Below are 424,455 nucleotides of genomic sequence, written 5' to 3' on the forward strand. Positions count from 1 at the left end.
CGTCGGGGCACAGGACGAGGACGTCGCGTGGCTCGAGGGTCGGGTCGTCCTCGAACAGGGCGGTGAGCACTTCGCGCAGGACCTCGACCTGACGGGAGGGCCCGTGGCAGGAGTGGACCTGCATTGACAGGTCGTCGGCAGCGAGTGGGCGGGTCGGGTCGGGGGCGCGGTTGGCGCGGATGTCCGCTTGGAGGAGGGCGAGTCGGGTTGAGGCGACGTCGAGGGCATCGGGGGACCGCAAGGAGTCCGCCGCTGTCGCGCCGGCCGCCAACAGGCCTTGCTCGAGCTCGCGGACGTCGCGTCCGAGGGTGGCCAAGAGTGGGTGGCGGGCGTAGCTCGCGCTGTCGTCGTCAGCGCGCCCTGCCGAGCCCGGCATGGTGTTACCGGGCTCTGTGTGCCCTGCGAGCGTCTCCCACAGCGCCGGTGATGGGTGGGGGAGCCAGAGGTGGACCTCGCGGGAGGCGCCGAGCGCGGCGAGCAGCTCGATCTCGGACGCCGGAAGCTGCGTGTGCCCGAAGAGGCTGATGCGTCCGGGAGCGGGGAACTGCACACTGCCATTGCGCAGTTCGTTGACAACTCGGGCGTGACGCGCCGATGGCGACTCGGTGGCTCCGGTCCGGCGGGCGGCTTGGGCGAGGACGCGCCGCCAGAGCTCAGGCTGCCAGGCCAGGTCGGGGTCGATGGTCCCGCCGCACCCATCACCCGCGCCGCCGCCCTCCCAGTCTGCGAGCATGCTCGGGCGCTGCCGCGCGTACGCGGAGAAAAGTCCAGCAAGACGTCGTGCCACGGCGTATCGGCGCGTTTGCCGAGCCTGGCGGAGCCACTCGAGCTGGGGATGGCCCGCCCGGGGACCGCCGCCGAGGTGCCGAGTCAACGCGTCGAAGCCTGGCGCGCCCATGCATTCATCGACCGCGGCGAGCGTCGGCCATGCGAGACGGTCCGCAACCCACGGGTCATCGCGATCGCGTCCGAGAAGCATGCTCACCAGTGACGCGGGGGTGCGAAGGTCGAGTCCCGCGCACACCCCGTCGTCGCCGGCGTCAGCGCCAAGGACGTGCGAGAGCCGCTGGGTCAGCCAGCGCTGGACACCTTGCGCCGGAACGACGACCCACTCCGGATCGAAGACGTCGCCAGGGTCCTCGCGGAGCATCGCGGCGAGCCCATCGGCGAGGGCCTCTGGGCGGTCGCTGCGGTGGACGACGATCGGCACACCGCAAATCTAGGGGGCGGCACAGACAAATACGGGAGATGCGGTCTGCCCCGACCGTATCAGTGTGGCAAAGGATGCTCCGCGGTCACGCCCATCGAAACGGAATGGCGTTACCTGCGGGCCACGGCAACCCCTCACAGCGCGGGGAGCGAACCGTGCGGATCCTATGCCAGCTTGCGGACCCGGATAGCGCGGCTCATGCCCTCCACCAGCATCTTGCCGTTCGACACCGTCGCCTTGGGTCGGTGAGCGTACCGATACTCGTAGTGATACTCATCCTGCCGCCATACAGATCCGTCTGTGAGCTGCACGATGGTGTCACCGTCCCATCCAGACCACGAGCCATCAACGTGCTGGGTCATCTCTGTTCCTATCGTCGCCATCATTGCGAATGTAGGCAATGTAGCCACGGGCGCCGACACCGGAGCACTGATCGCTGGCGTGGTCACAAACTCGTCTTTGGGTTCGCAGTCAGGTGCTGTGGGCCGCCTAAGCGGCGGTGTGATCCACAGTTGAAGGTGGGTATCGGGCGAGTCCTCTCGCGTTTGGCGTGTCGATGTCGGTGCCTCTGGATACGCTCCGGCGCCATGGGAAACCCGGAGGCCTTCGCCGAGGCCGCTGCTCAGATCATCCCCGTGCTGGTGCTCGCGCTTCTTGCCGACCCTGTGAACAGAGGGGCACACATCGGCCAATCCGGACTCATCTTGGTCGCCCTGTTCGCCGGAGTCACCGGCGAGGTCGTCGCCCTAACGGGGGTCGTCTCGGGGACAGATCGTGATGCCAACGCCCTGATCTCCGTCAGCATGTGGGTGCTCGCGGTGGCCATCCTCGCGCCTCATGTCTCACTTCACTTCAGGAACGCGGTAAGCCGGGTGCCAGTAAAGATTCGCATCCTCGGCCGGGCAGTGTACGCGCCACTTTTTGGAGCCATTTATCTGGTGGCGGGGTGGTCCGTTCTCCCCCGGCCCTTGGCGCTCTTTCTGGGTTTGGGAGTTGCGGGCTGGGGCGTGGACAACTACTTCCGGGGCAAAGAGCGCTGGCAGGCCATCAAGGAGCAAGTGGCGGACGACGCCACCATCAATGTTGCTCCGGACAACCAGCAGTCAATGGACAACCATCGCTTGGAGCCACATGTTCCGAAGCCTGAGGCGAGCCCGGAGTCTCACGAGAGCACCGTCGTTGGAGCTTCAGAGGCCGGCCGCCCAAACGGCCAGGCGGTGTAAAGGCCCCACACCAGATCTACTGTTACGTACTGCCTGACGCCCCAAGTCGTTTGGATCTGAGAGGCAACCAAACCGTGAGACTGAGTCGAATCCAGATCACCAACCACAGTCGGATCAAGGACCTCAAGGTCGACGTGCGGGGGCATGCGGTAATCGTCGGGGCCAACGATGTCGGGAAGTCCTCGCTACTCCGTATGCTCAACCTGCTTCTCGGTAGCACGACCGCGCAGCTTTATCAGCAGGCCAGCGTGGCCGACCTAGCTGACACGGCGGCTGACCTCGTTGTGGAGGCTCACTTCCTCGGGTTCAGCGACCCTGAGCGGACGCTCTTCCACCGTGAGATCAGTGTCGACGCGCACGACAAATCCGAATCAATGCGGGTTCAACTTGTAATCGCTCTGGACCCTGACGACGACCAAGCAGTCACCATCCGACGTTGGTTCCCGGAGTCCGGTCACGAGCGCACGCCGACCCGCGACCAAATGGCTGCGTTCGCCTGGCGCTACCTTCCGGCGACGCGAGGTACATCAGCGGCTTCTCTCGACGGGCCCAATAGCGCTTTGCAAGCGCTCTTGAAGGCGATCGATCTCGGCGCCGAGAAGACGGTTCTGACCGGGTTGCTGGAAAACTTCAATAACGAGCTTGGCTCGAGTACTCGGCTTACGCAGCTGCGAGGCGACGTGGCAAGGCACCTGTCCAAGGCGATGCCGAAAACGATCGGCAAAGAGGATCTCGCGGTGCGTACCGCGGCCGATCCCGAGGGCGGCGTCTTGGGCAGTGTTTCGATGTTCTTTGATCGTGATGACGAGTACGTCCCGATCGCCGACCAGTCTGATGGTCTGCGGCAGCTCATGTCCATGACCTTGTTCGATCTCGCACAGGGAACGGCCAACGTCGTCGCCATCGATGAACCCGAACTCCATCTCCACCCCTCTAGTCAGCGAACGCTGGCTGAATTGTTTGGTGACGCCGCGAATCAGAAGATTCTGGCGACGCACTCGCCATTCATCGTGCAGCGGTTCGAACCCTCCCAAGTCATTGCAGTAAGCCCCGACGGGGTCTGCCACCAGTTAGCCCCGGACAAGCTCAGCGCGGTCGAGAAACTGCGGGCGAACTGGTGGTCTCCGCGTCTCCTCGAGGTGCTGACGGCCCGCTTCGCCATTGTTGTGGAGGGCGCCTCTGACCGTGTCATCGTCGAGGCCGTCGCCCGCCTCATGGGTGTCGACCTCGATCGACTCGGCGCAGTCGTTTTCGATTTGGATGGCGCCATGAAGTTCCCGCACGTCTACAGACTGATCGGCGCGCATGGCTTCAACGTTCCGATGCTGGGCCTGGTTGATGACGCTGAGAAGGGAGGTTGGCTCGGCCAAATCGGAGGCAAGCCCGCTGACGTGGTTGGCCAGACGCTCTTCGTTTCAGTGCCGGACCTTGAAGCCGAGTACTGCGAAGCTCTGACGGGCCCCGGCACAGGTCAGGCCCTTATCGACGCTGGCTACTGCAAGGAAGCCGCAATCCTCCAGACCGCGGCAGTGTCCTCAATTGCAGACGTCACGGCAGAGGCCATGGCTGTCTACTGTCGCAAGGACAAGGTCACTGCTGCTGTCGCTATCGCGTCCCAGCTCGACCTGGCAACGGCAACCAAGATCGTGAGTGTTCACGACCTCCTCACGCAGCTCAAGGCCATTGGGCAAGCGTGATGACCCAACAGATCGACCCTCAGCGACTCGCAGCGGCGACCGAGCAGCCGAATCTTTTGGTAATTGCTCCGCCAGGCTGCGGCAAGACCGAGCTGCTCGCGCTGCGGGCAATGGAGCTGATTCCGCGACTCGCTCCGCATCAACGCATTCTGGCGCTCACGTTCACCAACCGTGCCAAGGCCAACCTCGGAGACCGCCTCAGGCGCCACCTCGGCCGAGAGCGATTCCGTCGCTACGTGGCCGTGCACAACTTCCACGGCCACGCTGCCGAGGTGGTGCTGGCGCATGGCCGGACAGTCGGGCTTCCGGTGGAGGATCTGAAGATGCCCACTACGAAGACCCTTCGTACAGCTCTCGCTGCGGTGTCGAATGACGCTGCGTCGCGGGACGCTGCATCGCAGGTGCTAGCGAAGACAAAGCGCGCACCCCTGAGTGATGAAGAAGTTCTGGCGGCGCTGAGCGCGCCGGGCAACGAACTCGCAAAGAGGGTCGAACTCAACAGAATCCTCGCCAATGAGCTGCACTACGAGGACCTCCTCCGTCACGCCCAGCGGCTGCTCAACATCGACGAGGTGGCCAATCTGTATCGGCAGCACTTTGGCGCGGTGCTTGTCGACGAGTTTCAAGACCTGTCACCGCAGCAGCTTGCGATCGCCCTGGCAACGTGTGCGAAATCCCGCACGTTTGTCGGTGATCCTCTGCAGGGGATTTACTCCTGGGCGGGTGCTGAGCCAGCCCAAGTCGAGGCACAACTACGAGAGATCTGTGGGGAGCCGGTCCCGCTCACGGTTTCGTATCGTTCCTCGCCCAATGTGCTCACCATGCTCAACGGTGTGTCGGGTCGCTTGGGCGCAGCGCCTCTCGAGGCGGCCGATCCAGATGCGTGGCCAGACGGGGGAGCATCGTCTGTACTTCGTTTTCCGACGAAGAATGATGAAGCCACATTCGTAGCCGCTTTGAGTGCACAGATCGTGAAAGCGGACCCAACTGCATCGGTCGGGGTAATCGCGCGGGCCGGATGGCGACGACGCGAGATCGATCAGGCGTTCGCCGGCATGACGGATGTCCCCTGTAGGCATTGGGACCTTGCGATCGAAGACCCGGACATCCTTGAGCGCATACGCGTAGCTGTCGCCGGAATGCCAAAGACAATCTCGTTTGACCATGCGCGCGAGCGGATCGTCGCCACCATCGATCCGAGCGACGTCGACACGATCGAGCAGATCGAGGACGCCTTTGTGCAGCTACAGGCAGGTGGTGCGACCGGCGTCCGCTCGGCCCTCCAACGGTTCCGCGTGCGTGAAGATGACGCTCCGATCGAACCCGGGGTCCATCTGCTGAATGCGCACACGGGTAAGGGTCAGCAGTTCGATTGGGTCTTCATCCCGGGCCTGGAGGAAGGACACTTGCCGGGACGGCGCTCGAACCAGGGCCCTGCCCTGGCCGAGGAGGAGCGAGTACTGCTTGTCATGCTGTCGAGAGCGAAGCACGGAGTCGTCGCGACGTACGCCCAAACGCTCGACGGCAGGTTCGGGCGGTACGCCTCGACTCCATGCAGGTGGTTGGCAGGGCTCGCGGCGTCGGCGGCGATGAACTGGCCTCAGCTCGAGGCACACCTCCATGAGCACTACCCGCAGCAACCGAGTTCCGCATGAGTTCAAGGTCCTAAGCCCAACGAACGGGCGCCAACAGCCTTTCGAGAAGGAGCCGCCGTCGCTCCATGACGGCCGTCAGGTTCGGTACAGCGAACGAATCAATTCGCGCCGGTAGATCGGTGGCTTGTCAGCCGCGGGTCAACGGCCAGTTCGGCGGAGACCGAGAGCGTCGCGCTCAGGCCGTGGTCCGACCCCTGGCAGGGCCGGCGCAAGCTTTGGGACAGTGTGGCTCAGGAGTAGCGCACAACAATCATGTCTCGATTGTTGTTGCTTCATGTCGGCGATCTCCGGTCGTCGAACCGTCGCTAGGTCAGGGCCGCGTCAAAGTGGGCGGAATGGGGCGATGCCAAATCGCAAGTCGGTGACGAGCTGAATGCCGGCAGTGCTGGGATGACAGCGTGCCTGTGACCCGCCGCCCATGGTTCACATCAGGGGCGCAACCGCCTCGCGCTCGCTGACTCTCGCGGGCTGCAGTTGGCCCGGCAAGGCGCTGGTCGTCTCCTTCGCGGCACGTTCCGCGTTCCACACGGCGTCGAGTAGTTGTGGGACGTCGGTTCGAGTTGCTGCGAGCATCCGTCCTGCCCTTTTGGCGTTGAGGCGTTCAGTGCTGGTTTCCGCGTGGTTCGCGTGGATGAACAGAACGTGTGACTTCAGGAGGCGGGAAGCCCATGTCGCGGCCAACGATGCGGTCCAGGCCACTTCGCTCGTGCCGCGAAGCAGTGCTTGGTATGAGAGTTCCTCTTGGCGACCGTCGACTGGCCGGGTGGTGATGTGTGTCAGGGCTGTGAAGAGCTGGCGCGCCGCTTCGACGTAGTTGCGTGATGGGCTCGCACCGGTCGAGGTCTGGTCCCAGACGTGGGTGGCTGCCTGCAGCGCGTGGGCTGAGTCCCGGAGGAGGGTTCGCGGTGCCGAGCCGGAGTCTGTGAGGCCGGACCTTGCGAGAACGGTATCCAGTGCGGCGTACATGTGTACGCCCTGACGGTTGATGTCCTTGAGGACCTCAACGCTCGGAACGGTGTCGCGGAGTTCCCGCCGCGCCGCTCTGGCCCACTGGTGTATCGCGTGTTCAAGCTGGGCTGCTGCTGACTCGGATGATGAGCAGTACGTGGAAGCAATGGCCTGGTTCTGAAGGCCGGTGACTTCGGACGCTGCGGGCAGACGTTCGAGAGACTTGAGCGCGAAGCGTGCTATCTGCAGGGGTCGGTCGGCGAGGTCTGGCTCGCATAGGCCGAGGGTTCGTTTGGCGGCGGTTGCGGTGATGACTAGGGTCCGCCGCGCGATGGCATTGGCGGACTGGTTCAGCAAGGGTGGGACGCTCGGCTCGAGCCGGTTGATCGCGAGCAGGTCGGTGAGCGCGCCTAAGGAGCACGCCGTGCGGGCCAGTGGATGTGTGTCAGTGGTGTCTGCGGGTGGAATGCGTTGGCCCGAGCCGAGCTGGATGCGGGGGATGCGGTAGCCAGAGTCGCTCAGCTCCGCGGTCATTGCGCCGGAGCGGATCCGCTTGCGGATCGACGTATCCGTGGTTCCCATGAAGCGTGCGACTTCCCTGGGTGTGAATGCCGGTCGGTCGTCTGCGGGCTCGAGCGGCTGTGGGTAGTCGAGGAACAAACGGTAGAGCGGCAGAGCTTCTCCGTCGAAGGCTCCGCAGCCGACGCGCGATCCGAGCAGCTCGTAGAGAAGACGGTAGACGGTCTGGTCGAACGACTCCCACTGGTGTCGGCTCACCGAGGCACTGGAGCAGCCCAGCTGCTCGACCGAGTCCTCGGCCCGGGACAACAGGTCCAGGACGGTGGTCGCCATCACGACGCCCCGTCTGGACGTGTGGCCGCGACCGTTTCGAGCTCGTCGACGTTCACGGCGAGGTCAAAGACGTGCGCGCGCCAGAAGGCGAAGTCCCTGGGCGCATCTGATGGGGGAAGCGTGTCGAGAGCCTTCAGTGCCGTGGCGAGGTGTCGGCGCAGGTCGGTCGGTTCGATCGGCGTGGACCAAGGCATCGGGTCGAGCCCGGCCGCCACCAGCCGGATGGTGCCAGCCATCGCGTTCCATGGATCGAGTGGGTTGCCCCCCGCACGTCGCTCGGCCAGGTCGCCAGCCCGGTGCAGTTCGGCCGCTGCTCGCTCGAGCGAGCTGGTGGATCGCATGCGGGTTCTCCTTGCGCCGATGTCAGATCAGTGAGGGGGTGCGTGCGAGGGAGTTTGAGGCGCGCGGGCGCGCGGGCTGCTCGCGCAGCGCATGCTCGAGCGCCTGCGAGTACGCGTCCCGGGGGTTCCAGCCGTGCCGGGTCATCTCGGCGGCTGAGTCACGCAGGAGGCGGACCCGTTCTGCAAGCGGTAGCTGTGCGGCGATGGGCGCGATGGTCTGGACGGCATCACGGATGGGGTCGTCCGCTCGATCGAGGAGCAGTCGGATCAGCGCGCGCCCGGGCACCTGCGTGTGTGGGCGCGTTTCGTCGGTCGCATCGGTGGCATCGGTCGGAGGCAGCAGGAGGTCTCGAAGCCCGGCGGGGCCATGGGCGGCGATCCAGTCGGCTGGGTCTTGGCCTGTCGGCATCGTCGTCACGAGCGCTGCAGCCCGGCGGTCGAGGGAAGCTGCGACGAGCCATCGTTCGGTACCGCGCCGGCCGGCGTCGTCACCGTCGAGGGCCACTCGCGGCGGCCGTGGGCTCAGCGCCAGCACTTCGCGTGCCTGGATGTGGGAAACGGTCACTCCGTTGGTGGAGCAGGGGGCAACCTGATCAGTGAGGTGTGTGGCGGCGGCTACCGCGGCGATCGCCAGCGCGTCGATCACGCCCTCGACAACGATGGCCTGCCCGCTTGGCGCGAGTGGGTGGTGCGTCGGCCGGTACAGCACCTGCGCCTTGTCGAACACCGGCGTACGCGTCGGGTTGCGATACTTCGGCGCGGCGGGGTGCCCGCTGATGTCCCGTCCGACGAACCCCTGGATCTGATTGTCCCTGTTGATGATCGGGACCATGATGCGGTTGCGGTAAGCGTCGACGAGCTTGTCTCCGCGGGTGCGGGTGGACAGGTCCATGCCGACGAGCTCGTCGTCGGTAACCCCACGGGAGCGGAGGTGGTCGGTCAGGGATGCCCAGCCGTGGCCGGCGTGCCCGACGAGCGGCTGCTCCGGAAAGGTCCGTGCGAGGGGTGTGAGGTCGATGCCGCGGCGGTGCTTCAGGTACTGCGTGGCGAAGCCCGTTCCGATCGGCGTAGCGAAGTGCTCCCAGGCGAGCTGGTTGATCTCGAAGGCGCGCCCGACTGGGATGCCTGCCGCCGGCGAATCCCGGACGACGTGCAGTCGCGCTCGACGCGACGCGCCGTCAGCCAAGGCGACGGCGTGTCGGCCACCTTCCAGTTCGGCGACGGCCTCGAGGAAGCCCAGGTTGCGCATTCGCTGGACGAAGTCGATGACGTCCCCGCTGGCTCCGCAGCCGAAGCAGTGGAAGCGGTCCGGCACACCCTCAACGGAGAGCGACGGTGTGCTGTCGTCGTGGAACGGGCAGCAGGCCATCCACCCATGCCCACGCGGATGCAGCTCGATGCCGGCCGCGGCCATGACATCGGCCAGTGAGTGGCTGGCCCTGATTGCCTGCACGTCCACGGAGGCGCGCTGCCCGGTCACAGCTGCACCTGCATGCAAGGCTGTTTTTCCGCCGTAGCCGAGTCGAGCGCGGCCCCGTACGTGCCCACGAGCTCGGTGAAGTTCTCGAGGGACATGTGGATGTCCGTGTCGAGAGCGTGGGCGAACGCGCGGTCCACGGCGGCGCGCTGGGCGGTCGTCGACAGGACGGCATACTCCTGCCAGATCGGGTCGTACGCGTAGAGCAGGCCGCGCGTCGCGTCGTCACCGTCGAGCCGCAGAGAGATGCGCTGGTTGCTCCGCTCGCCCCAGCGCATGCCGTAGTCGCGGTCGATGCCGCGGATGTTGCCGTGCTGGGTCTCGAACGCCTTGGGGCCGATCCACTCGAGAGCATGTCGCGGGCGCGTGCCGCCCGTGACGCCGTGTCCGTATGCCGCCGCGCGCAGTTCGCCGATGTCGCCGGCTCCGGCATCGAGAGCCGTAGTGATGCGCTCGGCCACGGCGAACGGGTCCTGACCGAACTCGACCGCGAGCAGCTGCCCGGTGGCGTGCGCGTAGGCGTTGCGCTGGCCGAGCCGGTACCAGTAGTCGACCGGGTCGCTCTCCTCGACGTTCCGGCTGGCGTTTCGGGCGAGTGCCAGGAGCTGGTCGACGACGGTGCTGTCTGGTGTTGCTGCCGACGAGGTGGCGTGCGCGTTGGCTGACATGGTGGCCCTCCCTCGCGCGAGGCCTTCTCGCGCGTCCTAAGGGAGGACCCCGCCTTGGGGACACTATTTGGCAATCAATCACGCTGTGCCGCACGGACTTCGGACGTTGGCCATCGAACCACCAGGTCATCGCGGTGTCCGGAGACGGAGCACTGGGTCTTTGAGGCATGGTCGGCGAGGATGAGCTGGGCATCGTGCAGGGCTCGGATGAAGTCCAGCGCAGCGGTGGGGGAGGCGGTGTCGGCGTAGTCGGCTCGTTCGTGGTCGCGGAGGGCCGACAGGATCTCGACGAGCGCGCTGTGCCGGTCCCAGCACGGAGGGATGACCCGCGGTTCGATGGCGAAGCGTCGCACCAAGGCGTGCACCCACTCCTGGAGTTCGCCGAGCCGAGAGCGTGCTTCCTCCCCTGTCAGGGAGGGCCAGTGGACGGGGCCGCGGAGCTGGCCGAAGGCACGCTCGAAGGGGTCTTCGCCGAAGTCGAGAGGCTCGTCCGCCATCACGACGCTGCGCCACCCGTGCGAGGTCCTCGGGCGGCCCGTATGCCGGCCCGGACTTGGCGAAGGGCCGCGATGATCGCGGCGGTCGCGGTCTGGCGATCCGCCCGCTGCCATGTCGGGTGCGAGTCGAGGATGGCGTGAAGGCCGCGATGGTCGCGTCGACACAGCGGCAGCAGGTCACTCAACGACTCGGCGCCGAGGCGTGCGTAGGTGGTGTGGTGCAAGTGTCCAGACTTGAGGGTCCAGCGGCGCCCGCAGACCAGGCACGAGGGTTCGATCCCAGCGGCGGTGAGCCACGCGGCATACCACTGCCGGCGCTTCTGTCTCCAGGCGCGCGAGTTCAGGTAGGCGTCGTACTCCGCTCGCCGCCCTGAGCGCGGACGGCGTCTAACCGGCTGCGCTGGCACGGCGAATCCGGCTTTCCAGCTCAACCCGCGCGGCGCTTAGCGCGTCGGCGTCCTTGCGGGCGACCCACGGGGTCAGGGTGAGTCCGATCGGCGGTGCCGAGCGCAGCAGCAGGACAGCCGAGCCGAAGGGCAGGGTGCGCAGCTCCGCCGGCGTGAGAATCGGGACCTCGCTGCTGGACGTAGAGGTGGAGCTTCGGCCGTCGTGACCGGTGCTGCGGCTCGTCATCTCCTTGCGGCGGGTGCCGATCAGCTTGGAGAGGTCGTCGAGATCCCGCGCGTTCGACCCGCCGCCGAGGATCACCTTGACGATGGCGGCGTCCCAGATGGCCGAGGCGGCGTGCTCGCCCCAGACCGCGCGGGCCTGGGCCAGGGACTGGAGCACGACGGTCGTGGCGATGCCGGATCCGCCGCCGTCGGACATGAGCGAGGCCAGTGAGGGGAGTGGGTAGTTCGCCGCCTCGTCGAGAATCATCGACATGGGCGGGTCCAGCCGTGAGGCGGGCGAGGCCGCGGCCTTGCGCCGTGCCACCTCCAGGACGTCCTCGAGAAAGGCGCCGACGAGGCCAGCGGTCGCGGCGGCGCCCGTCGAGGTGCCGAGCAGGTAGACGGTGCCGTTCTCGGCCAGGATCTGCGCCGGATCGAGATGCTCGCCCTCGGCGGGGGAGACCGCGTCAAGCACCCGTGGATCCGCCAGCGCGGCGAAGGCGATCGAGACCATGGCCCAGACGGAGTCCCGTTGGCGTGGGTCGGCGCTGATGGTGCTGTCGAGGCCTTGGTGCCAGGCCTCCGCTGCGTTGGGGCTCGTGCTGAGGATCATGACGGCCTCGCGGGCGTGGACGGCCGAGAGTGACCAGCGGTAGAGGTCGATCGCGGTGCACCCGCCGAGGGCCGCTGCGTGGAGCAGCGCTCGCACGGCCTGCTCGGCGGAGGACTGCCAGAAGTTGGCATCGGTCGTGCCGGAGGCTGCGCCCTTCGTCAACGCCTTCGCCCTCACCATCGCGACGTGTGGGTCCTCGCAGCCGCGAATCGGAGACCAGCGCGCCGCGGAAGGGATGCCAGGGGCCAAGCCCTGCGGGTCGAACACGGCCACCGGGCCGATTGACTGACGCGCGCGCAGGGTTGCGGTGAGATTGTCCGGGCGGGTACTGGTCGTGACCACAGCACCGGGGGCGTCCAGGATCGCCGGGATCACCAGGTGCAGCCCTTTGCCCGATCGAGGAGGACCCAGAACCACGGCCGAATCCTCCACTGTGACAACGCATTCGACGCCGCGACTGCGACCCACAACGTGCGCAACCTCCTCGACGAGAGGGCGCTCCAGAGATGGACGGAGGGAGCTGGCCCGCGCTTTGACCCGAGACGCACCAGCGGCTCGGCCGACCTCTGTGCGAGACGCCATCCCCTCCCGACGCTGCCACTTTGCTTCATCCCTGTTCGCGGACAACCGCCGGCGAAACAGCCACGCCGCCCCTCCGATGGTGAGGGCGACTGCCACGACAAGCGCCCAGTACTCGAAGGCGGAGCCCACATCGGTGCCCCAAGCCTCGGACGGACTGCCGGGGCGGATGACGGTAGCCAAGGCGCAGTCCCACGAGAAACGCGGCGCGGCGCTCCCGCGCAATCCACTCGCGGCAACGGCCCCTACCCAAAGCACGACGCTCGCGAGCCCGGCAACGGCGATCACTTCGAGTCCGCCAGTGTGGCGAGAGCGGATCTGTCGTTCTTCAGCACCCATGCCCTTCCAATGGCCCGTTCGGGGCACCACCGCTTCGTAACCGCCGCCGACGCCCGCTGGGTACGGGTGCGGTGCAGGCTCTCGCATGAGGAGGTACCGATGGCCAAGGACGGAACCGTCGAGACGTATTTCGAAGATGGGCGTTGGAAGAACCGGGTCGGCGGCAATACGCGCGCCTCAAACAGCGCCGCTACCAAGGCGGAGGCTCGGACCGCCGGTCCGGCGAATCGCCCAAGACCGCGGGCTCGAACACGTGATCAAGAACAAGGACGGCACGATCGGGCAGAAGAACTCCTACGGGAACGATCCGTTCCCACCGCGAGACGCCAACTAAGCCAACTGAGCCAGGGAGCCGCTCGCCGGCTTGCGAGTGGCGGCCAGAAGAGACCTGGGGGTGAGGGAAGGGGGCAGATGGATGGGCTTCCTCCCGAGCTGAGCGGTCCCGTATTGCTCGCGCTCGCGCGGGCTCAGGAAGAGCTTCCCCGGGTCGCGTCGTTGGCTGGCGGAGCGATGTATGAGCTGAAATGGGACGGGTTTCGTTGCGCCGCGGTACGCGACGAGGCGGGTGTCAAGCTTTGGTCCCGACAGCGCAAGGACTTGACCGGTCATTTCCCCGAGATCGCGGCGGCGATGTCCTGGCAGGTACCTGCGGGGACCGTGCTGGATGGTGAGTTGGTCATCTGGAACGGCGACCGGCTCGACTTTGACCTGCTGCAGACGCGAATGGTCAACCGCCCGGCTCGGGCATCAAGTCTTGCGGCTGAGCACGGCGCCACGTTCATGGTGTTCGACGTGCTCGCTCACCGCGGCGAAGACCTTCGCCGACGGCCGCTGCGCGAACGACGGGCGGTGCTCGAGGAGCTGGGCGCAACGTGGTCGCCGCCGCTGCAGATCAGCCCCCTCACGATGGACGAAGGCACCGCCCGGGCTTGGATGGCTGACTACCGCCCGGCCGGCATCGAGGGCGTGGTCGTGAAGGCGGCGGCCGGTGCGTACGTGCCAGGTCGGCGGGACTGGATCAAGGTGAAGACTCGAGAGACGGTCGAGGCCATCATCGGGGCGGTAACCGGGCCCCTCGAACGGCCCGACACGGTGGTCGTCGGTCAGGTCAGGGACGGCGTGCTGGTCATCGTGGGCAAGAGCGTCCCGCTCTCTCCCCGGCAGGCCGCGTCCTTGGCGGCGGTGCTGACCCCGGCCGGCCTGGATCACCCGTGGCCGGACGAGATCTCTTCGACCCGGTTCGGATCCTCGCGGGACAAGGTGGCGCTGACGAAGGTAGAGCCGGTCGTTGTTGCCGAGGTGAGTGCCGACGCAGCCCTACAAGCCGGCGCCTTCCGGCACCCGGTGCGGTTCATCCGGCACCGGCCGGATCTGGGCCCGGAGGACCTCGCCCCAGACTGAGGCGCGACCCGAGCCACGACCCTGGCCACGGGGAAGAGCTACCGGGCGGCTCGGTTGTGGAACTCCTGCTCGGTGAGTCGCCTTCCTTGAACCCAGAACTGAGATGACCCGTCCTCAGCCTCTACAGCCGGGCCGTCGAGACGATGCAGTCGTGCCGCGGTGAAGTAGAGAGTGTCGCCACGAACGACGATGACCTTGTCGTACCCGCCGGTCGGGTGCGCTCCCGCTCCGCCACTCTTGATCTCGCGTCACCGCGTCAGGCTACCGAGGAGCACAGGCTCTTCGCCGGAGGCTTGTCCTTCAGCGTTACTGCTTCCGTCTCGACGTCCACGACTGCCACGCGCGCCCCGCACTTGCATTACGACGGTGATCAGGGACAGCCAGAGGATGACGGCGAACGCCGACTCCGCGATTGTGTAGTGCCCGCAGACGGAGTCATCCCCGCAGACGGCGTCATCCCCGCAGCGCCGCCCCCAAAGGTCGCATTCGAGCGCTCGTATCGAACAGCGCCAGTTCGTCGTCCGTGGCCACGTGCCTCACAACAAAGGCTCGCGAGCCGACGCGCCAGAGGCCTTCCCCGCACTGCAGGTCGGGCAGTTGGGCCCGTTCTGCGGTTGAGAGCCCGAGCTGTGTGGCGGTCTGCGCGGTCTCGCTGACTTCCTGCTGGTACACGATCTTGGTCGAGCAGTCGCCAAGGAGTCCGCGGGCCAGGGCTCTAGCTTCCGACCCCGCATCGCCGACCGCGTCGAGGTCCGAGAGCCGGTGCACGATCAGCAGGTTGGCGATGCCCAACCCGCGGGACAGTTTCCACTGTGACTGCATCCGCGCCAGGAGCGCCGGCTGTCGCATGAGCCTCCATGCCTCGTCGTAGATGACCCACCGCTGACCGCCGTCAGGAGCCGATAGCGCCGACTCCATCCAGGCCGAAGCACACGTCATGACCATGGCGATGAGCTGATCCGAGCCCTGGATCTGCGACAGGTCCAACGACACCATCGGCAGCGAGGAGTCGAAGTGCACCGTCGATGGCCCATCGAACAGGCCAGCCAGGTCACCGGCGATGAGGCGACGCATGGCGTGGGCCACGTCGCGTCCATCCGTCGCCAAGGCCTGCTGGTCTGCGCCCGGCAGAGAGTCCTGGGGCTCCAGCAGCAGGTCCACCACCATTGGAAGTGTGGGCGAGTCGGAGCGTTGGGCGGCTCCAGTCAGGGCGGCGTCCAGGGCGGTGTGTTCGACGGAGACGAGCGGACGTCCGAGTGCGGACTCGGCGAGCGAGCCGACGAGGACGCGCCGGCGCGTGGCCAGCAACGTTGACCACTGGAGATCATCCAAGGCGCTATCGCGGGGTCCTGGATCGAGTGGGTTGAGTCGGTTGCTGGATCCACCACCTAGGGTGATCGCCGCACCGCCGACCGCCCGCGCCACAGCAGACCATTCGCCCTTGGGATCGCCGGGGACGTACACCCGCCTGCCGAAGGCGATGGATCGAGTCGCCAACGACTTGGCAAGGCAGGACTTGCCTTTGCCGACGACTCCGGCCAGGAGACAGTTGGGGTTCGTGATCACGCCGTCCCTGTAGAGCACCCAGGGGTCGAAGCAGAACCCGCCGCCCGACCACGCGTCCTGCCCGACGTAGACGCCTTCGCTGCCGAGGCCGCCTTCGGCAAGGAAGGGGTAGGCGCCGGCGACGACGTCGGACGTTCCGCGGTGGCTAGGGAGTCGCAGCCGACGGTACGACCGACCCGCTTCAGGCCCCGACTCACCCTGGGCTGGCAGGAATCGGGTGACGTCTTCCTGCGCCGCCCCTGCGTCGAGTGACATCTCACGCATTGTGGGCCGCGGCGTCCGCTGCTTCGAACGCAGACGCTGGCGCCGGCTGCCTTGTGGCGCATAGAAGTCCGACGCAGACGCGGCGCGAAGACGCATCAGCTCACGCTCCGGGCAAGCGGAAGCGAGGCGGACATGAAGGCGCGCGCCTGCTGCCCATAGAGCCGACGCGTCTCGCAGCCGCACTGAATTGCCGCGCGGGCGATCTCGGCAACTGATGCCTCGAGCGCGTCGGGCGATCCCGCCGTGACGGAGATCAGACCGGTGAACTTCACGTCCGCATGTCCGCTCATGAGGGCGCGCTCGCGCTCAAGGACGTCTTCGCGTTCCGCGCTGTCGGACAGGTCGGCAATGGCGCCGATCTTCGCCTTCTGGGCCGCCTCGGTGGCGTACTCCACTTTCGCCTTGCGGATGTCGCGCATCGCGGCGTCGGCCGGGATCGGCTGGAGCGTCAGGGAGAGCGTCTTCCTGATCCCGGGCTGGAAGACCAGTGAGTGAAGGAAGTACGGGGGCGCCGCGATCCGGGGCCACTCTTTGATCCACAGGACCGCTGAGCACGCCGTGTCGTGCCGAACGTGGTCCCATTCCTCGTCGAGGGCGATCGGCCCCGCGGTCTCCAAGGACTGGGCGGCCGTGGCGTCAGGGCCGGCGCCGGGTTCAAACGATTCCCGGAGCGTGGCTGCCAGCTCGCTCTCGTTCAGCCATGTGGCCAGCGTGAGGTCCGCCGCCCGAAGGCCCGCCTCGAAGGATGTCATCTCCTGACGCAGGAACGCGGCGGCGCCCCGGATCCCACGCCCGGACTGTTTGCTGTGAGCCCGCGCGGTTCGAAGATCCAGGGACAGCGCGATGAGGGTGCGGTGGGTCGACGCCGCGGGAGCCGCGGTACGCATGAGCGACTCGTACTGCTGCACGGCCCATTGCCCGGGCTCTTTGACGCCGTTGACCTCCCACCAGCCGGTGATGCCCCGTCCTGCATCGGGCAACGACACTTCCAGCACCTGCACACGGCACCCGGTTCCTGAGGCAGCCATGCTGGCGAGCGCTCTGCCCCAACCGTGGACACGGCGCGCCTGCTCGTCGGCGGAGAGCAGGACGTATGCCGGGTGGCGGACGAGAGCGACCGCCGTCAGCGTGTGCGCATGAGGGTCGTGGAGCATGGCGGCACCCGTCGACTCGTCGATGAGAAACCGCAGCGCTGCCGCGTCGCCGGGCAGGGCCAAGGTGCCGCCGGGTCGAGGCGAGGATGGCCGCGCCCGGAACTTGGTCTGGCCGTTGAGCTTTCGCGCCATGAAGTGCCCGGCCGTCGGCAGGGTCTCGACCGCTGGCCGGCCGTGCCATCGCACGAAAGCCAGTGCGATCAACCCTGCCCAGAGTGGGGCCGTGAGTCCGGCGCCGGTTGAGCTGCCGACGAAGATCGACGGGACGAAGATGAGGACGGCGACGCAGAGGCAGGCGATTCGGGAGGATGAGAGGCCTAGGAGCAGCCCGCGGCGGGGAAGCCGTCCAAAGCGCACCGTCATGGGAGTTGTCGTGGTGTCGGTCATGGGTCAGCTCCTGGTGCCGTGGGTGGACGGCTGCTTCGGTGGCGCTTCTCGCGCGGGCGAGCTGGCAGTCGTTGGGCCGGACGGGCGGGCGTCGATGGGGTTCGACGCGACCTCCCCGACCTTGCTCGCGACAGACTGGGCACCCAACGCGACTGCGGCGAGTGCGGCGGCCGGAGCAGCAACGGAGGGGGCGGCTGCGGCGCCTCCTCCGCTGGCTGCCCCGGCCGGTCCAGTGGGCGCTCCGGGCATGACCGCGCCGCCGCTCGGGGCTGCGGGCCCAGCAGGGCCGGACGACCCGGGCCGTGGGGGAGGAGGTGGCGGTGGTGAACCGCCCGCCCCACCGCGGGAGGGTCCGGATCCCACCGCGGCCAGGGCGCGGCTGGTCGACTGGATCGAGCTGACCTTCTGCGGTGCGCTGACGAGGGTCTGGGCCCCGGTTGAGGCCTGCCGGGCCGTGGCGTGGGCGGCGTGGAGGGTGTCACCGGCGAAGTGGAACATGCGGATGGCGACCCAGGGCGCGAGCCCGCCGAGCAGGAGGATCAGTGACCCGCCGGCGAGCTGGGTCACGGTCTGGCTCACGCCCGTGCCGGACTGCCCCGCTCCGTTCAGCACGGCAACGCCGATGCTGAGGATGATCACCAGCAGCAGCTTGGAAACGACCATGGCACAGACGAACTCGATCCATCGCCGCACCCAGGCGCGCGTGAAGTCCGCTGTCGCGCCGGCGAAGGCAAGCGGCGCCAGCACGGCGGCGACGATGATCATGAGCTTGCGGATCATCATGGCGGCCCACACGATCACCGCGGCAACGATGATCACGACAGCCAGGAGGATGACCACCGCCGGGTTCTGCATCTGGGCGAGCCCGACGAACGTCAGCTTGTTGCCGACGCCGCTCATGCCGGTTCCCATGGTGAACTGCACGACCCCTTCGCTGAGGGCATCGACGGCACCGAGCAGCACCCGGGTGGTGGCCAGGGCCAAGGCGGAGCCGACGAAGCTGATGAGCAGGCCGGTGAACGCGCGTCCCAAGCTGGCGGGATGACCGCGGAGCGCGGCGGTCGTCACCTGCACGATGAACAACGCGAGGCACAGGATGGCCGCGATGGCGCCCGTGATGGCCATCTCGCGCATCAAGGCGGGTGACTGGAGGTCGAGGGTGGTCGCCTCGCCGATCTGCTGCCACAGCCAGGTGGTCGCGTTCTGTGCCGCGAGTCCGAAGTAGCCGGCGATGTGGGAGAACGCCCCGTCAACGACGTTTGTCGCCGCGCCAGCTGTGCCCGCTGCGGCATTGGCGATCTGGCACATCGGGTTGAGCGCGAGGATTGAATCGCAGCTCATGATGCGGTCACCGGGACGGACGTGTAGGTCACGGCAGTCACGAAGCCCCAGGTGGCGCGGGTGGGTGGGCCCTGCAGGTTCAGGGTCAACGCCACGCTTGACGAAGAGGTCGCCGTGCGGCCGTCCTTCACCGTGTGCTGTGTGACGGTGGCTGCGACCTGCCGTCCGGTGATGCCGAGATCTGTGATGCGTCCGGCTGCGACGGCATTGCTCCACGCCATCGGCTCCTCCACGCGGTCGATCCGCACGGTCGTGTACGCCTCGAGCGCGCTCAGCTGGCGCCACTCCTGTGGCGAGGGGATCGGTGGCGGCCCCGAGGTGGTCTGCGTGACGGAGTACACGGCCAGGCGGTCGCGAAGGTCATGGGGCACCAGACCGACGACGAGCGGCTCGCGCGTCTGGGCGGCCTCGGACTGCACCCATTGAAGGTGCTGCTCGCGGGAGGTCTGGTAGTTCTGGGTCAGTAGCCGTCGGACGAACTCGGCGGCGTACAGGTCCGGCTGGGTCGTGGCGTCCCCACGGATGCGCCGGTCGGCGTGGCCAGGTGTCGTGACGGCGACTGCGCGCAGTCGGGCGAGTTCCAGATCCGTCGGATGCAGCGGGTCTGCGTGGCGCGCCGGGGGCGATGGGGTCGGGGACGTCGACGGCGCTGTCACTGGTGGGCGCTGCGCAGACATCGGCCCAGGCGAGTGTGCCGACATGAGCGCGATGGCGCCGGCGACAGCCGCCGTGACGATGAGGAGGACGGCTCCGGCTGTGGAAGCTCGCCTTCGAAGGCTCGTGGGCACCATGTCATTGCACCGCCGAGCCTGCGGCGCTGAAGAAGTTCACGAGCGTGTTGGCGGCACCGAGTAGCATCGCCGCTCCTGCGGAGACGAGAACGCCGGTCTTGCCGCGACCAGCCACGTGTGGGTTGGACGAGTGGGCACCGATGGCCCAGGCGATAGCTGAGATCGCGACACCGGCCACGGCGGCGATCAGGCCCAACGTGAGCAGAGCGCCCACGATCTTCTCCAAGGCAGCAAGGCCAGGAAGCCCGTTGGCGTTGGGCTTGACGTCGACCAGAGGAAGGATCAAGGACTTCATGGTGGTGCACCTCTCGCAGCTGGCCCGGACGGGTTCCGCGCCTGGTTGCCATAGAGGGATGAGGGGGCACCATGTGTCGGCGAGATCGACCACACGGCCGCTGCATCTGGAAGAACGCACTGCTCCATCGCGAATCATGCGATGTGGCGGATGCCCGATATACCTTTGGAGGCGAAGGAATTCAGGGGTACGACTCGGATGACGTCGCCCGTTCTCGGAGCATTCACGACCAGACCCAGGCCGATGTACATGCCGACGTGCCCGGGCGCTGCCATCGACCCGGTCGAGCCGGGTGTCATGATGAGGTCACCTGGAGCCAGGTGAGCCACCGATGAGGGTGTCCCGTCGTGGAGCTGCTGACTGACGACTCGACCAATCGCGATGCCAACGCGGGACCACGCCTGCTGGGTGAGGCCGGAACAGTCGAAAGATCCGGGCCCGTTGCCTCCCCACAGATAGGGCTTGCCCAGCTGCGCCAAGGCAAAGCTCACCGCGATTCGCGCGGTCGAGCTGGTGCCCGCTGGCACCGCGTACGTCGCGGGTAGTCCGTGGGCTCCATCGCCGTTTGGCGTGATGGCAGCGCTTGCCGCGGCACCGCAGTCGAGTGTCGATGAGTCTCCTTCGATGACCGACAGGACGGCCGCCGCCCTCGTCGCCTGTCTGCGGTAGTTCTCTCCCACAACCGCGGACCGGCCGTTCGCTGCGGTGGGCCGTCCGGTGAAAGCCGACCGTTGAACGAGCTGGGCGGCGTACCAGGGCGTCATCGACTGCCAACCGTCTTGGTGCAGCAACGCATCCACGAAGAGGTGGGTCGACTCAGCAGCGTCCATGCGCTTGGCGGCAGACCCCCAGCCCGGCCGCTGCTGGAACAGCCCAAGAGAGTCGTGGTCGTGGCCGACGCCCTGACTGGGGAAGGCAGCCCCGGCTGGGTCGTTGGGGTTGGCCAGCACGCGAAGATCCGACTCTGCCAACGCCACCATGAGCGCGAGGTAGGCGCCAGCTCGGCCGGCCCGCTGGCCCGCCGTCGCGACGATGATGCGTGCGTTCTGAGCTTGAGCCGCCGTGAGGCCGGCTACTGCGCCGCTGCTGGCACAGACGGGCGGACGCAGGTTGACTGCCTGACCCTGCGATGCGGAGACCGTCATCAGAACGATGCCGCCGAAGAGGCTGGCGAGGACAGCGGTGATGGCGATCGCGACACGGGAGAGCGACATGGTGCGGCAACGTCGGCGTCGGGGCACTACTGGTGCTCGGCCGTCGCATGGTGCCCCGTGGGTTCACGTTGATCGGCACTAGGAGGTATGCCGCATGCTGCGTTCCAGATCCCGCCCCCGTCGAGTTGCCTGCAGGACTCCTTTTGATGAGGACGCCCGCGCACTCGCGCTCGAACTCGCGGAGTTGTCGCCGCCGCAGACTATCTCCGGCATGACTGTCGGGCTCGTGCTCGAGCCTGGTGAAGTCGCCTGGCGTGCCGTGTCCCTTCAGCTGAGGCATCGGCTCCCCGGTAGCTGGTCCCAGGCCTCCGAGTGCCGGGCCCTGGTGACGTCCCGACGAGTGCTGGTGCAGCTGCCGACCACCGCATCCCTCTCGCTGTGGTGGGGCTCATTAGTCGGCTTTCAGCCTCGTATCGCAGAGGGGCACGTCGTGCTGGACTACGGCGACGGTTCGCCGCGGATGCTGTCTGGCCCCCACGTCGGCGTGGTGGCGGTTGCTGGTGTTGCGTGCCTCTACGGGGTTACTGCCTTGGCGGAGCATCCGGCGCTCGAGCCACTGCGCGGGCACGCCCGGTGAGCGCGGATGGTCTGGAGCTGACGGCGCGCATACTGCCGCTGCTCCTGCGACAGCTCCAGCGACGCGGCATACAGTCGCAAGAGCCCGGGCCACCCAGAGGGCGAGCCCGCCAGGAGCCGGTGGACCGCCCGACGCTGCGGCGCCGAGAAGCCGAGCTGCTCCAGCATCCGTCTGGTGCACGCCCGCGAGTTCCCACCGGCCTGCTTGGCCGTCACGGTTGTGAGCGGATCGGCAGCCCCGCGACGGCGCGCTTCCTCGATGCGCGAGATGAAGAGCTCGAACACCGGGCCGATCTTGATCTGCTCGAGGTCCCCGGTCGTCAGGCCGAGCTGTGACGCGGTCCAGTCGGCGAACGTGGGCGGGCTGGACATCAGGCAACCTCAGCGTGGTCGAGTTCGGCGAAGATCACCGGCTCGCCAGGACTGACGTGAGTCATGCCGTGGAGGGAGTCGGCTTGCGCCGCGCGTGCCGATCCGAGGGCGCCACGAGTGGCCACGCCGCGCAGCATCTTGAAGAGCTCGCTCGGAAGCATGTGTCGCGCCTCTGGTTCGTGCGTCGACAGCCATTCCATCGCAGCGATGAGCTCGTCGGTCGAGTGCTCGGGCGTGACCGGCACCGGCGAGCTCGACCCCATGGGGACGATCAGGCACAGGCCACGAGTGCACACCAGGTCCCGGACAGCGAGCCACAGCTCGTCCCTCTCAGCGGACCATTGCTCGAGCGACGGGCACTCAGCGAGCCGCGTCGCCAGCATCTGGGCCTTCATCTCGTGACGTGTCATCCCCTGCTCCTCGAGGTCGTGCGAAGCGCCCCAGAGGCGATCCGCGTCATACCAGTTGTGCCGTTCTGCGTCCGATCACGCGTGGTCTGTCCCATCAGGTTGTGGACAGCTGACCGGCCGAGCGGCGTCGTCCACAGGCCGCGCCTGTTCGGATTGCGTTCGCGGCGCAGCGGGTCACAATGCGCCGCTACTCGGGGTGAAACCGGAGCTGGGGGCCGAGCTGGCGTGCGTGCTCGTGGGTTGTGTGTTGTGGTGGTCTCCATGTGCACCAGTCAGCCAGCGGCCTTGGCGCGACTGAATGACCCAGCACTGAACCCGCAGTGCACTCGGCTGACTGGGATGGCCGGCAGACGAGACCAGAGCGAGCAGCGATGACGCGCGTCGTCGAGACCTGGCGGCCGGTCGAGGCAGCGTGCCTTCAGCGGGCGCTGCGACTCACCAACGAAGCCTTCGCCGAGACCTTGGGCTCCGCGCCGAGGACCATCGCCAAGTGGCACGCCAACCCGAACATGTCCCTGACCCTCGAGATGCAGGAGGCACTGGACACCCTGCTGTTGCGGGCGCCGGAACCTGCACAGCAGAGGTTCGAGCTTCTGCGCCAAGCGGAGGCGCCTCGAAGCACCGAGCCGCAGCGACGCCGGATGGAAGCGCGACTGCACGGGGCGACACATCTGGAGTCGGCATTGGCGTATCTGGACGAGCTCCGAGTCGGCGCCCCAGAGAGCTCGTTCGACGGTGTCGTCACGCAAGCGGTGGCGCAGGCGGCGAGGCCCGTCCAAACCTCGGGGACCGCGAAGGTGGCGCGCCGCGACCTCTCGAACCTCCTCCTGGACTACTACGGCGGAGGAGCCGCGCTTCAGGGGACAGTCACCTTGAAGTCGGGGCGGGGTCGGCTCGGGACGACGCTCGTCAGTCGCGAGGCATGGATGCCGATTGGAGCCGACCTGCCGTCGAGCGACGTGTCCTTCCAGCTGGTCACCGATGACCCGGCCACACCGCCGGCTCCCACTCCATTGCTCATGGCTGCCGCGCATGATCGGGTGGCTGAGTGCCTCACTGGGAGAACCCGGTTCGCCGACCAGTCCACGTACAGGCTGACGGAGGTGAACGACCGCGACGGCGGGCTGCTCATCAAGTTTGGCCTCAGCACCTTCGCGCGGTACGCACTCACGTGGGACCTGCTGGAGGCTGAGGCATACTCCGCCATCGCTCAGGGGCGTCAGGCACTTCCCCTGCGAGATCAGCTGCTCCCTGACATGGATGGTGTCTTCAAGCCGGCGGGTCGCGAGTGCGTGGGAGGAGCGCTGGCGCTCACGGCCTTTGCGCGACCCCGGACCCGCGACCGAAGAGCCGACTACCTGCTGCTCGTCCAACAGCGGAGCGGCCGAGTGATCAACGGCGTAGGGCGCTTGTCGGTGATTCCCAAGTGCTTCCACCAGCCGACCAACGAGGCACGAGCCGAGGTCGGAGTGGACACGACACTCATCCGCGAGCTCGAAGAGGAGCTGTTCGGACGTGAGGAGGTTGACGGCAGCCAAGGCGCCTTCTCGGTGGCTGATCTCCTGCACCCGTCTCGTCTCAGCGAGCCGATGCGCTGGCTGCTCGAAGGGCAGCGTCTGGGTCTGCACCTGACCGGCTTCGCCTTCAACCTCGTAGCCGGCAGCTTCGAGTTCCCGGCACTCGTGGCTATCCAGGACGAGGAGTTCTGGGCCAGGTTCGGGGGGTCGGTGGAGGCCAACTGGGAGTCCTCCGGACTGACGCGGCACTCCAGCCTCGATCGCGAAGGGCTCGAGGTCCTGATGGATGACCCGCGGTGGTCGGACGAAGGCCTGGTCGCGCTTGCCCTAGGTTTGAAGCGACTCGCCGCGCTTGACCCCGAGCGAGTCAGCGTGCCGGACTTCGAGATCGGAGTGACCTCTTGAGCATCGCGACGGGCAACGCGTTCGACGACGGCACCAAGCACCGCGGTTGGCTGGTCGGCAACTTCATCGAGCCCAGCGACGGTGTGGCCAACACCGACGACGTGGAGATCAAGTGGGGAACCCATTCGGCGGGCGAGGAACGAGCCGAGTGGACGACGGGCGAGACGCGAACCTCGCTGCTGATCCTGGTCTCTGGTCGGTTTCTGCAGCGGCTGCCTGATCGCGACGTCGAGCTGGGGCGTCAGGGCGACTACGTGATCTGGGGCCCAGGCGTGGTGCACGCCTGGAAGGCGCTCGAGGACTCGGTCGTGATGACCGTGCGCTGGCCCTCGGTCTGAGCTGCGCGAGACTCACGAGGACGGCGGGGCGTCGGTCTCCGGAGCTGCGTGCTCCAGCCGTCGCAGGTCGCGACGAAGAGCAGACTCGTCCATCCCGAGCAGGAGCGCCGCGCGAGCGTGCCCCGAGGTGCTGACCAGCTTCTGCCGAGCTTCGGACAGCTTCGTGTTCGCGTCAGCAAGACGCGATGCCACCCGATCCTGCGCGCGACTCGCGGTCTCGACCGCTCGGAGCGCCTCGGCCTCAGCGCGCTGCGCGGCGAGCAGCCGCTGTCGAGCATTGGTGTCCACGGGGTGCTTCATCGACCAATCCTTCCGACGTGTGCGTGACTGGAACACACCCCGGCGGGGTCACTCCTCGCCGTGACGGTCGAACGACCTGACGGTCGCCGCAACCATGAACCACGCTCAGCCCGCCCAGACTTACCCCACCGGCGTGAGGAGCTCGGCGGAGAGCCATTGCTGTACGAGCGCGCCATCGTCCTCGATGACGTAGGTGACAAGGGCCCACCACCCGTCCGAGCGCCGAGTCCACTCGACGATCAGACCCGGATGCGGACCTGGCGCGTCCGCTGGTCCGGCAACCCAGCAGTGCCGGCGAGGCGGAGGCGGCACGGGGAGAGGGTGAGCGTGCCCCCGCCCTGATCCGTCGGCCATACGGCCATTGTCGCGCACATCGAACGCTTGTTCGATAGGCGGTCAAGAAGGCGCCGACGCCCGTACAGGGGAGAACGGGCGTCGGCTCGGACCACCGACTGGGCGGCAGCGCCTTCACCGGAAGGGGGACCGAACTGTCTGAGGCATGTCCAGGGGTCGCCCTGTGATGAACGTCGACGCTCGCTCGGCACTAAATGCCGCCGGTTGACGGTGTTCTAGGGAACCTCCCCACCGGAACCCTGTGGCACCCAGATCCTCTAGCTGACAAGTCGTCCCCTCGTCCGCCGCCAACCCCGACCATTTGGTCCCGCCCGATGGTCACGCTTCTCTGCCGAACCGCGCCCGGTCCCCGTACGTCCTCGCCGTCCATCATCCCGCGCTCATCTCAGCCCACTTTTCGCTCCACACGTCTGGCACCAAAGGTGGGCTGCCGCCGATGGTGACCCGGCGGCGGGGTGGTTCGGGGGTGACGATGTCGATCAGGCGGATGACCCTTGGGTCGGGTTACCGGTACCTGATGTCCTCAGTGGCCCGGGGCGACTCCGGTGGCCCGACGACCTCTCCGCTGACCGGCTACTACGCCGAGGCGGGTACGCCGCCGGGCCGGTTCCTGGGCCGTGGCCTGGCTGGTCTGGATGCGGGGCGAGGAGTTGAATCGGGCTCAGTCGTGACGGAGGAGCACCTGTGGCGGATGCTCGGGATGCTGCAGGACCCGGTCACCGCGCAGCCGCTCGGCCGAGCCCCGGGAGCGGGCCGAGCGGCACCCGTCGACGGTCTGGGCCGGGCGCGGAAGGCCCCGAAGACGGTGGCCGGGTTCGACCTCACGTTCAGCGCCCCGAAGTCGGTTTCCACGATCTGGGCGCTCGCAGATGAGGCGTCCCGGGAGCGGATCCGGGCCGCGCATCAGGCGGCGTTGGCGTTCGTCATCGCGTATGCGGAGGAGCAGGTGTTCGCGACCCGGACCGGCCGCGGCGGGGTGGTGTCCGAGGACGTGCGCGGTGTCGTCGCGGCGGCGTTCGAGCACTGGGACTCGCGCGCGGGTGACCCGCAGCTGCACACGCACGTCGTGGTGCTGAACCGGGTGCAGGCGGCCTCGGACGGTGGCTGGCGCACCCTCGACAGCAAGGCGCTGTTCCGGTCGGCCGTGGGGTTGTCCGAGCTCTACAACGGTGTGCTGGCCGATCTGGTCACCGCCGACCTCGGGGTCGGCTGGACCCCGGAGGGGCGGCGGCATTCGACGGTGGAGAAGTGGGAGGTGACCGGCGTCGGCGCGGCGTTGCGGGCGGAGTTCTCCCAGCGCACCAATCAGATCGAGCAGGCCAAGGACGTGCTCGTGGAGCGGTTCGTGACCGGGCATGGGCGGCGCCCGACGGCCCGTGAGGTGCTGCAGCTGCGGCAGCAGGCGACCTTGGAGACCCGCCCGGACAAGCACGTGAAGCCGCTGGCGCAGCTCCTCCGTGGGTGGCGACGCCGTGCTGTGCCGTTCGTCGGGGGCGACCCGCAGGCCTGGGTCGCGTCCCTCGCCGGCCGGAACGACCTGCCTCTGCTGAGGGCGGCGGAGCTGTCTGCGGGGATGCTGGAGGACGCGGCGGGGGTCGCGGTCGAGGTGGTGTCCGGCAAGCGAGCGACCTTCACCCGGGCGAACGTGTTCGCGGAGGTGCTGCGGCAGATCGCCGGGGTCCGGTTCACCGCACCGGGCGAACGGGTCGCCGTCGCCGATCAGATCACGGACCTAGCCCTCGCGCGGTCGGTGGCGCTCACGCCCCCGGAGACCGGGGTCGTGCCCGAGGGTCTGCGCCGGGCGGACGGGTCCTCCCGGTTCCGTCCCCGCAACTCCGAGCTGTACACGACGGCCGCGCTCGTCGACGCCGAAGAGCGGCTCCTCGCCGCCGGGCGCGCGACCGATGGGCCCTCCGTCCACGAGGCCGTCGCTGTCGCGGTCATCGCCCGGGACCTGCCCGGGCGAGACCATCCGCTGTCATCGGATCAGGCCGCAGCGGTGTGCCAGGTGCTCGGCTCCGGGCGGGTCCTGGACGTGCTCGTCGGGCCGGCCGGGACCGGGAAGTCGACCGCGATGGCCGGGGTCCGGGCCGGCTGGGAGGCCACGTTCGGGCCCGGATCGGTGGTCGGGTTGGCGCCCTCAGCGGCCGCCGCTGAGGTCTTGGCGGAGGCGGTCGGGGTGCCGACCGAGAACACGACGAAATGGCTGACCGAGGCCGCCCAGCAGCCCGCCCGCCTGCAGGAGCTGGACCGCCTGGCGGTGCGGCTGGACCGGGCCAGCCCCTCACTCCGCGCGCGTGCATTGACCCAGCGGGTCAGGGCGGTGGCGGCGGAGGTGGACCGGTGGCGGCTCAAGGCGGGGCAGCTGGTGATCGTCGACGAGGCGTCGATGGCCGGCACGTTCGAGCTCGACACGCTCACCGCGCACGCCCGCGCAGCCGGCGCCAAGGTGCTGCTCGTGGGGGACTGGGCCCAGTTGTCACCGGTGGCCGCTGGGGGGGCGTTCAAGCTCGTCGCGACCGACCGCGACGAGCCCCCGCAGCTGACGGATGTGCGTCGGTTCCGGCACGAGTGGGAGCGCGACGCGTCACTGGGGCTGCGTGCCGGGCGCGTGACGGCGGCGCAGACGTACGTGAAGAAGGGTCGCGTCGAAGGCGGGGACCGGGAGTCGATGCTCGACCTGCTCTATGAGGCGTGGCGGGCCGACACGAGGGCTGGGAAGCGGTCGATCATGGTCGCGGCCGACGCGCAGACCGTGGCCGACCTCAACGCCCGCGCCCGCGCCGAGCGCGTCGCCGCGGGAGAGGTCACCGACGCCGGGGCGGCGATCACCGGCGGCGCGACGATCGGCGTCGGGGACGTGGTCGTCACGCGCCTGAACCAGCGCGACCTGGCCACCTCCGGCGCCTGGGTGAAGAACGGCGACACCTGGACGGTGACCGACATCAACGGCGACGGATCAGTGCGGGTGCGGCGCCCGGCCGGCGGGGGAGTCGCGCTCCTGCCGGCCGGCTACGTGCGGGAGCACGTCGAGCTCGGCTACGCCACGACCGCACACCGGGCCCAGGGCCGGACCGTCGACACCGCCCACGCGTACGTCACCGCCACGACCGTGCGCGAACCGCTCTACGTGATGGCCACCCGCGGCCGAGAGAGCAACCGGCTCTATGTCGACACGAGGTACGACCCGGACCTCGCGACCGCCCACGACGAACCGTCTGAGGTTTCAGCCATCGATGTTCTCAGGCAGGTCCTTGCGCGGACGGGCGCGGACACGTCCGCCACCGAAACCCGCCACGACGAAGCCAAGGCGGCCGCAAGCCCGGCCCGGCTCGACGCCGAAGGCGCAGCCATTTACACCCACAACCGAGAGACCCAACTCGCCGAGCAGCTTATCCGGTGCGGCATCAGGCCCGAGGAGATCGAGGCGGCCAAACGCGCCGACCGGTGGCGACCACTCCTGGCCCGCATCCACCACGCCGAGCGGCTCGGCATCAACATCGGCGGTGTCGTCGCGTCGCTCGGAGAGCCTGGCGAGAGGGGCCCGACGCACGAGCGACTCCTGTCGCTGGAGTCCCAACTGATTAGCGAAATGACCCTCGACGTCGAGCCCTTCCTCGAGGGACAACACCGATCGAAGACTGTCACCGACGCATACCCACGCCTGTGATGCCTACTCCGACGATCCGGTACCGGCAGAGCAACTGGCCCGGGCCAAAGGCCTGGAGAGGGACAACGGGAAGCCGGTGCTCCTTCACGTCTTAACGGTCAGCTGGCGACCGCGCGGTCGAAGCTTTGACGGAGCTGCGTGCCGCCGACGCGGACCTCGCCGTCTGGTTTGCGCGCCAGGCCTGACAGCCGTGCACAAGATGCAAGATTGCCGCACCCGCGTGCCCGGGCGTGCCGGCGGCTGCAATGCCGTCTTCGGGAGAGGCCGGCCCACGATCTCTCTGACTGCGGGCCGGCCAACACGACGGCTCAGGGGTTTGGGCCTGCGTCAGGAAGCGTTGCATGATAGCTGCGCGAGAGGCTCGGCTACGACGGCGTCGTCGTCACCGACTGGGAGCTCGTCAACGACAACCACGTCGGGGACCAGGTGCTGCCGGCGCGCGCCTGGGGGGTGGAGCACCTCGGCCCGCACGGGCGGATGGAGCTCATCCTCGAGGCCGGGGCCGACCAGTTCGGCGGTGAGGAGTGCGTCGAGATCCTCCTCGATCTCCTTTCCCAGGGCCGGGTCACCGAGGCCCGCGTCGACGAGTCCGCGCGCCGGATCCTCGCCGTGAAGTTCCGGCTGGGCCTCTTTGACGACCCGTTCGTCGACGAGGACGCCGCCGCCACGACCGTCGGCCGGCAGGACTTCCGCGAACTCGGCCGTGCCGTGCAGTCGCGCTCGGTCACCGTGCTGCAGAACGGGGCGCCGGCCGGAGCGCGCCCGGCGGGCTCGAGCGTGGCGTGCGCGAACGCGACGCTGCCCCTGCGTAAGGGCCTGCGGGTCTATGTCGAGAACGTCTCTCCCGAGGCGGCTGCCCGGCTAGGCAAGGTCGTCGACCGCCCGGAGGACGCCGACGTCGCGGTCGTGCGCGTCACCGCCCCGTTCGACCCTCGGTCCGACCTGTTCCTCGAGTCGTGGTTTCACCAGGGCTCGCTCGACTTCCCACCCGGCTTAGTACACCGACTCGGCCGCGTAGCAGCGGCCTGCCCGCTCGTCCTCGACGTCGGGCTCGACCGACCCGCGGTGCTGGCTCCGCTCCTGCCGGTCGCGACGACGATCGTCGGCAGCTACGGCACGAGCGACGACGCACTCGTCGACGCGCTGACCGGCGCCGAGACAGCGCAGGGCCGGCTACCTTTCGACCTACCGCGCTCGATGGAGCAGGTGCGTCGGCACGGCGAGGACGTGCCCGGCTACGACGACCCGCTCTTCGCCTTCGGCCACGGTCTCTCTCTGACATCGGCTGCAACGTGACTGCAAGGGCTGGCACCGTCCTCGTGCTGGCATGAAGGGTGGCGCCACTCCAGACCATCGACTGGGCGCGACGAGCGTCGCCCCGACCTCGACGCCGTTGGTCAGGCTTGCGGAGGCGCGTGCTCCTGAGTCGGTGCAGGCGAGCGTGCCCAGATCCGAGCCACCTCCACGGTGCGCCTCCGAGCCCGGGGCGCCCGCGTCGACCCAGACCTGTTGGACTGCATGGAACCCCTTACCGAGGAGAAGATTCAAGCCTTCGAGGAGAACGCACTGGCCGGTTGCCTGCGGTCGTATCCGCGACAGACCTGGACATGTTAGCGGTACATGCGGAGTCCCCTGGGCCTAAGCCGGTTCAAAGGGTCGAGGTGCGGCGGAGGGGGCGGGTCGGCCTGCGACCGCCTTCCCTCGTGAGGTTCGGTTCGTGCCCGGAATGGTGGTGACGACGAGGCTCACAAATAGCAGGAGCAGGCCCACGCACGCCGTGGCATTGAGGTGTTCGTGCAGGACGATGACGGCGATGAGGGCTGCCGCGGCCGGCTCCGCCAGGGACAGGGTCGTCGCAGTGCTCGCACTGACGCGGGCCAGACCTCGCCCGAACAGCACGTACCCAAGGAACATCGGGACGACGGCGAGGTAGCTCGCGACCGCCAGGTTTACGCCCGAGGACAGGATGGGGCCGCCGGTGATGAGCAGGACGGGCATCAGGAGCAGACCGCCGGCGCCGAAGATCGCGCCCATGGTCGCGCGGCTCGGCACCCCGCTGCGGATCACGCGTGCGGCGCCCCACGAGTACAGGGCGTAGGTGCCCCCGCCGAGCAGACCCAAGCCGATCCCGGCCACATGGGCCCAGCCGTTCGGCAGACTCGTACCCGTCGCGGCGGAACTCACTGACGGGTGTGCCAGGGCGAGTGCGATCACCCCGGCCACACCGATGACCGTGCCGACGACCCAGCGCCGGGACAGCCGAGTGCCGTCCATCAAACGTTCGATGAGGGCCGCTGCTGGTGGCGCGGACCCGATGGTCACGACCGTGCCGACCGCGACGCCAGCCAGACGCATCGAGGAGTAGAACGCCAAGGGAAAGATGGCGACCGCGAGGGCCGACATGGTCAGCGTCCCGCGGTGAGCCCGCAGTCCGGCACGGTGCTCGCGTAGGGAGCCCGCGGCGACAGCCGCCTGCAACAGACCTCCGATGCCCATGGCGGCCGCGCCGATGCCCAGGCCGGACACGCCGGGCGCGAACGCGGCGGCGGTGCCGGTCGTGCCCCACAACACCGCGGCGAGCAGAACCGCGAAGGCGCCCGAGCCCGCGAACCTCCTCACGTCGTCTCCGCCGTCGTTGAGGCCGTCGGTGAAACGGGGAAGGTCGCGGCCGTCTGGTCGACCAGTTTCAGGGCGAGGTCTCTCGCGCGCACCAGCAGGTCGGCTCGCCCCTCGAGGCCGGCGCGGGCCATCGCCCCCTCAAGCGCGAACGACAGCTGTAGCGCGAGCTCGTCCACGCGATCCGCGGGGAGGGTCTCGATCCGGGCAAGGTGCTCGGCGACGAGCTGCTCCACCTGCTCCTTGTGGTGACGAACCTGCTCCCGGCCGGGCGCACCGGCAGGCAGCTCGGCGGCGGCGTTGAGCAGGCCGCACCCACGGAAACCGTGTGTGTAGGCCGCGTTCGCGTGGTCGACGTAGGCGTCAAAGACGGCGCCGACGCCTGCCCTTCCGCTGCCGTCGGTGGCGGCCAACCGCGCGCTGTAGAGCTCGAGCCATTCCTCGTGCCGCTCCTGCAGGTAGGCGAGCACGAGCTCGTCCTTGGAGGCGAAGTTGTTGTACAGGCTCATCTTCGCCACCCCCGCCGTCGACGTGAGGGTGTCGATCCCCGTCCCGCTGACACCGTGCGCGTAGAAGCACTCCGCGGCGGCCGCGAGCAGCCGCTGTCTGGCCGAACCTGGCTTGGTCCCCATGATCTCCTCAATTGCTAATAGGTAGACCAGTCTACCTATTTCGGAGGGGCGGCGCCAGCGGGTGCCGTGCGACCGCTGAGCCGCGGCGTGGAGCACAGTTCAGAGTCTTCGAACAGAGCGAGCGTCCACATGGGCGCCCTCGCCATAAGGCCGACGGCGGCAGTAGCCCTAGTCTCAGCTCCAGTCTCATTCGGGCAGCATCGCCTTCGTTCGGGATGGTTCGCTTTCAACCCACCGGAGCGTGGGCGATGCTCGGAGTACCGCCGCGAACGCGCAGGAGCAGATCTCGAAAGAGTGTGCGTGCGGGCACCGGACCGCGGGTTCAAGTTGCCCCGCTGCATTCGACGCGGAACTCCCGGCCGCGAAGGTCAAGTTCGCCCTCGTCCACCGATTATCGGTCTGTGAAAGCCGCTACCAATGGGTCCCGTGGTGGCATTGGGGCTCATGATTCCTGCCCTCGTCAGTCACTTGTCGCAGCGGCGTGTCCGACCCGTGGCCGAACATAACGGTCGACTCGCGCGCTTCTCGCGAAACGGTCACAGTTGGATGTGCTGATCGGGGGAGAGTCCCCCGCCCGAAGCAAGGAGTCACACCATGCAGACCCTCACGACTCTCGCCGCGCTGCCGACGGCCGAGTACGGCACGTCGGGGCTCGTTGGCTGGCTTCAGAACAACGCCATCCCGCTGGTGATCCTGCTGCTGGCCATCACGGTCTTGTGGGCAGCGCGTGGTGGCAACGTCGGCAAGGGCATCACCATCGTGGCGGGCCTCTTTCTGGGCCTCGCGGTTCTCGGCATCGCGACCGGCACGAATGCCTCGGACATCGGCGCGTGGTTGGCTGGCCTGATCCGCGGCAGCTGACCATCATGCGACTTCCGGATGACGACGAGCTCTACGAGGTGGACCAGACCTACCTCGGCCCGCCCGGGCGCTACATCGCGCCGATGCGGCACAAGGCGATCTTCGCGTGGCTCGGGATCGCACCGCTCGCCTTCGTGATCGCCCGCCGGGTGGGCATGGAGTTCAGCTTGCTCAGTGTGGGTCTGCTGCTCATCGCGACCGTCTGGGTCGCCATGGTCCTGGCCGACCACGCGACGCCGGAGCGCCCGATCAGCGCGATCGCGGCCTCGTTCTGGAACGACCTGCGCGCTCCTCGTGCCGATCGGCGGGTCCGAGGGGCGTCAGGGGCGGCCTTCGGTCGGGTCCGGCGGCCGAAGGGCGTGCTGGGCCGTTACGTCGCCCGTCGCCCGACAGGAAACTCGGAGGACTGAACCGTGTGGAGCCTCTTCAAGAAGCGTGAGGAGCGACGAACCCCGGTTGGCGATCGGGCGCAACACCAGGGCCGTCAGGACGACTGGGCTCTGCGCGCGGTGGTCAACCACGTCACCTTCTCCGGCAAGGGCTCGGACCGGATGATCGCCTGGTACCTCGCGGACCCCCAGACGTGGAGCTTCCGGTCCATCGAGGAGGGCGAGGGTCTCATCTACGACCAGGCCGTGCAGCTGGCCGAGCTCGTCGGCACCACGATCTACTGCCGGGTCACCACCAGGCCGTACCCGGTGCACCACTGGGCTGCAGCGGCATACGCCAACGCCCCTGAGCCACAGCCCGGGTTCGACGAGATGATGCGCCGCGACCAACTGCACATGGCGCAGCACACGCAGGCCGACAAGCTCGTCTTCTACGGCGTGGACCTGGGGGAGCGGGGCGTCGCGCTCAAGGCGCTGGGCAAGGTCCTCTCCGGCGCCGTCGACCGGGAGATGCAGGCCCTGGAGGAGCGGCTGCAGGCTGTCGACTCGATCATGGCCGGTCCCGGCATCGAGGCCGGCCCGGCCTCACCCAAGGACATGGAGTGGCTGCTCGCCCGGTCGTACGCCCTCGGCTGTCCCGTCCCCGTGCCGGGTCCGGACGAAACGGACCGGTACTCCCTCGACGAGGACGACCTCGCCGAGTTCGTCAACACCGCGTCGTGGACGGCCGAGCCCCTCGGCTCCTCGGTTCGGATCGCGACGACCGTCAACGACCAGCCGGTCACGAGGCACGTCGTGGTCCTCACCGTGGCTCGGGTGGGGGAGATCCAGATCCCCGAGAAGCACGAGCCGTGGATGGCCAAGTCCGACCGGCTCGGGTTCCCCGTCGAGTGGTTCTACCGGGTCGACCCGCGGGCACCGGAAGAGATCTCCAGGGAGATGACCCGCCTGACTAACCGGATCGACGGCCAGATGACGCACTGGCGCGACGAGCACGGCAAACGTCCGCCCAAGCAGCTGGCCCGCCAGGCCGACCGTGCCGCGGACGTCGAGGACGAGATGAGGACGGAGTTCACGGGCCTGTCGACCCGGACCCGTGGCTGGTACCGGGTCGCCGTTTCCGGCGCCACGGAGAAGGAGGCCCTGGAGCGCGCTTCGCGGCTGGTCAACCTGTACAAGCCCCAGATCAAGCTCGTGCGCGAGCTGGGGCAGTACCACCTGGCGCGCGAGTTCGTCCCGGGCGAGCCTCTGTCGAGCAACGCCCATGCCCGCAAGTTCCCGATCCTGAAGGTGGCAGCCGGTCTGCCGGCCATCACCGCGGAGGTCGGCGACCGCCGCGGCGCCCACATCGGCGAGACCGCCGGCCTGTCCTCGCGAGCGGTCTGTTTCGACCCGTGGTTCCTCACCGAGGTGATGGAGCAGGGCGGCCTGGTCCCCGTCGTGGGCACGCCCGGCTCCGGCAAGTCGATGTTCCTGGGCACCTGCTCGTACAAGTTCGTCCTGTCCGGCGTCCGAGGTGTGGCGATGGACCCGGCCGGTCGCCTGCAGAAGATGCTCAGACTGCCCGAGCTGGCGCCCATCTCCCGCAGCGTCGACCTCCTCGGTGGTGCGCCCGGCAGCCTGTCGCCGTATGCCGTGGTGCCCGACCCCAACCGCGCGCTCGTCGAGCTGGAGTCAGAGGACGAGCAGGACTTCGCGACCAAGCTCGAGCTCGCCGAGAACGCGGCGCGGTCGACGCGCAGGGATCTGGCGTACGAGACGCTGCGGTGGTGCCTGCCGCTGTCCATGGGTCGTGATGCGGCCGTGCAGTCGAAGCTGCGCGCCGCGATCACCGCCTCGCCCGACACCCGGTACTCCTCGGCCATGTCGGTCGTCGAACAGCTGCAGCGCGGCGACTCCATGTCACAGGACGTCGCCAACGAGCTCGTCGCGGCAGCCCAACGTGAGCTCGGCCGGCTCTTCTTCCACGCACGGACCAGGACCCCGACCCACCTCGAACGCGCCGAGGAAGCCCGGTTCACGGTCTTCAACCTCAAGGGCCTGGTCAAACCGGACCAGTCCGTCGACCTGGAGGACTACACCCCGGAGGAGCTGCTCTACCGGCCCATCATGGCGCTGGCCGCGTGGTCATCGCTGCAGCTGATCTACCGGGGCGATCCCCACGAGCGGAAGCTGTTCGTGCTCGACGAGGCGCAGGAGGTCACCGAGGGCTCGGGTGCGGGTCGCACCCTCGTCTACAAGCTCAGCTCCGACTCACGCAAGAACAACTGCGCAGCGCTGGTCGCGATGCAGAACGCCTCGACCGTGCTCGGCGCCAACAACGTCAACAACTTCGTCGGCGCGGCCCTCGTCGGCCGGACCCAGGACATTCAGGCCCAGCGAGATGCCCTGAAGCTGCTGGGCAAGCACGAAGGGATCGGTTACGAGGAGATCCTGGGCAACCTCTCGCCCCGTGGCCGCCGCAGCGAGGAACGGCTCGGCTTCCGGGAGTTCATCTACCGCGACGGGCTCGGCGGTGAGGGCGGCCGCGGCGGCATGGAGAAGATCCGGGTCAGCCTGGCACACCACCCCGAGCTCTTCGAGGCACTCAACACGACGGCCTCGCCCGAGAAGCGTGCATCCCGGCTCGCCCAGCTCCCGGCCCGGGACGAGGAAGGAGCCGCGTGATGCGGCGCCTCGTCCCGGCTCTCCTCGTGACCCTCGCGATGCTGCTCGGGCTCTCGGGATCCGCCTCGGCGGCGCCCCAGCGCGCTCCGGTCTCGGCTCCGGTCTCGGCTCCGGTCTCGGCTCCCGCCGTCGGACCGGACTGCAAGGGCGACCCGCCGCTTCCCTCTAACCCGAACGGGCACATCGCCGTGCGGCCCTCCAGCGTGTCCAGCGCGGACCCGTTCACCAGCCCGGGCGTCTCGATCCAGTCGGTGTACGGCACGAACTACAAGTGGTGGAACTACGACAACGGCTGCTCACCGCAGGACGGGATCATGCCGAGCCTCGGGGCCAACCTCGGGAACCTCCTCGGTCTCGAGCTACCGGGGCTGCTTCCGTCCTGGGGGCAGGGCCTGTTCTCACTCGTCGTCGACCCATCCAGCTGGATCGGATCCCTGGACACCACGGTGGCCGGCGTGACCGCCTCCACCGCCGCAGGCGTCTGGTTCCCGTGGCTGAGCGTCGCGATGACCCTGGTCGCCATCGTCACCCTCCTCCGCGCCCGCCGCGGCTACCTGTCCGGCTCGATCAACGCGGTCGTGTGGGCGCTGCTGGTGCTCGTCGTCACCTCGTGGGCCGTGCGCTACCCGATCGAGTCGGTCAAGCTGCTCGACGACGGCGTCCAGACTGCCGTCGTCGCGGTCGCGGACGGGTTCGACAGCGCAGACTTCGTCGGCCCCGTCGCGCCCCAGTCCACCGACGACAAGGCCGCTGCCGCGAAAGAGACGCTCGACCGCCAGTGGGACACCCTCACGCGTGAGACCCTCTTCCGGTCGTGGGCCGAGGGCGTGTTCGGCGACGCGGACGGCGCGACGGCGCGCACATACGCTCCCGGTCTCTTCAAGGCAACCCACTTCAGCTGGGGCGAGTACGACACGTACGCCCATGACCCGGCCGGCGCCGGCGCGAAGATCGTCGACGCCAAGGCGCAGGCCTTCCGGCAGCTCGCCGACTCGATCCAGCGGGACGACCCGGTCGCGTACGACTACTTCACCGGCAACCGGTGGGGTGACCGCATCAGCATGGCGCTGCTCAGCTTCGTGTCGGTGCTCATGGTCGCGCTCTTCCTCGTGGCAGCCGGAGTCATCGTCGTCGGGGCGTACGTGCTCATCCGCCTGCTCCTGCCGTTGACACCGGTCGCCGGTGTCGTCTTCCTCGTCGACTCCACCCGAGACGTCGCCCTGGCCCTGTTCAAGAAGGTGGTCAAGCCCCTGGTCATGGGGCCGATCTTCTTCCTGGCCGCCCTCGTGGTCCTGCGCTACAACGTGGGGATCCTCCGCTCGGACCTGCCTGACTGGCTCAAGCTCGTGCTGGTCTTCCTGGTGGCCTACATCGTCTGGAAGATGCTGCGGCCGACCGCGCTCATGCCGAGGGTGCGGCTCCCCGGTGGCAGGTTCCTGTCGGGCTACCTCGGCTCACGCACCGGCACCCAACGCGGTCAGGAGTCCGCCCTCGAGGAGGGACTGGAGAGGGACGCGCCCCGGAGCGGCCCGGAGCGACAGCACCCAGTGCACTATGCGGCCGCGCTGCCGGCCTCTCCACCGCCACTCTTCCTCGGGGATGCGCGCGCCCCTGAGGATGTCGGCCCGGTGACGGCGAGCGTCTACGTCGACGCCGCAGCGCCAGCCCTGGAAGAAGGCACCGAACGCACCGTACGCGGTGCCGTGCAAGGCACCGTACGAGGCACCTTCGCGCCGCGGGAGGTGGCAGTGGGGGCCCGCATACCTGCGGTTGTCGGTGGGCGGTCGGCCCGAGCGGTGTCAGCAGCTCGGCCGACCTTCACCCGGATCGGGGCTGGGTCGGGTGGAGTCGCCCACGTCGGCGCCGAGCCGTACGTCGGGCGTCACCCCGCTGACGTGACCGATGACGAGCCCGGCCCGAGGCTGCCCGCCCGCCCGTCGGCGCGCAGCACCGCCGATGCACCGACCCTGCGCGGGCCGTCGCCCGCACGGGCGGTGGAGGGACGGGTCCTCGACGACGACCTCGCCGGCGCGCCGCCGGCGATCGATGCGGTCGATGACTCGAACCTGACCTACGACAGCGCCGGCCGACCGGTCTTCGTCGTGTTCACCCCGGCTGGGAACGCCGCCCCGGATCGGAGCCCTGCAGGTGCGTCCTAACCGTCGACAGACCCACGGCGTCCTCTGGGATGTCGTCGCCCCGTGGGTACGCTGGCCTCTGCACTCGCCGCGAAGACTGTTCACCGTCGTGGCCGCCATGGTCCTCGCCGTCGCGCTGTGGCAGGCGCTCACCGAGCCCTCGACGGAGCCGGCAACCACGTCCGAGTCGTCCTCGAGCTCAACCCGAGCGCCGGCGGCCACGTCGGCGGGCCCGTCGACCCTGCCGCCAACGGCCGACCCGACGGTCCCGTCATCTGGGGCCTCGAACCCGGACGACGCCACGGCTACGCCCTCGGTCTCACCATCTGCCATTGCGACCGGGCCAACCACGGGCACCGCCGCACCAGCGGTCCCGGCGGGCGCGCAGGAGGCCGCCAGCGGGCTCGTGACGGCCTGGGCCCGGCCCACCCTCCCCGCGGAGCAGTGGCTCGCCGGCGTACGGGGATACCTCACACCCGACCTCGAGCGTTCGATGGCCTACACCGACCCGTCCCGGATCCCAGCCAGCAAGGTCGCCGGCCCGGCCACGATGGTCCACGTCGCACCCGACGGGACCGCAGCCTCGTTCGAGGTCCCCACCAACGCCGGAGCCATCCGCGTCGAGGTCGTGCAGATCAAAGGGCGCTGGCTGGCCACGGACATCGTGCCCGCAGCCGTGACTGTCCCCGGGGACTGAGCCGAGATGTGGACGAGCCTGCTCCGGGCGGTAGGCCCTCGCCGGCTGGCCCGGGGCCTGGTCGGCGGGCTCGTCCTCACGAGCCTCGCCGGCCTGCTGGGACTCACGGTGCTGCTGGGCGCCATCGCCGGGTCCAGCGCGAGCAGCGAGAGCATGGCCCCGGCATCCTGCGTCGTGATCCCCACGCCGGATCCGGCGACCGCCGCCTCGGCGCCGCCGCGAACCTCCGCCCGCTGGTCGGCCGAGCAGCTGGGCAACGCCAGGATCATCGCCCAGCGAGGGCAGGCCGCGAAAGCAGGCGCCAACGGCGTCATCGTCGCCCTCATGACCGCCATGCAGGAGTCCTCACTGAGGAACCTGCCCCGGGGCGACCGCGACTCGGCTGGCCTCTTCCAGCAGCGACCCTCCGCCGGGTGGGGCACCCGCGAGCAGATCCTCGACCCCGTCAAGGCGAGCGACGCGTACTACGGCGTCGCCGACCACACGCACAACCCCGGCCTGACCGACATCCAGGGCTGGCAGCGCCTGCCGCTGGGCGTGCTCGCCCAAGCGGTCCAGCGCTCGGCCTACCCGACCCTCTACAACCGGTGGGAGCCCGACGCCCGAGCAATGGCCCAGTGGCTCCTCTCCGGAGCAACCGGAACCCTCGACTGCACCGGCGCCAACAACCCCGCGCAGGTGTCGGGGTCCTGGGCGCACCCGCTCGCTCCGGCGCCCTACGCGCTCGTCAGCCCGTTCGGAATGCGGCTCGACCCGGTCACCGGCGCGTGGTCCATGCACCGCGGGCAGGACTTCGCCGTCCCGATCGGAACCCCCGACCGAGCAGCATGCGACGGCGTCATCGACCGCGTCGACCCGGCGGACGCCAACGGCGGCGGCATGCAGACCGACCTCGACTGCGGCGGCGGCATCGTCATCAAGTACATGCACCAGAGCGCCTTCAGTGTGCGGGTCGGCAACACGGTCAGGGCCGGACAGGTCATCGGCCATACCGGAACCACCGGGCACTCCACCGGCCCACACCTGCACTTCCAGATCAACATCAATGGGCAGGCCACCGACCCGGTCACGTTCATGCGCCAGCGCGGCATCCGGTTCTGAAAGGACCGATCGCCGGGCACGTCCGCGCCAAGGCCCCAGACTGCCGGAGCGATTCGGCGAAGGGGTAACGCACACGCTTGGTGGCGCACGCTGGTGCGCGAAACTGTTGCACTTGATCTAAATTCGCCTTACGCTCTGGGGTACCGGCCAGACAACGCTGTTTTGGAGGTGTCCTCGTGCGTACCACTGGCGCACAAGCATGCGAGAGCGGGCGATGGGGCGGGCCCGGACGGCCCAAGACCGGGCGCACTTGCTGCGCCGTGGTCGCGTATCTCTACGAGGGCCGGACGCGTGAGGAACCGTCCCCGCAGCCGCTACCGGCATCGCGCGGCAGAGTGGCTTCCGAAAGACCCGCCGCGGCAGCACCGATTGCCGGCAACGGGCATCAGCGCCGTCACGACACTGAGCATCTCTTGCGGACATCGTGCGGCGCACGTCCGAGGCACGCCACGAAGCGGTCACGTGACATGGCGCCGGGCGGAGTCGCGCGCTTGCCCGCGGTATGTCAGAGATGACGCCGCTTCTCCAACTTCGTGGCAGCGCCAAACCAGCGGCACCACGGCTGTGGCGCAATCGAGTCGGCCATCCCGGGCACGGAATCACCTTCCCGTAGTCAATCAACCGAAGGAAACAGTAGTGAGGATTCGAAGAAGTGCGGCAGCGCTTGTCGCGGTCAGTCTCGGATTGACCATGTCGGCAATCGCCTTCCAGGGGGCAAGCGCTGCGACGACGCAAAGCCCGACCGAGGCGCTGACATCGGCGGGTGGCGGGGACGGCATCGGCACGCTGCGCGAGGAGGCGGCTAAAGCCGGCATCCTCATTGGATCTGGGGCCATCAAGGCCATGACTACGACGACCGATGGTCGGCCGCCGAACTACCTCTCTGACCCACAGTTCCGGAACGTGCTGGCCGAGCAATTCAACAGCCTGTCGCCAGAGAACGACCTGAAGTGGATGTTCGTACAGCCAAAGGAGGGCGTGTTCGACTTCGAGGGGCTCGACCGACTGGTCGCGTTTGCCAAAGCGAACGACATGGAGGCGAAGGGGCACGGCCTCATCTCGGCCTGTTGCAACCCCGACTATCTCGTGGCGAAGATCGATGACCCGGTTGCGTTTCGCGCCGCGATGGTCAAGCACTTCAACAAGGTTATGAAGCGGTACAAGGGCAAGATGGACCGCTGGGACGTGGTGAGCGAGCCGCTCACGACCTTCGGTGGTCAGGGCCTTCAGCAAACCGACTTCTACAAGGCGCTGGGCCCGGGCTACGTCGCGGAAGCATTTCGGATCGCTCACAGTGCGGACCCGAAGGCATCGCTCTACCTCAACGAGAATCTGGTGGAATACTACCCGGAGAAGCGGCAAGAACTGTACGACCTTGTGTCGGGGCTTGTTGCTGATGGGGTTCCGATCGATGGCGTCGCGCTGCAGATGCACGAGACGCTCCAAGCGCCTCCGCCCGGTGTTATCACCGAAATGGTGAACTTCTTCCATGCCCTAGGCCTGGAGGTCTCCATCGCCGAGCTGGACGTGCACACCTTTGACCCCCTCAGCCAGGCGCAGATCTACGGCGCCGTGGTCTCGGAGGCGCTCAACGCCGGAATCACCGACATCAGCTTCTGGGGCTTCACGGACAAGCATCTCTACACGTGGCTGCCTGGGGCGAAGCCGCTCATCTTCGATGAGTATTACAACCCCAAGCCCGCATACTTCGCCGTCCGTGACGCTCTCCGGAACTTCGTGCAAAAGCGCGGATCTTCTCCTCCGGCCGCTCGGCAGGCTGTGCTGCAGCAGTGAGTCGAACCTGCACTCAATCGGGCGCGCGCAGGGTCGCGAGCGAGACCCTTGTGAGGAACTGTCATTCGATCGATGGAAAGGGGACGCGAGTTGAGCAGGGGAACCAACTCGATCTACGTCACTGGCCCGGTCGGGCAGCGATTTGACGGGTGCACCGCGCTGAGCGTCCGGAACCTTCGAGTTTCAGACGCTCAGTGCGGTGCAGTGACTTGCGCGGCAAGGCATCCGTGTCTGACGCCGTCGACACTGCTGTGCCGACGGTCGCGATTCGGGACCAGCGCCGGCATCGCCGCGCGAGGACATGTGGCCGCTTACGCGAGCCGGGCGCTGCCCCGTGGCCCCGTGGCCCGACTATGGTGCTCAACATGACTGGGACGAAGCAGACCCGCACTCGGGGCCCTTACGCCAAGTCGGCCCAGCGCTCCAAAGAGATCCTCGACGCTGCCACGACTGTCTTTGCAACGAACGGCTACCGGGGCGGGTCCTTGCGCGACATTGCCCGTCAGTTGGACCTGAGTTTGACCAGCATCGTGCACCACTTCGGCACGAAGTTTGCACTACTGGAAGCCGTCCTCGATCGCGCCGACCAGACCGTCGGCACCGGGTTCGCCGACTACGACTTCGACGCCGACTGCACCGAGCGGGGGGTCGCTCTCGCCACACTGTCGCGGGTGCGGTCCAACCTCGACCGCCCAGAACTCCTGCGGCTGCTCGCGATACTGGCGGCGGAGGCATCCGTCCCCGATCATCCCGCACACCCCTGGTTCGTCAACCGATACCGAACCCATGTCGAGTCAATGACCGCGGCCTTCGCATTCGACCAGTCGAAGGGCCGAATCGACACGGCTCGCGATCCTCGAATGCTGGGCATGTTGCTCATCGGAACATGGGACGGCGTCCAGCTCCAGTGGCTGATTGATCCCACGATCGATATGGAAAGTGCCATGCATGCCTTCCTGACCTGGGCGATTCCCGAGGCGCTGAGCGTTTCGACGTGACCGAGAGCCGGGTCGCGAGGTCTCGTCGCTCCGGGCCAGTGCGATTCACTCGAATGGCCAGTTCAAGCCCACGTCAGCGTGGTCACGCGGATGACGCCCGACCATGCCGGACGGGCCTCGCAAGTGGCGGAGCATGAACGCCGTGGCCGCGGGGGCCGCGGGACGACCTCCGCTTCGACATCCGCGCCCCGACATGGGCTAAAGGGCAAAGCGTGGACGATCTGCGCAGCCGCATGGTCAGATAGAAACTCGAACACCTGCTATATTTTTGCATGGGCACGCGACCACATCCGACACGACCGCAGCAGCACGCAACGATCGCGATACACCACGCCCGTACCTCTCGATCCTTCCTGCGGCACACCTGCTGCATGTGAGGCGAGAGTTTGCGTGCAGCAGCGAGCAACCTGCGGCACCGAGCACCTCTCGAGATCGAACAGGGCCCGCGTCATCAAGCTCGCCGCGACCGGCCGCAGCCGGCTCGACGCTGCCCGCACTCGGCTCCTGCACTCGTTCTGGAAGGGTTGACCATGTATCAAGACTGGATTTCACCGGGCGAGCTCGTCTTTCCGCCCGGGTTTGTCATCGGCGCCGCGACGGCCTCGTACCAGATCGAGGGGGGTGTCGAGGACGGTGGCCGAGGTCCCTCGATCTGGGACACCTTCACCCACACACCCGGGACGACTGCCGACGGCGCGACCGGAGACGTGGCCGCGGACCACTATCACCGCATGGTTGCTGACCTGGACCTAATGGCGTCGCTCAACCTGGATGCCTACCGATTCTCGATCTCATGGTCCCGAGTGATGCCCGCCGGCGAGGGGGAAGTCAATCCCGAAGGCCTGTCCTTCTACTCGGATCTGGTCGACGGGTTGATCGCCCGAGGCATCAAGCCCATTGTCACGCTCAACCATTGGGATCTCCCGCAGGCGCTGGAGGATCGCTACGGCGGGTGGCGGGGTCGCGAGACCGCATACGCCTTCGAGAAGTACGCCGAGGTTGTTGGCTCAGCGCTCGGTGACCGCGTCGCCATCTGGTCGACACACAACGAGCCTTGGAACAACTCGTACTCCGGCTATGGCAGCGGCTCCTTCGCGCCCGGCGTCAAGCACCATGGCGACGCACTCAGAGCGGTGCACCACCTCAACCTCGCGCATGGGCTCGGCGTTGCCGCCTTGCGCCGAACCGTCACCAATCCAGGGGCCCAGGTCTCGGTCGTGCTCAACATCTTCCGGATAGAGGGCGAGACTCCCGGCGATGCGGAGGCGGTGCGCCGTTTCGACGCGGCGGCCAACCGAGCCTTCACGGGGCCCATCCTTCGCGGGGCGTACCCCGCGGACTTGATCAAAGACATGCAGCCTTTCACCGATTGGAGCTTCGTGCTCCCTGGCGATCTCGAGATCTGCCACCAACCGATCGATCTTCTCGGAGTGAACTACTACGAGGTCATGCACGTTCGCGTGAATCCAGACTTCCGCCACGGGTCCGAGAGCCCCGGTGGCACGTCCTTCCCCGGTTCGGAACGTGTCGAATTCGTCAGGCGTGAGGGTCTGGAGCGCACGGCCATGGATTGGGGCGTGGAGCCACGAGGTCTGGAGGATCTTCTCCTCGCCCTCTCGGAGGAGTTTCCCGGGTTGCCCCTCATGGTGATGGAAAATGGCGCGGCCTTTGACGACACGGAGGTCCGTGGGGGCGAAGGCCGGCTGGTGCTTGATATCGACCGGACACGGTTCCTGCACGACCACGTATCGGCGACCCACCGCGCGTGGCGACGGGGCGCAAACGTCGTGGGCTACCTCGTCTGGTCGCTCCTCGACAACTTCGAGTGGGCTGAAGGCTACGGTCCTCGATTCGGTGTCGTGAGGGTCGACTACGACACCTTGGAGCGGATCCCAAAACTCAGCTCCTACTGGCTCGCCGCACTCTGCGGCTCCCACGTCGTTCCGACGCTCCGACGGCATCATCAGCAGCGCCTCGACCCGCTCGGTGCAAGCATGAAGGGCTGATTGCGCTCGACGATCTCAGTCGGCCCTCCCCGCCCCGTTGAGGGGAGGGGCAGGAGTCGATCTCCGGGTCCTGCGGTCGGCGGCCCCAAGCACTCTTCTTCTACGGTTTCGCATGTGTCGATCGGTTCGGTCCAGCAGGCGGTGGGATCCCGGTCGGACGAGCGTCACGGCTGACGTCTCCCGCGGCTGAGGATTCCCGGGCCAACGCCTGGCACCCGGCCTGCGTGGCCAGGAAAGGGCTCACGTGACGAGCGCCATCCCGCCGAGACTGTCGCCCGGTGGGGTCAGATCGTCATGGCCGCCGTACCTGGGTCAGCAAGGACTCAGGGCAGCAACGCCGGTGTCCCAAGGCTCCTGAGTGTTGGGACAGGCGGCTGGGTCATCCGGGCCGTCCAAAGCTGGACGCCGCGAAGCAAGCCGACCGGGGACGTCTGTGCTCAGGGCATGACGGGGAGCCACTGTGCCTTCCGCAAGCGTGTCGGCAGGACTGAACGAAGCCCGCCTGCCCAGCCTTGCGCCCGCACAGGCCGTCCGCTGCGTGGCCGATTTTGTCTGGGCAAGACACGACCGGCCGCCGCGATGAGGGTGGGTCCTGACGGTCACGCCAGCTCGTCCGCACGCCGGGACATCGAGGCTCAGCAAAATTGTTGCAGTCGTACTAATTTGAGTCTACGCTGTGCCCAAGGGCGAATCGCTAGGTCTGCCCGTCATGTTTTCAAGGAGGTCAACATGTACCGATCAGTCGGCGGTCGCGCAGTCGCCGTGACACTGGCGGGCGCCACCACGGTCGCCCTGCTGACGGCCTGCACCGGCACCGGCGGTGGCGCGGGCTCAGGCGGGACGGGCGCGGCGGGGAAGACGACGGTCACGCTCATGGCGGGCGCCCAGGATCTCACTCCTGAGCAGATCGCTGAGTTCCAGAAGCAAAACCCGAACATCACCGTCAAGTTGATCGTGAATGACGCCACACGCCTGAACACCATGCTGGCATCCGGAAATCCCCCGGACCTCGCCGTTGGTGGCGCGGTGGGTAGCGCGAACATCAATGCGCGTGGTCTCGCCACGGACCTCACGCCGTATCTCAGCAAGAGCTCAGTCCTCAAGGAGGACGATCTCGCGCCGGTCAACAACAGCTTCCGTTGGGACGGCAAGCAGAGCGGCAAGGGGCCGCTCTACGGGATCGTCAAGGACTGGAGTCAGGACGCCGGCCTTTGGTACAACACGGAACTTTTCGACAAGGCGGGCGTTCCACATCTCAGCGCGACGGAGGCCGTGAGCTACGACGAACTCCTGAACATCGCCAAGAAGCTGACCGTCGCCGAGGGAGGCAAGACCAAGGTCCATGGCTTGGGCCTGGAGTGGGCATGGTCTCTGTACGGGCCGATGTCAGCCATGATCATGCAGCAGGGCGGGAAGCTGTACAACGAAGACTTGACGAAGATCGATTTCAACTCGGAGCAGGCCCGTCGAGCCTTCCAGTGGTATGTCGACTTCGCTCAGGCGAATGTCGGTCCGACGTCCCTGAGCCCCCTGCCGGATGGCTCCGACTTCTCCACATTCGCGGCCGGTCGAATGGCCATCACCCAGGACGGGTACTGGTTCGGCGGCAACTTTGCTGGCGCCGATGCTGCTCTGAAGACCGTCAAGATGGCACCTGCCCCGGTCATGGGCGACAAGCGAGCCAACCCGACCTACTCAGGCCAGGGCTGGTGGATCCCGGCGAAGGCCAAGAACAAGGATGCGGCCTGGAAGCTGATGGAGTACTACATGGCGGGACCGCCGGCTCAGGAGCGTGCCTCGAGCGGCTGGGGCCTTCCGGGGCTCAACTCCCTGATGTCCAAGCTGCCCCAGAAGCTGCCCTACCAGAAGGCGGCTTACACCACCGCACAGAATGAGCTCCAGTTCGCAGCCGCACTGCCCGACTCCCCATACATCAACACCGAACTGCTGAACACCACCATCGACAAGTACCTGAAGCTCGCCATCACCAAGGAGAAGAGTGTGCAGCAGGCGTGCGCGGCACTGACCGAGGAGCTCAACGCCAAGCTCGCGCAGGGCAAAGAGCAGATCGGCTGACCGCCATGGCTCGCAAGTGGACTCGGTCACCAAGATGGGCCTTTTACTCCTTCGTCTCGCCGTGGGTCCTCGGATTCATTGTCCTCACGGCGGCACCCATGGTGTACGGGTTCCTTGTGAGCCTTACCAACTTCGATGGCAGTTCGCCGCGCTGGAGATGGGTAGGCCTTCGCAACTACTCGGAACTCCTGCATGACAGTGATGCGCTCTCGGCACTTCTGCGCACTCTTGCCTTCACCGCCATCGTGGTGCCTCTCAGCGTCGGTGGCTCGCTCTTTCTGGCGGTGTTGATCAACCGGCGGCTGAGGGCAGTGGGATTGTGGCGCACAATCTTCTTCCTGCCCTCAGTCGTCCCGGTTGTCGCGATGGCCATCATGTGGAAGCTCGTCTTCAACAGGGACTCCGGGGTTCTCAATTCGGTCTTGGCCTATGGCGGCATCGAACCGATCAACTGGTTGGGCGGCCCGACAGCCTTCTATGCGCTGATCGTCCTGATGCTCTGGGGCGTTGGCGGCGGGATGATCATCATGCTCGCCGCGCTCCAGGGGGTCCCTGTCGAACTCGAGGAAGCGGCGACGTTGGACGGGGCCGGTCGCTGGACCGTGTTCCGGCACGTGACGATCCCTATGATCTCCCCGGTGGTGCTGTTTGCGGTGATCACCGGTGTGATCGGGGCGCTTCAGGTCTTGGTCCAGCCATTGCTGCTGACCAGCGCCAGCGGCATCGCGGGAGTGGGCACTGTCCCGGACAGCAACCGCTTGTTCATGGTGCAGGTCTACCAAGAGTTCTTTTTGAGCAACCGTTTCGGCTACGGCTCAGCGATGCTGTGGACCTTCTTCGTCGTGGTGCTCGGTCTCACCATTCTCCTGATGCGATTCAGCCGAACATTCGTCTACTACGAAGTCGACGCCGACGCCGAAGGGGGCCGGTGAAATGGCCGTCACCGATCGACCGGCTCTCCGTGAGAGAGCACTCGTCACCCAGCCCAGCTCCAAGCTGCGCAGGCCGCGGTCCAAGGACAAGCAGGCGTGGGCGTACGTTGCGATCTTGGGCCTTTCCGTATTCTTCGTGGGGCCGTTCCTCTGGTTGCTGCTCGCTGCACTGAAGACGCCGGCGGAGTGGGGCTCCGAGCCCTCCATCCTCCCGAAGGAGGCTCAGTGGGGAAACTTCACGGCTGCGCTAACCGATATGGACTTCGTCGGGTACGCGGGAAACTCGTTTTTCTTGGCACTCACCTACTCGGTCCTCATCACGTTGTCCAGTGCGGCAGTGGGCTTCGGATTCGCGCGTTTCCGGGCGCCGGGAAAGGGCGCGCTGTTCATGATCCTGGTCTCGACGATGATGATCCCTCAGATTCTGACTCTCCTCCCGACCTACGTGATGTTCTCCAGGATCGGCCTCATCAACACGTACTGGCCGTGGGTACTGTGGGGCCTGGCCGCGTCTCCGTACCTGGTCTTCTTGTTCCGACAGTTCTTCGCAGCGATACCACGCGAGCTCGAGGACGCAGCAATTGTCGACGGCGCCGGCTGGCTCCGAATCTTCGTCCAGATCTTCCTGCCGCTCTCGCGTCCGGTGCTGATCACCTCCTTCGTACTGTCCTTCACGTACATGTGGGGCGACTACATCGCCCCAGCACTATTTCTGGATCTGGACCGCACCACGTTGTCGGTGGCGATCACGGCGTGGTATCAGGACCCAGCTGGCAATGTCATTCCGACCGTTCAGGCGGCGGCCGCCAGCCTGTACATCTTGCCCGTCCTGCTGATCTTCTTCTTCGCTCAGCGCTTCTTCATCCGCAGCACGCTGGGATCCGGCGTCAAGGGGTGACCCGCGGTGCTGCTCGTAGCGCCACGAACGGCGATCGTCAGCGGGCCCGTTTCCAACCCTCGTCGGTCTCACCACCCACTGCACACACACGCGTCGGTGAGACCGACGAGGGAGGCAATTCGAGGGCCGGCTCGAATCAGACTTCATGCCCCTGACGCGCCCGATGAGGAGCCGCCGCGTTAGATGCTGACCGAGCCATAGTCCCCGCCTAGGTTGGCCGCTCGCTGTGGCGCCACTGTCTTGTGCGGTCCGTGTGCGCACGGCCGTCATGCTGGCTGGCAGCCGGGTTTCACCCCGCGCACGCCAGGGCCAACCAGCCTTGAGTACCTCTTGAGCAACTGCAAGGAAATGGAACATGACTGACATCCGTGACCTCGTGTCCCGCCTCGACGTGGACCAGAAGATCGGTCAGATCCAAGGCGTCATGCCGATGGATCTGGTCGACTTCTCCAAGCTGACGGACCCGGTCGGGGACCCGCCCGACCTCTCCAAGGGTTACCCCTACGACATCGACCGGCTACCGCTGGTACGGCCCCACGGGGTCGGCCACCTGTCACTGGGGCAGCAGTTCACACCCGACCTGGCGGAGCTCCGCCGGGCGCTCGAGCGGTTTCAGGACGTCGCGCGTGACCTGAGCCCGTTCGGGATCGGTGTGCTCGTGCACGCCGAGGGTGTCAGCGGCTTCGTCCACCCGCAGGGTTACCAGTTCACGACCCCCTGGGGACAGGCGGCAACGTGGGATCCGTCGGTCAGTCGCCGTATCGGTGAGATCGCCGCACAACAGGCGCGGGCTGTCGGAATCCACCTGTTCTTCTCCCCGGTCTTGGATCTGGCTCGGGATATCAGATGGGGCCGAGTCCACGAGACATACGGCGAGGATGCGGAGCTCGTCACACGGATGGGCATCGGATTCATTCGGGGAGTCCAGGATGACGCCGGCGACGGCGGCATCCTTGCCACAGGCAAGCACTTCCTCGGTTACGGCACCTCCGTCGGCGCGCTCAACCAGGCCTCTACGCAGCTCGGCCGCCGAGAGCTGGTCGACGTGCACGCGGAACCCTTTAGGCGCGCGATCGCCGAAGCCGGCCTCTCGGTGATCATGAACTCGTACAACGACATCGACGGCGTGCCGGCCGCGGCGAACCGCTGGCTGCTGACTGACCTGCTGCGCGGCCAGCTCGGCTTCCACGGCCTCGTGGTCAGCGACTACGGCGCACTGTCGATGCTGCACCAGACCTATCGGACCGCTCCCGATGCCGGACATGCTGCTGCCCAAGCGCTAGAGGCGGGCCTCGACGTCGAGTTGCCCAGCGGCACGACCACGAGCAACCTGCGTCCCCTGATCGAGGACGGCACCATCTCGGAGGTGGTCCTCGACCGGGCCGTCACGAATGTCCTCGAAATCAAAGCCCAGCTGGGGTTGGTCCCGCACATCCGTCCCGCGCATCCGAGGCATTCGTCGGTGAGGGTCAGCAAGGCGGCCGCCGCCCAGCATGGGCGCGCGACAGCGGAAGCGAGCATCACCTTGCTCGCCAACGACGGCATCCTGCCCCTCGCGGCCGGGACCGCCAGGGTTGCCGTTGTCGGGCCCGCCGCCGACGAGATCCGCGTCCACTTCGGCGCGTACTCGACCGTGTCCGAAGCCGAGATGGCGCATTCGCTGTATCTCATCGCCAATGGTCAGCTGCCGGGGGTCAGCGGAGCCCCGGACGTGTTGCCTGACCTGTTCCAGACGCCACTGCCCGGCATAGAGCCCATCTTCGAAGAGTTGGCGCGCGACCTGCATCCCGAAGCCACGACTGTCGCGGAAGCGGTGCGCGCCATCGATCCCGCGTCCCAGTACCTGGCTCTGGGTAGCCTCAAAGCGGACGCTCCCTCGATAGACGTTAAGGCCGTTTCGCAGGCGTTGGCCGACCTGGACGTCGTTATCGCCGTGGTCGGTGAGCGCACCGGGTGGACGGGGAACAACACGTCGGGCGAGGGCAGGACCACCGCCAACCCCGCCCTGTCCGGGAACCAGGAGGAGTTCATCAAGGCGGTCCGCGCCGCGGGCAAGCCGGTGGTCACTGTGGTCGTCTCCGGCCGGCCACTTCTCCTCGAGGCGGTGCACGAGGCCTCTGCCGCAGTGGTTCTCGCGCCCTTGCTGGGTCCGGCCGCTGGGCCGGCGATCGCTGACGTCCTTTTCGGTGTTACCGAGCCCGGGGGCCGCACTCCGTCGACTTTCCCCCGCCACGGTGGTCAGATTCCGATGTACCACGGCCACCCCCTTGGCAGCGGCCACGATCACCCGACGTTGCCGCGGCATGGTTATGTCGACCTGAAGGACAGCAGCCCGTTGTACCCCTTCGGTCACGGTCTCACCTACACGTCGTTCGATCTCGCCCTGACTGACGTAACCGTCACGGCGGACACGCTGCACGCCCGTGCGGCGGTGCGAAATGTCGGCAAGCGGACGGGGACCTCTGTCGTGCAGCTGTACGTGCGCGACGAGGAGGCCACCGTGGTTCGCCCGGTCCGTCAGCTCGTGGACTTTGGGCGGATCACCCTCGCGGCCGGCGTGAGCGAAGACGTCGACTTCGTCGTGCCGCTCCGCCGCCTCGCCTACACCTGGCCCGATGGCCGGCGAGGACTCGAGGCCGGACAGGTCACTCTCCTGCTCGGGCGGTCCAGCGCAGACATCTGTGACCAGAGAACCGTGGACGTGCCGCAGATCGTTCTTGCATAGACGCCGTGCGCAGATCGTTCTTGCATAGACGCCGTGGCGGCACCGAAGCCACGAGCCGGGGCATGAGGCGACGCGACGGAGGCGGCGGGCCAGCGTCTGGGCAGGGCGCCGCGCCGGCCAAGCGACTCCGGCTGCGGCCGCGGAGGCTTCATGCCCACGACGGGTCGATCCGCCGAAACTGTAGCAGGCTGTATAGCTTTCGCGGTGCGCGCGGCACACGTCGCACGGGGTTCCTCGGCTCGTCAACAAGAACCTGCCGGCGATGCTGAACCCCAGGAGGGGGTCCCCCGGCGTGTAGGCATAGCCACCACCCTCCCGACGCGCCCACTCGTGGCCGCCGCACGTTGCGCTCGGTCCGCGGGGGCCAGGGAGGCCTAACCACTGCTGAACGAAAGGCATCACCCTTGCGACCCGAGACGAGCACGACCGACGGCGGGATCACCTACCGCGACCTCAACGGCAACGGTCGGATGGACCCCTACGAGGACCCCCGGCTGCCCGTCGACGAGCGCGTCGAGGACCTCTTGGGGCGGCTCTCGCTCGAGGAGAAGGTGGGCCTGATGTTCCAGACCGTCATCGAGGCCGGCGCCGACGGGTCGGTGCTCGAGATGCCGGGCAAGATCAGCAAGTCGCCGACCTCCGACGTCGTGCTGCGAAAGCACCTGAGCCACTTCAATGTCCACGCCCTCGACGACCCGCGGATGGCCGCGCGGTGGAACAACGCCCTGCAGGGCCTCGCAGAGCAGACGCCACACGGCATACCCGTGACGATCTCGACCGACCCGCGCCACGCGTTCATCGAGAACGCGGGAGTGTCGTTCTCGGCCGGGGCGTTCTCGCAGTGGCCGGAGCCGCTGGGGCTCGCCGCCCTGCGTGACGCCGACCTCGTCCGCACCTTCGCCGACGTCGCCCGCCGGGAGTACGTCGCTGTCGGCATCCGGGCCGCCCTGCACCCGACCCTCGACCTCGCCACCGAGCCGCGGTGGGCGCGCCAAGCCGGCACGTTCGGCCAGGACCCCGACCTCGTGACCGAGCTGGGAGTCGCCTACCTCAAGGGTTTCCAGGGTGAGTCGCTCGGGCCCGGCAGCGTGGCCTGCACGAGCAAGCACTTCCCGGGCGGCGGCCCGCAGAAGGGCGGCGAGGACGCCCACTTTCCCTACGGGCGCGAGCAGGTCTACCCCGGGAGGCGGTTCGACGACCACCTCAAGCCGTTCCTGCCGATCATCGAGGCGGGCACCGCAGGGATCATGCCGTACTACGGGATGCCGGTCGGCCTCGAGATCGAGGGCGAGCCGATCGAGCCGGTCGGCTTCGGCTACAACAAGCAGGTCGTGACCGGCCTCCTGCGCGAGAGGCTCGGCTACGACGGCGTCGTCGTCACCGACTGGGAGCTCGTCAACGACAACCACGTCGGGGACCAGGTGCTGCCGGCGCGCGCCTGGGGGGTGGAGCACCTCGGCCCGCACGGGCGGATGGAGCTCATCCTCGAGGCCGGGGCCGACCAGTTCGGCGGTGAGGAGTGCGTCGAGATCCTCCTCGATCTCCTTTCCCAGGGCCGGGTCACCGAGGCCCGCGTCGACGAGTCCGCGCGCCGGATCCTCGCCGTGAAGTTCCGGCTGGGCCTCTTTGACGACCCGTTCGTCGACGAGGACGCCGCCGCCACGACCGTCGGCCGGCAGGACTTCCGCGAACTCGGCCGTGCCGTGCAGTCGCGCTCGGTCACCGTGCTGCAGAACGGGGCGCCGGCCGGAGCGCGCCCGGCGGGCTCGAGCGTGGCGTGCGCGAACGCGACGCTGCCCCTGCGTAAGGGCCTGCGGGTCTATGTCGAGAACGTCTCTCCCGAGGCGGCTGCCCGGCTAGGCAAGGTCGTCGACCGCCCGGAGGACGCCGACGTCGCGGTCGTGCGCGTCACCGCCCCGTTCGACCCTCGGTCCGACCTGTTCCTCGAGTCGTGGTTTCACCAGGGCTCGCTCGACTTCCCACCCGGCTTAGTACACCGACTCGGCCGCGTAGCAGCGGCCTGCCCGCTCGTCCTCGACGTCGGGCTCGACCGACCCGCGGTGCTGGCTCCGCTCCTGCCGGTCGCGACGACGATCGTCGGCAGCTACGGCACGAGCGACGACGCACTCGTCGACGCGCTGACCGGCGCCGAGACAGCGCAGGGCCGGCTACCTTTCGACCTACCGCGCTCGATGGAGCAGGTGCGTCGGCACGGCGAGGACGTGCCCGGCTACGACGACCCGCTCTTCGCCTTCGGCCACGGTCTCTCTCTGACATCGGCTGCAACGTGACTGCAAGGGCTGGCACCGTCCTCGTGCTGGCATGAAGGGTGGCGCCACTCCAGACCATCGACTGGGCGCGACGAGCGTCGCCCCGACCTCGACGCCGTTGGTCAGGCTTGCGGAAGCGCGTGCTCCGGTGTCGGTGCGACATCAGCCGCGATGCGGAGTGATCCCTATCCGTACGAAGCCCCCTGGCCGCCTGGACTGGGGGATCGTCGTGGCGGCTGAGCGACTGCCGGAGCCCGCGCGCGAGGCGGCGTACGCCGGCCCGGTCATGGGTAACGCTCACTTGGCTATTGTCCGGTGGTTGAGGCCACGCGAAGATCGGAGATGGCCTGAGATAGTGCGGTGCGGGCCGCAGCGGGGACGCCGGAGTCCGTCACGAGCAGATGCGCCTGTGTCAAATCCAAGAATGTGCGGACGCCGATGACACCGAACTTGGAGTGGTCGGCAAGGACGCAAGTGCGCCGCGCCCTGTCAACAAGTGCCCGGTTCGTCTCCGCTTCGACCAAGTCATTAGTGGTTAGCCCCGCTTCGAAGTCGACCCCATGTGCGCTGATGAAGAGAAGGTCGAACTGCATCGAGCGCACAGCCTCCACGGCGACCGGGCCGCCGAGCACATCAGACTCGGTGCGTACCCCTCCCGTAAGCACCACCACTTGCCCCGGCGTCGCCGCCCGATGCAACAGCTGGGCAACCGGCACCGAGTTCGTCACCACGGTCAGGTCCGGCACGGCGCATATCGCCGTTGCCAGCTCGTACGTAGTGGTCCCCCCCGATATCCCGATCGACCCTCCGGGCCGGACGAGCTCGGCCGCCATCTCCGCGATGGCCCGCTTCTCGACCGCGCACCGGGAGGACCGCGAGCGAAAGCCACTGGCGCCTTTCGCTCGATGCAGGGCCATGGCACCACCGTGCACGCGTTCGAGGAGCCCGAGCGCCGACAGGTGGTCGATGTCCCGTCGGATCGTTATCTCGGAGACACCGAACCTGTCGACCAGATCGGTGATCCTGACCCCGCCGTCATGATCCACGAACTCCACGATGGCCGAACGACGCTGAGCGGGGAGCACCCTCGGACCCCTCCTCTCAGCTGGCCGGACGAACTGCCGAAACAAAATGTAGCAGTCGACACAATTTCGCTGTAGTGTTGAGTCGGCTCTTCTTCGGAGCCGCCCTCGACCGGCGACGTGGCCACTTGGAGGAACGGTGCGGATTCAACGATCACTACTAGCTGGGGCTTGTGCACTCCTGATCCCGCTGGGTTCCATTACGGCGGCGGGGATCTCGCAGGCTGCCAACACTGCTCCCTCACAGTCCGGGGCCTCTTCTCGTGCTCCGGTCCGACTCCAAACCGGCGGCGGCCACTTCCGGGATGCGCAGGGGCGCGTGGTGCTCCTGCACGGGGTCAACCTGAACGCCGACGTGTTCCAATACCCCGACACCAACCTGAACCCCCTCGGCTTCACCGACAAGGACGCCGACTTCCTAGCCGCGAGCGGATTCAACTTCGCGCGCCTGGCTGTCAACTGGAGCCAGCTGGTCCCGAACCGCCCGGCGGATCCCACCCACTTCACGGTTGACCAGGCGGCCCTGGAGAAGATCGCACGCGTGGCAGACATGCTGGCCAAGCGGAAGATCTACTTCATGCTCGACTTCCACCAAGGCTGCTTCCACCAGTGGCCCGAGTGGGCGATTCCGTGGGACAAGGTCATCGGGCAGGACACGACCAACGACGAGTTCCCCACCTGCCACCTCGTTCCCAGCGGCAACAGCAAGGCCTACGACAACCTGTTCAAGGACCCCGTCGATCCCGATAATCCACTGCTGCCGGGAGGGAGCTCGGCGGTCATCCCCGTGGCTGAGGTGTGGGCTGCCTTTCGCGAAGCGTGGCGCCAGGTGGCTGTGCGGTTCCGCGACACCGACTACATGATGGGGTACAACATCATCAACGAGCCCGGTACCAGCCATCTGCTCGAGTGTGGAGACTCAGCCGTCGGATGCCCGCTTACCGAGGAGAAGATCCAAGCCTTCGAGGAGAACGCACTCGCCGGCATCCGCGAAGTGGACCCGGTCGCCGGTTCCGCGGCCAGCAACAGGGCCGGCATCGGTGTCTTTGAACCACCAACCCTGTCCGGCACGAGTGGCGCTGCCACCGGGTTCGGAAACCTTCCCGTCACGGACCCGAAGGCCGCATGGAGCTTCCATGTCTACTGCGGCAACTTCGAACAGCCCGTACCCGGCACCCGCATGTGCAAGGACATGATGCTCCCTGCCTTCGAAGGTACCGCCGGCCGGGGAGGCTCGGCTCGCAACGCCGCTCATCTCACCGGGGCAGACCGAGACCCGAGTCGGGACCCGGCCCCCCAGCTGATGAGCGAGTTCGGCTCCTCGACCGATGCCACGGTCACGGATGACACACTCGACCTTGCCGACCCGCGCTTCATCAGCTGGGCCTACTGGATGTACAAGGGCTTCGACGACGCCTGGCGAGTCGGTCTGTTCGCCACCAAGGATGATGAGGAGTGCGTCTGCTTCAACACGCACAGCCCGCGCGCCGATGTCCTCATCAGGCCCTATGCCCAGGCCACGGCAGGCACACCGGTGTCGTACTCGTTCGACGATGAGACCCGGGTCCTGACCTATGGTTACAGGCCCTGGGACCTATCGCTCACAACGAGAATCGTCGTACCCACGTACTACGCGCCCCACGGGTACACCGTCACCCTGACCAACGGGCGGGTCGTGTCACGAGCGAATGCGATGTACCTCGAGGTACTGCCCACCTCGACTGCGCAGGTGACTGTCACCGTCAAGCCCTCATAGAGCTTCGTCGGCTGCCACGGCAAGAGGGCGCCGGTCTCCGGGACTTCGCGGGGACCGGCGCCGTCCGGCGAAGCGGACAATCGCCCCCGACGCTACGCCCACCGGCATTCGGTGTTTCCACGCAATGGTTAGCCTCCAGCTGGTGCGGCACATTCAGTGGCGAGGCGGGCCAACGAAAGAAAGAGACAATGAGCCTCCCCAAGGACGACCACCTGGCCAAACTGACCGGCACCGCCTACCCCGGTGCGCCGTTGACGGAGTCCAGCACCATAAAGGACTGGCTCGACCACCCGACCGGACGGGCGTTGTTCCTCGCAGCATGGGGCGCGAGAGATGACTTCGACGATCAATCGCTCAGCCCGATCTCTAGCTCGAAACTTCCCCATCTCGTCCTCCTTAGCGGAGGCCAGTTCCCTCAGGAGGCGTTGGAGCAGTTGTGGGAGCACGCGGCCGCCGCGTCCATCCTGGAGGTTCGCGCACCTGACGCGGGGGTGGGCCGCCAATACGGGTCCGACGCCGGCGACCTTCCGGAGTGGAATGACATCGCTGTTTACGATGTGAACAGCGAGCCCCCACACGCAACCCTCATGCCCTACGACAGTGTTGAGCAAGCGCTACGAGGTGACCGCACCGACAGCAGTTTCCGCCTGTCGCTCGACGGTGACTGGCGATTCAGCTGGTCGAAGACTCCCGCTACCAGGGTGGAGAATTTCTTCGAGGAGTCCTTCGACGATTCGTCGTGGGGAAGCCTCCCGGTTCCCGCCAGCTGGCAGCTGCATGGCTATGACTTTCCGGTCTACACCAACCTCGCCTATGCATGGACGGGTCCGAATGGAGGGGACGAACAACCGTCGCCCCTCGGTAACTATCCTCACGCGCCCACGCGATACAACCCGGTTGGCCAATATCGGCGTCTGATCGAACTACCGCCAGGATGGGACGGACGCCAAGTGTTCATCCATTTCGAGGGCGTAGAATCCGCGTACTATCTCTGGGTAAACGGCAAGAAGGTCGGATACCGCGAAGACAGCTATAGTTCCTCCGAATTCAACATCACGTCATTCCTGCGCCCGGGGACCAACCAAGTCTCCGTGGAGGTCTACCGCTGGTGCAACGGCTCATACCTCGAGAACCAGGACAACACGCAGCTCTCCGGAATTTTCCGCAGCGTCTATCTTTTCTCAACCCCAGCCGTCCACGTTCGCGACTTCCGCCTTACCACACCCCTCAGTGACGACTACACCGCCGCATCGCTCGATGTGCAGGTGACGCTGCGCGGCTATGGCGGCGACAACGAGGGCCGCCTGTACACGGTGACCGCAGAGCTGTACGACGACGACACGCCGGTCCCCGGGGCCCACCTCGCCCTCCCGGCCGTAGCCGGTCGCCGCTGTTCGGACGTCGTGGTATCGGGCAGGATCCCAGTGAGCTCGCCGCGCCTGTGGTCCGCCGAGCAACCAAACCTCTACGGAGTCGTCCTGCAACTGATCGATCCAAGCGGGGCCGTCATCGAAACACTTTCACAGCAGATCGGCTTCCGAGAAGCGGCCATAGTCGAAGGCGTCTTCCGCATCAATGGCAAGACCGTCAGCCTGCGCGGCGTGAACCGGCACGAATGGGACCCGCACACCGGACGCAGTTTGACCGTCGAATCCATGGTTCACGACATTCGGCTCATGAAGCAGAACAACATCAACGCTGTCCGCACCTCGCACTACCCGAACGACCCCCGATGGTATGAGCTCGCGGACCGCCTGGGTTTGTATGTGTTCGACGAAGCCAACAACGAGACGCACATATTGCGCCCAAACGTGCCGGGTAACCTGCCCGAACTCACCGACGCGCTCGTGTGGCGAATGCAAAACATGGTTCACCGAGACAAGAACCACGCGTCCGTCGTGGCATGGTCGCTAGGAAACGAGTCGGGAGTTGGCTCCAACCTCGAAGCCATGTACAGATGGGTCAAGGAGTACGATCCGACGCGCCCCATCCACTATGCGGATGCAACGGGAGATCCATCCGGGATCGTGCCCGAGACGATCTCCGACTTCGACGCGGAGTTCTACACGCCCGTCGACCTAATGCAACAGCGCGCACATCGTGGCAACCGGCCCTACCTCCTCACAGAATACGCATTCAGCAAAGGGAACACTGCCGGCTATCTCGAACGCTATTGGGACATCATCCGCAGTTACCCCGACTCGTTGCAAGGCGGCTTCATCTGGGACTGGCAAGACAAGGGGCTGTGGTGGCCGGTACCAGGAGGCGCGCCGGGGACCCAGTTCCTGTCCCACGGTGGGGACTGGGGCGATCGTCCCCACGACCTGACGGAAGCCATGAGCGGTATCGTCCTGTCCGACCGCACTCCTACCCCGAAGCTGGCCGAGACGAAACAGGCCTACCAGCCGATCCAGGTCAGCCCCGTCGATCTCGCCGCGGGCGAGGTCGCCCTCAAGAACGAGTACCTGTTCACCGATCTCGATGCCTTCACCGCCAAATGGCAGGTGTTCGAGAACGGCGCCAGAGTGCAGGAAGGAACGCTGGCGAGCGGCCAGCTGAACGCGGCGCCAGGGGAGACTGTGACGGTCCACATCCCCTACTCGTTGCCAAAGCCCAAGGGGGGCGCTGAATACTGGTTGAACCTGACATTCACGCTCGAGGACCGGACCGTATGGTCGGATCCGGGTCACGTCGTCTCCTTCCACCAGTTCCGACTCCCCGTGGCACGCGGTAAGTCTGCGCGGATGACGCCTTCAGATCTCGATGCCCTCGCGCTCGCGGACGATGGCGACGCGATTGTCGTGCGCGGGGAACGGTTCACCGTCACGGTCGATTCTGCAACCGGCCGCCTTACCTCACTTGTCTACGATGGACAGGAGATGCTCGCGTCAGAGCTACACCCGAATTTCGTGCGTAGCCCCACCGATGCGGACCGTGGATATGCCGGACTCACGGAGGATGTCACGAAGCCATGGTGGCGGGCTGGCGAGCAGTGGACGTGCACTCGACTCACCGTCTCTCACCCTCGACCGTCCACGGTTCTGATCGACGTGGAAGGCGCGGTGACCACGTTCGGCCAGGCCCCCGTTACGTCACATCAGCGAGTCCGGATGACTATTTTCGGGAACGGTCAGATCAGGGTGGAAAGTATTTTTGCGCCGGCGGACGACGCGCCACGAGCTCCGGTCATCGGAGTCACGATGGGTGTGGCGAAAGAACTGGACCGTATCCGCTGGTACGGGCGGGGCCCTCATGAGTCCACCGCAGATCGTAAGGCCTCCACCTTCTTCGGCGAGTTCCAGGGCGCGGTCGCAGATCAGGTGACTCGCTATTGTCGCCCGCAAGATTCTGCGAACAAGGCAGACATACGCTGGGCGGCGTTGACGGACGACTCCGGTCGTGGATTGCTCTTTGCGGCCGACGGGGACGGGGTCTTTTTCAACGCCCAACCTCACGGTCCCGCGGAGATGGCTCGCGTCCTCCATTGGCACGAGCTGCCTGAGAGCGAGCGGATCGTCGTCCGTGTCGATGGAGCTCAAGAGGGCGTCCAGGGTGGCAACTGGGACGTAGCGCCGCGACCAGCGCAGTACCAGCTCCCGCCGTCTCGCGGTGTACAAAAGACCCAGTTCCGCATCATGCCGGTCACTGCAATTGTCAAGACCGCCGATATCGCACAGGTAGTGATCGACGACCCCGCTGTGCCGAGCCTCTAGCGCCTGCAGATCAAAATGCTAGGGCTCTTCGCGGATGAGTGTGGGGGAGCGCGACGCCCTGGCGCCTGCTTGAGGGCGGGTTGGGTCGGGTGTCGAGGATCAGGCGCGTGGGCATTTGCAACGGCGCGCGTGATCCGAGCCCGTTCACTCCTAGGATCTGGAGAGTGGCCGGTTCAGTCGTTGCAATGATCATCCAGAGGGTCGAAGTGCTGGACGGGGCGTTGGTGGTTGAGACACCCGACGCCGGAACTGTGCCTGCCGATGCGCTCGCATCGTCAGGGCTCCAGACGGAGCGGTCGTGGTGCGACCCGCGAGTGACGATTCCGCAGACCACTGGCGGGCCCTTTGGACGGGTGGAACGGCCCATGGCCTCGACGTTCCCGGGATGCTGAGCCGCATCCTCACCCCCACTGGCTGCTGTGGGATGCCCCGTCTTCGTCGCCTCCAGCCTTACCGCAGACCTTGTACTGGTGCCCGAGGACCGGCTCGCGGCCGCTTGCGCAGCGCTGCGCGGTGCCGGCCACGACCTGGACTGATCGACCTCCCGCGCTGCCATAGTTGACTGCTCAGCGGTGGTGTGCGATCCAATTGAGCGCGGCAGCCTTAGCCTCGATCCACCGATGACTCTGTGGCTGTGAAGCGTTGAGGACCGGCCGTGGGAGATGTCGCGGTGGGCGTGAGGATTCGCCCGGCCTCGCTGTCGGGGTGTTCCACGGTGGTGTTGGTTGCGCCGTCGCCGGCTGGGTGGTCAGGCCGCCACGCGCGGCGGTGGCCCACAGGTTCGGGTGAACAGTTCGGTCCAGGCGTGCTGCCAGGGCCAGCCGGCGGGTAGGTGCGGGGTCAGTCGGCGGCTGAGGACGTGACCCGGGCCGGGACGTGGATCAGTTTGCGTCGGATCGTCGCGGTGGTGGCCTTGGCCAGGGATGTCTCGGCGGTGCAGGCGGCGGCCCGGGTCAGGTTGAACGCGATGACGGCCAGTACCAGCCAGGCGGCGTTGGCGGTGAACCCTTCGGCGGGCAGGTGCGCCAGGGCGGAGTTCTTCAGGTCGGCGTGGACCTGCTCGATGACCGCGTGCCCACGGTGGGTCTGGTCCGCTGCGACAGTGTCCATGGCCTCGGCGGGGACGGTGGTGAAGAAGGCGTGGAAGCGCCACGCGTCGAACAGGGTGCCCTGCCCGGCCGCTGTCTTCGGGTTTAGGTCGGGGATGCGGCGTACGACCAGCCGGCCGGGCACGTGCTCGCTGGTCTTGCGCGAGGAGAACGCTGTGTAGGGGATCTCGGCGACCTCGGCGCGGGAGATCCACGTGCCGGTGGTCTCGTCGAAGACGGCGTCGGTGTACTCGATCGGGGTCCACGCGTCCGGGCCGATGGCAGCGATCGCGGTCTTGACTTTGGGGTCCAGTCGGACGGTGACGGACACGTCGGCGCAGGCCCGGACCGCGGCACCGATGGGGGCCCGTCATAGAACGCCGAGTCGGCCCGCACCAGGACCGTGCCGGTGGCGTGTGTCGGGTGGAGCCGGGCCACCGTGGCCAGCGCGTCGGTGACCAGCCGCTGGCCTCCTCGGGAGGAACGGGCCGAGCCCTTGCGCAGCCGCTGGGCCACGATCACTGGCGCCATCTGGTCGGTGGTCACGGTCGCGAGCAGCGCGTTCAGACCGCGCACGCCAGAGTAGCCGAAGCCCGCGCCTTGCTTGGCGTAGCCGTGGACCTCGATGACTGTGTCGTCCACGTCGAGCAGGACCAGCCCACCGGCGGCGGCCCGCACGAGCGGGTCCGGGCCGCCAGGCCGGTCAGGAACCGGGAGGCGACGGCGTCAAGCGGGCGGACGTGCCGAAGGTGAACGCGCGCAGGAACGAGCCGAGCGTCGAGGGCGCGTAGGTCCGGGTGAACAGCCGGCCCATCCCGCCGTGGCGCAGCAGCGCCATGTCATCGATCGAGTCGGCGCCCGCGACCATTCCCGCGACCAGCGAGGTGACCTTCGCCCCGGCATGCGCGCCCTTGTCGGTCGGCACAGACAGGTGCGCGTCGGCCAGGCCGGCCAGGCCGGCCAGGCCGGCTGCCGTGGCGAGCTTGACGGCCGGGACCAGGCCCGCGCACGACACGAGATTCGGGTCGTCGAACACCACGGAGCCCACGCGGCGGGTGTGAGAGAGTTGCACCTACGAGATGCCCTACGTGATCGCAGGATCAGGACCTTAGACAAGCCCAATTCTGCTGCCACGCAAGGGCATTCTCATGTTCCGACGCGCTCACGGACAGCCACGATCGGTGGATCGAGGCTTAGTCTCATCTCCAGTCTCATTCGGGCCGGGTCGTGCTCATTCATCGACGTCCGCGTGCCGCCCTTGCGAGCATGCGATGCTCCGAGTCCGGTCGTGAACGCCGTTGCACAGACCTCGAAAGCGTGTTCGTGGCCGCGGTCAGGTCCCGCCACACGCCCGGGTTGAGCGCTCCATAACGTGCCGGCCGATCGCCTCGCGCACCAGCTGGCGGACGCCGTCCTTGTCCCGTAACACATGCGCCCAGACATCCCTGTAACCAGGCTTCCACCCACCTATCGTCCGACCCTGGTCGCTGAGGACATCCACCCGACACAGTTCGCCGGCCTCGTCCGTGAGCACATCTACTTGGTCGTTCATAGCCCGACGGTGCACGACGGCACTGACAGCCGCGAACCCTCACGCCCCGCGTGCGTTCGTAGAGGGACCGTTTGAGGACGTTCTGCTGCGCCCTGCCCGGGGCGTGACCGTTCGCCGGCCGTCGGGTAGGGCCATGCCTAGGGAGAGTCTCTGCCGCGACATGCCTTGAGCGGGCTGAGACCTGACTACGTCCTGATCTCGCGCAGCGCGGTACTCATTCCTTCCAGTTGGTGGTGTCGTCGTCGATGCTCATTGCCTGCGGCGGCAGGGGCCGACCACCGGGGCCCACTGTGCAGTTCCCGGACAAAGGGCTGAGCTCTCCGAGCTGCATCGTCATGGACGGCCGCACGATGGCTCGAGCGGAGGCTGCGGCCTTGGGTCCGAAATCTTTGGAGACGGGGTCGACCACCGTGACCCAGGCCCGGATCGAGCGGGCCCCGGTCAGTTGCGCCTTTATCCGGGGTGGCAGCTTGTCATCCTCGCCCCAGGTCTTGAGCAGCTCGGCGACGGCAGCCCCATGAAGATCCCAGGAGATGTATCGGAGGCTGCGGCTCTGCTTGAGCGCCGCCGGCTTGCGCCGCTCCTTGGCCCAGGCTTCCTGTGGGGCCATCTGCTCCCGGCCCGTCGAGCTCGTGCCTGGAGCTGGCCAGGTGCAGTCGTAGCGGACGGTCAGGAAACCGTCGATCGCGCGCAGCTGAGGCTGAGGGTCGTACGAGGAGGAGGCTGTTGTGCTCGGGGTCGCCGGCGTGAATCCGGGACTGAGCGTGGAGAGGTCGACGCTGCTCGAGGTCGTTGGCGAGTTGCCCGGGGAGGTACCGCTCCAGGCCGGCACCCCAGGCATGGCGGGAGTGGGTGTGCTCGAGCATGCAGCGAGCAGCGCGGTGGTCGTGCCGGCAAGAAGTGCCTCGGCGGTCTTCTTCATCATTGGTGCCCTGTGTGGTGTGGAAGCCGCCGCTCAGCCTCGCACATCACTCCGCATTGGCTCTGGCCGAGGCGCACGGTTGGAGCTCCACCCGGGTCGTCAGGTGAGAGCTCCAACAAGGACCGACGCTACGCCCCGGCTCTGACAATGCGGCTTCTCCGCCTGCCTCGGCGCAACTCGCGGGCGCGCTCCTGGCCACGGACCATCGCGAGGTGGTGCCTGCCATCACCACACTCGGCCCGGAGCTTGAAGAGCAGTGCGGCACCAGCCCACGTCAGCCTCCTGCGCTAGTCGATGATCGATGTCCTAGCCCCACGCCAGCTGGACTCTGCTGCCGGCATGGCCGAGGCCCGTCGCCGACTCGCCGAACGCACGATGCAGCTCGTGCGCAGACGCCGGCGCTGCCCTCGAAAGCATGCGTGGCGGCCTTCATCGGGAGTACCTCGACGTCAAGCTATCGTGCAACATCTCGTGCAACATCTCACGGCGATTCGGGGTAATTCGGGGTCTGGCACGGTCACTCGCAGAGCTGGGAAGCGGGCGCGCCAAGGCACCGGGGAACGACAAAACCGCAGGTCAGACGTGGTCTGACCTGCGGTTTCTTGTGGTGGCCAGGGGCGGGGTCGAACCGCCGACCTTCCGATTTTCAGTCGGGGTCTCGGCGGACGGCCCTAGTCTCAGTTCTAGTCTCAGTCGCGGCCGGTCGGCGACGTTCATAGACGTCCGACTGCGGCCTTTGCGAGCGTGCACGACACCCCGAATCCGGTGGTGAACGCCGTTACACAGACCACGAAAGCGTGTGTGGGGCAACTACACCGTGAGTTTCAGAGCCCACGCGACCGCCAAGATGAGAAGGACCGTCCCCACCGAAGCGGATTGGGCCGGTCCTTCTCCTTTTCCGGCGGCTGATGATGCGTGAGATTAGGGCGGAGCGGGAGCAAAGTCGCCGGCGACGGCTCCCACCGCCACGGCTAGTTCACGTGCCAGAACGCCGGTCAGCCCCTTGAAGGGGTTGGCCGGCGGTTCCGGGCTAGTCTCGTTCCTAGTCTCATTCGCGCTCTGGCTGTGACTCGGTTTACCCGCAGAAGGCCACCGAGACGTTCGACGACGTCGCGGCGGACATCCGCACGTTGCTGAGACTCCTGATCGCTCGGATCTACCGCGGCTCCAATACGGCATGAGCTAGGCCGCCATGGCCATCTCCTGTCGGCAACAACACCGGCAACATCACGGGCAACATCACCGTGCTGCCGTCCTCTGGCGACACCCCTCGGCCCGAACCACAGGTGCACTGCACCGCGTCACCCGGAGCCGAGGTCAACCGGTCCGGCGGATCGACCGGCCGGCGTCGAGCGGCTCAGAAACGTTCGGTGCTGAGGGCCTGATCCTGGGGCCCATCACCCTTCTAGCGCTTTACCCCAGCGCTCCAGAACCGGATCCCGAATATCAATCCGGCTGTGGCCCTTGGGGGTCGAGGCGGGCCTCTCGGCGCGTTGGAGCAAAGAGCTCGACTGGGTTGCCGGACGGGTCCTTGACGATCACCTGCCACCCGCCCTCGCCCTGGAGGATTCCACTGCCAAAGCGCGATCCCGCCGCCCGCAAGGCTGCGATGCACTGTCCAGGTCGTCGACCTCGACCATGAACCGGCTCCATCCGCCTGGTTCTGGGGCCTGCCGACGTTCATCTACTAGGCCATCCTCCTCCGCCCTGAACCGTGTCGGTGATGTCGCACCACACCAGATCGAAGGCCCCGAGCTGGCTGAGCAACGATGTGCCGGCCGCGTGAGCCAGGTTTGGTCGAGCACCAGCTCGCGGGTGACCTCACCGCGTTCGGGCACTTGGACCTCACTCACGCTGGGTGGCAGGGCTAGCGACTTCCTTGGTGGTCGACGACGGGTTGACATCTGTTCCGTCGAGCTGGGCGTGCCGCATGGTCTGTGTCGGCCCGACCTTCGGCCTCTGCCAAGGCGCGGCCTCGGGGTGGTGCAGGTCGAACGCCGGGCGTTCGGACCGGATGCGGGGCAGCGACGTGAAGTTGTGGCGCGGCGGCGGGCAGGAGGTCGCCCACTCGAGCGAGGCGCCGTAGCCCCAGGGGTCGTCGGACTCGACGAGCGGCGCGCTGCGCCATGTCTTCCAGACGTTGTAGGCGAACGGGATCATCGACGCGCCGAGCAGGAACGCCCCGGCGCTCGAGATGATGTTCGCGAGCTGGAAGCCCTCCTCCGGCAGGTAGTCGGCGTAGCGGCGGGCCATGCCCTGGACGCCGAGCCAGTGCTGGATGAGGAACGTCATGTGGAAGCCGATGAACAGCATCCAGAAGTGGATCTTGCCGAGTGTCTCGTCGAGCATCCGGCCGGTCAGCTTGGGCCACCAGAAGTAGTAGCCGGCGAACATCGCGAAGACCACGGTCCCGAAGACGGTGTAGTGGAAGTGCGCCACGACGAAGTAGCTGTCGGTGAGGTGAAAGTCGAGGGCGGGGCTGGACAGGATGATGCCGGTCAGGCCACCGAACAGGAAGGTCACCAGGAAGCCCATCGCCCACAGCATGGGGGCGTGCATGGTGATCTTGCCGCCCCACATCGTGCCGATCCAGTTGAAGAACTTGATACCCGTGGGCACGGCGATGAGCATGCTCATGATGGCGAAGAACGGCAGGAGCACCTGGCCCGTGGCGTACATGTGGTGCGCCCAGACCGTCACGGAGAGCGCCGCGATGGCGACCGTCGCGAACACCATCGTCTTGTACCCGAACAGAGGCTTACGCGAGAACACCGGCAGGACCTCACTGATGATGCCGAAGAACGGCAGCGCGATGATGTAGACCTCCGGATGCCCGAAGAACCAGAACATGTGCTGCCACAGCATCGCTCCGTTGTTCTCGGCGTCGAAGATGTGCATGCCGAAGCGGCGGTCGCCACCGAGCGCCAGCAGCGCCGAGGCGAGCACCGGGAACGACATGAGGACGAGCAGGCTTGTGATGAGGACCGTCCACGTGAACATCGGCATCCGGAACATCGTCATGCCGGGCGCGCGCATGCAGATGATCGTCGTGATGAAGTTGACGGCGCCGAGGATCGTGCCGAAACCGGCGAACGCGAGGCCGAAGACCCAGAGGTCACCGCCGAGGCCCGGGGTGTAGCTGACGTCGGAGAGCGGCGCGTACGCGAACCAGCCGAACGCGGCCGCGCCGGCCGGCGTGAGGAAGCCCGCCGTCGCGATGAGCCCGCCGAAGAGGTAGAGCCAGTACGCGAACATGTTGAGGCGCGGGAACGCCACGTCGGGCGCACCGATCTGCAGCGGCATCACGGCGTTGGCGAACCCGGCGAAGAGCGGCGTCGCGAACAGCAGCAGCATGATCGTGCCGTGCATCGTGAACAGCTGGTTGTACTGGTCGGGGTTGTCGACGACCTGCAGGCCCGGGGCGAGGAGCTCGGCGCGGATGAGCAGCGCCATGACGCCGCCGAGCAGGAAGAAGACGAACGACGTGATGAAGTACAGGTTGCCGATGACCTTGTGGTCGGTCGTCGTCACCCACTTCACGAACGTCTGGCCCTTGGCCAGTCGCGCAGTCGGGCGAACGCAGCCCGAGTCCTCCTCTTCCACGTGGCCATGAGATTCCTGGACTGTCGTCATGAAGCCTCCACGGCAGAGCTGGTTCTGCACCAGGTCGTCTCAATTGCTTCCGCGCCGTCGCGGCGCCTGAATGCAGCGATATGGGTTCGCCACGGCGACACGCCATCCGGGCGTCCATTCGGGTTCGGCCCCTGGCCGATCGTCGTCGTCTGACCACCCTGCCCGGTGTTCGCCGGGTTGACGCGTTCCTCTAGCTGCCGAGGTGGGCAGCTCGAGCAAGCCGCCGCAGCGCGAGCCGGCGGAGGCGCAGTTCCCGGATCAAGGCCCTTTGCCGAACCAAGATGGGAAATCGACTCCGAGTGGAAAGGGTCGCGTCCGGGTCTGTGACCAGCGGTTGTAGATCGCGCAGGGCGTCCTCAGACGCGGCTAGCTGGTGCAGGAGCTCCCGGATCGATAGGGCGCTCAATGGCTTATCGGGACTGAGCGTTTCGTCTGAGCCGCTTGAGATGCGTCGAGGCGTCATCGTCATCGTCATCGTCATCGTTCAGCCCTGCTCCGGAGCGTGCGCGGTGAGTGCTCTGCTGCGAGCCGTGAGAGGGCCAGTGCGCTGACAAGAAGGCCGAAGTCGCGGAGCGCAACGTCGTAGTAGTCGGGGATCGACAGGAGGTTGACGATGATGCCGGCCAGCCATGCAGCAACCAGCAGCCCGCCAAAGCGCGGCAGCAATGCCACAGCAACGCCGGCAAGGACTTCGACTACTCCGACGGCGTACATTGCCTGCTGGGCCGTCCCTGGGATCAGGTCGTTGATCCACGGGGCCAGATAGTGGGGCCAATCGGCAAGCACGTTCGCGAACTTGTCCAGCCCGAATACGATCGGGGCCACCGTGAAGACGGTTCGCAATAGAAGGAACGCTTGCCGCGATGCGGATCCTCCCTGCACGGGGGTCGCGACGTCGTGGGGCCGGGGGATGATACCCATCATCAGCACCTGTCTACTAGTGGTTGGTTGGCGCGGAGAAAACCTGGCGCTCGCGTCATTGGTGGATCCGTTCCGTGCGGAACGGAACAGCTGCCGACCCGCCCTAGCCGCTGTCGGCACCGGCTGGGCCCAGTGCCCATGTGCGGCCGCTGCGCTTGTAGCGGGGAGCTACTTCTTCCCGCGTCCCTTCTGCCAATGCGTTAACTCCACTGTGCCGCAACGAGGTCGACCTGCCACTGTCCCTGACCGGCCAACAACCTTGCCCTCTCGCTTCCGACCGGCAGCAACGTGCGGGCCGACAGTTGGTCGTCTGAGGTGGTGACGAAACGGTTGTTGACTCGGTTGCCGCCTGAGCCCTTTGTGGATGCGGTGGTGGGTAAGCCAGGCGCGACTGCGGGCGTGCGTCTTACATGTGGGCTGTCCCGGTGCCGTGCCGAGACGGATAAGGGTCATGGCAGTGGCGACCGTCGAGACCTTCGGCAACTGCTTGCCGTTCGTCGGCAATCAGGCGTCTACTGGTGGGGCAACATCAGGCAAGCGAACGGACGTCCATGGAAGACATCGGCGACTCCAAGGCCAGCCGGTCGGCTCGGAAAGGTTTGCAGGCTACGGCCCTCGGGGATGAGTGGCTGAAGGATGTGGCGAAGGGGGCGAGTCGCGACGCCGGCAATGTGCCGGAGGAGTTCCTCGGTGACTACCTCCCGATGCTCGCCCATGCGGCGACATTCGGACAACGCCCCGCCCGCAGTGACCTAGAGGCGGTGCGCCTACTGGGGCGACGTGCGGCCGAGTCAGGCATCTCCACCAGGCGAGGGGCTGATCTGTATCTCTCCGCTGCACGGCGGGTGTGGCTCGAGCTGCCGGCGGTTGTCCGTGAACGCAACAGCGCTGCGGTGCGGGCAGCTGCGGAAGCCCTGCTGCAGGTCATGGAGGAGGCCGTGGCAACCTTCGCCGAGGGACATGCTGAAGCGGGTCGTGAGATGGTCCGCTGGGAGGAAACCAATCGGCGAGAGCTCATCGAGGACTTGCTTCGTGGTGATGCCCATTTGGGTGAGCTGGTGGAGCGCGCGGAGCCATTCGGGTTGGACTTGACCCGCGCGCATCGGGTGGCCTTGGCGCGGCCAGGACAGCGGTTGTCGTCGATAGAGGCCGCTACCCGTTCGTTGGAGCGCGTGGTTGTGGACCGTGTCGGGGATCGGGACGTGCTCGTGACGACGAAGGAAGGGCTCGTGGTCGTCCTTGCTCCAGGCGAAACACTGCGAATCGATGAGAGGACGAGCAGGCGCCCCAGTCCGCCAGATACTCTCGGCGGGCTCATCCACGCCGAGCTCAGCCGCCTCCGACGTGGGGGGCCTTGGCGTGTGGCCGTGGGTCGGGCTCACCCAGGTGCCTACGGGATCGCGCGCTCCTATGAGGAGGCCAGGGAGGGCCTCATCACCGCGGCGCGCATGCAGCTGACGAGTCCGGTGGTCGAGGGCCAGGATCTCCTCATCTATCGGGTCTTGTTCCGCGACCAGCCGGCCATCGTCGACCTTGTCCACTCGGTTCTGGGCCCGCTCCGCGAGGCACGCGGTGGCGCCCGGCCGCTTCTCGACACCCTGGAGGCGTACTTCGAGTGCGGCGGGGTCAACACGGCGACGGCTCAGCGGCTGCACCTATCCGTTCGGGCTGTCACCTACCGGCTGGAGCGAGTCAGGACCTTGACCGCCCATGATCCCGTCGACCCCTCGCATCGGTTCATCTTGAATGCTGCGGTACTGGGCGCCAAGCTGCTGGGATGGCCTGAGCACGAACTGCCCGGCCCGAGTGCCGCGCTACGCTCCGACTAATCAAGCTTGGCGGCCCCGGGGCCCGACCGCATACACCGCCTGCCCGTGAGCATCGACATAGCCCGGTTGCGTCCCCGCCCCGCGCGTCACGTTGCCGCCCTGAAGCAACAAACGCGTCTGAAGTCGACCGGCGGCTGACAGTGCCGTCTCCCGTATCCAAGCGCAAACTCGGTGATAGTAGTGGCGCCCGCGGCACGGAGTCGACGGGCCGCTCGGGCCGTTCGGATCCACAATTCACGTTTTGCCCCATCTAGAGGTTTTGGTCGGTGGCACAGAAGGCGAGTCCGTCAGCCGCTGATCACCACGGGCTCGACTCAGGCGACGGTGAAGGCAACCGGATCGAGGCGTCGAGAAGGGAGGAACAATGGAGCAGCTTGCGCGACTCGCGTCATCGGTCATGTTCGTCGCACAGCTGGACCGGTCGGTGGATTTCTATCGCGACGTATTCAGATGCAGGGTAGCCATCCGCGATCTGGATGCCGCTCTGCTTGTCACTACAGACGGCTTCCAGATATACCTCGTCGCAAAGGGCGGTAGGGCGCAGCGTCCATCGGGACACATCGGACTCCATTGCCTGATGTGGTCCACAGACAGTGTTGAGGCACTCGAAAATGTGGAGGGCGTCCTGAGGGAGCGCGGCGGCCACCCCGACAGATACAGCAGTGGGGGAGTCACATTCGTGCGAGGCCATGACCCGGACGGCATTGATGTTGTGATCGCCCACCCGACTCCCGAGATGCTGCCGCGCTCCGTTATTGCCCCTCGCCTATACAACTGAAATGGCGCGGCCGGCCGTCCGGCGGGTCTCGCCGCTGGAGTAACTGATATGGACGCTCTTACAGTCCTGATTTGCGGGGGCGGCGTCGCCGCCATAGAGGCCCTGTTGCGCTTGCGCAGACTGGCTGGAGACACAGTCGTGCTCAATCTGCTGTGCCCTGGCGAGGAGCTGATCTATCGGGAGCGCACCGTCCTGGTGCCGTTCGGCTTGGGCGAGGCAGAACGCCACCCGATCCAGCGCATCGTGGAGGACGCCGGAGCCCATTGGGTCCGCGACAGGGCCGCGTCGGTCGATCTGCCCGCGCGCACCGTGCACACCGTGGGCGGGCGGCAGTTGCATTACGACGCCTTGCTGCTCGCGCCCGGCGGGCGGGAACGCACGCCGAAGCCTCATGTTTCCGTGTTCAGCGATCGCACCTCGGGCCACCTGTATCGGCAAATCGTCCAACAGCTCGACGTCGGCGCCATGAGGCACGTTGTCCTGATCGAGCCCCCAGGGCCATCATGGCCGCTGCCGCTCTATGAACTTGCACTGCTGACAGCAAAGCACGCACACGACCGCGGACTACGCCCAAGCATCGCGGTCGTCACGCCACAGCCTCGGCCCCTGCACGCATTCGGCGATGAGGTCGGCAGGAGAGTCGAGGCTCTACTGCGCGAGGCGGGGATCGCACTGCACACCCGAACTCGGGCCCGCGTCGATGGGCCGCAGCTGCTGCATCTCGAGCCCGCCGGCATCGACCTGCACCCTGACCGGATCGTCACGCTGCCGACGATCACTGGGCCGAACCTGCGTGGCATTCCGGGCGACGCCGTCGATCGGTTCATCTCGGTGGACCAACGATGTCGCGTACGCCACACGGGTGGGCACATCTTCGCCGCGGGCGACGCCACCGACCTGCCGGTCAAGAACGGCAGCCTCGCTGCACAGCAGGCCGACACCGCCGCCGCCGGCATCGCTCACCTTGCTGGCGGCGGCCCAGCCCCGGCCGCCCTGCGACCGGTGCTGCGCGGCACCCTGCTCACCGGTGACAAGCCGCTGTACCTGGAGGCCTACCTGATCGCCGGGACAGGCTGGGGCGCCCACATCCATGACCAGCCACCCTGGCGATCCGAGCAGCTCGTGGTCGCCGAAGAACTGGCCGCCTACATCGCCAATCCTCTTCCCTACGGATCACATTCCACCGCTCCGTAGCACTGCTCGGGCAGACCGGTTCCATGCGCGGTCGTCGGCGTGAGGGTTAGACGTTGCCTGGGCCGCGGACCGTGGTCGCGTGCGACCCTTCGTGACTCAGCGGGCGCGAGGTTGCCATCGTCTCAAGCGCATGCAGGGCCAGTGTGGAGTGGGCGTAAGCGCCGCCGGCGCGCATCTCAGCTGCGACCCAGACCGCCTCCATGATCTCCTCGTCGCTTGCGCCCTTGCGATGGGCCAGGCGCGTGTGGCCCTGGATGCAGTAAGGGCATTGGGTGGTGTGCGCGACCGCGACTGCGATGAGCTGCTTGGTCTTCTCAGGTAGTGATCCCTCGTCGAATACGGCGCGGCTGAACGCCTCGAACGCGTGGTGGATACCGGGTGCGAGCTCCTTACGTCGGGCGGCGATCTCCGGCGTGGTCGGGTGATACATCGACTCGGTCATTGGGCATCTCCTGGTTGGATACTGATGTTGTGCCGGTTGTTCGTGGGTGCCGGCAGCGGCCGTCGTCCGCGAACTTCGCGTCCGACCTGCGAGCCCCAAGTACTCCGAGCACCGGCATTCACGGGCGCCAGAAATGTCCGTGCTCGACAGCAGAACTCGCATCTGAGCGCGTGCGACGCCGCCAGTTCGCATGGGGCCTTGTCCGGTGGCTCGTGCTTGTGCTGGGGCGGATGATGGTGAGCGGGCACGGCGGGTGCTCGCTCAGCCGGGTGCTCACTGATCCCAGCAGCATTCCGGCGAGAGCGCCGTGGCCGCTGGAGCCCACGACCAGCATGTCCGCGTCGGTGGCGACCGCGATCAGTGCCGGTAGAGCGTGACCCTCGAGAACCGTTTGGGTCACCTCCTTGGCTGCTTGATAGCCCAGTGCATCGACGACTGCATGATGTAGCTTCAGGTCAGCGTTGCCTCGCCAGCCGTAGGGATTTCCCCCGGGAGCGCCCGTCGGGCTGATTGGTTGGTTTGGGCTTGCGTAGACCATGACCGCCTCGAGCCGAGCCAGGGTTGCTTTCGCTTGACGCGAGGCCCACTGCAGCGCCTGAAGCGACGGCGGTGAGCCGTCGACACCCACGACGATCTTGCTGACTCTGGATGTTGGCGGCCGGGCATCGCGCGGTGATGGGATGATCGTCAGAGGGCATGGTGCGTGATGCGCGAGATGGAGGCTGACGGACCCCGACAGCGTCCCGAGGAGACCCTGGTGGCCATGAGTGCCGACGACCAAGAGGTCGGCGTCAGCGGCGGCCTCCATCAGGACGGCGGCTGGACGGCCCCAGGTGACGACTGGAGTAACACCCGGGAGACCGTCCTCGCCAACCGTCTCGCGAATGCTGTCTTCAACGTGCAAGCGTGCGGCTCCTTCCCAGTCCACGAGGGGGCCTACTCCGGCGTAGGCAGCCTCGGCGTCGTGGGCGGGCTGATCCCAGGCGATAACCGCGGACAGCGTGGCGCCGGTTGATTGCGCTTGACGCCAAGCCCATCGCAGCGCGTGGACGGACGCCTGACTCCCGTCGACACCGGCGACGATGCGTGTTGCAGTGTCTCGCGGCCTCATCGTTACCTCCGTGGCGGTTGTATGCCTTGGGCCGTCCCTTGGCCCCCGCTGTCAACGCGGCTTTGCGTCGTCGTGAAATGCGTAGCGCCTGGACGCCGTTGATGTCCGCGGTGCTGGCTTGCCGAAGCTCCCCTACATGGTCCAGGTGTTGAGGGTTAGCGCTCGCTCGCGCCATGCCGTAATGGCGGCGTCCAGCACGTCTTTGGGGTTGATTGGCTTCACGCCCTCCATCATGTCGATCTCCCGCATGCCGTAGAGAGCTGCGGCCGAGAATCGGCACGCGTAAGCATGGCCGCCTTCGTCCATGAACCTCTGCAGGAGGTTGTTGTAGTTCATGTTTCCGGGGAAGCCCTCATCGCCGACTTTGGGGAAGCCTCTGGTAGCGGCGGCGGCCAGCGACCCGGGGCCAAACATGATGATGTGCGTCTCGAAACCCTTGCGCAGGATCCGTGTCGCGGTCAGCAGGTTCACCAGCGAGGCCGAGCTTTCGAACGGCACGCAGTGATAGAAGACGAACGCTTTCTGTCCCGGCTCTGCCTGATGATCCGGGAATACCTTGTCCTCGTAGTCGACGATAGCGTCGCCTACATTGACCCGTTCTCCGACGATACTTGCCATGGGGATGCCCCTTCTCTGATCTTCTGAATGATGCATTTGGGTGAGTCAAAGGGTTGGACCGCGCAATGATCGAACGTGCGGCGGGCGAGAACCAGCGGGCACTTAGGTCCTGCCCGTGTTCCGGAGAACGTCAGTCATAGAGCGCTTCGAAGTTGCCGCGCAGGATCAAGTTGGCGAGTTCACCGTCTCCGGCTGCCGCCCGAAGGCGCGCGAGTTCGCCGGCGTGATCGCCCCAGGGCTCGTCGCTGGCGAACAGCAGACGGTCGTGGCCGATTCCGCGGCGTGCGATCTCCTGCACCAGCCAGCGCGGCGCGAAGCCGACGGCCCAGCTGGTGTCCGTGTACACCTGCTTTCCTGCTTCGATCCAGTCGAAGAGTCGGCTCCCGATCAGCTTGATGTGCGCGCTGACTCCGCCCCCGAGGTGTACCAGGTGAATCTTGACGTCGTCTCCATACCGGTCTACGAGTGAACCGATCTCGTCGATGTCGGAGGCTCCACCAGAAGAGGTGTGGACATGGACCACGAGGCCGTGTCGGCGAGCAGTGTCGAAGATGTGGTCGAGCTGCGGCCGGCAGTCCGGGTCATCGGCCCGGCCGCCGAGCAGGAAGCTCGTCTTGAGGACCTTGACTCCTTTCTCGCCGGCGTGAGCCAGTGCCGCAAGATTCAGCTCAGTGTCCTGCGGGCGGGGTGAGACCCACAGCCCGCACCGGATCCGGTCATCCTTGTCGGCGGCCTCGAGCACCAGCTCGTTGAACGCGAACGACACTGCGGCGTCAGGAACTCCGTAGTTCGGAAGCACCAGCGCCCGCTCCGTGCCTTCGGACTGTAGATCGGCAACAAGGTCGGCGATGGTGCCTCGCGCCGACGTGTCCGGGTGTACCGGCGGGCCACCGTAGAACGGGTAGGCCGGGAGGAGACCGATGTGGCGGTGAGCGTCGTGTACAAGTGGCTGAACCATGCGTTTACCATACTACAGATCCATGTCGGATAATAGATGTCAGCGGGTGACGTTCCGCTCCCGGCGAGCAGGTCAGGAGGGCGGCAACCGGGGTGTGCGCAGATGATGGGTGGTCCGCGCCTGAAATTCCAGACCGATGCGCAGCAGGGTCCACTCGTCGGCGAATCGCCCGACCAGCTGTACGCCCAGTGGCAAGCCGGCCGTGTCGAAACCGGCGGGAAATGAAAGCGCCGGAAGAAGGGCGATATCTATCGGACAGGTGAACCAGACCGGACCGCCTCGGAACACATTCAGGGCTTCCCCATCCCCCAGGACGATCTCCTCGTCGACGAAACGCGGTGCGGGATAGGCCGTTGCCGGTAGCAGAAGTGCATCGGCGTCGCCAAGGGCAGTCGCGAACTCCGCTTGGATCCTCGCGGCGTGCTGATGGGCAAGAGCCTGGTCGGTGGCGCTCAGGTGCTGCCCGTAGCGGTAATGTCCCACGATTTCACGACCGACCCGGTGCAGGTCGAGATCTGGGTAGGAGACCGCGAACTCAGGCCAGGCGATGTCGCCCCAGGTGTGTAGGGCTCCGTCCATATTCGGCAGGTGGGACTCCACGAGTGTGGCACCAGCTGCCGCGAGCACATCAGCGACATGACCGAGGGCCCCACGTATGGCGGGATGGATCAGGCGGGCGAAGTAGCCATCGTGAACCAGACCGATCCGCACGCCCCGCAGACTCTGCTGAACCGCCGGGATCGGTTGGTGCTGGTTGGTCAGAACGGCGTAACCCAACGCGACGTCCTCCACCGTGGCGGCCATCGGACCAATGCAGCCGAGACTGGGGGAGAGGGGCATCGCCCCGGCCATCGGAATGCGCCCGTGAGTTGGCTTGAGCCCCACCGTCCCGCAGAACGAGGAGGGCACTCTGATCGAGCCGGCTGTGTCGGTTCCTAGAGCAAATGGGACGCTCCTTGTGGCCACGGCGGCAGCTGAGCCTCCGCTTGATCCTCCAGTCAACCTGTCTGGCGCCCATGGGTTTCGGGTCGGACCGCAGCTGGAGACGTGGTTGGTGCCGCTCGCGGCCAGTTCATGCATGTTGGTCTTTCCGATGATGATCGCGCCGGCTTCCCGAAGCCGCGTGACAACGAACGCGTCCGCGGTGGCGAGGTTTCCGCGGAACGCCTCGCAGCACCCGGTGGTGTCGTGACCGGCCACGTCGAACAAGTCCTTCACCAGTACGGGCACGCCGTGCAGCGGCCCAACCGACTGGGCGGGAAGTGCATGAGCTGCGGCGAGCGCCTCCTCGGGCCAGACGTCGCTCGCGGCGTTCGTGAGCGGCTGCCATGCCTCGATGGATCGAATCGCCGCAACAACTAGCTCGGCCGACGTGACGTGGCCCTCGCGGATGGCAGCGCTCATCTCGACGAGAGTGGTTGGCGGTGCCGCATGACCCGCCCGAACGTCTGCCTCTGGTCTCTTCACGCACTCTCCCGCGTTCGAATTCGGAATCTCGGAAACCATGGGGCGCGACTTCACGCCTGTTGGGTTGTGGACAGCAGCCGCGAATACAGGGCGCGGTGCTCGTGAGCGGACGCCTGCCAGCTGAATCGCGCGGCGATCGGCCGACCCGCCCTGACAAGGGCGCGTCGTAGCTGGGCATTGGTCGCCACCGTGTGCAGGGCGTCGCACAATGCGGAGACGTCGCCGACCGGAGCCATGAGAGCGTCGCGACCGGCGTGGAGGTACTCACGGAACACCGGTAGGTCGCTGGTGACCACTGGCAGGTCGGCGCTCATCGCCTCGAGGACTGCGAGGCCGAAACCCTCCTTGACCGACGGGAAAGCCAATGCGTCGGCTGCGCGGTACCAGGCTGCCATCTCCGACTCCGGGACGGTCCCGAGCAGAACCACGTCCGACCCGAGAGCGAGCCCAAGATGCGCCAGTTGCCCCAACGCATCGGCACGGTATCGCTCATAGTCCTGGAAGGATTGACCGCCAATCACGGCCAGCACGGGTGTCGGTTGCATTCTCGTACGCAAGCGGGCCAGAGCCTCGAACAGGTAGGTGCTGCCCTTGCGGGGCTCGACCCCGCCAACGGCGAGGAAGAGGAATCGGCCGGCCGCGTTGACACGTGAGCGGAGCTCTGCCCTGCAGTCCGGGGCGATCGGCGCGAAGCGTCCGACGTCGACACCGTTGTGCACCACCTGAGCATCGACGCCGAACTCACGCCACAGCTGCTCACGCCAGACGCTGCTGACGACCAGCACTGCATCCGGCTCTAGCACGGCCTGACGCTGACAGTCGATCAGCGCGGGAGTGGTGAAGTCGTCGATGTGGTGAACGGTGCGCACGACACGTGGCCCGAAGCCGCTGTCGCGGATGCGGGCTGCCGCTCGCGCCGAAATGCAGTCTTGCGTGTGCATGAGCGCGAAGCGCTGCCCCAGGGACCGCAAACCACGTTCGAGCGCATCGACCGAGTCGAACACGCGCTGCTCCAGCGTGTCCGCGTGGGCAGGGGCCGGAACGACGGTGTACGGAACGCGCGTGGGACGGAAGAAGCCGGAACCCGGCTCGCCGAGGGTGACGATGTGAACGGGCACACCCGCGTCCATGAGCGCCTCCGCGAGGTACAGGGTGTGCACGACACCTCCGCGCGGCTTGGTGGAGTAGGTGACGAGCCCGATCTCTGCGGTGCTCATGGTTGCCTCGTAACGAGCGAGGGGTCGCGCCTTGCGATCGCGGCGGCCGCGTACGCAGCGCGGGCGGCGGTCTCCGGCACGATGCAGCCCGCGTCCTTGAGCATCGCGCGCTGGCGGACGTAGCCCTGCGGGTCCTGGTGCGTGCCGAGCACATAGGCGACGACCGAGGCGCCATGTTGGACGGCCCGTGCGCACGCCGGGGCGAGCTGGCTCGCAGGATCCTGATGCGCGCCGAATCCCAGGACGACATCCAGCAGGATCACTGCGACGGCCGGATCGCGCCCCTGCTCATCGACCATCTCCACGCGTGCCTGCAGGTCGATCATCGGATGGGGTCGACCGACCGTGTATTCCTCTTCACCGAGATCGAGGCAGATGTGGCTCCCTGGGGGCGCAGGCGCCCGAAGCGAATCATCCAGCGGGACGTTCGAATACACCGGGCCCAGAACATCGCCGAGGATCACCAACGACTCGTAACAGAGTGTCCCCCCGGAGAAGAGACCTCGGACCAGGGTGCGTCCGGCCGCCAACCCTTCGCAGGCTCCCGCCACCTGCTCCTGTAGTGCACCAAGGATGTCGGGGCGTTCCACGCCGAGCAGGTCCAAGACCTCCAAGGCGCCTGCCTCGAGGGTCCGAGCCACTCGCCGCCCGGTGATCGGGCCTGCGTCAGCCGCGCGGCCGACCAGCGCTGCGATGAGCGGGAAGTCGTCGGCTGTCGCAAGGACTGCCCGCGCAACTCGCTCGGCAGGCGGCTTCGACACGAGAAAGATCAACTCGGTGCCTGGGTCGGCCCGAAGGGATGCGATCGCCGCCTTGGCCATCTGGCCGTCGACGGCCTCGGACAGGTCGCGGCCTCCGAGCCCGATGACGCACGAGATGCCGACACCCCAGCGGTCGAGCAGACTCATGGCCTCTTGAGCACCCGTTCCGGCCGCCGCCATGATGCCGACCGGGCCGGGATCGACCACATTGGCGAAGCCGAGCCCAGTGCCGCCCAGCAGTGCCGTACCCGCCCCGGGGCCCATCAGCAGGTGACCGAGGCCCGCGGCGCGCTCCTTCAGGGCCACCTCGTCGGAGACGGAGACGTTGTCGCTGAACAACAACACATCCAGGCCGGCAGTCAACGCCTCGTGGGCTTCAAGCGCCGCATACGCGCCGGGCACCGAGATGATGGCAACGTTGGTGTCGGGCCGTTCACGCGCCGCCCGGCCGATCGTGCGGTGGGCGCGCGTGTGTACCGTGCCGTCCTTGCTGTGCCGGCTGGCGAACATGATGTCCGCCCCTGCCGACAGGGCCCCCTGTACGACGGCATCGTCGGCTCCCCGGACCGCGAGGAACAGGTCGTTTGCCGACCCCATACCCGTGGTCGCGAACCCCTCCGACGTCAGTGTCTGCTGGTTGGCTGGGGTGGCCATTGCCGCCGCGGCCCACTCGACGCCAACGATGTCGGTCATGGCGCGAGTGGCCTTCAGCTGCATGACTGAATCGACATAGGTGTCGTAGAAGATCCGTACGTCGCCAGTCATGCCGTGACCTCTTGCGCCCGTAGGTGCCTCGACGGCGCGCGCACTCGCGCAGGGCGACAGGCACGTCGCCGCCCCCGCCCGCGATGGCTAGAGCCCTGCTGACCCACGACCCGATCGCCGCTGGCTCGAGAACCACGACCTGGCTGCGGTGATGCGCGTAGGAACGTCGCCCCAAGCGCCTCTAGCATACGATTCATGCATTCACTATAGTAGATGTCATGATGAAGCCAAACCCCTCCAGGGGAACCAAGGTCGCTGACGAGAACCAGCAGCTCCTCCAGGGCCAGGCCCGCGATGAGCCGGTCGCAGTGACGCGATGGAGAGCGGCCGAGCGTCGCCTGTACCCGTTGATCATGGTCGACGCCGACCTGTATAAGACGGCCGTCACGCTGGTACACGAGGCGGCGCAAGTGCTGAGCCGCGAATGCGGGACGGTTGCCGAGCTCACGCACGTGGACGCCGCAGGCGTCCTGGCCCAATGCCCTTCCACAGCACTTGCGACCAGCTCCGGTTTCGATCCAGGCACCGCCCTGGACGCCGCCCGCGCCCATCGCTTCAGAGACCTGGCAGCACGTGAGCCGGACGCCGGACCCGAACCGCGTCAAGGCGGCCAGCCATGACTATCGCAAGGACCACGCGGGGCAGCAACCCTGCGCCCGCCGACGCTGCGCCGGCCGAGACCCCCTCCCAGCCTCAGCCCGTCCCCACGCACGTTGCCCAGCTGATAGTCGAATTGCAGAGCGTGGGCCTGCGGGTAGAGGCCCAGCTCGAGACCCGTAAGGGAGGCGCCGGGCCGACCGATTCCGGAATGCTCTGGATCGAGGGCGTGGCCGTGACCGTTCCGACCGTGAGCGTGCAGGCCCTCGCCTCGCCATATGTCCTCAAGTGGGAAGACGCCGGATACGGGATCTACCGCGACGGGGTCTGGTTGGCAGCGGCCCAAGGCGCTCCGCGACCCAAGTTCTACGACCTGACCACGGCCGATGGGGTGCCGTACTGGCAGATCGGGCTCATGCATCTTGACTCGTTTGCCAGCACGGTTGTGCAGACCTGCTCCTACTGGGCGACACCGGACCAGTGCGCCTTCTGTGGCATCGAGCTGTCGTTGGATGCGGGCCGCACGATCGTGAAGAAATCGCCGGCGCAGCTCGCGGAGGTCGCTGTCGCGGCTCGCACGCTAGACGGCGCTGTCGACGCGACGCTGACGACCGGTAGCTCGAATGGCGTGGATCGCGGTGCCAGGTACGTCGCCAAGTGCGGAAATGCGGTCAAGGAGAGCTCAGGGCTACCGGTGGAGGTCCAGTTCGAGCCACCTCGCAATCTGGATGTCATCAACGAAGTCCATGGCCTGGGAATCGACTCGGTCGGCATCCATGTCGAGACCTTCGACCCGCAGGTGCTTGCGCGAGTGGCTCCGGGCAAGGCGCGCACCGGGATCGAAGGCTACTTCACCGCATGGGAACGAGCCGTGTCTCTCTTCGGCGAGGGGCAGGTGTCGACGTACGTGATCCTCGGCATGGGCGAGGACGTCGAGCTGACCGTTGCCGGCTGCAAGCGGGCCATCGACATGGGTGTGTACCCGTTCGTGGTGCCGCTACGTCCCGTGGCAGGCAGCCTCATGCAGGATGCGGTTCCCCCGTCAGCGGCGTATACCGAGAGCGTCTACCGACGGGTCGCGGCCTACATGGCCATGCGTGGGATGGACTCCAGCATGGTGTCGGCCGGCTGTGCGCGCTGCCAGGCTTGCTCGGCGCTCAGCAGCCTCCAAGCAGTCCTGCCCATGCCGACACATCGGGGATCGCCGTGAACGCCCGGCCTGTGTCGCCGGCATCCGCTGAACCCGCTACCGCGGCCCCCGGCGTGCCTGCCGAGGTTGTCTGCGCAGAGGCGCGCACCGATGAAGAACGCTTGATGCACCATGGCATTCGGCATGCTGTTTTCGTTGAGGAGCAGGGGATGTTCGTCGGATCCGATCTCGATGCGCATGACCGACGTGAGGACCTTGTTCGGGTGTTGGCGTTCATGCGCGGTCAGCCTGTGGGGACGGTCCGGCTGTATCTGCTCGAGGAACACACTGGACTCTGGAAGGGGGACCGGTTGGCAGTTCTCCCAGCCGCTCGCACGTGCGGTGCGGGCGCGCCCCTGGTGCGGTACGCCGTCGCCTATGCCCGCTCACACGGGGGACAGCGGATGATCGCTCAGATTCAGCTGGCCAATGTGCGGTTCTTCGAGAGGCTCGGGTGGTCGGCCTACGAGGAAGCCGAAGACTATCTGGGGCTGCGTCACCAGCCGATGCAGATTGCGCTGCATGGTGACAAGGTCACGCCAGAGTGAGCCGGCTAGCCAGTGTGATGTCTTCGAGCTTCCAGGCCCCGCTGCCGAGCGAGTGACCGCTTCAGACGTGATGCCCCACGACCCGGTTGGGACCTGTCTCGACGGGCCGGTCAGGACCTCATGACCCTCGAATGACGTCAACGAGGACGGCGGCCTGGCTGATCTCAAGTGCCTTCGTGGCCGTGACGAGAGTCAGAGGCCGTGACTGGGCCAGTGCCCGAAGCTGCGTCAAGGCTGCTGCACGCACGGGATCCTCGAGCTCGGAACGATAGCGACGTGAGAACTCGTCGTACAGCGCCGGCTCATGCCCGTACCATTTGCGTAATTCGGTCGAGGGGGCGACCTGTTTGCACCAGTGCTCGATGTGCGCGTTCTCCCTGCTCACACCGCGTGGCCAGACGCGGTCGACCAAGACGCGAGTGCCATCGGTCTGGGCTGGGGTGTCATAGACCCGCGCCGCCGTGACGGTCGGCTTCTTCTTCATTCGTCGTGCTCCTCCTCTTCGGGCGCCTGCCGCAGTGGGTGGGACCAAGCAGTCCGTGTGGGCGGATGCGAAGGCTGGTGACGCACCGAGACCATCAAACTCTCGAATAGGACCTGCGGCCGATCGCTGGACGCGCGCCCGGTCTGCCGCGTGCTGATCCCCGTCGGTGTGCCTCCATGATGATGGACGGAACATCATCTATCCTACTCGGGACAGGTCGCTACGGCCATGAGTCGACAAGAGGAGCGAGGGACGCCTTGGACGAGGTCATTGCGGGCATCGGGCCAAAGATCTATCTCTTGCGCCAGGGCGAGGGGCTCTCACTGCAGCAGCTGGCGGAGCGATCCGGCGTTTCCGCGGCGGCGATCCACAAGATGGAACGCAACGCCATGGTCCCGACGATCACCACCCTGATGAAGCTTGCTCGGGCGCTCGGCCGTTCGGTGGGCTACTTCATCGAGGAAGGCGCCGACGGTACTGCGCCGGCTGTGCTTGTTCGCGCCAAAGATCGAGACGACCTGCTTCCCTCGCCCGACGGCGTGAACAGGCAGAATCTCGCCGGGCCGTTCGGCCGCTTCGCCCTCTCTGCGGCCATCGTCACGATCGCTCCGGGCCTGGACAGCGGAAAGGCCCCCCTCGCGCAGCCCGGGGAGGAGCTCGTGTACCTGCTCAGCGGTTCCATGGAGTTCGAGATCGACACCACTTATCAGCTCCGCCAAGGAGACTCTCTGCATCTCCGTACGGATCATCCACACCGCTGGCGCAATCCCTCGGCGCGGCCCGCAAAGGCCGTGTGGATCTCGCTTCGGGTTCCGTCGCTGCACTGAGGCGGCATCCATCCGACGCGCTCTCGACGGTCTGGGGTGCTCCTCCAGGTCATGCGAACCAGCGGCGTATACTATGATGTATGTTCTGATGCGGATAGTGTATCGACGGAGGTGTGGCAATGTTGAGCAGCCGTATGGCCCATGCCTCGTGGCTCCCTGGGCCCCTGCGGTGTGAGGTGGAGGTTGAGGGTTTCAGCCTGGCGGTCGATGAACCCGAATCGGTTGGCGGAACCGGGGCCGCCCCGGGGCCTACGGACCTACTCCTGGCGTCGGTTGCGTCCTGCTTCACACTGGCGTTGGTACACAGCGCCAGCAGGCGCGGAGTTGCGCTGGGCCGCGCACGAGTGGACGTCGTGGGTGACTACGCGGGACTTCGCTTCGACGCGGTCCGCATCCGAGTCCATGTCACCGGCCCGACTCCCCAGGAGCTGGAGGACCTTGTCGATGCAGCCACGCGGGCCTGTTACGTGACGAATACGCTGCGCGAGGCGGTGAACGTCAGCATCACGACGGGGTAGGAGGTGTCGGGTCTGTCATCGGATGGGTCGCCCGCCCTTGTCGCCAGCTCAACCGAGTCTCGGGGTGGCCGAGTCTCACAGGCTCGGCGGCGCGGCGTGACGGTTTCATGCGTCCTCGGATCGGTTACGCGCGACGCAAGCGGGTCACTGTGTCGGTGAAAAGGTCGAAAGCTGTGACGCGTTCAGCGCCTCGACGGAGTGCAACCTGCCCGCCGGGGTCGATCTCGCCGATGACATCAGCTTTCAGCCCGCGCTGATGAAACGGCCGGAGGCAGTCATCCTCGCGACCCGACGGGACGCACAGCAGGAAGCCGAAACTGGGAAAGCAGCTCAGCCAGCGGTGCATCGGCACGCCACGCGGCCGCGCAACCTTGTCAAGGTCGACGGTGACGCCGAATCGACCGTGCTCGAGCAGCATGGCGAGGGAACCAACGAAACCAGCCATGCTGACGTCCTTCGCCGCCACGCAGGCACCACTGTCGGCCACCTCGGCGAGGACTCGGACATCGCCGGCGACCTTTTCAGCCCGCACGTCGAAGGACCGGAAGAATGGAAAGTCCTCTCGCATGTCGCCCTCGACCGCGCAGGCGAAAACGAGGCGCTGCCCAGTCCGGATGTTGGCGACGGACAGTGGATGTGAGGCGCAGCCGATGCCAAACGCGGAGACCGATGGCGCGCCGTCGTCTCGGGTGAGATGGCCGCCGAGCAGCGGGACGCCGTAGATCTCACAGGCGTATCGCATTCCCTGGAGAACCCGGTGAGCAACACTGTCGTCGGCGACGATCGTGTCGATGATGCCAAGGGGCGTGGCCCCCATCGCGGCCAGGTCATTCACGTTCGTCAGTACTGCCGCAACTCCAGCGCCGTATGGATCCCTCGCCACGAAGGGCGGCCAGAGCGCCTCGCCGCAGGCGATCACGTTCGTTCCGGCCAGGGGGATGGCGGCGCCGTCGTCGCCCGGTCCGCTGAGCCAGTCGGTCGGCCCGAACACGTCGGACACCAGCCCGATCACGGACTTGCCCAGCAGGCCGGGATGCTCGCGTGCAGTCAGGACCAGTTCTGCAAGCTCGGTACCTGCCCCCCCGATCTCGGGCGATGGTGCGATGGAAGCCGGCGACGGCGTTGGCGACGGTGCTGCGCGCATCATGTACCACTGACCTCTCGTCTGATGTGTTTGTCGGATCCTGCTTGTGACGTCTACTATAGGTTACATGTCGCCGGACTTCCTGAGCCTTCCACTACGACCGGGCAAGCCGCGCGCGACCGGCCTGACCCACGTTCTCGACAAAGGGCTTCCCGTGTCCCAGACCCGTGCCCTCCTCGAGGCGGCTGGAGAATTCGTCGATATCTGGAAGTTCGGATGGGGCACCGCGTACCTGGACCGTGAGCTGGACGCCAAGCTCACGCTTCTGGCCAGGCACGGCGTGCAGGCTTGCCTTGGCGGCACTCTGCTGGAGATCGCTTGGAGTCAAGGCCGCGTCGAGGAATGCATGGCATGGGCGGCGGAAGTCGGCGTGCCCCTCGTGGAGGTCTCACGAGGAGTCATGCCGATGTCGCTCGCGGACAAGACTCGACTCATCGCTCGAGCTGCGCGATCCTTCACCGTGCTCACCGAAGTGGGCTTCAAGGATCCGGCGCGGCGCCTGGATCTCTGGCAATGGAAGGACGAAGTCAGGCATGACCTCGCCGCCGGTGCATGGCTCGTGATCACCGAAGGCCGCGAGAGCGGGACAGCCGGCACATATGACGCGAGCGGTGAGGTGATCGAAGAGATTGTCGATACTGTGGTCGGGGTGGCCGGCCCGGGACGCCTCCTGTTCGAAGCGCCTCGCAGGGACCAGCAAGCCTGGTGCATCAGCCGGTTCGGATCCGACGTGAACCTCGGCAACATTGCCCTTGACGACGTCGTCAACCTCGAGGCTCTGCGCTTGGGCCTGCGCGCCGACACTGCCGTGATCCGGGCGGCGCCAGCGTCATGGTGAGGCCCCTCGCCCATAGGCGCCAGACGCGGTCGCCGGGAGAGGCTGCCGCAGAAGGTGGCCGACGCCTCCATCACTGGCGTAGGAGATGACATGAGCACCCGGATGGCTGACTCGGTGATCTACCGACACCTGTGGACCGCTCCTGACCTGGATCGGTTGTTCGAAGAGCAGGACAGGCTGCAGCGCTGGCTCGAAATACTCGTGGCGCTAGCGAATGCCCAGGCATCGCTTGGGATCATCCCGACCGAGTCCGCCCTGACGATCACCGAGTGCGCCGACGCGGGCCGGCTCGACCTCGAACGGATCGCGGCTGCGACCCGGCAGACGGGCCACTCAACCATCGGGTTGATTCACGAGCTGCAGCGCATAGTCCCGGCGCCTGCGTCCGAGCATGTGTACTACGGCGCGACCGTCCAAGACGTCACCGACACCTGGTTTGGTCTGGTGCTTCGAGATGTCGGCACCCTCGTAGGTGACAGGCTCTGGGCGTTGGAGGGCTCCCTGCTCCAGATGGCGGCAGCTCATCGGGACACCATCATGGTCGGGCGCACACACGGACAGCCAGGGGCCGCAACCACCTTCGGTTTCAAAGTCGCGGGATGGGCCGACGAGCTGCGTCGCCACCAGGATCGACTGCGTGAGGGTCGGCGCCGATGGGCGGTCGGCCAACTGGCGGGCGCAGTCGGTGTGCTGGGGTTCTACGGCACCGACGGACTCGAACTGCGCCGTCGTTTCTGCGCCGAGCTGGGGTTGGACGACCCTGGCATCTCCTGGCTGACCAGCCGCGATCGAATCGCTGAATTTGCCCATGTGCTGGCCCTAGTGTGCGCCACACTCGCCCGGATCGGTGGCGAAGTCTACGAGCTGTCCCGCCCGGAGATCGCCGAGCTACGCGAAAGTGTCGTTCGCGATGGCGTCAGCAGCATCACCATGCCGCACAAGCGAAACCCCGAGGGCAGCGAGCATCTCGACACGCTGTCGCGTCTGGTGCGCGCACACTCAGGTCTGTTGCTCGAGGCCATGGACCAGCAGCACGAGCGAGACGGGCGCGGTTGGAAGACCGAGTGGGTATCGCTGCCCGAGGTGTGCGAGCTCACCGTTGCAGCCCTCGACAAAGCCCGCACTGTCATCGGGGGTCTTGAGGTCGATCCGGAGGCAATGGCACGCAACCTGTCAGCGGGCGGTGAGAACCTGCAGTCCGAGCAGATCCTCGCTGCCTTGTCCGCGCTGCGGGGAAAGCAGGCCGCGCAGGCCCTGTTGGCCGAGGTGATGACCACCCGTTCGGCAGGCGCGCCGGGTCTGACGGCAGCCGTCGCCGCCCGAGCCGGCCTGGAGCCGGCGGAGGTCGCAGCCTGGGCCAGGCGACCCGCAACGGGTTCAGCGGGCGCGATGGTCGACCTGCTGCTTCATCGCGCGTACGCCGCGCGCTTCGAGAAGGAAGAACCGTGACCCTGTATGACCAGCCACGCCTGGAACTTGGGTCCTGGCCGACCCCGCTGGTCCGAGCCAGCCGACTGGAGGCGCGACTGGGGCTTGGCCCGCTGTTGATCAAGCGCGATGACCTCAGCGGGTTCGCGCTGGCAGGAAGCAAGGCCCGCCCGCTCGAGTACCTGCTAGGCGATGCGATGGCGCACGGTCACGACACCCTTGTCGTGGGGGGCGTCGCTGGATCGAACTTCTGTCAGGGCGCCGCGGTGGCCGCCCAAGCAGCAGGGCTTGGCTGTCACATCGTCCTGCCGGGGCACCCCCCACCGCCCCCCGCCGCAAACCTTGCAATGGCACTGGCCAGCGGCGCGCAGGTGTCCTTCAGCGGCGGACCACGTGAGCAGCTCGACGATCGGATCCGGGATCGAGCTGGCGAATTGAATGACAACGGACGGTCCGCAGTGGCGATACCGCGCGGCGGCGCCAATGCGATCGGCAGCCTGGGCTTTGCCCGCGCGGCCCAGGAACTGGCCGAGCAGCTGGCCGCCGAAGGCCATGAACGGGCTCGCATCGTGATGGCCGTGGGCTCCGGCGCCAGCATCGCCGGCCTGTTCGTTGGTGCGAGCCAACTGGACGCACGATGGAGATTGACCGGGGTCGCGGTCAGCCGACCGCGGGCGACGCTGATACCGCATCTGCGTACGCTCATCAGCGGCTGCGCTGGAGAGCTCGGCGTAGCCACGCCCAACCCAGCCACGCTGAAACTGAATCAGGGGCCGCGCGCCCTGCACGGGGAAAGCGACTCCACTTCCAACGATCGGGCCGCCGCGGTACTCGCGTTGGAGACCGAAGGGCTCGTATTCGACTGCGACTACACGGCGCCCGCCTTCGCAGTCGCATTACGACAGCTCGCAATCGAGGGCCCACCGGTCGTCTTCTGGCACACAGGCGGCTTGGCCGGCGCGATCAGCAGCTACGTGACCTCCGGCACCGGGTTCGCCGCCGTCCCGTTCTCCGGCGACCGGACTTGCCGGATCACGTCGTGACCAGACATCTACCCGATCCCGCGTCGGGCAGACGAGTGGGCGGACCGCAAACCTCGGCGGCGCCTGAACTCATCGCGTCCGGCTTCGCGCTCGAGAACGAGGACGCCCCCATCCTGCACCGCGGCTACAACCTGGCCGACATGGCCCACGTCCTGGACCTAGCCCAGCGTCGGATGATCCCCGAGCACGCCCAACGCGCACTCCTGAAGCTGCTGCTCGAGGTCCACGAAACCGACGCCGAGGACTTTCCGTACGACGCGGCATTCGGCGAACCGTACAACTCCCGAGAGCGGTTCTTCGTCGACCGGATCGGTGACACCGCCGGTTGGCTGCACGCGGGCCGACCTCGCCGCGAGGCCGCACGCATCGCGCTTCGCCTGCACCTGAGAACCCAGATCGGACACCTCGTTCTGGAAGTGTCCCGATTCGTCGAGGAGATCGCACGGCTGTCGCGCCGGCATGTCCACACGCTGATGGCTGACCAAACGTATTTGCAGAAGGCCCAGCCCTCCACGTTCGGCCACTACCTGTTGTCCTTCGCACAACCAGCACTGCGCGACGCGCATCGCCTGCTCGCCGAACTCGCCGAGATCAACGCCAGCCCAGGGGGCGCCGGCTGTGTCAACGGCACGCGACTGCAGCAGGACCGGACGGCGCTGGCACGCACGCTCGGGTTCGACACGGTCATCGGCCACACCCGCGACGCGATGTGGCGGGTCGACGACTTGATCGCGGTGCTCGCGATCGGCACCAGCATGGTCTCGAACCAGAGCAAACTTGCCGAGGACCTGGAGATCTACTCCAGCAGCGAGTTCAACTTTGTGGACCTGCACGACAGCTACAGCAGGTCGAGCGTCCTGATGCCACAGAAGCGCAACCCGTACGCGCTCTCCATCGTCCGGGGCGCCTCCGGGGTCCTGATCGGACGACTCACGGGATTCCTTGCCGTCACCAAGAGCCCCTCCGCCCGCAGCGACAACTTCATCTTTGCCTACGGCGAAGTACCCCGCGCCCTCGATCTGACCATCCGGGTGACGGCCCTCATGACCGGCGTGGTGCGCACCCTGCACGTCAACGCCGACAACCTGCGGGAGGAGCTCGTCAAGGGGTACACACAAGCGACCGACCTGGCCGAACACCTCACGCAGATTCGCCACGTCGACTACCGCACCGCCTACTTCGTCGTTGGCGATGTGGTGCGCGACGCGAGCAGAGTCGGCCTGCGCGGACTCGACCTCACGGCGGACATGCTCAACACGGCTGCGGAGAGCCGCACCGGGGCGACTTGGGGGCTGATCGACTCCGACCTTCAGGCAGTGCTGGACCCGGCGCAGATCGTCGCCTCTCGCCAGGCCGTGGGCGGCGCAGCACCTGAGGCGCTCGAGCGGATGCTCGAGACCACCTTCGCCGATGCCACGGCACTGGCGGCGGACGCCGCCGCGCGACTGAGCGGCTTCGCCGCTGCCGAGCTCGACCTGCTGGCACGCGCCACGGCAGCCGTCAAAGCAGACGTCGATCCGGCACCCGCACATCCCGCACCCAAATCTGGAGGCTCGTCATGACCGCACGACCCACTCCTGCCGTGCTTCCCACCGAGATCGCCGTCGTGAATGTCGGCTTGCAGCTGTTCGCAGACGCAGTGGAAACCCAAGGCCGGCCGGCGGCCCAGCTGGACTGGCGTATCCCCGCCGGCGGCGACGTGCGGCTGATCAGGGCACTCACCACGTTGCTCGGTGATCACGCTGCGCGAATCGACGCCGCCAACGCCGAAGTGTTTCGACGGCTCGACACCGGTGTGCCGCTGTGGACAGCCGTGGCCACGGCTGGCGACGTTCTGCCCGACGTCGACCGGCGCACCCTGCTGCACTGCGGACCAGCCATCGAGTGGCCGGACGTCTGCGATCCGCTGCGACGCTCGATGCGAGCCGCCACCGTCGCCGAAGGATGGGCCGCGGACCCGGCAGAGGCGGACGCTCTACTGCGAGCCGGCAGGGTTCATCTGGAACCGGCCAATCTGCATGACACGGTCCTTCCGATGGCAACCGCGCTCGGCCCGTCGATGCCCGTCCTGGTGGTGGACAACCAGGCCGGCGGTACACGAGCGTTCTCGGCCATCAACCAGGGCTCGGGGAACGTGGCCTGGTTTGGCCGGGAGACGGAGGCGGCGATCGCGCGTCTACGGTTCCTGCGCGACGTCGCCGGACCTCTACTCGCTGCCGCTGTGGCGCAGTCAGGACCGGTCGACGTCCTCAGCCTTGCTGCCCAAGGCCTCGCCATGGGCGACGACGTCCACATGCGTACCCAAGCAAGCACGAACCTGCTCATCCGACACCTGCTCCCGCAACTCGTCGCAGCCAGCGGCGCAGCGGCCGTGGAACTCGGCCGCTTCCTGTCGGCCAACCACCTGTTCTTCCTCAACCTGGCGATGGCGGCCGCCAAGTCGTTGACCATGTGGGCCGAGCAGGTCAACGACAGCAGCATCGTCACGACCATGGCTCGCAACGGGACGACGTTCGGGGTGCGGCTTGCCGGATCGTCGACATGGTTCCTCGCCCCGGCTCCCGAGATCGGAGACGCGCTCTACAACCCCGGCTTCGGATCAGACAGCGGCGCACGCGACATCGGCGACAGCGCAGTGCTCGAGTTGATCGGCCTCGGGGGAGCGGCAGCAGCTGGCTCACCCGCGGTCGCCGCTTTCCTAGGCGGGACCATGGCCGGCGCAGCAGAAGTCACTGAGAACATGGCCGACATCTGCCATGGTGAAAGCAGCCGCTTCAAACTCCCAACCCTGGACATGCGCGGGACGCCCGTTGGCGTCGACGCACGCCTGATCGCGAAACTCAGCCAGACGCCAAAGGTGAACACCGGGATTCTGCACGCCAGTGCAGGAACCGGTCAGGTCGGTGCCGGCGTCGCCACCGCACCGCTGGACTGTTTCACCGACGCTGTCCTCGGCCTCGCGGAGCACCTCACATGAGGCCAGTGGACGTCGGGATCGATGCGACTCAGGTGCTGTCCACCCCCGGCGCCGGGCGTGTGCGCGCGGTCTTCGATCGCGCGATCTACCTGGTGGTTTCGGGCGGGCTCGTCGTGTTGGTCCCGACGGACGCGCCGCGCGGACCACTCCATGTCCGCGTCGAGACGCTGCCCGATATTGGCCCGGAGTGCCTGGTGTGGGTGGACAGACACAGGCTCTGCATCGGTGATCATTGCATCTTGTTGGACGCGCCCATCTGGTCGCCCCAGCTCCCGCCGGCAGCGTCGCTGGCTCGCGCCCGTGGGGGCGCGCGGTGCTGGCTCCCGGACCTCGGACCAGCACTTGATGTCGGAACGGTGGGGCGTGCGGAGCTCGGCGCCGCCGCGGTAACCGCCTTGCGCCGCGGCGACGTGGGCACGTTCGCGGCTGAGGTCGGAGGTCGCGGACCAGGGCTCACACCCGCCGGCGACGACATGATGGCCGGAGTCTTACTGGTGGCTCGCGCGATGTGGGGCGCGTCGGGGATGGCCGCCTGGACGCACGTGCAGCGCAAGCACCTCGCGAGGACGAACGACATCGCGAGCGCGTTCCTTATATGCGCTGCCCAAGGTCGGTGCATCGAACCCGCGCACGATCTGCTGAATGGATTGGCGAGGGGTGACCACAGTGCTGTCAGCGCGGCGGCGGAGCGCCTGAGTCATTTCGGTAGCTCGTCGGGTGCCGCCCTGGCCTACGGCCTGCGAGCAGCCCTCCTTGAATTACCTCCGGCGCCTGGGCCATGACCCGATCTGTAACGCCAGACATCAATTATAGTGTACGCTTTGACTCTGATACTAAATACCGCTGCATCGATGGCCCAGAAGTCGGGGCTGGCGCATGCACGACCGTTGAGGCGAAGGGACGAGGCGATGACGAACACGATCGTGGTCATCGGAGGAAGCGCGGCCGGCATGGGTGCCGCCGGCGCCGCGAAGCAGGTAGATCCCGACGCCCGTGTCATCGTCTTCACCGAGCTGCAGGACGTTGCCTACAGCCCATGCGGTATCCCGTACGTGCACGGGGGGGAGATCGACTCTTTTGACCGGCTGATCCTGCTCGGCAAGGAGCATTACGAGGCGCAAGGGTTCGAGATCCACTATGAGACGGTGGTCAGCGCCATCAACCTCGCCGAGCACACCGTCGAGGTGCCCGGCCAGCCCGACATCGGGTTCGACCGCCTCATCATCGGCACCGGCTTCCAGTACGAGCGGCCCGACATCCCCGGCAGAGACCTGGACGGCTTGTACTACGTGCGAGATATCCGGGCGGCTCAAGCCTGGGATGACGTCCTCAACACGGTGAAACGTGCGGTCATCGCCGGGGCCCAGCCGATCGGCGTCGAGATGGCAACCGCACTGGCACGTCGAGGCATCGAGACCCACTTGGTCGACCCCCATCCGTGGGCCATGGCCGAGATCGCCGACCCGGACATCATGGCCCCGGTGGAGGAGTCCTGGCGCGAGATGGGCGTGCACATCCACCTGAACACTCAGATCAAGGCGTTTCTGGGAACCGAGCGAGTACACGCCGTCAAGACCTCCGAGGGGGAGATCCCTGTCGACATGGTCGTCATCGGTGCCAGGAAGCTGCCGAACAACCACCTGGCGGCACAGGCAGGCATCAAGCTGGGCTCCACCGGTGGAATCATCGTGGACGAGCACATGAGGACTTCGGCGCCCGACGTCTTCGCCGCAGGCGATTGTGTCGAGGTGCCACAGGGGACGACCCGTGTGCCGGTCCAAGGGCTTTCCGGCAGTCACGCGTACGCGCAAGGCAAGGTCGCCGGAAGCGGCGCGGCGGGGAGGCTGCGAACCTACTCACCAGTCTTCGTGCCGTGGGGGCTGGTCGGGGGGAAGTGGATGATCGGCGGGGTGTCCTTCGGCGAGGCGCTTGCCGGAGCCCTGGGAATTCCGTTCGTGATGGGTGTCGCTGAAGGTATCTCGCGCGCCCGTTACTACCCGGACTTCAAGAAGATTCGCGTGAAGCTGCTTGCGGAGCCGAACAGTCTCAGACTGATCGGTGCACAGCTCGTGGGCGGCGAAGGCGTGAAGGAGCGCTGCGACTTCCTCGCGATGGCCGCCCGCAAGGGGATGACCCTGCATGACATCGCGTGGATGGAGAACGTCTACTCACCGGCGATGGGCGCGCTCAACGAACCGATGGCTCTGGCCGCGCAGAACGGTTTGACAGCGGCAGGCCAGTCATGACCAGATTCTCTGGCTGGCTTCGGACGAACTCCCAGAAGTACCTGCTCGAGGCCGTGCAGGCAGAGCTGGCGCAGCGATACCTTGGTCGGCCCCCTCCGGTTGGGCCAAGGAATCCGCAGGTGATCTTCTGGAAGTACCTGTTCGTGCCGCTCTACCGCCGCCTGCCGTGGGGTATCAAGCATTTCATCATCCTGGCCATGCCCGGCAGCCATCGGCGTCAATGGGGTCCGTGATCCTCGTGATGGACGAGCCGCAGCGCTTGATGAACCGCATGCCTGTTCGGTATCGCGAGGTGGCGGTTACCACCGTCGACTTCCCGCTGACCGAGGCCCGGCTGCGAAAGCATTTCAAGGGCCGCGAGGCGTACCGGCGAACGGGGTATGTGATCGTGCATCTCCAGGGCAGCCTCGACGTGGTCCTGCTCCAGGTGGAAACAGCCTCGCGAGAGCCGCTGTTCTCGCCGATCACGCGGGTCGAGCTGCTCGCCGGACCCGACGACGCGGCGTTCGTCCACGACCCGCAGGTCGATCTAGGCGTCCCGAGCCAGCTCTGTCGGGCCGCCTTGCGGGACGCCTCCGACGCTCGGTGCGTCATCGTTCATGGCATGTACGAGCACGTCAGCTTCATAATGGACGCCGCGCCGATCAGGGTACGGCTGACCGAGGTGGCGCCGCCGTATCCGCCCAAACTGCTCGATCAGGCCCGCCGCGTGCTCGAGGTAGCCGAAGACCTGCCACCGATCGTGCTCGAGCCCCAGATCTTCGACCTACTCGAACTGGCGGCCACCCGGCCGGCCGAGCAGTACCTCCTTCCATGCCGGGGCAGTGGGGTCGCCCCTGAAGACAGCAGGGTCTACTACCTCGACGAGCGACCTCCTCGTCACGATTGGGTGCTCGTAGGTTGTAAGCGTTCACGCCAGATTCATCGGCACTTCTACGGCGACGAACCACCAAACGTCGAGATGTGCCCGCGGGACCTCGCGGAGCCAGGTCAGGACCGCATCCTCACCAAGTGCTGCGACATCGAGGAAGGAGTCGTCCAAGACGGACCGATGACGGTAGTGCCATGGGGCGCAACTCTCGACGAAGTGCGCGCGGGACTGCGGCAGCTCGCGGCGGAGCATGAGCACCCCAGTGGGTGACTCTGGTGTGCCTGCACTTTCGCGTCAGGGTGGACATTCATGAAACGAGACGACGGCTACGCGCCCTTGCGGTCCTACGCGGCGATCGGGGATGGTCGCACGGTGGCGCTCGTGGCCGAGGACGGTGCGATCGACTGGCTCGCGGTGCCAAGCCTGGATTCGCCGAGCATGTTCGCAGCCCTGCTGGACGCGGGACACGGTGGTTGCCTCACGGTGACCCCGACCGCCACTTTTGAGGTCTCCCGCCGGTACCTACCGGGCACCAACGTGCTGGAAACCACCTTCACCACCACCGACGGGGTCGTGCGGCTCTTGGACGCGATGAGCCTCAACGGCGGCTCGGGCTTGTCTCCCTTGCGTGAGCTGCAGCGCCGGGTCGAGGGGGTGGCGGGGCACGTGGTGATGAGCTGGCGCGCAAGGCCGCGTTTCGGCGACGGCCAGCGGCCCACCCAACTGGCCCGGCGGTACGACATACCGGTGTTCTCCTCGGGAGCGGACGCCATCGCCATCTGCGCCTTCGACGCCGGCGAGATCGAGACCGGCAGTGACTGGGTCGGCGGCACGTTCGAGACCTGTCCGGGATCGGAGGCGGTGATCGCGCTGTGCGCAGCCCACCAGGAGCCACTGATCTTTCCCGCTCGCGAGGAGCTCGATGAGCGGTACGCCACCACCCTGGCGACGTGGCGGGCCTGGCAAGGTGGCGGGCGCTATGAGGGCCCCTGGCAAGACCCTGTGGCCCGCAGCGCGCTCGCGCTCAAGCTGTTGGTGCACGCCCCTTCAGGGGCGCTGGCAGCCGCCGCGACCACCTCCCTGCCCGAGGACATCGGCGGGGTGCGGAACTGGGACTACCGCTTCTGCTGGGTCCGCGACGCCGCCTTCACCCTCGACGCACTGCTCCGCCTGGGCTGCGCCCCCGAGGCACAGGCATACTTCTGGTGGCTCATGCACGCCTCACAGCTAACCCGCCCACGGCTGCAGCCGCTCTACCGACTCGACGGTGGAGCCTTCGCCCGCGAGCGGACGTTGCCGCTGCCCGGCTACCGGGCTTCACGACCAGTCCGGGTCGGCAACGCTGCAGCGGCGCAGCTTCAGCTGGACACCTATGGTGAGCTGTTGCAGACGGCGTGGCTCTATGCGGGGGCCGGCCACCGGGTGGATGCCGACATCGGCCGGCGCCTTGCCCAGGTCGCGGACCTGGTCTGCCACCTGTGGGGCTCGCCGGACGCGGGGATCTGGGAGGTGCGCAGCGAGCCGGTGCACTTCACCCACTCCAAGATGATGTGTTGGGTTGCGTTGGACCGGGCTGGGCGCCTGGCCGAGCAGGGTCTGATCCCGGCCCGCCACAAGGGCCGGTGGCACGAACAGGCCGCCGCGGTCGCGGACTTCATCGAACGCGAGTGCTACTCGAGCGAGCTGAAGAGCTACGTCCGCTTCGCCGGCGGTGAAGAACTCGACGCGAGTGTGCTGCTGGGTCTCCTGTCGGGGTACGGCGATGCTCGTTCCCCGCGCTGGGCGGACACCGTCGCCGCGGTTCGTCGCGAACTCGGGCACGGCTGCTATGTACGCCGCTACAGCGGCGGCGACGGCCTCAGCGGCGGGGAGGGCGCCTTCATCAGCTGCTCCTTCTGGCTCGCCGAGGCGCTGGCACGGACCGGAAGTGTCTCAGAGGCAACCGCCTTGATGGACGAGCTGGTCGCCCTCGCCAACGACGTCGGCCTCTACGCCGAGGAGATCGACCCCGCTACCGGAGCGTTCCTCGGCAACCTTCCGCAGGCACTGAGCCACCTGTCACTCATCAGCGCGGCCCTGACGATCGCTGGGGAGAAGCCCCGATGAGTGTGTGGGTGGCGCTCGCCGGCGGCTTCGCCGGGACCCTGTTGCTGACCACCGTGCTACGCACAGCCAGCGAGTTCCACCTGACCCGAATGGACCTGCCGTTCCTGCTGGGCACCGCGATCACCGCGGACCGGACGCGAGCCAAGGCGCTCGGCTACCTCGCCCATTTCGTCATGGGGCAGATCTTCGCCGTGGGCTATTACGGGCTGTTCGTCACGCTCGGCCGCTCCGACTGGTGGCTCGGAGCAGCGATCGGGCTCGGACACGGCCTGTTCGCCGGCACGGTTCTGGTCAACGTACTGCTGCCGCTGGTGCACCCGCGGATGGGAACGACGTCCTCCGATGCAGGCACAGTCTCGCTGCTGGAGCCGCCTGGGTTCATGGCCCGCAACTACGGCGTTCGAACCCCTGTCGTCAGCCTGTTCGCCCACATCGGCTACGGCACCATCATCGCGATGTTCCTCACCCTCGCCCGCTGACAAGACTCACGTGCGGCACAAGGCGTGTCGTCACCGTGGCGGCAGTGCAGCTCAGCGTCAGCCGAGTCCGTGCTTGGCGACGGTCAGGAGAACGGCCGCGTCCTCCAGCGCCTCGAGGGTGTGCTTCGCATCAGGCACGACGAGCAGCTCGCCGGGGGAGCCCTCCCGCGAAGCCTCCGTGGTGGCCAGTCGAACCCTGCCATGCAGTACGTGCACGGTCGCTTCGCCGGGGTTCTCGTGCTCATCCAGGTGCTGCCCCGCAACCAAAGCGATGACGGTCTGGCGCAAGGCGCAATCACGGCCGCCGTAGACGGTGCGGGCGCTGCGGCCGCTGCTCGCTTGCCGTGCAGCCTGGAGCTGCTGGTGGACGGTCAACGTCAGAGAAGTCGTCTCCACTGGGATACTCCAAGTCGCTGGTTGCGGGTTCGAGATCAACGCCCGCCTGGGCCGATCAGGCCTCGGCTGTTGATAACGATGATCAGGTCGTCCGTTCGTAGGCCGCAATGGTCGCGGGTGGCTGATGACGGCGTGCCTGCCTTCTTGTGGCTTGCAGCGCTTTGAGGACCTCGACGACGAGCGAGCCTTCGTCATCGCAACGCACGGTGCACTGACAAACCGTCATGGAGACAGGCGCCGTTCGAGCTCGCTGAGGTAGTTGTCATACGCGGCCGCGACGTCATCCAAGTCCAGTGCTTGCGGCAGGTCAGCAGCAAGCTGTCGCTCGATGAGGAACGCTGCGGTGGCCTCGACGATGCGAGCCTCGGCGAGCCCGGCAAGCCCAAGTCGCTCAACAACATCGGGGCTTGCCTGGATCAGGATCTCGAGCCGTTCCTCACCCTCGCGGACGCGGACCAAGTAGTCGTGGCCCCCGAGCGGTTCGACTCGTAGTTGGTTGGTCATGATCCTGATTTCGGGGCTGTGATCGTCGTGGAGGTTCGGAAGTGTCGGGACGACGCCGTGCATGGCGGGTGGGTGCGGCCCAGCACTCTGCCGCCGAAGCCCTTCTTGCGGAGGGCTCCGGCGGTCTTGGCGCCGGCGAGGCCGGCGCCAACGATCACGAACATGTCGGATGTCGTCATCAGGCTGCCTTTCGTAGAGCCGCCGGCTACCGCGCGTGGGCCAGAGCGAAGAATTCCTGGCGGGTAGCGGTGTCGTGACGCAGCTGCCCGTGGAGGGCCGATGTCAGGGTGCGGGAGCCGTGTGCCCGTACGCCGCGCAAGGACATGCATTGGTGCTCGGCCTCGATGACGACGCCAACACCTTTGGGGTGCAGATGTGAATCGAGGCTGTCGGCAACCTGCTTGGTGAGCCGCTCCTGTACTTGCAGGCCGCGCGCGAACCGCTGGACCAGACGTGCGAGCTTGGACAACCCGACGATTCTTCGATCGGGCAGGTAGCCGACGTGCGCCACACCCTGGAACGGCAACAGGTGGTGTTCACACAGTGACTGGAAGGGAATGTCTCGCGCCAGCACGAGTTCGTCGTAGCCCTCGTCGTTGGGAAAAGTGGTGAGGTCGAAGGCCTCGGGGGTCAGCAGTTCCGCGTAGGCGTTGGCGACCCGCCTTGGTGTCTCGCGCAGGTGTTCGGAATCGGGATCTTGGCCCAGAGCAACCAGCAACGCCCTCACTGCATGCTCGGCGGCGTCGAGCTCGATCTGCGGGCCCTGGCTGATCACCCGCAGATGTTGGGGGCGCTCCACCGTGGTCACGCCTGGCTCGTGCTGGGCTGAGATGGGGATCACGGGGGGCTTCTCCTTGCGGGCGCGCGGTCGTGGGCTTGTCGAAACAACTACGGTGTGGTTCGTGGTCCGCATGAGAGGCACGGCGATGGGTGTGTGTCGAAGGCTTTCCAATTGGATGCAAGCACTGAACGCGCGAGTCCACATCCCACGGCACCGAGGATCCCTTCCCTGTTTCGAGGGCAAGAACCTGGTTAGGGGCCGAAAGGCTCCCATGAACCAAGGCCGTGGTTCGAAAAGGAGGCGCCGCGCAGCCATATTCGATGAGCCGTTTCGCCGCACGCTTTACAGCGACAGGTCGCTCAGCCCGGGGAGTGAGCCGCTTGCAGCGCGAGTGGCCGTCATGGCGATGTCGGTCGCGATGCTGAAGATGCGCTCGGCACGCTGCGGATCCGACCAGTGGTGACTGTCGAGGAAGCTCATCCACCGGTGTGGAGGGATCAGTGGCTGACGCGAGTAGTCGAGCTCAGCCCAGGTCACGGCGATCTCGATGAGCTCCAGAGGCCCATCAGGGTCACCGAGGATGGCGAGAAGCCGGTCGTGATGCCACTCAGTCAGCCCACCGAATTCGCATTGGCCACGGCAGGTTTCGGTGCGCGGTTGAGCGCTCGCCGGACTCATGCTCACAACAGCGCCGGAACTTGCCCGGCCGACTCGACGTGGCGCTCGTAGGTCCCGAGACCCGATGTGAGGAAGGCTGGCGGTGGGCCCGCCACCGTCGCCGGGGGGAGTCAGCAGCACCCCCGGGTGGGCGCGTAAGTCCTTTGGAACTCCTGTCCCATCATTCATGAGGGGCATGTTCGCCTCCTTTGTGCGGCGTCTGGGAAAGTCCTGGACTGGATCTCCTCGAACGTATGGCCGCCGCGGGCTGGCGCACAGGCCAGGTTGCGGCAGGACTGGTGTTGGTTGTCTTGCCGATGATCGGCAAGGGAATGCGGATTCGACCCAAGGCCGCGAACCCAACTGATTGCCGCTCCAGTACGCGCTCTTGGTGTCGTTGCAATCAGCGATTCTGCCGACTCCTGAAGGGGATTCGATCTAGGCGAGCCGTAGCCGTTCCGCCACGCGTGGTGGCCGGCCATCGGAACTCTGCGCACGCGATGGCAGAGGTCGAAGGCGGCCAGATGGAATCAGGGAGCCGAAGGGCGCAGGTCTTCTGGCCGTCGGTTCTGGACCTGGCCCAGGTCTGGATCGCTGCTTCGCCGCATCGCATCTACGGAGCAAAGGTTGCCCGGCGTCTGCAACAACGAGGGCAGAACTTGGCCGGGCGCGGCCCTGTAGGTCGAGGCACCGACGCGCCAGTGTGAGTTCCGAGCCCCAGAAGCCTTTGTCATCCGGGCCCCAACCACGTTCGTCAAAGGAGCCTCCATGACGCTAGCTCGCCCTCCAGGTCCCCAGCCAGCAGGTTCCATGATCATTGGCATTCTTGCTCTCGAGAGGGGCTCCCGCTGCTTGCCGGTGCATACCGCTCTCGGGGCCCATTCGTGCCCTTGGCCACAAACCGTGGCGGCGAAGTCGACCAACGGCAGCATCGGCCCGGAACTAGCCCCTTGGGACATCGTTGACGAGTGGGGGGTGCAATCCTTCCCAGCGAGTGACCCACCCCCGAACTGGTGAGGCTGTCATGAGGCATGCATCGAACCGCAGGTGGCCGGATCTCCCACCGTTGCATGACGGGTGCCGCAAGGGCCGCCACGTCGAGTGGGCAGTGCAATGAAGGCGTATCGCTTCGCGTGGCTGGCTGTGGTCACGTTGCTTGCCGTCGTCGGCATAGTCGCCGCCTTGGTCCTTTCCCCTGCGGCCCTGGTGACTCTCGTCGGCATCGCAGTCATGGGCACCATCTTGACGCTCCTGGTCCTCGGCGGGGATGGAGCGCGATCTCATAGTGATCGTGCGGGGTGGCTGCTCAGGAGCGGTCTGGTGGCGGGGACGGTGGCCGGTTCCCTCGTCGGGTTCGCATCGCTGCTAGGCCCCGGCGTATTTCCGCTGGCTCTCCTTCTCCTCGTGAGCTCACCGTACGCGGCGCATGCCTGGAGCCACTTGCGGCGATATCGCTTGACTCCATCGACAGGGCAGACGGTCCCGAAGGACGATGCGCTCGCCAGTACGAGTCTGCAGTTCCGACCAGCCCCGGGGCTCGTAGAACCTGCCCTGCTCAACGACGAGCAGCTGTGCCAGGCGTGGCTTGCCAGCTACTGGGCGTTGCGAGACGCCTCATCTTGGATACAGATGATGGGCGCGGTTGCAGCGCGTCAACGCTTTCTTGACGAGTTCGAGCGACGGAATCGGAGCGGTCTCGCGGCGTGGCTCGCTTCGGGACCCAGAGCCGCGGGAAATCCTCTGCCCTACCTCGCCGAGAGCCGCGTCAACGGCCCGGCGATCGACTGGGATGAGCTCACCCGGGGACAGGACTGCTGAGAGCCCGGCACGTGGAGCATCACTGGATGCACTCGCTCAGTTCCGTCCCGTTGGTCAGGGTTCGCTCCCGACTCACGTGAGCGTGCGCTGGCTGGAAGTTCCGCCGCGAACGCGCAGGTGCAGATCTCGACATGGTCCGTAGGGCTGACGACACCATCGCGATGAGTGGCAACGCTCCCGAGTAGGGCGGAGTGGGCGGTCCTCCTCATTTCTAGTCCGTCACGATGCGCGAATACGGGCGGAGTCGGCGGTCGAGTGAGGACAGACCTGCCCGCGGACGACCGCGTTTTCCCGTGTCCGCGCAGACTGGGACTCGGATTGCTTGGAGGTCCGTCTCCGAATGAGAGCCCCGGCGTGACCGGGGCTCTCTCTTGCGCCGGTTGGACTCAACCTCGTCACCCTCCCAGGAGCCGAGGTCACCACTCGTGCGTGGTCCCGTGGGCGATGTTGTAGTACATGCCGATGTGCGTGTAGAAGTTCATCGCGCCGAAGAGCAGGAACACCATGCCGCCGACGATCCAGGCACGGACGGCCCATGGCAGCAGCCGCGGCCGGTTGGCAAGCTGCGCGATCGCGAAGAGCAGCGCGCCGATTGCGACCACGCCCCACAGCCCGCCGAGGAACAACGCTTCGAGGATCGGCAGGTGACCGAACCGGCCACTGATCGGTTCCTGCGGGGGAGCGGCGCCGAGCTGGAAGCGGACGAACGTGATGGCCAGGACCCCCATGGCCAGGCCGAGTGCGCCGACGAAGACGGCGACTGGCTTGAGCGCGGCGACGGCGGTCGCGTTGGCCTCGTCGATCTCGCCGGCGAACAGCGCGCGGTGGCGCCACAGGTACACGGCGGCGAACACGAGCAGGGCGCCGAACCCTGCGGCAGGTTGGCCGAAGGCGATGTTGGCGTACTCGAAGCCGTCGCCGCCGAAGGGCCACGTCACCGTGGTGTGCAGGCCCAGCACGAGCAGCAGCAGCCCGGTGACGCCGAAGAAGGCAGCCCAGCCTTCGCTGTCGATGCGTCTGCCCCGGATGAGGTGGGCGAGGAACCAGGCGAATCCCAGTAGTCCCGCCCCTGCCGTGATGGCGACCAGTTCGTTGTAGACGACCACGTCGTCCACTCTCCTTTCCTTGCGGACCAGCTGCGGGTCCGCTACTCGTTGATTCGTGCGTACGCGTGATGTGTCGGTCGGTGGGCATGGTGCCGCCCTCGCGCTTGGTTCAGCGGTGACTGGCCGGGTTGGCCTTGGCCGGCGTCCGGTCGGTCGTGTCGGTGTGTTGGACGGGTCGGTCGTCACGGGTCGCGTCGATCACGCCGACGACGAACCAGGCGACCACGAACAGGATCGCGAGGGCGCCGGGGACCAGGACTTCGTCCGGGGTCATGGGGAGCCTCCTTCTTAGAGCGGTGGTGCCGCCTAAATATCGCTACAGTCTGTGTAGCGAAATGGTGCAGTCTTTTGTTCCCGGAAGGATCGATCATGGCTTCTTCACCCGGACGTCCCCGCGACCGGAGCGTCGATGAGCGCATCTCGCGCGCGGCTCTGGAGCTGCTGCGTGAGCAGGGTCCCGAGGCAGTGCACATCGATGGGGTCGCGACCCGGTCCGGGGTGGCTCGCACGACGATCTACCGGCGATTCCGGAATCGGGAGGCGCTCATCGCGGCGACGCTCGCCCTGTTCGGCGAGGAGCCCTTCCCGGCCGCGGAGCTGCCGGTGGAGGACAAGCTCCGCTGGCTGCTGGAGCAGGTTCGGGGGCTGGTCGAGGAGCAGCTCGGGCGCGGGGTGGTCGCCGCGGTCCTTGCGGACTCGGATCCGGCGTTCAGCGCGGCGCTCCGGGCCCGACTGACCCGAAGGCTGAAGGCCCTGCAGGGCCAGATCGACGCGGACGTCGCCGATGGCCGCATCAGACGGAGTGCCGACGCCGAAGCGCTCGCCGGGCTGGTCTTCGGCGCCTACCTCGGCGAGCTCCTTCAGTACGGGGCTGCCCGCCCCGGCTGGGCCGACGGTGTCATAGACCTGCTGCTGCGCGGCATCCTCATTCCATCCAGGTCGTGATCGTCGGGAGGGCTACGAGAATCAACGCCGCTTCGTGGGTCTCCGGTCTCGATGACGAGCGATAGTGACCCGGGGTGCCCGTTGTCCGTCAGTAAGCGCGTCGAGAGGCGACGATCCCGATCCTGAAGGGGAGAGGACGATGACGGAAGTGGAGGCGCCCGCACCCAGGCCGAGGCCGCTTTGGCGTGTGGAGGACGTGGCCGAGTACTTGGCGGTGCCGATCAAAACGCTGTACAAGTGGCGGCTCGAGCGGCATGGGCCGCCGTGCGCGCGGATCGGCAAACATCTGCGTTACGTTCCCGAAGAGGTCGTCGCGTGGGTCGAGAGCCGCAAGCAGGCCGCGTCCTGAGGCCGCGCGATGGCTAGGCAACCGCTGCCGCTGGGATCGTGGGGGCGAGTCGGGGTCACGCCTCTGGCAAGGGGAGCGGCTGGAAAGCCGCAGTCCTACCGAGCCCGCGCCAAATTCCGGGACTTCGACGGGATTACACGCGAGGTCATGGCGCAGGGCAAGACGAGGAGCGCCGCCGAGGCCAACCTGCTCGTGAAACTGCGAGAGCGTGCGAGCGCCCGTCACGGCGGGTCCCTCAGGCCCACGGACCGGTTCTCGGTCGCGGCGGCGCTCTGGCTTGAGCAGCTCAATGAGAAGGTGGCCGACGGTCGACGAGCCCCGGGCACCCGTGACGCCTACCGCAGGAAGCTCGACACGCACGTCCTCCCCGCACTGGGTGAGGTTCGACTTGGCGAGATCACTACTCCTCTGGTGGACAGAGTGATCCAGTCGATTAAGAACCAGGTCGGAGCCCCGACGGCCAGGTCGAGTCGCAGTGTGATCTCTGGCGTCCTGTCCTTAGCCGCGCGTCACGGCGCCATCGCCACCAACCCGGTGCGCGACGCCGACACTATCCCGTCGATCCCGAAGCGCCGGCCCCGTGCGCTCAACGACGACGAGCGTCGCGAGTGGTTCGCCATGCTTTCCCGCGACCCCCAAGCCGTCGCCGCCGACCTTCCCGACCTGACCCTCTTCCTCCTGGCCACAGGAGTCCGCATCGGGGAAGCCCTTGGCCTGCTCTGGTCGGACGTTGACGTCGATGCCGGCCGGGTCGCGATCACCGGCCAAGTCACGCGAGTCACAGGGGCCGGACTCGTCCGTGGTCCGACAAAGTCCGCGGCCGGGCAACGAGTTCTCGCCCTCCCTGGCTGGTGTGTCGAGATGCTGGCCACCCGGCGCAGCCGAGGCATCAGGCCGGAGGAGCCCGTCTTCTGCGATGCCCTCGGCGGGTTCCGAGACCCCAACAACGTTCGTAGAGACCTGCGCCGAGCACGTGCGCCACGAGGGAACGAAACCCGACAGGCGCTGGGTGCGGCGCTCGCCCGAGCCAGAAGATCCACCGGAAAGTCCCGCAAGGAGGTGGCGGAGGCGCTCTCCTGGCCGAAGACGCGAGTCGAGCTCGCCGAGTCGGGCAGGGTGCGACTGGAGCCACAGGATGTAGCTGCCGTGGCCGACTTGTGCCGGGTCACAAAGGTCGAGCGGAGCGAACTCATGCTTCTCGCGCACGAAGCTTCTAAGCCGACCGATGCAGACGCCTTGGAATGGATCACCTCCCACTCTTTCCGGAAGACGAACGCGACGATCCTCGACGACGCAGGGCTGTCCGCGCGGCAGATCGCCGACCAGCTCGGCCACGCCCGGCCGTCGCTCACTATGGACGTCTACATGGGCCGGGGCGCGAAGAGCGGGGCGGCTGCCGCTGCACTCGAGGACGCCCTCACCACCGACGCGTCAGAGTCAAAAGTGGGGGGTTTCGTGGATAGCAGTAGAGCCCGGCCCAAAGGGCCGGGCTCCTGACCTGCATAGATGGTGCGCCGCCAGGGACTCGAACCCCGAACCCAGTGATTAAGAGTCACTTGCTCTGCCAATTGAGCTAGCGGCGCAACGAGGGGAAACGTTAGCAGCCGCCCGGCACCCGTACAAAATCGGCCGACGGACCTGCCCGACGGGCCCTTCTGGCCGCCTTTCGGAGGGCCGAGCGCCCCGACGGGCGCGGCGGATTCGGCGGATGCCGGGCCTGCCGAGGGGGCCGGGCGAACCCTAGGGCGTCGCGCTCGCTGTGGAGATGAGCGACAGCGCGAGGCTGACCACGATGACGCCGATGATGACACCCACCGTGATCCGTTGGGCCTTCTTGTTCCCCATGAGCATGCCGACCATTGTGGTGCATGGGACGACGAGAGCCCCCGACCGGATCGGTCGAGGGCTCTCCTTGGGGTGAGTGACGGGACTTGAACCCGCGGCCACCTGGACCACAACCAGGTGCTCTACCAGCTGAGCTACACCCACCATGCACAGCACGAGCCGGGCCCGAGGGCTCGGCGTCGTGGGACGGCGTCGACAATCGTACAGGCTCGCGCGGGATGCTCGTGACCACCCCGCGCGGCGGCATTCGGGACGGGCTTTTCGTATGCCGGCAGGCCCGTCCGCGGGTCAGTGCTGGATGACGTGGGCCGTCGCGAGCGCCTTGGCGGTGGCGCTGTCGGGACCGGGCTGCGGGACGAAGACTGCCTCACGGTAGTAGCGCAGCTCGGCGATCGACTCGCGGATGTCGGCGAGGGCACGATGGCCTCCGGACTTCTTGGGGGCGTTGAAGTAGACGCGCGGGTACCAGCGGCGCGACAGCTCCTTGATCGAGCTGACGTCGATGATCCGGTAGTGCAGGTACGACTCGAGCACCGGCATGTCACGCGACAGGAACCCGCGGTCTGTGGCAACCGTGTTGCCGCCGAGGGGCGCCTTGCGCGGCTCGGGCACGAAGGTGCGGACGTAGTCGAGGACGATGTGCTCCGCCTCGTGGGTCGTCACACCGGAGTCGAGCTCGTTGATCAGCCCGGACGTGGTGTGCATGTCGCGGACGAAGTCGTCCATCTGCTCGAGCGCCTCGTCCGGCGGCTTGATGACGACGTCGATGCCGTCACCGAGCTGGTTGAGCTCGAAGTCCGTGACGAGCGCGGCGACCTCGACGAGGGCGTCGGACTTCAGGGACAGGCCGGTCATCTCGCAGTCGATCCAGATGATCCGGTCGGCGATGGCTCGGTGGTTGGTGTCGCTCACGCGTCCACCATAGGGGCCAGACGGTGGCGCGTCCGCCGGAGCCGGATGCGCGCCCGGCCGGCTGCACTAGCCTGCCTGCATGACTTCAGGGGACGTGAGGACGCAGCACCCGGGCGATGCCCCGGGCGGGCAGGTGCAGCAGTGGAGCCGGGCCCGCAACCCGACCCGGCGGCCGATGCTGCGCACCGCCCTCACGATAGGCGTCTCTGCGTCCCTGTTCCTCGTGTGCCTGCTCGTCCTGCTGGGGATCCTCGGCCAGCGGCTGACCACGCAGACGCTCGTGACCTCGGCTCTCATGGCGATCATCCCGCTCTTCGTCATCGTGCCGACGTTCCTCTGGCTCGACCGCTACGAGGCGGAGCCGGCTCGCTACCAGGTCTTCGCCTTTCTCTGGGGGGCGCTGGTCGCGGTCGTCGGGGCCTTCTTCCTCAACACCTTCGGCCTCAAGCTGCTCGTCGAGGCGCGCTGGACCGACCCGCTCGAGACCGGCGCCGTATACCTGGCGCCGATCACGGAGGAGACCCTCAAGGGCCTGGGCATCCTGCTCATCTACCTGCTCCGTCGCCGCGAGTTCGACGGGATCATCGACGGCATCGTCTACGCGGGGCTCATCGGCGCGGGCTTCGCGTTCAGCGAGAACATCCTCTATCTCGGCCAGGCCTACGACGAGTACGGCAGCGAGGGCCTCACCTCGACGTTCCTCGTGCGCGGCCTGATGGGACCCTTCGGCCATCCGCTCTTCACGTCAGTCACCGGCATCGGCATCGGCATCGCGGTGTCGGCGCGCCGGCCCGCCGTCCGCGCGGTGGCGGTCCTCGGGGGCTGGGTCTGCGCGATGCTGCTCCACGGCCTGTGGAACCTGTCGGCGCTCGCAGGCATGGACGGCTTCTTCGAGGCGTACGTGACCTACCAGGTGCCGCTCTTCCTGGCATTCGTCGGCTTCCTCTTCTGGCTGCGGCGCCGTGAGGGCCGGCTCATCGGCCGCTACCTCTCGCCGTACGCCGACGCAGGCTGGCTGACGCACGCCGAGGTGACGATGCTGTCCCACCTGCGGCTGCGCCGCGCCGCGCGGAGCTGGGCCCGGCAGAACGGTGGCCGTCCGGCGAAGCGTTCGATGGATGCGTTCCAGGACAGCGCGAGCGACCTGGCGCTGCTGCGGTCCCGGCTCGTGCACGGCACGGCGGAGGTCGGGGCGTCGGAGCGTGAGCTGGTACTGCTCGAGGCGATCACGGCGCACCGCCACGACTTCATCGGGTCGCCCGTCACCTGAGGTGGGCACCGTGCCCGGGGTGCCTATCATTGGACGGCGCCCGGATCGGGCGACCGGCCCCTGTAGCTCAGCGGATAGAGCAAGAGCCTTCTAATCTCTTGGTCGCAGGTTCGAGTCCTGCCGGGGGCGCTCACCCGGCCGGGATTCCGGCCGCTGTGAAGCAAGGCCGTGGGTCCCGGCGGGTCGGGCACCTGCCGACACGGCATACGTCTCGTGGACGGGAATCGTCTCCACTCGACGGTTGTTCGATCATCGCCAGGCATGCCCTGGCCGCACCCCGCTGACCGAATCCGGCCCCCGGGTGGCTCGGTCAGATCACGACTCGGGGTATGTCGTGGACACGCGGCGCCTTTCGGTTTGGTTGTGTGCGCGCGACACGAAAGGATTGCGGTGTGGCAGGTGATTCAGGGGAGGGCAATGCCCGTCTCCTCGCGACGGTCCAGACCCTTCGGTCTGCGGTGTCCGACGCCACCCTTCCGCTCGACCTCCCGAGCGCACGCGCTGCTCGGCTGACCCGTGGCCGGCTGCTCGACCAGCTCGACGACTACGTCATCCCGCGACTCACGTCGCTCGACGCGCCGCTGCTGGCCGTCGTGGGTGGCTCGACGGGTGCCGGCAAGTCGACTCTGGTCAACTCCATCGTCGGTCGCGAGGTCACGCTGCCGGGTGTCCTCCGCCCGACGACCCGGTCGCCGGTCCTCGTCCACCACCCCTCGGACAAGGCCTGGTTCTCCGGGCAACGCATCCTGCCGGGGCTCGCCCGGATCACCGGCCGCCACTCGTCGTCGGACGGTCCCGGCGCGGTCCGCCTCGTGTCCACCGACCAGGTCGCGGCCGGTCTGGCGCTGCTCGACGCACCGGACATCGACAGCGTCGTCGAGGCCAACCGCGACCTCGCCACCCAGCTCCTCGCGGCGGCAGACCTCTGGATCTTCGTCACCACGGCAGCGCGCTACGCCGACGCCGTGCCGTGGGAGCTGCTGCGCGAAGCGTCCGAGCGCGGCACCGCCGTGGCGGTCGTCCTCGACCGTGTGCCGCCCGTGGCGCTCGACGAGATCCGCACGCACCTCGCCACGATGCTGCGCGAGCAGGGGCTCGACCAGGCCCCGATCTTCACGGTCGCCGAGTCGGAGCTGAGCGACGGGCTGCTCCCCGACGACCAGACCGAGCGCCTGCGTGGTTGGCTCGCGGCGCTCGCCGGTGACGCGCAGGCGCGCGCCGACGTCGTCCGCCAGACGCTGCAGGGCGCGCTCGTCTCTCTCGAAGCCCGCAGCCGGTCGCTCGTCGCGGCCACCGAGGACCAGACGGCGGCGGGCCGGGCCCTCGTCGACGTGGCGAGGGCGGCGTACGACGACGCCGCGAGGCGGGTGCACGAGGGCGTGGTCGACGGCACGCTGCTGCGCGGCGAGGTGCTCGCCCGCTGGCAGGAGTTCGTCGGCACGGGCGAGTTCTTCCGGCAGGTCGAGTCGACGGTGTCGCGTGTGCGCGACCGCTTCACGTCGTTCCTCAAGGGCGAGCCGGCGCGGGCCGACCACCTCGGCGAGGCTCTGCAGTCCGGTGTGGAGTCGCTCGTCGTCAACGAGGCCGAGCTGGCGGCGGGCGCGATCGCGCGGGCCTGGCGCACGCTGCCCGGCGGCGACCAGCTCCTCGCCGCACACCCCGACCTCGTCCGCTCCGGCGACGACATCACGTCACGCATCCAGCGTCTTGTCCGCGACTGGCAGGGCGACATCCTGCAGATGGTCCGCGACGAGGGTCGCGACCGCCGCACGACCGCCCGGATCATGGCGTACGGCGTCAACGGCCTCGGCGTCGTCCTCATGCTCGTGACGTTCGCGAGCACCGCCGGCATCACCGGCGCGGAGGTCGGCATCGCCGGCGGCACTGCGGTCGTCGGCCAGAAGCTGCTCGAGGCCGTCTTCGGTGACCAGGCCGTCCGGGAGCTCGCGCGCAAGGCCCGTGAGCAGCTGGTCGTCCGCGTCGACGAGCTGTATGCCGCCGAGCTCGCCCGCTACGAAGGAGCTGTCACCACGTTGAAGGTCGACACCGACCAGACCGAGCAGCTGACCGCGGCGGCCGCTGCCGTCAGGGCCGCCCGATGAGCCCCGCCCGCCGGGGCCGCGCCACGGTGCCGACCGTCTCGGCGGCCGAGCTGGGCACGCGCACCACCGAGCTGTCGCTGGCGCTCGTGTCAGGAGCCGACGAGCTGGACCCGTCCGACGTCGAGCTCTCCCGGCGCGCCGTCGACAAGGCGGTCGAGCGATCGAACATCTCCGGCGAGCACACGGTCGTCGCGCTCGCCGGGGCGACGGGCAGCGGCAAGTCCTCGCTCTTCAACGCGCTCGTGGGTGCCGACGTCGCGACGATCGGCGCCCGCCGCCCGACCACCTCGCGCCCCACCGCGGCCATCTGGGGTGACACGGACGCCTCCGAGCTGCTGGACTGGCTCGGCGTCGACGCGCGGCACGTCGTCGAGGGGCCGAACGCGGTTGCAGCAGACCGGCGTCGTGCGGCCGTGGGGTCCCTCGAGGGGCTCGTCCTTCTCGACCTGCCCGACTTCGACTCCCGCGAGGTGGCGCACCGCCGCGAGGCCGAGCGCATCCTCGAGCTCGTCGACGTCTTCGTCTGGGTGACCGACCCGCAGAAGTACGCCGACGCCCGGCTCCACGACGAGTTCGTCAGCCTCATGTCACAGCACGACGCCGTGACGCTTGGTGTGCTCAACCAGTGCGACCGCCTCACCGCGGAGGCCGTCAAGACCCTGACCAAGGACTTCAAGAAGCTGCTCGTCGCCGACGGTGTCACCCACGCCACGGTGCTCGCGACGTCCGCCGTCACCGGAGGCGGTGTGCCCGAGCTGACGCAGCGGCTCGCGAATGCCGTTGCGGGACATGCTGCTTCGCGTCAGAGGCTCAAGTCCGACGTCGTCGGGGCCGCGACGCGCCTGCGCCGCGGTGTCGCCGACACGGAGGCCGACGTCGGCAAGCTCGAGCGCTCCGGTCTCGACGCGGCCCTGGCCCGGGCGGCGGGTGTGCCCATCGTGCTCGACGCGGTCGCGCGCGACTACCGCCGGGAGGCCTTCGCGCACACCGGATGGCTCTTCGCACGATGGACCAAGGGCTTCGCGGCCGACCCGCTCCGGCGGCTGCGCCTCGACCGCACCGGTGGACGTCCCCCCATCCCCGTCGCGATCGGCGGCGCCGACGTGCGCGCCGTGCTCGGTCGATCGTCGATCCCCGCGCCGACCGTCTCGACCGCATCGGCCGTCGACCTCGCGACGCGGACCTTCGTGCGTCACGCGTCCCACGACCTCCCGGTGCGCTGGGCGCAGGCCGTCGAGGAGGCCGTCGACGGGGGAGAGGGCACCCTGGGTGACGCCCTCGACCGCGCCATCATCGGCACCTCGCTGCGGGCGCGCCGGCCCGCGTGGTGGTTCGTCGTCAACCTGCTCCAGTGGGTGCTCGGCCTGGTCGCCGTCGTCGGTCTCGCCTGGTACGCCGTGCTCTGGGCCTTCGCGCTGCTGCAGCTGCCGCGGCCCGAGACGCCGGCCATCGGCATCCTGCCCCTCCCGCTCGTCATGCTCATCGCCGGCCTCCTTCTCGGGATCGGGCTGGGCCTGCTGTCTCGCTGGTGGGCGAGGGTCGGTGCCCGTCACCGGCGAACGGTCATCGGCAAGCGGCTCTCCGAGTCGGTCGCGACGGTGGCCGACGAGCACATCCTCATCCCCATCGACGAGGTCCTCGTCCGCCACCGGGAGACGCGCGAGCACCTCGACGCCGCAGCCGGCTGACCTACGAGCGGGCGGGAGGTCGCGGTGGCTGCCGGGTGCAGACCGGCGCGGTGTGCGAGTCGCGAGCCGGGAGTGGCTGTCCACATCCCCGGGCGCAGGGCGTGTCGTGTCCACAGCTCGGTGAACCGGGGTGTCGGGCGGAGGGCGCGCACCCGAGGGTGGGTCCAGGCGGCGCGAGGCCGCCGCGGACCAGCAAGGAGCAGCCCCATGAACGAGACCCGCATCACCGTGCACGGCAACGTCGTCAGCGAGCCCGTCGAGAGGCAGGGCCGCAACGGCAGCGTCTTCACGACCTTCCGCATCGCCACCACGCCCTACCGTCGCACGGCCGACGGTCGCTACCTCGACGGCGACACGAGCTTCTACAGCGTCATCGCCTTCAACGCGCTCGCCGCCAACGCAGCCACCGCCCTGCGCAAGGGCCACCCGGTCATCGTCGAGGGGAACGTCGCGATCAAGCAGTACGTCGGCAACGACGGCCAGCCGCGCCTGTCGCCCGAGATCGACGCCGACCACATCGGCCACGACCTGTCGTGGGGCCGGGCGACGTTCGAGCGGGTGAGCCGCGCCGCAGCGCTCGGCCAGGACCGCACCGCCGACCCCGACGTGCAGGCGAGCCTGCGGGCGATGTCCGACGGTGACTCGGAAGGCGCGTCGCTGCGCCCGGCCCACGTGGACGCCGACGGCGTCGTCGACGACGGCTACGAGGTCGAACGCGATGGCAGCGACGCCCCGCGCACGGGCGGCGCCGAGGTGCTCGCGACCGGTGACCCCGAGACCGACGACTACGAGGTCGTCGAGCCGTTCTCGGCCTGACCGCGGTGCGGCGGCGCCACCACCCACTCTCACCCACCGCCCGCCACCGTGCCCACCGCCACCCACAGCAGGAGCGGCGAGACGGGGGGCCGCGGACGCCGATTCGGTGCCGCGCTCGCAGGCCGATAGCCTCTGGACATGGCCGAGTACATCTACACCATGACCCGAGCGCGCAAGGCGCACAACGAGAAGGTCATCCTCGACGACGTCTCGATGTCGTTCTACCCCGGCGCGAAGATCGGCATGGTCGGCCCCAACGGCGCCGGCAAGTCGACGATCCTCAAGATCATGGCCGGACTCGACCAGCCGAGCAACGGCGAGGCCCGGCTCGCGGCCGGCGCGACAGTCGGCATCCTGCTCCAGGAGCCGCCGCTCAACGAGGAGAAGACCGTTCTCGGCAACGTCGAGGAGGGTGCGGGCGAGATCAAGGCGAAGCTCGACCGCTACAACGAGATCTCAGCCGAGATGGCCGACCCCGACGCCGACTACGACGCGCTGCTCAACGAGATGGGCAAGCTGCAGGAGGACATCGACCACGCCGACGCGTGGGACCTCGACAGCCAGCTCGAGCAGGCGATGGACGCGCTGCGCTGCCCGCCGCCGGACTCGCCCGTAACCAACCTCTCGGGTGGTGAGCGGCGCCGTGTCGCCCTCTGCAAGCTCCTGCTGCAGAAGCCCGACCTGCTCCTGCTCGACGAGCCGACCAACCACCTCGACGCCGAGTCCGTCCAGTGGCTCGAGCAGCACCTCGAGTCCTACCACGGCGCCGTCATCGCCGTCACCCACGACCGCTACTTCCTCGACAACGTCGCCCAGTGGATCGCCGAGGTCGACCGCGGTCGCCTCTACCCGTACGAGGGCAACTACTCGACGTACCTCGAGAAGAAGGCCGAGCGCCTGACGATCCAGGGCAAGAAGGACGCCAAGCTCGCGAAGCGCCTCAAGACCGAGCTCGAGTGGGTCCGCAGCAACGCCAAGGGCCGTCAGGTCAAGAGCAAGGCGCGCCTGGCCCGGTACGAGGAGATGGCGGCCGAGGCCGAGCGCACCCGCAAGCTCGACTTCGAGGAGCTGCAGATCCCGCCGGGCCCGCGGCTCGGCTCCACGGTCATCGAGGTCAAGAACCTCAAGAAGGGCTTCGGCGACCGCGTCCTCATCGACAACCTGTCTTTCTCGCTGCCGCGCAACGGCATCGTCGGGGTCATCGGTCCCAACGGTGTCGGCAAGTCCACGCTCTTCAAGACGATCGTCGGCTTCGAGGAGCCGGACGGCGGCGAGGTCAAGATCGGTGACACGGTCAGCATCTCCTACGTCGACCAGGGCCGCGAGGGCCTCGACCCGAAGAAGAACCTGTGGGAGATCGTGTCCGACGGGCTCGACCACATGAAGGTCGGCAACGTCGAGATCCCGTCGCGCGCCTACGTCTCGCAGTTCGGCTTCAAGGGCCCCGACCAGCAGAAGCTCTCCGGCGTGCTGTCAGGTGGCGAGCGCAACCGCCTCAACCTCGCCCTGACCCTGAAGCAGGGCGGCAACCTGCTCCTGCTCGACGAGCCGACCAACGACCTCGACGTCGAGACCCTCGGCTCGCTGGAGAACGCCCTGCTCGAGTTTCCCGGCTGCGCCGTGGTCATCTCGCACGACCGGTGGTTCCTCGACCGCGTGGCGACGCACATCCTTGCCTACGAGGGCACGGAGGAGGATCCCGCCAGGTGGTACTGGTTCGAGGGCAACTTCGAGTCCTACGAGGCCAACAAGGTCGAGCGTCTCGGCCCGGAGGCCGCCCGCCCGCACCGCGTCACCTACCGCAAGCTGACGCGCGACTGATCCGCTCGCCCGCTGCCGACCTTCGGCCACCCCGTTCGGGCAGACTGACGGGGTGGCCGATGTCGTCATCCACCAGATCACCGCGGATCGCTTCGACGACCTCGCCGAGGTCTTCGGCACACGCGGCGCCCCGTCGTGGTGCTGGTGCCAGTACTTCCTGACCACGGGGTCGGACTACACGATGTCGGCGGAGCGCAACCGCGGCGCCCTCCGCTCCCAGGTCGCGTCGTCGAAGGCCCCGGTCGGTCTCGTCGCCTATGCCGCCACGGAATCTCACGGCGACGCGGCGGGTCAGGCGGTGGGCTGGGTCCAGATCGGGCCTCGCACGACGTTCCCCCGGATCACGGCCAACCGTGACATGAAGCGCCTCGTCGACGATCTCGACGACGACCTCCACGACGACTCCGTCTGGGCCGTGACGTGCTTCGTCGTCAAGGTCGGGCAGCGGCGCAGGGGGATCGGTGGCGCGCTTCTCGATGCAGCAGTCGCCGCGGCGCGTGACGCCGGCGCGCGAGCCGTGGTCGGCCACCCCGTCGACGTGGCCGCCAGGAACACCCGCGTGGGTGGTTCGGAGCTCTACCACGGCGCGGCATCGACGTTCGAACGGTCGGGCTTCCGGGTGGTCGGGCGGACGGGCGCAACCCGTCCGGTCATGCGCCTCGACCTGTGACGCGTCAGACCCTCTCGCATGCTCTGACCAGGCCGGGCACCGCCCCCGGGTCTCCTTCCCTCACGCGATGAGCGGCGTCGTGGGCTCGCCCGTCGAGCGGCTGCCGAGGGCGAGCTGCCACGCCTCGGCCAGCCGCTGTCCGAGCTCATCGCTCTCGTCGGCGGGGCGGCTGTACGGCACGCGCACGAAGCGGTCCATCCCCGGCCCGACGCCGAACTGGCTGCCCCGCGCGAGGCGCAGGCCGACGCTCTCGGCCGCTCGCGCAAGCGCGTCGCCGCGTTCGACGGGCAGCTCGCACCAGAGGTTGAGCCCGCCCTCCGGCACGCGGAACCGCCAGTCGGGCACGTAGGTCCGCAGCGCGGTCACCAAGGCGTCGCGGCGCAGCTTCGCTTCGGCTCGCCGTTCGGCAAGCACCGGTTCGCCCGCGCGGAGCAGCTCGACGAGGACCAGCTGCTCGAGCACTGCCGTGCCGAGGTCGAGGCTGTGCCGGGCCTCGAGGATCGGGGAGACGAGTGGCCCCGGTGCGCGCACCCACCCGACGCGCAAACCACCCCAGAAGGTCTTGCCCGCGCTGCCGAGCGTGATCGCGTCCGGCGACGACGCCGCGAACGGCGCGGGTGGCTGGGTGTCGAGCCCGAGCTCGACGAAGGTCTCGTCGATGATCGGCTGGGTCCGGGCCATGCGGAGCGCGGCCGCCACCGCCACGCGCTCGGCCGCCGTCATGAGCCGGCCGGTGGGGTTCTGGAAGTCCGGCACGAGGTACGCCATCCGGGCGCCGCCCTGCCGGAGGGCGAGCCCGAGCGACTCGGCGTCCCACCCGAGCGGGTCGATCGGGTGGGCGAGCGGGCGCAGGCCCGAGCGCCGCACCCCGACGAGCGCGTTCGGGTAGGTCGGCGACTCGACGAGGACGCGGTCGCCCGGGTCCAGCAGGGCGCGCAGCACGGACGAGAGCCCGGCATGGGCGCCACACGTCACGACGACGTGGTTGGGGTCGGTCGGGAGCCCGCGGCCCTCGTACCAGTCCGCGATCGCCTGACGCGCCTCTGGCAGCCCGTGCGGGTTGTATCCCGAAGAGGCGAGGTGGCGGGGCAGGTCGGCGAGGGCCCGCTCGTAGGCGGCCGTCACTCCCGAGGCGGCCGGGAGGGCGGCATACGTCAGGTCGATGACGTCGTCGGGCAGGTCCGCCGGCATCAGGCCCGCGCTCGACGTCGCGAGCCCGGAGGGACCGGCGGGCAGCGCGGCAACACTGCCCGAGCCGCGCCGCGTCACGACGAAACCCTCCTCGCGCAGAGCCTCGAACGCCCCGCCGACCGTGGTGCGGCTGAGGCGCAGCTCGCTCACCAGGGCCCGCTCGCTCGGCAGACGCGTCCCGACGAGGATCCGACCGTCGCTGATGAGCCGGCGGATGGCGTCCGCGAGGGACCGGTACGCCGGCCGGGACAGCGGCTCGGGCCCGAGCAGCAGCCCCACGGAGCGGGCGGAGACGGTGCGCATGGGTCCACTCTCGCACGATTGGCTCTCAAAAATCAGTCCAGTGGTGCGGGACGATGATCCGTATGAGACGCCACGTGCCCCTCCAGAACCTCACGCCGCTGCAGCAGCTGCACGCCGGCCGGCTGCCCCGTCGGGTCGTCCAGCTGCTCGTCGGGCTCACCCTCTACGGCGTCTCGATGGCCATGATGATCCGCTCGACACTGGGCCTCGACCCGTGGGACGTGTTCCACGCGGGCCTGGCGAACCACGTTCCGCTCACCTTCGGGCAGATGACCATCGCCGTCGGCGCCCTCGTGCTCCTGCTCTGGGTGCCGCTACGCCAGTGGCCCGGACTCGGCACCGTCGCCAACGTCGTCGTCATCGGGCTCGCCGCGGACGCCGGGCTTGCGCTCATCCCCGCACCCGAGTCGCTGTGGGCGCGAGTGCCGCTGCTCGTCTCGGGTCTCGTGCTCAACGGCGTCGCGGGTGGCCTGTATATCGGCAGCCAGCTCGGCCCCGGCCCGCGAGACGGGCTCATGACGGGGTTCGCCCGCCGGACGGGTCTGTCGATCCGGCTCGTGCGCACGACGATCGAGGTCGTCGTGCTCGCGGTCGGGTGGGTGCTCGGCGGCCCCGTCGGCCTCGGCACCGTCCTCTACGCCGTCTCCATCGGGCCGCTTGTCCAGTTCTTCCTGCCCCGCTTGACGATCGACCTGGCGCCGCCCGCACCGACGGAACCGAAACCGCTTGCGGTGTCAGCTGTTTCCTGAACCGTCGCGCCGAGTGCCCACGAGCGGATGACGTGACAGCCGTCTGCCTCGTACCAGGCGAGGTCGAGCCTTTCGGCGCGGCACTGCACCGGCACCAGGTCGCCGAGCAGCCGGATGGTGCTCTGCTCCGTCACGCCGGGGGCCTGCGCATCGAGCGTCAGATGCGGTATCACCTCGGGAAACCTGCCCTCGTACGGCGGGCACTCCGGGAATGCCTCGACGAGCCGAGCCGTGAGCTCGCGGAACGGCTCGGAGGGCTCCGGCAGCAGATGGATGATGCCGTTCGGAAACGTCGCGACTCGTGCCAGCTCGAAGGTGAAGGCCGCCGTCTCGGCGACGATTTCGGCCACGCGTCCTTGGGCCGGGCGGTCGAGGGCCGCGGCGGGGAGGAAGGGAGCGAGAGCCGTCACATGAGCATGGACGAACCCCGCGTCATCCGACACCCAGGCAGGGTCGTAGTGGGCGGCCCGGGTGCGCACGAACGGCTCGAGGGCAGGGACGGGCACCTGCAGGACGGTGTGCCCCGAGGCAACGGTCACGCCCGGTGCGTGGCGCCGACGAGGCGCAGTGCGAGCGCGGCGTTCGTCGCACCGATCTCGGCCGGGGTGCGCCGGATCGTGGGGGAGTACCACCGCGCCACGTCGACGACGATCGAGAGCAGGGCCAGGGCCGTGTCGCCGCTGTCGTCGACGGTGAACGTGCCGTCGGCCACGCCGCGGTCGAGGACGTCACGCACGACGGAGTCCATCTCCTTGCGCAGGGCGAGGACCTCCGCGTGGTGCTCGGGCGTCAGGTGGTGGTGCTCGTACTGCACGACGCGAGCCACCTGGTACTGCTCGACATGCCACTCGGAGAAACGCCTCATGACGTTGGCGAGCTGGTGGGCGGGAGTCGGGCCGTCGGCGATCGCGCCCCGGAGCAGCCGAAGCGCCGACTCGTGCCCGCTGCGGCTGAGGTTGAAGAGCAGCTCCTCCTTGGAGCCGAAGTGCACGTAGACGCCGGCCGGTGAGAGTCCGGCGCCCGACGCGATGTCGCGCGTCGTCGTCGCGTGGAAGCCCTTGTCGGCGAACGCGTGGGCCGCGGCCTGCATCAGCCGCTCGACGGTCGAGGCGTCGGGGTCGGACGTCGGCGCGCCCGGTGGCGGCGGGGTCGTGGTCGGCTGCGGCACGTTGACAGCATGCCGCAGCGGAGTCAGACTAAGCAAGCGCTTAGTTACCGAGCGGTACCGGCGCGCCGTACCCGTGAGCACGCCGATGGAGGACGCCATGCCCCGCAACATCTACGACGAGGACCATGAGGCGATGCGCGCGTCGGCGCGCGAGTTCGTCGCCCGCACGCTCGCGCCGCGTGCCGAGGAGATGATCGCGCTGAAGTCCATCCCGCGCGAGATCTGGGCCGAGGCGGGCAAGCAGGGCTTCTTCGGCTTCGACATCCCCGAGGAGTTCGGTGGTGCAGGCGTCGACGACTACCGCTTCAACGCCGTCGTCGCCGAGGAGATGTCGCGCTTCAACGCCGCGACGAGCTCGTGCTTCGGCATCCACTCCGATGTGTGCCCGCCCTACATCGTCGACCTCGGCACGGCGGAACAGAAGCAGCGCTGGCTCCCCGGCATGGCGAGCGGCGAGCTCATCTGCGCGATCGCGATGACCGAGCCCTCGGGCGGCTCGGACCTCGCGGCGCTCAAGACCACCGCCGTGCGCGACGGGGACTTCTGGGTGCTCAACGGCTCCAAGACCTTCATCACCAACGGCTACCAGGCCGACCTCGTCATCGTCGCGGCCCGCACCGACCCCTCGAAGGGTGCCAAGGGCATCACCTTGTTCATGGTCGAGCGCGGCATGGAGGGCTTCAACAACGGGCGCAAGCTCGACAAGGTCGGCATGGACGAGTCCGACACCGCGGAGCTGTTCTTCGAGAACGTCCGCGTGCCCGACGAGAACCGTCTCGGTGACGAGGGCATGGGCTTCATCGCGATGATGCAGCGCCTGCCGCAGGAGCGGATCGGTGCCGCTGTCTCGAACGTGGCGCACGCGAAGGCGATCCTCGAGGAGACGATCCAGTACGCCAAGGACCGGAAGGCCTTCGGCCAGCCGATCGGCGCGTTCCAGCACAACAAGTTCCTCCTGGCCGAGCTCGTGACGAAGATCGAGGTGGCCGAGGCGTATGTCGACGACTGCGTGGCCGCGCACGCCGAGGGCAAGCTGTCCGCCGTCGACGCCGCGAAGGCCAAGTGGTGGAGCTCCCAGGTGCAGAACGACGTGCTCGACCACTGTGTGCAGCTGCACGGCGGCTACGGGTTCATGAACGAGTACCGCGTGGCTCGCGCCTGGCGCGACGCGCGCGTGACGAAGATCTGGGCGGGTTCCAACGAGATCATGAAGGAGCTCATCGGCCGGGACCTCGGCCTCTGATGGGGGTGCATGAGGGAGCGGTCGCGATCGTCACCGGCGCGAGCCGCGGCATCGGTCTGGGCATCGCCGAGCGACTCGTCGCCGAGGGCGCGAAGGTCGTCATCACGGCGCGCAAGCCCGAGGCGCTCGCCGAGGTGGTCGAGCAGCTCGGCGGCCCGGACAACGCCCTCGGGGTCGCCGGGAACGCGGCCGACGAGGCGCACCAGGACGAGGTGGTCGCCGCGGCCCATGCCACGTTCGGGGGCCTGCACCTGCTCGTCAACAACACCGGCATCAACCCGGCCTACGGTCCGATGCTCGACAGCGGCCTCGACGTCGCGCGCAAGGTACTCGACGTCAACGTCGTCGCGGCGTTCTCGTGGATCAGGAAGGCCGTGGCAGCTGGGCTCGGCGACGTGGCCCACCCGGGTGCTGTCGTCAACCTCGCGTCGGTGGCGGGGCAGGGCGCGAGCGGCGTCATCGGGTGGTACGGCGTGTCCAAGGCGGCCCTCATCCACCTGACGACCGAGCTCGGGTACGAGCTCGGTCCCGACGTCCGCGTCAACGCGGTCGCCCCGGCGGTCGTCAAGACGAAGTTCGCCGAAGCGCTCTACGAGGGGCGCGAGGAGAAGGTCGTGCGCGCATACCCGATGAAGCGGCTCGGCCTGCCCGAGGACGTCGCGGGCGCCGTGAGCTTCCTGCTCAGCGGCGATGCGTCGTGGATCACCGGCCAGACCCTGACCATCGACGGTGGTGTCACCCTCGGCGGTGCGCTGTAGCCGATTTCTTTGTCTGACAGGGTTCTTCACTGCTGTCGTATGCCGTCCGGCCCCGTGCGCGCGCACGGGGCCGGACGCATGCCGGGCCGGGTTTGACAGCAATTAGGTGATCCTTACTAAGGTGAGCCTTACCTAATGCCATCCCGTAACGTGTCCGACAGGGATGGCCGGGCCCCCGTCACCGACAGAGAGACCTCGTCACCGTGTCCCGCCTCAGAAGCGCCCTCGCGACCGCAGCCGCTGCGGTCCTCGTCCTGACCGGTTGCACCACCGGCCCGACCGGCGGCAGTGCCGCCCAGGCCCCAGCCGCCAGTGCCGCCGGGGCCACCGGCGCCGACCCGGCGGCATACCCTGTCACCCTCAAGGACGCCTTCGGCACGGCCAGCATCGCCAAGGAGCCCAAGCGCGTGGTGACGCTCGGCTGGTCCGACGCCGACCACGTCGCCGCCCTCGGAGTCGCCCCCGTAGGGGCTCCGAAGGTCACCTGGGGTGGCAACAAGAACCTCTCGACCGACTGGTTCGACAAGCAGCTCGCGACGTTCGGCGGCACGCAGCCGACCCGTTTCGACGACGCCGACGGCAACCCGATCGAGGAGATCGCGAAGCTCGAGCCCGACCTCATCCTCGCGACGAACTCCGGCATCACGAAGGACGAGTACGCCAAGCTCTCGAAGCTCGCACCCGTCGTCGCCTACCCCAAGGTGGCCTACGGCACGCCTTGGCGGGAGTCGCTCGAGACGATCGGCAAGGCGCTCGGCCGCACGAAGCAGGCCGAGCAGGTCGAGGCGAGGACCGTCGCCGTGCTCGACGCTGCCAGGGCGAGATACCCGCAGCTCGCCGGCAAGACCTTCATCTACGGCTACATCGCCCCGACCGACCTGTCGCAGATCGGCTTCTACACGCCGAGCGACCTGCGTCCCCAGATGCTCACAGAGCTCGGGATGACGAACGCGCCGGTGGTCGAGGAGCGGGCCAAGGGCTCCAAGGAGTTCTACCTCACCGTCAGCGCCGAGCAGGCCGGGGCGCTCAGGTCCGACGTCTTCCTCACCTACGTCACCGAGGAGTCCGAGGTCGGCGTCATGACGAAGGACCCGCTCATCGGCCAGGTGCCCGCGATCAGGTCGGGCGCGCTCGTGGCGACGAAGGACCAGAAGGTCGGCCTGACGATGAGCTCGCCGACGCCGCTGTCCATCCCGTACATGACGCAGCTCTTCGTGCCGCTCGTCGCGGCCGCGGTGGACAAGGCCGACGCCGCCTGATGACCGGCACGCAGACCGCCGACCGGGCGGGGGGGACGGCTCCGGCCGCACCCACCCGTGCGGTCGTCGGGATGAACCTGCAGCGGCGGGGCGGGGCTGCGCGTCGACGCTCTCCGTTGCTCACCACGGCCCTCCTCGCCCTGCTGGTCGCAGCACTCGTAGCCTCGATCACCCTGGGATCCAAGGCGATCGGCGCGGGCGACATCATCCAGGTGCTCATGGGGCACGGCGAGGGCGTGGCCGACCGCGGCATCATCGAGGCCCGCCTGGCCCGGACCGCGGTAGGCCTTCTCGTCGGCGCGGCTCTGGCCGTCGCCGGCGCCGCGATGCAGCCCTCGCGGCCGTGCTCGTCCACGCCCTCGCCGGCCTCGCCGGGGGCGGCGTGACTCCGCTTCGCCTCACGCTCGCGGGTGCCGCCGTCACGGCCGGCCTCGCGAGCTGGTCCTCGGGTCTGCTCGTCTCGAGCAAGCAGTCGTTCGACTCGTTCCGCTTCTGGCAGGTCGGCACCATCGGTGGTCGCGGACTCGACCTCGTCGGCACGGTGCTGCCGTTCTTCGTCGTCGGGCTCGTCGTGGTGCTGCTCGCCGTCCGTCAGCTCAACGCCCTCGCGCTCGGTGACGACCTCGCCCGCGGGCTCGGCGAGAACGTCGCCCTCGCCCGCGCCACCGTGGCCGTAGGCGTGGCCGTGCTGTGTGGTGCCTCGACCGCCCTCGCAGGACCGATCGGGTTCCTCGGGCTCGTCGTGCCGCACGTGGCGCGCTTCGTCGTCGGACCGGACCACCGCCGGATCATCCCGGTGTGCCTCGTCGCAGGGCCGACGCTCCTGCTCGCCGCCGACGTCGTCGGCCGCCTCGTCGCCCACCCGAGCGAGGTCCAGGCCGGCATCATGACCGCGGTCGTCGGCGTTCCCTTCTTCGTCGTGCTCGTGCGCCGGGGACGGATGGCGAGCCTGTGACCACCGACCTTGCCCGGCGCCCCGGCCCCGCTTCCGCGGCCGGCCCGGCATCCGCCGACATCGATGACCTCGTGCGCGTCGTCCGCGCCCGGCGCCGGCCGCTCCGCCGCGTCCGGCTCGTGATCGCCGGGCTGGCCGTCGCAACACTCGGGGCCGTGCTCGTCCGCGTCCTGCTCGGCGACTACGTCGTCGCGCTCGCCGACCTCGTGCCGATCCTCCGCGGTGACACGCTGCCCAACGCCCCGGGCGCCTCGTTCATCGTCATGGAGGCCAAGCTTCCCCGCGCCCTCGTCGGCGCGATCGCCGGCATGGCCTTCGGCGCGTCCGGGGCGATGTTCCAGACGACGCTGCGCAACCCGCTCGCGAGCCCCGACATCATCGGCATCAGCCTCGGTGCCTCTGCTGCAGCCGTCATCGCGCTCACCTTCCTCGACGCGCAAGGCATCTGGCTGCCCGCCGCCGCGCTGGCCGGGGCGCTCGCCGTGAGCCTGCTCATGTATGCGGTGGGCCGGGGCACGCTCCTCGCCGGCCGACGCATGGTGCTCGTGGGCATCGGCATCGCCGCCCTGCTCTCGAGCGTCATCCAGTTCGTCATGACGCGCACTTCGATCCAGGACGCGCAGGCCGCCCTCGTGTGGCTCACCGGCAGCCTCGCACGGGCCACCTGGCCCGTCATCGGGCTGCTCACCGCGGCCGTGCTCGTGCTCGCGCCGCTCCTCGCGGTGTGCGCCCGCTGGATGCGGCTCGCCGAGCTGGGCGACGACCTGGCGACGACGCTCGGGGCGCCGGCCGGCCGCGCCCGCCTCGGGCTCGTCGTCGCCGTCGCGCTCGCGGCCGTTGCCACGAGCGCCACGGGTCCGATCGCGTTCGTCGCGTTCCTCGCCGGCCCCATCGCCCGGCGCCTCTGTGGCGGCCGCCCGTCCCTGTGGGCGGCCGCGCTCGTCGGGGCCGTCGTCGTCGTCGTCTCCGACTTCGCCGGCGACTACCTCATCCCCGACGTCAACCTCCCGGTCGGCGTCGTCACGGGTGCCCTCGGCGCCCCCCTCATGATCGCGGTCATCATCGCCGCGGGCCGAGCCGGAAAGGCGTGACATGAGCTCCACGACCCTGCGCCCCGCCACCATCGCCGCCGAGGCGGCCCACGCCCTCGAGGTGGCCCATGCGGCCCAGGCCCACGACTCGACGTCCGGGCCGGCGCCCCAGCGCCGTAGCGGCACTCCGGGGCGGGACGCGCCGGCACTGCGCGCTCGCGGCCTCATCCTCTCCTACGACGGCCGGCGCGTCGTCGAGGGCCTCGACCTCGATGTACCCGCAGGCAAGGTGACGGTCGTCGTCGGACCCAACGGCTGCGGCAAGTCGACGGTCCTGCGTGGCCTCTCACGGCTGCTCCGGCCCACGGAGGGCCACGTCCACCTGAGCTCGACCGACGCCGACGACGACGTCTGGGCACTCCGGCCGAAGGAGTTCGCGCGCCGGGTGGCCCTGCTGCCCCAGAGCCCGCCGCTGCCCGAGGGCATCACCGTCGTCGACCTCGTCGGCCGCGGACGCCACCCGCACCACACGCACGTGCGCCGGTGGTCGGCCGCCGACGACGCGGCCGTCATGGAGGCCATGCGCGCCACCGGCACGGTCGAGCTCGCCGAGCGACATGTCGAGGAGCTCTCCGGTGGGCAACGCCAACGCGTCTGGATCGCGCTGACGCTCGCGCAGCAGACCGAGATCGTCCTGCTCGACGAGCCGACGACGTACCTGGACGTCGCACACCAGATCGACGTCCTCGACCTGCTGCGCGACCTCAACCGCACCAAGGGCACGACGGTCGTCATGGTGCTGCACGACCTCAACCTCGCGGCGCGCTACGCCGACCACGTCGTCGCCATGCGCGACGGGCGGCTCGTCGGCAGCGGTGCACCGGCCGACCTCGTCGACGAGGACTTCGTCGCGCGGGTCTTCGGTCTGGGCAGCCGTGTCATCACCGACCCCGTGACGGGCTCACCGCTCGTCGTCCCGACCTCCACCCGCGAGCAGACCGGAGCCACTCCATGACCACCACTGCCGTCAACCCCGTCCTGCTGCTGACCGCCGTGGTGCGCCGCGTCGAGCGTCTCAGCCCGTCGTTCGTGCGGATCCGCCTGGGCGGCGAAGGGTTCGAGCACCTCGGCCCCGAGGGACCGACGCTCGACCAGCGCGTCAAGCTGGTCGTTTCCCCGCCCGGACACCCCGTGCCGACCTACCGCATCGACCCCGACGACTGGTATGCCGGGTGGCTCGCCCTGCCCGAGGAGGAGCGCGGGCACGTGCGCACCTACACGGCCCGAGCGGTCGAGGGGGAGCGGGAGGACCGCCAGCTCGTCGTCGACTTCGTCCTGCACGGCCCGGACGACCACGGAGGGTCCGCAGCCGGGCCCGCCGGAACCTGGGCGGCGAACGCCACCGTCGGCGACGAGATCGGGCTGCTCGCCCCGCGGCGCGGGCACGAGCGAGGCTTCGGCGGCATCGAGTTCTCGCCGGGCTCGGCCCGGCGGATCGTGCTCGTCGCCGACGAGACGGCCCTGCCAGCGCTCGCCTCCATCATCGAGACGCTGCCCGACGGCACGCAGGGCGTTGCGGTCATCGAGGTGCCCGACGCCACCGACTTCCTCGACGTGCGCTTCCCCGCCGGCATCGAGGCACACTGGCTCGCGCGCGGTGACCGGCCGCGCGGTGAGCAGACGATCGCGCTCCTGCGCGAGTGCCTGCGCCCCGACACGGACGGTCGCAACGCCGCCGACCTGCCGTCGCTCGGCCTCGCCGCCGACCTCGACGAGGACGTGTGGGAGACGCCCGCCTACAGCTCGTCCGGCGCCGAGGTGACGGAGCACGACGCGGCCGCTCAGCTCGGCCCCGAGGACACGTACGCGTGGGTTGCCGGAGACTCCGACACGGTCAAGGCCTGCCGCCGCCTCCTCGTGGGCGAGGGCGGCATGCCGCGGCACCAGGTCGCCTTCATGGGCTACTGGAAGCAGGGTCGCGCGAGCTGAGCCCGTGGGGAGCGGCCACTCGACGGCTAAGGGGAGTCGGGTGACCGTCTCCGCGTTCCCGGACCGGTCCGTCCCGGCCACGCCGTGAGCGGGTACGGGTGCGGAGGCACCGTTCACCGAGGCACGCGGCGGGCCGACCGGCATACGACCCGTGTTGCGCCCGAGAGGGCGGGGCAGGGAAGAATGCGGCGAGCGGCCACAGTCGTCCGCACGTCGCCACGCCGTGGCGCCGCGGCCCGGTGCCGCGACCGACGACGGAAGAAGCTCCATGGAGATCTGGCCCGGCAAGCCCTACCCTCTGGGCGCCACCTACGACGGCACGGGAGTCAACTTCGCCGTCTTCTCGGAGGTTGCCGAGCGCATCGAGCTGTGCCTCGTCGACGACGACCTGAACGAGACGCGCCTCGACCTGCCCGAGGTCGACGGGTTCGTGTGGCACGGCTACGTGCCGTACGTGCAGCCCGGCCAGCGCTACGGCTTCCGGGTGCACGGGCCCTACGAGCCGGACAACGGGCACCGCTGCAACCCGAGCAAGTTCCTCCTCGACCCCTACGCCAAGGCGATCGACGGCCAGGCCGAGAACGACCAGTCGCTGTACTCGTACACGTTCGGCGACCCCAAGGCCGCGACGACGACGAAGATCAACACCGAGGACAACGTCCGCCACACGATGCACTCGGTCGTCATCAACCCGTTCTTCGACTGGGGCGACGACCGCCCACCGCGTCACGAGTACCACGAGACCGTCATCTACGAGGCCCACGTCAAGGGCCTGACGATGCTGCACCCCGAGATCCCCGAGGAGATCCGCGGCACGTACGCGGGGATCGCGCACCCGGCGATGATCACCCACCTGCATGACCTGGGCATCACCGCGATCGAGCTGATGCCGGTGCACCAGTTCGTCCAGGACGCACCGCTCATCGAGCGTGGCCTGTCGAACTACTGGGGCTACAACACCATCGGCTTCCTCGCCCCGCACAACGGCTACGCCGCAGGGGGGCAGCGCGGGCAGCAGGTGCTGGAGTTCAAGGGGATGGTGCGCGCACTGCACGCAGCGGGCATCGAGGTCATCCTCGACGTCGTCTACAACCACACGGCCGAGGGCAACCACATGGGCCCGACGCTCGCGTTCCGCGGGCTCGACAACAACAGCTACTACCGCCTCGTCAGCGACGACCTCAGCCACTACTACGACACGACGGGTACCGGCAACAGCCTCCTCATGCGCAGCCCGCACGTGCTGCAGCTGATCATGGACTCGCTGCGTTACTGGGTGACGGAGATGCACGTCGACGGCTTCCGCTTCGACCTCGCCGCGACGCTCGCCCGGCAGTTCCACGAGGTCGACAAGCTGTCGGCGTTCTTCGACCTCATCCAGCAGGACCCCGTCGTCAGCCAGGTCAAGCTCATCGCCGAGCCGTGGGACGTGGGCGAGGGCGGGTACCAGGTCGGCAACTTCCCGCCGCTGTGGACCGAGTGGAACGGCAAGTTCCGTGACACGGTGCGCGACTTCTGGCGCGGCGAGGGTGGCTCGCTCGGCGAGTTCGCTTCTCGCTTCACGGGATCCAGCGACCTCTACGAGCACTCGGGGCGCAAGCCGATCGCGTCGATCAACTTCGTCACGGCTCACGACGGCTTCACGCTGCGCGACCTCGTGTCCTACAACGAGAAGCACAACGAGGCCAACGGCGAGGGAAACAACGACGGCGAGAGCCACAACCGCTCGTGGAACTGCGGCGTCGAGGGCCCGACCAACGACCCTGACATCCGCGAGCTGCGGCTGCGGCAGCGGCGCAACTTCCTCGCGACGCTGCTCCTCTCGCAGGGCGTGCCGATGCTGCTGCACGGTGACGAGCTCGGCCGCACGCAGGGCGGCAACAACAACGGCTACTGCCAGGACAACGACATCTCGTGGATCCAGTGGGTCCTCGACGAGGACGACCAGAAGCTGCTGACCTTCACGCAGTCGCTCGTGAAGCTGCGCCGCGAGCACGCGGTGTTCCGCCGCCGGCGCTTCTTCGCCGGCAGCCCCGCTCATGGCGGCGAGAGCGAGCTCGGTGACATCGCGTGGTTCACGCCCGAAGCCGAGCACATGGACGACCAGGCATGGAGCAACACCCTGGCAAAGTCGCTCATGGTCTTCCTCAACGGCTCTGCCATCCCCGAGCCCGACCCTCGCGGCCAGCAGATCTTCGGGGACTCGTTCCTCGTGATCTTCAACGCCTACAGCGAGGCGCTGACCTTCACGCTCCCCGACGAGGAGTACGGCGCCGAGTGGATCCCGGTCATCGACACGGCGCTGCACGAGGTCGAGCCCAACCCCCTCGACCCGACGTGGCAGATCCAGGTGCAGCCGCGCAGCATCGTCGTGCTGCGGTGCCCGCGCGAGGTCGTCTCGCCCATCGTCCCCGGAATCACGGAGGAGGCCACCGCGTGAGGTACGCCAGCGCGCCCGTGTCGACGCACCGGCTCCAGCTCGAGCCGGACTTCACCCTCGACGACGCGGTCGCGCAGGTCGACCACCTCGCCGCGCTCGGCGTCACCCACCTCTATCTCTCGCCGGTGCTCCAGGCGACGCCGGGCTCGAAGCACGGGTACGACGTCATCGACCACAGCAGGATCGCCGAAGGTCTCGGCGGCGAGCCGGCGTTCGACCGGCTCGTGTCCGCTGCTCGGGCGGCGGGGCTCGGCGTCGTCGTCGACGTCGTGCCGAACCACATGACGACCCCTACCCCCTTCTCGCTCAACCAGCCGCTGTGGTCCGTGCTGCGCGAGGGCCGGGAGTCGGCGTACGCGTCGTGGTTCGACGTCGACTGGGACGCCCAGGGTGGGCGCATCCTCATGCCCGTGCTCGGGGCGCCGCTCGACGAGGTGCTGGCCGGGGGAGAGATCAGCCTCGCCGAGCACGCCGGGGAGCCGGTCGTGCGCTACTACGACCACGTCTTCCCGCTCGCGCCGGGCACCGACGGCCGAATGCCGCTGGGCGAGCTCCTCGACGCGCAGCACTACCGCCTCGCCTCCTGGACCACCGGCGACTCGGAGCTGAACTACCGGCGGTTCTTCGACGTGACCTCGCTCATCGCGGTGCGCGTCGAGGACCCCGCCGTCTTCGACGCGACGCACGCCGTGCTCGTGGGCCGCATCCGGGCCGGGGAGATCGACGGCCTGCGGATCGACCACCCGGACGGTCTCGCCGACCCCGCGGGCTACCTCGAGCAGCTCGCCGAGGCGACCGGCGACACCTGGGTGGTCGTCGAGAAGATCCTCGAGGGGGACGAGCCCCTGCCGCGCACGTGGCGCACCGCGGGGACGACCGGCTACGACGCGCTGCTGCGCATCGGAGGGCTGTTCGTCGATCCTTCGGGCGCGGGGGCCCTGGACGACCTCTCGGCCGAGCTGCTCGGCGACCGGCAGGACCTCGACGCGATCGTCACGGAGTCGAAGCGCTGGGTGGTGCAGGTCATGCTCGCCACCGAGGTCAACCGGCTCATGCGGCTCGTCGCGCGGGCGCGGCCCGACCTCGACCAGGCGGCCGCACGCGAGGTGCTCGAGGCGATGCTCGTCGGGATGGACCGCTACCGCGTCTACGTCCGGCCCGGCCACCCGCGCCGTGGCCCGGAGGCCGAGCCGCTCGAGGTGGCCGCACGCGAGGGTGCGGGCACGCGCTACGAGGCCCTCGACCGGGCCTGCGTCGAGGGGCTGGTCGACCTGGCGCTCGGCGAGGGCCAGGTCGCCGACACCGAGGCGCGCGACGAGTTCGTCGTGCGGTTCCAGCAGACGTGCGGCCCCGCGATGGCGAAGGCGGTCGAGGACACCGCCTTCTACCGCTACGTCCGGCTCGTCGGGCTCAACGAGGTCGGAGGTGACCCGCGCCGGGTGGGACTCGCGACCGAGGACTTCCACCAGTTCGCGCAGAACCATCTCGAGAGCTGGCCGCAGTCGATGACGACCCTCTCGACCCACGACACCAAGCGGGCGGAGGACGTGCGGGCCCGGTTGTTCGTCCTCGCCGAGCGACCGGAGACGTGGGGCGGGTGGGTCCGCACGGCTCGCGACCTCGCCGCTCCGGTGCGGGCGGCCGAGCTCGACGTGCTCACGGAGTACTTCCTCTGGCAGACCGTCGTCGGCGCCTGGCCGATCAGCGACGAGCGGTTGCAGGCCTATGCGCTCAAGGCGATCCGCGAGTCCAAGCTGCACACACGCTGGACCGAGCCCAACCAGCCCTACGAGGCCGCCGTGGCGCGGTTCCTGTCGGGCGTGGTGTCGTCTCCGGAGGTCGTGGCGCACATCGAGGCGTGGCTCGGCAGCACCCGGGTCGAGACGCGGGCCAACGTGCTGGGCCAGAAGCTCGTCCAGCTGACCATGCCCGGCGTCCCCGACGTCTACCAGGGCACGGACCTCGTCGACCTCTCGCTCGTCGACCCCGACAACCGGCGTCTCGTCGACTACGACGAGCGGCGCGCGCGGCTGGCGCGCCTCGACGGCGGCGCTGCCCCGACGGACCTGTCCGACGAGAAGCTGCTCGTCACGACGGCAGCCTTGCGCACCCGCCGAGAGCGGCCCGCATGCTTCACCGGCGAGCACGCCACCTACGTGCCGCTGGCGACGACCTCCGAGCACGCCGTCGCGTTCGGCCGCGGGACAGCGGAAGGTGTCGACGTCGTCACCGTCGTGACCCGGCTCGCCGGTCAGCTGGCCGACGCCGGGGGCTTCGGCGACGCGACGGTCGAGCTGCCGCAGGGACCGTGGTACGACGTCATGTCCCCGCGGACCTTCGTCGGGGGGCCGACCCGGATCGCCGACCTCGTCGGCGCTCGCCAGCCCGACGGCCATGCTGAGACGGGACGCGGTGGTCTGCCGGTGGCACTGCTGGTCCGGGTACGGGACGACGCATGACCACAGACCCCATCCGAGTCTGGGCGCCGGAAGCCGCCGCCGTCGACGTGCTCGTCAGCCCGCTGACCGGTGCGGAACCGCACGCGAAGCCCGAGCGGCACGCCATGAGCGTCGAGGACGGCGGCTGGTGGGCGTGGACCCCGCCGTCCGGGGTCACGACTCCGCTCGACTACTCGTTCAGCCTCGATGGCGGTGACCCGCGACCAGACCCTCGCAGCGCCTGGCAGCCCTACGGCGTGCACGGGCCGAGTCGCACGTTCGACGCCGCGGCACACGTGTGGGGTGACGACGCCTGGCCGGGGACCCGGGACGGGCGCGGCCTGCCCGGTGGCGTCGTCTACGAGCTGCACATCGGCACGTTCACGCCCGACGGCACCTTCGACGCGGCGATCGCCCACCTGGACCACCTCGTCGAGCTCGGCGCCGACGTCGTCGAGGTCATGCCCGTCGCCGCCTTCGGTGGCACGCACGGCTGGGGCTATGACGGTGTCGCGCCGTATGCCGTGCAGCAGGCCTACGGAGGCCCCGCCGCCTTCCAGCGCTTCGTCGACGCCTGCCACGGACGCGGCCTCGCGGTCTGCCTCGACGTGGTCTACAACCATCTCGGCCCGACGGGGAACTACCTCGCCGAGTTCGGTCCCTACTTCACCCAGAGCCACACCACGCCGTGGGGGCCGGCCGTCAACCTCGACGCCGCCGGGTCCCACGAGGTGCGTCGCTGGGTCGTCGACAACGCGTTGCGCTGGTTCCGCGACTTCCACGTCGACGCGCTGCGGCTCGACGCCGTGCACGAGCTGCATGACAGCTCGGACCGCCACGTGCTCGCGCAGCTGTCGGACGAAACGGCTTCTCTCGCAGTGGAAGTGGGTCGCCCTCTGGACCTCGTCGCGGAGAGCGACCTGAACGACCCGGTCATGGTGACGCCCACCTCGCACGGTGGTCGCGGCATGAGCGCACAGTGGGACGACGACATCCACCATGCCCTTCATGTCGCGCTCACGGGGGAGACCCAGGGCTACTACGCCGACTTCGCGGGCGGCACCGGGGCCTGGCCTGACGGCGGTCCGATCTCGGTGCTGGCCAAGACGCTGACCGAGGCGTTCCTCCACGACGGGCGCATGTCGACCTTCCGTGGGACGACCTGGGGGGCGCGCGTGGACCCCGAGGCCCGGTCGGGCCACGAGTTCCTCGCCTACCTCCAGACGCACGACCAGGTGGGCAACCGGGCCACCGGTGACCGGATCAGCGACCAGGTCTCGCCCGGGCAGCAGGCCGTCGGGGCGGCCCTCTACCTGCTGTCGCCGTACACGGCGATGGTCTTCATGGGGGAGGAGTGGCGCGCGAGCACCCCGTTCATGTTCTTCACCTCGTTCGAGGAGGAGCGGCTCGCCGACGCGGTGCGGTCGGGACGTCGCGCCGAGTTCGCGGCACACGGCTGGGACGAGGCAGACGTGCCCGACCCGCAGGACCCGGCGACGCGCGCCGGCAGCGTCCTCGACTGGCGCGAGCCGACGGCGCCCGGCCACATCGAGATGCTGCACTTCTACCGCGAGCTGATCCGCGTGCGCCGTACCCAGGCCGACGTCGCGTCGGGCGACCTGCGCGAGACGTCGGTGACCTTCGACGAGGCCGCGCAGTGGCTCATCCTGTCGCGGGGTGCCGTCCACGTCGTCGTCAACTTCGCCGGGCGTGCCCAGGTCGTGCCGTTCGAGGGCGAGGTCGGTCACGTGCTGGCCTCGTGGGGCCGTTCCCCGGTCGTCGACGGCCACGGCGTCGGTCTGGACGGCCACGACGTCGCCGTCGTCCGCACGGTCTGACCGACAGCGGCGTCTGCCGGGTCCAGCCCGGTCAGCTCTCCTTGACGCGGACCATGCCCTCTTGCGCCGTCGTCGCGACGAGCGCGCCGTCCTGGCTGAAGATCTCGCCGATCGACAGTCCGCGGCCGCTGGTCGCCGACGGCGACTGCTGGGCGTAGAGCAGCCACTCGTCCGCGCGGACGTCGCGGTGGAACCACATCGAGTGGTCGAGGCTCGCGACGCGCAGTCGGCGGTCGGTCCAGACGAGACCGTGGCGCCGGAGCACGGGTTCGAGCAGCGAGTAGTCGCTCGAGTAAGCGAGCACGGCGGCGTGCAGCAGCGGGTCGTCCGGTAGCTCGCCGATGGCCCGCATCCACACGTGGTTCGTCGCGACCTGCTCGGACCCGGCGTCGAGGAAGATGTTGCTCTCGACCGGTCGCAGCTCGATGGGCCGGGCCTCGGCGATGTGCCGTGCGCCGGGGTGGTCGATGCCGCGGAACGCGTCGGCGAGCGAGGTAAGCCCTTCTGGGCCGGTGACCTCGGGCATGGCGTCCTGATGGTCGAGGCCGCCGGCGCGCTCCTGGAACGAGCAGACCATCGACATGATCGGCGCGCCCTTCTGCACGGCGTGGACCCGGCGCGTGGAGAAGGAGTTGCCGTCGCGCATCTCCTCGACCGCGAACCGGATCGGCAGGGTGTCATCGCCCGGTCGCATGAAGTAGCCGTGGAGCGAGTGGATGGGCCGAGGGCCGTCGCCGTCGTTGACGTCGCGCACCGTGATGCCCGCCGCCATGACGCACTGGGCGAGCACCTGCCCGCCGAACACCCGCCCGTGCGGCATCTTCTGGCTGCGGCCCTCGAAGACGCGTGCGGACGTCGCACCGATCGACTCGGCGGCGTCGCGGCCGAGGACGTCGGTGACGGCGATCTGGGCGGTGCCGACGTCCTTGAGGGCCAGCACCTCGAGGAGGTCCTCGAGCGGGGGCAGCGGGTGCGGTTCGAAGGCGGCGTCGGCACTCACAGGTCGACCCTAGCCTCCCGGCCTGCGCGCCTGTCCTCGGCAGCGGTGTGCGTCACGCCTCAAGCGCGAGGGCCATCGGGAGCACGGCCGGGGCGCCGGCCTCGCGCAGGAGCCCGGCGCAGACCGTGAGGGTCCACCTCGAGTCGCTGACGTCATCGACGAGGAGCACGGGGCCAGGGATGCCCGCGAGCGACGCCGAGAGCCCGGAGCCGACCGCGAGCCGGCCCCAGACGTTGGCCAGACGGAACGCGCTGTTGCCGCCCGGCTCGCCGGCCGGACCTCCTTCGACGAGGTCGAGCGCGCCGAGGTAGGGCAGCCGGCCCAGCTGGCCGAGGCCGGTGGCGAGCGACCCGACGAGCTGGGGGCGGCGGCGCGACGGCACCGACACGATGGCCGCTGGGCGCTCCGCCCACCCCCACCCGGCGAGCACGTCGACGCAGGCACGGACGACTTCGGCCGGCACCTCACGGTCTTCTCCGCGGAGCAGTTCCCGCAGGCGCTGACCCCACCCGAGGTCGCTGAGGCGGGCGACGGCGCGCCCCTCGCTCATGGCGACGGATGGCGCGATCTTGCCTCTGACCGGGACACCGAGCCGGTCCATGCCGGTGGGCCACTGGGCGCGCGGCTCGAGCACGACCCCGGGCCGCTCGAGCCGCGAGCGTGCCGTGTTGACCGCGGCCTCGGGAATCGTCGTGTCGAACCACGGGCCGGCGCAGCGGTCGCACCGTCCGCAGGCCTCGGCTGAGTCGTCGTCGAGGCACTCCTGGAGGAACGCCATGCGGCAGCCGTCGGTGCGCTCGTAGTCGACCATGAGCTGCTGCTCGCGCTCACGGGCCTCGGTGACCCGCCCGTAGCGCTCGGCGTCGTACGTCCACGGCTCGCCGGTGGCGGTCCACCCGCCCGGCACGCGATGCACGGCGCCATCGACGTCGAGGACCTTGAGGAGCAGCTCGAGGCGGGTGCGACGGACGTCGACGATCGACTCGAGGGCGATGGTGGACAGCGGCTTGGGCGACTCGGACAGGGCACGGACCACCGCGTCCGCCTGGTCCTGGCGCGGCATCGACGCCGAGGCGAAGTAGCGCCAGATGTCCTTGTCCTCGGGGCCGGGCATGAGCAGCACGTCCGCGCGGTCGGTGGCGCGGCCCGCCCGACCGACCTGCTGGTAGTAGGCGACCGGCGACGACGGCGCCCCGAGGTGGAGCACGAAACCGAGGTCGGGCTTGTCGAAGCCCATGCCGAGCGCGGACGTGGCGACGAGAGCCTTCACCCGGTTGTCGCGCAGCGCCTCCTCGAGACGGATGCGCTCGGCAGGCTCGGTGCGACCGGTGTAGGAGGCGACCTCGTGACCCGCCTCGCGGAGCGCGACGGCGACGTCCTCGGCCGCGGCGACCGTGAGCGCGTAGACGATGCCGGACCCCGGCAGCTCACCGAGGTGGGCGATGAGCCAGGCGAGGCGCTGCTCGGGGGCCGAGAGCGGCAGCACGCCGAGCCGCAGGGACGCGCGCGCGAGCGCACCGCGCAGGGTCAGGACGTCACGTCCTCCGGCTCCGAGCTGTTCGACGACGTCTGTGACGACGCGCGCGTTGGCCGTCGCGGTGGTCGCGAGCACCGGGGTGCGCTCGGGAAGGGTCGTCAGCAGGTCGCGGATGCGTCGGTAGTCGGGCCGGAAGTCGTGGCCCCAGTCGCTGATGCAGTGCGCCTCGTCGACGACGAGCAGGCCGCACGACTCCGCGAGCGCGGGTAGCTGCTCGTCGCGGAAGCGGGGGTTGTTGAGCCGCTCCGGGCTGACGAGCAGGACGTCGACCTCGCCGCGGGCCAGCGCACCCGAGACTGCGCCCCACTCGTCGGCGTTGGTCGAGTTGAGCGTCACGGCACGGATGCCGGCCCGCTCGGCCGCGGCGATCTGGTCGCGCATCAGCGCCAGGAGGGGACTGACGATGACGGTCGGTCCGGCGCCCTCCGCACGGCGCAGCGTCGTCGCGACGAAGTAGACCGCCGACTTGCCCCATCCGGTGCGCTGCACGACGAGTACGCGGCGGCGCCCGGTCACGAGCTCGTTGATCGCCTCGAGCTGCCCGTCGCGGAAGTCGACGTCGTCGCGCCCGACGAGTCGGCGCAAGGCCGTCGTGGCCCTCTCGCGCAGACCGGGGTCGACATCGGCTGCTGCTGGGGCGGCGGGGGAGGTCGACATGGGCACCAACCTACGGGGCCGCACCGACGGGGCCATCCGGCATACCCCGGCCGTGGACGACGTACGCGTCCACGCAGGGGGATGTGGACGACCGCCTCCGGCCGTGGCTGGAAGGATGGGGCCATGAGCGAACCCATGAGCGGGACGACGGAGGCCACCGGCACGCCGTACGCCGCGCAGGTGGCGCTGCGCTGGTCCGACATGGACGCGTACGCCCACATCAACAACGTGCAGTTCCTCCGGTTGCTCGAGGACGCGCGCGTCATCGCGTTCCGGGACTGGTTCGACGGCGGGGGAGCGGGCGACAAGTCGCTGCTCGACGAGGGTGTGCTCGTGTCGCGGCACGAGATCGAGTACCGCCGGCCCTTGGGCTTCCGGCACGAGCCGGTGGAGATCCAGATGTGGGTCTCGCGCGTCGGCGGGGCGGGCTTCGACGTCGCCTACATCGTCACGGATCCCGACGGCGTCGACGCCGCCGGAGGGCGCAGCGTCTACGCCGTCGCCGAGACCGAGCTCGCGCTGTACGACTTTGCCGGCGCGGCACCGCGACGCATGCGTCCGGAGGAGCGTGCGTCCCTACAGCTGCACGTCGGGGCCCCCGCGCCCTTCCGGAGGCGGCGCCGGTGACGGTCACGCCGACCGTCGACTTCGGTGACCCCCGCGGGCTCGCCGACCTCGGCACGTACCTCGGCCGCGCACGTCGCGCCAACCCCGACGGGGCCGTTCGCCTGCAGGTGCTCGGCCGCCTGCTCATGACGACCGTCGCGGTCATCGAGGGCACCGGCCTCATGGGTGAAGGCACCGTCCTCGGCATGCGGGTCGTGGCCGTCGAACCGACGGGCTCCCTGGACACGACCGTGTCCTTCGCATCACTGGCAGATCGGCTGGCGCGCGAGGGCGCCGGTTCGGTGCTGAGCATCCCGCCGACCACCGTGCGTGCGCCGTGGAGCGGGCTCACGCCGCCTCGCGACGGCTGGGAACCGGTTGGTCAGCTCGACGGCGAAGTGGTGGACCAAATTGCGCGGCAAGGGATCTCGGACGTCGCCGTCGGAACACCCGAGGCTGCCGGCGGCCACGCGGTGGACGCGTTGCGGCGCCGTGTGTGGGGTGCCATGAGCGAGACGGTGCCGCCGATCGCGGCCGGGTTGGCCTTCGGGGCGCACGTCCTCGGCTTCACGATCCCGGGAGAGTCGGCGTCCATCACGGCGCACGGCCGGTGGACCCGTCTCAGCACCGCCCGAGGTCACGTCCTCGTCCGCTGAGCGTCCCGACCGGCGTATGCCGTCAGGGCCGAGGGCGGTCGCGCTCGCAGGGCGAGCCGTTCAGCCGCGCCCCGTCCACTGGCCGCGCTCGACGAGCACGTCCTTGAGCACGTCGATGCGGTCGCTCACGAGCCCGTCGACCCCGAGGTCGAGCAGGCGCCTCATCTCTTCGGCGTCGTCGATCGTCCACACGTGGACCTGCTTGCCGTGGCGATGGGCCACATCCACGAGGGCCGGGGTCACGACGGGCAAGCTGCGCCCGCGCACGGGCAGCGCGGCCGGCACCTGGAAGACGTCCGCCGGGGTGCGCACGATCGCTGTCACCCAGCCGGGCCCGAAGCGGGCGAGCGCCGTCCCGGCCTGAGTGGCCGCGGTTGCCACGGTGCCGTGTGAGAGGCGTCGGAACTGGGAGATGTTGCGTTGGGAGAAGGAGCCGACGCAGACCTGGTCGTGCAGGCCACGCTCCTCGATGAGGCGCCACAGCGGCGCGGCGGTGCCGGGCGCCTTGAGGTCGATGTTGAGGTTCACCTGGGGCCAGGCATCGAGCACGTCGGTCAGCAGCGGGACGTGCTCGACCTCGCCGATCACGGCGTGCTCGACCTCGGACCACGGAAGGTCGCGGATGCGGCCTCGGGTGTTGCTCACGCGGTCGAGCACGGTGTCATGGAAGGCGACCAGCTGCCCGTCGCGCGTCACGTGCACGTCGGTCTCGAGGTGCGTGTAGCCGAGAGCAACGGCGTTGCCGAACGCGGTCATGGTGTTCTCGAGCCCCACGTTCGGTCCGTAGAGCGCCCCGCCACGGTGGGCCAGCGCCACCGGCGTCCGGTCGAGGTAGCGCCGCGAGGTCACCATGACGCCGAGGGTAGTCGGCAGCCCCAACCGGGCGCGCCCGGGTCGAGCGGTCCCGCCGAGAGCCGAACCCTTGGGCCGCATCCACCACGTCGGCATCGCGCAGCTCATGAGCAGGGCACGAATGTCAGTCGAGGACTGCGCGCCTCGCGTAGTGGGTGCCCTGTCTGTCCAGGAAAGCCTTCCAGCGCGCCTCAACGGCACCCGGTCCTGAAGGTTGACCCGGCGCAGCGGGGAGGTACCCCACGAGACCCTCGATCCCCTCCGGGTAGTCGAAGTCGGCATGGACCGTCTCGATCTCGGCCAGGGGGTCTGCGAACTCGTCTCGGTGGTCGTAGATCCATGCGAGGACGAGGTACAGCCAGACGTTCGTCTGCTCGGAGGGGGCGGAGGGATCCGACTCCTCCATCTCGGTCACGAGCTCGGGCACCCGCCCGTATTCCTCGGAGAGGAGCAGCCCCAGCTCTTCGATGGACGGCAGCGTCGGCGCCCCCGACTCGATGGCGTGTTCTGCGAGCTGGACGACGCCCTGCTCATCCAGGTAGCCGGAACGGAAGCCGTGGGCCAGCTCCGCCGGGCGAAGGGCGACCCGTGCGGCGACGAAGTCAGCGGGCAGGACGAAGGACGAACCGTTACTCAGCCTCCCGACCGGTGCCAAGGGTCGCCTTTGAGGGCGGAACCGGTGGGCTCTGCTCGTCGGATGCTCTCGGCGGCCTCGGTCGGAGTCCGGGGCGCCTGGACTCCCAACCGGTGGTCGTGGACCCTTCTGCGATCACGACTCTGGCCCTCGTCGAGCATCTGTGGACCGCGCTGTCGCGATAGGCCTCCCAAGCCGCACGGATCTCGGCATCGCGGGCCGCGCGCAGCGCATCCGCTGCCGGGACGGCGCGTGCGCGTCCCGCGCCGGTCTCCATCGAGGCACGAACGCCAGAGGGTCTCCGACCGGTGAACGCCTCGATGCGCGCGACCAAGGCGGCGTGTCGCGCATCGTCACGCTCCGTCTGGGCGAGCTCGACGTTGGAGCGGACGAGGGTAATGACGAGGTCGTCGCCCGCGGTGCGTGACGTCCCTGCCGTGACGTAGGTCTGGGCCGTCGACATCAGGCCCACTGGGCCGCCCTTGCGGATTTCCTCGATGACGTTCTTGGCCTCAGCTGCGCCCTGCAGCGCTGCTCGGTTGAGCTCGTCCTGGCGGTGGGCGACCGCAACGAGTGCCGCGGATGCCGACTGGTCGAGGAACCCGAGGCGGGCAACGTCGACCGCCACGTCACGCCCGTGCGCCACGGACCTCTCGGCCCACGCGATCTCGCTCTCGACGAGGCGGACATAGCCCGCGCCGGGATCCTTGGCGTGCAGGCCCATTCCCGTGTCGATCGTGAGGGCTGCGATGACGCCGCTCAGCTCGTCGGCATCCAGTGCAGGCTGGAGGCCCACGCCGGTCTCGGCGGCATAGCCGGTCCGCCGGCCGAACGACGGGACGACCAGCGCCCGGTCGACGTTGGCCCGCATCGCGGAGAACCACTCGACGACGAGGCCTTCAACCGGGGCGGTGGCGCGGGTGTAGAGGCGCGTCGTCGACGCCTCGGCCATCGCGAGCGAGCTCGAGCGCGACAGCTCGAGCATGACGCGCGCCCGGGTCTCCGCAGCGTCCGCCGTCGTCGCGCACGAGATGCTGGGCAGCAGTCGCTGCAGGTCCCCGTCGGTGGCCAGGCGCAGGTCGGGGTGGCTCTCGATCCCGGTGGCCTCCAACGTGATCCAGCGTCGGACGAGGTGCTCGCCGAGGGTGAGCCGGTCACCGCGGGCGTTCGCGAGCGCCCCACCCGCGGACGACGAGCCAGGGAGTGGTTCGGCCAGCACGGCGGCCTGCTCGGCGGGGTGGTCCCCCACCTCCGACAACAGCACGTGCAGCGCGTCGCCGGTGCCGGCCGCGTCGTCGAACCACGACGCGAAGGCAGCCTCTGCGTCGGGCCGCAACGTCGTGCCGTGCCGCAGCTCGAGGTCGGCGTCGCGCGTCTCGGCGATCTCGGCCGCGGCTGCCGCAGCCGCTGCACGTCGCACCAGTCGAGCGGGGAGCCGTCTGTCGTCGCCGGTGGCGCGGGCTCCCGACAGGAGCTGACCGAGCAGCCACGCACCCGTGGCGCCATCCCGTCCGGACGCGTCCGCGTGGACCCGCGCGGCACCGGCGACGAGGTCGTCGGCGAGCAGCGCAGCGCCGGAGGCCAGCTGAGCCCTGGTGCGCGGGTCGGTGCCCACCGGCACCGTGTGGCGGGCGCCTGTCACCACGAGGGACCCGAAGGCCCCGAGCAGGTTGCGCACCGTGTCGACGTGCGCGCCCGTCGTCGAGCCGCCCGCCACCCCGGCACCCATGAGCAGCCGTGAGAGGCCGTCGCCGCCGAGCTCGGTGAGCAGCGTCTGGGCATAGACAGGGTCGTCCGCGTGGTCGCGCACCTGGTGGACGATCTGCGCAATGGCGACGTCATCGGCCCTGCGGTCCCAGCCGCCGATGTCGCCCGCCTCGACCGCCTGCAGCGCCCGACGGACGAGAGCCGCGTCGTCGAGGGCGGCCGTCCGGGAGGCCCGTGCCGACACGACCCCGTCGGCAAACCACAGGCTTCCGGTCACGGCGTCGCGGACGTTCGCCGGCGTCGCGGGGGCGGTGCTGGGAAGGGTGGCGTCCGTGACGCCCGCCACCACGTGGGCGCACCGCTTCGCAACGGCCCGGAGCTCGTCGAGCACGCCGGCGTGACAGCGGCTCAGCCGTGCCCGCGCCGCCGCCCGCTCGACGTGGGCGCGTTCGAGTCCCAGCACCCGCACGACGCCCGTCGGGTCGGTCGCGCCCACGAGACGCCTCGCGGCCAGTGCGTGCTCCGCGTCGAGCGCGTCCCACTGGCGCTGGAGTGCACGAGTGCGGCCGACCGCGTGGTCGAGCGCCGCGGCATACGACAGGAGAGACCGCGCGGTGGTCGTGAGGGCGTCGACGACGCCCCGCGAGCGGCGGCCCAGCTCGTCCGCCTCGGACCGGGCCGCGGTCGCTGCGGCGCCGGTCCACACTGCGCCGAGGCGAGACCCCAGCGTGCCTCCGACGGTCGTCGTCGACCGGGCACGAGCGGCCTCGCACTCGAGCGACCTCGCGGCGGAGCGCAGCTCGGCAGGGCTGCCGCCGGGAGACGGGAGGGCCACGTCTCCCGGTACGTCCGAAGACCCACGGACGACGTCGTGGACACGAATCACGGACTACCCGCGTCGCTCGAACCGCTCATGCCTGCGGGCAGCTCGGTCGCGGCCTCCGCGAGCGCGGTGGTGACGAAGAGCTCGACCGACCGGGCCTCGACGGTCGACTGGTCGAGCCGGTCACCGAGGGCACTGGCAGCGTCGGCCACCGCGTCGAGCGCGCGGCAGTGGACCATCCGGAAGCGCTCCAACGCCGTGTGCACGTAGCTGCCCTCCGGCCCGACGGCACTCATGGCGGCCGCGGTCGTGGCGGCGACGACGGACGCGCACTCCCGCAGCTGTGCGGGGTCGTCGGCGAGCGTGAGCCGCGCACGGGTCACCCCGTCGGTGTCGAGGACGTAGCGCGTCATGCCCCGACCGTAGGAGACACCGGCGGCGCACCTCCGGCGTCATCCACAGCTCCGGGTATGCCGTGAGGCCCCGTCCCCAACGGGACGGAGCCTCACGGTGGTGCCGCCGGTCGGTGCGGCGCGGCGGGTCGGGGCTCAGGCCCAGGACGCCCACACGGTTGTGTCCGTCGGGACCCGGCCGTCCATGAGCGGCGCCGACGAGACGAGCACCTCGGCGCCGTCGGGAAGGGCCACCGGGGCCGCACCGAAGTTGGTCACGACGAGCACCCGCTCACGCTGGGACGAGCCGTTGGTCAGCGCCACGACGTCGTCGGCATACCCCTCGACCCAGCTCAGCGAGCCCCGGCCCAGCCCGAGCTCTCGACGGGTCGAAAGGAGAGAGCGGTAGAGCTCGAGCGTCGAGCCGGGCACACCGACCTGGCGGTCGACGGCATAGTCCGCGTACACGTCGGGCTGCGGGAGCCACGTGCGCTCGCCCGGGCCGAAGCCCAGCGAAGGCGCGTCGGCAGACCACGGCATCGGGACGCGGCAGCCGTCGCGGCCGGTCTCTGCGCCCGCGGTGCGCGCGAACGTCGGGTCCTGGCGGAACTGCGCCGGCATGTCGGTCGAGTCGGGCAGGCCGAGCTCCTCGCCCTGGTAGATGTAGGCACCGCCCGGCAGCGCCAGCATGAGCGCCGTCGCCGCGCGGGCCCGGCGCAGGCCGAGGGCGCGGTCGGGCTGGGGGTCGGTGGCCGAGATGCCGTTCATGCGCGGTGTGCCCGGCGCGAAGCCGAGGCGCGTGGCGTGGCGCACGACGTCGTGGTTCGACAGGACCCACGTCGACGGCGCGCCGACCGAGTCGGCCGCCTCGAGCGACGACGTGATGACGGCCCGCAGGTCCTCGGCGGTCCACGCGGCGGTCAGGAAGTCGAAGTTGAACGCCTGGTGCATCTCGTCGTGACGGACGTACTTGACGGCGCGCTCCTGCGGCTCGACCCACGCCTCGGCGCACAGGATGCGGTCGGGCGTGCCGTAGGACTCGAGGATCGTGCGCCAGGTGCGGTAGACCTCGTGGACACCGTCCTGGTCCCACATCGGGCTGCGCTTCGTGTGGTCGATGCGCGGCTTGTCGCCGGCGGCAGCGGCGACTTCCCCGACGGCGCTGCCGTCGACCACGTCGTGCTCGGCGTGGCCGAGCATGACGGTCCGCTCCTCCTCGGTGTCGGGCAGGCCCTGCTCCTTGATGAGGCCGTGCGCGACGTCGACGCGGAAGCCGTCGACGCCGCGGTCGAGCCAGAACCGCAGGACGGACTCGAACTCGGCACGCACCTCGGGGTGCTCCCAGTTGAAGTCGGGCTGCTTGGGGTCGAAGAGATGCAGGTACCACTGGCCCGGACGGCCGTCGGCCTCGGTGACGCGCGTCCACGCGGCACCGCCGAACACGGACTCCCAGTTGTTCGGGGGCAGCTCGCCGTGCTCGCCGCGGCCCTCACGGAACAGGTAGCGCTCGCGCGCCGCCGAGCCGGGACCGTCCGCGAGCGCCGCCTGGAACCAGACGTGCTCGTCGGACGAGTGGTTGGGCACCATGTCGACGATGACCTTGAGGCCGAGCTCGTGAGCGCGGGCGATCATCGCGTCGGCGTCGGCGAGGGTGCCGAAGAGCGGGTCGACGTCGCGGTAGTCGGCGACGTCGTAGCCCGCATCCGCCTGGGGTGAGGTGTAGAAGGGCGAGAGCCAGACGGCGTCGACGCCGAGCTCGCGCAGGTGGCTCAGGCGTGACGTGATCCCGGGGAGGTCGCCGATGCCGTCGCCGTCCGCGTCGGCCCACGACCGCGGGTAGATCTGGTAGATGACGGCGTGCCGCCACCAGGCGGCGTCGGGCCGGTCCGCAGCGTGGATCGGGGTCGCGTCCTCACGGACGTCCAGATCGCTGTGGGTGGCGTGCTCGAGGTGGTTCAGGGTCTGGGCTGCTGATCGCGTCACGGGCCACCATCGTTCCTCATCCGTCCCGAAACTCAAAGAAAGTTCTGCAACTTCTTGCAGTGTGGTTCACGGTGTCTCACCTGTCGGTGCCGCTTGGTAGGAACGAGCCATGAGGACCGGCTTCGTCATCCCGTACGCGACCGAGCGCGAGTTCGCCGAGCTGGCCCGCCTTGGCGAGGACCGGGGCTGGGATGCCGTCTTCGGCTGGGAGGCGCTCTACGGCGTCGACGCCTGGGTGCAGCTGGGCGCCGCCGCCATGGTGACCGAGCGGATCCGCCTCGGCACGCTGCTGACGCCGGCCGCACGGCATCGCCCGTGGGACCTCGCCTCGAAGGTCGGCTCGGTCGACCGCATCAGCGGCGGGCGGGCGTTCATGTCGGTCGGCCTGGGTGCCCTGCACCCCGGGTGGACCGCCTTCGAGGCCGACGAGGGCCGGGCGGTCCGGGCGAAGAAGCTCGACGAGTGCCTCGCGATCTACGCGGGGCTGCTCGGCGACGCGGCCACCTTCACCTACGCCGGCGACTACTACAGCGCGGGGCCCAACGACTTCATGGTGCCGCCGCCCACGCCGCAGCGCCCCCACCCGCCGGTCTGGGTCGTGGGCGCCCCGACGCCGGGCCACGGCCGCCAGCGGTCCCTCGAGCGGGCGGCCCGGTGGCAGGGGCTGATCCCCGCGATCCACCCGCCGGACGGGCGGCCCAAGACCGTCGAGTCGTTCGCAGCCGTCGTCGAGCAGGTGCGTCATCTCCGCGGGGGCCAGGGCCTGCCGTGGGAGGGCTACGACGTCGTCATCGAGGCCGACTCCTTCGGCTCGTTCACCAGCCTCGAGCCGGGCGACCCGACTGCGTGGGAGCAGGCGGGTGCGACGTGGTGGGTCGAGAGCTGGTGGGACGTGCCGCAGGGTCCCCAGGGGCTGGCCGAGGTCCGTCGCCGCGTCGAGGCGGGTCCACCCACTCGGCGCTGACCGTTCGGCCGCGACGTCGGAGCAGCCCCCGGCGTATGCCGTGTGCCCGGAGGCTCGCGAACCCTGCGGCGTCAGCCGCCCGCCGGGCCCTGCTGCGCGAGCAGGTCGCGGTGCTCGTCGGTCAACGCCGTGATCTGCCGCAGGTAGTCGGTGAGGAACTCGAGCTGGTCGGTCGAGAGGGCCTGGACGAGCGGCAGTCCCGCCCGCACGAGCGGCCCGTAGGCCTCCCACGTGCGTGCCTGGCCTTGCTCGGTCATCTCCACGAGCACGGTCCGTCGGTCCGACTCCGAGCGGAGCCGACGAACGAGGCCGCGCTGGGCGAGGCGGTCGATGAGGGCCGTCGTGGCGGCGGGTCGCAGCCCGGTGGCCGCGCTCAGCTGGCCGGCGGACTTGGGTCCGTCGACGAGCCAGTCGAGGCAGCGCAGATCGGCTGGTCCGAGTCCGAGGCGCCGTCCGACGGTGTCGTCGAAGGCCTGCACCGAGCGTTGGTACTGCTGCATCGCGGCCCCGAGGGCGTCGACGAGCTGCTCCCGCGAGGGTTGACGAATCGACGACATCCACCTAGCCTTTCGAATATCGAAACATTTGATTCTCGTAAGAAAGGCTACCAAGGTGAAGGCACTCGTCGTGGGAGGTGGCATCGCCGGACCCGCCACCGCGCTCGCGCTCCAGCAGGTCGGCGTGGACGTGACGGTCCTCGAGGCCTGGCCTCGCGCCGACCCAGACGCCGGCTCGTGGTTCACGCTCGCCCCGAACGGGCTGCACGCCCTCGACCTGCTCGGCGCCCGGCACCTCGCGACGGGCCTCGGCTTCCCGAGCGAGCGCAACGTGATGGTGGGGGCGACGGGCTCGGTCCTCGGCAGCCTCTCACTCGGGGTGCCGCTCGACGACGGCACCGTGGCCGTGACGCTCAAGCGCTCGCGACTTGCCCGCGCCCTGCTCGACGAGGCACAGCGCCGGGGAGTCGAGGTACGCCACGGCTGCCGCGTCGTCAGCGCGCAGAGCCGGCAGGACGGCATACGCGTCCAGCTGGAGGACGGGTCGGCCCTGGACGCCGACCTGCTCGTGGGCGCCGACGGCGTGCACTCCGTGGTGCGGCGCGTCATAGACCCCGACGCGGCGCCCGCCCGCTACGTCGGGCTGACGAACTTCGGTGGCATCACGGAACGCTCGCCCCTCGCGACGGTCCTGCCCCCGCGCCAGTGGCACTTCGTCTTCGGCGCAGAGGCGTTCTTCGGTGCCCACCCGACCCCAGGCGGCGACGTCGTGTGGTTCGTCAACGTGCCGCGTCCGGCGATCACCGCTGGCGAACGTGCGGCCCGAGGTGCCGAGGAATGGCGCGCCTGGCTCACCGACCTGCTTGCCGACGACGCCGGGCCGGCCGCCGAGCTCGTGCGCACCGGGCGGCTCGAGCTCTGGGCCGACAACACCCACGACCTTCCCCGCGTCGCGCTCTGGCAGCGCGACCGGATGGTCCTCGTGGGTGACGCGGCGCACGCGCCGTCGCCGAGCTCCGGCCAGGGCGCGTCGATGGCCCTGGAGGATGCCGTCGTGCTCGCGACCTGCCTGCGCGACGTCGCGACCGTGGAGGACGCGCTCGCAGCCTACGAGCGCGCGCGCCGCGGTCGCGTCGAGAAGATCGTGGCGGCCGGCGCCCGCAGCAGCAGCTCGAAGATCCCCGGCAGGGCCGGCCGCACGGTGCGTGACGCCGTGATGCGCCTCGTCTTCCGCTTCGTCGTCACCGAGCGCTCCAGCGCGTGGATCACCGGCTACCGGGTGCGCTGGGAGCCGGCAGCCGACGCGGCGCTACCGTCGGCATCATGACGACCTTTGTCACTGCCGCGTACTGCCTCCTGCGCGACGGGCAGGTGCTGACGGTCCGCAAGGCCGGCTCGGCCCGCTTCATGCTGCCCGGCGGCAAGATCGACCCGGGGGAGAGCCCCCGCGAGGCAGCGGTCCGCGAGGTCATGGAAGAGGTCGGCGTCGACGTCTCGGCGCACGGCGAGCCGCTCGGGCGGTTCCACGACGTGGCAGCCAACGAGCCCGATGCCTGGGTCGACGCCACGGTCTTCGTGGCGCACCTCGACGACGCGCACGCACCCTCGCCGCTCGCCGAGATCGCCGAGCAGCGCTGGCTGGGGGTGCACGACGACCTGCCCGCCGATCTCGCACCCCTGCTTCGCAACCACGTCATGCCGGCGCTGCGCACGCACCTCGCCGTGCGCTGAGGCGGCGCCGCTCAGCGAGGCCCGTGGCCCATCCGGATGACGCCCGCCTTGGCGGCCTTCTTGACGGCGTCGGCCTCGGCCTGGGTCAGCTTCCCGTCCTTGACGGCTTGGGCGAGTCGGTCGTCGAACGCCCTCTGCTCCTCTGCCTCGTGCGCCGCACGGAGGTCGGCGAGCGCCGTCTTCACCTTCGCCGCATCGATGCCGAGCTTGGCTGCGAGCTTGGTCGCGAACGCGTCCTGCAGGGCGGTGACGTCCGGCTTGGTCGCCGTGCTCTGGCCGGGCGTTCCTGACGCCTTGATCTCGTCACGGACGGCCTTGAGGGCGTCCCGGAGCTTGGTCTCGTCGACACCGAGCTTCGTGGCGAGGGCCGACAGGTCGATGCCCTTGCCGATGCCCTTGCCGATGCCTTTCCCGATGCCTTTGCCGATGCCGCCGCCGTGACGACCGCCCGGGCCCGAGCCCTTGCCGTCGCCCGGCGCGCCGTCCTTGCTCGCGCTGCCCTGCGTAGAGGTCGCCGACGGCGTCGAGGTCGTCGTGGTGTCGTCGGCCCGTGCCACCTGCGACACGCCGAGCCCGATGGCGGCAACGGCCGCCCCGGCCGCGGCCACGCTCGCCGCTCGCTTGTTGAACGACACCATGTCGCGTCCCTTCGTCGTGTCGTCGGGATCGGTCCCGACGACGGCTGTGCTCTGACTCAAGGGAACCACCGGCGCGGCGGGGCTGACCCGTGAATGGCCTGTGACTTGCTGTGAGTCGTGCGCCCGCCCGGAAAGCGGGTTCGCGTCTCAGAACGTGCCGTCGGGGCCCGGGGTGTTGACGAGGGAGTATGCCGCCCGCGTGAGGTAGTCGCGGAGCCGGTCGTCGTCGTCGGGTGCGAGCTCGAGGGTGTCGACGGCGTTCATCATGTGCAGCAGCCAGCGGTCGCGCATCTCGGGTGTCACCTGGAAGGGCATGTGCCTCATCCGCAGCCGCGGGTGCCCGCGCTGCTCGGAGTAGGTCGTCGGGCCGCCCCAGTACTGCTCGAAGAACATCCGCAGCCGCTCCTCGGCGGGGCCGAGGTCCTCCTCGGGGTAGAGCGCGCGAAGCGCCTCGTCCTCGGCGACTCCCCGGTAGAACTCGCGCACGAGCCTGGCGAAGGTCTCGTGGCCGCCGAAGTCGTCGTAGTACGTCACGCGGGCCAGTCTCCCAGAGGTCTGCGCCTGCTCGTGCGACGGCTCCGCCCAGTCACCACCACATCACCGCGGCACGTCACTGCGGCGCAGCGCCGCCGTAGTGCGGCATGACCGGCAGCGGGCTGCGCACGCCGGCGCGGTCGAAGGCCACCTTGACCCGCTCACGCATCTCGCGCTGCACGCCGAACTGCTCGTTGGCGACCGTCTTGGCGATGATGCGGATCGTGATCGTCCCGTTGGCGATCGACTCGACGCCGACGACGTTGGGCTGCTCGAGGAGGATGTCCTTCCACGCCTCGTCGACGTCCATGACGCTGACGACGTCGCGGATGACCGAGATCGCCTTCTCGACGTCCTGGTCGTATGAGATGGGGATGTCGACGAGCGCCGTCGACCAGCCCTGCGTCTTGTTGCCGATGCGGATGATCTCGCCGTTGCGCACATACCAGGTCATGCCATTGGCGTCGCGCAGCTGCGTCACGCGCAGCGAGACGTTCTCGACCGTACCGACGACTTCGCCGGTGTCGATGACGTCGCCGACGCCGTACTGGTCCTCGACGATCATGAAGACCCCGGACAGGAAGTCCTTGACGAGGCTCTGCGCGCCGAACGCGAGGGCCACGCCGCCGACGCTGGCCGAGGCGAGCATGGGGCCGAGCGGGATGCCGACGAGTGACAGGACCGTCAGGGCTGTGATGCCGCCGACGACGAAGGTCGTGATGCTCTTGAGCAGGGCGCCCATCGTCTGGGTCCGCTGCACGTGACGGGCGTTCGCGACGCCCACGGCCTGCAGGGCACGCCCGGCGCCGGGCAGGCTCGCGAACCGTTCGGCGCGGCGTGACGTCGCCGTCGTGACGACGCGTTTGATGAGCCGGTGCAGCAGGAACCGGGCGACGAACCCGACCACGAGCACCGTGATGATGAGCAGCGGCGTGCCGACGAGCCAGTCGCCGACGCCGGACCAGGTGAGGTCCGACAGGTCGGGCATCGAGAGCGGCACCGGCAGCTCCTCGCTGGGAGACGGGGTCGGACTGGGTGGCGTCGCAAGGGGGGTGCGGGTGGTCAGGTGCGTGAGGGCGTCGATCACAGGGGTCTCAGTCGGGGTCGGTAGGTGGTGGAGGCCGGTGCCGGGCCGACTCCATGGTCGGCCCGGCGGCGAGGGTCAGCCGCGGCGGTCGCGCTCCTGGGCGACGAGCGCGCGGGCAATCGTGTCGCGGTTCTCCGCGACGGTGCGTACCAGGCCTGGTGCCGCGTCGGGGTGGGCGGCCAGCCAGGCGTCCGAGGCGTCCTTGAGCTCCTGGCTCGCGAGCGCGAACGGGTAGAAGCCGCCGACGACGCGCTCGCCGATGGCGACGCTCCGCTCGGCCCACGCGTCGACGAGCATGTCGTGGTAGCGCTCGACGTACGGCTCGAGCAGCGACACGTCGGTGCTCCGGCGGAATCCGGCACTCACCGCCTCGACCATCTGGTTGGAAAGGTCGTTGCGTTCGACGGCCTTGGCCCAGGCGTCCGCCTTGGCCTCGGCGGTGGGCCGGGCGGCCAGCGCCTCGGCCGCGCGCTCCTTGCCGGTCGACGTCGGGTCGCGGTCGAGCTCGGTCTCGATCTCGACCGCGTCGGCGACACCGAGGGCGGCGAGTGCCTTGGTGAAGGTCCAGCGCAGCTCGGTGTCGACGGTGAGACCCGGCAGGGACGCCTCGCCCGTGAGCAGGGCCCTCAGGTGCTCCTCGTCGGCGACGTCGGCGGTGCTCGCGGCCCAGGCCTCGACGAGCTGGAACTGCGCGTCGCTGCCGGCCTCGGCCGACTCGGCGAGAGCACGCAGCGCCGACGACAGCAGGGCACCCACCTCGGCCCGGTGCTCGGGCGCCGTGTAGAGGCGGGCGGCCGTCGAGACCTGGCCGATGAGGACGCGCAGCAGCGTCGAGTCGGTCTCGCCCGGCAGCGACTCGAGCACGAACCGCACGAAGTCGCGGGCCGGCATCTCCCCGTCGCGGGTCATGTCCCACGTCGCGCCGAGGACGAGCGAGCGGGGCAGCGAGTCCTGGAAGCCGCGCGGCAGCGAGAGGGCCGTGGCGAGCGAGCGCTGGTCGAGGCGGATCTTGCCGTACGCGAGGTCGTCGTCGTTGAGCAGCAGCAGGTCGGGCTGCTCCCGGCCGACGAGCTCGGTGATGTCGGTGCTCTCGCCGGCGATGTCGACCTCGTCGTAGCCGATGCGCTCGAGCACGTCGCCACCCTCGCTCCGGCGGACGGCATACCGGCCGATGCCGATGCGGTGGGGTCGCAGCGTCGGGTACTCCTCGGTGGCGCTCTGGGCGATCGCGAAGGAGCTGTACCGGCCGTCGGCGTCGACCTCGAAGACCGGTCGCAGCGTGTTGACGCCCGCCGTCTCGAGCCAGAGCTTGCTCCAGTCGGTCAGCTCGCGACCGGATGCCTTCTCGAGCTCGCCGAGCAGGTCGGAGAGCGTCGTGTTGCCCCAGGCGTGCTTCCGGAAGTACTCGCGCAGGGCCGCGACGAACGGCTCACGGCCGACGTACGCGACGAGCTGCTTGAGCACGGACGCGCCCTTCGCGTACGTGATGCCGTCGAAGTTGACCTCCACGTCCTCGAGGTGACGCATGTCGGCGGCGATCGGGTGCGTGGAGGAGAGCTGGTCCTGGGTGTAGGCCCACGCCTTCTCCGACGTGCCGAACGTCGTCCATGCACTCGTCCACTCGGTGGCCTCCGCCTGGCACGTCGTCGACGCCCACTCGGCGAAGGACTCGTTGAGCCAGAGGTCGTCCCACCACTTCATCGTCACGAGGTTGCCGAACCACATGTGCGCCAGCTCGTGCAGGATCGTCAGCGCGCGGCGCTCGACCTTCGCCTCGGACACCTTCGACCGGAAGATGTAGACCTCCACGAAGGTCACCGCGCCGGCGTTCTCCATCGCGCCCATGTTGTACTCGGGCGTGAAGACCTGGTCGTACTTCTCGAACGGGTACGGCTGGTCGAACTCGTCCTCGAAGAACGCGAAGCCCTTCTTCGTGCAGTCGAAGATGTTGTCGGCGTCGAGGTACTGCGTCAGCGACTTGCGGCAGAACACGCCTAGCGGCACGACCCCGCCACGCGTCTGCACCTCGTCGCGCACCTCGTCGTACGGGCCCGCGATGAGCGCCGTGATGTAGGAGGAGATCCGCTTCGTCGGCTCGAACGACCACGTCGCACGCTCGACGCCGTCGGCGACCCCGGCGGCCTCCGGGGTCGGCGTGGGGGAGTTCGAGATGACCTTCCAGTGCGCCGGCGCCGTCACCGTGAACCGGAAGGATGCCTTGAGGTCGGGCTGCTCGAAGACGGCGTACATGCGCCGGGAGTCGGGGACCTCGAACTGCGTGTAGAGGTAGACCTCGTTGTCGACCGGGTCGACGAAGCGGTGCAGGCCCTCACCGGTGTTGGTGTAGCGGCCGGTCGCGTCCACCACGAGCACGTTGTCGGCGGCGAGGCCGGCCAGCGTGATGCGCGAGTCGGCGAACACCTCAGCAGGGTCGAGGTCGACACCGTTGAGGGTCACCCGCTCGACGGACTCGGCGATGAGGTCGATGAACGTGTCGGCGTCGGGCTCGGTGCAGGAGAACGTGACCGTGGTGACGGTGTGGAAGGTCTCCGGACCCGTCGTCAGGTCGAGACGGACGTCGTAGGAGTCGACGCGCAGGATGGCTGCGCGGCTCGCCGCCTCGTCGCGGGTCAGGTTCTTGCCGGGCACGTGGGGACCTCCTGGTGGCAGGTGCTTCGGGCGCGACGCAGCATCGGTCGGACGGCGTCGTCGCGGGCCATCCTCGCACGGATAGGGGGCTCGTCCACCACTGCGTTGGTGGTGCACGGGGCAGTGCCATGATGGGCCCCATGGCCGACGCGAACGACAGCACGCAGGCGACGACGGACACGAGCCGGAGCACGACCGGGGGGTCGGCGAAGGAGTCGGTCGAGATGTGGTTCGACCCGATCTGTCCCTGGGCGTGGATGACGTCGCGGTGGCTGATGGAGGTCGAGCGGCTCCGCGACATCGAGGTGACCTGGTCGGTCATGAGCCTCGCCGTCCTCAACGAGCACCGCCACGACCTCGACGCCGCCTACCGGGCCCGCATGGACGAGGCCTGGGGGCCCGTCCGCGTCATCATCGCGGCCACCGAGGCGCACGGCCCGTCGGTCATCAAGCCGCTCTACGACGCGATGGGCACGCGCATCCACCTGCGCAAGATGAACGACTTCGACCAGGTCATCCGCGAGTCGCTGGAGGACGTCGGTCTCCCCGCGGCCCTCGCCAAGGAGACGCACCACAAGAAGTACGACGCCGCCCTCCACCGCAGCCACAAGCGCGGCATCAGCCTCGTCGGCACCGACGTCGGCACCCCGATCATCGCCGTCGGTGGCGTCGCCTTCTTCGGGCCCGTCGTCACACCGGCACCCAAGGGTGAGGATGCCGCGAACCTCTGGGACGGCTGCGTGCTCGTCGCGCGGACTCCCGGGTTCTTCGAGTTGAAGCGCACCCGCACGCTCGGTCCCATCTTCACCTGACGGACGACCGGCAGCACCTGCCAGCACCTGCTCGACCCATTTGCTCGACCCCTCTGCTCGACCCACCCCCTCGACCACCCCAAGACGCACCCAAGGACGGACATGCGCATCCACATCGGCGGCGACCACGCGGCATACGAGCTCCACCAGTCCCTGCTCACGCACCTGCGTGACGCGGGCCACGACGTCGTCGACCACGGTCCCTTCGCCTACGACGCCGAGGACGACTACCCCGTCTTCGTGCTGCGCGCCGCCGAGGCCGTGGCGGGCGACGCCGGGTCGCTCGGTGTCGTGCTCGGCGGCTCGGGCAACGGGGAGCAGATCGCGGCCAACAAGGTCAAGGGAATCCGGGCCGCCCTCGCATACGACGCAGAGCTCGCGAGCCTCGCCCGCGAGCACAACGACGCACACGTCGTGTCCATCGGAGCGCGCTTCACCCCGGACGCCGTCGCGAAGGAGATCGTCGACACGTTCATCGCCACGAAGTTCACCGATGAGGCGCGCCACAGCCGCCGTGTGGGTATGGTTTCCGCGTACGAGATCACGGGAGACCTGCCGGCTTCGCCGGACTCGGACGCGCGCTGAGAACGGCCGTGTCCGGCCCGTCCCCTCGAGCCGAAAGAGGGAGACACGTGGCCATCAACGAGAGCATGGTCTCTCGCCGGCCGCGCTACGCTGCCGGACCGATCCGGCGCCTTCGCCTGTTGGGGCCGTGGCTCAGCCGGGCCCCGTGGGCGCTCGTCACGTTCTTCCTCTTCCTGAGCGTCCTCGCGACGGCCGCCATCTTCGAGTGGCCCACCCAAGTCCCTTGGGGCGTTTACGGATTCATCGTCGTGGCCGCCGGTTTGTTCCTCGAGCCACGGTTCCTGCTCGTCGTCTACATCGGCCTGTTCCTCGCCATGGCCATCGCGGGCGTGTACTTCGGTAACGGCAGACCGACGACGATAGGAGCGCAGGTCGTGACCGTCGCGACGATGCTGCTCATGATCTGGCTCTCGCACGCTCGCGCGCAGGTCGGCGTCAGCGGCGTCACCGGCGAGTCGATGCTCGTCGACATGCGCGACCGCCTGCGGGCCCAGGGGGAGCTGCCGCCGCTGCCGCCGACCTGGGGCGCCGAGGTCGCCCTCGAGTCGGCCTACGGCGACGGGTTCGCCGGTGACTTCGTCGTCGCCACCCGCTCGACCGACGGCCGCACCCTCGAGGTCGCGCTCGTCGACGTGTCCGGCAAGGGGCGCGAGGTCGGCGCCCGGTCGCTGCTGCTCTCCGGCGCCCTCGGCGGCCTGCTCGGCGAGATGAGCGACCGTGCCTTCCTCCAGTCCGCCAACAACCACCTGCTGCGACTGCGGTGGCTCGAGGGCTTCGCCACGGCTGTGCACGTCGCCGTGGACCTCGAGACCGGGAACTTCACCATCGGGTACGCCGGCCACCCGGCTGCCGCGCAGTTCGCTGCCGGGTCGGGACGGTGGCGAATGCTCAACGGTGGCCGGGGACCGCTGCTCGGCGTCATCGAGAACGCCGAGTACCCGCGCGAGAGCGGCACCATCCGCCACGGAGACGCCCTCGTGCTCTACAGCGACGGCGTCATCGAGGCGCGTGACAAGGCTCTCGTCGACGGCATCGACCGGATGCTCGGCCGAGCCGAGTCGTTCATCCGCACCGGCTTCGAAGGCCTGGCCCAGCGGCTCTGCGACCAGGCCGCCGCGGGTCTCGGCGATGACCGCGCCGTCGTCACCATCTGGCGCAGCTGACCGGCACCCCGGCACCTGAACCTGGCGGTCCTCCTGGCCGTCACTACGATGCCAGCGTGACCGAGCACCCCAGCGACACGACCCCGCGGGCCGTCCCGACACCGCGCCGGGAGCAGAGCGTGCCCGACCTGCCGCCCGACGTGACCCCGGCGCGGGTGCGCACCTTCGTGCGCCGCGGCCGGCTGTCGACGCTCACCCGCGACCGCGTCGAGCGGCTCGCCCCCGCCCGCGCGCTCCCTGAAGGTCCGTTCGACGCCGCCACCACCTTCGGGAGGACCGCCCCCCTCGTCCTCGAGATCGGCTGCGGGCACGGCCACGCCGCCATCGCGTATGCCGATGCCTTCCCCGACCACGACATCGTCGCCATGGACGTCCACACCCCGGGGCTCGCGCGCATGCTCGCCGACGCCGACGAAGCCGGCGTGCCCAACCTCCGCGTGGAGATCGGCGACGCCGTCCTGTTCCTCGAGGACCGGGTCGCCGGCGACACGTTCGACGCCATCCATCTCTTCTTCCCCGACCCGTGGCGCAAGAAGAAGCACACGAAACGCCGGTTCGTCAGCCCCGCCAACCTCGACACGCTCGCGCGCGTCCTCAAGCCCGGCGGCCACGTGCTGGTCGCCACCGACCAGGACTTCTACGCCCAGCACGTCCTCGCCGAGGTCGCGACGCACCCGCGGTTCGAGGCGCACCGGGTCGAGCGGCCCTCGTGGCGGCCGGGAGCAGGCTTCGAGGCCAAGGGAATTGCTGCCGGACGGACGATCAACGAGCTTCGACTGGATCTCGTGGGCTGAAGCTCCTCGCGTCGATGCGCTCCGGCTCCCGGCATCCTGTGCGCCCCCGGCGCAGCGAAAGGGGACGTGTGACTGCGACGTCGTCGCGTCACACGTCCCCCTTTCGCAAGTCGGGGCAACAGGATTTGAACCTGCGACCTTCCGCTCCCAAAGCGGACGCGCTACCAAACTGCGCCATGCCCCGTCGTGCCGCCCCGGGCACACGAACACCCGTGGGCGGGTCGATTTCGGGAGACCGGAGGAGAACCAGTAGGCTAGCGCCTCGGATCGCCGGCACCGACGGCGGCCTGCGGGCGTAGCTCAATGGTAGAGCCTCAGTCTTCCAAACTGATTACGCGAGTTCGATTCTCGTCGCCCGCTCCACATGGGCCCCCTCGAGCAGTGTGCGAGGGGGCCCTTCCTCGTGCCCGAAAGATCCGATCTGTACCTGCCACCGCCGAGCCGCCGCCCCGCCCGGGGTCCTCCCAGTGCCCGCCCGGGCGGCTCAAGGTCGGGGGGCGGTCCCGGCAACTGCGGTCCGTGACGCGCATCGAGGCGGGTATCCGGTGGAGCCCGCGCCGCCTCGCCACCTACCGTTGCCCGCATGTTCCGCCCAGATCTGCAGGACGCGCTTCGCGACCGGGACGCGGTGCTCCGCGCGTTCCTCACGCCCGACGGCACGCTGACGAGCATCCCGACGAAGATCCGCAAGCGTCTCGTCGTGCTCGACCGGCTCTCGCAGGAGTTCGAGCCGGGGGAGAAGTACGACGAGAGCCAGGTCAACAACCGGCTGCGCGCCTTCCACCCCGACGTCGCCGCGCTGCGCCGCTACCTCGTCGAGGAGGGCTTCCTCGACCGCGCCGACGGCCTCTACTGGCGCAGTGGCGGCACGGTCAGCGAGTGACGAAACCGAGCGCCTCGGAGAGGTACGACTCCGCCCCGTCGGCCTCCAGGCCCGCCTCGACAGCTGCAGCCGTACGCGGCGACGGCCACCCGTGCACCCAGAAGAGCGCCAGCCCGCCCGGCAGTGCGATGAGCAGGGGCAGCCAGGTGTGCGGCATGAAGGCGAACGAGCACGCGAAGGCCACGAGCACCGGCGCCTCGGCGAGAGCCGTACGCAGCGTCGTCGTGGACGTGAAGTAGCGCAGGCTCGTGGACTGGGCGTTCTCACGCGGCAGGCCGTGCGGGAGGGACGGCACGGCATACCCGACGTAGCGGATCAGCGTCGCCGAGCCGACGAGCGCGACGAGCACGAGCGCAACCGCCCAGGGCGACGGCAGCGGCGCCGACGGGTCCACGATGATGCGCACCGCGCTGATCATGAGGGCGCCCATGCCGACCGCGACGGCCACCATCTGGATCGGGCGCAGGACCTCGCTCCCGGCGGAGGTGAAGGGGCCAGGTGGGGTGCTCGGGGTCTCGCTCACGCTCTCGAGCATAGGTGGGGCCGAGGCGGCGCCTGCCCACGGACGATCGGCGCATTTAGCCAACGGCCGTGTGGCCTATAGCATGGTGCGCTGGCCCGTCCGTCCACCGTCGACGACCACGTCGGCACCACCCCAATGGAGTACCCCGCAGTGAAGAGTGCGCTCGAGACCCTCAGCCCGACCCGGGTCAAGATGACCGTCGAGGTCCCGTTCGAGGAGCTCAAGCCGAGCCTCGATGCGGCCATCAAGCACATCGGTGAGCACATCCAGGTCCCCGGCTTCCGCAAGGGCAAGGTTCCGGCCCGGATCATCGAGCAGCGCGTCGGCCGCGCCGCCGTGCTGGAGGAGGCCGTCAACAACGCCCTCCCGACGTTCTACGGCCAGGCCCTCGAGGACAACGAGGTCCGCCCGCTCGGCCAGCCCGAGATCACCGACCTCAAGGTCCCCGCGACCGACGGCGAGGACTTCACGTTCACGGCCGAGGTCGACAAGCGCCCCGAGATCGAGCTGCCCGACTTCTCCGGCATCGAGGTCACCGTCGACGAGGCGAAGGTCGACGACGAGGCCGTCGAGCAGCGCCTCACCGACCTTCGCGCCCGCTTCGGCACGCTCAAGGGTGTCGACCGTGCGGTCCAGGACGGCGACTTCGTCTCCATCGACCTGTCCGCGGAGATCGACGGCGAGCAGATCGACTCCGTCACCGGCGTCTCCTACGAGGTCGGCAGCAAGAACATGCTCGAGGGCCTCGACGAGGCGCTCATCGGCATGACGGCCGACGAGACGAAGAACTTCACCGCGCCGCTGGCCGGCGGCGACCAGGAGGGCCAGGACGCGAGCTGCACCGTCACGGTCACGGCGGTCAAGGAGCGCGAGCTGCCCGAGCTCGACGACGAGTTCGCCCAGCTGGCCTCCGAGTTCGACACGCTCGACGAGCTGAAGGCAGACCTCACCGCCAAGGCCGAGGTCGACGCGAAGTTCGCGCAAGGCGTCGCCGCTCGCGACCAGCTGCTCGAGGCCATCCTCGAGAAGGTCGACGTGCCGATCCCCGACAGCCTCGTCGAGGCCGAGGTGCGCAGCCACCTCGAGGGCGAGGGTCGCCTCGAGGACGACGAGCACCGCGCCGAGGTCGACGAGAGCACCCGCAAGGGCCTCAAGACCCAGCTCGTGCTCGACGCGATCGCGGAGAAGGAGGAGGTGCAGGTCCAGCAGCAGGAGCTCATCGAGTTCCTCGTCATGAGCTCGCAGCAGTACGGCATGGACCCGAACGCCTTCGCCCAGTCGCTCGACCAGGAGGGCCAGATCCCTGCCATGGTCGCCGAGGTCGCCCGCCGCAAGGCGCTCGCGACGGTCCTCGAGAAGGTCTCCGTCAAGGACACCGCCGGCAACGTCGTCGACCTCAACGAGGCCGTTCCCGGCACCGAGGGCGACGAGGCCGACGAGACCGCCGCGGACGAGACCGGCGCGGACGAGACCGCCGAGGACAAGGCCGAGAAGGCCGACGCCTGACCGTCCCCGATCACGAATGCCGCTGGGCCGGCTCCCGCACGGGGGCCGGCCCAGCCGCACGTCCGGGGCTGGTAGGCCCGCGGGGCCCGGGGGTACGAGATGGGTGGCCGTCGACGGCGGCGGCCACTCATTTCGTGACCCCGGTGAGGAGCCTGACATGACAGCGTTCGACGACCTGACCGACTCGAGCCCCGAGAGCCCCGAGAGCACCGAGAGCGCCGCCGAGGCCCTGGCTGCGCAGCCGGGCGGCGCGGCCCAGACCCCCGGTGAGATCGGTGGCGAGGACCAGACCGTCGACCCCTCGGGTGATCCGGGTGGTGACAGCGACCTCGGCACGACCGCGGAGGACATGTCCGGCCAGGGCCCGGGTGTCGACGGCTCCGACCAGGAACGCGGCAACCTCGACGGCAGCACGCCTGTCGAGAGCTCTCGCGAAGATGCCCTCGACGACGCCGGCGAGGCCGTGCGCGACCCGTCCGAGGCGAGTGCCGAGAACCTCGACGGCACCGACCTCGCCTCCTACAGCGACGCCGGCGACTCAGGGCAGGACAACGGCCTGAACGAGTGACCGCACCGGCTCCGGGACCCCGCCACACGGCATACGTGGGCGGGGTCCCTCATGCGTTCCGCGTGCGTGGTTGCGCGCCGTCCGCTCAGGTTGTGCGCTCACGGCGAACAGAGTGTGGTTCGGGAAATCTGCTCGAGGCGTCGGGCGTTAGGGTCAGTGACGAGCCAGCCGGCGCCACCTCCAGTGGTCCGGGCTGGACCAACTTCGACGATGGAGACACGGTGAATTCGGAGACCTCCGCCAACGGCAACGGCATGCCGGGTGGTCTGGACGACCACATCTACAACCGCCTGCTCAAGGAGCGGATCATCTTCCTCGGCTCCGACGTGCGCGACGACAACGCGAACGCCATTGCTGCGCAGCTGCTGCTGCTGTCCGCCGAGGATCCTGAGAAGGACATCTGGCTGTACATCAACAGCCCGGGTGGCTCGATCTCGGCCGGCATGGCGATCTTCGACACGATGAACTGGATACCCAACGACGTCGCCACCGTCGCGATGGGCATGGCCGCCTCGATGGGCCAGTTCCTGCTCTCGGCAGGCACGAAGGGCAAGCGCTACGCCACGCCGCACGCGCGCGTCATGATGCACCAGCCTTCCGGCGGCATCGGTGGGACGGCGACGGACATCAAGATCCAGGCCGAGCAGATGCTCTACGTCAAGCAGCAGATGGCGCGGCTCATCGCCGAGCACACCGGCCAGACGGTCGACCAGATCGAGAAGGACTCCGACCGCGACCGCTGGTTCAGCGCGGAGGAGGCCAAGGAGTACGGCTTCGTCGACCACGTCTTCAGCCGCTCCGACCAGGCCGTCGAGGGCAACAGCGGTGTCGGCCAGGCCGACGCGAAGACCGACAGCTGATCTGCGGCCGACAAGGACTTGGAGACAACACGCATGAACATCGAACCCACGAACCGCCTCGCGGTCGCCCAGCCGTCGAGCCGCTACATCCTGCCCCAGTTCGAGGAGCGCACCTCGTACGGCATGAAGCGGTCCGACCCCTACAACAAGCTCTTCGAGGACCGCATCATCTTCCTCGGCGTGCAGGTCGACGACGCGTCGGCCGACGACATCATCGCCCAGCTGCTCGTGCTCGAGTCGCTGGACCCGGACCGCGACATCCTCATGTACATCAACAGCCCGGGTGGCTCGTTCACCGCCATGACGGCGATCTACGACACGATGCAGTTCGTCCGGCCCGACATCCAGACGTTCGTCATCGGCCAGGCCGCGTCGGCTGCCGCGGTGCTCCTCGGAGCGGGCGCGCCGGGCAAGCGGTTCGCCCTGCCGAACTCCCGCATCCTCATCCACCAGCCGGCGCTCTCGGGCGGCGACTACGGCCAGGCCTCCGACATCGAGATCCAGGCCAACGAGGTGCTGCGCATGCGGACGTGGCTCGAGGACACCCTCGCGCACCACACGGGCCGCACGTCGGATCAGGTCCGCAGCGACATCGAGCGCGACAAGATCCTGTCCGCCGAGGACTCCAAGGAGTACGGCCTCATCGACGAGGTGCTCGCCTCCCGCAAGGCGTCGCTCGAGGTCTGAGCCCCGCTCTCCGCACGTCATGCCGTGGGGCCCGGTCCGTGGACCGGGCCCCGCGGCATACCTGCTTGGATGGGTGAGACCTGACATCGAGCATGGGAGAACCGGTCATGGCGAGTGCGGACTTCGCGCAGGCGGTCGAGACGGTCAAGGGCCTGACCACCGACCCCGGCAACGACGTCAAGCTGAGGCTCTACGGGCTCTACAAGCAGGCGACCGAGGGTGACGTCAGCGGCTCCCGGCCCGGCTTCACCAACCCGGTCGGGCGGGCCAAGTACGACGCCTGGGCCAAGCTGTCGGGCACGTCGCCCGAGGCCGCTGAGGAGCAGTACGTCGCTATCGTCCGCGACCTCGCCGCCGGCTGACCTGGCGGCCCGCCGGCATCGGGCCGCGGCTGGCTCGTTGCGGCCGCAGGCGTGGTTCGGCCGCAACCATCCAGCCATTCCTCGACCTCGCCGCGCACCTCGGTCTCGTGGACCTGGTCGTGCTGGGAGACTCGATCGTCAAGCGGAAGCGGCTGACGCCGGAGCACTCGTCGAGGCGGCGACCGCCCATCGTGGCGCGGGAGCCCGACTCGCCCGACGGGCGGCTCTGCTCGTCCGGGACGAGGTCGACTCCGCCATGGAGTCCCGGTTGCGCCTGCTGCTGGTCCTCGCCGGACTGCCGGAGCCCGTGGTCAACCACAAGATCGATCCGGCCGCAACGATCGAGCCACGGCTGGTTCGTCGTGGGCGATCGCGGCGGGTGGGCGGCGTACCTTGCGGGCATGGGACTCAGGGGTCGCGCCGGGCGGTTGGCTCGGTTGGCCGCAGTGGTCGGGATGCTGTTCGGGCCGGTCGTCGTCGCATCGGTCGTCCCCGGCGCGCCGACCGCGAACGCCTCGTGCGCGGGCCGCGACGCTGCTGAGATCGTCGCCGACTCCGACGTCGTGCTGACCGGTCGGATCGCGACGATCGACGACCCGGCTCCGAACTACGCGCCGTACGACGTCGGGTGGACGATCGAGGTCGGGTCGGTGCACAAGGGCCGGGCGCCGCGAACGGCCCACGTCGTGGCCACGACGTACACCCACGAGGACGTCCGCGCCGGAGGCACCTACGTCTTCGCGCTCGGCGTGGAAGGGAAGGGCTTGCGAGCGGGCGGCTGCCAGGACCTCGCGGCAGTCGGATCGGCCGAGGCCGCCGCCCTGGTCGATGCGGCCGGGCCCGGTGGACCGCCCGTTGCGAGCGATGGTGTGCCCGGCAGTGCCGAGATCGAGCTGGGACCCTCGGGCGGCTGGTGGGCCTCGCCGTGGGGGATGGTGCTCGTGGGCCTGTTGGGCCTGCTCGTGCTGTGCGTCGGCGGCGTCGGGCTCGCCGTCCTCCTCGGTCTGCTGGTGGGTCGTCACCGCGGTCGCACATGCTCGGACGGCCCGGCGGCAGAGCAGGATCCGACTGGAACGCCGTTCAAGTGACACCGGCGTCGTTTGTCCGCCATCAGCGGACAAACGGCGTTGCGCGAGCGGGGGCGGCCCCCTGCGTCGTCTAATAGGAGTCGGCCCCCTAGGTTGGGGTCTGCCGGGCGCACCCCAGCGTTCGGGGCCGACGAACCAGGAGCGAATCGGTGGCACGCATCGGAGAAGGCGGAGACCTCCTCAAGTGCTCTTTCTGCGGAAAGAGCCAGAAGCAGGTCAAGAAGCTCATCGCCGGCCCCGGTGTGTACATCTGCGACGAGTGCATCGATCTCTGCAACGAGATCATCGAGGAGGAGCTCGCCGAGAGCAGCGAGCTGGGCCTCGACCACCTGCCCAAACCGCGCGAGATCTTCGACTTCCTCGAGAACTACGTCATCGGCCAGGACGTCGCGAAGAAGTCGCTCGCCGTCGCCGTATACAACCACTACAAGCGCATCCAGGCCGGTGAGGGCGTCAAGCGCGACGACGAGCACATCGACATCGCCAAGTCCAACATCCTGCTCATCGGTCCGACCGGCTCGGGCAAGACGTACCTCGCGCAGACCCTCGCGAAGATGCTCAACGTCCCGTTCGCCATCGCCGACGCCACGGCCCTGACCGAGGCCGGCTACGTCGGCGAGGACGTCGAGAACATCCTCCTCAAGCTCATCCAGGCCGCCGACTACGACGTCAAGAAGGCCGAGACCGGCATCATCTACATCGACGAGGTCGACAAGATCGCCCGCAAGAGCGAGAACCCCTCGATCACGCGCGACGTCTCCGGCGAGGGCGTGCAGCAGGCGCTGCTCAAGATCCTCGAGGGCACGACCGCGTCGGTCCCCCCGCAGGGCGGACGCAAGCACCCGCACCAGGAGTTCATCCAGATCGACACGACCAACGTGCTCTTCATCGTCGGCGGCGCCTTCGCCGGGCTCGAGAAGATCATCGAGTCGCGCTCGGGTCGCAAGGGTCTCGGCTTCGGCCAACCCCTCCACAACCCCAAGGACCTCGCCGACAGCTTCTCCGACGTCATGCCGGAGGACCTGCTCAAGTTCGGCCTCATCCCCGAGTTCATCGGTCGCCTGCCCGTGCTGACGACGCTCGCACCGCTCGACCAGCAGGCGCTCGTCAACATCCTCACGGTGCCACGCAACGCCCTCGTCAAGCAGTACCAGAAGATGTTCGAGATCGACGGCGTCGAGCTGGAGTTCACCGAGGACGCGATCGAGGCCGTCGCCGACCAGGCGCTGCTGCGCGGCACGGGGGCCCGCGGGCTGCGCGCCATCATGGAGGAGGTCCTCCTCCCCGTCATGTTCGACGTGCCGAGCGACGACGAGATCGCCCGCGTCGTCGTGACCCGCGAGGTCGTCCTCGACAACGTCAACCCGACGATCGTGCGCCGCGAGGCCGAGCCCCGGCCGAAGCGCCAGCGCAAGGAATCCGCTTGAGCCTGAAGGTCGTTCGCGTCCGGCGTGCCTGAACGGAGGGTGACCCGTGGCTGCTCCCTTCCGGCTCGGCGCCGGTGACCACGCGCCGGCGCAGCAGACGAACACCACGTGCGGGTCCGCATCGCTGACGATTGCCCGCATGCTCGTCAACCCGGCCTTCGCGGAGTGGATCCGGCACGGCTCACGCAAGGACGCACGAGACGGCGACGTGCCCGACGCCGGCACCGAGGCGCAGCGCTTCGCGGCCTACGAACAGGTCGTCGCCTCCCGCACCAACGCGATCCTCGGCGCGGGCCGCCGCCTGCAGCTGCCATGGCCACGGGCCCTCGGCACGCCGCCGTGGGGTGCGCGGCACGAGCTCGAGTACGGTGCCGCCGACCCCGAGGCCGACTACGACGTCGCGTGGTTCCGCCACCGCGGCCGCCGCGGGCTCGAGCGGACGTATGCCGCCCTCCGCGCGCGGGTGCGCGACGGCCGTCCCGCGCTGCTCTACGTCGGCAACGCGTGGTTGCCGCGACACGTCGTCCTCGTCATGCCGCCGACGGGCGGCCAGGAGCTCGACGTCTACGAGCCGTCGTCGGGGCGGGTCATCGACCTGCCGCGGCAGGCCTTCGTCGAGCGTCGGCTGGCCGTCGGCGGCTGGGACGTTCCCTGGGCTGTCGTCTGGGACGACTCCCCGTCCTGATCGTCGAGAGGCCACACTTCGCTGCCCGGACGAGTCGGAAGGCCACCCTTCGTCGCGAACGGTGGCCCCTCGACCTTGCGCAGGCCGCGCGTCCTGACCCCTCGAAAGGGGCTCAGCCGATGTGCACCGGCTCGGCGCCGTCGTTGGCCAGCTCCTTGTGCCGCACGTTGAGCGCCACGAGGGTGACGAGGCCGCCGACCGCGATCATGATCGCGGCGACGAGGTAGGCCCGGCTCGCCCCGTAGGCGAACGCCTCGTCGGCGATGAGCTTCTGCGCGGCGGCGAGCTGCTCCTCGGTCGGCGCCGGGCCGCCCTGTGGCAGCTTCGCGGTCAGCTCGGCAACCTTGTCATTGAGGTTGTTGACGAAGATCGTGCTCAGGGTTGCGAGGCCGAGCGTGCCACCGACCTGCTGCATCGTGTTTAGCACCGCAGAGGCCACCGAGGAGTCCTCGTGGGCGACGCCGTGGACGGCGGTCAGCGTGAGCGGAACGAAGATCAGGCCCAGGCCGAAGGCGAGGACGACGATCCACGGAAGCAGGCCACTGGCATACGTGCTCTCGGGCGTCAGGTGCGTGAAGCCCCACATGCCGAGCGTCGCGAAAGCGGCGCCCGCACCGGAGATCCAGCGCGGGTCGGTGCGCGCGATGAGGAACGACGCGAGCTGCGCCGCCACGACGATGCCGAATGAGAAGGGCAGGAACGCGAGACCGGTCTTCAGCGGCGAGTAGCCGAGGATGCTCTGGATGTAGATGCCGAGGAAGTAGAACATCGCGAACATGCCGGCGCCGACGATGAGCATGACGAAGTAGGACGTGCCGCGGGTGCGGTCGCCGGGGATGCGCATCGGCAGCAGCGGGTGCGTCGTACGCATCTCGACGACGACGAACGCCACGAGCAGCGCGACGCCGATCGCGAGGTACGTGACCGTCGTCGCGTCGCTCCACGAGGTGCTGGCCGCATGCGTGAGGCCGTAGACGAGCGAGGAGAGACCGGCGATCGAGGTGACCGCGCCGGGCACGTCGAGCGAGCCGCGGCCGTCCTCGGACTCGGTGAGGATGCGCTGCGCGAACCAGGCGACGACGACACCGATCGGCAGGTTGATGAAGAAGTTCCAGCGCCAGTCGAGCTCCGTCAGCGCACCACCGAGGATGAGGCCGATCGCCGCACCGGCGCCCGACATCGCGGCGAAGACGCCCATGGCGCGGTTGCGCTCCTTGCCCGCCGGGAAGGTCGTCGTGATGAGTGCGAGCGCGTTGGGCGCCGCGAGCGCGCCACCCAGACCCTGGAGGGCGCGGGCGCCGAGCATCATGGCCTCGTTCTGGGCGATGCCGGCCACGAGCGACGCGAGCGTGAAGAGCGCGACGCCCCAGACGAACATCCGACGGCGGCCGTAGAGGTCACCGAGGCGTCCGCCGAGGAGCAGCACGCCACCGAAGGCGAGCGTGTAGATCGTGACGACCCACTGGAGGTTGGCCTGGCTGAAGCCGAGGTCCGCCTCGATGTGGGGGAGTGCGATGTTCACGATGGTGCCGTCGAGCACGATCATGAGCTGGGCGGCGCAGATGACGAAGAGCGCCAGGCCCAGGCGCTTCGGTGGCGTGTCGTGGGAGGTGAACTCGCCCGCGGGCTCGTGCACCTGCAGTGCCGTGGTCGACGACATGGGTGTTCCTCTCGATGACGTGCGTCAGTGACGTGCGTGGTTGACGTGCGTGGTTGACGTGCTGGTGTGGTCGCGCGCTCGCCTCGCCGGTCAGCAGCTCAGCGGCTGCTGGGCCGGGGTGCGAGCGTGGCGGCGCACGCCGGGAGGACGACGGTGTCCACGAACTCGGCGATGCGGTCCGGCCCCGGTCGTGATCCCGAGAGCAGCGCCTCGTGGATCGACAGGGACGGGAGGATCATGAGGAGGGTGTCGAGGTCGGCGTCGGCGCCGATCTCACCCCGTGCTCGGGCGTTCTCGAAGATGGAGCGGGAGGCCGCGATCTTGGGGGCCAGGAACCGCTCGTGGATGCCGCTGGCCAGCTCTGCCTCGCGGTGGATGACGGGGAGCAGGGCGCTCCAGGTGCCGATGACGACCTCGTCGTCGAGGCCGCCGTCGGCGCAGGCTTGGGCGAGCAGGTCGCCGCGCAGCGAACCTGTGTCCGGGTCCTGCTCGGCGGGGCAGTTCATGAACAGGCCGAGGGCGTCGATGACGAGGTCGCGCTTGTGCGGCCAGCGGCGGTAGAGCGTCGCCTTGGAGGCGCGCGCCGTCGCGGCGACGGCGTCGAACGTCAGCTTGTCGTAGCCGGCATCACGCAGCACCTCGATCGCGGCTTCGAGGATCTCGACCTCGCGGTCACCCGCGACGCGAGGGCGGCTGCCGTGACCCGCGTCGTCCGTGACGACGTCCTTCGCCTGCGCGCCTGCCGTGCCCATGCCCTCACCGCGATCTTGTCTGGATGAAACGAAACTGTTTCGTTTCATCCAGACGGTACGCCCTGGTCGCAGAATTGCCAAACGCACCCTCGCCGAGCGTCGCGACACCGACCTCGCACCTGCGTCGTCGCGTCGAGGTCGTCGTGCCGGCAAGGAGCACGGTGCGCGCCGGCAGGGCTGAGCGTGCCTCAGTCGCGGGGCGCCGGTGGGCTCGTGCGCACGAGCCAGAGGCCGACGGCAACGCCGCCCAGCCCGACGACGTATGCCACGGGCACGATCCCGAGGGAACGGCCCGCGAGCAGCCCGGCGAGCACCGCGACGGGAACGGCCGCCGCCGATGCGATCGCCGTGTGCCGCACCCAGCGGCTCGCCGTGCGCGACGTGAACGACCCGGCCGGCGGCGACGACGCCGACAGCGCGGCGGCCGCGTGTCCCACGGCGAGTCCGGCCGCGGCCGGGAGGGACCACCACGAGAAGCTCCCGGCGGGGGTCAGGGTGAACCATCCATAGAGCAGCAGCGCCCAGTAGAGGAGGGGGGCGGCCGAGCCCGCCCACGCCATCGTGAAGAGGGGCAGCGCCGCGAGCGCCCACCACAGGGAGTCGAAGCCACCGCCGGCGCGGGAGAGGCTCGCGAGGTAGACGACCACGCCGCCGACGGCCGCGGCGGTGGCTCCGAGCTGGCTCAGGGACCACTCCGGTCCCGCGCCGAAGTGCACCGTCCGGCGCACCGGTGGCACGACCGTGACCGGTGGCACGGGTCCGTCGGGCACGGTCGCCCCACCCGCACCAGGGGTCAGGTGCGTCGCGTCACCCATCGTCACCGCCTCGTCACCGCCTGCCATCGCCTGTCATCGCCTGTCATCGTCTCGTCATCCGCGGCGCCGACGCCCGGCGGGCGATGTCGCGCAGCACCTGGTCGAGCGACCCGGGGCCGCGCCACGGGACCACGGGGACCCCACGAAGTCGGAGGCTGTGGACCTCGGCGTCGCGGGACAGGAGCCGGACGCGCCACGCGAGCGCCTGGTAGACGTTCGTCGGGTCGTCGACGAGGTGGTCGGGGAACGTGTCGACGACGACGACCGTCATGCCGCGCGCTGAGAGCCGGTGCGCGAGCGTCACCATCGTCGGCTCGATGAGCGGCGACAGCACGAGGCACAGGGCCATGGGATCGACGCCGCGGACCGCGTGCTCGCCGGTGTCGCGCCGCTCGGTGGCCGGCGAGATGGCGGCAAGGGTGTCGAGGACCCGGCGCAGGTGGTTGGTGCCAGAGCCGACCCCCAGCGTCGGGACGGACGCGGCCCCGACCGTGCGCAGCGTCAGGCGGTCGTTGCTCCGGAGGAAGTGCTCGCTGATCGCACCGGCCGCGCGCACGGTGACGTCGAGGCTCGTCGGGCGTCCGTCGATGCCCTCGCGGGGGCCGAGGTCGCTGAAGCAGTCGACGAGGAGGAACACGTGGGCGTCCTCGTCGGTGAAGGTCGACGTCACGTGCAGCGCGCCCGTGCGCATCGAGGTCGGCCAGTGGATGCGGCGGAGTCGGTCACCGGGGTGGAACTGCCGGATCGTGTGGAACTCCGACCCTGACCCCGGCCGGTTGGACCGGTTGAGGCCGACGATGCCGCGTGGGTGCGGCGTGGGAGCACTCGCGTCGAACGCTGCGGGAAGAGGGAGGGTCGCAGAGTCCAGATCGGGGAGGTCGACCGGGCCGACGCGGAAGGCGCCCCACGTGCTGACCAGGGCGATGCTCACCGTGCCGATGCGGCGCCGCCCCCAGCGGGTGGACCGCAGACCGATCGAGGCGGCCCCGTCCTCGAGCTCGGCGATGCCGCTCGATGGCTTGCGCTCGATCCACGGCGCCTTGGCCACCGTGACGAGCCCGTGGACGTCGGGCAGGGCCGGCTGGATGCGCACGTGCAGGCCGGTGACCGCCCCCTCGCGCACGGTGGTCTCGCCCAGCCGGGCGGTCCCGGTGACCTCGGACCGGGGTCGTGCCAGGTGTCCCCAGAGGGCGGCCGCGACGAGGGGGGCGACGATGACCAGCAGGTCGGCGCGGCGGCCGACCACGGCGACGACCGCCCCGCCGGCGGCGAGGAGGATGGCGCGCTGATGCGCGGCGGTCGGCGCCCACCCGCCGAGGTGGCGGGTGGCCGTGCCGTGCGGCCGCCAGGTCTGCACGTCGGTCAGCCCAGCGACGGGTCGGTGCCGAGCGGCTCGCGCGCCGACGGCGTCGCGACGGTGCGCAGGAGGCTCTCGACGATGGTGCGGCCGGTGGCGTTGCTCATCCACAGCTCGGGCTTCACCGTGATGCGGTGGGCGAGGACGGGCACCGCGACGGCCTTGACGTCCTCCGGGGTCACGTAGTCGCGGCCGTCGACGACGGCATACGCCCGGGCGCACAGCAGCAGCCCGAGCGCGCCGCGTGGGGAGGCGCCCATGAGCACGTCGCCGTGGGCGCGGGTCGCGGCTGTCAGCGCGACGCAGTAGCGCCCGACGGACTCGTCGACGACGGTCGCCTCGATCGCGGCCTGCATCGCCAGCAGCTGGTCGGCGTCGACGACCGGGTCGAGCTCCTGTTCCTCGCGCTGCCGCGCCATCCGGTTGGAGAGGATCTGCCACTCATCGTCGAGGGTGGGGTAGCCGAACGAGATGCGCATGAGAAACCGGTCGAGCTGCGCCTCGGGAAGGGGGTAGGTGCCTTCGTACTCAACGGGATTCGCCGTCGCGAGGACGTGGAACGGCCGCGGCAGCTGGAACGTGCGGCCCTCGACGGTCACCTGCTTCTCCTGCATCGCCTCGAGGAGCGCGGCCTGCGTCTTCGGCGGCGTGCGGTTGATCTCGTCGGCGAGCAGCAGCCCGGCGAAGAGGGGCCCGGCGCGGAACTCGAACTCGCCGGCCCGCTGGTCGTAGATGAAGGAGCCGGTGATGTCGCCGGGCAGCAGGTCGGGCGTGAACTGGGCCCGCTTGAACTCGAGCCCGAGGGTCTGCGCGAAGCTGCGCGCCGCGAGCGTCTTGCCCAGGCCCGGGAAGTCCTCCATGAGCACGTGCCCGCCGGCGAGGATGCCGGACAGGACGAGGCGCAGGGCCTCGCGCTTGCCGACGACCGCACGGTCGACCTCGTCGAGGACGGCGCCGCTCAGCTCGCCGACGCGGGCCAGGTTCATCTGGGTCATGGCGTTACCACTGCTCGATTCGTCGGAGGATGGGGTCGAGTCGCTGCGGGCGGTAGAGGTCTGGCGGCGGTAGGCCGACGAGCAGGTCCCACAGCTCTGGCGGCGTGACGCCCTGGGCCCATCTCGGCTCCTCCTCGGCGATGATGCCGTGTCTCGAGTGGAGCCGTTCGCGGATGAGGACCTGCAGCTGCACGTGGAGGTCGTGCACGACGCTCTCGCGCCCCTCGCCGCGGAGGTTGGCCGCCTCGAGGCGTCCGGCCAGGTTCGTGACGCGGAAGTCGTTGCCGCGCCCCTGCGCGCCGATGTCTCCGTCGACGAGGGGCCACGTGGTGAGGTGCTGCGGCGCCGTGTGGTCGATGACGTGCCACAGCAGCAGCGCGCCGGCGACCAGGATCGCGAGGATGACGGGCACGTCGGGGGCGAGCCCCAGGGCAGCCATGAACAGGGACGCCCCTGCCCACGTGAGCGCGAGGCCCACCACGCGTCGACGCCACGGCAGGAACGCGCGCCTGAGTGCGTCGATCCGGGTCGGCTCGCGGCGGACCGCGCCGCGAGGCAGCGGGCGTCCCGTCGCGGCCGCTCCTCGTTCCCGGGCCACTTGGCGCGTCCGAGGAGGGATGCCGTCCGGCTCGGTGCTCACGCCTCCTCCTGCCTGCGGGGCCGGGACGCGGCGGTCGGTGCCTCGGTCTGACCGGACTGCTCCGCCGACACGCGGTCCAGGTCGTCGACGAGTATCCGGAGGTCGGCGATCGCACGCCGCCGGTGCTCCTCGCCCAGCTCGTGCACCGAGAAGCGCGCCTCACGGTAGAGGGCCGCGAGGTCGCCGAGCCGCTGCGAGTCGACGGGCCACACACTGATGACGCGTTCGGTGTACTCGGTCGAGGTCTCGGCCCGCAGCCGGGGCAGCCCGGTGGCGGCAGCCGAGGTCTCGAGGCCGAGCCAGGCGGCGACGATCGCGTTGCGCGGCTCGCCCGTCTCGAGGTCGCGGAGCCGGTCGCGGGCCGCCTCGAGCAGCTCGGAGGGCACGAGCGGGATGGCGAAGTCGGGCTCCTCGTGCTGGGCGAGGTGCGGCCGGCGCCGCAGCAGCGACCGGAGCAGCTGCGCGATGACGACGAGGACGACGACGGCGGTCAGCACGACGACGATCTGCACGAATGCGACGAGAAGCGGTGAGGGTTCGAACGGCAGTGCGGCGGCGCTCGTCGCGGTGGTGGCGGTCGGTGGTGTCGGGAGGTCGGTCGTCACGGTCTCGAGGAGGGTGACGGTGCGGTCGTCGACGGGCCGCGAGAGCAGCGGCACGGGCCGGCCCAACGCCGCCACGACGAGTGCCGCCATGACGACGGCCGCGCCCGCAACGGTGACCTGCACCCCCCGTCTCGACATGTGCGTGACCCTATGCCTCCGGCGCGGCCGGGGACCGGGATGCGCGCCGATCGTTGCCGTCCCGATAGGTCGGGACGGCAACGTGCCGCAACGTGCTCAGTGCGGCTCAGGCCTTGGCGGGCTGCTTCTCGACGGGGACGAGCTCGGCGTCGCGGATCTCGACGGCTGCACCTTCGGCGTACGTCAGCTCGCTGATGCGACCGCTTGCGCGCAGGTCGGCCTCGGCGGCGCGCACGTGCTCGACGGACGCGGCCGGGGCGACGAGCGTCATCGTGCGGACCTCGGCGCGCATGCCGACCTTGGCCTCGGACTTGACCTTGCGCACGCCGGCCAGCGCCGTGCTCACCGACGTGAGCACCGCGGCGTCGCCACCGGCGGGGAGCTCGTCGCGCGTGGGCCAGGGCCGGCGGTGCACCGAGCCGTCCCCGAACCACGACCACACCTCCTCGGTCGCGTACGGGATGAACGGCGCGAGCAGGCGCAGCAGCGTCTCGAGCGCGAGGCGAAGCGCGGCGCGCGCGCTCGCAGCGGCATCGTCGCCCTGACCGCCGTACGCGCGGTCCTTGACGAGCTCGAGGTAGTCGTCACAGAACGTCCAGAAGAACGTCTCCGTGACCTCGAGCGAGCGGGTGTAGTCCCACGCCTCGAAGCCGGCGGTGGCCTTGTCGACGACGTCGCCGAGCGTCGCGAGCATGGCGAGGTCGAGCGGGTGCGTCACCGCCGCGTGCAGATCGCCGTCGACGTCGCCGAAGCCGAGCGCGAACTTGCTCGCGTTGAGCACCTTGATGGCGAGGCGCCGGCCGACCTTCATCTGGCCCGTGTCGTAGGCCGCATCGGTACCGAGCCGCCCGGAGGCGGCCCAGTAGCGCACGGCGTCGGCGCCGTTGGCCTTGACGACGTCCTCGGGCGTCTCGGCGTTGCCCTTGGACTTGCTCATCTTCTTGCGGTCCGGGTCGAGGATCCAGCCGCTGATCGCGGCGTTGGACCACGGCACCGAGCCGTGCTCGTAGTGCGCCCGCACCACCGTCGCGAAGAGCCACGTGCGGATGATGTCGTGCGCCTGCGGGCGCAGGTCCATCGGGAAGATGGCCTCGAAGAGCTCCGGGTCGTTGCGCAGCCCGTCGCCCTCGCCGACCTGCCACCCGGCCGCGATCTGCGGGGAGAGCGACGACGTCGCCCACGTGTCCATGATGTCCGGGTCGGCGACGAAGCCGCCCGCCTGGCCGCGCTGCGACTCGTCGTAGCCCTCGGGCACGTCGATCTGCGGGTCGACCGGCAGGGCCGAGACCGGCGGCGTCAGCGGGTGGTCGTGGTCGACCTCACCGTTGGCGTCCACGGGGTACCAGACCGGGAACGGCACGCCGAAGAAGCGCTGCCGCGAGATGAGCCAGTCACCGTTGAGGCCGTCGACCCAGTTCGTGTAGCGCGAGCGCATGAATGCCGGGTGGAAGTCGATCTCGGCGCCACGAGCCACGAACGCGGAGCGCAGGTCGGCGTCGCGCCCACCGTTGCGGATGTACCACTGGCGCGACGTCACGATCTCGAGCGGCTTGTCGCCCTTCTCGTAGAAGTTCGCCTTCCGCTGGGTCTTCTGCGGCTCGCCGTCGAGGTCGCCTGACTCGCGCAGGGCCGCAACGACGGCCTCGCGCGCGCTGAAGGTCGTCTTCGTCGCGAGCGACTCGGCGTACAGCGCCTCGCCGGGGCCACCGGCGACCCACTCCGGCGTCTCGGCCTGGAGTCGCCCGTTGCGGGTGATGAGCGAGCGCATCGGCAGCTGCAGCTCGCGCCACCACATGACATCGGTGAGGTCACCGAACGTGCAGCACATGGCGATGCCGGCGCCCTTGTCCATCTCGGCGGCGCGGTGGGCGACCACCGGCACCTCGACCCCGAAGAGCGGCGACGTGACGGTCGTGCCGAAGAGCGGCTGGTAGCGCTCGTCGTCCGGGTGCGCGATGAGCGCGACGACCGACGGGATGAGCTCGGGGCGCGTGGTCTCGATGTACAGCGGGGTGCCGTCGGGGCGGTGGAACGCGACCCGGTGGTACGCGCCGGGATAGTCACGCGCCTCGAGCTCGGCCTGCGCGACGGCGGTCTGGAACGTCACGTCCCAGAGCCCCGGCGCCTCGCTCTGGTAGGCCTCGCCGCGCTCGAGGTTGCGCAGGAACGCCTGCTGCGCGACGGCGCGCGAGCGCTCGTCGATGGTGCGGTAGGAGATGTTCCAGTCCAGCGAGAACCCCAGGCGGCGGAAGAGGGACTCGAAGGTCACCTCGTCCTTGACCGTGAGCACGTCGCACAGCTCGATGAAGTTCTTGCGGCTGATCGGCTGCTGGTCGGCGGCCTTGATGGCCTTGCCGTTGGCGTCGACACCCTCGGTGAAGGGCGGCTCGTAGCCCTCGACGTAGGGGAGCGTCGCGTCGCCGCGCACGCCGTAGTAGTTCTGCACGCGACGCTCGGTCGGCAGGCCGTTGTCGTCCCACCCGATCGGGTAGAAGACCTCGAAGCCCTGCATGCGCTTGTAGCGGGCCATGCAGTCCGTGTGCGTGTAGGAGAACACGTGGCCGACGTGGAGCGACCCGCTGGCCGTGGGCGGCGGCGTGTCGATCGCGAAGACCTGCTCGCGTGGCAGCGACAGCGCCTTCTCACGGTCGAACGCGTAGGTGCGCTCGTCCTTCCATACCTGCATCCACTTCTCCTCGAGGCCTTCGAGCGTCGGGCGCTCGGGGATCCGCGAGGTGGTGCGTGCAGGTGCGTCAGTCATGCCGACAATCCTTCCATGGCTGCGGGTGTGCCCTCGACCGCCTTTCACCGTGCGACCCGAGCCGCCGGCGTATGCCGTGTGGCCGGTGCCGCGCGTCGGCTCAGAAGTCGCAGCCGGGCAGGTCGCAGCCGTCGAAGCCCGTTCCGCAGCCCGACAGCCCCTCGAACGAGAAGAGCGAGTCGGTCGCGTCGGTGAAGCCGTCCACGCCGTCGAACACGTCACCGACGTCGTCGAGACCGGTCGTCGTGTCCCCGATGTCGACGAGGGCGTCGCCGAGCGAGAGGTCGCCACCGTCGCTGCCCCAGCCCCCGAAGTCGTACCAGTCGAGCCCGTCGACGTAGTCGGTCCAGTGGCTGTCGTTCGCGAGGTCGCGCAGCAGCGCGGCGAAGTGCGCCGTCAACCCGAACGCCACGGCATACGGCAGGTAGCTGCTGAGCAGGGCCCGCTTCTCCTCGAAGCGCAGGCGGTCGGCCTCGGCCGTCGCGAGGTACTCACGGAAGCCGAGGGCCTGGATACGCAGCGCCGTACCCTCGGCCGTGCGGGGCGTGCGAGCTCCGCCCCAGCGGGCGAGCACGACGAGCGCGGTGACGAGACCGACGAGGACGGGCGTCAGCGACCAGTCGTGCGCGTCGACGAGTCCGGCCACGACGACCACCGCGGCGACGACCGTCAGGGGCACCAACAAGAGCAGGCCGATCGCGCGGGTGCGGCCGTTGCGGGCCCGCGGGTGCCGGGCGTACCACCCGCGGTCGACGACTTCGCGGTAGAGACCGATCTGAACCTCTCGCATCGTCATCGCGAACGAGCCCTCGAGGGTCGACAGGCGCACCCTGTCGCGACCCTCGAAGAGCCGGTCGAGCAGGAGCCGCTCGAAGGACGTCGGTGACTCCGCCGGAGGCGGGGCCGTGCGGCGCAGCTCCCAGTCGCGGTCGGAGTCCTCCGACACCTGGACGATGCGGAACCAGCCGCGCACCGCGAGGTCGAGCAGCGTCGCACTCACGTCGTGGGCATGGGCGACGCCGTCGACGACCGTGCCCACGACGCCCGGGCGCACGTCACGCGGGGGAGCGAACGCGGGAGCCACGGTGCCCGACCACTCACCGCCCCTGACGCGGTGGCGCGGTGCCCTCGCGGGGTCGTCGGGCAGCAGGCCGGGGGTCACCGCGTCGAACATCTCGTCGCGCCCGCGCCACCACTTGACGAGGACGACGAGACCCGCGAGCACCACCGGAAGGAGCCCGAGGACCGATGCCCCGACCAAGGTGTCGCGGTCCACGAGAGCAGGCGCGGCGGCATGGCCGATGCTGGTGGTCACGGTGGTCCCCTGTTCGTGTGCCTCGTCGTTCGTGTGACTCGTCCGATGCCCCGTCGGCCTGCCGAAGCGTGGCGGCGCAGGGCAGAGTGTCCCCTATGGAGCCCGTCTACTCGTCCGTCATCGGCTTTGCCCGCGGGCTGTTCGCGATGCAAGGCCTGAAGTTCACCATCCTCGGTGAGGACAACATCCCGCGCACCGGCGGAGCGGTGATGACGGTGAACCACACGGGGTACTTCGACTTCGCCTACGCGGGCCTCGCGGCGCAGAAGTCCGGCCGCCTCGTCCGGTTCATGGCCAAGGACGGCGTCTTCACGCACCCCGTCAGCGGACCGCTGATGCGCGGCATGAAGCACATCCCCGTCGACCGGACCGCGGGCTCCGCGTCGTACGCGGAGGCGGTCCAGGCGCTCAGGGCGGGCGAGATCGTGGGCGTCTTCCCGGAGGCGACCATCTCGCGGTCGTTCGAGCTCAAGGAGTTCAAGACCGGGGCGGCGCGGATGGCCGCCGAGGCCGCAGTGCCGATCCTGCCCGTCGTCATCTGGGGGTCACAGCGGGTCTGGACCAAGGGCCACCCCAAGCGCCTGGGGCGGACGAGCGTGCCGATCATCATCGGCGTCGCAGAGCCGATCCCCGTTGCCGCGGACGCGGACCCAGAGGCCGTCACCGACCAGTACAAGGCGGTGATGGCCGACCTGCTGCAGATCGCGCGTGCCGCGTACGAACCCCTGACCGGTCCGGACCTGAAGTATCTCCCCGCGAGCATGGGCGGCACGGCCCCGACCCTGGCCGAGGCCAACCGCCTCGACGAGGCGGACGTGGCCGAGCGCCGGCGCAGGGCGGACGAGCGACGCGGCTTCTCCTCCGACGCCTGACGGTACGGGGCCGCACCGGCACGCCGGTAGCCTTCCGGGCATGGCTCGTCAGGCACGTCAGCGCGTCCCCGAAGGTCCGGCGCCGGACCCCGCGGTCCAGAAGCTCCGGATCCGCTACACGAAGCGGGGACGGCTCCGCTTCACCTCCAGCCGGGACTTCCAGCGGGCCCTCGAGCGCGCACTGCGCCGTGCCGACGTGCCGATGGCGTTCTCGGCGGGCTTCCACCCGCACCCGAAGATCAGCTACGCGAACGCCGCCGCCACGGGCACGGCGAGCGAGGCCGAGTACGTCGAGATCTCGGTGACCCAGCGCGTCGAGCCGGAGTCGGTCCGGGTGGCTCTGGACGAGGCCCTGCCCGAGGGGATCGACATCCTCCAGGTCGTCGAGGCGGCGCCCGGCGCGCTCGCGGACCGGCTCGAGGCGAGCGACTGGGTCCTCGAGTTCCAGGGCCTGCCCCTCGAGGTGTTGCGGGCGGCCGTGGAGGCCCTGATGGCGCGCGACACGGCCGAGGTGACACGCATGACGAAGTCGGGTCCTCGCACCTTCGACGTGCGTGGCTCCATCGTGTCGGCACGCGTGCTGAACCCCTCAGACGCGCTCGCCGACACCGTGGCGACTCACGTGGTGGGGCCCGACTGTGCGATACTGCGCATGGTCGTACGGCACACCACACCTGCTGTACGCCCCGACGACATTCTGACCGCGCTGCGTGAGATCGCCGACCTGCAGCCTCCGCGTTCACCTCTGGTGACGCGTCTGGCGCAGGGACCGCTCGACACCGCAACCGTGAGGGTGACCGACCCGTTGGAGTGACCTGCCAGGTCACGACGGCGAAGCGGTTGCCGACAAGAAGGTCGACGGCATTCGATCACGGGGCCGCGCCCAGCGCGAACCGTTTTCGGATGTAGCGAGACGACTTCCGTCCCGTCGCACACGCGGCGCGACGACTGCAACCGCACTCGTGCGGTGTTGACGGCCCCGGCCGCGTGTGGGTCACACCGCACCTGACGGGAGGCTGCCTGATGGCAACCAACGACACCACCTCCGACACCACCACCGGCGCCGACGACGCCACGCTGTTCGCCGCGGGGACCGCCGACGAGGCGCCCGCGCCGCGCCGCCGCACGACGCGCCGCACGAGCAAGAAGGCCGCCGCGCCCACCACCGAGCCGACTGCCGACGCCGGCGCCGACTCCGGCGCCGACTCCGGCGCCGACTCGGGCGCGCCGGCCGAGTCGGCATCGGCAGAGGCGGCACCCGCCGAGGCGGAAACCACTGACGAGCCCACCAAGCGACCGGCTCGCAAGCGGGCGCCTCGCAAGAAGGCAGAGGCCGCCGAGGCGGCCGCGACGCCGGCGAAGCGCAGGTCGCGCACCAAGGCCGACCGGGCCGCCGAGGCGGTCGAGGAGCTCGTCGCCGAGGTGCAGCCCTCGGACGACGCCGCTCTCGAGTCCGCCGCCGTCACCCCGGCCGCCGAAGCGGACGAGAGCTCAGACCTCGCGACGGCCGCCGCCCTCGTCGACGTCGACGCGATGGTCGACCTCGATGACGACTCCCTGACCACCGGCGACGAGGACCCCCAGTCCCTGGACGAGCAGGAGGAGCTCGACGAGCGCCCCGCCGCCGTCGTCCCCAGCTTCAGCGTGCTCTTCCAGGCCCCCGACGCGAGCCAGGCGACGCCCACGCGACGCCGTCGAGGCGCCGCCGCTCCGGCGGTCGAGCAGCCGATCGCCGAGCCCGACGAGGAGCCCACGGCCGAGGCTGACGAGGAGTCCGGCCCCTCGGACGAGCAGCCGGAGGAGGAGGGCGCACCGCGCCGCTCGCGCCGCCGCCGTGGCGGCAAGGGACGCCGCGGGCGCGCCTCCGACGACGACGAGGCCCAGGACCAGGGGCCTGACACCGACACCGGTGATTCCGGCCAGGAGGGCGAGGACCGCGAGGACCGCGACCAGGGCGAGGCGTCCGACGCCGACACCGACGAGGCCGAGCAGGACTCCGACGACGAGGGCGGCACCAGCCGCCGTCGCCGCCGGCGCCGGCGCGCGGGTTCGTCCGCCGACTCGGGCGACGACAGCCCCAACGTGTCGACCCGCGTCCGTCAGCCGCGGAGCCAGAGCGACGAGCCCGTCGCGGTCAAGGGTTCGACCCGGCTCGAGGCCAAGAAGCAGCGCCGCCGCGAGGGGCGCGAGGCCGGACGTCGGCGAACGATCATCACCGAGGCCGAGTTCCTCGCCCGCCGCGAGGCCGTCGACCGGGTCATGGTGGTGCGCAACAAGGAAGGCCGCACGCAGATGGGCGTGCTCGAGGACGGCGTCCTCGTCGAGCACTACATCGACCAGGCCACGAACGTCTCCATGGCGGGCAACATCTACCTCGGCCGCGTGCAGAACGTCCTGCCCTCGATGGAGGCGGCGTTCGTCGACATCGGCAAGGGCCGCAACGCGGTGCTGTACGCCGGTGAGGTCAACTGGGATGCAGCCGGCCTCGAGGCCAACCAGCCCAAGCGCATCGAGAACGCCCTCAGCTCGGGCCAGACCGTCCTCGTGCAGGTCACGAAGGACCCGATCGGGCACAAGGGTGCCCGCCTGACGTCCCAGATCTCGTTGCCGGGCCGCTACCTCGTCTACGTGCCGAACTCCTCGATGACCGGCATCAGCCGCAAGCTGCCCGACACCGAGCGCGCCCGCCTCAAGAAGATCCTGCGTGAGGTCGTGCCGGACTCCGCCGGTGTCATCGTCCGCACGGCTGCGGAGGGGGCGAGCGAGGAGGAGCTGCGCGCCGACGTCGAGCGCCTGACCCGTACGTGGGAGGACATCCAGGCCAAGGCCGAGGCGTCGTCGACACCGCGGGCCGGCAAGAGCAAGGGCAAGAAGAAGAACGGCGGCACCGGGTCCGTGACCGGCGGGCAGGCCCCGATGCTGCTCCACGGCGAGCCCGACCTCACCGTCCGGGTCATCCGTGACGTCTTCAACGAGGACTTCAAGCAGCTCGTCGTCGCCGGCGACCAGGCGTGGAACGAGATCCACCCGTACATCTCGTCCGTCGCCCCCGACCTCGCCGACCGCGTCACCAAGTGGACCGGTACGGAGGACCTCTTCACGCACCACCGCGTCGACGAGCAGCTCGCCAAGGCGATGGACCGCAAGGTCTGGCTGCCGTCCGGTGGCTCGCTCGTCATCGACCGCACCGAGGCGATGACCGTCGTCGACGTCAACACCGGCAAGTTCGTCGGCTCGGGAGGCAACCTCGAGGAGACGGTCACCAAGAACAACATCGAGGCGGCCGAGGAGATCGTCCGCCAGCTCCGGCTGCGCGACATCGGCGGCATCATCGTCATCGACTTCATCGACATGGTGCTCGAGAGCAACCGCGACCTCGTCGTGCGACGTCTGCTCGAGTGCCTCGGCCGCGACCGCACCAAGCACCAGGTCGCCGAGGTCACCTCGCTCGGCCTCGTCCAGATGACCCGCAAGCGCGTCGGCTCGGGCCTCATCGAGGTCTTCTCGGAGACGTGTGACCACTGCAACGGGCGCGGCTTCATCATCCACGCCGACCCCGTCGACCGCGGTGCCAACCCGCCGGACCAGAACCAGAACCAGGGCGATGGCGGCGGCAGCCGTCGCCGCGGCCGCGGTGGCAGCCAGGGCGGCGCCGGCAACCAGCAGTCCGCGCAGCAGTCCCAGCACTCTGCGGGCTCGGCCCCGCTCGAGCCCAAGAGCAGCGGCCCGACGGCGGCCCAGATCGCGGCCGCGGCGCACGCCGCAGCGCTCAAGAGCGCGTCCGGGCAGCCCGCGGGCGAGGCGGCGGCCGAGGCCGTCGCCGAGGTGCAGGCCTCGGTCCACCCCTCGCCCGAAACGGCGTCCGAGGACGTGCCGGGTGACACGCACGGGGCGGAGCACGCGGAGCAGCCGGAGCAGTCGTTCCCGCGGGACGACGGTCCGTGGGCCGGCGACGACGCGTACGAGGCGGGTTCGGGCGACGGCGCGCAGGGCACCGAGGGCGGGGCGCACGTCGAGCTCGAGTCCGATGTCACCGACACGACCGCCGCCACTACCGCCACCGGCACCACGGCCACCGACGAGGGCGCATCGGCGGCGAGCGCCCCGGCGGTCGAGGTGACCGTCGAGTCGGAGGGCCCCACGCCGGTCGAGGCGGCCGTCGAGGTCAAGCCCGCCACCCGCGGACGTCGCCGTCGTGGACGCGTCGTCGCGCCCGCCGGCCCGCCGCGGGCGAGCACGCACCCCGGTGGCGAGCCAGCGGGCGACCACACCGGCGTCGGCAGCGCCTGACCTCGGTTTGGAGCTGGACGTCCCCAGCCGGTAATCTTCTTCCTTGGTGCGCCCACCGGGCCCGTGTTGACGGGCCGGTGCCGAAAGTGGCGTTCCCAACCCTGATGAGAGAGTGAGTTTCACTGTGTACGCGATTGTTCGCGCTGGCGGTCGCCAGGAGAAGGTGTCGGTGGGCGATGTCCTGCTCGTCGACAAGGTGACGGGTCAGCCCGGCGATGCCATTGAGCTCACGCCGCTGCTCCTCGTGGACGGGACCACCGTCACGTCCGACGCCGACAAGCTGTCGAAGGTGTCGGTCAAGGCCGAGGTGGTCAAGGCCGCCAAGGGCCCCAAGATCGTCATCATGAAGTACAAGAACAAGACCGGCTACCGCAAGCGTCAGGGCCACCGTCAGCCGCTGACCCAGGTCAAGATCACCGAGATCAACGCGTGATCGACGCCTGACCGGCTCGGCACAGAACCTCTCAAGGAGTAACTGACATGGCACACAAGAAGGGTGCGTCCTCGACCCGCAACGGTCGCGACTCGAACGCACAGTTCCTCGGCGTCAAGCGTTTCGGCGGCCAGAAGGTCAACGCGGGCGAGATCCTCGTCCGTCAGCGCGGCACGCACTTCCACCCGGGTGAGGGTGTCGGCCGCGGTGGCGACGACACGCTCTTCGCCCTCGTGGCCGGCGCGGTCAAGTTCGGCACGAAGCGTGGCCGCAAGACGGTCAACATCGAGGCCATCGACACCGCGGAGACCTCCGCGGTCTGATCGACCCGATCACCACTGATGTTCCGGAAGGGCGGGCCCGCGTGGCCCGCCCTTCCGCCTTTCCCGGGCACACGGCATTCGCAGTCTGCGTATGCCGTCCGCCCACCCTCATCTGGAAGAGTGACCTCCCATGGCAGTGACCTTCGTCGACCGCGTCGTGCTGAATCTCAGCGCCGGCGCGGGCGGGCACGGCGTCGCCTCCGTCAAGCGCGAGAAGTTCAAGCCGCTCGGTGGGCCCGACGGCGGCAACGGTGGGCGCGGTGGGTCGGTCATCCTCCGCGTCGACCCGTCGGCGACGACCCTGCTCGACTACCACCGCCACCCGCACCGCAAGGCCGGCAACGGCGCGCCCGGTGCCGGTGACGAGCGCAACGGCGCCGACGGCGGCGACCTCGTGCTGCCGGTGCCGGAGGGCACGGTCGTCAAGGACCGCTCCGGCCACATCATCGTCGACCTCGTCGGCATGGGCACCGAGCACGTCATCGCCGCCGGCGGGCGTGGAGGACTCGGCAACAAGGCTCTCGCGAGCGCCCGGCGCAAGGCGCCCGGCTTCGCGCTGCTCGGTGAGCCCGGTGAGGAGATCGAGGTCATCCTCGAGCTGAAGTCCCTCGCCGACGTCGCGCTCATCGGTTTCCCGAGCGCCGGCAAGTCCTCGCTCGTGTCGGTGCTCTCTGCCGCCAGGCCGAAGATCGCCGACTACCCGTTCACGACTCTCGTGCCCAACCTCGGCGTCGTCACGGCCGGGTCGAGCCGGTTCACCGTCGCCGACGTGCCGGGTCTCATCCCGGGCGCTCACGAGGGCAAGGGCCTCGGTCTCGAGTTCCTGCGCCACGTCGAGCGCTGCTCGGTGCTGGTCCACGTCATCGACTGCGCGACGCTCGAGCCGGGTCGTGACCCCATGAGCGACCTCGACGTCATCGAGAACGAGCTCTCGCTCTACGTGCCCGACGCCGACCTCGGCGGGCGGCCGCTGTCCGAGCGCACCCGCATCGTCGTCCTCAACAAGGCCGACGTCCCCGAGGCGCGCGAGCTGGCCGAGATGGTCAGGCCCGACCTGGAGGCGCGCGGCCTCGAGGTCTTCGTCGTCTCGGCCGTCGCGCACCTCGGCCTGCGTGAGCTGACCTTCGCGATGGCCCGCCACGTGGACGCCGCCCGCAAGGAGGTCGGGGAGATCGTGCCCAAGCGCGCCGTCCTGCGGCCGCGTTCGGTCGACGACCGGGGCTTCACCGTCACGAAGGAGAACGGCCCCGACGGGGTCTTCTTCCGCGTGACCGGAGACCGTCCGGTCCGGTGGGTGCGCCAGACCGACTTCAGCAACGACGAGGCCGTCGGCTACCTCGCCGACCGCCTCGGCCGCCTCGGCGTCGAGGAGGAGCTGTTCAAGGTCGGCGCCGTCGCAGGCGACACGGTCGTCATCGGTGCCACCGACGACGCCGTCGTCTTCGACTGGGAGCCGACGCTGCAGGCGGGTGCCGAGCTGCTCGGTTCGCGCGGCACCGACCTGCGCCTGTCGGAGGCGTCCCGCCCGACGCGCGACGAGAAGCGCGAGGCGCAGCGCGACCGCTACGCCGCTCGGGCCGCCACACAGGAGGAGCTCGAGGCCGAGCGTCGCGCCGGTCTCTGGCAGCTGCGCGACGGCGACACCGAGGCCGACAAGGACGACGACGCCTGACGCGTCACCCCGAAGGCGCTCCCGTTCGACGTATTCGGCGGTCACGGGTGACCCTCGAATACCTCGACCCGGCGTGGGGGAGAGGGTGGGCGCATAGGGTGGCGGCATGAGCTCGTGGGGCGCGCTGCTGCGTCGCGGTCACCTCGGCACGGAGGCCGACCGCGCGACCTACCGCACCCTGCACACGGCGCTGCTCGCGTCCCCGCCACTGCGCATGGGACTCACGCCCGCCGCCGCGGAGCGCTCGCTCAAGCACCTGCGCGCCCTGCTCGGGGCCCCCGCCGTCGCGATGACCGACACGAGCGGGCTGCTCGCCTGGGAGGGTGGCAAGGCGCACCACTCGAGCCAGCCGGCCGTCATCTCAGCGGGCACCCTCGGCCACGGCCGCACCACCGTCCTCGACGGGCCCGACGTCGCGTGCGACGAGCCGTCGTGCGTCGTGCGGGAGGCGATCGTCGCCCCGCTCGACGTCGACGAGAAGGTGGTCGGCACCCTCCAGGTCTTCACGGGCCGGGCCTCCGCCGGCCTCGTGCGGGCGACGAACGAGGTGGCTCGCTGGGTTTCTGGACAGCTGGAGCTCGCCGAGCTCGACGCGTCGCGCACCCGCCTCATGGAGGCCGAGGTGCGGGCCTTGCGCGCGCAGATCAGCCCGCACTTCATCTACAACTCGCTGACCGCCATCGCCTCCTTCACCCGCACCGACCCGGAGCGGGCGCGCGAGCTGCTCGTCGACCTCGCGGAGTTCACGCGCTACTCGTTCCGGCGGCATGGCGAGTTCACCACGCTGGCCGAGGAGCTGCGCTCGATCGAGGCCTATCTCGTCATCGAGAAGGCGCGCTTCGGGGACCGGCTCACGGTCACCCTGCGCGTGGCGCCCGAGGTGCTGCCCGTCGTCGTGCCGTTCCTCTGCCTACAGCCGCTCGTCGAGAACGCCGTGCGGCACGGCCTCGAAGGCCGGGCGGGCGACGGGGAGATCAGCATCCTGGCCCAGGACGCCGACCACGAGTGCGTCGTCACGATCGAGGACAACGGCGTAGGAGAGGACCCCGAGCGGGTCCGCCGCGCCCTCGGCGGCGACCCGGGCAGCGACTCCGTGGGGCTGGCCAACGTCGACGAGCGGCTCCGGGCCGCTTTCGGGGACGACCACGGCCTCGTCGTCGAGACCGCTCCGGGGGCCGGCACGAAGGTCGTCGTGCGGCTGCCGAAGTTCCGGCCGGGGGTGCACGTGTGACCAGCGAGACCGCTGCGCAGGCGGAGGGCGCGCCGCTGCTACGGGTGCTCGCCGTCGACGACGAGGCCCCGGCGCTCGACGACCTCGTGTGGATGCTCTCGCGCCACGACTGCGTGGGTCAGGTCGTGCCCGCCGGCTCGGGCGAGGCAGCCCTGCGTGTGCTCCACGAGGAGCAGGTCGACGCGATCTTCCTGGACGTCCAGATGCCCGGGCTCAGCGGCCTGGACCTCGCACGCGTGCTGTCACGCTTCACGACCCAGCCGCCGGTCGTGTTCGTCACCGCCCACGAGCAGCACGCCGTCGACGCCTTCGAGCTCAACGTCGTCGACTACGTCCTCAAGCCGGTCCGCGACGAACGGCTCGACCAGGCCGTGCGGCGGGTCGTGCGCCAGCTCCACGGCCGGGAGCCGGTGCCGACCAGCGCCGACGAGAGCATCGTCGTCGAGCTGGCCGGGGTGAGCCGCCTCGTCGCGCGTTCCGACGTGCTCTTCGTCGAGGCGCAGGGCGACTACGCGCGGCTGCACACGGCGACCGAGAGCCACCTCGTGCGCGTCCCGCTCACGACGCTGGCGGACCAGTGGCGCGAGGCAGGGTTCGTACGGATCCACCGTTCCTCACTGGTGGCCCTCGGGCACATCTCCGAATGGCGCACCGAAGGCGGGCGCACGACTGTCGTCGTCGGTGGGCACGAGCTCGTGGTGAGCCGCCGCCACACTCGCGCCCTGCGCGACCTGCTCGTGCGCCGCGCCCAGCCCCTCGGCCGGGGCGCGTCGTGACCGAGCGCGACCTGACGCCACCCGGACGTATGCCGTCCGCTGACGGGCAGCGCCCGCCGGGGGAGCCGCGTCCGGCAGGGGAACCGCGTACGGCAGGGGAACCGCGTCCGGCAGGGGAACCGCGTCCGGCAGGGGAACCGCGGACGCGGGCACGGGTGCGCGTCACCAGCCCGCGGGCGTCCGCCGCCCGCACGCGCACCGTCTCGATCGCCTCGGAGATCGACGAGCAGACCCGGCTCGGCGAGGTCTACATCACCTCGCTGATGCGCAGCCAGCTGCGGCTCGCGCTCACCGTCCTGCTGGTGCTCGGCACGACCCTGGGCCTGCTGCCGCTGCTCTTCTCCGTCGTCCCGGAGGTGGGCCGGTTCTCGGTGCTCGGCGTGCCGCTGCCATGGATCCTGCTCACCGTCGTCGCCTTCTGCGAGATCATCACGCTCGGCTGGTTCTACGTGCGACAGGCCGAGCGCAACGAAGCCGACTTCAGCGACCTGCTCGACGGCCGGTGACGAGGGGTGGGCACGTCGTGAGCCGCTCATGAGCAACGCAGCGAGCATCGTCGCGGTCATCCTCGTCTCCATCGCCTCCCTCGCGGTCGGGGCGTTCGGCCTGCGCCTCTCGCGGACGATGAGCGACTTCTACGTCGCGTCTCGGGGAGTCAGCCCGGTGCTCAACGCGTCGGCCGTCAGCGGCGAGTACCTCTCTGCTGCCTCGTTCCTCGGTGTCGCCGGACTCATCCTCGCCCGCGGCGTCGACATGCTCTGGCTACCCGTGGGCTGGACCGCCGGCTACCTGCTGCTCCTCGTGTTCGTCGCGGCGCCGCTGCGCAGGTCGGGTGCCTACACGTTGCCGGACTTCGCGCAGCTGCGGCTCGAGTCGGTCGTGGCGCGACGCGCCTCGAGCCTGCTCGTCGTCGCGATCGGCCTGCTCTACCTCATCCCGCAGTTCCAGGGAGCCGGCCTCACCCTCCGGACCCTGACCGGGGCGCCCTCCTGGGTGGGCCAGTTCGCCGTCGCGCTCGTCGTCTGCCTCAACGTCCTGCCGGGTGGCATGCGCAGCGTCACGCTGGTGCAGGCCTTCCACTACTGGCTCAAGCTGCTCGCCCTGCTCACCCCCCTGTTCTTCCTGCTCGGCGCGATCGGCTCGCGCAGCGGCAACCCGTCCGCGGGCGCCGTCCGCGTCGCCGACTGGGTCGAGCCACTCGGCGGTGACAACGCGCTCTACTTCACGTACTCCCTCGTCCTCGCGACCTTCTTCGGCACGATGGGCCTGCCCCACGTCGTCGTGCGCTTCTACACCAACCGCGACGGACGGGCCGCGCGGCGCACGACGCTCGCCGTGCTCGTGCTCCTCTCGGGCTTCTACCTGCTGCCCGTGCTCTACGGCGTGCTGGGGCGCTACGTCGCGTCCGACCTCGTCGCGGCAGGGCGCGCCGACTCGGTCGTGCTCGAGCTGCCCAGCCGGGTGCTCGACGGGCCGGTGGCCGAGGGCCTCACCGCACTGCTCGCGGCGGGGGCGTTCGCGGCGTTCCTGTCCACGTCGACGGGCCTGGTCGTCTCCGTCGCCGGCGTCCTCAGCCAGGACCTCGTTCGCTGGGGAACGGGGCACCGCCAGGGTATCCGCGCGTTCCGGCTCTCGACCGTCATCGCCGTCTCGGTTGCCGTCATACTCACCTTCGCGTCAGCCGCCGTGCCCGTCGCGCACGCCGTCGAGCTGGCGTTCGCGGTGGCGGCCTCGACGTTCTGCCCGATGCTCCTCCTCGGCATCTGGTGGCGCGGCCTCACCGCTGCCGGTGCCATCGCCGGGCTCCTGGTGGGCGGAGGCCTCTCGATGGGGGCCGTCCTCTCGACGACCTTCGGAGTCGCGACCACCGGCTGGGTAGGGGTCGTCATGACGCAGCCTGCCGCCGTGAGCGTCCCTCTCGCCTTCGCCACGATGGTCCTCGCCTCGATCGCCACGCGTTCAGGCGCACCGGAGCACGTCACGCAGACCATGGTGCGGCTCCACGCCCCCGAGCACCTCGACCTCAACCGCGGCTCCTTCCACCCGGAGAGGTGGTCGCGCCGCCCTGTCGTGACGGGCAAAGCTTCGCCTGCCGTCGACGCGACCGCCACTCGACCCTGACCCGGCCACGACGGGGGGCCAGCCCGGGGCACCCGGCCGGCGCCACGGCATACGCCCTGAGGGTCGACCGCTCGTCGCTTCCCGATGACCGCTCGTCGCAGCCGCACCCGCGCACGTCGAGCAGTGGACGCCGCTGGGCGATGCCCGGTGCGCCGCGGCCGCCGGGGGACCGGCGAGGCTCCTAACTTGGTCAGTGCCGGCCGCGTGGCCGGCAGCGCGGATCGACAGGGTCGTCGACTCACCACCGCAGGGGCGGGGCGCGTCGGCGGCAGCAGGACCGCGCAGACCGACCAGGGAATCACGCACGACCAACCGCCCCGGAGGTGGCCCCAAGTGAGCAAAGACGCTCCAGATCGCGTGGTCGACGACCCGAACGTCGCCATGCAGAACTCCGACGAGTTCGCCGAGCTGCGCAGCAGGTTCCGGCGATTCGTCTTCCCGCTGACCGCGCTGTTCCTGGCGTGGTACTTCCTCTACGTCCTGCTGTCCGTCTTCGCGAAGGACTTCATGGGCACCCGAGTGCTCGGGAACATCACGTGGGGGCTGATCTTCGGGCTCCTGCAGTTCGTGTCCACCTTCGTGATCACGATGTACTACGCGCGCTGGGCCGACCGCGAGTTCGACCCGCGCGCCGAGGCCCTCGCCCAGAAGATGGGAGGGCACCACAAGTGAGCGCCATCGCACCCACGCTCGTGCCTGCAGTCACGACGGTCGGCAACCCGGCCATCAACATCGGCATCTTCGCCCTCTTCGTCGTCGTGACCCTCGCGATCGTCATCCGCGCGTCGCGCAACAACCGCAGCGCCGCCGAGTACTACGCCGGCGGTCGCGCCTTCAGCGGTCGGCAGAACGGCATCGCCATCGCCGGTGACTACCTGTCGGCGGCCTCGTTCCTCGGCATCGCGGGAGCCATCGCCCTCAACGGCTACGACGGCTTCCTCTACTCGATCGGCTTCCTCGTCGCCTGGCTGGTGGCACTGCTGCTCGTCGCCGAGCTGCTCCGCAACGTCGGCAAGTACACGATGGCGGACGTCCTCAGCTTCCGGCTGCGGCAGCGACCCGTGCGCATCGCGGCGGCGATCTCGACCCTCGTGGTCTCGTTCTTCTACCTGCTGGCCCAGATGGCCGGTGCTGGCGGCCTCGTCGCGCTGCTCCTCGGCATCGAGGGCGCCGTCGGCCAGCGCATCGTCATCGCCGTCGTCGGCGTCATCATGATCTTCTACGTCATCTACGGCGGCATGAAGGGCACGACCTGGGTGCAGATCATCAAGGCCGTGCTGCTCATCATCGGCGCCGGGGTCATGACGGTCTGGGTCCTCGGCAAGTTCGGCCTCAACCTCAGCTCGCTGCTCGGCGAGGCGACCACCGCGTCGCAGGAGGGCGGCGGCAAGGACCTGCTCCAGCCGGGCTTGCAGTACAAGAACCCCATCGACTTCATCTCCCTGTCGATGGCACTCGTGCTCGGCACGGCGGGGCTGCCGCACGTGCTCATGCGCTTCTACACGGTGCCCACGTCGCGTGAGGCGCGCCGATCGGTCGTCTGGGCCATCTGGCTCATCGGCATCTTCTACCTGTTCACGCTCGTCCTCGGGTTCGGTGCCGCTGAGCTCGTCGGTGCCTCCGAGATCAAGAACGCGCCCGGTGCGGTCAACTCCGCGGCCCCGCTGCTGGCCTTCAAGCTCGGCGGCGAGATCCTGCTCGGAGTCATATCGGCCGTCGCGTTCGCGACGATCCTGGCCGTGGTCGCGGGCCTCACGATCACCGCGAGCGCCTCGTTGTCCCACGACATCTACAACACGGTCGTCAGGGGCGGGGACGCGACACCGGAGGAGGAGGTCAAGGTCGCCCGTATCGCGGCGCTCGTCCTCGGTGCGATCGCCATCGTCGGTGGCATCTTCGCCCTCGGGCAGAACATCGCGTTCCTCGTGGCTCTCGCCTTCGCCATCGCGGCGAGCGCGAACCTGCCGACGATCCTCTACTCGCTCTTCTGGAAGAGGTTCAACACCAGGGGTGCGCTGTGGAGCATCTACGGCGGCCTGGTCAGCGCCATCACGCTGATCGTGTTCAGCCCCGTCGTGTCGGGCAAGGCGATCGACCCGGTCACCAAGAAGAGCCCCTCGATGCTCCAGGGCGTCGACTTCCACTGGTTCCCGCTCGACAACCCGGGCATCATCTCGATTCCGCTCGGCTTCGTGCTCGGCTACATCGGCACGGTGACGAGCCGTGAGTACAACGCGGCGAAGTACGCGGAGATGGAGGTGCGGTCCCTCACCGGCCACGGCGCGGAGGCGGCAACCCACCACTGACCCATCGCTCCGGCGGCAACCTCGCTCAGCGGCATACGACCACCGTGTCGTATGCCGCTGAGCGCCCGTGGGGGCCTGGCCTCACACTCGTTCGTGCTGGCGCTCCCGGGCGGGCAACGGCTCAACGACGGTGTGCAGGTACTCGCGGACCTCCTTGGAGCCCAACGTCGTTCCCACAGCTGCGACGTACCCGTCCGGACGGACCAGCGCGACCGCACGGTGCGGCAGGGGCGCGGTGACGACGTCGACGACGTCCCCGACTTCTCCGGTGCCCGAGGCGGACGTGGACTGCGCGGTGCTCGTCCCGTCGACCAGGACGTGCCTCCCGGCGCGGAGGGCGGCGTAGAGCGTCGTCGGGCCCTGAGCCGACTCGACCTCGAGGTCCGGCATGCGCTCGCCGGGACGGGGCAGGCCTCTGACGCGCCCGGGGCGGGTCAGCGGGCCCGCGGGGTAGGCGACGGACGTCTGGGCCATCCGGCCGGCAAGACGCCGCTGGGCCGCCGGGAGCCGGAGCGCCGGCAGGAGCGCGTCGCGCACGCTCCGTCTCACCGACCTCGGCGCCGTGCCGAACCTGACGAAGCCCTCCGTGAAGGCGAGCACCTGGGCGGCGACGGGACCGCGCTCGAGGCCGTAGCTCTCGAGCAGGCGATCGGGGGCGCGACGGGTCGCGACGAGCGCGAGCTTCCACGCGAGGTTGGTGGCGTCCTGCATGCCGGTGTTCATGCCCTGCCCGCCGGCGGGGGAGTGGATGTGCACGGCGTCACCGGCGAGCAGCACCCGGCCGGTGCGGTACGCCGCGGTGGAGCGGAGCTGGCACCGGAAGCTGGTGAGGGTCTCGGGGTCGCGGACGAGCATTCGCCTCGGTGAGCGCTGGTCGACGAGCGACTGGATCTCCTCGAGCGTCGGCGGGTTGCTCCCACGAGTGCCCGGCATGGGCAGGGACAACCGCCACAGGTCGGCGGTGATCGGGACGCAGAGCAGCGGGGGCCCCTCGGTCCGGGCGAAGACGTGGACCAGGTCGGGCCGGCCGTCCCACTCCACGTGCGTGTCGGCGAGCAGCCACTCGAACGGGTGCGGGTGGCCGACGAAGGGTGCTCCCAGCAGGTGACGCACCGTGCTGTGCGCTCCGTCGCAGCCCGCGACGTAGGCCGTTCTCACGGTGTGCCGGCGCCCGCTCGAGTCACGGAGTGTGACGCTGACGTGGTCGCCCTCGTCGGAGAAGGAGACCAGCTCGACCCCGTGCTCGACCTCGCCACCCAGCTCGGTGAGTCGCTGCCGCAGCAGCGCCTCGGTGCGGTGCTGCGGCAGATGGAGCATGAAGCCGTAAGGGCTTGCGTTGTGGGCCATGTCGATGCCGACCAGGTCCCGGTCACCGCGGTGCAGCTGCACACCCCGGACCCGGTGGCCGACCTCGAGGAACCGGTCCAGGATCCCCATGAGGTCGAGGACCTCCATCGTGCGGGCCTGGATGCCGATCGCCCGGCTCAGGCGTGAGGAGCCCGCATCGCGGTCGATGATCCGAGTCGACACCCCTCTGGCGAGCAGCTGGGTGGCCAGGGTCAGACCTGTCGGGCCGGCTCCGACGACGAGGACGTCACAGTCGGTCGTGGTGTGGGTCGTGGTTCGGTTCGCGTCCATGCAGCCACGATCCGCGTGCGCCGCGGGCGGGTCGTCCGATGAACTACCTATCCGGCTGCGTATTCCGCGGTGCTGTCGCGTCGGGGTTCGTCGGCATGATGCCGCGCTGGTGTGCCCAGGCGGTCAGCTGGGTGCGGGAGTGGAACCCCAGCTTGGTCAGGATCCGGTCCACGTGCACGTCGACCGTGCGCACCGAGAGGACGAGACGCGCGGCGATGTCGCGGTTGGTCAGCCCACTCGCCACGAGCTGCGCGACCTCGGACTCTCGTCGGCTGAGCGCGGGTCCGGGACCGGCGCGCCACGGCTGTTCGGGGTCGTGGGACAGGGCGGTGGCGACCGCGTCGTCGACTGATATGCGGTGGCCGTCTGCGGTCAGCACGTCGGCTGCGGCACCGACCGCGGCGCGGGCGGGAGCGAGGAGGCCCTCGGTCAGCTCGCGCAGCGGTTGGGGTGGCATGAGCTGGTTCACGTGCGCGTACTCGTCGAGGGCACCCGCGAGCCGCAGGGCCAGGCGTGGACGGTCAGTGACGGCGGCGAGGCCGACGAGGGCGCCGAGGCCCACCGCGATCCCGAACCGGTCCCCACTGCGGACCACGACCGGCACCCCCTCCGCGAGGGCCGACCACGCTCCCCGCACGTCGCCCGCCAGGATCCTGGCGATGCCGAGCAGCTGGAGGGCCCGCGCCCGCAGCGTCGGCAGGCCGAGGTCGGCACAGCGCTCGACAGCCGCCTCGAAACGGGCGCACGCGGTCGGCAGGTCGCCGCTGAACTGCGGTGCGAGACCGCTGAAGAACAACGCGGCGGCGGCTCCCTTGTCGTCGCCGGCCCCGGAGAGCACCCGCAGGGCGGCCTCGAGGTCGCGGCCACCGGCTTCGATGCCGCGTCCGCCGAGACCGGTGCGCCCCCGGGTGAGGAGGGCACCGCCCTCACCGACCCGGTCGCCAAGGGAGCGGGCGAGCCCGACCGCCTCGTCGAGGGCCGTCAGCGAGGACTCCACGTCGCCCTGGTCCATCGCGAGCCAGCCGGCCCCGGTGAGCGCCGCCACTCGTTCAGGAGAGGCCGCAGGGACGAGGTCGAGCAAGGTCCGCAGTCGGCGGCGGCCCTCCGAGAAGTGGCCGCGCATCGACCAGAAGCCCGTGAGGTGTGCGGCCATGGCGAGTGCTGTGGTGGCGTCGTCGGCCTGCAGCCAGTCGAGGGCGGCGCGAAGGTTGTCGTGGTCACGGTCGAGCCGATCGAGCAGAGTCCCGTCCGGCCAGACCGGTGGCCGCTCGACCTGCCCGGCCAGCGATGCGAAGACCGCAGCGTGCGCCCGTCGGACCAGCCCGGCGTCGGGAGACCCGTCCAGCCGCTCGACGGCGAACTCGCGAACCGCCTCGAGCATCGTGTGGCGCGGCTCGCCGGCGTCGGGCTGGAGCCGGACGAGGCTGTGGTCCACGAGCTCACCGACCGCGTCGAGCACCGCCACCGCAGGGGCGACGGCCTCGCAGACCTTCTCCACGTCGCTCAGCGCGGCGCTTCCGCGGAAGACGCCCAGGACGGCGAGAAGGTGACGCCCGTTCTCGGTCAGCAGGTCATGGCTCCACGTGATCGTGGCTCGCATGGTCTGCTGCCGAAGCGGCGCGTCACGGTGGCCGCCCACGAGGAGACCCAGCGAGTCATCCAGCCGGGCGAGGATGCTCGCGACCGGAAGCACCTTCACCCGTGTCGCTGCGAGCTCGATGGCCAGCGGAAGCCCCTCCAGCCGGCGCACGATCCCGGCCACCGCAGCAGCCTCGTCCGCGCCGGGGCTGAAGGCCGGTGCCGTCGCCCGGGCCCTGGCGAGGAACAGCGACGTCGACTCCCACTGCGCGAGGGACTCCGGTGAGAACTCGCTGCCCCGCGTCGGCAGCGGGAGAGGTGGGACCGGGAGCTCCTGCTCGCCGCTGACGTGCAGGGGCGAGCGACTCGTCACGACAAGGTGCAGGGTGTCGCTCGCGGCCAACAGCCGAGCGACGACGAGGGCGGCGCCCGCCAGCACCTGCTCGACGTTGTCGACGACGACCAGGACGGAACGGCCGCGCAGGTGGTCCCCGAGGTGCTCGACGAGCGGGGTGTCACGTGAGTCCGGCAGGCCGAGGGCCTGGGCGATCGACGAGGGGATGAGCGTCGGGTCGCGCACGGCTGCGAGGGGCACGAAGTGCACGCCGTCGGGGAAGCGCTCGCCGAGCCGGGTCGCGAGCTCGATCGCGACGCGCGTCTTCCCGCTGCCGCCCGGCCCGGTCAGCGTGAGGAGCCGGTGCTCGCGCAGCAGCCGGGCGGCAGCAGCCAGGACGTCCTCCCGGCCGATGAAGCTGGTGAGCGGTCGCGGCAGCCGTCCCTCGCTCCGAACGTCTGCCGCCACGCTGGACCTCTGCGCACGATGCACGCGTCGATCGTCCCACCGGCACGGGCGGACCGGGGTGCGTTGCCGACGACCTCGCTCAGAGGACCACAAGGTCGTCGCGGTGGATGACCTCGCGCTCGTACTCCGGGCCGAGGTCGCGCGCCAGCTCCTTCGTGGACCGTCCGAGGAGCGCGGGCAGCTCGGCCGAGCTGTAGTTGACGAGACCGCGGGCGACGACCGTGCCATCGGGGGCGCAGACGTCGACGGGGTCGCCGTCGTGGAACGTGCCCTCGACGGCCGTGATGCCGGCCGGCAGCAGCGACTTCTTGCGATGGACGAGCGCGGCCACGGCGCCGTCGTCGACGAGCAGCCGGCCGCGGGCCGTCGTCGCGTGCTGCAGCCACAGCCGGCGTGACCGGCCGCGGACCCCGATCGGCAGGAAGACGGTTCCGACGTCGGTGCCCGCGAGGACCTCGTTGACCCGGTCGGCGGACGTCACGCTCGTGACGACGCCGGCGGCTGTGGCGATGCGGGCGGCCTCGATCTTCGTCGTCATCCCGCCGGTGCCGATCTTCGAGCCGCTGCCGCCGATCTCGACGCCCACGAGGTCGTGCGGGCCGCGGACGAGCGGGATGCGTTGTGCGCCGGGGCGGCTCGGAGGTCCGTCGTAGAGTGCGTCGACGTCGGACAGCAGGACGAGGGCGTCGGCGTCGATGAGGTGGGCGACGAGCGCGGCGAGCCGGTCGTTGTCTCCGAAGCGGATCTCGCTCGTCGCGACCGTGTCGTTCTCGTTGACGATGGGCAGCACGCCCAGGTCGAGCAGCCGCTCGAGGGTGCGTCGGGCGTTTGCGTAGTGGGTCCGCCGGGTCACGTCGTCGGCGGTCAGCAGTACCTGGCCGACGGTGATGTCGTGACCGGCGAAGGCCTGCGTGTAGGCGGCGAGCAGGGCCCCCTGGCCGACAGAGGCGGCGGCCTGCTGCGTCGCGAGGTCGCGTGGACGCGCCGAGAGCCCGAGCGGGTGGATGCCGGCCGCGATGGCGCCGGAGCTGACGAGCACGATCTGCGTCCCGTCGAGGTGCTTGCGCGACAGTGCGTTGGCCAGCGCGACGAGGCGGCCGTGGTCGATGCCCCCGTCGATGCCGGTCAGCGAGCTCGAGCCGACCTTGACGACCAGACGCCGGGCGGTGCTGATGACGGAGTGGGGCGACACACCTCGACTCTAATGAGCGGGCCGGGAGGGTGCCGGTGCCGTCCACGCCGGCGGCGGCACCCTCCCGCGCATGTGAGCCCGGTCAGGGGGCCTGGACGTAGACCGACGCGCCGAGCTCGACGAACTCGCGGCTCTTGTCCGCCATGCCCTCGCGAGCGGCGCCGTCGGCGGTCAGCCCCCGCTCCGCGGCATACCTGCGGACGTCCTGGCTGATCCGCATCGAGCAGAACTTCGGTCCGCACATGGAGCAGAAGTGCGCCGTCTTGGCGGGCTCGGCCGGCAGCGTCTCGTCGTGGAAGGCGCGTGCCGTGTCCGGGTCGAGCGAGAGGTTGAACTGGTCCTCCCAGCGGAACTCGAAGCGCGCCTTCGACAGTGCGTCGTCCCAGTCGCGGGCGTACGGGTGCCGTTTGGCGACGTCGGCCGCGTGCGCTGCGAGCTTGTACGTGATGACCCCGGTCTTGACGTCGTCGCGGTTGGGCAGGCCGAGGTGCTCCTTCGGCGTGACGTAGCAGAGCATCGCGGTTCCGTGCCACGCGACGTGGCTCGCACCGATGGCCGAGGTGATGTGGTCGTAGCCCGGTGCGACGTCCGTCGCGAGCGGGCCGAGCGTGTAGAACGGCGCCCCCTGGCACCAGTCCTGCTGGAGGTCGACGTTCTCCTTGACGAGGTCGAGGGGCACGTGGCCGGGCCCTTCGACCATGACCTGGACGTCGAACTCCCAGGCGCGAGAAGTGAGCTCGGCGAGCGTGCGCAGCTCCGACAGCTGCGCCTCGTCGTTCGCGTCGGCGGTGCAGCCGGGCCGCAGCCCGTCCCCGAGGCTGAAGGCGACGTCGTAGCGCGCGAAGATCTCGCACAGCTCGTCGAAGTGCGTGTAGAGGAAGTTCTCCTCGTGGTGGGCGAGGCACCAGCCGGCCATGATCGAGCCGCCGCGGCTCACGATGCCGGTGATCCGCTCCGCGGTCAGGGGCACGTAGCGCAGGAGCACTCCGGCGTGGATCGTCATGTAGTCGACGCCCTGCTCGCACTGCTCGATGACGGTGTCGCGGAACACCTCCCACGACAGGCGTGACGCGTCGCCGTCGACCTTCTCCAGCGCCTGGTAGATCGGGACGGTGCCGATCGGCACGGGGGAGTTGCGCACGATCCACTCGCGCGTCGTGTGGATGTCGTCACCGGTCGAGAGGTCCATGACGGTGTCGGCGCCCCAGCGGGTCGCCCACGTCAGCTTCTCCACCTCCTCGGCGATCGAGCTCGTGACCGCCGAGTTGCCGATGTTGGCGTTGACCTTGACCAGGAAGGCGCGGCCGATGACCATCGGCTCGCTCTCGGGGTGGTTGACGTTGTTCGGGATGATGGCGCGGCCCGCTGCGACCTCGGACCGGACGAGCTCGACGTCGCAGCGCTCGCGCGTGGCGACGAACTCCATCTCCCTCGTGACGATGCCGGCGCGGGCGTACGCCATCTGCGTCACGCGCTGGCCGTCCTTGCCCCGCAACGGAGCCCGGGCCTCACCGCGCCACTCCTCCGACGCGGCTCCGCGGCGTTGCGCGGACCGTCCGTCGTCCTCGAGGCGACGCTCGCGACCCACGTACGTCTCCACGTCGCCGCGTGCCGCGATCCACTCCGCACGCAGCGGGGGGAGGCCGGCCTCCGGCTCGCTGCCGGGGCCCGACGTGTCGTAGAGGCGGAACGGTGGGTTGCCTCCCGAGAGGGTCACCTCCGTGAAGGGCACCGGTATGCCGTTCGCCGCGCTCGGCACGTGGACCTTCCGTCGGGCCGGGGCCTGGGAGTCGGTGATGGCCGTCGTGGTCATCGGGGTGGCGGTCTCGCTCATGCGTGCTCTCCTCGTGGTGGGCTGCTCTGGGTCTGGGTCTGGGTCTGGGTCTGGGGCTGGGTCTGGACGTGGCTGACGGGTCCGCGTCCACGACCGATCCGCCAGTCGGCGGCGTGGAGCAGGGCGGTCCGTACGAACGTGCGGGCCGTCTCGACGGCTGCCCGGGTCGTCAGGCCGTGGGCCAGCCCGGCGGCGACGGCCGAGGCGAAGGTGCACCCGGTGCCGTGGTCGTTGGTGGTCGCGACCTCCGGCGAGGCAAAGGTGCGCACTCCGTCGCTGGTGGCGATCACGTCGACCCGCTGGGGCCCGCCTGCGCCGCCGCGCTGCTCGAACGCGCCACCGGTCACGACGACGGTTTGGCAGCCGAGGTCGACCAGCGCGCGTGCCTGGTCGACCTGCTCGTCGAGGGTCGCTGCGGGTGCGCAGTCGAGCAGCGCGGCGGCTTCGTCGGTGTTGGGGGTGACGACGGTCGCGTGCGGCAGCAGGTGCTCGCGTAACGCGACCGTGACGCCGGCGCCGGCGAGCGAGTGCCCGGACGTGGAGACGAGCACGGGGTCGACGACGAGACACGGAAGCAGGCCGTCGGCGGCGAGGGCCCCGACGGCGTCCGCCGTCGCGGCGCCGCCGAGCATGCCGGTCTTGACGGCTACAGGTCGCAGGTCGGTGAGAACGGCACGGATCTGGGCGATGACGACGTCGGGCGGCATGAGGTGGAAGCCGTGCACGCCGGTCGTGTCCTGCACCGTGACCGCCGTGACGGCACTGGCGCCGTGGACGCCGTGCGCGGCGAACGTGGTGAGGTCGGCCTGGATGCCGGCTCCTCCGCCGCTGTCCGAGCCGGCGACGGTGAGGGCGACGGGCGGGGTGTTCACGTCGCCGGCGCCTTCGAGTCCCGGGGTGGTCGCCGGGCCAGCGCGGCGTCTACGGCGGCGACGAGGGCCCGGGTCGTGGCGCGTGGGTCGCTCGCACGCATGACCGCTCCCATGACGGCGACGCCGTCGGCGCCCGCCCCTACCCAGCGTCCGGCGTCGTGCGGCTCGACGCCGCCGAGCGCCAGCACTGCGGGCAGCGTTCGCCGGACCCGGCGCGCCGTCGCGAGCGTCGTCCGCAGGCCTTCGTAGCCCAGGGCGGGCCCGTAGCCGGGCTTGGAGGCGCTCGCGGCCACCGGTGAGAGGGTGACGTAGTCGAGGCCGTCGTCGGCGGCGCGGACCAGGTCCGCGACGCCGTGGCACGAGCGACCGACGACCGCCGCGGAGACGAGGTCCACGTCGACGTCGACGCTGCGGAGGTGCACTCCCGCACCCTGGATCGGCCGCGGTGAGCGCGGCGCCCCGTGCATCCCGGAGGGACCGAGCAACGGTGCGGCGACCACGAGGAGCGCCCCCGCCTCGGCGCAGAGCACCGCCGTCGCCTCGACGAGCCGCGCGCGCTGGGCATCGGGCAGGTGGCGCTCCCGGACCAGGATGCCGTCCGCGCCGCCGTCGAGCGCGGCGGCGACGACGTCGAGCAGGTCTCGCCCGGGCGGAACCTGCGCCCGGTCCGTGACGACCAGGACGCGCCCCACCCGACCGGCGCCGCGTCCACGGACAGTCATGACCCGACCCGGCCTGCGACCGGGGACGAGGCAAGGGCGAGGCGCCGGACCGGGATGCGGCCGGCCCGGTGTGCCAGGCGCCCCGCGATGACCGCATGACGCATTGCCCCGGCCATCGAGGCCGGGTCCTCGGCGCGGGTCACGGCTGACGCGAGCAGCACTGCGTCACAGCCGAGCTCCATCGCGAGGGCGGCATCGGACGCGGTGCCGATGCCGGCGTCGAGGATGACCGGCACGTCGACGGCGTCGCGGACCAGCTCGATGGCGTGCGGGTTGCGGATGCCCAGGCCGCTGCCGATCGGAGAGCCCAGTGGCATGACGGCGGCGCACCCGACGTCGACGAGGCGACGTGACACGACGGGATCGTCGGTCGTGTAGGGGAGCACGACGAAGCCGTCGCGGACGAGCTGTTCGGCGGCGTCCACGAGCTCGACGACGTCGGGCAGGAGCGTCCGGTCGTCGGCGACGACCTCGAGCTTGACCCAGCTCGTCCCGAGGGCCTCCCGGGCGAGCCGGGCCGTCAGCAGCGCCTCGCGCGCGGTGCGGCACCCGGCCGTGTTGGGGAGGAGGGCGACCTCGCACCGGTCGAGCACGTCGAGCAGGCCACCGGCCCCGCCCTGGGGGACGCGGCGCATCGCCACGGTCACGAGGTCGGTGCCCGAGGCGCGCACCGCCGCCTCGAGGGAGGCGTGGCTCGTCGCACCGCCGGTGCCGAGGACGAGGCGGGAGGCGAGGCTGCGCCCGGCGATGACCAGCGGGTCGGGGTCGTTCGACCCCGGGGTCGGTGAGCTCGTCACGTCACCCTCCCTGCATGGCCGTCACGACGTCGACGCGCGCGCCGACCTTGACCACCGTGCGGGCCCAGGCGGATCGCGGGACGATGACGTGGTCCAGCGCGACCGCGACGCCCCGCGTCGGCACGCCGAGCTCCTCGACGAGGTCGTTGACGGTGGCGCCCGGGCGCACGATGCGCTCCTCGCCGTTCAGGCTGATGTTCACGAGTGCTCCTTCGATGGGCAGAGTCTTTGTGCGGCAAGGGGTTCGGCGCTGCGCGGTGGTGGCCGGCCGTCGACGTGTGCGGTCACGGCCTCGGCGGTGAGCGGTGCCAGCAGGACGCCGTCACGTCCGTGGCCCGACGCGAGCACCAGCCCCTCGACACAGGTGGGGCCGACGAGAGGGAGGTTGTCGGTCGTGGCTGGTCGCAGTCTCGCGGTGGCTTCGCGGAAGCTCGCCTCGGCCAGCTCCGGCACGACCTCAAATGCGTCGTGCAGCAGGTCGTGCACTGCGCCGGCCGTCACCGACACGTCCTCCCCGACGTCCTCGCTCGTGGCCCCCACGACGACCTCACCGCAAGGTCGGGGGACGATGTAGACCTCGCGCCCACGCACCGTCGCACGGACCGTGTGGGTGAGCGTGTCGGCGGCGGCCGCGAGCCGGATCACTTGTCCCTTGAGGGGTCGGATCGGCACCGGGTGGCCGAGCGCCGCCAGCACACGCGGAGAGCTCCAGCCCGCGGCGACCACGACGACGTCGGCGTCGACCACGGCGTCCACCGCGGCCCAGCCGTCGCCGACCGGGCGGGCGCCCGCGACGGAGCCGTCGCGTACGACAGGCTCTGCGAGGACGGGCAGCAGCGTGCCCCCGCGCGCGACGAACGCCTCCTCGAGGGCGGCCGCGACGCCCCGCGGGTCGACGGCTGTCTCCTCGAGCCGCACGGCCCCGGTGAGGCGCGGCGAGAGGGCGGGCTCGAGCCGGCGGGCCGCGCGGGAGGTCAGGCGCTCGACGTGGCACCGGCGGCGTTCGAGGTGGCGGGCGTGGCGCGCGAGCGCCGCCTCGTCGTCGGCGTCGAGCGCGACGAGCAAGGTTCCCCGTGGCGCCAGCTCGACGCGTCGGCCGACGTCACGCGAGAGCTCGGCCGCGAAGTCGGGCCACAAGCGCGCCGAGGCCAGACTCGTGGCGAGCAGCACGTCCTGGCCGAAGACGGCCTCGCTGGCCGGCGCGATCATGCCCGCCGCGGCGTGGGTCGCCCCGGAGCCCGCCGCGGGGTCGAGCACCGTCACGGCGTGACCGGCGCGGGTCAGCCGCCACGCGCACGCCAGCCCGATGATGCCCGCCCCGATGACGGCGACCTGCTGCTGGTCCGGCGCCCGCATGACCGCGGTCACCGGTGGTCGGTGGTCGTCCCGGTCTCCGGCCCCGACGCCCGAGGCGCCGGCGACACAGCTGGTGGGTGCGCGGCGAGCGCCGCGGCGAGTGCGGCGGCGGTGGAGCGGGGGTCGTCGGCCTCGCTCAGCGCGGTGACGACGGCGATGCCGTGGGCTCCCGCCGCGCGCAGCGACTGCACGCGGTCGGCCGTGACACCGCCGATCGCGACGACGGGCAGCCGGGTGGCGGCGACGACATGGGCGACACCGTCAGGGCCGAGGGGCTCGGGCAGTCCCGCCTTGGTCGTCGTCGCGTATGCCGGCCCGACGCCGAGGTAGGTGGCCCCCGACTGCTCCGCCGCGGCCGCCGTCGCGGCGTCGCGAGCGGTCGCCCCGATGACGAAGCCCGGTGGCACGACTGCGCGGACGCATTCCACGGGAAGGTCGGTGACGCCGAGGTGGACGCCGTCCGCGCCGGCGGCGAGGGCGACGTCGACGCGGTCGTCGACGAGGACGAGCGCTCCGGCCGGCCGCGCGATCTCGAGCACGCGCAGCGTCAGGGCGAGCACGTCGCGGTCGGTGAGCTCCTTGGACCTGACCTGGACGGCGCAGGGCCCTGTTGCGACGGCTGCGCGCACCTCCGGCAGGGGGTCTCGACCCCCGCGTGTGTCGGTCACGACGTGCAAGGCCGGCACGTGGCTGAGCGTGCTGGGGCGGACGGTGGGGGCGCTCGGTGCGGCTCGATGCGTCAACGCGACTCCTTGGTCCCTGCGCCGGCATGATCCGGATCAGGTGTGGACGGTCAGGGCCGCGTCAGCCCCCTCTCAGCCCGGTGCGCCGGACTCCCGTGAAGGACGTCGCCACCCTAGCCACAACCGGGACCTCGGCGCATCCCGGTCCGACGGACCTTCACGAGATGGCGCCGTTCTTCGGCGTCGAGCACGAGCCGGCGCGGGACTCCGCGGGTCGTGGCGGTTCCCCGGTCCAGCGCACGGAAGGGGCGGGCGCCGGGGCGCGACGACGACCTACGCTGGGGGCATGTCCCAGACGATCGACCCCGCCGTCGTCGAGCACGTGACGGCCCTGGCACAGCAGGCCCGCGTCGCCTCGCGTCGCCTCGCCCTGATGTCGCGCGCCGAGAAGGACGCCGCCCTGCTGCACCTCGCCGACGCGGTCGACGACGCGGCTGCGACCGTCATCGCGGCCAACGCCGAGGACATCGAGCGCGGCCGCGCCGGCGGCATGACCGAGAGCCTGCAGGACCGGCTCCGGCTCGACGAGTCCCGCGTCGCCGCGGTCGCGCAGGCGCTGCGCGACGTCGCCGCGCTACCCGACCCGGTCGGCGAGATCGTGCGCGGCTCGACCCTGGCCAACGGCCTGCAGATCCGGCAGGTACGGGTGCCGATGGGCGTCATCGGGATGATCTACGAGGCTCGTCCCAACGTCACCGTCGACGCCGCCGGTCTCGCCCTCAAGTCCGGCAATGCCGTCATCCTCCGGGGCGGTTCCGCGGCGGCGAGCAGCAACCACGCCTTGGTCGAAGCGATGCGCGGTTCCCTTGCGGCGCAAGGGCTTCCGGTCGCCGCCATCACCTTGCTCGAGGAGGGCGGGCGTGATGCTGCACGTGCCCTCATGACGGCACGCGGCCACGTCGACCTCGTCATCCCCCGCGGGGGTGCCGACCTCATCCAGACCGTCGTGCGCGAGTCGACGGTGCCCGTCATCGAGACCGGCGTCGGGGTCTGTCACGTCTACGTCGACCGCGCGGCCGACCTCGACAAGGCGCTGGCGATCACGCTCAATGCCAAGACCCACCGTCCGAGCGTCTGCAACGCGGCCGAGTCGCTGCTCGTCCATCGCGATGTCGCGGCCGACTTCCTGCCCAAGACCCTCACCGACCTCGCCGGCGCGGGCGTGCGCCTGCACGTGGCACCCGAGGTCACGCCGTACGCCGACGCTGCCGGGGCGGCATACGACCTCGCCTCGGAGTCCGACTTCGGCACGGAGTGGCACGGCCTCGAGATGAGCGTCGCCGTGGTCGACGACCTCGACGAGGCCATGGAGCGCATCCGGCGCTTCGGCACGGGGCACACCGAGGCCATCGTCACCGAGGACCGCTCGGCGGCTCGACGCTTCACCGCAGAGGTCGACGCGGCAGCGGTCATGGTCAACGCGAGCACGCGGTTCACCGACGGCGGCGAGTTCGGGTTCGGCGCCGAGATCGGCATCTCGACGCAGAAGCTGCACGCCCGCGGGCCGATGGCACTGCCCGAGCTGACGACCACCAAGTGGGTCGTCGAGGGTGACGGCCACATCCGCTGACGGGCGCTCCGGCGGGCACCTGTGCCGGATGGCATGATGTCCGACCATGGAAGGCACCGAGGTCCGCAAGCTCGCTGAGCTCGAGGACGACCACTGGTGGTACCGCGAGCGGCGCCACCTGCTGGCCAAGGCGATCTCGGGGCTCGCTCCGGGACGCGCCATCGACATCGGCGCGGCCGGAGGTGGCAACACCCGGGTCCTGCGCCGGCACGGCTGGGACGCGGTGGCGCTCGAGTACGGCGCCGACGGAGCCGAGGTCGCGCACGGGCGCGGTCTCGCGACCCTGCGGGGCGACGCGACGCGGCTGCCGCTGGCGGACGACTCGCTCGACCTCGTCGTCGCCTTCGACCTGCTCGAGCACCTCCACGACGACGACGCCGCTGTCGCCGAGGTGCGCCGGGTCCTCAAGCCGACCGGCACCTATCTCGTCGCCGTCCCGGCCGACCCGAGGCTCTGGTCGAGCCACGACGAGGCCGTCGACCACGTGCGGCGCTACACGCGCGACGGGCTGCTCGACCTGCTCGACCGCGGCGGGTTCGACGTCCGCGACGTCCGCTCGTGGAACGTGCTGCTTCGGCCCGTGGTGGCCATGCGGCGCAGGACGAGCTCCGGCTCGGACCTCGATGACCTGCACCCCGTCGTCAACTTCGGGCTGCGCACGATCATCACGGCCGAGCGCTACCTCCCGGTGGGCGGGCTGCCGGGCGTCAGCCTCCTCGTGCGGGCTCAGCCGCGCAGCTGAGTGCGCTGCCCGGCGGCGTCGTCGACGGGCTCGGCGTTCAGCGCGGGCTGCGGGCGCAGTGCGGGCCCGGGAGACTTCCCGGCAGCAGGCTCGGGGGACGCCTGGACGCCCGGCTCGGCCTCGGGAACCGGGCGGATCGTCGCCTCGCTCGGCTGCGCGGGCAGGGGAGTGTCGGTCGGGCCGTGCGGCCCCGTGTCGGCCGTCAGCGAGTCGTAGGCGATGAAGTAGGTGGGTCGGCCCTGCATGTGGGCGTACATCCGGCCGATGTACTCGCCGAGGATGCCGACGCAGACCAGCTGCACGGCGCCGACGCCCGCGACGATCGCGACGGTCGAGGTCCAGCCGGCGACGGTGTGCCCCTGTGAGCGCGAGATGAGCGTGTAGAGGACCAGGAGCACCGCGAGGACGGCGCCGCCGAACCCGGCGAACGTCGCGAGCCGCAGCGGCGCCGTCGAGAAGCCGGTCAGCGAGTCGAGCGAGAGCTTGATCATCTTGAGGAGCGGGTACTTCGAGGTGCCGGCCGCACGCTCGTCGCGGCGGTACTCGACCGTGTCGGACGGGAAGTTGAGCGCCGGCACGATGAACCGCAGCACGCGGTTGTGCTCGGGGAGGCTGTTGATGGCGTCAACCGTCGCGCGGGACATCAGGCGGTAGTCACCGGCGTCGGCGTGCGCCGAGGTCTGCGACATGAGGCCGATGAGCCGGTAGAACGCCTGGGCCGAGACCCGCTTGAACCACGTGTCGGTCGAGCGGTCGTTGCGCACCCCGTAGACGACGTCGACACCGTCGTCCTTCGCGGCCGTCAGCATCTCGGGGATGATCTCGGGCGGGTCCTGCAGGTCGGCGTCGAGCGTGACGACGTAGTCGCCGTGGGCGCTGGTGAGCCCCGCCGAGATCGCCGCCTGGTGGCCGGCGTTGGCCCGCAGGCGCACGACCCGCAGCGCCGGCCACTCACGGTGGTAGCGCTGGAGGAGTGCGGCGGTGAGGTCCGTGCTGCCGTCGTCGACCGCCACGACCTCGTAGGTGGTGCCCAGGCCGTCGAGGAGGGGACGCAGGCGCTCGACGAGGAGGGGGAGCACCTCCTCCTCGTTGTACATCGGGATGACCACGGACAGCTCGGGAACCATGGGTTCTAGCCTACGGCCGCCCATGGGTCACGACTGTCACGTGGCTGTGGTCAGGCTGTGCCAGGCGGTAGCGTGCCGCGGGTGAGCCCACGGACCGACGACGACCTGCCACGGGCCGGGCGGGGTATGCCGTCCGGTGGCCTCCCGGACGGCACCCCGGTGGCGGCGCGCTTCACGAAGTGGGGTGGGGGCCGGCACTGGGAGTGGGTGGGCCGTTACCTCGGCGCCGACGAGCACGGCCACTGGTGGTACTCGCCGGCGGGCACCCGCTGCTCGCGGCCGGGGATGGACTTCGTCGAGGAGGACGGCTGGGTCTCGCTCGTGCCCCACGTCGGGGCGTATGCCGTCGGCTTCTACTCGCACGCCAGGCAGGTGAGCGTGTACGTCGACATGACGACCGAGCCGGTGTGGCAGCGTCGGGACGCGTCCGACGGCGGACCCGAGTGGGAGGTCACGATGGTCGACCTCGACCTCGATGTCGTCCTGACGCGGGAGGGCGACCTCTTCGTCGACGACGAGGACGAGTTCGCGGAGCACCGGGTTCAGTTCGGCTACCCGCCGGAGGTCGTCGCGCTCGCGGAGCGGTGGCGTGACCTCGTCCTGGCCGCCGTCGCGGCCGGGGACGAGCCGTTCGGGTCGGTCGGGCACGAGTGGCTGCGCCGCGCGGACGCCGCTGCGTCGGCCGGAGCGTCCGGGCGCTAGGCTGGCCGCATGTCTGATCGTGTCCTCGCACTCGTCACCGAGGGGGAGGAAGCCGCTCGCGAGCTTCCCATGCCGGTGATCGCCTACTTCTTCATCACCTTTGCGCTCTTCCTCGTCGCGCTCGGTGTGACGTGGAGCTTCCGCAACACCGCCTACAAGGTGCAGGCGCCCCGCCACGGTGAGGGCACGCACGGCCCGGCGAGCGAATCCGACGGAGCCCACCACTGACCATGCGCCTCGGCGTCATGGGTGGGACGTTCGACCCGATCCACCACGGCCACCTCGTGGCCGCGAGCGAGGTCCAGTCGCTCTTCGACCTCGACGAGGTCGTCTTCGTCCCGACCGGCGAGCCGTGGCAGAAGGCCGACCGGCATGTCTCGCCCGCCGAGGACCGCTATCTGATGACCGTCATCGCGACGGCGTCCAACCCGCGCTTCACCGTCAGCCGGGTCGACATCGACCGACCCGGGCCGACCTTCACGATCGACACGTTGCGCGACATCCGGGCCGACCGGCCCGACGACGAGCTGTTCTTCATCACCGGCGCCGACGCGCTGGCCGAGATCCTCTCGTGGAAGGACGCCGAGCAGCTGTGGCAGCTCGCGCACTTCATCGGGGTCACCCGTCCCGGGCACGAGCTGTCCGACACGGGGCTGCCCGAGGACCGCGTCACGCTCCAGGAGGTGCCGGCCATGGCGATCAGCTCGACCGACTGCCGCGCGCGGGTTGCCGGCGGTGAGCCGGTCTGGTACCTCGTGCCCGACGGTGTCGTCCAGTACATCAACAAGTACCACCTGTACGCACGGGGAGCTGTTTCCCCCGTGGACCTCACAAAGAACCGCGTGGCTGAGCCCGTGGACAACGCCAGGGCACCCATGCCACAAGGAGACTCGTGACCGCAGCAGACCGTTCGCTCCAGCTCGCCAAGGCCGCTGGCCTGGCCGCGGAGGAGAAGCTCGCCGAGAAGGTCCTGGCCATCGACGTCAGTGAGCAGATGCCGCTGACCGACGTGTTCGTCATCGCGTCCGCTCCGTCGGAGCGGCAGGTCGGCGCCATCGTCGACGAGGTCGAGGACCGGCTGCGCGAGCTCGGCAGCAAGCCCGTGCGGCGCGAGGGTGAGCGCGAGGGCCGGTGGGTCCTCATCGACTTCGGCGACATCATCGTGCACGTCCAGCACGAGGAGGAGCGCGAGTACTACGCGCTCGAGCGCCTCTGGAAGGACTGTCCCGAGATCGACCTGTCCACGGTCGACGCTGCGGCGCGTACTGGTGACGCCACGGTCTCTCGGGCCGCCGAGGTCGACGAGGCGTGACGGCCGGCTCCGCGAAGGCCGATGGCCCCCGGCGCATCGTCCTCGTCCGTCACGCCGAGACCGTCGACAACGCCGCCCGGGTCTGGCAGGGCCACAAGGACACCGCGCTGTCCGACCGAGGCCGCGAGCAGGTGGCCGCCGCGGCCCCGCACCTCGCCGCGTACGCGCCCGTTCTCATCGTCTCGAGCGACCTGCAGCGGGCGGCGTCGACGGCCGATGCCATCGCCGTCCTCACCGGCGTCGAGGTGCGTCTCGACGCCCGCCTGCGCGAGGTGCACGTGGGGGAGTGGCAGGGCATGCACGCCGACGACGTCCGTGAGCGCTATCCCGAGCTCGTCGCCGCGCTCGACCGCGGCGAGGACGCCCCGCGCGGCGTCACGGGCGAGACGCACGCGCAGGTGGCCGAGCGTGCCGGTGCCTGCCTACGGGAGGTCGCGCGCGAGCTGCTGCCGGGTGAGACGGCCGTCGTCGTCGCCCACGGTGTATCGAGTCGGGTGGCGGCGAGCGACCTCGTGGGGCTCGACCAGGAGGTGTCCGACGCGGTCTTCAGGGGGCTCGACAACTGCCACTGGATCGAGCTCGTCGAGGTCGGCAAAAGCTTCTCCGAAGTGACCCGCTGGCGCATCAGCGGCTGGAACCTGGGGCCCTGGAACGTCTGACACGGAAGGCCGCCGCCGATTTTGGCGAAGGGCTGGGGAACCGCTATGGTTACGCAGTCGCTTCACCGAGGCGGCACCCGTACGGGGCTGTGGCGCAGCTGGTAGCGCACCTGCATGGCATGCAGGGGGTCAGGGGTTCGAGTCCCCTCAGCTCCACATTGCGAAGAAGGCCGGACACGCTTCACGTCCGGCCTTCTTCGCATTTCTGGACTGCGGCGTGGGGACGCGGGAGGAGCGAGGAACGAGCGACGGCTCCCCTCAGCTCCCCTCAGCTCCCCGGTACCGGTAGGGCCTTGCACACCTACTGGCTGGCCTTGACAGCACGTCAGGCCGATCCACCGGCGAGGGGCCGGCCGGGCACCGAGGCCGTCACCCCGGCGCCGAGGACCGTCCGGTAGACACGTTCGTAGCCCCGGCCCATCACGTCGAGACTGAAGTGCTCGCCGACCCAGGCACGGCATTCCGCGGCGTCGAGCTCGCCTGTCCGCAGGATCGCCGGGGCCAGCTCGTGGGGCCGGTCGACGACGAAGCCGGTCCGTCCATGAGCGACCACCTCGGGGACGGCGCCGCGCGCGAATGCGACGACGGGGGTGCCGCACGCCATGGCTTCTGTCATGACGAGGCCGAACGGCTCGTCCCAGCACACTGGGAAGACGAGGCACCGGGCCCCGGCGAGGAGCCGACGCTTCTGCGCGGCGTCCGCGACGCCGACGTCCACGACGTCGTCGCCGAGCCGGGGTCGGATCTCGCGCTCGTAGTACTCCTGCTCGTGCCTCTCCTCGCACTTGCCCGCAAGCAGGATCCGCAAGCCGGCGGCCTTGGCAGCGTCGATGGCGAGGTGAGGCGCCTTGTGTGGATGGTGCCGGCCGAGGAACAGCACGTAGTCGTCCTTGCGGGACCTGAAGGGGAAGCTGTCCACGTCGATGCCGTTGGGCACGGCGCCGACCCAGTTGAGCTCGGGCGCCTGCTCCATCTGGGAGCGTGAGATGGCCACGAGCTGCACGGCGCGTCCCAGGGGCCGGTAGACGTCCGCCAGCTCGTCGACCGGGCCGTGGACGGTCACGACCGTGGGCACCCGACGCGAGGCGGCAAGCAGTGGCCCGGCCAGCGTGTGGTCATGGACGAGGTCAACCCCGTCAAGCCGCAGCCCGGCCAGCACCCGTGCCGCGTTGATCACTTCGCCCGTGCTTCCACCGAGGAGGTGGGCGGGTGGGTCGGGCCAGGTCTGGACGAACGCCTGGGCGCGTGTGCCGTTGCGTCCCGCGGCAACGAGGGTGACGTGGTGACCGCGCGAGACGAGCGTGTCGACGATCCCGGCCACGACGGCCTCGACCCCGCCGTAACCGTCCGGGGGAACCGAGAAGTACGGCGGCGCGATGACCGCGATGCGGAGTGGACGCGGCACGACGACGATCCGTCGCACGGCATTCGAGGTAGACGTCGACATTCTGCCCCCCACGGCACGTCCGACGGCCCCACACCGTCGCCCAGGACGACCACAGTGCACGTACCCCGGGGCGTTCGCCTCAAGCGGACCAGGTCAGTGCCGGTCCGCCTCGCCGCTGACGTGGACAGGCGCGTCGACGACCGCGTGACCGGTCGCGTCGACCTCGATCCTGATCGTCTCGGTCCCCACGTGCAGCTGGTCGATCGAGAACGGCAGGAACCTGGCAGAAAGGTCGGGTTCGCAGTTGATCCCCGTCGCCGGCAGGTCGGGCTCGAGCCCGAGCAGCGATCGCAGGAGCGAGAAGGGGGCCGCGGCCGCCCAGGCCTGTGGCGCGCAGGACGTCGGATAGGGCACCGGCTCGGGGAACTCGTCGCGGCCGAACCCGCAGAAGAGCTCGGGAAGCCGGTCGTCGAAGCTCGCGGCCGCGTCGACGAGTCCGACCGCCACCTGCTTGGCCCCGTCGACGAAGCCGTAGCGGCGTAGCCCGGCGACCACGATCGCGTTGTCGTGGGGCCACACCGAGCCGTTGTGGTAGCTCATCGGGTTGTAAGCCCCCATGTTCGATCCGAGGGTGCGCACGCCGAAACCGCTGAACATCTCCTCGCTCAGCAGCGCGGCCGCGACGGACCGAGCGTGCTCCGGCGCGGCGATCCCCGTCCAGAGGCAGTGGCCCATGTTCGAGGCGAGGCTGTCGACAGGTCGCTTGTCGCAGTCGAGCGCCAGGGCGTAGTAGCCCTGGCGCGGGAGCCAGAACGCCTCGTTGAACCGTCGCGCCAGCTGTGTCGCCCGCTCTTCGCAGTGACGAGCGCGCTCCTCCTCACCCATCGCGCGGGCCAGCCTCGCGCGCGCCAGCCAGGCGGCATAGACGTAGCCCTGCACCTCGGCGAGCGCGATCGGCGGCTCTGCAGTCAGGCCGGACGCGAACGTGACGCCGTCGAAGGAGTCCTTCCAGCCCTGGTTGAGCAGCCCCCGGTCGGTGGCGCGAGCGTACTCGACGAACCCGTCACCGTCGCGGTCGCCGTACGCGTCGACCCACTCGAGCGCACGGTCCGCGTGTGGCAGCAGCGGTTCGAGGTCGGTGAGTGGTGCGCCCCACCGGTGCAGCTCCCCCAGGAGCATGACGAACAAGGGGGTCGCGTCGATGCTTCCGTAGTAGACGTCGTCGGTACCCGGCGTCTGCCCGGTGTCGAGGCCGGACCTGATCTCGTGGAGGATCCGGCCGGGCTCCTCCTCGCGGGTGGGGTGCAGCGTCGTGCCCTGGTGCTCGGACAGGGTCTCGAGCGTGCCTCGGGCCACGCGGGAGTCGACCGGGAGCAGCATCCAGCTCGTCAGAAGGGAGTCGCGGCCGAAGATCGTCATGAACCAGGGCGCGCCAGCCGCCATCACGATCCTGCTCGGGTGCTCGGGATCGTCGATGCGCAGGCCGGCGAGGTCGTCGGTGCTGTTGCGGACGAGCCGGACGAGATGGATGTCCGGCGAGCGGACCGAGGGGCTGCGTTGACGCCAGCGCGCGTGCCGGATCGCCGGCGGACTGTCGTGGTGTGGCTCGCCCGGCACGTACGGCGTCGTGAGCGGGACGCCGTCGAAGAAGGGCACGACACGAACCGTGAGGGTGGCCGTCTCCCGTGCGCCGACGACGAGGTCCCATGTGTGCAGTCCTGGGCGGACGTCGGGACCGCCCGATCCCGTCACGTCGACCGAGCGTGACTCGGCGCCACGCTGCTGGCTCTGCGACCACCCGCTCCCGGTGACCGACGTGGTGATCGCCGCCTGGTGCAGGGGACGACCGTCCTTGACCTCGAAGAGCCCCGCGAAGTCCGTCGCGGCCGAGAGGCTCAGCCTCAGGGCCGTCGTCTCGCGTCCGAGGTTGGCGACGGAGATCTCTTCCACCATGCCGTTGCCCACGTAGCGCCGGCGCACGACGAGGAGCGTGCTGTCGGCCACGCCGTCCCGCGGTCGCCTGCGGGTGACGTATGCCGCCGAATGCGGGTCGATGCGCTGGACGTCCAGGCACTCCAGCGGCTCCCCGTCGACGCGCAGCTGGAAGTTCGCGAGGAAGCGGGTGTCCTTGACGATGAGCCCGTGGGCCCTGGCGGGATCCATGTCACCGCTCGCGTCGGAGATGCAGAAGCTGCGGCCCTCGACGAGCGTGACCTGCGCGGTCGCTCCCGCTGACGGCGTCGGCCCGGTGAACACCCAACCATCGGTCATAGCCTCTCAGCCCACGCCCCGGAGGCGGCGGTGTCAACCAGCAACGTGGGGAGAATTTTCACCGTCGGCGATGTGTCCCTATCCACGAGGTCGGGAGGTGACCACGAAGACGGAGTCGGTACGCCAGTCGGCCACCGCCGCGGCAGCCGCGCTGGGGCCAAGACGTCGCGTGCGGGTGCCGCCGAGGGCGCGTTCGAGGTTCGAACGCAAGGCGATCGGGACGTCGGCGCTGCGCAACGCCGGGCTGTTCGGACCGGGCACCGCGCTGACGTCGAGCTCCTCCTGCTCGAGCGAGCGCGGGTCGAACTCCAGCGTGCTGGTGACGACCATGAGCTGGTCACGCAGCGAGACCGTCCCCGCCTGCCACAGCGCGTCGGAGAGCTGACCGACGAGGTCCACGCTCGTCGACTCCCCGGGACCGAGCGCCACCGAGCCGGCGGGGAAGGCGTCGGTGAAGATGCCGTATGTCTCCGTCAGGTCGAGCAGCGCCGCCCAGAGGGGGGTGGAGGTCGTGTTCGCGAGGCGCACGGTGAATCGTGGAGGGTCCGTGCCGGCATACGCGATGGTGATCGTGCCTCCCGCGCCGACCCGGCCGGTGCCCGCGTCCACCTCGACGCGCACCGCGTCGCCGGGCAGGTGCGTCGCCGGGTTGGTCAGGGCGCAGAGACGCAGCCAGCGGGCGACCCGTTCGAGGGCATGGATCGTGCGCTCCTCGCGGCCCACACCGGCGACGACGGGCACCAGCGGACGGGTCACGCCGGGCCTGGTGATGATGAAGCCGTCGGCGGTGGCCTCCACGAGCAGGTCCGCGTCGGTGGTCGCGTCGGGGTCGGCGAGCTCGACCAGGGTCTCGTCCGCTGCGTCGGCGGCCGCACGCAGCGCTGCCGTCCCGACCGCGTCGCCGACGACCCCGACGAGCAGCGGCTTGAGCGGGATCGACGTGACGACGGCACGGTAGACGTACGCGTCGTCGAGCTCGGGGGTCAGCATCACCAGGCTACGGTCGGGAAGCACCTTCGTCACGGCGGCCGTCGCGAGGGGCGAGCCGGACGTCTCGCCCGTCAGCGGGTAGACGGCCAGCTCGGTCGTGTCGTCTCCGAGGGGCTCGGGTACGCCGTGGACGGCGCCGGAGTCGATCGACCAGCCGTCGGGGAGGTGGCTCAGCGTCAGCGGTCTGGGGGTCGCCGGGATGGCGCCACCGAGGAACGGGCGGTCCAGCTCGGTGGCGTCTGCCGTCTCGACCTGCGGGTGCTGGTCGCGGACGCGGCTCGCGACGTCGGCCGTGACGATGCGCAGGACGTCGCGGTACGACGGCCGCCCGTCGGTCCCGGTGAGCGCCGCCTCGAGCGCGGCCGACATGGCCCCGCGCTGGCGCCCCATGACGGTGACCTCCTTGGCCTTCTCGGACGACCGGCAGGCGGCGAGCAGGACGTGCCGCCCGACCGGGGTCCAGCGTGCGGTGCTGCGCTGCGTCGAGGCGACGTGACCCGGGTCGCCCACGGTCACCCCGACGAAGCTGCTCGCCGGACGGGGGCGCGGGTCGGCGGGCGCGAGCCGGACGACCTCGTCGGCGTCACGCGTGCCGTCGCCGGCGTGGCAGCAGTCGAGGACGACGAGGGTGTGGCAGCCGGACGACGAGACGTCGTCGAGCAGGCCCGCGAGCTCCTTGTCGGCAAGGTCCCAGCTGCCCGGCGATCGGCTGTCGAAGCAGACGAGGGTCTCGTTGCGGTGGTCCGGCTCGATCGTCCAGAGCGCCTGCGGCGTGGCCTGCTGCGAGCCGTGGCCGCTGTAGTAGAAGAGCGCCACGTCAGCGCTGTCAGCGCGCCCGAGGTGCTCGGCGAGGCGGGCCGTGACGGCTGACCGGGTGGCGTCGGCGTCGGTCAGCACCACGAGGTCGAGCGCGTCCGGCGTGACGCGCTCGCGGAGCACCTCGGCGATGCTGGTGACGTCGTTGACGCAGCCGGACAACCGCGGGATCGGAGCGGGGTATGCGTCGATCCCGACGAGCAGCGCATAGAGGCGGCCGGCCATCGTCAGCCCGAGTCGCCCAGCGCGACCGTCTGCCACCTGGCGGGCAGGTTCTGGTTGCTGCCCGAACGCTGCGCATTGCTGCTGAGCATCGTGCGTAGGGCCCAGTCGGCTCCCGCCCCCCTCGCGTCGCTGATGTTGACGTTCATCCCGAGGACGTCGCCGCGCTGGGGAGCGACGGTGCGGCCCACCTCCGACCACGGGATGCGGGCTTCGAGCTCGTAGCCGCCCTCGCTCACGCGGGCAACGACGTCGATCGCGGAGCGCCGGCTCCCCGTGGAGAAGACGAGCTTGTTCTTGGAGTTGGGGCCGACGGTGTTCACGTCCGCTCCCGCGCGCCGGTCCGTGTCGGAGAGGAGGGCGAGGATGACGTGGAAGTCCTGACCCTTGCGCAGTGGCGCCGTGCGGGAGAGTCCGCGCGGGTCGGGGCCGACCTCGAACGAGACGGCGTCCCCGTTCCACCACTGCGGCGGCTTGCCCTCGGCGGGAGTGACGACGGGGTCGACCACGACGGTGTGCAGGTAGAGCCCGTCGCCGTCCCACAGCCCCTGCCAGGTCGCGGTGAGGCCGGCCCGTCGGTTCGCGGCGCCGAAGACAGCCGCGTCGACGTCGTGTTCCGGAACCGAGCGCCAGTCGTCGAAGGAGCCGTCGATCGTGGGGGCGATCGGCGCGCACCCGATCGTGAAGTCGGTCGTCCCGGGAGCCGCCGTGCTGGACCCGCAGGCCGCGGCGACGAGTGGGTCGGCCTTCTGGAGCAGCGAGGGCAGGAACCGCCACGCGGACCAGCCACCCACGAGGACGGCGAGGAGCACGGCTGCGCGGATCCACGTCGCAGTCCGGCTCCTGCGCCCCCCAGGGCGGTCCGACACGGGCGCGGGCTGAGGCGTCGGCCGGACCCTGGGCGGTGCGCTGCCGCCGTCGAGGGCGGGCCCCGAGGGGGTGTCGGCGCCGGCGTCGGGACCTCCGGTCGCGATCGGGCTGGTCGGCCCGGTCGGCCCGGGCGGTGCCGGGCGCCGAGTCACGGCGATCGGCGCCGTCCGGGCCGACGGGCGCACGCGCTCGAGCAGCTCGGTGACGTCCTGGTAGTCAGGCCGCTCGGCCGCGACCTGTTCGAGGAGCGGCAACGCGGTGGCCGTGGCACCGGCCTGGAGGGCGCCCTGCGCGGCGTCGTAGAGGGACTCCAGCCGGCCCTCGGGCCGGGTGGCGGCCGTGGTGGCGCTCGCGGTGAAGCTGAACGGCTGGTCCGAACCCGACCGCAGCAGCACGGCCGTGCCCCACTCGGACGCCTCGTCGGAGACGGCCATCGCCTTGCGCACCTCGCACATCGCGGCGTCGATGCCGAGCCCACGCGTGAGGAAGTAGTAGAACTCGTGGCTGAAGACGATCGCGGCCCGGTCGGAGATCTCGGTCTGCATCGCGACGACGGCCGGCAGCCCCTGCCGGACGAGGGCCTGGCCGACGCCGGAGAACGCGTCACGGCCCGACGTGCGCGCGCCCTCACAGGCGTTGAGGACGGCCAGCTGCATCGCGCGGGCGTCGTGGAGCAGCGTGCCGAGCCGCGCGCCGGAGACCCGATGGGCCGTGCCGTCCTCGCGCTCGAGCACGAGGACCCCCTCCTGGGCCTGCTGGTCGAAGCCGCCGTGCCCGATGAAGTGGAAGACGTGGTAGTCGTCGAGCAGGGCCCGCTGCAGACCCGTGAGAGTCGCGTCCTCGAGCACCGTGATCGCCAGCCGGCCGCTCGCGACGAGGTCCCCGGTCGTCGCCCGGAGCAGCTGCTCCTCGCGCTCGACGGCGAGCTCGGGCATGTCCGTCGGGCTCGAGATCATGACGAGGACCTTGAGCGGGGCGTCGACCGTGACGACGGGCGGGCGCTCGAGCGAGTCGAACAGGCGCACGATCGGTGTCTCCTGCGACAGGGTGAGGAACCGGCCGAGCCTCGAGTCGTAGAGGTACTCCCACGGGACTGGGTCGAGGTCGGGCACCGCCTCGAGGCGCAGCCGCAGACGCAGGTCCTTGCCCTGGCCGGTGGCCGTCGAGAGGCTCGCCCGGAACGCCTTCCCGACGTCACCCGAGAGCAGCGCGTCGCCCAGCCGGCGTCCGTAGTCCTTGACGTCCACGACCCGTGCCTCTGCGGGCGCCAGCCTCCGGGAGGCGACGCGGGGTGGTCCGACCGCGATCATGAACTGCGCCAGGTCGACCGGTGCGAACGGCAGCGTGAACGGTGCTGACGCCTCGCCGGCGGGCGAGGCGACGACGTGAGCGGCATACCCCTGGCCCTCACGGGTGACGGCGACGTCGAAGTCGAGATAGTCACGGCTCATGGCGATCCTCTGTCCGCAGGAGCGTGCCTGCAACTGACAGTACGCCGGGCCGCCCTGTCTGATACGGCTTTTCGCCTTTTAGTCCAGGACGCCACGTGTCGCTAGGATCGTCCCGAGCGCGCGTGCCGCGCTCGCGGACGAGGGAGCCGTACCCGCACAGCGACAAGACGGCCGGAACGGAACCCCGTGCACTGGCTCGTCCTCATCCTCTCCGGCGCGCTCGAGGCCGTCTGGGCCACGGCGCTCGCCGCGTCCGACGGCTTCCGCCGCCCCAGGCCGACCACCCTCTTCGGCGTCTCGCTCGTGCTGAGCGTGGTGGGCCTGGCGTGGGCGATGACGGCACTGCCGACCGGGACGGCATACGCCGTGTGGGTCGGGATCGGCGCCGTCGGCACCGTCCTGCTCGCCGTCGTGCGGCGCGAGGAGCGTCTCGGCGCGGCACGCGCTGCGCTGCTCGTCGTCCTCGTCGGCTGCGTCGCCGGGCTCAAGGCGGTGGCGTGATGCCGTGGGTCGTCCTGCTCGCGAGCGCCGTTCTCGAAGCCGTGTGGGCGTCGGCGCTGGCCGCGTCCGAGGGCCTGAGCCGTCCCGGGCCCGCCGCCCTCTTCGTCGTCGCGGGCGCGCTCAGCATGGTCGGGCTCGCGCACGCCGTGCGAGTCATCCCGATCGGTACCGCGTATGCCGTGTGGACCGGCCTCGGGGCCGCGCTCACGGTGACGTGGGCCATGACGACCGGCGGTGAGGCCTTCTCCGTCGTCAAGGTCGTCCTGCTCGCGGGCATCGTCGCGACGGTCGTGGGGCTGAAGCTCGTCGGGTACGAGGCGCGTGGGATCTCCGATCCGGGGGACGCCCCCGCTAGCTGAGACACCCCGCACCGTTCACGCGGATATGCGGTGTTTCGGGGGTCGATGTCGCCCTCGGCGGTGATGATGGGGCGCGTCGCCCCCGCACCGGGCGGGGGCACGACACCGAAGGAGCTCTCAGTGCGCAGGACCACGACCAGGACGATCGCTCTCGTCACGTCGCTGGCCATCTCGGGGGCCACAGGGGCGGCGGTCGCCACGGCGGCCCCCACCACGTCGTCGGCCGCGTCGGCCAGCTCGGCCGCAGCGTCCGTCGCGACAGACGGCCACACCGACGACGTCGTCGCCGGGACGACGAGCGACCCGCGCGCGGCCCGGCTGCTCGCGTCGGCCCGCGCCCGGCTGCCCGCTGACTGGCGCGCTCGTCAGGCGGTGGCGCTCCAGCGCTTCGGGATCGAACAGTCCACCGCCCGGGACGCGCTGGAGCGGGCCATCGACCCGACGCAGTACCCATGCGCCCCGACCCGGCTCGTCGCGTACGTCCACGATCTTCTCGCGGGGGTCGACCCGTCGAGCGTCGAGCTCCTGACGATGCTCGGGGCCTTCGACTTCCCGAGCTTCGACGCCGTCCTCTCCGGCACGAGCGGCGACCCGAGGTACGCGCTGGACGAGGCGCACCGCAGCGAGCTGACCAGCTCGTTCCGGGCGGCCCAGCGCTTCTGGGACACCGACGGCTCGGACATCGCGCTCATGGGCATGCACGGAGACCTCATGCGCGACCCGGCACGGCTCACCCCGCTCATCGGCTTCCTCTACGGCATTCCCGAGTCGGAGGCCGCCGAGTGGGCCGCGCTCGTCGTCGAGGTCGTCACGGGCGACCCGGGTCTCGCGGACGGTGACAGCCCCCTCTTCACCCTCAACGCGTTCGCGTGGAGCGGGGAGGGCGACCCCATCCTGTCGTCGCTGCCCGACAAGCTCGTCTTCGGCGACGGCATGCTCGACGCCCTCGGCGCGATCGGCGTCGGTGACGTCGGTCCCCGAGCGATCCTCGGCCACGAGTACGGCCACCACGTCCAGTACGACCGGGACCTGTTCGACTCGCCGCTCACGGGGGCGGAGGCGACGCGTCGTACCGAGCTCATGGCCGACGCCTTCGGCACGTACTTCGTGACGCACAAGCGGGGTCTCGCGCTCAACACCGCGCGGGTCCTGCAGGCCGAGCAGTCCTTCTACGAGGCGGGAGACTGCAGCTTCACGAGTGCGGGGCACCACGGCACCCCCGACCAGCGGCTGCGTGCATCCACCTGGGGCGCGTCCGTCGCGGCCGACGCCCACAAGCAAGGACACGTCCTCCCGTCGCTCACCCTCGACGCGCAGTTCGAGGCGCAGCTGCCGGTGTTCGTCGCACCCGACGCCTGAGCCGGCCGACGTCGCGGGCCCCGCTGACTCCGGTCGGTGAGGCCCGCGGCGCGCGGGTCACCTGATGCGGAGCTCGTGGCTCGAGCCGGACGGGAAGCTCGGGTTGGACCGAACCGGGGGCGCCTACGCCCCCTGACGCGTGGCGCGCCGTGCTGGCCTGCTCAGAGCGTGCGCTGGCACTTGCTCATGAAGCGGTCGGGGTCGACGACCGCGCGGTGGACCTCACCCTTGGCGAGCTCCTCGCCGTCGGGGTCCTGGACGGTGACGTGGCACACGAGGCGGCGACCGTCGTTGATCGGCTCGGCGCACAGGACCGTGACGTGGGAGCCGACCGGGCTGCCCTTGACGTGCTCGATCTTGATCATCGTCCCGACGGTCGTGTGGTCGGCGTCGATCATCTGCTTGCAGACCTGGAACGAGGCGTTCTCGCACCACGTGATCAGACGGGGTGTCGCGAGGACGTCGAGGTCACCGCTGCCGACGACGACAGACGTGTCGTCGGCGGTGACCGTGTGCTGGAACTTGCGCATGGGCATTGGACGAGTCTGACAGAGAACTGAGTGTCCGTTGACCCGTCTCGACAGGTGGGTGGGGCCTGCCGCGTGTCTACGGGGCGCGTGCGCGTTCGGGCTGGGAATGTGGCCTGGTGACCACCCATCTGTGGGTTCTCAGCGTCGCGCTCGGGGTGACGGCGCTGATCAACTGGGGATCGGTGCTGCGCGGCGAGTACGTCGTCGAGCGCATCACCAAGCCCCTCGTCGTGCTGCTGCTCATGGGCATCGCATGGTCGCTCTCCTGGGAGGGGCGTGCCCCGACCTCGCCGATCCTGCTCCCGGTCGTCGTCGCCCTCGGCTTCTGCCTGGTCGGCGACGTGGCGCTGCTCAACGCGACCGAGACCCGCTTCATCGTGGGGCTGGGAGCCTTCCTGGCGGCGCACGTCGCCTACATCTGGGCGCTGCTGGAGACGCCCGGTACCGGCGGCTTCCCGTGGTGGCTCCTAGGCGCCGTGCCCGCGCTGGTGCTGCTCTTCACACGGGTCGGGCGCGAGATCGTGCGGCACTCGGGGGTCCAGCGGGGGCCGGTGTTCATCTACCAGCTCGTCATCAGCGCGCTCGTCCTGGTCGCGGCCTTCAAGGGCGACTGGCTCGTACTCCTGGGCTGCTGCGTCTTCGCCGCATCCGATGCCGTGCTCGGGCATGACCGTTTCGTCCACGAGCGCCGGTGGGCACCGGTCACCGTCATCGTGACCTACCACGTCGCCCAGGTGCTCATCGTCGTCGGCCTCTTCCGCTGACCCCGCTGGCAGTCAGGCGAGGGGTTCAGGGGCTCAGGGGCTCGTTCAGGGGTTCGAGTACCCGAGCATCCAGGTGTAGATGTCGTCGCCGCGGCTGCCGCTGTAGGCCTGGTCCCATCCGTCGTGGAACAGGTCGGGATACACGGTCAGCCGGGCCGCGTCCGCTTCGACGCCGGGGCAGGCCTGGACGTTCTCCATCGTCTCGATGCTTCCGAGCGGGTTGACGACGTCGTCGAGGCCGCCGTGGAAGGCCCAGAGCGGTACGTCGCCCAGGGCGCACCCGACGGTGGCCCACGCGTACCTGCCGTCGGCCGCGACCGAAACGGCCGCTGCGACCTGGCTGTCGCCGTAGGCGGCGAGGTACTCCCACGCGCCGAAACCGCCGCAGGAGAGCCCGGTGAGGTAGACCCGGCTCGGGTCCACGTTGTAGTGCGCGACGGCATACGTGATGAAGTCGTGGATCTCGTCGGGCGTCGTGCAGAAGGCAGGCGACGCGTGGTCGCGGTCGTGCTGCAGCTGCATCGCACACGAACCACCCCACTCGGTGACTCCGTCGCACGGCGAGAAGTCGAAGCCCGGGGGGTCCTCGACGTGCTGGGTCGAGAGGACGACGAACGGTCGGTCCGTCCGCCACCCGCCGACGTCGATGAACCGCGGGATGCCCGTGAGGAGAAGGTTGCTCAGCTGTTCGGCGGAGCCGTCGCCGTTCTCGCCGTAGCCGTTCGTCGCCACGAGGAGCGGGCTCTTGTCGCCACTGTGGGAGTAGCTCGGCGGCAGGTACTCGTAGTAGCCCATCCCGGCGTCTGTCGTGCCGAGCGGGCGCGGGCTCTGGTGGCTCGCCGAGTCGGTGCCGAGCAGCGGGGCCACGACCTTGCAGAGGTCCTGGTCGAAGAGCGGGTGCGGCCCCGACACGCTCAGGTCGAAGCCGACCTCCTCACCGGTCGAGAGATCGACGGTCGCCTCGAAGCGCAGCACGCCTCGGTCGCGGGCGAGGACCGTCCCCGACGAGTCGCGGACGACGTAGGGCTGCCCGGCCTGCAGGAAGGTGAAGGTCCACGTCGACTCGCCGACGCGTCGAGCGGGAAGGTTCTTGGCGACGCCCTGTCCGGTGGCCGTGAGCGACTCCCCGGCCGTGTTGGTCCACGTCTCGGTGAACACGTACTGGTCCATGAAGAGGACCTCGTCCTGGAGCCGTGGGTCCTGGCGGAGAGTGAAGACGTGCGTCAGGGTCCCGCTGACGTCGACCGGGTAGCCGCAGTCCCAGCTCACGAACTCGTAGGGCTGCTTGACCGTCTGCTCGCGCTCCAGCGGAGCCCCGTTCGCAGGAGCCCCGGCGACGAGGGCTCCGACCGAGAGCGCAAGCAGCGCCGCCCCGATCCGTGCCAACCAGGTGTGGGTTCGAGTGGACATGCCGGCCTCCGTTCGCACGCCCCCGACCTGCGCCCATCGTGGCCCTACCCGGACGGGCGCGGGCAGGATCGGCAGAACTGGGTCGCCGGCGCGAGCGCTATGTGCCGCGACACGCCGTTTGTGCGCTGCGCTAACCTTGAGGCATGGCTGGTGACCTGCTTCTTCCGCAGCCGCGTTGACGAAGGTCGGGACTCCCCGACATCAACGCGGCCGCCCCTCCTGTGTGAGGGGTTTTCTTTTGCCAGCCACAGGGGCTCCGCCCCCGTGCACCCCCGAAGAAGCCCGCACGGCTGACGCACGACACGAGAGACGACATGAGCGAGCAGAGCAACGAGACCCCGTTCCGCTACACCGCCGCGATGGCGCAGCAGATCGAGACCGCCTGGCAGGACCGCTGGGAGGAGGAGGGCACGTTCAACGCCCCCAACCCAGCCGGCCCCTGGGCCGAGCCGGAGAAGGTCGCCGAGCGCGGCGAGAAGCTCATCGTCCTCGACATGTTCCCCTACCCGTCGGGCGTCGGCCTCCATGTCGGCCACCCCCTGGGCTACATCGCCACCGACGTCTACAGCCGCTTCCACCGGATGCTCGGCAAGAACGTCCTGCACGCCCTCGGCTACGACGCGTTCGGCCTGCCGGCGGAGCAGTATGCCGTCCAGACGGGCCAGCACCCTCGGAAGACCACCGAGGAGAACATGACGAACATGAAGCGCCAGCTGCGCCGCCTCGGCCTCGGCTTCGACAACCGTCGTACCTTCGCGACGATCGACGACGAGTACTACCGCTGGACGCAGTGGATCTTCCTGCAGATCTGGGACGCGTGGTACGACACCGAGGCGGTCCGCGAGGACGGCGGGCGGGGCAGGGCGCGCCCGATCAGCGAGCTCGTCGAGCAGTTCGAGTCGGGGCGCCGTGCGGTCGTCGACGCCGAAGGCCGCGGCTGGGGTGAGCTGTCGGCGACCGAGAAGGCGAAGGTCCTCGAGGGCCACCGCCTCGCCTACACCTCGGAGGCGCCTGTGAACTGGTGCCCGGGGCTCGGCACGGTGCTCTCCAACGAGGAGGTCACCAACGAGGGCCGTTCCGAACGCGGCAATTTCCCCGTGTTCCGGCGCAACCTGAGCCAGTGGAAGATGCGCATCACGGCGTACGCCGACCGCCTGGCCGACGACCTCGACGGCGTCGACTGGCCCGAGAAGGTCAAGCTCATGCAGCGCAACTGGATCGGCCGTTCCAGAGGCGCGCGGGTCACCTTCCCGGTCGTGACCGGCGCCGGCGAGGAAGACGGCATCGACGTCTTCACGACACGTCCCGACACGATCTTCGGGGCGACGTTCATGGTCATCGCTCCGGAGCACCCGCTCGTGGACTCTCTTGTGCCGCAGGGTGACTGGCCCGAGGGCACCAAGGATGCCTGGAAGGGTGGCGATGCCGACGCGAGCGCCACGCCGAAGGAAGCGGTGGCGGCATACCAGCTGGCGGCGTCGCGCAAGGGTGACGTCGAGCGCCAGACGGAGGGCAAGGACAAGACCGGCGTCTTCACCGGCTCGTGGGCGACGAACCCCGTGACGGGAGAACGCATCCCGGTCTTCGTCGCCGACTACGTGCTGATGGGCTACGGCACCGGGGCGATCATGGCCGTGCCCGGGCAGGACACGCGCGACTGGGAGTACGCCGAGAGGTTCGACCTGCCGATCGTGCGCACCGTCCAGCCCCCGGAGGGGCACCCCGAGGACCAGCCGTTCCTCGGCGACGGCGTCGCGGTCAACTCGTCCAGCGAGCGCCTCTCGCTCGACGGCCTGCACGTCGCCGAGGCGAAGGCACGCACGATCGAGTTCCTCGAGCAGCAGGGCATCGGCGAGGGCACCATCAGCTACCGCATCCGCGACTGGCTCTTCAGCCGCCAGCGGTACTGGGGCGAGCCGTTCCCCATCATGTTCGACGACGACGGTGTGGCGTATGCCGTGCCGGCCGACGAGCTGCCGCTCACCCTGCCCGACGTGCCGGACTACAGCCCCAAGACGTTCGACCCGGACGACGCGCAGAGCAGCCCGGAGCCGCCGCTCAGCCGCGTCCCGGAGTGGGTGGAGGTCGAGAAGGACCTCGGCGACGGCCGCGGACTGCGCAAGTTCCGCCGCGAGACGAACACGATGCCCAACTGGGCCGGCTCGTGCTGGTACTACCTGCGCTACCTCGACCCGGCCAACCACGAGGCGTTCGTCGACCCGGCCAACGAGGCGTACTGGCTGGCGCGTCACGACACCCCGGTCGATGGTGCCCCGGAGGGGACGCGCGACCCCGGCGGCGTCGACCTCTACGTCGGGGGCGTCGAGCATGCCGTGCTGCACCTGCTCTACGCGCGGTTCTGGCACAAGGTCCTGTTCGACCTCGGCCACGTGCGCAGCGAGGAGCCGTTCCGGAAGTACTTCTCGCAGGGCTACATCCAGGCGTACGCCTACACCGACAGCCGCGGGCAGTACGTCACGGCGTCCGAGGTCGAGGAGCACCCGGGCGGCCACGGCGCCGAGCCGACCTTCACGTGGCAGGGACAGCCCGTCAACCGTGAGTACGGCAAGATCGGCAAGTCGCTGAAGAACTCCGTCAGCCCCGACGAGATGTACGACGCCTTCGGCGCCGACACCTTCCGCGTCTACGAGATGTCGATGGGCCCGCTGGAGCTCTCCAAACCGTGGGAGATCCGTGCCGTCGTCGGGTCGCAGCGCTTCCTGCAGCGCCTGTGGCGCAACGTCGTGGACGAGGAGACCGGTGCGGTCCGCGTCGAGGACGTCGAGGTCGGCCAGGCGCTCACGACCCAGCTGCACCAGACGATCGCCGGCGTCCGCGAGGACTTCGAGGGCTTGCGCTTCAACACGGCCATCGCCAAGCTCATCGAGCTCAACAACGCCGTGACGAAGCTCGACGTGCCGCCCCGCGAGGTCGTCGAGGCGATGGTGCTCATGCTCGCACCGGTCGCTCCGCACATCGCGGAGGAGATGTGGCAGCGGCTCGGCCACGAGGGTGGGGTGACGTACGCCGCCTTCCCCGTCAGCGACCCCGCGAAGATCGTCGAGGAGCAGGTCACCTGCGTCATCCAGATCAAGGGCAAGGTCCGCGACCGCGTCGAGGTCAGCCCCGACATCTCCGAGGACGACCTGCGTGAGCTGGCGCTCGGCCGCGACAAGGTGAGGGCCGCGACCGAGGGGGGTGTCCGCACCGTCATCGTGCGCGCGCCGAAGCTGGTCAACGTCGTACCGGTCTGAGGCAGGCCGCCTATAGGTTGAGGGCACCCTCGGGGTCGACCTGCGGGGCGGTCGACCGGCGGAAGGAGCGCGACGTGACCACACGGATCGTCACCGACTCGACGGCCTACCTGCCGGCCGAGGTCGTCGAACGCCACGGCATCGAGGTGGTCCCGCTTCACGTCGTCGTGGGTGGGCACGACCACGTCGAGGGCCGCGACATCACGCCCGAGCAGGTCGCTGCCGCGTTGCGGGAGTACACGATCGTCTCGACGTCTCGGCCGACGCCGCAGGTCTTCGCCGAGGCGTACCAGCGCCTCGCCGACGACGGGGCGACCGCGATCGTCTCGATCCACCTGTCGTCGCAGATGTCCGGGACGGTCGAGGCGGCGAGGCTCGCCGCGGCGGAGGCGACCGTGCCGGTCGAGGTGGTCGACAGCGAGACCATCGGGATGGCGATGGGCTTCGCCGTCGTCACCGCCGCCGAGTCCGCGGCCGGGGGAGCCGAGGTCGGGGCGGTCCTCGACGCGGTGCGCGCGCGCCTCGAGCCGTCGGGGGTCCTCTTCTACGTCGACACCCTCGAGCACCTGCGCCGGGGCGGACGCATCGGCGCGGCATCGGCGATGCTCGGCTCCGCGCTCGCGATCAAGCCGATCCTCGCCGTGCGCGGGGGCCGCATCGTGCCCGTCGAGAAGGTCCGCACGTCGTCACGAGCGGTCGCGCGCATCATCGCCATGGTCGTCGAGCACGTGGAGAAGGGGGGCCACGTCGTCGACCTCGCCGTCCACCACCTCGACGCCGCCGATCGGGCGGAGCAGATCGCCGCCGAGCTGCGCACCGTCGTGCCCGGTTCGCCCACGGTCGTGGTCGTCGAGCTGGGTGCCGTCGTGGGGGCGCACGTGGGGCCGGGCACCGTCGCGATCGCGGTCTCACCGCGCCTGTGCGAGCTCCTGCCCGCCCCGTCGTCGCCAGAGCCGGGCGCTGGGTCGTGAGCATCGGCACCTGGCTCGCCTGGACGGGAGGGGTCGCCGTCGCCTTCCTCGTCGGCTCCCTGAACCCCGCGACGTCGATCGCGCGCGTCCTCGGCAAGGACCTCGCGTCGTCCGGCTCGGGCAACCCGGGCGCAACGAACGCCGGGCGGGTCCTCGGCCGCAAGTGGGGCGTGGTCGTCGGGGTCCTCGACGTCCTGAAGGGGCTCGTCCCGACCGTCGTGGCGGGGCAGGCCTTCGGTGCCCACGCGGCATACGCCGTCGGGGTCGCCGCCGTGCTCGGGCACATCTGGTCGCCGTTCCTGCGGGGCCGGGGCGGCAAGGGCGTCGCGACGACGCTCGGGGCGATCCTCGGCGTGCATCCCTGGGTCGCACTCGTCGTGGTCGCCGTCTTCGGCCTGGCGGTCGGGCTGACCCGCTGGGTCGCGGCCGGGTCGATCTTCGGCGCGCTCGCGATGGTCGTCGTCGCGGTGCTGATCTGGACCGGGCGCGCTCCCGGCGACGTGTGGACCGGCTTGTGGCTCATGGCGATCGCGCTGCTCGTCCTCGGCCGGCACAAGAACAACGTCGTCGGCTGGTGGCGCCAGCGGCGCCTGCCCTGACCGACCTGGGCGGGCTTGTCCGCTTCGCCCCCCGCGCAGCCGCAGACTCGGCCGGTGGGTATGCCGTGAACGCCTGACGTGCGTGCCCCGCCGGGTCTAGCGTCGAGTCGTCCAACAGGGGTCACTCGACGACCCTCGCGGGTCGTCACGCTCAGGGAGCTGCGATGACCAAGATGTCTCGTCATGCTCGGCTGCTGGTGGCTGCAGGGGTTGCGGGGACCCTGCTGGTCGGCGGCCAGGCGGTAGCCGCACCGGGGGGAAACGGATGGAACTCTGCCGGTGGTGACCGGCAGAACACGAGGTACGCCGCGAGCGAGATGAAGATCTCGCCCGCCACGGTCGGGGAACTGAGGACGAAGTGGGCGGTCACGACCGGGGGAGACGTCTCCGCGACTCCTGCCGTCGACGGCTCCCAGGTCTACTTCCCGGACTGGGCCGGGAACCTCTATGCCGTCAACCGGGTCACGGGGGCCGTGGTGTGGCAGCGGACGATCACGAGCTACACGGGGATCGCCGGCGACAAGGCTCGCGCGACGCCGGCCTTCTCGGACACGGCTCTCGTCATCGGCAACCAGGGCCCGTTCGGTGGAGGTGGCGCGGTCATGGCCATCGACAAGGCCACCGGCAACCTGCTCTGGAAGACGCAGGTGGAGAGCCACCCCGCGGCGATCATCACGCAGTCGGCAACGATCTTCAACGGCGTCGCCTACGTGGGCGTCGCATCGCAGGAGGAGGCACTCGCGACCGTTCCGGGCTACCCGTGCTGCAGTTTCCGGGGGAGCTTTGCGGCGCTCGACCTCGCGACCGGACGCATCCTGTGGAAGACCTACATGACGCCGAGCGAGGCCTTCCCCGGCAACGCGGTCTGGGGCAGCTCTCCCGCGATCGACGTCAAGCGCGGCTCGGTGTACGTCGCGACGGGCAACAACTACGACGCACCGGCTGAAGTCCTCGAGTGCGTCGCGGCGAACAGCACGCCCGCGGGCAAGCGGGCCTGCCTTCCCGCAACGGACTACTTCGACTCGATCGTCTCGCTGGACCTCCGCACCGGAGCCGTCAAGTGGGTGACTCAGGCGCTGCCGTTCGACGCGTGGACGGTCGACTGCATCCCGTTCTTCGGGGATGGATCCAACTGCCCGCAGCCAGCCGGTCCGGACTACGACTTCGGGCAGGCCCCTGGCCTCTTCAAGGCCGCGAACGGCCGCGAGCTCGTCGGGGCGGGCCAGAAGAGCGGCCAGTACTGGGCCCTCGATCCCAACACCGGCGCGGTGGTCTGGGTGACGCAGGCCGGGCCTGGTGGCACGGCCGGCGGCCTCCAGTGGGGTTCGGCCGTCGACGGCAAGCGGGTCTACACCGCAAACGCCAACAGCAACCTGGTCGAATGGAACGGTGCGACCAGCGGCGTGTGGTCGGGCCTCGACGCGGCCACCGGTCAGCGGGTCTGGGAGACCCGGCCACCGGACGGCGGCAGCACGTCGGGACCGGTGACGACAGCCAACGGTGTCGTCTTCGGGTGCTCGCTCGACGCGGAGGGGCACATGTACGCGCTGAACGCCGCCACGGGCCAGGTCCTGTGGAGCTTCGCGAGCGGTGGGTCGTGCCTTTCCGGAGCGGCGATCTCCAATGGCACGGTCTACTGGGGATCCGGCTACAGCAACTTCGGGTTCGGCACCCCGAACAACAAGCTGTACGCCTTCGGGCTGGGCTGAACCCGGCCACGCACGCACCGCCCCCGTGTGCTGTGAGCACGCCTCACGGCATGCGGGGGCGGCCGTGTGTCAGAAGACGATCGTGCGACGGCCGGCCAGGAAGACGCGCGAGTCGGCGTGGTCGCGCACGGCGCGCGACAGGACGCGGCGCTCCACGTCGCGGCCGAGGGCGACGAGCCGCTCGGGCGACTCCGCGTGCGTCACGCGGACGACGTCCTGCTCGATGATCGGGCCCTCGTCGAGGTCGGCCGTCACGTAGTGCGCGGAGGCGCCGATGAGCTTCACGCCCCGGTCGTGGGCCTGGTGGTAGGGCTTGGCGCCCTTGAAGCCCGGCAGGAAGGAGTGGTGGATGTTGATCGCGCGACCCTCGAGCGCCGTGCACAGCGAGTCGCTGAGGATCTGCATGTATCGGGCGAGGACGACGAGGCCCACGTCGTTGGTGTCGACCATGCGGAGCAGCTCCGCCTCCGCGTCGGCCTTGGTGTCCGACGTGACCGGGATGACGGTGAACGGCAGGCCGTAGTACTCGACCAGCGCGCGGCAGTCCTCGTGGTTGGAGACGACGCCGACGATGTCGATCGGCAGGTCGCCCGACTTCCAGCGGTACAGCAGGTCGAGGAGGCAGTGGTCGAACTTGCTGACGAGGATGATCGTGCGGCAGTGCTCGTCCTCGGGCCGCACGGCCAGGTGGTGGTGGGCGATGGCCGGGCTCTCGCGCACCGCGTCGAGCACCTGCTCCACCTCGGAGGCGTCCGCGTCGAAGACGGTGCGCATGAAGAAGAGGTTGGTGTCCTCATCGGAGTACTGCTGGTTCTCGACGATGTTCGCCTCGACGCCGAGCAGTGCCGACGACACGGCCGCGACGATGCCGGGTCGGTCGTCGCAGGTCAGGGTCATGATGTGCCGGGCCATTGGAGCAGTCTGGCCCAGCCGGGCGCGGGGGCGTGAATCGACGCGCGACACGTCTCGGGGTGTGGCCGTCCACACCCCTTCGGGCCCAGGGGCCGTTGTCCCCAGCGGGCGGGCGGCCGCCGCCGGCGGCCGGACGGGCTTCCTACCGTCGGGGTATGCCGTTCCGTCCCGCCCCGAGAGCACCAGACCTCGAGCGGGTGGCCCGGGTCCTCGGGGACGAGCAGGACGCTGGGTGGGTGCCGACTCCGCCCGCGGCGGGGCTGGTGACCGAACCGGGCCCGGGCCCGGTCGTGGCCGCCGTGCGCCGCCTCGCGCCACGCGCCGCGGACGACGACGAGGTGGCTCGGCTCGACGCCGACCTGCGACGAGCCCGACGACCGAGCCTGCTCACGGTGCCCGACGAGCTGCGCACCGGCCGCCGCGGCATCAGCAGCGCGGCGCTCGTGTCGCTGCTCGCGCTCGTGGTCGCCGTCGGGTGCGCCTTCGTCCTCCGGGTCCTGTGGGCCGAGCGGTCGGCGGTGCCGGACCTCGCGCCGGGACCGTCCCGCAGCGTGCAGGTCGAAGGCGAGAAGGCCTCGGCCGCAAAGGTGCCCAGCATGGGGGCGACGGGCGCACGTGGATCGCCGTCGGTGGCAGGCGCGTCGACGGTGGGGACCGAGGTGGTCGTCCACGTCGTCGGGCAGGTGGCGCGGGCGGGTCTCGTCCGGCTCCCACAGGGCGCCCGTGTGGCCGATGCGATCACGGCGGCCGGTGGCGTGAAGCCCGGGTCCGACCTTTCCGCCCTCAACCTTGCGAGGCTCCTCGTCGACGGCGAACAGGTCCGGGTGCCGAAGCGGGGTGAGGCGCCGGTCGTCGGGGGAGGGGCCGGCGCGGGCGGTGGCTCGGGCGGCGCAGGTGGCATGGGTGGTTCGAGGTCGACCACCGGCGGCGGTTCGGCCGCTGGAGGCATGGTGAGCCTCAACACGGCCGACGCCACGGCGCTGGACACGCTGCCCGGGGTCGGCCCGGTGCTCGCGCAGCGGATCATCGACTGGCGCGCCGAGCACGGCCGGTTCACGTCGGTCGACGAGCTCGGCGAGGTCAGCGGCATCGGCGACAAGCTGATGGCCCAGCTGCGACCCAAGGTCACGCTGTGAAGGTTCGGTCGCCCGGGATCGCTCGACCCCGCCGGGCGCCGAGGATGCGCGAGCAGGCCCCGCGGGGGCCGTCGCTCGTGGTCCTCACCGGCCGGCCCGCGGTTCGTCGCGTGCGCCCTCGCAGTGGTCGGCGGCTCGACCTGCGACTGCTGGTGCCGGTGGTCCCGGCCTGGCCCGTCGTGGCCTTCTGGGGACTCCTCGGCCCCGTGTGGCTCGTGGCCCTGGCCGGGGCCCTCAGCCTTGGTGGCGGAGTGCTCGCCGCGCTGGCGACGACCCGACCCGGCGCGCTGCGTGGCCGCCGTCGTGGTGCCCTGCGGGCGCTCGCTGCCGTGTGCGCGGTGCTGGCGCTCCTGCTGGGCGCCGCCGCTGGTCACCGGGCCGTCCGGTCCGCCGGACCGGTCGACTCCCTCGCGGGCGAGCGGGCCGTCGTCACGGTGCGCGCCACCGTGGCGGCGGAGCCGCGCCCGGTCGCGGCCGGTCGCATGGGCGGCCGCGTCGAGCACGGGGACACCGAGGGCGCGGGCATCGAGGACGGAGGCACCGAGGGCGGGGGCATCGAGGACGGGGGAGCGGCAGGCCCGGTCGTGAGTGTCGTCCGGCTCGACGTGGGCCAGGTCGTCGGCCGTGGCCAGAGCACGCGCGTGGCCGCGCCGGTCCTGGTCATCGGTCGGGGCCCGCAGTGGGCCGGCCTCCGGTGGCACGACGAGATCGAGGCCGTGGTGCGGCTCGGCCCGGCCGACCCGGGAGACGACGTCGTCGCCGTGGCCATCCCCAAGGAGTCGGTGCGCGTGCTGGCCGGGGCGGGCGGGGTGTTCGAGGCCGCCGACGTCGTGAGAGACCGCTTTCGGGCTGCCACCGCATCGGTGTGGCCGGACGCGCGCGGCCTCGTCCCGGCCCTCGTCGTCGGCGACACGTCACGCACGCCGTCCGACCTGACGGCAGCGATGCTCGCGACGGGGCTGAGCCACCTGAGCGCCGTGTCCGGCAGCAACGTCACGCTCGTGCTGGGTGGGGTGCTGTGGGCGTGCGGCCTGGTCGGAGTGCGTCGCCGTTGGCGGCCGCCGGTGGCGCTCCTGGGGCTCGCCGGCTTCGTCATCCTCGCGCGTCCCGAGCCGAGCGTCGTGCGGGCCGCGGTGATGGGCACGGTGGGCCTGCTCGCACTCTCCAGCTCGCGCCGCCGGGCAGGGGTGCCGGCGCTGGCGGGAGCGATCGTGGTCCTGCTGGTCTGGGACCCCTGGCTGGCCCGCTCGTACGGCTTCGCCCTGTCCAGCGTCGCCACCCTGGGGTTGCTCGTGCTGGCGCCACCGTGGGGGCGAGCCATCGCTCGGCGCCTGCCCAGGCTGTTGAAGCCGCTCGGTCCGGTGCTCGCGGTGCCCGTGGCCGCCCAGGCTGTCTGTGCCCCGATCGTCGTACCGCTCCAGGGCAGCGTGTCGCTCGTGGCCGTCCTCGCAAACCTGCTCGCGGCCCCGTTCGTCGGCCCGACGACCATGGTGGGGGTGGTCGTGGCCATCGTGTCGGTCGTCTGGGTCACCGGCGCCGCCTGGCTCGCGTGGGGGGCTGCGGTGCCGGCCCAGGCCATCGCGGCCGTCGCCCGGTGGAGCTCTGAGCTGCCCTTCGGCAGCCTCGGCTGGGGCGATACCGCCGGCGCTGCGGTGCTCCTGGCGGTGCTGACCGTCGCTGTCGTCGCCGTGCTGCCCTGGGCGTGGCACCGCACCCGACACCGGCCGACGGTCGCTGTGGCAGTGGTCGTCCTCACGACCGGGTTCGGCGCACCGACGGCACCGATCGCCTGGCCGCCACCCGGCTGGGCCCTCATCGCGTGCGACGTGGGGCAGGGGGACGGTCTCGTGGCCGACAACGGTGCCGGTCACGTCGTCGTCATCGACACGGGGCCCGAGCCGTGGCCGATGCGCGCGTGCCTCGACCGGATCGGGGCAACCGCAGTCGACCTCGTCGTGCTCACGCACTACCACGCCGACCACGTCGGTGGCCTGGCGGCGGTCCTCGAGCGGCCGGTCGCCCAGATCCGCGCGTCGCCGGTACTCGACCCCCCGGCCGAGGCCGCACGCGTGGCCCGGCTGGCAGCCGGCTCCCGAGTGCCTCTCGGCGAGCTGCGCTCCGGACAGAGGCTCGCGGTCGGGGCGCTGACGGCCGAGGTCTGGTGGCCGGCCCGGCGCATCGACGCCGGCTCCGTGCCGAACAACGGCTCCGTCGTGCTCACGATGCGCGTCCGGGGCGTCACGGTCCTGCTGGCGGGCGACATCGAGCGCGAGGCGGCGGCGCAGGTGCTGCACGAGTCGCAGCTCGACCCCGCGCGCTGGGGACGCATCGACGTGCTCAAGGTGGCCCACCACGGGTCGAGCAACCGTGACGACCGACTGCTCGACCGCGTGGACGGGCGACTGGCGGTGATCAGTGTCGGCGCCGACAACGACTACGGCCATCCCGCCCCCGCGACGATGAAGGCCTTGCAGGACAGGGGGTTCGAGGTTCACCGCACCGACCTGGAGGGTGACGTCGCGATCGTCTCGGACGGGGACGAGGTCAGAGCCGTGTCCGAATGAGGGCTGCCTGCTGCTTCGGGCCGTCAGGCGCGATCGGTGTCGCCGACCAGCTCGAAGTCGGCGAAGTCGAAGCCGGGGGACACGAGGCAGCTCACGAGGGCGTCGCCCCCGGACGGCTGGGTCCGCTGCCACACCCGGGCGGGCACGACGGCCTGGGCCACCTCTCCGCCGACGAGGTCGACCCCGACCACGACGGACTGCACCTGAGCGGGCGACGACGGCTGGGCACCGTCGCCCCCGAGCTCGAGCGCCACCGAGCCGGTGTGCGCGATCCAGACCTCGTCCGAGGCGACCCGGTGCCACGCGGACGAGTCGCCGGCGGGCAGCAGGAAGTGGATGAGGGTCGCGGTGGCACGCGTCCGCCCGTCCGGCAAGGTCACCGTCTCGGGGGAGACCCAGGTCTGGCGGTACCACCCGCCCTCGGGGTGCGGCTGCAGGTCGAGGAGGGCGGCGAGGGGCGGGCGCGCGGCCCCCGTCACGGAGACACCCCGACGGCGGCTTCACGGCGCGCGTCACCGGCTGCGACGAGGCCGTCGGGTCCGAGCTGGGCGGCCCCGACCCCGCCGAAGTACATGTGCGGCCCGGGGTAGCCGTACGCGTCGAGCCCGCCGGCCTCGGCAGCGGCCGCGATGTCGTCGGACGGCTCGTGGTCGACCCGCGGCGAGCCGTCGGGGAGGAACCGGACGTGCAGTCGCGGCGCGTCGATGGCCTGCTGGAGGTCGTCGCCGAGCAGCAGGCCGCGACCGAGCACCAGCATGAGGGCGGTCGTGATGCGGTCGGCACCGGGCGACCCCACAGCAAGAGCAGCGCCCGTCGCGCTCCGAGCGGTCGTCGGTGCCATGTTCGACGCAAGGCGCGTGCCGGGCGGCACGGCGTGCAGCCCCAGGCGGTTGAGCTCCGGTTCGCCCAGCGCGTTGTTGAGCAGGATGCCGGTTCCGGGGATCACCATGCCGGCGCCGTAACCGGCGGACATCGTGATGGCGCAAGCGGTTCCGTACTCGTCGACCGCCGACACGTGGGCCGTCGAGGCCGAGGTGGGCAGTCCGGCGAGGCCGTGGCGCTCGACGGCCTCGAGCAGGGCGTGGCCGTCGCCGTCGAGGTCGCGCGACCTGTCGTGCACCGATAGGCGGTAGGCGAGCACCCGACGCTGGATGTCGATGACCTCGGCCCACGTCCAGCTCTTGTGCCGCGCGAGCTCGCCGAGCATCGCCGCGAGCATCGGACCGCCGACCGACGGCGGAGGGTTGAGCGCGACGCTCCACGGGCCGACGGCGCGCACCGTCGGCGTGCGTACGACGGCCTCGTAGGCCGCAAGGTCTGCCTCCGTGATGAGCCCGCCGTTGGCGGCCATGTCCTCCGCGAGGACCCGTCCCACGGCCCCGGTCGTGAACAACGAGACACCTTGTGCGCCGAGGAGCTCGAGGATCTCGGCGAGGTCGGAGTTGACGCACGTCTCGCCGGGCTGCACCGCTCCGCCGTCGGCGCCGGTGACGAGGGCGCGGGCCTCGGGGTCGTCGCCGAACAGCGTGTCGCGGACGAGCCCGAGGTAGAGGGCGGCGGCGGCGCCTACACGGTAGCCCTCGCGGCAGGCGCGCGCTGAGGGCTCGACGAGCCGGCGCCAGGGGAGCACGGCGAAGCGGTCCCGTGCCAGCGAGAGTGCATGCACCGCACCGGAGTTCGCGACCGACCCATGGCCGGCGCCGATGGTGACCCCTCCTCCGTAGTCGGTGTGCACCTGACGGACACCTTTGCCGAACGCAGAGACGTCGAGGCCGCGTCCGGGCATCTCGACGTTGCCGTCGACGACGACGGGGTCGGAGCCGGCCGGCCACACGTTGACGAAGGCGCCGCCCATGAGGCTCACCACGCCGGGGTCGGTGCACATCGCGGCGAGCGCGGCGGCGATGGCGGCGTCGACCGCGTTACCGCCCTCGGCGCCCGCCTCGAGACCCGCCTCCAGCGCGGCCGAGCCGGTCGCCGCGACGGCGACCCGGGTCACGGTCGGACCGCCGTGCCGGTCACGGCGTCGGGGGAGGGAGGTCGGGGACCGCGCGCGTCATCACCCATGGGCACACCGTATGCCGCCAGGCCGACCAACGCTCGGGGCGCCCCGCCGCGTCCGCTCGCTGGCGACGGCGGTCAGGCCTTGGCGCCGACGAGCTCGGCCGCGGACGTGCGCGGGTCGGCGCCCGCGGCTTCGCACAGGGCGTCCAGCGCGGCGGCGACGGCGGGGACGCGTTGCAGGTCGGGCGTCGTCACGGCCAGGATCTGGCGCCGCGAGGCGGGGGAGAGGGGCAGCGTCGCCACCTCGTCGTGCTTGGCGGCGTTGAGGATGAGGTCCGGCACGAGCGCGACCCCGAGGCCGGCGGTCACGAGCCCGAGCTGTGCGACGTAGTCCTCGGTCTCGAACGCGACGTTGGGTCGGAAGCCTGCGTGGTCGGCGAGCGAGAGCAGGTGGCCGCGACAGCGCGGGCACCCGGCGATCCACTCATCGCCGGAGAAGTCGGCGAGCGAGGCCGCGGAGTCGCCGGCGTGGGGGTGGGCGCCCGGGACGACCAGGCGTACCTCGTCGTCCATGAGCCGACGGGTCACGAGGAGCGACAGGTCCTCCTCGAGCTCGCCGAGATCGGCGCCCTCGTAGGCGAAGGCGACCGCGACGTCGCAGTCTCCGTTGCGCAGGGCCGCGAGAGACTCGGGCGGTTCGGCCTCGGTGAAGGTGACGGTGATGTCGGGGTGCTTGGCCTTGAGGATCGCGAGCGTCTTGGGCACGAGCGTCGCGGAGGAGCTCGGGAAGGCCTGGAGGCGGACCCGGCCCGCCCGCAGGCCGGCGATCGCGGTGATCTCCTCCTCGGCGGCGTCGAGCGCCGCGAGCACGCCGACGGCGTGGCGTGCCAGGACCTGGCCGGCCTCGGTGAGCCGCACCTGGCGGCCGTAGCGCTCGACGAGGACCGTGCCCGTGCGCTGCTCCAGGCGGCGGACCATCTGGGAGATGGCCGGCTGGGTGAAGCCGAGGGCGTTGGCGGCGCTCGTAAAGCTTCCCTCGTCGGCAATGGCCTTCATGACCCGCAGGCCGGCAGCGTCGATCATGCATCCAGCATAACCTAAGATTATGGATTGCTGAAGGAGTCGACGTGTCAGGTATGGCCCGACGCCGTCGTAGGCTGGTCCGGTGCACCAGCCGACCGGAACAGCCGGAGCCACCAGCCGCCTGTCCACGTCACGCACGCTGCCGCTCGAGACGCACGACCTGGGCAGCTTCGACGACCTCGTCGACCTCGTCAGCGCCGGTGGCGTCGTCGTGCTGAGCGGTGCCGGCCTCTCGACCGAGTCGGGGATCCCCGACTACCGCGGTCCGGACGGCTTGCGCCGGGTCGAGCCGATGACGTACGGCGAGTTCGCCGGGTCGAGCGACGCGCGGCGGCGCTACTGGGCCCGCAGCTACATCGGCTGGCAGCGCTTCAACGCGGCGGCCCCCAACGTCGGTCATCGCGTGGTCACGGACCTGCAGCGGGCCGGCTACGTCGGGCCGATCATCACGCAGAACGTCGACGGCCTCCACCAGGCGTCCGGCGCGACCGATGTCGTCGAGCTCCACGGCTCCCTCGAGCAGGCAGTGTGCCTCACGTGCGGTGAAGTCACGTCGCGAATCGGCTTGCACGAGAGGATGACCGAGGCCAACCCCGGCTTCATGGAGCGCTTCTCCCGGGCCGCCGCCGCCGTCGGGTCCCAGTGGGGCGAGCAGGTACGCCCGGACGGCGACATCGTCCTCGCGGACGCGCTCGTCGAGTCCTTCCACGCACCTCGGTGCCTCGTCTGCGGCAACGACACCGTCAAGCCCGACGTCGTCTTCTTCGGCGAGTCCGTGCCGAAGGCCGTCGTCGCCCGGTGCTTCGGCATCGTCGAGGCCGCCGGAGCCCTGCTCGTCCTCGGGTCCTCGCTGTCGGTGATGAGTGGCTACCGCTTCGTGCGCCGCGCCCACCAGCACGGCGTGCCCGTCGCGATCGTCACGCGTTCGGCCACACGCGGCGACGCCGAGGCGACGCTGCGCCTGCACGCGCCACTCGGCCCGACCCTCGTGGGGCTACGCGGTGCCCTCGGTCACTGACGAGGCGGGCTCTGACGGGACCAGCGCCGACGAGCCGAGCCAGGAGCCGCCCTGGTATGCCACCCTCCCCGAGGACGGTCCCGGCCCGTCGGTGCGCTGGACCTCCGACGCGTTCGAGGCAGAGCTGCGTGACTGGGTGGTCGACGTGCTCGACGGCGTGGGCACCGAGCTGGTCGCGCTCGAGGCGGCGCACCAGCGGCCGTGGTCGACGGTGTGGCGAGCGTTTGCCGCTGACGGGTCGACGTACTGGGCCAAGCAGAACTGCCCGCACCAGGCCTTCGAGACCCGCCTGCTCGTCGTGCTCGACGCGATCGCGCCCGACCGTGTCGTGCCGGTCGTCGCCGCCGATCCCGAGCGTGGGCTGCACCTGGTGCCCGACCAGGGCCGGGTCTTCGCCGAGACCGTCGGGGGCGACGACCTCGACGCCTGGTGCCGGATCGCCACCGAGGCCATGCACCTGCAGCGCGACCTCGTCGGTCACGCGGCCGACCTCGTCGGGGCGGGAGTGTCTGTGATGCGCCCGGCGGAGGCGGCGGCCTACGTGCGAGCGCGGGTCGCCTCTCTGGAGGCGCTGCCCGAGGGTGACCCGCGGCGGATGGCGCCGGAGGTCGCGGACCGTCTTCGAAGGCGGTTGCCCGACGTGGCGGCGTGGGCCGCTGACCTCGACGAGCTGGCGCTTGCCGAGAACCTCGTGCACAACGACCTGCACGCCAACAACGTCTTCGCGACGCCGGCCGGCATGCGTTTCTTCGACTTCGGCGACTCCGTGCTCGCCCACCCGCTCTCGGCCCTCTTCATCCCCCTCAACGTGCTGCTCCACCGCCTGGAGACGACGCCGGACGACGCGCGGCTGCGGCGGGTCGCGGACGCCGGGATCGAGGTCTGGAGCGACGTCGTGCCGGTGGCGCAGCTGCGCGCCGCACTACCAGCGGCGCTGCACCTCGGGAGGCTGCTGCGCGCCGAGTCGTGGCTGCGCGTGACCGCCACCCTCACACCGCCGGAGCTCGCCGAGTACGGCGACGCCGGCACGTGGTGGCTCGGCGCACTCGGCGACGAGCCCCCACTGACGTGACTCGAGTCCTGGCGGCTGCGGCAGGTCCTCAGATGCGGCGCAGCACGGCTGTGACCTTGCCGAGGATGGTCGCGTCGTCACCGTCGATGGGCGAGAAGTCGGGGTTGTGCGGCATCAGCCACACGTGGCCGTCCTTGCGCTTGAAGGTCTTGACCGTCGCCTCGTTGTCGAGCATCGCCGCGACGACGTCACCGTTGTCGGCGTGCTGCTGCTGGCGCACGACGACCCAGTCGCCGTCACAGATGGCGGCATCGACCATGGAGTCGCCGTTGACCTTGAGGAGGAAGAGGTCGCCCTCGCCGACGAGCTGCTTCGGGAGTGGGAAGACGTCCTCGACGACCTCCTCGGCCGTGATGGGGACACCGGCGGCGATCTGCCCGAGGACCGGGACGTAGGAGGCCTCGGGGCGGGCGTCACCCGAGTCGGTCTCCGTGTCGTAGTGGTCGCCGCGGGGGCGTGGCGGCGTCGCGGCCCCGCCGCGGTAGCCGAGCTCCTCCGCCTTCGCGTCCGGGGAGACGACCTCGAGGGCGCGGGGACGATTGGGGTCGCGGCGCAGGTAGCCCTTGGCCACGAGCGCGTTGAGCTGGTGGGAGACGCTCGACGGGCTCGCCAGCCCGACCGCGTCACCGATCTCGCGCATGCTCGGCGGGTAGCCGCGACGATCGACGGAGTTGCGGATCACCTCGAGCACCCGGCGCTGACGCACCGTCAGGCCGTCGCCGCTGTCGCGGTCGGGAAGCTCGGTCACGCCCATGGTGTCCCCTTCTTCGGCTCCTCAGACCCCTGAGGGCCGCCCATGGGAGGCCAGTGTCAGTGGTGGCTGGTGAGGTTTGTGGTGTGAGGAAAGACTACGCAGTTCGAACACAGTTGCCAAACACCTGTTCGATGCGTGTCTCGACTTCATCGAACATACGTGCTACAACTCGTACAAGCGTTCTATCGAACACCTGTTCGCCGGATCAGGAGCAAGGGGAGGTCACCATGAGCGCCATCGTGCTCGAGGCCGTTCACCAGCCGCACGTGCGGGAGGTCGTGAGGCCACGACCAGCAGGTCGACCCAACCTCGTGTCCGTGCCCACCGGGAGCGAGGCGGTCCGGGCGGCGCGTGCGGCCGGGTCTGCCCAGCCCCCGATCCGGCTCACCCGCTTCGGCCGGCTCGTCGTCGCCCTGCTCGTTGCTGCCGTCATCTCGGTCCTGGCCGTCGGCCTCGTGGGCCAGATCGCCTCGGCGTCGGTCGAGCCGCGCGTCGTCACGGTGCAGTCCGGCCAGACGCTGTCCGGCATCGCCGCCCGTGAGCTCCCCGACCTGCCGACAGGAGAGGGCGTCGTCGAGCTCCAGATCGCCAACGCCCTCAGCACGAGCCACATCCACACCGGCCAGCAGCTCGTGATCCCGACTCGCTGACCCGAGCCCACGGGCTCACTTGGGCCACACCGAGGCCGTATGCCGTCCACCGGCTGCTGCTCGGCCGCCCTCCCGATCGGCCGCGTTGGCTCCACCTTCAGCGGCTGGCGCCGGCGGCGCTTCGACCCCGCCGCTCGCGCCCGGACGCCGCACCCCTGAGGAGGGGGTGCGGCGTTCTGCTGTCGCCTGCGCGGTGGCTGCCGCGCGCGTGTGACCGACAGGCCCTGTGGATGAGCGACGTCGCGCGTCCAGCGGCCGACCTAGCGTTGCTGCTCTCGGGAAGGGAGCGGGGATGAGGTTCGAGGTCGACACACGGACCCTGCGCGAGAGCGCCATGACGGTCGAGGAGGTCATGGCGCAGCTCGAGGGGCTCGGGATCGCGGACGACCTGCGACCGGTCGCCGTCGCAGTGCCGGGCGGTCGCACCGCCTGGGGCCTGCACCACGTCGCGACTGCCTGGCAGGCCCAGCTGGCCGGCACGCGCTGGCAGCTGCGCGAGCTCGGACGGTCGGTCTGGGCCTGCGCCGACGCCTACGACGCGGTCGACCGGGCCGTGCGTGACTCGTTGGCGCGGGCGAGACGGGGCGACGACGGGAGCAGTCGATGACGGCGAGCGCGCTGGGCTCAGGCCTGTCGGTGCGTGACGTCCGGGCGAGCCGGCCGCAGTCGCTCGTCGCCGTCAGCCGCAGGCTAGAGGAGCAGCGGCGGCGGGTCGTCACGATGGCCCAGCTGCTGCTGTGGCGGCGCTCGGCCGCACCGCGCTGGTCCGGGGCGGCATCGACAGCGGCGGCAGAGCGCTACGGCGTGGTGGTCGCGGGCCTCGGTCAGGTCGCGCAGGGCATCGCCGTCGCCGGACAGGCCCTCGGCCTCGCTGCCGGGCGGCTCCAGGGCGCCATCGACCTCGTCGGACGAGCCGACAGGCGGGCTGCTGCCGAAGGGGCGTGGGTCGACGACGACGGCACGCTCTTCCTACCCGTCCGCGCCACGGTCGGTGACCCGGCTGCGCAGGCCCATCGCGCCCGCCTCGACGAGCTCCTGCGTGCCGAGGTGCACGCCTGCCTCCTGAGGGCCCGCCACGCCGCGACCGAGACCGACGAGGAGCTCGCGCGCGCCCTGCTCGCCTCGGCGCGCGGCGTCACGCCCGGTTCGGGCGCAGGTGCGGCGGTGTCGCCGGTGCTGCCAGTCCCGCCGTCGGAACGTCCGGGTGCCGGCGACGACGCCGTGTTCGCGTCCGCAGCCTGGTGGAGGTCACTGACCGACGGTGAACGCCGCAGGGCGATCAGGGAGCGGCCCGAGTGGGTCGGCCCTCGTGACGGGGTGCCCGTGGCCGCCCGTCACGAGGCCAACCTGACCCTGCTGGCTCGCGCCGAGCGGGTGGCCGCCACGCGAGCGCGTGACGTGGACGCTGCGGTGGCGACACCGTGGCACGCTGCCGAGCGCACCCGGTCCGACGAACGGGTCGCCGACCTGAGAGCGATCCGCGACGTGCTCGGGCGCCGAGACGGCCTCGAGCGTCGGCTGCTCCTCGTCGACGCGAGCGAGCGCGACGTGAAGGTGGTCGTCGCGGTGGGTGATGTCGAGAGCGCCGAGCACCTGACGACGTTCGTCGGTGGGCTCACGACGACGGTGCGCGACGACCTCCCGCGCTACGACACCACCTTCGTCCGGATGCGGGCCGACGCGAAGGCGGTGGCGCGCGGCGACGTCGCGGTCGTGACGTGGATGGGCTACGACGCACCACAGCTCGACGAGATCGTCACCTCGATCGACCGCAACGTCCTGAACGCCAAGCTGGCCAGAGACAACGCCGACGCGCTGGCCGACTTCGTCACGGGTCTCGGAGCGGCCCGGGACAGGACCGCCCACCAGACGGTGTGGGCGCACTCCTACGGCGCGGTGCTGGCCGGGTTCGCCTCGTTGCGCACCAGCGGTATCGACGACCTCGCCGTGTTCGGCGCCCCGGGGCTGCCGTTCTCCGACGTCGACCGCACGAGTCTCAGACCGGGCGCGCTCAACGTGCTCGGGGCCATCGGCGACGACGTCTTCAACTACGGCTGGATGGTGCACGGAAACCCTCCGGCGTCCGTCGTGGGCGCGCTGCGGCTCTCGACCTTCGCTTCGAGGCAGCTCGGGGTCGGCTGCAACCACTTCCTTCACCCACGATCCGACTTCGTCGACGTCGGACGCACCTCGACGGGGCACTCCGACTACCTCCGGGCCGGCACCGACAGCGCCCGCAACCTCGTCGCGGTCGCCGCCGGGCGTCCCGACCTGCGCATCGTCCAGGGAGCCGACGAACGGGCCTGCGCGACGACCGGCCCCAGCCTGGGGATGGACCCACTGGCCTGGCCGAGGCCCGTCCCGTGAGCCGCCGCGACCGGCTCGTCGTCGGTGGCTGCGCACTGATCCTCGCGGTCCAGGCGGTGCCGCTCATCATCCTATGGGCGGTTGAGGGTCCTGAGACCGCCGGCGACGCCGCCCTCGTGGCGGTCTCGTCCCCGGCGCTGGTCGGTGTCACCGGCTTCGCGGTCGCGCTCGCCGCGGGCCTCGCGACGCCCAGGCTCGAGCCGCTCGAGCCCTCGCCCGGTCCCGTCGTCGAGCGGGGCGTCGGCGCCCCGGGGACGGGCGGCGGGTCCGGTCCGCACCGCCCGACGTCACAGCTGCGTACCGGCCTGCGCCGCGTGCGGTGGGCGGCGATCGCCGCGCTGTCCCACGTGGCGTCCCTGGCGCTCGCCTACGTCCTCGACAACGGCGCCCGGGCCGGATCCCACGCCTTCGGCGAGTCACTCGACGACGGGTCCGCGATGTGGGGCTTCGCGGTCCTGGTCATCCACGGTCTCGTCCTGGACCTGCGTGGGCTGGTGGCGTTCGGGGTCGCCTTCGTCGTCCTCGCGCTGGCCCGGCGGCCCGTCAGGGCCGCGGCGCCGGGGCGTCCGGTATCTCGAACCACACCGTGATCCCAGGGCCGTCGACCGGGCTGATCCCGATCGCGCCGCCGTGGGCTTCGACGATGCGCTTGACGGTCGCGAGGCCGATGCCACTACCGTCGACAGACGTCTCGACCCGGCTGAAGAGCCCGAACACTCGATCCCGCTCGCTGGCGGGAATGCCGATCCCGTTGTCCTGCACGGAGATCCGCCAGGACGCCTGGCGCCGCTCGGCCGAGACCTGGATCACCGGGGGAACATCTGGCCGGGCGTACTTCACGGCATTGGACAGGAGGTTGAGCAGGACGGAGTAGAGCTGCTGGTCGTCCGAGTCGACGGTCGGCAGAGGACCTACGGTGACCTGTGCGTCTCGCGCCACCAGGGTCGGCGCGAGGTCCTCCAAGACCGACGTGACGACCGCCTCGACGTCGGTCGGGATGGTCCGCAGCTGGGCTCCGACCCGGGCGTGGGCCAGGATCTGCTCGATCATGCCGGCCATCCGAGTCGCCGACCGGAACGCCGTCGCGACGAGGCGCTCGGCCCACTCGTCCTGTGCGACCGACGGTTGCTGCCCGAGCATCTCGGTGCTCGCCATGATCGCGGTGAGCGGCGTGCGCAGGTCGTGGCTGATCTGACCGGCGAACACGGAGAGCGCCTCGTTGGACCGGCGCAGCTCGTCACGGGTCTCGGTCAGCTGGGTGAGCGACTCCTCGAGCTCCCTGCTCCGCAGCCGCAGCTCGAGCACGTCCACCACGCGTTCGGCGATCGCGACGAGGGCGTCCTGCTGGGCGTCGTTGAGGTGGCGCGGCTTGAAGTCGAAGACACAGAGGCGGCCGATGATGACGCCCATCGGCGTCGTGAGCGGGGAGGAGGCGTAGAACCGGACCTTGCTGAGGGCGCCCGACACGAAGGGGTTGTCGCGGAACCGTTCGTCCTCCCTGGCATCGGGCACGACGACGCGTTCGGGTCGGTCGAGCACTGCCGCGCACATCGCGTCCTCGCGGGCGCAGATTGCGGGCTCGAAGCCCGTCGTCGCGAGCTGCTGTTGCGTCGTCGAGGTGACGATGTTGATCGCGGCGGTGGGCACCGCGCTGATCTGCGCCGCGATCTCGACCAGGGCCTGGAGCTCACGTCCCGGCGCGTGCCCGAACACGTCGTAGCGGCCCAGCTCGGCTTCACGGCGCTCGTCCGCAGCGAGCCGGTCGAGCTCTGATGTCCGGTTTGTCACGTTCAGAGCCTCCGCCATCGACCCCGTCCGGGCAAGCTGGACCACGCCTGTGTCTCAGGACCGGCCACCGAAGCCAGACAGTCCGTACGAACCCTGCCTATCGGGCCCGCACCGCGGGCCTGAGGACTACGGTCGAAAGGTCGGTCCATGAGGCGGGCCGCGGTGTGGGAGGCGACCATGAACCTGAAGGACTCGCTGTGCGGGGTGGAGCTGTTCTGCGAGCTGCCCGACGACCTCGTCGAGGAGATGATCGCGCGTGGCTCGACGTGGGAGGTCAGTCCAGGTGTCCCCCTGGTCAAGCAGGGGGACCCCGGCGCCGGGATGGTGATGCTCATCAACGGCACCGCTGACGTCGACGTCGACGGGCGCGCCGTGGGATCGCTGTCGGCCGGTGACTACTTCGGCGAGATGTCGCTCATCGACGGGTCGGGCCGGACGGCCACCGTCACGAGCGGGCCCGAGGGCGCGACCGCGTTCCGGCTGTCTCCCGCAGCCTTCATGGACCTGATCCAGCAGCACCCGCACACCGCCATGCTGCTGCTCAAAGGGCTGGTCACCCGGGTGCGTCAGCTCGAGGGCCAGCTGGGCGGCGCCACGTCCGGCTGAGATCGGGCCAGCATCGGCCGACCGGGGCCCACGTGCGCCCAGCCGCCCCAAGATGGGGTGCGGCTCGTGGCGCCCGCCCCCAGATGTTGGGGTCGAGGCCTCGCGACACGCCCGAGACCTATGGGGCTGATGTGACGTTTGTGCAGGTCAGCGACACGACGCGCCGGACCCGGTCGATCTGCTTGCGATGGCGGTCACTCCATGCCTACAGTTACCCCTACATCTAGTAGTTACACAGATGTAAGACGTCCACATGTAGTCCCCAGGCAGATGGGGTTTACACACAGGTCATCCCCACGTCGTCCCCAGATCCATCCCCAGCCCCGGCCGGTCCCACGAACACCGACCGGGGCGGCGGGAAGGGCGGCGGACGGCATACGGGATGACCGCCCAACGTTGAACGACTGGGTCTCGGGAAGGGAAGGTGACCAGGCGTGCACTGTCCGTTCTGTCGCCACACCGACTCGCGTGTCATCGACTCGCGCACCACGGACGACGGCGCCTGCATCCGGCGCCGGCGCCAGTGCCCCGAGTGCAACCGCCGCTTCACGACGCTCGAGACCTCGAGCCTCAACGTGATCAAGCGGTCCGGAGCATCTGAGCCGTTCAGCCGGGCCAAGGTCCTCTCCGGGGTGCGCAAGGCATGCCAGGGCCGGCCCGTGAGCGAGGACGACCTGGCTCTGCTCGCCCAGAAGGTCGAGGAGGCCATCCGGTCGCAGGGCAACGCCGAGATCGAGGCGCACGAGGTCGGCATGGCCGTCCTCGAGCCGCTCCGCGAGCTCGACGAAGTCGCCTACCTCAGGTTCGCCAGCGTGTACCAGGCGTGGGAGAGCCTCGAGGACTTCGAGGGAGCCATCGCGCTCCTCCGAGCCGAGCGCGACGCGCTGGGGGAGGAGCCCACCGCTCCCTCACCGCTCGACGCACAGCGGTAACCACCCTCCACGAACAGGTCGCCGAACGGCCAAGGGGACTGTCAGACCCCGGCGAGAAACTGACTGCAGTGAGCACGCAGGACGAGAAGCAGGCACTAGGGCCCATCAGGGCACACACGGTCAGGGAGGCCGCACGACATGACGGAGATCGGTAACCGCAGCTCACGCTCGAAGGCAGGCGCCAAGGGCGTCAAGATCGAGCGCATCTACACCACGCCCGGCGTCCACCCGTACGACGAGGTGACGTGGGAGAAGCGCGACGTCGTCCAGCAGAACTGGAAGACCGGCGAGACGATCTTCGAGCAGCGCGGGGTCGAGTTTCCCGACTTCTGGTCGGTCAACGCGAGCACGATCGTCACCACCAAGTACTTCCGCGGCGCCGTCGGCACGGCCGCGCGTGAGGTCTCGCTCAAGCAGCTCATCGACCGCGTCGTGCTCACCTACGTCGCCGCCGGCAAGAGCAACGGCTACTTCGCCACGACCGACGACGCCGAGATCTTCGAGCACGAGCTGACGCACGCACTGCTGCACCAGGTCTTCTCGTTCAACTCGCCCGTGTGGTTCAACGTCGGCACGAAGAGCCCGCAGCAGGTCTCCGCCTGCTTCATCCTCTCCGTCGACGACTCGATGGACTCGATCCTCAACTGGTACAAGGAAGAGGGCAAGATCTTCCAGGGCGGCTCGGGCGCGGGTCTCAACCTGTCGCGCATCCGCTCGTCCAAGGAGCTGCTCTCCTCGGGTGGCACGGCCTCCGGCCCGGTGTCGTTCATGCGCGGCGCCGACGCGTCCGCCGGCACGATCAAGTCGGGCGGCGCGACGCGTCGTGCGGCCAAGATGGTCGTGCTCGACGTCGACCACCCCGACATCGAGGAGTTCGTCGAGACGAAGGCGCGTGAGGAGGACAAGATCCGCGCGCTGCGCGACGCCGGCTTCGACATGGACCTCGGCGGCAAGGACATCGTCTCCGTCCAGTACCAGAACGCCAACAACTCGGTCCGCGTCAACGACGAGTTCATGAAGGCCGTCGAGGAGGGCACGAACTTCGGCCTGCGCTCGCGTCTCGACGGCTCGGTCATCGAGGAGGTCGACGCGCGTGAGCTCTTCGGCAAGATCGCGAAGGCCGCGTGGGAGTGCGCCGACCCGGGCATCCAGTACGACGACACGATCAACGCGTGGCACACGAACCCCGAGACGGGCCGCATCACGGCCTCCAACCCGTGCTCGGAGTACATGTCGCTCGACAACTCCTCGTGCAACCTCGCCTCGCTCAACCTGCTCAAGTTCCTCCGCGACGACGACACGTTCGACGGAGTGACCTTCCAGAAGGTCGTCGAGCTCGTCATCACGGCGATGGACATCTCGATCTGCTTCGCGGACTTCCCGACCGAGCCGATCGGGGAGACGACGCGCAACTACCGCCAGCTCGGCATCGGCTACGCCAACCTCGGCGCGCTGCTCATGGCAACGGGCCACGGCTACGACTCCGAGGGTGGCCGTTCGCTGGCCGCCACGATCACCTCGCTCCTCACGGGTGCGGCCTACAAGCGCTCGGCCGAGATGGCCTCCGTGGTGGGCGCGTACGCCGGCTACGCCCGCAACGCCGACGCGCACAAGCGGGTCATGCGCAAGCACCAGGCCGCCAACGACAACATCAAGACGCTCGACGCGATGGACTCCGATGTCCACAAGCTCGCGACGAAGGCGTGGGACGACGTCGTCAAGCTCGGCGAGAAGCACGGCTACCGCAACGCGCAGGCGTCGGTGCTGGCCCCGACGGGCACCATCGGCTTCATGATGGACTGCGACACGACGGGGATCGAGCCGGACTTCTCGCTCGTCAAGTTCAAGAAGCTCGTCGGCGGCGGCTCGATGCAGATCGTCAACCTGACGATCCCGCGGGCCCTGAAGAAGCTCGGCTACCAGCAGGAGTCCATCGAGGCCATCGTCGAGTACATCGCCGACAAGGGCCACGTCATCGACGCTCCCGGCCTCAAGCCCGAGCACTACGAGGTGTTCGACACGGCCATGGGTGCACGTGCCATCCCGCCGATGGGTCACGTGCGCATGATGGCTGCGACGCAGCCGTTCCTCTCGGGTGCCATCTCGAAGACGGTCAACCTGCCCGAGACGGCCACGGTCGAGGAGATCCAGGACGTCTACATGCAGGGCTGGACGCTCGGCATCAAGGCGCTCGCCGTCTACCGCGACAACTGCAAGGTCGGCCAGCCGCTCTCGGACGGTGGATCGACCGCCAAGGACGCTGCTGCCGACAAGGCGGCCGCGGCCGGCGAGGTCAAGGTCGAGAAGGTCATCGAGTACCGCCCGGTCCGTCGCCGCCTGCCCAAGCGCCGCACGTCGCAGACGACGTCGTTCGCCGTCGGTGGTGGTGAGGGCTACCTGACGGCCGGCACGTACGACGACCAGCAGCTCGGCGAGATCTTCCTCAAGTTCGGCAAGCAGGGCTCCACCCTGGCCGGCGTGATGGACGCCTTCTCGATCGCGGTCTCGATCGGCCTGCAGTACGGCGTGCCCCTCGAGACGTTCGTGGAGAAGTTCACCAATCTCCGCTTCGAGCCGGCCGGTCTCACGGACGACCCGGACGTGCGCATGGCTTCGTCGATCATGGACTACGTCTTCCGGCGCCTCGCGCTCGACTACCTCGACTACGACACCCGCTCGTTCATGGGCATCCACACGGCTGCCGAGCGGGCGCGCCAGGTCGAGACGGGCTCCTACGAGGCGATCGAGTCCGACGAGTCGGACGAGGACCTCGAGGACGAGCTCAAGTCGCTCCAGCAGTCGGCTCCCGTTTCGAAGAAGGCCGAGCACAAGGCTGAGGAGACGGCCAAGGCCGAGTCCAAGCAGACGGCGGTCGAGGTCAACTTCGGCGCCGGCGCGGCCTCCGCTCGTGCCGCGTCCTCGGACGTGCACAGCTCGGCCGAGCTGCTGGAGAAGTTCGGCGGCATCACGGCCGACGCACCGATCTGCATGACGTGCGGCACGAAGATGCGTCCCGCCGGGTCGTGCTACGTCTGCGAGGGCTGCGGAAGCACGAGCGGCTGCAGCTGAGCTTGAACCGAGTTGGATGTCAGTGAGTTCTGATCGTGGCGGGGGACTCCCACCGCTGTGACTGACCCTGATCCACGTCGCTGCGTTTGAGGGCGGGCCGTTTCGACGGCCCGCCCTCTCACGTGTCCTGATCCGTGCGTGGTTCGTCGACGATGCGGTATCCGAACCTCGGGGTCGTCGCCATGACGGGCGGGTCGCCCACCTTGCGTCGAAGACGGCCGATCGTCACCGTGCACTGCCTGACGAGGGGCCGGTCTCGCTGGGCGAAGTCATCGCTCCTTCCCTGGTGGCGCGCGCCGCCGACCTTGGCGCTCGCGGCCTCGGCGTGGTGAGCGACCTGGGGGCGGCGGCGGGGACGACCGGCAGCTCGAGGCTGCTGTGTCCAGTCGTCGACAACCTCGTCGACAACCTCGTCGACAATGCGGTCGTCCACGCGTCGCCGGACGGCCCCTGTGGTGGTGACCGGCGCTGACGGCGAGGAGTCCGTGTCCCTCGTCGTCGAGACCTGGGGCCTTCGCTGGACCCGGCCGCGGTGGCTCGGCTCGGCCGCCCCTTCGAGCGGCTGTCATCGGATCGCACGGGGTCCGATCGCGGCTCGGGCCTCGGGCTGTCCATCGCGGCCCAGTGGTGCTCCTCTACGTGGTCGCTGCCGTGCCGCTACTGCCGGACGAGGTCACGCGATGGATCCCGCGCGTGACGCCGGCTGCAGGCTTCTCGGTGCCGCAGACGCTCGTCGGCCATCCCCTGGTGCTCACCCACGCGACACCTTCCGACGGGTTCTTCCCCACCCGTGGTGGGCGGGCCTTGCCGTGACCTGGCTGTATGCCGCAGCGGCGACCTGGCTGGGCATCCGGAGGCGACCGCGCCGATCGCCCCTCTCAGGCGAGGTAACTCAGGCATCGGCGCCCCTCCCGAAGCCAACACAGGAAGTCCACGGACCCGCGCTGAATTGACGACCGGGAAACCCGCCGAAGGGCTGACAGCGGGGTCCGGTCGGAGGAGCGTGGATACGTCCACTACGGCACACTCCCGACAGGGCAGCACCATGCACAGACGACTCATCGTCGGCATCGTCACCGGTGTAGCGACGGTACTGGCACCCATCGCGGTCACGGGCACGACCTCAGCCGCCCCGATGGCGGACTTCGCGGTCTCCGATGACGGCGCCTACACGAGACACGACGGCGGCACCGACCAGGCGATCGCCCACTGCGGCAACCCCGCCACAAGCCCCGCCCCTGACGACGTCGCGAACGACGGGGACTCCGACTCCAACGACGGTGGCAACCGGCGCCAGGGCAACGAACCCACGGTGGCCATCGACCCGACCAACCCCGACGTCGTCGTCGCGGGCTGGAACGACTACTGCATGACGGACCTCGCGGCCGGTTGGATGGGCCTCGGCTTCTCCACCGACGGCGGCCGCAGCTGGTTCGACTCAGCGCTCCCGGGCTACCCGCTCGACAACTCGACCGAGGGCATGGCCTCGCCGCTCAAGGGGCGCACCGACTCGGGCGACCCGCTCGTCGCATTCGACAACGACGGCCGGCTGTTCGTCGGCGGCATCGCGTTCAACCGGGTCATGCCGCAGAACGGCTCGGTCTTCGTGTCGACCTACGCCGCGGGCCCCGGGCCGGCAGGGCCCACGGGGCAGCTCCCGAAGGACTACCTGCGCACCCGCATCATCGACAAGGCGGGCACGCCCTCGCTCGCCGGCATCTTCCAGGACAAGCCCTCGATGGAGGTGGACCGCAGCACGGCCAGCCGGTTCGAGGACAACGTCTACTTCTGCTGGAGCAAGTTCCAGGGCAACGCCGGCCGTACGAAGATCTACTTCTCGCGCTCGACCGACCACGGGGCGACCTGGCAGAACGGCCAGATCGTCTCGGACGGCGCGGTCCAGGGCTGCGACATCGCGGTCGAGCACGACGGCGACGTCTACGTCTCGTGGCGCAGCTTCGGCACGAGCAACCCGAACCAGCGCAACGGCATGCGCGTCGTGCGGTCCACCGACGGCGGGCTGACCTTCAGCAAGCCCGTGCAGATCGCCACCTTCACGTCCTACTTCCCCAACATCGGTGGAGCACGCGACTGCGGCGACGGGCCGTTCGTGTGCGCGGCCCCGAGCTTCGTGTTCCCGCGAATTCCGTTGGAGCCCAGGCTGACTGCAGACCAGAGCGGGAAGGTCCCCGGCGTCTTCGCGACGTGGAACGCGGTCGACCCGGCGAGCATCGTCCCGAGCCAGACGGCATACTCCTCGGCGACGCCGGGGACCGTCGGCCGCTCGCTCGTCTACGTGGCACGGTCGACGACGAACGGCACGAGCTGGTCACCAGGGGTTGCCGTCGACCCGTCACCGGGCGACCCCGGCCACCAGTTCTTCTCGGACGTCGACGCGTATGGCGGCATGCTCGTCGCGATCTGGCAGGACAACCGGACCGATGACGCCTACTCCGTGCAGCGCCCGGTCGGGAACCGGCTCGACGCCCAGGGCCGGGCTGTGTCGTCGGGGACCGACGTCGTCGCCACCTACGCCGCGACGTCGACCGACGGCGTCACGTGGACGCCGCAGGGGATGATCTCGGCCACGACCCACCAGCCGTCCTACGAGATGTTCGGCAGCCGCGACATCCCGTTCCAGGGCGACTACAACTGGGTCGCTGTCGCCGACGGCAACGGCGCGGCGGGCGGCGGCCTCTTCGCCTACGCGGCCTGGACCGACAACCGCGAGGTCGTGCCCGGCGTGGACCCCCGAGAGACCGAGGCGGAGGGCGGGTTCGTCGACGGTTTCGACGTGCTCCAGTGCCGCGTCGACCTGGGCCGCGCGGCGGGCGAGGTCAACCGCGACGTCCCGCTGGCGCGCGCAGACGCCCCGTACACGGGTGACAACTGCGGCAACGGCGGAGGCCTCGACCAGGACATCTTCGGCACACGGATCCTGCTCGACTGACGTTGGGGCATCCCTCTTCGGGGGTCAGAACGAGGCGCCGTCGGGCTCGTGCCTGACGGCGCCTCCGGCCGCGACACCTACGCCACACCTACGTCACGTCTGCGCTCAGTCGCGCTCCCACGGCGCGTCCTCGCCCATCTTCTTGTAGTACTTCGCAAGGTGGCTCTTGACGCGGTCGACGTCCTTGCTCGGCAGGTCGACCCCGCCCCGAGAGCCCTGCATCACGGCAGCCGCCGCCATGACGCCGCGTGGCACGGCGACGAGCCTGCCGCCGACGACGTCGGCGATGAGCAGCTTGTATGCCGTGAAGTTGTCCTTCTTGTCGGCGTCGTACCAGACGTGGGCGTCCCGGTACCGCTCGTTCGGCTCGTCCTCCGCGCCCGCGAGCTGGCGCACGCGCTTCTCGGCCGCGTCACCGTCCCACTCCCGGTCGCGATCGGCGAGTGGAAGGTCCTGGAAGCTCGTCACTGCCATCGTCTCGGCTCCTTCTCGTGGACGGACTGACGTCCTGCCACATACCCGAAGCAGGACGCGCCGTACGACCGGGCGCGATCAGGCCTGCGCCGACGCGAGGCGGCGAACCTCACCCTTCGCTGCCTCGAGCATCTCGGAGAAGCTGCCGCTGCGGGTCTGTGCCCAGGCCTCCTGCGCCGCGAACGCCCTCACAACGACCGCGGCATCAGCGTCACTGAGCTGCTCGGCGAGGCCGGGCAGCTCCTCGAGCTCCTCGGCCTGCGCGTGCCGGGTGACGGCCTCCTCGATGAGGCTGAGCTGCGTGCGGAAGGCCTGCGAGTCGACGCCCAGCTGCTCGAGCCGCTCGAGCTGCAGGGCGACCCCCGCCTCCTCGCGGAGTCGCTCGGCGCCCACATCGGCTCCGTCCACCGCAGGGACGCGCGGATGCAGCAGCTCCTCCTCCACGGCCTCGTGACCCGCCAGGTAGGCGAGCAGGTGTCGCAGTGCGGCGGCTCGGTCGTCGGTGCCGGCGGTGCCCAGCTCCTGGAGCATGAGCCGGATGCGAGCGTGCTGGGCGGTGACCGCCTCGAGCACGTCCGGTGCCGGCCGCCCGGGTACCGTCGCCGGGTTGCCGACCCCGCCGGCACCGTCGGCATCCGCTCCAGGCCCTGATCGCCCTGCTCCATCGAATGCCGGGTGGCGGCTCGACACCTTTCGCGCCGACGCCAGGTGCCCGCCGAGGTACCCGGCTGCTGCGGCGGCGCCGGCACCAGCAAGGGCCAGCGCCGTTCCCACTCCGTGACGGTCACGGCGCCGGGCAGTCCACGAGCTCGTGTAGAGCGAGATGGCCGTGACGTTGAGCGCGGCGTGCACCACGCCGACCCGCCGCACGGGCCGCTCGGTGCGGTGCCACTCGACCCAGCCCGATGCCGCGGTCGGAGCCGCAGACAGCAACCCGATGCCGAGCAGGCGCTGGGCGGCCGGTCTCGCGGCGCTGCCGCCGAACAGGTCGAGCACGGTGGTCGCGGTCCAGAGGCCGAGAGGCAGGTCGGTGAGGCTCGGATGGAGCGCGTGCCCCATCCAGTCACCGCCCAGCGCCGCCCGGGCGGCCTGACGGCCGAACGGGGCGGTGAGCCGGCCGAGCGTGTCGACGACCGGATCGAGGCGCGTGTCCTGCTCGAGGGCCACGGCGGCCCTCGCGGGAGGGGGCAGCTGTCGAAGGGCGTGTCGCGAGGTCATGCAGGGCCCTTACCCCGCAGGCCCTGCCGTCTCGCGGAAGTCGTGGATCGGCCGGGCGTGTGGGTGCGCCGTGACGGAGCCACGGGTGGAGGATGGGCGGGTCGGCAGTCCCAACCAAGCAGGAGGATCGCTCATGGCCACCCCGAGCCCCGGGTACTCGATCACGGTCCGGGCCGAGCTGCCGGCCGTGTCCACCGCCACTGCCGCGCTGACGACCGCTGTGGCGTCGGCCGGCGGCGCGCTCACGGCACTGGACGTGGCCGAGAGCCGCACCGACCGAATCGTCGTCGACGTCACGTGCGACACGACGGACGAGGCTCACGCACAGCTCATCACCGAGGCCATCGCGCGAATCCCCGGAGCCGTGGTGCGCAAGGTCAGCGACCAGACGTTCCTGCTCCACCTCGGCGGCAAGATCGAGGTGAACCCCAAGGTGCCGCTCAAGCACCGTGACGACCTGTCCCGCGCCTACACGCCCGGCGTCGCCAGGATCTGCCGCGCCATCGCGGAGCACCCCGAGGACGCGCGACGCCTCACGATCAAGCGCAACACCGTCGCCGTCGTCACCGACGGGTCGGCCGTGCTCGGCCTCGGCAACATCGGGCCCCTCGCGGCCCTCCCGGTGATGGAGGGCAAGGCGGCGCTCTTCAAGCAGTTCGGGGGGGTCGACGCGTGGCCGGTCTGCCTCGACACCCAGGACTCCGACGAGCTCATAGAGATCGTGCGAGCCATCGCACCCGTGTACGGCGGCATCAACCTCGAGGACATCTCGGCCCCGCGATGCTTCGAGATCGAGGCCCGCCTGCGCGAGCTGCTCGACATCCCGGTGTTCCACGACGACCAGCACGGCACGGCTATCGTCGTTCTCGCGGCGTTGACCAATGCGCTCCGCGTCGTGGGCAAGTCGATCGACGACGTACGCATCGTGGTCTCCGGCGTGGGCGCCGCCGGGCACGCGATCATCCGGCTCCTGCTGAGCCAGGGCGCGTCCGACATCATCGCCTGCGGCCGCAGCGGGGCGGTGCATGCTGGTCAGGACGGCATGGAGCCGTTCCGCCAGTGGATCGCCGACCACACCAATGCCAGCCGGCAGACCGGCACGCTCCAGGAGGTCCTGGCCGGGGCCGACGTCTTCATCGGGGTCTCGGCCCCCGATCTGCTCACCGGCGACGACATCGCGACGATGGCCGCCGACGCGATCGTCTTCGCCCTCGCCAACCCCGTTCCGGAGGTCGACGCCATCGCCGCGAGCGAGCACGCCTCCGTCGTCGCCACGGGTCGTTCCGACTTCCCGAACCAGATCAACAACGTGCTCGTCTTCCCGGGGTTCTTCCGGGGCCTGCTCGACGCCCACGTCTCGGACATCACCGACGAGATGATGGTCGCGGCGGCCACCGCCATCGCCGACACCGTGGAGCCGGGCGAGCTCAACGCCAGCTTCATCATCCCCAGCGTGTTCGACACCAAGGTCGCGCCCGCGGTGGCCGAGGCTGTCCGCCAGGCCGCGGCCGCGTCGTCTGCTGCGCCGTCTGCAGCCGCGCCCGAGTCCGCGCCACGGGCCGCCGCCGGGGCACCGGCCACCGGGCCCTAGGCTCGGCGCATGCAGAGTCGTCCACTGGGTCGTACCGGTCGTCAGGTCTCCGTCATCGGGCTCGGCTGCTGGCAGCTCGGCGCCGACTGGGGCGCCGTCGGTGAGGCGGAGGCGATGAAGGTGCTCCATGCGGCCGTCGACGCGGGCGTCACCTTCCTCGACACCGCCGACGTCTATGGCGACGGTCGGAGCGAGACTCTCATCGGCCGGCTCCTCGCCGAGCGCCCGGACTCAGGGCTGACCGTCGCGACGAAGATGGGACGTCGCGCGGACCCGCACGTGCCCGAGGCCTACACGCTCGAAGCGTTCCGGACGTGGACCGACCGGAGCCGCCGCAACCTCGGGGTCGAGCGCCTCGACCTCGTGCAGCTGCACTGTCCGCCCACTCCCGTCTTCTCCGACGACCGCGTCTACGACGCGCTCGACACGCTCGTCGACGAGGGCGCCATCGCGGCATACGGCGTCTCCGTGGAGACGTGCGACGAGGCGCTCACGGCCATCGCCCGCCCGCACGTCGCGAGCGTCCAGATCATCCTCAACGCCTTCCGGCGCAAGCCGCTCGAGAAAGTGCTACCTGCGGCAGAGGCCACTGGAGTCGGGATCATCGCGCGCGTGCCCCTGGCGAGCGGACTGCTGTCGGGCAAGTACGACGAGACCACGACCTTCGCGCCCGACGACCACCGTAGCTACAACCGCGGCGGCGAGGCGTTCGACGTCGGCGAGACCTTCTCGGGGGTGCCCTTCGACGTCGGGGTGCGCGCCGCACGACGGGTGAGCGAGCTCGCCGCACCCCTCCCCGCGGCCCAGGTGGCGCTGCGCTGGGTCATCGACCAGCCCGGGGTCAGCACTGTGATCCCCGGGGCTCGCAGCGAGGCCCAGGTGCAGGGCAATGCCGCCTCGGCAGCCGTGAGCCCGCTCTCGGACGACGTCCTCGAGGGGCTGCGTGAGGTCTACGACTCCGAGATCCGCGAGCACGTCCACGGCCGCTGGTGACCGTCAGGTGACGCAGCGAGCTCGTCAGGCTGCGCGGCGGCTGCGCGATCCGGGGCGTACGACGGCGCCCTCGGGGAGGACCTTGTCGGTGTCGACGCGGGCGCCGTCCCAGATGTGGGCGTTGCTGCCGACCTTCGCGCGCGCGCCGATCTTCGCGTCCCGTCCCACGACCGCTCCGGGGCCGACGTGTGCGGCTGACCCGACGACCGCCGCCGCGTGGACCACCGCGCCACGGTCGATCCAGGCGCCGTTGCCGATTCGGACTCCCGCTCCGATGACCGCCTCACGGTCGACGTAGGCGGACTCACCGATGTATGCCGTCGGGTCGACGTGGGCGTGCGACTCGACGAAGCCGCCGCCGTTGTCGTGGCGGGCATAGCGCAGCATCGTTCCGTTGTCCTCTTCGAACTCTTCGTACTTCCTTCGCCTCATGTGCACCCCCTCCATGGTTGTGGCGCGGACAGTCTGCCCGCGCGCTTCTCTCGTGCGGGTCAACGTTCAAGTGAACCTGAAGATTCCGCACAACCGGCGTCCGCCAGTCACTGAAGCAACGTCCGTACCCACACCGACAGTTCCGCCTTCACGCGTCTCATCCTGCGACCCGGCGACTCCGGCTCACAGTGCCCGGCGGCATACGGTGGTCGGCATGAACTTCCGATACCTCGGCAACAGCGGACTCAAGATCTCCGAGATCACCTACGGCAACTGGCTGACCCACGGCTCGCAGGTGGAGAACGACGTCGCGGCTCAATGCGTGCAGGCCGCGCTCGACGCCGGCATCAGCACCTTCGACACGGCGGATGTCTACGCCAACACCAAGGCCGAGACCGTCCTCGGTGATGCTCTCAAGGGTGAGCGCCGCGAGAGCCTCGAGATCTTCACAAAGGTCTACTGGCCCACGGGCCCGGGCGGCAAGAACGACACCGGCCTGTCGCGCAAGCACATCATGGAGTCGATCAATGGCTCGCTCCAGCGGCTCCAGACCGACTACGTCGACCTCTACCAGGCGCACCGGTACGACACCGAGACACCGCTCGAGGAGACGATGCAGGCCTTCGCCGACGTCGTCCGCCAGGGCAAGGCTCTCTACATCGGCGTCAGCGAGTGGAGCGCCGACCAGATCCGTGAGGGCGTGAAGCTCTCCAAGGAGCTCGGCTTCCAGCTCATCTCGAGCCAGCCGCAGTACTCGATGCTGTGGCGCGTCATCGAGGGCGAGGTCGTGCCGACGTGCGAGGAGCTCGGCGTGAGCCAGATCGTCTGGAGCCCCATCGCGCAGGGTGTGCTGACGGGCAAGTACCGGCCGGGTCAGAAGCCGCCGGAGGGCTCGCGCGCCGCTGACGAGAAGGGCGGCGCCGACATGATCAAGCGGTTCATGAACGACGACGTGCTGACTCGCGTACAGAACCTCAAGCCGATCGCCGACGAGGCCGGCCTGACGATGGCGCAGCTCGCCGTGGCGTGGGTGCTCCAGAACCCGAACGTCGCCGCCGCACTCGTCGGTGCCTCGCGTCCCGAGCAGGTCGCCGAGAACGTCAAGGCCGCCGGCGTCACGCTCGAGCCCGAGCTCCTCGCCAAGATCGACGACGTCCTCGGTGACATCGTCGAGCGCGACCCGGCCAAGACGAAGGAGACCTCGCCCCAGCAGCGCGTCGCCTGACCGAACCCCATCGCGTATGCCGCTCAGCGGGCACCCGTGCCAGATGGGCGGCATACGTGGCTCGGGGTTGGAACCCGCTCACGCGTCCACAATCAGCGGATGCCGGTGTCGCACGGAATGTCAACGGCGGCAAAGGAGTCCGCGACCACGTGCGCATCCAACTGCTCGCAGGACATGCCTGCAGTGGCGGTCACGACGTAGTCGCCGGGAGCGACCGCGATGCGGAAGACGCCGTCCGCGTCGGTCAGGCCGCTCGCGACCGCTCTTCCGGTCGTGTACGAGTCGCCCGGCACCTGCTCGGCGACCGTGACCGCGACGCCCGACGCGGGCCTGTCGTCACACGGGTCATCGACGGTCTCGACGGGGCACTGCGGCCCGAGGTGCACGGTGCCGGTCACCCCGGAACGTGCTGCGGCGCCAGGACCCTGGCCACCGCAGCCCACGAGTCCTGCGCTCGAGACGGACATGATGCCCACGAGGACCCACCGCGGGGGGCGCCGCGGCCCCGAGCGCCGAACCGACAGGGAGCGCGACGTGGTCACCCTTTCAGCGTAGGCCGCACGTGTGCTGTCACGCCGACCCGGCGACGGCTCGGCGACGTCCTTGTCGACGAACCACTGCCCTGGACGTATGCCGTCGCGGGAGGCTGCCTGGCACGCGCACGCCGAGGCCTACGGCGGCCGAGGCACCTGGACGCGTGGGCTGGGGACAACTCTGACGAGGATCTGGGCGGCGCCGTCACGATGGCCGGCATGACCTTCGAAGACCTGCCCCCCCAGGGCCAGCAAGATTCCGCTCACGGACCGCCGCGTCGCCGCTGACGTCATCGACCTGATCATCGGCGACGCTGACCGGGCCACCGGCTGCGTCGGTCTGATGATCTGCGACAGCCAGCATCGCGGTCTCCAGCCACTCGTGCTGCACGACATCCAGGCCGATGCCGAGGCGAGCGAGCTGACACAGCTGCTGAGGCTCGTCCTGCCGCTCGTCACGGACAGCGGCGGCTCCGTGCTCTTGGGGCGTGGGCGACCCCGTGGCACTGTGCCCGACGACATCGACCGCGCCTGGCACCAGTGCGCCATAGACCTCTGCGGTGAGGCGGGTGTGCCCCTCCTCGGCTTCTACCTCGCCACGGGTGACGGAGTGTTCCGCCTGCCCGAGCCGCTGACCGCAGCGTCCTGATTCGGCTGGAACGGGGCTGTCGTCAGAACGGCTGTGTCGTCAGAACGGCGGAGGGTCATCGACTGACGGCGGTGTCGTCGTTGTGTGAGGGCGGGTCGCCGGGAGCGCATGAGTCGCCGGAGGTATACGAGTCGTGCACGACTTCGAGCCAGTCCTTGGGCCTCGTCAGGTAGGGGCGCCAGCGAACGATGCCGTCGGACTCACGACACACACGCCAGTGGCCGTGCGTGTGGAGGCTGTGGTGCTGGCGGTGCTTGTTGGTCAGGTTGCCGACGGCGGTCGGACCGTGCGGCCCGGGGATCTCGTGGTCGAGATCCCCTGGCCGCGGGCACCGTGCAGCCCGGGCCGCGACACGTCCCGTCGACCGCCTCGACATGTGCCCGCATCGCGGCCGTCGGACGGTACGCCGTCGTCTCGACCTCGAGGGCCGTGCCCGTCCGGTCGTCGACGAGCACCCGCCGCCGCGCCGCGTCGTCGTTCGGCATGATCTGACGCGAGTCGAGAGGACGCGCTTCGCTGTCGCGCCTCGAGCAAGGAAATGCGGGGGCACCTTGCGTCCGTACACGGAGCCGTGGAACGTTCGGGCATGGACGTCGACCTGCACCAGCTGTTCACCCGCGCGGCCGCAGAGAGTGCCCGCCACCGCGCTACCGTCGCGGACCGGCCAGTCCAACCCGCACCTGATCCCGCAGCTCTCGCGTCTTCCTTCAACGGACCCCTGGCGAGGGCTTCGGCCGACCCGTCCCACGTGCTCGACCAGCTGGTCGCTGCAGCGACACCGGGGCTCGTCGGCACGGTCGGTCCCCGATTCTTCGGCTTCGTCATCGGGGGGTCGTCTCCGGCTGCGACGGCCGCCGACATCCTCGCCGCCGGCTGGGACCAGTGCGCCTACAACGAGGTCCTGTCTCCCGCAGCTGCAGCAGCCGAGCGAGCGGCTGGCACGTGGACGAAGCAGCTGCTCGGCATCCCCTCGACGGCATCCGTGGGTTTCGTCACCGGGGCGCAGGCAGCCAACACGGTGGGAATCGCCGTCGGGCGCCAACGGGTTCTCGCCGACGCGGGCTGGGATGTCGCACAGGACGGTCTCTGCGGAGCGCCCAGGGTCGCCCTCGTGGCGAGCGAGGAACGCCACGCCACCATCGACCGCGCCGCCCGTCTGCTCGGACTCGGCCAGGGCAGTGTGGAACCCGTCGGCGCAACCGACCAGGGCGCCATCGACATCGAGCAACTGCGCAGCACCCTCGAATCGACGGTGGGGCGACCCGTGATCGTGTGCCTGCAGGCGGGCAACGTCAACACCGGCGCCTGCGACGACCTCCGCGCCGCCACCACGCTCGCCCGCGAGCACGGCGCCTGGGTGCACGTCGATGGCGCGTTCGGTCTCTGGGCCGGAGCCAGCCCGCGCACGGCGCACCTCGTCGACGGGGTCGAGCTTGCCGACTCCTGGGGCACTGACGCCCACAAGTGGCTCAACGTCCCCTACGACTGCGGGCTGGTCTTCTGTGCCGATGCGGCCCTTCATGCGGCCACGATGTCCTACAGCGCCTCGTACCTCACCGGTTCAGGTGCTGACTCCGACTTCGTCCTCGGCGATCTGACGCCCGAGTCATCACGGCGTGCAAGGGGATTCGCGGTCTGGGCCGCCCTGCGAGAGCTGGGCGCCGACGGTGTGGCCGATCTCGTCGACCGGTCCTGCCACCTCGCGCGGCGGATGGCCGACCAGCTCAGGGCTGGAGGGGCGACCATCCACAACGACGTGGTTCTGAACCAGGTGCTGGTCAGCATCGGTGACACCTCGCGCACCGACGCGGTGATCGCGCGCGTGCAGCGCGACGGCACGTGCTGGGTCGGCGGCACCACGTGGCGCGGCCAGCGCCTCATCCGGGTCTCCGTCTCCAACGCCACCACCACCGAGGCAGACATCGACGTCTCCGCGGGGGCGATCCTCCGGGCAGCCGAGCAGGCCTCATGAACACCGGCCGAGCAGGTATGTCGCCGGCCGGGCTCGCGTGAGCCCGCCCGGCGGCATACCTGCTCGGGCCACATGCCCGGGATGGGCTGAGCCTCGTGCACCTCGACCTCGCAGCAGCCCGGCATGTCGAGGTGCGGGTGGGCCTTGGCGAGCTGGTCGAGCTCGTCGGTCCAGAACCGGTCGATCTCTGCCTGCAACCGACGCAGCCCGGACGGCAGAACTCGGTAGATGCGTTGGCGACCGAGCTTCTCCGCGTCCACGAGCCCGGCATCGGCCAGGACGAGCAGGTGCTGTGAGATCGCCGGGCGCGTGACGGTGAGGTCGCTCGCGATCTCGCTCACCGTGAGTGGGCCCCTGCCCAGCAGCGGCGGATGCGGCGCCGGTTGGGCTCTGCAGCGGAGAGGGCATCCGTCACGACAGATACGTCAGTGACGACTAACGCATTCTGCACGGAATCCACCGTTCTGCGCTGTCTCAGGAGTCACAGAACCCGCACGAGGAGCCGCCGACGAGTCACCATGGAAGTGGCCGGAGCATGCGGCCCCGACCACGGCGGAAGGGGAGAGCGATGAGTACGGCCACGAGCCCCACGGATGAGACCGCGGACGAGGTCAGGGACTACGGGATCGTCGTCGGCTACGACGCTTCGCCGGGGGCGCGCCAGGCCCTCGACTGGGCGGTCGAGACCGCGAAGCGTGACGAAAGGCCGCTGACGGTGCTACACGCCGTCGGCCTGACCATGACGCCGACGTTCGGGGCCTACGACCCGGCAGTGCACGCCCACGCATACGACGAGATGGCGCATGGCGTGATGAGCGAGGCGGTCGAGATCGCCGCGAAGGCGTTGGACCGCAAGGACATCCGACCGTTGAGCGTGATCGGAAGCGCCGCCGCCGAGCTGACCGAGATGTCCGACAAGGCGGATCTCATCGTCACTGGCTCGCGCGGCCACGGCGCCATCACGGGTGGCCTGCTCGGCTCCACGTCGTATGCCGTCACGGCCCACGCGCACTGCCCCGCGGTTGTGGTGCGCGGACCCGGGGTCGTCCACGCGGGGCCGTCGCGTCCGGTGGTCGTTGCGTTCGACGACTCCAAGCACGCCCAGGCGGCCCTCGACCTCGCGATCCCCATCGCCTGTGCCGCAGAGGCGCAGCTCCACGTCGTGTGCGTCGACAACGTCGGGGGGCTCGAGGCGTGGCCCGAGACCGACACGATCCTCGGGCGCGAGGAGATCCTCGATGCCATGCACGACCACCTGCGAGCCACGTTGACGTCGGTGGAATCCGAGACCCGGCGGGCTCATCCGGGCCTCGACGTGCACACGAACATCGTCGGCGGCGCCGTCGGCCCGGCGATCGCCGGCTACGCCGAGGACGTGCACGCCGGGTTGGTCGTCATGGGGTCACGCGGACACGGCGGCTTCGCCGGCATGCTGCTCGGCTCGGTGAGCCACCGCGTCATCCATGACGCGCACTGCCCCGTGATGGTCGTCCGCTGACGCGGCACCTCGGAGCAGCGCCTTGGGGGCCGACCGCGCCGACATGTCTCGAGCCAGCTCCTCGGCCAGGCGAGTCACCGTCTTCTCGGCAGCCGCCTCGGTGGTGCGGGCCTGCTTCGCGCTCGCTCCCTGGGGATACGTGAAGCGCAGCGAGATGATGAAGGGCTGACTGACCCTGGTGCGACTCTTCCATCCGCTGAGGGTCGTATCCTCCGGCAGCCAGGCCGAGACCTCGCCGGGGAGCATGTCGATCCGCGAGCCGGTCGTCCCGCCGGCAGCGAAACGGGTCCGGACCGTCAGCCCCGTCGTCAGGGTCACGTCGGCCCTGTCGCTCGCGTAGCGGGGCTTGGTGAGCCACCACGTGCAGACGTCGTCTCCGCTGAGAGGCCGCTCGAGGACGGTTCTCGACCCCGTGACCCTCTGGATCGTGACCTTCGTGAGGGCGTGGCAGCCATTACCAGGCGCCCTCGCTCCCGTCTCGGGTGTGGAGCCGCTCGAGGAGATCGCCGGCCCGGGGACCACGCTCTGGAGGAGATGGGGGATCACGTGCGGGCCGACGTAGACGAGCGCCATCAGGCCCAGGACGCCGACGAGGGCAGGTGCGGCGGACCGCTTACGACGGCCAGACCGCGTTCGCCGACGTGCTGTCGGCGTGCGCGTTGTGGAGCGGGAGCCGCCAGGCCGTGACGACCGTACGACGTCATTCACGGTCAAAGGCCTGGTGGCGGCTGCCGCGGTGGCGCTCATGGTCTCCTCAGCAGACGCCGGGGGATACGTGTGAGCGACCCTGCGCGCCAAGAGGTCCACGCTGATGGTGTCGGCGCCTGCAGGCTGGCCTCGCAGCCACTTCGCGAGCCGGGCGCAGGGCACGATGTCGACGCCCCTGACTCGTTGCGGGCGGAACCTCGACCCGTGGCCGCCGGCGAGCGCGACGACAGGGACTACCGGCACCCCTAGCGACTTCTCCATCTCGCCGGCGAAGCGGTTCAGTCTGTCGAGCTCGGCGCCCTTGGGTGCGCTGCGGCCCGCGTGCTGCCAGAGGTTGCCGTCATGGACGGTCGTGCCGCCGGCCCAGTTCTTGGCGTCGACGAGGAAGATCCCGGCGGGACCCACGACGACATGGTCGAGGTTGACGCCGCTCCGGCCCGGTCGCAGCAGCCGGTCGTGCAGCACGACCCACCCGTCCGGCAGGTGCGCCAACGCGGCTGCGACGCGACGTTCGCCCTCGGCTCCCGCGTCCCAGGCCCTGGCCTGCGCCTCGAGCGACTCCGCCAGCTCGCGAGCGGCCTCTTGCTTCTCGCGCTCGACAGCCGCCCGCCCCCACAGCTGCTCGGCGCGCGCCCGCGCGGATCCGCCCTCTGCCACTCCATGCCCCCTGTGCCTGTCGTCGGCGACTCTAGGCAGGTCGCGGCCGGCCGCGGGCCGGAATCGGCACAACTGACGCCTGATGCCGGAGGCTGGGCCGAGCCACGCGGCATACGTGGCCGGCCCGTCGCGACGGGCGCGATGCTCAGTCGCGCGTGTGCAGCTCGGCGGCGATGGCGTCGGCGGCGGCCCTCAGCGGTCGCACCGCCTTGTCCACCATGCCGTCGCCCATGCGCGTGAGCGGTCCGGACATCGAGACCGCGAGCCGACTGTCGCCGGGGACAGCGACTGCCACGCAGCGAACGCCGAGCTCCTGCTCCTCGTTGTCGAGGGCGTAGCCGCGGCTGCGGGTCCGCTCGATCTCGGCGATGAACTCGTCCGGCGTGGTGATCGAGTGCTCGGTGCGGCTCGCCATCCCCGTGCGGCTGAGCAACCCACGGATCACGTCGTCGTCGCACGAGGCGAGGATCGCCTTTCCCACTGCCGTCGTGTGCGGGTCGACGCGGCGGCCCACCTCGGTGAACATCCGCATGGAGTTCTGTGACGGCATGACCTGACCGACGTAGACGACCTGGTCACCGTCGAGCATGGCGAGGTTGACCGACTCGCCGAGCTCGGCGACGACAGCCGACAGGTGCGGTCGAGCCCAGCTGGCGAGGCGCCGGGACGTGGTCTCGCCGAGGCGGATGAGGCGCGGGCCCAGGGCGTACTGGCGGGATGGCTCCTGGCGCACGTACCCGAGGTCGACGAGCGTGCGTACGAGCCGGTGGATCGTCGGCAAGGGAAGGTTCGTGGCGGTCGCCAGCTGCGACAGGCCGATCACCCCGCCGGCGTCGGCGATCGTCTCGAGGATGGCGAACGCGCGGTCGAGCGACTGGACGCCGCCCGCGGCCTTGGTCCCGTTGCCCGTGCCCGATCGGGCGCCCCCGCCGGAGGCCGAGGAGCTCGCGCTCGATGCGGCGCTGGAGCGGGCACTGGAGAGGGCAGTCGATCGCGCTCCGGTCGTCCGTGCGGGCATGCGTCCTACCTGTCGGCTCGTCTCACGACACAAGCATGTTTGTGAGAAGTATTTTCCGTATGATGAAATCATAACCCAGCGAGGTCCTGATACTGGCTGGACCGTCCGCCTCGGACCAAGTCTCTCAGGGAGAGCGGCGACGCCTCCGGAGCGGGACCGCGTGTCCGACCAGCAGCAAGGAGCGAGCATGGCAGCCAGCGGCACCCCCACCGTCGACGGACCGCCCGTGGAGCGCAGCGACGAGGTGCTGACGCCCGAGGCGCTGGCCTTCGTTGCCGACCTCCAGCGCCGCTTCGGGGCCCGGCGGGACGAGCTGCTCCGCGCCAGGGTCGCGCGTCGCGAGGCGCTCGCTGCCGGAGGCACGCTCGACTTCCTGCCCGATACGGCCGACGTCCGCGAGGGCGACTGGACCGTCGCCGCACCGCCCCCTGCGCTGCTCGACCGCCGGGTCGAGATCACCGGCCCGACCGACCGCAAGATGGCGATCAACGCCCTGAACAGCGGGGCCAAGGTGTGGCTCGCCGACCTCGAGGACGCCAACACCCCGCACTGGCACAACGTCGTCGGTGGCCAGGTGACGCTGCGCGACGCGGTCCGCGGGACCATCGCGTACACGAGCCCGGAGGGCAAGCACTACGCGCTCCGAGACGCGGATGCCACGCCCGTCATCGTGCCGCGGCCGCGGGGATGGCACTTCGACGAGGCACACGTGACGCTCGACGGAGCGCCCGTCGTCGCAGCCCTGCTCGACTTCGGCCTGTACGCCTTCCACAACGCGCACGAGCTGCTCCGCCAGAGCCGCGGGCCCTACTTCTACCTGCCGAAGATGGAGTCGCACCTGGAGGCGAGGCTCTGGGACGACGTCTTCACCCACAGCGAGGAGGCCCTCGGTCTCGAGCACGGGACGATCCGCGCGACGATGCTGATCGAGACGATCACCGCCGCCTTCGAGATGGACGAGATCCTCTACGAGCTGCGCGACCATGCGGCCGGCCTCAACGCCGGACGGTGGGACTACCTCTTCTCGATCATCAAGAACTTCCGGGACGCCGGCCCCGCCTTCACACTGCCGGACCGCAACGACGTGACGATGAACGCGCCGATGATGAAGGCCTACAGCGACCTCCTCGTCGCGACGTGTCACCGCCGGGGGGCCATGGCAATCGGGGGGATGGCGGCGTTCATCCCCAGTCGCCGCGACGCCGAGGCGAACGAGCGCGCCTTCGCGAAGGTCCGCGCGGACAAGAGCCGAGAGGCAAGCGCCGGCTTCGACGGGTCCTGGGTCGCGCACCCCGACCTCGTCGAGCTGTGCGCCGAGGTGTTCGGTGAGACCCTCGGTGACCGGCCCAACCAGCTCGACCGGCAGCGCCCGGACGTCTCCGTCGAGGCGGGCGACCTGCTCGCGGTCTCCGCCACGCCTGGTGACCGCACGCTGGGAGGCCTGCGCGGCAACGTGTCGGTGGGCATCCAGTACCTCCACGCCTGGCTGTCGGGCAACGGAGCCGCTGGCATCGACAACCTCATGGAGGACGCCGCCACCGCCGAGATCTCCCGTTCGCAGGTCTGGCAGTGGCTCCACAACGACGTGACCCTCGACGGCGGTGTGACGGTGACCCCCGACCTCGTCGGGCAGGTGGTCGCCGAGGAGTATGCCGCCATCCGGGCCGCCGTGGGCGAGGAGTCCTTCGACGCGGACCCCCTGTGGGACCGGGCGCGCGAGCTCTTCGTCGGCAGCGCCGTCTCCGACGACTTCCCGGACTTCCTCACCCTGCCCGCCTACCGGGCCGTCCTCGCCGACGAGCAGTCCTGAGCCGGGACCGGCCCAGGACTGCTCCTAGGCCTTGAGGCGGTCGCCGCCCACCCAGACCCCTGCCAGGTCGGACGCGCAGGCGAGCGCGAAGGTCTTGGCGAGGGCGTCCTCCGCGCACGCCGCATGACGCATGCCCACGTCGAGAGGGTCACCCACGCTGGGACGCAGCCAGACGGCGTCGAACTGCTTGCCCACCGACAGGTCGCCGACCTGGTCGTCCAGACCCAGCGCGAGGGCGCCTGCCCGGGTAGCGAGGTGCAACAGGTCCGGAGCCGTGAGTGGCAGGCCGTCAGCTCCCAGCAGCTGCTGCATGAAGTAGGCCTGCAGCCCCTCCTTGAACAGCGAGAAGCCGGTGCCGGCGCCCACGTCCGAGCCCAGCGCGACACGCACGCCGTGCTCGGCGTGGGCCCGCAGCGGGAAGAGACCGCTGCCGAGAGCGGCGTTGCTCGTCGGGCAGTGCGCCACCGCGGCTCCCTGCGAGGCGAGCAGCGTCAGCTCACGTTCGGTCGCGTGGACGTTGTGCGCGAGGACAGTGCTCGGACCGACCAGGCCGTGGCGGTCGTAGGTGTCGACGTAGTGCTCGGCATCGGCGAACAGCCGGGCCACGGCCGCGACCTCGGCAGCGTTCTCGTTGACGTGCGACGTGAACCACGCGCCCGACACGTCCTTGAGCACGGCTCGGCACGAGTCGAGCAGGTCGTCGCTCGCGGAGTACGAGAAGCGCGGGGTCACGGCATACCTCGAGCGGCCGCGCCCGTGCCAGCGCCCGGCGAGCGCCACGGCCTCGTCGTACGACCGCTCCGGAGTGCTGAGCAGCACGTCGGGCAGCGAACGGTCGCTGACCACGAGCCCGGCGGTGACGCGTACGCCGACCCGCTCGACCTCCTCGAAGAGCGCGTCGACGGCGCTCGCGAAGTGCGAGCCGAAGACGAGCGCGGTCGTCGTGCCCGCGGAGACGAGGCCGGCGACGAACTCCGTCGCCACCTCCCGCGCGTAGGTGACCGACGCGAGCCGGGCCTCCTCCGGCAGGGCGCTCTGGTCGAGCCACTGGAGCAGCGGCATCCCGAGGGCGCCGATGGCGCGGACCTGAGGGAAGTGGACGTGCGTGTCGACGAGGCCGGGGAGCACGATGCCTTCGCGCAGGTCCACGACGTCGTCGTCCGGGTGCCGGCCCCGGACGTCCGCGTCGGCGCCCCGTTCGACGATGGTGCCCTCGACCACACGAAGGGCGATGTCTGCGTCGGCGCGCAGGACGTTGCCTGTCGGGCCGTCCGAGTCCGGGGTGTCGAGGAAGGTGCCGCGGTAGATCGTCACGACGTCGCCTCCGAACGGTCCCCGGCCGGGACGGCCGACGCCGCCGCCGACGATGACGATGCCGCCGATGACGTTGAGGATGCGGCGAACCTGCGCAGCAGGTCGGCGGCCACGCTCACGGCGATGGTCGCCGGGTCCTTGCCGACGACGTCTGGCAGCCCGATGGGAGTGGTGATCCGGGCCAGCGCCGCGTCGTCATGGCCTTCGCGGCGCAGGAGCACCTCGAAGCGACGCCACTTGGCCGACGACCCGATGAGCCCGATCGAGCCGAGGTGGCCGCTGCGCAGGGCCATGTCGCACAGCGCGGCGTCCTCGGCGTGGTCGTGGGTCATGACCAGCACGTGCGTGCCGCTCGGGACCTGGCCCAGCACGACCTCGGGCACGGGGGAGTGGTGCACGTGGATCCGGGCGACCGCGTCACCGAGTACGGTGAGCCGGCGCGGCTCGACGTGCTCGGCACGCGAGTCGACGAGGTGCAGCTCGAGGTCGTGGCGCGCGAGGATGCGGGCCAGCTCGAGCCCGACGTGCCCGACGCCGAAGATCGCGACGGCCGGCACGACGGCCAGCGGCTCCAGCAGGAGGGTCACCTCACCACCACAGCACTGCTGCCCGTACTGGCTCGGTGCCTTGTCGCTCAGCGACATCGTCATCGTCTGCGGCACGGTCTCGCCGCCGGCGATGAGCGCCCGGGCGCGCTCCACGGCCGTCGCCTCGAGGTTGCCGCCACCGATGGTGTCCCACACCTCGTCGGCGGCCACGACCATCTTGGCCCCGGCCTCGCGGGGTGAGTGCCCGCGGACGGCGGTCACGGTCACGAGCACGCCGGCGCGCCGCTCCCGGCGCAGCGCCTCGACGGCGCGCACCCAGTTCATCGTCCTGCTCCGGCCGTGACGCCGGCAGACACCTGCTCGGAGTCAGGGCGCATGCGCGGTGCGTCTCCCGACGGCTGTTCGGGCGCGGGCGCGTCATCACCGAGAGTCATGCCGGCGCTCGCAGCATGCTCGGGCACGCGGTCGTCGGCGTGCTGGCCACGGGCGGACTCGACGGCCCAGTAGACCGCCTCCGGCGTCGCCGGTGAGGCGAGGTCGACGCTCGTGCCCTCAGGGCCGAACGCCGCGGCGGCCTGGCGCAGCGCCTCGCGGACCGAGAAGGCGAGCATGAGGGGCGGCTCCCCGACCGCCTTGGAGCCGTAGACCGCTCCCTCCTCGTGCGCGTGCTCGAGCAGCGACACGTTGAACACTTCGGGCATCTCCGAGAAGGACGGCAGCTTGTAGGTGCTGGCCGACTGGGTGGCGAGCCGGCCGCGGGTGGCACCGTCGCTCTCGTCCCAGCGGAGGTCCTCGAGCGTGAGCCAGCCGGCGCCCTGGACGAAGCCGCCCTCGATCTGGCCGATGTCGACGAGGGGCGAGAGGCTGTCGCCGACGTCGTGCACGATGTCGACGCGCAGGGTGCGGTACGCGCCGGTGAAACCGTCGACCTCCACCTCGGTCGCGGCCACGCCGTAGGCGAAGTACTTGAACGGAGAGCCCTGCATCCGGGACGAGTCCCAGTGCAGGCCCTCGGTGCGGTAGAAGCCGGCCGCCCAGAGCTGGACCCGCTGGAAGTACGCCAGCTCCACGAGGTCGTCCCAGGCGATCTGCTCCCCGGCGGCGCCCAGGGTGTGCACCGTCCCGTCGTCGAACCGCACGTCACCCGGGTGCACGCCGAGGCTGCCGCCGGCGACCTGTGCCAGCCGCTCACGGATCTGCTCGCACGCGTTCTTGACCGCACCGCCGTTGAGGTCGGCGCCCGAGCTCGCTGCGGTGGCAGACGTGTTCGGCACCTTGTCGGTGCGGGTCGGCGCGAGCCGAACCCTGTGCAACGGCACCCCGAGAGTCGTGGCCGCGACCTGCAGCATCTTCGTGTGCAGGCCCTGGCCCATCTCCGTGCCGCCGTGGTTGATGAGGACCGAGCCGTCCTTGTAGACGTGGACGAGCGCTCCGGCCTGGTTGAAGGCGGTGAGGTTGAAGGAGATGCCGAACTTGACCGGCGTGATCGCCAGGGCTCGCTTCGTGTCCTCGTGGCTCGCGTTGAACGCCTCGATCTCAGCCCGGCGACGCGGGAGCTCGCCGGTGGCGACGACGGTGTCCCAGGCCGTCGCGAGCCGCTCCGGGTGCCGCACGGTCTGGCCGTAGGGCGTGCTCTGGCCGTCGACGTAGAAGTTGCGCCGCCTCAGCTCGGCGGGGTCGAGCCCGAGCAGCGGGGCGCACCGGCCGAGGATGTCCTCGATGACGAGCATGCCCTGAGGGCCGCCGAACCCGCGGAACGCCGTCTGCGACGTCTTGTTCGTGCGGGCGATGCGCCCGTTCACGCGGACGTCGGGAATCCAGTAGGCGTTGTCGATGTGGCACAGGGCCCGGGCGAGCACGGGCTCGGACAGGTCGAGGCTCCACCCGCCGTCGGCCGTGAGGGTGGCGTCGAGGGCCTGGAGGCGCCCCTCGTCGTCGAACCCGACGCGCCACTCGGCGTGGAAGCCGTGTCGCTTGCCGGTCATCGTGATGTCCTGGGTTCGGTTGAGCCGCAGGCGAACCGGCCGACCCGTGAGGGTCGAGCCGAGTGCGGCGATGGCGGCGAGCCCGTGCGGCTGCATCTCCTTGCCCCCGAAGCCGCCGCCCATCCGCAGGCACTGCACGGTGACCTCGTTGCTCGGCACGCCGAGCACGTGGGCGATGATCTCCTGGGTCTCGCTCGGGTGCTGGGTGCTCGACTGGGCGAAGATCTGTCCGTTCTCGTCGACGAGGGCCAGCGAGCAGTGGGTCTCGAGGTAGAAGTGCTCCTGACCGGCGAACTCGATCTCGCCGCTGACGACGTGGGCGGATCGCGCGAGGCCGTCCGCGACGTCCCCCCGCTCGAGGCGAGGCTGTGCCCCCTGGAACGCCTCCGCGGCGATGGCCTCGCGGACGGTGACGATCGCGGGATGGACGTCGTAGTCGACCTCCACCGCCGCCGCACCGAGGCGTGCGGCCTCGAGCGTCTCGCCGAGCACCCAGCAGACGGCGTGGCCGACGTACATGACCTCGGTGGGGAAGAGGGGCTCGTCATGCTTGACGCCGGCGTCGTTGACGCCGGGGACGTCGGCGGCCGTCAGCACCCGCACGACGCCATCGACGGCGTATGCCGGCTCGGGGCGCAGCGCCGTGACGGTGGCCCGGGCATGTGGTGCCTGCACGGGCCAGGCATGCAGCACGTCGGCGGTGCGTCCGACGAGGTCATCGGTGTAGAGCGCGCGACCGGTGACGTGCAGCGCTGCCGCCTCATGCGGGATCTCTTGTCCGACAACGGGATTCGTCGGACGTTCGGAGAGCTGGCTCATGCTCCGACCTCCTCCTGCGTCGCGTGCTGCGTATGGAGCTTGAGCAAGGCGGTGCCCAGCATCGTGCTCCGGTAGACCGCGCTGGCTCGGTGGTCGTCGAGCGGAGTGCCCTCACGGCGCATGACCGCAGCGGCCTCGCGGACGACCTCCTTGGTCCAGGCGCGGCCCTCGAGGGCCGCCTCGGTCGCCCGCGCGCGGATCGGGGTCGCGGCGACTCCACCGAGACCGATCCGGGCCCTGCGGACGGTGCCGTCCTCGACGGTCACGGCGAAGCCCACCGCGACACTGCTGATGTCGTCGAAGCGGCGCTTGGCGATCTTGTGGAACGCCGAGATCGACGCGAGCGGCACGGGGACCCGCACCGCCCGGATGACCTCGTCGGCGGCCCGGACCGTCTGCCGGTATCCGGTGAAGTAGTCGGCCAGCGGCACCTCGCGCTCACCGCGTGGTGAGGCGAGGACGACGCCCGCCTCGAGGGCCAGGAGCGCCGGAGGCAGGTCGCCGATGGGGGAGCCGGTGCCGAGGTTGCCGCCGATCGTGGCGCCGTTGCGGATGAGGCGCGAGGCGAACTGCGGGAAGACCTGTCCGAGCAGCGGCACGCGCCCGGCCAGCCTGCTCTCGACCTCGGACAGGGTCAGGGCGGCACCGATCTCGATCGAGGCGTCGCCCACCTCCAGGCCGCGCAGCTCCTCGACCCGGTCGATCCCGATGACCTGAGGTGCCCTCACTCCGCGGAGGTTCACCTCGACGCCCCAGTCCGTCGAGCCGGCGACCAGCACGGCCCCGGGGTGCTCGGCCATGAGCGCGAAGACGTCGGCGAGGTCGGCCGCCCGGGCGTAGCCCCCAGAAGGGCCGCTGACGCGTGTGGCGACCGCTGCCGGGGCCGGCTGCCCGCGCCGCGCCGCGAGCACGTCGGACTCGCTGGGCTCACCCAACGCGTACGCGGCGTCGCGGATCGGCCGGTAGCCGGTGCACCGGCACAGGTTGCCCGACAGGGCGTGCAGGTCGAAGCCGTTGGGTCCGTGCTCGTGCGCGGCACCGAGCTCGGACTCCGTTGCAGTGGGAGCCTCCTCGTGTCCGGCGGCCCCGCTGCACCGGCCCGGCCGGTAGTACTCGGCCGCCATGCTGCACGCGAAGCCCGGCGTGCAGTAGCCGCACTGCGACCCGCCACGAACCGCGAGCTCTCGCTGCACGGGGTGCAGCTGCGACGGGGTGCCCAGCCCCTCGGCCGTCACCACCTCCTGGCCGTCGAGCGAGGCCGCGGGCACCAGGCACGCGTTGACGGCCGTCCAGGTCGTGCCCTCGGGCGTGCCGCCCGTGCCGCCCGTGCCGATGTCGGGACGCGCGACGAGGATCGAGCACGCGCCGCACTCGCCCTCGGCGCAGCCCTCCTTGGCACCGGTGAGGCCGCGCGACCGGATCAGGTCCAGCGCGGTCGTCCAGGCGGGCACGTCGTCGAGGCCGAAGCGCTCCCCGTTGACGGTCACCGACGGGGTCGGTGCGGTGGTCGAAGACGCCATTGTCCACTCCTCATGGTGCAAGGCACCGGGGTTCGACCGGTCGAGAGGACGATCGGCCGCATGGTTGGGGGTGAACCGAGCCGCTGGTTATCCATGCAGAACAACGGTCGGGCGCTGCATCGATGGTACGCGGGAGCCCGCGTGAAGGGAAGGTTTCGGCTCGGTATTATTCCACTATGTGGATATTGAGTTCCACTCAGAGGAAGTGTCGGGAGAGCTTTGCGTGCCGGTTCACGTCCTTGTAGAGCAGGTACCTGAAGCGGCCCGGCCCGCCCGCGTAACAGGCCTGGGGGCAGAAGGCGCGCAGCCACATGAAGTCGCCGGCCTGGACCTCGACCCAGTCCTTGTTGAGCAGGTAGACGGCCTTGCCCTCGAGCACGTAGAGGCCGTGCTCCATGACGTGCGTCTCGGGGAAGGGGATCACCCCACCCGGCTCGAAGGTGACGATCGTGACGTGCATGTCGTGGCGTACGTCGAGCGGGTCGACGAAGCGCTGGGTCGACCACGCGCCGTTCGTGCCGGGCATCGGGCTGGCGTCGACGTCGCGCTCGTGCGTGACGAAGGCCTCGGGCGGGTCGATGCCGTCGACGGGCTCGTACGCCTTGCGGATCCAGTGGAACGTCGCAGGCTCCGCCGCCTCGTCGTCGACCCGCAGCGTCCAGCGCGCCCCGGCTGGAAGGTACGCGTAGCCGCCGGCCTCCATGAGGTGCTCGTCCAGACCCACCTTCAGCCGCAGCGAGCCACTGACGACGAACAGCACTCCCTCCGCGCCGGGGTCGGGCTCCGGCTTGTCACTGCCTCCACCGGGTGAGACCTCGACGACGTACTGCGAGAACGTCTCGGCGAACCCTGACAGCGGCCGCGCGATGATCCACGTGCGCGTCTTCTCCCAGAAGGGCAGCGCACTCGTGACGATGTCGCGCATCGTCCCGCGCGGCAGAACGGCATACGCCTCCGTGAAGACGGCCCGGTCGGTCGTGAGGTCGGTCTGCGGCGGCAGCCCGCCCGACGGGGAGTAGTAGCTCGGCTCGGTCATGCGTCTCCTCTCCACAACAGCCGCCCACGCGGCGCTGCGTCGACGTCCACGGGTGTGCCGTGCAGCCAGGTCTGGCGGACGACGCCCGTGAGCGTGCGGCCGGCGTACGCCGACACGGGGTTCTTGTGGTGCAGTGCGGCCGGTTCGACGACGAACTCGTCGTCGGGGGCGAACACGGCGAGGTCGGCGTCCATGCCGACGGCGATACGTCCCTTGGTCGTGAGGCCGACCTGAGCGGCCGGGGCCTCGGCCATCCACCGGACGACGTCGGGCAGGCCCAGGCCGCGGGCCCGGGCACCGGTCCACGTCGCGGCGAGGCCGAGCTGGAGTCCGGCGATGCCGCCCCAGGCCTTGCCGAAGTCGCCGCTGTCGAGGGCCTTGAGGTCGACGGTGCACGGCGAGTGGTCGGTGACGACGAGGTCGATGTCGCCGCGGATGAGCCCGTCCCAGAGGCGGTCCCGGTTGGTGGCCTCGCGGATCGGGGGGCAGCACTTGAACTCGGTCGCGCCGTCGGGGATCTCCTCGGCGGTGAAGGTGAGGTAGTGCGGGCAGGTCTCGACGCTGAGTGCGACGCCGTCGTCGCGGGCCGAGCGGATCATCGGGAGCGCGTCGGAGCTCGACAGGTGGAGCACGTGTGCCCGCGCGCCGGTCCAGCGAGCCAGCTCGATGACCTGGGCGACGGCGAGGTTCTCGGCGCCGCGCGGGCGCGAGTGGAGGAAGCCGGCATACGCCCTGCCGTCGGCCGGATGCGCGTGCTCTATGGCGTGCGGGTCCTCCGCGTGCACGATCATGAGCGCCCCCAGGCGGGCCGTCTCGCGCATGGCCGCCTCGAAGTCGTCGGGCGGGAGGTGAGGGAACTCGTCGACGCCGGAGTGCAGCAGGAAGCACTTGAAGCCGAACACGCCCTCGTCGTGGAGGGGGGCGAGGTCCTCGAGGTTGCCCGGCACCGCGCCGCCCCAGAAGCCGACGTCGACGAACGCCTGGCTGCGCGCGACGTCGCGCTTCGCCTCCAGCGCGCGGACGCTCGTCGTGGGAGGGACGGAGTTGAGGGGCATGTCGACGATCGTCGTGACCCCACCGCGGGCGGCGGCACGGGTGGCGCTCGTGAAGCCCTCCCACTCGGTGCGGCCGGGCTCGTTGACGTGCACGTGAGTGTCGACCAGGCCCGGAAGGAGCACCTCGTCGGGTGCGAGGTCGACGACGGCGCGTGCCTCCAGCGTGCCCGCGGCGGGCTCGAGGTCGTCGAGCGCGTCGGCCGTGCGGACCTCGACCACGCGCTCGCCCCGCAGCCCGATGACCGCGGCCGTGACGCGTCCGTCGATGACGGCGCGGGGTGCGCGGATCAGCGTGTCGAGAGCCATGCGGGCGACTCCTTCCTCGTGCCTTCGTGTCCGACCGTATGCCGTGTGGCCCGGATCGGGGAGCAGTGTCGACCGAGTGGCCCGCCGTCCACCTCGACGAGGTCGCCGTCACGCAGGTACGGGCGGGGCTCGGGCGAGGCCATCGCGACGCCCGCAGGGGTGCCGGTGATGACGACGTCGCCGGGTTCGAGGGTCATCAGGGCGCTGACGTACGAGAGCGACTCGCCGACACCGAGGACGAGGTCGTCGGTCGTTCCGTCCTGGCGTCGCTCGCCGTTCACGTCGAGACGCAGACGCAGGGCACTCCCGTCCGGCGCCGGCAGCCCGTCCGGCGTGACGAGCCACGGGCCCAGGGGGCAGTATGTGTCGGCGGACTTGCCCTTCGTCCACGTGCCACCCCGCTCGAGCTGCAGGTCGCGGTCCGTCAGGTCGTTGGCGAGGGCGTAGCCCGCAACGCCGGCCACGGCCTCGGCAGGGGTGGCGCGCGTCAGCCGGCGACCCACGACGACCGCGAGCTCGACCTCGTGGTCCGTCGTGGTGGACCCGGGGAGGAGGCGGACCGCGTCGCCCGGGCCGCACAGCGCGCTGGTCGCCTTGAGGAACACGACGGGTTCGGTCGGCACCGGTACGCCGATGGCGGCCGCGTGGTCGCGGTAGTTGAGGCCGATCCCGACGAGCTTGCCGGGCCGTGCCACGGGCGGTCCGAGACGGAGTCGGCCGTGTCGTCGCGCGGGAGCGAGGCGGCCGAGCTCGAGCGCCTCGCGTGCAGCGGGGATCCCGTCGGCAAGGAAGGCAGCATCGATGTCGGCCGTCATCGTCGAGAGGTCCAGCAGGGCTCCCTCCGGCGTGACGACGACCGGCCGCTCGGACCCCGGAGGACCGACCCGGGCGAACCTCATGCCGGGGCCACCCTGAGCGACTGCGACAGGCGCCGACCGATCCGCTCCAGGGCGGGGCCGGGCGCCGCGAGGGATGCCTCGAGCGACCCGGCCTCGTCCGTCGTCGTCAGCACGTCGGCGAAGCCCGCCGCCTCCCACGTCGCACGGTCGAGGAGGCAGCGGCCGGCGACGGCGACGACGGGCACACCTGCCGCGTGCGCGGCCGCCGCAACCGCCGCAGGCGCCTTGCCACGCAGGGTCTGCTCGTCCAGCGAGCCCTCTCCCGTGATGACGAGGTCGGCTCCGGGCAGCAGGTCGCGCAGACCGGTGAGCTCGAAGACGATCTCGGCACCCGGTCTCGCGGACGCCCCCAGCACGGCCACGAGCGCGAAGCCCACCCCACCGGCCGCCCCCGCACCCGGCACGTCGCGCAGGTCCCGGCCGGTCGAGGCGGCCACGACGTCGGCCCAGTGGCCGAGGGCCGTGTCGAGCCGCTCGACGTCGTCGGCATCGGCGCCCTTCTGCGGTCCGTAGACCGCTGCCGCGCCGTGCGGCCCGGTGAGCGGGTTGTCCACGTCGCAGGCAACGGCGATCTCGACCTCGCCGAGCCGAGGGTGCAGGCCGGTGAGATCGAGCGTCAGCACCTCGTCGAGCGCGGCGCCGCCGTCACCGACGGGCAGGCCGTCGGCGTCCAGGGTGCGGGCCCCGAGAGCGGCCAGCAGACCGGCCCCACCGTCGGTGCTGGCGCTGCCGCCGATGCCGACGACGATGCGACGGCATCCGGCGTCGAGGGCCGCGGCGATGACCTCACCGGTGCCGCGGCTCGTCGACCTGAGCGGCGCGGGACGTCCCTCGGGAAGACGGGTCAGACCACTCACGTCGGCGAGCTCGACGACCGCGTCGTCGCCGCGTCGGGCCCACGAGGTCGCCACCGGCACTCCCGTGGGTCCACTGGCCCGGACCGGGACGCTGTCGAACCCGGCCGCGACGGCGGCGGCGACGGTGCCGTCGCCGCCGTCCGCGATCGGGACCATGACGGCGTCGACGCCGGGGCAGCCCGCGCGGACGCCGGCCTCGACGTACGACGCGACGACGGCTGCGGTCAGCGTGCCCTTGAACTTGTCCGGGGCGATGACGACTCGGGGCATGGGAGGTCCTTGGCCGGTCTCAGTCGAGGTTCGCGTAGAGCGCTGTCGGGGCGTCGTGCTCGCCGAGGGCGAGCTCCTCGAACTCGGTGACGTTGGCGATCGAGGTGCCCATCGACACGTTGGTGACCCGCTCGAGGATGACCTCGACGATGACGGGCACCCGGTGCTCGACGACCATCTTCTTCGCCTGCTCGAGTGCGGGGAGGATGTCGTCGGGCTCGGTGACGCGGATCGCCTTGCAGCCCAGTCCTTCGGCCACCTTGACGTGGTCGACGCCGTAGCCGTTGACCTCCGGCGCGTTGACGTTGTCGAAGGAAAGCTGGACGCAGTAGTCCATGTCGAAGCCGCGCTGGGCCTGACGGATGAGCCCGAGGTAGGCGTTGTTCACGAGCACGTGGATGTACGGGATGTTGAACTGCGCACCGACCGCCAGCTCCTCGATCATGAACTGGAAGTCGTAGTCGCCGGACACGGCCACGACGGTGGCGTCCGGGTCGGCCGTGGCCACCCCGAGCGCGGCGGGCACGGTCCAGCCCAGCGGCCCGGCCTGGCCGGCGTTGATCCAGTGGCGCGGCTGGTAGACGTGCAGCAGCTGGGCGGCCTGGATCTGGGACAGGCCGATCGTGCTGACGTAGCGCACGTCGGTGCCGAAGGCCTTGTTCATCTCCTGGTAGACGCGCTGCGGCTTGATCGGCACGGCGTCGAAGTTCGTCTTGCGCCACAGGGTGCGCTTGCGCTGGGCGCACTCCGACACCCAGCCGCTGCGGTCGCGCAGGCGACCTGCGTCACGCCGCTCGCGGGCGGCCTCGACGAACAGCTCGAGTGCCGCCTTCGCGTCGGAGACGATGCCGTAGTCCGGCGCGAAGACGCGCCCGATCTGGGTCGGCTCGATGTCGACGTGCACGAAGGTGCGGCCCTGCGTGTAGGTCTCGAGGTCGCCGGTGTGACGGTTGGCCCACCGGTTGCCGATGCCGAGCACGAAGTCCGAGGCGAGCATCGTCGCGTTGCCGTACCGGTGGCTCGTCTGCAGGCCCACCATGCCGACGTTGAGCGGGTGGTCGTCCGGGATCGTGCCCCAGCCCATGAGAGTGGGCACCACGGGCACGCCGGTCAGCTCGGCGAGCTCGACGAGCAGCTCGGCGGCATCGGCGTTGATGATGCCGCCGCCGGCGACGATGAGCGGTCGGTCGGCCGACTCGAGCAGGTCGAGGGCCTTGTCGACCTGGCGGCGGGTCGCGGCCGGCTTGTAGACGGGCAGCGGCTCGTAGGTGTCGACGTCGAACTCGATCTCGGTCTGCTGCACGTCGATGGGCAGGTCGATGAGCACGGGCCCGGGACGCCCCGACCGCATCAGGTGGAACGCCTGCTGGAAGGTGCCCGGCACCTGCGCGGCCTCGAGCACCGTGACCGCCATCTTCGTCAGGGGCTTGGCGATGGACGCGATGTCGACCGCCTGGAAGTCCTCCTTGTGCAGCTTGGCGACCGGCGCCTGCCCGGTGATGCAGAGGATCGGGATCGAGTCGGCGCTCGCCGAGTAGAGCCCGGTGATCATGTCGGTGCCGGCCGGACCGCTCGTGCCGACGCAGACGCCGATGTTGCCGGCCCTGGCGCGGGTCCAGCCCTCGGCCATGTGGGAGGCGCCCTCGACGTGCCTCGCGAGGGTGTGGTGCAGGCCGCCGTTCGTCTGCATCGCCTTGTAGAACGGGTTGATCGCGGCCCCGGGGAGGCCGAAGACGTTGGTGATGCCCTCCTTCTTGAGGATCTCCACCGCTGCCTGGGCTGCTGTCATGCGTGCCATGTTCGTGTCCTTGCGTGGGCCACCCCACGGCATACGGCTGCTGTGCGGGCCGGATGCCGTCGGGCGGGGGTCTGTCGGTCAGGCGGGCTGTTGGCCCGAGAGGCGCTGCACACCGCGGAGCAGGCCGGAGTGGTCGAGGCCGCCGTCGCCGTTGGCGCGGGCCGCGGCCATGAGTGTCGCGACGAGGTTGCCGAGAGGGAGTACGACTCCTGCCTCGCGCGCGGCCGAGCTGACGATGCCCATGTCCTTGTGGTGCAGGTCGATCCGGAAGCCCGGGTCGAACGAGTCGGTCAGCATGTTGTCGCGCTTCTGCTCCAGCACCTTCGAGCCGGCGAGTCCGCCGCCGAGGACGGTGAGGGCCGCGTCCAGGTCGACGCCGTAGGCGCGGAGGAACACGACGGCCTCCGCGAGGGCCTGGATGTTCGCCGCCACGATGAGCTGGTTCGCGGCCTTGACGGTCTGGCCGGCGCCGTTGCCGCCGACGTGGACGACGGTGCCGCCGACGGTGTCGAGGATCGGCTTCGCCTCGGCATAGTCCTCGGCGGAGCCGCCGACCATGATCGACAGGGTCGCGTTGCGCGCCCCGGCCTCGCCGCCGGAGACGGGTGCGTCGAGGAGGCGGAAGCCCTTGGCGGCGGCCTCTGCCGCGAGGTCCGCTGTGACGTCGGGACGGATCGACGAGAAGTCGACGACGAGCGTGCCGGGCTCGGCGTTCGCGAACACGCCGTCGTCCCCGGTCAGGACCGCCTGGACGTCGGGGGAGTCGGGCACCATGACGGCGACGACGTCGGCGGCCTTGACCGCCTCGGCGATCGAGTCGGCGCCGCGCCCTCCGGCCTCGACGAGGGGGCCGTAGCGGTCGGGCGTCAGGTTGTAGCCGACGACGTCGTAGCCGGCCTGGGCCAGGTGCACGGACATCGGGCTGCCCATGATGCCGAGTCCGATGAAGGCGATGGTGGTCATGTCGATCTCCTTGGGGTCAGTGCGATGTCTGGGTAGCGGAGGCGGTGAGCCACGCGAGGCTCTCGACCGTCGAGGTCGTCGGCGTGTACTCGAGGCCGACCCAGCCGGTGTAGCCGTGGTCGACGAGGGCTTCGAGGTGGCGGTCGAGCTCCAGCCGCCCCGACCCCGGCTCGCCTCGGCCGGGCCAGTCGGCCACCTGCACATGGGCGACCCGGTCGGCGTATGCCGCAACCGCGCTGTCGAGGTCGTCGCCGTTGTTGGCCAGGTGGAAGAGGTCGAGCAGGAAGCCGACGTTGGCAGCCCCAGCGGCCCGCACGTCATCGACGACCCGGACGGCGTCGGCGGCCGTGCGCAGCGGGTAGGGCTTGGGACCGCTGACGGCCTCGACGAGGACCGCCGCGCCGATGCGTTCGGCCGCGTGGGCGGCGGCGATGATGCTCTCCCGTGCCAGCGCGTCCTGCTCGGCGGGCGTGGAGTTCTCTACCCGGTTGCCGTAGAGCGCGTTGAACGCGCCGACGCCGAGGCGCTCGCCGATGCCGACGGCGACATCGATGTTGTCCCGGAACTGGCTCACCCGGGAGGGTATGGAGAGCACTCCGCAGTCGGCACCGGCCAGGTCGCCGGCGAAGAAGTTGAGCCCGGCCAAGCGCACACCGGCGTCCTCGACGGCCCGGACGAGGTCCTCGACCGCGCGGTCGCCGGGGACCGGCTGCTCGGGCCACGGCCACCAGAGCTCGATCGTGTCGAAGCCGGCGTCGCGGGCCGCCTGCGGGCGCTCGAGGAGGGGCAGCTCGGTGAAGAGCATCGAGCAGTTGGCGAGGAAGCGCAGGCCGGCGGGGGTGGTCGGGGCGCCGGGGGGCGGGTTGGTCGTCATTTCATCACTTCCGTAATGTGGAAACTAATTTCCGATATGCAAAACTGTACGGATGGGCCTCGAGCGCGGTCAAGCCCCCGCGGGAAGTGTCTCGCCGACTGGTCGTCGTGCCGTGCCGTCGTGACGACGCCAACGGGCATGACATCCGCCGGCGGGTCTTCAGCGCCGCCCGATCACCGGGCGGCCTTGCGCGCCAGCCGTGTTCGTCCAGCACAGGCGAGCGGCACACGGCATGCGTCATGCGCGGGTGAGGGGTCGTCGCCATCCCTGCGACGAACCTCCTCCCGGGAGGTCAGACCAGGACGCCGGTCCGGGTCAGCAGGCGGGTGCTCGCGGAGCGCAGAGCGGTGCCGAGCGCTTCCTCGGACACAGTGGTCAGGCGGTCTTCGGAGACGACGGTGCGCCCGCCGACGAGCAGGAGGGCGAGCGGCGGTCGATCCCCGAGGACCAGTCCGGCGACGGGGTCGACGATGTCGCCGTGTGCGAGGCCGTCAACCCGCCACAGGGCGATGTCGGCGAGCTTGCCCGACTCGAGGGAGCCGATCTGGTCGTCCCAGCCGAGCACCCGGGCGCCTCCGATCGTCGCGAGCTCGAGGGCGTCGCGGATCCCGAGGGTCGTCGGGCCGCCGACGGCGCGGGCGAAGAGGAGGGCGTGGCGCGCCTCTTCGAGCATCGAGGACGACTCGTTGGACGCCGGCCCGTCGACGCCCAGACCCACCGGCACCCCTGCGTCACGAAGCGCACGCGTGCGAGCGATGCCGGCACCGAGCCGGGCGTTCGACGACGGGCAGTGGGCGACACCGCTTCCCGTGCGGGCGAGAGTGTCGACCGCGGCGTCGTCGAAGTGGATGCCGTGGGCGAACCACACGTCGTCGCCGAGCCAGCCGACCGACTCCATGTACTCGACCGGCGTCATGCCGAAACGGTCGCGGCAGTAGTCGGCCTCGTCGGTCGTCTCGGCGAGGTGCGTGTGCAGCCGGACGTTCCGGCTCCGGGCCAGGGCGGCCGACTCACGGAGCAGGTCGCCCGTCACGGAGAACGGTGAGCAGGGCGCGAGCCCGACGCGCACCGTCGCATCCGGAGACGGGTCGTGGTGCCGGTCGATGGCCTCCACGCTGGCCGCGAGGATCGCGTCGAGGTCCTCGACGACGTGGTCGGGCGGTAGACCGCCCTGCGACCGGCCGAGGTCCATCGAGCCACGCGTCGCGAGGAAGCGCACGCCGACCTCTCTCGCCGCGGCCACCTCGGCACCGAGGGGGTCGCCGCCACCGTGCGGGAAGACGTAGTGGTGGTCCATCGACGTCGTGCAGCCGGTGCGGGCGAGCCAGCCGAGACCGGCCGACGCCGCCGCATGGGTCACGTCCTCGTCGATGCCGCCCCAGACGGGGTACAGCGTCGTGAGCCACTCGAAGAGCGTCGAGTCGCACGCCAGTCCGCGCGTCGCCCACTGGTAGAGGTGGTTGTGCGTGTCGACGAGGCCAGGGGTGGCCACGCAGCCGCGGGCGTCGACGACGCGGACCGGGCGGCCCGCGTCGTCGGGCGTGGCGGCGTACGGTCCCGACCCGACGGCAGTGATCCGCGTGCCGTCGACCACGACGTGGCCCGTGGCGTGCTCGGTGCGCGCCGGGTCCATCGTCACCACGGTGCAACCGTCGAGGACGATCCGCTCCGCCACGGCTCAGCTGCCCCGGTAGGTGGAGTAGCCGAACGGGTTGAGCAGCAGGGGCACGTGGTAGTGCTCGTCGGCGTCGCCCACGGTGAAAGCGATCGTCACCTCGGGGTAGAAGCCACGGGTCCCGGTCGCCGCGAACCAGGCGCCGGTGTCGAAGCGGAGCCGGTAGTCGCCGGCGTCGAGCCGATCGGGGCCGATGGACGTGATGCGTCCGTCGGCGTCCGTGGTGCCGGTGCCCAGACCCTCCCCGGTGGCCGACTCGAGGGCGACCGTGAGCGCCTGCGCTGGCCGTCCGGTGCTCGTGTCGAGGACGTGGGTCGAGAGCGTGCCCATCAGAGCACCGCCTCGAGCCGCAGCAGCGCGATCTCGCGCAGCTGGTCGACCGTCTCGGCCCGCTCGGTCTCGTCCCCGTTGTCCAGGCGTCTGCGCAGCTCGGCGAGGATCTGGTGTGCGCTGCGGCCCGCGGCGCGGATGAGGAAGACGCGGTCGAAGCGCTCCTCGTACGCCGCGTTGCCCGCCGCCAGCGCCGCCCTGACCTCGGCGTCGGCCGGGTCGACACCCGCCTGCTCACGCGCCGAGAGCTCGGCGTGGTGCTGCGGGTCGCTGGCGCGTTCACCGATCCGCGGGTGCCCGGCGAGCGCCGAGGCGAGCTCGGCGTCGTCGAGGTGGCGGGCTGCTCGGTCGGCGGCCTCGAACACGGCTTCACGGGCGGCATACGGACGCCCCGCAAGCACGTCGTCGGCCCAGCGGCCGACGCCGAGGCAGGCGAGCAGGCGTGGCCGGAGCGTGGCGGCCGGCTCCTCGTTGAAGGCGTCGAGGGCCCCCGCGGGCGAGGTCGCCGCGTCGGCGGCGGACGCGCTGGTGTCGGTCCGGTTGCTCATGCCATCTGGTCCACGTCGACGATGGGCGTGCGCGCGCTGTGGATGGGGTTGGCGTCGGCGACGAGGTCGTCGAACCGGTAGGCGGCGATCTTCGAGATCTCGACGAGGGCCGCGGCGTGCTCCTGGCTGGGGGAGTTGTTGAGGCGTTCCCAGCCGTGACGCAGGACCTGTGCGTAGGAGTCGCGGTCTCGCACGCACGTGACGAGCGCGAAACCGAAACGCTCACGGTACTGGCGCGTCAGCTCGGCGAGCTCGACGTGGTCCTTCTCGTCGAGCCGTGTCAGGCCCAGGCTCGCCTGGTCGCGCAGCGAGTCCTCGCCCTCGTCGCCGCCCGCCACGCTCTCCGCGCCGAGGTCCGGGTACGAGTCGATGAGCGCCAGCTGCTCTTCGGTCGTGGCGGAGAAGAGGGCCTCCTGGAACGCCTGGCGCAGGTCCTTCGTGTCGGCGAACGGGCGCTGGTCGTAGGCGCGCTCGACGACCCAGGTCGGCCCCTGGAACAGGCTGCCGAAGGTGTCGACGAACTGCTCGCGCGTCATCTCGTTGACCTCGCTGAGCCGGATCAGGGAGCCGGGCGTGCCTGCCACCGCGGGGCCGCGCCTCGAGCCGACGTGGTGGAAGACGATGTTGAGCACGATCGCCGTGATGCTTCCCAGCGTGATGCCCGAGCCGAGGATGATCTGCGCCCAGTCGGGCACGGCCTTCGCGACATCCGGCTGCGCGGTGACGTACATCGCGAGCCCGACGCTCGTACCGACGATGACGACGTTGCGGTGGTCGTGGAAGTCGACGCGCGACAGGGTCTGGAACCCGACGACGGCGACGGTGGCGAACATCGCGAGCGCGGCGCCGCCGAGCACGGCGTGCGGGATGCCGGCGACGAGCGCCCCGGCCTTGGGGATCAGGCCGATGACGATCATGATCGCGCCGGCCATCGCCACGACGTAGCGGCTCTTGACCCGGGTCAGTCGCACGAGCCCGACGTTCTCGGCGAAGCACGTGTACGGGAAGGAGTTGAAGACGCCGCCGATCGTCGTGGCCAGGCCGTCGGCCCGCAGTGCACGCGCGATGTCCTCGCGCTCGATGCGCTTCTCGACGATCTCGCCGGTGGCGAAGACGTCCCCGGTCGTCTCGACCGCGGTGATCAGCATGACCACGACCATCGAGATGATGGCCGCGACCGAGAACTTCGGCCAGCCGAAGTAGAACGGCGTGGTCACCCCGAACCAGCCCGAGGTCGAGACGTCGGAGAAGTGCGCGTCACCGAGCAGCCACGCGACGAGGGTGCCCGCGACGAGGCCGACGAGCACGGCGACCGTGGCCATGAAACCCTTGAAGACGCGCTGGATCACGACGATGAGCGCGAGGGTCCCGAGGGCGTACGCCATGTTGCGCCCGCTCGTCGGGTCGAGGGTGGGCCCCGCGCCGCCGACGGCATCGGCCGCGGCGACGGGCAGCAGCGCGATGCCGATGATGGTGATGACTGAGCCGGTGACGACCGGCGGGAAGAAGCGGATCAGACGGCTGAAGTACGGGGCGACGAAGAAGGTGAACAGGCCCGCGACGATGACGGCGCCGTAGATGACGAGCAGCCCCTCGGTGCCGCCGCCTGCGGCGAGGCCGATGGCGATCATGGGGGACACGGCCGTGAACGTCACGCCCTGCAGGAGCGGGAGGCGGACGCCGATCTTCCAGAAGCCGACCGACTGGATGATCGAGGCGATGCCGCACGTGAAGAGGTCGGCGTTGATGAGGTGGATGAGCTCCTGGGTCGACAGGTCGATCGCGCTCGCGAGCAGGATGGGCACGATCACGGCGCCGGCGTAGAAGGCCAGGACGTGTTGGAAGCCGTAGACGAAGAGCTTCGGCGCGGGCAGGACCTCGTCGACGGGGTGACGGGACCTGCGGGGACGCGGGGACGGGGCCTGCGCGGCTCCGGTGGCAGTGGTGGTCATGGTGTCGATGCCCTTTCGGGGTCAGCAGAAGCCGGGGGTTGCGAGCCAGGCCTCGGGAGCGGCCGGCACGTCGTCGCGCAGCACGGTCGCCTCGATGAGGCCGTAGGGGCGGTCGGCGGCGATGAAGACCTCGCCGTTGTTCTCGACGTCCGGGAAGGCGGAGAAGTCGACGAGGAAGTGGTGCTTGTTGGGAGCGGAGAACCGGATCTCGGCGATGTCGGGATGCCGCTCCAGCACGGCTTGGCCCATGGCGTGCAGGGTCTCCTGCAGGGCGCGGCTGTACGTCGTCGCGAAGACCTCGAGCAGCGTCTCGCGGACGCTCTCGAACGACTTGTTCCAGTCGGTGTCGGTGCCCACGTGGCGCCACCGAGCGACGAGCGACGTGGCGAGGATGCGGTCGTCGGTCTCGGCGAGGGTCGTGTACTCGTCCTTGAGGTAGCCCTTGAACTCCGAGCCCGTCGACTTGAGGACGACCAGGTCCGTGAGGCCGGAGACGACGTGCGTCGCCCGCTCGCCGGTCGCCTCGTCGCCCGAGCGCTCGACCGTGACGACCGTGGTGCGCGTGTCGCCGCCCCGGCGCACGAAGGCGTGGTCATGGCCGGTGTCGCCGACCGGGATGCGATCCCACAGGTACTGCTCGACCTCGATCCGTGCGCCGGTGGCCGCGGGTGCGGCGTCGAGGAAGCGGCCGGCGAGGGCGAGCGCGTAGTCCTCGAGGGAACTGACGCCGTGCTTCTTGGCGTAGACGAAGGCGGTGTTCTTCTGCGTGTCCGTGGGGAGGATCTTCGACTGGTCGCCCGTGACGTGCGCGTCGTCGAAGTCACCGCGGAGCGACGTCGACACGTTGAGGTCGACGATCTCGTGGCGGGCGGTGTCGCGCGTGATGCGCACCACCCGGTTCTCAGCCTTGCCGTACTGGTTCGGACCCAGAACGATGCTCATGTTTCAACTCCGTTGTCGATGGCTGGCGGTTCTGTTCGCGACGGTGCTTCCCATCAGGGTGCCGTGGTTGTGGTCGCGGTGGAGTGGTGTTGCGACTCCAGTGTCTAGGATTCCATGATGCGGAATTAATTTATCGAATAACGGAAGAATAGGCGGGGTCCACCGACGGCGTCAACGCTGCCGGCGAGCCGTCTCGCGTGCCGGGCGCCTCAGGCGCGGCGGGCGAGCCGGGCCAGGCCGGAGCGGGCGAGGCCGCACCTCCGGACCGCGTCGTCCTCGTCGAGGGCGCCGCAGTCGAGTCCACGCAGGACGAAGTCGGCGAGGGCGCGCGCAGTGGCCGGCTCATCCATGAACGCGGACTCACGCTGGGCGACGTAGTCGTGGAGGCGCGTCGCGGCGCTCTCGAAACCCTTGCGGTAGAAGGAGAACGCGGCGGCATACCGGGTCGGAAGCTGCGCCGGGTGCAGGTCCCACCCCTGGTAGTAGCCGCGCGCGAGGGAGCGGCCGACGAGCCGGTGGTGCAGGGCCCAGGCCGCGGCGACCGACTCGGGTCCGCCGACGGGGATGACGTTCGTCGACCCGTCGGAGAGCCGGACGCCCGTCTCGGCCGCGGCCACCTGCATGACGGACTTGGCGTGGTCGGCAGCGGGGTGGTCCATGGCCTGGAACTCGGCCGCGATGCCGAGGGACGCCGAGTAGTCGTAGGTGCCGTAGTGCAGCCCGGTGCAGCGACCGGCGGCCGCGTGGACCATCCGGGCGACGAGCGCCGTACCGTCGGGACCGAGGATCGACTGCGGCGTCTCGACCTGGATCTCGAAGCCGAGCGGCGACGTCAGTCCGACACCGGCCTCGATCCGCTCGGCGGCCAGCACCATCGCCTCGACCTGGTCGACGCTCGTCACCTTCGGCAGCGTGACCACGAATCCCGTTGGGAGGGAACCCTCCTCGCAGATCTGCTCGAGGAAACGGACCAGGGTGCGAAGGCCGCGCCGCCGCGTCGGCACCTCGAACGACTTGAAGCGGATGCCCGTGAAGGGAGGGGCCGTGCCCTGCTCCATGGACGAGCGCAGCTCTCGGGCTGCCCGGTCGACGGCCGTGTCCTCCTCTGCGTCCGGGCGGGCGCCGTACCCGTCCTCGAAGTCGATCCTGAGGTCCTCGACCGGCTCGGTCGCGAGCTTGCGGCGGACCACCTCCTCCAGGGCTGCGTCCCCGACGATGCGGGCGAACTCGTCGTGGTGCAGGTCGATGGCGGCGGTCGCCTCGGAACCCCAGGCCGCTGTGAGGCCGGCGTCGTAGCGGTCGGCCGGGACATAGACGGTGTGCACGGGCTGGCGACCTGCCCGGGGCCCGGGGAAGCGACGGGTCAGGTCCGCGTCCGCGTCACGCAAGCGCTCGTCCAGCGCATCGGCGAGCGCAGCCACGTCGACTCCCGTCTCCTCGAGTGCGGTGGACGGGTTGGGCGCCTGGCGGTCGGTGTCGGGCGCTGCCCCGTGGGCTCGGCGGTCGGTGGGCTGGGTCGGCATGGCTCAACTCCTCAAAGATTCTGTCGTGCGGATAATAACTTCTGCGATGTGGAAGTCAACGGAACCGCGAGGAGGAAGCGGCGCTACCAGCCCGGGGTGGAGAGACGATGGAGGTGGCCGGTGGATCGGCCCCGGCCTCATGCGAGGAGGGACCACCATGAACGACCGAGCTCGGAGCAGGCACGGCATCGTCATCGGCTACGACGGTTCGGCAGGATCACGGCTCGCCCTGATGTGGGCTGCGGAGACGGCCCGACGACGCGGAACACGTCTCACGCTGGTGCACGGCGTAGACGTGACCACGGTTCCCGCGCGCCCGGCGATGGACCAGTCGCCGGTGGAGCCCTCGTTCGAGAGCGCGGCGAAGGCCCTCGTCGACGAGGGCGCGGCCCGCATCGATGGCGTGCTCGACGCCTCGCAGGTCGAGACGCAGTACTGGCTGGGCAGCGCGGCCGCCCAGCTCGTCGAGGTGTCCAGGGACGCCGACCTCGTCGTCGTCGGCAGCAGGGCCCGGGGCCGTCTGCTCGCGGGCCTCCTCGGCTCGACGTCGTATGCCGTCGCCGCGCACGCACACTGCCCCGTGGTCGTCATCCGCGGACCGGCGGGGGACGACGACGAGGTGCCCGCGCCCCCACGCCCCGGCCCGCAGCGCGACGTCGTCGTCGGAGTGGACGACTCCGACGCCGCGGCGCGCGCTGTCGACGCGGCGGCCGTGGTGGCCGAGCAGGAGGGGGCGGGCCTGCACGTCGTCCACGTCGCCCACGCGCCCTCGATGGAGGCCTGGGCGTACGCCGAGACGGCCAAGGGCGGCACCGAGCAGACGCGCGCGATCCGCGACCAGGCCGAGCAGGTGGTGACGCGCGCCGCGGACCGCGTGCGTGCACACCACCCCGACGTCGCGGTGACCACCGAGGTGCTCTACGGCGACCCGGGCCAGTCCCTCGCCGACCTCGGCGCGACGGCCGGGCTCATCGTCGTCGGCTCGCGGGGGCATGGTGGGTTCACGGGGATGCTGCTCGGCTCGGTCAGCCACCGCGTCATCCACGACGCGGCCTGCCCGGTGATGGTGGTGCGGTGACGAGCGCTCGGCGTGTCAGGCGTCGAGGCTCTGCGCGAACCGGCCGAGGGCGTCGTCCCAGCGGGACTTGTCGCCGGCGCCGTCCTCGGCGATGCCCTGGCCCTCGTGGTACAGGTCGACGCGCGTGCCGTCACCGTCCGGCTTGAGCTGCAGGTCGACGATGCTGAGCGGCCCGTCCTCGTGCGGGTGCCACGAGACGCGAATCTGCTCCAGCGGGTGGTAGCTGCGCACCACGCCGTGGGGTCCTTCGGCGCTGTGCCAGGACTCGCCCTTGCTGCCGAGCGTGACGCCCGGCCCGAGCAGGGCCTCGGTGCCGCGTGCGCTGATCAGGTGCTGCCACACCTGCGGGACCGGCGCACCGAGCGTGACGCTCGAGTGCACGCCCGCAGGAGATCCCTCGAAGTCTGCGTCCTCGGCATACTCGGGGATCGACTGGGTTGAACTGCTCATGGGCACCTCCGTGTCGCTCGGACCGGCCCCTGATGGGCCCGACCCACCACAGACAGTCGACCAAAGACTGGCGCGGATGACAATGGTCTGGGCTGTGGGATGTCGGGCGTCGGACCCTAGCCTTCGGTCATGATCGATCACTTCGGCATCAACTGCTCCGACTTCCTCGCGAGCGCCCGCTTCTACGACGAGGTGCTCGGCGTGCTCGGGTACAGCCGGCAGATGGACGTGGAGGTCGCCCTCGGCTACGGCCGCGACGGCAGCCCCGACTTCTGGATCGCGGCGTGGCAGGGCAGCGAGCCGAACCGTGAGGTGCACTGCGCGTTCCGGGCGGACAGCGTCGAGGCGGTGCAGGCATTCCACGCCAAGGCGCTCGAGCTCGGTGCCGAGTCCCTCCACGAGCCGCGACTGTGGCGGGAGTACCACCCCGGCTACTACGGCGCGTTCGTGCGTGACCCCGACGGCAACAACGTCGAGGCCGTCTTCCACGGGGCCGCTCCGGACGCCTGAGCGGTGCCGTCAGCCGGTGAAGCCGGCGCGTCGGAGCGCCTCGGCCATCGCACTGTCGACGGGCGCGTCGTCGCGGCGCGGTCGGCCGCCCTGTCCACCCTGCCGCTGACCCCGTCCAGCCTGTCGCTGGCCCTGACCGCCCCGACCACGCTGGCCACCACCGGGCCCGCGCTTGCCGCCCTGCGCCGCGCCGCCGCCGGGCGTGACCTCGTCGTCGAGACGCAACGTCAGCGAGATCCGCTTCCGCGGCACGTCGACGTCGAGCACCTTGACCATGACGACGTCGCCGGGCTTGACGACCTCGCGGGGGTCACGGACGAAGCTCTTCGACAGTGCGGAGACGTGGGCGAGCCCGTCCTGGTGCACGCCGACGTCGATGAACGCGCCGAAGGCCGCGACGTTCGTGACGACGCCCTCGAGCGTCATGCCCGGCTTCAGGTGTTTGAGCTCCTCGACGCCCTCCTTGAAGGTGGCCGTCCTGAACGTGGGGCGCGGGTCGCGGCCGGGCTTGTCCAGCTCGCTCAGGATGTCGGTGACGGTCGGGAGGCCGAAGGTGTCGTCGACGAAGTCGGCGGGCCGAATCGCCTGCAGTGCAGGCGTGTTGCCGATCAGTGATGTGAGCTTCTGGCCCGTGGACTCGAGCATCCGGCGTACGACCGGGTAGGCCTCGGGGTGCACGGCCGACGCGTCGAGCGGGTCGTCGCCCCCGGGGATGCGCAGGAAGCCGGCGGCCTGCTCGAACGCCTTCGGCCCGAGGCGCGGCACGTCCTTGAGGGCCTTCCGGGTGCGGAAGGGCCCGGTCGCGTCGCGATGCGCCACGATGCTGTCGGCGAGGCCCGGAGTGATGCCTGAGACGCGGGTCAGCAGGGGAGCCGACGCGGTGTTGACGTCGACGCCGACGGCGTTGACGCAGTCCTCGACGACCGCGTCGAGCGACCGCGACAACGCGGTCTGGCTCAGGTCGTGCTGGTACTGGCCGACACCGATCGACTTGGGGTCGATCTTGACGAGCTCGGCCAAGGGGTCCTGCAGGCGCCGCGCGATCGACACGGCGCCGCGGAGGGAGACGTCCATGCCGGGCAGCTCCTGCGACGCGAAGGCCGACGCGGAGTAGACGGACGCGCCGGCCTCGGAGACGACCGCCGTCGTCAGCCCGAGCTCCGGATGGTGCTTGACGAGGTCTGCCGCGAGCCGGTCGGTCTCGCGCGAGGCCGTGCCGTTGCCGATGGCGACGAGCTCGACGGAGTGCTCCTTGGCCAGCCGGGCCAGGGTCGCGAGTGATCGGTCCCACTGGTTCTGCGGCACGTGCGGGTAGATGACGTCGGTGGCGATGACGCGACCGGTCCCGTCGACGACGGCGACCTTGACGCCAGTGCGGAACCCCGGGTCGAGGCCCATCGTGGCGCGCGCACCGGCGGGGGCCGCGAGCAACAGGTCGCGCAGGTTGGCGGCGAACACGCGTACGGCCTCCTCCTCGGCGGCCCGGCGCAGCTGCATACGGGCGTCGATGCCCAGGTGGACGAGGATCTTCGTGCGCCAGGCCCACCGCACCGTGTCGGCGAGCCACTGGTCTGCCGGGCGGCCGGCGTTCTCGAGGCCGAAGCGTCGCGCGATGGCCCGTTCGTATGCCGTGGGGCCGGGCTGCTGCTCGGCGGCGGGGTCCTCCGGGTGGATCTCGAGCGAGAGGATGTCCTCCTTCTCGCCGCGGAAGAGGGCGAGGATGCGGTGTGACGGGAGCTTCGACAGCGGCTCGGCGAACTCGAAGTAGTCGGAGAACTTCGCCCCCTCCTCCTCCTTGCCGGAGCGGACGCGCGATCCGAGGTGGCCCTGCGTCCAGACGCGCTCGCGCAGGTCTCCGATGAGGTCGGCGTCCTCGGCGAAGCGCTCGACGAGGATCGCGCGGGCGCCTTCGAGCGCGGCGGCGGCGTCTGCGACGGCGCGGTCCGGGTCCACGAACCCGGCTGCGGCCGTGGCGGGTTCGGTGTCAGGGGAGCCGATCAGCAGGTCGGCGAGCGGCTCGAGGCCGGCCTCTCGGGCGATCTGGGCCTTGGTGCGACGCTTGGGCTTGAACGGCAGGTAGATGTCCTCGAGGCGTGCCTTGGTCTCGGCGGCGAGGATCTGCGCGCGGAGGGTGTCGTCGAGCTTGCCCTGCTCCTGCACCGAGGCGAGCACGGCCGTGCGGCGCTCCTCGAGCTCGCGGAGGTAGCCGAGACGCTCCTCGAGGGTGCGCAGCTGCGCGTCGTCGAGGCCGCCCGTGGCTTCCTTGCGGTAGCGCGCGACGAACGGGACGGTCGAGCCCTCGTCGAGCAGGCCGACGGCTGCGGTCACCTGGCCGTCACGAACTCCGAGCTCTTCGGCGATGCGACGCTCGATCGACTGCACACCCACAGAAACCCCACTCCTTGTCACCGACACCTGAGGACGCATTCTGCCGGGCCGGGGACCACGCCCGGACGGCGACCCGCAGAGCGGTGCGATGCTCCGACGCAGGGCCCGGGCTCGCGAGGCGGCCGGGCGCTCGAAGACGGGGAGGCATTGCGGCCGGGAGCACACGGGCGGACGCTGGGAGCCGGGCCGTCACGAGGTCCGCAGGTCGTTGCCGACGAGGGAGGGAGGCCGCCATGAGCGAGCCGGCGATCGTCACGGTACCCGTAGAGGTTCCGGAGGGACTCAACGTCATCCTCGGACAGTCCCATTTCATCAAGACCGTCGAGGACCTCCACGAGGCACTCGTCGGCAGCTCGCCGCACCTGCGCTTCGGCATCGCGTTCTGCGAGGCCTCCGGCCCACGCCTCGTTCGCCGGTCGGGCAACGACGACGAGCTCGTCGGCCTGGCCGTCGACGCAGCCGTCGCCGTGGCAGCCGGGCACTCGTTCGTCGTGTTCCTGCGTGACGGCTTCCCGGTCAACGTCCTGAACCAGGTCAAGGCGGTTCCCGAGGTGTGCCACGTCTTCGCGGCGACAGCCAACCCGCTCGAGGTCGTCGTCGTGCAGACGGACCAGGGCCGCGGCATCCTCGCGGTCGTCGACGGTGCCTCACCGCTCGGCGTGGAGACCGAGGAGGACGAACGCGCCCGCCACGCCCTCCTGCGCACCATCGGGTACAAGCTCTGACGGTGCGCGGTCAGTTCGCGAGCAGGGCCTTGAGCGTCGCGCGCTCGGAGGGGGGCACGTAGCTGGCGTAGTAGTCGTAGAGGCTGTGGAGGGACGCGTGCGCCGCCGCCGGGCCGTCGCCTTCACGGATGGCGGTGAGCACCTGCTCGTGGTGGGTCAGCGATCGCTTCATGAGCGCCTTCGAGTTGCGTGCGTGGGCGATCTTGTCGGAGATGAGCGACAGGACGGTGTCGCGCACGACGGCGTTGCTCACCTGGATGAGCGTGTTGCCGCTCGCGCGGGCGATGGCCTCGTGGAAGGCGAAGTCGGCCTCGCTGAACGACGTGTAGCCGCCGTTGACCGCCTCGCGCATCCGCTCGATGGCGGTCTCCATCTCGGCGAGCTGCTCGTCGGTGCGCAGGATGGCCGCGAGCCGGTTCGCCGTCGAGTCGAGCATCATCCGCGACACGAGCAGCTGCGCGAGGGTCAGGTGCTCGGCACGGGCGAGGCGGCGCATCTGCTTCGTCAGCCCGCCGGCCGTGACAGGCAGTATCTCGGGGCCGTTGGGGTCGCCGGGTCGGGAGCGCACCACGCCGTTGCTGGACAGCACCCGCAACGCCTCACGCACCGTGGCCCGGCTCGTTCCGAACTGCACGACGAGCTCGCGCTCGCTCGGCAGTCGCTGCCCCGGCCGCAGCTCGCCCTTGGCGATCGCCTCCTCGACCTGCTCGACGATGCGCTCGTAGAGCCGCACCGGCCGCACCTGCTCGAACCCCCGCGACTCGCCGGCCGCCTCAGTCATCCGACGCACCCGCCTCGGGGATGGGCCAGACGGGCGTCGCCTCGGCCCCTCGGTGCTGCTCGTACCAGTCGACCGCGCGCAGCACACCCGCGTCGTCGAAGCGCCGGCCCGAAACCTGCAGCCCGATCGTGCGCCCGTCGGACGTGAACCCGCAGTTCACACTGGCCGCCGGCTGGCCCGACATGTTGTACGGGGCCGTGAAGCCGATGTGTGCCATGCCCTCGTCGGTCTCGCCCCACGGCATCGGCCACTCGGCCGGGAACGCGGCCACCGGCGCCACCGGGGAGAGCACGAGGTCGAAGGCTTCGGTCACCGTCACCGTGGCTCGCTGGAGGTTCATGATGCTCGCGTAGTCCCGCATCACCGACCGGCCGTCGACGTCAGCCACGGCCAGAACCCACCGCTGGATGAAGGGCAGCACGCGCTCGCGCGCCTCCTGCTCCAACGCCTCGAAGTCGACGAGCGAACGCACGCGCCAGAACTGGTCGAGGTCGGCGAGCATCCGCTCCGTCATGAACGGAGGCACCTCTTCGACCTGTGCGCCCGCCGCCGCGAACACCTCCGCGGCGCGCTCGACGGCGGTCCGCACCTCCGGGTCGAGCGGCATGCCGCATCCGGCGTCGAGATGCAGGCCGATGCGCAACCGGGCGATGTCGAACGCCGCCGCATCGAGGGCCAGGTCGAGCTCGGCGGGAGGCAGACTCGTCCAGTCGCGGGGGTCGGGGCGGCTGATCACCGACATCAGGAGCGCCGCGTCCGCCGCCGAGCGCGTCATCGGGCCTGCCGCGCGGCCGAGGTAGGGCGCGTCGAGCGGCACTCGGCCCGCGCTCGGTTTGAGAGTGGTGAGCCCGAGCCACGTGCCGGGCAGACGGATGGAGCCACCGATGTCGGTGCCGACGTGGAGGGGCCCGTAGCCGGCGGCGGCGGCCGCTCCGGCGCCCGAGCTCGACCCTCCCGTGGTGAGGGCAGGGTTCCAGGGGGATCGGGTGATGCCGTGCAGGCTGGACACGCCGGAGCTGAGCATCCCCCAGTCGGGCATCACCGTGGAGCCGAGGATGACGCCCCCGGACTCCTCGATGCGCTCCACGACCGGGCTGCTGCGTTCGGGCCGCACCGGTGTCTGGCCCGCGTTTCCGGCGGGCATGGGAACGCCCGCTCGGGCCAGATTCTCCTTGACGGTCAAGGGAACTCCGTCGACGGGACCGATCGGCTCGCCACTGCGCCAGCGCTTCTCGCTGCGCGTAGCGGCGTCCTCTGCACCCTCGAGGTCGAGCTGCCAGAACGCGTTGAGCTGCGGCTCGCGCGCCTCGATCACCGACGCGACGTCGCGCAGCACGTCGACGGGGGAGAGATCGCCGGCTCGGTAGGTCGCGACGAGCTCGGTGGCGGTGAGGTTCGCCGGTCGCGAAGCGGAGTTCGTCATCGATGCCCTTCCCTCATGGACGGCCGCCGGGCCGTCTGGCGGACCGGACGGACCCTTGACATCCGTCCTGATGAGAGCAACCGTACCTGTCTATAGAGAAAAGTCTACTGGTCAGACCAGTGGCAGATTCGGGTCGAGGGCGACCCACCGGGACGGACGGAGAACCATGACGGTGCGACTGGCAGTGATCCCCGGCGACGGTGTCGGGCCCGAGGTCGTCGCGGCCACCGTGCCGGTGCTGCGCGCGGCCCTCGAGCAGCAAGGGGATCGGCTCGAGACCACCGAGCTCGACTGGGGCGGTGAGCGGTTCCTCCGCGAGGGTGCCGCGATGCCCGCCGACGGTGCGAGCACCATCCGGGCCCACGACGCGGCGCTCTTCGGGGCGGTGGGACGTCCCGACGTGCCCGACCACGAGCTGGTCTGGGGCCTGATCATCGGGCTGCGCCAGCAGCTCGACCTCGCCGTCAACATCCGCCCCGTACGCGCGTTTCCCGGCGTGCCGAGCAAGGTGCGCGACGTCGAGGGCGTCGACCTGGTGATCGTGCGTGAGAACACCGAGGGCGAGTACGTCGGCGCAGGTGGGCTCGCTCACGCGGGCACCGGGCACGACCTCGGCATCGAGGTGGCCGTCCATTCACGCCGCGCCATCGAGCGGGCCGCCGAGCACGCGTTCAGCCTCGCCGAGCAGCGCACCGGACGCCTCGCGCTCGTCACGAAGTCGAACGCGATGAAGCACGGCTACCCGCTCTGGGACGCCGTCGTGCGCGAGGTGGGGGAGCGCCATCCCGACGTCGAGCTCGAGGTCGTCCTCGTCGACGCCATGGCGGCGCGGATGGTGCAGCAGCCCCGCTCGCTCGACGTGCTGCTCGCCGGCAACCTCTTCGGCGACATCCTCAGCGACCTCGCCGCCGTGCTCGCCGGCGGGATGGGAATGGCGCCCAGCGCCAACATCCTGCCCGGCGGTGACGTGCCCGGCGTCTACGAACCGGTGCACGGCTCCGCCCCCGACATCGCGGGACGCGGCATCGCCAACCCCTCGGCCTGCATCCTCTCCGGAGCGATGCTCCTCGACGACCTCGGCCACGAGGCCGCGGCCAAGGCAGTCCGGGAGGCCCTGGCTGCAACTCTGACCACACCGGTCAACCACACCCCAGACCTCGGTGGCTCGGCGAGCACGTCCCAGCTCGGCGCCGCGGTCCTGCACGAGATGGAGACACGATGAAGCACATCCGCATCGGCACGGCAGCGGCCAGCGTGCTGTTCCTCGCCCTCACCGCCGCCTGCTCCGCGGGGTCGGGCACGTCGACGTCCGGCGGCACCGGTGGCAACGGCGGAGCAGGCGCCGACAAGAACCTCACGGTCGGCCTCGTCGCCGAGCCCGCCAGCCTGGACTTCACGACGAAGGACGGCGCCGCGATCCCGCAGGCCCTCCTCGACAACGTCTACGAGACGCTCGTCAAGGTCGACCAGGACGGCCAGATCAAGCCGGCCCTCGCCAAGGCGTGGAAGGTCAGCGACGACGGCAAGACCTACACCTTCGACCTCGTCGACAACGCGAAGTTCAGCGACGGGCAGGCCTTCACGGCCAAGGACGCCGCCTTCTCGATCGACCGGGTCAAGAAGGACTGGACGGTCTCGCTCAAGGCGTCGATGGATGTCGTGCAGGACGCCAAGGCGGTCAGCGACACGCAGCTGCAGGTGACGCTGAACAAGCCGAGCAACAACTGGCTCTACAAGATGTCGACGCGCGTCGGCGCCATGATGACCGAGAAGGGCGTGGCCGACCTCGCCACGAAGCCCGTCGGCACCGGCCCGTACGTCTTCCAGACGTGGAAGCGGGGCGACTCCATCAGCCTCAAGGCGAACCCGAGCTACTGGGGCACGAAGCCGTACTTCCAGCAGGTGACGCTCAAGTACTTCAAGGACCCGACGGCCCTCAACAACGCCCTGCTGACCGGCACGATCAACGTCATCGGCACGGTGCAGGCGCCCGAGTCCCTCGCCCAGTTCGAGGGCAACGACAAGTACGAGATCATCGAGGGCACGACGAACGGCGAGGTGCTGCTGTCGTTCAACAACGGCAAGGCGCCGTTCAATGACCTCAAGGTGCGCCAGGCCGCGCGCTACGCCATCGACCACAAGGCCCTGCTCGACACGTGCTGGGCGGGCCGAGGCACGCTCATCGGCAGCATGGTGCCGCCGACCGACCCGTGGTACGAGGACCTCACCGGTCTGTACCCGCACGACCTCGCGAAGGCCAAGGCCCTCGTCGCCGAGACGAACGCGGCTGCCACGCCGGTGCGACTGCGCATCCCGTCGCTGCCCTACGCCGTCTCGTGTGGTCAGGTCGTCAAGAGCCAGCTCGAGCAGGCCGGCTTCAAGGTGACCCTCGACCAGCTCGAGTTCCCGGCCGTGTGGCTGACGACCGTGTTCACCGACGCCGACTACGACATGTCGATCGTCGCGCACGTCGAGCCGCGCGACCTGCCCGCCGTGTTCGGTGACCCGAAGTACTACACGCGCTACGACAACAAGCAGCTCCAGGCCGACCTCGCCGCGGCCGACGCGGGCACGCCGGAGGAGCAGGTCACGCTCATGAAGAAGGCGGCCAAGGAGCTGTCGCAGGATGCCGCGGGCGACTTCCTCTTCCTGCTGCCGAACCTCATCGTCGCCGAGAAGGGCATCACCGGACTGCCGAAGAACGCCATCACCGAGTCGTTCGACCTGACCGGTCTCGCCCGCTCCTGACGCGTGACGCCCCGGCCGGGTCGCCGGCCGGGGCACCGCCGCTCAGCACCCCAACCGACTCGGGCCGACTCGGGCCGACCCGACCACGTCACCCGCCCCCCGACAACGACAGGACACGACAGGGACACCATGCTGCTCCAGATCGTCAGACGCACCGCGATCCTGCTCGCCAGCCTCGTCGTCAGCTCCGTGCTCGTGTTCGCCTTCATGGTGCTGCTGCCGGGCGACCCCGCCCGCGTCGCCCTCGGCGTCAACGCGTCGGAGTCGGCGGTCACCCAGCTGCGCCAGGAGTTCGGACTCGACCGGCCGCTCGTGGCCCAGTACCTCTCCTGGGTCAGTGGGCTCGTGCGGTTCGACCTCGGCACGAGCTACGTGTCCAGGGCCGAGATCGCCCCGCAGATCGTCGACCGGCTCCAGGTGACCATGTGGCTCGTCGTCTGCGCGATGCTGCTCGCCGTCGTCATCGCCGTGCCGTTCGGCACGCTCATGGCGCTGCGCCACCGCCGACCCAGCGGCCTCGCCCTCTCGGCCCTCTCGCAGGTCGGGGTCGCCGTGCCCGCGTTCCTCGCCGGCATCCTGCTCATCACCGTGTTCGCCGTGAAGCTGCAGTGGCTGCCGGCCAACGGTTGGACCCCGCCGAACGAGAACCCCACCCAGTTCCTGCGCCAGCTCGTGCTGCCCGTGCTGTCCCTCGGCCTCGTGCAGGGGGCGGTGCTGACGCGCTACGTGCGCAGCGCAATCCTCGACGTGCAGCGCGAGGACTACATCCGCACTGCGCGGGCCAAGGGTCTCGGTCGGGCGCGGGCCCTGCGGCGGCACGGCTTCCGGAACGCCGCCATCCCGGTCGTCACGGTCCTGGCCCTGCAGCTGGCCACCCTGCTCATCGGGGCGGTCGTCGTCGAGCGCGTGTTCGTCATCCCGGGCCTCGGCAGCCTGCTCCTCGACCAGGTGAGCAACCGCGACCTCATCTTCGTCCAGGACGTCGTCATGCTCCTCGTCTTCGCCGTGCTGGTCGTCAACTTCGTCGTCGACCTGCTCTACCTCGTCATCGACCCGAGACTGAAGGTGGGTGCCCGATGAGCTCCGAACCGATCCGACCGACAGGGCCGCTCGACGCGCCCGTCTCGGCCGCACCCGTCGTGGATGTCGCCGTCGCCGGCTCGGCTGTGCGCCGCCGGCCGGGTGCCAGCTTCTTCGTCGGAGCCGCGATCGTCGTCCTCGTCGCGCTCATGGCGGTCGTCTCGTTCGTGTGGACGCCGTACGACCCGACGTTCGTCGACGCGGCCGTCCGGCTGCGTGGGGTGGGCGACCCCGGGCACCTGCTCGGCACCGACAAGCTCGGCCGTGACGTGCTCAGCCAGATCCTCGTGGGGGCCCGCACCACGCTCTTCGTCGGCATCGTCGCGGTCGGGGTCGCCGGGGTCATCGGCGTGCCGCTCGGCGTCGTCGCCGCGATGGCGCCGCGGTGGCTCGGCGAGACGTTGATGCGCGGTATCGACCTGCTGCTCGCCTTCCCCGCCCTGCTCCTCGCGATCATGTTCAGCGCCGTCTACGGCGGCAGCACCCTCGTCGCGATGGTCGCCATCGGCATCGCGTCGGTGCCGAGCTTCGTGCGTCTGGTGCGCAGTGGTGCGATGCAGGTGCTCAGCACCGAGTACGTCCTGGCGGCCCGGGCGGCCGGGCGCGGGCCGTGGGCGATCGGGCTGCGCCACGTCCTGCCCAACGTCAGCGGGCTCGTCATCGTGCAGGCCTCCGTGTCGTTCGCCATCGCCGTGCTCGCCGAGGCTGCCCTGTCGTTCCTCGGCTATGGAACGCCGCCACCGACGCCGAGCTGGGGCCGGATGCTCCAGGAGAGCCAGGAGCTGCTCTTCTCCGCGCCGCGCCTCGCCATCATCCCGGGCATCGCCATCGCCCTCGCCGTGCTCGGCTTCAACCTCCTCGGTGACGGCCTGCGCGACCACTACGACCCGCGACTGGAGGATCGACGATGAGCGCCCTTGCAGCGCAAGAGAGCCCAACGGCATCCGGAACGTCGAGAGTCCTCGACGTGCAGGGCCTCGACGTGCGGCTCGGGCGGTTCCACCTGCTGCACGACGTCAGCTTCACCATCGACCGCGGGGAGCGCGTCGGGCTCATCGGGGAGTCCGGGTCGGGCAAGTCGCTGACGAGCCTCGCCCTGCTCGGGCTGCTGCCCGAGGACGCCCGGATCGGCGGCTCGGTGCGCCTCGCCGGCGTGGGATACGACCTCGTCGGTGCGCGGGAGCGTGACCTCGCGCAGGTCCGCGGCCGCGACGTGGCGATGGTGTTCCAGGAGCCGATGACCGCGCTCAACCCGACGATGCGGGTGGGCGATCAGGTCGCGGAGGCGATCACCATCCACGCAGGCCGGTCCTCGCGAGACGGCGGGGCGCGCACCGACCGTGCAGCGGTGCGCACCCGGACGGTCGAGCTGCTCGACCAGGTGGGCCTGCCGAACCCGGCTGACTGCGCCCGCGCCTATCCGCACCAGCTCTCGGGGGGCCAGCGCCAGCGCGTCGTGCTCGCCATCGCGCTCGCCAACGACCCGGCCCTGCTCGTCTGCGACGAGCCGACGACGGCTCTCGACGTGACCGTGCAGGCGCGTGTGCTCGACCTCATCGTCCGCGGGGTCGCGGCCCGCGATGCGGCCATGCTCTTCATCACGCACGACCTGTCGGTCGTCGCGACGGTGTGCGAGCGGGTGCTCGTCATGTACGGCGGCCGGGTCGTCGAGGCCGGGCCGGTCGAGGAGGTCTTCCGCCGCCCGCGGCACCGGTACACCCAGGGCCTGCTCGCGGCATCGGACCTCGACACCGCGGAGCCCGGCGGCCGGCTGCCCACCATCCGCGGGTCGGTGCCACCGGCCGGGGCGTTCCCGGACGGCTGCGTGTTCCGCAGCCGGTGCGACTACGCCACGAGCGAGTGCGCCGTGCTCCCGCCGTGGACCGGCACCGACCCCGGCCACGGCTTCGCCTGCATCCACCCTGCCGGAGAGGAGGCCGCGCGATGACCGCCGCGATCAGCGTGCGCGACGTGCGTCGTTCGTACCACCGGCCCAGAACCTCCTTGCGGCAGAAGGGTCCTGTCGTCGAGGCGCTGAAGGGCGTGTCGTTCGACGTGGAGCGCGGTGAGCGTTTCGGGATCGTGGGGGAGTCCGGGTGCGGCAAGTCGACGCTGATGCGGTTGATCGCGGCCCTCGACCGGCCCACCAGCGGCGAGATCTTCGTCGAGGGTATGGAGGTCACCGGTCGGCGCGAGACCGACCTCGGCTTCCTCCGGTCGAGCCTCCAGCTCGTGTTCCAGGACCCGATGGGCTCGCTCGACCCGCGCATGCGAGTGCGCGACATCATCGCCGAGCCGCTGGTCGCGCAAAGACTTCCGCGTCAGGCAGAGCGGGTGGCAGAGCTGCTCGATGCCGTCGGGTTGCCGGCCGAGGCGGCTGACCGCTTCCCACACCAGTTCTCCGGCGGCCAGCGCCAACGCATCTCCATCGCGCGCGCGCTCGCCCCGTCTCCGTCGATCCTGCTCGCCGACGAGCCGGTCAGCGCCCTCGACGTGTCGGTGCGCGCGCAGGTGCTCAACCTCATCATCGACCTCGTGGGCGACCTGGGCCTCACCTTGGTCTTCGTCTCGCACGACCTCTCGGTGGTGCGACACGTCTGCGACCGGGTGGCCGTCATGAGCGACGGCGAGATCGTCGAGACGGGGACGACGGAGCAGATCTTCGACGACCCGCAGCACCCCTACACCCAGCGCCTCCTCCGGGCGGCGCCCAGCATGCGCCGTGCCCTCGAGGGTGCCGGCGCCTCGGATCTCCTGGGAGACGGACGGTGACCACCATCCACACGCCAGAACACCCCTCCGGACTGCCCGTCGGTGACTCGTGGGTCGACGTCGGACATACGGAGCCCGTGACGTTCCCCTTCACGGGGGAGGTCGTCGCAGCCGCACCGGTCGGCACGAGCCAGCTTGCTTCGGAGGCGATCTCGTACGCCTGTGCGGTGCGCGAGCGTGTGGGTGCGCTGCCGTCGCACGTCCGCCGGACGGCCCTGGCCGAGGCCCATCGAGTCGTGACGGAGCGGCGTGGCGACTTCGAGCGGCTGCTGGTGCTCGAGACCGGCAAGCCGCTCGTCGACTGCCGGGTCGAGGTCGAGCGCACGCTGCTCACGCTGGCGACCGCCGCCGAGGAGGTCGCCAGGCTGCACGGGGAGACCGTGCCGCTCGACCTCCTGCCGAGCGGCGAGGGGCTGATCGGCTTCTGGGTGCGCAAGCCGATCGGCGTGGTCGTGGGCATCGCCGGCTACAACTACCCGCTGCTGCTCGCGACGCACAAGCTCGCGCCGGCGCTTGCGGCCGGGTGCCCGGTGGTCATCAAGCCGGCGCCGCAGACCCCACTCGCGACGCTGTGGCTCGTGCACATCGTGCGCGAGGCGCTGGCCGCGGCGGGTGCGCCGCGCGGCACCGTGCAGCTCGTCACCGGCGGGGTCGACGTCGGGGTTGCCCTGACGACCGACCGGCGGGTCGGCGCCGTGTCGTTCACCGGGTCCGCCGCGGTCGGCCACAGAATTGCCCGTGACGCCGCGCCGACGAAGGTGCTGCTCGAGCTTGGGTCGAACTCTGCCCTCGTCGTCGCGGCTGACGCGGATGTCGAGGCGGCCGCGGACGCCGTCGTGCGTGGCGGCTACTACGCCTCCGGCCAGGCATGCATCAGCGTGCAGCGGGTGGTCGTCGTCGAGGAGGCGAGGGCTGCCTTCCTGAAGTCGCTGTCCGCGCGCATGGCGGAGGTCGTCGTCGGTGACCCGCGCGACGAGACGACGCGGGTCTCGGCGCTCATCGACACACGGTCGACCGAGCGCGTCACGGCCTGGGTCGAGGCGGCACGCGGCGCCGGAGCCACGGTGGTGCACGGTGGCTCGGTGCGCGACGGAGTCATCGAGCCCACGGTGCTGCTCGACGTGCCTGACGGTGAGCTCGCGTGGGACGAGGAGGTCTTCGGCCCTGTCGTCGTGGTGCGGTCGGTGCCCGACCTCGACGCCGCGATCGCGGTGGTCAACAGGTCGCGGTACGGCCTGCACGCGAGCGTCTTCACCGAGGGGCTCGGCAGCGCCTTCGCCGCGATCGACCGCATAGAGACGGGCGGGGTGGTCGTCAACGAGGTGCCGGGGTTCCGCTCCGACGTCATGCCGTACGGCGGCGTCAAGGACAGCGGCATCGGACGGGAAGGTCCGCGCTTCGCCATCGAGGAGCTGACCGTGACGCGGATGGCGATCATCCGGCCGTCCGCGTCGACGAGGGGGACGCCGACGGCGACGCCGGCCTCTGCCGGAGAGGGGGCGGCACCGTGAGTGAGCGACCCGACTACACCCGGCTCTTCCGGCTCGACGGGCGCCGTGCGGTCGTCGTCGGCGCCGGAAGCGGCATCGGACGCGAGAGTGCCCTGGCCCTCGCGGCGCACGGCGCCGAGGTCGTCTGCGTGGACCGCGACCTGCCTGCCGCGGAGGAGACGGCGGCTCTGGGAGCGGGCTCCGCGGCATACGAGCTCGACGTGCTGGACGCGGACGCCGTGGCGCGGGCGGCGTCCGACCTCGGCGACGTCGACATCCTCGTCTTCACCGCCGCGACGAACGTGCGCAAGCGTGTGCTGGACTACACCGCGGAGGAGTTCGACCGCGTCGTCGGGCTCAACCTGCGCGCGTCGTTCGACCTGGTACGGGCGTTCGGGGCCGGGATGGCGCAGCGCGGGCGGGGCAGCATCATCGGCTTCAGCTCCATCCGGGCGGTGACGGTGGAGCCCGGCCAGGGCGTCTACGCGGCGACGAAGGCAGGGCTCGTGCAGCTGCTCCGCACGGCTGCTGTCGAGCTGGGGCAGCAGGGCGTGCGGGTGAACGCCATCGCGCCAGGCATCGTCGACACGCCTCTGACGGCGCAGATCCGGGCCGTGCCCGAGTGGTCGGAGGCGTACGCGAGCAAGAGCGCCCTGGGCCGGTGGTCGCGGCCGGACGAGCTGGTCGGGGCCGTGGTGTACCTTGCCTCCGACGCGTCGTCGTTCGTCACTGGCAGCCAGCTCTTCGTGGACGGCGGCTGGACCGTGATCGACGGGCGGTACACGCCGCCCATGTGACGGGGCGGCCCAGGGCCCCGGGCCGGGAGGCTGTGGACGATGCGCACCGGCTGTCACCGGTGGCAGCCATCCTCGACGCATGCGCTTCGACGAACTTCCCAGGGACTGGGCCCAGCGACCGATCACCGACCCGGACGTCTTCGAGGGGGTCGTGGACCTCATCGCGACGGAGCAGTCGAGGTCCGAGGGGGCCACGTACCTGCTGCTCTGCCACCCGAACGGCAGGCTGCTCCAGCCCATCTGTCTGCCCGACGAGCCGCGCCGCGTCGACGTGGCGCAGGTGCTCGAGGGAGTGACCCTCCTGCTGTCCGAGGTGGCGCGCCACGACGTGCACGACGTCGTCATGGTCATCGCGCGGCCGGGTGGGGTCACGCCGACTCCGCGCGACCGCGATATGCGCGCAGCGTTCGAAGGGGCCTGCCGCACTGCGGGGTTCACGCTGCAGGCCGTGGCGATCGCGGCACCGGAGGCAGTGGCCGTCCTTCCGGCTGAGGGGGACAGCGCAGCAGCGTGAGCCGGGTCGCGACGGGACGTCAGGGTCAGGAAACGGCCGTGACGTCCCCTCGCCCGCATGCGGGTACGGGGGTAGCGTCAAGGCGGTCGCTGTCGCGGCCGTGACGCTCGACCCCTGGAGGAGCGATGGGCCTGAACGCGCACACGAGCAGGGTGGCCACCACTCGGCCGCGTGAGCGAGTCGAGCTCGGCGTTGTGTGGTGGGCGGCGCTCGTCGTGGTCAGCACCGCCCTGGGTCTGGTCGGACTGAGCGACCGTGGCTTCCTGAGCGTCTTCCTGTGGAGCGTCGTGGGTTTCGTCGTCGGGTCCCTCATCGCGATCGCGGTCCGTGGTCGGGTCACGCGGGACGGGTCGAAGGAGGTACTGCGATGAGGTGGGTGCTCGTGGCGGCCGCCGCCGTCCTCGGCGCCGCGGTCACGTGGGTCCTGACCGCGCGCGGTGACGCCGATCGACCCGACAGCGTGGATCACCTCGACCAGGCCGACGAGGGCGCCGACTCCAGCGCGTTCGGCGGCACCCCGACCCCACCGTCTGCGGTGACCGGGCCCGCCGAGGGCTGGATGCCCGACGCCCAGGACGAGGACGCCCTGCTGGCCCGTAGCGAGGCGCTGGACGCCCCGGCCGACGGCAAGGGCCCGGACGTCGGCGTCGGCGCCACGATGAACATCCCACCAGTCCCTTCGGCCACGGCGAGCGGCGACGTTGCCGGCGTCGGAAAGCCGGAAACGGTGGCCGCGGTGGAGGCCGAGTCCGAAGCCAAGGCTCCGACGCCTGCCGACGAAGCGGCCGAGGACCCACATCACGAGTGAAGGGCGCGACTTGGGCGAGCGGCACTGCTGGCTCTTCGGGCCCTTGGGTGGACCTCGCCAAGCCCCTGTGCACTGAGTCACCAGATGACTCGGCCGAGGCCCGACACCGCCCGCGGGCTCGCCGGGGCTGCTTGAGTCACCCGAAGACCCAGTGCACAGCGGGTGCCCGACCTGCCTGCGCTCCGCGGGCACCGGCCGCCACGGAGCGGTCAGCGATTGACGAGGACGCTCTTGGCCTCTCGGACGGTGACAGTGGTGCTGGGTCCGGCCACGGTCACGGTCGACGGGATCTCGTCCCACGTCGACCCGTCCAGGCTGAACTCAGCGCCGAAGGTCGTGTCGACGCGCACCGGGTAGGTGCCCTTCGACCGGTAGACGTGGGTGATGTCGCCGCCCGGGTAGACGCCGCCGGTCGACGTCGTCGGGCCCACAGCCGACCCGTCGCCGAAGACGTAGGTGAAGCCAACCAGCTTCGGACGGATCTGGACGGGGATCCCGCGGAGGACGGAACGGTCCACCTCGCCGGGCTCAAAGCCATTCGGGGTCCAGTTGACCTTGTAGAACGTGCGCAGGTTCACGAGCGTCGTATTGCCCGCGGGCTGGCTGGAGATCTGCGGCCTCGACCACGGGGTTCGCATGAATTCTGCTTTCAGGTCGGCCATCGTCAGCGTCGGCCGTGCCCCCGGCGCCACATCCGAGGCACACGTCAAACCGCTGACACTCCACGGTTGCGTTACCCGATTCCCCACAAGAGTCCTTCGCCAAATCCTGAGAAGCGGCCCAACTTCGCCCGGCGGGCAATCGCGAAGGGCATGGCTGCACGAGACCTGTTCCGTAGCTGTCTCCGGTCGCGCTTGGGCGCAGTCGTTCAGAGAGAGATAGCCATATCTGGGCGCGATGGCGGGCTGCGGTACTTCGACGGGGCCACCCTTGTCCTTCGGGTGTCGGGGAAGCGCTAGGACTTCCTCTCGCGACAGCAGACCAAAGGTCGCTTGCGTGGGATCTGTGTCACACGTCGTATAGAGGCCGCATGGCGGAACGGGCACGTCGTCCGCAGTGGCAAAAGCTTGACCGCTCGCCGACGCAGGTGGACTGGCAAGCATCAGCATTAACGTCGTGAGCGCCAAGACGCGGGCGGATCGCATGCTAGTCCTTGGCCTTCTGTATGCGAGTGACAGTCCAATGCGCCGAAAACTTGAGGGAAACCACGAAGGATGCTTTGCCGGTGGGTGTCAGCCCAACGCGCTTTCCCTTGGTATCGAGGATTGGAACTTGTTGCTGTGAAAGGTCGATGAGGACGCGCACGTTGGGGGTGAAGTCCAATGTTGACGAGTATTCGACCTGCGCGAGATCAGCTCCATATCGCTGTCCCTTCACTTTGAGGGCTTTGATGGCAGAGGCGAAAGCTTGACATGTAACGCAGCTCGCGACTGAAAGTCCCTCGACAGCTCTCGGATCGCCGGTCTGGAAGCCGTTGTTGATCTGGCCGAAGTAGTACTTGGCGAACTCGGCGGCCCCGGCCTCAGTGTCGGGTCGCGCGGCAGTGGGGATTTTGGCGATGACAGGGTCCAGCGACGACGTTGTGGTTGCTGAGGTGATGGCTGGGGGCGCTGAGGTGGTCGTCGACATCGACGTGGGGCTGACCGGTGGCGTCGTCGCCGTCGGACCCGGGTCGCCGCCCGAGCACGCCGTCACGGTGAGCAGCGCAGCCAGCGCGGCGGCATACGGAAGCAGGGTGCGGTGTCGGCGCAGTCGGTGCGCGCGTGCGGCTGCGGTCATCGGCGTCCCCTGTCGATCGTCGATCATCGTGCGGTTGCGTCGGGTGGGGTGCGTTTCGCACCCTTCGTCCACCTCGGCAACCTCTCACGATCCTGCCCGACCCGCACGTCGTGCGCGGCGCCTCGTCCACAGGCACCCCCGGGTGAGAAGTGCCGACGAGGAGGGGCGAGAATGGTGGCGCTTCGCTGCCGTCAGGGGCCGTTCGACGCTGCGACCGCGGGGGTCATGGGCGACACACCCGCGAGTTTCGGAGCACGGGCGACTGGCAGGTAACCTTTTCGCGGTCCTGTGCGCACCTCCACGCGCGCAGTAGCTATTTCGCCCTGGAAGTGGGCGTGCAAGGGAGCCCCATGTCTCGCACCGACAGCGTCGACGTCAAGCGTTGGCGCGCGAAGTACGCGCTCATCGAGCGAGCTGCCGAGGCCGACAAGGACGCCCAGGCCCTCTTCGCCGAGCTCGACTCGGAGCGCGCCGCCCGCAACGGCGAGCTGCGCGAGATCCTCGCCGACCTCGTGGCCAGCAGCGACCTCGTCGCCTTCAAGGAGGCGATGAACCAGTGGGCCCGCAAGGACGGCCCCTACGTCGGGTTCGGCGCCCTGGGAGGGCCCTGGCTCGCCTCGCTCGTCCGCCGCGCGGAAGAGGAATACGCCGAGGTCGTCGACCTCCTCAAGCTGACCCTGCAGACCCCTGCCTCCCCGCTGGACGCCGCCGACAAGCTCCAGGCCATGGAGGCGTTCCTCGCCCGCGGCGGCGCCCGCGGTCAGCGCGCCCCCGGACCCGCGCACACGGCATACGTCCTCTCGCTCTTCTGGTCGACCGACGACGGCGGCGAGTGGCCGCTCATGTGGGAGAACGCCCCCCACATGCTCCAGCGGCTCGGCTGGCTCGAGCGCGGCCTGAGCCACGCGGAGCGTTACGTCGCGTTCGCCGACCTGTGCGCCGCCCTGCGTCCCGAGGACCCGAGGTATGCCGCGCGAATCCTCTGGTACCTCAAGGAGACCGAGGCGTTCGTCGGCGTCGCGCCGAAGGCCCTCGACGTGTGCGTCGAGGCGGCCGAGATCGCGGCGGACTTCCGCCCGGCGACCGGCTACTCGAGCGGCAAGCGCGAGGAACGTGCAGCCGACCTCGCCCGCCAGCTGCGCGGCGAGGCCGACCACCTCTCCGACAGCCTCATCGAGCGGCTCTCCAGCGAGACCGGTCTCTACCTAGAGGCCCCCACCCTCGCGCTGCAGCACCACCCCGGAGAGGACGCCGCCTACCGCTCCGACCTGTATGCCGCGTGGATCCTCGTGGGCGGTGCCGGCGCTCCCGGCTTCCGCCTCTGGGTCACCCCCTCGGGTGTCGCGTTCGGTCTGCACGGTGGCTGGGAGGGCGAGTCAGACCAGCAGCACCGCGAGGTCGGCACGATCGTGCAGGAGCACCTGCCCCGCGGCCTGACCTTCATCCGCGTCCACGACGACGGGCGCCCCGACCGCCTCGAGCCGATGGGCCGCGAGTACCCGTCGGGCGAGACGTTCGTCGGCCGATGGTGGAAGGGCGAGGAGGCGCTCGGCCGCGCCGACTTCGCCGACGACATCATCGCGACGGCCCGCACGCTGACGCCGCTGCTGCGGTTCATGACCTCGAGCCAGCGGGGACCGCTGGACGACCCGAGCCTCGAGCTGGCCGCCATGGTCGACCTCGAGAGCGAGGTCGAGATCTTCAGGACCGAGCGGCCCTACCCGAGCGAGCGCGACGCCTGGCACCAGGAGCAGCGGAGGGTGTTCGCCGCCTGCCTGTCGCGAGAGGGGCTCGAGGACTTCGACCTGCCCACCTTCAAGCGCATCGTGTCGACCCGGGGTTACGGCGACATCGGTGCTCAGTCCGTCCTCATCAGCAGCATCAACGCCCTCGACGCGGCAGGGATCGACGAGCTGCGCGTCATGGTGCGCGACCTGCTCTGGGGCGAGGGTCGCGACGAGGAACGGATCAACCGCGTCCTGGGCTCCGACGACGTCCCGGTGCAGGGCTTCGGCGAGAGCGTCGTGCTCAAGCTCTTCGCCATCGCGCACCCGGAGCACTGGCTGCCGCTGTTCACCCTCGGCGGCGACTCCGGCAAGATCGCGATGCTCGGCCGGCTCGGCGGGCCGGCGCGATGGACCGAGGGCAAGTCCCGGGGCCGCACGCACGTCGAGACCAACGCCCTGCTCAAGCAGACCCTCGACCCGCTCCTGCCGGACGACCCCTGGGGCCAGGCACAGCTCGCGTACTGGCTCATGCGCCGTTCCGACAAGGCGCTCATGCCCGACCACGACGCCCTCGGCGAGGCCGCGCAGGAGCTGCTCATCGAGGAGGACTTCCTCCGTGAGATCCGGGCCCTGCTCGAGGAGAAGAAGCAGGTCATCTTCTACGGCCCGCCCGGCACCGGCAAGACCTACCTCGCGCAGCGGTTCGCTCAGGCCCTGCAGCCCGACCCGGCCAAGCGCGACATCGTGCAGTTCCACCCGAGCAGCAGCTACGAGGACTTCTTCGAGGGCTTCCGCCCGCAGATCGACCACCAGGGCCAGATGGTGTACGAGCTGCGCAAGGGCCCGCTCGCGCTCCTCGCGGAGGCGGCCGAGGCCGACCCGCTGACGCCGCACATCATGATCATCGACGAGATCAACCGGGCGAACCTGCCGCGCGTCTTCGGCGAGCTGCTCTTCCTGCTCGAGTACCGGTCGCACTCCGTCAAGACCAGCTACCGCCCCGACGAGGGCTTCGAGCTGCCGCCGAACCTCTACTTCATCGGCACGATGAACACCGCCGACCGGTCGATCGCGCTCGTCGACGCGGCCCTGCGTCGGCGCTTCGACTTCGTGCCGTTCATGCCCCACGACGGGCCCATGGAGGGGCTGCTCCGCCGGTGGCTCGAGGTCCACGACGGCCCCGTCTGGGTCGCCGAGCTCGTCGACCGGGTCAACGAGGACCTGCGGCGGGCGCTGCGCGGTCCGCACCTGCAGATCGGCCACAGCTACTTCATGCGCCCGGGCCTCGACGGCGACGAGGCGACGCTGCGCCGCATCTGGGACTACAACGTCTACCCCTTCATCGAGGACCAGCTCTACGGCCGCGAGCACGAGCTGGCCCAGTTCCGTTGGGAGAACGTCAAGGCCCGCTACGGCCAGTTCGACCTGACGAGATCCTGAGCCGCCGCATGACGATCGAGCTGCCCCCGATCCCCGAGCACGGACGCTCGGGGCCGGTCCGGCTGTCCCGCGAGACCCGCGCGGCGCTCGTGGCGGCCGCGGGGGAGCGGCTCGTCATCCATGCGACGGCCGACCCCGACGTCGTCACGATCGGTGCGACGAGCTGGGTCGGCGCGCTGGCCGTCCCGGGGCTCGTCGTGCGCGTCATGCCGAAGGTCTCGGTCACGAACTTCTTCGCCATGCTCGGCGCGGGCGTCTCGCCCGACGCGTTCGACCACGAGCACGTGACGTGGAGCGACACGGACGAGCTCATCGACGGGGTCGCCTACTTCGCGATCCGGCTCATCGACTCGGCGACGATGCGCGGCCTCGTCCACGGCTACGTGCCGCGCGAGGAGCGGATGCGCACGATCCGCGGGCGGCTGCTCGTCGAGGAGTTCGCGCGCCGCCCGTGGAGCGCGGCCGAGCCGCAGTGCCGCTTCGACGACTTCACCGCCGACATCGTCGAGAACCAGCTGTTCCGCTGCACCCTCCAGGCGATGCTCAGCTGGCCGCAGCTCGCGCCGCACGTGCGACGCGAGGCCCTGCGGGTGCTCGGCCGCTTCGACGGCGTCGCCGACACTCCCGCGACGAAGCACGCCGCCCCGCTGCCGATCACGCGTCTCAACGAGCACTACGAGGACGCGATGCGCCTCAGCCGGCTCGTCCTGCAGGCGATGTCGCTGAGCCACGAGGCCGGTGACCAGCAGGCCAACAGCCTCATGGTCGACATGGATGACCTGTTCCGGCGCTGGATCGCCCAGGAGCTCGACCTGCGACTGTCACCCGAGATGCGCATCGTGAGCGACGAGGACGTGTGGCTCGACGAGGGCCGTGCCGTCACGATGGCGCCCGACCTCGTCGTCCGCCGCGGCGCCGACGTCGTCCTCGTGGGTGACGCGAAGTACTCGATGGGTGCCGACGGCTACATGGCCTCTCGTGACTACCTCGAGCTCGTCGCCTACACGACCGCCATGGGGCTGCCCACCGGCCTGCTCGTGCACTGCAACAGCGACCGGGCACCCGAGTCGGAGATCGTGATCCGCAACGCCGGCACGCGCATCCTCTGCCGTCCCATCCGCCTCGACGGGTCGTATGCCGCCGTGTGCCGTTCACTCGACGCGCTCGCCGACCTGGTGCGCGAGCTCGCCGACGCCCCAGGGGAGTTCGAGGTGCCGACCCTCGTCCGCTCGCGCCGCTGACGTTGTCTCCGACGTCACACTGCTACGCGTTGTAGTAGTAACTCTAGAACTACTACAATCGGTAGTACCGACAGAGAAGCTGCCGGAACACACACCGAGTTCTGGAGTTGAGATCAATGGCCACCATCCACCGCGACACACACGACACCGCGACGTCGCCCGCCCACGACCCGACGAAGGGCGTCGTGACGTTCCAGGAGGAGGTGGTCCGTTCGGTCGTGGCCCGTCGTCTGCTCGCCGGTCTGCGCATCGTCCTCGGGTTCACCTTCATCTGGCCCTTCTTCGACAAGCTCTTCGGGCTGGGCTACCGCACCGCAGCCGACAAGGGATGGCTCGACGGCGGCACCCCCGCGCAGGGCTTCATGAAGGGCGCCGAAGGCCCCTTCGGCGACTTCTTCAAGAACATCGCCGGCCCGTGGGCCGACTGGCTGTTCATGGCCGGTCTGCTGGGCATCGGTGTTGCCCTCCTCGCTGGCGCAGGCCTCAAGATTGCGGCCTACAGCGCAGCGCTCCTCCTCGCGCTGATGTACCTCGCCGAGTTCCCCCTCGGCACCACCGGCGCCTACACGAACCCGCTCATCGACAGCCACTGGATCGAGGCCTTCGGCATCGCGGTTCTCGCCGCGACGCTCGCCGGGGACACCTGGGGCCTTGGCAAGTGGTGGGGCCGCCACGTCGGTAACGGCATCCTGCGGTGAACGGGCCCGGCGGCCGGGCTCCCTGACCCGGTCGCCAGCCCGGGGCCGCGTCGCCCACGACAGCGGCCGGGCTGCAGCAGGGCGGTCCTCCTCGGAGGGCCGCCTTCCTGCTGCGCCCGGCCGCGGTGCGCGAGGAGGTCCGGGCAGACGTATGCCGTCCGGCCGGCTCAGCCGAACGGCATACGTCGCCCTGATGGTGCGGCTGCTACCTCAGCTCACGCGGAGGGTCACCGCCGTGGAGGCCGACGGGTTGTAACCCCTCGACCCGTTGTAGGTCGCCTTCACGGAGTGCGTGCCGCGCGCGAGGGCCGGCGCCCACAGCGTGGCCTTGCCCTTCGAGACGGTCGACGTGCCGAGGACACGCATGCCGTCGCGGAAGGTGACCGTGCCGTTCGCCGCCGTCGGCGAGACGACGGCCGTCAGCACCGGGCGCCCGCCGTAGCGGTAGCTCGTGTGGTTCGAGCTCAGTGTCGTCCTGCTCGCCAGGCCCTTGACGGTGACCTTCACCGTCGCCGAGCTGCTCGCGAGCGTCTGGGTGTCGCCCGAGTAGCGCGCCGTGAACGACTGCGTGCCCCGCGGCAGGCCCGTGACGGGCAGGACCGCCTTGCCGCCCGAGACCGCGACGGTGCGCAGCGCCTTGCCGTTCCAGCCGAACGTCACGGTGCCCGTGGCGCTCGACGGGGAGACGTTCGCGGTCAGCGTCGTCCTGCCGCCGTACGTGAAGCTCGTCGGGCTGGCCGCGAGCTTCGTCGCCGAGGCCGTGCGCACCGAGACCACCTTGGCGCGCGAGCCGTTGCCGTTGAGGTGGTGCAGCAGGAGCAGGCCCTGCGGCTTGTCGAGCTTCGCCGACGCCTCGTCGCGACGGACCTCGAGCTGCTCGCCCGGAAGGTCCGTGCTCAGCAGCGTGCCGAAGTCGCCGTAGGCCGACAGGCCCGGGGAGGCCAGGCTGATCGTCATCGGCTTCGCGGCCGAGCCGATCGAGTCGACGGCGCCGCTCTGGCTGAACGAGCCGACCCAGTAGCGCAGCTTCGGCGCCGAGCCGGACACGAGCCCCGTCTCCTGCAGCACACCCACCGAGACGGGCAGCACCAGCGCGTCGCTGTTGAACACGTTGGTGTCGAACGAGCCGTCGATGCCGTTGACGAGCTGGTCGTCGAGCACCTCCCCGAAACCCTCACCGGGGCGCAGGTCGACGAGCTCGGTCAGGAAGTAGTCGTAGTCGTCGGTCGCCGTCGCGTATCTGGTGTTGTAGACGACGGCGTCGGCGGTGCCGTCGGCGTCGGTGTCGAGGAAGACGTCGAACTCGGTCGACGACGCCGGCGTACGCCACGGCCCGTGCGTGCTGACGCCGAACGTGAGCCACGCCTTGCCGAGGTCGTCCACAGCAGGCGCATCGGAGGCGGCGCCGACGTAGCGCAGGTCAGCCCCACGGTCGTCGGCCGTCTCGATGCAGTCCACCACCCGGGTCGGCGAGCAGCCCGCGATACGTGGGCTGGTGCCCTGCAGCTGGAACGTCGAGACCGTCGAGGTGTAGCCCGTCGTACCGCTGCCCTGGTCGATGCCGGTCCCCGTGAGCGGAAGCATCGAGGTGGCGATGCCGGCCGGCAGGCCCGGCTTCTTCGTCACGGTCGTGCTCGAGGGCGACCCCATCGTCGAAGCCGCCCGCGGCGCCGACCAGACCGGCACGCGCAGCTCGCCCCCCGGCGTGCCCCGCACCGGCTCGAGGACCATGCGGCCGCTCGCGTCGGCGCGGTAGCTGCGCTGGATGCCGGCGTCGAGCGGGTCGGCCTCGGTCGTCGGGTCGGCAACCGCGCGCAGCGCCGACCGCATGAAGGTCGCGGTGACCTCGACGTCGACCGAGCCGCCGGCCGGCACGCGCACCTGGGACGGGGTGAACGCGTACGTGACGCCGGGGGCCTCGTGCGCCGGGGCGTACGACAGGACGTAGGACGCCGACGTGACGGGCCGCTTGTTGACGATGCGGACCGTCTTGGTCAGCGTCTGGGTCGGGGCGGTGACGGCGACCGGGCCGAACGAGACGCTCACGGCGCCCTTGTCGTCGGTGACGTAGGCGAGGGTTCCGGTGCCGACGGCCGCGTCGGCGCGGACCCGTCCTGCGCCGACCCGCTCCGGGCCGTAGACCTCACCCGTGTGGTCCGGCCCCACGAAGACGTCCTGGGTCGCGGTGTTCATGATCGCGGCCTTGACCTCCTCGACCGACCACGAGGGGTGCGATCCGCGCACGAGCGCAGCCTCGCCTGCGACGTGGGGCGCGGCCATCGAGGTGCCGCTCTCGGCGATGCCCTCGTTACCGGTGCCGACCGCCACCGAGAAGGTCGTCACGCCCGGAGCGGCGACGTCGGGCTTGATGCCACCCGCAGCACCGATGCCGCGCGACGAGAACCCCGCGACCTGGTCGACGGCCTTCGGGTTGCGGACCGACACGGAGTTGCGCAGGGCGTTCGTCATTGTGACGCGGACCTCGTGGGAGGAGTCGAGCTGCGCCTTGATGGCCTTGGTGGCCTGGTTGACGGTGAGCATCGCGGGGATGTCGGCGTCGCCGCTGACTCCGGCCGAGAAGGCGTCGACGTCACTGCCGTAGACGACTCCGACCGCGCCGGCGTCCTCGGCGAGCTGGGCGCGCGCGGCTGAACCGCACCGGCGGTCGTTGCCGTCGAGCCACATCTGTAGGACGACCTTGCCCGTGATCTTGGCCTTGTCGGCGTCGGAGTAGCCGTCTTCGGTGCATCCGTCGGTGTTGTTGGTGTCGCTGGGGTCCTGCGACCAGTCGCCCACCGCCACGACGGGGACGTCGGTCACGCCCGCCTTCGTCGTCCAGTCGTAGTTGACCGACTTGAGCGCGGCGAACACGTTGTCCTGCTCGCCGTCGATGGTGTCGGCCGGCTCGATGCCGGCGGGGGAGTCGACCTTCAGGCCGTCGACGACGTCGTTGCCGTCGTCGGTGGCCGCGACTGCGAGCACGCGGGGGGCGTTGCCGGGCGAGCCTCCGACCTCGTAGACGTCGCCCGAGTTGCCGATGGAGGCGACGACGACCGTGCCGAGTGCGGCGAGGTTGTCGGCGGCGACAGCGTCGGGGTCCTGCGGGGATCCGTAGGAGCTGCCGAGCGACATGTTGACGACGTCGAGGTGGTCGGTGAGGTCACCGTCGCCGTTGGGGTCGGCCGCCCAGTCCAGTGCCTGGCCGACGACGTTCGTCGACCCGTCGCAGCCGAACACCTTGAGCGCGTAGAGGCTCGCCTCGGGCGCGACGCCGGGGCCGATGTCGAGCGCCGCCGGGTCGATGTCGGAGGAGTAGCCGCCGGTCCACGTCGTGCCGTCGGCGGCGACGCCGAGGCCCGCCGTCGTGCCGGCGACGTGCGAGCCGTGCCCGTTGCAGTCGAGCGGGTTGGCGTCGGGGTCAGGGACCGACGTCGGGTCGTCGCCGTCGTAGGCGTCGCCGGCGAAGTCGTACCCGCCGACGACCTTGGCCGTGGGTGTGAAGGCGTCGGACGCCTTCGCCTCGTCGAAGGCGGCGGTGGTCCCGGGGCCGCCGAGGTCGGCGTGCGTGTAGTCGATGCCGGTGTCGATGATCCCGACGCGGACGCCCTTGCCCGTCTGTGCCTTGGCCTGCCACACGGCGGGCGCCCCGATGAGCGGCACCGACGAGCTGTTGGTCGGCTCCTTCGGGGTCAGCCGGTGGATCGACTTGACGCCCGGGATCGCGGCCAGCGCCGTGAGGCGGCTCGCGTCGGTGCGCACGGCGATGCCGGAGTATGCCGCGTGCGCCTTGTACAGCGTGCGGGCGCGCGTGGCGGCGGAGCCGAAGCGCGACTCGACCTGCGCCTGCGCGGCTCTGACTGCCGAGGTCTGGCTCCGCGCGGCGCTCTTCGCTGCGGAGAGGCCACGTCCACGGGCCTGGCCGAAGGCCGTCGCGGCGGGGGCGGCGTCGAGCTCGATCATGACGTCGACGCTGCCGGCCGCCTTCCGGAGCGTCGGGTCGACCGTGTCACCGGCGACGCGCTTCGTCCCGAGGCCGAACGAGCCGGCGCCCTTCACGTCGTCCGGCACCGAGGCGTCGCTGCGATGCTTCACGGACGGGTCAGGGCTCGCCGACACCGGCGCAGCCCCCAGAGTCGCGGCGACGAGGGCCGTCACGGCACCTGCGCTCACCGAGCCGAGCAGTCCGCGACGCCAGCGCCGCGGTCCCCGAGAGTTCATGGACAAGTCATCCTCCTGGCGCGGCTCCGTTCGCGCGCGACGCATCACTGCATCGCGTGCGCAGGGACGCTCGCCCCCGAACTTGCCTGCCACGCCGGGTGCAACGTATCCCGGTTCCCCGCACGTCGCGCGGCGAGACGCGGCGCCCTCCGGGGTGTCGGAGGTGGACGGCATACTCGGCTCCATGCAGCGCATCGACGGGCACCTGGTCCTCAGCCCCACGGACCTGACGAAGCACGTCGCCTGCGCACACATCACGACGCTCGACCTCGAGGCCCTCGACGCCCCGTTCGTCGGGAGTGCCCGCCCCAGCGGTGCCGACGACTCGCTCAACCTCGTCTTCGCCAAGGGGCTCGACCACGAGCGGGCCTACCTCGAGAGCCTGCTCTCGGCCGGGTGCGTCGTCGAGGACATCGCGGCGCTCGGCCTGCGCGGCGCGGCCGCCGAGGGCGCGACGCTCGAGGCCATGCGGCGCGGGGTCGACGTCGTCTACCAGGCGACGTTCTACGACGGCCACTGGGTCGGCCTCGCCGACTTCCTGCTCCGTGTCGACCTGGCCGAGGGAGATCGCAGCGACCTCGGCACGTGGCGCTACGACATCGCGGACACCAAGCTCGCCCGCCGGCTCAAGGTGCCGGCGCTGCTCCAGATGGCTACGTATGCCGCCCGCCTCGAGACGCTCCAGGGAGTGCCCCCGCAGTGGCTGACGGTTGTCACCGGCGACACCGAGGCGCACCCGTGGCGGCTCGTGGACGTCGCGCCCTACGCGCGCCGCCGCCGGGCGGAGCTCCTCGACGCGATCGCCAACCCGCGAGAGACGGAGTCAGCGCGCGTGCAGCACTGCGGCCAGTGCCGGTGGAAGGAGCGCTGCGCCCAGGAGTGGCTGGGCCGCGACGACCTCATCCAGGTCGCGGGCATGCGATCCGACCATCGTGCGGCGCTCATCGACCTCGGCATCCCGACCATGCGGGCGCTTGCCGAGTCGACCGAGGAGCAGCTCGCCGAGGGGCTCTCGGTGTCCACGCGGCGCCGGCTGCTCCAGCAGGCGCGGCTGCAGGTCGCCGAGCGTGAGACGGGGCAGGCGCAGTACGAGCTGCTCGAGCCCGAGCCGGCCCGGGGTCTGCAGATGCTGCCCGAGCCTGACGAGGGCGACGTCTACCTCGACTTCGAGGGCGACCCCTGGGCCGAGGGCGGTGCCGGCCGCGAGTACCTCGCCGGCATCTGGACGCGGCAGGGCGAGTTCGTCGCGTTCTGGGCGCACGACTTCGCCGAGGAGGGGCGCCTCACGACCGAGCTCGTCGACTGGCTGACCGAGCGCTGGCAGCGCTACCCCGACTTCCACGTCTACCACTACGCGCCCTATGAGACGACGGCGCTCAAGCGCCTCGTCGGCCAGCACGCGACACGCGAGGCCGAGCTCGACCAGCTCCTGCGCCACGAGGTCTTCGTCGACCTCTACGCCGTGGTCCGTCAGGGGGTGCGCATCAGCAAGGGCTCCTACTCGATCAAGAAGCTCGAGGAGTTCTACTGGGGGCACACCCGCACGGCGGAGGGCGACGGTGTCGCCGACGGTCTGTCGTCGGTCGTCGAGTACGAACGCTGGCTGGCAGGTCGTGACGAGGGCCACCCCGACCAGACGATCCTCGACGACATCCGGCGCTACAACGAGGAGGACGTCCGCTCGACGCTCGCCCTGCACGCCTGGCTGGAGGAGCGTCGTCGCGAGCTCGAGCTGGCCGGCCACGTGCTCGGCCGTCCGGTGCCCGAGCAGCTCCGTGAGATCAGCGACGAGGAGCGCGCCGAGATCGACCTCGCCGAACGGCTCGCCGAGTCCGGACTGCCCGGCGGGCTCATGCTCGCCGGTCTCGTGGGCTGGCACCGGCGCGAGAAGCGCCCCGAGTGGTGGGACTTCTTCCGCTACAAGGAGCTCGAGACGGCCGAGCTCGTCGAGGACGCCACGGCGATCGGTGACCTCGGAGGGCCCGAGCCGATGCGTGTGGTCAAGCTCTCGAAGGTCTGGCGCTACCCGTTCCCGCCGCAGGACTGCAAGGTCTCGGTCGGCAGGTACGTGCCCGACGTCGACACGCACGCGCCTGTCGGCAAGGTCGTCGACCTCGACCCCGTCGAGGGCTGGATCGAGCTGTCGATGAAGAAGTCGCTCGAGCCGCCCCGCCCACGCGGGCTCGGCGGCCCCAGCCCGGTCATGGACCAGGTGCTCCGGGCGAGCATCGCCCGCACCGGTCGGCTCGCCCTCGAGGGCGGCAGCAACCTGGCCACGCGCCTCATCGGCCGCGTCGTCCCCCCAGCCGAGGCACTGGCCACGCGTGACGGTGAGACGCCGAAGGACGTCGTCGTGCGTGTTGGGCGGGCGCTCGAGGGCGAGGTGCTCGCCGTGCAGGGTCCGCCCGGCACCGGCAAGACGTATGCCGGGTCCGCGCTGATCCGCGAGCTGCTCGACGCAGGGCTGCGGGTCGGTGTGACGGCGCAGTCGCACGCGGTCGTGCTCAACCTCCTCGACGGGGTGGCACGCCCGGCGTGGCACAAGGACGGCACGAACGCGGAGGAGGGCGTCGAGCCCGACGACCCCAACGCCCTGATCCGGCACACATCCGACAACGCCGAGATCGCAGCCGCGCTCGCGAGCGGCGAGGCGAGGCTCGTCGGTGGCACGGCGTGGCTGTGGTCGCGTGAGGACATGGTCGAGGCGGTCGACGTGCTCGTCATCGACGAGGCCGGCCAGTTCTCACTCGCCAACGCGGTCGCCGTAGCCCCGTCAGCCAGGTCCCTCGTGCTGCTCGGCGACCCGCAGCAGCTGACCCAGCCGACCAAGGCCGTGCACCCGTACGGCTCGGGCGTGTCCGCACTCGACCACCTGCGCACGGGCGATGACGGCGTCCACGACGTCATCCCGGGCGACCGTGGCGTGTTCCTGGACCGCACCCACCGGATGCACCCCACGTTGACGGCCTTTGTGTCCGAGCTCGCCTACGAGGGCAGGCTCGAGTCGGCGCCGGGGCGCGAACGGCTCTCCATCGACGCGCCCGGTGCGCTGTCCGGCGACGGGCTGCGCTGGGTGCCGGTGGAGCACGAACGGCTCTGCGACCAGTCCAGCCCCCAGGAGGCCGCGGTCGTGCGCGACCTGCTCGCCGACCTCCTGCGCGGCACGTGGACCACGGCCGAGGGCGAGACGAAGCCGGTCGAGCTCGACGACGTGCTCGTCGTCGCCCCCTACAACGCGCATGTGGCAACCCTCGCCGCGGCGCTGCCCGAGGGCGCACGCGTCGGCACGGTCGACAAGTTCCAGGGACAGCAGGGCGCTGTGGTCATCTACTCGATGGCGAGCACGACGGCGGCCCTCGCGCCGCGCGGGGTCTCGTTCCTGTACGACCTGCACCGGCTCAACGTCGCCATCTCGCGGGCCCGGGCCATGGCCGTCGTCGTCGGCAGCCCGATGCTCACCGACGCCGCGGTGCACACCCCCGAGGAGCTGCGCGCCGTCAACGCCCTGTGCCGCTACGTCGACGAGGCCAAGACCGTCTGACGACGTGTGTCCGTGCGAGCGCGCCGTCAGGCCCCGTGCGCCGCCACGTGCCAGAGCCGGCCCTCACCGCGGATGTCCGGCAGGGCGCCGCGGATGGAGCGCTCCGCGAGCTCGGGAGCCACACCCAGGTCGACGGCATACCGCAACGCCACCGCAGGAGTCCGCTGCGTGCCACGCCCGCAGTGGACGAGCACCCGCTTGCCCTCGGCGCGGAACTGTCGCAGGGCCGACGAGGCGTCATCGAGGACGAAGTCCAGGTGCGGGTTCGACTCCTCCTCGTCCTCGTCGTTGATCCAGAACTCGATGTGGTCGCGCGCCGTCATGCCATCCGCCGGGATGTCCTGCAGCCCCAGGGGGCACAGCGACACGATGGCCTGCACGTCGAGCTCACGGACGCGGCCGAGGTCGCTGACCGTGCCGAGCACGATGTCGGGGTCGATGGGGTGCGGGATGCCGAGGACGGGAACCTTCGGGTCGCGCATCGACCCGACCGACGGCCACTCGCCGACGCGGCGACCACCCACCGAGGTCGACACGGCGAGCTCGACGAGATCGTGGGCGCGCAGGCCCGGCCAGCCGTGCACCATGCGGCGCCACTGGGTGGGCACCGACGACGCGCCGTAGCGGGCACCGAGCAGTGAGCCTGCGATGGCGGCGACCGTGTCGGTGTCGTGACCGGCCCGGACCGCGGCCTGCAGACCCCGCTGCAGATGCATGGCCGAGCCGTCGCCGCGGTCGGTCGTCGTGATCGCGGCCCAGGCATCCTGCAGGGCCGTCACGGCGTAGCCGTTGTCGCCGAACCGGCCCGGTTCGGCGGCGGTCGCGGCCTCGATCCAGTCGCCCCAGCGTCCGACGTTCGCCTGGGTGACGAGGTCGAGGCCGGCGGCGAGGTCGAGCCTGCCCTCGGTGACGGCGAAGCGAATCGCCTCGGACCACAGCACCGCCGCGTCGCCGGCGAGCGGGTCAGCGTGGGTGAGCTGGGCGATCGCACGCGCCGCGCGAGCCGTCGCCCGGCGGTCGTCGAGGGCCGACAGCCCGACGATGGGGGTGCGCATCAGGGCGCCGTTGCCGGCCGTGAGACCCGTGCGCGCGTGCAGTGCCTCGCTCGCCCGGGTCAGACGCTCGTGCGGTGGGCCGGAGAGCTGCTTCGCCTCGGTCAGCACCGAGCGCGTCTGCACCCCGACATCGGTTGCGCCGCCGTCGAGCCAGGCCGTGAACGCCTCGGCGACGGCGTCGAGTCCCTCGGGGGAGGCCAGGTCGACGCCCTGTGCCGAGATCCGTGCGACGCACAACGTCATCTGCGTGTCGTCGCTCCACTCACCCGGCTCGTACGGTCCGAGGCCACCGCCCTTCATGACGGCTTCGCCGACGGGTGGGGCAGCCATCTCGTAGGGCACACCGAGCGCGTCACCGCAGGCCTCGCCGAGCAGCACCCCGGCGGCGCGGTCGACGGCGATCGGGCGGATCGACACGAGTGCTCCTCGGGGTGGGACCGGTCGGGCCGGCTGCGGGGGTTCGTCGGGACGAAAACTACCCTCCGCCCCACCGCGTACCGGACGTCGGTCTGCCCCATCGTGACCCCGTAGGCTTCTCGCGTGCTCCAACCCCTGACCGTCGTGCTCCTCGTCGCGACCGGGGTGGTCTGCCTGCTGGCCGTCCACCACCTCTGGCGTCGCCGCCTCGTCGACGACCCGCTCGTCCTCGTCGCCGCGGCCACCGAGCTCGGCCTGGTGGGCCAGCTCGTCGTCGGTCTCACGAAGGCGTCGGCCATCGGTGACGGCGCGGAGCGGGCGACGTTCATCGCGTACCTCTTCACCGTGCTGCTCGTGCTGCCCGCCGCTGTCGTCATCGCCATCAAGGAGAAGACGCAGTGGGCGATGGCGGTGGTGCTCGGAGCAGCCGTCGTCGTGGCCATCCTCCTGGCACGCCTGCAGCAGGTCTGGACACTCAATGCCTGACAACGCATCCCACCACGACAGTGTCCCTGCGGACTTCCGGCAGGAGCGTCCGCACACCGGTCACGGCTTCGGTCGCCTGCTCGTCGCCGTCTACGGCCTGCTGGCTCTCGCGGCGACGGGCCGGTCGATCCTGCAGATCAGCGAGTACTTCGACCGCGCGCCGGTGTCGTACGTCCTCTCGGCGCTCGCGGCCGTCATCTACGTGGTCGCCACCGTGGGCCTCGCCCGCGGCGACCGCGCGTCGGTCCGCCTCGCAACGATCGCCCTCACCGTCGAGCTGCTCGGCGTGCTCGTCGTAGGAGCCATCTCGTATGCTGTCCCGTCGGCCTTTCCGGACAAGACGGTGTGGTCCCACTTCGGCTCTGGCTACGGCTACGTCCCCCTCCTGCTACCACTGCTCGGCCTGTGGTGGATCCGGCGCACGGCCCGCGCCTCGGCGGCATCCGGCATGGGCGGCGGGGAGCCTGCGCGGTCAACGGACTGACGCGGCGCCGATAGGGTTGCCGCCATGACCGAGCAGACCCCTGCCACTGCGCCGACCCCTGCCCCCGTGCCGGAGCCGACTCCTGTCACCGGTCCGCTGACCGTTCGCGAGATCGCTGCCGAGGAGGCCGTCGAGACCCTGCTCGAGGTCGGTGGCAGCTTCCTGCAGACGCCGGCCTGGGGCCGAGCGAAGGCCGGGTGGAGCCGCACCCATCTCGGCTGGTTCGACGCCGCCGGCCGACGTGTCGGGGCGGGGACGGTCCTCTCGCGGACCATCCCGCGGCTGTCCCGCTCGTACGCCTACCTCCCGGAGGGCCCGGGCCTGCCGTGGGACGTCGTCGCCGGAGACCCTGCCGCGTGGATCGACCCGCTCGTGATGTGGGCCAAGGGCACGAAGGCGTTCGCCCTGCGGCTCGGCTTCCCTGTCGTGTCGCGCATCTGGGACCGCGACCCCGTCAAGAAGCAGGTGCTCGAGGGCGGCCTGCTCAGCTTCACGAGCCTGCCCACCGCAGTCGACAACCCGACTGCGCACAGCCTCGAGGCCTGGCTCGACGCCAACGACTGGCTGCCGCTCGGCGCCGACGGCGTCGCCGTGGGCCAGCCGCGACTGCTGTGCATCGTCGACCTGCGCGGCCGCTCCGAGGCCGACCTGCTCAAGGGCATGAACCAGCAGTGGCGCCGCAACGTCAAGAAGGCCGAGAAGGCCGGCGTCGAGGTGCGCTCGGTCGGACCCGAGGGGCTCGACACGTTCCACGCCCTCTACGTCGAGTCGGCGCAGCGTGACAACTTCCTGCCCCGGCCCAAGGCCTATTTCGAGGTCATGGCGCGCTCGTTCGCGTCCGACGACGGTCCGGTCTCGGCGCGCTTCTATGAGGCCCACGTCGACGGCGACGTCCTCGCATCGGCACTCATGATCCGCTTCGGCCGCACGTTCTCCTACCTGTACGGCGGCTCGACCGAGCGCAACCGCGAGGCGCGCGCCTCGAACGCCCTGCAGTGGCGCGCCATCCGTGACGCGGCCGCCTCCGGCTGCGACGCCTACGACCTCCGCGGCTTCAACACCTCGCTCGGGGCCACTAGCCCGCTCACGGGCCTGCTGCTCTTCAAGCTCGGGGCCGGCGCCGACGTCGTCGAGATGGTGGGCGAGCGCGAGCTCGTCATCAGCCGCTTCTGGCACGTCGCCTTCCAGAAGGCCATGGCGGCGCGGATCGCGATCAACAAGCGCCGCAAGGCCGCTCGTGCTTCGGCCGACGACGCCGACGTCTGAGCGGCGACCCGCTCAGGAACGCCTGATCTCGTAGTACGGCATGATGTGGCACGTCGCGGAGCCCCGGCCCTGCTGGGTCCTCACGACGATGCCGTCGACCAGGACACGGCACGAGACCGAGCCACGCGCACCCGAGCCGGCCGGGTCGTGGATGCGCACCCGCATGCTGACGTAGTCGTTGCTCGAGACGTTCGCGTCGACCGTCACCTCGAATGCCAGGGGTGACGTCTGCACGGGGTACTCGTACGGCTGGTACCCGGCGTCCGACAGTGACACCTCGATCTGCGCGCCCTTCTCCGCGTACGCCTCGAAGCGGACCGTCGTGGCATCCGTCGGCACCGGCGTGACGGGGAGGGCCGGGACAGGGATGACAGGGGGAGGGGCGGTCATGACCGACCGTGTGGTCGGCGTCGTCTGGGGTACCGCGACCGACGCACCGGGCGTCCGCGTCGACTTCGGCTGCGCCGGCACCAGCGTGATCGACGGGGCCGGGAACGTGGGGCTGACGACGGGCCGGTAGCGGGTCACGGCGACCGCTGGCCTGTCTGTCGGGCCGAGGTCGCTCCCGAGGCTCGACGCGAGAACGAACCCGACCGGGATGAGCAGACCGGCGGCGGCCGCGACGACGTGCCACGGCTGGACCCGCCCACCGAGGGCGCGGCCAAGAGTCGAGCCGAGGCTGATGGTGCGGGGGAGTGTCGGCGCGGAAACGGTCCACGGTCCGGTCGCGCCGGTGGCCGACTCGCGTGCGGTGGCCTTCGGCGGCACCCAGCTCGGCTGCGGCGGCGCCTGCACCCCGAAGTCGATGCCGTATGCGGGCACCCCGTGCGCGGCTCCAGCGCCGGCCGGCAGGTCAGCGGGCTCCGCCGGCTCGGCGTCGAGAGCGGAGGCCACGCCCACGGCACCGTGCGTCGGATCGACGAACGGCTCGGCGTGGTCGCCGGGAGCGTCCGGCGGGCGCGATGGATTCTCTGACACGTCGTCGTCCCCTGTCTCGTGTGCTTCCCGTCCCGTCACCACGACGCCGAGCACGAGACGCTCGAGGTGGAGGTGCTCAGGGCGACCAGTACAGGCCCGGCGTAGATCCGGCACTGGAGCTCAGCCGTGCCGGACGAGCTCGTGGCGAGGACGTCGATCGACGCCGACTGGGCCCCGCTGTGCGACGCGATGCGACCGAAGGGCAGCGTCTCTTCGTAGGAGTTCTCGTAGGCGCCATCCGAGCCGATGAGCTCAACCTGTGCGGTGTCCTTACCAGCGGTGACGACCTCGACCCTCAGCTGGGTCGTCGCGGGCGGGACGGCATGGACCTGCGTGTCGCGCGGGAGCGGTCCTGCAATGGATGAGGAGTCCGCGATCGGCAGGACGACGACACCGCCCAGTTCGACGGAGTACGCACCGTCGTCTGCGGACCCCGAGCCGCTCGCCCCACCGTTCACGATGCCGAAGAAGAGCGGCACGACGACCAGGGGCACGATCAGTCCGGCCCCGCGGTTCCTCGACCTGCGCCGGACCCCCGGCCGCCGCGCAGGCACGGCGACAGACGCCGGGACGCTGGGCCGGCCCAGGCTCGGGGTCGTGGTTGGAGGCACGGACGGGCGCGGCGCCCACGCCTCGGGAGGCAGCGAACCCACCGGCGAACGGTCGTCGGGCGCGTCGTCCGGGAAGGAGGCGTGCCGGTCGTGCTGCGGGTCCGGGAGGTGCGGACGCGGAGTGCCGTGGTCGGTCAAGGCTGCCTCGCTTCGACGGGTGGGACCACGGTAGGTCCTCGGGTGCCCGCGTCGTCGCAAGTCAGACAACCCGAGCGGTCGAGGCGTTCCCATCGAGCGTCGCGCACCGCCGGGCGGCCGGGCCGGGGTTATCCGTTCGGAGCCACCGCACCGTCCCGCCTATCCTGTCGGTCATGCCCGACGAGCCCGCGACCGCCCCCGCGCGCTCTCGGCCACCTCGCCGCCGCGGGCGTCGCCGGCCGGCGCCAGGGGAGCCGGGCCGTCAGCCGGACGAGTCGGGCAGAGCGCGAGGCGATGCGCGTGCGGACCAGCCCCGGGCCGGGGGGGACCGTGACAACCGCAGGTCCGGGGGCCGGGGGCTGACCCCCGAGCAGCTCGAGGCACGTCGAGCTGCTCGTGCCGCGACGGTTCCTCCGATCACCTATCCCGAGCACCTGCCGGTCGTCGACCGGCGCGACGACATCGCAGCCGCGATCCGTGACCACCAGGTCGTCGTCATCGCCGGCGAGACCGGGTCGGGCAAGACGACCCAGATCCCCAAGATCTGCCTCGAGCTCGGCCGTGGCCTCGACGGCCTGATCGGCCACACGCAGCCCCGGCGGATCGCCGCGCGGGCCGTCGCCGAGCGCCTCTCGGACGAGCTCGGCGTCGAGCTCGGAACGGCCGTCGGCTACCAGGTCCGGTTCACCGACCAGAGCAGCCGAGACACCCTCGTCAAGGTCATGACCGACGGCATCCTGCTCGCCGAGATGCAGCGCGACCGCGAGCTGCGCCGCTACGACACGATCATCATCGACGAGGCCCACGAGCGCAGCCTCAACATCGACTTCATCCTCGGCTACCTCAAGCAGCTGCTGCCGCGCCGGCCCGACCTGAAGGTCGTCATCACGTCGGCGACGATCGACCCGGAGAAGTTCGCGCAGCACTTCGCCGACCCGGCGTCGGGAGATCCCGCCCCCATCATCGAGGTGTCGGGCCGCACCTTCCCCGTCGAGATCCGCTACCGCCCACTCGTCGACCCCGACCGGCCCGACGACGACGAGCGCGACATGGTCACCGGGGTGTGCGAGGCCGTCGAGGAGCTCTGGACCGAGCGGCACTCCGGCACGAGCAGCGACATCCTGGTCTTCTTCTCGGGCGAGCGTGAGATCCGCGACGCCGCCGATGCGCTGGGCGGCATGAAGCTGCCGGTCACCGAGGTCGTGCCGCTCTACGGCCGGCTGTCGGCCGCCGAGCAGCACCGGGTCTTCTCGCCCCACACCGGTCGGCGGATCGTGCTGGCCACCAACGTCGCCGAGACCTCGCTGACGGTTCCTGGCATCCGCTACGTCATCGACACCGGCACCGCGCGCATCAGCCGCTACAGCCAGCGCACCAAGGTCCAGCGCCTCCCGATCGAGCCGATCAGCCGGGCGTCGGCCAACCAGCGCTCGGGCCGCTGCGGCCGCGTCTCCGACGGCATCGCGATCCGCCTGTACTCCGAGGACGACTTCGACAGCCGCCCCGAGTTCACCGACCCGGAGATCCTGCGCACGAACCTCGCCTCCGTCATCCTCCAGATGACGAGCCTCGGGCTCGGCGACATCGCCCGGTTCCCGTTCGTCGACCCGCCGGACTCGCGCCAGATCACCGACGGCGTGCGACTGCTCGAGGAGCTCCAGGCGTTCGCCCCAGAGGACGACGCCCAGCCCGCCGGGCGGGGGCGCCGGCGTCCGGGACGCCGCCTCACGGCATACGGCCGCACCATCGCGATGCTGCCCATCGACCCGAGACATGCCCGCATGGTGCTCGAGGCGGACAGGAGGGGCGTGCTGCGCGAGGTCCTCGTCATCGTCGCGGCGCTGTCGATCCAGGACCCCCGCGAGCGACCGCAGGAGAAGCAGGAGCTCGCGAACGCCGCGCACAAGCGCTTCGCCGACGAGACGAGCGACTTCCTCGGCTGGCTCAGCCTCTGGAGCTACCTCATGGAACAGCAGAAAGCCTTGAGCTCCAGCGCGTTCCGCCGCATGTGCAAGAACGAGTTCCTCCACTACCTGCGCGTCCGCGAGTGGCAGGACCTCCACACCCAGGTCAAGCAGGCGGCCAAGCAGGCCGGCCTCGACGTCAGCCGCGGCAGCGTGCACGGCGAGGTCGACAGCGACGCCGTCCACCAGTCGCTCCTCGCCGGCCTCCTCTCGCACGTCGGCGTGCGCGACGAGCAGAAGCGGGAGTATGCCGGCGCGCGGGGTGCGCGCTTCGGCATCAGTCCCGGCTCGTCGCTCTTCCGCAAGCAGCCACAGTTCGTCATGGCCGAGGAGCTCGTCGAGACGACTCGGCTGTGGGCCCGGATGAACGCCCGCATCGACCCCGTCTGGGCGGAACAGCTCGGCGAGCACCTGGTGAAGCGCCAGTACTCCGAGCCGCGCTGGTCAGGACGCCGAGGCTCGGCGGTCGCGACCGAGCGGGTCACGCTCTACGGCGTGCCGCTCGTCGTCGGGCGGGTGGTCGGCCTCGGGAGCGTCGACTCCGAGCTCGCCCGGGACCTCTTCATCCGGCACGCGCTCGTCGAAGGCGACTGGAACACCGAGCACGCCTTCCTCCGGGCCAACGCGGCACTCGTGGAGCGGCTCGGGGAGCTCGAGGCGCGGACCCGTCGGCGCGACATCGTCGTCGACGACAGCACGCTGGTCGCCTTCTACGACAAGCGCATCCCCGCCGACGTGGTGTCGGGCCGACACTTCGACACGTGGTGGAAGAAGGCCCGTCGTGAGACTCCCGACCTGTTGACGTTCACCGAGGAGCTGCTGCTCCGCGAGAGCGCCGGCAGCCTCGCGGACGACGACCACCCCACGACGTGGACGCAGGGTGAGAACGTCCTGCCCGTCACGTACCAGTTCGAGCCAGGCTCGGCCCAGGACGGGGTCACGGTGCACATCCCGGTCGAGCGCCTGAACCAGGTGACGCCGGCTGGCTTCGACTGGCAGGTGCCGGGCTTCCGCGAGGAGCTCGTCACCGCACTGATCCGCAGTCTCCCCAAGGGGATTCGCCGCCACCTCGTGCCCGCACCCGACCACGCGCGGGCGGCGCTGCCAGAGCTCGACCCGGCGACCGGCCCCCTGCTCCCGGCCCTCGCCACCGTGCTGCGCCGCCGGGCCGGTGTCGTGGTCACCCCCGACGACTTCGACGTCGAGCGCGTCCCCCCGCACCTCACCGTCACCTTCCAGGTGAACGGCCCCGACGGGCGACCCGTCGCGACCGGCAAGGACCTGGAGGCGGTCCGCGACGCGGCCACCCCGCAGCTGCGGCGCCAGGTGAGCCGTGCCGGGTCCGGCATCGAGCGCACCGGCCTGACGGCGTTCCCCGACGAGGGCGTGCCCGAGTCCTTCGAGAGCGACAGCGGCGTGCAGGGCTACCCGGCCCTCGTCGACACCGGTTCGGCCGTCGACCTGCGCGTCCTGCCGACCCGGGCCGAGGCCGACGCCGAGCATCGTCTCGGGGCGCGCCGACTCCTCCTGCTCGGCATCACACCACCCTGGAAGCAGATCCTCGCCCGCCTGAGCAACACCCAGAAGCTCGCCCTCGGCCACAACCCGCACGGCAGCGTGCCCGCCCTGCTCGACGACTGCCTGGCCGCCGCGATCGACGCCATCCGCGACGACGCCGTGACCGACAGAGCCGACCACACCGTGCGCACACGCGAGGACTTCGAGTGGGCTCTGTCGGCCGTGCGCACCCACACCACCGGCAAGGTCGTGCAGGTCGTCGGTCTCGTCGAGCCGATCCTGGCCAAACACCTCGCCCTGACGAACCGACTCGCTGAGCTCGACCGGTCGAGCAGCCCAGCCATCCGACCGATGCTCGCAGACGTGCGGGCGCAGCTGCGCGAGCTCGTCCGGCCCGGCTTCGTCGCCGACACCGGCCTGCGGCGGCTGCCCGACCTCGACCGCTACCTGCGCGCCATCGCGCACCGCCTCGACAAGGCACCCGCCAACCTCGCTCGCGATGCGCAGGCGCTCGAGCAGGTCGACCTCGTCGAGGGCCGCTACGCAGACCTGCTCGACCGGCTCCGCCCCGCGCAGCGCGGCGGAGCCGACGTCGTCGACATCGGCTGGATGATCGAGGAGCTGCGTGTGTCGCTCTTCGCGCAGACGATCGGCACGGCCCACAGCGTCTCGCCCCAGCGCATCCTCAAGGCCATCGCCAGGATCGGCTGACTCGGTAGTCCTTGCGGATCTTTTGCGGGAATCATGGTGTGCAGCGGGACGTTGGACCCTTCGACCGCGTACGACGAAAGGCCAGACCCGTGCAGGACCCGACCGATCTCTTCCAGTTCGAGAGCGACACCTCACCGAGCATCCTCCAGGAGCTGCAGGCCTCGGTGCTCGTCGTCGCCCTCGGCGGATTCATCGACGCCGGCCACACGCAGCGACTCATGGCCGACCACCTCCTCGAGCACCACGAGTCCCGAGTCATCGCCTCCTTCGACGTCGACCAGCTGCTCGACTACCGCGGGCGCCGGCCCGTCATGGTGTTCGACCGCGACCACTGGGCCAGCTACGACGACCCGAGCCTGCTGCTGCACCGCGTCGTCGACAAGGAGGGGACCCCGTTCCTGCTGCTCGTCGGCCCCGAGCCCGACTACCAGTGGAACCGCATGGTCGAGGCGACGACCTCCCTCATCCGTGAGTTCGGAGTCGGCCTGACGGTGAGCGTCCATGGCATCCCCATGGCCGTCCCGCACACGCGTCCGCTCGGGGTCACCGCCCACGGCACCAACCCGAGCCTCGTCCCCGGCAACGACCCGGCGTTCGGCACGGTCCAGGTGCCGGCGAGCTTCTCGTCGCTGCTCGAGTTCCGGCTCGGCGAGGCGGGCCTCGACGCGATCGGCTTCGCCGTCCACGTGCCGCACTACCTCGGGCAGACCGAGTTCGCCGACGCTGCGGTGCTCGGCCTCGAGCGCGTGCGCGCCGCGACCGGCCTCGACCTCGACCTGCGCGAGCTGGCCGCGACCGCAGGGCTCAACCGCGCCGAGATCACGCGCCAGATGGAGGAGTCCGACGAGATCACCGCCGTCGTGCGGGCCCTCGAGCAGCAGTACGACACGTTCCTGGAGGGACGCAAGCAGCGCAGCCTGCTCGCGACCGACCTCTCCGAGCTGCCCACGGCCGACGAGATCGGCGCGGAGTTCGAGGCCTTCCTCAAGGACGTCACCGAGGACGACCAGTAACCGTCGAGGGCGTCAGTCCTTCGCCTCGCTCCACCGGCGCACGACGGACGTGTCGGCGACGAACCGCACCTCGTCGGTGCCCGCCCACGCGCGGGCGGCGCTCGTGAGCGTCTGCTCCACGGCGGCCGCGGCCGCCTCGGCCTGTCGCTCGGGGACTTGGACGAGCAGCTCGTCGTGCAGGCAGAGCACGATCTGGCCCCCCAGCGGGCGCACCGCGTGGCGCACCGTCGCCGCCCAGGCCTTGAAGAGCTCGGCCGCCGAGCCCTGGATGATCGCATTGCGGGCATAGCGACCACGCGCGCCGTCCGCCCCGCTCGTCGAGGGCTCGCCGGGGCCTGGAGCGGCTGTGCGGGGAGCCGTCGTGTCGAGAGAGGCTGTGTCCGGGCCGGGCGGGGTGCCGACCGGCACGCCGCCGAAGCGGATCAACCGGCCTCCCCACGTGCGGACCGGACGGCGCGCGACCCCGTCGGCGTAGGCCCGGTCGAGCAGGCCCATCGCGACCGGGTACGCGCGCTCGAGGTCCTTGAGCGCCTCACCGGCGGCACCGGAGCGCTGGCCGTACATCGCGGCGAGCACGGCGACCTTCGCCTTGGGGCGGTCGGCCCCCAGCTTGGCGGCGACGGGCGCGTAGAGGTCGTCGGCGCGGGTCGCCTCGGCGAAGGCACGGTCGGCGCTCACGACGGCGAGCACCCGGGGCTCGATCTGCCCGAGGTCGGCGCGCACGAAGACATGACCGGGGGCCGCGCAGACCGCGGGTCGCAGGGGAGCGGGGAGGTTGTGCAAGCCGTTCTGCGCCGTCATACGCCCGGCGGCCCCGTCACAGGCCGTCCAGCCTCCCCGGAGCCGATCGTCGGGACCGACGTGGTCGTCGAGCCACCGGTAGCCGTACGTCGTCGCGATGCGCTCGTCCTTGCGCCACCGCAGGAGCGCGTCGACGAGAGGGTGGGTGTGCCGGTAGGGCTCCAGCACCCACGCGCGGGTGTTCGGCACGTCGACGCCGACCGACAGGAGCAGCTCGCGCACCTGTCCGGGGTTGCGCAGGTCGGTGCGCTCACGTCCGGGGGCGTGTCGCAGCACGACCGCGTCGCGCTCGGCACGGATCGAGGCGGCGTGCGCGTCGTCCTGCGGCCGTGGGCCGGCGGACGAGGCGATGAGGTCCTCGGCGGCCGGACGGTCGACGGGCAGGCCGTCACGCTCGAGCTCGAGGCAGAGCACCGCGGCCGCGGACTCCGACCACACCGTGCGCTCCAGCCGGGCAGCGTGCGACCCGCCGATGCGCTCGAGCGCCTCTCGCTGTGCCGCCCGGCACTCGAGGGCCAGGTCGGCGAGCTGACGCAGCCGGCTCTCGTCGGAGGCCCACGACAGGGCGTCCGCGCGCAGGTGGCCGTCACCCGTCAGCAGCGCGGTGTCCTCACCCGCGGCGACGTCGAAGAGGTCACCGTCGAAGCCGGTCAACCGTGGCGACCGCGGTGCTGGCACGCTCGCCTCGTCGAGACCGCGACAGCCAGCGAGGACGTGCCCCGGGCTCGCCCACCAGCCGCCGTGGACGAGTCGGTGAGCCTCCGCAAGGTCCCACGTGCGGGTGACGTCGACCCCGGCGGCGACGACACCGCGCAGGGACGAGGCCGCAGACCAGACGACCCACCGGGGGGCCAGGCGGCGCGTCGCCTCGACGAATCGACCCGGCACCTCCGGCAGGGCCCATGGCTCGTCCATTCCCGGACCGAGGGCGTATCCGCCACGCGGCCCGACAACCAGCGCCACGAGCGGAGGGCGGGACGCGTTGTCAGCCAAGGGAGCTCGCGATGCGGCCGACGGCCTCGCGCAGGACGTCGGGCGACGTGCCGTAGTTGAGCCGGGCGTGGTCCTGCCCGACCGCGCCGAAGATGGTGCCGGGGGAGAGAGCCACGCGCGCGCGGCGCAACAGCTCACCCGTCGGGTCGTCGCCGAGGCCGAGTCCCTCGAGGTCGAGCCACGCGAGGAAGGTCGCCTCGGGGAGGACGAGCCGCACCCCGGGGAGGTGCTCCGCGACGAGGTCGGCGAGGAGGCGCCGGTTGGTGTCGAGCTCGACGACGAGGCGGCGCACCCAGTCGCGGCCGTCGCGGTAGGCGGCGGTCTGGGCGATGACGCCCAGGTGGCTGGCGCCGAACGTCACGAAGGGGTGGAGGCGCCGGAGGTCGTCGACGGCCTCCGGCCCCGGCACGATGATCGCCGCCTTGAGACCGGCGAGGTTCCACGCCTTGCTCGCCGACGTGACCACGACGCCCCGCCCGGAGCCCGTAACCGTGAGGTAGGGCGTGAAGGTGCTCGTCGGCATGACGAGCGGAGCGTGGATCTCGTCGGAGACGACCCTGACGCCGTGCTCGTCGGCGAGCGCGGCCAGGGCCTCGAGCTCGGCGGGCGTGTGGACCGTGCCCGTGGGGTTGTGCGGGTTGGACAGCAGGTACACCGCCCGATCGCCGCGGGCGGTGACGCTGGCGAAAACCTTTGCCAGACGGTCGAGGTCGAGCCTGAGGCTCGAATCCAGAGGAGCCTCGACGGCGCGGCGACCGCATGCCTCTATGACATCGAAGAACGCGTTGTAGACCGGCGGGCTCACGACGACGGGGCCGCCGCTGTCGGTGAGGAGCCGGAGCACGTGGGTGACGCCCGTCAGCACGTCGGTGACGCGGGTCGTCGTCGCCGGGTCGACCGTCCAGCCCCACTCGTCCTCGGCGAGCGACGCGAACTGCGCGGCGTAGGCCTCGGTCATGGCGTAGCCGGTGTCGCCACGAGCCACCGCGGCGCTCACGGCGTCGACGACGGCGGGGCAGGGCGCGCAGTCCATCTCCGCGATCCACATGGGGATGACGTCGGGCCCGTAGCGACGCCACTTGACGGACGTGCGGTCGCGGTGGAGCTGCTCGAGCGGCACGCTCAGGATCGATCCGCCGCCGTCACTGCCCCGTCCGTCGTTCTCGCCCATGGGAGCGACCCTACGAGAGGTCACCGACTGGGCCGTTCCCGACCCGCGGCCACATCGGGAGGGCGCGAGGATGCCACAGGCCACCCATCCGGCATACGGTGGCGTTCTGCGGGTGCGGCGCCGCACACAGGGGCTCGCACGAGGACTTGAGACGAGGGGTGGCGCCGGTGGGCATCTTCGGGTGGGGCAGGGACGAGACCGTCGAGGCATCGGACGCCGCAGCCGGCGCGGTCCGTCGGGCCAAGGACGCGGGCGCCCTCCAACGCGCCGCCGCCCCTTCAGGAGGCGGCCTGTCAGGGGCGGCCACCCGCCTCATCGAGCGCCTCCTCGACGTCGGCATCGACGGCAAGGGCCCCTTCGACTCCGCGCACGACGTGGCCGCCACCGCCCTCAAGCACGCACGCGGCGACCGCGAGCAGGCGCTGCGGATCATCGTGCGCGACCACCGCCAGCTCGGGGCGGTCGGTGGTTTCGCGACGGGCCTCGGCGGGTTCTTCACCATGCCGATCTCCTTGCCCGCCAACGTCCTCGAGTTCTACCTGCTCGCCACACGGATGACGGCGGCCACGGCGAAGGTGCGCGGTTACGACATCAACCAGCCCGAGATCCGCTCGGCCGTGCTGCTCACGCTCGTCGGCGCCGACAGCGACGACCTGCTCAAGAAGGCCGGCCTGCAGGCCGCCGGCGGCAAGCTGTCGTCGCTCGCGTTCAACCGGCTCCCAGCGCCCGCGCTCATGGTGCTGAACAAGGCCGTCGGCTTCCGGCTGCTCGGCCGCATCGGCCAGGGCACCTTCGCGAAGCTCGGCCGAGCGGTGCCGGTCGTCGGGGGCCTCGTGGGCGCCGGCGTCGACGTCTACATGCTGAACCGCATCGGCAAGCAGGCCGCCAAGGAGTTCCCGCCCGTCGAGACCTTCGGTCCCTGACCACCGGGTGCGCGCCGCGCGAACGCGACGACTGGGTACGCCACGTCCGTGAGGAGCACGCAGATCACCGTTTCGCAACGCCGTCCGCCGCGGGGAATCGGCCCCGGCGCCCGCTCGTTGGGCCCGGCATGAAGTCCGCGTCCCGCATCAAGATGGCTGCCACCATCGCCTCCGTCATCCGCGCCTCGACGCGCCCCGGCGCGCCGAGCCTCTCCGAGCGCGTGCACGCCGTGCCGCGGCTCGTGCGCTCGACGATCGACGGGACGTACGCCGGCACGACGATGAAGCGGTTGGCGCTCGTCGCGGGGGCGGTCGTCTACGTCGCCTCACCCGTCGACCTGCTGCCGGAGGCACTCCTGCCGGTACTCGGTGCCGCCGACGATGCCGTCGTCATCTCGTGGGCGATCAAGGCGTTCTTCGAGGAGACCGACCGCTTCGTCGGGTGGGAGATCGGACAGGGCATCCACCGGGCCGCCGCGGGCGCGGGACGCACGGCGGGCCGGGGTCGTGCGGCACGCACGTCGTCAGCCGCCTCCCGGGCGACGGTGCGCGGTTCGACCGTGGTCTCGGGGCCCGGCGCGGACCCTGGCGGCGGCCATGCCGGTGCAGACGTCGACGGACTGCGGCGCGACCGTGACGTGACGGGCGCCGCGGCGGCCGGTCGTCCGGCCACGCGCGTCAGCCGGGTCACGGGCGGTGCTTCCCGCGCCGGCGCGCGAGGCGGTGCCGTGAGCGGTGGGGCGGCATGGTCCGGGCCCGAGCGCGCCGAGCGCATCCGGCTCCCCGAGGGGATGCGGCAGGCAGCGACCGACTACGTCCTGGAGACGGTGCGCAAGCGTCTCGAGCGCTGACTCCGTCGCCCATTCCGCCGCGTCGGTCCACACCTCCTTCGGCGCCGACGCCGTGGTCCACAGGCCGCACATCACCCTGTCGCAGGCTCGTGGCCGGGGCGAGGCTCGGACCCATGCCGAAGATCTCACTGTCCGGGCCAGCGGAGCTGCTGACCATCATCCCCTTCCACCTCGGCTTCCAGCCGGTGCGGAGCGTCGTCGTGGTGTGCTTCCACGGCAAGCGGCTCGGGCTCGTCGCCCGGCTGGACATCGTCGACGTGGACCTCGCGGCGGAGGCCGTCGCACAGACGCTCCCCACCCTGGTCACCGGGTCGCCCTCGTCGGTGGCTGTCGTGGGCTTCGAGGACGAGGTCGGCGAGGCGCTTCCTCTCCTCGACGCGCTCGCGGCGGGGTTCGAGGCGGCGCGCGTTATCGTGCGCGAGCAGCTCGTCGTCCGTGACGGCCGGTGGTATGCCGTCGGGTGCGACTGCTGCCCCGAGGAGGGCCGGCTGCTGCCGGAGCAGGCTGACGTGCCTGCCGTCGCGAGCTACGTGGCGCTGGGCCGCGCGGTGCTGCCTGACCGTGAGGGGCTGGGGGCTCTCGTCGAGCCGCTGTCGCCCACCGAGCCGCGCCACGACCTGACCCTGGCCGCGATCGAGGACTGGCAGTGCCGGTACGCCGCTGCCGGGGGTGTCGTCTGCGATCCACGTCAGGACGCCGGCACGGGGTCGGGCGTGACGTCGGACGCGTGGCCGGCTGCGGGGGCTGGGGCCGGGGGACCGGAGGACCGGTCCCTGGCGTTGCTCGACGGCGGCGACCCCTCTGCGCGGCAGTTCCTCGTCAACGACACACTCGTCGCCTGGGGCGGCGTGCTGCATGGCGACATCGTCGGGTTCGGGATGGAGCACTGGCTGCCCTCGATCGTGGGACCGTTGCGTGACCTGCAGGTCCGCGACGCGATCGTCGGATGGCTCTGCCCCGGGTCGGTGCCGCTCGACTCGTTCCCGGTGGAGCTCGTCGCGATGCTCGAGATCTTCCTGGGGCCTGACCTGCGGGTGCCTGTGGCCGGCACGCGGCCCCTGACTGGCTTGCCGACCGTGCCCTCGTCAGGGCCGGACGCCGACCTCGCCCGGGTGCTACGGCTCGTGAGTGGCGACGACGCCAGGGATGACGCCTCGGACGAGTCCTGTGACGACGCGTGGGACGACGCGTGGGACGACGCGTGGGACGACAAGGAGACCGAGTACGCCGACGACGACTCCCGCGCCCCCGATGAGGACGGCGGCGACGGTCTTGACTGGGGCGACTGGGACGAGGCAGCAGTCCCGCGCCTGCTGCTGGCCCGTCTCGAAGAGGTCTGCCGCCTCACGCCCGCGGCCCACGCGGCCCCGCTGCTGTCGGTGGTTGCCTCGCTCGCGTGGTGGGTCGGCGACGGAGCCCGCGCCGGGATAGCCGCCGAACGGGCGCTCGCACTCGAGCCCGACCACCGCCTGAGCCAGCTGGTCCGCGATTCGCTCGACCACGGCATACGCCCCCGTCGGTGCGCGTGACCCCACGCGAGGGTGCTCTCACGCGGCCCCGCGGTGAAGCGGCGTCTCCGGGCGGATGACGCCGCGAGGGCGGGGGCGTCCGGCGCGCCGGCGTCGGCGACTCACGTGCTGGTGTCGTCGGGTCGCCGGCGTCCATGTCGTGGACCGCCCAGCGGTGCCGCGTCAGCGCCTCGCGTATGGTTGGGGCAGGTCATGAGTACCAGTGGCAAGCCCCGGCTCGCTGGTCGGCAACCCTCCTTCGCGGTGGGGTGCCCCGGGTGAAGACCAGGCCGCGCCCCGTCCCGGGTGTGAGCAAGCGCGAGCACCGAGGAGTACGCCGATGACAGTCACCCACCGGACGCACAGCACGCGGCGCCCCGCGCGCCTGGCTACGGCGGGCACCCAGGTCGGCGACGGCGGCACGGCCGCGGCACCTGCCGGCCACGACACCGTCCGACCGGACGGCGCCTGGCGCGAGGGTGACCCTGTCGGCGACCGGCAGTTCGTCGACGTCGGCGACCTGGAGCTCGAGCGCGGGGGAGTGCTGCCCGACGTCCGCATCGCCTATGAGACGTGGGGTCGGCTCAACGAGTCCGGCGACAACGTCATCCTCGTCGAGCACGCCCTGACCGGCGACAGCCACGTCGTGGGTGAGGCCGGCGACGGGCACGCGTCGCCCGGCTGGTGGAACGCTCTCATCGGCCCGGACAGCCCCGTCGACCCTGAGCGGTGGTTCGTCATCGCCTCCAACGTCCTCGGCGGCTGTCAGGGCAGCACCGGTCCCTCGAGCGTCGCCCCTGACGGCCAGCCGTGGGGCAGCCGCTTCCCGTACGTGACGGTCCGTGACCAGGTCGCCGCTGAGCGAGCTCTGCTCGACCGGTTGGGCATCGACCGCCTCGCCGCCGTGGTCGGCGGGTCGATGGGCGGGATGCGCGCCATCGAGTGGGGGGTCTCCTATCCCGGCGCCGTCGACCGGTGCATCGTCCTCGCCTCGACCGCCTACGCCACCGCCGACCAGATCGCGTGGTGTCAGCCGCAGCTGCTCGCCATCCGCCACGACCCCGACTACGTGGGCGGGGACTACTACGCCACCGGCCGGCGTCCCGTGACCGGTCTGGGGCTGGCGCGGCGCATCGCGCACGTGACCTACCGCACCGAGACCGAGCTCGCCGACCGCTTCGGCCGCGCCGCCCAGCTCGGCGAGGACCCGCTGCGTGCGGGCGACCGCGGGCGCTTCGCCGTCGAGTCCTACCTGGACCACCACGCCGGCAAGCTCGCCCGGCGCTTCGACGCCAACTCCTACGTCGTACTGACCGAGGCGATGAACTCCCACGACGTCGGTCGCGACCGTGGTGGGCTGGAAGCGGCGCTCGCCCGCGTGACGGCGGACTGCACCGTCGTCTCCGTCGACACCGACCGGCTCTACCCGCCCCGTCTGGCCGACGAGCTGCACGCGGCCCTTCCGCGTTCCACGCGCGAGCACATCACCTCGGTGTTCGGCCACGACGGCTTCCTCATCGAGGAGGACCAGGTCGGCCGCATCATCCGCGACGCACTGGCGCGCGACGCACTGGGCCGCGACGCCCGCTGAGGGCGGCAGCGGTTCGGCGGCGACGCGCCGGGCGGGCTGATATCGGGTACGGTGCGAGCACTGCTTGTTTCCGTCCCAAGGAGGTCCGGGAAAGTGGCCATCGTCGTTGGTTATGTCGCCACCAAGGAAGGGCGCGCGGCGCTCAAGAGAGCCGCCGATGAGTGCGTCCTGAGAGGCACGAAGCTCGTCGTCATCAGCTCCCACCGCGGTGGCAAGGACTTCGACGCCAACGAGGCCAGCCAGTTCGAGACCGAGCTCGAGCGTGTGCAGTCGATGCTCGAGGACAAGGGCCTGGAGCACGAGGTGCGCCAGCTCGTCCGTGGCAACGACCCGGCCGAGGACCTCATCTCGGTCGCCGAGGAGGAGAAGGCCGACTTCATCGTCATCGGTCTGCGCCGCCGCAGCCCGGTCGGCAAGCTCATCCTCGGTTCCAACGCCCAGCGGATCCTGCTCGACGCGAGCTGCCCCGTCCTCGCCGTCAAGGGCGACTGACTCCTCCCGAGACGGCCCGCCGGGAGCACCACGACAGCGCGACGGCCGTGGGCCGCAGGCCTCAGGCGGCCCTCACGGCGCGCGCGTTGGGCGTGCGTTCGCCCGGAGGCCGCACGCCGCTTTATAATGTCCGAGTACCGGATCGCACGAGGCGCACCGAGAGATCGAACCAGGGATCGACTCCAACTGGCCAAGCTCCTCCGGCACCAACCCCCATTCTCGTTCGTTGTGATGATGCATGCCCGGAATCGGCGCGCCCATCTGACGAGACTCGCGACGAAAGGCGACTGCATCCGTGCCCAAGGCAACAAGCGCTGGAGCTCCGAAGACCCTGCCGAAAGTGTTCCAGCACGAGGCGATCATGCAACTCCTGGTCAAGGGCAGCACCAGCGGCACCATCACCGGCACGGAGATCGCGCGCGCCCAGGCCGAGGCTGACCTCGACCTCAAGCAGATGAAGCCGGTCCTCACGACCCTCGAGGCCCACGACATCGAGATCGTCGTCGACGCGCCGCACTCCAGCACGACGAAGAAGACCCGTTCAGGGACCAAGGGAGGCACCGTGGCCACCGCACGCAGCACGACTGCCGCCGCGACGAAGTCCGCAGCGCGGACGACGACAGCGACGACGAAGACCGCCGCCAAGAAGACGACCGCCGACGACGAGACGGCTTCGGCCGCCAAGCCCGCCGCCAAGAGCGCGACGAAGGCCGCCGCGGCCAAGGCGCCGACAAAAGCGGCGACCAACGCGGGGGTCGCCAAGGCCGCCGCCAAGCCTGCCGCCAAGACGGCCAAGAAGGCCGCGACCAAGAAGGCCGCCGTGAAGGGCGCGGCCAAGTCCGCCGACACGGGCGACGCAGCCGGTGACGAGAACGATGAGCTCGACGAGGCGGAGCCCGACGACGCCCCGGAGGCCGAGCTCGTTGAGGTGGAGGTCGACGTCGACGCGCCCGACGACGCAGCCGAGTCCGACGACGACGCCGCTCCCGCCGTCGCGAAGGCCGACGAGACCGAGGAGTCGGGCTTCGTCATCCGTGACGACGACGAGGACGACGCACCGGCGCAGCAGGTCGTCACCGCCGGCGCCACGGCCGACCCGGTCAAGGACTACCTCAAGCAGATCGGCAAGGTCGCCCTCCTCAACGCCGAGCAGGAGGTCGAGCTCGCCAAGCGCATCGAGGCCGGCCTGTTCGCCGAGGAGAAGCTCAACTCCGGCGACAAGATCGAGATGAAGCTCAAGCGCGAGCTGTGGTGGATCGCCCAGGACGGCAAGAAGGCCAAGAACCACCTGCTCGAGGCCAACCTGCGACTGGTCGTCTCACTCGCGAAGCGCTACACCGGTCGCGGCATGCTCTTCCTCGACCTCATCCAGGAGGGCAACCTCGGGCTCATCCGTGCGGTCGAGAAGTTCGACTACACCAAGGGCTACAAGTTCTCGACGTACGCGACGTGGTGGATCCGCCAGGCCATCACCCGCGCCATGGCCGACCAGGCACGCACGATCCGCATCCCGGTCCACATGGTCGAGGTCATCAACAAGCTCGCCCGCGTGCAGCGCCAGATGCTCCAGGACCTCGGGCGCGAGCCCACCCCGGAGGAGCTGGCCAAGGAGCTGGACATGACGCCCGAGAAGGTCGTCGAGGTCCAGAAGTACGGCCGTGAGCCGATCTCGCTGCACACGCCGCTCGGCGAGGACGGTGACAGCGAGTTCGGAGACCTCATCGAGGACTCCGAGGCCGTCGTCCCGGCCGACGCGGTGAGCTTCACCCTCCTGCAGGAGCAGCTGCACTCGGTTCTCGACACGCTCTCCGAGCGCGAGGCCGGCGTCGTGTCGATGAGGTTCGGCCTGACCGACGGCCAGCCGAAGACGCTCGACGAGATCGGCAAGGTCTACGGCGTGACGCGCGAGCGTATCCGCCAGATCGAGAGCAAGACGATGAGCAAGCTGCGCCACCCGAGCCGCAGCCAGGTTCTGCGCGACTACCTCGACTGAGATCGCGACAGGCGCACGAGAAGGAGCCCACGACACGTCGTCGTGGGCTCCTTCTGCGTCTGCGCTCCGCAGCCGGTCGGACCCCGTCGGACCCCGTCGGCCGGCGGCGCCGGTCAGCGGCGGCGGGGGAACAGCCGGTCGGGCACCGCGCGCCAGAACGACACGCCGGCCTCGGGCCAGAAGAAGGATCGGACACGCGTCTGCCAGGCCCGGGTGCGCCCGATCTGCCGGCGGATCGATCGGATGTCGTGGTGGAGGCGGAAGGCCTCCTGCGGCGTCGTGCGTTCGGGTCGGTCGTAACGCGACTTCTCCAGGGTCGCGGTCACCCGACGCATCGTGGTCGCGTCGTCCCCGTCGAGGTGCCCGTCGGTGACGTAGCGCTCGCGCAGCTGGCGCAGGGTCACGCCCTTCGGGGCGGTGAGGCCCAGGTCGCCGAGGTGCGAGGTCAGGTCGATCCACTCGGCCTCGATGAGCTCCTGCTGGGTCACGGCCGCGCGCCGTCGGCGCAGGCGGAGCAACCACGCCGTGATCGGCATGACGAATGCCGCGAGCAGCCCGAGGAGGACCGCGACGAACGTCACGACGTTGCGCAGCGTGAAGGCGGAGCCGATGGCGTCGATCAGGGTCTGCTGCTGCTGGACCGGCGCGGCGGTCGACGAGGTCGAGGTCGTGGCGGAGGCGGTGGAGCCCCTACCCGACGTCGTCGACTCGACGTCGCGGCCACCCCGGGTGGACCCGGAGTCCGCGCCGAGCACGGCATACGGCGGAGGCGTACCGGAGCGGGCACCCGGCGTCGGCTCGAAGCGGAGCCAGCCGTACCCCTGGAAGTACAGCTCGGGCCACGCGTGGGCGTCGCTGTTGCGCACAACGTACTGGTTGCCCTCCGACGGCTGCCCCGGGAGGTAGCCGATGGCCATGCGGGCGGGGATGCCCTGGGCGCGCGCCATCATGATCATCGCCGTGGCGAACTGCACGCAGTAGCCGCGCCGGGTCTGGTAGAAGTTCTGGATGGGCTCGAGCAGGCGCCCCTCGGTGTCGCGCAACGGTTCGCCGAGGTCGAGCGAGTACGTGTAGATGCTCGTGTCGCGCAGGTGGTTCTGGATCGCGATCGCCCTGTCCAGCGGGTTGTCGGCGTCCTTGACGACCTCGGCGGCCCAGCGTTCGATGAGGTCGCGCGAGCGGTCCGGGATGGCGAGGTCGTCGTCGGTGATGTCAGGGGAGTCGGGCGTGCCGGACTCTCGCAGCTGCGGGGGCGGCGGGGCGAGGTCCGCGTACGTCACGCGGTAGCTGCTCACGGGGCTGTCGACGCGCACGTCCCGGGTGACGGGGTCGATGACCCACTGCGTGCCCTCCATGGCGACCGCGATGACGGGATACGGGGCAGCGATGCGCGGTGCGGCGAGGGTGTTGTTGGAGACCGTGATGTCGTAGTCGCGGCGCTGGGACGGCGGGGGAGGCGGTGCGGGGTTGTCGGGGCGGTTGCCGCTGGTCCCCACGGTGGACCACTGGCCGCGCGAGTAGTAGGAGGTCGCGAGCACCCGCAGCGGCGCACGCGTGAACGCGGTCGTCGTGTAGGTGAGCACGGGGGACGGGTCCTGGTTGTTGAGGCTGCGCGACAGGTCGAGCGTGTCGTTGAAGCCGACCGAGCCCTCGCCGCCCCCGCCGCTCGCTCGGCCGAGCCCCTCGGTGAGGTAGCGAGGCGGGAAGTGCGGGACGATCGCCGGCACGAGGACCGCGAAGACGACGCCCAGCGCGCCGAGCTTGAGCGCCCCGGCAGTGAACGAGCGCAGGGCAGCCCGGTCGTGCGCCGCCTCGTCGATCTCGCTCTCGTCGGCTGCGTTCGCCGTGCTCCAGCGACCGAACTGCGCCCGCGCGGTCGTGTGCAGCATGACGAGCCACAGAAGCACGGGCACGACGAAGTAGCGCAGCGCCAGCGCCGACTGGCCGTTGGCCGCGGTGATGAGGTATGCCGTGAGGAGTGGCAGACCCGCAGCGGCCGGACTGCGCCAGGTGGCGGCCATGGCATCCACCGCGATCGCGACGAGTGCGATCGCCACGACGAGGCAGAACGTGACGCCGCTGTTGAGGGGTGCCGGAGCCGAGTAGCGCTGGACCGTCTCGAGGGCTTGAAGGCCGAGCGAGTTGGCCTCCTCGAGCGTGGTCGGCGTGGGCAGCAGGTAGCTGAACGTGTCGCCGAGGTGACGAAAGAGGACGACATAGCTGGTGACGAGCACCTGGACCCCGACGACGAGGGTCCGCGAACGCGTGAGTCCCCGTGCCACGAGGCCGAGGGCGGCGACGAGCGCGATGGTGAACATCGCGTCGCCAAGCCACGTCGTCTGCACGAACAGGCTCGTGATGGGGTAGACGGCACTCAGCGTCGCGAGGGCGGCGAGGAGGGTGATCCTCCAGCGGCGGCGGGTCATCGGCTGCCTCCCACGGTGGCGGCGGTGAGGACGGCCCAGGCGTTGGCGACGTCCTCGTCACGTCGGACCGCGACGGCGCGCCACCCGGCCAGGCGCAACGTGTCGACGTGCGGCTCGACCTCCTCGGCGTCGGTGGGGCCGAAGCTGCGTGCGTCGAGGACGAGTGCCAGCCCGGTCGTGCCCGGCTGGCGCAGGCTCGCGACGCGCGAGGTGACATCGCGGCCGTGGGGGCCGGCGATCGCGACGAGGAACCCGCCGGCAGCGGCGAGAGCCTGTGCGGCGCGGAGGATCTCGTCCTCGCCGGTGTCGTCTCGCATGGCCGCGACGGCGAGCACGTCGAGGATCTCGTCGACGGTCATCGTGTCGGCCGCCCGCGCCGTCTCGACGGTCTCGGCGCACACGAGGTGGACGGCATACCCCGACTCGCACAGGTGGACGGCCACGGACGCAGCGGCGGTCACGGCCCACTCGAAGGAGCTCGTGGCGCCGGCCCCGCCGTGCGCGGACGGTCTCGGGTCGATCATGACGACGGCGCGCCGCTGCGCGGGCCGGTCCTCCTGGCGGACCATGAGGTCGCCGGTGCGCGCGGTGGCCGGCCAGTGGATGCGGCGCAGGTCGTCGCCGTCGCGGTACTCACGGATCGTCACGTCGTCCTCGCCGTGCAGGGCGATGAGGTGCGCCTGCTCGCCCTCGGACCCGACGCCCGCGCTCGGCTGGCGGTTGGACGAGAGGGGGTGGACGGCGGGCAGCACGACGAGGTCGGCCGTGCCCTCGAGGACCGCGTTGCGGTTGGCGAGGCCGAACGGGTCCTGGACCTGCACCCCGAGCGGGCCGAGGTGGTGGCGCCCGCGCAGGTGCGAGCGCACCGCGTAGTCGATGGCGCGCACGCGCCCCGGCGGGATACGGCCGACGACGAATCGCGGTCGGTCGCCGAGGACGTAGTCGAGGCGCTCCTCGGCGAGGAAGATCGGCGTCGTGCTGGTCGAGACGTTCTCGAAGGACAGCGTCACGTGAGCGTCCTGCCCGACGCTGATCCGCTCCGGGTGCGTGTGCCGCTCGATGCGCATGCGCGTCTTGCGGGTGCGCACGAGGACGCTGGAGATGACCGGAAGCGCGACGAGCAGGACCCCGAAGCGGGTGAGGTCCCGGAAGCCGAAGATGATCCCGGCGAGGGCGAGCGTGATCCCCGAGCCCATGAAGGCCCGGCCCCTCGTCGTCAGGACGCTGCGCAGTGCGCGCACGGCCCCTCCGTTCAGCGGGCTGCCGGTGGCACCGGAACCTGGCGCAGCAGGTCGATGACCACTTCGGCGGTGGTGCGGCGGGCGAGCTGGGTCTCGCTCGAGGGCATGAGGCGGTGGGCAAGGACCGAGCCGGCCAGCACCTGGACGTCGTCGGGGATGACGTGGTCGCGGCCCTCGAGCGCGGCGAACGCCCGGGAGGCCCGGAGCAGGTGCAGCGCGGCACGCGGCGACGCGCCGAGGCGCAGCGCCGTCGTGGAGCGGGTGCGGGTCACGAGGTCGACGATGTACTGACGGACGGCCGGGCTCGCGTGGACCCGGGTCACGGCCTGCACGACGCGGTTGATCGTCTCGGCGTCGGTCACCGGGTTGAGGTCATCGAGGGGCGAGCGTGCGCCGTGCGACTCGAGCAGCTCGAGCTCGGCACTGGGCGCGGGGTAGCCCATCGAGATCCGCGCCATGAAGCGGTCGCGCTGGGCCTCGGGGAGGGGGTAGGTGCCCTCCATCTCGATGGGGTTCTGCGTCGCCATGACGATGAACGGCGCCTGCAGGGTGTACGTCGTGCCGTCGACCGTGACCTGGCGCTCCTCCATGGACTCGAGGAGGGCGGACTGCGTCTTGGGCGAGGCACGGTTGATCTCGTCTCCGACGACGACGTTGGCGAAGATCGCACCGGGTCGGAACTCGAACCGTCGAGCGTCCTGGTTGAAGATGCTGACGCCCGTCACGTCGCTGGGCAGCAGGTCGGGCGTGAACTGGATGCGCCGGACGGTCGCGTCGATCGACCGGGCGAGCGCCTTGGCCAGCATCGTCTTGCCGACACCCGGCACGTCCTCGATGAGCAGGTGGCCTCCCGCGAAGAGCACGGTCACGGTCGTGCGGACGACATCCGGCTTGCCCTCGATGACACTGGTCATCGCCCCCATGAGCCGGTCCGCCACCCCGTGGATGAGGTCGAGGTCGGCCAGCCCGGGTGCTGCCGTGGTCTCGAGCCCGGTCTCCGTCGTCGTCACACTGTCCTCCGCTGGTCGTCCCCATGTCGTGGCGCAGCCCTGCTCGTGGCGGGTGCGCGACCCGTCAGCTGATCTTCTCCCATGGACGCCGGGTGCCGATAGGCCTGCTCCGGTCGTGACCGGATGGAGACCTGGCGCCGCGGAGCCGTGGTGCTGCCTTCCACTTTCCTCCACCGCGAACGCCCGGGGGAGCCGTTCGGTTCGTTTCCGCGGCTGACCAGCTCGGCGCTGAGCACGAACCGATGGCGCTGACGGGGCCGCGGGGTAGGCGTTGGCCCACGCGGCCGGGGTCCTGTCGGGACCGTGACGGTGCTGGGCCGCGCGCACGCTCCACTTCGCTCCACCCCACCTGACCTGCGGAAACACGCGACTCGCCGGGTCAATTCCGGCGAAAGTTCGTTGACGGTGGAGCAAAGTGGAGTACGGTGGGGCAACAAGGTAGGAAAAGGGACGCCCAGGGTCGACAAAGGGGAGGTGGCGGACCATGTTTCTCGGGACGCACACGCCCCGGCTCGACGAGAAGGGCCGGCTCTTCCTGCCGGCGAAGTACCGCGAGCGCATGGCCGGCGGCCTCGTCGTCACGCGTGGCCAAGAGCGCAGCCTGTTCATCTACCCGATGGACGAGTTCGTCAAGGTGGCCGACCAGATGCGTCAGGCGCCGACGACGAGCAAGGCCGCCCGCGACTACATGCGCGTCTTCCTCTCCGGCGCGTCTGACGAGATCCCCGACAAGCAGGGCCGGTTCACCATCCCCGCCAACCTGCGCCAGTACGCCGGCCTCGACCGCGAGGTCACGGTCATCGGCGCCGGCTCGCGCCTCGAGGTGTGGGACAGCGCGGTCTGGAACGCCTACCTGGAGCAGACCGAGCAGAGCTTCGCCGACACGGCGGAGGAGGTGATCCCCGGACTCTTCTGAGCCCCGGACCCGCCAGCAAAGCCCCAGTACCTGAGACGCCACCCGCCCGCCACCGTCGCAGCCGATCGAAACAGCACCTGAGTGCCGGCCTCCAGCCGCTCCGCTCCCGGGACGACTTCCCCCGTCCCGGGCGAGGCAGCGGATGGGGACCAGCCCCCAGGTGACCACCTCCACCAGTCTCGACTGCACGTCACCACCGACCGGCCTCCTCCACCCGGTCGGCCCGAGCGGCTACACCTCCACGTTCACCCCGCACAGCAGAGCCCTATCTCCCCACCAGTCACATCAGCACCAGCAGTCACATGAAGCACATGTGCACCAAGCGCGAGCGTGAAGGACGCACCATGACCGACCGAGGACCGGCGCAGGGACGACACGTCCCCGTCATGCGCGACCGGATCCTCGACCTGCTCGCGCCGGCCCTCGAGCGGCCAGGCGCGGTGCACGTCGACGGGACCCTCGGCATGGGGGGCCACGCCGAGGGGGTCCTCGAACGCTTCCCCGACTGCATCGTCGTCGGCATCGACCGTGACCGGGAGGCGCTCGCGCTGTCCGAGGAGCGACTGGCCCGGTTCGGCGACCGGTTCCGGCCGGTGCACGCCGTCTACGACGAGATCGCCGACGTCGTCGCCGGCCTCGACGTGCCCGCCGTGAACGGAATCCTCTTCGACCTCGGCGTCAGCTCGCTCCAGCTCGACGAGACGGACCGCGGATTCGCCTACCGCGTCGACGCGCCGCTCGACATGCGCATGGACCAGTCGACGGGGCAGACCGCCGCCGACGTCCTCAACACGTACTCCGCCGAGGACCTGACCCGGATCCTGCGCGACTACGGCGAGGAGCGCTTCGCCCGCAAGATCGCCGCGGCGGTCGTGCGGGAACGCGCCACCGAGCCCTTCACGACCTCAGGTCGTCTCGTCGAGCTGCTCCGCCGGGTCATCCCGATGGCCTCACAACGTCAGAGCGGGCACCCGGCCAAGCGGACCTTCCAGGCCCTGCGCATCGAGGTCAACGACGAGCTCGCCGTGTGGAGCCGGGCCATCGACGAGGCGATCGACGTCCTCGCCGTCGGCGGGCGCATCGCCGTCCTGTCCTACCACTCGCTCGAGGACCGTGCCACGAAGCGCGCCTTCGCCGCAGGCGCGACCTCGAGCACCCCGCCGGGTCTGCCAGTCGAGCTCCCTGAGCACGCGGCATACCTCTCCCTCGTCACGCGAGGCGCCGAGGCGCCCAGCGACGACGAGGTCACCACGAACCCACGGGCCGCCTCGGCCCGACTTCGCGTCGCAGAGCGCGTGCGCGACACCTCCACGCACACCTCAGCCAGCAGGACCAGGAAGGGACCGACCCGATGAGCCAGATGACCGCCACGGCCCGGCCGCTGCGCGCACCGCGACGGGGCCCCGCCCCCACGCCGCTGCGTGTCATCCCGGCGCGGATCACGCACACCGGCAACGGCGCCTTCGCGACGATCTGCATCGCGCTGCTCATCGCCGGCCTCATCGCCCTGCTGCTGCTCAACACCGCCCTCGCGCAGGGTTCGCTCGCGCTCGGCGACCTGCAGCGCGAGTCGGCCCACCTCAGCGACACGGCGAGCAACCTCCAGGAGGAGATCGACCGCGCGTCGGCGACCGGCGCCCTGGCCCGCAGCGCGTCCGAGATCGGCATGGTCCGGATGAACACGCGGGGCTACATCGACCTCGCAAAGGGGACGGTCTCCGGCGACCCGGAGCCGGCGACGAAGAACAACGCGTTCCCCATCGTCACGAGCCCGACGCCGCCCGCCGTCACCGCCAAGGTCAAGAAGGTCCTCGCCTCGGCGACCAAGGCGAGCAAGGCCGCCGGGGCGGACGCCAACGCCGGGGCGCAGGCGGCCGACAAGGCGGCGAAGGCCAAGCCCGAGCAGGCCGCCACGCCGACGCTGCCGGGTGCCGCCGCCGGGACGGTTCCGACGCCCACACTTGGCACGACGCCCGGCGCGTCGACGGAGCAGCCGACCGGCCAGCCGACCGGAACGGCTCCGAGCGGGCCGACCGGGCAGGCGGAGTAGACGAGCAGACCACCGGCAGACGACGAGCAGACGACGAGGTGCACCCGTGACGCAGACCCGAGGCACCGACCCCGGACGGGCCGGTCGCGGCGCTGCGCCCGCACGCTCCACACAGGCCCGCTCCACACAGGCCCGCTCGGCACCGGGCGGCCAGGCGCGCGCGGCGCAGCAGGGACAGCCCCGACAGGCCCGCCAGGGGGCGGCCAAGCCCGGCACCGGCACGCGAGCCGGGTCGTCGGGACGCGCCGCGGCTGCCGGCGGTTCGGCAGCCGGTCGTGGCGCGGGACCGGCGCGCACGGGCGCAGGGCGTCCCAACGCGGCGCGCAGCACCGGCCGTGGCGCTCCCGGGAGCAACGGTCGGGGCCCTGCCGAGCGCTCCCGGCGGTCGGCCGAGACCTCCGCGCGCACGTCCCAGCGACAGTCGCCACGCCAGACCACACGCCAGTCTCCACGCCAGTCTCCGCCGGGCCGCGGACGTGGGCCCGCGCCGAAGCGGGCCGCCGCACCCCGGCGCAGCGGTGGCCCGCGGGGACCCCGTGGGCCGCGCCGGCCGCTCAAGATCTCCCGGGCCAACCCGCGCCGCCGCGCGCGGGTCATGTTCGTCGCGCTCCTGTTCGTCTTCACGATCTTCGCGGGCCAGCTGCTGCGCATCCAGGCGTTCGACGCCTCGGCGACGCAGGAGGCGGCGCAGTTCAAGCGCTCGGTCAAGACGACCACGCCGGCCATGCGTGGTCAGATCCTCGACACCACGGGGCAGGTGCTCGCGGACTCGGTCGATCGGTTCACCATCGCCGCCGACCCGACGATCATCCCGGAGTACACCGTGAAGGCCGACGGTGTGCGCGAGAAGGTCGGGGTCAGCCGCGCCGCCGCCGACCTCGCCCCCCTTCTCGACATGACGCCGTCGGCACTGACGAAGCTCTTCACCAGGTCGGGGACGCGCTACGTCGTCGTGAAGAAGGAGGTCAACCCCGCCGTCTACCGCGAGATCCGGGGTCTCGGCATCCCCGGCATCACGGGTGAGCGCACCGCGCAGCGCATCTACCCCACGTCCATGGCCCTGGGCCAGCTCGTCGGTTTCGTGCGCCCCGACGACCAGAGCGGCGCCGGCGGCATCGAGCAGATGCTCGACAAGACCCTCGCCGGCACACCCGGCGTCACCGTGGCCGAGCGAGCCCGCGACGGCTACATCATCCCGGGGTCGCAGCGGGTCGACACGCCCGTCGTCAACGGCCGCGACGTCCGGCTCACCATCGACGCCGACCTCCAGTGGTACGCGCAGAACGCCCTTGCCAAGCAGGTCACCGCCGTCGGCGCCGAGTCCGGAACGGCCGTCGTCCTCGAGGTCGCGACGGGCAAGGTGCGGGCGGCCGCGAGCTACCCCAGCTTCGACCCCAACGACCTCGCCGACGCGAAGAAGGCCAACCTCGGCAACTTCGCGTTCAACGACGCGTTCGAACCGGGTTCGACCGGCAAGCTCATGACGATGGCGGCCGCACTGGAGAAGGGCGTCATCACGCCTGACACCGGCGTCATCGTCCCCCCACGCCTCCCCCGCTCCGGCACGTCGTTCAAGGACCACGAGCCGCACGGCGTCGAGAACATGACGGCGACGGGCGTGCTCGCGAAGTCCTCCAACATGGGCACGATCCTCATCGGCGAGCGGGTGTCGCCGGCCGACATGGAGGCGTTCTACCGCAAGTTCGGGGTTGGCACCAAGACGCCGGTGGGCTTCCCGGGTGAGTCCGCGGGCCTGCTCGCCGGCGCCAAGGACTGGGTCTCGACGCGCCGTTACACCGTGCTCTTCGGCCAGGGGTACGCCGTCACCGCCATCCAGCAGGCGAGCGTCTTCCAGACGGTGGCGAACAAGGGTGTCCGCGTGCCGCCCTCGCTCGTCGAGGGCACGGTCAACGAGAGCGGCACCTTCATCCCGTCTCCCGCGACGAAGCCCTCGCGGGTCGTCAGCCAGGACACGGCCGTCAAGCTCTCGCGGATGATGGAGGAGGTCACCGGCGAGAACGGCACGGCCAGCGCGGCCCGGATCAAGGGCTACCGGGTCGCAGGCAAGACCGGCACCGCCGACCGCTACGACGAGAAGCTCGGCCGCTACAACGGCTTCACCGCCTCGTTCATCGGCTTCGCCCCCGCCGAGGCGCCGAAGTACGTCGTCGCCGTCTTCATCCAGAAGCCGAGCGCCGGCATGTTCGGTGGCGCCCTCGCCGGTCCGGTCTTCAACCAGGTGATGTCCTACCTGCTCGAGCGCTCCGGCGCCGCCCCGAGCCCGAAGTCGACGCTCGACTACCACGTCTGGGCCGACAAGCCCCTGTCGTCCGACGACCCGGAGGTCATCAGCAATGCGCGGGCGAAGCGGGATGGCCTGTAAGTTGGGATGACGTGTCACCTTCCCCCCTTCGACCCGCGACGTCGGGCGTGAGTCTCCGCGACCTGGCCGACCGGATCGGGTCCGCCGAGGGCGCCGACGTCGTCGTGACGGGGGTCACGCTCGACAGCCGGTCCGTCGCGCCGGGCGACCTGTACGCCGCCCTCCCGGGCTTCAACGTGCACGGCGGGCGCTTCCTGGCCGATGCCGTTGCAGCCGGTGCCGTCGCCGTCCTCACCGACGCCGAGGGCCTCGCCCTGGCCCGGGAGCAGCAGACGCCCGTGCCCGTCCTCGCGGTTCCCGAGCCGCGCGGTGTCCTCGGCGATGTGGCGGCGCACGTCTACGGCGCCCCTTCGGAGCAGCTGACCATGGTGGGCGTGACGGGCACCAACGGCAAGACGACGACGGCATACCTCGTCGAGTCGGCGCTGCGCGCCAACGGACAGCGCACCGGCCTCATCGGCACCGTCGAGACGCGGATCGGTGACGAGCGCCTCGAGTCGGTGCGCACGACTCCCGAGACGACGGACCTGCACGCCATCCTCGGCGTCATGCGTGAGCGGGGCGTGGACGCCTGCGTGATGGAGGTCTCGAGCCACGCCCTCGCCATGCATCGCGTCGACGGCGTCGTCTACGACGTGGCGCTCTTCACGAACCTCTCACAGGACCACCTCGACTTCCACCCCTCGATGGACGACTACTTCCGCGCCAAGGCGTCCCTGTTCACGCCGCGGCGCGCCCGCGCGGGCGTCGTCTGCATCGACGACGCGTGGGGGGCGCGGCTCGCCGCCGAGTCCGGCATCCCGACGACGACCCTCGCCACGAGGCCCGGCGCGCCGGCCGACTGGACCGTCGACGAGGCTGGGGCGGGGGCCTTCACCCTGCGGCAGGCCGGCACCGGCGCCTGCGTGTCGCTCGTCGCGCACCTGCCCGGACACTTCAACGTCGCCAACACCGCGCTCGCGGCGCTGGCCCTGCTCGGTATCGGACTCGAGCCGTCAGCCGTCGAGGCGGCCATGGCGGTCGCACCGGACGTTCCGGGGCGGATGGAGGTCGTCGCACCCGGTGGGCTCGATGGACCACGCTGTGTCGTCGACTTCGCCCACACGCCGGATGCCGTCGACGCCGCTCTCGCCGCGCTGCGTCCCTCCACCGAGGGACGGCTCATCGCCGTCCTCGGCGCCGGCGGTGACCGCGACCGGGGCAAGCGGCCCGCGATGGGCGCCGCTGCGGCACGCCAGGCCGACATCGTCGTCGTCACCGACGACAACCCGCGCTCCGAGGACCCCGCCGAGATCCGCTCGGCCGTCATCGCGGGCGCGCAGGAAGAGGTCCGTGCTGGCACGGGGCGGGCCTACGAGATCATCGACGGCGGGACGCGCTCGAGCGCCATCGTCGAGGCCATCGCGCTCGCGGTGGTCGGCACGGGGGAGAGCCGCCCCGTCGACACCGTCGTGGTGCTCGGCAAGGGACACGAGAAGGGTCAGGAGATCCACGGAGTGAAGCATCCGTTCGACGACCGCGACGCCGTACGCGCCGCCCTCGCAGCCGTCACCTCGTCAGGGGTGACGTCGTGATCGCCTTGTCCCTCAGGGAGATCCGTGACCTGACCGGTGGTCAGGTGCACGGCACCGACAACCCCGACGCCGTCGTCGTCGACGGCACCGTGACGACCGACTCGCGCGAGTGCGGTCCGGGCAGCCTCTACGTCGCGCGTGTCGGCGAGACCGCCGACGGGCACGACTTCGTCGCCGGGGCCGTCGCGGCCGGCGCCGTCGCCGCGCTCACGTCCCGGGTCGTCGAGGGCGTGCCGTGCGTCGTCCTCGACGACGTGCAGACCGCCTTCGGCCGGGTCGCACGCGGCGTCGTCGACCGGGCACCGGAGCTGCGGGTCATCGGCATCACCGGGTCGTCCGGCAAGACGAGTGTCAAGGACCTCCTCGCGGCCGTGCTGTCCTCAGTGGCCGAGACGGTGGCTCCCGTCAACTCGCTCAACGGGGAGATCGGGGTGCCGCTGACGGTCTGCCGGGTCACACCGACCACCCGTTTCCTCGTCGCCGAGATGGGTGCCCGCGGCATCGGCCACATCGACTACCTCACCCGCATCGCACCACCGCAGGTCGCGATCGTCCTCAACGTCGGCAGCGCCCACGTCGGCGAGTTCGGCTCGCGTGAGAACATCGCGCGCGCCAAGTCCGAGCTGCCCCTCGCCGTCCCGGCCGAGGGGCTCTCCGTCCTCAACGCCGACGACCCCGTCGTCGCCGCGATGGCCGGCGGTCTCGCCTCCCGGGTGCAGCTCGTCGGTCTGTCCGCCGACGCCGACGTCCGCGCGGAGGACGTCGTCCTCGACGAGCGCGGCAGGGCGGCATACACCCTCGTGTGCCCGCAGGGCACGGCACGAGTCTCGTTGCGGCAGAGCGGTGCGCACCACGTCGGCAACTCGCTCGCCGTAGCCGCGGCGGCTCTCGAGCTCGGCCTGTCGCTCGACCAGGTGGTCGCGGGCCTCGGCGCGGCCGAGGCCGTGAGCCGTTGGCGGATGGAGATCACCGACCGGCCCGACGGTGTCGTCGTCGTCAACGACGCCTACAACGCCAACCCCGACTCGATGCGGGCCGCCCTCGACGCCGTCGCCGCCATGCGCGTGGCGGGAGACCGGTGGGCCGTTCTCGGGGGGATGCTCGAGCTCGGCCCCGACAGCGACGCCGAGCACGCGGCCGTGGGGGCGTATGCCGCCCGGCTGGGGTTCGACCACGTCGTGGCCGTCGGCGAAGGCGCCCGACCGCTCGCCGACGCCTTCCCGGGGGCCGAGTGGGTGCCCGACACCGACGCGGCCCACGACCTGCTGGCCGGGCGGGTGCACGCCGGCGACGTCGTCCTGCTCAAGTCGAGCCGCGACAGCGGACTGCGCTGGCTCGGCGACCGGCTCGCCGCCGAGGGCCGCCAGTCCGGCGATCCAGGCCAGGCCGGCGACGGTGGCGAGTCTGCGTCGACGGCGGCTGCCACGACCCGAGAGGCGGCCCAGCGGTGAAGGGCGTCCTCCTCGCGGCCTCCATCTCGCTGCTGATCTCACTGTTCGGCACACCGTTGTTCATCAAGTTCCTCGTCAAGCGGGGCTACGGGCAGTTCATCCGTGACGACGGCCCCACCTCGCACCACACGAAGCGCGGCACTCCGACGATGGGCGGCGCGGTCATCCTCGCCGCCACGCTCGGGGCGTACGCCCTCGCCCACCTGCTGACCCTCAACCCGCCGACGGCGAGCGGCATGCTCGTCCTCTTCCTCATGGCCGGGCTCGGGTTCGTCGGCTTCCTCGACGACTTCATCAAGATCAGCAAGCAACGCAGCCTCGGACTGCGCTCCAAGCAGAAGCTCGTCGGCCAGGCGCTCGTGGGCATCATCTTCGCGGGGCTCGCCCTCCAGTACCCCAACGAGCAGTACCGCACGCCTGCCTCGCTGCTCGTGTCGTTCGTGCGCGACACGAACATCAGCCTCGCGCTCGGTGGGAGCACCGTCGTCGGCGTCATCCTCTTCGTCATCTTCGCCAATGTCATGATCGCCGGCGCCTCCAACGGTGTGAACCTCACCGACGGGCTCGACGGCCTCGCGACCGGTGTGTCGACGATGGTCTTCGGCGCATACGTCCTCATCAGCATCTGGACCTTCAACCAGAACTGCCAGACCAACCCCGGCATCAAGTGCTACGAGGTGCGCGACTCGCACGACCTCGCTCTCGTCGCGGCCGCGGGGATGGGTGCCTGCTTCGGGTTCCTCTGGTGGAACGCGACGCCCGCGAAGATCTTCATGGGCGACACGGGGTCGCTCGCGCTGGGAGGCGCGCTCGCAGGCCTCGCGATCACCACCCACACCGAGTTCCTGCTCATCATCCTCGGCGGCATGTTCGTCCTCGAGACGCTCTCGGTCGTCGCCCAGGTGGCCTCGTTCAAGACGACCGGCAAACGCGTGCTCCGGATGGCGCCGCTCCATCACCACTTCGAGATGGTCGGATGGAACGAGGTGACGGTCGTGGTCCGCTTCTGGATCATCGCCGGGCTCTTCGTCGCGTTCGGTCTCGGCGTCTTCTACGCCGAGTGGGTGGTGGGTTCGCAGTGAGCTTCGACCCGACCTACGAGCCCCGTGAGGGGCTGACCCACCGCGACGCCGACTGGTCGGGGATCAACGTCCTCGTCGTCGGCCTCGGCGTGTCCGGCTTCGCGGCCGCCGACGCCCTCGCCGAGCGCGGCGCCCGCGTCACGGCGGTCTCGCGCGACATCACGGACGCCATCACGGAGCGGGCCACGATCCTCGGGATCCTCGACGTCGACGTGCGTCTCGGCCCCGAGCACCTGGTGGCGCCGCCCGAGGGCACCGAGCTCGTCGTCACCTCGCCCGGGGTCCCACCCCACGACCCGCTGATGCTCGCGGCTGCCACGGCCGGCATACCCGTCTGGGGAGAGGTCGAGCTCGCCTGGCGCATGCGCGCCGAGGAGGGCGCCGCGCCGTGGCTCACCGTGACGGGCACCAACGGCAAGACGACCACCGTCAACATGCTCGCCTCCATCCTGCGTCACGCCGGGCTGCGGGCGACCTCTGCGGGCAACGTCGGCACACCCCTGCTCGAGGCGGTGCTCCATCCCGAGCCGTACGACGTGCTGGCCGTGGAGCTCTCGAGCTTCCAGCTGCACTGGCAGCGCTCGATCTCGGCCGTGGCCTCCGCCGTGCTCAACGTCGCGCCCGACCACATCGACTGGCACGGCAGCTACGCCGAGTACCTGCGGGCCAAGGGCAAGATCTACGAGAACACCCACCTCGCCTGCATCTACAACGTCGCCGACATCCAGACCGAGCAGCTCGTCATGGAGGCCAACGTCGTCGAGGGGTGTCGAGCGATCGGGTTCACGACCGGCATACCGGCGCCGTCGATGGTGGGCATCGTCGAGGACGTCCTCGCCGACCGGGCGTTCGTCGAGCAGCGGCAGCGCTCGGCGGCGGAGCTGTGCACCATCGCCGACCTCCAGGGGGACGCGCCGTCGGTGGCGCCGCACTACATCGCGAACGCGCTCGCCGCCGCAGCCCTCGCCCGCGCCTACGGGGTCGGCCCGCTCGCGGTCCGCGACGGCCTGCGCGCCTTCCGCCCCGACCGCCACCGCATCGCCGAGATCGCCACGGTCAAGGGCGTCCGGTTCGTCAACGACTCGAAGGCGACCAACCCGCACGCGGCCGCTGCGGCGATCCGCTCGTTCGACTCCGTCGTGTGGGTCGCCGGCGGGCTGCTCAAGGGTGCCGACGTCGACAGCCTCGTCGAGGAGATGGCCTCGCGCCTGCGCGGCGTCGTCCTGCTCGGCGCGGACCGCGACCAGATCGCGCAGGCCCTTTCCCGACACGCGCCGGATGTCCCGGTCGTGGACGTGTCCGAGACGGACACTGGTGTCATGGACCGTGTCGTGAGGGAGGCCGCACGCCTCGCCCAGCCGGGTGACGTCGTGCTGCTCGCACCCGCCGCGGCGTCCATGGACATGTTCACGAACTACGGGGCCCGCGGGGACGCCTTCGAGGAGGCGGTCCGGCGGCACCTCGAGGCACACGGGGGGCTGGAGTGAGCGCGACCACCGCCGACGAGAAGGCCGGGGGGTCGGCCGCGAAGAGCGGGCCGCGGTCGCTGCCCGTCATCGGCAAGCTCGAGTCGCCGCTGACGACCTACTACCTCATCCTCGGCGCCACGTCGACGCTGGTCGTCTTCGGCCTGATCATGGTGTTCTCCGCCTCCAGCGTCGAGGCGCTGCTCGCCGACGAGGCGTCCTACTCCGTGTTCCTGCGCCAGCTGCTCTTCGCGGTCCTCGGCGCGGTCGCGGCAGGCGTCGCGAGCCGCCTCGACGTGCGGTGGTGGAAGCGGCTCGCGTTCCCGACGATGCTCGTGTCCGTCGTGCTGCTCGCCGCCGTCATCCCGTTCGGCAAGACCGTCAACGGCAACCGCAACTGGCTCGCGCTCGGGCCCCTGCAGTTCCAGCCGGCGGAGTTCGCGAAGGTCGGACTGGTCCTGGTCGGCGCCGTCGTCTTCGCCAACAAGTCGTCGCGGATCGCGAGCCTGCTCCACGTGGTGCTGCCCTACCTCGTGCCGATCGCGACCGTCGTCATCGGCCTCATCCTCGCGGGTCACGATCTCGGCACCGCCATCGTCATGCTCGTCATCGTCGCCGCGGTGCTGCTCGTCGCCGGCGCCCCCAAGCGGGTCTTCGCCCTGGGCGGCGCGCTCGCGGCCCTGGGCGTCGGGCTCATGGTGACGGGCAGCAGCAACCGCACGAGCCGCATCGCCAACTGGCTCGACCCGTCCTGCCAGGCAGACCCCGACGGCTGGTGCGGCCAGTCGGTGCACGGCATGTACGCCCTGGCCGACGGCGGCTGGTGGGGTGTCGGACTCGGCGCGTCGAAGGAGAAGTGGGAGTGGCTCTCGGAGGCCCACAACGACTTCATCTTCGCGATCATCGGCGAGGAGCTCGGCCTGCCCGGCACGCTGATGATCCTGCTGCTCTTCAGCATCCTGGCCTGGGCCTGCTTCAGGCTCGTCAGCCGCACCCAGGACCGGTTCGTGCGCATCGCCGGCTTCGGCATCATGGCCTGGCTGCTCGGCCAGGCCGTCATCAACATCGGTGCCGTCATCGGGCTCTTCCCCGTCATCGGCGTGCCGCTTCCGCTCGTGTCGGCGGGCGGGTCGTCACTGGTGACGACCCTGCTCGCGCTCGGCATCCTGTTGTCCTTCGCGCGCAACGAGCCCGGCTGCAGGGCCCTGCTCGATGCCCGCCCGAGCATGATCCGCCGGTCCCTCGCGGTGCTTCCCTCCCGCGTCCGGTCCGCCCCGCAACGTCGCAGAAGTCGGTGATCCCCCTGTCCTCGCCCACCTCCGTCCTGCTCGCCGGGGGCGGCAGTGCCGGCCACGTGTCGCCGCTGCTCGCCCTCGCCGACGCGCTCCGGCGCCGCCACCCCGACGTGCGGGTGACGGCGCTCGGCACGCAGGAAGGCCTCGAGGCCCGCCTCGTACCGGCGCGCGGCTACGACCTGCGCGTCGTGCCCAAGGTGCCGCTGCCGCGCCGCCCGAGCATCGACCTGCTCCGTCTGCCGGGCCGGCTCAAGGCTGCGGTCGACGCGGCGGGTGCCGCCATCGACGACACGGGCGCCGAGGTCGTCGTCGGCTTCGGCGGCTACGTCAGCACGCCGGCCTACGTCGCGGCGCGCCGACGCCGCGTCCCGATCGTCGTCCACGAGCAGAACGCCCGCGCGGGGATCGCCAACCGGATCGGCGCACGCTGGGCCACCGCGGTCGCGACCACCTTCTCCAGCACCTCGCTGCCGCACGCACAGCGCGTCGGTATGCCGCTGCGCCGCGAGGTCGCGACACTCGACAGGTCGGCTCTTCGCGCCGAGGCCCTGGCGCACTTCGGGCTGGCGCCCGAGTGGCCGACCGTGCTCGTCACGGGTGGATCGCTCGGTGCGCAGCGGCTCAACGACGCCTTCCGCGCGCGGGTCGGCCAGCTCAGCCGCGGGGGCATCCAGGTCCTGCACGTGACGGGCCTCGGCAAGGACTTCGTCGCCGAGGTGCCCGAGGCCGGCGCGCCGTACGTCGTCGTCCCGTACGCCGACCGCATGGAGCTTGCGTACGCCGCCGCCGACCTCGTCGTGGCGCGCTCGGGTGCCAACACGGTGTGCGAGCTGACGGCGGTGGGGCTCCCGGCCGTCTACGTGCCGCTGCCGGTCGGCAACGGCGAGCAGCGCCTCAACGCCGCAGACGTCGTCGCGGCGGGCGGAGGACTGCTCGTTGACGACGCCGCCTTCACGCCCGAGTGGATCGACGCCCAGCTGATCGCCCTCGCCACGGACGGTGAGCGGATGTCCCGGATGGCGGTGGCCGCGAGGGGCCTCGGCGAGCCGGCCGCCGACGAGACGCTCGCCGACCTCGTCGAGCGAGCAGCAGAGAGCAGGGACAAACGGTGACCCAGACACCCCGCACCCCTTCGGTCGACGACCCGTTCGCGGCCGCGCGCTTCGACTTCCGCGCTCCCGTGCCCAGCGTCGACGACCTCGGACGCGTCCACTTCCTCGCGATCGGCGGCGCCGGGATGTCCGGCGTCGCCCGCATCATGCTCGCACGCGGTGTCCGCGTCACCGGCAGCGACGCCAAGGACGTTCCCGTCCTCAAGGCGCTCGAGAGCGAGGGCGCCGGAGTCTGGGTGGGTTTTCACGAGGGTCATCAGGAGCGCGCCGACGCCGTCGTCATGAGCTCCTCCATCCGTGACGACAACGTCGAGCTCGTCGCCGCACGCGAGCGGGGCGTGCCGGTGCTGCACCGGGCGCAGGGGCTCGCGGCGCTGATGCAGGGTCGACGTCCCGTGGCCGTCGCGGGCGCCAACGGCAAGACGACGACGACCTCGATGCTCACCGTGGCCCTCCAGGGGTGTGGCCTCGACCCGTCGTTCGCGGTGGGGGGAGAGCTCGCCAAGCACGGCACCAACGCCCACGACGGGTCCGACGACGTCTTCGTCGTCGAGGCCGACGAGAGCGACGGCTCCTTCGTCGTGTACCGGCCCGAGGTCGCGATCGTGACGAACGTGCAGCCCGACCACCTCGACTTCTACTCGAACTTCACTGTTGTGCAGGCGGCCTACGACGCCTTCGTGGGCACGATCCGACCGGGTGGCCTCCTTGTCACGTGCGCGGACGACGCCGGCGCGGTGGCCCTGGCCGAGCGCGCTCGTGCGCGCGGGACCCGCGTCGTCACCTACGGCTTCGACTCCGGCGCGGACGTCGTCCTGAGCGGGCACCACCAGGACGGCGTGACGTCGTCCGTGACGGTGTCCGACGGCGGCGCCGAGCGCAGGATGACGCTCGGCGTGCCGGGGCGGCACAACGCGCTCAACGCGGCGGCCGCGTACGCCGCCGCCGTCCACGGCCTCGGCCAAACTCCTGAGCGGGTCCTCGGTGGGCTCGCGTCCTTCACCGGTACGCGTCGCCGCTTCGAGCCCAAGGGTGAGGCCGGCGGCGTGGTCGTCGTCGACGACTACGCCCACAACGCCGGCAAGGTCGCGGCCGTCGTCGAGACCGCGAAGGACCTCGTCGGTGACACCGGGCGTCTCGTCGTCGTCTTCCAGCCCCACCTCTACAGCCGCACGAGGGACTTCGCGACCCAGCTCGGGGCCGGGTTGTCGCCGGCCGACGTCGTGGTCGTCATGGACGTCTACGCCGCGCGCGAGGACCCGATTCCCGGGGTGTCCGGCCGGCTCGTCGCCGACGCCGTGACGGCGGCCCGGCCGGAGGCCGAGGTGCACTACGTCTCGTCATGGTCCGAGGTGGCCGGCCATGTGGCCGGCCTCGCCCGTCCCGGTGACCTCGTGCTCACCGTGGGCGCCGGTGACGTGACGATGGTCGGCCCGGAGGTGCTGCGGATCCTCGGGGGTGAGGCGCCGTGACGCCCGGCCGGGGCACGCTGCGCAGGAGGGTCGCGGGCACAGGGCTCGCGTCCTCACGCACGCGCTTCGAACGACGGGCGGCTGCTGCACGGCGGCGGCCGAGGCTCGTTGCGGGCGTCCTCGTCGCGGTCGTGCTCGTCGCGGGGTTCGTGGCCTGGCTCGGCTGGTTCAGCAGCGTCCTGACCGCCACCAAGGTCGAGGTCGTCGGAGCCGGCGGCGCAGCGGCCGTGCAGGTCCGCTCGGTCGCGAAGGTCCCGCTCGGCGGCCCGCTCATGCGCGTCGACACCGACGCGGTCACGCAGCGCATCGTCGACGGGCGGGCCTGGAGTGCCGTGTCGGTGAGCCGCAGCCTGCCCGACACGGTCGTCATCGAGGTGACGCCGCGCGTCGCGGTCCTCGCGGTCCGCAACCCTCAGGGTCAGGTGGACGTCGTGGATCGTGACGGCTTTCCCTTCCGCACCGTTGACTCCGCGCCCGACGACGTCCCGCTCGTAAGCTCCGGCGCGGCCCAGGTGAGCAAGGCCGGCGTCACGGCCGCCGTGCAGGCGCTGCGTTCGCTGGAGCCGGCTGTTCGTGCCGACGTGTCGGGCGTCTCGGTCTCGGCGGCCGACCAGGTGTCGTTCACCGTCAAGGCCAAGGGGGAGCGCTCCAAGACGGTCGTGTGGGGTGGTGCGGGTGATGGCAAACGCAAGGCCGAGCTCGTGAAGATCCTTCTGGGAGAGTCGGGTTCGACGATCGACGTCAGTGTGCCGTCGTCTCCCGTCACCCGCTGAGGGGACGCGGGCGGGGGCCTGGGACAGTGGTCCGCGGCGCTCCCGGCAGGAGTGTCCGGTGGTACTGGTGTTGCCCGTGGTGCATGACTCCGGGAAATGGGGCAATCCCCGTGGCGACACGCCGCGACGTGGGTTGATCGACCCCGCCTGTCGTCATACCGTCGGGGCACTGGTTCGTGACCAAACTGTAACCTTTATGTCTACGTTTAAGGTTTGAGGGCTTACAGGCTCGGAGCGAGCCGCGCGACACCGACAAGACCACGCACCGCTCGACCCCCAGACCATCGCAGCACCGGCACCACCAGTCAGGAAGGCCCACTCTCGTGGCAGCAGCACCGCAGAACTACTTGGCCGTCATCAAGGTCGTCGGCATCGGCGGCGGCGGCGTCAATGCCATCAATCGCATGATCGAGGTCGGCCTCAAGGGCGTCGAGTTCATCGCCATCAACACCGACGCCCAGGCGTTGCTCATGAGCGACGCCGACGTCAAGCTCGACGTGGGCCGCGAGCTCACGCGCGGCCTCGGCGCGGGCGCCGACCCCGAGGTCGGCAAGAAGGCCGCCGAGGACCACGCGGAGGAGATCGAGGAGGTCCTCAAGGGGGCCGACATGGTCTTCGTGACAGCGGGCGAGGGGGGCGGCACCGGCACGGGCGGGGCGCCCGTCGTGGCCCGCATCGCGCGCCAGCTCGGCGCCCTGACCATCGGCGTCGTGACGCGCCCCTTCACCTTCGAGGGCCGGCGGCGTGCCAACCAGGCCGAGTCCGGCATCGGCAGCCTCCGGGAGGAGGTCGACACCCTGATCGTCATCCCGAACGACCGTCTCCTGTCGATCAGCGACCGCAACGTGTCGATGATGGACGCGTTCCGCTCGGCCGACCAGGTGCTCCTCTCGGGTGTCCAGGGCATCACCGACCTCATCACGACGCCGGGCCTGATCAACCTCGACTTCGCCGACGTCAAGTCCGTCATGCAGGGGGCCGGCTCGGCGCTGATGGGTATCGGCTCGGCCCGCGGTGAGGACCGTGCGGTCCAGGCCGCCGAGCTCGCCATCAGCAGCCCGCTGCTCGAGGCGTCCATCGACGGCGCCCACGGCGTGCTCCTGTCGATCCAGGGTGGCAGCGATCTCGGTCTCTTCGAGATCAACGAGGCTGCGCGTCTCGTCCAGGAGGCGGCTCACCCGGAGGCCAACATCATCTTCGGCGCGGTCATCGACGACGCCCTCGGCGACGAGGTTCGCGTCACGGTCATCGCGGCGGGGTTCGACGGCGGCGGTCCGAGCCAGCGCCACGACGACCGCGCGCTCGGTCAGGTCGTCGGACGTCCGCAGCAGGCCCAGCAGCGGCCCGCCGCGGCCCCGCAGCAGCCCCAGCCGCAGCACTCCAACGGGGTGGCGCAGCAGCCGGCGCTGCAGTCGCCCGTGACGCAGGGCCAGCACCACGCGGCGCCCGCGCCGCAGGCCCAGCCCGCCCCGGCGTCCCAGCAGCTGCCGACCCAGCAGCCGGCCCAGCCCGTCCACCAGGCGCAGCACCACGCGCCGACTCCTGCCGCCCAGCCCGTCCAGCAGCCGCCGCGACAGGTCACGTTCGACGAGGGTGACGACCTCGACGTGCCCGACTTCCTGAAGTAGCCGGCGAGCTCGACCCCTGACCACCGCGACGGGCGGGAGGCGCACACCGCGCCTCCCGCCCGTCGCTCGTGCGCTTCGCACGCGGCGATAGGTTGTGTCCGTGTTCTACTGGCGCTCCACCATCGCGGCCGAGCTCGACGCCGAACCGGTCGAGCTCGGCTTCACCGGTCGCTCCGCGGGCCGAGGCCGCGGGCCGTATGCCGGGCTCAACCTCGGTGGGCACGTCGGCGACGACCCTGCGGACGTCGCGTCCAACCGTGAGGCCCTGGCCGGCGAGGTGGACCTGCCGCGCGAGCGGCTCCTCTTCATGAACCAGGTCCACGGCGCCGATGTCGTCGAGGTCGACGGACCGTGGGCGGGCGAGCCGCCCGCGGTCGACGCCGTCGTCACGCGGGCAACAGGACTCGCGCTCGCGGTGCTCGTTGCGGACTGCGTTCCCGTGCTGCTGCACGACGCGCGCGCCGGTGTAGTGGGCGCGGTCCACGCCGGACGTCCCGGCCTGGTGGCGGGCGTGGTCGGCCGCGCCGTCGCGGCCATGCGCGACCTCGGTGCCTCCTCCATCTCCGCGGCGGTCGGTCCCTCGGTGTGCGGTCGCTGCTACGAGGTGCCCGAGGACATGGCGCACGCGGCCGCCGACGCCGCCCGCGCGTCGGCTGCCCGGTCGTGGACCGGAACCCACGCCATCGACGTCTCGGCGGGTGTCGTCGAGCAGCTCGCCACGGCGGGCGTCGGCGTGCACTGGGTGCCGGGCTGCACGCGCGAGAGCGGCGACCTCTACTCCTACCGCCGAGACGGCCGCACCGGCCGGTTTGCCGGGGTCATCGCCCGACGGACGGCACACGCATGACCCTCGATCGTCGGCAGCGCGAGGAGCGGCAACAGCATGCCGAGCGGGAGCGCGACGACCAGGAGCGCCTCGAGCAGCTGCGCGACAACCTCGCCGCCGTGCACGAGCGCATCTCCCGCGGCTGCGCCGATGCGGGGCGCGATCCCGAAGACGTCACGCTCATCGTGGTGACCAAGTACTTCCCGGTGTCCGACGTCCTGCTCCTGCACCGGCTCGGCGTGCGTCACTTCGGCGAGAACCGCGACCAGGAGGCGGCCGAGAAGTTCCGCGAGGCCCGTCGCGACCTGTCGGACGCAGGTGAGCAGCCCCCGACGCTCCACTTCATCGGACGGCTGCAGAGCAACAAGGCGGGGCACGTCGCCGGCTACGCCGACGTCGTCCAGTCGGTCGACCGCATCAAGCTCGTGACCGGCCTCGCCAAGGGTGCGCACGCCGCCGACCGCACCGTGCAGGTGATGCTCCAGGTGAGCCTCGACGCAGACACCGCGCGCGGCGGGGTCCTGCCCGAGCACGTGGACGACCTCGCCGACGCCGTCGCTGCGCAGGGACAGCTCTCGCTCAAGGGCGTCATGGCGGTCGCGCCGCTCCGCGCCGACCCCGACGAGTGCTTCGCGCGGCTGCGCGAGGTCGCGGACGGCATACGCGGGCGGCACGCCGGAGCGGAGTGGATCTCGGCAGGCATGAGCGGCGACCTCGAGGCCGGCCTGAGGCACGGGGCGACACACCTGCGTGTCGGTAGCGCAATCCTCGGATCACGCCCGTCACTTCTGTAACGTCGTGAGCGACCGCAATCGAGCGTTTGGGAGTTGGCCATGGCAGGGGCACTGCGCAAGACGATGGTGTACCTCGGACTGAGTGAGGAGGACCAGCGTCATGACCGTTACGACGACTACGACGCCTACGACGAGTCCGACCGCTATGACGACGAGCCCGAGCACACCGCTGCCGTGACCCAGCTGCCCACCAGGCGTCCCGTCGCCGCCGTCGTCCGCGACGTCGAGGTCGGCTCCCTCAACCGGATCACGACCATCCACCCGCGCACCTACAACGAGGCCAAGAACATCGGTGAGTGGTTCCGCGACCAGGTGCCGGTCATCATGAACCTCAGCGACATGGACGACGCCGACGCCAAGCGCCTCGTCGACTTCGCCGCGGGCCTCGTCTTCGGCCTGCACGGCACGATCGAGCGGGTGACCTCCAAGGTCTTCCTCCTGTCGCCGGCGCACGTCGAGATCTCGGCCGACGAGCCCGAGGCCCCGGCGGCCTCCACCCGCGGGTTCTTCAACCAGAGCTGACCGGGTCCGCGACACCGTTTCGTACCCCGGTTCACATCCACACGCCGACATCAGCCACACTGACGGACATGGATGCGTTCTGGACGATCTACGGGGTGGTGGTCTTCACCTTCTTCATCGCCCTCATCGGTCGCTTCGTCATCGACTGGGTGCAGGTGCTGGCCCGGTCCTGGCGACCGAGCGGGGTCGTCCTGGTCCTGGCCGAGGCTGTCTACACCGTGACCGACCCGCCGTTGCGTGCCCTGCGCAAGGTGATCCCGTCACCGAGCCTCGGCGGCGTACGACTCGACCTCAGCTTCCTCGTCCTGATGCTGCTGACCTCTCTCGCTCTCAACGTGCCGAGCTTCTTCTGACCGACCCGCGACAGCGGCGCACCGTGCTGGCGCGTGGCTGTCCTCACACGGATCGGTGAGCATGGCTTTGGTTCGTGACCGGAACGTTAGATACCGTTGACCCGAACCATTACGTCTGTATCGAGGTGACACATGGCGCTTACGCCTGAACAGGTGCTCAACAAGCACTTCCAGACCACGCAGTTTCGTCGTGGCTACGAGGAGCGGGACGTTGACGACTTCCTGGACGAGATCGTGGCGGAGATGCGTTCGCTCATCGAGCAGCGTGACGACTACCTGAAGCAGCTCAACGACTGCCGCGCGAGCAAGAACCAGTCGGCCGTCCGTGCCGACGGCGCGACGGCGGCCATGCCGGCCGTCGCCCGCCCCGGCGACGACGCCAAGCTCGGCGGCCTCACGGCGAAGATCCAGGACGCCGAGCGGGCCTTCAAGGCGGCCACCGACCGCGCCGCCAAGGCCAAGGCGGATGCCGAGAACGCCGAGCGCGCCGCCAAGGAGCGGGTCGAGCGCGCCAAGGCCGAGGCCGAGCGTGCCGAGGCGGCAGCCAAGGCCGCGGTCGACTCGAAGGCTCTCAACGACGCCCAGACCAAGCTCAACGGCCTCAACTCCCAGGTCGCCGACGCCGAGGCCAAGCTCAGCAAGGCGCAGGAGAACGCCCGTGCCGCCGAGGAGCGTGCGGCGAAGGCGCAGGCCGACGCCGAGGCCGCAGCCGCCAACGCGGCCCGCCAGCGCGAGGAGGCCGCCAACGCGGCTCGTCAGCGCGAGGAGGCCGCCAACGCGGCCCGCCAGCAGGAGGAGGCGGCCAGGGCCGCCCAGGCTGCTCCGGCCGCCGCAGCGCCGGCCACGGCCGCCGCAGCATCCGGCAACCTCGACGCTGCCGGGGTCATCGCGCTCGCGCAGCGGCTCCACGACGAGCACGTCGCAGCCGGCGAGACGCGTCGCAACGAGCTGATCTCCGAGGCCGAGAACCGTCACCGCGACCTGATCGCCGCGGCTCAGGCCCGTCACGACGAGCTCGTCAACACCGGCCAGGCCCGCCACGACGAGGCGACCCAGCAGGCTGAGCAGATCTCGGCGGCCGCAGCCGCCCAGCGCGACCAGATGATCGCCGAGGCCACCGGCCAGCGCGACCAGATGATCGCCGAGGCCAGTGCCAAGCGTGACGAGCTGTTGACCGAGGCCCGCGAGCGCGCCACCGGCATGGTGGCGGAGGCGCAGCAGAAGAAGGCGGCGCTGCTCGAGGAGCTCGACAAGCAGAAGGGTCTGCTCGACCGCAAGATCGCCGAGCTGCGCGGCTTCGAGAAGAACTACCGCACCAACCTCAAGTCCTACATCGAGGGCCAGCTGCACGACCTCGACTCGAGCGTCCAGGAGCCGGCCCACGCCGGCGCCGGAGACGGCAACCAGGGCTGAGGCCCACCTCGAACAGACGCACGCAGGCCGTCCGGGAAACCCTCCCGGGCGGCCTGCGTTGTATCGAGGAGCGAACAGTTCGCCCGGGTATGCGTTTCCTGTTTGTGCCCGACCCGTGCGGGGCTTATTGTCAGCCCCACTTGTCAGCGTCGACGGCGTGAGCGACGGAGGATCTGATGGCGGCGAAGAAGACGACGGCAGCGGCGAGCACCGCGGCCAGGCGGTCCACCGCGAGCAGGACGACCGCGGCGAAGAAGGCGACGCCCGCGAAGGCGGGCGCGACGAGGCGCACCTCCACACCGGCAGCAAAGCCCGCTGCGAAGTCCGTCGCGAAGGCGGCAACGGCGAGATCGGGTATGAAGGCCACTACGACGAAGGCAGCGGTGAAGAAGGCCGGCGTCAAGAAGGCTGCCCCGTCGACGGCGAAGAAGGCTACGACGAAGACGACCGCCGCGAAGAAGACGTCAGTGGCAAAGAAGGCAGCGAAGAAGACGCCGGTCGCGGAAAAGGCCGCGCCGGTAAAGAAGGCCCAGGCGAAGAAGGCGCCGGCGAAAAAGGTCGCCAGCAAGGCCCCGGCGAAGAAGGTCGCCAGCAAGACCCCGGCGAAGAAGGTCGCCAGCAAGACCCTGGCGAAGAAGGTCGCCAGCAAGGCCCCGGCGAAGAAGGTCGCCAGCAAGGCCCCGGCGAAGCAGACCGCCACCAAGGCCCCGGCGAAGCAGACCGCCACCAAGAAGACCACCCCGACCTCCCCACGAACCAAGAAGGCAGCCGTGACGACGAGTTCCACCGCAGGACCGCGCCAGAGCGCGAAGAAGGCCGCCACGAAGACTGCTTCGGCCGGCGGTAGCCGGAAGGCGACCGCCACGAAGACGACTGCCGGCACCATCGCCGGGCGCCTCAGGGTCAAGGACGACGAGAGCCCTTGGAGCGAGGAGGAGATCGGCGAGGTGCGCGAGGTCCTGCTCGAGGAGATCGAGCAGCACCGGGTCGAGCTCAAGCTCGCCGAGGACGAGCTCGACGACCTGCTGCGCGCGTCGGGCGACGGCTCGGGTGACGACCAGGCCGACGCCGGTGCGAAGACGGCCGAGCGCGAGCACGAGATCTCTGTGGCGGCCAACGCTCGGGCCAGCCTGCGTCAGGCCGAGCACGCCCTCGAGCAGCTCGACGCGGGAACCTACGGCATCTGCGAGAACTGCGGCAACCCGATCGGCAAGCTTCGACTTCAGGCCCGTCCTCGTGCGACCCTGTGCATGACATGCCAGGAGAAGCAAGACCGCCACTGACGCCCAGCCACGCCACGTCGACGCCCCGAGCGGGCGTCGACGGCGTGTCCACCCCGGAGACCGTGAGCTCGACAACCGCAGACGACAGCCGCCCGACGCCAGCCCGGCGCAAGCGGTTGTTCGTCGTGCTCGGAGTCGTCGCCGTCCTCGCCTACCTCAGCGACCAGCTGTCCAAGCTGGTCGCGCTCGACGTCCTCGCGGACGGGGAGCCACGCCCCTTCGTCGGGGAGTTCATCCGTTTCAAGCTCATCGGCAACCCCGGTGCGGCCCTGTCGCTCGGTGCGAGCAACACGTGGGTCATGACCGGCATCGCGCTCGCGGTGCTCGTCGCGATCATCGTCGTGGCCCGGCAGCTCGGCTCGCGCGCGTGGGCCGTCGCCCTCGGGCTTCTGCTCGGGAGCGCGGTCGGCAACATCACCGACCGCTTCGTGAGACCGCCGGGCGGTGGCCAGGGCCACGTCGTCGACTTCATCGACTACAACCACTGGTTCATCGGAAATGTCGCCGACATCTGGATCGTGTCGGCGGCCGGCCTCATCGTCGTGCTGGCGATGCTCGGAATCGGGGTCGACGGCGGCCGTGAGCACCGCCCGACGACGGAGTCGACCGGAGAGTCTGCGTCCAGCGAGGGTGCTCGCCGACCCGACTCCCGAGGTGGGGCCGGAGGCGATGATGCCTGACGTGCGCACCGTCCTGGTCCCCGACGGCCTGGAGGGCGAGCGCGTCGACGCCGGCGTGGCCCGCCTGTTCGGGGTCTCACGCACCAAGGCCGCCGACCTCGCCGCCGATGGGCACGTCGTCCTCGACGGCAAGGCCGTCGCGAAGTCCGAACGGCTGTCGGCCGGTTCGATGCTCGAGGTGTCGCTGCCGCGCGCTGAGGACAGCCCCAGCCTCGCCGTCATCGCCCAGCCCGTGCCGGGAATGACGATCATCCACGACGACGACGACATCGTCGTGGTGGACAAGCCGGTCGGCGTCGCGGCCCACCCGAGTGTCGGCTGGTCCGGGCCCGACGTCGTCGGTGGCCTCGCCGCCGCCGGCTACCGCATCTCGACGTCCGGTGCGCCGGAGCGCCAAGGCGTCGTCAGCCGCCTCGACGTGGGCACGTCGGGCCTCATGGTCGTCGCGAAGAGCGAGTACGCGTACTCGCGCCTCAAGCACGCCTTCCGCAGCCGCACCGTCGACAAGACCTACCACGCGCTCGTCCAGGGCCTGCCCGACCCGGTGGTCGGCACCATCGAGGCCCCGATCGGCCGGCACCCCGGCCACGACTACAAGTTCGCGGTCATGAAGAGCGGCAAGCCGTCGGTGACGCACTACGAGGTCATCGAGGCGTTCCGGCACGCGAGCCTGCTCGACATCCACCTCGAGACCGGGCGCACCCACCAGATCCGCGTGCACTTCGCGGCGCTGCACCACCCGTGCTGCGGTGACCCGACCTACGGCGCCGACCCGAAGCTGGCCGCGCGCCTCAGGCTCGACCGGCAGTGGCTGCACGCCGTCGGTCTCGGGTTCGAGCACCCGGGCACGGGGGAGTACGTCCACTTCGAGAGCCCGTACCCCGAGGACCTCCAGCGCGCGCTGGACATCGTCGCGACCTTCTGACCCTCACCCTCGACTCGAAGGTGAAGGTCGGAAGGGCGGCCTGAGTATGCCGCCGTTCGGCGCGTCCGCGCGCCGGCGCGGTGTCCCCGCCGCAGCCTGCGACGAACGTCCGTGATCGGGTCGCGTCAGGGACGTGCGCGGTCGGGATCGGCCGTGAAGCCCACCGGGGCGACGCGTTCGGTGTCGCCGAGGCGGTTGGCCAGGTCGGCGAGCGGCTCTGGCGTACCTCGGGAGCGGAGACGTCGACCCAGCACGAGACCGAGGCCGAGGGCCAGCACGGCCGCGGTGGTCGTGCCCCACCAGGGGACGCCGGTCGTGGCGGGTGCGCCGGCCGCATCGCCGGTCGTACGCGTACCGGTGGCGGCTTCGGCTGGCGCCGCGTCGGGCGGGAACGCCGGCGCGGACGCCTCGGGCGAAGCGGCGCCGGCCGGCTTGTCACCCAGGACGCCCAACGCCCTGAGCGTGGACATGAGGAGCGCACGGTCACGCGGACGGTGGCGCACCGACTCCACGTTGAACAGGCCGGAGTCAGTCCCCGAGTCCATGGCCGTCTCGACCCACACGTCGTCGCCGTCGATGATGACGGCGTCGACCCGCCACGGGGTGACGTCGTGGATCATCCAGGTGAGCCGGATCTGGGTGGCCATGAACGAGGCCGGCGAGGTCCGGTCACCTGTCGGGGGCGTGTAGACGTCGAGGGCCTTCTCGAGGTCGGCGTAGGCGGTGCTGCCCGTGAGGGCGCCGGCCGCGCGGGACCCGTCGTAGTTGACGACGAGGACCGACGTCGGTCCACCGGCGGAGGCCGGTGGGGCGGCGAGGACGAGCAGCGCCATGGCGAGAGGGGTGGCGAGGGCGGTGGCGAGGGCGGCGAGTCTGCGCATGTTCTCCTCCTGGGGGCAGTGGGTCGACAGGACGTCAACACCGCCGGGTCGCGAGAGGTTCTCCGGGGCGACCTGCGCGAGTCACCGGGCGCTCTCGGCGACCCGGAGGGCGTCGTTCAGCGTGGCCGGGCCCTCGAGCCGGTAGGTCACCTCGCCCGCGGCGGACGGGACGACCCAGACAAGGGTCGGTCCGGCGAGGCGCGGCGGCTCGGCGCGCGCGCGGCCGTCCCGGTCGACCCACTCGATGAGGTGGGGTGAACCGAGCCACACGGCGTCGTGCTCGGCCACCCGGGTGGGGGTGACGGCCTCCCACACGCTCTTGAGGTACCCCCACGACAACGAGCCGACGAAGACGTCCAGACGTGTCGTCCCGGAGGTCGAGTCCCACCTCAACAGGGCGACCCGGTTCTCGTGCGCCACGACGACGGACGAGGGTGGACCGAGCGACGCGGGTGTCTCGATGTCGGCGCCGATGAGCTGCTCGGCCCGTCGGAGGGAGACCGCGGGGCCGGTCGGTGCCTGCGTCGTCGATCCCGGACCGCTCGGCGTGGTGGCGGGTGGGCTGCTCGGCGACGGCACCTCGCGCACGACGACACCCCCGATGCGCAGCAGCTCGAGCACCGCGGCTCGTACCGGCGGGATCAGGGCCAGCACGAGCACGACGGCCGCGGCGATCGCCCAGCCGAGCCGACGAGGAGTCGGTCGCGCCTGGCGCGTCACCGGCAGCGCGACCGGTGCGACCGGTTCGGCCGGTTCGGCCGGTTCGGCCGGTTCGGTCCGTGCGTCGGCGAGCGGCTCCAGGCGGGCGAGCACGAGGGCGGCGAGGTCGTCACGTGGCGGGTCGGTGACCAGCGCGCGGCCCAGGGCGACGAGCTCGTCCTCGAGGTCGAAGCGGTCAGGCATCGGCCATCACCTCCCGCAGCGACGCGAGCGCCCGGTGCAGCCGGGACTTCACGGTGCCGGCGGGCACCCCGAGCGTGTCGGCCGTCTCGGCCTCGGACAGCTCGAGCAGGTAGCGGCACGTGACGACGTCACGCAGGTCGTCGGGCAGTGTCTCGACTGCGTCGAGCAGACCCGTCCGGCGAGCCGCGGTGACAACCGCCTCGGCGGGGTCGTCGACCGTGCGGGTGACCACGTCCTCGGTGGCGACCCGCAGCTCGCGCAGCGCCCGCCTCGAGCGGCCGCGCTGGAGGTTACGCGTCTCGTTGACGACGATCCGGAGCAGCCAGGGCCGGAAGCCCGCGCCATCACGGAACCGCGGCAACGCCTCGTACGCCTTCACGAACGCCTCCTGCACCACGTCGTCGGCCTCGCTGCCCGCCCCGGACAGCACGGCGAGCCGCTTGGCGATCGGGGCGTGGAGCATCACGAGCTCCGCGTATGCCGCCGGCTCCCCGGCGCGCACGCGGGCCAGTGCCGCTGCCTCCTCGGCAGCCTGCTCGCGCCTGTCGATCTCTTCCTCCACCTTCGTGCGGACCCGACGACCGGGCTACCACCTGCCATGGTGCCGCCCCGGCGAACCCACTACACCGCGGCGCGCGGATCGGTTCGCGCGGACCGGCGAGACGGCATCCGACCCCGGCATGACACGCGCACGAGAGCGGGCACGAGACCGGGCACACGACCGGGTACGACACCGGGCAGGACGCCGCGCACGACACCCGCCACGACACGTCGGGGAGTGTCCGCGGCGAGGCTTAGACTCATCCACGATGTCGACCCAATCCGCCCCGCGAAACGACCAGAACTTCGTGCACCTGCACGTGCACACGGAGTACTCCATGCTGGACGGGGCGGCGCGCATCGGCGACCTCTTCAGCGAGGCCGCCCGGATGGGGATGCCGGCCCTGGCGACGACCGACCACGGCTACGTCTTCGGCGCCTACGAGTTCTGGAAGAAGGCGCAGGGCACCGGCGTCAAGCCGATCATCGGCGTCGAGGCGTACATCACGCCGGGCACGCACCGCACCGACCGCACGAAGGTCAGCTGGGGCGACGGTGGACGCGACGACGTCTCCGGAAGCGGCGCCTACACCCACATGACGATGCTCGCGCAGGACAACGTGGGCATGCACAACCTCTTCCGGATGAGCTCCATCGCGAGCCTCGACCAGGTGTACACCAAATGGCCGCGCATCGACCGCGAGCTGCTCTCCACCTACGGCAAGGGGCTCATCGTCACGACGGGCTGCCCGTCGAGCGAGATCCAGACCAAGCTGCGCTTCGGCATGTACGACGAGGCTCGCGAGGTCGCCGGCGAGCTGCGCGACATCTTCGGCGCCGAGAACGTGTACGTCGAGCTGATGGACCACGGGCTCGACATCGAGCGGCGCACCCAGAAGGACCTCATCCGCCTCGCCCGCGACCTGGGCCTGCCGCTCGTCGCCACCAACGACCTGCACTACACCCGGGCCGAGGACGCCAAGGCGCACGCGGCCCTCCTCTGCGTCCAGTCGGGCTCGACGCTCATGGACCCCAACCGGTTCAAGTTCGACGCCGACGACTTCTACCTCAAGTCCGCCCAGGAGATGCGCCACCTGTGGCGCGAGCTGCCCGAGGCCTGCGACAACACCCTCCTGATCGCCGAGCGCTGCGAGGTGTCGTTCACCGAGGGCGAGGGGCGCTTCATGCCGCGCTTCCCCGTCCCCGAGGGCGAGGACGAGACGTCGTGGTTCATCAAGGAGGTCGAGACCGGTCTGCAGCGCCGGTTCCCCGAGGGCGTGCCCGACTACGCGCGCAAGCAGGCGGCCTTCGAGGAGGACGTCATCGTCTCGAAGGGCTACCCGGGCTACTTCCTCGTCGTCGCCGACTTCATCAACTGGGCCAAGCGCAACGGCATCCGCGTCGGTCCCGGCCGTGGCTCGGGCGCCGGCTCGATGTGCGCGTACGCCATGGGCATCACCGACCTCGACCCGATCCCGCACGGCCTGATCTTCGAGCGGTTCCTCAACCCCGAGCGCATGTCGATGCCCGACTTCGACGTCGACTTCGACGAGCGCCGGCGCGGTGAGGTCATCCGCTACGTCACGGAGAAGTACGGCGAGGAGCGCGTCGCGCAGATCGTCACCTACGGCACGATCAAGGCCAAGCAGGCGCTCAAGGACGCCAGCCGCGTCCTCGGTCACCCGTTCGCCATGGGCGAGAAGCTCACCAAGGCGATGCCGCCCGACGTCATGGGCAAGGGCATGCCGCTCGCCGACGTCTTCAAGCCGGACTCCAAGCGCTACAACGAGGCCGGCGACTTCCGCGCCGTCCACGCCGAGGACCCGCAGGCCCAGGAGGTCGTCGCGACGGCTCTCGGTCTCGAGGGCCTGAAGCGCCAGTGGGGCGTCCACGCCGCCGGCGTGATCATGTCGAGCGAGCCGCTCGTCGACGTCATCCCGATCATGCGCCGCCTGCAGGACGGGCAGATCATCACGCAGTTCGACTACCCCAGCTGCGAGTCGCTGGGCCTGGTCAAGATGGACTTCCTCGGGCTGCGCAACCTCACGATCCTCGACGACGCCATCGAGAACATCAAGCTCAACCGCGACGAGGACATCGACCTCGACGAGCTGTCCAAGACGCTCGACGACAAGGCCACCTACGAGCTGCTCGGCCGCGGCGACACCCTCGGCGTCTTCCAGCTCGACGGCGGCGGCATGCGCTCGCTGCTGCGCCTGATGCAGCCGGACAACTTCGAGGACATCTCGGCGGCCCTCGCGCTCTACCGTCCCGGTCCGATGGGCGTCAACGCGCACACGAACTTCGCGCTGCGCAAGAACGGCAAGCAGGCCCTGACCCCGCTCGACCCCAAGCTGGAGGGCAAGCTCCAGCCCGAGATGGTGCAGGCCCTCGACCCGATCCTCGGCATGACCTACGGCCTGGTCATCTACCAGGAGCAGGTCATGGAGATCGCCCAGAAGCTGGCCGGCTACACGCTCGGCAGCGCCGACCTGCTTCGGCGCGCCATGGGCAAGAAGAAGAAGGAGGTCCTCGACGCCGAGTACGTCCCCTTCTCCACCGGCATGAAGGCGCAGGGCTTCAACGAGGCCTCGGTCAAGGCGCTGTGGGACGTCCTCGTCCCGTTCTCCGACTACGCGTTCAACAAGGCGCACACGGCGGCCTACGGCCTCGTGTCGTACTGGACCGGCTACCTCAAGGCGAACTACCCCGCCGAGTACATGGCGGCGCTGCTGACGAGCGTGCGCGACGACAAGGACAAGTCGGCGCTCTACCTCAACGAGTGCCGGCACATGGGCATCAAGGTGCTACCGCCCGACGTCAACGAGTCGATCGCCAACTTCGCCGCCGTCGGCACCGACATCCGGTTCGGGCTCGCCGCGATCCGCAACGTCGGCCTGCCCGTCGTCCAGGCGATCGTCAAGGCGCGCGAGGAGAAAGGCGCGTTCGCCTCGTTCAAGGACTTCCTCTCCAAGGTGCCGGCGGTCGTCTGCAACAAGCGCACGATCGAGTCGCTCATCAAGGGCGGCGCGTTCGACTCCCTCGGCGAGAGCCGTCGCGGCATGGTCGAGGTCCACGAGCGCTACATCGACGCCCTCGTCGAGGTGAAGAAGCAGGAGGCCATCGGGCAGGACAGCCTCTTCGGCAGCTTCGGTGACGACGCGGGTGACGGCGGCGGAGCCGACGCGTTCGACGGCCTGCCGCCGGTGCCGACGATGGAGTGGGACAAGGCCACCCTGCTCTCGTTCGAGCGCGAGATGCTCGGCCTCTACGTCAGCGACCACCCGCTCTTCGGCATCGAGCACATCCTCGCCACGCACGCCGACACCTCCATCGCCTCGCTCATGGGCGACGACCCGAAGCCCGACGGCACGCCCGTCACGGTCGCGGGTCTCATCACGAGCCTCCAGCTCAAGCGCACGAAGAAGGGCGACCTCTGGGCCATCGCGACGGTCGAGGACCTCGACGGCGCCATCGAGTGCCTCTTCTTCCCGTCGGCCTACATGACGTACTCCACGATGCTCGCCCAGGACACCGTCTGCGCCGTCAAGGGACGCATCAGCGCCCGCGACGACTCGATCTCCGTCTTCGCCCAGGAGCTGACCATCCCCGACATCAAGGAGGGGCCGCGCGGTCCGGTCGTGCTGACCCTGCCGCTCGGCCGGGCCACCCCGGCCGTCGCCGAGAGCCTCAAGCGCGTGCTCGGCGAGCACCCCGGAGCGACCGAGGTGCAGGTCAAGCTGACCCAGCCCGGCCGGTCGGTGCTCATGTCGCTCGACGACTCGCTGCGCGTCAACGCGACATCGGCGCTCTTCGGCGACCTCAAGGCCCTGCTCGGCCCGGCCTGCCTCAGCTGATGGTGGCTTCCGAGAGGCGGCGCCTGCGCCGGGCGCGGATGTCGGCGCTCGGTCTCGCGCCGCCCTTCGGCACCGCGGCCACGCGCGTGTCGGCGCTGGAGGTCACGCGCACCCTCGGGGCCCTGCAGGCGCAGGACTACGCGAGCGGCGCCTGGTCCGTGGCGGTGCGCTCGGGGCTGACGCTCGCCGAGGTCGAGCAGGCCGTGCACGACCGCGAGATCGTGCGCACCTGGCCGATGCGCGGCACGATCCACTGGGTCCCGGCCGAGGACGCCCGCTGGATGTGCGAGCTGCTGGCCTCCCCGCGTGGGACGGCGCTCACCACGCGCTACGCGCAGCTCGGACTCGCCGACCGCGACGTCGACCTCGCCGGACGTCTCTTCTGCGAGCACCTGACCGAGCCGATGAGCCGACCCGACGTCGTTGCGATGCTCGTCGACGCGGGCATCGACCCCACCGGTCAGCGGGCGTACCACCTCGTCGGCCACCACTGCATGACCGGACTGCTGTGCCAGGGTCCGCTCATCGGCAAGCAGCCGAGCTTCGTCCTCATAGACGCGTGGGTCCCGTTGTCGCGCAAGGTTTCTCGCGAGCAGGGGTTGGCGACGATGGCCGAGCGCTACGTCCGCAGCCACGGACCGGTGACGGAGCGGGACCTCGCTGGCTGGTTCGACAAGACCCTCACCGTCACCCGGGAGGCGCTCGAGCTGCTGGGCGACCGCATCGAGCGTGAGGTGGTCGACGGCACGGAGTGGCTCACCCACGTGGACGCCCCCCGGACGCCGACGAGCCACGTCGGCGTCCAGCTGCTGCCGCAGTGGGACGAGTTCCTCCTCGGCTACAAGGGCCGAGCCCTGACCCTGCCGGCCGAGCACGTCGCCCGCGTCGTGCCGGGCCGCAACATGGTCTTCAAGCCGACCCTCGTCATCGACGGCGAGGTCGCCGGCACGTGGCGGCGAGAGCAGCGCTCCCAGGGCGTGCGGCTGGAGGTCGCTCCGTTCATCCCGCTCGGCACGGGGCGGTGGCGTGACGTCGAACGCGCCGCCGCGGCATACGGGCGGTTCCTGGGCCACGACGTCGAGGTCGTCCGGGGTGAGCCCGTCCTCGAGGAGGGCTGAGTGGCCCGCGGAGCCATCCCCGCATCGCCCCTGCCGCCGCGCCACGGCGTCGACGCGCAACGCTTCCGTATGCCGCAGGGTGGCCCGTGGGTGACCCTGCGCGACCACCTCGTTGAACGGCTCGCGCCGGCACTGGCGGCGGACGAGGTCGACCGGATGCTGGCCGCGGGGGAGTTCGTCGACGCCGGTGGACAGGCCGTCGCCCCCGGCACGCCGTTCGTGCCCCAGTCGGTCGTGTGGGCGCACCGCGATCTCCCGAGCGAGGTGCCGCACCCGGAGGAGCCGGTCGTGCTGCACCGCGACGAGCGGGTCGTCGTCGTCGACAAGCCCCACGACATGGCCACGATGCCGCGCGGCCGCCACGTCGTGCAGAGCGCCCTCGCGCGGACTCGGGTGCTGACCGGACTCGCCCGGCTCACACCCGCCCACCGGCTCGACCGGCCGACGGCGGGCGTGCTGATGTTCACGACCGAGCAGCGCTGGCGCGGCGCCTACCAGCGCGTCTTCGCCGAGGGACTCGCGCGCAAGGAGTACCTCGCCGTGGCGCCGGTGCAAGTCGGCCTCCAGCTGCCGCTCGTACGCCGGACCCACCTCGTCAAGGAGCACGGCACGCACCAGGCCCACGAGGTGGAGGGTGCGGAGCCAAACGCCGAGACGCTCGTCGAGCTCCTCGACACCGCGCCGGCCGCCGACGGGGCAGGGAAGCTGCTCGGCCTCTACCGGCTGACGCCGAGGACGGGACGCACGCACCAGCTGCGGTGCCAGCTGAACGGCCTCGGCATCCCGATCGTCGACGACCCGTTGTATCCCGTGGAGCGCGACGTCCCGCTCGACGACTTCGGCTCACCGTTGCAGCTGCTCGCCTCCGTCCTCGAGTTCGACGACCCCGTCGACGGCACCCGCCGACGGTTCGTCACGAGGCGCCGTCTCTCGGCCTGGCCCGGGCGACTGCCACCCGTCTGACCGGCCCGCGCGGGACAGGGGAGCGATGTCACCGGCCGTTCAGAACTACGTCGGCGTCTCGACGCGCGAGACGGCTGACCGGGGTCTAGGGTGACCGCAGACCGCGCGGAGGAGCCGGTCCCAGGGAGGAAATCCATGCGTCATTCTCGTCCCGTCCTGCGCAGGGTCGCCGCGGTCACCACCGCTGCCCTCGCCGTGGGCGTCACCCCCCTCGTCGCGGCCCCACCGGCCTCAGCGGCGGCCCCGGCAGAGCTGTTCATCAGCGAGTACGTCGAGGGATCGAGCTTCAACAAGGCCGTCGAGATCTACAACGGCACCGGGTCCTCCGTCGACCTGGGTGCGGCCGGCTACTCGCTTCGCTACTACTCGAACGGCGCCACCACCGCGACGAACGTACCCCTGACCGGCACCGTCGCGTCCGGCGACGTGTTCGTCCTCGCGCACTCGTCGGCAGCCAGTGCCGTCCTCGCGGTGACCGACCAGCAGAACAGCGGCGGCCTCTGGAACGGCGATGACGCCGTCGCACTCGCGAAGAACGGCAGCAATGTCGACGTGCTCGGACAGATCGGCTTCGACCCCGGGTCCGAATGGGGCACCGGTCTGGTCTCCACCGCCGACAACACGCTGCGCCGCAAGCCGACAGTCACCGCGGGAGACACGGATGGCGCCAACGCCTTCGACCCGTCGGTCGAGTGGGACGGCTACGCCACCGACACGTTCGACGGACTCGGCAGCCACGCGATCGAGACGGGCCCTCCGACCGACGCGGCCCCGACGGTCGTCTCGACCGCGCCGACCGAGGGCAGCAGCACGGTTGCACTCGGAGCCGATGTCACCGTGACGTTCTCCGAGCCCGTCACCGCCCCCGCGAGCGCGTTCACGCTCGACTGCTCGGTCAGCGGCGCCAAGGCGTTCACGGTCAGCAACACCGGCCAGAGCACCTACACCGTCGACCCGACCGCCGACTTCGCTCCCGGCGACGCGTGCACCCTCACGCTGACCGGGTCCGCGGTGTCGGATGTCGACGCCACCGACCCGCCAGACGCGATGGCCGCCGACCTGGTCCTGCACTTCGCGACCCCGGCCGGCAACCCGTGCGAGGCCGCGATCACGCCGATCCCGGCGATCCAGGGCAGCGGCGCCACCGCCGCCGTGACGGGCACCGTGACGACGCGAGGCGTCGTCGTCGGCGACTACGAGGGCGCGGCTCCGGCACTGCGGGGCTTCTTCCTGCAGGACCTCGCAGGTGACGACAACCCCGCCACCTCCGACGGCATCTTCGTCTTCGAGGGCAGCAACGCCAACACGGTCAAGCTCGGTGACGTCGTCACCGTCACCGGCACGGCCGGCGAGAACCAGGGCCAGACGCAGGTCAGCGTGGGCACCATCACCGTGTGCGGGACGGGCACCGTCAGCCCGACCGACGTCACCTTCCCCGTCGCGTCCGACACCGCCCTGGAGCGCTTCGAGGGCATGCTCGTGCGGCTTCCGCAGGCGATGTCCGTCACTGAGCACTTCCAGCTCGGCCGCTTCGGACAGGTCACGCTCGCGCAGGGTGGACGCCTCGCACAGCCGACCAACGTCGCCGCCCCCGGGGCCGACGCCGCCGCCGTCCAGGCCGCCAACAACCTCCGCAAGATCGTCCTCGACGACGCGTCGCAGTTCCAGAACCCCGACCCGATCGCGTTCGCCCGTGGCGGGCAGCCGCTGTCGGCGAGCAACACGTTGCGTGGCGGTGACACCGCCACCGGCATCGTCGGCGTCCTGAACTACACCTGGGGCGGCAACGCAGCGAGCCCCAACGCATACCGGATCCGCCCGATCAACGCCCTCGGTGGGTCGGTGGACTTCGAGCCCACCAACCCGCGCCCCACGAGCCCGCCCGCGGTCGGCGGTGACACGCGCGTCGTCGGCATGAACCTGCTCAACTTCTTCAACACGCTCGACGTCTCCGGCGTCAACTGCACCGGTGGCGTGGCAGGCCCGCCGATCGACTGCCGGGGCGCCAACACGGCGACCGAGTTCGAGCGCCAGTGGAGGAAGACCGTCGCCGCCGTCTCGGGCAGCGGCGCCGACGTCGTCGCGTTCATGGAGATGGAGAACGACGGCTACGGCACCGACAGCGCCGAGCGCTTCCTCGTCGACAAGCTCAACGATGCCGACGGTGACGGCACCTGGGCGTTCATCGACGCCGACGCGCGCGCCGGCCAGGTCGACGCGCTGGGCAACGACGCGATCAAGGTCGGCATGCTCTACAAGCCGCGCGCCGTCACGCCGGTCGGCACGACGGCGGTGCTCAACTCGGTGGCCTTCGTCAACGCCGGCACGGACGGTCCCAAGAACCGCCCCGCACTCGCCCAGGCATTCCGCGACAACACGACCGGCGGGACCTTCGTCGCCGTCGCGAACCACCTCAAGAGCAAGGGCAGCGGCTGCGGCCCGGGCGGCGCCGCCGACGACCAGGGCGATGGCCAGGGCAACTGCAACGGCGCTCGCACCGTCTCGGCCCAGCTGCTCGCGGACTGGCTCGACACCGACCCGACCGGCACCACCGATCCCGACGTGCTGATCCTCGGCGACCTCAACTCCTACGCCAAGGAGGACCCGATCACGACGCTCGAGGGCGCCGGCTTCACGAACCTCATCGCGGAGCACGGCGGTGACGAGGCGTACTCCTACGCCTTCGACGGGCAGTGGGGCTACCTCGACCACGCCCTCGGCTCGGACTCTCTCCGAGGCCAGGTCACCGGGGTCGGCGACTGGCACATCAACTCGGACGAGCCCTCGGTCCTCGACTACAACGTCGAGTTCAAGAGCGCCGGCCAGGTCGCCGGTCTCTACGCCCCCGACGAGTTCCGGATCTCCGACCACGACCCGGTCGTCGTCGGTCTGGACCTGACCAACGCCGATCCCGCGGTGGGCACCGTCACGGGCCCCTCGGCCGCGGTGTCGGTCGGCTCGCCGGCCGGGGTCAACGCGACGTTCACGGACGCCGACCCGCTCGACACGCACACCGCGTCGATCGCGTGGGGCGACGGTTCGAGCAGCACGGGCACGGTGACCGGCTCGAGCGTGAGCGGCAGCCACGCGTACACGGCGGCGGGCTTCTACACCCTGACCGTCACGGTCACCGACCAGTGGGGCCACAGCGACACGGGCACCACGACGGTCGTCGTGTACGACCCCGCAGGCGGCTTCGTCACCGGTGGCGGCACCATCTCGTCGCCGGCAGGCGCCTTGCGGGCCGATCCGTCGCACTCCGGGAAGGGCAGCTTCCAGCTGTCCGTCAGCTACCCCAGCGGCGGCACCGAGCCGACCGGCTCGTTGACGTACGACCTCGCCGGCACGACGTTCGCGGTGGCGACGACCACGTTCGACTGGCTCGTCGTGAGCGGCACGACGGCGACGTTCGCCGGTCCGGTCACGGTCAACGGGGCGACCGGCTACCGCGGCGTCGTCACGGCGACCGACACGGCCAGGAGGGACGCGTTCCGCCTCGTGGTGACCGACGGCTACGGCTCGGTCGTCTACGACTCCGGGACGCAGACGGTCAGGGGCCAGGTCGTCGTCCACTGACGACGCACCACCACGTCCCATGGGACGGCACGTCTGACGGCTCGGGATCCTCGTGGTCCCGGGCCGTCCGGCCGCTCGTAGACTGCGCGGATGCAGCAGCCGCCCGTCGCCCGCCGCGACCCCGTCCTGCGCGAGCACCACGGTGACCGGTTCGAGGACCCGTACGCGTGGATGGCCGACCGCGACTCGCCGGAGCTGCGTGAGCTGCTCGCCGCCGAGAACGCCTATGCGACCGAGCGCACCGAGCACCTGAGGCCGCTGGCCGAGCAGATCTTCGAGGAGTTCCGTTCGCGCATCGAGGAGACCGACCTGTCGGTCCCGGTGCGGCACGACCGCTGGTGGTACTACTCCCGAACCGTCGAAGGCGAGCAGTACGCGGTGGAGGCGCGGGTCCTCGTCGCCGGGCACCCTCAACGCCCCACCCTAGACGGTGACCGCCCCCCGGCCGGCGAGGAGGTCCTCCTCGACCAGAACGAGGAGGGGCGTGGCCACGAGTTCTTCGCCGTGGGCGCGAGCGAGGTGTCGCCGGCCGGAGACAAGCTCGCGTATGCCGTCGACCTCGTCGGTGACGAACGGTACGACGTGCGCGTGCGCAGCATCGCCGACGGTGCGGTGCTGGACGACGTCGTGCGGCAGACGGGCGGGTCCCTCGCGTGGGCGCTCGACGAGCGGCATCTCTTCTACACGCGTGTCGACGACGCGTGGCGCCCGCACCAGGTGTGGCGGCACGAGCTCGGCACGCCGGCCGACGCCGACGTGCTGGTGCACGAGGAGACCGACGAGCGCTTCTTCGTCGGGGTCGGCAGCTCACGCGACGACCGTCTCGTCATCGTCGCCATCGGGTCCAAGACGACGAGCGAGTTCAGGGTCCTCGACGCCGACGACCCGCTCGGCACGCCGCGCGTCGTGGCCGCCCGGCGCCAGGGCGTCGAGTACGACATCGAGCCGTTCGGCGACCAGCTGCTCGTGACCCACAACGCCAACCGGGCCAACTTCGAGCTTGCCGTGGCACCGGTGACGAGCACGTCAGCAGATGACTGGGTGCCGCTGGGAGTAACGACGGAGGACGAGTACGTCACGGGCGCAGAGGGATTCGACGACTTCATCGCAGTTTCGCTGCGGCGCGAGGGCGGCACCGGTGTGCGTGTCGTGCTCCGCGACCCTGACGCACCCAACGGTCTGGGGCAGGCACACGACATTGCGGTCGGCGAGCCCGTCGGCACGCTCCACGTCGGCGTCAACCCCGAGGCGAGCACCCCCGTGCTGCAGGTCGTGCACGAGTCGCTGGTGACACCCCGCACGGTCCAGGAGTACGACGTGCACGCCCGCACCTTCACGCTCCTCAAGCGGCAGCACGTCCGTGGCGACGTCGACCTCGGGCGCTACCGGCAGCGGCGCGAGTGGGCGACGGCGCCCGATGGGACCAGGATCCCGATCTCCGTGGTGCACCGCCACGACGTCGCCGCCGACGGCACCGCCCCAGGCCTGCTCAACGCGTACGGCGCCTACGGCATCTCGAGCGACCCGTGGTTCTCGGTGCTGCGGCTCTCGCTCCTCGAGCGCGGCTGGGTGTTCGCCATCGCGCACGTGCGTGGCGGGTCCGAGATGGGCCGCTCCTGGTACGACGACGGCAAGCTGGAGTTCAAGCCCAACACGTTCAGGGACTTCATCGCCTGCGCCGACCACCTCGTCGACGCCGGCATCGTCGCCCCGAACCGGCTTGCAGCAGAAGGCGGTTCGGCCGGAGGTCTGCTCATCGGGGCGGTTGTGAACCAGACGCCGGAGCGGTTCCGCTTCGTGCACGCGCAGGTCCCGTTCGTCGACGCGCTCACCACGGTGCTCGACCCGAGCCTGCCCCTCACCGTCGTGGAGTGGGAGGAGTGGGGCAATCCGCTCGAGGACCCGACGGCATACGCCCTGATGAAGTCGTACGCGCCCTATGAGAACGTGCGTCCGGGACGGCACCCGAGCATCCTCGTGACGGCCGGGCTCGACGACACACGGGTCTTCGTCACCGAGCCTGCCAAGTGGGTCGCGGCGCTGCGTCACGCCGACCTCGAGGCCGTTGAGTCCGCCCAGATCCTCTTCCGCACCGAGATGGCAGCCGGGCACGGCGGCCGGTCGGGCCGGTATGACCTGTGGCGTCAATGGGCCTGGGAGACGGCCGTGCTCATCGACCAGACGTCGTGAGCCTGCCACCGTCCCGGTTCCACTGACGGGCGCCGGTGGTCAGGACCCCCAGATCGCGCCCACCCACTCGGGGTGGTCGATGAAGGGGTTCCGGTTGTGCTGCCAGGCGTCGTAGATGACCTGGTTGCGGCGCTTCTCGAACGCGTCCGGCGGGTCCTGCAGGTTCCACTGCTTGAGCACCGAGAGCTTGCCGATGTTGGGTGCCGTGCCGTTAGCGACCTTGTCGTTGACCTCGAGGTCGGCGAAGCCGTCGCCGCCCTCCCAGCGCACCGACATGTAGAGGATCATCCGGGCCACGTCACCCTTGACGGCGTTGCGCGGCTCGAACGAGTCGCCGTCGGCGTAGCTGCCCGGCGCCTGCGAGACCGGTGAGCCGCCGAGGTCGAAGTCGAGGTTGCCGCGCGCGGAGTTGACGGTGACGTCCTCCGGGCGCAGGTGGTGCACGTCGGTGCCGGGGCCGGCGGTGGTGCCGAAGTCGCCGTGGCTCTTGGCCCAGACGTGCTCACGGTTCCAGTCGTCGGCGCCGCCACCGTTCGTCGACTTGGACTGGCTGCGCCCGCTGTAGAGCAGGATGACGTTGCTGCTGTTGGACGGGTCCTCGTCGGTGGCCTTCAGAGCCGTCCACACCTGGTCGTAGGACAGCGTCGTGACGTTGGCCGAGATGATCCGGTGAAGCTCCGTCTCGAGCGCGGGACCGCTGAGCCCGAGGGCGCTCTTCCAGTACGTCGTGTCGTAGGGGCTCGACGTCCCGGTCGGGCTGGGCGTCGACGTCGGGGTCGTGGATGTCGTCGTGGGCGGTGGCGTGCTCGTCGAGGTCCCGCTGAATGCGAACGCCGTCGTGCCCGTCATGCCGGGGTGTGAGAAGTACGCCGTGAGCCCGCCGGTGACGTCGATCTGACGTCCCATGAGCGACGGGTTCGTGCGCAGTCCCCAGCTCGCCCGGAAGGCCGACGGGATCTGCACGTACAGCATCCGGCTCGTCGAGGTCTCCGACGCGGAGTCCGCGATCGCGAGGGCGTAGTCGTTGGGGAAGCTCGATCTCACGACCGTGTTCGTCGCGGTGGGCTGGCCGACGACGAAGCCGCGCACGGTCGCGGTCTGGCCGGTCTGCGAGCCGATGGCCTGCGAGACGGTGAGCGGGGCGGCGGTCGCGACGGCCGGTGCGACGACCGGTGCAGCCGCCGGCAGCGGCAGCGCGATGGCGGGGGAGCCGGCCGCGGTCGTGAGCGCGACGCCGGCCGGGATGACCGCGACGGCGAGGCCGGTGAGGACGGCCGCGAGGCGGCGCCGGGGAATGACGACGGGCACGGGATCTCCTGTCGGGTGGGGGAGTCGGGTGTGCCCCGCCCGGTCGGGCGGCAGCCACACGAGCGTCGCGGAAACCCCGTGGGACCGGGGTCAGTCGTTGGTCAGCCCTTCCCCAGTTGCGGGTCAGGATTCGGCAGGCCGCCTGGTACGTCCAGCCCGGACTCCGCACCCTGAGACCGCGACGCCTGCGCGCGAGGCGCCTCCTAGACTTTGACCCATGATGTCCTCCCTCGACCTGCGCGGACGCACGCTCGACGTGCGGTTCCTGCGCCGGGCCCTGCCCCGAGCCGAGTTCGACGTCACGGCCGCCCTCGAGCAGGTGCGGCCGCTCTGCGAGGACGTCGAGCATCGGGGAGCAGCGGCGCTGCGCGACCTCGGTGAGCGGTTCGACGGCGTCCGCCCGGCGCACCTGCGGGTGCCCAGGGCGGTGCTCCGGGCCGCGCTCGACCGCCTCGACCCCGACCTGCGGGCGGCGCTCGAGGAGTCCATCCGCCGTGCCCGCATGGTGCACGCCGACCAGCGCCGCACCGACACGACGACCCACGTCGTGCCCGGGGGGACCGTGACCGAGCGCTGGGTGCCCGTCGACCGCGTCGGTCTCTACGTGCCCGGTGGCCTCGCCGTCTACCCGAGCAGCGTCATCATGAACGTCGTGCCGGCCCAGCTGGCCGAGGTGGGCTCGCTCGCCGTCGCGTCCCCGCCGCAGCGCGAGAACGTCGGCGAGTTCGCCGGCTACCCCAACCCGACGATCCTTGCCGCCTGCGAGCTGCTCGGCATCGACGAGGTGTACGCCGTCGGCGGCGCCCAGGCGGTCGCGATGTTCGCGCACGGCTTCGTCGACGACGACCCCCAGTGGGCCGAGGTCGACGGCCGGCAGGTCGTCTGCGACCCCGTCTCGCTCGTCACCGGCCCGGGCAACATCTGGGTCGTCGCGGCCAAGCGGCTGCTCAAGGGCCTCATCGGCATCGACGCCGAGGCCGGCCCGACCGAGATCGCGATCCTCGCCGACGACTCCGCCGACCCCGACCACGTCGCCGCCGACCTCGTCAGCCAGGCCGAGCACGACCCCCTGGCGGCGTCGGTGCTCGTCACCGACAGTGAGGAGCTCGCCGAGGCGACCCAGCGCGCACTCGGGCGACGCGTGCCCGCAACCAAGCACTCCGAGCGCGTCACCGAGGCGCTCGAGGGCACCCAGTCCCGCATCGTGCTCGTCGACGACGTCGACGCGGGCCTCGAGGTCGTCAACGCGTATGCCGCCGAGCACCTCGAGATCCAGACGCGCGACGCCGCCGACGTCGCCGCCCGGGTGCGCAACGCCGGCGCCGTGTTCGTCGGCCCGCACAGCCCGGTCAGCCTCGGCGACTATGCGGCGGGCTCCAACCACGTGCTGCCCACGGCCGGTTGTGCCTGTCACTCGAGCGGCCTTTCGGTGCAGTCCTTCCTGCGCGGCATCCACGTCGTCGACTACGACGAGGCGGCCCTGCGCGGCGTGGCCCGCCATGTCGTGATCCTCGCCCAGGCCGAGGACCTGCCGGCCCACGGCGAGGCGGTCACCGCCCGCTTCGGCGACGAGGTGCCGCGGTGACCGGCGTGGAGGGCGACGCCGTGTCCGCGTCGGCGAGGGACGAGGTGCAACGGCTGCTGCGCCCCGACCTGAGGGGCCGCACGCCCTACGGCGCCCCGCAGCTCGACGTCCCGGTTCGGCTCAACACCAACGAGAACTCCTACCCCGTGCCGCAGGTCGTCGTCGACGCCGTCGTCGCGGCACTCTCGGGGGAGGTGGCAGGTCTCAACCGGTACCCCGACCGCGAGTTCACCGACCTGCGCAAGGCACTGACGGCATACGTCGAGAAGCAGTCGGGGGTGTCGGTCACGCCTGAGCAGGTGTGGGCGGGCAACGGCTCCAACGAGGTGCTCTCGCAGATCGTCCAGGCCTTCGGCGGGCACGGCCGGGTCGCGCTGGGCTTCACGCCGAGCTACTCGATGCACCCCATCATCAGCGAGACGCACGGCACGACGTGGGTCGACGGGCTCCGCGACGGCGACACGTTCGAGCTGACCCCGGAGTCGGCGGTCGAGCAGGCCGAGGCGTGCGACCCGTCCATCGTCTTCCTGTGCTCGCCGAACAACCCGACCGGCACGGCCCTGCCGTTCGAGGTCATCGGGGCCGTGCTCGACGCCGCGCCCAACGCGATCGTCGTCGTCGACGAGGCCTACGCCGAGTTCGCCCGTCCCGGCACACGGTCCGCCCTGTCCCTCCTGGCCGGGCACCCCCGACTCGTCGTCACGCGCACGATGAGCAAGGCGTTCGCCTTCGCGGGCGGCCGGCTCGGCTACCTCGTCGCGGCACCCGAGCTCGTCGACGCGCTGCGTCTCGTCCGGCTGCCCTACCACCTGAGCAGCCCGACGCAGACGATCGCGCGCGTCGCACTCGAGCACGCCGACGTCATGCTGGGCACCGTCGAGGTCATCAAGCACCAGCGCGACCGCATCGTCGAGCGGCTGGCCGAGCTCGGCGCACGCCCTGTGGCCAGCGACAGCAACTTCGTCCTCTTCGGCGGCCTGCGCGACGAGAAGGCCACGTGGCAGGCGCTGCTCGACGAGGGAGTCCTCGTGCGCGACATGGGCATCGCCCACCACCTGCGCGTCACGGCCGGCGACCCTGACGAGACGACCGCCTTCCTCACCGCCATGACCCGCCTCGCCCCCACCCACGTCGACCGGCAGGAGCCCGACGCATGAGCCCCAGCAGCCGCACCGCGAAGATCACCCGCGCGACCTCCGAGTCGTCCGTCGAGCTCTGGCTCGACCTCGACGGCACCGGCACGTCCGACGTGTCCACGGGTGTGCCCTTCTACGACCACATGCTCCACTCGCTGAGCAAGCACTCGCTCATCGACCTCACCGTCAAGGCGACCGGTGACATCGACGTCGACGTGCACCACACCGTCGAGGACACCGCGATCGTCCTGGGCCAGGCTCTGCGCGAGGCGCTCGGCGACAAGTCCGGGATCTCCCGCTTCGGCGACGCCACCGTGCCGCTCGACGAGGCGCTGTGCCACGCCGTCGTCGACGTCGCCGGCCGCCCGTACGTCGTGCACGAGGGGGAGCCCGAGGGGCAGCAGTACGCGCTCATCGGCGGCCACTTCACGGGGTCGATGACCCGCCACGTCCTCGAGTCGTTCGCCTACAACGCGGGCCTGTGCCTCCACGTGCGGGTCCTCGCCGGTCGCGACCCCCACCACATCGTGGAGGCGCAGTTCAAGGCCGTCGCCCGCGCGCTGCGTGCCGCCATCGCGCCCGACCCGCGCGTCGTCGGCATCCCCAGCGCCAAGGGAGCCCTCTGACGATGGAGGCGCCTCGATGAGTGCCGACGTCGTCGTCCTCGACTACGGCAGCGGCAACGTACGGTCCGCCGTACGGGCCCTCGAGCGCGTCGGTGCGAGCGTGACCCTGACGGCCGACCCGGTGCGGGCGCTCGAGTGCGACGGGCTCTTCGTGCCCGGCGTCGGCAACTTCCACGCGTGCATGGCCGGTCTCGCGGCCGCCCACGGGCCGCGCATCATCGACCGCCGGCTGAGCGGTGGGCGTGCCGTGCTCGGTGTGTGCGTCGGCATGCAGGTGCTCTTCGACGGGTCGACCGAGCCGTCCGGCAGCCCGCGGGAGGGACTCGGGGAGTGGCCCGGCACCGTCGAGCGGCTACCCGCCGACATCGTGCCGCACATGGGCTGGTCGGAGGTCGAGGTGGCGGACGGGTCGAGACTCTTCGCTGGCGTCGAGCAGGAGCGGTTCTACTTCGTCCACTCGTATGCCGTGCAGCAGTGGACGCTCGAGGCCACCGGTGCGTTCGAGCGGGTCGCGCCGCGGGTGACGTGGGCGCGGCATGGTGCGAAGTTCGTCGCCGCGATCGAGAATGGCCCCCTGAGCGCGACGCAGTTCCACCCCGAGAAGTCCGGCGACGCCGGAGCGCACCTGCTCGAGAACTGGGTCCGCAGCCTGTGACCGCGCCGAGCGGCCCTGCCTGACGGGGTGCTCGGCCTCGACGAGGAGGGGCCGTGGCGACGAGGAAGACGACGAGCCGCACGAGCTCGAAGCGGGGCGGCGCGGCGGCTCGGACGGGCCGCAGGTCGAGCAGGACGACCCGGGCCACCGGTTCCTCGACGGCACGCCGCGCCCCGACCGGCCGGCTATACCCGCGCCGCCGGCGCAGCAGGCCCGGTCTGCCGACCACGGTCGGCACGGCCCTGGGCACGCTCGTCGTGACGACGCTGCTCGACCTGTCGTGGCCGGTGCGCCTCGGGCTCATCGCCCTCGTGGTCGTCGTCGGCCTCGCCTACGTGCTGTGGCGCCATGGAGCCGAGATCAGAGCGGCCGCTGAGGGTCCCGAAGCACAGCCCGATCGCGGCGCGGATGGAGCACCGGCGGCGGAGCCTCCCGAACAGAACTGACCACTCGAGATGCGAACCCCTCGAGTGGTCACTCCCGTACGCACATCCCCCGTCGAGTGGTCACTCCCGTACGCACATCCCCCGTCGACTGGTCACTCCCGTGCGGGGCTCGGCGATATACCGAACCGACCACTCGAGCTGGGATCTTGGGAAGTGAGCGCTCTGGCAAGCCACGTCGGGCACGATGACCCGATGGCCGTTCACCGACCACACACCGGGCGGTCCCTCGGGCCGGGCAGGCGCGCGGCATACTCGGGACGTCCACCAACGACCTCCGAAGGAGTGCCTGACCCATGACCGACCAGCCCCGCCTCGAGCTGCTCCCCGCGGTCGACATCGCCGACGGGCAGGCGGTCCAGCTCGTCCAGGGCGTTGCCGGCACCGGCGGCCAGTTCGGCGATCCGTGGGAGGCTGCGAAGGCCTGGCAGGACGCGGGCGCCGAGTGGATCCACCTCGTCGACCTCGACGCCGCGTTCGGGCGCGGCAGCAACCGCGAGCTCATCGCCTCGATCGTCGGCCGGCTGGACCTGCGGGTCGAGCTGTCGGGCGGCATCCGCGACACCGACTCGCTCGACGCCGCCCTCGCGACCGGCTGCCGCAGGGTCAACATCGGTACGGCCGCCCTCGAGGACCCGGAATGGACGGCCTCGATCATCGCGACGCACGGCGACCGCGTCGCCATCGGCCTGGACGTGCGCGGCACGACGCTCGCGGCCCGCGGCTGGACGCGTGAAGGAGGCGACCTGTGGGAGACGCTTGAGCGCCTCGACCGTGAAGGTTGCGCGCGCTACGTCGTCACCGACGTCAACAAGGACGGCATGCTCCAGGGTCCCAACGTCCAGCTGCTGCGCGACGTGTGCGCGCGCACCGACCGGCCCGTCGTCGCCAGCGGCGGCGTGTCGACCCTCGAGGACATCGCGGCGATCCGGGGCCTCGTCGGCGACGGCGTCGAGGGCGCCATCGTCGGATCGGCGCTCTACCGGGGCGCGTTCACGCTCCCCGAGGCACTCGACGTCGCGGGGCGCCCAGGCTCATGAGGACTCCCGCGCCCGGCCACGGGCCCGACCATGCGCACGATCCGGAGCACGCATCGGAGCACCGGCAGCACCGCGACGAGCAGGGGCGTCCGGCCGACTCGGCCGGGCAGGCCTGGGCGGGCAAGTCCATCCCGTCGCACGGGATGGCCGGCGACACGGGCGAGGCCGACCCGGCACTGCTCGATGCGCTGGCCCGCGCGCAGGCCGACCCGGGCGACGAGACCGAGCTGGCCCTGATGACCCAGGTCGCGGCCGCCCGTTGGCTCGTCCCGATCGTGGCGGTCGCCGCCGAGGTCGACCAGTCGGGACCTCACGCCGTCGACACCCGCAGCGACATGTCCGCCGTGACGCTGACGTCACCGGACGGCTCGCGGGCTCTTCCGATGTTCTCCTCGCTCGCAGCGCTCGCCGCGTGGGACCCCGACGCGAGGCCCGTGCCGGTCCGCGCGGCCGCCGCTGCACAGGCTGCGATCAGCGAGGAGTGCCACGTGCTCCTCGTCGACGTGGCCTCACCGCACGCCACCGTGCTGCGTCCGAGCATGCTCTGGGCGCTCGCCCAGGAGCGGGTCTGGGAGCCCAGCCACCTCGACGCGCACGTGACGACGGCCGTGCGCGCCGCCGTCGCGGCTGAGCCCGACGTGTCGGGTCACCGCGTCGAGGCCGGTGGGCCGGCAGGTGCGGGCGTCCTGCGTGTCGTCCTGACGCTCGAGCCCGGGCTCGACGCCGAGCGGGTCGGGGCCATCGCGACACGGATCGGGGAGCGGATCGCGACCGACGGCGAGACCCGTGCGAGGATCGATGCTCTGACCTTCGCGCTCGAAACGGCGCGCTGAGCACACCACCCGCGGAGGTGCCGATCGTGGACACCACACCCCAGGCGACGCGTGAGCGCGATCCCGCCGCGACCTCCGTCGTGCGCGAGGGCGACGACCCGTCGACTCAGGCCAACCGGCGCGCGGTGCCGAGTGGTCCGCTCGGGTTCATCGTCGACCCGGCCCTGGACGCCCAGCGCCGGAGGGACCTGCGGCGGATGCGCCTCGTCGCGACGGGGCTGCTCGTCTTCGCCGCCGTCGTCTACGTCCTGACGCGAGGCCACGACGACGGCATCCTCGGTTTCGTCAACGCCGGCGCGGAGGCCTCCATGGTCGGCGCCTGCGCCGACTGGTTCGCGGTGACGGCGCTGTTCCGGCACCCGCTCGGGCTGCCGATCCCGCACACGGCGCTCATCCCGCGAAAGAAGGAGATGATCGGTCGCAGCCTCGAGGAGTTCGTCAGCGAGAACTTCATGCGCGAGGACATCATCCGCGAACGCGTCCTCGACGCCGAGCCGACGCGACGCGCGGCCGAGTGGGCGCTCGCGCCCGGGCACGCCAAGCGGCTCGTCGACGAGGTCGCCACCGTCACCGTGCACGCCCTGCACCGCATCCCCGACGAAGACGTTCGGGCAGTCATCGAACAGGCCGTGCTGCCCCGCCTCGTCAAGGAACCGATCAGCTCGCTCGCCGGAGGCCTGCTCGACCAGGTGGTCCGCGACCAGGCGCACGTCGGCCTCGTCGACCTGAGCCTCGACGAGATGCGCGTGTGGCTCGTCGACAACCAGGCGCTCTTCGAGTCGCTCATCACCCAGCGGGCCCCCGCGTGGGTGCCCGACGCGATCAACGACATCGTCGCCCGCAAGGCGCACATCGAGGCGCTCAAGTGGCTCGCCGACATCCGCAACGACCCGCGACACGACGTGCGCCAGGCGCTCGACAAGCTCCTCGTCGACCTCGCCAACGACCTCCAGCACGACCCCGTGACGCAGGCCAAGGCCGAGCGGCTCAAGGAACGTGTCCTCGCCCATCCGCAGGTCGCCGACACGGCGATGTCGCTGTGGGGGTCGCTGCGTGCCGTGGTCGTCGCGGCCCTCGAGGACGAGGACGGCCCGCTCCGTGCCCGGGGCGTCAAGGAGGTCACGGCCCTCGCCGAGCGGCTCCTCGCCGACGCGTCGCTGCGTGAACGTATCGACGCCCGCATCTGCGACGCGACGATCTACGCCATCGACCGCTACGGCACCGAGCTGACGCGCATCATCAGCGACACGGTCGACCGCTGGGACGGCAAGGAGACGGCCGAGCGCGTCGAGCTGCAGGTCGGCCGCGACCTCCAGTTCATCCGGATCAACGGCACGCTCGTCGGCGGCCTCATCGGCATGCTCATCCACGCCGTCTCGCTGCTGTTTCCCTGAGGCCGCTCTCCGGCGGGGTCGCCCCAGCGCTGAGTCGGGCTGCTGGTCCGCCACGCCGGCGCAGGACGGCGTTGCCCTGTCAGGCGGCGCCTTCCGCGACCTCGAGCCGGGACTCGAGGGTCGGGTACCTCGCGTCACTGAGGAGCACCGCGGTGGTCACGACACCGGCGTGGCTGAACGCCTGGGGCGTGTTGCCCAGGTGCCGACCACTCGTCGGGTCGTACTCCTCGCTCAGCAGGCCGACATCGTTGCGCAGCGACAGCAGTCGCTCGAACAGCGCCGTCGCCTCGCCGGTCCGGCCGATGCCGTGCAGGGCGTCGGCGAGCCAGAACGAGCAGGCGACGAAGACCCCTTCTTCGCCGTGGATGCCGTCGACGTTGGCGCCGTCGCCGCGCACTGCGTATCGGCGCACCAGCCCGTCGTCGGTGAGGTCCCGCTCGATCGCCTCGACGGTGGCGACCATGCGCGCGTCCGACCAGGGCAGGAAGCCGTACCGGGGGAGCAGCAGCGCCGAGGCGTCCAAGCGGGCCGACCCGTACGACTGGGTGAACGACCGTCGGGACCGGCTGTACCCCCGTCTGACGACCTCGTTGCGAATGGTGTCGCGCAACGCTCGGAGCCGCTCGAGCCGGCCCGCGGACGAGTCGGCGCGCCCGTCCTCGATGGCGCGGACGACGCGGTCGACGCCGACCCAGGCCATCACCTTGGAGTGCACGAAGTGTCGGCGCGGGCCCCGGACCTCCCAGAGGCCGCAGTCCGGATCGGCCCAGGTCCGCTCGATGGTGTCGAGCAGTGCTTCGTGCAGCGCCGCGTCGGCATGGACGCCGTCGGCGTCTCCACCAGCGGCGGCGGTAGCGCCCAGTGCGTCGAGGACCTCGCCCCACACGTCGTTCTGCTGCTGGGTGGCCGCCTCGTTGCCGATGCGCACTGGCGTCGAGCCGGCGTAGCCGGACAGCCACTCCAGGGTCTGCTCGGGCAGGCGGCGAGCACCGTCGATGCCGTACATGACCTGGATCCGTTCGGGGTCTGCCGCGACGGTGCGCAGCAGCCACTCGCGCCAGGCCTGTGCTTCGTCCAGGTACCCGGTGGCGAGGAACGCCTGGACGGTGAAGGTGGCGTCGCGCAGCCAGCTGTACCGGTAGTCCCAGTTCCGCAGGCCCCCGAGCTGCTCCGGCAACGACGTGGTGGCGGCGGCGAGGATCCCGCCGCCAGGGGCGTGGGTGAGGGCCTTGAGGGTGATGAGCGAACGCGTGACCGCCTCCGCCCACGGGCCGGTGTACGTGGACCGGCTCACCCAGTCCTCCCAGAAGGTCTGAGTGGCTGCGAGGGCAGCGTCGGCGTCGGCCTCCGGAGCACCGGTCCGTGTCGAGGAGGTGTGCGTCAGGACGAAGGAGACCCGTTGCCCGGCGCCGATGGTGAAGTCAGTGACCCAGCCGCCGGCCACCTGCTCGACGGGCGCCGTGGTGTGCAGCCAGAGCATGTCCGGACCTGCCACGGCCACCGCGTGCCCGGTTGTGGTGCGCAGCACCGGGGTGATGCTGCCGTAGTCCATCCGCGGCGTCAGGGTCATGTGCATCGGAACCTCGCCGACCACTCCCTCGACCACGCGGGTCACCTGCGCTTCGCAGGCTGTGGGGGATATGAGATCGATGACGCGGCACCTGCCCTCGGCGGTGACCCACTCGGTCTCCAGGGCGAGGGTGTCCGCGCGGTACCGCCGGTGGGTGCAGCGGTCCCGGCCCGCGGGTGCGATGACCCAGGACCCGTTCGTCTCGTCACCGAGCAGGTTGGCGAAGACCGCGGGTGAGTCGAATCGGGGCAGGCTGAGCCAGTCGATGGACCCGTCGGCGCCGACGAGTGCGGCGGTGCGCAGGTCACCGATGAGGGCGTAGTCCTCGATCTGTTGGGTGGTCATCATGGGCTCCCGGGCGGTTCGGGAAGGCGTCGTTGCCTCTTCACACGATTGGAGCCCGTGGCCGACGGTGCAGGAGTCCCATCTTGAGACGGCTGCGGATCCGTCGCCACCCTGCCGCTCAGCGGCGCGTGTCGATGTTGTAGCCGCGGATCTTGCGGTAGATGGTCGCCCGAGACATCCCCAGGTGCTCGGCAGCCAGCGCCTTGTTGCCGTTGTGGTCGTCGAGGGCCCTCGTGATCGCGTCGCGCTCTAGGGCTTCCAGCGGCGTCAGCGTCCGGCGCCCGACGGCCATGCACTCGGGCGGCAGGTCGGCCAGCTCGATGGTGCCGGTGCGCTTCGTCGCGACGATCTTGGCGAGGGTCTCGCGCAGCTGGACCACGTTGCGGGGCCACGGGTGGCGGGCGAGCTGGTTGGCCGCGCTCACCGAGACCGACAGGTCCTTGTGCGGTGACAGGGCACGCAGCAGCACGGGGATGATGACCCGGATGTCCTCATGCCGGTGGCGGAGCGGCTCGAGCACGACCGTGCGGTCGAAGCAGGGCATGATCTGGGCCTCCACGGCCTCCGCCGCTCCACTGCGCTCGGCAGGGCTGCGGGTCGCGACGACCCACCGGCCCCGCACCGAATGCGCCAGGTGGGCGTGCTCTACGAGGAGGGTGGCGACCTCCTCCACGAGCCCCGCCGGCAACCGGTCGAGGTGCCGGATGAGGAGCGTGCCCGGCTCGGGGGACAGCTCCTCCTCCAGGGTGCGCAGCCAGCCCTCGGGATCGAGCGCTGCCGTCGCCGCGTCCAGGCTCCGGAAGTGCCGGCCGGGTGAGTCGGCTGCGTGCACGCTCCGCGCCAGGGCGTGCTTGCCCGTCCCCGGCTCACCGTCGATGACGACCCAGGTGCCGGTCCGGTGCGACTCTCGCAGCTGCGTCACTGCGCGAAGCCACTCGGGGCTCGTTCCCGCCACGCCGGGGAGGGAGACCGCAAGGGCCCTGCCGAGCACGCGCGGCGTCCGGAACGGCTCCCGCAGCTGGATCCGGAACACACCCCCGACGATGGTGGTGCCCACCGACGTCGGGCGGTAGTCGAGCCTGGCCATCGTGCCACTCGGTAGGTCGGCCACGAGGGTGAGCGGGGAGCCCTCGCCGACGGCGTCAGCGGTCCGGGCGACCAGGGCCGTGCGGTCAGCGGCGTCGAGCCGCTGCTGCGTCAGTCGGTTCATCATGACGACCTCCTCGCCCAGGGCGAGGACCGGACCGGTCGCATGACGACAGGCGGCGAGGTAGTCGCGCAGCAGGGTCAGCTCGCTCACCGAGACCTTTGCGAGGATCTCGTCCTCGATGCGCTCGGCGATGGACCGCGCGTACGACAGCAGGAGACCGTTGGAGACGCCGGCGGCACACGTGAGGTCGAGGACGCCGACCAGCGCGCCACTGATCGGGTGGTGCACCGGAGCCCCGGCACAGGCGAACATCATGAGCGGTTCGGTGAAGTGCTCGCTGCCGACGATGAGGGTCGGCGTGCGGGTCAACAGCGTCGTGCCGATGCCGTTCGTGCCGACCGACTCCTCCGCATAGGTGAAGCCGGGCGCGAGGCTCACCCGCTCCAGCCGCTTCCCCAGGGCCGAGTCCGTGCAGAGCCGGTGGATCACGTGGCCGGAGGCGTCGGCGAAGATCATGCTGACCGGCTCGTCCCCGAGCTGCGCGGCGGCGTTCGCGAGCACGTTGCCGACGAGACGGTGCATCTCGGAGTCACCCAGCCCGGCGGCATACGCGGGCTCGACGAGCTCGGGGCTGACACCGGCCAGCGTGCTGCGCTGCCACGACTGCCCGACGACCTCGCGCACGGTCCCGGACACGACACCCGACTCGATGAAGTGGTCCCTGGCGAGCTCGACCGCCTGGGTTCGGTGGGGCACGGCTCAGCTCCTTGCTCGGCTGGCGGCGCGACGGTGCGCCTGCGTGTTCTGCCCAGTGTCCGCGCGGCCCCCGGCTTCGGCAAGGAACGTCTCGGCGTCCACGCACGGGCCGTCTCAAGATGAGACGGCGCAGGTCAGGCGCACGCCCGCTCTCACATTGAGACAGTCACGCCCGCTGCCCGGCACGAGTCTCCTTCCACACGGCGAAACGATCCGCCGAACCGGCTCGGTCCGCCCGGACCGACCCGACACCAGGAGGCAAGAGTGAGCAGACAGAGTCTGACGAAGGCCCACGCCAAGATCTCCGAGCTGACGTGGGAGCCGACCTTCGCGACCCCCGCGACCCGCTTCGGCACGGACTACACGTTCGAGAAGGCTCCGAAGAAGGACCCGCTCAAGCAGATCATGCGGTCCTACTTCCCGATGGAGGAGGAGAAGGACAACCGCGTCTTCGGCGCGATGGACGGTGCGGTGCGCGGCAACATGTTCCGCCAGGTCCAGCAGCGCTGGCTCGAGTGGCAGAAGCTGTTCCTGTCGATCATCCCGTTCCCGGAGATCTCGGCCGCCCGCGCCATGCCCATGGCGATCGACGCGGTCCCCAACCCGGAGATCCACAACGGGCTCGCGGTCCAGATGATCGACGAGGTCCGTCACTCGACGATCCAGATGAACCTCAAGAAGCTGTACATGAACCAGTACATCGACCCGGCCGGCTTCGACATGACGGAGAAGGCGTTCGCGAACAACTACGCGGGCACCATCGGCCGGCAGTTCGGTGAGGGCTTCATCACCGGCGACGCGATCACCGCCGCCAACATCTACCTCACGGTCGTCGCCGAGACGGCGTTCACCAACACGCTCTTCGTGGCGATGCCCGACGAGGCCGCGGCCAACGGCGACTACCTGCTGCCGACGGTGTTCCACTCCGTCCAGTCGGACGAGTCGCGGCACATCTCGAACGGCTACTCCATCCTCCTCATGGCCCTGGCCGACGAGCGCAACCGGCCGCTCCTCGAGCGCGACCTGCGGTACGCGTGGTGGAACAACCACTGCGTCGTCGACGCGGCCATTGGCACCTTCATCGAGTACGGCACGAAGGACCGCCGCAAGGACCGTGAGAGCTACGCCGAGATGTGGCGCCGATGGATCTACGACGACTACTACCGCAGCTACCTGCTGCCCCTCGAGAAGTACGGCCTGACGATCCCGCACGACCTCGTCGAGGAGGCCTGGAACCGGATCACGAACAAGGGCTACGTGCACGAGGTCGCCCGCTTCTTCGCCACCGGCTGGCCCGTCAACTACTGGCGCATCGACACCATGACCGACACGGACTTCGAGTGGTTCGAGGAGAAGTACCCCGGGTGGTACGGCAAGTACGGCAAGTGGTGGGAGAGCTACAACCGCCTCGCCTACCCGGGCCGGAACAAGCCGATCGCGTTCGAGGACGTGGGCTACCAGTACCCGCACCGCTGCTGGACGTGCATGGTGCCGGCCCTCATCCGTGAGGACATGGTCGTCGAGAAGGTCGACGACCAGTGGCGGACCTACTGCTCCGAGACGTGCTACTGGACGGACGCCGTCGCGTTCCGGTCCGAGTACGAGGGGCGTGAGACGCCGAACATGGGCCGCCTCACCGGGTTCCGTGAGTGGGAGACCCTGCACCACGACAAGGACCTCGCCGACATCGTCAAGGACCTCGGCTACGTCCGCGACGACGGCAAGACCCTCATCGGGCAGCCACACCTCGACCTCGACCCCCAGAAGATGTGGACGCTCGACGACATCCGCGGCAACACGTTCATGAGCCCCAACGTGCTCCTCAACGAGATGTCCGACGCGGAGCGCGCGGCCCACGTCGCGGAGTACCGCGCGAACGGCACGAAGGTCGCCTGAGGCGATCCTCGCCATCCGGCGCCCGGCTCCACCGCCAGATCGGGTTGGCGGCGCCGCCAGGGATGAGTGGCGCCGCCAACCCCCGGGACCGCCGGGCCCGGACCGATACGAGAGGAGGCCCCCGTGGCCGACACCCACAAGATCTACTTCGAACCCGTCGACATCGAGATGGAGGTCGGCGAGGACGAGAAGATCCTCGACGCCGCGTTCCGTCAGGGCATCCACCTCATGCACGGGTGCCGGGAGGGGCAGTGCTCGGCCTGCAAGAGCTACGTGCTCGAGGGCGAGATCCAGATGGAGCGCTACTCGACGTTCGCCTGCAACGACGCCGAGGTCGACGAGGGCTACGTCCTGCTCTGCCGGGCGCACGCCTTCAGCGACTGCACCATCGAGCTGCTCAACTTCGACGAGGACGAGCTGCTCGGCGGCGTGCCGATCCAGGACGTGCGGACCCGGATCACCGCGATCGAGCCGATGACGCGAGACATCGTGTCGTTGCGCTTGACGGCGGTAGAGCCGGAGACCTACGAGTTCAAGCCCGGTCAGTACAGCGACATCGGCATCCCCGGGACGGAAGAGCACCGCTCGTTCTCCATGGCGACGACGCAGTCCACCCCGGGCGAGGTCGAGTTCCTCATCAAGAAGTACCCGGGCGGCACGTTCTCGGCGCTGCTCGACGGGGGCGCATCCGGTCTCGCGGTGGGTGACGAGCTGCACGTCAACGGCCCCTACGGGTCGTTCACGATCAAGGAGGGGCACGTCCTTCCCGTCGTGTGCATCGGGGGAGGGGCGGGGATGGCCCCGATCCTGTCGCTCCTGCGGCACCTGCACGAGACCGAGAGCACCCGCCCGGTGCGCTTCTACTACGGCGCCCGGACGGCGGCCGACCTCTTCTACGTCGACGAGATCCTCACTCTCGGAAAGGGCCTGCGCGACTTCGAGTTCGTCGCGTGCCTGTCCGAGTCGCTCGAGGGCGTGGACTCCCTCACCGCGGGTCTCGTCCCCGAGGCCGGCAACGTCACCGACGTGGTCGCGCGGCGCGAGGCCGAGCTGGCGAGGTGCGAGGTCTACCTGTGCGGGCCCCCGCCCATGGTCGACGCCGCGCTGCTCTTCCTCGAGGCACAGGGCGTGCCAGGTGACCAGGTCTTCCATGACTCGTTCACGAGCCCAGTGACCGTGACGGCCTGACCGCTTCACATCCACGAATCACCCACACCAACAACGGAGTTGACTGACATGGCGGACATCACCGACCAGAAGACGCGCAGCTTCCCCAAGCTCGAGTTCACGGACTCCGAGGCCGGCGCCCTGGACTTCCCGAGCTCGAAGAGCCGCACGTACAACTACTACAAGCCGGCCAAGCTGCGGGCCACGATGTACGAGGACGTCACCGTGGACGTGCAGCCTGACCCGGACCGGCACCTGACCCAGGGTTGGATCTACGGGTTCGGCGACGGGCCCGGCGGCTACCCCAAGGAGTGGACGAAGGCCCAGTCCTCCAACTGGCACACCTTCCTCGACCCCAACGAGGAGTGGGAGCAGACGATCTACCGCAACAACTCAGCGGTGGTCCGTCAGGTCAACCTCTGCCTCGAGAACGCCAAGCGCGCCGGGGCCTACGCGAACTGGAACCACGCCTGGGTCGCCTTCATCCAGCGCAACCTCGGGGCCTGGATGCACGCCGAGAACGGCATCGCGCTCCACGTCTTCACCTCGATCCAGCGGTCCGCGCCGACCAACATGATCAACAACGCCGTCGCGGTCGCGGCAGCGCACAAGATGCGCTTCGCGCAGGACCTGGCCCTCTACAACCTCGACCTGTCCGAGGCAGGCATCGACTTCGACGGTGCGGCCCACCGCGACGTCTGGCAGAACGCGCCGGAGTGGCAGCCGACGCGCCGGACGGTCGAGGAGCTCACGGCGGTCGGGGACTGGGCCGAGCTGACCTTCGCGACGAACATCGTCTTCGAGCAGCTCGTCGGCCAGCTCTTCCGTAGCGAGCTCGTCATGCAGATCGCCGCACGCAACGGCGACTACATCACGCCGACCATCGTCGGCACGGGTGAGAACGACTACGCCCGTGACCTCGCCGCCTCGCGCAACCTCTTCCAGCTGCTCGTACGCGACGAGCAGCACGGCGCCGCCAACAAGGAGCTCTTCGCCCAGTGGCTGTCCACGTGGGTGCCGAAGTGCCTCGCCGCGGCGCACGCGCTGCAGCCCATCTGGTCGCAGCCGGCCGAGAAGACCATCACCTTCGCCACGTCCCTGGACGCGGCCAAGGACAAGTTCCGCACCCTGCTCGAGGAGATCGGGCTCGACATTCCGAAGGAGTTGGACCAGTGAGCATGCAGTTCGGTTCGGAGGCCTCGTTCTCCAACATGTGCGGGGTCACCCTGATGAACACTCCCGTCGGCCGCGTCGTCGCCGAGGTCATGGGACGCAAGGAGGGCGTCGAGCTCACCGAGTACCCCTCGATGATCCGGGTCGACGGCACCAGGCTGCTCAGCTTCGACTACGAGGAGCTCACCGAGGCCCTCGGCACCGAGTTCGACGGCTCCGTCTTCGAGGAGATCAGCTCCACCCACTACGGGCGGATGGTCCACCTCGACGACAGGACGATGCTCTTCGCGAGCCCCGAGGACGCCGCCGAGTACATCGGCTTCGACCTCAGCGTCCACTGACGTCAGTCACCGAAGACCACTGACGCGCAACCGATTTCGTATGCCGCTGGGCCGTCCTCCCAGCCGGATCCGGCGAAGGCCGCCGGCCCAGCGGCATTCCGGCGCAGGGCGCCGGCACCAAGCCCGTCGCGTTTCATCCCGACACACCGAAGTGAGGAAGCCATGTACGAGAAGAACGGCGAGAGGTACTACGTCGTCGACGCGCACGTCGCCCTGTGGGACGGCCGTGAGTCCAACCTGAAGAACATCCACGGCAAGCAGTTCATCGACTGCTTCTACGACTACCACAAGAACCTCAGCCCCGAGGAGGTCGTGTGGGACTACGACACCTACACCTACTACGGCGGCGAACGCCTCATGAAGGACCTCTTCGCCGACGGCTACGTCGACCACGCGATCTTCCAGCCGGCCTTCCTCGGGGACTTCTACAGGAACGGGTTCGGGCAGACCGAGGAGGCCTGGGCGCTCACCCGGGCGAACCCGGACAAGCTCACGTACAACCACAACTTCGACCCGCGCAACGAGCAGGCGGGCCTGGACCAGCTGCGGCGCGACGCCGACCGGTTCGGTCTCAAGGGCGTCAAGCTCTACACCGCGGAGTGGCACGGCGACTCGCGCGGCTACAAGCTGACCGACCGGTGGTCCTACAAGTACCTCGAGGCCTGCGAAGAGCTCGGCATCACGAACATCCACATCCACAAGGGACCGACGATCATCCCGCTGGATCGTGACGCGTTCGACGTCGCCGACATAGACGCCGTCGCAACGGATTTCCAGGGGCTCAACTTCGTCGTCGAGCACTGCGGGCTGCCGCGGCTCGAGGACTTCTGCTGGATCGCCACCCAGGAGACGAACGTGCACGCCGGCCTCGCCGTCGCGATCCCGTTCATCCACACGAGACCGCGGTACTTCGCCCAGATCATGGGCGAGCTCCTGTACTGGATCGGCGAGGACAAGATCCAGTTCTCGAGCGACTACGCGCTGTGGACGCCCAAGTGGCTCATCGAGAAGTTCGTCGACTTCGAGATCCCCGAGGACATGACGGAGTACGCGCCGCTGACGACGACCGCCAAGAAGAAGATCCTAGGCCTCAACGCCGCGAAGATGTACGACCTCGACGTGCCCGACGAGCTGCAGGTCGCCGACGCCGGCGAGGTCGGCCTCGAGGTCGCGGCGGGGGCCAGGGAGAGCGTGCTCTCATGAACGCCGTCGCCACTCCGACCGCCTCGCCCCCGCGCCGAGCGGCGACGCGACACGGGGCATCCCTGGCGAACGACGTGATCGCGGCCCTGGCCACCGTCATGGACCCCGAGCTGGACGAGCCGGTCACCGAGCTCGGCTTCGTCCGCTCGGTGGCTCTGCACCCGTCCGGCGTCACGGTGCACCTGCGGCTGCCGACGTCGTTCTGTTCGCCGAACTTCGCCTACCTCATGGTCTCCGACGCCCAGGACGCGCTGCGCCGGGTCCGCGGGATCGGCCAGGTCACGGTGCTGCTCGACGACCACCACGACTCAGACAAGATCAACGCCGGGATCGCGGCCGACGCGGGGTACCTCGGGACCTTCGGGGCCGAGGCGGAGAAGAGCCTCGACGCGTTGCGGCTGACCTTCCTGCGCAAGGCCCACACGGCGGCGATGGAGCGGTGCGTCATGGCGGCCCTGACGTCCGGGTCGGTCCGGCTGGAGGATCTCGGGCGCCTGACGCTCCGCGACCTGCCAGCAGGCCGGACCAAGGAGGCGCTGCTGCGGCGACGGACCGACATCGGCCTCGGGGTCGCCCCCTCGGAACCCGTCGTCGTCGACGAGCACGGGGTCGTAGTGCCCGACGAGGAGCTGCCGCTGCGGCTGCGCCTGGCCCGGTCGGTGCGCATCTCGATCGAGGGCAATGCCCACTTCTGCCGGGGACTGCTCGCGACGCGCTACGCCGACGGCGACGCGACCGGCATCACCACGCACATCACGGACACGAGGAGCACGTCATGAGGGCCGTCCAGGTCATCGGCTACCACACCAAGCTGCAGCTGACGGAGGTGCCGGAGCCGCAGGTCGAGGGACCGCTCGACGTCATCGTGAGGATCGGCGGTGCCGGCGTCTGCCGCACGGATCTTCACATCCTCGAAGGGCAGTGGGAGGAGAAGACGGGCGTCGCCCTGCCGTACACGATCGGTCACGAGAACGCCGGCTGGGTGCACGCTGTCGGTGACGCCGTCAGCAACGTCACGGTGGGCGACAAGGTGATCCTCCACCCACTCATCACGTGCGGCCTCTGCCGTGCCTGCCGTTTCGGTGACGACGTGCACTGCGAGAACAGTCAGTTCCCGGGCATCGACACGAACGGGGGCTACGCCGAGTACCTCCGTACCACCGCGCGGAGCGTCGTGAAGATCGACGACGCCCTCGAGCCGTCGGACGTCGCGGCGCTCGCGGACGCAGGCCTCACGGCATACCACGCCGCGGCGAAGGCAGCCCGGGCCACGCGCCCCGGAGACGTCTGCGTTGTCATCGGCGCCGGCGGGCTCGGCCACATCGGCATCCAGGTGATGAAGGCGATCTCCGGAGCCACCGTCGTCGTCGTCGACCGCAACCCCGAAGCCGTGGCGCTCGCCGTCGAGATCGGTGCCGACCACGGCGTCGTCGCCGACGGGTCCCACGTCGAGAAGGTGCTCGAGCTGACGGGTGGCAAGGGCGCCGAAGCCCTCGTCGACTTCGTCGGCGAGGGCGGCGCGACGAAGGAGGGCACGGCGATGCTGCGCCGCGCCGGGAGCTACTACGTCGTCGGCTACGGCGAGAACATCGACGTCCCCACGATCGACGTCATCTCGACCGAGATCAGCTTCATCGGCAACCTCGTCGGGTCGTACAACGACCTGCAGGAGCTCATGGTCCTCGCCGCCCAGGGCAAGGTCACGCTCCACACCTCGAAGTACGCCCTGGACGAGTTCCAGCAGGCGATCGACGACCTCGACGCGGGACGCGTCCGCGGACGCGCGATTCTCATCCCCTGACGGCGACCGGACCGGCGGCTGTCAGTGGCCGGTCCTCGGTCTCCGTCCGAATCACGAAGGACTGAACCATGGCCAAGGAACTGCGTTTCAACAAGGACGCCCGACGACTTCTCGAGTCCGGCGTCAACGCCCTGGCGGATGCCGTCAAGGTGACGCTCGGCCCGAAGGGACGCAACGCCGTCCTCGAGAAGCTGACCGGACCGCCGACCATCACCAACGACGGTGTCACGATCGCGCGTGAGATCCAGCTGCGGGACCCGTTCGCCAACATGGGCGCCCAGCTCGTCAAGGAGGTCGCGATGAAGACCAACGGTGTCGTCGGTGACGGCACCACGACGGCGACGGTGCTGGCGCAGGCGATGGTCCGTGAGGGCCTGCGCGCCGTGGACGCCGGTGCCAACCCGATGCGCGTGCGTCGCGGCATCGAGCGGACGGTGCCGGTGGTCGTCGAGACGCTCACGGGCTGGGCCGCCGAGGTCGGCGGACCCAACGACCTCAGGCGGGTCGCTGCGCTCGCGGCGAGCGATGACGAGGTGATCGGCGATGTCGTCGCCGAGGCGGTCGGCGCGGTGGGCAGGCGAGGCGTCGTGACGACCGAGGAGTCCGACCAGCTCGGTCTGTCGGTGGAGGTCGTCGACGGCATCGAGTTCGACCACGGCTACATCTCCGGCTACATGGTCACCGACCGCGAGCGCATGGAGACCGTCTACGAGAACCCGCTCATCCTGCTGACCAACAAGAAGATCTCCCAGGTGCAGGACATCATGCCGACGATCGAGGTGGCCAAGCGAGCCGACCGGCCGCTCGTCGTCCTGGCCGAGGACGTCGACGGGCCGGCCCTCCAGCTGCTCGTCGGCGGGAACATGCACCACACGATGCGCTCCTGCGTCGTGAGGGCGCCCGGGTTCGGGCACCGTCGGGTCGCGGAGCTCGAGGACCTGGCGATCGCGCTCGGCGGACAGGTCGTCGCCAAGGACACCGGGCTCGAGCTGGGCGAGGTGACTCGCGCCCACCTGGGCTCGTGCGACCGCATCACCATCACCGAGGGATCGACGACGATCGTCGGCGGTCACGGCGACCCCACGCTCGTCGAGTCACGGATCCGTCAGCTGGAGACCCAGTTCGACCGGGCCCGGATCGACGCTGACCAGGACAGCCTCCAGCTGCGGACGGCGCGCCTGTCGGGCCGCGTCGCGGTCATCAAGGTCGGGGGCGCGACGAGCGTCGAGCTCAAGGAGCGCATGCTCCGTGTCGACGACTCACTGGCGGCGACGCGGGCGGCGCTCGAGGAGGGCATCATCGCGGGCGGGGGAGCGGCGTTGTGTCAGGCGCAGGACGCCGTCTCCCGGGTCGAGCTGACCGGTGACGACGCCGTCGGCCGGGAGGTGGTCCGCCGGGCCCTGTCCGAGCCGTTGCGGTGGATCGCGATCAACGCTGGCTACGAGGGCGACGAGGTCGTGGCGACCGTGTCGAGCCTCCTCGCGGGTGAGGGTTTCAACGCCGTCGACGGCACGTACGGTGACATGTTCGACTTCGGTGTCATGGATCCGCTCAAGGTCACCCGCGCAGCCCTCGAGAGCGCTGCCTCGATCGCGGCTCTGGTGATCACGACCGAGACGGCCATCGTCGAGGAGATCGACTTCCACCCGGGCGCGATCATGGCTCCCGGCTTCGGCGACCTCGCCGAGGGCATGGTCCGCCCGAGCAACATCTACTGAAATGCTCGAAGCTCTCCAGGTCGTCGCGGTGCTCGTTCCGGTGGTCCTGCCGCGAGTGCTCTGGGCGCGGGCGCAACAGCGCAGGCTGAGCGCGCTCATGTCGTTGGATCCGGTTCGCCAGTCCCGTTGAGGCGCAACGAGAGCCGCCCCCACCGCTGTGGTGGGGGCGGCTTCGTCCTCGTGACGCCGTGCCGTGGGCAGGCTCAGCCGGCGGTCGGCACGTCAGCGTTCTGAAGTGCCGTCGTCACCGCTTGCAGGGTCCGCTGGAGGTCGAGGAGCTGGGCGCGCGACAGGCCGCTGCGCACGGCGATCTGGCGTGGCACGTCGCCGAGGCCAGCCAGCCGGTCGCGGCCGGCGGCCGTGACGGAGACGAGGACGCGTCGCTCGTCCTGGGGGTCACGGGCGCGGCCGACGAGACCGGCGGCCTCCATCCGCTTGAGCAGCGGCGAGAGCGTTCCCGAGTCGAGGTGCATGAGCTCGCCGAGGCGTCCGACGGTCAACGGTCCGTGCTCGCCGACGGACATGAGGGCGATGTACTGCGGGTAGGAGAGCCCGTGCTCCGACAGCAGGTCACGGTAGACGGCGTCGAAGGCGCGGACGGTCGTGTGCATCGCGTAACAGATCTGCTGCTCGAGGCTCAGGCCGCTCGTGGGGCCGGGAGTCGAGTTGGACGGGCTCATGGCTCCACTGTACTATCAAATTGCGCACAATCTAATTGCCAGCAATATTAGGAGCCTCCGATGACCACCATCACCCAGACCGCCCAGTACGTCGCCTCGGCGACCGCGTCCGGCCGCGACGGCCGCGCCGTCACGTCCGACGGCCGCCTCGACGTCACGCTCGCCGCGCCGCGCGAGCTCGGTGGCAGTGGTGAGGGCACCAACCCCGAGCAGCTCTTCGCCGCCGGGTATGCCGCGTGCTTCGCGAGCGCTCTCGGGCTCGTCGCGCGCAAGCGCAGGGTCGAGGACTTCGACGTCGCCGTGACCGCCGACGTCAGCCTCTCCGGCTCGTCGAGCACCGGATTCGGTCTCGGCGTCGTGCTCCACGTCGAGCTCCCGGAGGGCCTGGACCCGCAGCTCGGTCACGAGCTCGTCGAGACCGCGCACCAGGTGTGCCCGTACTCCAACGCGACGCGCGGCAACATCCCCGTCGAGATCGTCGTCGACTGAGCGCCGCGATACCTCGCCGCCAGAACCCCGAGATGCCAAGAACGTCTGTCCCAGAAGGAGACCCGATGACCCACCCCCGTGAGGTGCACCTCAGGAGCCGCCCCGTCGGCTGGCCCACGCACGAGGACTTCGAGCTCGTGGAGGCGACGCCTGTCGCCCTCGCCGACGGACAGGTGCGCGTCCGCAACGAGGTCATGTCTGTCGACCCGTACATGCGCGGCCGGATGAGCGACGCCAAGTCCTACGCCGAGCCGTACGCGCTCGGCGAGGCCATGCACGGAGGTGCGGTGGGCGTCGTGACCGAGTCCCGCGCGGACGGGGTCGCCGTGGGCGACCATGTGCTGCACGGCCTCGGCTGGCGCGAGGAGGCCGTCGTCGACGGCAGGGCCGTGCGCGTCGTCGACACGACGGTCGCCCCGGCGTCCGCCTATCTCGGCGTGCTCGGCATGACCGGCCTCACGGCATACGCCGGCCTGACCCGCGTCGCGGCCCTCAAGGAGGGCGACGTCGTCTTCGTGTCCGGCGCAGCCGGAGCGGTCGGCAGCGTCGTCGGTCAGGTCGCGAAGGCGCTCGGCGCGAGCCGGGTCATCGGCAGTGCCGGCTCGCAGGAGAAGGTCGACCACCTGCTGGACGACTTGGGCTTCGACGCCGCCTTCAACTACAAGGACGGACGGGTGTCCGACCTGCTGCGCGAGGCGGCCCCCGACGGCATCGACGTCTACTTCGACAACGTCGGCGGCGAGCACCTCGAAGCCGCGATCGGCTCACTGCGGCTCGGTGGGCGCATCGCGGTCTGCGGCGCCATCTCCGTCTACAACGCCACCGAGCCCGCTCCCGGGCCGCGCAACCTGGCCCGCCTCATCCAGACGCGCGGCACCATCACCGGCTTCCTCGTCGGCGACCACTGGGACCTCGGCGGCGAGTACGCGCAGCGGGCGGCCGGCTGGATCGCCGACGGCAGCCTCACCTCGCGCGAGACGTTCGCCGACGGCATCGACCACGCCGTCGACGCGTTCCTCGGGGTCCTGCGCGGCGAGAACGTCGGGAAGATGGTCGTCCGGCTCTGACCGTCGACCGGCAGGAGCACCCAACGACAGCACGGCCCCGGTGCACGAGCACCGTGGCCGTCCTCGTCGTCTCGTCAGGCCTTGAGCAGGTCGCGCGCCTTGTCGGCCGGCAGCAGGTCGTGGCGCAACGGCTCGCGCACGAACGAGCCCGTGCCGTGCGAGACCGAGCGCAGGTCGATGGAGTAGCGGGAGAGCTCGGACTGCGGCACCTCGGCGTGCACGACCGTCCAGCCGCCCTCCGGTCCCATCTCATCGGCCGGTTCGGTGCCGAGCACCTGGCCGCGGCGTCCGCGCAGGTCCGACATGACGGCCCCGAGGTACTCGTCCGCGATGGTGATGTCGACGCGGTCGATCGGCTCGAGTAACGCCATCGTCGACTCGTTGGCGGCCTCCTTGAGGGCGAGCGCCGCAGCCGTCTGGAACGCGACGTCGGACGAGTCGACCGAGTGCGCCTTGCCGTCGGTGAGCGTCACACGCACGTCGACCACGGGGTGGCCGGTCAGCAGCCCCTTCTCGAGCTGGAGCCGGGCACCCTTCTCGACCGACGGGATGAACTGGCGTGGCACCGCGCCGCCGACGACCTTGTCGACGAACTCGAAGCCGGAGCCTCGGGGGAGCGGCTCGATCTCGATCGAGCACACGGCGTACTGGCCGTGACCGCCCGACTGCTTGACGTGCCGGCCCTGCACGGAGCACTTGCGCACGAACGTCTCGCGCAGCGCTGTGCGGTACGGCTCGGCCGTCACGGAGACGCCGTAACGCTCGGCCAGCCTGCCGATGAGGTCGTCGACATGGGCCTGCCCCATCGTCCAGAGCACGACCTGGTCGGTCTCGGCCGAGTGCTCCATCCGCATCGTCACGTCCTCGGCGACGAGCCGCTGAAGCGCGCCGGCGAGCTTGTCCTCGTCGGACTTCGTGGCGGCCCGGATGGCGACCGGCAGCTGCGGTTCGGGCAGCAGCCACGGCGCGACGACCGCGGGGCGTTCGGCCGACGAGAGGGTGTCCGAGGTCTCGGCGCGCGTGAGCTTCGAGACGAGCACGATGTCGCCGGCGATGGCGGTGCCGCGCGGACGGTGGGTCTCGACGAAGGGTGACGCGAGGGGGCCCACGCGCTCGTCGTCGTCGTGAGCCGGGTGCCCGGCGACCTCGTGGCCGACGAAGTCGCCGAGGTGACCTGAAACGTGCACGGTCTCGTCCACGCGGAGCGTGCCGGAGAAGACGCGCACGAGGGACAGCCGACCGACGTACGGGTCGGTGGTCGTGCGCACCACCTCGGCCACGAGCGGCTGCGACGGGTCGCACGCGACGTCGTTGATCGTCCCGCCCACCGGGCTCGTCACGGCCGGCAGCGGGTGCACGGTCGGGTCGGGGAAGGCCCGCTCGATCATCCCGAGCAGCTCCTCGACCCCAGCACCGGTGGGCGGCGACACAGGGATGATCGGGAAGAACGTCCCGAGGGCGATCGCAGCCCTCAGGTCGGTGAGCAGCGACTCCGTGTCGACGGTCTCGCCCTCCAGGTAGCGGTCGAGCAGGGTCGCGTCCTCGGACTCCTCGATGACCGACTCGATGAGCGCGGTCCGCGCGTCCTCGTGCTCCTGCGACGTGCCTCCCGTGAGCAAGCCGATGACACCGGTGACCGAACCGTTCTCGATGACCGGCCAGTGAGTGGCACGCGCGTCGCCGAAGGTCCGGCGGCACGTCTCCACCGTGGCCGCGAAGTCGGCACGCGGCTGGTCCAGGTGCGTCACGACGACGGCTCGCGGCATGCCGATTGCCGCGCACTCACGCCAGAGCAGCGACACCGGCCGGTCGATGTCGTCGGCGCCCGACACCACGAAGACAGCGGCATCGGCGGCCCGGAGCCCGGCGCGCAGGTCGCCGACGAAGTCGGGGTAACCGGGGGTGTCGAGCAGGTTGAGGGCGACGGCACCGGACTCGATGGAGGCTGCGGTCACCGTCGTGGTGCGGACGTGGTCGCCGCTGCTCGGCCGCTGACCGGGCACGCGCGCGGCGAGGAGTGCCTCGAACAGTGCGGTCTTGCCGGCCCCGCCGGGTCCGACCAGCACGACGTTGCGGATGTCCTGCGGCGAGGCGGGGTTGGGGGCCGCAGGAAGGTCTGATCTGCCGGGCATCTTTGCCATGACCCCACCTTTCTCCTCCCACGCCGTCGATCACAAGAGGACGACCCGTATGCCGCCCGCAGCACCACACGCGGCCGTCGGTGCTGCGGTGGACCTACGGGAAACCGGGTGCCCGCTGTGGGTGCGGGATGACAGGGTGGACGAATGGATGTGAGGCAGTACCAGCACGTGCTGGCGGTTCGTGACACGCGCAACGCCCTCGCGCTCGGCTTCCTCATCCGCGTGCCCATGTTCGCCGGCACGGTCGTGCTCACCCTGCACGTCGTCTCGGCCCTCGGCCGCAGCTACGGTCAGGCGGGGCTCGTCACCGCAGCCGCGACCGTGGCCATCGCGATCTCGGGTCCCTGGCGCGGGCGGATGCTCGACCGGCTGGGGCTGCGCCGCACGGTCGCACCGTCACTGGTCATCCAGCTCGTCTGCTGGTCGATCGCCCCGTGGGTCGACTACGCACCGCTCATGGCGCTCGCCGCCCTCGCCGGCCTCTTCGTCGTGCCGACCTTCTCCATCCTGCGCCAGGTCATCATCAGGTCCGTCCCCGAGCAGCAGCGCCGCACGGCCCTGTCGCTCGACTCCGCCGGGACCGAGCTGTCCTTCATGGCCGGACCGGCCCTCGGTGTCTGGCTGGCGACGACGTGGGACACCGGCCTTGCGCTCTTCACCGTCGAGATGGCCGCCGTGGTGGCCGGCTGCGTGCTGTGGCTCGCCAACCCGGCGATCAAGGGTGTGCCCGACGCCGTGGCCGAGCCGGCGGCCGGCGCATCAGCGCAGAAGGCCGGCCCCGACCCGGCACCCGTCCCCGGGGCGTGGCGCGGGTTCATCACGCTTCCCGTCGCCGCGGTCTACCTCGCCGCAGCCTGCTCGACGCTCGTGCTGAGCGGCACCGATGTCGCCATCGTCGCCGCGCTGCGCTCGTTCGGCGCGACCGAGTCGATCGGCTGGATTCTCGCCCTCTGGGGCGCCGGCTCGCTCGTCGGCGGGCTCGTCTACGGAGCCTGGCACCGTTCGTTCCCGGTCTTCTGGCTGCTCGGTGGTCTCGCCGCCACGACGGCGCCGGTCGCCCTCGCGGTCGGCGTCCCGAGCTTCGCCGTGCTGATCACGCTGTCCGGCTTCCTGTGTGCACCGACCATCACCGCCACCGTCGAGCAGCTCAGCCGGGTCGTGCCGGAGCGGTTCCGCGGGGAGATGATGGGCTGGCACGGCTCCGCCATGACCGCCGGCTCGGCCGTCGGTGCGCCGGTGGCCGGCTTCGCGATGGACCAGGGTGGCTGGCAGCTCGGCTTCCTCGTCGTCTCGGCCCTCGGCGTCCTCGTCGCGACGGGCGGCACCCTGGCCGGCGCCCAGCGCCGCCGTGCACCTACCGCACCCACCGAGCCCACCGAGCCCACCGATCTCACCGATCCCACCGAGCCCGAGACACCGTCACCGGCGTCGCCGGGCCGGACGGCGCCCGGCGCCGATTCGGACCACGGGATACCGGCTGCTAGCATGGAGCACTGACCAGTCCTTCTCAGGTCACCGCTCCGGCAGCGACACGAGATGGACGTGCAAGAGAAGCTCGCTTCCACCCGCGTCGACCACCAGGTTGCCGGGTCCAAGGTCGCACGGCTCGATGTCTCCTCCGGGAGGCCTGCTGACTGTGCCGTCTGTCGCTGAGGTCCTCACGACATACGCAAACCTGGGCTCCTCGTGCACTCACGGGGAGCCCTTTCTCATGATGGTCGCCAGCACCATCACGAGAGCATGACCCGCAGGTCACCCCATTCATCGAACTTAGGAGCACCACATCAGCGAGCCTCGCATCAACGAGCGCATCCGGGTCCCGGAAGTGCGCTTGGTTGGCCCCAACGGCGAGCAGGTCGGCATCGTCCGCGTCGAGGACGCGCTTCGTCTGGCAGAGGAGGCGAATCTCGACCTCGTCGAGGTGGCGCCCATGGCCAAGCCGCCGGTCGCCAAGCTCATGGACTTCGGCAAGTTCAAGTACGAAGCCGCCATGAAGGCACGGGAAGCGCGCAAGAACCAGGTCAACACGGTCATCAAGGAGATCAAGCTCCGCCCGAAGATCGACCCGCACGACTACGGCACCAAGAAGGGCCACGTCGAGCGGTTCCTCAAGGCCGGCGACAAGGTCAAGGTGACGATCATGTTCCGAGGTCGCGAGCAGTCGCGTCCGGAGCTCGGTCGCCGTCTGCTCGAGCGTCTCGCCGAGGACATCGCCGAGCTCGGCTTCGTCGAGTCGGCGCCGAAGCAGGACGGCCGCAACATGATCATGGTGATCGGCCCGACGAAGAAGAAGGCCGAGGCCAAGGCCGAGCAGCGGCGCGTGCGCGAGCAGCGCCCGGCGACCGGCGAGGAGCCGGCAGCCGACCCGCAGACCGAGCCGCAGACCGACGGGGCCACCGCCGGCGCTGAGTGACCGGCGCCCGGTGACCCCAGCCGGAGGCGAGAGCCCCGGCACGACAGACCACGTACGTCCACTGACGCACGCAACACGAAGGAGATCGGCCCCCATGCCGAAGATGAAGACGCACAGCGGTGCGAAGAAGCGTTTCCGCCTCACGGGCACCGGCAAGGTCATGCGTGAGCAGGCCGGCGGTCGCCACCTGCTCGAGCACAAGTCCAGCAAGAAGATGCGTTCCATCGCGAACGACGTCGAGCTCGCCAAGCCGGACGCCAAGAAGGCCAAGAAGCTCCTCGGCAAGTGAGCCGGGACCCCCACCAATCAGCATCTCGCTGAGCAGCCGGGTCTCCGGTAAGCCAGCAGCACGTAGCACTGCGTCAAGCAGAGAAGGAGTATTCACGTGGCACGCGTGAAGCGGGCGGTCAACGCCCAGAAGAAGCGTCGCGTCGTTCTCGAGCGCGCCAGCGGTTACCGCGGTCAGCGATCGCGTCTGTACCGCAAGGCCAAGGAGCAGGTCACCCACTCGCTGGGTTACGCCTACCGTGACCGCCGCGCCAAGAAGGGTGACTTCCGTCGCCTCTGGATCCAGCGCATCAACGCCGCGGCCCGCGCCAACGGCATGACCTACAACCGGTTCATGCAGGGCCTCAAGGCCGCCGGTGTCGAGGTCGACCGCAAGATCCTCGCGGACCTCGCCGTCAACGACGCCCCGGCCTTCACGGCCCTCGTCGAGCTCTCCCGCGCCAACGTGCCCGCCCAGGCGGACGCCAAGGCCGGCGACGCCGCCTGAGCGAGCGTCGCTCCGCCGACAGCCGCAGCGCACCTCGAGCGCCGGGACGCCCCGTGCTGACCAACGCCCGATCCGATCGGGTCAAGGCAGTGCGGGCGCTGTCCCGGCGCTCGGTGCGTTCGCGCACCGGTGAGTTCCTCGCCGAGGGCCCGCAAGCGGTCCGCGAGGCCGTGGCCTTCCGGCCCGACCTCGTGCGTGACGTCTACGTCACGGCGGACGCGCAGGCCAGGCACGCCCTCATCGTCGAGGCAGCTCGCGCCGCTGACCTCTGGGTGCACGAGGTGAGCCCTGAGGTGCTCGCGGCGATGTGCGACACGGAGTCCCCGCAGGGGATCGCCGCGGTCTGCAGGATGCTCGACGTCCCGCTCGAGCAGGTCCTCTCCGACCTGCCGCGTGACGCACTCGTGTGCGTCCTGACGAACGTCCGCGACCCCGGCAACGCCGGCACCGTGATCCGTGGCGCCGACGCCGCGGGTGCAGACGCCGTCATCGTCAGCGATGCGAGCGTCGACGTCTACAACAGCAAGGTGGTCCGGTCGACGGTCGGCTCCCTCTGGCACCTGCCGCTGTCGGTGGGCTCCACCGTCCCCGCGATCCTCGATGCCCTCCGCGTCCGGGGCGTCAGGCTGCTCGCCGCCGACGGGGCCGGGACGACCCTGCTCCACGACGCCGACCTGACCGGCGCCCATGCGTGGGTGATGGGCAACGAGGCCTGGGGCCTGCCCCAGCAGGTGCGCGACGCGTGCGACGACGTCGTCCGTGTTCCGATCCACGGCCACGCGGAGTCGCTCAACCTCGCGATGGCGGCGACGATCTGCCTCTACGCGTCCGCCGAGGCGCGCCGCACAGGTCGCTGACCATCCCCTGACCGCGTGACCGTGGCTATCCTCGGGCCATGACCTCCGTCGACGGGACCGGTGATCACCTGCCCGCCTCGGCGGCCGCGATGGCGCCGGTCTCGATGATGGGCGAGCTGCTGCCCGACGGCCTGGTCGTCGTCGGCGGCGACCGCCGGATCCGTTTCGTCAACGCCGAGGCGCTGCGCATCCTCGAGTGCGACACGTCCGACCTCGTCGACCGCCCATTGCACGAGGGCCTCCCGCTCACAGACAAGTACGGGCGGGACTGGTGGACGCACACGGACCCGTGGAACGGGCTGGCGACCCGGTGGGGCCACCGCGAGAAGCTGCTCGTGGCCCCGAAGGGGCACGACGTCCTGGTCACCGCGCGCTACGTGCGCCCCGGCCCAGGAGCCAGGGTCGAGCGGGTCATGCTCGGGCTGCGCGACGCGGAGGCGCGCCAGCGGGCCGAGCGCGACCAGGCCACCGTGCTGTCGACGGTCGCGCACGAGCTGCGGGCCCCGCTGACGTCCGTCACCGGCTTCACGAGCAGCCTGCTGCGCCGGTGGGACCGCTTCAGCGACGAGCAGAAGCGGCTCATGATCGAGACGATCGAGGCCGACGCGACGCGCCTCACCCGGCTCATCACCGAGCTGCTCGACATCTCGCGCCTCGACTCCGACAGCCTCAACCTCCGGAGAGGGCCGGTCGACCTGCACGCGCTCCTCAAGACCCACGTCGTGCGCTACGAGCTCGGCCGTTCCACCGGCACCGTGCAGCTACGGCTCGGGGAGGACGCGACCGGCCTCGGCCTACCGGAGATGTGGGCCGACACCGACCGCCTCGAGCAGATCTTCTTCAACCTCATCGAGAACGGCCTGCTCCACGGCGACGGCAGGGTGACCGTGACGCTGGACCGGGGTGGGCAGATGGGGGACGCACCCGAGTCGGTGGTCGTCGAGGTCGACGACGAGGGTGACGGCATACCCCCTGCCGACCGGGAGAAGGTCTTCGGTCGGTTCTGGCACGGCCCGTCCAACGCGAGCACAGGCCTGGGGCTCTACGTCGTGCGAGGGCTCGTCGAGGCACACGGCGGCACGGTCGGCGTCACCGACAACGAGGCCGGCGGGGCCCGGTTCGTCGTGCAGCTGCCGGCGGGGCTACCCGACGTCGTCGGGAGCTGACTGCCGTGGGCGCCGCGTAAACGCGCTCGACGGCGCCCCTAGACTGGGCTGCACGCACCCGCCCCTCGTCGTGGGCGGGTCGTCGCGCGGGACCCGCCCGGCTCCGAGGCACTCCCCGCACGTCCAGCACTGACCCAGCCCCGTGAACCCGAGCGAGAGCAGCGAACGCACGCCGATGTCCGGACCCAACACGAACTACGACCCGGTCGAGGTCTCCGCGCTCGACCCGGCCAACGTCGACGCCGCCGTGCAGGAGGCGCTCACCGCCATCGCGGGCGCAGGCTCGCTCGACGACCTCAAGGCCGTCCGCATCGCCCACCAGGGGGAGAAGAGCCCGCTGGCCCTGGCCAACCGTGAGATCGGTGCACTGCCGCCGAGCGCCAAGGCCGAGGCGGGCAAGCGCGTCGGCCAGGCCCGTGGCCGCGTCGGCCAGGCCATCGCGGCCCGCCAGGCCGAGCTCGAGGCCGAGCGTGACGAGCGGATCCTCGTCGAGGAGCGCGTCGACGTCACCCTCCCCGCCGTCCGTCGAGCGGCCGGGGCGCGACACCCGATCGAGCTCGTCTCGCAGCGGCTCGCCGACGCGTTCGTGGGGATGGGCTGGGAGGTCGCGGAGGGCCCCGAGCTCGAGAGCGAGTGGCTCAACTTCGACGCCCTCAACCTCGGTCCCGACCACCCGGCCCGCCAGATGCAGGACACCTTCTTCCTCGACCCGGTCGACTCGGGGCTGGTACTGCGCACGCAGACCTCGCCCGTGCAGATCCGCACCATGCTCGAGAAGGAGCCGCCGATCTACGTCGTGGCGCCGGGCAAGGTCTTCCGCACCGACGACCTCGACGCGACCCACACGCCGGTCTTCCACCAGATCGAGTGCCTCGCCATCGACAAGGGACTGACGATGGCCCACCTGCGCGGCGCGCTCGACGCGTTCGTGCGGATCATGTTCGGTGAGGAGACCCGCACCCGTGTGCGTGCCTCGTACTTCCCGTTCACCGAGCCGTCGATGGAAACCGACTTCGTCTGCTTCGCCTGCCACGGTACGGGCCACGACGAGAGTGGCGCGCAGTGCCGCAGCTGTGGCGGCTCCGGCTGGATCGAGCTCGGCGGCTCAGGAATGGTCAACCGCAAGGTGCTGCGCGCCTGCGGGATCGACCCCGACGTCTACTCCGGCTTCGCCTTCGGGCTGGGCATCGAAAGGGCGCTCATGCTGCGTCACGGTGTGCAGGGCATGCACGAGATGGTCGAGGGCGACATCCGCTTCTCGCAGCAGTTCGGGATGGAGGTCTGACATGCGGATGCCGCTGCGCTGGCTCGCGGAGTACACCGACCTCGCCCCGGGCACGTCGGGCGCCGATGTCGCCGCCGCCCTCGTCTCGGTCGGCATCGAGGAGGAGGACCTCCACGGTGGCGACATCACCGGCCCGCTCGTCGTCGGACGGGTCCTCGAGCTCGAGGAGCAGGTCCAGAAGAACGGCAAGCCGATCCGTTACTGCGTCGTCGACGTGGGCGAGAACGGCCAGATGCTGACGGAGGGCAAGCACCAGGAGATCGTCTGCGGGGCCCAGAACTTCGAGGTCGGCGACCTCGTCGTCGTCGTGCTGCCCGGCGCCACGCTGCCCGGCGGTTTCCAGATCAGCGCGCGCAAGACGTACGGCCGCGTCTCCAACGGGATGATCTGCGCCGAGGACGAGATCGGCCTCGGCCACGACCACGACGGCATCATCGTCCTCACGCGCCTGCTGGGCGAGGAGGCGAGCGCCGACCTCAAGCCCGGCGACGACGCGATCGCGCTGCTCGGGCTCGGCGAGGAGACCATCGAGGCCAACGTCACGCCCGACCGCGGCTACTGCTTCTCCGTGCGCGGCCTCGCCCGCGAGTACTGGCACTCGCAGGGCAGCCCCGAGGGTGGGTTCCGCGACCCCGCCCTCGTCGAGACACCAGCATCCAACGACCTGGGCTACACCGTGCGTGTCGAGGACGACTCGCCCATCGACGGCGTGGCCGGCTGCGACCGCTACGTCGCCAGGATCATCCGGGGCATCGACCCCACCCGGCCGAGCCCTGCCTGGATGCAGCAGCGCCTGACCCAGATGGGCATGCGGCCGATCTCGCTGGCCGTCGACGTGACCAACTACGTCATGCTCGCCGTCGGGCAACCGCTCCACGCGTTCGACGTCGACAAGCTGTCCGGCTCGATCGTCGTGCGCCGCGCCCGTCCCGGCGAGACGCTGACGACCCTCGACGACGTCGAGCGGACCCTCTCGCCCGAGGACCTGCTCATCACCGACGGCGGCGAGCACCTGCTCGCCATCGCGGGTGTCATGGGGGGCGCGTCCTCCGAGGTCGACGCCTCGACGACCTCGGTGCTCGTGGAGGCTGCGCACTTCGACTCGACGTCGATCGCGCGCACGTCGCGCCGGCACAAGCTCGTCACCGAGGCGTCCAAGCGCTTTGAGCGTGGCGTCGACCCGGCCCTCGCCGCGACGGCGGCCCAGCTCGCCGTCGACCTCCTCGTCGAGCACGGTGGAGGCACCGTCGACGACGGCGTCACCGACCTCGACCGCACGACGGAACCCCCGGCATACCTCCTCGACGTCACGGAGCCGAGCCGCATCGTCGGGCTCGACTACAGCCGCGAGCGCGTCGTGAAGATCCTGCGCGACCTCGGCTGCACCGTCGACGAGTCCGGCCAGGGCACCGACGAGACGCACGTGCTCGTCACACCGCCGTCCTGGCGACCCGACCTGGTCAATGACTCGCCGGGCCCCGACTACGCCGAGGAGGTGGCCCGGATCGACGGCTACAACAACATCCCCTCGGTCACCCCGACCCCCGTCGAGGGGCAGGGCCTGACGCACGGCCAGAAGACCCGGCGTGTCGTCGCCGACGCCCTCGCCGGCGCGGGCTTCACCGAGGTGCTGACCTACCCGTTCGTCGCCGAGTCGCTCGCCGACGAGCTGATGCTGCCGGCCGACGACGACCGCCGCCACGCCGTGCGCGTCGCCAACCCGCTGAGCGAGGAGCGGCCGCTGCTGCGCACGTCAGTCATCGCGAGCCTCGTCGACGCCCTGCGCCGCAACGTGTCGCGAGGGCACAAGGACGTCGCGCTCTTCGAGCTCGGCCTCGTCTTCCGTCCGGGCGGCCCGCTCGGCAGGGCGCCGATCCCGAGCGTGCTGCAGCGGCCCGACGCCGACACGCTCGAGCAGCTGTATGCCGCCGTCCCCGACCAGCCGCGCCGCGCCGGCCTGCTCGCCACCGGACTCGTCGAGCGCGCAGGGTGGTGGGGCCCGGGCCGTGCGGCCGACTGGAGCGACGCAGTCGCCGCGGTCCGGACGGTCGCGACTGCACTCGCGGTCGACGTCGTCGTCGCCAACGACCCCGGTCACGCGCCGTGGCACCCGGGACGCTGCGCGCGTCTCACGCTGCCGGACGGCACGCTCGTCGGCCACGCTGGCGAGCTGCACCCCAAGGTCCTCGCCGCGCTCGACCTGCCGCCGCGCACGGTCGCAGCGGAGTTCGACGTCGACGTGCTCGTCTCGGCGAGCGCCGAGCCCGTCCAGGCACGGCCGTTCTCGACGTTCCCTCCGGCCCTGACCGACATCGCCCTGCTCGTGCGCTCCGACGTGGCCGCCGCCGATGTCGAGGCGGCGCTGTGTGCGGGGGCGGGGGAGGCGCTCGAGTCGGTCGTCCTCTTCGACGTCTACGAGGGCGAGCGGGTCGAGGCCGGGCACCGGTCCCTGGCCTACCGCCTCACCTTCCGGGCCGCCGACCGCACGTTGACGACCGAGGAGGTCAACGGGTTCCGTGACGCGGCCGTGGCGGCCGCGGCCACGGCGACGGGGGCTGTCCAGCGCTGACGCCAGCCGACACCGATGCAGGAGTATGCACGTTCGTGTATAGTCATGCATTGTGATCAGGGCAGCAGTTGCGGGGGCGAGTGGCTACGCCGGAGGAGAGATCCTCCGGCTGCTGCTCGCTCACCCGCACTTCGAGGTCGGGGCCGTGACGGCGGCCAGCAGCGCGGGCGAGCGGCTGGGGGCGGTCCACCCGCACCTCGTGCCCCTCGCCGAACGGGTGCTCGCGGAGACGACCCTCGAGACCCTGTCGGGTCACGACGTCGTCTTCCTCGCGCTGCCGCACGGCCACTCGGCCGCCATCGCGGCAAAGCTGCCAGACTCCGTCGTCGTCATCGACTGCGGGGCTGACTTCCGGCTCGAGTCCGAGCAGGCCTGGACGAGCTTCTACGACACGGCGTATGCCGGGTCGTGGCCCTACGGCCTCCCCGAGCTGCCCGGGCCGGCCGGGACGGTGCAGCGGGCACGGCTCGCGGGAGCCACCCGCATCGCGGTGCCCGGCTGCTACCCGACGGGTATCTCGCTCGCACTCGCTCCCGGCTTTGCGGCCGGCCTGCTCGAGCCCGACGACGTCGTCGTCGTCGCCGCGTCCGGCACGTCCGGTGCCGGCAAGTCGCTCAAGCCGCACCTGCTCGGCAGCGAGGTCATGGGCGCCATGTCGCCGTACGGCGTCGGCGGGGTCCACCGGCACACCCCGGAGATCGAGCAGAACCTGTCAGGAGCCGCGGGCGAGCCCGTGAGCGTCTCCTTCACGCCCACGCTCGCGCCGATGCCGCGGGGGATCCTCGCGACGTGCACCGCGCGGCTGCGTCCCGGCGTCGACCCGGGCGCCGTGCGCGAGGCCTGGGCGCGGGCGTACGCCATCGAGCCGTTCGTCCACCTGCTGCCGGAGGGCGTGTGGCCGACGACCGCGGCCGTCGTGGGCAGCAACCACGTCCAGCTCCAGGTCGCCGTCGACGAGCGGCTGCGGCGCGTCGTCGTCGTCTCGGCGATCGACAACCTCACCAAGGGCACCGCCGGCGCCGCCGTGCAGTGCGCCAACATCGCCCTGGGTCTCGACGAGACCGTCGGCCTACCGATCGCAGGAGTGGCCCCGTGAGCAGCAGCCCCGCACACGTCGACCTGCCCCTGGGCTTCCGTGCGGCCGGGGTCAAGGCCGGCCTCAAGGCGAGCGGCGCCCCCGACCTCGCCCTCGTCGTCAACGACGGCCCCGACCACCACGCTGCCGCGGTCTTCACGAGCAACCGTGTCGAGGCAGCGCCGGTCACGTGGTCGCGCCAGGTCGTGACCGACGGGCGCGTCGACGCCGTCGTGCTCAACTCCGGCGGCGCCAACGCGTGCACCGGCGCCCAGGGATTCCTCGACACCCACCGCACCGCCGAGCACGCGGCTGAGGTGCTCGGGGTCTCGGCAGGTGACGTCGTCGTCTGCTCGACCGGCCTGATCGGCGAGCTGTTGCCGATGGACAAGATCACCTCGGGTGTCGAGGCGGCCGCCGCGGCGCTCTCGCCCGACGGCCACCAGGAGGCTGCGGTCGCCATCAAGACGACCGACACGGTGCACAAGGTCGCCCGTCACGCAGGCGAGGGCTGGTCCGTCTCCGGCATGGCCAAGGGTGCGGGCATGCTCGCCCCAGCCCTCGCGACGATGCTCGTCGTCCTCACGACCGACGCGTCCGTCGAGCAGGATGACCTCGACGCCGCCCTGCGCGCCGCGACCGCCGTGTCGTTCGACCGGATCGACTCCGACGCCTGCATGTCGACCAACGACACCGTGGTGGTCCTGGCGTCGGGGGCCTCCGGTGTGACGGTCGGGCGGGACAGCCTGACCGACGCGCTGACGGCCGTCTGCTCGGACCTCGCCCGCCAGCTCATCGGCGACGCGGAGGGGGCCGCCCACGACATCGCCATCGAGGTGACGGGCGCCGCGTCCGTCGACGACGCCCTCGAGGTGGCGCGGGCGGTGGCCCGCAACAACCTCTTCAAGTGCGCGGTCTTCGGCAACGACCCCAACTGGGGCCGCGTCCTCGCCGCGGTCGGCACCACGCGCGCGGCGTTCGACCCCACGACGCTCGACGTCTCGATGAACGGCGTGCAGGTCTGCCGGGCAGGCGGCGTCGGTGAGGACCGCGGTCTTGTCGACCTCACCCCACGCGAGGTGCATGTCCTCGTCGACCTCCACGCCGGCCGCGAGACGGCCACGGTCTGGACCAACGACCTCACCCACGACTACGTCCACGAGAACTCGGCCTACAGCTCATGACGACGACCCACGAGCCCATCGGCAGCGCGTCACACCGCAACCTCCGCGGAGTCATCGACGCCGCCTCCCTCCGGGTCGCGGCAGGCAAGGCCGCGACGCTCGTCGAGGCGCTCCCGTGGCTCGAGCGCTTCCGCGGCGCCCTCGTCGTCGTGAAGTACGGCGGCAACGCGATGGTCGACGACGAGCTCAAGGCGGCCTTCGCCCAGGACATCGCCTTCCTCCGGTATGCAGGCCTGCGCCCCGTCGTGGTCCACGGCGGTGGCCCGCAGATCAAGGCGATGCTCGAGCGTGTCGGCCTCGAGAGCGAGTTCAAGGGGGGCCTGCGCGTCACGACGCCCGAGGTCATGGACGTCGTCCGGATGGTCCTGACCGGGCAGGTCGGCCGCGAGCTCGTCGGGCTGCTCAACCAGCACGGGCCCATCGCGGTCGGGCTCTCCGGCGAGGACGCCGCCCTGCTGGGCGCCCGCCGCCGTGGCACCTTGGTCGACGGCGAGGAGGTCGACCTCGGGCTCGTCGGCGACGTCGAGAGCGTCAACCCGTCGGCCATCATCGACATCCTCGATGCCGGCCGGGTCCCGGTCGTCTCAACGGTGGCGCCCGACCTCGACGTCGACGGCCAGGTGCTCAACGTCAACGCCGACACCGCCGCCGCCGCGATCGCCGTGGCCCTCCGTGCCGAGAAGCTCGTCGTGCTCACCGACGTCGAGGGCATCTACGCCGACTGGCCCGACCGCGGGTCGCTGCTGTCGGCGATCGAGGTCACCGACGCGCGCGAGCTGCTGTCCCGCGTCGACCACGGCATGGTGCCCAAGCTCGAGGCGTGCATCCGCGCCGTCGAGGGCGGCGTGCCCCAGACGCACGTCGTCGACGGGCGCAAGGCGCACTCGATCCTGCTCGAGATCTTCACCGACGAGGGCATCGGCACGATGGTGCTGCCCGACGTCCCCGGACCCGGGGCGTCGGAGCCCCGGCCGGCCGAACCCACCCCCGAGGAGTCCTCATGACGACGGGCAGCGACCTGCTCGGCCGCTACGCCGGCGCGATGGTCCAGGTCTTCGGCACGCCCCAGCTCGTCCTCGCCTCGGGCGACGGCTGCTGGGTCACCGACGTCGACGGCAAGCGCTACCTCGACCTGCTCTCGGGCATCGCCGTCAACGCGCTCGGCCACGGACACCCCGCTCTCGTGCAGGCAGTCGCCAAGCAGGCCGAGTCGGCCATCCACGTCTCCAACTTCTTCACGTCCGAGCCGGCGATCGCGCTCGCCGAGCGCCTGCTCGCCGTGAGCGCCGCCCCCGGGGGGTCGGGCGTCTTCTTCGCCAACTCCGGCACCGAGGCGACCGAGGCTGCGATCAAGCTGTCGCGGCGCACGGGGCGCACACGGATCATCGCGCTCGAGGGCTCGTTCCACGGGCGGTCCACAGGTGCCCTCGCGCTGACCCACAAGGCCGCCTACCGCGAGCCTTTCGAGCCGCTCATCCCCGAGGTCGTCTTCGTGCCCCCGAACGACGCGGGCGCGCTGCGCGACGCCGTCGACGACGCGACGGCGGCCCTCTTCCTCGAGCCGCTCCAGGGCGAGGCCGGAGTGCGCGAGCTGTCCACCGAGTACCTGCGTCTCGCTCGCGAGCTGACGACGGGGTGCGGCGCGCTCCTCGTCGTCGACGAGATCCAGACCGGCATCGGCCGCACCGGCGACTGGTTCGCGCACCAGGCGTCCGGGATCGTCCCCGACGCGATGACGCTCGCCAAGGGCCTGGGCGGCGGGGTGCCGATCGGCGCGCTCGTGACGTTCGGACCCGAGGTCACCGCGCTGCTGACCGCCGGTCAGCACGGCACGACCTTCGGCGGCAACCCGCTGGCCTGCGCGGCCGGTCTGGCCGTGCTCGAGACGATCGAACGCGACGGGCTGCTCGAGCACGTCCGGCAGGTCGGTGCGCTGCTCGACCACCTCGACGTGGAGGGCGTCGCGGGCACGCGCGGGCGCGGCCTGCTCCGGGCGGTCGAGCTGGACGGCATACCCTCCGCGGCCGTCATGGCGGCTGCCCGCGAGGCCGGTTTCATCGTCAACGCCGTCACCCCGACGGCGCTGCGACTCGCGCCGCCGCTGGTCCTCTCCGAGGAGGAGCTGCGCGGGTTCCTCGACGCGCTGCCCGCGATCCTCGCGGTGGCACGAGAGCGCGCGGCGGAGTGATCGTCATGAGCCGCACGCAACGCCAGCGCCGCATCGTCGAGCTCCTCGGCGTGCATGCCGTGCACAGCCAGGGCGAGCTCTCCGACCTGCTCGTCGCCGAGGGCACCGAGGTCACGCAGGCGACCCTGTCGCGTGACCTGGTCGAGCTCGGCGCCGTCAAGGTGCGTCGCGGCCGGGCACTCGTGTACGCCGTGCCGGGCGAGGGCGGGGAGGTGGCAGCGGTCGGCTCCCTCGGGGACTCCGCCTCGGCGCGGCTGCGCCGCACCTGCGAGGAGCTGCTCGTGTCGGCCACGGCAGCCGCCAACCTCGTCGTGCTGCGCACCCCGCCCGGCGCGGCCAACTACCTCGCCTCGGCGATCGACCTCACTCGCGACCCCGAGGTCGTCGGCACGATCGCCGGCGACGACACGATCATGATCGTGACGGCGAGCGCGACGCACGCGGTTGCCGTCGCCGAGCGGCTCCAGGCGCTCGCCGGCAACCGTGACTGACCCCACCCCACCAGGAGGAGAACCACCGATGACGACCGACGCCACCACCGGCACGAGCGGCACCACCCCCGACGGTGGCCCCGACGGTGGCCCCGGCGGTGGCCCCGGCGGTGGCCCCGACGGCGGCCCTGAAGGTGGCCCGGAGGCCCGCGTGAGTCTCTGGGGGAGCCGGTTCACCGGCGGACCCCACCAGGCGCTCGCAGCGCTGTCGAAGAGCACCCACTTCGACTGGCGCCTCGCGCCGCACGACATTGGCGGTTCCCGTGCGCACGCCCGCGTCCTGCACGCCGCGGGCCTGCTCTCCGACGCGCACCTCGCCGGCATGCTCGACGGACTCGACCGGCTCGAGGCCGACGTCCTGTCCGGGGACTTCGCGCCGGCGCAGGACGACGAGGACGTCCACACGGCGCTCGAGCGGGGGTTGATCGAGCGGGTCGGACCGGACCTCGGAGGACGCCTGCGCGCGGGACGGTCGCGCAACGACCAGGTGACCACGCTCTTCCGGATGTACCTGCGCGAGCACGCCCGGATCGTCGGCGGGCTCGTCCTCGACGTCGTGGACGCGCTCGTGGCGCAGGCCGACCGTCACCTCGGCGTCGCGATGCCGGGCCGCACCCACCTGCAGCACGCCCAGCCGGTCCTCCTCTCGCACCACCTGCTCGCGCGCGCCTGGGCGCTGCTGCGCGACGTCGACCGGCTACGTGACTGGGACACGCGCACGAACGCCTCGCCCTACGGTTCGGGCGCCCTGGCCGGCTCCTCGCTCGGCCTCGACCCCGAGGCCGTCGCGCGCGACCTGGGCTTCGCCCGGGCCGTCGAGAACTCGATCGACGGCACGGCGTCGCGGGACTTCGCCGCCGAGTTCTCGTTCGTCGCGGCGATGACGGCCGTCGACATCTCGGGCATCGCCGAGGAGGTCGTGCTCTGGGCCACGAAGGAGTTCTCCTTCGTCACGCTCCACGACGCGTACTCGACCGGGTCGAGCATCATGCCGCAGAAGAAGAACCCCGACGTCGCCGAGCTCGCCCGCGGCAAGGCCGGCCGGCTGGTCGGCGACCTGGCCGGGCTGCTGACGACGCTCAAGGCCCTCCCGCTCGCGTACAACCGCGACCTGCAGGAGGACAAGGAGCCGGTCTTCGACGCCGTCGACACCCTCGAGGTGCTCCTGCCGGCGTTCTCCGGGATGGTCGAGACCCTGACGTTCCACACCGACCGGCTCGAGTCGCTGGCGCCGCAGGGCTTCGCCCTCGCGACCGACATCGCCGAGTGGCTCGTGCGGGAGGGCGTCGCGTTCCGCGTCGCCCACGAGGTCGCCGGGGCCTGTGTCCGGGAGTGCGAGTCGCGCGGCATCGAGCTGTGGGACCTCTCCGACGAGGACTTCGCGCGGTTCAGCGAGCACCTGACGCCGCAGGTTCGCTCGGTGCTCTCGGTGCCCGGGTCGCTCGCGTCGCGTGACGCCGTCGGGGGCACCGCGCCCGTCCGCGTCACCGAGCAGCTCGCTGCGGCCCGCGAGCGTCTCGCCGAGGCCCGGCGCTGGGCCGCCGCCGTCTGACCTTCGGGCTAGCCTGTCGCCGGTGAGCCTCGAGGACCAGCGACTGCCCCGCGACTTCTTCGCGCGCCCGTCTCTCGAGGTGGCGCCCGAGCTGCTCGGGCGCCACCTGTCGTTCGGCGGGGTGACGCTGCGCCTGACCGAGCTGGAGGCGTATGCCGGCGAGCTCGACCCCGGGTCGCACGCCTTCCGTGGGGTGACCCCGAGGACCGCCCCGATGTTCGGGCCACCGGGGTTCACCTACGTCTACTTCACCTATGGGCACCACTGGTGCGTCAACCTCGTGGTCGGCGAGGTGGGGTCGGCATCCGCGGTTCTCGTCCGGGCGGGTGAGGTCCTGGAGGGCGAGGACCTCGTCCGCGCACGGCGCGGCCCGGTGCGCGAGCGCGACTGGGCCAGGGGGCCGGGGCGTCTCGGCCAGGCGCTCGCGATGTCGAAGGCGCACACGGGGCTCGACTTCTGCCGGCCGCTCGTCGGCGACCCCATCGACCTCGTCGTGTCCGCGGGCGACCCGGTCGCGCCGGAGCAGGTGGTCGTCGGTCCCCGGGTCGGGGTCAGCGGTCCCGGGGGCGACGCGGCCGCCTACCCCTGGCGCTTCTCGGTCGCGGGCGACCCGACGGTCTCCGCGTACCGGCCCGGCGTCGTGCGGCGGCGTCGCTGACGCCCGCCATGCGGGACCACGCGGTACTCGGTGGCCCGGCCGCGGCGGCATACGGCAGGCTGTGTGCCGGTGGGCAGGGAGCCCGCCGTGGAGAGAGGACACCGATACCCGTGACGGACATCTTCGACGAGCTGCAGTGGCGCGGCCTGGTGGCACAGTCCACCGACGAGGCGGCGCTGCGCGAAGCACTCGCGGAGGGACCCCTCACGCTGTATTGCGGCTTCGACCCCACGGCGCCCTCGCTGCACTTCGGCAACCTCGTCCAGCTCGTCGTGCTGCGCCACTTCCAGCGCGCCGGCCACAAGGTCATCTGCCTCGTCGGTGGCTCCACCGGCCTGATCGGAGACCCGAAGCCGACGTCGGAGCGGCTGCTCAAGACGAAGGAACAGACCGCCGACTGGGTGGCTCGGATCAAGGAGCTCGTGCGGCCGTTCCTCTCCTTCGAGGGGGACGACGCAGCGATCCTCGTCGACAACCTCGAATGGACCGCTCCGCTGTCCGCGCTCGACTTCCTGCGCGACGTCGGCAAGCACTTCCGGGTCAACCAGATGATCAAGAAGGACGCGATCGCGACGCGGCTCGAGAGCAACGAGGGCATCTCGTACACCGAGTTCAGCTACCAGCTGCTCCAAGGGCTCGACTACCTGCACCTGTACCGGGAGTTCGGCTGCACGTTGCAGACCGGCGGCAGCGACCAATGGGGCAACCTCACCGCCGGCGTGGACCTCATCCACCGGGTCGAGGGGAAGGCGGTGCACCTGCTGACGACCCCGTTGCTCACCGATGCGGCCGGCAACAAGTTCGGCAAGTCCGAGGGCAACGCGGTGTGGCTGAGTGCCGACATGACCAGCCCCTACGCCTTCTACCAGTACTTCCTCAACATCGAGGACGCCTCCGTGGTCTCCCTGCTCAAGGTCTTCACCGACCGGGGGCCCGACGAGGTCGCGGAGCTGGAGCGGCAGGTGAAGGAGGAGCCGTTCCGCCGGGCGGCACAGCGGACGCTCGCCGCCGACATCACCACGCTGGTGCACGGCGCCGAGGCGACCGCGGCCGTACAGGCTGCGTCCGAGGCGCTCTTCGGCAAGGGCGACCTGGCCGGCCTCGACGCGCGCACGCTCGGTGACGCGACGGCCGAGCTGCCCGGAGCCGGCGTGGCGGTGGGAACCTCCGTCGTGGACGCGCTCGTGGCCGTGGGGCTCGTCGACTCGCGCAACGGCGCCCGGCGGGCGATCGGGGAGGGAGGTGCGTCGCTGAACAACGCCAAGGTCACGGACCCGGAGCTCGTGCTCGGTGAGGGCGACTTCCTGCACGGGTCGGTGGCGGTACTCAAAAGGGGCCGACGCAATCTCGCCGCCGCACGTCGCGTCTGAGGCCGGTTCGTTCCCTTGCGCCCACCCGGGCGCAAGGAGCAGCCGGACGCACCCAGAAGCAGCGCAGAAGCAGCGCAGAAGCACCGGCGGAGGGGCGGATCCCGTTGATACACCACGGGATTCGCCCCTTTCGCCACTCTGGGGAGGGCGGATTTGTGTTTCTCGGCGGGAGCGGGTTAATGTTCTCTTCGTCAGCCCGACAGGGAGGAACGGACGCCACGGCGGAGCGAGTGATCGCGACGCGAAGTAGGCCGGTCCCGGGGTTGACGAAGGTCCGAAGCAGTCCGGTTGATCGGGTAGGCTTCGGAGAGCAGGAACCGCTGACACCAAGCGGGTCGGCTCGGACGCCCTGAAGGGCGGATCGCGAGTTTGACTCCCAAGCTTGAGGCGGGTAAGTTTGAAGGGTTGCCCCGGAGGCCTCCTCGGTGAGGTGGTTGATGGTGTGTGTCCGATTCTTGAGAACTCAACAGCGTGTCAAAAATCGATGCCAATTACCTCGTCTCGGGGCCTGGC

353 protein-coding genes, 6 tRNA genes, 4 pseudogenes and 3 riboswitches (1 of these 366 running past the window's edge) are annotated in these 424,455 nt (G+C 70.2%); of the genes and pseudogenes, 223 read left to right on the forward strand and 140 right to left on the reverse strand.

The window, feature by feature from the left end; translation table 11 throughout:
* Together recC and H9I49_RS23495 are read right to left on the reverse strand one after the other, a co-directional pair.
* Window positions 1–1,210: the 5' portion of an exodeoxyribonuclease V subunit gamma gene (gene recC / locus H9I49_RS16250; RefSeq protein ID WP_188031440.1), read on the reverse strand. Its footprint begins 2,165 nt before the window's first position; 1,210 of the gene's 3,375 nt are visible here — the first part of the coding sequence; the start codon lies at window positions 1,208–1,210; its stop codon lies beyond the left edge, outside the window.
* Between the two features lie 164 nt (window positions 1,211–1,374).
* Window positions 1,375–1,572 (reverse strand): hypothetical protein, encoded by a 198-nt coding sequence (locus tag H9I49_RS23495; RefSeq protein WP_223128808.1) that lies wholly within the window; start codon window positions 1,570–1,572, stop codon window positions 1,375–1,377.
* 225 nt (window positions 1,573–1,797) lie between these two features.
* Between H9I49_RS23495 and H9I49_RS16255 the strand changes: the two genes are divergently transcribed.
* The 3 genes from H9I49_RS16255 (at window position 1,798) to H9I49_RS16265 (ending at window position 5,785) form a co-directional block, all read left to right on the forward strand.
* Window positions 1,798–2,433: a hypothetical protein gene (locus H9I49_RS16255; protein WP_188031441.1), complete on the forward strand. Its 636-nt coding sequence runs from the start codon at window positions 1,798–1,800 to the stop codon at window positions 2,431–2,433.
* A 74-nt stretch (window positions 2,434–2,507) separates the two neighbouring features.
* Window positions 2,508–4,130 carry an AAA family ATPase gene (locus H9I49_RS16260; protein WP_188031442.1) on the forward strand — a complete coding sequence of 541 codons (1,623 nt, stop codon included), beginning with the start codon at window positions 2,508–2,510 and terminating at the stop codon, window positions 4,128–4,130.
* Window positions 4,130–5,785: a UvrD-helicase domain-containing protein gene (locus H9I49_RS16265; protein ID WP_188031443.1), complete on the forward strand. Its 1,656-nt coding sequence runs from the start codon at window positions 4,130–4,132 to the stop codon at window positions 5,783–5,785. The genes H9I49_RS16260 and H9I49_RS16265 overlap by 1 nt, the downstream gene beginning before the upstream one ends.
* A 423-nt stretch (window positions 5,786–6,208) precedes the next feature.
* Here the strand turns inward: H9I49_RS16265 and H9I49_RS16270 are convergent, their stop codons facing one another.
* The 6 genes from H9I49_RS16270 to H9I49_RS16295 all read right to left on the reverse strand — a co-directional run bounded on the left by H9I49_RS16270 (window position 6,209) and on the right by H9I49_RS16295 (window position 12,659).
* Window positions 6,209–7,588 carry a hypothetical protein gene (locus H9I49_RS16270; RefSeq protein WP_188031444.1) on the reverse strand — a complete coding sequence of 460 codons (1,380 nt, stop codon included), beginning with the start codon at window positions 7,586–7,588 and terminating at the stop codon, window positions 6,209–6,211.
* Window positions 7,585–7,926: a hypothetical protein gene (locus tag H9I49_RS16275; RefSeq protein WP_188031445.1), complete on the reverse strand. Its 342-nt coding sequence runs from the start codon at window positions 7,924–7,926 to the stop codon at window positions 7,585–7,587. The genes H9I49_RS16270 and H9I49_RS16275 overlap by 4 nt, the downstream gene beginning before the upstream one ends.
* A 22-nt stretch (window positions 7,927–7,948) precedes the next feature.
* Entirely contained in the window at window positions 7,949–9,406 is a 1,458-nt protein-coding gene (locus tag H9I49_RS16280; RefSeq protein ID WP_188031446.1) for a CHC2 zinc finger domain-containing protein, read from the reverse strand.
* Window positions 9,403–10,071, reverse strand: coding sequence for a hypothetical protein (locus tag H9I49_RS16285; RefSeq protein WP_188031447.1), 669 nt, complete (start codon window positions 10,069–10,071; stop codon window positions 9,403–9,405). The genes H9I49_RS16280 and H9I49_RS16285 overlap by 4 nt, the downstream gene beginning before the upstream one ends.
* Before the next feature lie 74 nt (window positions 10,072–10,145).
* Window positions 10,146–10,568 carry a hypothetical protein gene (locus H9I49_RS16290; RefSeq protein WP_223128809.1) on the reverse strand — a complete coding sequence of 141 codons (423 nt, stop codon included), beginning with the start codon at window positions 10,566–10,568 and terminating at the stop codon, window positions 10,146–10,148.
* Window positions 10,569–10,955: 387 nt separating this feature from the next.
* Window positions 10,956–12,659, reverse strand: coding sequence for a TraM recognition domain-containing protein (locus tag H9I49_RS16295; protein ID WP_370587607.1), 1,704 nt, complete (start codon window positions 12,657–12,659; stop codon window positions 10,956–10,958).
* Between the two features lie 462 nt (window positions 12,660–13,121).
* Here H9I49_RS16295 and H9I49_RS16300 point away from each other — a divergent pair, with 462 nt between their 5' ends.
* On the forward strand, window positions 13,122–14,111 hold the full coding sequence (locus H9I49_RS16300; protein ID WP_188031449.1) for an ATP-dependent DNA ligase: 990 nt from the start codon (window positions 13,122–13,124) through the stop codon (window positions 14,109–14,111).
* Window positions 14,112–14,564: 453 nt separating this feature from the next.
* On the opposite strand, the gene H9I49_RS16305 is transcribed toward H9I49_RS16300, so the two are convergent.
* The 8 genes from H9I49_RS16305 to H9I49_RS16340 all read right to left on the reverse strand — a co-directional run bounded on the left by H9I49_RS16305 (window position 14,565) and on the right by H9I49_RS16340 (window position 22,481).
* The gene (locus H9I49_RS16305; RefSeq protein WP_370587608.1) at window positions 14,565–16,037 is read right to left on the reverse strand and encodes an ATP-binding protein; all 1,473 of its coding nucleotides are present in this window, start codon (window positions 16,035–16,037) and stop codon (window positions 14,565–14,567) included.
* Window positions 16,037–17,482 (reverse strand): SCO6880 family protein, encoded by a 1,446-nt coding sequence (locus tag H9I49_RS16310; RefSeq protein ID WP_188031450.1) that lies wholly within the window; start codon window positions 17,480–17,482, stop codon window positions 16,037–16,039. Before H9I49_RS16310 ends, H9I49_RS16305 begins: the two co-directional genes overlap by 1 nt.
* Window positions 17,483–17,485: 3 nt before the next feature.
* Complete coding sequence (locus H9I49_RS16315; RefSeq protein WP_188031451.1) at window positions 17,486–18,823, reverse strand: hypothetical protein; 1,338 nt, start codon at window positions 18,821–18,823, stop codon at window positions 17,486–17,488.
* A complete protein-coding gene (locus H9I49_RS16320; RefSeq protein WP_188031452.1) occupies window positions 18,820–19,500 on the reverse strand; it encodes a hypothetical protein in 681 nt (226 codons plus the stop codon). The genes H9I49_RS16315 and H9I49_RS16320 overlap by 4 nt, the downstream gene beginning before the upstream one ends.
* A gap of 115 nt (window positions 19,501–19,615) precedes the next feature.
* Window positions 19,616–19,909 carry a DUF6112 family protein gene (locus tag H9I49_RS16325; protein ID WP_188031453.1) on the reverse strand — a complete coding sequence of 98 codons (294 nt, stop codon included), beginning with the start codon at window positions 19,907–19,909 and terminating at the stop codon, window positions 19,616–19,618.
* Between the two features lie 134 nt (window positions 19,910–20,043).
* Window positions 20,044–21,123, reverse strand: coding sequence for a C40 family peptidase (locus H9I49_RS16330; protein WP_188031454.1), 1,080 nt, complete (start codon window positions 21,121–21,123; stop codon window positions 20,044–20,046).
* Window positions 21,124–21,636: 513 nt separating this feature from the next.
* A complete protein-coding gene (locus H9I49_RS16335) occupies window positions 21,637–22,071 on the reverse strand; it encodes a hypothetical protein (protein ID WP_188031455.1) in 435 nt (144 codons plus the stop codon).
* Window positions 22,071–22,481: a hypothetical protein gene (locus tag H9I49_RS16340; protein WP_188031456.1), complete on the reverse strand. Its 411-nt coding sequence runs from the start codon at window positions 22,479–22,481 to the stop codon at window positions 22,071–22,073. Before H9I49_RS16340 ends, H9I49_RS16335 begins: the two co-directional genes overlap by 1 nt.
* Before the next feature lie 371 nt (window positions 22,482–22,852).
* On the opposite strand from H9I49_RS16340, the gene H9I49_RS16345 reads away from it, so the two are divergent.
* Window positions 22,853–24,403, forward strand: coding sequence for a transcriptional regulator (locus H9I49_RS16345; RefSeq protein ID WP_188031457.1), 1,551 nt, complete (start codon window positions 22,853–22,855; stop codon window positions 24,401–24,403).
* On the forward strand, window positions 24,400–24,741 hold the full coding sequence (locus tag H9I49_RS16350) for a signal peptidase I (RefSeq protein ID WP_188031458.1): 342 nt from the start codon (window positions 24,400–24,402) through the stop codon (window positions 24,739–24,741). The genes H9I49_RS16345 and H9I49_RS16350 overlap by 4 nt, the downstream gene beginning before the upstream one ends.
* 12 nt (window positions 24,742–24,753) lie before the next feature.
* Here the strand turns inward: H9I49_RS16350 and H9I49_RS16355 are convergent, their stop codons facing one another.
* Window positions 24,754–25,041, reverse strand: a complete 288-nt coding sequence (locus H9I49_RS16355; RefSeq protein ID WP_188031459.1) for a hypothetical protein — start codon at window positions 25,039–25,041, stop codon at window positions 24,754–24,756.
* 826 nt (window positions 25,042–25,867) lie between these two features.
* Between H9I49_RS16355 and mobF the strand changes: the two genes are divergently transcribed.
* Together mobF and H9I49_RS16365 are read left to right on the forward strand one after the other, a co-directional pair.
* Window positions 25,868–29,065, forward strand: a complete 3,198-nt coding sequence (gene mobF / locus H9I49_RS16360) for a MobF family relaxase (protein WP_304650675.1) — start codon at window positions 25,868–25,870, stop codon at window positions 29,063–29,065.
* A gap of 348 nt (window positions 29,066–29,413) precedes the next feature.
* A pseudogene (locus H9I49_RS16365) lies at window positions 29,414–30,361 on the forward strand (glycoside hydrolase family 3 C-terminal domain-containing protein); the annotation flags it as partial.
* A 342-nt stretch (window positions 30,362–30,703) separates the two neighbouring features.
* On the opposite strand, the gene H9I49_RS24530 reads toward H9I49_RS16365, so the two are convergent.
* The gene (locus H9I49_RS24530) at window positions 30,704–31,684 is read right to left on the reverse strand and encodes an EamA family transporter (protein WP_188031460.1); all 981 of its coding nucleotides are present in this window, start codon (window positions 31,682–31,684) and stop codon (window positions 30,704–30,706) included.
* Window positions 31,681–32,313 (reverse strand): TetR/AcrR family transcriptional regulator, encoded by a 633-nt coding sequence (locus tag H9I49_RS16375; RefSeq protein ID WP_188031461.1) that lies wholly within the window; start codon window positions 32,311–32,313, stop codon window positions 31,681–31,683. The genes H9I49_RS24530 and H9I49_RS16375 overlap by 4 nt, the downstream gene beginning before the upstream one ends.
* 594 nt (window positions 32,314–32,907) lie before the next feature.
* Here H9I49_RS16375 and H9I49_RS16380 point away from each other — a divergent pair.
* The 15 genes from H9I49_RS16380 to H9I49_RS16450 all read left to right on the forward strand — a co-directional run bounded on the left by H9I49_RS16380 (window position 32,908) and on the right by H9I49_RS16450 (window position 53,886).
* Window positions 32,908–33,174: a hypothetical protein gene (locus H9I49_RS16380; RefSeq protein WP_188031462.1), complete on the forward strand. Its 267-nt coding sequence runs from the start codon at window positions 32,908–32,910 to the stop codon at window positions 33,172–33,174.
* A 5-nt stretch (window positions 33,175–33,179) separates the two neighbouring features.
* Window positions 33,180–33,584 carry a hypothetical protein gene (locus H9I49_RS16385; RefSeq protein ID WP_188031463.1) on the forward strand — a complete coding sequence of 135 codons (405 nt, stop codon included), beginning with the start codon at window positions 33,180–33,182 and terminating at the stop codon, window positions 33,582–33,584.
* A 3-nt stretch (window positions 33,585–33,587) separates the two neighbouring features.
* Window positions 33,588–36,230 carry an ATP-binding protein gene (locus tag H9I49_RS24535; protein ID WP_188031464.1) on the forward strand — a complete coding sequence of 881 codons (2,643 nt, stop codon included), beginning with the start codon at window positions 33,588–33,590 and terminating at the stop codon, window positions 36,228–36,230.
* The gene (locus H9I49_RS16395; protein ID WP_188031465.1) at window positions 36,230–38,389 is read left to right on the forward strand and encodes a hypothetical protein; all 2,160 of its coding nucleotides are present in this window, start codon (window positions 36,230–36,232) and stop codon (window positions 38,387–38,389) included. Before H9I49_RS24535 ends, H9I49_RS16395 begins: the two co-directional genes overlap by 1 nt.
* An 88-nt stretch (window positions 38,390–38,477) precedes the next feature.
* Entirely contained in the window at window positions 38,478–39,065 is a 588-nt protein-coding gene (locus H9I49_RS16400; protein WP_188031466.1) for a hypothetical protein, read from the forward strand.
* Between the two features lie 6 nt (window positions 39,066–39,071).
* Window positions 39,072–40,166 (forward strand): M23 family metallopeptidase, encoded by a 1,095-nt coding sequence (locus H9I49_RS16405; protein WP_188031467.1) that lies wholly within the window; start codon window positions 39,072–39,074, stop codon window positions 40,164–40,166.
* Between the two features lie 690 nt (window positions 40,167–40,856).
* The gene (locus H9I49_RS16410) at window positions 40,857–41,960 is read left to right on the forward strand and encodes an endo-1,4-beta-xylanase (RefSeq protein ID WP_223128810.1); all 1,104 of its coding nucleotides are present in this window, start codon (window positions 40,857–40,859) and stop codon (window positions 41,958–41,960) included.
* A gap of 365 nt (window positions 41,961–42,325) precedes the next feature.
* Window positions 42,326–42,958, forward strand: coding sequence for a TetR/AcrR family transcriptional regulator (locus H9I49_RS16415; protein ID WP_188031468.1), 633 nt, complete (start codon window positions 42,326–42,328; stop codon window positions 42,956–42,958).
* Window positions 42,959–43,348: 390 nt separating this feature from the next.
* A complete protein-coding gene (locus H9I49_RS16420) occupies window positions 43,349–43,486 on the forward strand; it encodes a hypothetical protein (protein WP_188031469.1) in 138 nt (45 codons plus the stop codon).
* A 2-nt stretch (window positions 43,487–43,488) separates the two neighbouring features.
* Window positions 43,489–44,964, forward strand: a complete 1,476-nt coding sequence (locus H9I49_RS16425; RefSeq protein ID WP_188031470.1) for a GH1 family beta-glucosidase — start codon at window positions 43,489–43,491, stop codon at window positions 44,962–44,964.
* Window positions 44,965–45,693: 729 nt separating this feature from the next.
* On the forward strand, window positions 45,694–47,040 hold the full coding sequence (locus tag H9I49_RS16430) for a sugar ABC transporter substrate-binding protein (RefSeq protein WP_188031471.1): 1,347 nt from the start codon (window positions 45,694–45,696) through the stop codon (window positions 47,038–47,040).
* A gap of 116 nt (window positions 47,041–47,156) precedes the next feature.
* Window positions 47,157–47,972, forward strand: a complete 816-nt coding sequence (locus H9I49_RS16435) for a carbohydrate ABC transporter permease (protein WP_223128811.1) — start codon at window positions 47,157–47,159, stop codon at window positions 47,970–47,972.
* Between the two features lies 1 nt (window position 47,973).
* Entirely contained in the window at window positions 47,974–48,870 is an 897-nt protein-coding gene (locus tag H9I49_RS16440) for a carbohydrate ABC transporter permease (RefSeq protein WP_188031473.1), read from the forward strand.
* A 355-nt stretch (window positions 48,871–49,225) separates the two neighbouring features.
* Window positions 49,226–51,595 (forward strand): glycoside hydrolase family 3 N-terminal domain-containing protein, encoded by a 2,370-nt coding sequence (locus H9I49_RS16445; RefSeq protein WP_188031474.1) that lies wholly within the window; start codon window positions 49,226–49,228, stop codon window positions 51,593–51,595.
* Window positions 51,596–51,999: 404 nt separating this feature from the next.
* Window positions 52,000–53,886: a glycoside hydrolase family 3 protein gene (locus H9I49_RS16450; protein WP_255524027.1), complete on the forward strand. Its 1,887-nt coding sequence runs from the start codon at window positions 52,000–52,002 to the stop codon at window positions 53,884–53,886.
* 284 nt (window positions 53,887–54,170) lie between these two features.
* On the opposite strand, the gene H9I49_RS16455 is transcribed toward H9I49_RS16450, so the two are convergent.
* The gene (locus tag H9I49_RS16455) at window positions 54,171–54,950 is read right to left on the reverse strand and encodes a DeoR/GlpR family DNA-binding transcription regulator (protein ID WP_188031475.1); all 780 of its coding nucleotides are present in this window, start codon (window positions 54,948–54,950) and stop codon (window positions 54,171–54,173) included.
* Between the two features lie 316 nt (window positions 54,951–55,266).
* On the opposite strand from H9I49_RS16455, the gene H9I49_RS16460 reads away from it, so the two are divergent.
* The 3 genes from H9I49_RS16460 to H9I49_RS24540 all read left to right on the forward strand — a co-directional run bounded on the left by H9I49_RS16460 (window position 55,267) and on the right by H9I49_RS24540 (window position 60,952).
* Entirely contained in the window at window positions 55,267–56,703 is a 1,437-nt protein-coding gene (locus H9I49_RS16460) for a cellulase family glycosylhydrolase (protein WP_188031476.1), read from the forward strand.
* A gap of 188 nt (window positions 56,704–56,891) precedes the next feature.
* Window positions 56,892–60,416 carry a glycoside hydrolase family 2 TIM barrel-domain containing protein gene (locus H9I49_RS16465; RefSeq protein WP_188031477.1) on the forward strand — a complete coding sequence of 1,175 codons (3,525 nt, stop codon included), beginning with the start codon at window positions 56,892–56,894 and terminating at the stop codon, window positions 60,414–60,416.
* 410 nt (window positions 60,417–60,826) lie between these two features.
* Window positions 60,827–60,952, forward strand: coding sequence for a hypothetical protein (locus H9I49_RS24540; protein WP_370587639.1), 126 nt, complete (start codon window positions 60,827–60,829; stop codon window positions 60,950–60,952).
* 212 nt (window positions 60,953–61,164) lie between these two features.
* Here H9I49_RS24540 and H9I49_RS16475 read toward each other — a convergent pair.
* From H9I49_RS16475 to H9I49_RS16490, 4 genes and pseudogenes are all read right to left on the reverse strand, one after another.
* Window positions 61,165–62,576 (reverse strand): annotated as a pseudogene (locus tag H9I49_RS16475) (IS1380 family transposase).
* A gap of 694 nt (window positions 62,577–63,270) precedes the next feature.
* Window positions 63,271–63,981 (reverse strand): hypothetical protein, encoded by a 711-nt coding sequence (locus tag H9I49_RS16480; protein WP_188031478.1) that lies wholly within the window; start codon window positions 63,979–63,981, stop codon window positions 63,271–63,273.
* A gap of 1,842 nt (window positions 63,982–65,823) precedes the next feature.
* Window positions 65,824–67,611, reverse strand: a complete 1,788-nt coding sequence (gene ctaD, locus H9I49_RS16485) for a cytochrome c oxidase subunit I (protein ID WP_188031479.1) — start codon at window positions 67,609–67,611, stop codon at window positions 65,824–65,826.
* Window positions 67,612–68,088: 477 nt separating this feature from the next.
* Window positions 68,089–68,535, reverse strand: coding sequence for a hypothetical protein (locus H9I49_RS16490; RefSeq protein ID WP_370587609.1), 447 nt, complete (start codon window positions 68,533–68,535; stop codon window positions 68,089–68,091).
* Window positions 68,536–69,083: 548 nt separating this feature from the next.
* Between H9I49_RS16490 and H9I49_RS16495 the strand changes: the two genes are divergently transcribed.
* The 3 genes from H9I49_RS16495 (at window position 69,084) to H9I49_RS16505 (ending at window position 72,333) form a co-directional block, all read left to right on the forward strand.
* Window positions 69,084–70,361: a CdaR family transcriptional regulator gene (locus H9I49_RS16495; RefSeq protein ID WP_188031480.1), complete on the forward strand. Its 1,278-nt coding sequence runs from the start codon at window positions 69,084–69,086 to the stop codon at window positions 70,359–70,361.
* 364 nt (window positions 70,362–70,725) lie between these two features.
* Complete coding sequence (locus H9I49_RS16500; RefSeq protein WP_188031481.1) at window positions 70,726–71,139, forward strand: VOC family protein; 414 nt, start codon at window positions 70,726–70,728, stop codon at window positions 71,137–71,139.
* Between the two features lie 48 nt (window positions 71,140–71,187).
* A complete protein-coding gene (locus H9I49_RS16505) occupies window positions 71,188–72,333 on the forward strand; it encodes an FAD-dependent oxidoreductase (protein ID WP_370587610.1) in 1,146 nt (381 codons plus the stop codon).
* 46 nt (window positions 72,334–72,379) lie between these two features.
* On the opposite strand, the gene H9I49_RS16510 is transcribed toward H9I49_RS16505, so the two are convergent.
* The 7 genes from H9I49_RS16510 to H9I49_RS16540 all read right to left on the reverse strand — a co-directional run bounded on the left by H9I49_RS16510 (window position 72,380) and on the right by H9I49_RS16540 (window position 79,672).
* Window positions 72,380–72,775 carry a carboxymuconolactone decarboxylase family protein gene (locus H9I49_RS16510; RefSeq protein ID WP_188031483.1) on the reverse strand — a complete coding sequence of 132 codons (396 nt, stop codon included), beginning with the start codon at window positions 72,773–72,775 and terminating at the stop codon, window positions 72,380–72,382.
* Between the two features lie 118 nt (window positions 72,776–72,893).
* The gene (locus tag H9I49_RS24545; RefSeq protein WP_188031484.1) at window positions 72,894–73,886 is read right to left on the reverse strand and encodes a universal stress protein; all 993 of its coding nucleotides are present in this window, start codon (window positions 73,884–73,886) and stop codon (window positions 72,894–72,896) included.
* 132 nt (window positions 73,887–74,018) lie between these two features.
* Window positions 74,019–74,504 carry an MSMEG_0572/Sll0783 family nitrogen starvation response protein gene (locus H9I49_RS16520; RefSeq protein ID WP_188031485.1) on the reverse strand — a complete coding sequence of 162 codons (486 nt, stop codon included), beginning with the start codon at window positions 74,502–74,504 and terminating at the stop codon, window positions 74,019–74,021.
* 130 nt (window positions 74,505–74,634) lie between these two features.
* Window positions 74,635–75,462, reverse strand: coding sequence for an amidohydrolase family protein (locus tag H9I49_RS16525; protein WP_188031486.1), 828 nt, complete (start codon window positions 75,460–75,462; stop codon window positions 74,635–74,637).
* A 72-nt stretch (window positions 75,463–75,534) separates the two neighbouring features.
* Entirely contained in the window at window positions 75,535–76,866 is a 1,332-nt protein-coding gene (locus tag H9I49_RS16530) for an amidase (RefSeq protein ID WP_188031487.1), read from the reverse strand.
* Between the two features lie 113 nt (window positions 76,867–76,979).
* A complete protein-coding gene (locus H9I49_RS16535) occupies window positions 76,980–78,146 on the reverse strand; it encodes an MSMEG_0565 family glycosyltransferase (protein ID WP_188031488.1) in 1,167 nt (388 codons plus the stop codon).
* A complete protein-coding gene (locus tag H9I49_RS16540; RefSeq protein WP_188031489.1) occupies window positions 78,143–79,672 on the reverse strand; it encodes a protein FdrA in 1,530 nt (509 codons plus the stop codon). Before H9I49_RS16540 ends, H9I49_RS16535 begins: the two co-directional genes overlap by 4 nt.
* Window positions 79,673–79,890: 218 nt before the next feature.
* Between H9I49_RS16540 and H9I49_RS16545 the strand changes: the two genes are divergently transcribed.
* From H9I49_RS16545 to H9I49_RS16555, 3 genes are read left to right on the forward strand one after another with little or no spacing between them, the layout of a single operon-like run.
* Window positions 79,891–80,292, forward strand: coding sequence for a hypothetical protein (locus tag H9I49_RS16545; protein ID WP_188031490.1), 402 nt, complete (start codon window positions 79,891–79,893; stop codon window positions 80,290–80,292).
* Entirely contained in the window at window positions 80,289–81,479 is a 1,191-nt protein-coding gene (locus H9I49_RS16550) for an MSMEG_0568 family radical SAM protein (protein WP_188031491.1), read from the forward strand. The genes H9I49_RS16545 and H9I49_RS16550 overlap by 4 nt, the downstream gene beginning before the upstream one ends.
* Complete coding sequence (locus H9I49_RS16555) at window positions 81,476–82,006, forward strand: MSMEG_0567/Sll0786 family nitrogen starvation N-acetyltransferase (RefSeq protein WP_223128813.1); 531 nt, start codon at window positions 81,476–81,478, stop codon at window positions 82,004–82,006. The genes H9I49_RS16550 and H9I49_RS16555 overlap by 4 nt, the downstream gene beginning before the upstream one ends.
* A 118-nt stretch (window positions 82,007–82,124) precedes the next feature.
* Here H9I49_RS16555 and H9I49_RS16560 read toward each other — a convergent pair whose 3' ends face one another.
* Window positions 82,125–82,490 (reverse strand): DUF488 domain-containing protein, encoded by a 366-nt coding sequence (locus H9I49_RS16560; protein ID WP_188031493.1) that lies wholly within the window; start codon window positions 82,488–82,490, stop codon window positions 82,125–82,127.
* A 257-nt stretch (window positions 82,491–82,747) separates the two neighbouring features.
* Here H9I49_RS16560 and H9I49_RS16565 point away from each other — a divergent pair, with 257 nt between their 5' ends.
* Window positions 82,748–83,317: a cupin domain-containing protein gene (locus tag H9I49_RS16565; protein WP_188031494.1), complete on the forward strand. Its 570-nt coding sequence runs from the start codon at window positions 82,748–82,750 to the stop codon at window positions 83,315–83,317.
* A gap of 134 nt (window positions 83,318–83,451) precedes the next feature.
* A complete protein-coding gene (locus H9I49_RS24550) occupies window positions 83,452–83,835 on the forward strand; it encodes an OsmC family protein (protein ID WP_370587640.1) in 384 nt (127 codons plus the stop codon).
* A gap of 124 nt (window positions 83,836–83,959) precedes the next feature.
* Here H9I49_RS24550 and H9I49_RS16575 read toward each other — a convergent pair whose 3' ends face one another.
* Window positions 83,960–84,982: an AIR synthase related protein gene (locus tag H9I49_RS16575; RefSeq protein WP_188031496.1), complete on the reverse strand. Its 1,023-nt coding sequence runs from the start codon at window positions 84,980–84,982 to the stop codon at window positions 83,960–83,962.
* A gap of 64 nt (window positions 84,983–85,046) precedes the next feature.
* Between H9I49_RS16575 and H9I49_RS16580 the strand changes: the two genes are divergently transcribed.
* The 10 genes from H9I49_RS16580 (at window position 85,047) to H9I49_RS16625 (ending at window position 96,967) form a co-directional block, all read left to right on the forward strand.
* The gene (locus tag H9I49_RS16580; protein ID WP_188031497.1) at window positions 85,047–85,817 is read left to right on the forward strand and encodes a phosphosulfolactate synthase; all 771 of its coding nucleotides are present in this window, start codon (window positions 85,047–85,049) and stop codon (window positions 85,815–85,817) included.
* 90 nt (window positions 85,818–85,907) lie between these two features.
* Window positions 85,908–87,266 (forward strand): adenylosuccinate lyase family protein, encoded by a 1,359-nt coding sequence (locus H9I49_RS16585; RefSeq protein ID WP_188031498.1) that lies wholly within the window; start codon window positions 85,908–85,910, stop codon window positions 87,264–87,266.
* Window positions 87,263–88,288: a pyridoxal-phosphate dependent enzyme gene (locus tag H9I49_RS16590; protein ID WP_188031499.1), complete on the forward strand. Its 1,026-nt coding sequence runs from the start codon at window positions 87,263–87,265 to the stop codon at window positions 88,286–88,288. Before H9I49_RS16585 ends, H9I49_RS16590 begins: the two co-directional genes overlap by 4 nt.
* The gene (locus tag H9I49_RS16595; protein ID WP_188031500.1) at window positions 88,285–89,850 is read left to right on the forward strand and encodes an argininosuccinate lyase; all 1,566 of its coding nucleotides are present in this window, start codon (window positions 88,285–88,287) and stop codon (window positions 89,848–89,850) included. Before H9I49_RS16590 ends, H9I49_RS16595 begins: the two co-directional genes overlap by 4 nt.
* Window positions 89,847–91,265, forward strand: a complete 1,419-nt coding sequence (locus tag H9I49_RS16600; protein WP_188031501.1) for a DUF1116 domain-containing protein — start codon at window positions 89,847–89,849, stop codon at window positions 91,263–91,265. The genes H9I49_RS16595 and H9I49_RS16600 overlap by 4 nt, the downstream gene beginning before the upstream one ends.
* A 5-nt stretch (window positions 91,266–91,270) precedes the next feature.
* A complete protein-coding gene (locus H9I49_RS16605) occupies window positions 91,271–92,047 on the forward strand; it encodes a DUF2877 domain-containing protein (RefSeq protein ID WP_188031502.1) in 777 nt (258 codons plus the stop codon).
* Between the two features lie 126 nt (window positions 92,048–92,173).
* Window positions 92,174–93,511 (forward strand): FAD-dependent oxidoreductase, encoded by a 1,338-nt coding sequence (locus H9I49_RS16610; RefSeq protein ID WP_188031503.1) that lies wholly within the window; start codon window positions 92,174–92,176, stop codon window positions 93,509–93,511.
* A gap of 229 nt (window positions 93,512–93,740) precedes the next feature.
* Window positions 93,741–94,652 carry a hypothetical protein gene (locus tag H9I49_RS16615; protein ID WP_223128814.1) on the forward strand — a complete coding sequence of 304 codons (912 nt, stop codon included), beginning with the start codon at window positions 93,741–93,743 and terminating at the stop codon, window positions 94,650–94,652.
* Between the two features lie 39 nt (window positions 94,653–94,691).
* A complete protein-coding gene (locus tag H9I49_RS16620) occupies window positions 94,692–96,488 on the forward strand; it encodes a glycoside hydrolase family 15 protein (protein WP_188031504.1) in 1,797 nt (598 codons plus the stop codon).
* Window positions 96,489–96,496: 8 nt separating this feature from the next.
* Window positions 96,497–96,967: a hypothetical protein gene (locus tag H9I49_RS16625; RefSeq protein ID WP_223128815.1), complete on the forward strand. Its 471-nt coding sequence runs from the start codon at window positions 96,497–96,499 to the stop codon at window positions 96,965–96,967.
* A gap of 57 nt (window positions 96,968–97,024) precedes the next feature.
* Here the strand turns inward: H9I49_RS16625 and H9I49_RS16630 are convergent, their stop codons facing one another.
* The 4 genes from H9I49_RS16630 to H9I49_RS16645 all read right to left on the reverse strand — a co-directional run bounded on the left by H9I49_RS16630 (window position 97,025) and on the right by H9I49_RS16645 (window position 99,326).
* The gene (locus H9I49_RS16630) at window positions 97,025–97,363 is read right to left on the reverse strand and encodes a LuxR family transcriptional regulator (RefSeq protein WP_188031506.1); all 339 of its coding nucleotides are present in this window, start codon (window positions 97,361–97,363) and stop codon (window positions 97,025–97,027) included.
* Between the two features lie 222 nt (window positions 97,364–97,585).
* Complete coding sequence (locus tag H9I49_RS16635; RefSeq protein ID WP_223128816.1) at window positions 97,586–97,930, reverse strand: hypothetical protein; 345 nt, start codon at window positions 97,928–97,930, stop codon at window positions 97,586–97,588.
* Window positions 97,931–98,072: 142 nt separating this feature from the next.
* Window positions 98,073–98,648: a GTP cyclohydrolase I FolE gene (gene folE / locus H9I49_RS16640; protein WP_255524071.1), complete on the reverse strand. Its 576-nt coding sequence runs from the start codon at window positions 98,646–98,648 to the stop codon at window positions 98,073–98,075.
* Between the two features lie 342 nt (window positions 98,649–98,990).
* Window positions 98,991–99,326, reverse strand: coding sequence for a hypothetical protein (locus H9I49_RS16645; protein WP_188031508.1), 336 nt, complete (start codon window positions 99,324–99,326; stop codon window positions 98,991–98,993).
* Between the two features lie 1,092 nt (window positions 99,327–100,418).
* Here H9I49_RS16645 and H9I49_RS16650 point away from each other — a divergent pair.
* The gene (locus H9I49_RS16650; protein ID WP_188031509.1) at window positions 100,419–101,123 is read left to right on the forward strand and encodes a hypothetical protein; all 705 of its coding nucleotides are present in this window, start codon (window positions 100,419–100,421) and stop codon (window positions 101,121–101,123) included.
* Between the two features lie 416 nt (window positions 101,124–101,539).
* On the opposite strand, the gene H9I49_RS16655 is transcribed toward H9I49_RS16650, so the two are convergent.
* Window positions 101,540–102,238: a DUF981 family protein gene (locus H9I49_RS16655; protein WP_370587611.1), complete on the reverse strand. Its 699-nt coding sequence runs from the start codon at window positions 102,236–102,238 to the stop codon at window positions 101,540–101,542.
* A 100-nt stretch (window positions 102,239–102,338) separates the two neighbouring features.
* The gene (locus tag H9I49_RS16660) at window positions 102,339–102,503 is read right to left on the reverse strand and encodes a hypothetical protein (RefSeq protein ID WP_188031510.1); all 165 of its coding nucleotides are present in this window, start codon (window positions 102,501–102,503) and stop codon (window positions 102,339–102,341) included.
* A 95-nt stretch (window positions 102,504–102,598) separates the two neighbouring features.
* Between H9I49_RS16660 and H9I49_RS16665 the strand changes: the two genes are divergently transcribed.
* From H9I49_RS16665 to H9I49_RS16675, 3 genes are all read left to right on the forward strand, one after another.
* Window positions 102,599–103,174 carry a TetR/AcrR family transcriptional regulator gene (locus H9I49_RS16665; RefSeq protein WP_188031511.1) on the forward strand — a complete coding sequence of 192 codons (576 nt, stop codon included), beginning with the start codon at window positions 102,599–102,601 and terminating at the stop codon, window positions 103,172–103,174.
* Between the two features lie 139 nt (window positions 103,175–103,313).
* Window positions 103,314–103,523, forward strand: a complete 210-nt coding sequence (locus H9I49_RS16670) for an AlpA family transcriptional regulator (protein WP_188031512.1) — start codon at window positions 103,314–103,316, stop codon at window positions 103,521–103,523.
* Window positions 103,524–103,670: 147 nt separating this feature from the next.
* Window positions 103,671–105,020, forward strand: a complete 1,350-nt coding sequence (locus tag H9I49_RS16675) for a site-specific integrase (protein ID WP_223128817.1) — start codon at window positions 103,671–103,673, stop codon at window positions 105,018–105,020.
* A 10-nt stretch (window positions 105,021–105,030) separates the two neighbouring features.
* Here the strand turns inward: H9I49_RS16675 and H9I49_RS16680 are convergent.
* The 3 genes from H9I49_RS16680 to orn all read right to left on the reverse strand — a co-directional run bounded on the left by H9I49_RS16680 (window position 105,031) and on the right by orn (window position 106,280).
* Window positions 105,031–105,106: transfer RNA gene (locus tag H9I49_RS16680), tRNA-Lys, on the reverse strand.
* A gap of 330 nt (window positions 105,107–105,436) precedes the next feature.
* Window positions 105,437–105,512 (reverse strand) — tRNA-His (locus tag H9I49_RS16685).
* A 144-nt stretch (window positions 105,513–105,656) separates the two neighbouring features.
* Entirely contained in the window at window positions 105,657–106,280 is a 624-nt protein-coding gene (gene orn, locus H9I49_RS16690) for an oligoribonuclease (protein ID WP_370587612.1), read from the reverse strand.
* 79 nt (window positions 106,281–106,359) lie between these two features.
* On the opposite strand from orn, the gene H9I49_RS16695 reads away from it, so the two are divergent.
* The 7 genes from H9I49_RS16695 (at window position 106,360) to H9I49_RS16725 (ending at window position 114,647) form a co-directional block, all read left to right on the forward strand.
* Window positions 106,360–107,550, forward strand: a complete 1,191-nt coding sequence (locus H9I49_RS16695; protein ID WP_255524031.1) for a PrsW family intramembrane metalloprotease — start codon at window positions 106,360–106,362, stop codon at window positions 107,548–107,550.
* A gap of 56 nt (window positions 107,551–107,606) precedes the next feature.
* A tRNA-Arg gene (locus H9I49_RS16700) sits at window positions 107,607–107,679 on the forward strand.
* 263 nt (window positions 107,680–107,942) lie between these two features.
* Window positions 107,943–109,652: a dynamin family protein gene (locus tag H9I49_RS16705; RefSeq protein WP_188031513.1), complete on the forward strand. Its 1,710-nt coding sequence runs from the start codon at window positions 107,943–107,945 to the stop codon at window positions 109,650–109,652.
* Window positions 109,649–111,340 (forward strand): GTPase, encoded by a 1,692-nt coding sequence (locus tag H9I49_RS16710; RefSeq protein ID WP_188031514.1) that lies wholly within the window; start codon window positions 109,649–109,651, stop codon window positions 111,338–111,340. Before H9I49_RS16705 ends, H9I49_RS16710 begins: the two co-directional genes overlap by 4 nt.
* Window positions 111,341–111,547: 207 nt before the next feature.
* The gene (locus tag H9I49_RS16715) at window positions 111,548–112,156 is read left to right on the forward strand and encodes a single-stranded DNA-binding protein (RefSeq protein WP_188031515.1); all 609 of its coding nucleotides are present in this window, start codon (window positions 111,548–111,550) and stop codon (window positions 112,154–112,156) included.
* A gap of 138 nt (window positions 112,157–112,294) precedes the next feature.
* Entirely contained in the window at window positions 112,295–113,977 is a 1,683-nt protein-coding gene (gene ettA / locus H9I49_RS16720; RefSeq protein ID WP_188031516.1) for an energy-dependent translational throttle protein EttA, read from the forward strand.
* 52 nt (window positions 113,978–114,029) lie between these two features.
* Window positions 114,030–114,647, forward strand: a complete 618-nt coding sequence (locus H9I49_RS16725; protein ID WP_188031517.1) for a GNAT family N-acetyltransferase — start codon at window positions 114,030–114,032, stop codon at window positions 114,645–114,647.
* A gap of 60 nt (window positions 114,648–114,707) precedes the next feature.
* Here the strand turns inward: H9I49_RS16725 and H9I49_RS16730 are convergent, their stop codons facing one another.
* Window positions 114,708–116,141, reverse strand: coding sequence for a PLP-dependent aminotransferase family protein (locus H9I49_RS16730; protein ID WP_188031518.1), 1,434 nt, complete (start codon window positions 116,139–116,141; stop codon window positions 114,708–114,710).
* Between the two features lie 62 nt (window positions 116,142–116,203).
* Between H9I49_RS16730 and H9I49_RS16735 the strand changes: the two genes are divergently transcribed.
* Complete coding sequence (locus tag H9I49_RS16735; protein WP_188031519.1) at window positions 116,204–116,890, forward strand: YitT family protein; 687 nt, start codon at window positions 116,204–116,206, stop codon at window positions 116,888–116,890.
* On the opposite strand, the gene H9I49_RS16740 is transcribed toward H9I49_RS16735, so the two are convergent.
* Together H9I49_RS16740 and H9I49_RS16745 are read right to left on the reverse strand one after the other, a co-directional pair.
* Window positions 116,776–117,333, reverse strand: a complete 558-nt coding sequence (locus H9I49_RS16740) for a 2'-5' RNA ligase family protein (protein ID WP_370587613.1) — start codon at window positions 117,331–117,333, stop codon at window positions 116,776–116,778. The genes H9I49_RS16735 and H9I49_RS16740 overlap by 115 nt on opposite strands.
* 92 nt (window positions 117,334–117,425) lie before the next feature.
* Complete coding sequence (locus H9I49_RS16745; RefSeq protein WP_370587614.1) at window positions 117,426–118,058, reverse strand: TetR/AcrR family transcriptional regulator; 633 nt, start codon at window positions 118,056–118,058, stop codon at window positions 117,426–117,428.
* 97 nt (window positions 118,059–118,155) lie between these two features.
* Here H9I49_RS16745 and H9I49_RS16750 point away from each other — a divergent pair, with 97 nt between their 5' ends.
* From H9I49_RS16750 to treZ, 10 genes and pseudogenes are all read left to right on the forward strand, one after another.
* Entirely contained in the window at window positions 118,156–119,301 is a 1,146-nt protein-coding gene (locus H9I49_RS16750) for an acyl-CoA dehydrogenase family protein (protein WP_188031522.1), read from the forward strand.
* Complete coding sequence (locus tag H9I49_RS16755; protein ID WP_188031523.1) at window positions 119,301–120,059, forward strand: SDR family oxidoreductase; 759 nt, start codon at window positions 119,301–119,303, stop codon at window positions 120,057–120,059. Before H9I49_RS16750 ends, H9I49_RS16755 begins: the two co-directional genes overlap by 1 nt.
* 203 nt (window positions 120,060–120,262) lie before the next feature.
* Window positions 120,263–121,318, forward strand: a complete 1,056-nt coding sequence (locus H9I49_RS16760; protein WP_188031524.1) for an iron-siderophore ABC transporter substrate-binding protein — start codon at window positions 120,263–120,265, stop codon at window positions 121,316–121,318.
* Window positions 121,319–121,389: 71 nt separating this feature from the next.
* Window positions 121,390–122,273 (forward strand): annotated as a pseudogene (locus tag H9I49_RS16765) (FecCD family ABC transporter permease).
* Window positions 122,270–123,364, forward strand: coding sequence for an iron ABC transporter permease (locus H9I49_RS16770; protein WP_188031525.1), 1,095 nt, complete (start codon window positions 122,270–122,272; stop codon window positions 123,362–123,364). The pseudogene H9I49_RS16765 and the gene H9I49_RS16770 overlap by 4 nt, the downstream one beginning before the upstream one ends.
* A gap of 1 nt (window position 123,365) precedes the next feature.
* Complete coding sequence (locus tag H9I49_RS16775; protein ID WP_188031526.1) at window positions 123,366–124,319, forward strand: ABC transporter ATP-binding protein; 954 nt, start codon at window positions 123,366–123,368, stop codon at window positions 124,317–124,319.
* A complete protein-coding gene (locus tag H9I49_RS16780; RefSeq protein ID WP_188031527.1) occupies window positions 124,316–125,293 on the forward strand; it encodes a siderophore-interacting protein in 978 nt (325 codons plus the stop codon). Before H9I49_RS16775 ends, H9I49_RS16780 begins: the two co-directional genes overlap by 4 nt.
* A gap of 268 nt (window positions 125,294–125,561) precedes the next feature.
* Window positions 125,562–127,733: a glycogen debranching protein GlgX gene (glgX, locus tag H9I49_RS16785; RefSeq protein ID WP_188031528.1), complete on the forward strand. Its 2,172-nt coding sequence runs from the start codon at window positions 125,562–125,564 to the stop codon at window positions 127,731–127,733.
* A complete protein-coding gene (gene treY, locus H9I49_RS16790; RefSeq protein ID WP_188031529.1) occupies window positions 127,730–130,192 on the forward strand; it encodes a malto-oligosyltrehalose synthase in 2,463 nt (820 codons plus the stop codon). Before glgX ends, treY begins: the two co-directional genes overlap by 4 nt.
* Window positions 130,189–132,009, forward strand: coding sequence for a malto-oligosyltrehalose trehalohydrolase (gene treZ, locus H9I49_RS16795; protein ID WP_188031530.1), 1,821 nt, complete (start codon window positions 130,189–130,191; stop codon window positions 132,007–132,009). The genes treY and treZ overlap by 4 nt, the downstream gene beginning before the upstream one ends.
* A 31-nt stretch (window positions 132,010–132,040) precedes the next feature.
* Here the strand turns inward: treZ and H9I49_RS16800 are convergent, their stop codons facing one another.
* Entirely contained in the window at window positions 132,041–133,009 is a 969-nt protein-coding gene (locus tag H9I49_RS16800) for an acyl-CoA thioesterase II (protein ID WP_188031531.1), read from the reverse strand.
* A 52-nt stretch (window positions 133,010–133,061) separates the two neighbouring features.
* Window positions 133,062–135,203, reverse strand: coding sequence for an ATP-dependent DNA helicase RecQ (locus H9I49_RS16805; protein ID WP_188031532.1), 2,142 nt, complete (start codon window positions 135,201–135,203; stop codon window positions 133,062–133,064).
* A 123-nt stretch (window positions 135,204–135,326) separates the two neighbouring features.
* On the opposite strand from H9I49_RS16805, the gene H9I49_RS16810 reads away from it, so the two are divergent.
* A complete protein-coding gene (locus H9I49_RS16810) occupies window positions 135,327–135,830 on the forward strand; it encodes a thioesterase family protein (RefSeq protein ID WP_188031533.1) in 504 nt (167 codons plus the stop codon).
* Entirely contained in the window at window positions 135,827–136,465 is a 639-nt protein-coding gene (locus H9I49_RS16815) for a hypothetical protein (protein ID WP_188031534.1), read from the forward strand. Before H9I49_RS16810 ends, H9I49_RS16815 begins: the two co-directional genes overlap by 4 nt.
* 60 nt (window positions 136,466–136,525) lie before the next feature.
* On the opposite strand, the gene H9I49_RS16820 is transcribed toward H9I49_RS16815, so the two are convergent.
* From H9I49_RS16820 to H9I49_RS16840, 5 genes are all read right to left on the reverse strand, one after another.
* Complete coding sequence (locus H9I49_RS16820) at window positions 136,526–137,317, reverse strand: glycerophosphodiester phosphodiesterase family protein (RefSeq protein ID WP_188031535.1); 792 nt, start codon at window positions 137,315–137,317, stop codon at window positions 136,526–136,528.
* A 124-nt stretch (window positions 137,318–137,441) separates the two neighbouring features.
* Window positions 137,442–137,972 carry a DUF2247 family protein gene (locus tag H9I49_RS16825; protein ID WP_188031536.1) on the reverse strand — a complete coding sequence of 177 codons (531 nt, stop codon included), beginning with the start codon at window positions 137,970–137,972 and terminating at the stop codon, window positions 137,442–137,444.
* Window positions 137,947–140,493 (reverse strand): hypothetical protein, encoded by a 2,547-nt coding sequence (locus tag H9I49_RS16830; RefSeq protein WP_188031537.1) that lies wholly within the window; start codon window positions 140,491–140,493, stop codon window positions 137,947–137,949. Before H9I49_RS16830 ends, H9I49_RS16825 begins: the two co-directional genes overlap by 26 nt.
* Window positions 140,494–140,540: 47 nt before the next feature.
* Entirely contained in the window at window positions 140,541–140,894 is a 354-nt protein-coding gene (locus H9I49_RS16835) for a hypothetical protein (RefSeq protein WP_188031538.1), read from the reverse strand.
* A 135-nt stretch (window positions 140,895–141,029) separates the two neighbouring features.
* Complete coding sequence (locus H9I49_RS16840; protein ID WP_223128874.1) at window positions 141,030–142,799, reverse strand: alpha-amylase family glycosyl hydrolase; 1,770 nt, start codon at window positions 142,797–142,799, stop codon at window positions 141,030–141,032.
* 166 nt (window positions 142,800–142,965) lie between these two features.
* On the opposite strand from H9I49_RS16840, the gene H9I49_RS16845 reads away from it, so the two are divergent.
* Entirely contained in the window at window positions 142,966–143,820 is an 855-nt protein-coding gene (locus H9I49_RS16845) for an LLM class flavin-dependent oxidoreductase (RefSeq protein ID WP_188031540.1), read from the forward strand.
* A 71-nt stretch (window positions 143,821–143,891) separates the two neighbouring features.
* On the opposite strand, the gene H9I49_RS16850 is transcribed toward H9I49_RS16845, so the two are convergent.
* Window positions 143,892–144,377 carry a MarR family winged helix-turn-helix transcriptional regulator gene (locus H9I49_RS16850; protein WP_188031541.1) on the reverse strand — a complete coding sequence of 162 codons (486 nt, stop codon included), beginning with the start codon at window positions 144,375–144,377 and terminating at the stop codon, window positions 143,892–143,894.
* 55 nt (window positions 144,378–144,432) lie between these two features.
* Between H9I49_RS16850 and H9I49_RS16855 the strand changes: the two genes are divergently transcribed.
* Window positions 144,433–145,644 (forward strand): FAD-dependent monooxygenase, encoded by a 1,212-nt coding sequence (locus H9I49_RS16855; protein WP_188031542.1) that lies wholly within the window; start codon window positions 144,433–144,435, stop codon window positions 145,642–145,644.
* Window positions 145,641–146,048 (forward strand): NUDIX domain-containing protein, encoded by a 408-nt coding sequence (locus tag H9I49_RS16860; protein ID WP_188031543.1) that lies wholly within the window; start codon window positions 145,641–145,643, stop codon window positions 146,046–146,048. The genes H9I49_RS16855 and H9I49_RS16860 overlap by 4 nt, the downstream gene beginning before the upstream one ends.
* An 11-nt stretch (window positions 146,049–146,059) precedes the next feature.
* On the opposite strand, the gene H9I49_RS16865 is transcribed toward H9I49_RS16860, so the two are convergent.
* From H9I49_RS16865 to pepN, 4 genes are all read right to left on the reverse strand, one after another.
* Window positions 146,060–146,746: a hypothetical protein gene (locus H9I49_RS16865; RefSeq protein WP_255524032.1), complete on the reverse strand. Its 687-nt coding sequence runs from the start codon at window positions 146,744–146,746 to the stop codon at window positions 146,060–146,062.
* Window positions 146,747–146,833: 87 nt separating this feature from the next.
* The gene (locus H9I49_RS16870) at window positions 146,834–147,220 is read right to left on the reverse strand and encodes a globin (RefSeq protein ID WP_370587615.1); all 387 of its coding nucleotides are present in this window, start codon (window positions 147,218–147,220) and stop codon (window positions 146,834–146,836) included.
* A gap of 76 nt (window positions 147,221–147,296) precedes the next feature.
* Window positions 147,297–148,307: a mechanosensitive ion channel family protein gene (locus H9I49_RS16875; protein WP_370587616.1), complete on the reverse strand. Its 1,011-nt coding sequence runs from the start codon at window positions 148,305–148,307 to the stop codon at window positions 147,297–147,299.
* A 75-nt stretch (window positions 148,308–148,382) separates the two neighbouring features.
* Window positions 148,383–150,956 carry an aminopeptidase N gene (gene pepN / locus H9I49_RS16880; RefSeq protein ID WP_188031544.1) on the reverse strand — a complete coding sequence of 858 codons (2,574 nt, stop codon included), beginning with the start codon at window positions 150,954–150,956 and terminating at the stop codon, window positions 148,383–148,385.
* Window positions 150,957–151,096: 140 nt separating this feature from the next.
* Between pepN and H9I49_RS16885 the strand changes: the two genes are divergently transcribed.
* From H9I49_RS16885 to trmB, 4 genes are all read left to right on the forward strand, one after another.
* Window positions 151,097–151,768, forward strand: coding sequence for a DsbA family protein (locus H9I49_RS16885; protein ID WP_370587617.1), 672 nt, complete (start codon window positions 151,097–151,099; stop codon window positions 151,766–151,768).
* Window positions 151,769–151,870: 102 nt separating this feature from the next.
* Window positions 151,871–152,353 (forward strand): ribose-5-phosphate isomerase, encoded by a 483-nt coding sequence (locus tag H9I49_RS16890; protein WP_188031545.1) that lies wholly within the window; start codon window positions 151,871–151,873, stop codon window positions 152,351–152,353.
* A 47-nt stretch (window positions 152,354–152,400) separates the two neighbouring features.
* Entirely contained in the window at window positions 152,401–153,516 is a 1,116-nt protein-coding gene (locus H9I49_RS16895) for a PP2C family protein-serine/threonine phosphatase (protein ID WP_188031546.1), read from the forward strand.
* Window positions 153,517–153,572: 56 nt separating this feature from the next.
* Complete coding sequence (gene trmB / locus H9I49_RS16900; protein WP_370587618.1) at window positions 153,573–154,310, forward strand: tRNA (guanosine(46)-N7)-methyltransferase TrmB; 738 nt, start codon at window positions 153,573–153,575, stop codon at window positions 154,308–154,310.
* 110 nt (window positions 154,311–154,420) lie between these two features.
* Here trmB and H9I49_RS16905 read toward each other — a convergent pair.
* Window positions 154,421–154,494 (reverse strand) — tRNA-Pro (locus H9I49_RS16905).
* Window positions 154,495–154,599: 105 nt separating this feature from the next.
* On the opposite strand from H9I49_RS16905, the gene H9I49_RS16910 reads away from it, so the two are divergent.
* A tRNA-Gly gene (locus H9I49_RS16910) sits at window positions 154,600–154,673 on the forward strand.
* A 220-nt stretch (window positions 154,674–154,893) separates the two neighbouring features.
* The gene (locus tag H9I49_RS16915; protein WP_188031547.1) at window positions 154,894–155,193 is read left to right on the forward strand and encodes a DUF2087 domain-containing protein; all 300 of its coding nucleotides are present in this window, start codon (window positions 154,894–154,896) and stop codon (window positions 155,191–155,193) included.
* Here H9I49_RS16915 and H9I49_RS16920 read toward each other — a convergent pair.
* On the reverse strand, window positions 155,183–155,716 hold the full coding sequence (locus H9I49_RS16920; protein ID WP_370587619.1) for a hypothetical protein: 534 nt from the start codon (window positions 155,714–155,716) through the stop codon (window positions 155,183–155,185). The two genes, H9I49_RS16915 and H9I49_RS16920, sit on opposite strands and share 11 nt — an antisense overlap.
* Before the next feature lie 150 nt (window positions 155,717–155,866).
* On the opposite strand from H9I49_RS16920, the gene tig reads away from it, so the two are divergent.
* From tig to H9I49_RS16960, 8 genes are all read left to right on the forward strand, one after another.
* Window positions 155,867–157,222 (forward strand): trigger factor, encoded by a 1,356-nt coding sequence (gene tig, locus H9I49_RS16925; protein ID WP_188031549.1) that lies wholly within the window; start codon window positions 155,867–155,869, stop codon window positions 157,220–157,222.
* Window positions 157,223–157,379: 157 nt separating this feature from the next.
* Window positions 157,380–157,790, forward strand: coding sequence for a hypothetical protein (locus H9I49_RS16930; RefSeq protein WP_188031550.1), 411 nt, complete (start codon window positions 157,380–157,382; stop codon window positions 157,788–157,790).
* Window positions 157,791–158,044: 254 nt separating this feature from the next.
* Window positions 158,045–158,650, forward strand: coding sequence for an ATP-dependent Clp protease proteolytic subunit (locus H9I49_RS16935; RefSeq protein ID WP_188031775.1), 606 nt, complete (start codon window positions 158,045–158,047; stop codon window positions 158,648–158,650).
* Between the two features lie 33 nt (window positions 158,651–158,683).
* A complete protein-coding gene (locus tag H9I49_RS16940; protein WP_188031551.1) occupies window positions 158,684–159,337 on the forward strand; it encodes an ATP-dependent Clp protease proteolytic subunit in 654 nt (217 codons plus the stop codon).
* Window positions 159,338–159,444: 107 nt separating this feature from the next.
* Window positions 159,445–159,699, forward strand: coding sequence for an acyl-CoA-binding protein (locus H9I49_RS16945; RefSeq protein ID WP_188031552.1), 255 nt, complete (start codon window positions 159,445–159,447; stop codon window positions 159,697–159,699).
* 401 nt (window positions 159,700–160,100) lie between these two features.
* Window positions 160,101–160,787 carry a hypothetical protein gene (locus H9I49_RS16950; RefSeq protein WP_188031553.1) on the forward strand — a complete coding sequence of 229 codons (687 nt, stop codon included), beginning with the start codon at window positions 160,101–160,103 and terminating at the stop codon, window positions 160,785–160,787.
* Between the two features lie 149 nt (window positions 160,788–160,936).
* Window positions 160,937–162,214: an ATP-dependent Clp protease ATP-binding subunit ClpX gene (gene clpX / locus H9I49_RS16955; RefSeq protein ID WP_188031554.1), complete on the forward strand. Its 1,278-nt coding sequence runs from the start codon at window positions 160,937–160,939 to the stop codon at window positions 162,212–162,214.
* A gap of 46 nt (window positions 162,215–162,260) precedes the next feature.
* Window positions 162,261–162,899, forward strand: coding sequence for a hypothetical protein (locus tag H9I49_RS16960; protein WP_188031555.1), 639 nt, complete (start codon window positions 162,261–162,263; stop codon window positions 162,897–162,899).
* Window positions 162,900–163,011: 112 nt separating this feature from the next.
* Here H9I49_RS16960 and H9I49_RS16965 read toward each other — a convergent pair whose 3' ends face one another.
* The 9 genes from H9I49_RS16965 to H9I49_RS17005 all read right to left on the reverse strand — a co-directional run bounded on the left by H9I49_RS16965 (window position 163,012) and on the right by H9I49_RS17005 (window position 173,937).
* A complete protein-coding gene (locus H9I49_RS16965; protein ID WP_188031556.1) occupies window positions 163,012–164,559 on the reverse strand; it encodes an MFS transporter in 1,548 nt (515 codons plus the stop codon).
* Window positions 164,560–164,657: 98 nt separating this feature from the next.
* Window positions 164,658–165,311 carry a TetR/AcrR family transcriptional regulator gene (locus tag H9I49_RS16970; protein WP_188031557.1) on the reverse strand — a complete coding sequence of 218 codons (654 nt, stop codon included), beginning with the start codon at window positions 165,309–165,311 and terminating at the stop codon, window positions 164,658–164,660.
* Window positions 165,312–165,499: 188 nt separating this feature from the next.
* Window positions 165,500–166,153 (reverse strand): hypothetical protein, encoded by a 654-nt coding sequence (locus H9I49_RS16975; RefSeq protein WP_255524033.1) that lies wholly within the window; start codon window positions 166,151–166,153, stop codon window positions 165,500–165,502.
* Window positions 166,154–166,169: 16 nt separating this feature from the next.
* Window positions 166,170–167,483 carry a DUF58 domain-containing protein gene (locus H9I49_RS24555; protein WP_188031558.1) on the reverse strand — a complete coding sequence of 438 codons (1,314 nt, stop codon included), beginning with the start codon at window positions 167,481–167,483 and terminating at the stop codon, window positions 166,170–166,172.
* A 5-nt stretch (window positions 167,484–167,488) separates the two neighbouring features.
* On the reverse strand, window positions 167,489–168,478 hold the full coding sequence (locus H9I49_RS16985) for a MoxR family ATPase (protein WP_188031559.1): 990 nt from the start codon (window positions 168,476–168,478) through the stop codon (window positions 167,489–167,491).
* A 4-nt stretch (window positions 168,479–168,482) separates the two neighbouring features.
* Entirely contained in the window at window positions 168,483–169,118 is a 636-nt protein-coding gene (locus H9I49_RS16990; RefSeq protein ID WP_188031560.1) for a hypothetical protein, read from the reverse strand.
* The gene (locus H9I49_RS16995; RefSeq protein WP_188031561.1) at window positions 169,115–169,861 is read right to left on the reverse strand and encodes a DUF4129 domain-containing protein; all 747 of its coding nucleotides are present in this window, start codon (window positions 169,859–169,861) and stop codon (window positions 169,115–169,117) included. The genes H9I49_RS16990 and H9I49_RS16995 overlap by 4 nt, the downstream gene beginning before the upstream one ends.
* A gap of 106 nt (window positions 169,862–169,967) precedes the next feature.
* Entirely contained in the window at window positions 169,968–172,622 is a 2,655-nt protein-coding gene (gene valS / locus H9I49_RS17000; RefSeq protein ID WP_188031562.1) for a valine--tRNA ligase, read from the reverse strand.
* A gap of 100 nt (window positions 172,623–172,722) precedes the next feature.
* Entirely contained in the window at window positions 172,723–173,937 is a 1,215-nt protein-coding gene (locus H9I49_RS17005; protein WP_188031563.1) for a DUF2207 domain-containing protein, read from the reverse strand.
* A gap of 95 nt (window positions 173,938–174,032) precedes the next feature.
* Here H9I49_RS17005 and H9I49_RS17010 point away from each other — a divergent pair, with 95 nt between their 5' ends.
* The 12 genes from H9I49_RS17010 (at window position 174,033) to H9I49_RS17065 (ending at window position 187,961) form a co-directional block, all read left to right on the forward strand.
* Window positions 174,033–174,809, forward strand: a complete 777-nt coding sequence (locus H9I49_RS17010) for a 1-acyl-sn-glycerol-3-phosphate acyltransferase (RefSeq protein ID WP_188031564.1) — start codon at window positions 174,033–174,035, stop codon at window positions 174,807–174,809.
* Window positions 174,810–174,849: 40 nt separating this feature from the next.
* Entirely contained in the window at window positions 174,850–175,623 is a 774-nt protein-coding gene (locus tag H9I49_RS17015) for a TIGR03936 family radical SAM-associated protein (RefSeq protein WP_188031565.1), read from the forward strand.
* A gap of 209 nt (window positions 175,624–175,832) precedes the next feature.
* Window positions 175,833–179,099 (forward strand): Rne/Rng family ribonuclease, encoded by a 3,267-nt coding sequence (locus tag H9I49_RS17020; RefSeq protein WP_188031566.1) that lies wholly within the window; start codon window positions 175,833–175,835, stop codon window positions 179,097–179,099.
* 124 nt (window positions 179,100–179,223) lie between these two features.
* Window positions 179,224–179,532 (forward strand): 50S ribosomal protein L21, encoded by a 309-nt coding sequence (gene rplU, locus H9I49_RS17025; protein ID WP_188031777.1) that lies wholly within the window; start codon window positions 179,224–179,226, stop codon window positions 179,530–179,532.
* A gap of 47 nt (window positions 179,533–179,579) precedes the next feature.
* Window positions 179,580–179,855 carry a 50S ribosomal protein L27 gene (gene rpmA, locus H9I49_RS17030; protein ID WP_188031567.1) on the forward strand — a complete coding sequence of 92 codons (276 nt, stop codon included), beginning with the start codon at window positions 179,580–179,582 and terminating at the stop codon, window positions 179,853–179,855.
* A gap of 130 nt (window positions 179,856–179,985) precedes the next feature.
* The gene (gene obgE / locus H9I49_RS17035) at window positions 179,986–181,527 is read left to right on the forward strand and encodes a GTPase ObgE (RefSeq protein ID WP_188031568.1); all 1,542 of its coding nucleotides are present in this window, start codon (window positions 179,986–179,988) and stop codon (window positions 181,525–181,527) included.
* A 106-nt stretch (window positions 181,528–181,633) separates the two neighbouring features.
* Entirely contained in the window at window positions 181,634–182,758 is a 1,125-nt protein-coding gene (locus H9I49_RS17040) for a sensor histidine kinase (protein WP_188031569.1), read from the forward strand.
* Window positions 182,755–183,534, forward strand: a complete 780-nt coding sequence (locus H9I49_RS17045; RefSeq protein WP_188031570.1) for a LytTR family DNA-binding domain-containing protein — start codon at window positions 182,755–182,757, stop codon at window positions 183,532–183,534. Before H9I49_RS17040 ends, H9I49_RS17045 begins: the two co-directional genes overlap by 4 nt.
* Before the next feature lie 155 nt (window positions 183,535–183,689).
* On the forward strand, window positions 183,690–184,040 hold the full coding sequence (locus H9I49_RS17050) for a hypothetical protein (protein WP_188031571.1): 351 nt from the start codon (window positions 183,690–183,692) through the stop codon (window positions 184,038–184,040).
* Window positions 184,041–184,068: 28 nt separating this feature from the next.
* Window positions 184,069–185,655, forward strand: coding sequence for a cation acetate symporter (locus H9I49_RS17055; protein ID WP_188031572.1), 1,587 nt, complete (start codon window positions 184,069–184,071; stop codon window positions 185,653–185,655).
* Between the two features lie 333 nt (window positions 185,656–185,988).
* Window positions 185,989–186,327, forward strand: a complete 339-nt coding sequence (locus H9I49_RS17060) for a DUF485 domain-containing protein (RefSeq protein ID WP_370587620.1) — start codon at window positions 185,989–185,991, stop codon at window positions 186,325–186,327.
* A complete protein-coding gene (locus tag H9I49_RS17065) occupies window positions 186,324–187,961 on the forward strand; it encodes a cation acetate symporter (RefSeq protein ID WP_188031573.1) in 1,638 nt (545 codons plus the stop codon). Before H9I49_RS17060 ends, H9I49_RS17065 begins: the two co-directional genes overlap by 4 nt.
* Before the next feature lie 81 nt (window positions 187,962–188,042).
* Here H9I49_RS17065 and H9I49_RS17070 read toward each other — a convergent pair whose 3' ends face one another.
* The 10 genes from H9I49_RS17070 to thiE all read right to left on the reverse strand — a co-directional run bounded on the left by H9I49_RS17070 (window position 188,043) and on the right by thiE (window position 199,495).
* Window positions 188,043–189,599 (reverse strand): FAD-dependent monooxygenase, encoded by a 1,557-nt coding sequence (locus tag H9I49_RS17070; RefSeq protein WP_188031574.1) that lies wholly within the window; start codon window positions 189,597–189,599, stop codon window positions 188,043–188,045.
* A 43-nt stretch (window positions 189,600–189,642) separates the two neighbouring features.
* Window positions 189,643–191,979, reverse strand: coding sequence for a LuxR C-terminal-related transcriptional regulator (locus H9I49_RS17075; RefSeq protein WP_188031575.1), 2,337 nt, complete (start codon window positions 191,977–191,979; stop codon window positions 189,643–189,645).
* Window positions 191,980–192,058: 79 nt separating this feature from the next.
* Window positions 192,059–193,171, reverse strand: coding sequence for a glutamate 5-kinase (gene proB, locus H9I49_RS17080; RefSeq protein WP_188031576.1), 1,113 nt, complete (start codon window positions 193,169–193,171; stop codon window positions 192,059–192,061).
* An 82-nt stretch (window positions 193,172–193,253) separates the two neighbouring features.
* Window positions 193,254–195,005, reverse strand: a complete 1,752-nt coding sequence (gene thiC / locus H9I49_RS17085; protein WP_188031577.1) for a phosphomethylpyrimidine synthase ThiC — start codon at window positions 195,003–195,005, stop codon at window positions 193,254–193,256.
* Window positions 195,002–195,877, reverse strand: coding sequence for a bifunctional hydroxymethylpyrimidine kinase/phosphomethylpyrimidine kinase (thiD, locus tag H9I49_RS17090; RefSeq protein ID WP_188031578.1), 876 nt, complete (start codon window positions 195,875–195,877; stop codon window positions 195,002–195,004). The genes thiC and thiD overlap by 4 nt, the downstream gene beginning before the upstream one ends.
* Window positions 195,874–196,599 (reverse strand): thiamine phosphate synthase, encoded by a 726-nt coding sequence (locus H9I49_RS17095; protein ID WP_188031579.1) that lies wholly within the window; start codon window positions 196,597–196,599, stop codon window positions 195,874–195,876. Before H9I49_RS17095 ends, thiD begins: the two co-directional genes overlap by 4 nt.
* On the reverse strand, window positions 196,596–197,396 hold the full coding sequence (locus tag H9I49_RS17100; RefSeq protein ID WP_370587621.1) for a thiazole synthase: 801 nt from the start codon (window positions 197,394–197,396) through the stop codon (window positions 196,596–196,598). Before H9I49_RS17100 ends, H9I49_RS17095 begins: the two co-directional genes overlap by 4 nt.
* Window position 197,397: 1 nt before the next feature.
* Entirely contained in the window at window positions 197,398–197,598 is a 201-nt protein-coding gene (gene thiS / locus H9I49_RS17105; RefSeq protein WP_188031580.1) for a sulfur carrier protein ThiS, read from the reverse strand.
* The gene (thiO, locus tag H9I49_RS17110; protein ID WP_370587622.1) at window positions 197,595–198,764 is read right to left on the reverse strand and encodes a glycine oxidase ThiO; all 1,170 of its coding nucleotides are present in this window, start codon (window positions 198,762–198,764) and stop codon (window positions 197,595–197,597) included. Before thiO ends, thiS begins: the two co-directional genes overlap by 4 nt.
* Window positions 198,761–199,495: a thiamine phosphate synthase gene (gene thiE, locus H9I49_RS17115; protein ID WP_223128820.1), complete on the reverse strand. Its 735-nt coding sequence runs from the start codon at window positions 199,493–199,495 to the stop codon at window positions 198,761–198,763. Before thiE ends, thiO begins: the two co-directional genes overlap by 4 nt.
* A riboswitch (TPP riboswitch) is annotated at window positions 199,491–199,602 on the reverse strand. (Overlaps the previous gene by 5 nt.)
* A gap of 179 nt (window positions 199,603–199,781) precedes the next feature.
* On the opposite strand from thiE, the gene H9I49_RS17120 reads away from it, so the two are divergent.
* Complete coding sequence (locus H9I49_RS17120; protein WP_188031581.1) at window positions 199,782–201,065, forward strand: glutamate-5-semialdehyde dehydrogenase; 1,284 nt, start codon at window positions 199,782–199,784, stop codon at window positions 201,063–201,065.
* 46 nt (window positions 201,066–201,111) lie between these two features.
* Window positions 201,112–201,807 (forward strand): bifunctional 2-polyprenyl-6-hydroxyphenol methylase/3-demethylubiquinol 3-O-methyltransferase UbiG, encoded by a 696-nt coding sequence (locus H9I49_RS17125; protein ID WP_188031582.1) that lies wholly within the window; start codon window positions 201,112–201,114, stop codon window positions 201,805–201,807.
* Here H9I49_RS17125 and H9I49_RS17130 read toward each other — a convergent pair.
* The gene (locus H9I49_RS17130; protein ID WP_255524037.1) at window positions 201,792–202,934 is read right to left on the reverse strand and encodes a glycosyltransferase family 2 protein; all 1,143 of its coding nucleotides are present in this window, start codon (window positions 202,932–202,934) and stop codon (window positions 201,792–201,794) included. The genes H9I49_RS17125 and H9I49_RS17130 overlap by 16 nt on opposite strands.
* An 81-nt stretch (window positions 202,935–203,015) precedes the next feature.
* On the opposite strand from H9I49_RS17130, the gene H9I49_RS17135 reads away from it, so the two are divergent.
* The 6 genes from H9I49_RS17135 (at window position 203,016) to H9I49_RS17160 (ending at window position 205,763) form a co-directional block, all read left to right on the forward strand.
* Window positions 203,016–203,636 (forward strand): DUF402 domain-containing protein, encoded by a 621-nt coding sequence (locus H9I49_RS17135; protein ID WP_188031583.1) that lies wholly within the window; start codon window positions 203,016–203,018, stop codon window positions 203,634–203,636.
* A gap of 9 nt (window positions 203,637–203,645) precedes the next feature.
* A complete protein-coding gene (locus H9I49_RS17140; RefSeq protein ID WP_188031584.1) occupies window positions 203,646–203,864 on the forward strand; it encodes a hypothetical protein in 219 nt (72 codons plus the stop codon).
* 17 nt (window positions 203,865–203,881) lie between these two features.
* Window positions 203,882–204,532 (forward strand): nicotinate-nucleotide adenylyltransferase, encoded by a 651-nt coding sequence (gene nadD / locus H9I49_RS17145; protein WP_370587641.1) that lies wholly within the window; start codon window positions 203,882–203,884, stop codon window positions 204,530–204,532.
* On the forward strand, window positions 204,529–204,948 hold the full coding sequence (gene rsfS / locus H9I49_RS17150) for a ribosome silencing factor (RefSeq protein ID WP_188031585.1): 420 nt from the start codon (window positions 204,529–204,531) through the stop codon (window positions 204,946–204,948). The genes nadD and rsfS overlap by 4 nt, the downstream gene beginning before the upstream one ends.
* Entirely contained in the window at window positions 204,945–205,607 is a 663-nt protein-coding gene (locus H9I49_RS17155) for a histidine phosphatase family protein (protein ID WP_188031586.1), read from the forward strand. The genes rsfS and H9I49_RS17155 overlap by 4 nt, the downstream gene beginning before the upstream one ends.
* An 83-nt stretch (window positions 205,608–205,690) precedes the next feature.
* Window positions 205,691–205,763 (forward strand) — tRNA-Ala (locus H9I49_RS17160).
* A gap of 169 nt (window positions 205,764–205,932) precedes the next feature.
* Here the strand turns inward: H9I49_RS17160 and H9I49_RS17165 are convergent.
* The 4 genes from H9I49_RS17165 to H9I49_RS17180 all read right to left on the reverse strand — a co-directional run bounded on the left by H9I49_RS17165 (window position 205,933) and on the right by H9I49_RS17180 (window position 213,614).
* A complete protein-coding gene (locus H9I49_RS17165) occupies window positions 205,933–207,012 on the reverse strand; it encodes a glycosyltransferase family 4 protein (RefSeq protein ID WP_223128821.1) in 1,080 nt (359 codons plus the stop codon).
* A gap of 135 nt (window positions 207,013–207,147) precedes the next feature.
* Entirely contained in the window at window positions 207,148–209,265 is a 2,118-nt protein-coding gene (locus H9I49_RS17170; protein ID WP_188031588.1) for a glycogen debranching N-terminal domain-containing protein, read from the reverse strand.
* A 78-nt stretch (window positions 209,266–209,343) separates the two neighbouring features.
* Window positions 209,344–211,332 (reverse strand): caspase domain-containing protein, encoded by a 1,989-nt coding sequence (locus tag H9I49_RS17175; RefSeq protein ID WP_370587623.1) that lies wholly within the window; start codon window positions 211,330–211,332, stop codon window positions 209,344–209,346.
* On the reverse strand, window positions 211,299–213,614 hold the full coding sequence (locus H9I49_RS17180) for a CHAT domain-containing protein (protein ID WP_188031589.1): 2,316 nt from the start codon (window positions 213,612–213,614) through the stop codon (window positions 211,299–211,301). The genes H9I49_RS17175 and H9I49_RS17180 overlap by 34 nt, the downstream gene beginning before the upstream one ends.
* Before the next feature lie 111 nt (window positions 213,615–213,725).
* Window positions 213,726–213,790, forward strand: a riboswitch (guanidine-III (ykkC-III) riboswitch).
* Window positions 213,791–213,800: 10 nt separating this feature from the next.
* On the opposite strand from H9I49_RS17180, the gene H9I49_RS17185 reads away from it, so the two are divergent.
* The 3 genes from H9I49_RS17185 (at window position 213,801) to H9I49_RS17195 (ending at window position 215,833) form a co-directional block, all read left to right on the forward strand.
* Window positions 213,801–214,115, forward strand: a complete 315-nt coding sequence (locus tag H9I49_RS17185) for a multidrug efflux SMR transporter (protein ID WP_188031590.1) — start codon at window positions 213,801–213,803, stop codon at window positions 214,113–214,115.
* Window positions 214,115–214,474 (forward strand): multidrug efflux SMR transporter, encoded by a 360-nt coding sequence (locus H9I49_RS17190; protein ID WP_188031591.1) that lies wholly within the window; start codon window positions 214,115–214,117, stop codon window positions 214,472–214,474. The genes H9I49_RS17185 and H9I49_RS17190 overlap by 1 nt, the downstream gene beginning before the upstream one ends.
* A 120-nt stretch (window positions 214,475–214,594) precedes the next feature.
* The gene (locus H9I49_RS17195) at window positions 214,595–215,833 is read left to right on the forward strand and encodes a hypothetical protein (RefSeq protein WP_188031592.1); all 1,239 of its coding nucleotides are present in this window, start codon (window positions 214,595–214,597) and stop codon (window positions 215,831–215,833) included.
* Window positions 215,834–215,994: 161 nt separating this feature from the next.
* Here H9I49_RS17195 and H9I49_RS17200 read toward each other — a convergent pair whose 3' ends face one another.
* Window positions 215,995–216,369: a thioesterase family protein gene (locus tag H9I49_RS17200; RefSeq protein ID WP_188031593.1), complete on the reverse strand. Its 375-nt coding sequence runs from the start codon at window positions 216,367–216,369 to the stop codon at window positions 215,995–215,997.
* Window positions 216,370–216,479: 110 nt separating this feature from the next.
* Here H9I49_RS17200 and H9I49_RS17205 point away from each other — a divergent pair, with 110 nt between their 5' ends.
* Window positions 216,480–217,127, forward strand: coding sequence for a lysoplasmalogenase (locus H9I49_RS17205; RefSeq protein ID WP_188031594.1), 648 nt, complete (start codon window positions 216,480–216,482; stop codon window positions 217,125–217,127).
* Window positions 217,128–217,172: 45 nt separating this feature from the next.
* Here the strand turns inward: H9I49_RS17205 and H9I49_RS17210 are convergent, their stop codons facing one another.
* Window positions 217,173–218,537: a hypothetical protein gene (locus H9I49_RS17210; RefSeq protein ID WP_188031595.1), complete on the reverse strand. Its 1,365-nt coding sequence runs from the start codon at window positions 218,535–218,537 to the stop codon at window positions 217,173–217,175.
* Window positions 218,538–218,851: 314 nt separating this feature from the next.
* On the opposite strand from H9I49_RS17210, the gene leuS reads away from it, so the two are divergent.
* The 4 genes from leuS (at window position 218,852) to H9I49_RS17230 (ending at window position 225,070) form a co-directional block, all read left to right on the forward strand.
* A complete protein-coding gene (gene leuS, locus H9I49_RS17215) occupies window positions 218,852–221,791 on the forward strand; it encodes a leucine--tRNA ligase (protein ID WP_188031596.1) in 2,940 nt (979 codons plus the stop codon).
* A 74-nt stretch (window positions 221,792–221,865) separates the two neighbouring features.
* On the forward strand, window positions 221,866–222,762 hold the full coding sequence (locus tag H9I49_RS17220) for a DegV family protein (protein ID WP_188031597.1): 897 nt from the start codon (window positions 221,866–221,868) through the stop codon (window positions 222,760–222,762).
* On the forward strand, window positions 222,759–223,361 hold the full coding sequence (locus tag H9I49_RS17225) for a glycerol-3-phosphate acyltransferase (protein WP_188031598.1): 603 nt from the start codon (window positions 222,759–222,761) through the stop codon (window positions 223,359–223,361). Before H9I49_RS17220 ends, H9I49_RS17225 begins: the two co-directional genes overlap by 4 nt.
* 164 nt (window positions 223,362–223,525) lie before the next feature.
* The gene (locus H9I49_RS17230; protein WP_255524039.1) at window positions 223,526–225,070 is read left to right on the forward strand and encodes a PQQ-binding-like beta-propeller repeat protein; all 1,545 of its coding nucleotides are present in this window, start codon (window positions 223,526–223,528) and stop codon (window positions 225,068–225,070) included.
* A gap of 69 nt (window positions 225,071–225,139) precedes the next feature.
* Here the strand turns inward: H9I49_RS17230 and purU are convergent, their stop codons facing one another.
* Complete coding sequence (gene purU, locus H9I49_RS17235) at window positions 225,140–225,982, reverse strand: formyltetrahydrofolate deformylase (RefSeq protein WP_188031599.1); 843 nt, start codon at window positions 225,980–225,982, stop codon at window positions 225,140–225,142.
* A gap of 155 nt (window positions 225,983–226,137) precedes the next feature.
* Here purU and H9I49_RS17240 point away from each other — a divergent pair, with 155 nt between their 5' ends.
* Entirely contained in the window at window positions 226,138–227,118 is a 981-nt protein-coding gene (locus tag H9I49_RS17240; protein ID WP_188031600.1) for a helix-hairpin-helix domain-containing protein, read from the forward strand.
* Between the two features lie 110 nt (window positions 227,119–227,228).
* A complete protein-coding gene (locus tag H9I49_RS17245; RefSeq protein WP_188031601.1) occupies window positions 227,229–229,682 on the forward strand; it encodes a ComEC/Rec2 family competence protein in 2,454 nt (817 codons plus the stop codon).
* Between the two features lie 23 nt (window positions 229,683–229,705).
* Here H9I49_RS17245 and H9I49_RS17250 read toward each other — a convergent pair whose 3' ends face one another.
* The 3 genes from H9I49_RS17250 to H9I49_RS17260 form a co-directional block, all read right to left on the reverse strand.
* Window positions 229,706–230,161, reverse strand: a complete 456-nt coding sequence (locus H9I49_RS17250) for a cupin domain-containing protein (RefSeq protein ID WP_188031602.1) — start codon at window positions 230,159–230,161, stop codon at window positions 229,706–229,708.
* Entirely contained in the window at window positions 230,158–231,681 is a 1,524-nt protein-coding gene (locus tag H9I49_RS17255; protein ID WP_188031603.1) for a gamma-glutamyltransferase, read from the reverse strand. The genes H9I49_RS17250 and H9I49_RS17255 overlap by 4 nt, the downstream gene beginning before the upstream one ends.
* Before the next feature lie 140 nt (window positions 231,682–231,821).
* The gene (locus H9I49_RS17260) at window positions 231,822–232,769 is read right to left on the reverse strand and encodes a LysR family transcriptional regulator (RefSeq protein WP_188031604.1); all 948 of its coding nucleotides are present in this window, start codon (window positions 232,767–232,769) and stop codon (window positions 231,822–231,824) included.
* A gap of 82 nt (window positions 232,770–232,851) precedes the next feature.
* On the opposite strand from H9I49_RS17260, the gene H9I49_RS17265 reads away from it, so the two are divergent.
* On the forward strand, window positions 232,852–233,787 hold the full coding sequence (locus H9I49_RS17265) for a Sir2 family NAD-dependent protein deacetylase (protein ID WP_370587624.1): 936 nt from the start codon (window positions 232,852–232,854) through the stop codon (window positions 233,785–233,787).
* Window positions 233,771–234,859: a phosphotransferase gene (locus H9I49_RS17270; protein ID WP_188031605.1), complete on the forward strand. Its 1,089-nt coding sequence runs from the start codon at window positions 233,771–233,773 to the stop codon at window positions 234,857–234,859. Before H9I49_RS17265 ends, H9I49_RS17270 begins: the two co-directional genes overlap by 17 nt.
* A gap of 28 nt (window positions 234,860–234,887) precedes the next feature.
* Here H9I49_RS17270 and lexA read toward each other — a convergent pair whose 3' ends face one another.
* The gene (lexA, locus tag H9I49_RS17275; protein WP_188031606.1) at window positions 234,888–235,613 is read right to left on the reverse strand and encodes a transcriptional repressor LexA; all 726 of its coding nucleotides are present in this window, start codon (window positions 235,611–235,613) and stop codon (window positions 234,888–234,890) included.
* Window positions 235,614–235,840: 227 nt separating this feature from the next.
* Between lexA and H9I49_RS17280 the strand changes: the two genes are divergently transcribed.
* From H9I49_RS17280 to H9I49_RS17295, 4 genes are all read left to right on the forward strand, one after another.
* On the forward strand, window positions 235,841–236,263 hold the full coding sequence (locus tag H9I49_RS17280; protein WP_188031607.1) for a LysM peptidoglycan-binding domain-containing protein: 423 nt from the start codon (window positions 235,841–235,843) through the stop codon (window positions 236,261–236,263).
* 292 nt (window positions 236,264–236,555) lie between these two features.
* Complete coding sequence (locus tag H9I49_RS17285; RefSeq protein ID WP_188031608.1) at window positions 236,556–236,870, forward strand: hypothetical protein; 315 nt, start codon at window positions 236,556–236,558, stop codon at window positions 236,868–236,870.
* On the forward strand, window positions 236,867–238,630 hold the full coding sequence (locus H9I49_RS17290; RefSeq protein WP_188031609.1) for an alpha/beta hydrolase: 1,764 nt from the start codon (window positions 236,867–236,869) through the stop codon (window positions 238,628–238,630). The genes H9I49_RS17285 and H9I49_RS17290 overlap by 4 nt, the downstream gene beginning before the upstream one ends.
* Window positions 238,627–239,220, forward strand: a complete 594-nt coding sequence (locus H9I49_RS17295; RefSeq protein ID WP_188031610.1) for a hypothetical protein — start codon at window positions 238,627–238,629, stop codon at window positions 239,218–239,220. The genes H9I49_RS17290 and H9I49_RS17295 overlap by 4 nt, the downstream gene beginning before the upstream one ends.
* Here the strand turns inward: H9I49_RS17295 and H9I49_RS17300 are convergent.
* Window positions 239,174–240,418: a GAF domain-containing sensor histidine kinase gene (locus H9I49_RS17300; protein WP_188031611.1), complete on the reverse strand. Its 1,245-nt coding sequence runs from the start codon at window positions 240,416–240,418 to the stop codon at window positions 239,174–239,176. The genes H9I49_RS17295 and H9I49_RS17300 overlap by 47 nt on opposite strands.
* A 147-nt stretch (window positions 240,419–240,565) precedes the next feature.
* Here H9I49_RS17300 and H9I49_RS17305 point away from each other — a divergent pair, with 147 nt between their 5' ends.
* From H9I49_RS17305 to H9I49_RS17315, 3 genes are all read left to right on the forward strand, one after another.
* Window positions 240,566–241,024, forward strand: a complete 459-nt coding sequence (locus H9I49_RS17305) for a Crp/Fnr family transcriptional regulator (protein ID WP_188031612.1) — start codon at window positions 240,566–240,568, stop codon at window positions 241,022–241,024.
* A 434-nt stretch (window positions 241,025–241,458) separates the two neighbouring features.
* Window positions 241,459–241,956, forward strand: a complete 498-nt coding sequence (nrdR, locus tag H9I49_RS17310) for a transcriptional regulator NrdR (protein WP_188031613.1) — start codon at window positions 241,459–241,461, stop codon at window positions 241,954–241,956.
* 138 nt (window positions 241,957–242,094) lie between these two features.
* Window positions 242,095–245,025 carry a vitamin B12-dependent ribonucleotide reductase gene (locus H9I49_RS17315; RefSeq protein WP_188031614.1) on the forward strand — a complete coding sequence of 977 codons (2,931 nt, stop codon included), beginning with the start codon at window positions 242,095–242,097 and terminating at the stop codon, window positions 245,023–245,025.
* A gap of 118 nt (window positions 245,026–245,143) precedes the next feature.
* Here the strand turns inward: H9I49_RS17315 and H9I49_RS17320 are convergent, their stop codons facing one another.
* Complete coding sequence (locus tag H9I49_RS17320; protein WP_188031803.1) at window positions 245,144–245,458, reverse strand: hypothetical protein; 315 nt, start codon at window positions 245,456–245,458, stop codon at window positions 245,144–245,146.
* 218 nt (window positions 245,459–245,676) lie between these two features.
* Here H9I49_RS17320 and H9I49_RS17325 point away from each other — a divergent pair, with 218 nt between their 5' ends.
* Window positions 245,677–245,838 carry a hypothetical protein gene (locus H9I49_RS17325; RefSeq protein ID WP_188031615.1) on the forward strand — a complete coding sequence of 54 codons (162 nt, stop codon included), beginning with the start codon at window positions 245,677–245,679 and terminating at the stop codon, window positions 245,836–245,838.
* 232 nt (window positions 245,839–246,070) lie between these two features.
* Window positions 246,071–247,975, forward strand: a complete 1,905-nt coding sequence (locus H9I49_RS17330) for a sialidase family protein (protein WP_188031616.1) — start codon at window positions 246,071–246,073, stop codon at window positions 247,973–247,975.
* 105 nt (window positions 247,976–248,080) lie between these two features.
* Here H9I49_RS17330 and H9I49_RS17335 read toward each other — a convergent pair whose 3' ends face one another.
* Both H9I49_RS17335 and H9I49_RS17340 read right to left on the reverse strand, forming a co-directional pair.
* Window positions 248,081–248,449 carry a hypothetical protein gene (locus H9I49_RS17335; protein WP_188031617.1) on the reverse strand — a complete coding sequence of 123 codons (369 nt, stop codon included), beginning with the start codon at window positions 248,447–248,449 and terminating at the stop codon, window positions 248,081–248,083.
* A gap of 78 nt (window positions 248,450–248,527) precedes the next feature.
* Entirely contained in the window at window positions 248,528–249,667 is a 1,140-nt protein-coding gene (locus H9I49_RS17340) for a hemerythrin domain-containing protein (RefSeq protein WP_188031618.1), read from the reverse strand.
* A 133-nt stretch (window positions 249,668–249,800) separates the two neighbouring features.
* Here H9I49_RS17340 and H9I49_RS17345 point away from each other — a divergent pair, with 133 nt between their 5' ends.
* Window positions 249,801–251,258: an NAD-dependent malic enzyme gene (locus tag H9I49_RS17345; RefSeq protein ID WP_188031619.1), complete on the forward strand. Its 1,458-nt coding sequence runs from the start codon at window positions 249,801–249,803 to the stop codon at window positions 251,256–251,258.
* A 9-nt stretch (window positions 251,259–251,267) separates the two neighbouring features.
* Window positions 251,268–252,251, forward strand: coding sequence for an aldo/keto reductase (locus H9I49_RS17350; RefSeq protein WP_188031620.1), 984 nt, complete (start codon window positions 251,268–251,270; stop codon window positions 252,249–252,251).
* 24 nt (window positions 252,252–252,275) lie between these two features.
* Here the strand turns inward: H9I49_RS17350 and H9I49_RS17355 are convergent, their stop codons facing one another.
* On the reverse strand, window positions 252,276–252,683 hold the full coding sequence (locus tag H9I49_RS17355) for a transferase (protein ID WP_188031621.1): 408 nt from the start codon (window positions 252,681–252,683) through the stop codon (window positions 252,276–252,278).
* Window positions 252,684–252,897: 214 nt separating this feature from the next.
* Here H9I49_RS17355 and H9I49_RS17360 point away from each other — a divergent pair, with 214 nt between their 5' ends.
* Window positions 252,898–253,908, forward strand: a complete 1,011-nt coding sequence (locus H9I49_RS17360; RefSeq protein ID WP_188031622.1) for an aldo/keto reductase family protein — start codon at window positions 252,898–252,900, stop codon at window positions 253,906–253,908.
* Window positions 253,909–254,000: 92 nt separating this feature from the next.
* On the opposite strand, the gene H9I49_RS17365 is transcribed toward H9I49_RS17360, so the two are convergent.
* The gene (locus H9I49_RS17365; protein WP_188031623.1) at window positions 254,001–254,450 is read right to left on the reverse strand and encodes a carboxypeptidase-like regulatory domain-containing protein; all 450 of its coding nucleotides are present in this window, start codon (window positions 254,448–254,450) and stop codon (window positions 254,001–254,003) included.
* Window positions 254,451–254,784: 334 nt separating this feature from the next.
* On the opposite strand from H9I49_RS17365, the gene H9I49_RS17370 reads away from it, so the two are divergent.
* The 3 genes from H9I49_RS17370 (at window position 254,785) to H9I49_RS24045 (ending at window position 257,358) form a co-directional block, all read left to right on the forward strand.
* Window positions 254,785–255,090, forward strand: a complete 306-nt coding sequence (locus H9I49_RS17370) for a hypothetical protein (protein ID WP_188031624.1) — start codon at window positions 254,785–254,787, stop codon at window positions 255,088–255,090.
* Between the two features lie 748 nt (window positions 255,091–255,838).
* Window positions 255,839–257,062, forward strand: coding sequence for an aspartate aminotransferase family protein (locus tag H9I49_RS17375; RefSeq protein ID WP_370587625.1), 1,224 nt, complete (start codon window positions 255,839–255,841; stop codon window positions 257,060–257,062).
* 95 nt (window positions 257,063–257,157) lie between these two features.
* A complete protein-coding gene (locus H9I49_RS24045) occupies window positions 257,158–257,358 on the forward strand; it encodes a hypothetical protein (RefSeq protein ID WP_255524040.1) in 201 nt (66 codons plus the stop codon).
* Here H9I49_RS24045 and H9I49_RS24560 read toward each other — a convergent pair.
* Window positions 257,335–257,403 (reverse strand): annotated as a pseudogene (locus H9I49_RS24560) (hypothetical protein); the annotation flags it as partial. The gene H9I49_RS24045 and the pseudogene H9I49_RS24560 sit on opposite strands and share 24 nt — an antisense overlap.
* Before the next feature lie 227 nt (window positions 257,404–257,630).
* Here H9I49_RS24560 and H9I49_RS17385 point away from each other — a divergent pair.
* The gene (locus H9I49_RS17385; RefSeq protein WP_188031626.1) at window positions 257,631–258,560 is read left to right on the forward strand and encodes a universal stress protein; all 930 of its coding nucleotides are present in this window, start codon (window positions 257,631–257,633) and stop codon (window positions 258,558–258,560) included.
* Here H9I49_RS17385 and H9I49_RS17390 read toward each other — a convergent pair.
* Both H9I49_RS17390 and H9I49_RS17395 read right to left on the reverse strand, forming a co-directional pair.
* Entirely contained in the window at window positions 258,465–259,925 is a 1,461-nt protein-coding gene (locus H9I49_RS17390; protein WP_370587626.1) for a nuclease-related domain-containing protein, read from the reverse strand. The genes H9I49_RS17385 and H9I49_RS17390 overlap by 96 nt on opposite strands.
* A 145-nt stretch (window positions 259,926–260,070) precedes the next feature.
* The gene (locus tag H9I49_RS17395) at window positions 260,071–260,943 is read right to left on the reverse strand and encodes an IclR family transcriptional regulator (protein ID WP_188031627.1); all 873 of its coding nucleotides are present in this window, start codon (window positions 260,941–260,943) and stop codon (window positions 260,071–260,073) included.
* Between the two features lie 187 nt (window positions 260,944–261,130).
* On the opposite strand from H9I49_RS17395, the gene aceB reads away from it, so the two are divergent.
* Window positions 261,131–262,753, forward strand: a complete 1,623-nt coding sequence (gene aceB, locus H9I49_RS17400) for a malate synthase A (RefSeq protein ID WP_188031628.1) — start codon at window positions 261,131–261,133, stop codon at window positions 262,751–262,753.
* Between the two features lie 24 nt (window positions 262,754–262,777).
* Here aceB and guaD read toward each other — a convergent pair whose 3' ends face one another.
* The 17 genes from guaD to H9I49_RS17485 all read right to left on the reverse strand — a co-directional run bounded on the left by guaD (window position 262,778) and on the right by H9I49_RS17485 (window position 283,967).
* Window positions 262,778–264,067, reverse strand: a complete 1,290-nt coding sequence (gene guaD / locus H9I49_RS17405; protein WP_188031629.1) for a guanine deaminase — start codon at window positions 264,065–264,067, stop codon at window positions 262,778–262,780.
* Window positions 264,064–264,939 carry a xanthine dehydrogenase accessory protein XdhC gene (gene xdhC / locus H9I49_RS17410; RefSeq protein ID WP_188031630.1) on the reverse strand — a complete coding sequence of 292 codons (876 nt, stop codon included), beginning with the start codon at window positions 264,937–264,939 and terminating at the stop codon, window positions 264,064–264,066. Before xdhC ends, guaD begins: the two co-directional genes overlap by 4 nt.
* On the reverse strand, window positions 264,936–267,419 hold the full coding sequence (xdhB, locus tag H9I49_RS17415) for a xanthine dehydrogenase molybdopterin binding subunit (protein ID WP_188031631.1): 2,484 nt from the start codon (window positions 267,417–267,419) through the stop codon (window positions 264,936–264,938). Before xdhB ends, xdhC begins: the two co-directional genes overlap by 4 nt.
* A complete protein-coding gene (locus H9I49_RS17420; RefSeq protein WP_188031632.1) occupies window positions 267,416–268,939 on the reverse strand; it encodes a xanthine dehydrogenase small subunit in 1,524 nt (507 codons plus the stop codon). The genes xdhB and H9I49_RS17420 overlap by 4 nt, the downstream gene beginning before the upstream one ends.
* Before the next feature lie 196 nt (window positions 268,940–269,135).
* Window positions 269,136–269,975 carry a bifunctional allantoicase/(S)-ureidoglycine aminohydrolase gene (locus H9I49_RS17425; RefSeq protein WP_188031633.1) on the reverse strand — a complete coding sequence of 280 codons (840 nt, stop codon included), beginning with the start codon at window positions 269,973–269,975 and terminating at the stop codon, window positions 269,136–269,138.
* On the reverse strand, window positions 269,972–271,336 hold the full coding sequence (gene allB / locus H9I49_RS17430) for an allantoinase AllB (RefSeq protein ID WP_188031634.1): 1,365 nt from the start codon (window positions 271,334–271,336) through the stop codon (window positions 269,972–269,974). Before allB ends, H9I49_RS17425 begins: the two co-directional genes overlap by 4 nt.
* Entirely contained in the window at window positions 271,318–272,235 is a 918-nt protein-coding gene (locus H9I49_RS17435) for a fumarylacetoacetate hydrolase family protein (protein WP_188031635.1), read from the reverse strand. Before H9I49_RS17435 ends, allB begins: the two co-directional genes overlap by 19 nt.
* Window positions 272,232–273,362, reverse strand: coding sequence for a glycerate kinase (locus H9I49_RS17440; RefSeq protein WP_188031636.1), 1,131 nt, complete (start codon window positions 273,360–273,362; stop codon window positions 272,232–272,234). Before H9I49_RS17440 ends, H9I49_RS17435 begins: the two co-directional genes overlap by 4 nt.
* 19 nt (window positions 273,363–273,381) lie before the next feature.
* Window positions 273,382–275,160 carry a glyoxylate carboligase gene (gcl, locus tag H9I49_RS17445; protein WP_188031637.1) on the reverse strand — a complete coding sequence of 593 codons (1,779 nt, stop codon included), beginning with the start codon at window positions 275,158–275,160 and terminating at the stop codon, window positions 273,382–273,384.
* 78 nt (window positions 275,161–275,238) lie between these two features.
* Window positions 275,239–276,123 carry a 2-hydroxy-3-oxopropionate reductase gene (locus H9I49_RS17450; protein WP_188031638.1) on the reverse strand — a complete coding sequence of 295 codons (885 nt, stop codon included), beginning with the start codon at window positions 276,121–276,123 and terminating at the stop codon, window positions 275,239–275,241.
* A 16-nt stretch (window positions 276,124–276,139) separates the two neighbouring features.
* Window positions 276,140–276,997: a hydroxypyruvate isomerase family protein gene (locus H9I49_RS17455; RefSeq protein ID WP_188031639.1), complete on the reverse strand. Its 858-nt coding sequence runs from the start codon at window positions 276,995–276,997 to the stop codon at window positions 276,140–276,142.
* 292 nt (window positions 276,998–277,289) lie between these two features.
* A complete protein-coding gene (locus H9I49_RS17460) occupies window positions 277,290–278,672 on the reverse strand; it encodes an 8-oxoguanine deaminase (protein ID WP_188031640.1) in 1,383 nt (460 codons plus the stop codon).
* A gap of 3 nt (window positions 278,673–278,675) precedes the next feature.
* Entirely contained in the window at window positions 278,676–279,002 is a 327-nt protein-coding gene (uraH, locus tag H9I49_RS17465) for a hydroxyisourate hydrolase (protein WP_188031641.1), read from the reverse strand.
* Window positions 279,002–279,550, reverse strand: coding sequence for a 2-oxo-4-hydroxy-4-carboxy-5-ureidoimidazoline decarboxylase (gene uraD / locus H9I49_RS17470; RefSeq protein ID WP_188031642.1), 549 nt, complete (start codon window positions 279,548–279,550; stop codon window positions 279,002–279,004). The genes uraH and uraD (H9I49_RS17470) overlap by 1 nt, the downstream gene beginning before the upstream one ends.
* The gene (gene uraD, locus H9I49_RS17475) at window positions 279,547–281,502 is read right to left on the reverse strand and encodes a 2-oxo-4-hydroxy-4-carboxy-5-ureidoimidazoline decarboxylase (RefSeq protein WP_188031643.1); all 1,956 of its coding nucleotides are present in this window, start codon (window positions 281,500–281,502) and stop codon (window positions 279,547–279,549) included. The genes uraD (H9I49_RS17470) and uraD (H9I49_RS17475) overlap by 4 nt, the downstream gene beginning before the upstream one ends.
* A 21-nt stretch (window positions 281,503–281,523) precedes the next feature.
* Entirely contained in the window at window positions 281,524–282,444 is a 921-nt protein-coding gene (pucL, locus tag H9I49_RS17480; RefSeq protein WP_188031644.1) for a factor-independent urate hydroxylase, read from the reverse strand.
* Between the two features lie 209 nt (window positions 282,445–282,653).
* The gene (locus H9I49_RS17485) at window positions 282,654–283,967 is read right to left on the reverse strand and encodes an aldolase (protein ID WP_223128824.1); all 1,314 of its coding nucleotides are present in this window, start codon (window positions 283,965–283,967) and stop codon (window positions 282,654–282,656) included.
* Window positions 283,968–284,124: 157 nt separating this feature from the next.
* Here H9I49_RS17485 and H9I49_RS17490 point away from each other — a divergent pair, with 157 nt between their 5' ends.
* On the forward strand, window positions 284,125–285,045 hold the full coding sequence (locus H9I49_RS17490) for a universal stress protein (RefSeq protein WP_188031645.1): 921 nt from the start codon (window positions 284,125–284,127) through the stop codon (window positions 285,043–285,045).
* Between the two features lie 15 nt (window positions 285,046–285,060).
* Here the strand turns inward: H9I49_RS17490 and H9I49_RS17495 are convergent, their stop codons facing one another.
* A complete protein-coding gene (locus H9I49_RS17495; protein WP_223128825.1) occupies window positions 285,061–285,495 on the reverse strand; it encodes an SRPBCC domain-containing protein in 435 nt (144 codons plus the stop codon).
* A 129-nt stretch (window positions 285,496–285,624) separates the two neighbouring features.
* Between H9I49_RS17495 and H9I49_RS17500 the strand changes: the two genes are divergently transcribed.
* Window positions 285,625–286,005: a VOC family protein gene (locus H9I49_RS17500; protein WP_188031646.1), complete on the forward strand. Its 381-nt coding sequence runs from the start codon at window positions 285,625–285,627 to the stop codon at window positions 286,003–286,005.
* A 9-nt stretch (window positions 286,006–286,014) separates the two neighbouring features.
* On the opposite strand, the gene H9I49_RS17505 is transcribed toward H9I49_RS17500, so the two are convergent.
* Window positions 286,015–288,432 (reverse strand): Tex family protein, encoded by a 2,418-nt coding sequence (locus tag H9I49_RS17505; protein WP_188031647.1) that lies wholly within the window; start codon window positions 288,430–288,432, stop codon window positions 286,015–286,017.
* Window positions 288,433–288,626: 194 nt separating this feature from the next.
* Here H9I49_RS17505 and H9I49_RS17510 point away from each other — a divergent pair, with 194 nt between their 5' ends.
* Window positions 288,627–289,118 carry an adenosine-specific kinase gene (locus H9I49_RS17510; RefSeq protein WP_188031648.1) on the forward strand — a complete coding sequence of 164 codons (492 nt, stop codon included), beginning with the start codon at window positions 288,627–288,629 and terminating at the stop codon, window positions 289,116–289,118.
* Window positions 289,119–289,128: 10 nt separating this feature from the next.
* Here H9I49_RS17510 and H9I49_RS17515 read toward each other — a convergent pair whose 3' ends face one another.
* Complete coding sequence (locus H9I49_RS17515; RefSeq protein ID WP_188031649.1) at window positions 289,129–289,899, reverse strand: FadR/GntR family transcriptional regulator; 771 nt, start codon at window positions 289,897–289,899, stop codon at window positions 289,129–289,131.
* Window positions 289,892–291,322, reverse strand: a complete 1,431-nt coding sequence (locus H9I49_RS17520; RefSeq protein ID WP_188031650.1) for an amidase — start codon at window positions 291,320–291,322, stop codon at window positions 289,892–289,894. The genes H9I49_RS17515 and H9I49_RS17520 overlap by 8 nt, the downstream gene beginning before the upstream one ends.
* A gap of 166 nt (window positions 291,323–291,488) precedes the next feature.
* Here H9I49_RS17520 and H9I49_RS17525 point away from each other — a divergent pair, with 166 nt between their 5' ends.
* From H9I49_RS17525 to H9I49_RS17575, 11 genes are all read left to right on the forward strand, one after another.
* On the forward strand, window positions 291,489–292,544 hold the full coding sequence (locus H9I49_RS17525; protein WP_188031651.1) for an isocitrate/isopropylmalate dehydrogenase family protein: 1,056 nt from the start codon (window positions 291,489–291,491) through the stop codon (window positions 292,542–292,544).
* On the forward strand, window positions 292,541–294,070 hold the full coding sequence (locus tag H9I49_RS17530; RefSeq protein ID WP_188031652.1) for an ABC transporter substrate-binding protein: 1,530 nt from the start codon (window positions 292,541–292,543) through the stop codon (window positions 294,068–294,070). The genes H9I49_RS17525 and H9I49_RS17530 overlap by 4 nt, the downstream gene beginning before the upstream one ends.
* Before the next feature lie 129 nt (window positions 294,071–294,199).
* Window positions 294,200–295,150 (forward strand): ABC transporter permease, encoded by a 951-nt coding sequence (locus tag H9I49_RS17535; protein ID WP_188031653.1) that lies wholly within the window; start codon window positions 294,200–294,202, stop codon window positions 295,148–295,150.
* Entirely contained in the window at window positions 295,147–296,061 is a 915-nt protein-coding gene (locus tag H9I49_RS17540) for an ABC transporter permease (protein ID WP_188031654.1), read from the forward strand. Before H9I49_RS17535 ends, H9I49_RS17540 begins: the two co-directional genes overlap by 4 nt.
* Window positions 296,058–297,098, forward strand: a complete 1,041-nt coding sequence (locus H9I49_RS17545) for an ABC transporter ATP-binding protein (RefSeq protein WP_188031655.1) — start codon at window positions 296,058–296,060, stop codon at window positions 297,096–297,098. Before H9I49_RS17540 ends, H9I49_RS17545 begins: the two co-directional genes overlap by 4 nt.
* On the forward strand, window positions 297,095–297,922 hold the full coding sequence (locus tag H9I49_RS17550) for an ATP-binding cassette domain-containing protein (RefSeq protein WP_188031656.1): 828 nt from the start codon (window positions 297,095–297,097) through the stop codon (window positions 297,920–297,922). The genes H9I49_RS17545 and H9I49_RS17550 overlap by 4 nt, the downstream gene beginning before the upstream one ends.
* Window positions 297,919–299,433 (forward strand): aldehyde dehydrogenase family protein, encoded by a 1,515-nt coding sequence (locus H9I49_RS17555; RefSeq protein WP_370587627.1) that lies wholly within the window; start codon window positions 297,919–297,921, stop codon window positions 299,431–299,433. The genes H9I49_RS17550 and H9I49_RS17555 overlap by 4 nt, the downstream gene beginning before the upstream one ends.
* Entirely contained in the window at window positions 299,430–300,209 is a 780-nt protein-coding gene (locus H9I49_RS17560; protein ID WP_188031657.1) for an SDR family oxidoreductase, read from the forward strand. Before H9I49_RS17555 ends, H9I49_RS17560 begins: the two co-directional genes overlap by 4 nt.
* Window positions 300,210–300,288: 79 nt before the next feature.
* Entirely contained in the window at window positions 300,289–300,723 is a 435-nt protein-coding gene (locus H9I49_RS17565) for a hypothetical protein (RefSeq protein WP_188031658.1), read from the forward strand.
* A gap of 125 nt (window positions 300,724–300,848) precedes the next feature.
* A complete protein-coding gene (locus H9I49_RS17570) occupies window positions 300,849–301,094 on the forward strand; it encodes a hypothetical protein (RefSeq protein WP_188031659.1) in 246 nt (81 codons plus the stop codon).
* Window positions 301,091–301,531: a hypothetical protein gene (locus tag H9I49_RS17575; protein WP_188031660.1), complete on the forward strand. Its 441-nt coding sequence runs from the start codon at window positions 301,091–301,093 to the stop codon at window positions 301,529–301,531. The genes H9I49_RS17570 and H9I49_RS17575 overlap by 4 nt, the downstream gene beginning before the upstream one ends.
* A gap of 209 nt (window positions 301,532–301,740) precedes the next feature.
* On the opposite strand, the gene H9I49_RS17580 is transcribed toward H9I49_RS17575, so the two are convergent.
* Together H9I49_RS17580 and H9I49_RS17585 are read right to left on the reverse strand one after the other, a co-directional pair.
* The gene (locus H9I49_RS17580; protein ID WP_188031661.1) at window positions 301,741–302,169 is read right to left on the reverse strand and encodes a hypothetical protein; all 429 of its coding nucleotides are present in this window, start codon (window positions 302,167–302,169) and stop codon (window positions 301,741–301,743) included.
* Window positions 302,170–302,677: 508 nt separating this feature from the next.
* Entirely contained in the window at window positions 302,678–303,310 is a 633-nt protein-coding gene (locus H9I49_RS17585) for a DUF6318 family protein (protein WP_223128826.1), read from the reverse strand.
* A gap of 350 nt (window positions 303,311–303,660) precedes the next feature.
* Between H9I49_RS17585 and H9I49_RS23505 the strand changes: the two genes are divergently transcribed.
* The 3 genes from H9I49_RS23505 to H9I49_RS17600 all read left to right on the forward strand — a co-directional run bounded on the left by H9I49_RS23505 (window position 303,661) and on the right by H9I49_RS17600 (window position 308,416).
* On the forward strand, window positions 303,661–306,477 hold the full coding sequence (locus tag H9I49_RS23505; protein WP_223128827.1) for an McrB family protein: 2,817 nt from the start codon (window positions 303,661–303,663) through the stop codon (window positions 306,475–306,477).
* An 8-nt stretch (window positions 306,478–306,485) separates the two neighbouring features.
* Window positions 306,486–307,718: an McrC family protein gene (locus tag H9I49_RS17595; protein ID WP_188031663.1), complete on the forward strand. Its 1,233-nt coding sequence runs from the start codon at window positions 306,486–306,488 to the stop codon at window positions 307,716–307,718.
* A gap of 116 nt (window positions 307,719–307,834) precedes the next feature.
* On the forward strand, window positions 307,835–308,416 hold the full coding sequence (locus H9I49_RS17600) for a DoxX family protein (protein WP_188031664.1): 582 nt from the start codon (window positions 307,835–307,837) through the stop codon (window positions 308,414–308,416).
* A gap of 210 nt (window positions 308,417–308,626) precedes the next feature.
* On the opposite strand, the gene H9I49_RS17605 is transcribed toward H9I49_RS17600, so the two are convergent.
* Entirely contained in the window at window positions 308,627–312,634 is a 4,008-nt protein-coding gene (locus H9I49_RS17605; protein WP_188031665.1) for a S8 family serine peptidase, read from the reverse strand.
* A gap of 184 nt (window positions 312,635–312,818) precedes the next feature.
* On the opposite strand from H9I49_RS17605, the gene H9I49_RS17610 reads away from it, so the two are divergent.
* Complete coding sequence (locus tag H9I49_RS17610; RefSeq protein WP_188031666.1) at window positions 312,819–316,175, forward strand: TM0106 family RecB-like putative nuclease; 3,357 nt, start codon at window positions 312,819–312,821, stop codon at window positions 316,173–316,175.
* Window positions 316,176–316,201: 26 nt separating this feature from the next.
* Here the strand turns inward: H9I49_RS17610 and H9I49_RS17615 are convergent, their stop codons facing one another.
* A complete protein-coding gene (locus H9I49_RS17615; protein ID WP_188031667.1) occupies window positions 316,202–317,647 on the reverse strand; it encodes an ADP-ribosylglycohydrolase family protein in 1,446 nt (481 codons plus the stop codon).
* A gap of 123 nt (window positions 317,648–317,770) precedes the next feature.
* Here H9I49_RS17615 and H9I49_RS17620 point away from each other — a divergent pair, with 123 nt between their 5' ends.
* Genes H9I49_RS17620 through H9I49_RS17630 form a run of 3 tightly spaced genes read left to right on the forward strand, consistent with a single transcriptional unit; the run spans window position 317,771 to window position 319,883 of the window.
* Entirely contained in the window at window positions 317,771–318,133 is a 363-nt protein-coding gene (locus tag H9I49_RS17620) for a hypothetical protein (protein ID WP_188031668.1), read from the forward strand.
* Window positions 318,126–318,617, forward strand: a complete 492-nt coding sequence (locus tag H9I49_RS17625) for a hypothetical protein (protein WP_255524042.1) — start codon at window positions 318,126–318,128, stop codon at window positions 318,615–318,617. The genes H9I49_RS17620 and H9I49_RS17625 overlap by 8 nt, the downstream gene beginning before the upstream one ends.
* A gap of 24 nt (window positions 318,618–318,641) precedes the next feature.
* Complete coding sequence (locus H9I49_RS17630) at window positions 318,642–319,883, forward strand: peptidoglycan bridge formation glycyltransferase FemA/FemB family protein (protein ID WP_188031669.1); 1,242 nt, start codon at window positions 318,642–318,644, stop codon at window positions 319,881–319,883.
* 12 nt (window positions 319,884–319,895) lie between these two features.
* Here H9I49_RS17630 and H9I49_RS17635 read toward each other — a convergent pair whose 3' ends face one another.
* Window positions 319,896–320,861 (reverse strand): hypothetical protein, encoded by a 966-nt coding sequence (locus H9I49_RS17635; protein WP_188031670.1) that lies wholly within the window; start codon window positions 320,859–320,861, stop codon window positions 319,896–319,898.
* A 35-nt stretch (window positions 320,862–320,896) separates the two neighbouring features.
* The gene (locus H9I49_RS17640) at window positions 320,897–321,355 is read right to left on the reverse strand and encodes a hypothetical protein (protein WP_188031671.1); all 459 of its coding nucleotides are present in this window, start codon (window positions 321,353–321,355) and stop codon (window positions 320,897–320,899) included.
* A 428-nt stretch (window positions 321,356–321,783) separates the two neighbouring features.
* Here H9I49_RS17640 and hrpA point away from each other — a divergent pair, with 428 nt between their 5' ends.
* Complete coding sequence (gene hrpA / locus H9I49_RS17645) at window positions 321,784–325,803, forward strand: ATP-dependent RNA helicase HrpA (RefSeq protein ID WP_188031672.1); 4,020 nt, start codon at window positions 321,784–321,786, stop codon at window positions 325,801–325,803.
* An 89-nt stretch (window positions 325,804–325,892) separates the two neighbouring features.
* Window positions 325,893–326,816, forward strand: a complete 924-nt coding sequence (locus tag H9I49_RS17650; RefSeq protein WP_188031673.1) for a PAC2 family protein — start codon at window positions 325,893–325,895, stop codon at window positions 326,814–326,816.
* A gap of 12 nt (window positions 326,817–326,828) precedes the next feature.
* Here H9I49_RS17650 and H9I49_RS17655 read toward each other — a convergent pair whose 3' ends face one another.
* A complete protein-coding gene (locus H9I49_RS17655; RefSeq protein ID WP_188031674.1) occupies window positions 326,829–328,532 on the reverse strand; it encodes a DNA polymerase in 1,704 nt (567 codons plus the stop codon).
* 70 nt (window positions 328,533–328,602) lie between these two features.
* The gene (locus H9I49_RS17660; protein ID WP_188031675.1) at window positions 328,603–329,781 is read right to left on the reverse strand and encodes a MalY/PatB family protein; all 1,179 of its coding nucleotides are present in this window, start codon (window positions 329,779–329,781) and stop codon (window positions 328,603–328,605) included.
* A 167-nt stretch (window positions 329,782–329,948) separates the two neighbouring features.
* Between H9I49_RS17660 and H9I49_RS17665 the strand changes: the two genes are divergently transcribed.
* The 6 genes from H9I49_RS17665 to H9I49_RS17690 all read left to right on the forward strand — a co-directional run bounded on the left by H9I49_RS17665 (window position 329,949) and on the right by H9I49_RS17690 (window position 337,139).
* Window positions 329,949–330,704 carry an EcsC family protein gene (locus H9I49_RS17665; RefSeq protein WP_370587628.1) on the forward strand — a complete coding sequence of 252 codons (756 nt, stop codon included), beginning with the start codon at window positions 329,949–329,951 and terminating at the stop codon, window positions 330,702–330,704.
* Window positions 330,705–330,832: 128 nt separating this feature from the next.
* Window positions 330,833–331,555 carry a YkvA family protein gene (locus H9I49_RS17670; RefSeq protein ID WP_188031677.1) on the forward strand — a complete coding sequence of 241 codons (723 nt, stop codon included), beginning with the start codon at window positions 330,833–330,835 and terminating at the stop codon, window positions 331,553–331,555.
* Between the two features lie 113 nt (window positions 331,556–331,668).
* The gene (locus H9I49_RS17675; protein WP_188031678.1) at window positions 331,669–333,084 is read left to right on the forward strand and encodes a DUF4192 domain-containing protein; all 1,416 of its coding nucleotides are present in this window, start codon (window positions 331,669–331,671) and stop codon (window positions 333,082–333,084) included.
* A gap of 188 nt (window positions 333,085–333,272) precedes the next feature.
* Window positions 333,273–333,388: riboswitch (SAM riboswitch) on the forward strand.
* Window positions 333,389–333,403: 15 nt separating this feature from the next.
* On the forward strand, window positions 333,404–334,654 hold the full coding sequence (locus H9I49_RS17680; protein ID WP_188031679.1) for a homoserine O-acetyltransferase: 1,251 nt from the start codon (window positions 333,404–333,406) through the stop codon (window positions 334,652–334,654).
* Window positions 334,655–334,747: 93 nt separating this feature from the next.
* On the forward strand, window positions 334,748–335,146 hold the full coding sequence (locus H9I49_RS17685; protein ID WP_188031680.1) for a universal stress protein: 399 nt from the start codon (window positions 334,748–334,750) through the stop codon (window positions 335,144–335,146).
* A gap of 361 nt (window positions 335,147–335,507) precedes the next feature.
* Window positions 335,508–337,139 carry an RNA polymerase sigma factor gene (locus tag H9I49_RS17690; RefSeq protein ID WP_188031791.1) on the forward strand — a complete coding sequence of 544 codons (1,632 nt, stop codon included), beginning with the start codon at window positions 335,508–335,510 and terminating at the stop codon, window positions 337,137–337,139.
* Window positions 337,140–337,252: 113 nt separating this feature from the next.
* On the opposite strand, the gene H9I49_RS17695 is transcribed toward H9I49_RS17690, so the two are convergent.
* The 3 genes from H9I49_RS17695 to H9I49_RS17705 are packed head-to-tail and all read right to left on the reverse strand — an operon-like array spanning window position 337,253 to window position 341,816.
* Entirely contained in the window at window positions 337,253–339,565 is a 2,313-nt protein-coding gene (locus tag H9I49_RS17695) for a DUF3488 and transglutaminase-like domain-containing protein (protein ID WP_188031681.1), read from the reverse strand.
* The gene (locus tag H9I49_RS17700) at window positions 339,562–340,806 is read right to left on the reverse strand and encodes a DUF58 domain-containing protein (RefSeq protein ID WP_188031682.1); all 1,245 of its coding nucleotides are present in this window, start codon (window positions 340,804–340,806) and stop codon (window positions 339,562–339,564) included. Before H9I49_RS17700 ends, H9I49_RS17695 begins: the two co-directional genes overlap by 4 nt.
* 11 nt (window positions 340,807–340,817) lie before the next feature.
* Window positions 340,818–341,816, reverse strand: a complete 999-nt coding sequence (locus H9I49_RS17705; RefSeq protein WP_188031683.1) for a MoxR family ATPase — start codon at window positions 341,814–341,816, stop codon at window positions 340,818–340,820.
* Between the two features lie 484 nt (window positions 341,817–342,300).
* On the opposite strand from H9I49_RS17705, the gene mraZ reads away from it, so the two are divergent.
* From mraZ to H9I49_RS17795, 18 genes are all read left to right on the forward strand, one after another.
* Window positions 342,301–342,732: a division/cell wall cluster transcriptional repressor MraZ gene (gene mraZ, locus H9I49_RS17710; protein WP_188031684.1), complete on the forward strand. Its 432-nt coding sequence runs from the start codon at window positions 342,301–342,303 to the stop codon at window positions 342,730–342,732.
* A gap of 344 nt (window positions 342,733–343,076) precedes the next feature.
* Window positions 343,077–344,087, forward strand: a complete 1,011-nt coding sequence (gene rsmH, locus H9I49_RS17715) for a 16S rRNA (cytosine(1402)-N(4))-methyltransferase RsmH (protein ID WP_188031685.1) — start codon at window positions 343,077–343,079, stop codon at window positions 344,085–344,087.
* Window positions 344,084–344,782 (forward strand): hypothetical protein, encoded by a 699-nt coding sequence (locus tag H9I49_RS17720; RefSeq protein ID WP_188031686.1) that lies wholly within the window; start codon window positions 344,084–344,086, stop codon window positions 344,780–344,782. Before rsmH ends, H9I49_RS17720 begins: the two co-directional genes overlap by 4 nt.
* Before the next feature lie 595 nt (window positions 344,783–345,377).
* The gene (locus H9I49_RS17725; protein ID WP_188031687.1) at window positions 345,378–347,165 is read left to right on the forward strand and encodes a penicillin-binding protein 2; all 1,788 of its coding nucleotides are present in this window, start codon (window positions 345,378–345,380) and stop codon (window positions 347,163–347,165) included.
* A 47-nt stretch (window positions 347,166–347,212) separates the two neighbouring features.
* Window positions 347,213–348,739, forward strand: coding sequence for a UDP-N-acetylmuramoyl-L-alanyl-D-glutamate--2,6-diaminopimelate ligase (locus H9I49_RS17730; protein ID WP_188031688.1), 1,527 nt, complete (start codon window positions 347,213–347,215; stop codon window positions 348,737–348,739).
* Entirely contained in the window at window positions 348,736–350,190 is a 1,455-nt protein-coding gene (gene murF, locus H9I49_RS17735) for a UDP-N-acetylmuramoyl-tripeptide--D-alanyl-D-alanine ligase (RefSeq protein WP_188031689.1), read from the forward strand. The genes H9I49_RS17730 and murF overlap by 4 nt, the downstream gene beginning before the upstream one ends.
* Window positions 350,187–351,272, forward strand: coding sequence for a phospho-N-acetylmuramoyl-pentapeptide-transferase (gene mraY, locus H9I49_RS17740; RefSeq protein ID WP_188031690.1), 1,086 nt, complete (start codon window positions 350,187–350,189; stop codon window positions 351,270–351,272). Before murF ends, mraY begins: the two co-directional genes overlap by 4 nt.
* The gene (murD, locus tag H9I49_RS17745) at window positions 351,269–352,759 is read left to right on the forward strand and encodes a UDP-N-acetylmuramoyl-L-alanine--D-glutamate ligase (RefSeq protein WP_188031691.1); all 1,491 of its coding nucleotides are present in this window, start codon (window positions 351,269–351,271) and stop codon (window positions 352,757–352,759) included. The genes mraY and murD overlap by 4 nt, the downstream gene beginning before the upstream one ends.
* Entirely contained in the window at window positions 352,756–354,036 is a 1,281-nt protein-coding gene (ftsW, locus tag H9I49_RS17750) for a putative lipid II flippase FtsW (RefSeq protein WP_370587629.1), read from the forward strand. Before murD ends, ftsW begins: the two co-directional genes overlap by 4 nt.
* The gene (gene murG, locus H9I49_RS17755) at window positions 354,033–355,145 is read left to right on the forward strand and encodes an undecaprenyldiphospho-muramoylpentapeptide beta-N-acetylglucosaminyltransferase (RefSeq protein WP_188031692.1); all 1,113 of its coding nucleotides are present in this window, start codon (window positions 354,033–354,035) and stop codon (window positions 355,143–355,145) included. Before ftsW ends, murG begins: the two co-directional genes overlap by 4 nt.
* Window positions 355,142–356,617, forward strand: a complete 1,476-nt coding sequence (murC, locus tag H9I49_RS17760; RefSeq protein WP_188031693.1) for a UDP-N-acetylmuramate--L-alanine ligase — start codon at window positions 355,142–355,144, stop codon at window positions 356,615–356,617. Before murG ends, murC begins: the two co-directional genes overlap by 4 nt.
* Entirely contained in the window at window positions 356,614–357,390 is a 777-nt protein-coding gene (locus H9I49_RS17765) for an FtsQ-type POTRA domain-containing protein (RefSeq protein ID WP_188031694.1), read from the forward strand. The genes murC and H9I49_RS17765 overlap by 4 nt, the downstream gene beginning before the upstream one ends.
* A gap of 323 nt (window positions 357,391–357,713) precedes the next feature.
* Complete coding sequence (gene ftsZ / locus H9I49_RS17770) at window positions 357,714–359,018, forward strand: cell division protein FtsZ (RefSeq protein WP_188031695.1); 1,305 nt, start codon at window positions 357,714–357,716, stop codon at window positions 359,016–359,018.
* A 100-nt stretch (window positions 359,019–359,118) separates the two neighbouring features.
* Entirely contained in the window at window positions 359,119–359,865 is a 747-nt protein-coding gene (gene pgeF / locus H9I49_RS17775; RefSeq protein WP_188031696.1) for a peptidoglycan editing factor PgeF, read from the forward strand.
* Window positions 359,862–360,638 (forward strand): YggS family pyridoxal phosphate-dependent enzyme, encoded by a 777-nt coding sequence (locus tag H9I49_RS17780; protein WP_188031697.1) that lies wholly within the window; start codon window positions 359,862–359,864, stop codon window positions 360,636–360,638. The genes pgeF and H9I49_RS17780 overlap by 4 nt, the downstream gene beginning before the upstream one ends.
* 39 nt (window positions 360,639–360,677) lie before the next feature.
* Window positions 360,678–361,160, forward strand: a complete 483-nt coding sequence (locus tag H9I49_RS17785) for a cell division protein SepF (protein ID WP_188031698.1) — start codon at window positions 360,678–360,680, stop codon at window positions 361,158–361,160.
* Window positions 361,161–361,228: 68 nt separating this feature from the next.
* Window positions 361,229–361,513: a YggT family protein gene (locus H9I49_RS17790; RefSeq protein ID WP_150988137.1), complete on the forward strand. Its 285-nt coding sequence runs from the start codon at window positions 361,229–361,231 to the stop codon at window positions 361,511–361,513.
* Window positions 361,514–361,645: 132 nt separating this feature from the next.
* The gene (locus tag H9I49_RS17795) at window positions 361,646–362,926 is read left to right on the forward strand and encodes a DivIVA domain-containing protein (RefSeq protein WP_188031699.1); all 1,281 of its coding nucleotides are present in this window, start codon (window positions 361,646–361,648) and stop codon (window positions 362,924–362,926) included.
* Between the two features lie 130 nt (window positions 362,927–363,056).
* Here H9I49_RS17795 and H9I49_RS24565 read toward each other — a convergent pair whose 3' ends face one another.
* Window positions 363,057–363,713, reverse strand: a complete 657-nt coding sequence (locus H9I49_RS24565; RefSeq protein WP_188031700.1) for a hypothetical protein — start codon at window positions 363,711–363,713, stop codon at window positions 363,057–363,059.
* On the opposite strand from H9I49_RS24565, the gene H9I49_RS24570 reads away from it, so the two are divergent.
* The 3 genes from H9I49_RS24570 (at window position 363,697) to H9I49_RS17815 (ending at window position 365,814) form a co-directional block, all read left to right on the forward strand.
* The gene (locus tag H9I49_RS24570) at window positions 363,697–364,209 is read left to right on the forward strand and encodes a TraR/DksA family transcriptional regulator (RefSeq protein WP_188031701.1); all 513 of its coding nucleotides are present in this window, start codon (window positions 363,697–363,699) and stop codon (window positions 364,207–364,209) included. The two genes, H9I49_RS24565 and H9I49_RS24570, sit on opposite strands and share 17 nt — an antisense overlap.
* Before the next feature lie 62 nt (window positions 364,210–364,271).
* Entirely contained in the window at window positions 364,272–364,889 is a 618-nt protein-coding gene (lspA, locus tag H9I49_RS17810; protein WP_370587630.1) for a signal peptidase II, read from the forward strand.
* Window positions 364,882–365,814, forward strand: coding sequence for an RluA family pseudouridine synthase (locus H9I49_RS17815; RefSeq protein ID WP_188031703.1), 933 nt, complete (start codon window positions 364,882–364,884; stop codon window positions 365,812–365,814). Before lspA ends, H9I49_RS17815 begins: the two co-directional genes overlap by 8 nt.
* A gap of 125 nt (window positions 365,815–365,939) precedes the next feature.
* Here the strand turns inward: H9I49_RS17815 and H9I49_RS17820 are convergent, their stop codons facing one another.
* The 3 genes from H9I49_RS17820 to H9I49_RS17830 form a co-directional block, all read right to left on the reverse strand.
* A complete protein-coding gene (locus H9I49_RS17820; protein WP_188031704.1) occupies window positions 365,940–366,695 on the reverse strand; it encodes a hypothetical protein in 756 nt (251 codons plus the stop codon).
* Between the two features lie 81 nt (window positions 366,696–366,776).
* Window positions 366,777–367,598: a hypothetical protein gene (locus H9I49_RS17825; protein WP_188031705.1), complete on the reverse strand. Its 822-nt coding sequence runs from the start codon at window positions 367,596–367,598 to the stop codon at window positions 366,777–366,779.
* Window positions 367,591–368,160: an RNA polymerase sigma factor gene (locus H9I49_RS17830; RefSeq protein WP_188031706.1), complete on the reverse strand. Its 570-nt coding sequence runs from the start codon at window positions 368,158–368,160 to the stop codon at window positions 367,591–367,593. Before H9I49_RS17830 ends, H9I49_RS17825 begins: the two co-directional genes overlap by 8 nt.
* Before the next feature lie 247 nt (window positions 368,161–368,407).
* Here H9I49_RS17830 and dnaE point away from each other — a divergent pair, with 247 nt between their 5' ends.
* The 5 genes from dnaE (at window position 368,408) to H9I49_RS17855 (ending at window position 379,842) form a co-directional block, all read left to right on the forward strand.
* Window positions 368,408–371,995, forward strand: coding sequence for a DNA polymerase III subunit alpha (gene dnaE / locus H9I49_RS17835; protein ID WP_188031707.1), 3,588 nt, complete (start codon window positions 368,408–368,410; stop codon window positions 371,993–371,995).
* Window positions 371,995–373,113: a winged helix DNA-binding domain-containing protein gene (locus H9I49_RS17840; protein ID WP_255524044.1), complete on the forward strand. Its 1,119-nt coding sequence runs from the start codon at window positions 371,995–371,997 to the stop codon at window positions 373,111–373,113. The genes dnaE and H9I49_RS17840 overlap by 1 nt, the downstream gene beginning before the upstream one ends.
* Window positions 373,114–374,076 carry a pseudouridine synthase gene (locus H9I49_RS17845; protein WP_370587631.1) on the forward strand — a complete coding sequence of 321 codons (963 nt, stop codon included), beginning with the start codon at window positions 373,114–373,116 and terminating at the stop codon, window positions 374,074–374,076.
* 135 nt (window positions 374,077–374,211) lie between these two features.
* Complete coding sequence (locus H9I49_RS17850; protein ID WP_188031708.1) at window positions 374,212–377,652, forward strand: ExeM/NucH family extracellular endonuclease; 3,441 nt, start codon at window positions 374,212–374,214, stop codon at window positions 377,650–377,652.
* Between the two features lie 90 nt (window positions 377,653–377,742).
* Window positions 377,743–379,842, forward strand: a complete 2,100-nt coding sequence (locus H9I49_RS17855; protein WP_188031709.1) for a S9 family peptidase — start codon at window positions 377,743–377,745, stop codon at window positions 379,840–379,842.
* Window positions 379,843–379,881: 39 nt separating this feature from the next.
* On the opposite strand, the gene H9I49_RS17860 is transcribed toward H9I49_RS17855, so the two are convergent.
* A complete protein-coding gene (locus H9I49_RS17860; protein ID WP_188031710.1) occupies window positions 379,882–381,150 on the reverse strand; it encodes an endonuclease in 1,269 nt (422 codons plus the stop codon).
* A 217-nt stretch (window positions 381,151–381,367) separates the two neighbouring features.
* Here H9I49_RS17860 and hisD point away from each other — a divergent pair, with 217 nt between their 5' ends.
* From hisD to H9I49_RS17900, 8 genes are all read left to right on the forward strand, one after another.
* Complete coding sequence (gene hisD, locus H9I49_RS17865; RefSeq protein ID WP_188031711.1) at window positions 381,368–382,735, forward strand: histidinol dehydrogenase; 1,368 nt, start codon at window positions 381,368–381,370, stop codon at window positions 382,733–382,735.
* Complete coding sequence (locus H9I49_RS17870) at window positions 382,732–383,892, forward strand: histidinol-phosphate transaminase (RefSeq protein ID WP_370587632.1); 1,161 nt, start codon at window positions 382,732–382,734, stop codon at window positions 383,890–383,892. The genes hisD and H9I49_RS17870 overlap by 4 nt, the downstream gene beginning before the upstream one ends.
* Window positions 383,889–384,497 (forward strand): imidazoleglycerol-phosphate dehydratase HisB, encoded by a 609-nt coding sequence (gene hisB, locus H9I49_RS17875; protein ID WP_188031712.1) that lies wholly within the window; start codon window positions 383,889–383,891, stop codon window positions 384,495–384,497. The genes H9I49_RS17870 and hisB overlap by 4 nt, the downstream gene beginning before the upstream one ends.
* 16 nt (window positions 384,498–384,513) lie before the next feature.
* The gene (gene hisH, locus H9I49_RS17880) at window positions 384,514–385,152 is read left to right on the forward strand and encodes an imidazole glycerol phosphate synthase subunit HisH (RefSeq protein WP_188031713.1); all 639 of its coding nucleotides are present in this window, start codon (window positions 384,514–384,516) and stop codon (window positions 385,150–385,152) included.
* Between the two features lie 53 nt (window positions 385,153–385,205).
* Window positions 385,206–385,598 (forward strand): hypothetical protein, encoded by a 393-nt coding sequence (locus tag H9I49_RS17885; protein ID WP_188031714.1) that lies wholly within the window; start codon window positions 385,206–385,208, stop codon window positions 385,596–385,598.
* A 293-nt stretch (window positions 385,599–385,891) separates the two neighbouring features.
* The gene (gene priA / locus H9I49_RS17890) at window positions 385,892–386,635 is read left to right on the forward strand and encodes a bifunctional 1-(5-phosphoribosyl)-5-((5-phosphoribosylamino)methylideneamino)imidazole-4-carboxamide isomerase/phosphoribosylanthranilate isomerase PriA (RefSeq protein WP_188031715.1); all 744 of its coding nucleotides are present in this window, start codon (window positions 385,892–385,894) and stop codon (window positions 386,633–386,635) included.
* Window positions 386,632–387,468: an SseB family protein gene (locus tag H9I49_RS17895; RefSeq protein ID WP_188031716.1), complete on the forward strand. Its 837-nt coding sequence runs from the start codon at window positions 386,632–386,634 to the stop codon at window positions 387,466–387,468. The genes priA and H9I49_RS17895 overlap by 4 nt, the downstream gene beginning before the upstream one ends.
* A gap of 26 nt (window positions 387,469–387,494) precedes the next feature.
* Window positions 387,495–388,862 carry a DUF445 domain-containing protein gene (locus H9I49_RS17900; protein ID WP_370587633.1) on the forward strand — a complete coding sequence of 456 codons (1,368 nt, stop codon included), beginning with the start codon at window positions 387,495–387,497 and terminating at the stop codon, window positions 388,860–388,862.
* 79 nt (window positions 388,863–388,941) lie between these two features.
* Here the strand turns inward: H9I49_RS17900 and H9I49_RS17905 are convergent, their stop codons facing one another.
* Together H9I49_RS17905 and H9I49_RS24575 are read right to left on the reverse strand one after the other, a co-directional pair.
* The gene (locus H9I49_RS17905) at window positions 388,942–390,777 is read right to left on the reverse strand and encodes a glycoside hydrolase family 15 protein (RefSeq protein ID WP_188031717.1); all 1,836 of its coding nucleotides are present in this window, start codon (window positions 390,775–390,777) and stop codon (window positions 388,942–388,944) included.
* A 118-nt stretch (window positions 390,778–390,895) separates the two neighbouring features.
* Window positions 390,896–392,683: a helix-turn-helix domain-containing protein gene (locus H9I49_RS24575; RefSeq protein ID WP_188031718.1), complete on the reverse strand. Its 1,788-nt coding sequence runs from the start codon at window positions 392,681–392,683 to the stop codon at window positions 390,896–390,898.
* 264 nt (window positions 392,684–392,947) lie between these two features.
* Between H9I49_RS24575 and H9I49_RS17915 the strand changes: the two genes are divergently transcribed.
* The 8 genes from H9I49_RS17915 to groL all read left to right on the forward strand — a co-directional run bounded on the left by H9I49_RS17915 (window position 392,948) and on the right by groL (window position 401,982).
* On the forward strand, window positions 392,948–394,579 hold the full coding sequence (locus H9I49_RS17915; protein WP_188031719.1) for a methane monooxygenase: 1,632 nt from the start codon (window positions 392,948–392,950) through the stop codon (window positions 394,577–394,579).
* A 123-nt stretch (window positions 394,580–394,702) separates the two neighbouring features.
* Window positions 394,703–395,767 (forward strand): 2Fe-2S iron-sulfur cluster-binding protein, encoded by a 1,065-nt coding sequence (locus tag H9I49_RS24580; protein ID WP_188031720.1) that lies wholly within the window; start codon window positions 394,703–394,705, stop codon window positions 395,765–395,767.
* Between the two features lie 48 nt (window positions 395,768–395,815).
* Complete coding sequence (locus H9I49_RS17925; protein WP_188031721.1) at window positions 395,816–396,922, forward strand: aromatic/alkene monooxygenase hydroxylase subunit beta; 1,107 nt, start codon at window positions 395,816–395,818, stop codon at window positions 396,920–396,922.
* A gap of 2 nt (window positions 396,923–396,924) precedes the next feature.
* Window positions 396,925–397,260 carry a propane 2-monooxygenase effector subunit MimD gene (gene mimD, locus H9I49_RS17930; protein ID WP_255524094.1) on the forward strand — a complete coding sequence of 112 codons (336 nt, stop codon included), beginning with the start codon at window positions 396,925–396,927 and terminating at the stop codon, window positions 397,258–397,260.
* Between the two features lie 162 nt (window positions 397,261–397,422).
* On the forward strand, window positions 397,423–398,463 hold the full coding sequence (locus tag H9I49_RS17935) for an amidohydrolase family protein (RefSeq protein ID WP_188031723.1): 1,041 nt from the start codon (window positions 397,423–397,425) through the stop codon (window positions 398,461–398,463).
* Entirely contained in the window at window positions 398,460–399,242 is a 783-nt protein-coding gene (locus tag H9I49_RS17940) for a metal-sulfur cluster assembly factor (RefSeq protein ID WP_188031724.1), read from the forward strand. Before H9I49_RS17935 ends, H9I49_RS17940 begins: the two co-directional genes overlap by 4 nt.
* A complete protein-coding gene (locus tag H9I49_RS17945; RefSeq protein ID WP_188031725.1) occupies window positions 399,239–400,264 on the forward strand; it encodes an NAD(P)-dependent alcohol dehydrogenase in 1,026 nt (341 codons plus the stop codon). The genes H9I49_RS17940 and H9I49_RS17945 overlap by 4 nt, the downstream gene beginning before the upstream one ends.
* A gap of 68 nt (window positions 400,265–400,332) precedes the next feature.
* Window positions 400,333–401,982 carry a chaperonin GroEL gene (gene groL / locus H9I49_RS17950; protein ID WP_188031726.1) on the forward strand — a complete coding sequence of 550 codons (1,650 nt, stop codon included), beginning with the start codon at window positions 400,333–400,335 and terminating at the stop codon, window positions 401,980–401,982.
* A gap of 203 nt (window positions 401,983–402,185) precedes the next feature.
* On the opposite strand, the gene H9I49_RS17955 is transcribed toward groL, so the two are convergent.
* Entirely contained in the window at window positions 402,186–402,662 is a 477-nt protein-coding gene (locus tag H9I49_RS17955) for a MarR family winged helix-turn-helix transcriptional regulator (protein ID WP_188031727.1), read from the reverse strand.
* Window positions 402,663–402,722: 60 nt separating this feature from the next.
* On the opposite strand from H9I49_RS17955, the gene H9I49_RS17960 reads away from it, so the two are divergent.
* Window positions 402,723–403,151, forward strand: coding sequence for an organic hydroperoxide resistance protein (locus H9I49_RS17960; protein WP_188031728.1), 429 nt, complete (start codon window positions 402,723–402,725; stop codon window positions 403,149–403,151).
* A 65-nt stretch (window positions 403,152–403,216) separates the two neighbouring features.
* On the forward strand, window positions 403,217–404,218 hold the full coding sequence (locus H9I49_RS17965; RefSeq protein ID WP_188031729.1) for an NADP-dependent oxidoreductase: 1,002 nt from the start codon (window positions 403,217–403,219) through the stop codon (window positions 404,216–404,218).
* Window positions 404,219–404,292: 74 nt separating this feature from the next.
* Here H9I49_RS17965 and H9I49_RS17970 read toward each other — a convergent pair whose 3' ends face one another.
* Window positions 404,293–406,359 carry an elongation factor G-like protein EF-G2 gene (locus H9I49_RS17970; protein WP_188031730.1) on the reverse strand — a complete coding sequence of 689 codons (2,067 nt, stop codon included), beginning with the start codon at window positions 406,357–406,359 and terminating at the stop codon, window positions 404,293–404,295.
* Between the two features lie 144 nt (window positions 406,360–406,503).
* On the opposite strand from H9I49_RS17970, the gene H9I49_RS17975 reads away from it, so the two are divergent.
* From H9I49_RS17975 to tyrS, 16 genes are all read left to right on the forward strand, one after another.
* Window positions 406,504–407,856 carry an MFS transporter gene (locus H9I49_RS17975; protein WP_188031731.1) on the forward strand — a complete coding sequence of 451 codons (1,353 nt, stop codon included), beginning with the start codon at window positions 406,504–406,506 and terminating at the stop codon, window positions 407,854–407,856.
* Between the two features lie 286 nt (window positions 407,857–408,142).
* Window positions 408,143–408,772, forward strand: a complete 630-nt coding sequence (gene infC / locus H9I49_RS17980) for a translation initiation factor IF-3 (RefSeq protein WP_188031797.1) — start codon at window positions 408,143–408,145, stop codon at window positions 408,770–408,772.
* Window positions 408,773–408,866: 94 nt separating this feature from the next.
* Window positions 408,867–409,061: a 50S ribosomal protein L35 gene (gene rpmI, locus H9I49_RS17985; protein ID WP_020144695.1), complete on the forward strand. Its 195-nt coding sequence runs from the start codon at window positions 408,867–408,869 to the stop codon at window positions 409,059–409,061.
* Between the two features lie 96 nt (window positions 409,062–409,157).
* Window positions 409,158–409,547 carry a 50S ribosomal protein L20 gene (gene rplT / locus H9I49_RS17990; RefSeq protein WP_188031732.1) on the forward strand — a complete coding sequence of 130 codons (390 nt, stop codon included), beginning with the start codon at window positions 409,158–409,160 and terminating at the stop codon, window positions 409,545–409,547.
* A 53-nt stretch (window positions 409,548–409,600) separates the two neighbouring features.
* Window positions 409,601–410,404: an RNA methyltransferase gene (locus H9I49_RS17995; RefSeq protein WP_188031733.1), complete on the forward strand. Its 804-nt coding sequence runs from the start codon at window positions 409,601–409,603 to the stop codon at window positions 410,402–410,404.
* A 38-nt stretch (window positions 410,405–410,442) separates the two neighbouring features.
* Window positions 410,443–411,570: an ATP-binding protein gene (locus H9I49_RS18000; protein ID WP_188031734.1), complete on the forward strand. Its 1,128-nt coding sequence runs from the start codon at window positions 410,443–410,445 to the stop codon at window positions 411,568–411,570.
* A 175-nt stretch (window positions 411,571–411,745) separates the two neighbouring features.
* Window positions 411,746–412,855 carry a phenylalanine--tRNA ligase subunit alpha gene (gene pheS, locus H9I49_RS18005; RefSeq protein ID WP_188031798.1) on the forward strand — a complete coding sequence of 370 codons (1,110 nt, stop codon included), beginning with the start codon at window positions 411,746–411,748 and terminating at the stop codon, window positions 412,853–412,855.
* 1 nt (window position 412,856) lies between these two features.
* Entirely contained in the window at window positions 412,857–415,424 is a 2,568-nt protein-coding gene (gene pheT, locus H9I49_RS18010; protein ID WP_188031735.1) for a phenylalanine--tRNA ligase subunit beta, read from the forward strand.
* 52 nt (window positions 415,425–415,476) lie between these two features.
* Window positions 415,477–416,520, forward strand: coding sequence for an N-acetyl-gamma-glutamyl-phosphate reductase (gene argC, locus H9I49_RS18015; RefSeq protein ID WP_370587634.1), 1,044 nt, complete (start codon window positions 415,477–415,479; stop codon window positions 416,518–416,520).
* Window positions 416,517–417,683: a bifunctional glutamate N-acetyltransferase/amino-acid acetyltransferase ArgJ gene (argJ, locus tag H9I49_RS18020; RefSeq protein WP_370587635.1), complete on the forward strand. Its 1,167-nt coding sequence runs from the start codon at window positions 416,517–416,519 to the stop codon at window positions 417,681–417,683. The genes argC and argJ overlap by 4 nt, the downstream gene beginning before the upstream one ends.
* On the forward strand, window positions 417,680–418,687 hold the full coding sequence (gene argB, locus H9I49_RS18025) for an acetylglutamate kinase (protein WP_188031736.1): 1,008 nt from the start codon (window positions 417,680–417,682) through the stop codon (window positions 418,685–418,687). Before argJ ends, argB begins: the two co-directional genes overlap by 4 nt.
* On the forward strand, window positions 418,684–419,871 hold the full coding sequence (locus tag H9I49_RS18030) for an acetylornithine transaminase (RefSeq protein ID WP_188031737.1): 1,188 nt from the start codon (window positions 418,684–418,686) through the stop codon (window positions 419,869–419,871). The genes argB and H9I49_RS18030 overlap by 4 nt, the downstream gene beginning before the upstream one ends.
* 5 nt (window positions 419,872–419,876) lie before the next feature.
* Window positions 419,877–420,362, forward strand: coding sequence for an arginine repressor (gene argR / locus H9I49_RS18035; RefSeq protein ID WP_188031738.1), 486 nt, complete (start codon window positions 419,877–419,879; stop codon window positions 420,360–420,362).
* A 28-nt stretch (window positions 420,363–420,390) separates the two neighbouring features.
* On the forward strand, window positions 420,391–421,914 hold the full coding sequence (argH, locus tag H9I49_RS18040; RefSeq protein WP_223128830.1) for an argininosuccinate lyase: 1,524 nt from the start codon (window positions 420,391–420,393) through the stop codon (window positions 421,912–421,914).
* 22 nt (window positions 421,915–421,936) lie between these two features.
* A complete protein-coding gene (locus H9I49_RS18045) occupies window positions 421,937–422,572 on the forward strand; it encodes a DNA-3-methyladenine glycosylase (protein WP_370587636.1) in 636 nt (211 codons plus the stop codon).
* Between the two features lie 110 nt (window positions 422,573–422,682).
* Window positions 422,683–423,942: a tyrosine--tRNA ligase gene (tyrS, locus tag H9I49_RS18050; protein ID WP_188031739.1), complete on the forward strand. Its 1,260-nt coding sequence runs from the start codon at window positions 422,683–422,685 to the stop codon at window positions 423,940–423,942.
* Window positions 423,943–424,455 lie beyond the last annotated feature (513 nt).

Origin of the sequence: Terrabacter sp. MAHUQ-38, assembly GCF_014518425.1 — a bacterium.
GTDB lineage: Bacteria > Actinomycetota > Actinomycetes > Actinomycetales > Dermatophilaceae > Terrabacter.

What these genes read in the sequence shown, in the direction of transcription:
- H9I49_RS17795 (WP_188031699.1), top strand. Translation starts at nt 361,646, where the DNA reads ATGGCGCTTACGCCTGAACAGGTGCTCAACAAGCACTTCCAGACCACG.
- H9I49_RS16635 (WP_223128816.1), bottom strand. Translation starts at nt 97,930, where the DNA reads ATGCACGGCGTCGTCCCGACACTTCCGAACCTCCACGACGATCACAGC.
- H9I49_RS17825 (WP_188031705.1), bottom strand. Translation starts at nt 367,598, where the DNA reads ATGCCTGACCGCTTCGACCTCGAGGACGAGCTCGTCGCCCTGGGCCGC.
- H9I49_RS16780 (WP_188031527.1), top strand. Translation starts at nt 124,316, where the DNA reads ATGACCACCACTGCCGTCAACCCCGTCCTGCTGCTGACCGCCGTGGTG.
- H9I49_RS17240 (WP_188031600.1), top strand. Translation starts at nt 226,138, where the DNA reads ATGCCGTTCCGTCCCGCCCCGAGAGCACCAGACCTCGAGCGGGTGGCC.
- H9I49_RS16445 (WP_188031474.1), top strand. Translation starts at nt 49,226, where the DNA reads ATGACTGACATCCGTGACCTCGTGTCCCGCCTCGACGTGGACCAGAAG.
- H9I49_RS17485 (WP_223128824.1), bottom strand. Translation starts at nt 283,967, where the DNA reads ATGCCGACCCAGCCCACCGACCGCCGAGCCCACGGGGCAGCGCCCGAC.
- H9I49_RS17020 (WP_188031566.1), top strand. Translation starts at nt 175,833, where the DNA reads ATGGCAACCAACGACACCACCTCCGACACCACCACCGGCGCCGACGAC.
- H9I49_RS17435 (WP_188031635.1), bottom strand. Translation starts at nt 272,235, where the DNA reads ATGAGGTTCGCCCGGGTCGGTCCTCCGGGGTCCGAGCGGCCGGTCGTC.
- H9I49_RS17530 (WP_188031652.1), top strand. Translation starts at nt 292,541, where the DNA reads ATGAAGCACATCCGCATCGGCACGGCAGCGGCCAGCGTGCTGTTCCTC.
- H9I49_RS16845 (WP_188031540.1), top strand. Translation starts at nt 142,966, where the DNA reads ATGAGGACCGGCTTCGTCATCCCGTACGCGACCGAGCGCGAGTTCGCC.
- H9I49_RS16310 (WP_188031450.1), bottom strand. Translation starts at nt 17,482, where the DNA reads ATGACCGACACCACGACAACTCCCATGACGGTGCGCTTTGGACGGCTT.
- pheT (WP_188031735.1), top strand. Translation starts at nt 412,857, where the DNA reads ATGCGGATGCCGCTGCGCTGGCTCGCGGAGTACACCGACCTCGCCCCG.
- H9I49_RS17850 (WP_188031708.1), top strand. Translation starts at nt 374,212, where the DNA reads ATGCGTCATTCTCGTCCCGTCCTGCGCAGGGTCGCCGCGGTCACCACC.
- purU (WP_188031599.1), bottom strand. Translation starts at nt 225,982, where the DNA reads ATGGCCCGGCACATCATGACCCTGACCTGCGACGACCGACCCGGCATC.
- pheS (WP_188031798.1), top strand. Translation starts at nt 411,746, where the DNA reads ATGTCCGGACCCAACACGAACTACGACCCGGTCGAGGTCTCCGCGCTC.
- H9I49_RS16300 (WP_188031449.1), top strand. Translation starts at nt 13,122, where the DNA reads ATGGATGGGCTTCCTCCCGAGCTGAGCGGTCCCGTATTGCTCGCGCTC.
- H9I49_RS17945 (WP_188031725.1), top strand. Translation starts at nt 399,239, where the DNA reads ATGAGGGCCGTCCAGGTCATCGGCTACCACACCAAGCTGCAGCTGACG.
- H9I49_RS16325 (WP_188031453.1), bottom strand. Translation starts at nt 19,909, where the DNA reads ATGAAGTCCTTGATCCTTCCTCTGGTCGACGTCAAGCCCAACGCCAAC.
- H9I49_RS17510 (WP_188031648.1), top strand. Translation starts at nt 288,627, where the DNA reads ATGAGCGAGCCGGCGATCGTCACGGTACCCGTAGAGGTTCCGGAGGGA.
- H9I49_RS17630 (WP_188031669.1), top strand. Translation starts at nt 318,642, where the DNA reads ATGACCGAGCAGACCCCTGCCACTGCGCCGACCCCTGCCCCCGTGCCG.
- H9I49_RS23505 (WP_223128827.1), top strand. Translation starts at nt 303,661, where the DNA reads ATGTCTCGCACCGACAGCGTCGACGTCAAGCGTTGGCGCGCGAAGTAC.
- H9I49_RS17370 (WP_188031624.1), top strand. Translation starts at nt 254,785, where the DNA reads ATGATCTGCGACAGCCAGCATCGCGGTCTCCAGCCACTCGTGCTGCAC.
- H9I49_RS17535 (WP_188031653.1), top strand. Translation starts at nt 294,200, where the DNA reads ATGCTGCTCCAGATCGTCAGACGCACCGCGATCCTGCTCGCCAGCCTC.
- H9I49_RS17695 (WP_188031681.1), bottom strand. Translation starts at nt 339,565, where the DNA reads ATGACCCGCCGCCGCTGGAGGATCACCCTCCTCGCCGCCCTCGCGACG.
- H9I49_RS17490 (WP_188031645.1), top strand. Translation starts at nt 284,125, where the DNA reads ATGAACGACCGAGCTCGGAGCAGGCACGGCATCGTCATCGGCTACGAC.
- H9I49_RS24550 (WP_370587640.1), top strand. Translation starts at nt 83,452, where the DNA reads ATGGCCCATGCCTCGTGGCTCCCTGGGCCCCTGCGGTGTGAGGTGGAG.
- H9I49_RS16275 (WP_188031445.1), bottom strand. Translation starts at nt 7,926, where the DNA reads ATGCGATCCACCAGCTCGCTCGAGCGAGCAGCGGCCGAACTGCACCGG.
- H9I49_RS17595 (WP_188031663.1), top strand. Translation starts at nt 306,486, where the DNA reads ATGACGATCGAGCTGCCCCCGATCCCCGAGCACGGACGCTCGGGGCCG.
- H9I49_RS18030 (WP_188031737.1), top strand. Translation starts at nt 418,684, where the DNA reads ATGACGACGGGCAGCGACCTGCTCGGCCGCTACGCCGGCGCGATGGTC.
- obgE (WP_188031568.1), top strand. Translation starts at nt 179,986, where the DNA reads ATGGCAGTGACCTTCGTCGACCGCGTCGTGCTGAATCTCAGCGCCGGC.
- H9I49_RS16860 (WP_188031543.1), top strand. Translation starts at nt 145,641, where the DNA reads ATGACGACCTTTGTCACTGCCGCGTACTGCCTCCTGCGCGACGGGCAG.
- H9I49_RS16890 (WP_188031545.1), top strand. Translation starts at nt 151,871, where the DNA reads ATGCGCATCCACATCGGCGGCGACCACGCGGCATACGAGCTCCACCAG.
- H9I49_RS16970 (WP_188031557.1), bottom strand. Translation starts at nt 165,311, where the DNA reads ATGGGCACGGCAGGCGCGCAGGCGAAGGACGTCGTCACGGACGACGCG.
- H9I49_RS16575 (WP_188031496.1), bottom strand. Translation starts at nt 84,982, where the DNA reads ATGATGCGCGCAGCACCGTCGCCAACGCCGTCGCCGGCTTCCATCGCA.
- H9I49_RS16415 (WP_188031468.1), top strand. Translation starts at nt 42,326, where the DNA reads ATGACTGGGACGAAGCAGACCCGCACTCGGGGCCCTTACGCCAAGTCG.
- groL (WP_188031726.1), top strand. Translation starts at nt 400,333, where the DNA reads ATGGCCAAGGAACTGCGTTTCAACAAGGACGCCCGACGACTTCTCGAG.
- H9I49_RS16995 (WP_188031561.1), bottom strand. Translation starts at nt 169,861, where the DNA reads ATGTCGAGACGGGGGGTGCAGGTCACCGTTGCGGGCGCGGCCGTCGTC.
- H9I49_RS17290 (WP_188031609.1), top strand. Translation starts at nt 236,867, where the DNA reads ATGACGGCGAGCGCGCTGGGCTCAGGCCTGTCGGTGCGTGACGTCCGG.
- H9I49_RS17790 (WP_150988137.1), top strand. Translation starts at nt 361,229, where the DNA reads ATGGATGCGTTCTGGACGATCTACGGGGTGGTGGTCTTCACCTTCTTC.
- allB (WP_188031634.1), bottom strand. Translation starts at nt 271,336, where the DNA reads ATGGCTCTCGACACGCTGATCCGCGCACCCCGCGCCGTCATCGACGGA.
- H9I49_RS17500 (WP_188031646.1), top strand. Translation starts at nt 285,625, where the DNA reads ATGATCGATCACTTCGGCATCAACTGCTCCGACTTCCTCGCGAGCGCC.
- H9I49_RS16695 (WP_255524031.1), top strand. Translation starts at nt 106,360, where the DNA reads ATGACTTCAGGGGACGTGAGGACGCAGCACCCGGGCGATGCCCCGGGC.
- H9I49_RS17230 (WP_255524039.1), top strand. Translation starts at nt 223,526, where the DNA reads ATGACCAAGATGTCTCGTCATGCTCGGCTGCTGGTGGCTGCAGGGGTT.
- H9I49_RS17655 (WP_188031674.1), bottom strand. Translation starts at nt 328,532, where the DNA reads ATGGACGAGCCATGGGCCCTGCCGGAGGTGCCGGGTCGATTCGTCGAG.
- xdhB (WP_188031631.1), bottom strand. Translation starts at nt 267,419, where the DNA reads ATGAGCCAGCTCTCCGAACGTCCGACGAATCCCGTTGTCGGACAAGAG.
- H9I49_RS16805 (WP_188031532.1), bottom strand. Translation starts at nt 135,203, where the DNA reads ATGTCGACCTCCCCCGCCGCCCCAGCAGCAGCCGATGTCGACCCCGGT.
- argH (WP_223128830.1), top strand. Translation starts at nt 420,391, where the DNA reads ATGACGACCGACGCCACCACCGGCACGAGCGGCACCACCCCCGACGGT.
- pucL (WP_188031644.1), bottom strand. Translation starts at nt 282,444, where the DNA reads ATGAGCATCGTTCTGGGTCCGAACCAGTACGGCAAGGCTGAGAACCGG.
- H9I49_RS17055 (WP_188031572.1), top strand. Translation starts at nt 184,069, where the DNA reads ATGAGCAACGCAGCGAGCATCGTCGCGGTCATCCTCGTCTCCATCGCC.
- dnaE (WP_188031707.1), top strand. Translation starts at nt 368,408, where the DNA reads ATGTCGACCCAATCCGCCCCGCGAAACGACCAGAACTTCGTGCACCTG.
- H9I49_RS17600 (WP_188031664.1), top strand. Translation starts at nt 307,835, where the DNA reads ATGGCCACCATCCACCGCGACACACACGACACCGCGACGTCGCCCGCC.
- H9I49_RS17450 (WP_188031638.1), bottom strand. Translation starts at nt 276,123, where the DNA reads ATGACCACCATCGCCTTCATCGGACTCGGCATCATGGGCAGCCCGATG.
- H9I49_RS16560 (WP_188031493.1), bottom strand. Translation starts at nt 82,490, where the DNA reads ATGAAGAAGAAGCCGACCGTCACGGCGGCGCGGGTCTATGACACCCCA.
- H9I49_RS17495 (WP_223128825.1), bottom strand. Translation starts at nt 285,495, where the DNA reads ATGAGCAGTTCAACCCAGTCGATCCCCGAGTATGCCGAGGACGCAGAC.
- H9I49_RS16505 (WP_370587610.1), top strand. Translation starts at nt 71,188, where the DNA reads ATGGACGCTCTTACAGTCCTGATTTGCGGGGGCGGCGTCGCCGCCATA.
- uraH (WP_188031641.1), bottom strand. Translation starts at nt 279,002, where the DNA reads ATGGGCACGCTCTCGACCCACGTCCTCGACACGAGCACCGGACGGCCA.
- H9I49_RS17120 (WP_188031581.1), top strand. Translation starts at nt 199,782, where the DNA reads ATGTCCCAGACGATCGACCCCGCCGTCGTCGAGCACGTGACGGCCCTG.
- H9I49_RS17505 (WP_188031647.1), bottom strand. Translation starts at nt 288,432, where the DNA reads ATGCGTCCTCAGGTGTCGGTGACAAGGAGTGGGGTTTCTGTGGGTGTG.
- H9I49_RS16710 (WP_188031514.1), top strand. Translation starts at nt 109,649, where the DNA reads ATGAGCCCCGCCCGCCGGGGCCGCGCCACGGTGCCGACCGTCTCGGCG.
- H9I49_RS17815 (WP_188031703.1), top strand. Translation starts at nt 364,882, where the DNA reads ATGCCTGACGTGCGCACCGTCCTGGTCCCCGACGGCCTGGAGGGCGAG.
- H9I49_RS16620 (WP_188031504.1), top strand. Translation starts at nt 94,692, where the DNA reads ATGAAACGAGACGACGGCTACGCGCCCTTGCGGTCCTACGCGGCGATC.
- nadD (WP_370587641.1), top strand. Translation starts at nt 203,882, where the DNA reads ATGGGTGGGACGTTCGACCCGATCCACCACGGCCACCTCGTGGCCGCG.
- H9I49_RS17455 (WP_188031639.1), bottom strand. Translation starts at nt 276,997, where the DNA reads ATGACGACCAACCCGCCCCCCGGCGCCCCGACCACCCCCGCCGGCCTG.
- H9I49_RS16985 (WP_188031559.1), bottom strand. Translation starts at nt 168,478, where the DNA reads ATGACCCAGATGAACCTGGCCCGCGTCGGCGAGCTGAGCGGCGCCGTC.
- H9I49_RS23495 (WP_223128808.1), bottom strand. Translation starts at nt 1,572, where the DNA reads ATGACCCAGCACGTTGATGGCTCGTGGTCTGGATGGGACGGTGACACC.
- H9I49_RS16530 (WP_188031487.1), bottom strand. Translation starts at nt 76,866, where the DNA reads ATGAGCGCTGCCATCCGCGAGGGCCACGTCACGTCGGCCGAGCTAGTT.
- ettA (WP_188031516.1), top strand. Translation starts at nt 112,295, where the DNA reads ATGGCCGAGTACATCTACACCATGACCCGAGCGCGCAAGGCGCACAAC.
- H9I49_RS16330 (WP_188031454.1), bottom strand. Translation starts at nt 21,123, where the DNA reads ATGTCGCTCTCCCGTGTCGCGATCGCCATCACCGCTGTCCTCGCCAGC.
- H9I49_RS17200 (WP_188031593.1), bottom strand. Translation starts at nt 216,369, where the DNA reads ATGCCCATGCGCAAGTTCCAGCACACGGTCACCGCCGACGACACGTCT.
- H9I49_RS17335 (WP_188031617.1), bottom strand. Translation starts at nt 248,449, where the DNA reads ATGGCAGTGACGAGCTTCCAGGACCTTCCACTCGCCGATCGCGACCGG.
- H9I49_RS16490 (WP_370587609.1), bottom strand. Translation starts at nt 68,535, where the DNA reads ATGATGGGTATCATCCCCCGGCCCCACGACGTCGCGACCCCCGTGCAG.
- H9I49_RS17010 (WP_188031564.1), top strand. Translation starts at nt 174,033, where the DNA reads ATGGAGCCCGTCTACTCGTCCGTCATCGGCTTTGCCCGCGGGCTGTTC.
- H9I49_RS16965 (WP_188031556.1), bottom strand. Translation starts at nt 164,559, where the DNA reads ATGTCGTCGACCACGGCACTGCAGGTGCACGAGCCCGCGGGCGAGTTC.
- H9I49_RS16650 (WP_188031509.1), top strand. Translation starts at nt 100,419, where the DNA reads ATGAAGGCGTATCGCTTCGCGTGGCTGGCTGTGGTCACGTTGCTTGCC.
- xdhC (WP_188031630.1), bottom strand. Translation starts at nt 264,939, where the DNA reads ATGAACTGGGTGCGCGCCGTCGAGGCGCTGCGCCGGGAGCGGCGCGCC.
- hisD (WP_188031711.1), top strand. Translation starts at nt 381,368, where the DNA reads ATGATGTCCTCCCTCGACCTGCGCGGACGCACGCTCGACGTGCGGTTC.
- H9I49_RS16525 (WP_188031486.1), bottom strand. Translation starts at nt 75,462, where the DNA reads ATGGTTCAGCCACTTGTACACGACGCTCACCGCCACATCGGTCTCCTC.
- H9I49_RS16940 (WP_188031551.1), top strand. Translation starts at nt 158,684, where the DNA reads ATGAACATCGAACCCACGAACCGCCTCGCGGTCGCCCAGCCGTCGAGC.
- H9I49_RS16410 (WP_223128810.1), top strand. Translation starts at nt 40,857, where the DNA reads ATGTCGGCAATCGCCTTCCAGGGGGCAAGCGCTGCGACGACGCAAAGC.
- H9I49_RS16385 (WP_188031463.1), top strand. Translation starts at nt 33,180, where the DNA reads ATGCGACTTCCGGATGACGACGAGCTCTACGAGGTGGACCAGACCTAC.
- H9I49_RS17040 (WP_188031569.1), top strand. Translation starts at nt 181,634, where the DNA reads ATGAGCTCGTGGGGCGCGCTGCTGCGTCGCGGTCACCTCGGCACGGAG.
- H9I49_RS16315 (WP_188031451.1), bottom strand. Translation starts at nt 18,823, where the DNA reads ATGAGCTGCGATTCAATCCTCGCGCTCAACCCGATGTGCCAGATCGCC.
- H9I49_RS16675 (WP_223128817.1), top strand. Translation starts at nt 103,671, where the DNA reads ATGGCGCAGGGCAAGACGAGGAGCGCCGCCGAGGCCAACCTGCTCGTG.
- H9I49_RS17580 (WP_188031661.1), bottom strand. Translation starts at nt 302,169, where the DNA reads ATGCGAACCCCGTGGTCGAGGCCGCAGATCTCCAGCCAGCCCGCGGGC.
- H9I49_RS16585 (WP_188031498.1), top strand. Translation starts at nt 85,908, where the DNA reads ATGAGCACCCGGATGGCTGACTCGGTGATCTACCGACACCTGTGGACC.
- H9I49_RS17330 (WP_188031616.1), top strand. Translation starts at nt 246,071, where the DNA reads ATGCACAGACGACTCATCGTCGGCATCGTCACCGGTGTAGCGACGGTA.
- hisH (WP_188031713.1), top strand. Translation starts at nt 384,514, where the DNA reads ATGAGTGCCGACGTCGTCGTCCTCGACTACGGCAGCGGCAACGTACGG.
- H9I49_RS16750 (WP_188031522.1), top strand. Translation starts at nt 118,156, where the DNA reads ATGCCCCGCAACATCTACGACGAGGACCATGAGGCGATGCGCGCGTCG.
- H9I49_RS16735 (WP_188031519.1), top strand. Translation starts at nt 116,204, where the DNA reads ATGAGACGCCACGTGCCCCTCCAGAACCTCACGCCGCTGCAGCAGCTG.
- H9I49_RS17540 (WP_188031654.1), top strand. Translation starts at nt 295,147, where the DNA reads ATGAGCTCCGAACCGATCCGACCGACAGGGCCGCTCGACGCGCCCGTC.
- H9I49_RS16850 (WP_188031541.1), bottom strand. Translation starts at nt 144,377, where the DNA reads ATGTCGTCGATTCGTCAACCCTCGCGGGAGCAGCTCGTCGACGCCCTC.
- thiC (WP_188031577.1), bottom strand. Translation starts at nt 195,005, where the DNA reads ATGAGCGAGACCGCCACCCCGATGACCACGACGGCCATCACCGACTCC.
- H9I49_RS17125 (WP_188031582.1), top strand. Translation starts at nt 201,112, where the DNA reads ATGGAAGGCACCGAGGTCCGCAAGCTCGCTGAGCTCGAGGACGACCAC.
- H9I49_RS17625 (WP_255524042.1), top strand. Translation starts at nt 318,126, where the DNA reads ATGCCTGACAACGCATCCCACCACGACAGTGTCCCTGCGGACTTCCGG.
- H9I49_RS17140 (WP_188031584.1), top strand. Translation starts at nt 203,646, where the DNA reads ATGTCTGATCGTGTCCTCGCACTCGTCACCGAGGGGGAGGAAGCCGCT.
- H9I49_RS16255 (WP_188031441.1), top strand. Translation starts at nt 1,798, where the DNA reads ATGGGAAACCCGGAGGCCTTCGCCGAGGCCGCTGCTCAGATCATCCCC.
- H9I49_RS17260 (WP_188031604.1), bottom strand. Translation starts at nt 232,769, where the DNA reads ATGATCGACGCTGCCGGCCTGCGGGTCATGAAGGCCATTGCCGACGAG.
- H9I49_RS17340 (WP_188031618.1), bottom strand. Translation starts at nt 249,667, where the DNA reads ATGACCTCGCGACACGCCCTTCGACAGCTGCCCCCTCCCGCGAGGGCC.
- H9I49_RS17725 (WP_188031687.1), top strand. Translation starts at nt 345,378, where the DNA reads ATGTTCGTCGCGCTCCTGTTCGTCTTCACGATCTTCGCGGGCCAGCTG.
- hrpA (WP_188031672.1), top strand. Translation starts at nt 321,784, where the DNA reads ATGCCCGACGAGCCCGCGACCGCCCCCGCGCGCTCTCGGCCACCTCGC.
- H9I49_RS17070 (WP_188031574.1), bottom strand. Translation starts at nt 189,599, where the DNA reads ATGGACGCGAACCGAACCACGACCCACACCACGACCGACTGTGACGTC.
- leuS (WP_188031596.1), top strand. Translation starts at nt 218,852, where the DNA reads ATGAGCGAGCAGAGCAACGAGACCCCGTTCCGCTACACCGCCGCGATG.
- gcl (WP_188031637.1), bottom strand. Translation starts at nt 275,160, where the DNA reads ATGGCACGCATGACAGCAGCCCAGGCAGCGGTGGAGATCCTCAAGAAG.
- H9I49_RS16495 (WP_188031480.1), top strand. Translation starts at nt 69,084, where the DNA reads ATGGAAGACATCGGCGACTCCAAGGCCAGCCGGTCGGCTCGGAAAGGT.
- H9I49_RS16660 (WP_188031510.1), bottom strand. Translation starts at nt 102,503, where the DNA reads ATGACCCCGGACGAAGTCCTGGTCCCCGGCGCCCTCGCGATCCTGTTC.
- rpmI (WP_020144695.1), top strand. Translation starts at nt 408,867, where the DNA reads ATGCCGAAGATGAAGACGCACAGCGGTGCGAAGAAGCGTTTCCGCCTC.
- H9I49_RS16820 (WP_188031535.1), bottom strand. Translation starts at nt 137,317, where the DNA reads ATGGTGACCTCGCGGCGCTACCTCGACCGGACGCCGGTGGCGCTGGCC.
- H9I49_RS17820 (WP_188031704.1), bottom strand. Translation starts at nt 366,695, where the DNA reads ATGCGCAGACTCGCCGCCCTCGCCACCGCCCTCGCCACCCCTCTCGCC.
- H9I49_RS17315 (WP_188031614.1), top strand. Translation starts at nt 242,095, where the DNA reads ATGACGGAGATCGGTAACCGCAGCTCACGCTCGAAGGCAGGCGCCAAG.
- H9I49_RS16730 (WP_188031518.1), bottom strand. Translation starts at nt 116,141, where the DNA reads ATGCGCACCGTCTCCGCCCGCTCCGTGGGGCTGCTGCTCGGGCCCGAG.
- H9I49_RS17575 (WP_188031660.1), top strand. Translation starts at nt 301,091, where the DNA reads ATGAGGTGGGTGCTCGTGGCGGCCGCCGCCGTCCTCGGCGCCGCGGTC.
- priA (WP_188031715.1), top strand. Translation starts at nt 385,892, where the DNA reads ATGACCGACCAGCCCCGCCTCGAGCTGCTCCCCGCGGTCGACATCGCC.
- H9I49_RS17170 (WP_188031588.1), bottom strand. Translation starts at nt 209,265, where the DNA reads ATGACCGATGGTTGGGTGTTCACCGGGCCGACGCCGTCAGCGGGAGCG.
- mraZ (WP_188031684.1), top strand. Translation starts at nt 342,301, where the DNA reads ATGTTTCTCGGGACGCACACGCCCCGGCTCGACGAGAAGGGCCGGCTC.
- mobF (WP_304650675.1), top strand. Translation starts at nt 25,868, where the DNA reads ATGTCGATCAGGCGGATGACCCTTGGGTCGGGTTACCGGTACCTGATG.
- H9I49_RS17720 (WP_188031686.1), top strand. Translation starts at nt 344,084, where the DNA reads ATGAGCCAGATGACCGCCACGGCCCGGCCGCTGCGCGCACCGCGACGG.
- mimD (WP_255524094.1), top strand. Translation starts at nt 396,925, where the DNA reads ATGCAGTTCGGTTCGGAGGCCTCGTTCTCCAACATGTGCGGGGTCACC.
- H9I49_RS16285 (WP_188031447.1), bottom strand. Translation starts at nt 10,071, where the DNA reads ATGTCAGCCAACGCGCACGCCACCTCGTCGGCAGCAACACCAGACAGC.
- H9I49_RS17130 (WP_255524037.1), bottom strand. Translation starts at nt 202,934, where the DNA reads ATGGTTCCCGAGCTGTCCGTGGTCATCCCGATGTACAACGAGGAGGAG.
- H9I49_RS17285 (WP_188031608.1), top strand. Translation starts at nt 236,556, where the DNA reads ATGAGGTTCGAGGTCGACACACGGACCCTGCGCGAGAGCGCCATGACG.
- H9I49_RS17905 (WP_188031717.1), bottom strand. Translation starts at nt 390,777, where the DNA reads ATGACCACCCAACAGATCGAGGACTACGCCCTCATCGGTGACCTGCGC.
- H9I49_RS17015 (WP_188031565.1), top strand. Translation starts at nt 174,850, where the DNA reads ATGGCTCGTCAGGCACGTCAGCGCGTCCCCGAAGGTCCGGCGCCGGAC.
- H9I49_RS16935 (WP_188031775.1), top strand. Translation starts at nt 158,045, where the DNA reads ATGCCGGGTGGTCTGGACGACCACATCTACAACCGCCTGCTCAAGGAG.
- hisB (WP_188031712.1), top strand. Translation starts at nt 383,889, where the DNA reads ATGAGCCCCAGCAGCCGCACCGCGAAGATCACCCGCGCGACCTCCGAG.
- H9I49_RS16975 (WP_255524033.1), bottom strand. Translation starts at nt 166,153, where the DNA reads ATGGCAGGCGGTGACGAGGCGGTGACGATGGGTGACGCGACGCACCTG.
- H9I49_RS16380 (WP_188031462.1), top strand. Translation starts at nt 32,908, where the DNA reads ATGCAGACCCTCACGACTCTCGCCGCGCTGCCGACGGCCGAGTACGGC.
- H9I49_RS17965 (WP_188031729.1), top strand. Translation starts at nt 403,217, where the DNA reads ATGACCCACCCCCGTGAGGTGCACCTCAGGAGCCGCCCCGTCGGCTGG.
- H9I49_RS17545 (WP_188031655.1), top strand. Translation starts at nt 296,058, where the DNA reads ATGAGCGCCCTTGCAGCGCAAGAGAGCCCAACGGCATCCGGAACGTCG.
- H9I49_RS16755 (WP_188031523.1), top strand. Translation starts at nt 119,301, where the DNA reads ATGGGGGTGCATGAGGGAGCGGTCGCGATCGTCACCGGCGCGAGCCGC.
- H9I49_RS16305 (WP_370587608.1), bottom strand. Translation starts at nt 16,037, where the DNA reads ATGCGTCTTCGCGCCGCGTCTGCGTCGGACTTCTATGCGCCACAAGGC.
- H9I49_RS17515 (WP_188031649.1), bottom strand. Translation starts at nt 289,899, where the DNA reads ATGACTGAGGCGGCCGGCGAGTCGCGGGGGTTCGAGCAGGTGCGGCCG.
- H9I49_RS16550 (WP_188031491.1), top strand. Translation starts at nt 80,289, where the DNA reads ATGACTATCGCAAGGACCACGCGGGGCAGCAACCCTGCGCCCGCCGAC.
- H9I49_RS16480 (WP_188031478.1), bottom strand. Translation starts at nt 63,981, where the DNA reads ATGATGAAGAAGACCGCCGAGGCACTTCTTGCCGGCACGACCACCGCG.
- treZ (WP_188031530.1), top strand. Translation starts at nt 130,189, where the DNA reads ATGACCACAGACCCCATCCGAGTCTGGGCGCCGGAAGCCGCCGCCGTC.
- rpmA (WP_188031567.1), top strand. Translation starts at nt 179,580, where the DNA reads ATGGCACACAAGAAGGGTGCGTCCTCGACCCGCAACGGTCGCGACTCG.
- H9I49_RS17940 (WP_188031724.1), top strand. Translation starts at nt 398,460, where the DNA reads ATGAACGCCGTCGCCACTCCGACCGCCTCGCCCCCGCGCCGAGCGGCG.
- H9I49_RS18000 (WP_188031734.1), top strand. Translation starts at nt 410,443, where the DNA reads ATGACCTCCGTCGACGGGACCGGTGATCACCTGCCCGCCTCGGCGGCC.
- H9I49_RS17345 (WP_188031619.1), top strand. Translation starts at nt 249,801, where the DNA reads ATGGCCACCCCGAGCCCCGGGTACTCGATCACGGTCCGGGCCGAGCTG.
- H9I49_RS17550 (WP_188031656.1), top strand. Translation starts at nt 297,095, where the DNA reads ATGACCGCCGCGATCAGCGTGCGCGACGTGCGTCGTTCGTACCACCGG.
- H9I49_RS16340 (WP_188031456.1), bottom strand. Translation starts at nt 22,481, where the DNA reads ATGACACGTCACGAGATGAAGGCCCAGATGCTGGCGACGCGGCTCGCT.
- H9I49_RS16945 (WP_188031552.1), top strand. Translation starts at nt 159,445, where the DNA reads ATGGCGAGTGCGGACTTCGCGCAGGCGGTCGAGACGGTCAAGGGCCTG.
- H9I49_RS16580 (WP_188031497.1), top strand. Translation starts at nt 85,047, where the DNA reads ATGTCGCCGGACTTCCTGAGCCTTCCACTACGACCGGGCAAGCCGCGC.
- H9I49_RS17425 (WP_188031633.1), bottom strand. Translation starts at nt 269,975, where the DNA reads ATGACCGAGCCGAGCTACTACTCCCCGTCGGGCGGGCTGCCGCCGCAG.
- H9I49_RS17520 (WP_188031650.1), bottom strand. Translation starts at nt 291,322, where the DNA reads ATGACGAACTCCGCTTCGCGACCGGCGAACCTCACCGCCACCGAGCTC.
- H9I49_RS17440 (WP_188031636.1), bottom strand. Translation starts at nt 273,362, where the DNA reads ATGCCCCGAGTCGTCATCGCCCCGGACAAGTTCAAGGGCACGCTGACC.
- argR (WP_188031738.1), top strand. Translation starts at nt 419,877, where the DNA reads ATGAGCCGCACGCAACGCCAGCGCCGCATCGTCGAGCTCCTCGGCGTG.
- H9I49_RS16885 (WP_370587617.1), top strand. Translation starts at nt 151,097, where the DNA reads ATGGCCGACGCGAACGACAGCACGCAGGCGACGACGGACACGAGCCGG.
- H9I49_RS16440 (WP_188031473.1), top strand. Translation starts at nt 47,974, where the DNA reads ATGGCCGTCACCGATCGACCGGCTCTCCGTGAGAGAGCACTCGTCACC.
- H9I49_RS17975 (WP_188031731.1), top strand. Translation starts at nt 406,504, where the DNA reads ATGGATGTGAGGCAGTACCAGCACGTGCTGGCGGTTCGTGACACGCGC.
- H9I49_RS17385 (WP_188031626.1), top strand. Translation starts at nt 257,631, where the DNA reads ATGAGTACGGCCACGAGCCCCACGGATGAGACCGCGGACGAGGTCAGG.
- H9I49_RS17680 (WP_188031679.1), top strand. Translation starts at nt 333,404, where the DNA reads ATGACAGTCACCCACCGGACGCACAGCACGCGGCGCCCCGCGCGCCTG.
- glgX (WP_188031528.1), top strand. Translation starts at nt 125,562, where the DNA reads ATGGAGATCTGGCCCGGCAAGCCCTACCCTCTGGGCGCCACCTACGAC.
- H9I49_RS17690 (WP_188031791.1), top strand. Translation starts at nt 335,508, where the DNA reads ATGCAACTCCTGGTCAAGGGCAGCACCAGCGGCACCATCACCGGCACG.
- H9I49_RS16355 (WP_188031459.1), bottom strand. Translation starts at nt 25,041, where the DNA reads ATGAAGCACCCCGTGGACACCAATGCTCGACAGCGGCTGCTCGCCGCG.
- H9I49_RS16835 (WP_188031538.1), bottom strand. Translation starts at nt 140,894, where the DNA reads ATGACGCGCTACGTCCTCGACACCGACGGGGTGACCCGTGCGCGGCTC.
- H9I49_RS17955 (WP_188031727.1), bottom strand. Translation starts at nt 402,662, where the DNA reads ATGAGCCCGTCCAACTCGACTCCCGGCCCCACGAGCGGCCTGAGCCTC.
- H9I49_RS17925 (WP_188031721.1), top strand. Translation starts at nt 395,816, where the DNA reads ATGGCGGACATCACCGACCAGAAGACGCGCAGCTTCCCCAAGCTCGAG.
- H9I49_RS17895 (WP_188031716.1), top strand. Translation starts at nt 386,632, where the DNA reads ATGAGGACTCCCGCGCCCGGCCACGGGCCCGACCATGCGCACGATCCG.
- H9I49_RS16600 (WP_188031501.1), top strand. Translation starts at nt 89,847, where the DNA reads ATGACCGCACGACCCACTCCTGCCGTGCTTCCCACCGAGATCGCCGTC.
- H9I49_RS16775 (WP_188031526.1), top strand. Translation starts at nt 123,366, where the DNA reads ATGAGCTCCACGACCCTGCGCCCCGCCACCATCGCCGCCGAGGCGGCC.
- H9I49_RS17360 (WP_188031622.1), top strand. Translation starts at nt 252,898, where the DNA reads ATGAACTTCCGATACCTCGGCAACAGCGGACTCAAGATCTCCGAGATC.
- H9I49_RS17585 (WP_223128826.1), bottom strand. Translation starts at nt 303,310, where the DNA reads ATGACCGCAGCCGCACGCGCGCACCGACTGCGCCGACACCGCACCCTG.
- H9I49_RS17785 (WP_188031698.1), top strand. Translation starts at nt 360,678, where the DNA reads ATGGCAGGGGCACTGCGCAAGACGATGGTGTACCTCGGACTGAGTGAG.
- H9I49_RS17960 (WP_188031728.1), top strand. Translation starts at nt 402,723, where the DNA reads ATGACCACCATCACCCAGACCGCCCAGTACGTCGCCTCGGCGACCGCG.
- ctaD (WP_188031479.1), bottom strand. Translation starts at nt 67,611, where the DNA reads ATGACGACAGTCCAGGAATCTCATGGCCACGTGGAAGAGGAGGACTCG.
- H9I49_RS17355 (WP_188031621.1), bottom strand. Translation starts at nt 252,683, where the DNA reads ATGAGGCGAAGGAAGTACGAAGAGTTCGAAGAGGACAACGGAACGATG.
- H9I49_RS17190 (WP_188031591.1), top strand. Translation starts at nt 214,115, where the DNA reads ATGCCGTGGGTCGTCCTGCTCGCGAGCGCCGTTCTCGAAGCCGTGTGG.
- valS (WP_188031562.1), bottom strand. Translation starts at nt 172,622, where the DNA reads ATGACTGACGCACCTGCACGCACCACCTCGCGGATCCCCGAGCGCCCG.
- rsmH (WP_188031685.1), top strand. Translation starts at nt 343,077, where the DNA reads ATGACCGACCGAGGACCGGCGCAGGGACGACACGTCCCCGTCATGCGC.
- H9I49_RS17610 (WP_188031666.1), top strand. Translation starts at nt 312,819, where the DNA reads ATGCAGCGCATCGACGGGCACCTGGTCCTCAGCCCCACGGACCTGACG.
- H9I49_RS17970 (WP_188031730.1), bottom strand. Translation starts at nt 406,359, where the DNA reads ATGGCAAAGATGCCCGGCAGATCAGACCTTCCTGCGGCCCCCAACCCC.
- H9I49_RS16810 (WP_188031533.1), top strand. Translation starts at nt 135,327, where the DNA reads ATGAGCGAACCCATGAGCGGGACGACGGAGGCCACCGGCACGCCGTAC.
- H9I49_RS16395 (WP_188031465.1), top strand. Translation starts at nt 36,230, where the DNA reads ATGCGGCGCCTCGTCCCGGCTCTCCTCGTGACCCTCGCGATGCTGCTC.
- H9I49_RS17180 (WP_188031589.1), bottom strand. Translation starts at nt 213,614, where the DNA reads ATGAGCCGTGACTATCTCGACTTCGACGTCGCCGTCACCCGTGAGGGC.
- H9I49_RS16545 (WP_188031490.1), top strand. Translation starts at nt 79,891, where the DNA reads ATGATGAAGCCAAACCCCTCCAGGGGAACCAAGGTCGCTGACGAGAAC.
- H9I49_RS16465 (WP_188031477.1), top strand. Translation starts at nt 56,892, where the DNA reads ATGAGCCTCCCCAAGGACGACCACCTGGCCAAACTGACCGGCACCGCC.
- H9I49_RS17605 (WP_188031665.1), bottom strand. Translation starts at nt 312,634, where the DNA reads ATGAACTCTCGGGGACCGCGGCGCTGGCGTCGCGGACTGCTCGGCTCG.
- H9I49_RS24545 (WP_188031484.1), bottom strand. Translation starts at nt 73,886, where the DNA reads ATGAGGCCGCGAGACACTGCAACACGCATCGTCGCCGGTGTCGACGGG.
- H9I49_RS17660 (WP_188031675.1), bottom strand. Translation starts at nt 329,781, where the DNA reads ATGGGCGAGAACGACGGACGGGGCAGTGACGGCGGCGGATCGATCCTG.
- H9I49_RS17670 (WP_188031677.1), top strand. Translation starts at nt 330,833, where the DNA reads ATGAAGTCCGCGTCCCGCATCAAGATGGCTGCCACCATCGCCTCCGTC.
- H9I49_RS16930 (WP_188031550.1), top strand. Translation starts at nt 157,380, where the DNA reads ATGACAGCGTTCGACGACCTGACCGACTCGAGCCCCGAGAGCCCCGAG.
- H9I49_RS16405 (WP_188031467.1), top strand. Translation starts at nt 39,072, where the DNA reads ATGTGGACGAGCCTGCTCCGGGCGGTAGGCCCTCGCCGGCTGGCCCGG.
- H9I49_RS16665 (WP_188031511.1), top strand. Translation starts at nt 102,599, where the DNA reads ATGGCTTCTTCACCCGGACGTCCCCGCGACCGGAGCGTCGATGAGCGC.
- H9I49_RS16345 (WP_188031457.1), top strand. Translation starts at nt 22,853, where the DNA reads ATGACGCGCGTCGTCGAGACCTGGCGGCCGGTCGAGGCAGCGTGCCTT.
- H9I49_RS16670 (WP_188031512.1), top strand. Translation starts at nt 103,314, where the DNA reads ATGACGGAAGTGGAGGCGCCCGCACCCAGGCCGAGGCCGCTTTGGCGT.
- uraD (WP_188031643.1), bottom strand. Translation starts at nt 281,502, where the DNA reads ATGACCACCACTGCCACCGGAGCCGCGCAGGCCCCGTCCCCGCGTCCC.
- H9I49_RS17840 (WP_255524044.1), top strand. Translation starts at nt 371,995, where the DNA reads ATGGTGGCTTCCGAGAGGCGGCGCCTGCGCCGGGCGCGGATGTCGGCG.
- H9I49_RS16375 (WP_188031461.1), bottom strand. Translation starts at nt 32,313, where the DNA reads ATGGGGACCAAGCCAGGTTCGGCCAGACAGCGGCTGCTCGCGGCCGCC.
- H9I49_RS17525 (WP_188031651.1), top strand. Translation starts at nt 291,489, where the DNA reads ATGACGGTGCGACTGGCAGTGATCCCCGGCGACGGTGTCGGGCCCGAG.
- H9I49_RS17565 (WP_188031658.1), top strand. Translation starts at nt 300,289, where the DNA reads ATGCGCTTCGACGAACTTCCCAGGGACTGGGCCCAGCGACCGATCACC.
- H9I49_RS17095 (WP_188031579.1), bottom strand. Translation starts at nt 196,599, where the DNA reads ATGACTGTCCGTGGACGCGGCGCCGGTCGGGTGGGGCGCGTCCTGGTC.
- H9I49_RS16540 (WP_188031489.1), bottom strand. Translation starts at nt 79,672, where the DNA reads ATGACTGGCGACGTACGGATCTTCTACGACACCTATGTCGATTCAGTC.
- H9I49_RS17780 (WP_188031697.1), top strand. Translation starts at nt 359,862, where the DNA reads ATGACCCTCGATCGTCGGCAGCGCGAGGAGCGGCAACAGCATGCCGAG.
- H9I49_RS16510 (WP_188031483.1), bottom strand. Translation starts at nt 72,775, where the DNA reads ATGACCGAGTCGATGTATCACCCGACCACGCCGGAGATCGCCGCCCGA.
- H9I49_RS16265 (WP_188031443.1), top strand. Translation starts at nt 4,130, where the DNA reads ATGACCCAACAGATCGACCCTCAGCGACTCGCAGCGGCGACCGAGCAG.
- H9I49_RS16610 (WP_188031503.1), top strand. Translation starts at nt 92,174, where the DNA reads ATGACGAACACGATCGTGGTCATCGGAGGAAGCGCGGCCGGCATGGGT.
- aceB (WP_188031628.1), top strand. Translation starts at nt 261,131, where the DNA reads ATGGCAGCCAGCGGCACCCCCACCGTCGACGGACCGCCCGTGGAGCGC.
- argB (WP_188031736.1), top strand. Translation starts at nt 417,680, where the DNA reads ATGACGACGACCCACGAGCCCATCGGCAGCGCGTCACACCGCAACCTC.
- H9I49_RS17210 (WP_188031595.1), bottom strand. Translation starts at nt 218,537, where the DNA reads ATGTCCACTCGAACCCACACCTGGTTGGCACGGATCGGGGCGGCGCTG.
- lexA (WP_188031606.1), bottom strand. Translation starts at nt 235,613, where the DNA reads ATGGGCGTGACCGAGCTTCCCGACCGCGACAGCGGCGACGGCCTGACG.
- H9I49_RS16335 (WP_188031455.1), bottom strand. Translation starts at nt 22,071, where the DNA reads ATGTCCAGCCCGCCCACGTTCGCCGACTGGACCGCGTCACAGCTCGGC.
- H9I49_RS17305 (WP_188031612.1), top strand. Translation starts at nt 240,566, where the DNA reads ATGAGGCGGGCCGCGGTGTGGGAGGCGACCATGAACCTGAAGGACTCG.
- H9I49_RS16320 (WP_188031452.1), bottom strand. Translation starts at nt 19,500, where the DNA reads ATGTCTGCGCAGCGCCCACCAGTGACAGCGCCGTCGACGTCCCCGACC.
- H9I49_RS17350 (WP_188031620.1), top strand. Translation starts at nt 251,268, where the DNA reads ATGCAGAGTCGTCCACTGGGTCGTACCGGTCGTCAGGTCTCCGTCATC.
- H9I49_RS17935 (WP_188031723.1), top strand. Translation starts at nt 397,423, where the DNA reads ATGTACGAGAAGAACGGCGAGAGGTACTACGTCGTCGACGCGCACGTC.
- H9I49_RS16715 (WP_188031515.1), top strand. Translation starts at nt 111,548, where the DNA reads ATGAACGAGACCCGCATCACCGTGCACGGCAACGTCGTCAGCGAGCCC.
- H9I49_RS16290 (WP_223128809.1), bottom strand. Translation starts at nt 10,568, where the DNA reads ATGGCGGACGAGCCTCTCGACTTCGGCGAAGACCCCTTCGAGCGTGCC.
- H9I49_RS17570 (WP_188031659.1), top strand. Translation starts at nt 300,849, where the DNA reads ATGGGCCTGAACGCGCACACGAGCAGGGTGGCCACCACTCGGCCGCGT.
- H9I49_RS16425 (WP_188031470.1), top strand. Translation starts at nt 43,489, where the DNA reads ATGTATCAAGACTGGATTTCACCGGGCGAGCTCGTCTTTCCGCCCGGG.
- H9I49_RS17855 (WP_188031709.1), top strand. Translation starts at nt 377,743, where the DNA reads ATGCAGCAGCCGCCCGTCGCCCGCCGCGACCCCGTCCTGCGCGAGCAC.
- H9I49_RS16520 (WP_188031485.1), bottom strand. Translation starts at nt 74,504, where the DNA reads ATGGCAAGTATCGTCGGAGAACGGGTCAATGTAGGCGACGCTATCGTC.
- H9I49_RS16430 (WP_188031471.1), top strand. Translation starts at nt 45,694, where the DNA reads ATGTACCGATCAGTCGGCGGTCGCGCAGTCGCCGTGACACTGGCGGGC.
- H9I49_RS16500 (WP_188031481.1), top strand. Translation starts at nt 70,726, where the DNA reads ATGGAGCAGCTTGCGCGACTCGCGTCATCGGTCATGTTCGTCGCACAG.
- H9I49_RS16915 (WP_188031547.1), top strand. Translation starts at nt 154,894, where the DNA reads ATGTTCCGCCCAGATCTGCAGGACGCGCTTCGCGACCGGGACGCGGTG.
- uraD (WP_188031642.1), bottom strand. Translation starts at nt 279,550, where the DNA reads ATGAGCAACCGGACCGACACCAGCGCGTCCGCCGCCGACGCGGCGACC.
- H9I49_RS17280 (WP_188031607.1), top strand. Translation starts at nt 235,841, where the DNA reads ATGAGCGCCATCGTGCTCGAGGCCGTTCACCAGCCGCACGTGCGGGAG.
- H9I49_RS17395 (WP_188031627.1), bottom strand. Translation starts at nt 260,943, where the DNA reads ATGCCCGCACGGACGACCGGAGCGCGATCGACTGCCCTCTCCAGTGCC.
- H9I49_RS17420 (WP_188031632.1), bottom strand. Translation starts at nt 268,939, where the DNA reads ATGGCGTCTTCGACCACCGCACCGACCCCGTCGGTGACCGTCAACGGG.
- H9I49_RS16535 (WP_188031488.1), bottom strand. Translation starts at nt 78,146, where the DNA reads ATGAGCACCGCAGAGATCGGGCTCGTCACCTACTCCACCAAGCCGCGC.
- H9I49_RS16645 (WP_188031508.1), bottom strand. Translation starts at nt 99,326, where the DNA reads ATGAGTCCGGCGAGCGCTCAACCGCGCACCGAAACCTGCCGTGGCCAA.
- H9I49_RS17675 (WP_188031678.1), top strand. Translation starts at nt 331,669, where the DNA reads ATGCCGAAGATCTCACTGTCCGGGCCAGCGGAGCTGCTGACCATCATC.
- H9I49_RS16950 (WP_188031553.1), top strand. Translation starts at nt 160,101, where the DNA reads ATGGGACTCAGGGGTCGCGCCGGGCGGTTGGCTCGGTTGGCCGCAGTG.